Genomic DNA, 461,373 nt, shown 5'->3' on the forward strand with positions numbered 1-461,373 from the left:
CGTCCAGCAACCCAGTGCCTGAAGCGCCTTGCGATCGAGCAATTCTTCCTCCTGACCTCCTTAAAGTCAGGCGTCAGGTTACGCAATCGCTCTCAAACCCTCCACGATTTTCCGCGATGAACCAAAAAAAAGGCGCCCGAAGGCGCCTTTTTTGATGCTGCGAAGCGGGTTACCCCGCCGTCACGCTTAGAAGCGGTGACGCAGACCAACCGTTGCTGCGGTTTGGTTGATCGACGAGCTCGGCAGCGTGTTGATGTCGCCGTTGTAGATCGATGCGCCAACGCCGTTCTTCGCTGCACGCTGGTACACAGCTTGTGCGTAGACATCCGTGCGCTTCGACAGTGCATAGTCAGCTTGCAGGCCAAACTGGTTCCAGTGCGTGCTGCCGTTGTTGATCTTCGCGTTCGTGTACGTGTAAGCAGCACCCAGGCCGAGAGCCGGCGTCAGGTTGTACTTTGCGTTGACTTCGTAGTTATCGGTGCGAACCGAACCCGTACCAACTGCATTGTTGTCGAGACGTGCTTGCGTCCATGCAGCGCCGACTTGTGCCGGACCGAATGCATAACCAGCAGCAGCACCGTACGTGCGGACGCGGCCTTGGCTAGCGATGCCACCGATTGCCGACGACGTTGCGCCGTTACCGTTGGAACCGTCACCCAGGTTCGCTTGCGAATATGCAGCAGCCAGCTTCAGACCCTGGAACTGGTATGCAGCACCCGCGCTGTATGCACGGTTGTTGCCGAAGTTCGTGTTGTTCGAGAACGAGTACGTACCGCCGAATTGCAGGCCAGCGTAGTTCGCGCTCGTGAACTTGATCGTGTTGTTCGATGCGACGTCGCCGGTCGTGCTCAGACGGTCGAGGTTCAGCGGGTGCGCGAAGTACGTGCCGCCCCACGAGCCCGTTGCCGTCAGCGGCGCGAGGTAGTCTTGCGTTGCGTCATACTGCTTACCCAGCGTGACCGTGCCGTACTGGCTCGACAGGCCGACGAATGCTTGACGGTTGAACATGCCGCCGTTGTTGCCCAGCTTGCCGTTACCGATGCCGAAGCCGCTTTCCAACGTGAAGATTGCCTTCAGGCCGCCACCGAGGTCTTCCGAACCACGCAGGCCGAAGCGGCTTTGGTCAATGCCCGAGCCCATCGACCACAGCGACTTGCCGTTCACCGGCTTGCCAGCTGCGTTAACGCCCGTTGCGACGTTGCTTTGGTAGGTGATGCCTGCATCCAGCACGCCGTACAGCGTGACGCTGCTTTGTGCGTGAGCGACGGTAGCAAACGATGCTGCAGCTGCTGCAACGATCAGAGTCTTGTTCATTCGTGGAGCTCCCTTCTAAAAAGAGGCAGGTCTCGCGACCTTGTTCATAAACGGTCTGCAACCGCCCGGGAGCGCCATCGATCCTGCTGGCCGCGCCCGGATAGTTGCCCGTTTGGGAACCGTGAGTTTAGGGGTGTACCCTAGGGGAGCGATCCGCAAATAAAGAAATAAGCTTTTCCAGAACTAGAAATAATAGAAATGGGGCCGCGTTATAAGTATTTGTTTTGACGCTGGTTTTTGGCTTCTTGACAGGGGCTTTTTGGAGGCTTTCATCGCACCATTCTTTCATGTCATCGTCTTGACGGTTGCATAGAAACAACAAACGGATTCGACGCGCCCCCGGAATCGGCAAATTTTACCCGCCTCGGCCTCAGGTTTCAGACGCCGGGCACCTAAAACGCATGCTTCAGCCAGTAAACAGGTGCGTCATTCGTTCAGCGGGTCACATCCGCCCGTCAGCCACCCATATTAGAAAGGCCGTTCTCCACCTGCCGACAGCTCGCCCGCCTGCCGTGACACGCGGTAACAGCCTTAACCGCTCGCGTAACCCGGCCGGCCGACTGGCAGGCTAATGTAAGGCAGCCTCGAATACAGAACAGGACACGCCATGAATCGACGCTCGTTGTTACGCGCCATCGGATTGACCGCCGCCTTCGTCGGCACCGGCGGCTGGCTCCGCGCCGCCTCGGCCCAGCCCGCGCCGCCCGTGTACCGCCCGTCCGGCCCGAATCGCGTGCCAGGCGGCCCGCCCTATCCGGACCGCCCGGGCTTCGCACCGCCGGCCGCCCGGCACGACCGCCGCCCGCCGCCGCCACGGCCGCACGGCTATATATGGACGGACGGCTATTGGCGCTGGCAGCGTGGCCGCTATATATGGGTGCCCGGCCGCTGGGTCGCAAGGCGCCCCGGACGCCGGTGGGTGCCCGGCTACTGGCGCCCCCAGGGACAGGCGTGGATCTACGTCGACGGTACGTGGCGATAGGCAGGCCCCCCGCGGCCCGGCCGAGGGCAGGCCCGGAGCCGGGCGGCGCGGGTGAATCCGCGCCGTTCGGCCCCGACCTCACGGTGCCTGGCAAGCATCTCCGCGAATCCCGCCCCACCCCGCCCCGATGCCGGCGCCCAAACCGCTGGCGAGGTATCCGGTCACGCACGTCGACCATCGACATGCCCGCCGATCTGCGGCGCACCACCTCATCTCGTCTGGATCCTGCCGCACCCGTCGCAAGTCGTGCGCCATGCGGCGGAAGACTGCCGTTTCGGTCGTCCCCGCGCATGCCCTTGCAAACGGAGCACCGCCAGCGCGTCGCCGCATGCGGGACGAATAGAGCGCACCGCAACATCGGCGCCCCTCTCAACCCGACACGATCATTCGGACAACGAAATCATTCAACGGTGACGCGAATGCAGCCGTGCCATTCCATTCCACGCCTCGTCGCGTCGCGCCCGATCCGCACCACGACGCCCATCGACGAGATGGCGCAAGCGCCCCGTTCAGCGTCCGCCGCCCTCCAGGTCCCGTGCACGACGTCGCGCGGCGCAGATCGCGCGATGATGTTCATCGGCCCACCGGATCATCGCCTGCATCGGCGTCAGGAACGAACGCCCGAGGTCGGTCAGCGCATATTCGACACGCGGCGGCACTTCTGCGAACAGCGTACGACTGACGAAGCCGTCCTGCTCGAGGCGCTTGAGCGTGCGCGACAGCATCTGGTTCGACACATCGCCGATCGTCCGGCCGAGTTCGTTGAAACGCATCGTCCCGCCGGACAACGCCTCGAGCACGAGCAGGCTCCACTGGTCGCCGATGCGGTCAAGCACATCGCGAATCGGGCATGGCTGATCGAGTTCGACGGGTTCGTCTGCGGGCGGGAACGACATGACTGGATTCTCTTTCAAGGGCAACGCATGGTCAGCGCGGTGTGACCTGTTCACACCGCGCTGACTTCTTGTGACGGGTTCGCGGCAACTGTACCATTCGATCGGCCCGACAGCCGCATGGATTCGCCAGTTCAACGAAGCATGACGACGGCCCGCGGCCTCGCTTCGACCAGGCTCGTGTATCCGCAACCACGCGCCGTCGATCGCCGCGGCACGCTCGACCCGCCGTCGCGCATCGCGCACCAACCCACGCTTCGTCAGACAAGGACCCGCTACATGTCATCGCTCCGCTCCCCCGTTCGCGCCGTTGCCGCGCTCGTCCTGCTGGCCGCGTCGACGGCCGCGCTGGCCACCGGCCCGGCCACGCGCGACCTGGCCGCCGAGGAAGCCAACCGCCAGCTCGTGCTGACGTTCTACGACCGCTTCTTCAACAAGCACGAAGCCGTCGAGGCCGCCGTTGTCGTCGCGGACGACTACAAGCAGCACAACCCGCACGTACCGGACGGCAAGAAGCCGTTCGTGTCGTACTTCGTCGGCGCGTTCCAGAAGAACCCGGCATCGCGCGCACGCATCGTGCGCAGCGCAACCGACGGCGACCTCGTCTACCTGCACGTGCATGCGACCGAGCGGCCGGGCGATCGCGGCGAAGCGGTGGTCGACATCTTCCGCGTCAAGGACGGCAAGATCGTCGAACACTGGGACGTGATCCAGTCGGTACCGGAAAAGGCCGCGAACGCGAACACGATGTTCTGACGCGCAGGGCCGGCACGTGGTGCGCAACGATGCGCGCCATCCGTCAACGGACGATCGGCCGCCCGCCGGGCCAGCGCGAATGCCCCGCGCCGGCGAAGTCCCCTACAATCGAGCTTCGCCGCCGCGCCGGCCACCGTCCCGCATGACCGCACCGTCAGCCGGCGCACCGTCGTACGCGCAGCACGGCCGGCACGGGCGGCCGTTCGCGAAGACGGTGTCAACGATGAGCCCCGCCCATATTTCCCTGAACAACGCCGGCGACCGTCAGGCGACGGCGAGCGCCAGCACCTGTTCGGTCGTCAGCACATCGCCGAACGTGTCCGACAACGCGGCCAGCGTCGCGCGATGGAGGTCGCGGTGCGACACCGTGCCGCCGTCCGCGGTGTCGAGGTCACGCGTCGCACATGCGTCGTCGACGACGATCACCGCGTAGCCGAGCGGCACCGCATCGCGTGCCGCGCCGGCGACGCATGCATGCGTCATCAGGCCCGTGACGATCAGCGTGTCGATCCCGGCCGCCTTCAGGCGCGCATCGATGTCCGTCGTCGGGAACACGCTCACAGACGTCTTTTTCACCACCGTGTGATGCGCCGCCGGCTGCAGGTCCGCGTGAAAACGGAAGCCGTCGCTGCCGTCGGCGAAGATCGGGCTGTCGGCCGTACCGACGTGCTGGACGTGAAACACCGGCATGCCTGCGCGGTCGGCGAACGCGATCACGCGCTGCGCATTGCCCAGCGCACGCGGCCCCTCCGGAATCGGCAGGCGGCCGCCGAAGTATTCATTCTGGAAATCGATCACCAGCAGCGCGGTGCGGGCGGCGGCGATCGATGTCGGCGCGGTCGCGCCCGCCAGGGTACGGATGGTCGGATGTTGCATGAGTCGCTCTCTCGGTTGGCATATCGAAGGAACGGCGCGCCGGGCCTGCCGGCGCCGCCGGACACGGCCGGAATGGGCTCCGGCCGGGAGACGCCAGTGTCAGGCCGCGCGGCCCGGCACGACAGCGGCCCGCGGGACAACGTCCGACAGGATCGGGCCAACGTGCAAACCGCCTACGACAGCACGACCGTTCGAGCACCCGGCTCCGTGCGGCCGTACGCGACCATCATCGCGAAGCTGAGCAGGAAGCCCCCGCCGCCGATCAGCAGCAGGCCGATCTCGCCGAACACGGGCAGCAGGTTCGTGAGCGCGCCCGTGACGACCCACGCGACGGCCATCACCGAGCCCGCGACGCCGAGCGCCCAGCCTTGCCGGTCCTCACTGACCGCGTCGGAGAACGCCGTATACATCGTCGTATATGCAACCATGTCGAAGCAGCCGACGACCATCGCGAGCGCCCACAGTACGGGCTCGTGCGGGAACAGCGCGGACAGCACCTGGCCGACGCCCGCGACGAGCAGGCCCGTCTTCGCGATGTCGACCACGCGCCACACGCGCAGCATCCGCCGCACGACAACCAGCAGGCCGAACACGAAGCAGAGGCCGATCACGCCGCTGAACAGCCCGAGCCGCGCGCTCGTGTAGCCGAACTTCGCCTGCAGCAGCAGCATGATGGTCTGCAGGTAGAGCCCGTAGCCGACCTGCATCAGGAAGAACACGACCGACAGGAACGCGACGTTGCGCTGGCGCGCGGCCTCCCCGATGATCCGCAGCGGCAGCAGCGGATCGATGCGCGTGTCGCCGCGCGGTGCCGTCGAGTCGCGATACGACGCCCAGGTCCAGAACGCGCAGGCCAGCGACAGCGCGGCGACGAGCACGAACGGCGTGCCGTAGTCGAACAGCGGCGAAATCGTGCGGTCGGACGTGACGCCGCCGAGCACCGGGCCGACGATCACGCCCGCGCTGAACGCGAGCGACATGATGCTCATGTTGTATGCCTTGTTCTCCGGCGTGCTCACGTCCGTGATCGCCGCCTGCGCGATGCCCTGGCAGCCGGCCATCAGCCCGGTGAGCCCGCGCCCGGCCAGCAGCAGCGCGACGCTCGCGTGCCATGCGCCGGCCGCCATCATCGCGTAGCCGGCCGCGAGGCCGAGCACGCACAGCAGCAGGATCCTGCGGCGGCCGTAGCGATCGGACAGGTCGCCCATCAGCGACGAGCCGAAGAACATGCACAACGGGTAGATCCCGTAGCCGAGACCAAGGTAGAAATTGCGCGCATGCGCGCCGGCGTCGACCGGCAGGATGCCCGCGTGCGGATCGCTGAAAATCGCGGACATCATTGGATAGACGAGCCCGAACCCCATCGCGTCGATCGCGATGGCGAGCAGGCAGGGGCCGAGCAGCTTGTAGTCGAGCCGGGACATGGCGACCTTCCGGACAGAGTGGATGATCGCCCAAGCGTAACGACCGGCCGGCGGCCGCGGTAGGCCGCCGGCCGCGATGCTAAGCATCGGCAGGACCGATACCCTGCATGCCGCGCGCGCCGATGGCTCGCCGGTGCGGGCGGCAGGACACGGCCGCTACTTGGCGCTCGCCGGCTCACCCTGGAGAAACTGCCGGCGTGCGAGCACGCACGGTGCGCCGTCGTGCATGAACACGCTCGCGAGCAGCCCGAACGATGCCGCGAACAGCACGTACCACGCAGGTGCGACCGGCGACCCGCTCGCGTGCGTCAGCCACGTGACGATGAACGGCGCGAAGCCGCCGAACACCATCACCGCGACGTTGTAGGCAAGCGCGATGCCGGTCGAGCGCGAACGCGTCGCGAACTGCTCGGCGAGCGTAGTCGGCGCAGGCCCGTAGCAGATGCCGATGATTGTGCAGATCACGAGCTGCATCGCGAGCAAGCGCCCGATGCCCGGCGCGGCAGCCAGCCACGTGAACAGCGGATACGTGACCGTCAGCAGTGCCAGCGAACCGGCGATCAGCACGGGCCGCCGGCCGATGCGGTCGGACACGAGCGCCGCGACCGGGATCGTCACCGTCAGCAGCGCAACCGCCGCCATCTGCACCTTGAATACCTGGTCGAGCGGCAGCCCGAAGGTCTTGTGCACGAACGTCGGCATGTTCACCAGCATCACGTAGAACACAGCCGTGCCGGTGATCGTCTGCCCCATCGACACCAGCACGCCGCGCAGGTTGTCGCGCAGTACGCCCGACACGCTCGCCTGAGGCTCGACGGTCGACTTGCTCGCGTCGAGGAACGCCTCGGTCTCCTCCATGTGTCGGCGGATCCACAGACCGACCGGCCCGATCAGCAGCCCGAGCGCGAACGGCACGCGCCATCCCCAGCTATGCAGTGTCGCCTCCGACAGCGACTGCGTGGCCCACGCGCCCATCGCGGCGCCCGAGAACACCGCGAGACACTGGCCGATCAGTTGCCACGATCCGTACAGCCCGCGCCGGTTCTCCGGCGCGCTTTCCACGAGGAACGCGGTCGCGCTCGCGTATTCGCCGCCGGTCGCGAAGCCCTGCAGCAGCCGCGCAACGACGATCAGGACCGGCGCCGCGGGGCCGATCGCCGCGTACGACGGCGCGAACGTGATCAACGCGATCGACAGCGTCATCAGGAAGATGATGAGCTGCATCGCGGCCTTGCGGCCCTTGCGGTCCGCATAGAGCCCGAGCAGGATGCCACCCACCGGGCGCATGAAGAAGCCGACGCCGAAGGTCGCGAGCGACATCAGCAGCGACGCGTACTGGCTCTCGGCGGGAAAGAACAGCCGCGCGATGATGCCGGAGAAGAAACCGTAAACGATGAAGTCGTACCACTCGAGGGTGTTGCCGACGACAGCGGCAACCACCTGCCGATGCCGCGAGTTCCGACGTGAGTCGCGCATGCTTTTCTCCTGCAGTCTCATGGCGCCGCACCGCATGCGTCCCGCATTCCGTGGCGGGCATGGGCGAACCGGCGGTTCGGATCGCCGGCCGGTGCGCGACAGGCACGCACCGTCGAAACCTCTCGGCCGCACGCACGACCGGCGTGAAACGATCATAGGGATGCCAAAAAACCGCATCAATTAATGCCCGCGGCAGACGATTAGCCGGAGATTAAATGTCTCTCCACCGCGCTTCTGCATGCGAAAAACCCGGAAATTCGCGCATTGTTGCGGTCCCGGTTCTGCGGCAGAATCGTCGGCCGCCCTTTCCGTCGGCCGTACCATGCGCAACCGCATCAACGAAGAAATCACGTTCCGCAAGCTCGAGGTGCTGCTCGCCTTCATGGAGGCCGGCAGCCTCGCGAAGGCCGCCGAGGCGCTGGGCGTCAGCACGGTCAGCGTGCACCGCGCGCTGCACACGCTCGAGGAAGGGATGCACTGCGCGCTGTTTCGCCACGAGGGGCGGAACCTGATTCCGACCGACGCCGCGCAGGTGCTCGCCGAAGTCGCGGGCGAAGTGCTCAAGACGATGACGGACGGGATCCGCTCGACGCGCGAGGCGGCCGGCTACGGCGCCGGCCAGTTGAAGATCGGTTCGCTCTACTCGTTGACGATCCGCACCGTGCCCGAAGTCGTGATCGCGCTGAAGGCGCGCCGCCCCGAGCTGCAAGCCGAGCTCGTGCTCGGCTCGAACGCCGACCTGCTCGACAAGCTCCGGCAAGGCGCGATCGATGCGACGCTGATGGCGCTGCCCGAACCGGACGCCGAAATCGAATCGATCGCGCTGTTCGAGGACGAGATGTTCTTCGCCGCGCCGATCGACTCGCCATACGCGCGGCACGACGCCATCGATCTGTGCTCGTGCGGCGACGCACCGTTCGTGTCGCTCGGCGAAGGCTTCGCGACGCATCACGGCTTCACGGAAGCGTTTCGCGCGGCCGGCGTCACGCCGAACGTCGTGATGCGGGTGGGCGACATCTTCTCGCTGATCAACCTCGTGTCGGGCGGGGTCGGCTGTTCGCTGCTGCCCGGCCGCGTGCGCGACCTGTTCGCGCACAAGATCGCGCTCGTGCCGCTCGCCGGGCCCACGATCCGCCAGACGATCGGATTGAGCTTCCTCCACCGGCGCGAACGCGACCCGAACCTGCTCGCACTCGCGACCGTGTGCCGGCTGACCGTCAAGGGGCCGAACGTGCGGTAACGCCCGCATCGCGCGGCCGGCAGCGCGCGCCCTCCGCCGCTACCTCGCGTCGGCCGACGCGTCGCGCGCCGCGGCGGCCGCACGGTCGAGCGCGGCGGCCATCGCCGCCTGCTCCTTGCCGGTGAACTGGTCGAGAAAGAGTTCCTCAACCGTCGACTGGTACACCTTCCACATCTTCTTGCGCAGCGTTCGCCCCTTGTCGGTGATGCTCGCGTACGCGGCGCGGCCGTCGTCCGCCGAACGGGCGCGCGTGACGAGCCCCTCCTGTTCGAGCCGGTCGACGAGCCGCGTGAGGTTGTAGCGCTCGATCGCGAGCACGTCGGCCAGTTCGTGCATGCGGCGCGTGCCGTCGGGCTCGCTTTCGAGCCCCCACAACGCGTCGTACCACGCATAGGCCGGCAGGCCGGCCGCCGCAAGGCGGCGCTCGATCTCGCGAATCATCGTCCGGTGCGCGCGGACGAACGAAAACCACAGATCGGGTTCGGGTGCGCTCATGTCAGGTCGTTCCTCTCGTTGAATTGCATTTGCAATTAAATCTTACCTCGATAACAATTGCCCCCATACGATTGCAATTGCAACTGTCAGCCCGCCGATCGGCAGGCGTTCCGTCGCGCGACGCGGCGCCACGACCATCGCCCCGCGCAGCCTTATGCTTCTGGAGACATTGCATGACCGCACCTCTCGCGCTACCCGACATCGACCCGCAGGAAACCCGCAAATGACTCGATGCGCTCGAATCCGTGATCGCGCTCGAAGGCCGCCCGCGCGCGCACTACCTGCTCGACCGGCTTTCCGACCTCGACGCCGCACGTCACGTGCGACCTGCACGGCCGCGTGACGACCGCGTACGTAAACACGGTGCCGCGTGAACGGCAACCGGCCTATCCGGGCGGTCTCGCGCTCGAACGGCGCCTGAACGCGATGATCCGCTGGAACGCGATGGTGATGGTGCTGCGCGCCGGCCGGCATTCGAGCGGCGGCGGGCACATCGCGACCTACCAGTCGGCCGCGGTGCTGTACGACGTCGACTTCGACCACTTCTTTCGCGGCCGCACCGACACCTTCGACGGCGACATGGTCTACATCCAGGGCCATTCGGCGCCCGGCATCTACGGCCGCACGGGCCCGGTGGTGGTGGCGACCGACTACATGAAGATCGTCGGCGACCAGATCCGCGCGTTCGTCGACGGCCGACGCTTCGTGTCGCTCGGCACCGACGGCTTCGGCCGCTCGGATACGCGCGATGCGCTGCGCGCGTTCTTCGAGGTCGATCGGCACTTCATCTTGATCGCGGCGCTGACGGCCCTCGCCGACGACGGCGCGATACCACGTGCCAAGGCAGGCGAAGCAATCCGGCGCTACGGTATCGACATCGACAAGGTCGATCCGGCCAGCGTGTAGTCGGGCGGCGCGCGGCAGGCAGGATCGCTCTGGCCGGCCGCGCCGCCGCGCCCGCGCTACTGCCCCGACTGCGCGAGCGGGCCTTGCGGGCCCTGGCCCGTTCCCGACGGCCATCCGCCCGCAAGCGCCTTGTACAGCGCCACCGTCGACGCCGCGCTGCGCATCTGCCCGTCGGCCGCCGCATCCTGCGCCTGCAGCAGCGTGCGTTGCGCGTCGAGCACTTCGTAATAGTCGATCGCACCCGCCGAAAACCGCGCCTGCGCCAGTTGCGCGGCGCGCGCGCTGTCGGTCGCGGCCCGCACGAGATGATCCGTCTCGTCACGTGTGCGGGCGGCGCGCAGCAACGCGTTCTCGGTTTCCTCCAGCGCCCCGAGCACGGTCTGCCGGTACTGCGCGAGCTGGCCGGCCGCTTCGGCATCGCTCGCGGCGATCCGTGCACGCACGCGGCCGACATCGAGGAACGACCAGTCGATGCCGAGCGCGATCAGGTTCGTGTCGCTACCCGCGCGGAAGAACCCGTAGCTGCTCGTCGCGCTGCCGAGCAGCCCCGACAGCGTGAAGCGCGGGAACAGGTCGGCCGTGGCGACGCCGATGCGCGCGGTCGCCGCGTGCAGCCGCGCCTCGGCGGCCGCGACGTCGGGCCGCCGCCGCAGCAAGTCGCCCGGCGTGCCGGGATCGATGTCGGCGGCCAGCGCGGGCAGCGGCACCGGCGTGCCCGCCGACGCGGCTGCTTTCGGAAGATCGAAGCGGCCGATCAGCGCGTCCGGCGTCTGCCCGGTCAGCACCGCGAGCCGGTGCTCGTCGACGCCGATCGCCGCCTCGTACACGGCGATCCGCGACGTCGTCGATTCGTACTGCGCGCGCGCCCGCGCCGCATCGAGTTCGGACCCTCTCCCCGCACCGACGCGTGCATTGATCAGCGCGAGCGTCTGCTTCTGGTTGTCGGCGTTCTCGCGCGCAATCCGCAGTCGCTCCTGCGAGCCGCGCAAATCGACGTACGTGCTCGCCACCTCGCCGGCGATCGCGACGCGCACCGCGCGCACGTCCGCCGCGCTGGCGGCCGTTTCCGCACGCTGCGACTCGATCGAACGGCGCACGCGGCCGAACAGGTCGAGCTCCCACGCGGCATTGATCCCGACGCTGGACGTCGGCGTATCGCGCTGGCTGCGCGGCGCGCCGAACGCCTGGTCCTTGCTCATCAGCTGATGGCCGATCTGCCCGCTCGCGGTAATCGTCGGGTAGCGGTCGAACGTAGCCTGCGACAGCAGCGCATTCGACGCGTCGTAGCGCGACACGGCGACCTGCAGATCCTGGTTCGCCGCGAGCGCCGTGTCGATCAGCTGCGTCAGCACCGGATCGCCGAAACCGCGCCAGAACGCGGCATCGGCATCGGCCGACGCGTCGCGCGGCATCTCCGGCGTCGTACCGGACGGCGCCGCATCGCGCAACGCCGCCGGATGCGCGTCGCGGGCGAACCGCGCGCCCGTGGCCGTGTCGGGCCGCCTGAAATCGGGGCCGACCGCGCACGCGGCGAGCGTCACCGACAGCGCGAGCGCGGAAAGACGGAAAGCGGCGCTCATCGGTTTTCTCCTTCGAGGGTGCCGTGGTGTTCGCTCCACACGGCCGGCGTGCCGCCCGCGAGCTTGCGGATCGCCACGTAAAACACGGGCGTCAGGAACAGCCCGAACAGCGTGACGCCCAGCATCCCCGCGAACACGGTGATGCCGGTGGCCGCCCGCACTTCGCTGCCCGCGCCGCCGCCGATCAGGAGCGGCACCGAGCCCGCGATGAACGCGACCGACGTCATCACGATCGGGCGCAGCCGCAGCTTGCATGCTTCGAGCGCGGCTTCGATCACGCCCTTGCCCTGGATTTCGAGCTCGCGGGCGAACTCGACGATCAGGATCGCGTTCTTGCACGCCAACCCCATCAGCACGACGAGACCGACCTGCACGAACACGTTGTTGTCGCCGCCCGACAGCCACACGCCGAACAGTGCGGCGCAGATGCACACGGGCACGATCAGGATCACCGCGAGCGGCAGCGTCCAGCTCTCGTACAGCGACGCGAGCACGAGGAACACGAGCATCACCGCGAGCGGGAACACGACGATCGCCGCGTTGCTCTGCGTGACCTGCTGGTAGCTGAGGTCGGTCCATTCGAGCGTGATGCCCGGCGGCAGCACGTCCTTCGCGATCTGCTGCAGCTTCTCGATCGCCTGCGACGACGACATCACCTTCGGATCGGCATCGCCGATCAGGTTCGCGGCCGGATAGCCGTTGTAGCGAACGACCGGGTCGGGCCCGTACGCGGGCGCCACCGTCACCATCGAGCCGATCGGCACCATCTCGCCCTTCGCGTTGCGCGTGCGCAGGTTCGCGATGTCGGCGGCCGTCTGCCGGTGGCCGGCATCGGCCTGCGCCATCACGCGGTACACGCGGCCGAACAGGTTGAAGTCGTTCACGTACATCGAGCCGAGATAGACCTGCAGCGTGCTGAACAGGTCGGTCAGCGCGACGCCCTGCGCCTTCGCCTTCAACCGGTCGACCTTCACCTCGAGCTGCGGGATGTTCGCCTGGTACGAGCTGACGGGGTAGCTCATCCCCGGCGTCTTCGCGACGGCGGCCTGGAACGCGGCGAGCGCGTTCTGCAAGGCGCCGTAGCCGAGCCCGCCGCGATCCTCCAGGTACAGCGAATAGCCCGAGCCGTTGCCGAGGCCCTGGATCGGCGGCGGCATCAGCGCATAGGTCATGCCGCCGCCGATCGCCGCGAAGCGCGCGTTCAGGTCCGCGTTGATCTCCGCCGCGCTGCGGTGACGCTGGTCGAACGGCTTCAGGATCACGTACGAATTCGTGATGTTCGGCGTGTTCACGCCCTGCAGCGCGTTCAGCCCGGCAAACGCCGGCACCATCTCGACACCGTCGGTGCCGAGCGCGATCTTCGTCATCTGTTCGGTCACCTCGCTGGTGCGCGCGAGCGATGCGCCTTCCGGCAGCTTCGCGCCCGCGAACAGGTACAGCTTGTCCTGCACGGGGATGAAGCCGCCCGGCACCGCGTTGAGCAGCAGCGTGGTCGCCGCGAGCAGCGCCGCATAGACCGCGAACACCACCCCGCGCCGCTTCAGCGTGCGCGACACGAAGCCGTGATAGCGAACGGAACTGCGGTCGAAGAAGCGGTTGAACGGATGGAACAGCCAGCCGAACGCGCGATCGAGCCCGCGCGTGAGCGCATCTTTCGGCGCGCCGTGCGGACGCAGCAGCTTCGCGGCAAGCGCCGGCGACAGCGTCAGCGAGTTGATCGCGGAGATCACCGTCGAGATCGCGATCGTCACCGCGAACTGCCGGTAGAACTGGCCGGTGACGCCCGACATGAAGGCCATCGGCACGAACACCGCGCACAGCACGAGCGCGATCGCGACGATCGGCCCCGACACCTCGTGCATCGCCTGGTGCGCGGCGTCGCGCGGGCTCAGCCCCTGCGCGATGTTGCGCTCGACGTTCTCGACGACCACGATCGCATCGTCGACGACGATCCCGATCGCGAGCACGAGCCCGAACAGCGTCAGCGTGTTGATCGAATAGCCGAGCAGATAGAGCCACGCGAACGTACCGACCACCGAGACGGGCACCGCGACGAGCGGGATGATCGATGCGCGCCACGTCTGCAGGAACAGGATCACGACGAGCACGACCAGCACGACCGCCTCGATCAGCGTGTGCTGCACCGCGCGGATCGATTCGCGCACGAACACGGTCGGATCCCACACCGGACGATACGCAACGCCGGGCGGGAAACGCTTCGACAGTTCGTCGAACTTCGCATACACGGCCTTCGCGACCTCGAGCGCGTTCGCCCCCGGCGACAGGAAGATGCCGACCACCGCCGATTGCCTGTCGTTGAAATAGGAGCGCAGCGTGTAGTCGCCCGCGCCGAGCTCGATGCGCGCGACGTCGGACAGCTTCACGACCTGGCCGTCGTCGCCGTTGCGCAGCACGATGTCGCCGAACTCCTGCACCGTGCGCAGCCGGCCGCGCACGTTGATCGACAGCAGGAAGTCGTTTTTCTTCGGCGATGGCTCCGCGCCGAGCTGGCCGGCCGACACCTGCACGTTCTGCTCGCGCACGGCGGCGATCACGTCGCTCGCCGTCAGCCCGCGCGACGCGAGCCGGTTCGGGTCGAGCCACAGCCGCATCGCATAGTCGCCCGAGCCGTACACGCCGACGTCGCCGATGCCGGCGAGCCGCGACAGCTCGTCCTTCACGTGCAGCGTCAGGTAGTTGCGCAGGTACAGCGAATCGTGGCTGTTGTCCGGCGAATAGAGGCTCACGTACATCAGCGGCGTCGGCGACTGCTTCTGCGTGGTCACGCCGTACTGGCGCACCTCGTCGGGCAGGCGCGACAGCGCCTGGCTCACGCGGTTCTGCACGCGCACGGCGGCGGTGTCGGGATCGACGCCCTGCACGAACGTGACGACGACCTGCAGGCTGCCGTCGGAGCCTGCGACCGACTTCATGTACATGATGCCTTCGACGCCGTTGATCGCCTCTTCCAGCGGTTCGGCGACCGATTCGGCGATTTCCTTCGGGTTCGCGCCCGGGTACGTCGCACGCACGACGACGCTCGGCGGCACGACTTCCGGGTATTCGCCGGCGGGCAGCATCGGGATCGAGATCAGGCCGATCGCGAAGATGACGATCGACAGCACGACCGCGAAGATCGGCCGGTCGATGAAGAATCGGGAGAAATCCATTGCCTGTCTCCCGTTATTGCACGGCCGGCGCGCCGGCGTCGGCCACGGCCTGCGCGCCGCTGCCCGGCCCGTTGCCCTCGCCGGTGCCGGCACCGGCGGCAGCGCGTGCAGGGAGCGCCTTCGGCTTCACCTGCGCGCCCGGATAGTAGATCCGCTGCATGCCGTCGACGACCACGCGATCGCCCGCCTGGATCCCCTTCTCGATGATCCGCTCGCCGTCCAGCCCGCGGCCGATCGTCACGTCACGGCGCAGCGCCTTGTCGCCGGGGCCGATCACATACACGTACTTGCGGTCCTGGTCGGTGAGCACGGCCTTGTCGTCGACGAGCAGCGCATCCTGGTCGTGGCCGCTGACGAGCTGCACGCGCGCATACAGGCCCGGCGTAAATGCATGGTCCGCATTCGGCAGCCGCACACGCGCGCGGATCGTGCCCGTTTGCGGGTCGAGCCGGTTGTCGAGAAAGTCGACGGTGCCCGCATGCGGGAAGCCCGTCTCGTTCGCGAGGCCCACGCGCACCGGATCGGCGCCGATCGCGCGGTGCTTCGGATCGGCACGCCGTGCGTTGTAGCGCAGGTAGCTCTGTTCGTCGCAGTCGAAGTACACGTAGACGGGGTTCTGCGACACGACGGTTGTCAGCAGCGTGTCGTCCGCGCGCGCCAGGTTGCCGACGGTGGTGACCGCGCGGCCGACGCGGCCCGCGATCGGCGCGCGCACTTCGGTGAAACCGAGATTGAGCTTCGCGTCGGCGACGGCCGCATCGGCCGCCTGCAGGTCGGCGCGCGCCTGCTCGGCCGTGGCGCGTGCGTTGTCGAGTTCTTCCTGCGACGTCGCATGCGCGTCGATCAGCGTCTGCACGCGCTTGAGCTGCACGTTCGCGAGGCTCGCTGCCGCGCGGGCCCGCTGCAGCTGCGCGTTCGCGCGATCGAGTGCGATCCGGTACGGGCGCGGGTCGATCTCGAACAGCAGCGCGCCCTGCGCGACCAGGTCGCCCTCCTTGTAGGCGACGCGCTGCAGATAGCCGCTCACGCGCGGCCGCAGTTCGACGGCATCGACTGCTTCGACGCGGCCGTTGAATTCGTCCGCGAGGCGGATCGTGCGAGGCGCGATAGTGGCGACGCCGACTTCGGGAAGGGCTTGGGCCGACGATGCGCCTTTGCCGTCGTGACAGCCCGACAACGCCAGCAGCAGTGCGCAGGCCGCGCCCAAAGGCGACGTCCTGCGTAGGGATAAGGAGAGCATGATGCCTCGCGAGGGTTAAACTGCCGCGTAGCATAAAAGTTGAAGTTAACTTCAAGTCAAGTTTTCCCGGAGGTGCATCATGGGTATCCAGGAAATGCCGCAATGGCCTCTGCTGTCGATCCGCGAAGTGGCCGCGCGCAGCGGCGTGCCGGCGTCGACGCTGCGGTTCTACGAGACACGCGGGCTCATCAAGTCGCACCGCAACGGCTCGAGCCATCGCCACTATTCGCGCGCGGTGCTGCGGTTGATCGCGTTCATCGTGTTCGCGCAGAAGATCGGCTATTCGCTCGACGAGATCGCCGAGCAGCTCGTCAGCCTCCCCGAGGACACCGCGCCGAGCAACAAGGACTGGCAGCGGCTGTCGCGCGGCTGGAAGCAGCGCGTCGCGAGCCGGATCGAGGAGTTGCAGCGGCTCTACATCAACCTCGACGAATGCATCGGCTGCGGCTGCCTGTCGCTGAAGCGCTGCAAGCTGACGAACCCGGAAGACCGCGCGGGTCGCAACGGGCCCGGTGCGCGGCGCTGGCTCGGCGATGCGCCGCCTACGGACATCAAATGACAGGCAGGCCGGACGTGGCGCGCGATGCCCCACCCGGCCGCCTGGATGGATGGCGTCACCCGACGCGCCAGCCGTCGTTCACCGCGATCGTCGCGCCGGTGACGAACGACCCACGCGGCCCGGCAAGCCGCACCCGATGCAGACGACGGCCCGGTGCGTCGCGAGCGGCACCGGCGTCGCGCTGACGCAGCGCCTGTTCGTGCCGATGCAGCCGCAAGGCATGACGTTACGTTCTGCGAACTGAAAGAGGCGGGCAACCCGCTCGCATACGAGCTGGCGATCGCGCACCCGGCGCCAGGGCCGCTCGCCGATGCGCTGCGCGAGACCGCGCGAAGCGCGGTGCGCGAACGGGTGCGGGTGCTGGCGGCGTGACCGCGCGCCGCGCTCAGACGCCGACGACGTTGAACGCGGCGTCGGCCACGGCCTTGCGGAACGCGTCCTGCCGCGTGGGCAGCGACGTGTACTCCAGCATCATGTGGCTGTACGACACCGTCGTGCCGATCGCGTTCGCAAGCATGAAGAACAGCACGGTCGGATCGACCGGGCGAATCACGCCGGCCTCGACGCCGTCCGACAGCAGCGGAAACAGCACGTCATAGTACGGGCGCACGAGCCGCTCCTGCAGCCGGTAGAGACGCCCCCCCACTTCCGTCGCTGCCGTCGAGAAGAACATGCCCACGTCGGGCTCGTCGAACTCGTGCTCGACGCACAGCTCGATCGCGCGCAGCACGCGGTCGCGATGCGACAGCGGCGACGTGCGCAACGCGCGCAGGGCATCGAACATCGGCTGGGCGAGCTCGGCGATCTGCTCGAGAACCGCCAGCCACAACGTTTCCTTCGTACCGAAATGGTGCGCGATCAGCGCCGCATCGACCCCCAGCTCGCGCGCGACTTCGCGCACGCTCGTCGCGTCGTAGCCACGTTTGGCAAACATTTGGCGCGCGGCCCGCAATATCACGTCCGGCCCCACGGCCGCCCCGGCCAGCGGCCGCCCTCGCATACGCCGCTTGGCCGGCGCGCGCTCAGTGACTTCAGTCACGTCTTCCTGCTCTCCTTGAATGATTCGAATACCCCTGCTCAGGCCCCGCTTTAGCGGCGCCAAAAACCGGGTGACCTGCCCCGCTCCGTTGACACGCGAAGCCGGGAAGCGCTACGATCATACCTTATTCATCACGTGATGATTTATCCATGACAACCCCTACACGCATCGTTATCGTCGGCGGCGGGATCGCCGGCCTGCAACTCGCGACCCGCCTGGGCGAGCGCCTCGGCCGGTCCGGGCGCGCCCAGGTCACCGTCGTCGACCGCAGCCCGACCCACATCTGGAAGCCGATGCTGCACACGATCGCGGCCGGCACGCGCGACGTACAGCAGCAACAGGTGATCTTCCTCGCCCATGCTCGTGACCACGGCTATGCGTACCAGCCCGGCGAACTGAAGGGGCTCGATCGCGCACGCCGCCGCGTGCAGCTCGGCGAGATCCGCTCGCAGGACGGCGAACTCGTGCTCGACGCACGCGAGCTCGAATACGACGTGCTGATCCTCGCGCTCGGCAGCCAGGCCAACGATTTCGGCGTTCCGGGCGTGCGCGAGCACTGCTATTTCATCGACAGCCAGCGGCAGGCCGAGACCTTCAACGAAGCGTTGCGGATGCGCGTCTTTCGCAGCATCGCGCGCGACGAGCCGTTCCGCGTCGCGATCGTCGGCGCGGGCGCAACCGGCGTCGAACTCGCGGCGGAGCTGAGCCGCCTGCTGGAAGTGGCGCAGGCGTATGGCGACGCGACGGTACGCGAGCGACTGCAGCTCACGCTGCTCGAAAGCGGCCCGCGCATCCTCGCCGCGTTTCCGCCGCGGATTTCCGCGTCCGCGCAGCGCCGGCTCGAACAGATCGGCTTTCACGTGCTGACGTCGACCCGTGTCACGTCCGCCGACGCGAACGGCTTCCACTACGGCGACGGTTCATTCGCGGAAGCGGACCTGATGGTCTGGGCGGCCGGCGTGAAGGCGCCCGATTTCATGCAGGCGCTCGACGGCCTCGACACGAATCGCGCGAACCAGATCGTCGTCGGGCCGACGCTGCAGGCCACGGGCGACGAGCACGTGTTCGCGATCGGCGATTGCGCCAGCCTCCTGCCCGACGGCCAGGAACGGCCGCTGCCGCCCACCGCGCAAGTCGCGACCCAACAGGCCGAGCACCTCGCGAAGCACTTGCCTGCATGGCTCGACGGCACGCCGATTCCGCCGTTCGCGTTCCACGATTTCGGCGCGCTCGTCTCGATCAGCGACTACGACGCGTTCGGCACGCTCGGGCAGTTCGGGTTCTTTCGCGGCGGCTTCATCCAGGGGCGTTTCGCGCAGTTCAGCCACCTGATGCTCTACCGGCGGCACCAGCAGGCGCTGCACGGCCTCTCCAAGGCGACCCTGCTGTGGATCGCCGAACGGATCAACGGCTGCGTGCAGCCGCGCATCCGCCTGTCGTGATGCCGCGTGGCGGTGTCGCGTAACGTTTTTCGAGGAAAACCGACATGAACAACCGTTTAGCGCCCTGGCTCGTGACCGTCGCCGCGATCAGCAGCTTCGACATGCCGTCCGTCTCGTGGGGCGTGCCGCGGCGGCGCAGCGTCACGCGCGACCGGCTGCCGTCGTGGGATGCGACGAGCAAGCCGTCCATCAACGTGCTCGAGCGGCCCACGGCCGACACCGTGATGATTTCATGGCGCGACGCATGCACCGGGCACTACGGTTATCAGAAGTGGCGGCTGTTCACCACGCGCAAGCGCGGCGTGTGTGCGCTGTCGGGGCAGCCGATCGAGATCGGCGACAGCGTCTATGCGCCGCAATTGCTCGGTTCGACGCCGGGCAACGCCGCCGCGATGGTGCTGGCCGAGTACATCGACGCGGCCCGCCCCGCCGAGGCGGCCTGAAGGCCCGAAGTTCGGCCCGGGATCCCGCTTCAGGCCGTGGTGACGCGATCCGTATCGCGGACCGTCTCGTTCATCCGTGCTTCGGCTTGCGCAGGCCGTCGAGGTTGAATGAATAGCCCGTCGGCAACCCTGTCGGCCATGCAACAGGCTCCGACGGAGGTGCGGCATCGATGACGGATGGATGCGGCACCCCATGCAACCACTTCGCGACTGTCAGCTCTCGACATCCTCGAGACTGAACACCTCGGTCTTGTCGTTATACGAGAACACTTCCCCGTAACGCCCCCAGTCGATCACCGCGTCGAGCGTTTCCTCGGCCGCTTCGTCGGACAGGAAATCCTCCAGCTCCTGCTCGAAGCGCACGCGCGGCGCACGATGGCCCGGACGCTCGTTCAGCACCTTCTTGATCCGCGCGGCGAGCGGCACATGCTTCAGCAGGTGATCCGCGAACATCAGCTTGCGCTCCTGCGTGCCGAATTCCGCGAACACGCGCGCGGGCGGCGTCAGGAACACGTCCCCTTCCCGTACGTCCGCGAAGCCGAGGTGCTGCAGCACTTCGGCGATCGGGAACAATTCGTCGACCTCGAGGTGCAGCGTGCGCGCGATTTCCGGCATGTCTGCGCGGCCATGGTACGGCGCCATCGCGAGCGTCTCGATCAGGCCGGCCATCAGGTTGGTCGACACGCGCGGCATCCAGCTGCCGAGCTCGAGCCCCTTCTTCGTCGCCTCGCCGGTCTGACGCGCGGTCATCTTCGCGTAGATGTCGTCGACGAGCTTGCGGAAATCGGTGTCGAGCCGGTTGCGCGGATGCTTGAACGGCACCTTGATCTCGGCGATCACGCGGCCCGGGTTCGACGACAGCACGAGGATCCGGTCGCACATGAACACCGCTTCCTCGATGTTGTGCGTGACGATCAGCACCGACTTGATCGGCATGCGGCCCTGCGTCCACAGGTCGAGCAGGTCGGTACGCAGCGTCTCGGCCGTCAGCACGTCGAGCGCGGAGAACGGCTCGTCCATCAGCAGGATCGTCGGGTCGACGACGAGCGCGCGCGCAAAGCCCACACGCTGGCGCATGCCGCCCGACAGCTCGCGCGGATATGCATTCTCGAAACCGTCGAGACCGATCAGGTCGATCGCGGCAAGCGCACGCTCGCGCCGCTCGCGTGCGCCGACGCCGAGCGCTTCGAGGCCGGCCTCGACGTTCTGCAGCACGGTGAGCCACGGGAACAGCGCGAAGGTCTGGAACACCATCGCGACGCCTTCGGCCGGGCCGCGCAGCGGCTGGCCGAGATAGGTCACTTCGCCGCCGGTCGGCTCGATCAGCCCGGCGATGATGCGCAGCAGCGTCGACTTGCCCGAGCCGGAACGGCCGAGCAGCCCGACGATCTCGCCTTCGCGCAGCGACAGGTTCGCATCGTCGAGCACGAGCAGTTCGCCCTGCGACTTGTTGAAGCCGCGACAGACATGATCGACGCGCAGGATTTCGTCGCCGAGGCGCGGTGGCTGCAGCGGCTGGGATGTCTTGACGGGGGCGTTGATAACGGTCGAATTTTGCATCGCGCTTACTCTCAATCGAGACGGAGCCGGGATTCCGCATAGGCGTACATCGGACGCCACAGCAGACGGTTGAACAGGGTAACGAACAAGGACATCACGGCGATGCCCAGGATGATCTTCGGGAAATCGCCGGCCGCGGTCGTTTGCGCGATATACGCGCCGAGGCCGTGCGCGACGACCTTCGTGTCGCCCCACTGCACGAACTCGGACACGATGCTCGCGTTCCACGCGCCGCCCGACGCGGTAATGGCACCCGTCACGTAGTACGGGAAGATGCCGGGCAGGATCGCCTGCCGCCACCACTGCCAGCCGCGGATGCGGAAATTCTTCGTCGCTTCCTTGTAATCGTTCGGATAGGACATCGCGCCGGCGATCACGTTGAACAGGATGTACCACTGCGTGCCGAGCACGATCAGCGGCGACAGCCAGATGTCCGCGTTCAGGTGGAAGTGGACGATCACGATCACGAACACCGGGAACAGCAGGTTCGCCGGGAACGCGGCGAGAAACTGCGCGAGCGGCTGGATCTTCTCGGCCAGCGCCGGGCGAAGCCCGATCAGCACGCCGAGCGGCACCCAGATCACCGACGCGATCGCGATCAGCACCAGCACGCGCAGCAGCGTGATGAGCCCGAGCACGAGCACATGCCCGACCTCGCCCATCGTCACGCCGGTCGCGACGAACGTGACGACGCGCCATACGACGTACACCGTCAGCAGGATCACGAACGCGGCCCACACGATGTCGCCGATACGCGACGAGCGGCGCGACGACGCACCGTTCGCACGCGTGCCCTTCCGCGACGGAAAGCGCAGCGGGATGCGCGCGGCCTGCGACAGCAGCCAGCCGGCCGGCACGAGCAACTGATGGATCAGGTGCGTGCGGCGCATCATGTCGAGCAGCCAGGATTGCGGCGCATCGCCCGACGCGGTGTTCTCCATCCGGAACTTGTCGGCCCAAGCGACGAGCGGGCGGAACAGGAACTGGTCGTAGGCGAGGATCACGACCGACATCGCGACGATCACCCAGCCGACCGCGCCGAGGTTCTTGTCGGAGATCGCCTGCGCGAGGTACGCGCCGATGCCCGGCAGCGTGATGGTCTGGTTGCCGACGGTGATCGCTTCCGACGCGACGACGAAGAACCAGCCGCCCGACATCGACATCATCATGTTCCAGATCAGGCCCGGCATCGAGAACGGCACCTCGAGCTTCCAGAAGCGTTGCCACGGCGTCAGGTGAAAGCCGCGCGACACTTCGCTCAGGTCGCGCGGCACGGTGCGCAGCGACTGGTAGAAGCTGAACGTCATGTTCCACGCCTGGCTCGTGAAGATCGCGAAGATCGCGGCCAGCTCCGCACCGAGCACGCGGCCCGGAAACAGCGCGAGGAAGAACGTGACGGTAAACGAGATGTAGCCGAGCACCGGCACCGACTGCAGGATGTCGAGGATCGGAATCAGCACCATGCCCGCGCGGCGGCTTTTCGCGGCGAGCGTGCCGTAGACGAGCGTGAACACGAGCGACGCGACCATCGCGGCGAGCATCCGCAGCGTGGTGCGCAACGCGTATTCAGGCAGGTTCGACGGATCGAGCGAGATCTTCTGCGTCTGCAGCACGCCGATCGGCGCCATCGTCTGGTGGAACCCGACGATCGCCATCGCGAGCAGGCAGATGATCAGCGGAAACGCGACGGCATCCCAGCGGTTGGGCAGCACGCGCCACGCCGAAGCGTTCGCGGTGCGGTTCGGATCGAAACTGATATCCATCGGTAGCGTCTTGTGTTGAATTGAAAATCGATGGGACCGGCCGCGCATCGCGCGGCCGGACGTCGCGCCCCCCGGCGCGGGTCAGAACAGTCCGTGCAGCACCCAGTACAAGGCAGCCGACAGCGCGATCGATGCGGGCAGCGTCAGCACCCACGCGAGCACGAGGTTGCGCACCGTATCCCAGCGCAGGCCCGCGCCGCTGGCCGTCATCGTGCCGGCCACGCCCGACGCGAGCACGTGCGTCGTCGATACCGGCAGCCCGTACGCGTCGGCCATCCCGATCGTCAGCATCGCGACGGCCTCGGCCGACGCGCCCTGCCCGTACGTGAGATGCGACTTGCCGATCTTCTCGCCGACCGTCACGACGATCCGCTTCCAGCCGACCATCGTGCCGAGGCCGAGCGCGATCGCGACCGCGACCTTCACCCAGGTCGGAATGAATTTCGTCGCGCGGTCCATCTGTTTCTTGAACGCATCGAGCGCGCTCGCGTCCTCGACCGAGAACGCCGGCGCCTTCGCCTTCTCCATCAGCCGGATCGCCTCGGACGCGACGTACATGTTGTTGCGTACGTTGTCGACGAGGTTCTGCGGCACGCTCGAGATGCCGCCGGCCTGCGCGACCTGGTCGGCGATCGTGTCGGTGAGCTTGCCCAGCGCCGGAATCGTCGCGGGCGTCAGCGTGTGCGTGCGCACGTAAGCCTCGACGTCGGCGCGCGGCGCGGCCGACTGCGCGGCCGGGTCCGCATACTTGACGAGCGTCGTCGACGCGTGGCGCGCCACCGCGACGAACGTGCTCGTCTGGTCGGGCGTCACGGCCTTGTTCAGCGCATACGCGGTCGGCATCACGCCGATCAGGATCAGCATGATCAGCCCCATGCCCTTCTGCCCGTCGTTCGAGCCGTGCGCGAACGACACGCCCGTGCAGGTCAGGATCAGCAGCAGGCGGATCCAGAACGGCGGCGGCTTGTTGCCCTTCGGCTCCTGGTACAACGCCGGCACGCGCACGAGCGCCTTCAGCAGCAGCAGCACGAGCGCGGACAGCACGAAGCCGATCAGCGGCGAGAACAGCAGCGCCTTGCCGACGCCGAGCGCCTGGTTCCAGTCGACGCCGCTCGTGGCCGACGGGCCGCTGACGATCTGGTTCATCAGGCCAACGCCGATGATCGAGCCGACGAGCGTGTGCGAACTCGACGACGGCAACCCGAAATACCAGGTCGCGAGGTTCCACGTGACGGCCGCGATCAGCAGCGAGAACACCATCGCGAAGCCCGAGCCGCTGCCCACCTGGAGGATCAGCTCGACCGGCAGCAACTGCAGGATGCCGAACGCGACGGCGCCGCTCGACACGAGCACGCCGAACAGGTTCCAGAGGCCCGACCACACGACGGCGAGGTGCGGGTCGAGCGAATGCGTATAGATGACGGTTGCAACCGCGTTCGCGGTGTCGTGGAAGCCGTTCACGAACTCGAAGCCGAGCGCGATCAGCAGCGCGACGATCAGCAGCAGGAACGGGAGGACCGAACTTTCCTTGACGGGACTGAGATCGGCGCTGAGATGAATGCCGACGTAGACGATCCCGCAGGCAATGATCAGAAAAAACAGCGCGAGGCTGATGGTACGCGTGCGGTGGCTGACCGCACCGCTGGTTTCCGTTGCCGCGAGATTCGGCATGAAGGGGCTCCGGAGAGGTGACTCGGAGTGGCAGGCTATCGATCGGTCGTGACGCAAATGTGACGTGTCACTTACAAGTCATTGACAGGTCATCCTTCAAAAATCTTGCACCGCCCGCCAAGCCGCGAACACGGGTGCTCGGCCTCGTCATGCGCGGGAATAAATCCGCCGCTGCGCCGGTATGGCAAGCAAAGGCGCCGGTTTATTCCAGGACGATCCGGCCGTCCGGTTTCGTCATACGAATGCGAGGCTCACATGTCTTCATCGCCCCCCATCAACCCGTCGCGCCGCAAGGCCCTGCATTGCATGGCCTTCGGTGGCCTCGGCACGCTGTTTACGCTGTCGGGCGGCATCCTGACGCCGTTCGACCTCGCGCTCGCGCAGACTGGCGACACGCTTCCCGCCAATGCGGGCCGCCCGCTGTTCGTGCAGATCAGCGACACGCACATCGGCTTCAACAAGGATGCGAACCCCGACGTATCGGCCACGCTGAAGCAGACGATCGACCTCGTCAACGGCATGCCGGCGATGCCCGCGCTGGCCATCCATACCGGCGACATCACGCACCTGTCCAAGCCCGAGGAGTTCGATCACGCGTCGCAACTGCTCTCCGCGCTGCGTGTGCCGGAACTGCATACGGTGCCCGGCGAGCACGACGTCACCGACGGTTCGGGAGCCGAATACTTCGGCCGGTTCGGCAAAGCATCCGACAACCGCGGGTACTACAGCTTCGATCACGCGGGCGTGCACTTCATCGGCCTCGTCAACGTGATGCACTTCAAGCCGAACGGGCTCGGCAGCTTCGGCGACGACCAGCTCGCGTGGCTCGCGCAGGATCTGAAGGGCCGCTCGTCGAGCACGCCGATCGTCGTGTTCTCGCACATGCCGATGTGGACCATCTACGAGCCGTGGGGCTGGGGCACCGGCGACGCGCCGCAGACGATGGCGCTGCTGCGCCGCTTCGGCTCGGTCACCGTGCTGAACGGGCACATCCACCAGATCGTGTCGAAGGTCGAAGGCAACGTGACGTTCCACACCGCGCGCTCCACCGCGTTCCCGCAGCCGACGGCCGGCAACGGCCCGGGCCCCGTGCCGCTCACCGTGCCGCGCGACCGGCTGCCGTCGATGCTCGGCGTGACGACCGTCGAATTCGCCGGCCATCCGGTCGCGTCGTCGCTGCATGACACGACGCTGGCGTGACGCACCGAATCATAAGGAGACCGACATGACCCGCTTCAGGCAATCCAGCTTCATCGCGGCGCTGATCCTGTGCGCCACCGCCCCGCTCGCCGCGTTCGCGCAAGGTCCGGACGGCTCGCTCGTGACGATCCACAACTTCATGTTTTCGCCGATGTCGACCACGATCAAGGCCGGCACGACGATCACGTGGAAGAACCTCGACGCGGAACCGCACACCGTCGTCAACGACGCCGGCATCTTTCATTCGAAGGCGCTCGACCAGGACGAGACGTACTCGTTCCGCTTCGACAAACCGGGCGTCTACAAGGTGTTCTGCGGGATTCACCCGTACATGAAGGAGACCATCACGGTCGAATGACGCGGCGCATCGCCCACGCGGACGAATGGCGAAGGACGGTGGGCCGCCTTCAACGGCTCCCCCATTCGCCCGCGTGGCTGACGGCGCCACCCAGGCCCAGGATCGACCTCGGCGCCGTGCCCGAACGCCGCGGCAGCGGCTTGTCCGCAGCCGTTCGACGCGCCGTGCGCGGCCCGGCACCGCGCGAGCGGCCGCAGGCACGCCCCCCCGCTGACGCACTTGAGGGTCGGAAGCGACCGGCGAAGCAGGCGCCACCGCATATTGCACTGCGGGCGGCCCCCCGCCGCCGATCGCCTAAACTGAATCGATCCGTCCGGATCCGACCCACCGTCACACGCAGCGAGGCAAGCCATGACCGCGAGCCAGCCGGCACGCATGGATCTCCCCGGGCAAGTCGTGCTCGTGCTCCAGGGCGGCGGCGCACTGGGCGCGTTCCAGCTCGGCGTCTTTCAGGCGATGGACGAAGCCGGTATCCGGCCCGACTGGGTGGTCGGGACGTCGATCGGCGCGATCAACGCGGCGCTGATCGCCGGGAACCCGCCCGGGCTGCGCTACGAGAAACTGTCGGCGTTCTGGCGCCGCGTGACCGAACGGACCCGTTTCGACACCGCGCCGCTGTTGCCCGGCTGGGACCGGACGCTGGCCGAGCTGATGATCATCGGCGGCGGCATCGCGGGATTCTTCCAGCCCAATCCGGCATCGTGGCTCGGCCCGATGGTCCGCCTCGGCGTCGATCGCGCGTCGTATTACCGGATCGCGCCGCTGCGCGACACGCTCATGTCGCTGATCGATCCCGACCTGCTGAACGCGGGCCACCCGCGCCTGACCGTCAGCGCGGTCAATGCGTGCACCGGCACGATGCGCTATTTCGATTCGCGCGACACGCGGCTCGGAATCGAGCACATCATGAGTTCGGGCGCACTGCCGCCCGCGTTCCCGGCAATCCGGATCGACGGCGAACCGTACTGGGATGGCGGCGTGTATTCGAACACGCCGGTCGAAGTCGTGCTCGACGACAACCCGCGCCGCAGCTCGATCATCTTCTCCGTCCAGATGTGGAACCCGGCCGGCCCCGAGCCCGAGAGCATCTGGCAGGTGTCGGAGCGGCAGAAGGACATCCAGTATGCGAGCCGCACCGACAGCCACATCGCGCGCCAGCAGCAGATCCACCGGCTGCGCCACGTGATCCGCGAACTGGCCCGCCACGTGCCGGAAGCCGAACGCGCATCGCCGGCCGTGCGCCGGCTCGCCGCGTGGGGATGCGAAACCACGATGCACCTGATCAAGCTCGCGGCGCCGCGGCTCGCCAGCGACAATCAGCTGAAGGACATCGATTTCACGCCGGACAGCATCGCCGCCCGCCGGCAGGCCGGCTACGAAGCAGCACAACGCGCCATCGCGGCACGTCCGTGGGATACGCCGACGGACCCGATGGAAGGCCTGGCGGTATTCGACGCGAGCGCGCCGCCCATCCCGGAAAGCCCGGCATGACACGCAGCCCTGCAACAGCAGGCCGAAAGCACGGCAGCGTGCGCAGCGTGTCGAAATAATCGTCGAGGATCGTGACGTTCAGGGGGCGCTCCTGGCAACGTTGTCATCCTGATCCGGGAATGCTTCGCCGGGAAATGAATTTATCTTGCCGACTCCCGCGTTTTTCCGACCGATCGGTTTTCACCGTACGCGGACTTCGCGCGGGCGCTCACTGCCGTGCCGCTCGCATGTCCGGCGCCGTACCGGCAACGACCGGACACGATTGCGGCAACGCCTGCCCGAACAGCACGGCCAGCCCGCAAGCGGACGTGAACATGCCGAGACCGTCATGCCCGACGCCCGGCACTTCGACGACCTGCTGCGCGAGATCGTCAGGATGCCGCTTCTTCAGATAGTCGAAATACGCGAGCCCGCGCGCGAGCCGGTACGGGCCTTGCGCCATCGCCGCGCACGAGCGATCGATGAAGTGGGTGTACGGGTTCGTGTCGGCCTGGCCGAGCAGGTACACGACATGACGCGCGACATAGCGTGTTTCGAGATCGCGCACGTCCTGCGACGCGACATAAGGCGGCGCCGACTTCAGCCCGTATTTCCACTCCGTCGCGCGCGGGCAGGTTCCGCCTGCGATCGCCTGGCCATCCGGCCGTTCGTCGTCGAAATACAGGTAGCTCGACGGGTTCGCGACCACATAGCGCACCGCGATGCCGGCCCGCTCCAGCGCATCGCCTTCGTGCCCGGCCACCGCATAGCGCTGCAGCAACTGCGCGCCGGCGGAATGGCCGATCACGACCACGCTCGACAACGCGGGATACAGGTTGCGGTCGGCGAAATGCGCGAGCAATGCGTCGAGCGCGGCGAACGAACTGACCGGGCCCGGCTGGCGGGCCGGTTCGCCGCCCTTCCATCCTTCCTGGGTCCAGGCCAGCGTTTGCGCGGGCAGCGAGAACGCGCGCGTATCGGCGCGCGTCAGGAACTGCGGCGCGACGACCATCGTGCCCTTCCCGGCCGCTCCGGCCTTCTCGACGACCTTGAGCCCCGCTGCATAGTACGCGTCGGCGTTGCGAAGCGTGCCGTGAATCACGACGAAGACGCGGGTGACATCAGGCGCGGCGTGGTCGAGCGGAGGGTCGGCATAGACAGGCAACACCGCGCTGCCCTGCGGCGTATCGACGGCCAACCGCTGGCTGGCGACGGCCTTGACCGGCGCCTCGAGGCGTTCGCGTTGCGTGGGCGTAGCGGCTTCGGCCGGACGCGCGCCGCCCGGCACGCCGAGCACGGCGCAAGCGGCCGCGAGCGAAACGGCAGATGACAGGGTTCGTGCTGCCGGCAGCACGCGCGAGCACCGAAGGCTGGCGAAGGCGACGGAAATGAGTGACATGGCGACGGATCGAGTGGCGGGTATGACTTTAACGGCGATGGTCGCAGAATCCGTCGTGCGCTGCCGGACCGTTGCGGGAAGCGGGTCAGTCGGCCGGGTCCGCGCCGCGTTCGGCGTCGACGCAGGCGTTGCCCGAAGCACGCTGCATCCGTTGCACGATCGCGTCCAGTTCGCCGATATGCGCGGCCACCGCCTGCTTGCCCGCTTGTGCCCATCCGTCGAACGATGTCATCCCGCTCACTGCGCCGACGAACGCCATACCGGCCCGCTCGGCCGCCTGCGCGTCCACCGCATGATCGCCGACGTAGATCGCCGAGCGAGCCGGCAGGCCAAGTCGCGCCAGTGCCTGCAAGAGCCCTTCCGGATCGGGCTTGTGACGCTGCACGTCTTCCCCGCCGATCAGCACGTCGACGAGCGACTGCAAACCGTTGCGCTCGAGAATCGCCTCGATCCGGTAACGAAACTTGGACGACACGATCGCGACGGCGAGCCCTTGCTCTCGCAACCGGGCAAGCAGCGGCGGCACTTCGGGATAGATCCGGGTGCCGGGCACCATGATCTCGTCGGCGCGCGCCACGAAGCGACGCGCGAATGCATCGGCCCGCGCCGGTTCGGTTTCGCCCGTCAGCGTGCGAAACATCTCCTGCAGCGGCAGCCCGATCACGGCGCCGATCTGCGCCGGCGTCGCGCCGGCTGCGCCAAGCTGATCCAACGCGTACTCGGTGCACTCGACGATCGCGGCGGACGAATCCGCCAGCGTCAGATCGAAATCGAAGATGACGGCCCGAACAGGCATGAAAGGACTCCTCAAACAAGAAGGGCCGGCGCGCGACGCGCAGACAGTTGCACCGCATAGGCAAAGAAGTCCGCGAACGGTTGCATATCGAAGTGCGGACGTCCGTACTGCAGCACGTGCTGCTTCAAGTATGCGGCCGCCACCGCGAACGCACACCGGCGATCGCCGCATCGATGTCAGCACAACCGTTTGAGCGCGGCAGCCGGCGGAGCGGGCGGCATGTCGAGCGACGCCCCGAAAGTGCTCGCCAAGCTGCACGCGCAGCTCGGTGAATGAAACAAGGGACTGCGTGATTCGCAATCCTGGATTGCAGCGCGCACGGAACATCAAGTGAACGGTTCCGGCCTGACCGAGGATACGTCACGATCGGGACCGTCCCGACAGTCTCCGCGGAGGCTGCGCCGAAGCAACGCCTCGGTCGCCAGCTATCAACCCCATAGCCAGCAGTGCTTTCAAACATATCGTCAAGTTCCGATATATGATTCGCCCATCGACGATACCCGTCTGCCCGACCTGAACCTCTGCTCCATCCATGCCGACCGAAATCGACATCGACGCGATCCTGAAAGCGCTCTCGAACCCCGTGCGCCGGGAAATCCTCGTCTGGCTGAAAACGCCGGGCGAGCATTTTCCGGCGCAGACGCTGCCGTACGAACACGGCGTCTGCGCGGGCCAGATCGACGCGCGCTGCGGGCTGTCGCAGTCGACCGTTTCCGCGCACCTCGCGACGCTGCAGCGCGCGGGGCTCGTGACGTCGACGCGGATCGGCCAGTGGGCGTTCTTCCGGCGCAACGAGGCCGTCATCGACGCATTTCACGACGCTTTGCGCCGCGATCTCTAGCCAACCGGCCGTATCGGCCACGCGGGCCTGCGTTGCGCATGACGCGACGGCGCGCCCGCCTTTCGTGAAGAGGTTATTTGCCATGCCCACCCTGTTCGATCCCGTCACCCTCGGCGACCTGACCCTGCCGAACCGCATCGTGATGGCGCCGCTCACCCGCTCCCGTGCCGGTGCGACGCGCGTGCCGAACGCGCTGATGGCCCGCTACTACGCCGAGCGCGCAACGGCCGGCCTGATCATTACCGAGGCAACGTCGGTCACGCCGCAGGGCGTCGGCTACGCGGACACCCCCGGCATCTGGTCCGATGAGCAGGTCGAGGGCTGGAAACAGGTGACGCAGGCCGTGCATGCGGCCGGTGGGCGCATCGTGCTGCAGCTCTGGCACGTCGGCCGGATCTCCGACCCGGTGTTCCTGAACGGCGACCTGCCGGTCGCGCCGAGCGCGATCGCCGCGGGCGGCCACGTGAGCCTCGTGCGTCCGCAACGCCCGTACGTGACGCCGCGCGCACTCGAACTCGACGAAATCCCGGGCATCGTCGCCGCGTACCGCAAGGGTGCGGAGAACGCAAAGGCCGCCGGCTTCGACGGCGTCGAGATCCATGGCGCGAACGGCTACCTGCTCGACCAGTTCCTGCAGGACAGCACCAATCGCCGCACCGATGCGTACGGCGGCCCGGTCGAGAACCGCGCACGCCTGCTGCTCGAGGTGGTCGACGCCGCGATCGACGTGTGGGGCGCCGGCCGCGTCGGCGTGCACCTTGCACCGCGCGGCGACGCGCACACGATGGGCGATTCCGATCCGGCGGCCACGTTCGGCTATGTCGCACGCGAACTCGGCCGCCGCAAGATCGCGTTCATCTTCACGCGTGAGTCGTATTCGGGCGACCACCTGAGCCCGCGCCTGAAGGAGGCGTTCGGCGGCCCGCTGATCGCGAACGAGCAATTCACGCTCGACACCGCACAGGCCGCGCTTGCAAGCGGCAGCGCCGACGCGATCGCATGGGGCAAGCTGTTCATCGCGAACCCCGACCTGCCGCGCCGCCTCGAACTCGGTGCGCCGCTCAACGCACCGGTGCCGGAGACGTTCTACGCGGAAGGCGAAAAGGGTTATACCGATTACCCGGCGCTGAGCGACGCGGCCTGACGGTCCGACAGCGCGTGTTCAGCGGCGCACGTCCGCCCGCATGAACACGCGCTGCGTCTCGTCGAGCCCGAGCGCGACGTGGTGCGCGCGGATCGCACGCAGCGTGTCGTCGAGCGTGGCGTCGTCGACGATGCTGAAACCCAGGCGCGCGTAGTACGGCGCATTCCACGGCGCATCGCGAAACGTCGACAGCACGACCTGAGCGATGCCCTCCCGCGCCGCGCGCGCCGTCACCTGTTCGATCAGGCGCGCGCCGATCCGCTGTCCGGCATGCGACGGCGCGACATCCAGTTCCTCCAGATAGAGCCGCTGCGCATCGAGCAGCCGGTAGAACGCAAATCCGACGCACGTGCCCTGCGGATCGACCGCGACATACGCGCGACCGTCGTCGATACGAGCGAGCACGGCAGCCGCATCGGTCGGCTCGCCGTCGGCGATATGGGTCATGCCGATGTCGCGGAACCGCTGCGCGGCGGCGACTTCCACGGCGGCCATCGCGGCCGCGTCTTCCCGCGTGGCGGGACGGATCAGGATCGATGCAGTCATGACGGCAATTCAGGCAGACAGTCTGGAACGGCCGTCACTATAATCGAAACCTCATACGTTTCGAACGCCCCACCCACGAGGTTCGTCATGACGTTGTCCGCGCTCGCCGTCTTCGCCATCACCCTGCTCGTCACCGCCGGCACGCCCGGCCCGAGCGTCGCCGCGCTGGTCGCACGCGTGCTCACGAACGGCGTGCGGGACGTGCTGCCGTTCCTCGCCGCGATGTGGCTCGGCGAGGCGCTGTGGCTCACACTCGCGGTCGCGGGGCTGTCCGCGTTCGTACGCACGTTCGAGACGGGGCTGATCGTGCTGAAGCTGCTCGGCGTCGCGTATCTGCTGTTCCTCGCGTGGAAGATGTGGGCCGCGCCGACGGAAACGGACGCCGACGCGTTGCCGCGCGGCCAGTCGCCGTGGCGCATGTTCGTCGCGGGCATGGCCGTCACGCTCGGCAATCCGAAGATCGCAGTGTTCTATCTCGCGCTGCTGCCGACCCTCGTCGACCTCACGCACGTGGGGGTGACCGCGTGGGCCGAACTGGTCGGCACGATGCTCACGGTCCTGATCCTGGCCGACTGCTTCTGGTCGCTGCTTGCGTCACGCGCACGGGCGTTCCTGACGTCGGCGCGCGCGAAACGCATTGCCAACCGCACGAGCGCGACCGCGATGGCTGGTGCGGCGGTAGCGATCGCGACACGCTGAACGGCGCCCCGCCGCACGCCACGGCATCGCCTGAGGGCCCGCCATGTCACAACTCGGCGCACTGCCTCCCGAACTCGCCGCCCAGTCGATTTCCCGTCGCGAAATCGTGCTCCCGCTCGCCGCCGCGCTCGCATGCATCGACTTCTGTGTACTGCATCGCCTCCCGATCTACGGCTGGGAAGGCTGGGTTCTGACCGCCGACGGACGGGTCGGACACGGTAGCGCGCCGCAAGGCACCGTCTGCCTCGCAGACTGGCCGCTCGAGGACGCGGCCGAATTCTGCCGCCGCACGATGGTGTCCGACGCCGAGATGTGGCAGATCGAAAATCCCGGAACGACGGTCACACTGCATTTCTGCATAACGATCGGCGGCACGCCCGAATCGCCGCGCCCGCGCGGCCGTACCTGACCAGCAAACCCGAACGGAAGTCCGCTCACTGCACCGGAGGGGAATCGACATGAAAACCTGGCTCCCGGCTGTCCTGCTCTGCCTGGCCACCACGGTCGCGCACGCGGCCGGTATCAAGTTCGTCAGCATCCTGGCCGATGCAGCCGGCCCCGAGCTGCGCGCGGCCATCTGGACGCCATGCGCGGCACCCGCGCAACCGCTCACGATCGGCCCGTTCCTGCTGAAAGGGCAACGCAACTGTCCGACCGCCGGCGACAAGCTGCCGCTCGTCGTGATTTCGCACGGCCATGCCGGCACGTACCTCGGGCATCACGACCTCGCCGAAACGCTGGCCGACGCGGGCTACGTCGTCGCGGCGATCAACCATCCCGGCGACACGCATACCGACATGAGCCGCGCGGCCGACATTCGGGAACTCGCCGAGCGACCGGAGGACATCAAGCGTCTCGTCGACTACATGCTGGCAAACGGGCCCGACGCCGCGCATATCGACCCCGCGCGGATCGGCTTCTTCGGCTTTTCGCGCGGCGGCTATACGGGCCTCGTGCTGGCCGGCGCCAATCCGGATTTCGTCCATGCGCGGATCGCCTGCCCCGACCCGACCTGGTTGATCTGCAAGCAGATACGCGACCATGACCTGCCGCCCCAACCGCTGACGCACGATCCGCGGATCAAGGCCTACGTGATCGCCGACCCGATGAACGAATTCCCGACCGCCGATTCGCTGAAGGACGTGCACGCGCCGATCCAGCTCTGGGGGTCCGAAGCCGGCGGCGACGGCGTCGAGCCGGAAACGGTTCCCGCGCTGGCCAGCATGCTGCCGCAACGGCCGGAATTCCACGTCGTGCCGAATTCCGCGCATTTCGCGTTTCTCGCGCCGTGCCCCGAACAACTGGCGCACACCTCGCCTGACATCTGTACCGATGCGAAGGGATTCGATCGCGCGGCATTCCACGAAACGCTCGACGCGAAGGCGCTCGCGTTCTTCAGCGCCAATCTCCGCTAACAGCGAAACGTCTTGCGCCAGACGCCCGGCACCGGCGCATGGTCGTTGCACGCGATCAGCGCGCGCACCAGCGCCCAGTCGTCGTCATCGCAGAAGTCGAGCAGCATCGCGCCAACCAGGCCGCGCTGCTCGCGCAGCCGTTCGGCCAGCCGCGCATGAATGCCCCGCACCCTGCCGTCGCCGTGCGCGACCACCGACGGATTCGCACCCATCCCGGTTCCGCTGCAGAAGTTGATCGCCCAGCGGCCGCTGTCCGGCGACGGCAGGTCCGTCAGCAGCGCGTCGATCGCACGCCACTTCCAGCCGATCGAAGCGGCCACCGGCACGCGATATTCGTCCTGGATCACGAATCCGCCATCGGGATGGTCGATCGTGAACGTCGCGTTGTCGGGCCACGCGGTCAGGTCGATGCCGAGCGGCCGGCTGCTGCGAAAGCGGCGCAGCAGCACGATTGCGCCGCGCACGTCGCCGAGCGCAGGCAACGTGCCGCCGGCATGCCAGCGCAGCCGCGGATGCCGCGCGCGATGCGCGTCGAACGTCGCATCGAAACTGCGCGTACACGCGTGCGCCGGCCACTCATCCTTCACCGACATCACGATGCATTCGCGCGGATGCGCTTCGAGAAAACGCGCACAGGTTGCCAGCACGTCGTCGAACGTCATGCCGAGCGCGATGCCGCCATGATGGATGTCGAATGCATCGCGCACGTGCCGGCAGCGGATGTCGAGCAGCCGCACGCCATGCGCGAGCTGCGCATCGAGCGGCGCACGCTGGGTGCGCACGAGCAAATCGTCGACGGTATACGCACAGGTGTCATGGCTGCCCGGTAGGGTCAGCGTATGCAGCAGCCGCGCATCGTCGAGCGCCGACATCCAGTCGGCGAGCGGCGTGCACGTATCGTGGCTCGAAGGGATCATGAATCGATGAATGACAAGGAAAGAAAGCCGTGGGTCACGGCGTCGGATGTCGCGGCGCGCGCCGGCGTGTCGCGCTCCGCGGTATCGCGTGCATTCTCGCCGACGGCGAGCATCGCCCCGCAGACGCGTGAACGCGTGATGGTCGCCGCGCGCGCGCTCGGCTACCAGGTCAACCTGATCGCACGCGACATGATCACGCAGCGCAGCAGCATGATCGGCGTCGTGACGGCCGGGTTCGAGAATCCGTTTCGCGCGCGGTTGCTGTCGGACCTGATGGCCGCGCTCGGGCAGCGCGCGCTCACGCCGCTCGTGACCAATGCGGAAGATCCGCGCCAGGTCCGGCAATCGCTCGAACAGTTGCTCAGCTACCGGATCGCGGGCCTCGTGATGACGTCCGCGTCGCCGCCGCTGTCGGTCGCGCAGCAGTATCTCGAACACCGGATCCCGGTCGTGATGATCAACCGCGACGCGAACCTGCCGGGCGCGGACATCGTCGTCAGCGACAACGCGGCGGGCGCCGTCCATGCGGCGCAGCGGCTCGTGCGGGCCGGCGCGCGCCGGCTCGCGTTCGTCGGGCCGCGCGGCGCGAGCTACAGCGCGCGGTCGCGTGCCGCCGCGTTCGAACAGGCGATCGGGCGCGGCGACGCATTCGACGCGACGCTCGCGCACGTGCTCGACACGCCGTCCGACACCCATGCAAGCGGCATCGAAGCCGCACGGCAACTGTTCGCGAACGCCAAGCGGCCCGACGGCGTGTTCTGCTCGTCGGACCTGCTCGCGCTCGGCGTGATCGACGTCGCACGCGGCGAATTCGGGTTGCGCGTACCGGACGACGTGCGCGTGATCGGCTTCGACGACATCCCGGCCGCCGAATACGACGCGTATCAGCTCACGACGCTCCGGCAGGACACGCGCGGCCTTGCGCACGCGGCGGTCGACCTGCTCGCCGACCGGATGCAGGCGTTCGACGGCCCGTCGCGCACGCGCATCGTGCCGGTCACGCAGGTGGTGCGGGCCAGCTGCGCATAGCGAGAGGAGATCGGGCGCGGCGGCGCCGCGCGTCACTTCAGCCCGCCCGCGAACCCGCGCAACAGGTAGCGCTGCACATAGCCGGCCACGGCCAGCGTGGGCAGCGACGCCATCAGCCCCGCGCTCATCAGGTCGCCCCAGTCGATGCCGTTCTCCGTCACGTAGCCGGCAATCGCGAGCGGCAGCGTGAAGCGGCTCGGCGTCGACACGAACAGCAGCGCGATCAGGAATTCGTTCCACGCGGCGATGAACACGAAGATCGCGGTCGCGATCAGCCCCGGCGTGCACAGCGGCAGCACGATCTGCACGAGCCGTCGCGCGAGCCCCGCGCCGTCGATGCAGGCCGCTTCCTCGTATTCGATCGGCACGTCGCGCACGAACGCGAGCAGCATCCAGATCGCCATCGGCAACGCGTAGATCTGGTACGCGAGCATCAGCCCGAGCGTCGAATCGAGCAGGTGCAGCCGCTTCGCGAGCGCGAACAGCGGCACCGCGATCGTGATCGGCGGCATCAGCTTCAACGCGAGCACGAGCACCAGGAACAGCAGGTCGAGCCGCGCCGGAAAGCGCAGCCGCACGAGCGCATACGCGGCCGGAAACGCGAGCGCCAGCGCGAGCAGCGTCGTGCCGAAGCCGACCAGCAGCGAATTGAACAGCGGCGCGCCAATACCGTTGGACCATACCGATGCGAAATGCTCGAAGGTCGGCGCGGCCGGCCAGAGCCGCAACGGATGATCGAGGCGTTCGAGCGTCGGCATGAACGCCGCGCCGGCCATCCACAGGCACGGCAGCAGCAACAGCGCGAGCGCGACGATACGCAGCACCCACGGCATCGCGCGACCGAGAGCGGCGCCCGTTCGTGCGCCCGTGATGCCTGCGGCTTGCGCCGTCATGCGCGCCGCTTGCGAACCGTCTGCCATACATACCCCGAGACCAGCAGCGCGGACGCCGCGAGCATCAGCACCGACGCGGCGCTCGCCGGCCCGACGTTGAAGAAGCGGAAGCCCGTGTCGTAGATATAGGTCGACAGCGTCTGCGTCGCGTTGCCGGGGCCGCCGCCCGTCAGCGCATAGACCTTGTCGAACAGCTTGAACGTGTCGATCGAGCGCAGCAGCAGCGCGAGGCCGATCTGCGGCGCCGCGAGCGGCAGCGTGATGTCGCGCAGGCACTGCCACTCGCTCGCGCCGTCGGTGCGCGCGGCTTCGTACAGCTCCTGCGGAATCGATTGCAGCCCGGCGAGCACGATCAGGAACGCCATCGGCGTCCACTGCCACACGTCGACGAGCGCGAGCGACCACAGCGCGAGATGCGGATCGGACAGCCAGCGCACGCCTTCGATGCCGAACGCCGCGAGCAGCGCGTTCAGGAAGCCGTCGAAGTTGAGCCAGTTGCGCCAGATTGCCGAGCACACGAGCGTGGACAGCATCATCGGCAGGATCGCGAGCGGCAGCGCGATGCGCCGCCCCGGAAACGCGCGCACGAACAGCAGCGCGAGGCCGAAGCCCAGCGCGACTTCGGCGAGCGATGCCACGATCGTGAAGCGCAGCGTATTGCCGAAGCCGGCCGTGAACCCGTCGTCGCCGAGCACCGCGCGATAGTTCGCGAGCCCGGCGAATGCGCGGCGGCCGGCCGAGTAGTCGACCTGGCAAAACGAGTCGATCAGCACCTGCGCGACCGGATACAGCGCGAGCGCGGCGAGCACCAGCAGCGCGGGCCCGAGCAGCGCGACGAACGGCAGGCTGCGGCCGAAGGCTTTCATGCGCGGTGTCCCGGCGAGGGTTCGAGGCGCACCGTCACTTGCCGGCCGCGGCCGTCGCCTGCGCGATCTTCTGCTGGGCCTGGCGCAGCGCGGCGTCGGGCGCGGCCTGCCCCGTCAGCGCGAGCTGCAACTGGTCGCCGAGAATGCTCTCGACCTGCTGCCAGTCCTTCACGCGCGGCCGCGCCCGGCCCGCTTCGAGCGCCTTCAGCTGATCCGGATACCAGCGGTACTGGCGTACCAGCGCCGGATCGTTGAACACGCTGCGGCGGGTCGGCGGAATGCCGATGCCGGCGAGGCGCGTCTGCGTGTCGCGGTTGGTCAGGTACGCGAGGAAATCCTGCGCGAGCTTCGCGTGCGGCGCGTCCTTCGGAATGCCCATCTGCCAGATGCCGAGCATCGGCGCCGGGCCGGCGGTCTGCCCGGGCGGCGGCTGCAGCGCGATCTGCCCGACCACGCGCGACTGCTTCGGATCGTCGAGCGCCGGCACCCACGCCGGCCACACCTCGATCGACTGCGCGGCCGTGCCGCGCTGCAACGCATCGCGCACTTCCGCCGCGCCGTACACGTCGACGTCCTTCGGCGCGGACGCCTTCAGCGCGAGGAACGTCTTCAGCGCGGCCTGCGCTTCGCGCGAATCGATCGTCACGTTGCCGGCATGGTCGAACACGTCGCCGCCATAGGCCCACAGGATCGGCAGGAAGCCCGTCACGACCGGGTTGCCCTTCGTGCCGCGGAACACGACGCCCGACACGCTCTTGTCCGCGCCGCCGACGGTCTGCGCGATCTTCAGCACGTCGTCCCAGTTGCGCGGCGGCTGCAGCTTGTACTTCGCGAGCAGGTCCTTGCGGTACGCGAACATCTCGACGTTGCCGACGATCGGCAGCGCGTACAGCGCACCGGCCGCGTTGCGGCCGAGCGCGACCGTGGACGGCACGAGATCGGCGTCCGCGAGCGACGCGGGCAGCGGCTTCAGCCAGCCGTTGCCGATGAATTCGGGCGCCCACGTGTCGTCCATCATCACGAGGTCGTACGCGCCGGTGCCTTCGCGCATCGACAGCTTGAGCTTTTGGTACAGGTTCGCGTTCGGCAGCTTGAGCAGCTCGATATCGGTGCCCGGGTGCAGCTTGTTGAAGCCGGCGACGGCGTCGGCCAGCCCCTTGCCGTAGATGTCGTCGCGGCCCGCGATGACGAGATCCGCCGCGCAGGCGTGCGAGGCGGCGAAGGACAGCGCGATGGCGGCGGACAGTACGCGCAGGCGGCTCAGCAGGGTCATGTGGTCTCTCTCGATCGGCGTGTGTAGCGGGACAACCATGCGTTGCACACGTGTGCAACGCCGGCGACACGTCGGGTCGCCTGAAACGTCGCCATTGTTCACGTCGACCGTGAAGGTATTGTGGCAAGCGGCAAGCCGGGCAACCCGAGATGCGTGTACGGTGCCGGACGGAGCGATCCGGTTCCTGATGACAATGGCGGGAAAGCCGCTTCCGACCTTCCGCGCCATCGCTTGCGATACGGGATTTCCGTCGATCTCGACCGTTCAGTTAAGCACACGGGCGATTTTTTTCAAGCATCGCTTTCCACCAGTTGACCGGCGCGCCGCTTCACGCCGCCGGCAATCAGAAGTTCACGCGAATGCCGGCCATCACCGCCAGTTGCCGGCTCGAGTTGCTGTTTGAGAGCACCGGAATCTGCGCGTAGTTCACCGCGTTGCCGTCCGCATCGGTGCCGAGCCCCTTCCCGCTCGCGATCTGGCCGATCGCGACCGCATACAGCGCCGTGCGCTTCGACAGGCTGTAGTTCGCACCGACGTTCACCTGGTGAAACCGCGTCGTGCCGCGCCCGTCGGTGTGCGCGGCGTTGAAGATATAGGCGACGCCGCCCTGCAGCGCGGGCGTGAACATGTACGTGGCGTTCAGTTCGCCGATATCGAACGTGAACGCCTGCGTGCGCGGCTGCGCGGTGGTCGAGAAATAACGGCTGTCGCCGAGGCGCGTATGCGTATAGGTGAGTGCGATCGTCGCATCGCCGAACGTGACCGAACCGCCCGCGCCGAACGCGCGCATCGCGCCCGCATCCTGCAGCAGGCAGTACATCGCCCCCGGATTGCTGCACGCGAAATCGCCGATATAGCCGCTCGCGCCGCCGAGCGCCGCATCGAGCGGCTGGTGCAGGTCGAGGTAGCCGACCGAGAACGCGACCGGCGCACGCGTGTACGTCGCGGCCACCGCATAGCCGCGCTTCGCGGAGAAATCGCCGGCCTGCCCGCCGAAGCTGAACGTGCCGCCGAACGTGAAGCCGTTGAAGTCGGCGCTGGTGAACTTCACCGCGTTGTTGAAGTTGAATGCGGCGTTCAGGTTGTCGACGTCGCCGAGGTGCGCGCCGTACGGTGTCGCCCAGTTGTTGCTCGACACGTACGCACCGAGCATGTCGGTGTATGAGTCGTACTGACGGCCGAGACCGAGCGTGCCGATCCCGTCCTGCCGCAGCCCGACCCATGCCTGCCGGCTGAAGGCCGTGCCGCCCTGCAGCGCCTGCCCGCTCGCGGACAGGAACTGCTGCTCGAGCGTGAACACCGCATCGAGCCCGCCGCCGAGCGGCTCGGCGCCCTGGAAGCCAAAGCGCGACGGCACGAGGTTGCCGCCGCCCATCTGCCACGCATGGCCGCCGCCCGTGCTGCCGTCGGCGCGCGTGAACTGCTGGTTCGTCGAGTAGATGATGCCGGTATCCACCGTGCCGTACAGCGTCACGCTGCCCGAGGTCTGCGCATGTGCGTGCACGCAGCCCAGCGTAGCCGCGGCCGCGGCCAGTCGTCGTCCGATCTTCATGTCCCGCCCCTCAGTGGTCATCGATTCGCAGTGCAGATCGATGGGGTTATCGATATGGGTGACAGGACTCTATCCAGCGAAAATTCAGGACCGCTATCGCAAATCGGCAAACGGTGGCGCGCATTGCCCGCGACGGCGCCTGGCGGCGGCGTCGCGAGGCGCATGCATCATGCGGGGCGCGTCGTCTGGGACGGCAACTCGCCGAACAGGTCGCGATACTCGCGCGCGAAATAGCCGAGATGCGTGAACCCCCAGCTCGCGGCGGCCTCGCCGACGCCGAGCTGCTGCACGGACGTCGTGCGCAGCATGCGCCGCACCGCGTTCAGCCGGATCGTGCGCAGGTAGCCGACCGGCGTGACGTCGGCCACGCGTTGGAAACTGGTTTGCAGCGTGCGGCGGCTGCAGCGCAGCGCGCGGCACAGTTCGAGCACGGTGACGGGTTCCTCGGGACGGTCGCGCAGGTGCTTCTCGCAACGGCTCACGATGTCGCTGTAGGTGGCGTGCGTGATGTCGCGGCGCTCGACGCCGATGCCCTGCTCGAGCGCATCGAGGAACATGCCGAGCATCGCGTCGCGGAACATCTTGCGGGTGGCCGCATATTCGAGCTGGCCCGGATTGCGCTGCGCATCGTCGATCAGCGCCGACAGCCGCGCGCCGAGCGCGACCCCCTGCTCGTCGGACAGCCGTGTCACGTGGCGCAGCTTGCGCGCGCCGGATGCGCCGAATTCGGCTTCGCACAGCTCGTCGACCATGTCGGACGACGCGCTGATCCCGACCAGCCCCATCCCTTCCGGTGTGTGGAATTCAAAATCCTCGCCGGCGTGCAGCGCCAGCAGCGCATAGCCGTCGACGGGCTGGCCCTGGAACGTGCCCGCGAGCGGCACGGACAGCGGCACCGCGAGCGACGTGCGCCCGGCCGGCGCGAGCCCGGTTTGCGCGACTCGCCGGTTGGTCGTTTCGCGAAAGAAATGGAAATCGTCGTACAGCACCTGCGTGACGGTGCCCTTGAAGCGGCCCGGCGTCATCTGACGGTAGACCTGATGCCAGCCCGCGATCGCGAGCCCGTGATCGTGCACGTCTTCGTGTGAGCGTGACTGGAACAGCATCGGCATCTCCGGTAAAACCCCTAAACGCGGCAACCGGGTTCCCCCCGGCGCGCGACGCCATAGCTTACCCGTGCAAAATCCTGCGTAGTGCGGTTTCGAACGCAAGACAGGCCGCCGACAGCGCGGCGGCCTGCTCGCCCGTCAGGCGGACATAGCGGCGCAACGACGGCATCCGGTTCACGACCTCGCTGCCGCCGAACGGCACGATCGCGAGCGTCCAGCGTCCGTCGCGTGCATCGATCGTACAGTCGGTCAGGTGCAGCGGCCGCAGCGCATCGGCCAGCGACGGCTCGGCGACCAGCGCGGCCACGGTGTCGACGAATCCGGGGCCGCATCCCGGCACGGCCACCGCATCGATGCCCGTGCGGCGCAGCCAGCCGGTCTGGCGCACGCGTGCACTGCCCTGCGCGGCCGGGCCGCACGCGGTTGCCGTCACCTTCACGCTGACCGTATGCATCAGGAACTGGCGGTCGACGCGCTCATCCACGCTCACGCGCACGCCGTTCGGCAGCCGCGCCGTCAGACTGCCGCCCTCATCGGCGTCGCGTTCGGCGCGCAGGTCGGCCAGCACGCGCGCGGCGATCGCGCCGGGCCGATGGCCGGGCGGCGGCGCATCGGGCGCTGCGCGCCAGCGGGCGAGCGCGAGCCTCACGATGCGACGTGCTCGTTGCGCAGCACTTCCTCGACCGGCACCGGCTTGAACGGATGCCGGCGCTGCACGACGAGCGTCCAGAACAGTGCGTACAGCGCGGTGAGCCCGAGCATCGCGCCGAACGGCACGTAGATGTCGCGCGCGTTCATGCCGGGCGGCGTGATGTACCAGATCGCCAGGACGATGCCGACGCTCGATACGATCTGCGGCAGCGGGAACAGCGGCGAACGGTACGGGCGCGGCAGGTCCGGGCGGCGAATCCGCAGCATCACGACCGACGCGGTGACGAGCAGGTAGGCGGTACCCCACGCGCAGGTCGCGGCGAGCACGAGGTGCAGGATGCTGTCGAGATTGCCGTTGATCAGCCACGCGTGGAAGATCGGCACGATCGCCGCCGCGACGATACCGACCACGGGCGTCTTGAAACGCGGATGCAGGTACGCGAAGCAGCGCGGCAGCGCCCCGTCGATCGCCATCCCGTACAGGATGCGCGGCAACCCGGCCATCAGCGTGTTGATCGTCGCGGCGCCCGCGCACAGGAACGCGATGCCGAACCACACGCGGCCGAAGGGCCCAAGCACCTGCAGCGCGAACGCGGGAATCGCGCCCGGCGTGTCGAGCAGGTGCGTGAGGCCGTCGGGGCTTACCGGCACGTTCGCGACCTGGCGGCGGATCGCCGCGCCGTACAGGAACATGCAGATCGCGACGCCGACGAGGCCGAGCGCCATCGCGCGCGGAATCGTCTTGCCCGGCGCCTTCATTTCCGGCGCGAGCGGCGTGACGAATTCGCAGCCGACGAACATGAACATCGCCATCCCGACCAGCGACAGCACGGCCGGAATCGACGTGCCGACCTCCGAGCCGCCGAACCAGCCGTCGAGATGGACGGCCGGCGCGGCCGCAAGGCCCAGAATCCCGAAGATCATCAGCGACAGCCACATGCCGGCCGTCAGGACGATCTCGAGCTTGCTGAACACCTTGATGCCGATGATGTTGGTGATCGCGAACGTGACGACGAGGCCGACGCCGACGAGCCAGGAACTGTTGTGCTTCTCAAGCGCGGCGTTCAGCGATTCGAAATTGACGAGCGCCATGATGCCGCTCAGGATCGTTTCCGCCGTACCGGCGAACACGTGCACGAGGAAATACGCGGAGATCGTGCCGGTGATCGCCCAGAAGCGGCCGAGCCCGCACGACAGGTAATCGTAAACCGAGCCGGCCGTCGGCAGCATCGCGGCGGCTTCGGAGAAGGTGGTCGCCTGCGCCTGCATCATCACGAACGCGATGATCATCGCGACCGCGAACGCCCAGCCGCCCATCCCGAAGCCCGACGTCGCGGTGAGAATCACCGGGCTTGCCATGATGAGGCCGACGGCGCTCGCCAGCGCGGTCGGAAAACCGACCGCCCCCGCCTTCAGCGCCGTGCCGCCACCCGCTTCAGCCGGCGTGCCGGCGGGCGTGCCGCCCGCTGCGCCGGTAACTCCAGACCATCCCGACATCTTCGTCTCCTTCCTTTGTTGACCCGAACCCGCGCTTGCGCACCCGGGCCCCTTGTCGATCACACGTTGATCCGATGTCGAAAAAATACGCAGGCAAAATAATCCGGTCATAGCGCAAATCGGCAAACCGGCGGCGGCCGCGCTGCCCGCCGCCGGCGTGCCGTCACGCGATCACGCGAACGGCACGGCCTCGAAGCCCGCCGCGAGCGCGTCGACGATCCGGTCGAGCTGCTCGCGCTGGATCACGAGCGGCGGCGACAGGATGATCTTCGTGCCGACCGGACGCACCAGCACACCGTTCTCCCGCACGACTTCCGCGACCGCGTTCGCATAGCCGGACAGCGGGTCGATCGGCTCGCGCGTGTCCTTGTTCGCGACGAGGTCGAGCGCGAGCATCAGCCCCTTGCCGCGCACCTCGCCGACCGCCGCGAAGCGTTCCGCGAACGGCTGCAGCGCTTCGAGCAGATACGCGCCCTGCTTCGCCGCGTTCGCCGGCAGGTCTTCCTTCACGACGATGTCGAGGCTTGCGATCGCGGCCGCGCATGCGACCGGGTGGCCCGCATAGGTGTAGCCGTGCATGATCGCGCCGCCGAAGTCTGCGTTCGCGGCGAACGCATCCTCGATCCGCGCGTTCACGACCGTCGCGCCGAGCGGCACGTAGCCCGACGAGATGCCCTTCGCGAGACACATGATGTCCGGGCGCACGCCCCAGCCGCGGCTGCCGAACAGGCTGCCGCTACGGCCGAAACCCGTCACGACCTCGTCGGCGATCAGCAGGACGCCGTAACGGTCGCACACCTCGCGCACGAGCGGCCAGTAGTTGGCCGGCGGCACGATCACGCCGCCCGCGCCCTGGATCGGCTCCGCGATGAACGCGGCGACCGTGTCGGGGCTCTGGAACTGGATCTCGCGCTCCAGCATTTCCGCGCAGATCCGGCCGAGTTCCTCCGGATCCTGCGTGAACGGGTTGCGGTACAGCCACGGCGTCTCGACATGGAAGCAGCCCGGCAGGTTCGGCTCGTAGTTGCGGCGGAACACCGTGTTGCCGTTCACCGACGCGCCGCCGAAGTGCGTGCCGTGATAGCCCTGCTTCAGCGAGATGAACTTCGTGCGGTCGGCCTGGCCGCGCACCTTCCAGTACTGGCGCGCGATCTTCAGCGCGGTCTCGACCGAGTCGGAGCCGCCCGAGCTGTACAGCACGCGGCGCATGCCTTCCGGTTCGAGCATGTCGATCACCTTCTTCGACAGCTCTTCCGCGCGCGGATGCGAAATGCCGTCGAACAGCTGGAAGTACTCGAGCTCGTCGAGCTGGCGCACGATCGCGTCCTTCACTTCCTGGCGGTTGTGGCCGACGTTCACGTTCCACAGGCCCGCGACGCCGTCGACGAGTTTCCGGCCCTGTTCGTCGAATACGTAGCAGCCATCGCCGCGCACGATGCGGATCGGCTTGCGCTGCTTCATGTCGTTCGGGTGCACCATCGGATGCCAGAATTTCGCTTCGTTGTAGCTCATTGCAGTCTCCACTGTCGGATCGGTTGAACCTCGATCGCCGAGGTTCGAGGTGGTCGTGGTTGGCGCAGCGCGTCAGTGCGCGATGCAGACGGATTTGGTTTCGGTGAAGCCTTCGATCGCGTACTGGCCGAATTCGCGGCCGATGCCCGATTGCTTGTAGCCGCCGAACGGCATCGACGGGTCGAGCGGGATATGGCAGTTCACCCACACGGTGCCGGCCTCGATCTGCGGCACGAGGTTCATCACGCGCTTCAGGTCGTTGCTCCAGATGCTCGCGGCAAGGCCGTACGGCGACGCGTTCGCGAGGCGCACCGCGTCGGCCGCATCGTCGAACGGCACGACGACGATCACCGGGCCGAACACTTCGTCGCGCACGATCGCGCTGTCCGGATGCGGATCGGCGATCACGGCCGGCTTCACGTAGTAGCCGGGCAGGTCGTCGGCCGGCGTGCCGCCCGCGAGGAACGTGAGGCCCGCGCGGCGCGCGCCTTCGATGTGCTGGACGACCTTGTCGCGGTGGTGCGCGGAGACGAGCGGGTTGATCTGCGCGGTCGTGTCGAGGCCCGCGCCGAGCTTCATCGACTGCGCGACGCCCGCCAGGCCGTCGGCGAGCTGCGCGAACTTGCTGCGATGCACATAAATGCGCGACGCGGCCGCGCACACCTGCCCCTGGTTGAAGAACGCGCCGGCGGCGACGCCGTCGAGCGCCTGCGCGACGTCGATGTCGTCGAGCATCACGATCGGGTTCTTGCCGCCGAGCTCGAGCGAGAAACGCGTCATGTTCTGCACGGCCGCCGCGCCGACCTGCTTGCCGGTCGCGGTCGAGCCCGTGAACGAGATTTTCGCGATCGACGGGTGGCTCGCGAGCGCGGCGCCGCACACGCGGCCGCCGGTGACGACGTTGAACACGCCGGGCGGCACCCCGGCCTCGCGCGCGAGTTCGGCCAGGCGCAACGCGGTGAGCGGCGTTTCCGGCGACGGCTTCAGCACGATCGTGCAGCCGGCGGCGAGCGCGGGAATCAGCTTCCACACCGCGATCATCAGCGGGAAATTCCACGGCACGATCGCGGCGACCACGCCGACCGGCTCCTTGCGCGTATAGGCCGTATAGCGCGCGCCGGGCGGGAACGGGATCGACACGTCGAGCGTCTGGCCGGTGATCTTGGTCGCCCAGCCGGCCATGTAGCGCGCGTATTCGACGCTCGCGCCGACCTCGATCGCGCGCGACACGTGGATCGACTTGCCCTGGTTCAGCGTTTCGAGCTGCGCGAGCGTTTCGGCGTCGCGCTCGATCAGGTCGGCGAGTTTCAGCAGGATGCGTTCGCGGTCGGCCGGGCGCAGGCCGCTCCACACACGGGTGTCGAATGCGCGCTTCGCGCTGGCGACCGCGCGATCGACGTCGCGTTCGTCGGCGTCCGCGACCGTCGCGAGCCGCCCGCCCGTCGCGGGGTCGTACACGTCGAGCCGCGCGGCCGCGTGTGCGGGCTGCGTTTCACCGTCGATGAAGAGGCCGAAGTCGCGCGCAACGAAGGTGCGCACGGTGTCGCTGACAGCGACGAAATTCGTGGTGCTCATGGGCGTCTCGAGGATTGTCGTGGCTGGACCGCATGCGCACGGGCACGCGGGCGTCGTTCCACTGTATCGACGAGGGATCGCGCCCGGTGAGCGCAAATTGGCAGCGCGTGGGCGCCGAGGGGGCGGGTGCGAACCCTGCGGGGGCGGGGCGCGCGCCGGGACCGGAAACTGGCCCGGTATCGCACGGGCAGACAGGCCGGCGCGCTCGACCGGGGCGGGCATGTCCGCGCCGGTACCGGGTTAATGCCCGGTCATTGCAAGGCTAGTTTCTGAAGCCATGCGCCACCGGTTCGAAGTTCGGACCGCAATTATCCGATGAATTACAGGAACAGCGCCCCGACCAGTTCGGTGCGGTTCGACACGCCGAGCTTGCGGAACATGCGCATCAGGTGCGTCTTGACGGTCGGCTGGCCGAGCGCGAGATCGCGGGCGATCTCCTTGTTCGAGCGGCCGTCGCGCACGAGGCGCGCGATCTGCTCCTCGCGATAGGTCAGCCGCTCCTCGCAGCCGATCCGGTGGATCCCGCTCCGCACGCGCAGCAGCGGGCTCAGCGCGGCTTCGGCCACGGGCTGCAGCCGCGCGAGCGCATCGATCTCGCCGGGCGCGAACCGCCCGGCCGTGCTGTCGGCGGCCACGCCGCCGCACGTTTCGCCCGCCCCGAAGCGCAGCAGCGAGAACGCGCCGACCGTCCGCCCCGCGTCGCGCAGCCAGATCTCGACGACGTCGGCCACGTCGTGCCGCCGCAGGAAACGGGTCCAGTACGCGGACGCATCGCGTCTTTCGTCAGGCAATTGGGAAGCGAGCGTGACGACCGCGCGATCGCCTGCCGCGCAGCGCGACGGATGCAGCGGATCGAGCATCCGGTAGCGCGCGACATAGGTGCGATGCATCGATTCCGGCATCCCGAACAGCTCGAAATCGGCCGGCTCGCCGCTCTGGTCGAGCCGGTAGAACACGATCGCTGAAGGGCTCGCGAACGCGTCGAACGCATCCACGCACGCGCGCAGCGCGCGTGGCCAGTCGGCGGCGGCCGGGTCGGCGGGAATGGTTGGGGTCGGCATGGTGGAATCGGCGGGCGGGCGAACGGATCGAAGATCGAAGTCCGGGCCAGCCTACCGGCGCCGAAAAGCGCCGGTGAGCACAAATCGGCAAACCGCCCCGATTCGGCGGATTCGGCTCGTTCGGCCGGGACGACGCGGGCGCGCGACGGTGCGCGCGCCGTTTTCAGCGCGCGTTCGCGGCGAACGTGTCGCAGGCGCTCAGCTCGCCCGATTCCATCCCGCGCCGCAGCCAGTACACGCGCTGGTCGCTGGTGCCGTGCGTGAAGCTTTCCGGCACGACATAGCCCTGCCCTTGCTGCTGCAGCCGGTCGTCGCCGATCGCGGCCGCCGCCTTCAGCCCCTGTTCGAAATCGCCGGGTTCGATCAGCCGCTGGTTCGCACGCTGCGCGTTGTTCGCCCACACGCCGGCAAAACAGTCGGCCTGCAGTTCCATCCGCACCGACAGCGCGTTCGAGTGCGCCTGGCTCGCCCGCCGGCGGGCGGCGTCGACCTTGTCGGAAATGCCGAGCAGGTTCTGCACGTGATGGCCGACTTCGTGCGCGATCACGTAAGCCTGCGCGAAATCGCCGCCCGCGCCGAAACGCTTGCGCAGTTCGTCGTAGAAACCGAGATCGATATACACCTTGCGGTCGCCCGGGCAGTAGAACGGCCCCATCGCGGTCTGGCCCGTGCCGCATGCGGTCGGCGTCGAGTTCGTGAACATCACGAGCGTCGGCGGCTGGTACTGCGCATGCAGCTGGGTATTGAACACGCCCGTCCACGTGCGCTCGATATTGCCGAGCACCTTGCGCGTGAACACCGCACCCGGATCGTTCGCCGGCGCGCCCTGCCGCTGCGCAGGCGCAGGCTGCTGCTGGCCCTGCAGCGCCGAGGCGCCTTCGAGTATCACGCGCGGGTCGATCCCGAAGAAATACGACGCGGCGAACGCAACCACGATCGTGCCGATGCCGATCGTCGCGCCACGCCCGCCGCCGAACCCGCCGGCGCCGCGGCGATCCTCGACGTTCGTGCTTTCCCTTTCGTCGTCCAGCCTCATTGGCGGCCCTCCCTGTTCTTGTCGATGGTCCGGCGCGCGAGCGCGCAACCGGGCAATAAGTGTCGTGGCACGATCCTTCGGCCGATGCAGCGCGCGCCGGGGGCACGCTGATGCCGGGATCGCCGGCCTGCCGCTCCGCTCGCACGACGGAATCGGCCGGCCGATGCGCCGCGCGTCGCTGCGCGGCCCGCCCGCGCTATTCTGCCGGGCTTTCGTGACTTATCGCAAAAATGTGGAGGATAGAGCGATTCGGCGCCGGACATCGTCAGCCTTTGCAAAATGGCTCGCTGCCGTGCCCGCCGTCCGGAAGGCGCCCCGTTCATCCTTTCGGCTGATACCGGCGCTCGCCGGCGCCGCCTAAAGTGACCGGAAACGACACCTTTCCGGAGCACGACATGACACACCCGCAACCCCGCACGATCGCGATCACCGGCGCGGGCACCGGTATCGGCGCCGCGTGCGCGCGCCGCTTCGCCCGCCGCGGCGACCGCGTCGTGCTGATCGGCCGGCGCCGGGCGCCGCTCGATGCGCTGGCCGCAGAAACAGGCGGCCTCGCGCTGGCCGGCGACGCCGCGAGCACCGCCGACTGGGCCCGCTTCCTGCCGCGGATCGCCGAACGCTTCGGCCGCGTCGACTCACTCGTTGCCTGCGCGGGCGGCCACGGGCTCGGCCGCGCGGACGAAACCGACGACGCACGGTGGCGCGACGCGATGCACGCGAACCTCGACACCGCGTTCGTCAGCGCGCGCGCGTGTCTGCCCGACCTGATCGCGCAGCGCGGCAGCATCGTGCTGGTCGCGTCGATCGCGGCGCTCGCGGCCGGGCCCGGCGTATGCGGCTACACGGTCGGCAAGCACGCGCTGCTCGGGCTCGCACGGTCGCTCGCGCGCGACTACGGGCCGCACGGCGTACGGGCGAATGCAGTGTGCCCCGGCTGGGTCCGCACGCCGATGGCCGATGCGGAAATGGAACCGCTGATGTCGGCGCACGGCGACACGCTCGACGGCGCGTATGCACGCGTCAGCGCCGACGTGCCGCTGCGGCGCGCGGCCGAGCCGGACGAGATCGCGGCCGTGTGCGCGTTCCTCGCATCGCCGGACGCATCGTTCGTGACCGGTGCGACGCTCGTGGCAGACGGCGGCGCGATGGTCGTCGACGTGCCGACGCTCGCGTTCGACAAGCTTTGATGCGCACGGGTGCGCCGCTCGCGTGACGCACGCGTCGCGGGCGGCGTTGCGTGCACGTGCCGCCCTCCACTGCCGGCCCCGCCCCCGCCGCCGCACGTGCACCGCGCCGCCCGCTCGCTTCCGGCCGCCGAAAATCCGCTACCATCGACCGATCCCGCCGCCCCGTCCGGCACCGCCTCACTGTTCGAACGTCGATGAACATCCGGTTTCTTGAAACCTTCGTCTGGCTCGCGAAGCTGGAAAACTTCCGGCTCACGGCCGAAAAACTGCACACGACGCAGGCCGCCGTATCGAGCCGCATCGCGTCGCTGGAGGAAGCGTTCGACGTCCGCCTGTTCGATCGCAACACGCGCTCGGCCACGCTCACGCCCGCCGGGCGCCGCATGCTCGCGTACGCGGAGCGGATCGTGCGACTCGACAGCGAAATGCGCCGCGATATCGATGCGGCGAGCGACGCGGGCCTGATCCGGATCGGCGTGATCGAATCGATCGTGCACAGCTGGTTCCCGGCGCTGATGGCGCAACTGCGCGAGCGCTATCCGCGCCTCGACGTCGAGATCACGAGCGACACGACGCTGCACCTGATCCGCCTGCTCAGCACCGACGGCGTCGACCTGATCCTGCAGACCGACCCAGTGCCCGGCCCCGATTTCACGAACCTGCCGCTGTGCGAATTCCCGGTGCGCTGGGCGGCCAGCCCGCGCCTCGGGCTCGGCGGCCAGCCGCTCGACGTCGCACGTCTGGCCGAATTCCCGATCATCAGCTTCTCGCGCCACTCGGGGCCGCACGCGACGATCGAGCGACTGTTCGCGGCCGTCGAACGGCCGGCCAGCATCAACTGCATCACGTCGGTCGCCGCGATGATCCGCCTCGTCGCCGACGGCTTCGGCGTGGCCGCGCTGCCGCCCGCGATCATCGGCCGCGAGCTGCAGGAAGGCGCGCTCGAACTGCTCGACGTCGAACCCGAATTCCCCGCGCTGCCGCTCGTCGCGACGTATCGCAGCCAGGGCCTGCCGGTCGCCGCACGCATCGCGGAACTGGCCAGCGAAGTCGCGCGCGCGATGGCCGCCGCCGCGAGCCACGCAAAACCGGTGGCAGCGGCTACGCCCGATAGCGCCGGCAAAACACCCGCCCGTCCCGCGACAAAGACGCAGACGAAGACGAAGGCCAATACGCAAGCAAAAACGAAAACCAGGCGCGCGACGCCATCCGCACCGCCCGCCACGCCCCCCGCGAAACGCCGCCCGCGCCGCTCATAAGAAAACCTGTTCACCGCGAATTTGTTTTCTTGTTGGACGGGCGCGGCCCGTCTTCGGGAAACTGAGGTTCCTGACATCCCCCGTCACGAGGAACCCCGCGATGACCCGCCTTTCCCTTCCGCACGGCCAGCTTTGCGTCTGGACGGATATCGACCCCGCGTACGAAGCCGATTTCAACGCGTGGTACGACCGCGAGCACATGCAGGAACGTGTCGCGATCCCCGGTTTCACGCATGCGCGGCGCTTTCGCGCGACCGATCGCGGCCCGCGCCAATATCTCGCGCTGTACGTGACGGACGCGCTCGACGTGTTCCATGGCGACGCATACCGGCGCGCGTTCACGCAGCAGACCGCATGGTCGCTCGCGAACTTCGAGCGCATGACGGGCACGCAACGACGCGTCGGAGAACTGACGATCGAGGCCGGCGACGGCGAAGGCGCGCATCTTGCGCTGTTCGTGTTGCCGCCGGATCGCATCGATGTGCCGACGCTGCGCGAGCGCTTCGACGACATGCTGCGCGAACCGGGCATCCATGCCGCACGGCTCTTTTGCACCGCGCCCGAGCTGTCCGCGCCGATCGGCGCCGATGCGGCCGCGCGCCCGGCCGCCGATGCGCTCGTGCTGATCGAAGGCAGCGACGCGGCCGCGACGCGCCGCGCGGCCGCCTCGCTCGCCGGGCACGACGACGTGCGTACCTTCGACCTGCTGTGGCGCGCCGCCGCACCGCGGCATGCGGCACGCGGCAACGCCGAAACCGAGTCCGCTGCCGCTGCCGCCCAGCCCGCCTGATCGCCCGCGCCGGCCGCACCGCAGGCGCGATGCACGCCAGCGCATCGTCCCGGCGCTTCACCCCGTTCCCGTCACGACATGCCCGACACCATGAGCACTCTCGCCCAGCCCGCCGCCCACGCGCCCCGCCGCGTCCGCAACAGCCGACTCGCGACCGCGAGCATGATCGGCACGTCGCTCGAGTGGTACGACTTCACGATCTACAACACGCTCGCGGCACTCGTCTTCAATCACCTGTTCTTCCCGTCGGTCGATCCGCTGGCCGGCACGATCCTCGCGTTCTCGACCTATGCGGTCGGCTACGTATCGCGCCCGCTCGGCGGTTTCGTGTTCGGCAATCTCGGCGACCGCATCGGCCGCCGCGCGGTGCTGATGCTCACGCTCGTGCTGATGGGCGTGACGACCGCGCTGATGGGCGCGCTGCCGACCTATGCGCAAGCCGGCATCCTGAGCCCGATCCTGCTCGTCGCGCTGCGCTTCGTGCAGGGCGTCGCGCTCGGCGGCGAATGGGCGGGCGCGGTGCTGCTGTCGGTCGAGCACGGCGACCAGAAGCGGCGCGGGCTGTCCGCGTCGTGGACGCAGATCGGCCCGTCGTTCGGCACGCTGCTCGGCACCGGCTGCATCGCGCTCGTGACGCTGTCGACCACATCGGGCGATTTCCTGTCGTGGGGCTGGCGCGTGCCGTTCGCGGCCAGCGCGCTGCTCGTCGTGTTCGGGTTCTGGCTGCGGCGCGGCGTCGATGAAACGCCGCAGTTCGAGCAACTCGCCGAATCGCACGCGACCGCCGAGGTGCCCGTCGCCGACGTGCTGAAGTTCCACTGGAAGCGCCTGCTGATCGCGGGCGGGTCGCGGATCGGCTCGGACGTGCTGTATGCGCTGATCGTCGTGTTCACGCTCACCTACGTGACGACCGTGCTGCACCTGTCGCGCCCCGTCGCACTGACGGCCGTGATGATCGGCACGGCCTGCAACGCGCTCGCGGTGCCGTTCTTCGGCGCGCTGTCGGACCGCTTCGGCCGCCGGCCCGTGTATCTCGCCGGCGCGCTCGCCGGCATCGTGTGGGCGTTCGTGTTCTTCGCACTGCTCGATTCGGCGCGCCCCGTCGCGATCGTCGCGGCCGTCGCGATCGGCCTCGTGATCCACGCGGTGATGTACGGCCCGCAGGGCGCGTTCGTGACCGAACAGTTCCCGACCCGCGTGCGCTATGCGGGCGCGTCGCTCGCGTACACGCTCGCCGGCATCGTCGGCGGCGGCTTCGCGCCGCTCGTGATCGCCACGCTGTTCCGGCAGACGGGCACGACGACGGCCGTATCGCTGTACGTGGCCGCCGCGCTCGTCGTCACGTCGGCCGCGCTCCTCGCCGCACGCGAAACCGCACACGAGCCGCTCGCGGATTGAGCGTCGCCGCCAGCCGCTTCATTCCTTCGCACTTCAAACGGATACCCGCATGCCAACCCTGTCGTTCAACGTGATTTCCCGGCAACGCGCGCCGGCCACCGTCGACGTCGAGATCGAGCGCGTCGTGATCGCCGGCTGGGCCGGACGCGATCCGGCCGCGATCCAGGCACATATCGACGAACTCGCGGCGCTCGGCGTTGCACCGCCGTCGACCACGCCCTGCTTCTATCGCGTGTCGGCCGCACTGCTCACGCAGGCGCCGTCGATCGGCGTACTGGGTGCGCGCTCGGGCGGCGAGATCGAATGCGTGCTGCTCGACAGCTCGGCCGGCACGCTCGTGACCGTCGGCTCCGATCATACGGATCGCGAAGTCGAGGCTTACGGTGTTGCCGTGTCGAAGCAGGTGTGCGCGAAGCCGCTCGGCCACGACGCGTGGCTTTACGCGGACGTCGCGAATCATTGGGATGCGATCGAGATGCGTTCGTGGTTGATCTCGCGCGATGGCGAGCGGTCGGCTTACCAGCACGGCACGGTGAGTGGCCTGCTGGCGCCCGAGGTGCTGTGGCAGCGCTTCGACGGCCGCCGCACGGTGCCCGCGCGCGGCGCGATGTATGGCGGCACGGTGGCGGTGCATGGCGCGATCGCGGCGATGGGCGACGGTGATGCGTTCGAGATGGAACTGCACGATCCGGTGCTCGGGCGCAGCCTTCGGCACCGCTATGCAGTGGAGGTGTTGCCGGTCGTGGCGTGACGAACCACGAGGCGCGGAACACGGGCGCGACAGCGTTCTGTCGCCGCCCATGCCGCCGCTAGTAGGGCTGAAAGCAGTGATAGTCCGGAAAGTTGAACTGCGAGTTGCCGCAATACAGGACGCCAACCAGGTTGGTACACCCGCTCAATGCGAACATCATGGCGCCCGCAACCGACACTTTCCATCCGAAATGCAACATTGCGCCCCCGTTTTCGCTATTTCGACGTCGACCGCCATGATGCTCATCGGACGCCCCCGGGTATGTGGAGAATTGTTGTGCCGCGTGTGCGTCGGTTCGCCATGACGCCTTCCCGTGCCCGGGTTCAGCCCGAGGCACGGGTAGGCGAACGGTGTATCACCGGCCCTGGCGCAAGCGACGACGGCGGCCACGGAGCACGCCGCCGCCCGTCACGCCTTGAACGTGATCCACGGCTTCAGCCGGACCGCGCTGCGAATGAGGCCGGCCTGCTCCTGCGCATCGATCACGGGCCCGATCGGTTTGTAGGCTTCCGGCGCTTCCTCGATGCGGCGCTCGTCGCGCAGCGTGACGCAGCGCCACGTGCCCGGCGCCTGCTCCGTGCGCATCCGCCGCACCGCCTGGCGGCGCACGCTGCGACCGGCCCCGTGGCTGCATGACCACAACCAGTCGGGATGGCCGAGCCCGGTCGCGAGAAACGACGCATCGCCCATCGATCCGGGAATCAGCGCGAAGTCGCCGTCGCGAGCGGGGGTCGCCCCCTTGCGATGGATGTTCATCCCGTGTTCGCGCAGCACGACGTTGTGCGGCACGTCGACCACGAGGGCCGAGCGGGTCTCGCCTGTGAGTTCCGCGAGTTCCTTGCGCACCATCTCGGCAAGCACGACACGGTTGAGCCACGCATAGCGCGCAGCCGTGCCCATTGCGACGAGGTATTCGCGCGCCAGCTCGCCGGACAGGCCGTACAGGCCGCTTTCCGGATGCCTGACGCCTGCCGGCCACGCCGCGCGCGCCCGGTCCATCCAGCGCCGCCCGACGTAGAAACCGACATCGCGCGAACCGCTGTGGATCATCACGACGACATCGTCCTTCGCGAGTCCCGCACGGTAGGCCGCATGCCGATCGAACACCGCGTCGACCACCTGCAGTTCGACGAAATGATTGCCCGACCCGGGGGTGCCGAGGCAAGGATCGCGGAATACCTCGCGCGACCCGACATGGGCGTCCGGCGCATATTTCGCGCTGCCGTCGAACCGGTCGAGACCGATGCACGACGACAGTTCGTCGATCAGCCGGTCGCGGTCGACGTGCTGCCAGAGCCCCTGCGGCGCGACGCGATCGACGAATGCCGCCGGGCCCGCATCGAACAGCGCGCGAAATGCGTCGCTGGCGACGGGCACGTCGCGCCGATCCGCGAGAATCGCGCGCGTCAGCCGCTCGACGAGCGCCGTCTCGTACGGCGCGAGCGCCGACCGCTTGAGGCCCGTGGTGACGAGACGCATCCCGCAATTGATATCGGTGCCGATCGCGGCGGGAATCACGAATGCGTCGTCGGTCGCGACGATCGAGCCGACGGGCGCGACGCCGCCCGGATGAAAATCGGGCGTCGCGCACGCCTTGCACACACCCTGATGGCCATCCGGCGAACGGACGGCCGCGAACGCGAGCAACTGCCGAACGGCCTTCTCCTCGAGCGGGAGCGAATCGGGCAACAGGACGGACGCCTGCGTCAGTTCATTGCGCAGGTGATAGATGCCGGCGTGATAGTCGACATGGATGCCTTGCCGTTGCAAGGCCTTTTTCAAGCGAGGGAAAGTAGACATCGCTGCTGAAAATGAAAAAGGTACGACGCGACCTCCGGCCTTGCGGCGGTCGTGGGTACCTTCCTGCAGCAGCGTCGAGGAAGGGAGCGCGGATCATAGCAGAACGCGATTGCGTTCGCGACCGCCGTTGCTCACTCGAGACACCCGAGCCCCGCCAGCGTCGCCTCCACCGCCGTGTCGAGCGGCGTCACCGGCTCACGGCCGAGCACCGCGGTCACCCGCGTGTTGTCGAGCCGGATCGGCTCGCGCCACAGGTAGCGCATTTCGAGCAATTCGCGCAGCGTCGTGACGAACGGCGCCGCGGCCCACACGAACCACCACGGGAACTTGCGCACCGTCGGGCGCAGCCCGTGCCGCTGCGCGACGCGCCGTACGGCCTCCGCCATCTGCGTGCCGTCCGCATCCCAATGTCCGCCGAGGTGAAAGCGCGCGAACGGTTCCAGCGTGTCGCGCCGCTCGATCAGCTCGACCATCGCGCGCGCGGCATCCGGCACGTACGACCATTGATGCCCGATGCCGTCCCGCCCCGGCACGCTGATGGCCGCAACCGGCTGCCCGGCCTTGACGAACCCCGCCGCAAACCAGCTGTTGCCGGTGAGCTTCGGCCCGAAGAAATCGCCGGCGCGCACGATGATCGTGCGAACGCCTTGCCCGGCCGCATCCTGCAGCCGGCGCTCCAGTTCGACGCGGATCGCGCCCTTGCGCGTCGACGGATGCTGCGGCGCATCTTCGTACAGCACCGGAAACGCATCGGCGCCGTAGTTGTAGACCGTGCCGGGCAGCACGACGGTCGCCCGCTCCGCCTTCGCCGCCGCGATCGTGTTGTCGATCATCGGCAGCACCTGCCCGGCCCAGTCCCGGTAGCCCGGCGGATTCACCGCATGCACGATCACGCTGCAGCCGCGTGCCGCCCGGACAACCGCGTCGCGGTCCATCGCGTCGCCGCGCATCCATGCGATGCCATCGCGCTCCACAACCTCGGCGTCGAGCCCGCGCTTCAGCGCACGCACCTGCCAGCCCGCATCGCGCAACTGCCGCGCGACTTCCCCGCCAATCCCGCCGCTCGCGCCGAGCACGAGTGCCTGTCGTTGCGTCCCGCCTGCGTGGGTCGTCATTGCGCTCTCCTTGAATGAACCGTGATGACCCACATTCTGGCGCGCCTTCTGCTATCAAGGAATTGCTTAACCTGATAGATCAGCTATACATTTATGTATGACCACCGATCTGAACTGGGAGCGCTACCGCACCTTCCTCGCCGTGCTGACGGAAGGCTCGCTGTCCGGCGCGGCGCGCGCGCTCGGCATCACGCAGCCGACGGCCGGCCGCCATGTCGCGGCGCTCGAGTCCGCGTTCGGCCAAACGCTGTTCACACGCTCACCGTCCGGCCTGCTGCCGACCGAAGCGGCGCTCGCGCTGCGCGGTCACGCGGAGGCGCTGCGCAGCGCGGCGGCCGCGTTCGAACGCGCGGCCGCGAGCCACGGCGCCGGCGTGCGCGGCATCGTGCGGATCTCGGCCAGCGACGTCATCGCCGTCGAAGTGCTGCCGCCGATTCTCGCGCAATTGCGACGCGACCATCCGGGGCTCGTCATCGAACTGGCGCCGACCGACCGCATCCAGGACGTGCTCAAGCGCGAGGCCGACATCGCCGTGCGGATGGCGCCGCCCGCGCAGGAGGCGCTCGTCGCGCAGCGCGTCGGCGCAATCGAAGTCGGGATGTATGCGCGCGACGACTACCTGGCGCGCAACGGGACACCCGAGACGGTCGACGAACTCGCACATCACGCACTGATCGGCTTCGACACGATCACGCCGTTCATCCGTTCGGCGAGCCGCAGCATGCCGCAGTGGAAGCGGGATGCGTTCTCGCTACGCACCGACAGCAACCTCGCGCAGCTCGCGATGATCCGCGCCGGCTACGGGATCGGCTTCTGCCAGAGCGGGCTCGCGAAACGCGACGCGCGGCTCGTGCGCGTGCTGGCGGACAGGCTCGCGATGCAGTTGGAAACCTGGGTCGTGATGCACGAGGACCAGCGATCGAGCCCGCGCTGCCGCGCGGTGTTCGACGCGCTGGCCGACGGGCTGCGTGCGTACGTGAATGGCGAAATCGTCGAATAGCCGGTTCGGGGCGACGGACACGAACGACGTGAACGCATCGCCCGAGCGGCGCTATTCGTAGATTTTCCCGGCGAACAGGATGTCCGCCATGCGCCGCCACGGATTGTCCGGCATGGCGTAAAAACGCAGCCCTTCCTCCGACGCTTCGGCCCAGTCGACCATCGCTTCCAGGTACTCGCCGATCGAGCGGTTTTCCCAGCCGAGCGCGGCACGCACATACGGCGACGGCGGCAGGTCGGCCTCGAGCTGCCGCTCCTTGTTCCAGTCGTGGCCCAGCACGCGCAGGAAGTGGATCAGCGAGCGTTCGTCGACCACGCGCTCCAGCGCATCCTGCAGCTTCGCGGCCATCTGGCGTTGCAGTTCGTCGTTCATTTTTGTCTCCTGGCGCGCCTCTCAGTTACGCGCTGCCGCCTGTCGTGCGGCCCGGTTTTACATCAGCAATTGCCGCGACAGCACCTCGCGCGCCTGCGTGACGGTTTCGCGTTCGCCCGGCATCGGCGGCGTCAGCGAAAACACCGCGTCGGGCAGCGGCGGCAGACGATATTTCGCGCCGAGCCGCATCATGCCCTCGCCGATCGCCGACGCGCACAGGCAGCCCACCCCGAGCCCCGCCGCCAGCATCGACTGCAGCCCGGCCACCCCCGACGCGCTGTGCACGAGCCGGTACGGCATGTGCTGCTCGTCGAGCGAGCGCACCGCGACCTGATGCATCATGCAGTCGTCCGGCAACAGCACGAGCGGCAGCGGTTCGGGCAACTGCTCGGCGAGCGCCGGCGACGCGACCCACGACAGCGGCTCGCGCCGCAGCACCCAGCGCGTATCGGCCGACGCCGGCCGGAACGGCCCGCTCGACAGGTTCATCACCACGCCGAGATCGACCTGCCCGCGCGCATGCGCCGCCTCGATATCCGCGCTCTTCATCGCGCTGACGTGCAGGCTCAGCTGCGGGTAGCACTCCCGCAGCCGCGCGAGCAGGCCCGCGACTTCGTTGGTCCGGTAGTAATCGGTGATCGCGACGCGCAGCTCGCCCTTGATCGCCTGCCCGCGCACTTCGTCGAATGCGGCCTCGTTCAGCGCAACGATGCGCCGCGCATGCTGCAGCAACCGCGAGCCGGCCGGGGTCGGCTCGACCCCGCGCTTGCTGCGCACGAACAGCGGCACGCCGGCACGCGATTCGAGCTTGCGCACCTGCTCGCTGACCGTCGACTGCGACAGGTGCAGCAGCGGCGCGGCGGCCGTCAGGCTGCCGGCGTCCGCGACCGCCGCGAAAGTACGCAACTGATCCAGATCGAAACCGCGCATCGTCACTCCCCATCCATCGAATTACCCGATGGATGCTACCACCAATTCCCGCTTTTCCGATTTGTCGACACGAACCAGAATGGGGGTCAATCGCCCGTCCACGGCCGAACCGGCACTCCCGGCGTCGCGCCCGGCGTGAATGTGGCACTCATTCTTTCGGATCTGCTTCCATGACGAACGACACCCTTGCTCCCCGCGTGCCGGCCGGCACGGCCGCCGCGGCGACGCCGCGCAGCCACCACGGCTGGGCGCTGGTGGTCCTGCTGGTTGGCGCGATTTTGCCGCCGCTCGACTACTTCATTGTGAATCTCGCGCTGCCGGCCATCCGCGACGGCATCGGCGCGCGCCCGGCCGAGCTGCAGCTGGTCGTGTCGGCGTACGCGTGCGCGAACGCCGTCGTGCAGATCACCGGCGGCCGGCTCGGCGACCTGTACGGCCGCAAGCGGATGTTCATGATCGGGATGGCCGGCTTCGTCGTCGCATCGACGTTGTGCGGGCTCGCCGGCAGCGGCGTGGTGCTGGTTGGCGGCCGCGTGCTGCAGGGCCTGTTCGCCGCGATCCTCGCGCCGCAGGTGCTCGCGACGATCCGCAGCGTATTCAGCCCGCAGGAGCAGGTGCGCGTGATGGGTTTCTATGGTTTCGTGTTCGGCCTCGCGGCCGTGATCGGCCAGCTCGGCGGCGGCGCGTTGATCAGCCTGCATCCGTTCGGGCTCGGCTGGCGCGCGATCTTCCTCGTCAACCTGCCGATCGGCATCCTGGCGCTGATCGGCAGCTGGCGCTTCATCCCGGAAAGCCGGCCGCCGAAAGGCCAGCGCATCGACGTGCCGGGCATGGCGCTGCTGTCGCTGCTCCTGCTGATGCTCGTCTACCCGCTCACGCACGGGCGCGAGGCCGGCTGGCCGCTGTGGATGGTCGCATGCCTCGCCGGCACGCCACCCATGCTCGGCGCGCTGCTGGCGGTCGAGGCGCGCCGTCTCGCGGGCGGACACGATCCGCTGCTCGACGTGCGCCTGTTGCGCAACCCGGTCGTCGCGCTCGGGCTCGTGCTGGCGTTCCTGTTCTATACGCTGAGCGCGTTCTTCCTGAGCTACGGGATCTACCTGCAGGGCTGCCTGAACTGGTCGCCGCTCGCGTCGGGGCTCGCGATCCTGCCGCTCGGGATCGGCTTCCTGTCGAGCCCGCTGCTGATGCCGCGCCTCGTCGGCCGGTTCGGCGGCTATCGCGTGCTCACGCTCGGTTTCGCGATGCTCGCGGCCGGCGTCGCGACGGCCGCCACGCTTGCGGGTGCAGCCGCTCCAAGTCCCGGTTTCTACGCGGGAATCGCGGCGATCGGGATCGGCCAGGGCCTCGTGCTGCCGTCGGTCGTGCGGATCGTGCTCGCGGAAGTCGACACGGCGCGCGCGGGCGTCGCATCCGGCATGGTCACCGCGATGCTGCAGATCGGCGCGGCCGTCGGCGCGGCCACGCTCGGCGGCGTGTTCTTCGCCCGGCTCGGCGCGCATCCGGCCGCGCTCGATTATGTGCAGGGCTTCAGGACGTCGATGTTCGCGCTGACGGCCGTGCTGCTCGGGTGCGTCGCGTTGTCGGCCATGCTCGGGCCGCTGCATCGGCGGCTGCATGCAGCAACGTAAGCGGAACGGGAATCGCAGCGCACGCAGGGTCTGAAGCGGGAACCATCGGGTGCAGGTGCAAATGCGGCCGCTCACCGGCATCCGGCTCACGCGTGATGCTTGCGTTGCGCCTGACGCGCTTCCCATTCGGCCAGCTCGACGCGATAGCGCGCGAGTGCTTCGTCGTAGAGATCGAAGACGCAAGGCGAGCAGCCGCTGTTGCAGCAGTCTTCCAGTTCGGGTTGGATGGGCGGGGTCGGACGGGGATCGTCGACGGACGGATCCCCGGAAGGTTGGTTCGGCACGGCGTGGTCCGGTGAAGTAAGACGATCAGTATAGGTCGATCCGGGCCACCGCCGCTTTCAGCAGGCCGAATGGCGAGACGGACATCCGTTCGACGTGCGGCGGCGGCGCGCTCGGCGTCTTGCCGGCCTCGACGACGACCGGGATCGAACCCGGATCCTGCGCGAACACCAGGGTTCTGCCGTGGACGACGTGCTCATCCACCGTGCGGATCACAAAACCGTACACAGGTTGTTTTCCTGGATTTGACGAGAAGCGACAGCGGGCGCTTGATCGGGCCGCCCCTCGGAACGTGTGCGTCCGCGACCGCGGAAAGCGTGCGTGAATCGGCGGCGCGATATCCCGCCGTATGCGCCGCATGACGCGCCGGTCGTGACATTCCCGGCCGGCGCGCCTGCTCGCCACCCGCGCGCTTACTTCGCCTGCGCGCCCGGCTTCACGACACCCGCCTTATCGCCCAGCGGCTGCCACGCGGCACCGAGCGAATACCAGTCGACGCGGCGCGTGAGCGTCATGATGCCGGCAAGAATCGCGAACAGCAGCAACGAACCGAGCATCAGCGCATTGTCTTCCGACAGCAGCAGCCCGTAGAGCGCCGCATACAGCACCGCGAGCAGCACCGCGAACACCGCGCCGCGCTTCACGCTGTGCAGCACGAACGACAGGTAGAACGCGAGCAACCCGATGCATGCGCCGCTCGCCGCGAGATACGCATAAGCGAACTTGATGTGTTCGGACAGGCTCAGCAGCAGCAGGAAGAACAGCGCGAGCGACAGGCCGACCAGCGCGTACTGGATCGGGTGAATGCGCAGCCGCTTCACGAGTTCGTACATGAAGAAGCTCGCGAACGTGAGCATCACGAACAGCGCACCGTACTTCGTCGCGCGCTCGGCCTGCAGATACACGTTCACGGGTTCGATCACCGACACCGACGCCATTTCGATCGCCCCTGTCCCGTCGCCCGAGGCGATCTGCTCGCGCGCCTTCGTGTTGAACGACGTCACGCGCCAGTTGCCGGTGAAGCCGCGCGCATCGACCGTGCGGTTGTTCGGCAGGAACGCGCCGTCGAAACTCGGATGCGGCCACGTCGATGTCAGCGAGAAATCGTTCTGGTCGCCCACCGGCGCGAACGCGACGGAATCCGCGCCGCGCAGCGGCAAGTCGATGCTGAACGGCACGGCCGCCCCCGCGCTTGCGTCCGCCAGTGCCGCCAGATCGACGTTCGCGTGCACACCCTGGCGCAGGCCGTCCAGCCGCGTGCCCTGCTCGACGTCGAAGCGCGCGCCGCCGATGCGCAGGTCGGGTTGCGCGGTCAGCCCGCGAATGTCGCCGATGCCGATCGAAACATAAGCGTCGTCGACCTTGAAGCTCACATGGCCGTCGGCTTGCGGCAGCTTCTTCAGGTCCGGCAACGGCAGCGTGCCGCTCAACCGGCTCGCCAACTCGTACACCAGCGCCTTGTGGATGCCGCGATAGCGGACACTGGTCGTCAGCGTGCCGTCGACGTTCAGCGTCTTCGGAAACACGAGCAGGCGCTTCGTCTCGCTTCGCAGGCTCGTCTTCATCGCGCCGCCGGCCGGCGAATCGTCGCGCACGCGCGTGACTTCCGTGTAGTGCACGACGAGCACGGGGCCCGCCACCGTCTGCGGCCCCGCATAGCTCGACCAGATGCTCTGCAGCGCATCCCTGCGATACGTGGCGCGTTCCTGCACGATGCTTTGCACCATCTGCAGGGGAATCAGGATCAGCAGCGCGAGAAACGCGGTGATCGCGAATTTGAACAACAGGACTCGATTCATGGCCGACGGGCACCGGAGTAAAAGGGTACGGTCAGCATGAGCGGCCCCGGTGAAGGGCGATTGAAGCCGGTGTGAAGCGAATGTGTGGCGAACGTGAAGCGCGCTCAGCCCGGCGACGGCAGCGTGAGCGTCGCGCACGCGCCGCCTTCGTCGCGGTTCGCGAGCGCGACCTGGCCACGGTGCAGCATCGCGACTTCGCGGACGAAACACAGCCCGAGGCCCGTGCTGCGATCCTGTCCGTCGGGGCGCGGCAGCGAATAGAAGCGCTCGAACACGCGCGCCAGTGCGTAGTCGGGCACGCCGGGGCCGTCGTCGGCCACGCGCACGACGGCGACCTGCGCCCTGCCCGCCGGCCGCCGTTCGAGCGCGATGCGGATCGTGCTGCCCCGCGGCGCAAAATCCAGCGCGTTGTCGAGCAGGTTGACGAGCGCCTGGCGCAGCAGGAACGGATCGCCCTCGACAACCGCCGGGGCGGCCGCGTCGTGCGCGTCGAGCGCCAGGTTCACGCCGCGCTGCCGCGCACGCGGCTCGAGATCGTCGACGAGCTGTTCGAGCACCGGCCGCAGCGCGACCGGTTCACGCACCGACAGGCGCTGCTTCTGCTCGACTTCGGCCAGCGCGAGCAGCTTGCGGATCATCTGCTCGAGGCGGCCGGCCTGGCGGCGGATGTTCTCGGTGAAGCGCCGGCGGTTCGCGACCGGCATCTCTTCCTGCAGCAGTTCGGCCGCGCCGCTGATCGCCGCCAGCGGGCTCTTCATCTCGTGCGTGAGCGTATGGATGTAGGTCTCGACGTACTGCCGGTCCTCCAGCCGCTGATGCATGCTTTCCACCGCGCGCCCGAGCTCGGCCAGTTCGCTCGCGCCCTGCAGCGGCATGTCGGCCCGCTCGCCCGCCGCGATCGCGCGCGCATAGCGCTGCAGGCGCCGCAGCCCGACCACCAGCCACCACGTGCAAGCCACGCCGATCAGGATCGCGCCGCCCATCAGCAGCGCGCCGTACAGCATGATCTTGCGCTGGCTGCGCGCGATGAACGGCGCGACCGTCTGGTTCGGCTTCGCGATCGTCAGCACGCCGATGATCTCGTTGCCGCGCCGGATCGGCGCCGCCACGTGCATCACGGTGCTGCTGTCGTCGTTCGGATCGCTGCGCGTGCTGCGCGCGCCGTACTCGCCGCGCAGCGTCCGGTACACGTCGTTCCAGCGCGAATAGTCCTGCCCGACCGCCTTTCCGGACGAGTCGTAGCGCACGATGCCGTGCGCATCGGTGATGTAGAGGCGGTAGCCGATCGCGTTCTTCTGCACGCCCCACACGTTCGCGCTGACCGGGCGTTCGTGCAGCGTCGAGAGCTGCCGCGCGAACGCGCCGTCGGCGATGTGGCCGTTCGCCATGTCGTCGGCGGCCAGCGTCGCGAGCACCTGCGCGGTATCGACGAGCGTGTCCTCCATCGCCTCGCGCACGCCCGGCTTCACTTCCTGCACGAACACACGCAGCGTGATCAGCGCGGCCAGGCCGACGATCAGGAAAAAGCCGAAGAAGATGCGCAGGCCGATATGCATGGGCGGTGCCGGTCGTTACGGTTGCAGCGAATAACCCATCCCGCGATGCGTGCGGATCGGGTCGCGCTCGGGGTCGATCGCGCGCAGCTTCGCGCGCAACGTCTTGATGTGCGTGTCGACCGTGCGGTCGGCCGAATCGAAGGCCTCGTGCCACACGAGGTCCATCAACTGTTCGCGCGAATAGATGCGCCCCGGATGGCGGATCAGCAGCGCCAGCAGCCCGAATTCGTAGCGCGTGAGGTCGAGTGCGTGGCCGAGCCACGACACGCGCGCGCCGTCGGCGTCGAGTGTGAAACCCGGTGCGATGGCCGCAGCCTGCGCGGGTGCGGGTGTCGCTTCGGGTGCGGCCGTCCGGTAGAAACGCCGCAGGATCACGCGCACCCGTGCCGCCAGCTCGCGCGGCGAAAACGGCTTGACCACGTAATCGTCGGCGCCGATTTCGAGCCCGACGATCCGGTCGATTTCATCGTGCCGTGCAGTGAGGAAAATCACCGGCACGTCGGAGAACGTGCGCAGCCGCCGGCACACCTCGAAGCCGCTGAGATCCGGCAGGCCGACGTCGAGCACCACGAGATCGAAGCGCGTGTCGCGCAGGTGGTCGAGCGCCGCCTGCCCGAGCGTGCAGTGGACGGTCTGCATGCCGTCGGTGCCGAGGACGTAGATGATCGTGTCCGCGATCGCCACTTCATCTTCGACGATCAGGATATTGGGCTGATGCATGGTCTCAGGCTGGGCTCGCGCGTTTCCGGTGCGACATTGTACGCACGACCGGCCGCGGCGCGAGCCCCTGCGCGTCGCGCTACGCCACGCGGCCCGTCACCGGAATCGACGCGCCGGTGATCGCCTGCGCGTCGACCGACAGCAGGAAGCCGATCGTCGCGGCGATCTGTTCCGGCCGCACCCAGCGCGTGAAATCCGCGTCCGGCATGTCCGCGCGGTTCGGCGGCGTATCGATGATGCTCGGCAGGATCGCGTTCACCGTCACGCCGCGGTCGAGCAGTTCGGCCGCCAGCGCCTCGGTGAGCCGCGCGACGCCGGCCTTCGCGGCCGCGTATGCGCCCATCCCCGCGCCGGCCTTGAACGCCGCGCCCGCGCCGATGTTGACGATGCGCCCGGACGGGTTCGCCAGCAGGTGCGGCAGCGCGGCCTTCGATGCGTTCAGCGCGGTCTTCACGTTCAGTTCGTACATGCGGTCCCACGTGGCGGCGTCGCCGTCGGCGATCGTCTGCCACACGAACGCGCCCGCGATGTTCAGCAGCGCATCGACCCGGCCGAATTCGCGCTGCACGGTATCGAGCGCCTGCGCGGCGGCCTGCGGATCGACGAGATCGATGCCGCCGATGCGCAGCGCGTCGGCCGGTACGCCGGGCAGCGCCTGCGCCGCCGGGGCCGCGCCGCGGCCGATCAGCGCGACGCGTGCGCCGCGCTCGCCGAGCCACGCAGCCGTCGCGACGCCCAGATGGCCGAATCCGCCGGTGATCGCGACTGCCTTGCCTTTGAAATCGTGTTCCATCGATGTTTTCTCCTGGATCGAGGGTTGCTTGATGATGCGGGTTGCATGGGTCATGCCGGCCATGGCTTGCGTGCGAGACCGGCAATGCGCCACAGCGTAGCGCCGTTCACGCATCCGTGCGCACGACGACGAGGCTGCGGCGGCGCAGCTCCTCCGTCGTTTCGCCCTGGTTGTCCGGGCGCCAGCCCGGCGGCAGCAGCACGAAGCGGATCGCGGTCCACACGTCGCGGGCCGTGGCGATGTCGCGGGCCAGGCTCGCCCAGTGCTCGAGCTCGACGACGCACGGATTGCGCGAGCGGGTCGGTGTGACGAGACCGAAACGGCACGGTTCGTCGGCGCGCTCGGCGACATAAGTGCCGAACAGCCGGTCGAACACGACCAGCACGCCGCCGTAGTTCGCATCGAGATAGTCGAGGTTCGACGCGTGGTGCACGCGGTGTGCGGACGGCGTGTTGAACACGTATTCGAGCCAGCCGAGCTTCGGCATCCACGTGTTGTGCAGCCAGAACTGGTACATCAGGTTGAACGACAGGATCGCGAGCACGGCCTCCGGACGCACGCCGAGCCACACGAGCGGCGTGAAGAACATCGCGGCGCCGGCGATCTTGCCGGTCCAGCCGAGGCGAAATGCGGACGACAGCGTCAACTGGTTCGGCGAATGATGCACCGCATGGGTCGACCAGAAGAACCGCACGCGGTGCGACGCGCGGTGATACCAGTAGTAGCAGAACTCCTGGCCGACAAACACGAGCAGCGCGAGCGCGACGCTGTGGAGCGGGATCGTGAAGAGCCGATGTGCCCACGCGAGGTCGAACAGGGGCGTGGCGAGCGACAGCGGCACCAGCGCGAGCAGCTTGCGGCCCGCGAGATCGGCGAGCGACAGCCACACCTCGTTCCAGTCGAACGGTTCGGGCCCGCGGGCGCGGCGCCAGGTGAGCACGGCCGCCTCGACGAGCGAGACGGAGACGATGAAGAGCGTGACGTAGTACGCGAGCTTTCCTGTAGTGGTGAGCATGATGGGCCTTTCCTTCGGTTGAGTCGGACGCGTCATCGGCTGCACGGGCTGCCGTCGCGTCGAATGGAACGCACTGTAGTGGGCGCGGTACGGAAAGGCCACGCGGGAAGTATGTCGCCGTATGTCGCGGGGAAAGGCGTTCGGGTGGTGCGAGGGCCTGTTCACGCTAATAGCGCACGTTCCCCTGTTTGGAAAAAATCATTCGTGGGGCTGGCCCCCAGCAGGGCCGATCGCCGCGTCATGCGCCTCGCGAATACGTCGAGTATTCGCTTCGTCGCGATCCTTGCGCTCGGCCCTGCTGGGGGCCAGCGCAAGCCAGTTATTAGCGTGAACAGGACCTTGGCGGACGCTTACAGGCTGGCGCCGGCCCCGTTGGTGGCTGCGCGTATGTATGCCCGGCGGGAAATATGTCGCCGCATGTCGCCGCGACATGCTTTCGCGCCGCGCACGAAACGTTCCGCCCCCGTGCCACGGCACCTGCCCTCACACAACCGGGTCGCCGCCAGCCTTGCCCGGCGCGGCATGCCCGCGATCCACATGGCCGAGTTGCGCATTCGTCGTACCTCGAACAGCACGACACGTGTAACACCGCGACATCTTTTATGACGCGACGAGCGCGGGTCATCGCCTCTAAAGTTCGTCCCGTCGCCACGCCGCTGCGTGCCCCGAAACGAACCGCAAGGACACCCGATGAAAACCCGCTTCCTCGTCACCACCGCCCTCGCCCTCGCCTGCGCACCGGCCTTCGCCGGCTGGACCGGCCACGGCACCGCGTACACGCCGCGCGGCACCTACAATGGCGCGCATGCCGGCTCGTGCGGCGGCGGCAGCTGCTCGCATGCGGGTGGCGTGATCGGCCCCGGTGGCGGTATCGCGACCAACACGGGCACCGTCACGCGCACCGCGCCCGGCCAGTTCTCGAACAGCGGCACGGCCGTCGGCCCGAACGGGCGCTCGGTCGAACACAGCGGCGATACGAGCTGCGCGGACGGCACCTGCTCGCACACCGGTTCGCTGACGGGCTCGGACGGCCGCAACGCAACGACGTCGGGCAACGTGACGCGCAACGGCCCGGGCCAGTACTCGTCGAGCGGCACGATCACGGGTTCGAACGGCAACACGGCCAGCCACACGGCATCGACGAATTGCTCAGGCTCGACCTGCTCGCGCTCGGGCACCGTGACGGGCACCGACGGCGGAACCGTCACGCATTCCGGCAGCGCGACGCGCGTGGCGCCGGGTGTCGTGACGACGTCGGGCGGCTCGACGGTCGTACACGGCGGCACGGTCTCGACCGGCGGCACGACCGTGATCCACGGCAGCACGACGGCAGGCGGCGCGGTCGTCGTGGCCGGCGGCACGGTGCCGGTGCCCGTCCCGATGCCGGTGCCCGTCGTGGCGCCTCCGCCGGCCGCGGTGGTCGTGACGACCCCGCCACCCGTCGCAACGGTCGCTGTCGCGGCACCGGCGCCTGCGCCGGCCGCAGTCGTGGTTACGCCCCCGCCGCCCCCGCCCGCCGCCGTCGTCGTCGCGCCGCCTCCGAAGGTCGTACGTGTTGCGCCGCCGAAGGCTGTCGTCGTGACTCCCGCGCCGCGCGTCGTCTACGTCGCCCCGCCGCCGCCGAAGGCCCTGTACCTCGCGCCGCCGCTGCCACGCGCCGTCTACGTCGCCCCGCGCGCCGTGTATGTCGCTCACCCGCCGCGAGCCGTCGTCTGGGTGCCCGCCCACTGGGTTGGCCGCGTGTGGGTGCCTGCGCACTGGGCGTAAGCCGGCGCTCCTTTGCTTTGCTTCGTTTCGTTTTCCATCCGTTTCATCAACCACCCGGCCGGCGCAGACCGTCGGCCACACAAGGAGAAACCCCATGAAGTCCATCAAGAAGCTGATTGCCGTCGTCGTTTTGTGTATCGTCTCAGCAGCAGCGTCGGCCCAGCAGGTGCCGCCCGGCGCGGCGAGCGGCGGTGCACGCGTCGAACGCGCGCTGATGCAGTTGCAGACCCGCTTCGCCAGCGCGAACACGACGCACGACGGCAAGCTCACCCGCGAGCAGGCCGCCGCGGGCATGCCGATGGTCGCGCAGCATTTCGACGAAATCGATACGCAGCACAACGGCTACGTCACGCTCGAGCAGCTCGCGGGTTTCATGCGCCAGCGCATGGCGGCCCGTTGAACCCGCACGACAGTCCGGCCGCGCACGCACCGGGAGGCAAGCGATGGAACAGTCCTGCAGGATCGTCGTGCTCGACGACGAAGCCGAGCTGCGCAACATGCTGCAGCGCTTCCTGACCGGCCACGGTTTCCAGGTTCGCGCGGTCGCCGACGGCAAGCGGCTCGACCGCCTGCTGCAGCGCGAACCTTACGACCTGCTGGTGCTCGATCTGATGATGGAGCCCGAAGACGGCCTGAGCGTGTGCCGCCGCCTGCGCGCCGAAGGCCAGACGTTGCCGATCCTGATGCTCACCGCGAAAGGCGACGCCGCGGACAAGGTCGTCGGCCTCGAGACGGGCGCCGACGACTACCTGGCGAAGCCGTTTCTCCCCGACGAACTCGTGGCCCGCGTCCGCGCGCTGCTGCGGCGGCAGAAGATGGCGGCCGGCGAGCCGACGGTCACGTCGCAACGGCTGCGTTTCGGCGCATTCACGTTCGACGTCGGCCAGCAGACACTGATGCGCGACGGCACGCCCGTCGAGATCCATTCGGCGCAGATGCTGCTGTTGCACGCGCTCGGCTCGTCGCCGAACCGCGCGGTGAGCCGCGAGAACCTGCTCGCCCGCGCACGCGGCCGTGACCATGCCGCACTCGACCGCAGCGTCGACGTGCAGATCCTGCGGCTGCGCCAGATCGTCGAGGACGATCCCGGCAAGCCGCGCTTCATCAAGACCGTCTGGGGCATCGGCTACATGCTGGTGGCCGGCATCGAGCCGTGATGCGCATCCCGCTGCCGCGCTCGCTGCTCGCGCGCAACATCGCGCTGCTGGTGGCGCTCGTCGCGCTGTCGCTCGCCTGTTCGCTCACCGTGCTGCTGCACTACGTGCAGCGCCCGCGCATCGAGCGGGCCTCGATCGTCTTTTCCGACTACGTGCAGTTGCTCGACCGCACGCTCGCCAGCCTGCCGCCCGACGCCGGCCGAGCGGTCATCGCGCAGTTCGGCGGCCAGGCCGCGCTGCCGCCCGCCGCGCCGCCGCAAGCACCGAACCTGGCGGCCTTCTTTCGCACCTGGCAGCGCGACGTGTTCATGCAGGCGCTCGAACGCCACCTGCCGCCCGACCTCCCGGCGCGCTGGCAATCGGGCGACGACGAGCGCCTGTGGATCCGCCTGCATGTGACCGGCTCGCCTGTCTGGGTGCCGCTGCCGATGGCCGCCGACGCGCAGGCGAGCGGCATCACGACGGCGCTCGTGCTGTCGGTCGGGCTGGCGCTGCTCGCGGCGCTGACCGGCTACCTGATCCAGCTCCACCTGAACCGGCCGCTCGACGCCCTGGCGCGCGCGGCGCAGCGCGTCAGCGCGGGCGAGCGCCCGCCGCCGCTGCCCACCGACGGCCCGACCGAAATCGCCGACGTGAGCCGCGCGTTCAACCAGATGGCCGACGCGCTGCAACAGGCGGAAGCGACCCGCTCGCTGATGCTGGCCGGCGTGTCGCACGACATCCGCACGCCGCTCACCAAGCTGCGCCTGGCGATCGCGATGGCGCTGCCGCGCGGCACGCACGACGCGCTCACCGCATCGTCCGAGCATTACCTGGACCAGATCGATACGATCCTGCAGCAATTCATGGACTACGCGGGCAGCGGCGAGCGCGAAACGCCGCAAACCGGCGACCTGAACGCGCTGATCGGCCAGCTCGTCGCGGATTTCGCGGGGCTCGGCCACGCATTCGACTTCGACGAAGGCGAGGTGCCGGCGTTCGCATTCCGTCCGATCAGCGTGATGCGGCTACTGATGAACCTGATGCAGAACGCGGTCGTCTACGGCCGGACGGGCCTCGGCGTGCGTACGTGGGCCGAACGCGGCATCGCGTATGCGGTGGTCAGCGATCGCGGCAACGGCATCGGCGCGGCCGAACTCGAACGGCTCAAGGCGCCGTTCAGCCGGGGCTCGAACGCGCGCAGCCATGCGGGCGGCACGGGCCTCGGCCTCGCGATCGTCGAGCGGATCGCCCGCCAGCACGGCGGCTCGCTCACGTTCCGCGACCGCGACGGCGGCGGGCTGGAGGCCGTCGTCGCGTTGCCGCTCGATGCGTCGGCGGCGGTGCGGCGGTCGTTGTCGGCCTGACGGGCTGTTTGCCTGTCCGCCTGTTTGCCTGTTCGCCTGTTCGCCTGACTGCCTGACTCCCTGACTGCCTGACTGACTACTGGCTGACTGCCTGCCTGACTACTGGCTGACTGCCTGCCTGACGGCTCGCCCATTCGTTCGCCCGTCGGCATGGCGGCCTGCCTGCCGTGCATGTCCGCGCACGGCGGCACGTGACATGCGCCGACATAATTCCTGCGTGGCGCATCGCGCCCGGCCTCCGCATACTTGCGCCTGCGTGTTGCGCAACGGCATGAAACCTCTCCCCAGCCAGCGATCACGCCCCGCTTCCGATCGTTCGCGTTCCTGAATGCCGCGACAGTATCGGCAACTTCATCCAGGCCACGGAGATCGACATGTTTTCTTCCCTTCACGCACTTGCTGCCCATGCCAAACGTCTGACCAGTGTCGCGCTGATCGCCGGCACACTCGCGATGACCGGCTGCGCATCGACCGCGACCACGCCCATGAGCGCCGCGCCGGCAGCCCGCACGCTGCCGCAGATTCGCGCGGACGTCATCTATGTGTCCCCGTTCGACGTGGACACGACCGACGTCAAGGTCGACGGCGGGATGATCGGCAAGCTTGCGACCCTTGCGAGCGGTTCGTCCGCCGACGTGCAGCGCCAGCAGAGCGCGCTGAAGACCCGCGAGCAGCTCGCCGACGCCCTCGTGCGCGAACTCCGGTCGCAAGGCATTCCCGCGCTGCGCGGCCCGGTGCCCGACGGACGCGACGCGCTGGTCGTCGAAGGCCGGTTCGAGTCGATCGACGCCGGCAATCGCCGCCGCCGCACGCTGATCGGGCTCGGCGCGGGCAAGAGCGAAGTGAAGGCATCGGTCACGGTGCTGTTCCAGCCGGCGCATGGCGCACCGCAGCCGCTCGGCACGTTCTCGTCCAGCGCGAACAGCGGCCACCTGCCCGGCATGGTGGAAACCGCCGGGGTCGGCGCGGCGGCCGGCCGCCTCGCGACGTCGGCAGCGGTTGGCGCCGGCCTGCATGGCGTGTCGGAAGTGAAGCACGACACGGTGGCGTCCGATACGGACCGCCTCGCGCGCTCGATCGCAAAGCAACTCGCGACGCAGAACGCGGCGAATGCGTGGCTGCCGACCGGGTCGGCAAGCTGACGCACCGGGCTGCCTGCGAGGCCCGGCGGGCGGGCACGCAGGCGGGCGGCCGGGCATAATGCGCGAGGCCGCTCCGGCGCCCCGCGCCGCGAACGTGCCGCGACCGTGCCGTGCCACCCGACGGCCGGCGCCGCTCCCGTCCCGAATCCTGAACCTCAACCCGTCAATTCCATGCAAGTACTCGTCGTAGGAACCGGCAAGCTGGCCAGCGAGTTGCTCGACGCACACCGGCTCGACCCGGCAACCTGTCGCGTGATCCCCTGGTCCGACAGCGCGCGCAACGATGCGCAGCGCAGCGACGCCCGAACGATCGTCGTGCATGCCGGCTCCGGCCGCGAACTCCCCGCTGTGATCGCGTTCTGCGAGGACACCGGATCGCCGCTCGTCGAGCTATCGACCGGCTCCGAACTCGAAACCGGCTCGCACGCTTTCCCGGTCGTGCTGTGTCCGAACACGAACATCCTGATGCTCAAGTTCATGAGCATGCTGGAAACCAGCGGCCACCTGTTTCACGACTGCCGGATCAGCCTGACGGAGTCGCACCAGGCCGGCAAGACGTCCGTCCCCGGCACGGCCGTCGGGATCGGCCAGTCGCTCGGCGTGCGGCCGGAAGATATCCGCTCCGTGCGCGACCCGAACGTGCAGCGCAGCGAATTCGCGGTCGCCGACGATCAACTCGGCCGCCACGCGATTCACCGGATCCGCATCGACGACGGTGCGTGCAGCCTGCAGTTCGAATCGCGCGTGGTGGGTGCGACACCTTACGCGGACGGTGTGTCGCGCATCGTCGACGCCGTTCGGCAGAACGATCTCGAGCACCGCCGCTATTCGATCGTCGAGTTCATCCGCAACGGCTGGCTGTAGTCGCGGCGCTACGCGGCGGACGATACCCGCGCGCCGCGTCGCAGACGTTTTTTGCGCAACGCAAGAAGCAGTTCGGTGCCGATTTCCGTGGATGTCGTCGATCCGCCCGATCGGCGACATCCGAGCCCCCCTGGATCCCGCCGACCGGCACCTGACGTGCCGCATGACCGGCGTCAGGATCACCCCAGCCGGCTTCGCCGCCACGGCCGGTCGTGAAATTCGACGCGCAATCGCCCTTCCGCATTCGCTGGTAAGTTATCGGCCGAGGTTCATTCGCCGAGATGGGGCGCGAGTCACCGCCAACGTCGGCGCCTGAACCGCTACCCTCGACATCCTCCCGACAGGAGTGCAACCGATGACCCGCCCTGATTTCATCAAGCACTGGACCGAACTCGAAGAACCGGAAGCGCATTGCTATCGCGGCGATACCGAGCCGATGGCGCTGGATGCGCCGCTGTCCGCCAAGCTCGGCATCACGCGTATCGGCATTCATCACGTGAGGCTTCTGCCGGGCCGGCGAACCTCCTACCCGCATGCCGAAAGCACCGAGCAGGAGTTTGTGTACGTGCTCGAAGGCAAGCCCGACGTCTGGATCGACGGCGTGCTTTACCCCGTTGCCGAAGGCGAATCCGTCGCGTTTCCGGCAGGCACCGGCATCTGCCACACCTTCATCAACAACACGAAGGACGAAGTCAGGCTGATGGTGATCGGTGAGCGTCCGCGCGACGACAACCGCATCCGCTACCCGATGAACGAGGCGTATGAGCTGACGCGCGCGGACCGCTGGGTGGACTGGCCCGACAGGCCGCTCGGGGACCATGACGGGATGCCGGACTGACGCACGCGAAGAGGCTCCCGACGGGACACGCCGAGCCTGCTGCGCGAACTCGCAGCGGACCGCCGGCGCCGCCCGGTTCCGCTGGCCAATGCCCGCTCCACCATCACTCACCGCCAAGCACCGCCCCGCTCTCGGGCAACGTCGCTCCGCCATCGACGACGATCGTCTGCCCCGTGATGTATGCGGCATCCGCCGAGGCGAGAAACAGCATCGCGTTCGCGATATCTTCCGGCTCGCCCATCCGGGCGAGCGGAATGTCCCGCGCGATCTGTGCTGCGACCGACGCATCGCCGAGATTGCCGGCCGCCGGTGTGCGGATCATGCCCGGCTCGACGCCGTTGACCGTCACGTTGCGGCGCGCGAGTTCCAGCGCCGCCGCACGAATGAAGCCATTCACGCCGGCCTTCGACGCCGCGTAATGCGCGAGCCCCGGATACACGACGCGCGGCCCCGTCACCGACGACGTGACGAGCAGCCGCCCCGCCCCCGCGCGCTCGAACGCCGGCAACGCGGCCTGCGCGAGCCAGAACAGCGCCGACAGGTTGACCGACAGCGTCCGGTCGAGTGTCGGCTCGTCGATCTGCGTGAACGGCGTCAGCGGAAAATACGCGGCATTGTGGACGACGACATCGAGCCGGCCCCCGTCGCGCTCGACCGCCGCGACCAGCGCGCCCAGTTCATCGCGGCGGGCGGCATCCACCCGATAGGCGCGCGCCTGGCCGCCCGTGCTCGCGAGCGCATCGGCCTGCGCGACGGCGGCCTCGCCGTTCAGGTCGGCAAGCGCGACGAACGCGCCGGATTCCGCGAATCGGCGTGCGATCGCCGCGCCGATCCCCTGCGCGGCGCCCGTGACGAGCACGACGCGCCCGCTGAAATCTGCGCGCAAGCGGCCGCTGCCCGGCACGGCATTCATCGCTGCGCCTCGCCGCCGAGCGGATGCACGGTGTCGTTCAGCACCTGCGCGTGGGCGCCGATCGGGAAGTTCGACAGCGTGCCGAAATCGCCACCCTGGTAGCCGAAGATCTTGCCGTCGGTCTTGCGCTGTGCGAGGTCGATCAGCACGACGCCGAGCGTGGGCACCACCTTTTCGCGCCACACGAACAGATACAGTTCCTCTGCAATCCTGAAGTAATGGCAGCGGTCGACGTCGGCCAGCCCGCCTTCGACACCCTGCAGGCACTGCCACGCGTAGAAATTCTCGTTCAGGTAGATGTGCTCGTAACATTCGGTCGGGCTGTAGCGATACATCGTCCGCTTGCCGATCAGCTCGCGCGTGGGCCCGTGCAGCGGCCCCGGCTGCGTGTGGCCGCCGAGCGTGCCGTGCCGGAACCCGGCCTCGACGCCCGTCAGCGGCAGCCCGCGCGCCACCCGTGTGAACGCGTCGATGCGCGTGTCGGCTTCGGTCGGCAGCACGCCGACGACCGAGGTCCATACCCCGTTGTCGAGATCGATCACGAGACTGACCGACGTCGCGCGGGCGGCCGAATCGACGTAGTCGACGAAGTACAGCCCGTCGCGCAGCCGCGTCACCCGGCACGGCTCACGGCCGCCCGTGTCGGTTGCCGCGTCGTGCCACTGCAGCGCGCCGGGCTCGAACGTATAGACGCGCCACGCGCCGGATGCGTCGCCAAGCACGAGCGTACGCCCGGCGAGCGCGTCGACGGATGCGAGGATGTTCGCGCCTGGCGCGAAGCCGTCCGCGAGCGCGCCAACCTGAATAAATACCGGATCCTGTCGTTCCACCTGCCGTCTCCCGTGCAGCCTCAGGCCCGGCGGGCCGTGTACGCTGCTCATGTGCACATGGTGCGGGCTGCGCGCGCCGCGCGGTATCGGCCAAAAGGATGAAGGGCGCACGGCGCCGGAACGCGCTAAAGTGCACGAAATCCGCGCCGCGACCGGCGCGAGGAGCGCACATGCACCGCGTCACCCATTACCGACGGACCGGCGAAGGCATCGAGGCAATCAGCCTCGAATCCGATCGCGCGTTTCCGCGCCACGCGCACGACGAATTCGGGGTCGGCGTGATCGTCAGCGGCGCGCACCGGTCGTGGAGCGGCCGCGGGCAGGTCGACGCACTGGCCGGCGACGCGATCATGGTCAACCCGGGCGAGATGCACGACGGCTCGCCGATCGAGGCCGGCACGGGCCGGCGCTGGCGGATGCTGTACCTCGCGCCTGCGCTGGTCGCGGGCGTCGCGGCGGAAGAAGGGCTCGGCGGCGTCGAACTGGCGCACCCGGCCGTGCGCGATGCGCGGCTCGCGGCTGCCGTCGGCCGGCTGCATGCACGTATCGTCGCGGGGGAATCCCCGCCGCTCGCCCGCGACGAAGCGCTCGTGATGCTCGTCGCCGGGCTGCTCGCCCGGCACGCGAGCCGCGCGCTGCCGCCGGCGGGCGTCGCACCGGCGATCCGCATCGCCCGGGAACGGCTAGACGCGGCGCCGGCCGCCCCCGTTTCGCTCGCCGAGCTGGCCGGCCTGAGCGGCGTCAGCCGCTTCCAGCTGCTGCGCGGGTTTGCCCGCGAACTCGGCATCACGCCGCACGCCTACCTGATCCAGTCGCGTGCGCGGCTGGCCCGCGCGCTGCTCGCCAGCGGCCTGCCGATCGCCGATGCCGCGGCCGAAGCCGGCTTTGCCGACCAGAGCCACCTGACACGTGCGTTCGCGCGCCAGTTCGGGATCACGCCGGGGCGATTCACGCAGGCCGTCTGACGCCGCCGCCATCCCGCGGCACGCGCCGCCAGGCACACCGGCCTCAAAGGCAGCGGCCACATCGACGGCAGCGGCGACTGCCGCACGCCCCCTCGGCACAAGCATGCCGAGTTGCGCGCGCCGTATTCGACACCCCGCCCGCACACTGCAATTTCGTTCAAGACGCGCAAGGCCGCCGTACGCGACGATGCGGCGCATGAAGACACGACTGATTGGCTATCTCTATCTCGCCGCCGCGATGGCGGGCGTCGGCAGCACCGTCATCGCGAGCCGTCTCGCGGCGGGCGGCCTGCCGCCGTTCGCGGCCACGGCGCTGCGCTTCCTGATCGCGACACCGTTGCTGTTCGCGCTGATGCGTGCGCAGCGAATGCGCTGGCCGCGCCTCTCCACGCGCGACGCCGTACTGCTCGTCGTCCAGGCGGCGGCGGGCGGTGTCGGCTATACGGTGCTGCTGATCTGCGGTACGAAGCTGTCGTCGCCGCTCGATGCGGGTGTGATGCTCGGCACGCTGCCCGCGATGTCGACGCTGATCGCGGCCGTCGTGCTGCGCGAGCAACAGACGCCGCGCGACTGGGTGGCCGCCGCGCTCGCAACGGCCGGCGTGCTGTTCGTCACGTTCGCGCCCGGTCAGGCGCTCCCGTCGCTCCGCACGCTAGCCGGCGATGCGCTGGTGCTGGCCGCCGTCGCGTGCGAAGCCGTATTCATCCTGCTCAACCGGCGGCTTGCCGCACCGTTGCCGCCGCTGGCGCTGTCCACCGCGATGTCCGGCCTCGGCTTCGTGCTCGCCCTCGTACCAGCCGCGTTCGAATGGCACGCGGTGGCGACCGGCTGGACCGTGGGCGCCGTGTCGGCGATCGCCTACTACGCGCTGGTGCCGACCGTGCTCGGCTACCTGTGCTGGTATGCGGGTTCGGCGCGCACGAGCGGCACCGAGGCCGCGCTGTTCACGGCTGTCGCGCCGGTTTCGGCGGTGCTGTTCGCGGTCGCGCTGTTCGGCGAAACGCTCAACGGCACGCGGATCGCGGGCATCGCGCTCGTCGTCGCCGGCATGCTCGTCGGCGCGACGAGGCGGCGTGAACCGCCAGCCGAAGCGCGCGATACGCACCCGGCGAATCCGGGTCGGCCGGGCAGCCCCACGCCCGCCGCGCAGGCCGCCACCGACTGACTCGCGCGCATCGCGTCACGGCGGAAGCCGCGCGGCTCCGCGCCGCCCAGGGCCTGTTCACGCAAAGAATGCACGTTTCCCTGTTTGGAAAAAATCATTCGTGGGGCTGGCCCAAGCCCGTTATTAGCGTGAACAGGCCCTGGCTTGTCGATCCTCGCGATCGCGCCATGCAGCCGGCGACTGTAGGAATGTGTCCGTGCACCGCAAAACCGTTGCGCACCACCTCGCAAGATGCAATATTCGCGTGGCCGGGATCTTTGACAACCATCGAACGACAATCCGCCACGCAATGAACAGGAAGGAAGCCAAAACAAGAATCGCGGTGCTGCTGTCCGCGGGAACGAGGAAGGCCGACGCACTGGCCGAACTGTCCGGCCAGGGACTCAAGGATCGCGTGCTCGCGCACCTGATCGCGTCGCGCCCCGATCCCGAACGCTGCCGCAGGAACAAGCTGCACATCCGGATCCTGGTCGCGCTCGGCATCGCCCAGCTCGCGATCAGCCTCGTGCTCGCGTACTACTTCTTCGCAACGGGCGCCCCCAACGGCCTCGTGCTGGTGTTCCTTGCGTTGACCGTCCCGCTGTCGCTGCTGTTCATCTGGGGCTTTACTACCAATCGCGTCGGCGCGTACCACGCGTTCATCCTGCTGTCGCTGCTGCAGTTGCCGAAGACCATCGCCGAGCTCGGACGCGATCCGTCGACCGCGCTGCCGAGCCTCGCGATCACGGTCCTGCTGGTGGGCTATGTCTGGTTCGTCCGCAACCGCCTGTTCCCCGACTACGGCTGGCTTACGCCGCGCAAGGTCGAAGGCCGTTACGCGTTCGTCGAGCGCGCCTGACGCCGCTGGCATCGAGCGTCGGCCGAAAAAAAGCGCCGGGCCGCCCCGCAATCGCGGGACGGCCCGGCGCTTTCTGCATTCCGGAACCGGTCGGCTTACTTGGCTTTTTCAGCCGTATCGCTGATCGCCTGGCCGCCCTTCGAAATGTCCTGTCCCACGCCGGCGACCGTGTTGCAACCAGCGAGCGCGGCGGTCACCACCAGCAGCATTGCAGCAATCGTACGCGTCATTCTCATTCTCCTTGAAATCAACAAGCCCGACGGGCGAATCGTTTGCGGCGTGGCGCCCTGCAAGATGCAGGGCACGGGGCCTGACCTGATTATACGGAGACGGCCGCCGCGCGCCAGTCCGAACCCGCCGCATGTCACGCGGCGCACAGCCGGTTCGCGCAGATTTTCCTTGACTTCAACGCGCCAGGAACTAATATACGCACCGCGTATATTTTCCGTCAGGAGCCGCCGATGACCGTTCCCCAGCAAGCCTTCCTCCGCGACGCCATGCGCCGCCTCAACATGACGCGTGAAGCGTTCGCCAATCGCATCGGCGTCAGCCGCCGCGCGCTGGACACCTGGCTGCTGCCTGACGACTCGCAGGAATCGCGCGGGATGCCCGAGATCGTCGAGCGCTTCGTGTCGGAAATCGTCGAGCGCTCGGTACCGGAAGGCGGAAACTATACGCAAAGCGTAGATAATCAGGGGCTCGCCAAGCAATTCTTTTTCGAAGGCAAGCCGCAACTGCTGTCGGTCGACCAGTTCTCGCGGGAATCGGTCGAAGCGCTGTTTCGCGTGGCCGACGTGATGCAGCCGATCGCGCGCCGCCACAAGATTTCGCGCGTGCTGGAAGGCGCGGTGCTCGGCAACCTGTTCTTCGAGGCCAGCACGCGTACGCGCGTGTCGTTCGGCGCCGCCTTCTGCCGGCTCGGCGGTTCCGTGTGCGACACGACGGGCTTCACGTTCTCGTCGATGGCCAAGGGCGAATCGATCTACGACACGAGCCGCGTGATGGCCGGCTACGTCGACGCACTCGTGATCCGCCATCCGGAGAAAGGCTCGGTGGCCGAGTTCGCGCGCGCGACCAACCTGCCCGTGATCAACGGCGGCGACGGCCCCGGCGAGCACCCGAGCCAGGCGCTGCTCGATCTCTATACGATCCAGCGCGAGTTCTCGCGGCTCGGCAAGATCGTCGACGGCGCGCATATCGCGCTGGTCGGCGACCTCAAATACGGTCGCACCGTGCACTCGCTCGTCAAGCTGCTCGCGCTGTACCGCGGGCTCAAGTTCACGCTCGTGTCGCCGCCGACGCTCGAGATGCCGGCCTACATCGTCGATCAGATCGCGACGAACGGCCATGTGATCGAGCAGACGACCGACCTCGCGGCCGGCCTGCGCGGCGCGGACGTCGTGTATGCGACGCGGATCCAGAAGGAGCGCTTCACCGACGAGTCGTTCGAAGGCTACACACCGGATTTCCAGATCAACCAGGCGCTCGTCGATACGGTGTGCAAACCGGACACGCTGATCATGCACCCGCTGCCGCGCGACAGCCGGCCCGGCGCGAACGACCTGTCGGTCGACCTGAACCGCGACCCGCGCCTCGCGATCTTCCGCCAGACCGACAACGGCATTCCGGTGCGGATGGCGATCTTCGCGGTACTGCTCGGCGTCGAGAACCTCGTCCAGCATTCGATGCGCGACGCGACGTGGCGCCCGCCGGCGTACCTCGGGCCGGAGGACGCGGTGTTTCACGGGGTCGATTGAGACCGAGTGATCGAGGCGCTGCCGGTCGGGCGCCTCCAGCTGGGCGTCTTGCCCAACAAAAAGCGCGCCGCTTGCCCGACGCGCTTTCTTTTTATGTGCGCCGAACGATTTGGCGACCGACGATTACGCCGCCCACGGATCGATCACCCGAAGCCCCATCGCCTCGAACGGCGCGACGTCGCGCGTCGCGACGATCAAGCCGTTCGCCTCCGCTGTCGCGGCAATGTAGCCGTCGGCCGGCGCAATCGCGTTGCCCGCGGCGCGGGCCCGCGCGCGAATGCTCGCGTACGCCTTGCTTGCCGCATCGTCGAACGGCAGGATCCGGCTTCGAAACACCGGCATGACACGATGCTCGATGCTTTGATGCAGCCAGTCCCGCCTGCGCCCTGCCGGCAACATCGCGACACCGAACCGCATTTCGGCGAGGCTGATCGCGGCCAGAAACAGTGTTTCAACGTTCTGGGCGTCGAGCCACGCGATGACGGCCGCGCTCGGCTCACGCCGCAGCGGCTCGGAAATGACGTTGGTATCAACAAGGATCATTCGAAGCTCATCGGATCGGTTGGCGTCTTGTCGCGCGGGACGTCGAGATCGACGCCGCCTGCCTCCCGCCCGATTTCCGCCAGCAGCGTGCCAAGCTTGAGACGCCCACCCGGCAGAACGGCCTGCTCGAGGATGTCACGCACCTCGGCTTCGGTGCTGCGCCCATGCTGGGCCGCGCGGATCCGAAGGGCACGATGGACCTCGTCGGGCAAATTTCGAACGGTGATCACCGGCATGATGCACTCCATTAATATGCTTCCAATGCAGTCATATTAGCATTTTGCTGTCACATGGATTGCACCACGACGCGATCACTCTAACCCGCCCGCCGGGCCCGCCACACTCGGCCATTCGGCCGTCTCCCACGCCTCAACCGCGCCACAACCGCCCCGCAACATTCGTCAACAATCTCCTTACAAATACAAACAAGAACGCTTCTCATTCACTAAAAAATTACATAGAATGCCGCCTGAAAACAAATCGTAATAATTCCCGGCGGCATGCACATTTCCGCAACGCACCGCCCCCGGGGCCACACCGCGAGGTCGAAGCGCACCATGAAGTCACGTCCCGACGAGCTGAAGCTCGGCAAATTCACCACCCTGTGCGGCGTGCTCGCCGCGAGCCCGGCGTTCGCGGCGGACGGCACGCCGCCGCCTGCCCCGGCCGGCACCGAAGGCCATCTCGCACCGATCGAGGTCCAAGGCAAGGCCGAGCACAGCTACAAGGCCGACTTCTCCGCTTCCGCGAAATTCACCGCGCCGCTCGTCGACACGCCGAAATCCGTCACCGTGATCCCGCAGGAACTGATCCAGAACAGCGGCGCGTCGACGCTGACCGAAGCGCTGCGCACCGTGCCGGGCATCACGTTCGGCGCCGGCGAAGGCGGCAACCCGCTCGGCGATCGGCCGTTCATCCGCGGCTACGACACGCAGGGCAGCATGTTCGTCGACGGCATGCGCGACACGGGCGCCACGACCCGCGAGATCTTCAACACCGAACGCATCGAAATCACCAAGGGTTCCGACGGCGCGTACGGCGGCCGCGGCGGCGCGGGCGGCAGCATCAACCTGATCACGAAGGCCCCGCACCTCGGCACCACCGCCGCCGCGAGCGCGGGCCTCGGTACCGACCGCTATCGCCGCTTCACCGCCGACGGCAACTGGCAGTTCGCCGATCACGCCGCGTTCCGCCTGAACCTGATGAGTCACAACAACGACGTCGCCGGCCGCGACGCGGTCAACAACGAGCGCTGGGGCGTCGCGCCGTCGATCGCGTTCGGCCTCGGCACGCCGACGCGCGTCGTCGCGAGCTACTACCACCTGTCCACCGACGACCTGCCCGACGGCGGCATCCCGTACTACTACGGCTTCAATCTCCCGAAAGGCGTCGCCACCGACGGCCCGGCGCCCGTCGACCGCCACAACTTCTACGGCCTGACCAACCGCGACTTCCGCAAGACGACGTCGGACATCAGCACGCTCAGGATCGAGCACGACATCACGTCGTCGCTGACGATCCGCAACACCACGCGCTACACGGAATCGACGCAGGACTACATCTGGACGCAGCCCGACGACAGCCAGGGCAACGTGGTCAACGGCAAGGTCTGGCGGCGCGCGAACACCCGCAACAGCGCGATCAACAGCATCGCGAACCAGACCGAGCTGTTCGGCGAATTCCGCACCGGCCCGCTCAAGCACAGCTTCACGACCGGCATCGAGCTGTCGCGCGAATGGGGCAAGCGCGACACGTACAACGTCGCCGCCGCGAACGGCAAGATCTGCCAGAACGGCATCGGCGCGGCGTCGGGCTACAACTGCACGAGCCTGTGGTCGCCGAACCCGAACGACCCGTGGGCCGGCTCGATCACGCCCAACAACAACTATTCGCATGCCCGCACCGTGACGAAGTCGATCTACGGCTTCGACACGATCGAGATCACGCCGCGCTGGCAAGTCAACGGCGGCGTACGCATCGACGACTACTCGACCCGCTTCACCGACACCAGGACCAACGGCGGCAAGACCACCACGCGTGACGACACGCTCGTGAACTGGCAGGCCGGCCTCGTGTTCAAGCCCGCGCGGAACGGCAGCATCTATGCGTCGTACGCGACGTCGTCGACGCCGGCCGGGATGATGCTCGGCGAAGGCAGCGAAACGCAGTCGCTCACGCCGGGCCGCGGCGGCGTCGGTTCGAACGCCGATCAGATGGCGCCCGAAAAGAACCGCAGCATCGAGCTCGGCACGAAGTGGAACGTGCTGAACGACAAGCTCGCACTGACCGCCGCGCTGTTCCAGATCGACACGACGAACGCGCGCGTGACGCTGCCGAACAACCAGTACGCGATGGTCGGCAACAAGCGCGTGCAGGGGCTCGAACTCGGCGTCGCAGGCCAGATCACGAAGCAATGGCAGCTGTTCGGCGGCTATACGTACATGAAAAGCGAGCTGCGCGACAACGGCAAGGACACGGCGAACAACGGCAACCAGTTCCCGAACACGCCGAAGCACAGCTTCACGATGTGGTCGAACTACGACGTGACGCCGAAGTTCACCGTCGGCGGCGGCGCGTTCTACATGTCGCAGGTGTTCGGCGATACCGCGAACCAGCACGCGGTGCCGTCGTACTGGCGCTTCGATGCGATGGCGCAGTACCGGATCAACAAGAAGCTCGACCTGCAGCTGAACGTGAACAACCTGTTCAACCGCACCTACTTCGACCAGGCGTATCCGGCGCACTACGCGTCGATCGCACCGGGCCGCTCGGCGTTCGTCACGCTGAACGCGCGCTACTGATCGATGGAGGCCGTGTCGCTGAAGGCGCTCGCGTCGGTTTCACCGCGCGAGTTCGCCGACATCCTGGCCGGGCCGCCCGAGCGCGCCGCCGCGTGGGTCGCGGCGGCGGCCGACCACGGCATCGTCGACGCACAGGCCGTCTACGGGCAATACCTGCTCGACGGGCATGGCGTCGCGCGCGATCCGGCGGCCGCGTTCAACTGGTTCCGGCACGCCGCGCGCGCCGGCCACGCGATGGCGATGAACATGCTCGGCCGCTGCTACGAATTCGGCTGGGGCACGGCCACGTGCGCGCCGGTCGCCGTGTACTGGTACCGGCTCGCCGCGCAGGCGGGGCTCGACTGGGGCATGTACAACTACGCGACGGCGCTCGCGCTCGGCAACGGCATCGACGAGAATCGCGCCGATGCGCTCGCCTGGTTCCAGCGCGCGGCCGCGCTGGGCCATGCGAAATCGATCAACCTGATCGGCGGCTTCTACGAGGACGGCTGGGTCGTACCGGCCGATCGCGACGCCGCGTTCGACCACTATCGCCGCGCCGCCGTGGCCGGCGATTTCCGCGGCCAGTTCAACCTTGCGCGGCTGCTCGCCGAGCGCGGGCGCATCGACGAAGCGCTCGCGTGGCTCGCGCGCGTGCCGGCCACCGCGCCCCCCGCATTCGTCGCGAAGATGCACGCGTATCTCGCGTCGTCGCCGATCGACGCGTTTCGCGCGGCGGCGCCGCAGATGCAACCGGAACTGCAACCGCACTGCATGGAATCCGCATCATGATGCTTCATATCCCCGGCGTACTGACGAAAGCGCAGGTCGCGCAATGTCGCGAACGGCTCGATGCGGCCGAATGGGTCGACGGCAATGCGACGTCCGGCACGCAGTCGGCGCTCGCGAAACGCAACCGACAATTGCCGGAAGGCTCGCCGGCCGCACGCGCGGTGGGCGACGCGATCCAGGACGCGCTCGCACGCAATCCGCTGTTCTTTTCGGCGGCGCTGCCGCTCAAGGTATTTCCACCGCTGTTCAATCGCTACGAAGGCGGCGAGACGTTCGGCACGCACGTCGACAACGCGATCCGGCTGCTGCGCGGCACGGATTTCCGCGTGCGCAGCGATCTGTCGGCAACGCTGTTTCTCGAAGAACCCGATGCGTACGACGGCGGCGAGCTGTGTGTCGACGATACGTACGGCACGCATCGCGCGAAGCTGCCGGCGGGCGACCTCGTGCTGTATCCGGCATCGAGCCTGCATCACGTGACGCCCGTGACGCGCGGCGAGCGCGTCGCGTCGTTCTTCTGGATCCAGAGCATGGTGCGCGACGATGGAGATCGCACGCTGCTGTTCCAGCTCGATACGCAGATTCAGCAGCTCTCCGCGGACAAAGGTGCGCACGACCCGGGCGTGATCGCGCTCACCGGGATCTATCACAACCTGCTGAGACGGTGGGCCGATACCTGAGCCATGTGGCGGGCTCCGCACCGTCCTGAAACGCGGCCCACTTCCGGCCAAGCCAGTCCACCGCCCAACGCGGCCGCCTCATGCCCGCTGCAGGATATCGATCGCCTTGTCTGCATCGTCCACCGAATCGACCGCGAAATACGCAATGAACTGGGAACCCAGCACGGCGGCCGAGACACCGCGGAGATTGATCGCGCCGTCCGCGAGCATCTGGGTCAATTGCCCGATGATGCCCATTTGATCCAGACCCATTACGCGGACGGAGTGAACGCTCGGGGTGACGCTGAACCCCACCTGCGTGGCCGCGCGAATCACCGCGTCTCCCTGCAGCGGCGCGACAAACACGACGCCCTTGCCCGGCGTCTCCGATGTGCGGCGTGCGACGATGAACTGCAAATCTGCACCGGCAGTCCGCAGGGCGCCTAATACCGTCGCGAGGCCGCCCGGCTTGTCGTCGATGTTCGCCGCCCAGACATCGACACGTTCTACGCTCAGTTCCATGGCAGTCCCTCCCGCCCGAGAACCCCGATAGAAAAAATCTAGATCACGGCAAGCGCGCGAGCAAGGCTGGCAGCGTCTTCCGGCCCCCTGCATCGACGCACCCGGTCGCGCTTTGCATGCATCCGGTGACGCCTGACCGTCGCGACTTGCCTCCCGCCGCCGCGCCGCCATAAAATGACTATCGTCACATGACCAGGTCCTTATCATGATGCCGCACGATCCCGTTTCGAAATCCGAGTTCAAGGCTCGCGCACTCGAATACTTCCGGCTCGTCGAGTCGTCGGGAGAAAGCCTGATCGTCACCGATCACGGCAAGCCGACGCTCGAGATCCGGCCGTATCACGCACGCGAGGCTCAGCCGTTGGACATATTGCGCGGCTCGGTCATGCGCTACGACAATCCTCTCGATCCGATTGCGGAAGATGATTGGGAGGCGTCGCGGTGATCGTGCTGGATACGCATGCATTGGTGTGGTGGGTGGCGGGCGATCCGTCGCTCAGCAAGAAAGCGCGAAGCGCGATCGATCGCGCGCGCAGCGAAGGCGCGCTCGCCGCATCGGCGATCTCCGCGTGGGAGATTGCGATGCTGGTGCGCAACGACCGCCTCGCGCTGACGATGGATGTCGACGCGTGGCTCGCCACGGTCGCGCAGATCGACGGCATGCGCTTCTTGCCCGTCGATGCCGACATCGCCGCGAAGTCCACCGCGCTGCCCGGCACGTTCCACAAGGATCCGGCCGACCGCATGATCGTCGCTACCGCGCGGCGGCTCGGTGCACCGCTCGTCACCCGCGACGAAAAAATCCGCGCTTACGCGCACGTGAAGACGCTCTGGTAAGCGTCGCGTAGCCGCCGGCCAATCCAGACCGCACGCCCACGCCAACTCCGACATGTTGGCAATTCGTCTGACCAGATCGACCATCACTTGCAGGTACAACCGGGCACGCCCGCACTGCCGCGCGCAACCGCCACGTGCTGATCGCCGCGCTGACCGGCGCCGGCTTCACCCATTACCCGTCGGAATGGTGACATTGGTCGTTCGGAGACCGCTATTGGGCCGTCATGCGCGACCAATCGCACGCCATCTACGGCCCCGTCGAGGAAAACATGCTCGACGCAGCCGCGCGCTGACATGCTTTCCGACGAAACGCGCCCGCCTCGGTAACATCCTCACTTGTCGATCCCTGCCCGCTCACGCACAATCGCAGCACCTGCGTCACTCTCCCCCGCGCCGATGTCCTATGCGTCACTCGCCACCGGCGTCCTCCTCGCCGCCGGCCTCGGTCAACGCTTCGACCCGACCGGCCTGCACAGCAAGCTGCTCGCGTTGCTTCCCGACGGCACGCCGGTTGCGGTGGCGGCCGCCCGCCATCTCGCGGCGGCCACGGCCGACGTGATTGCCGTCGTGCGTCCCGGTGCCGAAAAACTCGCGATGCTGCTGAACGAAGCCGGGTGCCACGTCGTCTACGCGCCCGACGCCATGCGCGGCATGGGCGCGAGCCTCGCGACCGGCGTACGCGCGACGCCCGACGCGAACGGCTGGCTGGTCGCGCTAGGCGACATGCCGTGGATCGCGGCATCCACCTACGAAACCGTCACGCGCGCCCTCGACGCCGACGACGCGTCCATCGTCGCGCCCGCGCATCGCGGCGTGCGCGGCCATCCGGTCGGGTTCGCGGCGCACCATTTTGACGCGCTCGCCACCCTCGACGGCGACATGGGTGCCCGCGCGCTGTTCGCCAGCGCACCGGTCAGGCTGCTCGACGTCGACGATCCCGGCATCGTGCGCGACGTCGATACGCCGGCGGACTTGCGCTGACCGGGATCGCACGGAGCACGCGATGCGGCGCACGGCCCGCTCCGCGCGCTGCAGTTACCCGCACGAAAACCGCCCGTGCACGGATTGCACCGACGACAGCCCCTCCGCCCCAACAATCCCGCTGCAAACGCACGCCCGATTGGCTATAACGGAGACGAGGCGCCCCCCGCCGCGCCACCGCCGTCACGCACTGCGCGAGTTCTCCATGACCGACCACACGACCCCGACGCCCGAGCCCCCGGCCGACCCGAACCGCGACCCGGAAGACGATCCGTTGTCGCCACCGTCGCCGGGCCATCATCACGACAACCCGCAGCAACCCGACGGCCCGCCGAGCAAGGATCCGGTCTAGCCGCAGGGCGGCTGCGCCGCGCACCCGCCGCGGGTTCCCGCCATGCGCCGTCGTCGCATGACGCCGTATAACGCCGCCTAGCGCGACGTGTACCCGCCGTCGATCGGCAGCGACACGCCGCTGACCATCGCGGCCGCATCGCTCAGCAGGAACAGGATCGGTTCGACGACCTCGTGCGGCTCCGCGAATCGCCCGAGCGGAATCGCGGCCAGCATCGGCGCACGCTTTTCCGGTTCGCTCCACGCGAACTGCGCCATCGGCGTGAGCGTGACTGTGGGGTTCACGCTGTTCACGCGAATGCCGTGCGGTCCGAGTTCGATGCACAGCACACGCGTGATCGCGTCCATCGCCGCCTTCGACGCGCAGTAACTCAGATGCGCGGGCAAGCCGACGAGCGCGGCCTGGCTCGATACGTTGACGATGCTGCCCCGCGCATGCGCGGCGCCGCGTCCGGCACGCGCGATCATGTTCCGTGCGACGGCCCGTGCAACGAGCGCCGCGCCGCGCGCATTGACGGCCATCACGCGATCGAAATGCGCGGCGCTCACGTCGAGCACCGATTCGAGCGATGCGATCCCCGCGCAATTCACGAGGCCGTCGAACGCATCGTGCGCGGCGAGCGCCGCGTCGATCGCCTGCTCGTCCCCGCCGACATCGAGGCGCAACGTCTCGCACGCGGTCTCGCCGGCCAGCGCATCGAGCGCGGCCCTGTCGCGCCCGGCCGCGACGACCTGCGCGCCCGCCTGCGCCAGCGCGACCGCGCACGCGCGCCCGATTCCGCTCGACGCCCCCGTGACAAGCACCCGCGAACCGCCGAAATCGAATCGTGTCTTCATGATGGCGTGTGCAACCCGTGCATGATCGGCTTGAGCGCCGGATACAGCGCCGTATAAAGCGCAAAGCGCGCCGCGTACGCTTTCGCGCGTTCGGCATCGGGCCGTGCGCGCTCGACGAGCGTGACCCATCCGCCTTGCGCATCGTCGTGCGACACGAGCCCTGCGCCGACGCCCGCGAGCAAGGCCGCCCCCATCGCGGCTTCGACGTCCTGCTCGATCGTCCACACCGGGAAACCCGTCACGTCCGCGATGATCTGCATCCATAGTGCCGAATGCGCGGCCCCGCCCACGACGATCAGCCGGTCGTCGAGCGCGGCCGCGCCGCGCCGGCCGGCTTCGATGTTGTGCCGCAATGCGAACGCGACGCCTTCGAGCACCGCGCGATACAGGTGCGCACGCGTATGCGCGAGACTCAGCCCGACGAACGCGCCGCTCGCCTTCGCGTCCCACACGGGACTGCGCTCGCCCATCAGGTACGGCAGGAACAGCACGCCGTCGGCGCCCGGCGGCACGCTTTCGGCCGCTTCCTCGAACAACACGTGCGGATCGCCGTGCGGCAGCAGCCGCGCCGCTTCGATTTCCGCGTGACAGAACTGGTCGCGAAACCAGGCGACCGATGCGCCGGCCGTGATCGCGCCGCCGAATACGTACAGGTCGCGCTGCCCGTCGAACACATGCGGCATGCTGACGAGCCCGTGACGCGCATCGACGTGCCGGCTCACGTAGCCCCAGCACATGCTGGTGCCGATCATCGCGACATGCTGCCCCGCGCGCGTCGCGCCGGCCGCGAAGGTCGCGACGGCCGCATCGACGCCGCCCGCGACGACGGGCGTGCCGGCCGGCAGCCCGAGCGGCTGCGTCCATTGCGACAGCAGCCCGCCGACGACATCCGTCGACTCGACGAGCCGCTCGGGCATCATCGTCGCCGGAATGCCGAGCATGTCGAGCGCATCGTCGGACCACTCGCGGCGCGCGACGTCGTACACGCCACCGATATTGCCGGCCGAACTGTGATCGACCGCGACCTCTCCGGTCAGCAGATAGATCACGTACGCGTTCGGCGGCAGGAAGTAACGCACGTTCGCCCACACGTCCGGCCGCTGGTCGCGCAGCCACAGCATCTTCGTGAAGCCGTAATAGCTGTCGACGCCGTTGCCCGTGATCACGCGCAGCCGCTCGACGTTCAGGTTCGCGTTGACCCAGTCGACTTCCGCGGTCGCGCGCCGGTCCATCCAGATCAGGCACGGATGGAGCGGCCGCATGTCGATGTCCACCGGAATGCCCGAGCCGCCGTAGAGGCTGCTCACGCACACCGCGCGGATCGAATCGACCGGCACGCCCTGCGCACGCGCATCGCTCACGCAGCCGGCGATGCACGCGAGCACCGCGTCGAACCACACCTGCGGCCATTGCTCGGCCCATAGCGGGCGCGGCGTATCGGGCTGGTAGCCGGCCGAGCGCCGCGCGACGATCGCGCCGTGCCGGTCGACGAGCAGCGCCTTGGTGCTCTGCGTGCCGATATCGACGCCTATGACGTATTCCATGATGTCTCCGGTGAGGCGCACGTCGGCCGTCAGCGGGCCGGCTTCAGCAGCACCTTGATCGATTCGGGCGATTTCGCGACGCGGATTGCATCGTCCCAGTCCTCGAGCGCGAAATCGTGCGTGACGATGCCTTTCGACGTGACGAGCCCGCGCGCGAGCAGGTCGATCGCGATCGGATAGCAGTATGGCCCCAGGTGCGCACCGCGCACGTCGAGTTCCTTGCGATCGCCGATGATCGACCAGTCGACCGTTGCATCCTCGCCGAACACGCTGAATTCGACGAAGCGGCCGAGCTTGCGGATCAGGTCGAGCCCCTGGCTCACGCCGACCGGCGCGCCGGTCGTCTCGATGTAGACGTCGCAGCCGTAGCCGTCGGTGAGCGACCGGACGATCTCGCGCGCGTCGTCGCGCTTCGGGTTGATCGTCACGTCGGCGCCGTACTCGCGCGCGAGTTCGAGCCGTTCGTCGATCAGGTCGATCACGACGAGCTTCTTCGGCGTCTTAAGGTGCGCGACCTGGGCCATCATTAGCCCGAGCGGGCCCGCGCCCGCGATCACGACCACATCGTCGAGCTGGACGTCGCCCCGGTTCACCGTATGGATCGCGCACGACAGCGGCTCGATGATCGCGGCATCCTCGAGCGACACGCCGAGCGGAATCTTGTGGACGATCGCGGTCGGCGGAATGCGCATGTACTCGGCCATCCCGCCGTCGGCGACCTCGCGCTGGAAGCCGAAGATGTTGTGCACTTCGCACATCCAGTACTGCCCCGACTTGCAATAGCGGCATTTGCCGCACGGCACGATCTGCTCGGCGATCACGCGGTCGCCCAACGCCACGCCGAAGTGCTCGGCCGCGCCGTCGCCGAGCGCTTCGACATGGCCGAAGAATTCGTGGCCGGGAATCACGGGCGCCTTTACCCACGGGCTCGGGCCGCCCCAGAACATCTTCGCGCCCGTATGGCACTTGCAGTCGCTCGCGCAGATCCCGCATGCGGCGATGCGGATCACGAGTTCGTTCGCGCCGGGGCGCGGCTTCGCCACCTGTTCGACGCGATAGTCCTCGGGGCCGTGGCAAACGACCGCGGTCATCCGCGGCGGGGCTTCGGGTGTCGTCATGAGTTGTCTCTTTCGTTGATGATCCGGATACCTGATGAATCAGTCGTTACCGCGACCGTTCGCGGCTGATATAGATCGCAAGCAGGATGATTCCGCCCTTGATCACGTTCTGCACATACGGGTTCACGCCGATCATGTTCAGCCCGTTGTTGAGCACGCCGAGCAGCAGCGCGCCGACCAGCGTGCCGAGGATCGCGCCGCGCCCGCCGGAGATCGACGTGCCGCCCATCACGACGGCGGCGATCGCATCGAGCTCGAAGCCCACGCCCGCGTTCGGCTGCCCGCTCATCAGCCGACCGGTCAGCACGATCGCGGCAAGCGCCGACGTGAGCCCGGCCAGCGTGTAGACGATCAGCTTCACGCGTGCGACACGCACGCCGGTGAGCCGCGTCGCCTGTTCGTTGCCGCCGATCGCATACACGTAGCGGCCGAACGGCATCCGGTCGAGCAGCAGCCATGCAATGGCGTACACCACCAGCATGATCAGCACCGGCGCCTGGATGCCGAGCACCTTGCCGCTGCCGAAGAACGCGACCCAGTCGGGCAAGCCGTCGATCGGATAGCCGCCCGTGTAGATCAATGCCAGGCCGCGCGCGATGCCCATCGTCGCGAGCGTGACGATGATCGGCGGCATGCCCGCGAACGCGACGAACACGCCGTTCAGGACACCGAAACCGAGGCCGACCGCGATGCCGATCGCGAGCGCGGCAACCGCGTTCACGCCCGCCACCATCAACCCGGCCGCCAGCGTGCCCGACAGCGCCATCACCGAGCCGACCGACAGGTCGATGCCGCCGGTCAGGATCACGCAGGTCATGCCGACCGCGATGATCGCGTTGATCGACACCTGGCGCAGCACGTTTTCCAGGTTCGCGGCGGACAGGAAGCTCGGGCTCGCGATCATCATCGCGATGCACACGACGATCAGGCCGACGAGCGGATAGAACAGCGTCGAGCGCCGCAGCTGCGCCCACATCGCGCGCGGCGGCGGTGCGTCGCCGTTTGCGGCGGTCGCCGCGAGCGTCGTGGAAGGCGTGGAAGAAGAATCAGGCAGGTTCATGGGTCGCTCCTCGCGTGCCGGCCGTGGCATAGGTCATGACCGTGTCGGGATCGATCTCGTCGCCTTCGAGCGTCGCCTCGATGCGGCCCTGCCGGAACACGGCGACGCGATCGCACATGCCGACGATTTCCGGCAACTCGGACGAGATCATGATGATGGCGTAGCCGCGCGCGGTGAGTTCGCGCATCAGCCCGTAGATTTCAGCTTTCGCGCCGACGTCGATGCCGCGCGTCGGCTCGTCGAAGATCAGCACCGACGTGTGATGGTTCAGCCAGCGCGCGATCACGACCTTCTGCTGGTTGCCGCCGGACAGCGTCGCGACCTCGGTATGGATCGACGGCGCCTTCACGCCGACGCGCCGCATCACGTCATGCGTCGCGCGCGCCTCGCCGCGACGGTCGATCAGCCAGCGCATCGACCGGTACTTGCCGAGGTTGTTCAGCGAGATGTTGTCGCGAATCGAAAACGACGTGACGAGCCCTTCCGTCTTGCGGCTTTCCGGCAGGATGCCGATACCCGCGCGCAGCGCGTCGGCCGGATCGGCGAGCTTCGCCGCCGCGCCGCGCACGCGCACGTCCTTGCGATGCGCACGCGTCGCGCCGATCACCGCGAGCGCGGTTTCCGTGCGGCCCGAGCCGACCAGCCCCGCGAAGCCGAGGATCTCGCCGGCATGCAGCGTGAAACGGTTCACCGGGCCGCCGCGCTCGATCTGCAGTGCATCGACCTCCAGCACCCTCGGCGCATCGGCCGCGCGCGCCGGCTTCGGCGGAAAGCTGCTTTCGATCCGGCGGCCGACCATCATCCGCACGAGCTGTTCGACGTCCGTGCGCGCGACGTCGGTCGTCGCCACGTACTGGCCGTCGCGCAGCACCGTGATGCGGTCGCACACCGCGAAAATCTCGTCGAGGTGATGAGAGATGAAGATCATCGCGACGCCCTGCCGCTTCAGCTCGCGCATGATCGCGAACAGGTGCTCGGCCTCGGCCGGCGTGAGCGTGGCGGTCGGTTCGTCGAGGATCAGGATGCGCGCGTCGAGCGACAGCGCCTTGCCGATCTCGACGAACTGTTGCTGCGCGACCGACAGCGCGCGGATCGGCGCATCGAGATCGATCGCCACGCCGAGCCGCGCGAAGATGCCGGCTGCCGCGCGGCGCATCCGCTTGCGGTCGCGCGCGCCCCAGCAGGTGCGCCACTCGCGGCCGAGGAACAGGTTGTCGACGACGTCGAGGTGCGGGATCAGGCTGAATTCCTGGAACACGATGCCGACGCCCGCCGCAACCGCGTCGCGATAGTCCGCGAAATGGCGCGCGGTGCCGTCGATCTCGATCGTGCCGGTATCCGGCTGATGAATGCCGCACAGGATCTTCATCAGCGTCGACTTGCCCGCGCCGTTCTCGCCGAGCAGCGCGTGGATCTCGCCGCGCGCGATCTCGAGATCAATGCCGGACAGCGCCTTCACGCCCGGAAAGCTTTTCGTGATGTGGCTGAGCCTGAGTATCGTGTCCATCGGCTTCTCCGTTCGAAGGGCGCCGGCCATGCCGCCGCCCTTCGCGTCGCATCGCACGTCGTTCACCAGCTGAAGCCCTTCGCGTTGCCGCGATCGACCACCTTCACGTCGACGGGAATCGCCTTCGGTACCGTCGCGCCCCACTTGCGCGCGATCGCGATGCCGAGCGCGATGCGCACCTGATCGGCCGGGAACTGCGCGGTCGTCTCGATGAACTTCGAATTCGGCTTCTGGATCGCGGCGATTGCCTCGGGAGCGCCGTCGACACTCGTCAGCTTGATGTCCTTGCCGGACCCCTCGATGGCCGCGAGCGCCCCCATCGAACCGCCGTCGTTCACGCTGAAGATGCCCTTCAGGTTCGGATGCGCGGAGATCAGGTTCTCGGTGACCGACAGCGCGGTCGCACGCTCCTGCTTGCCGTTCTGCGTATCGACCAGCTTCACGTTCGGGTATTTCGCGAGCCCGGCCTTGCAGCCGCGCACGCGTTCGAGAATCGGCACGACCGGGATGCCGTCGAGGATCGCGACTTCGCCGCTGCCGCCGATCGCCTTCGCGAGGTAGTCGCACGACATCAGGCCCGCGTCGTAGTTCTTCGAGCCGACGAACGAATCGACCGGGCCGTTCGCGTTCGCATCGACGGCCACCACCACCGCGCCGGCCTTCTTCGCCTGCGTGATCGCCGACTGGATGCCGGTCGAATCGGTCGGGTTCACGAGCAGGATGTCGATCTTCTTCTGCAGCATGTCCTCGACGTCGCTCACCTGCTTGCTGACGTCGTGATGCGCATCGGTGACGACGACCTGCGCGCCGATCGACGCAGCCGCGTCGTTCAACGCTTTCTGCATCGTCACGAAATACGGGTTGTTCAGCTCCTGGAACGTCATGCCGATTCGTAGCGGTGCAGCGTGCGCGGCGGCGGCGGGTAGCAAGGCCACGAACGCGGCGAGGGCCGCGATCCGGGCGGCGCGGCTGAATGATGAAGCGTGCGATGCGTGCGTCATGACGGTGTCTCCATTTATGTGCAGCTTTTTCGTGGTTGAACGAGCCCCTCGCGACGTGAGCGGCGCGATCGGCTGGGTAAAACGGCGGGGGAAACTCAGGCGGGCAACGGCCCGGCGATCATCCGGGCTGCGGCGCGCGCTCGGGGACGCCGGGCGTGACGACGCGCGGCGGCAGCGGATTGCCGGTGGGCGCCGCGTGCAGCGCAAGCTCGCGGCTGCGCGCGTTCAGGCGCTGCAGCGCGCGGAATTCGGACGGCGCCATCCCCTTCACCGCGCGGAACTGGCGGTTGAAGTTCGACACGTTGTTGAAGCCGGCCTGGAAGCAGATATCGGTGATGCTCGCGTCGTCGGCGAGCAGCATCTGGCACGCGGACTCAATCCGCAGACGATTCACGTACTGCACGAACGGCATGCCCGTCTGGCGGTGGAACGCACGCGAGAACGCGCTGACGCTCTGCCCGGTCAGTTGCGCGAGATCGGATTCACGCAGCTCGGACGCGAGATGCTTGCCGATGTAGGACAGCGCATGGCTGAGCCGCGTCGGCGTGACGTCGGCCTGGTCGTACGCGGGGCTCGCGAGCAGCGTGCGTTCGGCCGCCCCGCAAAGCCGCTCGAGGATCGTCATGAACAGCGCGATGCGGCGCATGCCGCGCGCGGTCAGCAGTTCGTCGAACAGCGGCGCGATCGCGGCGCTGGTCGCCGCGTCGAAGCCGACCCCGCGCCGCGCATCGTCGAGCAGCGCCTGCGCGTCGCGGCATTCGGGAAACGCGTCCATGCAGCGGCGCACGAACGCCGGGTCGAACTGGATCACGAGATTGCGGCGCTCGACGGTTTCGCCTTCGGCCATGTCGCTGACCCAGTTGTGCGGCAGGTTCGGGCCGAGCAGCACGAGATGGCCGGGGCCGAACGAGCCGATGTGGTCGCCGACGAAATACTTGCCGCGCGTCGCGACGATCAGGTGCAGTTCGAATTCGGGATGGAAGTGCCAGCGGATCGTGCGATACGGATAGCCGTGCGACCAGACCTTGAACGACTCGTCGCGTCGCACGTCGACCACTTCCAGATCGGGGTGCATCATTGCTGGCGTCTCCATTCCCATGTCTCGCCGGCCGGTTCGTTGCGCGCGTGCGCCGCGTATTCCAGGCGGCGTCGCGACCGGTCGCATGGGAAGCAATGTAGGTCGATCGGGCGCGCGGCTCCACCAACTTTACGCCTGATTTCCGATACTTTTTTGCGCGTTCCGGCCAGTTACGGCGCCGGACGGCAAATTTGTGCAGCGCGGAACGGCCGGGCGACCGCCCGCTCCGGGGCTTACGCGGCCGCGTGCTCGCGCGCCGTACGCACTTCGTACGCCTTCAGGTGGTTGTACGCGATCCGCAGCAGCGACAGCGCATCGGCCGCCTGCGGGTCGCGGCGCGCGAGCAGGTCGCCGATCACGTGATCGGCTTCGACGCGCGCATGGTTCTCGACGTCGCGCAGCATCGACGCGGTCAGCGGCGACGGCGTCAGCACCATCCGCTGCATCCGCTCGATGGCGGACGGGTCGGGCCGGTGGCCGTTGTGCTCGGCAATCGCGCTGCATTCGCCGAGCATCGTCTCGAGCAGGCGGCGGCCGTCCGGCGCGGCGAGAATGTCGCCCACCGAGCCGCGGAACAGCGACGTGCTCGCGGCGAGCGTCGCGAGGAACACCCACTTTTCCCACATCCGCGCGACCACGTTGTCGCTGAGCGTCGCGTCGAAACCCGCGCCGCCGAGCACCTCGGCCAGCGCCCGCACGCGCGGCGACTCGCCGCCCGCGAGTTCGCCGAAGGTGACCCCGTGCGTGTCGTTGAGGTGCACGATGCGCTGCTCGCGATCGAGCGTCGCCGCGATCACGCACAGCCCGCCGAGCACCTGCGCGGCGCCGAACCGGTCGCGCAGCACGTCGAGATGACGCATCCCGTTGAGCATCGGCAGGATCAGCGTCTGCGGGCCGACGAACGGCGCGAACGACGTAATCGCGTCGTCGAGGCTGTACGCCTTGCAGCTCAGCAGCACGAGGTCGAACGGTGCGACGCCGGCGCCCGCGTCGCCCGCCCGCACGGTCTGCACGTTCGCGAGGGTCAGGTCGCCGCGCGGGCTGCGGATCAGCAGCCCGTCGCGCGCCAGCGCGGCCGCACGGCCGTCCCGCACCAGGAACGTCACGTCGCGCCCCGCCGCGGCCAGCCGGCCGCCGAAATATCCGCCGACCGCGCCGGCCCCTACCACCAGAATTCGCATCGTTGCCTCCTTTCGGTTTCATTCGGCGCCGAGCCGCACGTGCGGCGCACGCGCCATTGCCCCGTGAGTATAGCGACACCCGTTATGCATATGCATAGATACCCTTGTCGGCATCAAAGGCATGCGTCCACGGTACCGGTTCCTAGGGATAACCCGCCTACGGCAACGCAGGTCGGGCGCCGACAAGACACTTATCCCGTCACGCCGTCAAGGCGAGCTTCCACGACCGACCGACCACACACCATGCGCAACCTTTCCCTGAATCAGAAACTCGCCTCGATGATCGTCATCCTCTGGCTCGGCTTGCTCGTGATCGCCGGGCTCGGCGCATGGCAGACGCGCACATCGATGATCACGGACCGCCGCGACCAGCTCGCGTCGCTGGTCGCTCAGGCCGCGAGCGTGGCCGACCATTACTACAAGCTGTCGCAGCAGAACGCGCTGCCGGAAGCCGACGCGAAGCAGAAGGCGCTCGAAGCGATCGCCGCGATGCGCTCCAGCGCCGACGGCTACATCTCGGTCAACGACTCGAAGCCGGTGATCGTGATGCATCCGATCAAGTCCGAGCTCAACGGCAAGGACGTGTCGAATTTCACCGATCCGAACGGCAAGCACCTGTTCGTCGAGATCGTGAAGGCCGGCAACATGGAAGGCGGCAAGGGCTTCGTCGAGTATCTGTGGCCGAAGCCGGGCGCCGACAAGCCGCAGGAGAAAACCAGCGCGGTGCAGCGCTTCGCGCCGTGGGACTGGTATCTCGTGACCGGCATGTACATGAACGACGTGCGCTCGGCCGTGCTCGAAAGCGTCGGCCGCTGGCTCGCGATGACGACCGTGCTCGGCGGGATCGCGACCGCCGTGATGGTGCTGGTGCTGAAAAGCGTGCGCGCGAACCTCGGCGGCGAACTGGAAGTGGCGCTCGACGCCGCGCAACGCATCGCGCAAGGCGACCTGACCGCGCGCGTCATCGTGAAGCAGGACGATCGCGGCAGCCTGCTTCACGCGCTGCACACGATGCAGGTCGGGCTGATCGACATGGTGTCGCGCGTGCGGATGGGCACCGAGAACATCAACGTCGGCGCGAGCGAGATTGCGTCCGGCAACACGGACCTGTCGCAGCGCACCGAGGAACAGGCCGCCGCGCTCGTGCAGACCGCGTCGAGCATGGACCAGATGACCGCGAACGTGAAGCAGAACGCGGACAGCGCCGCGCAGGCCGCGTCGCTCGCCGGCCAGGCCGCGCAGGTCGCGACGCGCGGCAGCGCGGTGGTCGACGACGTCGTGCGCACGATGAACGAGATCACCGGCCGCTCGCACAAGATCGGCGACATCATCGGCGTGATCGACGGGATCGCGTTCCAGACCAACATCCTCGCGCTGAATGCGGCGGTCGAAGCCGCGCGGGCGGGCGAACAGGGCCGCGGCTTCGCGGTGGTCGCGGCCGAGGTGCGCTCGCTCGCGCAACGCTCGGCGACGGCCGCGAAGGAGATCAAGTCGCTGATCGTGTCGTCGAACGAGACCGTCGAGCAAGGCGCGGCGCTCGTCACGCACGCGGGCGAGACGATGGCCGAGATCGTGCAGTCGGTGCGGCGCGTGAACGAGATCCTCGACGAGATCAGCCATGCGTCGCGCGAACAGAGCGCCGGGATCGAGCAGGTCAATCGCGCGGTGGGCGAGATGGACCAGGTGACGCAACAGAACGCGGCGCTCGTCGAGGAAGCCGCGGCCGCCGCGCATTCGCTGCGCGATCAGGCCGAGGCGTTGCGGGATGCGGTGACGCGGTTCGCGTTGCCGGCGTGACGGCGGCTGCCCGCCGCACGCAGGCTCACGCGGCGGCGCCGGTGCCCAGCCCCAGCCCCGCCGCTCGCTGGATCAGCTCGACGTCGTTGCTCACGCCGAGCTTCTTCATCGCACTGATCTTCTGCGCGCTGACCGTCTGCTTGCCCTTGCTCAGGCGCTGCGCGATCGTCTTGATCGGCACCCCCGCCAGGTACAGGCGAATGACCTCGATCTCGCGCGCCGACAGCCTCACGGGCGCGTCGCCGCGCTCGCCGAATGCGTCGACCGCGCGCCTGACGAGCGGCGACCGGTAGCACCCGCCGCTATAGCTCGAATGAATGGCCGTGACGATATGGCCGACCTCGTCGAACTTGCTGACGATGCTCACCCCGCCGATCGCGAGGATCGATCCGAAGATCAGCGGGTTCTCGTTCGCGACCAGCGCGACGATCCCGACGTTCGGACGCGTGCGCCGCAGCCAGCCGAACAGCGCGAGGCTGTCCATCTGCGCGTCTCCACGGATCGCATAGTCGACCAGCACGACATCGCAGTCGACGCTGCCGAGCGTCGCGACCAGTTCGGCCACGCTCCGGTAGACCGCGACGATCTCGATCGAGCAGCCGCTCCCCGCGACCTGCTCGATGCCGGCCAGCGTCAACGGCCAGTCGTATGCGACAACGACGCGAACATTGAATTTCCTCATGCGCAGTTCCAGGTGGTTCATCGGCCGCGCGACGCGGAACGCGCACGGCCGGTTTGGCGTTGAAAGAACGTTCAGGCTATTTTTAGCCCGAACGTCGATTCTATGAAGCCGCGCACGAACGGGATATCGGACGGCATCGGGATCGGCCGTCCGGGACGTAATACGAGTTTGATATTTGCGCCGGTTCGAGTGCCCGACACCGGACGGCCCGCCTCTGCGGACATCGGCCGGATGGCCAGCGTGGCGGGCCATGTGGGCCAAGCGGCCGGCCAGCAGGTAAAATCGACGCCTTTGCATACTGCGCCGGGCCACCGTCGGCGAGCGACGCGCCGATGCCGGCCGCGCGCCACCGCCCGTTTGCCGGCTGCCCGACCTCCCCCGCTTTCCTCATGACCGACTCCGACCTGCAATCCGACGACACCTCCATCCACGAAGACGGCCTCTGGCGCGACAGCGGCTGGACGGCCCGCATCATCAAGAACGAAGACGACGACGGCTGGGCCGTCGAGATGATCAAGGACGGCGAGTCCGAGCCCGCGCTCGTCGGGCCGTGGACCATGGGCCGCGACAAGAAGAACCCGAAACCGATGGACGCGAACGCGTTCCGCACGCTCGTGAAGACCGCGACCGAAGTGCTGATGCGGCACGAGCAGCAGCGGCGCGCGATGCTGCACAAGGAGGTGACGGTTCAGGGCGACGACGGCCAGGATGTGTCGGTGACGCTCGACATCGTGCCGGACGAGTTCGAGCCGTACGCGCAGCTCAAGGCATTCGATCCGTATGGCGAGCTGCTGGCCGAAGCGAAGGTGTCGGCCGGATTCAAGCTCAGCAAGGCCGGCGCCGAGCGCTGGGTCGCATCGGGCTTCGAGCGGCCGGCCTCCTGATCGCGCCCGGCGCGCCGGGCCGCGCGCTCAGGCGCCGGCGCCCTGCCGTGCGCGCCGCAGCCGGCGCGCCGCCAGCTTGCGCCGCACGAGCTGCTCGAACTGCTGCGTCGCGACCGCCGGATCGCGCGCGGCCAGCCCGAGCGCGTTGCGCACAAGCTGGATCGGCGTCAGCACGAGGCCCCACGGCACGCCCCACCAGCCGAACGCGGCCGAGGCAAGCAGCGCGACCGCCTGCTTCCTGCGGCCGCAACGCCGGCAGCACACATGGCGCCGCGTCGCCCAGCGCGTGACGAACAGCAGCGACACGACGCGATGCGACGCATGGACATCGACCGGCTGGTCGTCGCGACGGCAGATCGGGCACGGCCCGTAACGCCAGTCGTGCACGTACTCCCAGACCTTCGCGTCGGGCACCCGTTGCGCCTCGACGACGATCGGATGCGCTTGCGCGCACGCCGGACGGCAATAGCGGTGGCCGTCGATCGACCGCCCGCCGACCAGGAACGTCCTGCCGCAGTGACTGCACTCTGCCACGGTAACCTCGGATAAGCGTGATGCGCCGCGTGCCGGCCGCGCGCGCATTGCTGCACCGGCGATCCGGACGGGCCGTTTCCTGTCTTAACGGCCGACGTCGCGCAGTCTTGAGCGGCTGTGCGCCGCGGCGCGTCAGCCGTGCAGCCCGTGCGCGGTCATCAGCCGATACAGCGTCGCGCGCGAGATGCCCAGCTCGGCCGCCACGTCCGCATGCTGGTGGCGGTGGCGCATCAGCGTTTCCTCGATCGCGTGCCGCTCGGCCTGCCGGCGCGCTTCCGCGAGCGTCGGCGGCCGCCGCGACGTGTACGGGTGCAGTTCGAGATCGGCGGCCGAGATCATCGGACCGTTCGTCATCACGACCGCGAACCGGATCCGGTTGATCAGCTCGCGCACGTTGCCGGGCCACGAATAGTTGTAGATCGCTTCGATCGCGCACGGCATGAAACCGCGAATCCGGTGCGAACTGTCGCCGCGATAGCGCCGCAGCACGTGGTCGGCGAGCAGCATGATGTCGCGGCCGCGCACGCGCAGCGGCGGCTCGTCGATGCGCAGCACGCACAAGCGGTAGTACAGGTCGGCACGGAACCGCCCCGCCTGCATCGCGGCCTCGAGATCGACGTGGGTCGCCGACACGATCCGCACGTCCACCGGAATCGACGCGTGCCCGCCGAGCCGCTCGATCGCGCCTTCCTGCAGGAAGCGCAGCAGGCTCGCCTGGCTTTCGAACGGCATGTCGCCGATCTCGTCGAGAAACAGCGTGCCGCCGTGCGCGGCCTCGATCCGGCCGATCTTGCGCTGGTGCGCGCCCGTGAACGCGCCGCGCTCGTGGCCGAACAGTTCGGCCTGCAGCAGCGTCGACGGAATGGCCGCGCAGTTCACGGCGACGAACGGCGCCTCGGCGCGCGACGACTGCTGGTGGATCGCCGCCGCCGTCAGCTCCTTGCCGGTGCCGGATTCGCCGGCGATGAATACGGTGGCGTCCGTGTTCGCGACCTTGCGGATCGTCGCGAACAGCCGGCGCATGGCGTCGCACGAGCCGATCATCGTGCCGCCGAGGGGCGCCGCATCGCCGTCCGGGCAGCCGTCCGCGAGTTTCAACATCCCGTATGCATGGCCGACCAGATAGCCGATCGTCGTATAGGCGGTCGCATTACGCACGTAGTCGAAGCAGCAATGGCGAATCAGGCGCGCGATGGTGAGATCCCGCAGCCGCTCATGGTCGGCGAGCGCGACCCAGCTGACGCGCGGATCGCGCAGCAGCGTCTCGAACGACATGGCGTCGGGCGACGCGAAGCTGCCGAAATCGATGATGCCCGCATGCGGACGGTTCGCCCTGACGAGATTCAGTGCGTCCGCAACGGTTTTCGCGCGCCACACGTCCCAGCCGCGCGACGCGAGACAGTCGACGAGCGCCGCATCGTGCTGCTGCGACAGATAGACGAGTGGCCGCGACGGTACGACAGGGTTGCGCCGGACGGTAACGAACGGCGCCATACCCGCCTCGCGTTCGAGATCCTGCGGGCCCGACACCCTGATCTGGCAGCAATAGTTCACGATGGCCTCGTCGCTTGGATGGGTGGTCGAAACGGCCGTTGCCTGATCGCGCAGGGCGGAGCATCGTGGTCCCGCGGCGCCGGGCCGTCCTCGGATTGACGTTTCCTTATCGGCAGAAAACGACGCGCTGCGTGTAGATTTGCGGCTCGACGACCGGCTTCGTGGAACCGTTGAGATCGTCACGATAGGCCCGGTAGGTCTTGCCGTTCACCGTCACTTCCGCCGCACGGGCCGTCTCGATCGAGTTGAGCCCGTTGCGCTGCCACCCGCTCACCTGATCCGCCGCGGTCACGCTCGACTCGCCGGCGATCTTCTGCGTGATCGCGCTGCCGTCGCTCCATGGCTGCGTCTGCATATCCTCGGCATGCTGCATCGCGCCGATCGTCTTGCCGGTCGGCGTCGGCCCGTTCTGCGCTTCGAACGGCGCGCCGCGGCCGTACACCGGCGATCGCCACGACGGTGCGTGACCTTCCTCCGGCATCATGTAGATCATCTGCGGATCGCCGATCATCACCATCGGCGCGCACGCCGTGTTGTCGGCACGACCGAGCGTCGTCAGCGCCTGCTCGACGCTCACCGCGTTCGCGGCGGTCTGCTCGCCCAGGATCACGAAGACCGCCGGGTTCTGGAATACCGCCTGCGCGGCGGCTTGCGCGCTGTACAACAACAGAGCGACGAAAAAGATCCTCATGATTGAGGCCTCCTTGCATCCTCGTCAGGCAAAAAGAGGTGTTGACCTCGGGGATGGGATCAACACCCGTCAAACAGGAAACGACCGCCGGGCTTCAGGTTCGAACGACGCCCGTGCGACCTGCGTTCCGGTCGCACGGGCGTCCGACCCGCGTGCTTACGACGACGTGCTCGTCGAAATGACCGCCGGAGCCGGCACGACCGGGGCAGCCGGGGCAGCCTGCTGGTCGACCGGTGCCGGCGGCAATCCTTGCGCCGGATCGGACAATGCCGGCATGGCGGCGGGCTGCGCAGCGGCTTCGTCCGGCACCTTCGCGTCGGCAGCAGGCATGTCGGCAGGTGCCGCGGCTGCGGCGGGCTGCGCGGCTTCCGGCGCGGGCGCTTCAGCGGCGACCGGAGCCGGTTCGACGGCCTTCGCATCGGCTGCCGGTGCGGGCATCGCGGTCTCGGCCGCGGGCGCCGCGACGACGGCGGCGGCCGGCGTCGTGTCCGCAGCCGGCGCGGCAGCGGCCTGCGCTGCGTTGTCGGTCGCGGCCGGCATCGGCTCCGGCGCCTTGTCGGCGACGGGCTGCACGGGCTCGGGGGCCTTGTCGGCCACTGCCGGCGCAGGCTCCGGTGCCTTGTCGGCGACTGCCGGTGCAGGCTCCGGCGCCTTGTCGGCCACGGGCGGCACGGGCTCCGGTGCCTTCGTGTCGGCGACCGGCTCGGCAGGTGCGGGCGATGCCTTGTCCGCAACTGCCGGTGCGGCGATCACGGCGGCAGCCGGTACGGCCGCGATCGCAGCCGCCGGTACGACCGATGCCGCGGGCGCGGCGGCGACAGCAGGCACGGCAGCCACCGCGGGCGCGGCTGCTGCGGCCGGTGCCGCGGCTGCAACGGCGGGGGCTGCGGCTGCAACGGCGGGGGCTGCGACGGCCGGTGCGGCTGCGACAGCCGGCGCCACTGCCGGTGCGGCAGCTGCGACAGCCGGTGCTGCGACGGCCGGCGCTGCGGCAACCGGCGCCATCGACGGCACGGGCACCGGTACCGGCACCGACACGGGTGCCGCCTGCACCGAGGTCGTCGCCACCGGGCGGGATTGCGCCGGTGCCGGCGCGGCAGCGTCCAGCGGCGGCAAGCCCATGCGGTTGCGCACGATCGGATCGCGATACTTCACGTCGTCGGCAACCGTCGCTTCTGCGCTCGGCGCCACGTTCGAACGGGCGAGCGGCGCGGTCGTGCCCGGGCACAGGTGACCGGTCGCTTCCACCGCACGCCGGTTCGCGTCGCTCTGGCAGAGCAGCGCGAGCGCCACGTCGGTCAGGCCCATCGCACGGAATTCACGTGCATCGAGACGCCGGACGCAGGCCTGGTCGACCAGCGTCGTGCCGCCCGTCGCGCCGAACCCCGGGAACGACACGCCGACGCTCACCGACCCCATGCAGGTATCGGACAGCGTGGTCGTGAGGCCCGGCGCCTGGATCGCGGGGTTGGTCTTGATCGTCTGCGTACCCGAGTAATTGACGTTTTCCGCCGACTGGGTGTTGTACGGGTTGGTGCCGGGCGCGCCGGATGACTGCAGCGACTGCGGCGTCACGTTCGTGCCGCCACTCGTGCTGGACGGCGTCGTCACGTTCACGTTCACGCTCGAATTGCCGCTGCTGTGAACCCCGCTGGAGCTGGTAGCGTTGCCGCCGCGCGAGCTCGTGGTGTTCGTGTTCGAGCTCATGCTCGAGCCGCCCCCCTGGCTGACTGCCGTCGACGACGTCGAGGACTGTGCGCTCGAAGTCGAATCGGCGGTTTGCGCTTGGGCGCCGATCGTGGTCATCGCGAACATCGCTGCGCATGCCACCTTGATCTTGTTGCTGTTCATTTCACTCTCCGGACGAGGTTTGACCTCCCACCCAGGCAACCGTACTAATTCCCCTGATTCCCTTCAGCTTTGCCTGCTTCCCCGAACTGTTTCCAGCCGTTACCCAGCTGGGACCATGAGCCGGCCGACATGCCCTGCCACTGCTGGGCGTCTGGTCCGCCGATGGCACTGCCCGAAGAAAGCGTTTGTTGTTCTGACGGTTTGGTTGTCTGGTCAGGGTTGTTTGACGTCTGCAAATTCGATTGCACGTCGTTGGCAATACGGTCAGCGCCATACGCCGTCAGAGACGCGAGCATCAGAGCGGCGGCAATCAGTTTCTGCTTCATGCCAACTCCTTACGTGACAACGATGTGGGGAAAAGAGACCAGCGTCGCTGTGAAACTGGTCCCCCCACACCTGACTAATGACTGCTTCCGGTCGCACTTGCACTGCCCTGGCTTCCGCCCGATGCGGACGGTGAGCCGGCCGAACCGGTACTCCAAACGGTCGACGAGTTGTAGTGATTCGAACCCGTGATCGCGCCTGACCCACCACTGCCGGTCAGCCCAGCGGCACCCGCGTTGGCAACGCCCTGGTCGTTCGCACTCGAAGCCGTGTAATGATTGGCACCAAGGACAATCGTGGCGCTCACCCCGCCCGACAGCGCATTCGCGTTCTCGTTCGTGCTGCTGTTTCCACCGTACGAGCCTGCGGCACCGATACCGCCGCCTGCCGCGAACGCGCCCCCGTTCGTGCCCGAACCGCTGGCCGTCGAGGTCGTGTTGTGGAAGGCGGATGCCGTGCCGGCGGAACCAGCGGGTGTCACCGTACTGCCCGCGTTCGCGCCCGCCGTCGAAGTCGAATTGCTGGTATAGCTGCCGGAGCCGACCAGGACCGAACCGGAAACACCCGCCGCAACGGATTGCGTCTGGTTGGTCGTGGAGGAACCCGCTGCCAATGCAGCCGACGATAAGACGGTGAGCGCTGTCGCGAAAATGACTTTGGCTTTCATAGCAATTCCTTGCTGTGAGTATGTTCGGCGGTGGCGGAGCCGGGCCAACCCCCATCGAGCGGAACCCGGCATCCGTACCGCCAGCCATTGACGAACGCTACGCGTCGCGGCTTAGTGGTGCGTCGTCCAGCCGATCGAACCGGCATTCGCGCCGCTGGTGCCACCTGCTTGCGCGCCACCGAAGCCGAAGCCGCTAACCGACGACGATTGGGTGTGGTTCGTGTACGAGATCGAACCGCTGCCCGAGCCACCGGCCACTGCGCCGGCTGCACCGAGTGCCGAGCCCGAATCGGTTGCGGTGAAATGGCCGAAGCCGGCAACGCCTGCCATCGTTTGGCCGCCGCTCGACGAGCTGCTGCTCGAAACAGTGCCGCTGCCAGCGAACGCTGCACCCGAAACCGCCAGAACTGCTGCTGCAATCAGAAGCTTCTTCATGGTCGACTCCAAAACGGCGTGGACGGAATGAGTCAGGAAGATCGCACGCCATCAACCTTCCTGACTTGAGCAATCCCAATAATTAAGGATCACTATCCAATCAATAAATCACGATGCCTTTTAAATTCGGTTTCCTGCCATTTTTTCAATACGAAGCTTAGCCTCGAGATTTTTAGTTATCGCAATTTTTTGGTAGGTATTTTCTATTATTTTTATGAACATTTGACTTGCACAAAAAACACCATTACCCGACATACCAAAGCGATGCTTACATCTTTCCGGCTTGCGATATTCGATAGCTCGCCGGACGGCATGCCGGCAATCGACATCCCATTCCGGAATCGAAATTCGCGAATATATTAACCACCGCAAAATGCAGCGCCGTTGAAAATACCCCCGTTACCCGAGCGACAACGGGCCTGCATTGCAGCCAGGTGGCATGTCTTCTCCCTGAGCTATCGACGAAAGGTCTTCCGGATAATCCGGCCGACTGGCGTTCGATCTAATCCGGCCGGCGCCGGCATGGGCCAGGCGCGATCGAAGCGACCTTGCACGGCCGAGGACGAATCGGCATCACGCTGTCCGGCACGAACAGCCTGATCCATCCGGGAGAACTGAATGAAAGCGAGTACCGCTGTCGCCCGACTGTCGTGCGGCGCGACAACCGCGCCAGCACGCGAAGCGCGCGGAGGGCAAGAAACCGGGACAGCGCAACCCGCGAAGCTGGCACAGCGTCGCGAGCGTCACCCCGGCCTTTCCGACTACCCCACTGATGCGCAAAGTATGCGCTGATCGAGCTACTGCTTATGGTCTTCATCGCCGTTTCCCCGACTGCTTTTTGACGAGTTGGCCGCCCCACCTCTTCGTTACTTCGTGTCGACCGCCCGCCGGTGCGTCCAATACCGCAAGCAGCGTGCCACGTGATATTCCACCGCATATTGGGCTCGGCAAACGGCCGCCACGGCGGCATGCAGCGCCTGGAACGACATTTTTTGTTTCAGGAATGTATCGCAATAACAGTTTGACGCCCTCGGCGATCGTTGAGCGCCGCGATGCAATGGCCGGATTTGACGGACGAATCCGGCCCGCAGGCCTGCGCGGGACGGCCGGATGAACGCGTGTTTCAAACTTGAGAAGCGCACATCCGCGCAGGGCGGGCAGCGCAGGCATTTCCGCTTGCAAACCGTGGATCGCGGCGTATGCGCCCCCCTCCCGGGCCATCACAAGCGAGAATCGATTCGCCCGACACCTGGCCTCGGGAGCCCGACACCGCAACGTCCGGCAAGCCGTCTGCGCGCATTTCCTCCAACGACCCGGACGAATTTGATTCATCCGTGAAAATACCGACAGGATCAGACGCCGCTCAAGCGTCGAAATGGGCCATGAAAAATAAAACTCGCACGCCGGCGTAATAATTAAAACAAATGAAAACTCGCGCCCCTCCGGATCCGGCACATCACTTTTTCATTTTCATTCGCTACACCTTTCACGCACTGAATCACCCGATAAGCAGCGCATTCGGGAAACGTTTTCAATCTTTTATCGATGCGTTTCTCATTGATGAAACATTTCCGATCAACACCATTCTGATGAAGCCACTGCCGCAAAAGCCTGATTTATCGCGCGTTTCGTCGTATCGAATCGCACCGGTCCGGCAACGGGTCCGCCCGCTTTCCTGTCCCCACGATACACACATGAAACAGAAGCGCGCGAATCGCGCGGCCATCGCGCCATCGCGCCCGTGCGCATCGTGACGGCATCGTTCATGGCATGCCGATTGCCTGATGTCGGACTCTCACCGAGCGGCACGCCGTGGCGCAAGATCACGGCGGCGGCCTGCTCGTCAATCAGCATGTCGGGGAAAAGGCGATGAAGATCACCACCGGTCGATCGACGCGTGCGTCGTTCAAGCATCAACGGGGTAGTCAGCAAAACCGGAGCGCCTGTCGCGGCGCTTCGTCGACCTCAGCACGTGCGAACCGGCGCTTGCCGAAACGCTCCCCGTGCAGCGGGATGGAACGCGTGCGCGCCGCCGTCGAACTGATCGACGTGTGGTTCCCCGAGCTGAACGACGAGGGAGAAAGCCATGAATGACAGGGTCGCGCTCGAGACGCGCGCCGGTCAGCGCGTCCTGGTGACGGGCGGCGCCGGCTTTCTCGGCAGCTACGTATGCGAACGCCTGGTCATGGAAGGCGCGTCCGTCACGTGCATCGACAGCCTGCTGACGGGGCGCAAGCTCAACGTCGCCGACCTGAAAGCGTCCGGCCGCTTCGCGTTCGTGAAGGGCGACGTCTCGCTCGGCCTGCCGCAACTGCAGGTGGACGAGATCTGGAATCTCGCGTGCGCGGCATCGCCGCCCACTTACCAGATCGATCCCGTCCATACGATGCTGACCAACGTGCTCGGCATGAACCACTGCCTCGCGCTCGCGCGCAAGACGGGCGCACGCGTGTTCCAGGCGTCGACCAGCGAGATCTACGGCGACCCGGACGTGCATCCGCAGACGGAAACCTATCGCGGCAACGTGAACACGATCGGCCCGCGCGCGTGCTACGACGAAGGCAAGCGCGCGGCCGAGGCGCTGTGCTACGACTACTACCGCACGCACGGCATCGACGTGCGCGTCGCGCGCATCTTCAATACCTACGGCCCGCGGATGTCGCCGCGCGATGGCCGCGTCGTGTCGAACTTCATCGTCAGCGCACTCAACGGCACGCCGCTCGAGATCTACGGCGACGGCAGGCAGACGCGCTCGTTCTGCTTCGCCAGCGACCTGATCGACGGCTTCTTCTGCCTGATGAGCGCCGAGCGCAATATCGGCACGCCGGTCAACCTCGGCAACCCCGGCGAATTCACGATGCTCGAGCTCGCGGAAAAAGTGCTCGCGATGACGGGCTCGAAATCGGACATCGTGTTCCGGCCGCTGCCGATCGACGATCCGCACCAGCGCAAGCCCGACATCTCGGTCGCGTCCGCCGAACTCGGCTGGCGGCCGGCCGTGGATCTCGACGAAGGCCTGCGTCGGACCGTCGACTATTTCAGCCGCGAACTGTGGCTCGAGCCGGTGTTGCGCCTGACCGGGGTCACGACATGAAAGTGCTCGTGACCGGCGGAGCAGGCTATATCGGCAGCCATACCTGCAAGGCGCTCGCGGCAGCGGGACACGAACCGGTCGCCTATGACAACCTGTCAACCGGCCATCGCGACGCGGTTCGATGGGGACCGCTCGTCACGGCCGACATTCTCGACCGCGACGCGCTGTCGAAGGCGTTCGCCGCGCATCGGCCCGACGTCGTGATCCATTTCGCCGCACTCGCCTACGTCGGCGATTCGGTGCTCGCGCCCGAGCGCTATTACACGGTCAACGTCACGGGCACCTGCATGCTGCTGAGCGCGATGCACGCGGCCGGCATCGGCCGGATCGTGATGTCGTCGTCGTGCGCGACGTACGGCATTCCGGACGTGCTGCCGATCTCGGAGCGCACGCCGCAACGGCCGATCAATCCGTACGGCTTCACGAAGTACGCGATGGAACGGATGGCCGCCGATTTCGAGCGCGCATACGGGCTGAAGTGGGTCGCGCTGCGCTACTTCAACGCGGCAGGGGCGGATCCCGACGGCGAGATCGGCGAATGCCACGAACCGGAAACGCACGCGCTGCCGCTCGCGATCCGCGCGGCGCTCGGCACCGGCCACGCGTTCCAGGTGATGGGCACCGACTACCCGACGCCCGACGGTTCGGCGATTCGCGACTACGTGCACGTCAGCGACCTCGCCGACGCGCATCTGAAAGCGACCGCCTATCTGTGCGGCGGCGGCCTCAGCGTCGCACTGAATCTCGGTACCGGCAAAGGAACGTCGGTGCTCGACGCGCTACGCGCCGTCGAAGCCGTGACGGGCCGGCGCGTGCCGACGGTCACGGCCGCGCGCCGCCCGGGCGACCCGCCCGAGCTGTACGCCGACGCCACGCAAGCCGCGCGCGTACTCGGCTGGCGGCCGCGTTTCACCGCGATCGAACCGATGGTCGAACACGCCGCGGCATGGTTTCAGAAAGAACTGCAATTCGCATCCGGCAAGTGAGCCAGTTTCCTTGTACGTCACTCAGGGGAATCATCATGAAGGTACGGATCGCCATCGTTGGCACGGGCTACGTCGGGCTGGTCAGCGGCGCGTGCTTTGCGGATCTCGGGCACGAGGTCGTCTGCATCGACAACAATCGCGGCAAGATCGACGCGCTGAACGACGGCCGCATGCCGATCTACGAACCGGGCCTCGACGCCGTCGTCGCACGCAACGTCGAACGCGGTACGCTGCGCTTCAGCAGCGACCTCGCGGCGAGCGTGCGCGATCGCGACGCGGTATTCATCGCGGTCGGCACGCCGACGCTGCCGGGCACCGACCAGGCGGACCTGCAGTACGTCGAAGCGGCCGCGCGCGCGATCGCGTCGAACCTCACCGGTTTCGCGGTCGTCGTGACGAAGTCGACGGTGCCGGTCGGCACCAACCGGATCGTCAAGCAGATCATCGAACGCTGCGCGCCGCACGGCATCGACGCGGCCATCGCATCGAATCCGGAGTTCCTGCGCGAAGGCTCGGCGATCGACGATTTCATGCACCCGGACCGCGTCGTGTTCGGCGCCGAACACCCGCGTGCGATCGAGATCATGAAGGCCATCTATGCGCCGCTTGAAGCGGCCGGCCATCTCGTGCTCGCAACCGAGATCGAAACGGCCGAACTCGTGAAGTACGCGGCGAATGCATTCCTCGCGGTGAAGATCAGTTACATCAACGAGATCTCGGACCTGTGCGAAGCCGTCGGCGCCGATGTCGAACTGGTCGCGAACGGCATGGGCCTCGACCACCGCATCGGCGCATCGTTCCTGAAGGCCGGCCCCGGCTGGGGCGGCTCGTGCTTTCCGAAGGACACGCGCGCACTGAAGGCGACGGCGTCCGAGCACGCGGTGCCGCTGCGCATCGTCAGTGCGGCGATCGAATCGAACACGCTGCGCAAGGAACAGATCCTGCGCCGCATCGAGAAAGCCTGCGGCGGCTCGATCAAGGACAAACGCATCGCGGTGCTCGGCCTCACGTTCAAAGGCCAGACCGACGACGTGCGCGAAAGCCCGAGCATCGACGTGATCCAGTTGCTCGTGGGCGCGGGCGCCCATATCCGCGCGTACGACCCGGCGCGTCCGCACGAAGCATCGCGGCTGCTGCCGCAGGTGTTCATGGAGGGCTCCGCGATCGACGCGGTGCGCAGCGCGGACGCCGTCGTCGTGATGACCGAATGGAAAGCGTTCGAGGCGCTCGATCTCGCCGACCTCGCGGATCACATGGCCGATCCCGTGATGCTCGACATGCGCAACCTGTTCAGCGAACGGCTGGCCGTCGACAGCGGCTTTCGCCGCTACGAACGCGTGGGCCGCTCGTGCGGCGAACGCACGCCGGCCGACCCGGCCCCGGAACACCAGCACGCCAGCGAGGACCCCCGGCCGCAGCGCGGCCTGCTTCAAGACTGATGGTCTGACCTCGACGGGAGAACACCATGAAGAAGCTGGTTGCGTCGCTTGCGGGCGGCCCTGAGCCGGATACCGCCGACACCGACACTACCGACGCCGACGCCGACGCGGATCGCACCGCATCGCTGCATGCGGACGTCCCGCTCCTCGTCCCGCTGATGGACGGCGGGACCCGGATCGTCTTCCACCTCCTCGCGCTGGGCTGGTTCGTCGCGCTGGGCATTTTCTGGCGCTGGTGGTTGCGCGACGAGCACTACGTCGACGCATTCCGCTTCGGCGTCAACTGCTTCGTGCTGTTCTGGACCACCTTCATCCCGGGCTACTTCATCTTCATCATCCGCTCGGCGGTCATGCCGAATCCCGCGCTGCCGGTACCGCGCGACTGGCGCGTCGCGATGGTCGTCACCAAGGCGCCGTCCGAGCCGTTCGGCATCGTCCGCACGACGCTGCTCGCGATGCTCGACCAGACCTACCCGCACGATACGTGGCTCGCCGATGAAGACCCGTCGCCCGAGACGCTCGACTGGTGCCGCGAGCACGGCGTATTCGTGTCGACGCGGCGCGGCATTGCCGCGTACCACCGGACGAGCTGGCCGCGCCGGACCCGGTGCAAGGAAGGCAATCTCGCGTACTTCTACGACAGGGTCGGCTACGACCACTACGATTTCGTGTCGCAGCTCGACGCCGACCACGTGCCGACCCGCACCTATCTCGAGGAGATGCTGCGGCCGTTCGTCGATCCGGAAGTCGGCTACGTGTCGGCGCCGAGCATCTGCGACAGCAACGCGGCCGAGAGCTGGAGCGCGCGCGGGCGCGTGAACGTCGAGGGGCCGCTGCACGGCACGATGCAGGCCGGCTATGCGGGCGGCCTCGCGCCGCTGTGCATCGGCTCGCACTACGCGGTGCGCTGCCGCGCGCTGCGCGAGATCGGCGGGCTCGGGCCCGAGCTCGCCGAGGATCACTCGACCACGATGATCTTCAATTCGAAGGGCTGGCGCGGCATGCATGCGCTGAACGCAATCGCGCACGGCGAAGGGCCGCGCACGTTCGGCGACCTGGCTACGCAGGAATTCCAGTGGTCCAAGAGCGTGATGATCATCATGCTGCGCTACACGCGCCGCTATTTCATGGGGCTGCCGCTGAAGCTGAAGGCGCAGTTCCTGTTCTGCCAGCTGTGGTATCCGCTGTGCGCGCTCGCGATGGCCGCCAGCGTCGTGATCCCGGTCGTCGCGCTGCTCACCGGCCGCGTGTGGGCGCACGTCGACTTCCTCACGTATTTCACCTACGCGCTGCCGCTGTCCGTGCTGCTCCTGTGCGTGGTGACCTGGGCCACGCGTTCGACCCGGTCGTGCCGCCCGCTGAACACGAAGCTGCTGTCGTGGGAAGGGCTGTCGTTCGTGTTCGCGCGCTGGCCGTGGGTCGTGCTCGGCTGCGCGTCGGCGGTGTTCGACTGCGTGCGCGGCAAGGAATTTCCGTTCAAGGTCACGCCGAAGGGCGGCACGATCGAACAGGACGCGCCGCTGCGCGTGGTCGCCCCGTATCTGCTGATCTCGCTGTTCTGCAGCCTGCCCGTCGTCACGGTCGAGAATCCGCGCAACGCCGCCGGCTTCTATCTGTTCTCGACGCTGACGAGCATCCTGTATCTCGTGATCGCCGCCGTCGTCACGGTGAATCACGGCAGGGAGCAAGGGCTCGCGTGGTCGGCGTTCAGGCAGATGTTCTTCAGCCGCCTGCCCGTGCGCAACGCGCTGTTCGTGATCGCGCTCGCGATGGTGCTGGCCGGCATCGGGCTGCGCGCGCCGAAAGGCTGGCAGGCGATGATGTGGCGCTCGGGTTTGCCGGCCGTGGTCGCGCCCGTGCCGGGCGAACCGGTGAAGCAGCCCGAACTCGGCGCATACGATCCCGAAAACACGCTCGCGGGCGACCGGGATCTCGCGTTCGACCATGTGTTCGTGTCGTGGAACGCGCCCGACATCCGCGCGGAAATCGACGCTGCGTACCGGAGCGCGCAGGCGCGCAACCGCTCGCTGATGCTGACCGTCGAGCCCTGGGCAGCCGACGACACGCGGCCAGGCGCGCTGCTCGACGATATCGCGCACGGGCGCTACGATGCGCGGATCGCGGCCACCTGCTCGGCACTCGCCGCGTTGAAGGGCCCGGTGTTCGTGCGCTGGGGTCACGAGATGGAGGCCGACACCGGACGCTATCCGTGGGCCATCGGCAATCCGTCGGCCTACGTGGATGCGTACCGGCGGGTCGTGACCACCTGCCGCACGATGACCGACCAGCTCCGCTTCGTATGGTCGCCGGCCGGCAACCGGAACCTGGACGACTATTTCCCGGGCCGCGGCTATGTGGACGACGTCGGCCTGTCCGTGTTCGACTGCCCGCGCTGCGCGACCTGGCCGGCCGGCGGCCACGCGTCCGCCGCGAGCATCCTGCGGACCAAGTACGAGCGGGTGACCGACTACGGGCTGCCGGTGATGGTGACGGAGCTCGGCATCGACGGGTCGAATGCGCGCAAGCGCGAGGCACTCGACGAATTCCAGCGATCGCTGTGGCGCTATCCGCTGCTGAAGGCCGTGGTGTATTTCAACGCGGTCGATACGCCCGGCGCGTGGCCGGCGCACTACGTGCCGGACTGGCGGATCGCCCCCGCATTCCTGCAGACGACGGTGGTCGCCCGGTGAAACGCGCGGGGAGCGACAGCGCGTCAGCCGTGCGCCGTCAGCCGAGCAGTTCCTTCTTCCGCAACTGCACGACGTCGCGCATCGGCGGCGCGCCGAACAGCCGGCTGTATTCGCGGCTGAACTGCGACGCGCTTTCGTAGCCGACGACCGCGGCCACCGACCCGACATCGCCGCCCTGCCGCAGCAGCAACCGGCGCGCCTCGTGCAGCCGCAACTGCTTCTGGTACTGCAGCGGGCTGAGCGTCGTCACGTGCTTGAAATGGTGGTGCAGCGACGACACGCTCATGTTGACCGCCTGCGCGAGCGACTCGACGCGCATCGGCTCCGCGTAGTGATCGCGGATCCATTCGATGGCGCGCGCGATCCGGTGCGTCTGGCTGCCCGCGATCGCCATGTGCCGCAGCCGCGTGCCCTGCCCGCTCGTCATCAGCCGGTACAGCAATTCCTTTTCGATCAGCGGTGCGACGACCGGAATGTCGGCCGGCGTATCGAGCAGCCGCAGCAGCCGCAGCGCGGCGTCGAGCAGCGGCGGCGTCAGCTCGGCAAGCGCGATCCCCTCGCCTTCGGGGCCCGCGTCGGGCTCGGGCAGCCGCATCTCGGCCGCGAGCTCCACGATGCGCTGCGGATCGAGCCTCAGCGACAGGCACAGATACGGTTCCTCCGGCGACGCGCGCGTCACGCGCGAGAGGATCGGCAAGTCGATCGACGTAATCAGGCAATTCTGCGTGTCGTATTCGTAAGCGTGGCCGGCCACGATCACGCGCTTCGCGCCCTGGCCCGCGATCACGAGCGCGGCACACGACACGGCGCAGCCGAGATCGACCGGACGCGTATGCCGATGCAGCATCAGGCCCGGCACGGCCGTCGAATGGGAGCCGTCCGCCGGCGCGAAACGGCTGATCAGCATCGCCAGCTCGCGCCGCCCGGATTCGCGCGACGCCACGATATCGGTCATGTCCATGACGCTTCCTCGGTAGATTTCCGCATGTCGCGGGAGCATAGCGAAACCGCCCGGAACCTGCCGGGGATTTGCAGGATTGTTCAATAAATTTGCAGGATTGGGTAGACGCAAAAACTGGCTGCTCGCGCACACTGCCCGCTAACCGGGCGCATGCCGGGTTTTCCCCACGGAGACAATCAAAATGCCTACCTCGTTTGTCCTGAACGGCAAGAGCGTCACGCTCGACGCCGATCCGTCGATGCCCGTCCTCTGGGCCATTCGCGAACACGCGGGACTGACCGGCACGAAGTTCGGCTGCGGCATGGCGCAGTGCGGCGCGTGCACCGTGCATCTCGAAGGACAGGCCGTCCGCTCGTGCGTGCTGCCGCTCGCCGGCATCGCGGGCAAGCACGTCACGACGATCGAAGGCCTGCAGAGCAAGCCCGCGCAGGCCGTGCAGGCCGCCTGGGTCAAGCTGCAGGTGCCGCAGTGCGGCTACTGCCAGTCCGGCCAGATCATGTCGGCCACCGCGCTGCTCGAACAGAACCCGAAGCCGACCGACGCGGACATCGACGCCGCGATGAACGGCAACCTGTGCCGCTGTGCGACCTACGCCCGCATCCGGGCGGCGATCCACGACGCGGCCGCGACGCTGGGAGCCTGACCATGACGATCGAACTCGACAACAGCGGTTCGGTGCGTCCGTCGCGCCGCACGTTCCTGAAAGCCGCCGGCACCGCGGCCGCCGTCAGCCTGACCATCGGCTTCGAATGGGCCGGCCTCGGCCGCCGCGCGCTTGCGGCGACCGCACCTGCCGCCGACTTCGCGCCGAACGCGTTCCTGCGCATCACGCCCGACGGCGCCGTCACGGTCATTGCAAAGCACGTCGAACTGGGCCAGGGCGCCTATACGGGCATCGCGACGATCGTCGCCGAGGAGCTCGACGCCGACTGGTCGCACGTGCGCGTCGAAAGCGCGCCGGCCGACGCGAAACGCTACGCGAACCTCGCGTTCGGCACGATGCAGGGCACGGGCGGCAGTTCGGCGATGGCGAACTCGTGGCAGCAACTGCGCGAAGCGGGCGGCAAGGCGCGCGCGATGCTGGTATCGGCCGCGGCGGCCCGCTGGAAGGTGCCGGCCGGCGAGCTGACGACGGCCAATGGCGTCGTCACGCATGCGAAGAGCGGCAAGACGGCCGCGTACGGCACGCTCGTCGCCGATGCGTCGAAGCTGCCGGTGCCCGACCAGGTCGTGCTGAAGCAGCCGGCCGATTTCAAGCTCATCGGCCACCGGATTCCGCGCGTCGACGCGTCGGCCAAATCGAACGGCACCGCGCATTTCACGCTCGACACCACCTTCCCCGGCATGCGCGTCGCGCTGCTGCAGCGCCCGCCGCGCTTCGGCGCGACGGTGAAGTCGTTCGACGCGACGGCGGCCAAGGCCGTGCCGGGCGTCGTCTCGGTCGTGCAGGTGCCCGGTGGCATCGCGGTCGTCGGGACCGGTTTCTGGGCCGCGAAACAGGGCCGCGACTCGCTGAAGATCGAATGGGACGAAACGAACGCCGAAAAGCGCAGCTCGGACGAGATCATGCGCGAATACCGGCAGCTCGCCGACAAGCCGGGCACGTCGGCGCGCAAGGACGGCGATGCCGATGCGGCGATCACGGGCGCGGCGCGCAAGATCAGCGCGACATACGAATTCCCGTATCTCGCGCACGCGCCGATGGAGCCGCTCGACGCGGTCGTCAAGCTGACGGCGAACAGCTGCGAAATCTGGGCCGGCGACCAGTTCCAGACGGTCGACCAGGCCAACGCGGCCCGGACGGCAGGCCTGAAGCCCGAGCAGGTGCAGATCCATACGCTGTACGCGGGCGGCAGCTTCGGCCGGCGCGCGAACGCGTGGTCGGACTACGTGGTCGAGGCCGTGTCGATCGCGAAGGCGCTCGGCGCGGACGGCAAGCCCGTCAAGCTGCAATGGACGCGCGAGGACGATATCCAGGGCGGCTTCTACCGGCCGATGTACTTCCACAAGCTCGACGCGGGGCTGACCGCGGACGGCAAGCTGGTCGGCTGGCGCCACCGGATCGTCGGCCAGTCGATCCTCGCCGGCACGCCGTTCGAGGCATTCATGGTGAAGAACGGCGTGGATGCCACCTCGGTCGAGGGCGCGGCGAACCTGCCGTACGCGGTGCCGAACGTGTCGGTCGAGCTCACCACCGCCAAGGTCGGCGTGCCCGTGCTGTGGTGGCGCGTGGTCGGCAGTTCGCATACGGCCTACGCGGTCGAGGCGTTCATCGACGAAGCCGCGCACACGGCAGGCAAGGATCCGTACGCGTTCCGCCGCGACCTGCTCGCGAAGGAGCCGCGCATGCGCGCGGTGCTGGACCTGGCCGCGCAGAAGGCCGGCTGGGATCCGGCCAAGCCGCTGCCGAAGGGGCGCGGGCGCGGGATCGCGGTTGCCGAGGCGTTCAAGAGCTATGTCGCGCAGGTCGCCGAGGTGTCGGTCGACGCGGACGGCAAGGTGAAAGTCGAGCGCGTGGTGTGTGCGGTCGATTGCGGCATCGCGATCAATCCGGACATCGTCGCCGCGCAGATGGAGGGCGGTATCGGCTTCGGGCTCGGCGCGGTGATGCACAGCGCGATCACGCTGAAGGACGGCCAGGTCGAGCAGCGCAACTTCGACGGCTACCACGTGCTGCGGATGGCCGAGATGCCGAAAGTCGAGGTGCATATCGTGCCGTCGGCCGAAGCACCGACCGGGGTCGGCGAGCCGGGCGTCGCGCCGGTCGGGCCGGCGGTCGCGAACGCGATCTTCGCGGCGACGGGCAAGCGGCATTACGTGCTGCCGTTCGATTCGGCGGATAGCGCGAAGGCTTGAAGGTAGGCCGGAACGTCGGCCGCGGGGCGCAGACGCCTTGCGGCCGGCGTTTGTGATCACCTCGCGAAAGACGTAACGCCGACTGGAGTCGAGGCACAATGGCGCCCCCACGGGAACGCTCATTCCAGCTCGACTTCAGGCCAGAGTCTCGGAAATAGAAAACGAAGGCCGTTCAGCGGCAATCCAAAAGACAGCTCACCGCGATGCGACGGCGAAGTCAGCAGTCCGAAATCCAGCAGCGAACGGACGATTCGGCGAGCCAGTACATCGCTCACACCCAGCATCTGGGCAAACTCCGCTCGCGTGACCGTTCGGCGCAGTGCCACGAACTCCATGGCCAGCGCCGCGGCTTCCGGTTTGATGACAGATTTTTCCGAACGGATGGTCCACGGATTGGCCTCCAGGTATCGCAGCAGATCCAGCAATCGCCCGGTCACCCCTTCGAACTCCGTCATATGCACCATGAAACCAACCTGGTCCTGACAGCAATCGAGAAAGAACCGGGCAAATTTGACCAGCCCTTCCTGGGATAGATTGCCCCGGCCGTCCAGATCGTTGCGCCTCGTCTGGTCGGCCTCGCTCAGCCTGGCGTAATACTGCTCATGCTCTCGCGCCAGCCCCCGAAGCGGCGACCAAAGACCATGAGTCAGGTCTGCGGCGCGCAGTCCGAGATGTGAATGCAGACGTGCCACCCGACCGTTGCCGTCCATGAACGGGTGCACCCAGGTCAACCGATGATGCGAACAGGCAATACCGATCAGTTGATATTCCTTCGCACGAATGCGGCTATAACGTGTCGCCCAGGCCTGAAGCAACGTCTCGATCATCTCAGGCTCCGGTGCCAGATGACGCCCCACCGTCACATTCGAGCGGCGAAATTCGCCCGGAACGATCGCTTTTCCTTCATCGGTAAGTCGTTCGTCGGCAGGCAAACCAGAGAAGAAGCGATCGTGAATGGCCGAAATTCGCGTCGGCTCAAAGAGCGCGGCAACCGGAAGCGTTCGCCACTCCTCCTCGAGCGCCGCTTCCGTCGCGATATGCGCGACCGCGAAGCGTTGTTTCTTGCGCTCGACAATATCGGTCGAATAATCCCGATGCAGCGCAGCCTCGATCTTGGCAGGCGTCGTGTGCTGTCCTTCGATCTTGTTCGTGTAGTACGAATTCATGGCGCGCAACTGCGGCACGAGCGCGACGGCCAGCGGGGTATTGCGTACGGCAAGCAACCGATGTGATGCGTCGACGAGCTCGGCGGCCTGCTCAAGCAGCGGATCGAGTACGCGATCCTCGGGAAACAGCGGTTCGAAGGTAGCGACTGAGGTCATGCTTCCCTGTCGGGTTCAATGTAGGGTTCCATGTCGGCAATTATAACCACTTATGTTACTGATTTATATAAGCTTTTCACATTTGCGTGTCGGGTTGAATGTAGAGTTCAATGTCGGGTTCCACACCCAGCCGTGGTGACGTTCCATCGGCTCCGGTTCCCGCGTCGCCCGCCACGTTACGTCGGACGTAACGCCCGTAACGTCACCCGCCGATGCTACGTAACAATCCTTCACGGTTGTCCCGCCCCCTTTTCTGTTTGGCTCGCACCCCCCGTTAAAAATTCTTTTAAATTCAAGGCTGCGCGCCGCCTGCAGCGACGCCGCCCCCTGCCGATCCCCGACGATCCTGTCCCTGGCCCGGAAGTTGCAGCACAGGACCCGCAAACACTCCTTTATGGACATGCGAGGGCCACCATGGATTGCAAATACCTGTACATCGACAACATAAAAATCAACTTCGTGCGCCGCACGATCGAAATCGATAACAAGATCATTGATGTCACGCCGCGTGAATTCGACGTCGTCGAATTCCTGCTCGACAACATGAACAAGATCGTGCCGCGTCAGGCAATCCAGGAAGCCGTGTGGGGCCGTGAACTCGGCGTGTCGTCGCGCACGCTCGACACCCATATCTCGCGTATCCGCTCGAAGCTGCAACTCGATCACGACAAGAACCTGCGGATCATCCCGATCTACGCGGTCGGCTATCGTCTGGTGCTGTTCGGTGCGGCGATGACGCACGTCGAGCGTCACGACGCAGCGCCGATCCTGCGCACGGCGCCGCAGGCCGTGATGGCCGCCGACTACGCCTGACGATTCGCCGGCCCGCCGGCCACGCTCCCCCCACCGCGCTGCGCCGATCCGCAGCGCCTCGCGGCCCGCCCGTCGGGCGCGGCCTGCATGCCGCCCGGCCCGCCAGCCAGTCGCGACCCGATCGCCGCCTACGGGCGGCGGTCGCTTTTGGATGCCGGCGTCCGCGCATCCTCGCGCATCCTCGTCCGTCACGCTTCGTCGCTTCCGCCACGGCCACCGCCGTCGATGCCCGCGACGACGGATTCCGGCGTGACACACGACCATTGCCATCCCTACAATCGACCCAGCAGCCGCGCGCCCTCCGCGCCGACGGCCCTGGAGCGAACGGAATGACCCTGAAGATGCGCGATCCGCGAACCGTCGTCGCGTGCCTGTCCGCACTGGCGGCGCTCGCGTGCGCCGTGCCGGCCGTCACCCACGCGGCGAACGACGACGCGCTGCACGTCGCGTCGATAGCGCCGGGCAATCCGGATGAAGGCGGCACCGGGCGCGACACGCCGCCCGCACGCCAGCGACGCATGGATGCCGTCGCAACCACGCCGCCCGATCGCGCGCGCCGGCAAGCGTCGCCGGCAGCGTCCGCCGATCCGCCTTCCTGTCATGCCCGGCCCGTGATGACGATGTGCCGGGGCCTGCAATCGAGCGACGCGAAGCGGCGCTGCATGCGCTGCCTCGACCCGTGATGCCGCGCAGCGTGCCCGCCTACGCGGCGCGCTGCGCCTCCAGCCACGCCTGGAACATCAGCACCGTCCATAACTGATGCTGCCAGTTCATTCGGCCGGTCACGTGCTGGCGCCACAGCCGCTCGACCGCGGCCGCATCGAAGAAGCCTTCGTCGCGCAACCGCGACGGCCGCAGCAGCGCTTCGGCCCAGTCGCGCAGCGAGCCACGCAGCCAGTGATCGACGGGCGCGCAAAAGCCCTGTTTCGGCCGGTCGATCAGCGCGGACGGCACGTACCGGTCGAGCAGTCGACGCAGCAGCGCCTTCGACTGCCCTTCCGGCAAACGCACCGCCGCAGGCACGCGCCACGCGAATTCGACGACGTGATGGTCGAGGAACGGCATGCGCGTTTCGAGGCTCACGGCCATCGCCGCGCGATCGACTTTCGCGAGGATGTCGGTCGGCAGGTACGTGAGCGTATCGATCGCCATCGCCTGCTCGGCGAAGCTCAGGTGCGCGGGCCACGCGGATACGGTATCGAGCGGCGTCGCCGGCTCCTGCCCCGACAACGCGAGGCGCTCGGGATGATGCACCGACGACATCAGCAACCGGTACAGCCCGATGCGGCTCTCGGCCGTCATCACGTGGCCGAGCTTGTGCAGGCGATCGCCGATGCGCGTCGCCGATTCGCGTGCCTCCACGCCGCCCCACGCCCCCTGTGCGACCGCCGCGAGCTGGTCCGCGTGATCGGGCCGCAACGCATGCAGCGCGGCAGCGATCCGCGCGCGCACGGCGCCGGGTACGCGATGCAGCTTGCGCCATAGCCGCGGCGTCAGGAAGTAGCGCGTATAGCCGCCGAACAGCTCGTCGCCGCCGTCGCCGGACAGGCTCACCTTCACGTGCCGGCGCGTCAGTTCCGACACGAGAAAGGTCGGGATCTGCGAAGCATCGGAGAACGGCTCGTCGTAGATCGACGGCAGCTTCGGCACGACGCCGAGCGCGTGGTCGGCCGTGACATAGAGCTCGGTATGGCGCGTACCGAGATGGCGCGCGACGGCCTTCGCGTAACCGGCCTCGTCGTAGCCGGCTTCATGGAAGCCAATCGTGAACGTGTCGACCGGCGTCGACGATTGCGCCTGCATCAGCGCGACGATCGTCGACGAATCGACGCCGCCCGACAGGAACGCGCCGAGCGGCACGTCGGCCTCCATCTGCCGCGCGACGGCCTGGCGCAGCACCACGTCGAGCTGGCTGACGGCCTCGTCTGCGTTGCCCTCGAACGGCTGCGCGCGACCGTCCTCGATCGCCTGTTCGAGCGTCCAGTACGCACGCAGGCGCGGCGTGTCGCGCGCATGCTCGAACTGGATATACGTGCCGGGCGGCAGCTTGCGGATGCCGCGATAGATCGTATGCGGCGCGGGCACGCTCGACTGGCGCAGGTACAGGCACAGCGCGTCGCGATCGATCGCGCCGTCGAAGCCCGGATAGCCGCGCAGCGCCTTCAGCTCCGACGCGAACACGAGCGCGTCGCCGATCCGGCCGTAATAGAGCGGCTTCTCGCCGATCCGGTCGCGTGCGAGCGTCAGCACCCGCGATTCGCGATTCCACAGCGCGATCGAAAACATGCCGGTTGCGCGCCGCAATGTCCCTTCGACGCCCCACGCGACGATCGCCGCGACCAGCACCTCGCTGTCGGAGTGGCCACGCCAAGCCGGTGCGCGACCCGCGCGCTCGAGTTCGGCGCGCAGTTCGCGATGGTTGTAGATTTCGCCGTTGAAGACCATGACGTAGCGGCCGCACGCCGATGCCATCGGCTGTCGGCCGTGCACCGACAGGTCGACGATCGCGAGCCGCCGGTGGCCGAGCGCAATGCCGGCTTCCGGATCGACCCAGATCCCCTGCCCGTCCGGCCCGCGATGCGCGAGGCTTGCCGTCATGCGCGCGAGCGTGCCGCGCGCTGTCTCCTCATCGAAGGCGACGCTATTCAGAAAGCCGTCGATTCCGCACATTGATTTGTCCGCCCCTGTTGACCATTTTCGTCACGCATGGCGTAACCTCGCGGCCCGCCGTCCGGCGTGACGGTCGAGCCATATTACGAAGAAATAATTCAGCAATAATTCATAGGTGAATGTCGCAATCACTCGAAAAAAACGCTGTCAAGCATCGTGTGCGCATCGCGACGGCGCCGCGGGCGCAACGGCCCGTCGGGCCGACCACGGACGGGCCGGCGACGATCATCGGGTCACGCGGAGAAAACGGGGGGCTGACGGCGTCAGGACGGCATCCGGCGCGCCGCCAGATACGCAAGCTGCGCGCGGTTCTGCACGTTGAAGAGTTTTTCGAGCGAGCGGATGTGGTGGCCGACCTTGTGCAGCGACGTGCGCAGCGCGCTCGCGATCTCCTGGTCGGACAGCCCGTGCACGAGACGGTCGAGCACCTGCTGTTGCTCGTCGCCGAGCGCGAAGCCGCGCATGCGTGCGATGCGCGCCTCGAGGAACGGCAACGCGACACGATGCACCGCGAGACTGACCGACAGCGCACCGCCGATCACGCGATCGTCGATCCATTCGGTGCCGTGCGTCTCCGACGTCACGTTCACCGTGACACGCAAATCGAGACGCGGCGCCGACAGGCCGAACAGCACGCCGCTGTTCATCGCATGCGCGCGCAGATGGCCGGCGAGCGCCAGCAACTTGCGGTCGCCGCTGGCCTGCGCCGTCGCCTCGATCTCGTCGAGCCGCCACGCGACCGGAAAGCCGCTCTGCCGAACCTGCGCGAACCGCGGGTCGCTGTCGTAGAGCATCCCTTCGACAAACGGCTGCATGAACGTTGCGGGCGCGAGGTCGCGCAGCAGATGCGCGCACAGGATGCGCCGCCCGATCATTTCGAAAGCGCCATAACCGAGTGTACTGAAACCGATTTGACGCAATCGCGCGTGGCATTGCGCGAAATCGACTGGAGCCAGGTCGGTTTTACCGGATTCAATTTGAGCGCCGGTAAAAACGTCGTACCCGATTGCCTGATATTCATTCGAATAAGCCGCAGCCGTTGCGATATCGGCCTGCGAAAACCACTCGACGCGTGGTGCGCCGTCAGCATAGGTCATGAGGAGCCCGCCCTTTCCCAATATGTGAAACTGCGCCCCGTCACGATCTGGTCTTTGCCTGATGGATTGTCTGGTCTTCGTTCTATGCGTGCGAATAGGAATCTTCCGCCGCCATTAGTATTACGGCATATTACGCGGACACAAGCATTTTTGTACAATGCCCTTGCGTTTCGTCAGGGATGACGATCGGCGCATATCACACCGATGCTCGACGCGCATCGCCGCGAATGCCGTACACGATACGGCCGCCGCCAGGCGATGCGCGTCGATTCCGAGGATGGCACATGTCCGACATTGCATTGCATGAAGAAGCGGTCGCCTCAACCTTGCCCCGCCCGTCGCACGGGCTGAACGCGCACCCGGACGTGCCGCGGGAACGCCCCCCCGTGCAGGTCGTCTGGTGCGACGACGTGAAGCGCGGCGACATCATGCAGCCGCACGCGCCGAAGCTCGGCGTCGCCGATACGCTCGCGCACGCGCAGAGCACGGCCGAGCGCAGCCGCATCGTTGCCAGCCTGCTGCATCTGACGGGCTTCGCGACGTTCGCGTACTTCGCGCTCGAATTCGCGCACGAGCGCGTCGAGAGTCTCTACCTGCACGAAGCCTTCACGCCGGCCACCTATCGCGGCGACTACGTGCGGCACAACCATCACGACATCGATCCGCGCACGCTCGGCGCGCGCGTATGCAACATGCCGATCGTGTGGGACCTGCAGCAGTTGCGCCGCGAACATCGCGAGCGCGGCGACGGCCCGCGCGCGGTGCCGGCCGCGCTCGACGGCTTCCTGCAGACGATGCAGGACGACGGGATGTGCAGCGGCATCATGTATTCGATGGCCGTGCCCGGCACGCGGCTGCATGCGTTCATGAGCTTCACCGCACCGCGCCGCACGCGCGAATGGATCACGCCGGCGACGATCGAGCAGGCGCTGTCGATCGGGCTGTCGGTGCACAAGTTCGCGTCCCCGCAGTTGATCTCGGCGTCGCGCGAGCGCGCGGTCAACGGGCTCACGCCGTTCGAGCAGGAACTGCTGCTCGGCATCGCCGAAGGCGCGTCCGACAAGGAAATCGGCCGTCGCCTCGACACCAGCGCGCACAACGTCGACTATCACCTGCGCAAGCTGCGCAAGCGCTTCGGCGTCGCGAACCGGATCCAGCTCACGTACCTGACGTCGAAGCTCGAGCTGATCTGACGACCGCACCGCCCGTGCGGCGTGCCGCGAGCGGACGCGTAAACGCACATGCCGGCCACGGAGGCCGGCATGTGCGGATTGCGGCGCGGCGCCGGGTTCGGCGCCGCTTCGTGAAGGCGGCCTGCGTTACTTCAGCAGCGTCATCTGCACCACCTTGACGATCACGAGACCGACCGCGATCACGAGATAGCCGCGCAGCACGGCCATCCAGACCCGCGTCGCGAGCGTCATGTTCTGCGGCTCGAGCGTGTCGAGCGGCGGCATGCGCCACGTGTCGCGCAACGAGCGATCGACGGCCGGCTCGACCACGCGCTTGTTGCGGCGAACCAATACCGTGGCGAGATAGCCCGTGATCGCGAGCACGGTGCCGCCGACCAGCACGTCGACGATCGCTTCGCCGCTGATATCCGGATACATCACCGACGCCGTGAGGATGATCGACAGCAGCACGAGCACCCAGATCACCGCGCCGGTGAACACGTTGAGCTTCGTCGAGTTGACCCAGGGCCCAAGCACCTCGCGGTCATTGCACAGCACCAGCAGGAACACCGTCGCGCTCGGCAGCAGCACGCCCGCGAGCGTCTGCACGGCTTCGGTCAGCAGGCCGAGCGGGCTGCCCGGAATCAGCACGAGCGTGGCCGCGGCCGCGACGATGCCGAAATACACGAGATAGAAACCCTTCGCATCGGACACGCCGCGGTGCAGCGAGTGGCGGATCTTGAACACGTCGCCGATGGCATAGGCCGTCGACAACGAGACGGCCGCCGCGCCGATGATGCACGCGTCGAGCAGCGCCACCGCGAACAGCGTCGCGCTCGTGCGGCCCGCATACTTCTCGAGGCCCGCGATGATGCCGCCCGCATCGGTAAAGTTGCCGGCTTCCGGATGCCCGTTGAACAGCGCGGCGCTGAAACCGATCATGGCGACCGCACCGACCAGCACGAACACGATACCGATCCACAGGTCGGCCTTTTCATATTTCATGAAGCGCGGCGTGATGCGCTTGTCGATCACGTAGCTCTGCTGGAAGAACAACTGCCACGGCGCGACGGTCGTGCCGACGATGCCGATCACGAGCAGCATCACGTCAGACAGCTTCGCGTGCGCGGGCCAGTTCGGCACGAAGAAATCGCGCGTCATCTGCGCGACGGGCGGGTGGATCGACACGAGCACCGGCACCAGCAGCAGGCTCAGCACGCACAGCCCGATCGCGAACCGTTCGAAGCGCCGGAAATCGCCGGTACTCACCGCGGCCATGGTCAGCGCCGCGGCCACGCACACGCCGGCCACCTTTGGCAGCCCGAAGAAATCCAGCACGAACGTGATGCCGATGAACTCGGTGACGATGGTGAGCGCATTGAGCAGGAACAGGTCGATCACGCTGAACGCGCCCCAGAACTTGCCGAAGCGCTCGAAGATCAGGCGTGCGTGGCCGACGCCCGTGACCGCGCCGAGGCGCAGCACCATTTCCTGGTTCACGTACAGCACGGGTACGAGCAGCAGCAGCGTCCAAAGCAGCGTCGTGCCGTAGTTCTGGCCGGCCTGCGTGTAGGTGCCGAATGCGCCGGCGTCGTTGTCGCCGACCATCACGATGAGGCCCGGGCCGATGATCGCGAGCAGCGTGCGCAGGCGAGCCCACCACGTGCCGCGCGAGCCGGTGTCGTGATGCGCGATCGTACCGAGCGCACCGCGGATGTCACCCAGGTGGGCTTCGTCGAGCACGGCGCTGCGTTCGGCGGCGATCGGTGGAGAAACGTTGGATGGCGTGGACATGATGTGTTCCGTACGGCGAATGGTTATCTGGTGAGCAAGCGATCTTGGAATGCGCGCGGGGCGGCCGCTCGATGGCGGCCGCGTGTGCGCATGCCGAGACGCTCGGTGCGTCGTTCAGCGGATCAACGATTTCAGCTGGTTCAACAGGCGGGAGAACACCCGTGGACGGGCGTCGAGCGTCAGCATCGCGTCGTAGTGGTTGCGCGATTCCGTGACGTGCGGGAGGTTCGACAGCAGAAGGCCGAAGTTCATGATCTGGCTCCGTGCGGCGACGACAGGCTGCCGGCCGCGTGGTGGGCGCGGGGCCAGTCCGGGGCCTGAACGGCGTGTCAGGCTAGTCGGCCGGATTGCCCCTGCGACCCGGGTTCAAAAGGGTCTGTGCATGCAACGGGCATAAGGGACAACTGTCACTGTCGTTCATGGCGACTCCTGTGCGGTGTTCCGGAGAACACGGTTGACCGCCGTCGGGCGTGCGGGCCGGCACGCGCGAGCCCCGCAAAGGCGTGCGCGAACGCGGCCGCCTGCCAGGCGGCGGTGAAACCGGACGGCGCATGCGAAGACGCATCACGCTAACCGGCGCGAATCAGGGTGCACGTAGGAATTTGCTGCGGAATACTGCTGCGCGCACCGTTTGCCTGGGAGACAAACGGCGGCTTCGATGAGGCGCGGACGTCGGTCGCTCAGGCGGAAATTTCGTTCGAAGATCGACTACTGCAGGCGTCCAAGGCGGCGGCCCCAAGAGTGAAGATGGCGGATTCTATGGACGGCCCGAAAGCGAAGTCAACCCCTCCCAACCCCATTTCCCGAAATAAATTTCCCACCTTGCAGCGCTGAAAGATTTGCCCTCGAAACGACGTGCCGAAACCTTTCAGCGCGTCACGATACGGTCCAGGATCCGATGTGTCCGAACAACGGCGTGGCGCCCCGCCACCGTCTCGTCGTCCCGCCCTCGCGCCGCTGCCGCGCCGCCGCGCTCATGGCGATACACACGCCACACACGGCGCCTTTTGCGCGTTTTTTACTTGCGCTGCAGCAAACGACCCGAATACAATCCGCCGCAATTCATCACAGGAGTCCCTCCGTGGACACATGCTCTAGTTGCAGTTCGATGCCGGTCCAGGCCGGCCAAGCCATCGCGAGATAGCAGCCAGACGCATGTCTTACGCCGCTCGCTCGCATTCGTCGGGTTAGCGCGCTTCCTCCCGGGCCGGCCATCGCCGGTTCGTCCGTTGCACGCTCCATTACGTTCCACCCTCCGATCGCAGGCCGCATCACGCGCCCGCGCTCGATCACGTCGTCCGGCGCGAGCCGGACCGGACGGAGGCAGCGTCATGTTTCTTCAATCGTTCGCGGTCAGACTCAAGCGCATCGTGCATCTCGCATGCGACCGCTCATTCGTTTCCGGCCTCTCGCCGCTCGCCCACGCGTTCAGCAACTGGCGCGGTGCGGCGCTCGCCCACGTGCCGGCAGCGCCTCGCCCGCTCGACTGCCTGCTGTTCGCCGCGATGGCCGCCGCGGTCGCCCTCGTCGCGCTGCTGTGCTCGGCCGCGTCACGCCTCGGCTTCGCACAGGTGTGGCGCATCGGCGGCTGGCTGCCTTAACGCCCCGTCGCGCAGCCGTGCCGCGCGCCAGATGCCGCCGCGCGATCGTCTCGCCACGCATTCCGCATCACCCTTTCGTTTCGTCAACCTAACTAATCCAACCGACAACGGAACCCACATGAAGCACTACCTCGAACCCGTCCCGCGCCAGTTCCGCGTCCATGCACTCGCCACGCTGCTGCTGTCGCTCGCCGCCGCACCCGCGTTCGCGCAATCGGCGCCGCCGGCAGCAGCCGCACCGACGGCCTGCGCCGGAGACGCCGCCGCGCCCGCACAACAGGCCGCCGATGCCGCCGCGCCCGCCCCCACCGGCTTCCAGGAGCGCTCGAACCTGCTCGGCAACATGGGCGGCCTGCGCGACAGGCTCGGCGATCGCGGTATCACGCTGAGCCTGCAGGAAACCAGCGAGTACCTATACAACACGTCGGGCGGCACGCATCGCGGCGGCGCGTACCAGGGGCTCACGCAATTCGGTTTCAACGTCGACACGGGCAAGGCGGTCGGCCTGCCGGGCGGCACGTTCAACGTGTCGGCGCTGCAGATTCACGGCACCAACCTCACACAGCGCTACCTGCAGACGCTGCAGACCGCGACCGGCATCGAGGCGAATTCGACCACGCGCCTGTGGGAACTCTGGTACCAGCAGTCGCTGCTCGACGGCAAGGTCGACGTGAAGGTCGGCCAGCAGAGCGCCGACCAGGAATTCATGGTGAGCCAGAACGCGGCGACGTTCATGAACGCGACGTTCGGCTGGCCCGTGCTGCCGTCGACCGACCTGCCGGCCGGCGGCCCCGCGTATCCGCTGTCGTCGCTCGGCGTGCGGCTGCGCGTGAAGCCGTCCGACGCGTGGACCGCGATGGTCGGCGTGTTCGACGGCAACCCGGCCGGACGCAGCGACGGCGATGCGCAGGTGCTGAACGCGCACGGCACCAACTTCAACCTGCGCAGCGGCGCGTTCGTGATCGGCGAAGTGCAGTACGCGCTGAACGCGCCGCCCGACGATCCGAAGGCGCCGCAGCCGGCCGGCCTGCCGGGAACGTACAAGCTCGGCTTCTGGTATCAGTCGCAGCATGCGAACGACCCGCGCGACGGCACCGACGGCCTGTCGCTCGCGAATCCGGAAAGCAACGGCATCGCCGCCACCCATCGCGGCAACTACGGCTTTTATGCGGTCGCGGACCAGATGGTGTGGCGGCCGTCGGCCGACAGCGCGCGCTCGGTCGGCGTGTTCGCGCGCGTGATGGGCGCGCCGGGCGATCGCAATATCGTCGATTTCGCCGCCAACGCCGGCGTGACGCTGAAGGCGCCGTTCAAGAGACGCGACAACGACGTCGCAGGCATCGCCGTCGGCTACGCGAAGATCGGCTCGCATGCGCGCGGCCTCGACGGCGACACCGGCGTCTACACGACGCCCGGCTATCCGGTACGCCGTGCGGAGACGGTCGTCGAGGCGACCTACCAGTACCAGGTCACGCCGTGGTGGCAACTGCAGGCCGACCTGCAGCACTTCTTCCGTCCGGGCGGCGGCATCCCGAACCCGAACGCGGCCGGTGCGCGCATCGGCGACGAAACGGTGGTCGGCGTGCGCACGACGATCACGTTCTAACGCAAGCCTGATGCAAACCCGGGCGGGACGGCCGCTTGCGCGGCAGTCCGGCCCGTGCGTTCTCGCGCGACGCAGGCGCGCGGCCCGCGCCGCGCTTCACTCGCCGTACAGGCCGAGCAGTTTCAGCGTGACGCCGTTGGTCCAGCCGAAACCGTCCTGCAGCGGATATTCGCCGCCCCCGCCGCCGCCCGTGCCGGCGCCTTCGACCACGTACTTCTCGACGAGCTTGCCTTCGGTCGCATACACATGCTTCACGTCGGACAGGAAGCGCGTGCCGATGTCCTTCGCGAGCGCCGGTTCGCCATAGCGCCGCAGCCCGTCGATCGCGATCCACTGCAGCGGCGCCCAGCCGTTCGGCGCATCCCACTGCTGCCCCGTGTTCTCGGTGGTCGTCGCGAGGCCGCCTGGCTGCAGCAGCGTCTTGCGCACCTCGCGTGCGGTCGCCTTCGCGCGCTCGGGCCAGGCAACACCCGCGAACAACGGATACAGCGCGGCGGCCGTCACGGCGTCGCGCGGCTTGCGCTGCTGCCAGTCGTAGTCGCCGTAGTAGCCGCGGCGGTTCCACAGATAGCGGTTGATCGCGGCCGCACGCCGAGCCGCGCGCGCTGAAAAATCGGTCACGCACGGCACGTCGCGCGTGACCGTGCAGCCCTTCACGATCGTCGTCTCGAGATGGAACATCAGGCTGTTCAGGTCGACCGGCACGATCGACGTCGTGCGGATCGTCGCGAGCGTCTTGCCGTCGCCGAACCAGCGCGAGCTGTAGTCCCAGCCACTTTCGGCGCCCGCGCGCAGGTCGCGGTAGACCTCGTTCGCAGGTCGCGCCGGCACCGACTTCGCGGTCGTCACGTCCTCGAGATACGACTCGTCGCGCGGTGTATCGCTAGCGTCCCAGTAGCGGTTCAGCACCGCGCCGTCGGGCATCGTGACCACGTGGCGCGCAGCCTGCCCGCGCGGCGTCGTGGTTTCGCCCTGCATCCAGTACGCATGTTCCTTGCGCAGTTCCGGCAGGTATTTCCGATAGACGTTGTCGCCTTCGGCCTGCGCGGCGAGCGTCACCATGTACGCGAAGAACGGCGGCTGTGAGCGGCTCGCGTAGTACGTGCGGTTGCCGTTCGGGATGTGCCCCATCGTGTCGATCAGGTGGGCGAAGTTGTCGAGCATGTTGTCGACGAGATCCTCGCGACCCGACACCTGCAGCCCGAGCATCGTGAAATAGGTATCCCAGTAGTAGCCTTCGCGGAAACGGCCACCCGGCACGACATACGGCTTCGGCAGCGGAATCAGCGAACTGTAGGGCGGCACCGTCGTGCTCGTGCGCGTGAGCTGCGGCCACAGCCAGTCGATGTGCTGGCGCAGCGTCTGGTTCGGCGGCGGCGTCACGCCGCCTTCCGGTGGCGGCGTGAAATGCTGGTCGACGAACGCCTTCAGCGAGAAGCCCGGCTGCGATTTCTGTTGCTGATACAACTGCACGATCGTCGCCGGATCGCTATCGGGCGTCGCGTCGACGAAGGTCTTCTGGTCGGGATAGATCTGCGCGGTCTGCACCGCGACGAACAGGTCGCCATAGAGCTGGCTCGGCGGCGGCAGCAGCGTGCCCGATGCGGGGACGGCAACCGCGGTTGCAGCAGGCGGAGCCGACTGGGCAGTTGCCTGGTTCGCGTTATCGGCCTGTGCGGCGCAGCCGGCCACGGCAAGATACGCGACGGCCAATGCGGCGGCCCAGCGAAGACGCCGCACGGGTGGCGGTGAGAGACGGGGCGAGAAATGCGTTGAGAAGCGGCTTGAAAAGCGCGATGCGATCGATGCGGCACGACGTGACGTCATGACGTGTCCCCTCCTTTGGATGGTGAGTGGGTCGGCACGAGGTCTCGTTCGCGCGCGCGCTCGTCTCGATGGCCCTCGATCGATGCGCGTCGTTTGGTGGTGCGAGTAGGTCGGAATGTCGCACGAAACGTGCACATCAAGCAAGTTTCGATTCGCGCGACTCGCGCAGATAACCGCGCATGGCCCGCCACACGCGCGCGTCGAGCGCATCCGCATCGGTCTCGCCGCGCGCGCCCGCCGCATCGACGATCCCTTTCACGATTGCGAGCAGATCGTGTGCGACGACGTCGGGCGCCGCGACGCGCGGCGCATCGCGCAGCCCGAGCGCATGCAGCAGCGTCGCGTGGATACGATCCGCGACGCGTGCGGTGCGCGCGCCGAGCGGCAGCCGCGCCTCCTCGAAATCGATCAGCCGCGCGAGCACGGGACGGCGCATCTGGTGCGCGACGGCCGCGCGTACCAGTGCGCGCAGTACGTCGTCGCACGACGACAGCGCGCCAGCCCGGTCGACGTCGTCGAGCAGATGCGCACTCTCGCGCTCGACGAGCGCGGCCGTCAGCGCATCGCGATTCGGGAAGTACTGATAGAGCGACCCGATGCTCACACCGGCCAGCGCCGCTACCGCGTTCGTCGTGTAGCCGTCGAAGCCGTCGCGCTCCAGAATGCGAGCGGCGGCCTCGACGATCGCGTCGACGGTGGCCAGCGAGCGACGCTGGCGCGGCGCCTTGCGAGGCGACAGCGGGATTCGTGAAGACGATTCGGCCATGGTCGGAATGCGAGCTTCGAATATGAGCAAACGCTCATATTCTAGAAACACCCTTCCGCCCCGTCAAAAAGGAATCCACGCGACCCTGCCCACCCTGCTCATCGTCGTGAAGACGCGCCCCGAACGGCTCGGCGTCCCCATGCCGGAGCGCTTGCGGCCGCCGCGCGAATGCATCGCGCCGATCCGCGAAACGCGACGCGAACGCGCGTCGCCGCGCCTCTACGCCGCCGCGCTCTGCTCGGCGCGCGTGACCGACGGGCGTATCGGCGCCGGGCAGGATCACCGCGCATGCGAACGCGCGATCGCGGCGCTTCGAGCGAGGCCGCTCCGGGATCGGTGCTTCGACATCGCCGAGATCCTGCCGGGTGTGGAGAACGCACATGCGGCCAACGACGACGCGGTCGCACCGTCTGCCGTCCAGGTGCATGCGGGATACCGGCGCGATGCAGGCGCCGCATTTGCGCAGTCGTTCTTTTCGTCGCGCCCGCTAACAAAGACGACTGTTGCAACATGCGGAACAACTGTTGTCGTACGTGACTCAACGGTCACAATGTGGGCATAATGGCGTCTTTACCGCGCGCCCAGCCCATGTCGCCCGTCTTTCTAGCACCGCTCATCGTTGCCTGTGCGTTGTTCATGGAAAGCGTCGACGCGAACATCATCGTCACCGCCCTCCCCGCGATGGCGAGGGATTTCGGGCACAGCCCCGTCACATTGAACATTGCGATCACGGCCTACGTGGTCGGGCTCGGCGTGTTCATTCCGATCTGCGGCTGGCTGGCCGACCGCTTCAGCGCACGCTCCGTGTTCCGCACCGCGATCGGCATCTTCGTGGTCGGCTCGCTGATGTGCGCGGCATCCAGTTCCCTCGGCGTGCTCACGTTCGCGCGCTTCATCCAGGGCGTCGGCGGCGCGATGATGGTGCCCGTCGGCCGCATCATCATCTTCCGCGCCGTGCCGCGCTCGGATCTCGTGCGCGCGATGAACTACCTCGCGATTCCCGCACTGTTCGGGCCCACGGTCGGGCCGCTCGTCGGCGGCTTCATCACGACCTACCTGCACTGGCGGATGATCTTCTTCATCAACGTGCCGATCGGCATCTACGGGATCTACCTCGCGAGCAAGCACATCGCGAACACGCGCGAGCCCGATCCGGGCCCGCTCGACTGGTTCGGCTTCGTGCTGTCGGCCAGCGGCGCCGCGCTGCTGCTGATGGGTCTCACGCTGATCGACGGCTCGCTCACGTCGCGCTCGAACGCGCTCTTCATGTGCGTGACCGGCACCGCCCTGCTCGCGCTCTACGTGCCGTATGCGCGCCGCAAGGAGCGCCCGGTGCTCGACCTCAGCTTCCTCAAGATCCCCACCTATCACGCGAGTGTCGTCGGCGGGTCGCTGTTCCGTATCGGCCTCGGCGCGGTGCCGTTCCTGCTGCCGCTCGCGCTGCAGGAAGGGCTCGGCATGAGCGCGTTCCATTCGGGGCTCATCACGTGCGCGTCCGCGTTCGGCGGCGCCATGAGCCGCTCAACGGCCACCCATACGCTGCGCCGCTTCGGCTTCCGCACGGTGCTGATCTACAACGCGGCATTCGCGGGCCTCGCGATTGCCGCCTACGGTGTGTTCCATCCCGGCATGGCGACCTGGGCGATCTGGCTGATCGTGCTCGTCGGCGGCATCTTCCCCGCGCTGCAGTTCACGAGCCTGAACTCGATGATCTACGCGGACATCTCGCCGCGCGACGCCGGCCGCGCGACGAGCCTCGGCAGCGTCGTACAGCAGATGTCGCTCGGCCTGGGCGTGACGGTCGCCGGCCTCGTGCTGCACATTTCGCACTGGCTGCAAGGTCATCAGAAGATGGTGTGGTCGGATTTCTGGCCCGCGTTCGTCGTGGTCGGGCTGTGCTCGTTCGCGTCGATTCCGATCACGCGGCGGCTGCCGCCCGGCGCCGGCGACGAAGTCGCGCGCGGCAAGCGGCAATAACACGCCGACAGACGAACGGGAAAAGACGGAAGGGAACGCGGCTCGCGAAGCAAACCGGAAAAACCAAAAAAATCAGCGGACATCCACACGGGGCCGGTGCACAGCCGCATGGATGTCCGCTCAGGGCTCCGGGTCTCCCGATGGGGGTTGAGAATCCCGGATTCGCTTCCTGCGTGCCATGGACATATGTGCGTCGGAAGCAAAATCGTTGCGCGCCTTTATCGTCGCGCCATGAACTGCACTATAGGGAAACTTGCGAAACGCATCTGTCAACCATTGTCAGACACGTTGCATCGGCACGTCGCACGCGCGCGCCGCTTTCGCGCTAAAGTGGTTCCCGACCATCACTCCCGTCCGCCCTTCCGATGCTTACGCTCTCGCCCGCCGCCGCCCGCGCGCTGCATCTCGCCGCACAAGGCCTGCTGACGCCGCCCCGCCGCAAGGCCACCAAATCCGACGTGCTCGACACGATCCGCCGGATGGCGCAGTTGCAGATCGACACCATCCACGTCGTCGCGCGCAGCCCGTATCTCGTGCTGTTCAGCCGTCTCGGCGATTTCTCGCCGCAGTGGCTCGACGAGCATCTCGCCGAGGCACGCCTGTTCGAATACTGGTCGCACGAAGCGTGCTTCCTGCCGATCGAGCAGTTCGGCTTGATGCGCTACAAGATGCTCGATCCGTCGGGGATGGGCTGGAAGTACGCGGCCGCGTGGCATGAGCAGAATCGTCCCGACATCGAGCGGCTGCTCGCGCGGATTCGCGCCGAAGGCCCGGTACGGTCGGCCGATTTCGCCCGCGAGGATGGCGTGAAAGGCAACGGCTGGTGGGATCGCAAGCCCGAGAAGCGTCACCTGGAAGTGCTGTTCACGACGGGCGACCTGATGGTGTCGGAACGCCGCAATTTCCAGCGCGTGTACGACGTGCGCGAGCGCGTGCTGCCCGACTGGGACGACGCGCGCGACCTGCCGCCGCGCCACGCCGTGCTGCCTACGCTGCTCGACTACACGTGCCGCGCGCTCGGCGTCGTGCGCGCGGACTGGGTGGCCGACTACTATCGGCTGCCGCGCCGTTCGTACCGCGCGGAACTCGAGCAGCTCGCGAGCGCGGGCGACCTGATCCCGGTGGCGATCGACGACTGGAAGGAGCCGGCCTACGTGCATCGCTCGCTCGAAGCGTTGCTGCCCGCCGCGGAGGCCGACACGCTGCGCTCGACGGTCACGACGCTGCTGTCGCCGTTCGACCCGGTCGTCTGGGACCGGCGGCGTGCATCGACGCTGTTCGGTTTCGATTACACGATCGAATGCTATACGCCCGGGCACAAGCGGCGTTACGGCTATTTCTGCCTGCCGGTGCTGCATCGCGGGCGGCTGGTCGGGCGCATCGATGCGAAGGCGCATCGCACGCTCGGCACGTTCGAACTGAAGGCCGTGCATGTCGAGCCGGGCGTGCGGTTCGGCACGGGGCTCGCGGCCGATGTCGCGAAGGCGGTGAAGAAGCTCGCGGCGTGGCACGGCACGCCGGAAGTCACGGTCGGGCGGCAGGCCCCGCCGGAGCTGGTAAAGGCGCTGGCCGGCGCGTAGACGTCCGCACCGCCGGCTGGCACGGCGGCGGCGCGCGCCGCCGGCCGTCAATCAGTCGCGCAGCTTGCGGAAACGCGGCGTGCCGTCTTCGAGGTTCCCGTTGAACATCGCTTCCGGCCGTACCCACAGCCCGCGTGCATGCGGCCACAGGTGTTCGTACACGACCACCGATTCCTCGGTTTCGGAATGGCGGGCAACGCCGATGTAGCGATACAGCCCGCCCTTGTAATGGCGATGCGTCGCGAGCTGTTCGGCTTCCTGTTCGGTCATGATGGGCTTCTCTTCGGCAAAAACGGAAAGCGCGTATTGTATGCGCTGCGCCGTGCGTCAGCGCTTCGCGTAGATGTCCGGACGGCGGATCTCCATCACCCGCTCGGGGTTCGCCGACGGCCCGAAGCCGACCGGCCGGTACAGCTCGTGCGCATCGGACGTCACGAGCATGATGCGACGCAGCCCCTGCACCATCTCCTGCGCGAACACGTGGTCGATCAGCGCGCGACCGTAGCCGTTGCCGCGTTCGACCGGCAGCACGAACACGTCGCACAGGTACGCGAACGTCGCGTGATCGGTCACGAGCCGCGCGAACCCGACGAGCCGGTCGCCCACGTAGGCGCCGAAGCACAGCGAGCCCTCGATCGCACGCTCGACCACGTCGCGCGGAATGCCCTGCGACCAGTACGCGTCGCGATGCAGGAAGTCGAAGATCGCGTCGACGTCGAGTTCGCGCTTGTCGGTGGAAAATCTCAGCGTGGCGGGGGCGGCAGCGGGCACGTCGGTCTCCGGTTGGTGTGGTGGAAGGCGAAATGCCGACGATACCGCGCGGCGCGAGGGGCTACAAGCGGCGACGCGTATCGACTGCATGCCGACGGACGGGCGTCTACTCGCCTGCGGCTCACGGCGCCCGCAACGCGCGATCTGCGTTGCAACGCTTCAACGGCAGCGGCCGGGCCGCCACGATCCGCGTGACCTCGCGCGGGCGCGGGTCGATTTCCAGGTCGAGGCATGCGCAATCGACCGTGCGGGCAACGGGCCTCGATTCGGCGACAATGTCGCCTGTCCAATGAACCCGCCACGCCGCTTCATGCCCTATCGCCTCATCGCATTCGACTTCGACGGCACGCTCGCCGATTCGCTAGACAGCTTTCTCGCGGCGCTGTCCGAAGCGTCGCGCATGCACGGCTTTCGCGACGCCACGCCCGAGTTGCGCCCGGCGCTGCGCGGCATGTCGGCGCGCGACATCGTTCGCGCGCTCGACGTGCCGATGTGGAAAGTGCCGCGCGTGACGATCGACATGCGCCGCCTGATGCGGCCGCGCGTCGCCCAAGTGGCGTTGTTCCCCGGCGTCGGCGAAACGTTCGACGCGCTCGCCGCGCGCGGCATCCGCATCGCGATCGCCACGTCGAATACCGAGGAGATCGTGCGCGACCGGCTCGGCCCGCGCGCCAGCAGCCGCGTCGAGCATTTCGCATGCGGCATTCCGCTGTTCGGCAAGGCGCGTCGCCTGCGCGCGCTCGTTCGTGAGGCCGGCGTACGCGCCGATGAAGTACTGTATGTCGGCGATGAAATCCGCGACGCCGATGCGGCACGACGCGCACGCATCGCCTTCCAGGGTGTCGCGTGGGGCTACACCGCGCCGGACGCGTTGCAGGCGCATTGCGCGACACCGTTGCTGCCCCGTCTCGACGCATTGCTCGATCGCGTGTGACGCACCCGTGCGCTTCGTGCGCACGGCTCGACCCGCCGCTCGACGCGCACGACACCTCGGCACGACGATGACTTGCAGATGACACCCACGTGCATTCAGCACACCCCACGCACGCAAGAATTGCCGCTGTCGCACACGCAACAGGTACGCAATACCGGTCGTCACGCTTGCTCGGCGATTCGTCTTACCAACCGTTACACAAACCACAGCGCGGTTGCACCTGCGACCGGATCGCTCTCCTAGAATCGGTCGGGCCGGGCAACACTTCGACCGGCGCCGCGGCAGAGCGGCGGTCGAATCCGGCCCGGGCGCGCCCGGTCTCTCGCACAGCGACGGATCACGAGATCCGTTTTTCAACCCGAGCCCCGATCGAAAGGAGGTCCCATGAACCGCTTTCCCCACATCTCGCGCCTTGCCTTGTCTGCCGCTGGCCTGCTTCTCGTCGCCGTGACGGCGACCGCGCAAACCGCACAACCGGCACCGAACGCACCGGCCGCCGCCGCGACGCGCATCCACGAAGCCGACCAGGCCTTCATCACGGACGGCACGAAAACCGTGTCGACGCAGCACGACGCGGCGCGCATCGCCGATTCGCGCACGTCGGACAGCCAGGTCAAGGCGTTCGCGCAACGCGTGTCGACCGACGATGAAAAGATCATCCAGGCCATGCGCGCGGCGAGCCCGCGCGGCGTCGACGTGCCGGCCAACGACCCCGACACGGCCGCGCTGGACAGCATCAAGAACCTGCGCGGCGCCGAGTTCGACAAGGCGTATATCGAGCAGGTCGCGCTCGCCGGCCAGCAGAAGGCCATCTCGGCATTCCAGGCCGAAATCGCGTCGGGCCGCGACACGAAGCTGAAGGAAGTCGCCCGCCAGTCGCTGCCGATCCTGCAGAAGCATTACGCCGACGCGCAGAAGCTCGCGGAACGCCACCACCTCGCATCGGCGCAGTAACGCGCCCGCTACGCCGCGCCGTCGTGCGCGGCGCACTGCTTCCCCTGTCGTCGCGTCGCCGCGCCCCTTCCGGCGGCGCGACGCACGTCAAACGCCACACTTCACGCGTTACGTCGCGAGTTTCGCCAACAGCCGCGCACGCACTTCCGGCCATTCGTCGTCGATGATGCTGAAGCGCACCGAATTGCGCTTGCGGCCATCCGGCATGATCCGTTCGTGCCGCACGATACCTTCCTGCTTCGCACCGAGCCGCAGGATCGCCGCGCGCGATTTCTCGTTCAGCTCGTCGGTCGTGAACTGCACGCGCACGCATTGCAGCACGTCGAACGCATAGCCCAGCAACAACCATTTCGCTTCGGTGTTCGCGCGCGTGCGCTGCGCCGATGCGCTCAGCCACGTATGGCCGATCTCGAGCTTGCGGTTCTGGCGATCGATCTTCCAGAAACGCGTGCTGCCGATCACGCGGCCCGATGCGCGATCGACGATCGTGAACGGCATCACGGTGCCGGCGGCGCGGCCCTGCAGTGCGGTGTCGAGATAGGCGTCGATCGTCTCGGGGCCTGGCACGACCGTGACCTTCAGGTTCCACAACTGGCCGTCCGCGGCAGCGTCCAGCAGCGCCTGCCGGTCGGACGAGGCGAGCGGCCTCAGTTCGACGCGTTCGCCAGTCAGGATCGGTTGTTCGAGGGAAGCGGAAGCATCGGTCATGAGGGGTTCCGGAAAGAGACGACGATGGCGGCAAAACGCCCATCATACGGCCGCGTCAGCCGAGGAGCGCGGCCAGCCGGCGGCGGATCGCCTTCGCCTCGCTGCGCAGTGCGTCGGCGAACGCATCGACGAGCAGGCTCTTCGGCCGGTGCGCGGGCACGATCACGCTGACCCGGTACGGAAACGACCGCGTGAGCGGCCGCACGTGCAGGTCGCGCCCGACGAAATCGAGCGCGGTCAGCGGATTGACGATCGCGGCGCCGAGCCCCTGCCGCACGAACGCGCACACCGACACGGCCGACGGTGTTTCGACGACCGAGCGCGGCGCCACGCCGAGCTGCGCGAACGCCTCGTCGATCAGAATGCGGTACGGATCGTTCAGCGACAGGCTCACGAACGGGCGATCGGCGAGATCCGGCAGATCGATCGCATCCTGCGCGAGCAGCGGATGGCCGTCGGGCAGCACGCACACTTCGTCGACCTCGAGCAGCGGCGTGAGCACGGTGCCGGCCGGCGCGACGTCGTGCTCGGTCAGCCCGAGGTCGTAACGCTGCGCGGTCAGCCACTCTTCGAGCACCGGCGATTCCTGCGTCGCAACCGACACGCTGACGCCCGCGTGGGCCTCGTGAAAACGCCGGCACGCGCCGGGCAGGATCGCGTGCGAGAACGCCGGCAGCGCAATCACCGACAGCTGACCGTCACGAAACTCGCGCAGGCGCGCGGCGGTTGCCGCGACGCGCTCAAGCCCCACATACGCAAGCCGCACATCGTCGAACAGCGTGAGCGCGGCCATCGTCGGCCGCAGCCGGCCATGCGCGCGCTCGAACAGCGCGAAGCCGACGACCTGCTCCATGCGCGCAAGCTCGCGGCTGATCGTCGGTTGCGACGTATAGAGCATCTCGGCCGCGCGCGTCGTGCTGCCGGTGACCATCAGCGCGCGAAAGACCTCGATATGGCGGTGCGTGAGCATGATCTTCTATATCAGATATGAATCAAATGTTGATAAACAGGCATTTTACTGTATAGGCAATCAGGCGCATCATTCACCCTATCCGTTCATTCGACCCGATTCATCCGCCATGTCCCTCGATTCCCGCCAGCTCGCGACGCTCGCGCAGCAATACGGCACCCCGCTGTGGGTGTACGACGCCGACGTCATCCGCGACCGCATCGCCCAACTGCGTCAGTTCGACGTGATCCGCTATGCGCAGAAGGCGAACTCGAACGTCCATATCCTGAAGCTGATGCGCGAAGAAGGCGCATGTGTCGATGCCGTGTCGCTCGGCGAGATCGAGCGCAGCCTCGCGGCCGGGTTCAGCCCTGCCGGCGAGCCGGAAGGCGTCGTGTTCACGGCCGACCTGATCGACCGCCCGACGCTCGCGGCCGTGCTGAAGCACGGCGTGACCGTGAACGCCGGTTCGCTCGACATGCTCGCGCGCATCGGCGAGCACGCGCCCGGCCACCGCGTGTGGCTGCGCGTCAACCCCGGATTCGGCCACGGTCACAGCAACAAGACCAACACCGGCGGCCCGCAGAGCAAGCACGGCATCTGGATCGACGACGTGCCGCGCGCGATCGAGATCGTGCGCCGGTACGGGCTGAAGCTCGTCGGCATCCACATGCATATCGGTTCCGGAGTCGACTACGGCCACCTGTCGCAGGTGTGCGATGCGATGGTCGATCTCGTCACGTCGCTCGGCCATGACATCGACGCGATCTCGGCCGGCGGCGGCCTGTCGATTCCGTATCGCGACGGCGAGCCGCGCGTCGACGTCGGCCACTACTTCAGCCAGTGGGACGCCGCGCGCAAGCGGATCGAACGGCATCTCGGCCACCCGGTGCGCATCGAGATCGAACCGGGCCGCTTCCTCGTCGCCGAAGCCGGCACGCTCGTCACCGAAGTGCAGGCCGTCAACCGCCGGCCGAAGCACGATTTCGTGCTGATCGACGCGGGCTTCAACGACCTGATGCGCCCGTCGATGTACGGCAGCTACCACGCGGTGTCGGTGCACACGCACGAAGGCGCGCTGCCGGCCGGCCGGCCGCTCGTCGATCTCGCGATCGCGGGGCCGCTGTGCGAATCGGGCGACGTGTTTACGCAGGACGCGGGTGGCGTGGTCACGCACCGCAAGCTGGCGCAGCCGCAGATTGGCGACCTGCTGTTCCTGCATGATGCTGGCGCGTACGGCGCGTCGATGTCGTCGAACTACAACAGCCGGCCGCTCGCGCCGGAAGTGCTCGTCGATCGCGGTGTGCCGCGGCTGATCCGCCGCCGGCAGACGATCGACGAATTGCTCGCGCTCGAAACGTTCGAGTAACGCGCTTTCGTCGAGACGAAAGCCAACGGCCAGGCTTGCCGCTACCGGCAGCCTGGCCGTTTTGCTTTTCGGCGCACGGCCAGCCATATGGCGGCATGTGCACCGTCGCGTCAGCTCGCCCGCTGCACGGGCGCCATCTTCGAAAAGTACTTCGCGCCCGCCACGCAGCCGACCACGACGACCGTCACGACGACCATCGACGGCGGCACCGTCTCGTGCAGCAGCCCGGCCGCCAGCAGGAAACCGAAGAACGGCTGCAGCAGTTGCAACTGACCGACGCCCGCGATCCCGCCGAGCGCGAGCCCGCGATACCAGAACACGAAGCCGATCAGCATGCTGAACAGCGACACGTACGCGAGCCCCCATAGCGCGGCGGCATCGACGCCGTCGAACGACGCGGGCCGGGTGAACCACGTGAGCGGCAGCATCAGCGGCAGCGACAGCACGAGCGCCCACGAGATTACCTGCCATCCGCCGAGTTCGCGCGACAGGCGCGCGCCTTCCGCATAGCCGAGGCCGCACGCGACGATCGCGGCCAGCATCAGCGCATCGCCGACCACCGACGCGTGGCCGCCATTGCGCAACGCAAACGCGGCCACCGCACCGCTGCCGACGATCGAGAAGATCCAGAACGGCAGCCGCGGCCGTTCGCCGCCGCGCCATACGCCGAACAGCGCGGTCGCAAGCGGCAGCAACCCGACGAACACGATCGCGTGCGCCGATGTCACGTGCTTCAGCGCGAGTGCCGTCAGCAACGGAAAGCCGATCACGACCCCGAGCGCGACGATGGCGAGCGACACAGCCTCGGCACGCGTCGGCCGCCGCTGCTTGAGCACGACGAGCAGCAGCAGGCCGAGCGCACCGGCGATCGTCGCGCGCGCAAAGGTGAGGAACAGCGGGTCGAGCCCCTGCACCGCGATACGCGTCGCGGGCAGCGAGCCACTGAAGATGATCACGCCCAGCAGGCCGCTGAGCCATCCGTCGGTCGTCTTTTGCACGGGAAATCCTGAACGGGAAAAGAGGATCACCGATGATCCGCCGCCCGCGAAAACCGCGTAAGCTACGGCCCAATACAATTCGGACAAACTGTACTGGACGACTGGCCGTACAGTTCATTCTTCGTCATGAACCAGACCGCCCCGCTTCCCGTTCCGCCCACGCAGTCGCGCACGCGCGTGGAAACCGTGATGGATACGTTGCGCGCCCGAATCGCGAGCCGCGCGCTGGTGCCCGGCGCGCGCGTACCGTCGATCCGGATGATAGCGGACGCGCTCGGCGTGTCGAAATCGACCGTCGTCGATGCGTACGAGCGGCTTGCGAGCGAAGGCGTGCTGGTCTCGCGGCGCGGCTCGGGTTTCTATGTGTCGGGACACGCGCCACCGCTCGCGCTCGCCGATCTCGGCCCCCGGCTCGATCGCGGGCTCGATCCGCTGTGGCTGTCGCGCCAGTCGCTCGAGGCAGCGCCCACCTCGGTGAAGCCCGGTTGCGGATGGCTGCCGCCGTCGTGGCTGCCGGACGAGAGCCTGCGCCGCGCGCTGCGCGCCGCGTCGCGCGACGAATCCGACGCGCTGACCGACTACGCGACGCCGCTCGGCCTGCCCGCGATGCGCCAGCAGCTCGCGTGGCGGCTCGCGCAGCACGGCATCCAGGCCGAACCCGCGCAGATCATGCTGACCGACGGCGGCTCGCACGCGCTCGATCTCGTCTGCCGCCTGCTGCTGGAGCCGGGCGACACGGTCGTGCTCGACGATCCGTGTTACTTCAACTTCCAGGCGCTGCTGCGCGCGCACCGTGCGCGGATCGTCAGCGTCCCGTACACGCCGAACGGCCCCGATCTCGCGCGCTTCGAGCAGGTGCTCGCCGAGCACCGGCCGCGCCTGTACATCACCAACGCGGCGCTGCACAACCCGACCGGCGCGACGCTCGCGGCGCCCGTCGCGCACCGGCTGCTGACGCTTGCGGCCGAGCACGGTCTGCTGATCGTCGAGGACGACATCTTCGCGGATTTCGAGAGCACGCCCGCGCCTCGCCTCGCGGCCTTCGACGGGCTATCGCGGGTCGTGTCGATCGGCAGCTTCTCGAAGACGCTGTCGGCCGCGATCCGCTGCGGCTATGTCGCCGCGCGCCCGGAATGGATCGAGGCGCTCGTCGACCTGAAGCTCGCAACATCGTTCGGCCATGGGCAGATCGGCGCGAACGTCGTACACCGGCTGCTCGTCGACGGCACGTACCGGCGCCATGTCGACAGCCTGCGCACGCGCCTCGCGGACGCGATGGGCGAAACGCTCCGGCGTCTCACACGCGCCGGGCTGCGGATCTGGACGGAGCCGCGCGGCGGGCTGTTCGTGTGGGCGGAGTTGCCTGACGGACTCGACGCCGCGCGTGTCGCGCGCCATGCGCTGGACCACGAGGTGGTGCTCGCGCCCGGCAACGTGTTCAGCGCGTCGCACGGCGCGACGTCGTACCTGCGTTTCAACGTGTCGCGCTGCAAGGGGCCGGCGGTGTTCGATGCGCTGGCGCGGGCGATGGAGGTCGTGCGTGTCGAGGAACGCAGTGGCATGCAGGCGGATGCGGGCGGACATGCCTCCGCTCGGGAATACTGAAACCCAGCAATTAGGCAAACAATTACAAAATGGATCGGTACATTTTTCGACGACAGGATTCTGTGGTGACATTTCTTGCACGCGCGATATGCATCGCGATCTGGTCCTGCCTCGCGTTTTCGATGCCATCCACGGCTTGTACGGTTTCCGAAGACATGCTTGACAGCGTCCCGCTCAATTCCGACGCGATCCCTAACGAGGATCGCGTCAAGATTACAGAGATGGTCATTCGCGCGCGCCAATGGCCCGGCGCCGAAATTCGAGGCATCGTCACCGCCGGAGCCTACATCGGGGAAGTCAATCCACAGGGGCTGGCGCTGCGGCGAGCGGCACACCTGAAGGAATTCCTGATACAACTCGGTGTGAAGAGTGAGAACATCTGGTCGGATACCCACATCATCTCGAAACCGTATCCGAAAGACAGCGCCGGTTATGAAGGCTATCTTCAGATCGGTCTGACACTGGTGCCGCTTTGCAACGATGGATGTCGGCACTTGTGCGGCGATCCGCGCATCACGCCGACATCCAGAACATTTCGCTGAGGCAGCCCGCCGCTAAACGACCCCGCAATCGCGTCGTATCAGCGACGGCGTGACCCGAGCCTCTCGCGCCGCCTCCGCCTCCCGCATCACACCTCCCCCGCGTGCGCCCTCGCCCGCACTTCCGCGAACGACGTATCGACGAGCAGCCGCCCCGTATCGAACACCGTTTCGAGCGCGTCCTCCCATTCGCCTTCCAGCATCCGGTCGTCCCATGCGGCGGGCAGCGTCGTCGTCCGATACTCGCCGGTGCGGAAACTGCGCAGCAGCGTGAGCCGCCCCTTCTTCGAGCGCTTGCCCTGATCGGTAACCGGATCCTTGCGGACGTCGTGCCACACGCCGCCGCGCCGGATCGCCGAGCACTTCATCGCGAAACGCTGCGTATCGCGGTTCACCTGCTGCAGCAGCGCGCCGCCCATGCCGAACACGACGTTGCCGGCCGCATAACCCGCGTCGTCGAGCGCGGAGAGAATAGCATCGATCGACAACTCGTCGACACCATCGCCCTGGATCACCCGCACGCGATTCAGCACGCGCCGCCCCTTGCCGTTCACGGTCGAGCCGAACGATGCGTCGAGCGCGCGCACGGTCTGCAGCACGATCGGCACCGGGTCGCCCGAATCGGGACGCACGACCAGTGTCGCGCCCGAATCGAGCACGGCCTGCCGAAGCTCGCCGCCCCACAGATCGAGCGCGGCGAACAGATCGTAGGAGTCCGACACGACCGACACGATCGCACCAGGCAGGCCAAAGCGGCGAATCATGTTCCGGTACGCATCGGCTTCGTGCTCGCGGCCCCACGACGTGATCGTGCTGTGCTCGGCCGCCGGCACCGAGTACGCGGCCATCGGCTCGCGATAGAAGCGGTTCGCGGCCAGCACGCCGAGCACCGTGTCCGAACCCATGAAGTTCACGAGGTGCGCCGCGCCGCCGATCGCGGCCGACTCCGCGCTCGATACGCCGCGCGCGCCGAAGTCGTGCAGCTTGAACGGCAGTTGCGCGAGATCGTCGTCGGTCTTCTCGAGGAAGCGGCGGATCGTCTGCCGCAGGTGCCAGCTGCGCGTCGCGACCGTCACCGGATACCACACGCGCAGCAGCATCGTCTCGAGATACGACGCGAGCCAGAACACCTGCGGGTCGTCGCATTCGACCGTCATCAGCACGTTGTGCACCGGCACGACCGAGCCCTCGGGCACCGCGCGGATCTTCACCGGCAGGTAGCCGTCGTAGCGTTCGACGATGTAGCGCCACCCCGCTTCGTTGAACGGCTCGCCGTGCACCGTGAAGAAGTCGCGCGCCTCGTCGATCATCGCGTGCGTGATCGGCTTGCACAGATATTCCTTCAGCAGCATCTGCAGGCCGAAGAACACCGTACGGTCGTAACGGCCGCCGCGCGATTCGACGTACGAGAACATCGCCGACGCGTCGGGCGGATATTGCAGGAAGTGGGACGCCTTGTACGAATCCGTGTTGAGGATCGGATTGGCGAGAACCGCGGCAAAGCCGCCGAGATCGTTTTGCATGGCTAGAGCTCCTCTAGGCCGTTGAAGTGCCGCCGCGTCTGTCGCGGCGGACGGAATGCGGGGAATCAGCGGATCACAGCTTCCCCAGGAAGTGATACGCGATGTCGAAGTGATCCTCGAACATCACGTTGCGCATCTGCGCGAATTCGTTGAGCGGCACCCAGCGCGCCTTGTCGGCGTCGTCGCTGCCCTTCACGCGCGGCAGCTCGCCGGTCGGGAAGTTGAACAGGCACGCGTGCGTGATCGTGCGGCCGCGCAGCGAACGCGTCGGGTGGTCGAATACCTGGCGATCCTTGATCGAGCCGCGCAGCACGGGCTCCGGCAGCTTCAGGCCGGTTTCTTCACGCAGCTCGCGGATACAGGCCGCGTCGAGCCGCTCGTCCTGGTTCACGAACCCGCCCGGCAGCGCCCACAGGCCGCGGCCCGGTTCGCTGCGGCGGCGCACGAGCAGGATATGGCCCGAATGCACGACCACCGCGTCGACCGTCACGAACGTGACGGGATAAGGCGCGGCCGCCCACGCCTTGCGATACCCGGCGATGAATTCGGCTTCCGACTTCAGCTGCGCGAATTCCGGCTGCGTGCGGAAACGCTCGAGCCAGCCGAACACGGGTTCCGGCACGGCCCACTGCACGAAGCTGTTCGGGCGTTCGGCGAAATACTGGTCGCGGATCTCGGTGGCGGAAATGTCTTCCGTCGCGTCGACATCGACGAGCTCCCATTGCGGGAACATCCGCAGGTAATACGACGTGGCGTCCTTCTCGTGGCCGATCAGCCCGACCTTGCGCTGCGCGATATCGCCGAGCGCGGACGCGACCGCGTCCTGCACCCAGCGCACCCAGTCGCCGTCGTTGTAGGTCGAATCCTGCAACGGCGCGATCGTGACGCGGTCGCGCTCGGACGCATCGAGCAGCGAAGCCAGCATCTGGCGGCGCTCGTCGAACGAGAACGGATCCTTGATGGTGCGGGGCTTGTCGGTCGATCCGATCAGCACGCACACGCGCTCGGCCCGGCTCAGTGCCGACTTCAGCACGTTCAGGTGACCACGATGCGGAGGCTGGAAACGACCAATGAAAACGAGCGCGTCGAAGCGCCGGTTCTGTTGCGTACTCATGAGGCTCCCTCAAGAGAGTGAAACGCTTCGGGTCTTTCCCGAAGGGTTGAAACGAATCCTAGGGGAAATCCCGGGGTGCGTCAATCGAACCCATCCTCGACTTGACGAAGTCTGAAGCAATGCGCGTTATTGGCGGGTTACACTCGATTTCATCCCAATCCGCGCCATTGCGCCCACCATCATGAGGATCTCAGTCAGCCGGACCGTCGGTGTCGATCGCAGACGCCTCTTCACGTGGTCGCAGGATTACGCGCGGCGGCTCGTGTGGGACAGCTTCCTCACCGACGCCTATCTGCTCGACGGCACGACGGCCGGCGTCGGCGTCGACGCGTTCTGCCGCAGCCAGTCGGGCGCGACGATGGTGTCACGCTACATCTCGTACCGTCCGCCGCAGGTCGCCGCCGTCGAGATGGTCGACGGGCCGAAAGTGCTCGAGCGCTTCAGCGGCAGCTGGAACTTCACCGAGCACACGCCCGGCACGACCGAGGTGAAATTCACGTACCACTTCCGCGCCCAGCCGGCCTGGCTGCGCTGGCTGCTCGAACCGCTGATCGGCGCGTTCTATCTCGTGCAGACGCGCCGGCGTCTCGATTCGTTCAAGCGCTGGGCCGAAGCCGAAGCGCTGCCGCACTGACCGTCGCTGCCGCGGGCCACGCGCCCGCACGGCCCGGCGTGTCCGCACCACCTCCTCCCAACTGGGTTCGAACGCGCCACCTCCGCGCCGTCGGGCATTCGCCGCGCATTTGCCAGATTCGCCGAACCCGGGGAAACTACGGGCGGCCGTCGCCCTGACGGCGCGCCCCGACCGAGAGAACGGGGCATTCCTCCCTGAAACGGCTGCGACACGAACCTGATCCGATGAGCCTGATATCCCGATTCTTTGGCCGCAACGAAGTACCCGAAAACCCCGTTGCGCTGGTCGCGGCACCGGACGTCGAGAATCCGCTGAGCGTGACGGTCGTCTTCGACGGCCCGCTGAAGGTCGACGTCGCCGCGCTGACGGCCGGGCTGCGCGCGTACCATCCGAGCATGAAGCAGGCGCGCGTCGAGACCGAGCCGACGCTGGAGCAGGTATTCGGGCTCGCCGGCTGGGGCAACCATGTCGTCCGGCTCGTCGGCTTCGACGCGCCCTATCCGTCCGAGGCGCTGGAAACATGTGTTGCACCGGCCCACTACGGGCAGGACCTGAAGCAGCAGGTGCGAGCAAGTCGCAGCCACGTGATCCTCTACTACGCCGGGCACGAAGCGAATCCGCTCGACCAGTATGTCGCGCTGGCGGCCGTCGCCGGCGCGCTCGCCGAACAGAACGGCCTCGCGGTGCTGAACGAGCACGCGCACACGTCGCTGCCGGCCGGCGTCTTCAATGCGAAGGAACTCGGCGAGGAAAGCCTCGAAGTGCTGCGGGATATCCCGCTGAACCTGTTCTTCTGCGGTTTCGTGAAATACGAAGTCGAAGGCGTCGACGGCGTGTGGATGCGCACCTATGGCGCCGACGTGTTCGGCCTGCCCGATTTCGCCGCGCTCGCGGAAGGCCATCACGAGGGCGAACGTTACTCGGGCATCTTCAACAACGTGATGCATTACCTGCTGGAAAGCGGCGCGCGCATGCAGGCAGGCGAAACGATGCAGATCGGCACGGAGACGTTCATGAAGCTGCGCGAACCGCTCGAGCACGAGTACTACCTGCAGGGGCCGGCACCCGTCCTGGTGGCCGAGCTGATTTCGGCGGACCAAATCAATCGCTGATTTCAACCCGTCGCCTCTTGCCGCACGGCGCACGGGTTCAAGACTTCGCGAACCGCTTGCTGCGCTGCGTCAGCTGACGGCGGCGCGGCGTTGCACGGCGTGTCGTCGTTCCGGTTCGACCGGTAGCGGGAACATCGCGGCGTTCGCGGCGGCCCAGCCCTAACGGGCGCCGACCCCGCGCAACGGGAACGTTTCCGCCCCCGCATCGCGGCGCAACGTGACCTCCGTACCGGTCAGCCATCCTGACGATTTCAGGATCGGGCGCGCGATCGCGTACAGGCGGTCGGCGCTCGTACCGTAGAAGTACAGGTAACCGTCGTTGCCGTCGCGATGCACTTCGGTCTCGCCCAGTTCGCCGGCGCCTGCCTGCTTCACCGCGCGATCCAGCCGTTGCTCCAGCGCGTGAAGGCGCGCGTTGTCCTTGTCGTAGTAATCGAAGTGAACCATCACGACCGGGCCGGGCGGCTTCGGCGGCACATCGGCGGCGGCATTGCCCGCCAGCAGCGCCCAGCCGAGCAACGCGGCAAATCGGATTCCGTTACGCATATCGGTCAAGAGAGTGAAATGCCCGCTCACGTCGGCGCGCCGCCGCGCGCAACCTGCTGCCGGACTTGTGCCTGCGTACCGAGCGCGGCAGCGATCGCATCGACGGCATCGGCCGCACGCGCCGCGCCGCACATGAACGCGTCGACGGCCGCGAAGCGATGCTCGGGCCACGTATGGATCGTGATGTGCGATTCGGCGAGCAGCACGACGCCCGTCACGCCATGCTCACCGCCGAAATGATGGAAATGCGCGCCGATCACGCGTGCGCCCGCCTGCTGCGCCGCTTCGACGAGAAGCGCCTCGAGGCGCGCGGCGTCGCGCAGCAGCGCCGCGTCGATGCCGGCCAGGTCGGCCAGCACGTGCGCACCGAACGTCGCGCGCGGTGGTGCGATCGCGTCGCGCACGGTCATTTGTGCGACCCGTACGACGAGTAGCCGCTGCGGGCCGACGAACTGCCCCAGCCGCTGCCGCCCGAACCGCTGCCGCCGATCGATGCGCAGCTGAACAGCGTGACGACGATCAGGCCGTAGATGCCATAGAGGATGTACCGGATCACGCGCTGCCCCCGTCCGACGCAAAGCTCCTCCACAGCCATTCAGGCAGCCACAGCACCAGCAGGCCGACCAGCACGTAGACGGAGCGGCCGCTGAACGAGAACAGCGAGCCCATGTTCAGGATCAAGAGCAGCGCGCTGAACACGAGCGGCAGCGGCGCGAAACTGTGCGGGCCTTTCCGGCCGAACAGGCCCGTCGACGCAGCGGCGCCCGTTGCCGCCGCGGCCGTCGCGAGCGCCGGCGTGCCGAAGCGTTCGGCAAGCGTGCTGCCCGACAGCGGCCGCGCGCGCGACCAGACGATCTCCGCGTCGCTGCGCTCACGCGTCAGCTTGTCCTTCTGCCAGCCGTAGTCGATGATCGACGTGCGATCGCCCACCTGCACGCGCCAGTTGAACGCACCGACCACGTAGACGACCTCCGAATCGTATTCCTCGCGCAGGCGGTAGGTCTTGCCGCCGTCGGTCACGTCGGACTCGCTGCCGATCGTCGGCCATTGGTCGAGCACCTGCACGCGTTCCCAGCGCCCTTCGCTCTGCACAAGCCACAGGAACCCGCGCTTCGGGTTCAGCAACAGGTATTCGTCCCACGTCTCTTCGTCGTCCGGCACGCGGCAACGCATCATCCCGATCACCGTGTACTTCACGCCGTCGAACGTGCCGATCGCGCCGAGCTCCAGCGCCCCCTTCACCGCGTCGAGCTTGCGCTGCGCCGCGAACACGGTCTGCTGCTCGGCCGTGTACTGCACGCCCGCATGGCAACTGCCGCACACCACGTAGTCGGCGACGTTCGGCGCATACGACAGCGGCGCGCCGCAGCTCGGGCACGCGAACGGCACCATCTCCGCGCCGCGCTTCTCGCGCGTATCGTTTTCGGTATCGCGCAGCCCGGTGAATGCGAGCGCATCGAATTCGAGCGCTTCGCCCGTGTAGACGGCCGGACTCCCGCCGTTCGAATCGGCGTCGGAATAGTCGTAGGTCGCGAACGCGTTGCCGGTGCGCAGGTCGACGACGCGTGCCTCCCAACCGGCATCGACGCGAAACGGCAGCTCGCCGTCGCCGCCCGTGCAGCGCGCGGTGCGCACGTCCGACACGAGAAACGCGCGGCCACCGTGGTCGATCCGCATGCCCGGTTCCAGCGTGCCGAACGCAGGCCACGCGCCGCCGGACGCATCGTCGGGCTCGCGCACCGTGATCGCATACTGGCCGGACGCATCCGACAGCCAGCCGAACGTGCCGTCGTCGAACACGACATACCACTCGCTCCACGCGCCGGCGTCGTAGGTCATCTGGATGCGCCCGAGCACCGTGAACGTACGCTTGCCGTAGCGACCGGCCGTGCCGATCTGGATCGGCGACGCATCGTCGAGCACCGTGGCGAGTTCGCCGATACGTTCGACGTCGGTGCCGCGCTTGAGCAGCGTGCTGCGACAGGACGCGCAGACGGCCATCACCGCCGCCGCCGAGCGAAACTCCACTGGCGCGCCGCACTGGGGGCACGAGGTGCTGAACATGCGCGACGCTTACCGGGTCAGCTTCGCGAGGATCTCGGCCTTCGCGCGCGAATATTCGTCTTCGGTCACGAGGCCCTTGTCGAACAGCGCCTTCAACTGTTCGAGCCGCTGCACGTAATCAGTGCCTTCCGCCGGCGCGGCAGCCACCGGCGCGGCGGCGGGGGGCGCGGGCGGTGCTGCCGGCGCCGATTGCGCGGCGCCCGCCATCTGGCCAGCCATCGCCTGCCCGATCGCCGCACCGGCGGCGAGCCCAGCGCCGATCCCGGCGATGCCGCCCGGGTTCTGCGCGGCGAGCGGAATCGCCTGCGCGGTCTGGTATTGCGTGGCGCGGGCAAGATCCCCGGCCATCCCCGCGCCGATCCGCAGGTCGAGCGCCTTCTGCAGCTCCGCCGGCAGCGACACGTTCTCGACCGCGAACGCGTCGAGCGCCAGGCCGTAGCGCGTAAACACCGGCGCCAGCGCCTCGGCGACGCGCTGCGACAGCAGCGACTGGTTCGCGGCCATGTCGACGAACGGGACGTCGGCCGAGCCGAACGTGGTGCTCATCGCGGTGACGACCAGGTTGCGCAGTTGCTGTTCGAGATCGTCGACCGTGTACTGCGCCCGCGTGCCGCTGACCTCGCGATAGAACGCGCCCGCGTCGACGATCCGGTACGAGTAGATGCCGAACGCACGCACCTGCACGAAGCCGAATTCGCGGTCGCGGATCGTCACCGGCTGCGCGGTGCCCCAGCGCCGGCCGAGCTGCAGCCGCGTGCTGAAGAAATAGACGTCCGACTTGAAAGGAGACTGAAAGAGTTTGTCCCAGTTCTTCAGGTACGTGAGCACCGGCAGCGTGTTCGTTTCCAGCGTGTACAGCCCCGCCTGGAAGATGTCGGCGACCTTGCCTTCGTTGACGAAGATCGCGACCTGCGTTTCGCGCACGGTCAGCTTGCCGCCGTAGCGGATTTCCATGTCTTCCATCGGATAGCGCCAGGCCAGCACGCCGTCGGTGTCTTCGGTCCATTGCAGGACGTCGACGAACTGCTTGCGGATAAACGATCCCAGACTCATGTCGGTCTCCTCGAAACGCGTGGCGCGTCAGGTCAGGCAGGCGGCATTGATGATGCCGACGACGAGCGACGCGGTGCCCATCAGGCCGCCCATCGCGACGTTGCGATCCTCGATTGCATGATTCATGCCGGGCATCAGGCGCGTCAGCGCCGCATAGGTGATCAGTTGCACGGCCATCGCGCCGACGGCCCAGATCACGACTTCTCCGAGCGTGGAATTGTGCGCGATGCTGGATGCCAGCGTCAGGCAGAAGCCGATCAGCGCACCGCCGAACGACAGCGTCGCGGCCGCGTTGCCGTCGCGGATCAGCGCCAGTTCGTCGAACGGGGTGACCTTCAGGTACACTGCCGCGAACACGAGCAGCAGCACGAACGCCGACAATAAATGAACCGCATAGAGATAGGCACTATTCATTCTTTCCCTCGGATCTTGTGCTCGGTTCGCCGCCCCGTCGCCAGCCGGCTTGTGCGGGGCGAGCGGACGGATGGCCGCCCCGCAAAAGTCCGCGCCAGTATATCCACATTGCCGACCGCTGCACAACGGACGCACCATGCTGCATAGGCGCGCGCTCGTCCTGTCGATTCTCGTGCTCGCGTCGTGCGGGCTCGGCTACGAACTGATCAGCAGCGCGCTGTCCAGCTACCTGCTCGGCGATTCGATCCTGCAGTTCTCGTCGGTGATCGGCTGCTACCTGTTTGCGATGGGGATCGGCTCGTGGCTCGCGAAGTTCGTCGAGGACGACGACGTGCTCGACCGCTTCGTCGACATCGAGCTGCTCGTCGGCCTGCTCGGCGGCGTATCGGCCGCGCTGCTGTTTGCCGTGTTCGCGTGGCTCGCCGCGCCGTTTCGCGCGGCGCTCTATGCCCTGGTGCTGGCGCTCGGCCTGCTGATCGGGATGGAGATCCCGCTCGTGATGCGCGCGTTCCAGCAGCGGCGCCAGGCGTTCCGCCATACCGTCAGCGAAGTGCTGACCTTCGACTATCTCGGCTCGCTCGCCGTGTCGCTGATCTTCCCGCTGGTACTCGCGCCGCGTCTCGGCCTGCTGCGCACGAGCTTCCTGTTCGGGCTCCTGAACGCGTTCGTCGCGCTGTGGACGACGCACCTGTTCCGCGACGAAATCCGCAACGTGCGCGGCAAGCTGATGCGCGCGTCGCTCGTGATCGGGCTGCTCGTCGCGGGCTTCGCGCTGTCGGACCGCATCACGCACTGGGCCGAGCACGGCGTGTACGGCGACGAGACGATCTATTCGGAAACGACGCCGTACCAGCGCATCGTGCTCACGCAGTGGCACGACGACATGCGGCTGTACCTGAACGGCAACCTGCAGTTCTCGTCGCGCGACGAGCATCGCTATCACGAGGCGCTGATCCACCCGACGATCGAGGCGCTGCCGTGGGCGAAGCGCGTGCTCGTGCTCGGCGGCGGCGACGGCCTCGCGGTGCGTGAACTGCTGAAGCACCGCAACCTCGAACAGATCACGCTCGTCGATCTCGATCCCGCGATGACGAAGCTGTTCTCGACGTCCGCACCGCTCGTCAAGCTGAACCAGGGCTCGCTGAAGGACCCGCGCGTACACGTGATCAACGACGATGCGGTGCGCTGGCTCGAATCGAATGCCGACGTGTACGACGCGATCGTCGTCGACTTCCCCGACCCGACCAACTTCGGGCTCGGCCGGCTGTATTCGGTGCCCGTGTTCCGGTTGCTCGCCCGCCACCTGTCGGAGAACGGCTACGCGGTGATCCAGTCGACGTCGCCGTATTTCGCGCCGCACGCGTACTGGACCATCATCGCGACGCTGCATGAAGCCGGGTTCAACACGTGGCCGTACCACTGCTACGTGCCGTCGTTCGGCGACTGGGGCTTCGTGATCGCCGGCAAGCGCCGCGACTTCACGGTGCCGACGCACTACTCGGTGCCGACGCGCTGGCTCGACGCGCAGACGGCCGCCGAGATGTTCCACTTCCCGGCCGACATGCCGGCGCTGCCGATGACGCCGAACGAACTCAACGACCAGCCGCTCGTGCGCCGTTTCGACGACGACTGGAAACACGTGCTGCGCTGATGGACCGCCGCACGTTCCTCGTCGCGTCGGCGGCCGCGTCGCTCGCCGCCTGCGGGCGCACCGGCTGGATCGAGACGACGCCGCGTGTCGACTACCCGGGCATGCGCGAAGGCCATGCGCTGCGCGACCATGCGACGCTGCCGCCGCCGTCCGGCTCGATCGAGACCGACATCGCGATCCTCGGCGCGGGCGCTGCCGGGCTGTCATGCGCATGGCAGCTCGCGCGCGCGGGACACAAGCGCTTCACGGTGCTCGCGGGCCCCGAATTCGGCGGCAACGCGGCCGGCGGCCGCTTCGGCGATCTCGGCTATCCGAAAGGCGCGCACTACCTGCCGCTGCCATCACTCGAATCCGCGCATCTGCGCGACATGCTCGCCGATCTCGGCGTGATCGAATCGGCGCCGTTCTCCGCGCGCCCCGTGTACGACGAGCGCGTGCTCGTCCACGCGCCCGACGAACGGCTCTTCATCGCCGGGCAGTGGCAGGACGGCCTCGTGCCGACGGCCGGCCTCGGCGCCGACGAGCTCGCGCAACAGGCCCGCTTCTTCGCGTACACGGACGGGCTGCGCAGCGCGCGCGGCGCCGATGGCCGCAAGGTGTTCTGCATCCCGATCGCGGAATCGTCGCGCGACCCGCGCTGGCGCGCGCTGGACCGGCGCTCGTTCCGCCAGTGGCTGCTCGACGAGGGCTACACCGCGAAGGCGCTGCACTGGTACCTGAACTATTGCTGCCGCGACGACTACGGCGCGGGATACGAGCACGTGTCTGCGTGGGCAGGCCTGCATTATTTCTCGTCGCGCGGCGGTCACGCCGGCGATGCGAGCGACGGCGCGGTGCTGACCTGGCCCGACGGGCTGCACACGATGGTGACGAAGCTGAGCGATTCGATCACCGCGCGCACCGGCTCGAACGCATGGTCGCGCGACGGCTTCGCCGTGCACGCGACCGAACGCGCGGGCGGCGTCGACGTGCTATGTGCGCGCATCGGCAACGACGGCGCGCTGTCGACGTTCGTGCTGAAGGCGCGGCGCGTCGTCAGCGCGATGCCGCTGTTCGTCGCGGCGCGCGTATTTCCGCAGCTTGCCGCGTACGGCTTCGATCCCGCGCGCGACCTGCCGCCGCGCGCGCCGTGGCTCGTGTCCAACTTCCTGCTCGACGGTATGCCGGCCGAAGCAGCCGGCGTGCCGCTCGCGTGGGACAACGTCGTCTACGACGGCGCAGGGCTCGGCTATGTCGTGTCGACGCACCAGCTGATCCGCATGTCGCCGCCGACGCGCTCAGTGTTCTCCGCGTACCAGGCGTTGAGCACGCAAGCACCGGACGACACGCGCCGCTGGCTCGCGCAGGCCCCACCCGACGCGTTGCGCGAACAGGCGGCGATCGACTTGCAGGCCGTCTACGGGCGCGATCTGTGGAAACACGCGACGGCGCTCGAGATCACCGTGCGCGGTCACGCGATGGCGACGCCCGATGTCGGCTTCCTGAGCCGGCCGGGGCTGCTCGCGCTGCGCGATGCCGACGGCCCGGTCGTGTTCGCGCATGCCGACCTGTCGGGGCTGTCGCTGTTCGAGGAAGCGTCGTACTGGGGCATGCTCGCCGCCCGGCGCGCGCTGGCCTGACGGTCGTCATCCGTCATTGCGGCGCCACCGCCACCCGCTATAATCGCCCGACATTCCGACTGCCTTGAGCAGGCCGACGGTGCCGTCCCTCCCGACGCGCCGTATGCCCTCCTCGACAACAACAATGACGAACCGAACCATCCGACGCCTTCGCCCGGTCGTGCGCGCCGCCGCGCGCATGCTCGCCTGCGCCCCGCTGCTCGGCGCGCCGCTCGCACTGCATGCGGCTGACACCGCACCCGCCTCCGGGCGATACATCGTCGTCGACACCGGCCATACGCCGGCTCACCCAGGCTCCACCAGCGCGAGCGGCCGCGTCGAATACCTGTACAACCTCGACCTGTCCGCGGCGGTCGCCGAGAAACTCGTCGCGCATGGCGACCGCGTGCTGCGCACGTCGGCCGACGGCCGCGAGATTGCGCTCGACCAGCGATCGACGCAAGCGCCCGACGCGAACCTGTTCGTGTCGATCCATCACGACTCGATGCAGCAGCAGTTCATCGACGCGGGCCGCCAGCGCGAATTCCGCGGCTTCTCGGTGTTCGTGTCGGAACGCAATCCGCACTATGCGGAAAGCCTGCGTTGCGCGAAGGCGATCGCCGAGCGGCTGATCGCGTCCGGCGAGCGGCCGTCGCTGTATCACGCGCAGCCGATCCGCGGCGAGAATCGCCCGCTGATCGACCCGCTACTCGGCATCCACCGCTTCGACGATCTCGTCGTGTTGCGCACCGCGCCGATTCCGGCCGTGCTCGTCGAAGCCGGCGTGATCGTCAATCCGGACGAGGAAGCGCGGCTTGCTCGACGCGAGACGATCCAGACGCTGTCCACCGCGATCGCGGGCGGCATCGACGCGTGCACCGCGCCGAAATAAATGACGGCATCCCCCGTCGGACTCAACGGTTTTCACCCAGTCAGGAGCATCACCATGAAAATGAAGAATCTGCTCGCATCCTGCGCGCTGCTCGCGCTTGCCGTTCCGTTCGCCGCACACGCAGCCGGCTGCGCGAAGCCGCACAGCGCGTTCGACCAGGTGTACTGCAGCAGCACCCAGTTCTCGCAGACCGACCGCGACCTCAACGACGAGTACGGCCGCCTGCGCAAGCAACTGAGCAGCGACCAGCAGGCGACGCTGAAGGCCGGCCAGCTCGCATGGCTGAAGCAACGCGACGCACAGTGCAGCGAGACGCGCAACAACGGCTATCTCGTGGATCTCCAGTGCGCGACCGACATGACGCAGTTGCGGCTGTCGTTCCTGCGCGAGCGTGAACGCGAGTGCTCGAGCACAGGTTGCGTGACGTCGAAGCTCGGCGAGTAAGGGCTTCGCGCGAGCCGCGCCGCGAAGCGTTTCGCGGCGCTTCATGCCCTTGCGAACCCTCCGCTTCGGCACCGCGAAAGGAGCGGCGATGCGACAAGCATTCCCTGAAGTCCTCAACGATCTGGTCGACTACTTTCTCGTCGGCGATCTCCTGCTGCTGAAGCGCTTCAAGGAACGGCAGGGGCTGCCGGACGACGTCGCGACGGCGTTCACGACGAGCGACAGCGGCGACCGCGCCGTGCTCGAAGGCGTCGTCATTCCGCTGGCCGGCATCGAGAATCATCCGTATACGATCATCTTCACGCTGGACGACGCGACACCCGAACTGCTGAAGACGGGAAGCCGCCTACAGCATCGGCGCGACGGGTACGTGCTGCGCGTCGAACATCGTTCGATCATGCTCTACACGTGGCGGATTCTCGAACGCTTCAACGACGCAACGGTCGACGCGCTGCTCGCGCGTTACCGCGAACCGGGCAGGCCCGTGATTGAAATCGACAACGGCTGGTATGGCGTCGAGATCCTCGGTGGCGAAGTGCCGTGCAACGGCTGGTTCGAGCCTGCGTTCGAATTCGTGCTGAAGAAAACCGACGTGCCGGGCGACGCATCGCAGGTGGATATCCACTACCGTTTTGCGATCGACGGCAGCCTGGATCCTGCAAATTGAATCCCGCACGCGACGGCGCGCACACGGCAACCGATCAGACGGAGCACACAGGACATCGAACACGATGAACATCGACATCCGCCCTGCCACGCCCGCCGATGCCCCGGCCATCGCCGCCATCCACGTCGCATCGTGGCAGGCCACCTACCCGGGCATCATGCCGGCCCCGTTCCTCGCCGGCCTGTCGGTCGAAAAGCGCACCGCTTCGTGGCGCCATGCGCTCGACGCCGGCCGGCCGCGCGTCGCGCTCGCGTTTGCGGCAAGCGGCCCGACAGGCTGGATCGCCTTCGGTCCGACGCGCGACACCGACAAGGATCGCGCCTGGGGCGAAATCGAAGCGATCTACCTGCATCCGACGCATTGCGGGCGAGGCGTCGGCGCGGCGCTGGTCGACCATGCATGCGATGCACTGCATGACATGGGCCATGCGTGGGTGTCGCTCTGGGTGCTGGTCAAGAACCATCGTGCACGGGCGTTCTACGAACGCGAGGGTTTCGTTGCCGAAGACGACATCAAGACGTTCGAGATCGACGGTGTGCCGATCGAAGAAGTGCGTTACTGGCGCGCGTTGCCGAAACGAACGTCATGACGGCATCGCTTCTTTCACTGCAAGGCGCGCCTGCATCAGCTGCAGCAACTCGCGGATCTTCGCGTTGACCGAATTGCGGCTCGAATAGGCGGCCAGCAGTTCGAGCGGCGCCGGCGTCATCTCCAGCGGCACGCGCACGAGCCGCCCGGCGGCCAGCTCGGCCGCGCATCCTCGTTCGACGAGAATCGCGAAGCCGATCCCGTTCACCGCCGCCAGCCCCGCCATCTCGCCGCTATTGACGCGATACCGGCTGGCGACCGGTATCTTGTGAATCCGCCCGTCGCCGTCGGCGAACTGCCACGGCTGCCCTTTCAGCGTGCTCAACGTCGTGATGCACGGCAATTGCCTGAGCTGCTCCGTCCGGGTCGGCATGCCCGTGCGTTCGATCAGCGACGGCGCCGCCACGACGACGCTCGGCAGGCTCACGAGCGGCCTGACGACGAACGCACTGTCGTCCAGCTTGCCGCGATTGACGATGATCGACAGGTCGATATCGTCGCGCAGTGTCGAGACCCCTGCGAGGCTCGTATCGCAGTCGATTTCGACACGCGGATAGCGGCGGGCGAATTCCGCGACGATCGGCCCGAGCATGCGCGGCCCGATTTCGCCGGGCACGCAGAGCTTCAGCACGCCGCGCAGTTCCGTCTGCTGCGAGGTCAGTTCGAACTCGGCGAGCGTCAGCGCATCGAGCATCGGTTTCGCGCGCTCGTGCAGCAGGCGCCCGGCCTCCGTCATGCGCAGGTGCCGCGTGCTGCGTTCCAGCAAGCGCACACCAAGCCTCGACTCCAGTTGCGCCACATGGCGGCTCACGTTGGAACCGGGTATCGACAGCACACGCGCAGCACCGGCAAAGCTGCCTTCGTCGACGACCGACACGAACACGCGCACCGCGTTCAGATCCAGCTTGCTGCGCATCATTATCCCGTTTCAGGTATCAAAGATCGCCGCTTTTCACGGCTTATCCCGTCCGCGACCGTAATTTACGATGCGGATCCAGTCAAGGCGTGGCCGTCGACGCACGAACTCGCGACGACGCGAGCACACGCACGAACCTACGGGGGCATCAACATGGATATCGCCATTCTCGGCGCCGGCGTGGCCGGCATGAGCACCGCGCTTGCGCTTGCCGGGCAGGGACACCGGATACGGCTCTACGAACGCAGGCCGTCCGGGACGACGATGGGCGCCGGTGTCGTGTTATGGCCGAATGCCGGCTTCGTGCTCGAGCAACTCGGCCTCCTGCCGGACATCGCCGCAGTCAGCGGCCATCTGCACGCGATGCGGTGCATGGACCGGCACGGCACCCCGTTCAAGCGTTTCGATATCGGCGAACTCGACCGCCGCATGGGTTTCCCGACGCGCTCGATCCTGCGGCGCGACCTGCAGGCCGTGCTGGCCCGGCATATCGCCGCGCACGACATCGAAGTCTGCTTCGGCTACTGCGCGACGGCCATCAACACGGGCACCGACGGCCGCACCGTCGTTCATTTCGACAACGGCGCGACGGTGGCCCCCGATCTCGTGATCGGTGCGGATGGACGCATGAACTCCGTCGCGCGACGCCATGTGGTCGGCGACGCCACCCCCGTCTATCAGGGATTCGTCAACTGGATCGGCGTGGCGCAGAGCGATGTGTCGCTGGTCGACGAAGTGTCGATATTCGACTACTGGGGCCAGCGCGAGCGATTCGGCATCGTCGCGGTGGACCGGCATCGCCTGTACTGGGCGGCGGCCAGGGCCGAGGCCGATATCGACGACGACGACGACGACAACGACAGCAACAGCGACGCTGCGGCGCCGGATGATCCAGGCCCACTGCTGGAACGGCTCTTTGACGGCTGGCCGGCGCCCATCGCAGACGTGATGCGTGCGACGCCGCCGCGCACGATCGCGAAGATCCGCGTGCACGATCTCGATCCGGTCGATGTATGGCACCGCGACAATGTGCTGTTGATCGGCGATGCCGCGCACGCGCCGCTCCCCACCTCCGGGCAGGGCGCTTGCCAGGCGCTCGAGGACGCGTGGCATCTCGCGCGTTGCCTCGACGAGCATGGGCAAAGCAACGACCTCGACGCTGCGCTCGCAGCGTTCACGCTGCGGCGCACTCGGAAAACCTCGGCGATCACGCTACGCGCACGCGCGTTCGCTCACCGGCTGTTCCGCAACGACACGCATGAAGCTGCCCGACAAGCCGATCCGGTCGCCGAAATCGAAGCGCTCGCGAACGCGTGGGGAGCGGGTCTGCCGATGACGCAGGCACGGGGCTGACAAGCCCCGCAAGCGACGGCATTCGTTCACAAGAACCACCGATACTCCCGCGCCCCAATCTCGTTGCGAAAATCGAGTTCCTCCTGCCGCTTGTTCTCGCAATACACCATCACGAACTCGCCGCCGAGCCCTTCGCGCACGGCCGCATGATCCCGCATCGACGCGACGGCCGACAGCATCTCCTTCGGAAAGTCGATCCCGCTGCCGCGATCCTCGTTGAGCGGCGCGATCGGCTCGAGCTTCGCCTCGAGCCCGTGCTCCATCCCGGCGAGAATCGCCGCGAGCACGAGGTACGGGTTCGCGTCCGCGCTGGCGAGCCGGTGTTCGATCCGCAGGTTGCGCGCATCCGACTCGGGAATCCGGATGCACGCATCGCGATCCTCGAAGCCCCAGCTCGCGCGGCTCGCCGCGTTCACCATCGAACCATAACGCCGAAACGCGTTGTGATTCGGCGCGAACACGGGCATGCAATGCGGCAGCAGTGCGAGGCATCCTGCCACCGCATGCCGCAGCGGCCGCTGCCCATCCGCCGCGAGCAAGTTGCGCCCCGCATCGTCGTAAAGGCTCACGTGCACGTGCATCCCGCTGCCCGGCGCATGCAGGTACGGCTTGCCCATGAAGCTCGCGCGATAGCCGTGCTGCAACGCGACGCCGCGCGTGCTGCGGCAGAACATCGCCGACCAGTCGGCCGCGCGCAGCCCGTCGTCGCAATGGCCGAAGTTGATCTCGAACTGGCCCGGCCCGAGTTCGGCGGTGATCACGGTCGCGTCGATTCCCTGCATGCACGCGACGTCGACCATCTCGTGCAACACGTCGGAGAAGCGCGACAGGCGCTCGATATGCATGTTCGGCTGATCGTCGCGATCATCGGACAGGCGGTCGCGCGGATACTTGGGCATCCCCTCTTCGAGCTGCGCGTCGAACAGGTAGAACTCGAGCTCGAACGCGACGACCGGCCGGATGCCGCGCCGCGCGAACCGCTTCAGCACGCGCGCGAGCACCTCGCGCGGCTCGAACTCGACCGGCGCGTCGGTGCCGTCCGTCGTGATCAGCATCTGGCCGAGCGGCTGCTTCTCCCAGGTCACCGGCTTCAGTGTGCCGGGGACCAGCCGGCGCACGGCGTCCGGGTCGCCGTCGTTGAAACAGTAGTCGCCGATCTTGTAGAGGCCGCCCTGCGTGCCAAGCAGGATGCAGTTCTGCGGCAGCTTCAGCAGCGCGCCGGCCGCCACCTTTTCGAGCGCATCGACCGGGTAGCGCTTGCCGTAGAAATGTCCGGGCAGGTCGAGGCAGATCAGGTCGACATAACGGATCTCCGGGTGCGCCTGCCGGAATGCGCGGACTTCAGCGACCAGCGCGGGAACGACGTCAGCCATGTCTCATCCTTTCCATGTCTTGTATGGCGGTGCCGCAGCGCGGCGAACCGGATTCACGCGGCGCATTCGGCAACGAACGCCGCATTTAAATCAGTACTGCAAACAGGCTGCGTGGCGCGGCGGCCTGCAGCACCGCCCGCCCCGCCGACAACTCAGGTGAATACCCAGATCACGCGCGTCGGTGCGTCGGTCAGGTTGGCATAGCGAAAGCGCTTGTGCGCGGGAAGCTGGAATGCGTCGTTCGGGCCGAGCGTGACGGGCGTATCGTCGCCGTCGATCCAGATCGTCAGTTCTCCTTCGAGCACGAAACCGCCCTGCTCGTCGCTGTCGTCGACGGGCCGCTCGCCGCTGCTCGCGCCCGGCGCGAGATGGCTTTCGAGGATCGAGAAGCGCGAGCGCATGTTCGGCGACACGAGGATGTCGGTAATGCCGGCCGCGTAATACACGGTGCGCCGCTCGTCGGGCCGCGTCACCCACGGCACGCTGCGCGGCTTGCTCAGGCTGTAGAAATAGGTGGTCGGCACGCCGAGCGCCTCGCCGATCGCGGTGAGATCCGCAACCGTGGGGCGCGACAGCCCGCGCTCGACCTGCGACAGAAAGCCGACCGAGCGGCCGATCCGTTCCGCGAGATCGTTGAGCGTGACCTTGCGATGCTTGCGCAGGTCGCGGATCAGGATCGCCAGGCTTTCTATCTCTTCCTGTTCATTCATGGTGAGTTCCGATGCAGTCAGACGGTATCGCGCAGACGGTACCAGGCCTTGCCGATCGCTTCCAGCGGCGCGGCGAGCCGGCCGCCGCCGGGGAAGCGCGGGTTGCGGATGCGCTGGTACTGCGCGAGCAGGCGTTCGTCGCCGAGCACCGCGTCGGCCACCGCGCGCGCACCGGCGAGCGTCGGCAGCACGCCGTGCCCCGAGAACCCCTGCAGCCAGAAACGCTGCCCGTGGCGGCCGATGTCCGGCGTGCGGCGCATGCTGATGTCGATATGGCCGCCCCACGCGTAATCGAGCGGCACGCCGGCCAGTTGCGGAAACACGCGTTCGAGGTGCGGGCGCGTCGCCGCCGCGATATCGGCCGGAATGCCGCCGAGATACGTGCAGCCGCCGCCGAACAGCAGCCGGTTGTCGGGGCTCAGGCGGAAATAGTCGGGCACGAACTGGTTGTCGATCACGCAACTGTTCCGCGGCAGCAGCGAACGGGCGACATCGGGCGCGAGCGGCGCGGTCGCGACCTGGTACGTGCCGACCGGCAGCAACCGGCGCGCGAGATCGCGATCGAGCCGGTCGACATACGCGTTGCAGGCCAGCACCAGTACGTCAGCGCGCACTTCGCCGCGCGCCGTGCGGGCAATGTGACCGCCGGCCGTCTCGCGGCACTCGAGCACGCGACTCTGCTCGAAGATGCGGCCACCCGCGCGCTCGATCGTCTGCGCGAGGCCGAGCGCGAGCTTCAGCGGATTCAGGTGGCCGGCCTCGGGATCGTAGAGCGCCGCAAGATAACGCGTGCCGCCGATCCATTCGGGCATTTCAGCGTGGCCGATCACACGCAGCCGATCGTAGCCCCAGCGCTCGGCCGCTTCGTCGCGGGCCTGCGCGAGGATCGCGACACGCCGTGGCCGCACCGCTGCCCACAGGCTGCCGGGCCGGTAGTCGATATCGAAACCGTGCCTGGCCGGCAGTTCGCGCACCTCGGCCGCGGCCCAGCGCATGCTGTCCCACAGCAGGCGCGCGCCGTCGCGGCCGAGCGAATCCTCGAGCGGCTGCATGTCGCACGACCAGCCGAGCAGCGCCTGCCCGCCATTGCGGCCCGATGCGGCCCACGCGACGCGGCTCGCTTCGAGCACGACGACGCGCTTGCCGGCCAGCGCCAGGCGCAACGCCGTATGCAGCCCGCTGAACCCCGCGCCGACGACGAGCACGTCGGTGTCGATGCGTTCGTCCAGTTCCGGACGATGCGGGATCGGCGCCGGGTAGGTGCCGGCGTAGTAGCTTGCGACGTGACGGTCGGACTGCACGAACATGCGGACTTCCGTGAAAATTACGCCGTGAAATTTCATGAAAAATTAGCACGGCAATTTCACGGCGGCAAGCGGGTAAACCGCACCCCTGACGTTGAATGTTCGACGAACTAAGGTTGCGCCAATTCTGCGTGCGGCGGCAGGGGGTGAACCTAAAATCACACTCACTTCCCTGCGAGCCCGCCTCCCGCATTTTTCATTCATTTCGTTGTATTCGACGTGACTTCGACTCGGCACTTGAACGCCACAAGCGGAACAATTTGACCGCGTCCCGTACATCCACCTTCGACTAATTTGAGTAGCCCCGGGCGAACCCGGCAGTAAGACCGAAAGCGTCGAGGATCGTCGCTGATGTATTTGCCATTCGCTTCGCCATCGCCTCTGGATTCTGCCGCGCGGGACCCTGGCGAAGCCAGTGCACCGCCGTCCAGACCAAGCCACCACCCAGCACTGTCAGGCAATCCCCTTCCGCTTCCGTTCGGATTCCTTCATAGGGCGGGAGGATGCGACCTGCGACGAACGTGATGAGGTCATCAAAAAACGTCGATGTCGCTGCGTCGTTGAATACGGTCAGATAGAAAGACTCATGGGCCAGCAAATGCTGAAGGATCAGCGCCGTTTCCACTTCCATCGACTTGACAAACGCGACGTTCGACGGGTTCAGCAGCTTGCCCTGCTCCTCGACGAACGTGAATGCACTCTCGAGCCTCGCCAACGCCGCCCGCTGAGCAGCAACCTGAAGGTCGGGAAAGTGCTGATAGAAAGTGGGGCGAGCGATACCTGCACGCTGCACCAGTTGAGCAATGCTGAGCTTGCTCAGGGGCGCCTCGTCGAGCAGCTCCGTCACGGCACGGACGAGGGAATCGTAACTTCTCTGAAAGCGTGGATCGGCGGGATTAGGGCTTACATCAGGTGGCATAAAAAGCTCTGGACACGTCTTTTTGTCTATTTTACATTCGTTCAATAGATTGAGATGCGACGCTTCGACATGTCCTCGTGAAAGGTTATTGAAATGAAATCCTCCGCCCTCGTTCCGCAGCCGCCTCTGAAGCCCATCATCGGTCATCTGATGGAAGTTCTCGGGCCATCGCCACTCGCAAAGATGATGGACCTCGCACGAACCTACGGGCCGGTCTACTGGTTCGAGGTGTTCGGACAAGGTTACTACGTTGTAAGCGGACAAGCACTCGTCGATGAGGTGTGCGACGAGAGCAGGTTTCGGAAATCTGTACACCAATCTCTGCTTGAACTGAGACCGGCCATCGGGGATGGCCTTTTCACGGCATTCAGCGACGAACCGAACTGGGCAAAAGCGCATCGTGTATTGATGCAGTCGTTTGGCCCACTCAGCATTTGGTCCATGTTCGACAAGATGGTCGACATCGCCGACCAGATGTTTCTCTATTGGGAACGATTCGGCCCGGAGACCGCTGTTGATGTGTCCGACCACATGACTCGCCTGACGCTCGACACAATCGCCTTATGTGCATTCGATTGTCGCTTCAATAGCTTCTACCGCGAAGACCAGCATCCGTTCGTAGATGCCATGGTCAATACTCTTAGCGAGGCCGGAAAGCGCGAGTTGCGACCGAAACTGGTGTCGAAGTTGATGCTCAACCGGAGTCGCAAGTTCGACGCGGATATCGAGCTCATGCGATCGCTCGCGACCAAAATGATCGAAGACAGGCGGAAGAACCCGCACGACAACGAAGAAGCGATGGACCTGCTGGACCGGATGCTGAACGGTGTCGATCCGGTGACGGGCGAGAAGCTCGATGACGAGAATATCGTTTTCCAGATGATCACGTTTCTCATCGCCGGGCATGAAACGACGAGCGGGCTCTTGTCCTTTGCCACCTATTTCCTGCTCAAGAACCCGGACGTTCTGCAACGAGCACGGGACATGGTCGACGAGGTCGTCGGCAACGACACACCACGAATCGAGCACCTGGCGCGGCTGCGCTACATCGAACAAATCCTGATGGAAACGTTGCGGATCTGGCCGACGGCCCCGGCTTTCGCCGTCACTCCACTCGCCGACACAACGTTCGGCGGGAAATATCCGGTGTCTCCCAACGACATCATCATGATCCTGACGCCCATGTTGCATCGCGACGTAAGCGTCTGGGGCGAGGACGTCGAGGCATTTCGTCCCGAGCGATTTGAACCGGAGAATGCGGAAAAACTTCCGCCGAATTCGTGGAAACCCTTCGGCAACGGCGCACGCGCATGTATCGGCCGGCCGTTTGCAATGCAGGAAGCGCACCTCGTTCTGATCATGCTGCTCCAGCGATTCGATTTTTCCTTCGCCGATCCGAACTACGAGCTGCAAGTCGCCGAAACCCTTACGCTCAAGCCTACCGGCCTGCGTATCAACGTGCGGCCTCGGGCGCGAGGCGCGCGCAAGATCTCGAACGACAGCCTTCGCGTGCGCGCGAGCATCGAAACGCCGAACGTCGATCAGGCTCCGTCGGTCTCCGACAAGGACGCGTCGAAGATGCTGGTCCTGTTTGGCGGGAACACGGGTTCGTCGGAATCTTTCGCTCGCCGCATTGCAGGCGACGCCGGTCGCCACGGATTTCATGCCACCTGTGCTCCTCTGGACGCGTTCGCAGGAAAGATCGACGGATTTCCTGCGATCGTAGTCGTTACTGCTTCCTACGAAGGCCAGCCGCCCGACAATGCGATCTCGTTTCTCCCCTATATCGAGGCGATGAGCGACGGGGCGCTGGACGGAGTCAAATTTTCCGTTCTTGGATGCGGCAACAAGCAGTGGGCAAGAACGTATCAGGCGATCCCCAAGCGCGTTGACGCAGCCTTCGAAAAAGCCGGCGCCACGCGCGTTCACGCCAGAGGCGAGCTGGATTCGGGCGGGGACTTCTTTGGCGAGTTTGATCGATGGTACGCCGAGCTCTGGAATCGCTTTGCGATCAGCTTCGGGAAGGATACGTCGGTTGCGCAAAACAACAATGCCGCACTCAACGTCAGCTTCCTGAATAACGTTCGCGAGAAATTGCTCAGCGTTGACGATATGACGCACGCGACAGTGATCGACAATAGAGAGCTCGTCGATATTCGTGTGCCTGGAAGCCGGTCGAAGAAGCACATGGAACTGAAGCTGCCGGAGACGATGACCTATCGATCCGGCGACTATCTGGCCGTTCTGCCTCGCAACTCCAAACGGAACGTCGATCGCGTCTTGCGCCGGTTTCGCCTGAGCTGGGACACGCAAGTGGTCATCGACGGGACATCGAGCAATCCGCGCCTTCCGCTCGGCCAGGCAATCAGTTGCGGCGAGCTTCTTTCGAGCTACGTTGAACTTGCCGTTCCGGCCACTCGATCGCAAGTCTCCATTCTGGCCGCCGCCACTCGCTGTCCGCCCGAGAAGGTCGAGCTCGAACGCCTGAGCACGGGCGATTTCGAATCCGAGATTCTGGAAAAACGAACGACCGTCATGGATCTGCTCGAACGCTTCGGCTCCGTCGATTTGTCGTTCGACAAGTTCCTCGACATGCTGCCCGCGTTGAAAGCACGCCAGTATTCGATCTCGTCGTCTCCCCTCTGGAAAGCAGATCACGTGACACTGACGGTCGCCGTAGTCGATGCACCGGCACTCTCGGGCAACGGCCGTCACGAAGGGGTGGCGTCGTCGTATCTCGCGCGACTCGACACGGGTGACAGTGTGTCCGTTTCGGTCAGGCCGTCGAATGCGCGCTTTCGGCCACCAGTCGAATCAAACCTTCCGATGATCTTGATTTGCGCGGGTTCCGGTATTGCCCCGTTCCGCGGCTTTCTGCAAGAGCGTGCAATACAGAAACAGCGGGGAGAAAACGTCGGCCCGTCGTTGCTTTTCTTCGGAATCGACGACCCCGACGTCGACTTTCTCTATCGCGACGAGCTCGAGGAGTGGACTAACTTGGGGGTGGTCGAAGTGATGCCGGCCTATTCCAACCGCCCGGAGGCAGGTGCTCGCTTCGTCCAAGACAAAGTATGGCTCGAGCGGGAAAAAATCACCGCGCTGTTTGCGCAAGGCGCCACTGTTTATGTATGCGGGGATGGCAAGAACATGGCTCCCGCCGTACGTGCCACGCTAGGTCGGATTTACCAGGACGCAACTGGCGCGAATGACGAAAGCGCTCACGCATGGATCGACACGATGGAGCGCGAGCATGGCAGGTATGTTGCCGACGTGTTCGCATGACGGTGACGACGGTCATGCAGATTGCAATTTGTTGAGAAGAGCAATCGCGCACTTGAACAACCTCACCACCGCTCTCCCTCACTCGAGCGACTAGCTTCTCGATTCCGGCCGGCACTGTTTGCCGTCGCCTCCTCCCATCCGGCTCCGGTCGATCTTTGACCGGGGCCGGATGAGAAATTTTGTCTTTCCATTCGAAACGACACCGCCACACGCCCGAACATCCGTCGACCGGATCCAAACGCCGCCTCACGCTCAGCGAGTAACTCATTTCCCACATACACGCTGGCGCTGACCGATGTCCATCAATGGAAAATCATTCGGAAAGCGAACGGGTTAACCATGATCGACCCTAGCTATGCACGGTGATAATTTTCTTGTCGTGTGACTTGATCACTTGACCAAATTCCAGGAACACACGGAATCACCGGATACTCCCGCGACCAGATTCCATGTGTGTCATATCCGGCATCGAGCCGTAGCCTCCGGGCTATCGAGACAGGGGTGTGGCGAGCGCGCATTCCGTTGCCTATCGCGCACAAGCCAGGACATACAGGATCACACGACCACTTCCGCTATTTCGCTTTATGCCGTGATTCAGGATTCGGAAAGCGACACCGTCTTGATTGACCAACTCGTACCACGTCGAGGAACTAATGAGCAAAAATATTCGGAACCATATGGACTCTCTCCCTATCGTTCCAAAGACGACTAGCGCCCAAGAGATCGTATCGCTGATGAATCAGTACGGCGGAGTTCGAATCAAGGCTTATCTGTCGCAAGAACAGGTCGCGAACGTCAATCGCGAGGTCGACGGTCCGCTCGAGAGGCTTCGCGAAGGATCGTCACACGAAAATGAGTTGATCAAGGAATTCCACGGCGTGCATACAAAGCGCCTGACGAACATGATCACGCACAGCAAGACCTTCGGCAGCGTGCTCGACGACGATCTCTTTCATGCGCTCGGTGAAGTGCTATACCGAGAAGAGTCCGGCGATTGGTGGTTGTCGACCGCTCAGGTGATCGACATCGGCCCCGGGAACACCGCGCAAATGCTGCATCGCGATGTCGGTAACTTCCCGCCTCTGTGCGCGCTCGGAGTCAACGGTCCCACGGTGTTTACCAACCTGATGATCGCCCTTACGCGCTTCACCGAGGAAAACGGCGCCACCCGAATTATTCCGGGGAGCCAAAACTGGGACGAGGACTACTTCAACAGCAAGGCCACGCCCGAAATGACCATCGCCGCCGAGATGGATGCCGGCGACGCTTTGTTGTTTAGCGGGAAGGTGATCCATGGCGGCGGTGCGAACGTGACGAAAAACGAGCGCCGACGCGGGCTCACGCTGCCGATGCAGCCGTCCTACCTGACCCCGGAGGAAGCGTATCCGTTCATCGTGGATATGGACATCGTGAGAGGCCTGTCGAAACGCGTCCAGCGAATCATCGGCTTCCGTTCTCAATATCCGGCTGGAACGCCAGGCCTGTGGCAAGTCGACTACGACGATATTGCAACGCACCTCGGTCTTTAAGCCACGAACAGAGGCCTGAACCGATCCGGAGCGGGCAACTCCCCTCCGGATTTCACTATTCACACTCCCAGGCCGCTACATAAACACTACCAACGAGACAACCCATGAAGATTGATCTGACGAACCGTGTTGCGATTGTGACCGGCGCCGGCGCAGGCCTCGGCCGCGAGCATGCACTGCTGCTTGCCCGATTGGGGGCAAAGGTCGTGGTCAACGACCTGGGCAGCGACGTAAACGGCAACGGCGGCTCTGCCACGGCCGCACAGCGGGTCGTCGACGAAATCGTCGCAGCCGGCGGCGAGGCCGTCGCGAACAGCGCATCGGTAACCGATTTCGAACAGGTCCAGTGCATGGTCGACCAAGCACTTTCGCAATGGGGCCGGGTCGACATCCTGGTGAACAATGCCGGCATCCTGCGCGACAAGAGCTTCAGCAAGATGACGCTCGACGACTTTCGTGCGGTGATCGACGTGCACCTGATGGGAGCGGTCAATTGTTCAAAGGCCGTGTGGGAAACCATGCGGGAGCAACGGTATGGCCGCATCGTGATGACGACGTCGTCGTCCGGCTTGTACGGCAATTTCGGGCAATCGAACTACGGCGCCGCAAAGATGGCGCTCGTAGGTCTGATGCAGACACTGGCCATCGAAGGCGAGCGATACGACATTCGTGTGAACTGCCTTGCGCCAACGGCCGGGACACGCATGCTCGAAGGCCTGATGTCGGCGGACACTCTCGACACGCTGTCACCTGCGTCGGTCAGCCCCGCGGTAGCGGTACTTGCCGGCGAAGACGCACCGAGTCGAATGATCTTGTGCGCGGGTGCAGGCAGCTTCGAGGCCGCACATATCACGCTGACACCCGGCATCCATCTCGGAACTGGCGACCAGATCGTTCACCAGCTCGCCCAGCGCCTTGACGAGGTCACGAGCCGGAACGGCGAGACCGTTCCTTCATCCGGGGCGGCCCAGGGCGATCTCGAACTCACCAAGGCCCGCGTCACCTCGGCGAATGCGCAGGAGCATTCGGCTGCATGACAAATCCTGGACAGCGCTCCACAGCGGATCCCTCAGTTCATTGAAGAGATCCGGACGATTACGAAAGCAGCAGAAGCCAACTTCCTCTATTCCATGACTAGCGAACTCACCCTCTCCCGTCGCGACGTGGAGTTCATTCTTTTCGACTGGCTGCAGGTCGAGTCTCTCGCTCGCCGGCAACGATATGCCGGGCAAGACCGAATCGACTACACCTCCGTGCTCGATGTCTACGAATCGCTCGCCACGGATCTCTTCAAGCCGCATAACAAGAAAAACGACAGCAACGAACCCGCATTCGACGGAGAACGCGTCACCATCAATCCGGAAGTCGGTACCGCCTTGCGCGCATTTTCGGACGCCGGCCTGATCAGCGCGTCGTTCCCCGCCGAATGGAACGGCATGTGTCTGCCGAGCACCGTGGAGCGAGCCGGCATGGCTTATTTGCTTGCCGCCAATCCCGGCACCGCGGGCTATGCGTTTCTCACCATCGCCAATGCCAATCTGCTCATGGCCCACGGCGAACGGGAGCGCGTTGAGCATTACGTCAAGGCGATGTCGGAAGGTCGATGCTTCGGCACGATGTGTCTGTCCGAGCCCCAAGCCGGGTCGAGCCTGGCCGATATCCGCACGCGTGCGGTCCCGAGCAAGGACGGCCGCTACCGCCTGTTCGGCAACAAGATGTGGATTTCGGGCGGCGATCACGAGATTGCCGAGAATATCGTCCATCTGGTGCTGGCGAAGATTCCCGACGAGAACGGCCAGCTTCCGCCGGGAATCCAGGGCATCTCGCTCTTCACGGTCCCGCGCAAGTTGATCGGCCCCGACGGCCTGCCGGGCCCGCGAAACGATGTCGCGCTGGCGGGCATCAATCACAAGATGGGGTATCGCGGCACCGTGAACTGCCTGCTCAATTTCGGCGAGGGACGCTACCGCCCGGAGGGTGAGGCCGGCGCAATCGGCGAGATAGTCGGTGAGCCCGGCAAAGGGCTGGCCTACATGTTCCATATGATGAACGAGGCACGTATCTCTGTCGGACTCAGCGCGGCCTCGATCGGATACACGGGCTACCTGCACGCGCTCGATTACGCAAAGACCCGCGCGCAGGGCCGGCCACGCGGCGACCGGTCGCCCACATCCGGGCAGATTCCCATCATCCGTCATGCCGACGTCCGGCGCATGTTGCTGGCGCAAAAGGCCTATGTGTCCGGCGCGCTGGCGTTGTGTCTGTACGCGGCCCGTCTGAGCGACGATATCCATTCTCTGGAAGACGCCGACGGACGGGATGAGGCACATCATCTGCTTGATCTGCTCACTCCCGTTGTCAAGAGCTGGCCATCGCAATGGGGCCTCGTCGCCAACGATCTCGCCATTCAGGTTCACGGCGGATACGGGTACACGCGCGAATACAACGTCGAGCAGTTCTATCGCGACAACCGACTCAATCCAATACACGAAGGCACGTTCGGCATTCAGGCGCTCGACCTGCTCGGTCGAAAAGCACGCGCAAACGGCGGTGTCGCCATGACGACTCTCGACAGGAGGATCGCCGCGACGGTATCCAGGGCGCGGTCGACTCCGTCGCTCCAGCGTCACGCCGGCGCGCTCGAAAGCGCATGGGAGCGCATCCGCGTCGTCACCGACACGTTGCACAAGCTCGATGACCCCGATGTCCAGTTGGCGAATGCGGCTGCCTATCTCGAAGCATTCGGGCATGTGGTCGTCGGCTGGCTTTGGCTTGATCAAGCAATTGTGGCCGCCACACTCCAGGACGGCCCGACGGGAACCGACTTTCATCGCGGCAAACTCGCCACGTGCGACTACTTCTTCGGATGGGAAATGCCCAAGGTGGGTGCGTGGCTCGCCGTTCTCGATCCGGTGGAGACGACCCCGCTCACCATGCCCGAACACTGGTTCTAACCTGGACGTAACGTCTCCATTTCGTCTTCATCGTTTCATCTATAAGGATACCGTATGATTGATGCTGTCATCGTTTCCACCGCACGTACGCCCATCGGAAAGGCATATCGCGGGGCATTCAACCTCACGCACTCGCCCACTCTGCTCGGGCACGCAATCCGGCACGCGGTACTGCGTGCAGGCATCGAGCCGGATCGCATCGAGGACGCCGTGATCGGTTCTGTACTCAACGCCGGGACCGCCGGCGGCAATATCGCCCGACACGGCGTGCTGGCAGCCGGATTGCCTGCCAGCGTCGCTGCGCAAACACTCGACCGGCAATGTGCGTCCGGCCTGATGGCAATCGCGACGGCTGCCAAGCAGATCATGTGCGACGGGATGCAGGTCGTCGTGGCGGGCGGCCAGGAAAACATCTCGGCGGTACAAACGCGCTACTTCGAGTGGACCCGCGCCGACGAGGACCCCAATGTGCTGGCCGCGCAACCCGCGGCCTACATGCCGATGCTCGAGACCGCCGAGTTCGTTTCCCGCAAGTACGGGATCTCGCGGGACGTCCAGGATCAGTACGCACTCGATTCCCAGCTCCGCACTGCCGCCGCACAAGCCGCCGGCCGCTTCTCGCGCGAAATCGTCCCGATCACGACACAGAAGCTGGTCGTCGACAAAGCGACCGGCACGACGTCGAGGCATGAGGTCACGCTCACGCAGGACGAGGGAAATCGTCCCGGCACGACGCTCGAATCGCTGGCCACGCTCGCACCGGTAATCGACGGCGGCGTTGTGACGGCGGGTAACGCGAGCCAGCTTTCGGACGGTGCAAGCGCCTGCGTCCTGATGAACGGAAAAACCGCCGAGCAGATCGGGGCCACCCCTCTCGGTATCTATCGGGGCATGACCGTCGTCGGCAATGCGCCGGAGGAGATGGGCATCGGTCCCATCTATGCGATCCCCAAGCTTCTGGAGCTTCATGGCCTCAAAACCGACGACATCGGCTTGTGGGAGCTCAATGAGGCTTTTGCCTGCCAGGCGCTGTACTGCCGTGAGAAGCTGGGAATCGATCCCGCGCGATACAACGTCAACGGCGGCAGCATTTCTATCGGCCATCCGTACGGGATGACCGGCGCGCGCATGGTCGGTCATGCCCTGATCGAAGGCAAACGGCGCGGTGCACGCTACGTCGTTGTATCGATGTGTGTAGGCGGCGGAATGGGTGCGGCCGGCTTGTTCGAAGTTGTCTGAATCAATGCGTCTCATCCCGGGAACACGAACATGGCGTTGCGTTCCCGGGATGTTCGCAAAAAATGACTTTCAAATTCAGCTCATCAACCACGGAGGCTGATCATGGTGAAGCGCTTATTCATCGCAATCTCGCTTATCGCCGGGATATTTTTCGTATTGAGCCCGGGATTCATGGTTCTGTACCATATCGAGCATTACGACTCGACCCAATAAGGTTGGCCCACAGGACATGTGCGTTCCGTCTTGTTAGGTTCGAACCCGAAGCCCTTCGACACTGGGCCGCCCCGGCCGGCAAACAGCCGGAGTCCTGCTCACCATCCCACCATCGCCGTGATGCCGGGCAACGTCGCCCGGCATCCCGTAGCTCGAACTCGGCCCGCGACCGACCTGCGCCTCTCCTTCTCCATTGCATGAGGAATCAAGGCGCTTCGTCGGGCACGACAACTAGTTTGGATGTCGACGCATGGCACCAACGGCATAGCGTCGATTGAGCTTTATTTCATCCTCCTGGGCGCGCTCCAAAGCACAATAGGCGAAATACAGTGAGACGGACATGTACGACCAGGAGAACATGGCGAGTGTGTAGAAAATCATGTGGTCGCTATCTCCGGGTATGTGATAGAAGTCGTAGATACTCGCGATGATCTGCGTGGATACCAGTGCCAGCGTCACGCTCGCAGCGTTCCGGTTCTCTCCCGCGTCTATCAACTTCTTGATGACGTAGACCAGGTAGAGCGAGAACAAGGACCACATCACCAGATAGAAATACGGCTTGGGTCCGATCATGAAATCCGCTGCCCACAAAACAACAGTTCCCACCAGTGCGCCTACCACATACATCACGTCACCTAAAATCGACGGCTTGTATCGGTGCGTGACAGCCATCATCGCGGCAATGGTGATAACCGGCACACCGAATCCTCTGGAAAACGCGTCACAAAAAATAGAAATTTCAAAAAAATCGGGATTTCCCGTCAAGGCATTGATCATCAAATTCGTTGCGGAGAACGTCACGACCAGCGACTCGAACCCGAGCAGACCGTTTCTCTTAACGAGATACTTCACTCCACATATCAGCGAAGTCACTATCAAGGTGAGATCGGCAAGACAATAAAGATAAAATTTGATTTCCATGAAGAGATCCAGTGATAGTCGAGAACTTCATTAGCGCTTGAGCTCAACCGCGTTCACGCCATTTCCTGCATCGCCTCCCGGCGCGAAATGGTCCGACCGATACCGGACGGTTCCGCACTGCCGTGTCAGGCAGCAGCCCCGCTGCGTGGTGCGGTCGCAGCGTCTGTTGATGGCTCCGCCTCACGCGTCACGCGACAGCAGCTTCGGAATGTCTCGACTTGAACTGTCGGATCGCAACGCTGGTCAGCAGAATCGGCACCACCAGCAACCCGACGGAAAGCCAGCCAACCGCGCGCAAACCGGCCACACTGAACACCGTTCCGGCAATCGCGGGGCCGACTGCCAAGCCCAAATTGATTGCCGACGCACAGGTCGCGGTGCTTCTGCCGCTGGAATCCATTTTTGACAGCGCCGCCACCATATACGGCGCAACCAGCGTCGCACCGGCGCTGATCAGGGCCGTCGACACGAGAAACGCCCATTTACCGCCCACGCAATACATGCCCAGGCTGCATGCGATCAACACGATGAGCCCGAAGGCGATCGGCTTGAACAGTCCGCAACGATCACCCAACCAGGAAACCGCTACGCCCACCGGCAATTGAGCGGCAGCATTGATCATGAACAGAATGCCCAGTTGCTGCGCCTCGACGCCACGGGTTGCCGCGACCTCCGCGGCGAACCCCATGAGGGCCGTCTGCGAAACGTAGATGAAGAATGCGCTGACCAGAATCCCGCGGACATCGCTGGATCTGATCGCATCCTTCGCGACGCCTTCCTCGCTTGCGTTGATGGCGGGATGCATGAACGCGCCGAAAAACAGCGCTACCACGACAATGGCGAGCTGGACGGCATCCACGCCGATGCTCCCCACCTTCGCATTCACGACCGGCACGACATACATCGCGAGGGAAAATATGACGGCCATCGCCACAGCGACTTGAGCCGCGACCTTCTCCGGGTGCTTGACGTGCGCAATCACACCGTACGCACACACGCAACTCACACCCAAGGTGACGCCGAGAACCAGCCTGGCGGCGACAAAAACATAAAAATTGTTCGAAAACATCGCGCAGGTCGACAGAACGGCAAGCGCCGCCGCAATCAGTGCGCCCGCTCTCTTGTTCAACGTCGCCATGCGCCGTCCAAAAATGACGATGGAAAGCGAAAGACAGAGAAGCACCGCGGACGCGAGCCATCCAGCGCTGCTTTCGGACAGTCCGAACCGGGCCATCGATTCCTCGATGTTGAACGGAAGCAGGTAGGTTGGGGTCCATACCACGGCCCCCGTGTAAAGCAGGGCGATTTTACGGATCCCCTTGATTTCGTAACTCACGATGCGCTCCTTGTCGTTTGCACGAATGCGAGAGCGCGTCGAAGGATCTCGATCGCCCTGCTGCTCACACCCACACGTGGACTGTTTCGAAGATGTCTTCAACCAACCGATAAATCGCGATATCGAGCTCGTTCGCGCTTCGCCGGCCCTCATATCGACGGCCGAGGTGATTCTCGAAACGGGTCGAACTCGATATCTACGGGGCAACAGGTAGCAGGACGTGCCCACGATGCCGCATCCTGAATGCGCATGACCGGCAGCTCCAGCACGTTTTAAGCCACGATCCGCTTGCACTGAAGCCCGATTTCGCTCCACATACGCGCATCGCGTCGGCCCACTCGCACATGATGCCGACCAACGACGATGCCTTCTGCGATGGGGACCGCCCAATTTCTACGGGAAAAAGTGCGGTAATTCCAACGCCCATCACGTCCGTCAATCGAAATGCCCGACCTCGAGGAAATCCTTCATTTTCAGCAGATCGTTCGGGTCCGACATTTGCCCGTTACGCTCGACGAAGCCGGCAAACGTGGTGCCATAGGTCCAGCCGAGCAATCGCTGCAGTTCCTCCGGAAAGCGCTTCACCCGTTCAATCGGCAACGTGAGGTATTGGTTTTCTTCCTGACGAAGGATCGCCAGGTCATATGACATCGTCAGGCCGGTTCTCGGCGCATCGCTGACGTTCTTCCCGCCGCCGTGATAGGTCGAGCCGATGAAGAAAAGGGCATCGCCGGCGGACATCACCGCGGAAACCGCTTCCTCCTGCTTGGGCATGCGCTCGTCGTCCCACTTGTGACTGCCGGGAATGACGAGTGTGGCGCCGTTTTCCTCGGTGAAGTCCGATACCGCCACCATGACCTGGAACCGGGCTTCGCGACCGTAGTTCGGGTGTCGCCAGAGCCAGACAGAATCGTCGCGATGCAAGGGCTGCAGGCCTTGACCCGGTCGAATCTGAATGGCCTGCGTCACGCCCACCTGAATATCCGGTGCAATATCGACCTGGTTTTCGCCGCTCCAGATCTTGATCGGCGTCTGCAGAATGCTACGCGCGGCGCCCAGGTAGAGCGGATGCAAAGCGACCTCGGCCATCCAGTCGGTACGTGCGAAGAGCCGCGAAACTCGCCGCGTCTGTGTACCCGCGAAGTATTCGTCTACTCCGTTCGGAGCAGATTCGAGCGTGTCGAAAAGCGTACGCTGGATACGTGCGAGCAGGTCGGAACCGACAAAGTTCTTGACGATCGCACCGCCATCCTGGCGAACCGCATTCGCCAGGTCTTCAGGACTGCTATCACTTGAAAGGCGTTGCAACGACATGGTGTTTCCTCCAACAAGTTGTCAATGATTGAAAAGAGCAGCGTATCCGCGGTCACCATCGCCTTCCGCAATGGATGACAGGATTCGCTCGCGTAACGCCTTCAGGATTCGCGGCGGCAGCCCCGCGTCCTCCTGCGCCTGCTGGAACAGCGCGACTGCTCGCGCGTACACGTCCAGGTTCGCGCCCCGAGGTTGATAGTCGGAAGCCGCCACGGATTCGAACAGACCTTCGATAAAGTGCGCCTGACCGGCGATGTAGGTAGGAATCAAGTCACGAATCTCGTCGATCGACATGCCCGAATTCACGACGAACCGGAGACCTTCCAGGAACGCTGCGCCAGCACCAAACACGAAGGTTCCCGTCAACCCTGCATCGAGCACGTTCGGTACATCGGGGCGTGCGCCAATGTAGACGGATTGCGGCGCGATCTTTCTCACCAAGAGTTCGACTTCGTTCCAGACATTCATCTCGGCGCCAAAGAGGATGGTCGCGCTTTCGCTGCCGATATCAGGCGGAAAGCACTGGATGGTCCCGCTGATGAATTTCGCACCGACGCGACTCACCAGCTGATCCAGCGTCTGGACTTCGGATGGGCGCCCCGTTGCCAGATTGACGATCGTTTTTCCTTGCAACCCTTCGCCCAGTTTCTCGAAATCACTCGCAACGTCGATCGGCGTTGCGGTCACGACGACGATGACATCCGCCTGCGCACAGGCATCCGTCACACTGTCGGCCACTCGGGCGCCGAGCTCGGACACACGGTGAGCCTTTCCTGACGTCCTGTTCCAGACGACGACTTTCTCGCCATGCTCAATCAGGGAGATGGCGATCGCGGATCCCATCTCGCCCAAACCCAAGACAGCAATCAAGTTGCTCATTCGTACACCCTATCGTGTCGTCTACCGCGTTGCAGCAAGACAATCATCATTCACGTCGACCGATACAGTCATACGACTTGGTCGTATGCCCATAAAGCAAAACACATACCGAGTATTGATGTGCTCGCGGTCCCAGCGTTGCAGTTTGCGCACCCTGCAGCGGCACACATGCACCGGAGCAGGGAACTCGTCGCACCACGTAACGACTCAAGCCACGCTAGCGGTGCCGAGTGACTGACTTGATCAAATGACCATGTATCTACAGGCACGAGTCTTATGCGCCGAATTGACATTTGGAATACGGGGTTTCCACTAGCCGCGACATGAAAGCGCCGCCCCGGACTCACACGATCACGCCTGCCCCCAACGCGTGACCTGCATCTGTATCGACGCCGGCTCGCAGCTGTGCATCCCCGGGACGGAATCGCGTGCCGATCGATTGCCGTGTGGTGTACTGCCCCGCTCCCCGGCATGCCGCACCAAGATCACATCGAGCATGCGCCTGGGCGTCACGTTTCCCACGCAGCGCCAGACACATCGCATCCGTGCGCAGCAATGCCTTACGAGGCTTCCGGAATAGCGCTCATCGTCATGCTAATATCCAGCGATTCGACTACCCGGCGCGGGTAGCACCTTTGGACGAAGACATCAAACGGAGCACTGGCCTATGCAGAGAGTACGGGCTGAAGTCCGCCGCCAGGACCTCGTAGCGGCGACTGTCGCGGTTATTGCAGAGCACGGTGTAAAGGGCGCCACGACCCGTCGCATCGCCGAAGCTGCGGGTTGCCCGCTTGCTTCGCTGCACTACGTCTTTCACTCGAAGGACGAACTGTTGTTCGCGGTCTATGAGTCCTTGATCGACTTGATCCGCACAGATAGCCCGGAAGCACCCGAGCATGGCACCCTGTCTGACCTCGCGGAATTCAATCTGCGCTCGGTGATGGCCTGGTTCGAAGCAAACCCGGCATACGCAAAGACCCAGTCGGAACTCTATACATGGGCACTGCGACATCAGCCCGAAGTGGCCGTGGGGGCCCTTCGTATCTCGCTGGAAGGCGCGCGTGGCTACCTTTCCTCCGCCGAGCCACGTCCCAGTGCCAAGGCGTTGGATGCCGTCGCGCGGCTGACTGTTGTCCTGGTGGACGGGTTACTTTTTTCCTGGTTTGCTCAGGAAGACTCGAAACGCCTGGCGGCTGACGTCGACCATGCGAGCAAGATGCTGGCCGCCTATGCGGCAACGCTCTCGGACGCTCGTCCGCCAGCGAAGACCGCTCGCAAATCAGAACGGAAGCCGTAAGCAGTTTCTGCCCTCTAGACACCAATTGCATAGACCTCGCCGCGGCGAGGTTCGCATCACCTCTTTGCGAATGCCTGCTCGGCTCGCAACGCATCACGCTGATGGCTTCGTCGCGTGCGGCGCTACTCGGTGCGCACACCCTGCTCGAACGCCCGTTACGGAAACATGACGCTCGCCCCTTCCGCAACAAGCGCGACGCGATAATCAGCACCTCAGAGAATCCACCGGCGCCACTTCCGGCATTCCAGTTCAATTCCCATGCAAGCGCGACTCACCAGACTGCTTCTGGGCCGACGTCACGCCCCTCGTCCTCACGGGTTTACCTCCATCGACAGCAAATCTTCGGCTGCTTAATTTTCATAAAGGTCAAATGACCAAGTCAATCGAACATCTTTGTCGTCCATGACTCGATCGAGCAAGCGGGACATCCGGGGAATCATTGGCCAGCCCTTCCATGGACAAACTTTCAAGAAGCCGACATAATTCACGACCATTGTGGTCACTTGACCATGTATCACGAATGAAAGCTACACGCCCGCGAGACGTGAACGAACGAGGATTTTCGGGTACCGGAGTTTACCAATGACACGAGTTCGCGCTGCGATGCGGCGACAGGATTTTGTTGACGCCGCCGTGGAAGTCATCGCCGCGCATGGCGTCGCTGGCGCCACGACGAGACGCATCGCGCAAGCCGCATGCTGTCCTCTCGCGTCGCTCCACTATGTATTTCGGACCAAGGACGATCTGTTCGACGCAGTTTACGAATCCCTGTTCGATCTTCTCGCAACGGACATTCCAGCTCATGGTGAATTTCACTCGCTGGGCGAACTCGCCGGATGGCAGTTGCGCGAGACTGTCGAATGGCTTGTACGGAATCCGTCGTACGCCCGCGCGCAGTCCGAGCTGATCCAGTGGGCAGAGCGTCATCGTCCGGATTTCGCGTTGAAAACCTACATTCAGACTGTCGAGCGAACGATCGCTTACTTCGGCAAGCATGTGCCAAAAGTCAGCAATGACATGCTCGAGCCTGTCGCACGAATGAGCATTATCCTGATTGATGGTTTGCTGAATAGCTGGCAAAACGAAACCGACCTCGTCGAGCTCGAGGCCAACCTGGATAGTGCGAGTTCGGCGTTGGAGGCGTTTGCCGATTCGATCTCGAACTCAACCACACACGCTTGAGAATCGACGCAATGCCACGTTGTGCCGAAAGCCAACGACCTGACAGGGCCGATGCGATGCCGACCCGCGCCACATAGCGCTTGAACGCACGCCGTGATATCGTCGCCGCTCCGTCGACGGACGACGGCTGACAGCGGGGCGCCCACCCGAGATGAGCGCCCGTCGTCGATTCCACTCAGCTGACCGCACCCGGGGTCGCACCGAACATGGACTTCGTCTCGAGGAATTCCTCGATGCCGGCGTAGCCCCATTCGCGCCCATTTCCTGACTGCTTGTAACCGCCGAACGGCGCTGCGATATCGGCTGCGGCACCGTTCAAATGCACCATCCCGGTCCGCAATTTTCTTGCAACCCGTTCTGCCTGCTCGATCGATTCTCCATAGACGTATCCCGACAAACCGTACGGCGAGTCGTTGGCAATGGCAACAGCGTCGGACTCATCCCGATAGGGAATGATCACCAGTACCGGACCGAAAATCTCCTCCGTCGCAATCCTCATCTGATTGTTCACGCGGCTGAAGACTGTCGGCTTGACGTAGTAACCTCTTTCGAGCCCAGGAGGACTGCCGAGTCCGCCCGACAGGAGCAGCGCGCCCTCGTCGATTCCCGCCTGGATCATCTCCTGCACCTTCCGATGCTGGCGCTGGTTCGCCATCGGGCCCATCGTCGTGCGCGGATCGCGCGGATCGCCGACGACGACCTGCGCGCATGCGGCCGCGGCAATTTTTTCCGCCTCCTCGAGGCGATGCGCCGGAACCAGCATTCGCGACGGCGCGGTACATGTCTGACCGGAATTGACCATCATCTGCAGCACGCCGTGCGTCACGGCCTGTTGAAAGTTTTCGCTGTCCAGAATGATGTTCGCCGATTTCCCCCCGAGCTCCAGCGTCACCCGCTTGATCGTCGTTGCCGCGGCCTGGGCAACCTCCACGCCAGCGCTCGTCGACCCCGTCAGCGACACCATGTCGAAGAGAGGACTGGAAGCGATCGCCCGCCCCAGGCGTTGCCCCGAGCCCTGTACGAGATTGAATACACCCGGCGGCACGCCTGCCTGTTCGAGGATCTCGGCGAGAACGATGGCCGAATAGGGTGCATTCTGACTGGGCTTCAACACAATCGTGCAACCCGTCACCAACGCCGGTGCGACCTTGCACATGACCTGGTTCATCGGCCAGTTCCACGGGGTAATCAACCCGCAAACCCCCACTGGCTCCTTCACGATCCGCGATGTGCCCTGGATTCGCTCGAACGGGTATTGCTTGGCGACTTCCAGCGTCGTGTGAAGGTGCCAGAGTCCCAGCGCCGCCTGGAGCGGACGGGAAATTGCTTCCATCGGGGCACCCATCTCGAGCGTGATGGCGTCCGCCATATCCTGCAACCGCTCGGTGTATACGGCGATCACGGCCTCGAGTATTTTGAGCCGCTCGACCAGCGGCGTGTTCGAGAACGTTGCGAAGGCATTGCTCGCCGCCTTCGCCGCAAGGTCCACATCCGCCTCGTCGGAGAACAGCAAGACTCCGGAGCCCTCCCCCGTCGCCGGATCGACAATTCCCTGTTCAATGCCACCGTTCACCGGCTCCACCCATCGCCCGCCGATGAACGCCCGGCGGAGATGATCTGTTTCAAAAATCGGCATCAGCTCGCTCCATGTCAGTTGGTCTCGGGGCACGTCATCAGTCATCGAAATCGCCCTGGACGATCCATACTAGCGTCTTTTTTGATCATTTGTCCAAGTCACACGACTACGTAATAATCAGCATTGCCATGAGCGAGACAAAGTAAGACGCTCGAAGGAACGGACCACAATGCGGCCGCGTCAAGGTCTACGGAAACTGCGGCCTGACGGCAGTGATGACGAGACGCCACGGGGCTTCCCGGCGAAACGGGCAACGCACCGAAGTCACCTTTTCCGGGCGGACCGGCGTGGCTTGCTGGCCGAACGGTGAGCTCAGATCTGCTCGGCGAGCGAGTCTTTGGCGAACATCACAGAGGGTTAACCTTCATCGACATGGAATTTTTCGAGCAATACTTTCTACTACACGGTCAATTGATCAAGTCATATGGCAGACTTTCTGCCGGATGGCCAAGAAGTAAGCAATCCGCAAAGTAGCGCACCGCGATCCGGTCGCTTTCTGACATCAACACCGAACGGCAACTCTCCCCCGGGAGCGAAAGGTAATTACCATGGCAATCATCCAAGTACAGCAGATCATGCATGAGAACCCGTTGCATGCTCGCGCTCCGCATGAACCCCGCTACGAAGATGGCAGTGCTTTCTGCGACGGAAACTATGTCCCCATCACCGAAGCGACCGTCCCGCTCGTCGACGCCGGATTCCTGCACGCCGACGCCGCCTACGATGTCGTCACCGTCTCGCGAGGCAATTTCTTCCGTCTCGATGATCACCTCACCCGCATGGAGGAATCGTCGGCGAAGTTCTTCCTCGAGAATCCGTTCAATCGCGACCAGGTTAAGGAGATTCTCCACAACCTCGTGCGAAACGCCGGACTGAAGGACGCGTACGTCTGGTGGTGCGTCACCCGCGGCCCTCTGAGTGTCGACCGCCGCGACCGCAGCGCGATGAAGAACGCCATGTTCGCATTTGCCGTGCCGTTCTTCTTCCAGTCGGATGACGAAGTCCGCACGCGAGGATCGAACCTGTTGATCAGCAAACGGTACAACCGCATCTCCGCAAAAGCTGTCGATCCCACGGCCAAGAACTTCCACTGGATGGACATGAAGCTCGCACTCTTCGAAGCCGCCGAACGGAAAAATGACTGGGCGATTCTCGTCGACGAGGACGACAACCTCACCGAAGCAGCCGGCGCGAATGTCTTTTTCGTCAAGAACGGGGAGCTCTACACGCCCGCTGAAGGCTGCCTGTTGGGTATTACGCGTCAAAGTGTGTTCGACATCGCCGCCGAGCTCGGCCTCAAGGTGAACATCGGCAAATACACCGCGACCCAGTTGCGCGAAGCCGATGAAGCATTCACGTCGTCGTCGGCAGGCGGGATCATGCCCATCAGCTCCGTCGACGATCAGCCGCTCGGCAATCGCAACGGCCCCGGCCCGATCTCCGAGAAGATTCACAACCTGTATTGGGAAAAGCGTTGGGCAGGATGGCACGCGCAGCCGGCCGAATACTTCTCGTCGATCCCGGCTTAAGCCAAGCCATTCGTAGGCGGCACGCGTAAAGAGCCGCTCCTGCCGAACAAACCGCAAGACCGCATCCGGCTTCTGTGAGTGACGGTCGGCTGCATGTAGTACGCACAGTCCGGCACGCCATCAGGTGTGCCGGACGACCCGATCATCAACGCAACAATGATGAACGGGGCAGTTGATTCACGCAAATTACAGTAAAACGCAGTTTATAAACTTCGCATTACGAATTAATTGAGGCGACGATCATTCGTTCGCATGCGTTCGCTTATACCCAACCCTTTGGGCGGATTCACGTTACCTGGTCAAGGTCAAGGAGATTGATGTGGTCAAGATGCCTTCTTTCAAGAAATACCCTTCGCTCGTACGATCGGCAGCGAAATCGTCACTTCTCGCTTCCGCGGTCGCGATGACTTTGACCAGCACGTTTGCCGAAGGTTTGGACTCGTCTCATACACCGTCCGGGGCGGAGGTCGCCGGCACCGTAAACGGGATTCCCGCATGGGCACCTGTTGGAAACGTAGGTTCGGGCTGGACTTACGGCAAGCGCCGCGCCGACTTCTTCAAGTACAAGTCCGACAAGCCGCTGTACACGATCGATGCCAGCAATGTCGACAAGTACGCGGACAAGCTCAATCCTGGCCAGATTGCGCTGTTGAAGAACCTGAAGGGCTTCACGATGCCGGTCTATCCGTCCCGGCGCACGTGCGGCGTCCCCGATTTCGTCGCAGAGAACACGAAGAACAACGTGGGTTTCGCCAAGATGACCGCGGACGGATCGGAGCTCGCCGATGCTCACCTGCCCGGCTACCCGTTCCCTGCGCCCAAGACCGGCGCGGAAGTGATGTGGAACGCGAAGGTGCACTACCGCGGCGCCGGCGTCGAGATGCGCGACATCATCACCGTCGTCTCCCCGCGCAAGGGCGCGTCCGACTGGATCAAGAACGTGTCCGACGCGTGGATCTACCAGCCCTGGGGTGACAAGGCCGGCACGACGTTCGCGAAGGTCAACCAGGTCGAAGGCAACGCCTACTACGCGTACAAGTCGCCGGCGGCCATTGCCGGCCAGGCCGCGATCTTTACCACTTATGCCGGCAAGCCGACCGAAGTCTTCTACTACTTCCCGGGGCAGCGCCGCACCCGTCGCATGCCGTCGTACGCCTACGATGCACCCCAGATCGGCTTCGACAACCAGTACAACATGGATGAAGCGCTGGTCTTCTCCGGACAGACGGACCGATTCTCGTGGAAGCTGCTCGGCAAGAAGGAAATGATCGTTACCTATAACGACCTGGGCATGTACGACTTCTCGGACAAATTTGAAGATGCCTACGGCCCCGACTTCGTCAACCCGTCGAAGCGTCGCTACGAACTCCACCGCGTGTGGGTCGTGGAAGCCACGGTCAAGCAGGGGATGCGCCATACCGCTCCGAAGCGCCTCTTCTATGTCGACGAAGACAGCTGGAGCTACCTCGGCGCGGTGGACTACGACGCGCAGGGCAACATCTCGAAGGTTCGCGAGGGTTACATCATTCCGGTGTACGAGACGGGGAGCTGCGACACGCTCGCATTCGCTCAATACAACCTCGTCGACGGCCGGTACCTCGTGGACGGTTCGATGCTTGCGGCCGGACGGGACGCGAAGTGGTCGGTCGACTCGTCGGCGGACCAACACTACAAGCCGAGCTTCTACAACGCCGATAATCTCCGCGCGTTGAGCGAGCGTTGACACGGGCCGAAACAAAATGGCTACCACCTCCTCATTACAGCCCCGCTCCAGCGTGGTGTTCGTGCGCGCGGCGATCGCGGCGCTTGTCGCCGTCGGGTGCGGCAGCGCGCACGCCTTCACGTTCACGATCGGGAACGTCGAAGGCAGTTTCGATTCGACGATATCGGCGGGCGTCGGCATTCGAACCGCGTCGCCGAGCAGCAATCTCGTATCGCCGACCTACAACGTGGCCACCGGTGCGCAGACAGGTGGCGGCCGACTCGGTCAGTTGAGCGGCCTCTCCGATCAGGGCGACATCAACTACGGCAAGGGAGATCCTTTCACGAGCTATCTCAAGGGCAACCACGAGTTGCTCCTGAAGATGCCGTCACAGGGGCTCACGTTCATGGCACGTGGCACCTGGCAATACGACTACTCCGGCACCCACACCACTGGTGCAACCAGCGGACAGGACCTTTTCTATAACCCTTCGCCGAACCTGAGCGGCGGGCTCCCGTCCGACGCCGAGAAAAACATCCGCTTCAAGCCACGCTTGCTCGACCTGTGGGTCAGCAAGCAGTTCAACATAGGCGACCAGATTGCACGCATCCGTGTGGGTAATCAGGTCGTCAGCTGGGGCGAAAGTATCTGGGAAATCGGTGGGATCAATGCGACGAATGCGATCGACGTGAATCGCGCGTCCCAGCCCGGGGCGCAGGTCAAGGAGATCATCCTGCCCGCGCCGATCGTGAGTGTCGCATCTGGCGTGGGTCACGGCGTGAACGTCGAAGGGTACTTCCAGAGCAACTGGAACCAGAATTACCTTCCGCCGGTTGGCAGCTATTGGTCCAATCAGATCGTCGGGCCCGGCAACAACGCGTATGGCGTCGCGACCGTCCATCCGAAAAACGGCGGGCAGTACGGTTTTTCCATTCGCTACCAGCCCGCGGGAACGGATCTGAATCTCGGTTTCTACACGATCGCGTACCACGACAAGTTCCCGGAAGTCTCGCTGAGTTCAACGGGCGGGACGGTCCTCAAATTCCCGGAAGACCGTCACATGATCGGTGTCAGCGCCAACTTCCCCGTTGGCGACTGGGCGATCGGCACCGAGCTCTCGTACCGCCCGCGAGACGCCGTTCCCCTGAATCCGGCTAGCGGATGCGTCGCGCAAGGTGGAAACTGCTGGGTCGACGAGAAGCGATTCCAGTGGCATCTGACTTCCCTCTACTCGCTCCAGCCGGGCAATTCCGGCGCATTCCTCAAGCTGCTCGGCGCCCAGACCGCCACGCTGACGACAGAGACGGTGATCATTGCGTATCCGGGGCTTCACAAGAGCTACGGCGGGTCGCCGATTTCGCCTGGCGCGCTTCTGTGGGGGAACGAATTCAACGACTTGTTCGCGACCGGCGCACTCAACACGCCGGGTAGTGCCCAGGGAACGAAATACTCCGGCGGGATCGACGTCGATTTCAACTGGGTTTACGACGGCACCGTCATCCCCGGGTGGCAGGTCAATCCGGGGATATTCGTCCGATACGGCCTCTTCGGCAATACGCCGAACGTGAATGCCCAGTTCATGCGCGGCGTGACGGCCATGAACCTGTATGTGAACTTCATACAGAACCCGGCGAACTGGCAGGTCGGATTGAACTACACCCGCTTCATGGGCCCGACCAACCCGCTGGCCAACCCGCTACGTGACAGGGACTTCGTGGCAATCGTCGCTTCTCGAAATTTCTGAGGTCAATATGAATCAAACGCCTGTTTCCGACGCAGCCCGACCCAGCAAGCTGCTAAGAATTCTTCATTCGCTGGAAAATGCGCTGTTCGGTCACAGGCGTCTCGTGCTGGGGCTCCTGGTTCTCTTCACCGTCGTCATGGCCTGCTTCGCGGTCAAGCTGCGCATGGATGCCGGGTTCGAGAAGCAGCTTCCGCTGGGCCACGAGTATACCCAGACGTTCAACGAGTATCGCGGTGACCTGCTCGGCGCCAACCGCCTGATCGTCGTCGTCAAAGCCCGCAAGGGCAGCATCTGGACGCCGGCAGCGTTGAAGCGCCTGTACGAAGTCACCCAGGCGGTCACCTTCCTGCCGAACGTGTCTCGCAGCAGCGTTCAATCCCTCTGGACTCCAAATTCATTCGTCAACGAGATCACCGAAGACGGATTCCGCGCAGACCCGCTCATTCCCGGCACCGTGACGCCCGATCAGCTCGACAGCAACACGGTCGGCGCCATTTCGCGCTCGACTGCCCAGGGCGGCTTCGTCGGCAGCCTCGTGTCGCGCGACCAGAGCAGCGCGATGGTCACCGCCGATCTCAACGAGCTGGATGCCAAAGGCGAGCGGGTCGACTATGTGGCATTCGATCAGGCGCTCGAATCGCAATTGCGCGCCAAGTTCGAGGATTCGAACTATGAAATCCAGATCATCGGTTTCGCGAAGCAGATTGGTGATATTGCAAACGGCGCGTCGTCCGTCCTGAAGTTCTGCGCGATCGCGCTGCTCCTGACCGCGTTGGCCGTCTACTGGTACTGCCGATCCGTTCGCCTGACGATCCTGCCGCTGACCTGCTCGCTGGTTTCGCTCGTCTGGCAGTTCGGCACGCTGCATCTCCTCGGCTACGGGCTCGACCCGTTGGGCGTGCTGGTGCCGTTCCTGGTGTTCGCGATCGGCGTTTCGCACGGCGTCCAGCAGATCAATTTCATCGTACGCGAAATCTCCCACGGGAAGTCGGTGGAGCAAGCCGCTCGATCGAGCTTCAGCGGGCTGCTGATTCCAGGCACGCTCGCCCTGGTGACCGCTTTCGTGTCCTTCGTCACGCTGATCCTGATTCCGATCCCGATGGTGCGCGAGCTTGCGATCACTGCTTCGCTCGGCGTGGCGTACAAGATCGTCACGAATCTGGTGATGCTTCCGCTGGCAGCGTCGTTGCTCAAGGTCGACGGCAATTACGCAAAGAATGCGGAACGGCATGCCGTTCGTCGTGGCCGCGTGCTCCGCGTGCTCGCAAAAGTCGCCATTCCGCGCAATGCAGCGATCGTCCTGCTGGCTGCCGTCGTGGTGTTCTGCGTGGCGGCCTGGGAAAGCCGGGACCGCGTGGTCGGCACCCTGCAGGCCGGTGCGCCCGAGCTTCGTGCCGATGCCCGGTTCAACAAGGATTCGGTTTCGATTGCGTCGAGCTACGACGTCGGCCTGGACTGGATTTCCATCGTCTTCGAAGCGCCGCCGCAGTCGTGCAACAACGTGGAGATCGGTGCGTATCAGGATCGCTTCGTGTGGTCGATGCGTGCCGTCCCCGGCGTGTTGTCGGTCGTTTCGTTCTCGTCGTTGCTGCGGCAGTACAACGAGGGATACAACGAAGGCAATCCGAAGATGTCCGCGATCCCCATCGATCCCGACAACTATTCATCGCTGGCCGGCGAGGTGGCCCGCACGCCCGGCGTCATGCGCAAGGACTGCAGCATGACCGCGGTGAACATCTATCTGGCCGACCACAAGGCGACCACGATCACCCAGGTGATCAACGCCGCGAAGCATTTCCGCGATACGAACAAGCTGCCGGGCGTGAAGATCCGGCTCGCCTCCGGCAACGCCGGCGTGCTGGCTGCGGTCAACGACGAAATCGAGCGCAGCGAATTGCCGATGATGCTTTACGTCTATACGACCATCGTCCTGCTCGTCCTCGTCACGTACCGCGACCTGCGCGCGGTCCTCGCCTGCTGCTTGCCGCTGACGATCGGCACGTTCATCGGATATTGGTTCATGAAGGAACTGCAGATCGGCCTGACCGTCGCCACGTTGCCCGTGATGGTGCTGGCGGTGGGCATCGGCGTGGACTATGCGTTCTATATCTACAACCGGCTGCAACTGCATCTCGCCAACGGCGTCGGCATCGTCAAGGCGCTCGAACAATCGATCCTCGAGATCGGGACGGCCACCATCTTTACGGCGATCACGCTCGCGATCGGCGTCGCCACCTGGTCGTTCTCCGAGCTCAAGTTCCAGGCCGACATGGGCAAGCTGCTGGCGTTCATGTTCATCGTCAACATGGTCATGGCCATGACGGTTCTGCCTGCCTTCGCCGTCTGGCTCGAGCGCGTCTTCCCGCGGCGCAAGCCCGCCCGTGCCCCCGGCCTGCTCGCCCATTGAAGAAAAAGAGGATTCCATGACCCTGTATCGCAAGGTTTTCTCCCTGTCGGCCGGTGCCGTCGTCTTTGGCGCGCTGCTGGGCAGCACGCCAAGCGCCGTATCCGCATCGGAACTCCGGCCCGTTCCGGCCGTCCAGTCGAGCATCGCGACCCAGTCCGCCGTGCTGGATGCCACCTGGGCCGGCCAGCGGGTCGTGAGTGTCGGCGCGAACGGCATCGTCCTGCTGTCCGACAACCGCGGTGCGACGTACCGCCAGGCCAAGTCCGTGCCCGTGAGCTCGACGTTGACGTCCGTCAGTTTCATCGACGCCAGGACAGGGTGGGCAGTCGGCCACTGGGGCGCGATCCTGAAGACGACCGACGGCGGCGAGACGTGGGAGGTTCAACGACTCGCGACCAGCGAGGATCGCCCGCTGTTCGGCGTGCACTTCATCGATGCCAACCACGGCGTGGCCGTCGGACTCTGGTCGCTCATCCTCGTCACCGATGACGGCGGCAAGACCTGGACCAAAAGGGAAGCTGCTCTCCCGAACGGCAAGAAGTCGGACCTGAATCTGTTCGGCCTCTTCTCGAACGGCAATGGCGAGATCTTTGCCCCGGCCGAGAAGGGGCAACTCCTGATTTCCAGGGACAAGGGCAACACGTGGGAAAGCGTGGAGACCGGATACAAGGGCTCGTTCTGGTGCGGCGTGGCGCTGCCCAACGGTGTGCTGCTGGTCGGCGGGCTGCGTGGCACGTTGATGCGAAGCGAGGACAACGGCCATACCTGGACACGCGCGACGCTCGACACCAGGAATTCCATTACCGCGCTAGCGTCCCGAGGCTCCACGGTATTGGCGGTAGGTATCGACGGGTTGCAGGCTCAAAGCACCGATGACGGAAAGACATTCAAGCGCCTGCATACCGAGACCGGGACGAGTTATACGGCCGCGCTACCCTCGCCTGGCGACAAATGGCTGATTTTCTCCCGCGACGGAGTCGTCTCGCGGTAACGATTCGATGTACGTGTGGCGCGGCAGGCCGTGATCGAGAAACACGGCCCGCTGCGTCGCAGTCGATACGATTGGCCGTCATCTCCCCTGGTAGCAGGGTTTTCGAAGTCGATAGCCGACGCCGCGCACACTCTCCAATACGTCCGATACCCCGCGTCCATCAGCTTTCTGCGCAGGCGGCTCATGTGATCGTCGATAGTGCGTGTAGACGCACTCGCGTCTGTCACGCACGCGTTGAGCAATTCGATGCGCGTAAACGCATGGTTCGGTACCTTGGCCATGTAAGCGAGCAGGCGGAATTCGGCGAGTGTCACCGATATGGGCTCAACACCGAAGGATGTCCGAACGCACGCGATACGGTGTTCAGTGTCGATCCCGAGCATTCCAACCCGCAGGCGGCGCGCCGGGGCGAACGCGCATGAGCGCCGAAGAATTGCGAGCAATCGCACGACGACCACTTCCGGGTTGAAGGGTCTGACAATGTAGTCATCAGCCCCGGCATGCAGTGCTCGCACCCACTCCCGATCCAGATCACACTCCGAAACGACCACGACCGGGGTATCGCACTGTCTTCGAAGGTTGGCGAGTATTTCGAGGGTATCCGCACGTAGTTGACGCACGTCGAGAATGACCAGGTCGGGTTTCAAGTTCAGTCGTGCGGCGAGCACCGGTTGAGCCGTCGCGGTCTGAAATGTTCGGAACCCGTTGCGGATCAGGCAAGTGTCGAGCATAGACGACATGTCCGGCGTGTCATCCACGATGAGTATCAGGGAGTGCATGATCGAAGTTCAGAGTCGCGGTCTTGCCGACGTGTGAACATGTTCGGATCGCATTCCAGGTTCACAGACATGACGTGACCCATTGGCGACGATGCTCATCACGGCGCATACCGACGCCCTTCAGGGAGAGAAGCTGATGACTGACCCATTCCGGTATGCACGCGGGACCGGATACGGAACCGGGGGCGATCAGCTAGCGGCGCGTTGATTGGCCTTCCTGCAGCGGACGTTGCAGCGCATACGATGCTCCCTCAACGTCCGTGTACGATCGCGGCGTTCGCGCCGACGAATGCCGGCGCGAGAAAACACACGTCAAACCGCGAACCCGGCTTTCACATCGGCACCAGCCGGGAATCTCGAGATCCCGCGAATCAGATCCGAGGCTTTCTCTCCAATCATGATCGTCGGCGCGTTGGTATTTGCTCCCACCAACGTCGGCATGATCGACGCGTCGACGACACGCAGGCCTTCCGTCCCCCGTACGCGCAATTGAGCGTCGACGACGGCAAGCTCGTCGTTCCCCATCCGACACGTTCCCACCGGATGGTAGACAGTGTCGGTCCGCTCGCGCAGCAGCGCGCGTATGTCTTCGTCCGTACGCGATCGGGATGCGTACAGATCCTTCGTCACGAACGCCGACATCGCCGGAGTCGCCATCAACCGTCGCGTAAGCTTGTATCCTTCGACGAGGACATCCAGATCGTCCGCGTGCTCGAGGAAGGCCGGGTCGATCAGCGGCGCATCCAGCGGATCCGCGCTTCGCAGCTTCACCGATCCCCGGCTTTTCGGCCTCAACACGCATACGTGACACGAAATACCATGTCCGAGCTGCACCTTCCGGCCATGATCGCTGACCGGTCCCACGACAAAGTGCATCTGGACGTCCGGCCGATCCAGATCGGGACGTGTCTTCAGGAAGGCGCCGCCTTCGGCAAAATTGGTTGTCAGCGTACCGCTGCGCGACTTGCGGTATTGCCTGATGTCGGCCAGTGTCTTGATCCCTCCGCGTATCGATACGCCGAGCGCATCGAGGCTATTCGTCTTGTAGCTGACGACGAAGTCCGGGTGGTCCTGCAAGTTCTGACCGACACCCGGGAGATCGACTACGACCTCGATTCCGTGACGCTGAAGCTCGTCCTTCGGACCGACACCCGACAGCATGAGCAACTGCGGCGACTGAAACGCGCCAGCGCAAAGGATCACCTCTTTCTTCGCCCAAACTGTCTCGACATTCCCCGCACGCGTGACTTCGACACCGACGGCCTTGTTGCCGTCGAACACAATGCGTCTGACCTGCGCACTGGTTTCCACCGTCAGATTCCCGCGCGTCTTCATATGCGGAAAAAGATATGCACGTGCGGCACTCCAACGCTCGCCATCCTTCTGGGTCACCTGGTAGATGCCGACGCCTTCCTGCTCCGCACCGTTGAAATCGTCAGTGACGGGCAGGCCGCACTGCCGTCCGGCCTCCAGCCAACGCGCCTGAAACGGATTGTCCGTCCTCAGATCGCTGACCCAAAGCGGGCCATCGCGCCCGTGCCAGTCATTGCTCAGACGCTCGTTATGCTCGCTTCGCTTGAAATAGGGAAAGACATCGTTCCAGGCCCAGCCTTCGTTGCCGAGCGCGGCCCAGTCATCGTAGTCGGCATGATGGCCGCGCGTATACACCATCGCATTGATCGCGGACGATCCACCCAATGCCTTGCCGCGCGGCTGATAGCCGCGCCGGCCCAGCAGCCCTTTCTGCGGCACGGTCTCGAACGCCCAATTGTTCAGCCGGGACGGAATCATCAGCACCAAGGCAGCCGGAACGTTGATTGGCCATCCGTCGCCGGTACCGCCGGCCTCGAACAGGCACAGCGTCGCGTCGGGGTCTTCGGTCAAACGCGAAGCCAGCACACTGCCGGCCGAGCCACCGCCTACAACAAGATAATCGAATGAATTGTTCACGGGTCTGTGTCCTGGATAGTGCTTGAGCGCTTCGCAAGCAACTTCCTGATGTATCGATTCCACCGCTCACGTAGCGCCACCGAGCCGCTGCGCAATCGGCTTCGTTCCGTCATGCATCAGCACCGCGTGGCCGCATCGGCAACGTTGGAGATCGTCCATCGGGCCGCATGCAGCCACTAAATGGCGCAATGCACGATCAAGTCGCAACCGCCAACGTGTCAATGGTGCTGCGCGCTCTCGAGGATCATTCGAAAGCTTGCGACGCCCTTCTCGATCCATGCCTGAGCGCCTGGCGAGATCGCGCCCATGTCGTAGAAGCCGTGCAGCATGCCATCACACCGAATCGTCTCGACCTTGACTCCGCTTGCGTGAAGCAGGCGACCGTATGCCTCGCCCTCGTCGCGCAGGGGATCGTATTCCGCGGTCACGATGACGGCCGGCGGCAACCCCGCGAAGTCCTTCGCATGGATCGGCGCCAGTCGCAAATCCTCCGGGTTCGTGCCGTCGGGAACGTAATGCCCTTCAAACCACGCAATCGACTCGAGGTCGAGCAGATAGCCTTCACCGTTTTCCTTGAAGGACGGAAAGCCTGAACGGTCCTGTGCCACCGCGGGATAGATCAGGAGCTGCGCCGCAAGCGAAATTCCCTCGGCATGCAATTGCTGGGTCACGACGGCCGCAAGATTGCCGCCTGCGCTATCCCCGGCCACCGCCACGACGTCGTTTCCGCCCAATTCGCCTGCGTTTGCGATGACCCATTTGGTCGCAGCCACCGCGTCGTCCGCCGCGGCCGGAAACCGGTGTTCGGGAGCCAATCGGTAGTCCACCGAGACCACCACCGCGTTCGCGCCGCGCGCCAGCTCCCGGCAAATGTTGTCGTGGGTGTCCAGATCGCCAATGACGAACCCGCCGCCGTGGAGAAAAACGACTGTCGCCAGACGGGTCTCTGCGCTCGGACGATAGCTCCGCGCCCGCAGCGATCCAGATGCGCCGGGGATGGTCAGGTCTTCCACGCTGTGGAGATCGACAATGGTCTCCGGCGCACGAACGGCCTGGGCCAGATGCAGCATCAGTCCGCGCGCTTCTTCCGGCGTTGACTGCGGCAATGGTTTCGCGCCGGACCCGGCCAAGGATTCGAGAAAACCAGCGAGGTGCAAATCGAGTGCCATAACATCACCTTGTAATCGAACGTTGCATGGGATCAGCGGTACACCAGGACCTCGGCATCGGGGCTCAACTCCGGAATGGTCTTGCGCTCCTCCTCGTACTCGAAGTGGTGCTGCCACGGCATGCGATCGCCCCGCATGTGCATCTGGTGTTGCGACCGCATGACGTATCCCGCATTGAAATTGTTCGGGTCCGTCCAGGGCAGCCGCTGCATGTCGGCGTCCTCGTCTCTCAGGCGCGGTTCCACCGTCTTCGCACCGACCTTTTCCATATGCGCAAGGACCCGACAGGTGAATTCGCAGACGAGATCGGCGCGGAGCGTCCAGCTCGAACGGTAGTAGCCGTAGATGAACGCCATGTTCGGGATACCCTCGATCATCAGCCCTCGATACGAGACCCGCTTGGTCATGTCGACCGAGTCTCCATCGATCTGAAACGCGATCTGGCCGAACGCGCTCATGTCGAAGCCGGTCGCCGTCACGACGATGTCCGCCTGCAGGTGCTCACCCGACGCCAGCGTGATACCGCTTTCGTCGAACGATTCGATGGTGTCCGTCACGACGGACGCTTTCCCGTCCCGGATCGCCGCGAAGAGATCCCCCTCCGGGACCGCAGCCACGCGCTGCTGCCACGGGCGATAGCTGGGATTGAAGTGCTTGTCGACGTCGAAGCCTTCGGGCAGTTGTTGCCGGATCTCGTTGATCAGCCAGTCGCGAACCGCGTCCGGGTTCGCCGAGGACAGATTGATCAGGTCGAACGTCTGCTTCAGGTGGGCTCGCCGCAGAATCTCTGCGCGCCATTCTTCGGGAAGGTTCAGTTCGCGAAGGGTGGTGTCCAGCTGATGCGTCCACGGTACCGACGTGAAGAACGTCGGCGATCGTTGAAGCATCGTCACATGCGCCGCGGTTCCGGCGAGCGCCGGGATCAGCGTCGCGGCCGTCGCCCCCGAGCCGATCACGATCACCCGCTTTCCGGCATAGTCCAGATCTTTCGGCCAGTGCTGCGGATGAACGACCGTTCCCTTGTAGCGATCGAACCCGTTCCACTTCGGGGTGAAACCCTGACGATGGTCGTAGTATCCCGCCCCCAACCACAGGAAGTCGGTGGTCATCGAAAAGCGCTCGCCTGTATCGCTGCGCAATACCTCGACCGTCCAGCGCTTTTGTTCGCTCGACCAGTTCACCGTTTGAACACGATGCCCGTAGCGGATCTTCGAATCGAGGCCGTATTCCTTGATGACGTCTCCCAGATAGCTGTGGATCTCCTCCGCCGTAGCGATCGAGCGCCCCTGCCACGGGCGGAATCCGAACGCATACGTGTACAGATCGCTGTCGGAACGTGCGCCGGGGTAGCGGTGGGTCCACCAGGTACCGCCGAATCCGTCCATGGCTTCCAGAATGGCCAACGAGCGCCCTGGCAGATTCATGCGGAGATGGCACGCGGCGTCAATCCCCGAGATTCCGGCCCCTACAATTAGTACTTCTACGTGCTCTGGCGAGCGCGAATCTGTTTGTTTCTCAGTCATGAGATCCCTCCGATGACCAGTTATTGAAGATTTTCGTCAGGCCACGCGACCATATCGCCCGACTCAGTCATTTGACTATCTAGATTTGAGACGCTCAACCGTGCTGGTAGTGATAACCCGTGAGACTTGAGTAAGATCGTCTACATCCTGCCCGACATGCAAGCAGGTCATTGCAATACGACCCCGACGTGAGCGGTCATCCCGAACATGATCAAATGACCAAGTCCAATGGCTCCCAGTCTTATGCAGCGGAAGGACAATTTGAATCAGGGCTTTCCATTACACGGTCGGTTGAGAAGGAGTCTTCGCGAATCGACCTCCCCCGGTGATGTCAATCCCTTGCCGCCCGCAGCTCTCGCCGAAGGATCTTCCCTACGTTGCTCTTTGGCAGGCTGTCGCGAAACTCAATGCTTTTCGGACGCTTGTAGCCCGTCAGTTGATCTTTGCAGAAGGCCATCAGATCTTCGACCGTCAGCTCCGGCGCTTTCCTGACCACGAACAGCTTGACTGCCTCTCCAGAGTGCTCGTCGGGTACGCCGATCGCCGCGACCTCGTAAACGCCGGGGTGTTTGGCCATGACCTCTTCGATCTCGTTCGGGTAGACGTTGAAGCCGGACACCAGGACCATGTCCTTCTTGCGGTCGACGATTCGGACGAAGCCGTCCGCGGAGATCGATGCAATGTCGCCCGATCGGAAGAAGCCGTCGGCGGTCATCACTTTCGAGGTCTCGTCCGGTCTCTGCCAGTAACCCGCCATCACCTGGGGGCCGCGGATGCACAGCTCGCCGGCTTGTCCAGGCGGCAGTTCCTTGCCGTCGTCGTCCCGGATCGACACTTCGGTGGAAGGCAATGGCAGGCCAATCGTGCCATTGAACTCGTGACGATCAACGGGGTTGACCGTCACGCATGGCGATGTCTCGGACAGTCCATATCCCTCGATGATCGGTGCGCCGGTCATCTCTTTCCAGCGCTTTGCGACAGCTTCCTGAGTAGCCATCCCGCCGCCGTTGGCCAGCAGCAGATTGGAGAAGTCGAGGCGCAGGAAATCGGGATGGTGAAGCATCGCGTTATACAGCGTGTTCACGCCCGGAAAGCTCGTGATCTTGTATCCGGCGAGCGACACGATCATCCCGCCAATGTCACGCGGGTTCGGAACCAGTACACACATCCCGCCCGTATGCATCGTCAGCAGGCAGCAGACGTTGAGCGCAAAGATGTGATAGATCGGAAGGGCTGCCACCGTGATGAACTGCTTCACGTCGGGACGCCAACTTCGAGCGGGCTTGAGCCAGACGTCCGTCTGCAATACATTCGCGACGATGTTCCGATGCAACAGCGTCGCCCCTTTGGACACGCCGGTCGTCCCCCCCGTATATTGGAGAAAGGCAATGTCGTCCGGTGACGGGCAGGCCGGCACGAATGTGCTCCGACGGCCCTCTGCAATCGCGTTGTCAAACGTCTTATGCGCACTCGGGATCTGCGCCGTGGCGGACGCGCCGTCCTGCGAGGCAATCAGAACATGCTTCACCTGCGTGCGCGCAATGATGGCGTCTAGCGTTGCGGCACAACTGTCGAGTACGACGATCGCCTCGGCACCGCTGTCGCTCAACTGATGTTCCAGCTCGCGCGGGGTATAAAGCGGGTTGACATTGACGACAACGTAGCCGGCGCGCAGGACTGCACAGATCGAGATCGGGTATGGCAACACATTCGGCATCATGATCGCAACGCGCGCACCGCGTTCGAGCCCCCGCGATTGCAGCCACGCAGCCAGTGAGCGCGACATCACGTCGAGTTCGCCATACGTCATCAGCGTGCCGTTACACGCAAACGCGGGCCTGTCCTGGAACTGGGCGAAGCTTGCCTCGATTAACTCACTGACGGATCGATACGCGCTCCAATCGATCTCTGCCGGAACCTCTGGCGGATAGGAAGCCAGCCAGATCTTTTCCATACCCAATCTCCTCTGTCCTGTTTGAATGATCGCGCAACGCCCGTCGCCTCATCACGATCGCAGCAAGCTCGATGACCTCGACCGACGCGAAAACACTGTCCCGCATACCCGCCGCAAACGGTGTCGCACGGACGGTGGGGCGCCAGCTCGCGCGAAGGTCGAAGCGTCAGATATTGACGCCATCTTTTTCGGCAAGCCGCCGAACGAAGGAAGCGGCGCGCTCCAGCAGATATCTCGCGGTCGCGATATTGCGGGCCGCGGTAACGATGCCGTGATGATGCCCGGGCAGATGGTGATGCTCGACTTCGCTTCCAGCGCGCGCCGCGCATGACGCGTAGGCAACGCCCTCGTCACACAGCGGGTCGAGCCCGACCGTTGCGATGAACATCGGCGGCTGCCGCCGGCCCTCTGCATGCAGCAGCGGAGACAGGCGTAGAAGGTCGAGCGGCGTGCCGGCCGGCACGTAGTGATCGCGGAACCAGTGCATCGATTCGGCTACGAGCGGGAATCCGCCTTCAATACGTCGATACGACGGCAGCGACGCTGTCAGGTCCGTCACCGGATAAAACAGGATTTGTCCGACGATCGAGGATGCTGACGCCGACGGCGCATTCGCGATGATGGTCGCCATGTTGCCGCCAGCGCTGTCCCCTGCCAGCACCACGCGCGATGCGTCGATGGAGAGCGCAGTGGCATGAGCAACCAGATAGTTCAATGCCTGCTCACAATCCTCGAGCGGGACTGGCCACCGGTGCTCCGGCGATCGCCGGTACTCCACCGACGCGACCGGGCACCCGCTATGACGTGCGAGATGACGGCAAATGCCGTCATGCGTGTCCACGCTCCCGATCACCCAGCCGCCTCCGTGAATGAAGACGACCAGCGGATTACCGACGACAGCTTCCGCATTGCCTGTGCGATAGAGCCGTACCCGAATGCTGCCGCCCGTTACAGGAACCGCTACGTCGTCGTGGACAACAGCGTCGTCAGCAGCGATGCCGTTCAGTTCGCACGCACGCACGAAGTTCACGCGCGACTGATCCACGGAAAGACTGCCGTAGTGCCGTCCGCCCAGTTCGCGGAACGCCCGTACGGCGTCCCGGGCATCGTCAGCAACTTCCGTCAGCGGTAACCAGAGCACCGATGTCATGCGCATCCCCGCTCAGAGCGTACCGAATACGCTTTGATCCCATTGCGTGACGGCACGATATTCATCGACCGTTCCCGGCCAGTTGTTGATCACTTTGCCCTGCGCGTTCTTGTACCAGCTCGAGCAACCCGCGGAAAATGCCGAGCCGGCCATCGCTGCCTGCAGCTTGCTGTTGTATTCGTCAAACACCGCCCTGTCGACGTCCACTGCGTCGACACCCGCCGCCGCCATGCCACCGATCGCATCGATGATGTAGTTCTGCTGGATCTCGAGCATCGACACGATGGAATTGTGGTTCAGGTTCGTGTTCGGCCCGTACAGCATGAACATGTTGGGAAAGCCCGGCACCGTGATACCCAGATAGGCTTCCGGGCCGTGTTCCCACGCCTGCGCCAGCGTGCCGCTCGTCCCGCGGACCTGCAGACTGCCCTGGAAAGCCTGGCTCTCGAATCCCGTTCCGAACACGACCACGTCGAACGGCAGAACGCGACCGTCACGGGTCTCGATACCGTCTTCGACAAACGCCTCGACGCCTGCCGTCTCCAGCGAGACGTTGTCACGCATGAGCGCCGGATAGTAGTCGTCCGAACGCAGTATCCGCTTGCAAGCGTATTCGTAGTCCGGCGTCAGCTTCTCGCGCAGTACCGGATCGGACACCTGCCGGTGAAGGTGGGCCAACGCCAGACTCTTGCCTTCCATTTGCGCACTGGAGCCGATCCGCGTGCGCTCGAACCCCGACTCGCGGAAGGCGTGCAGCGATTTCCGGCTTTCCTCGAAGAGATGAGGTTCTTCCTCGTACAGATCGAGTTGCTCTTTCTGGAAGATGACCTGGTTGCGCGGCATGATCCAGTTTGCGCTTCGCTGGAACACCGTGAGCTGCGCGACCTTGGGCGCGATGGCCGGCACGTACTGCACGGCGCTTGCAGCATTGCCGATGCTCGCCACACGCTTGGCGCTCAGATCGACATCGTGCCGCCACTCCGCGGAGTGGAAGTAATCTCCCTTGAAACTCTCCAGGCCGCGAACCGCGGGAATCATCGGCCGGTTCAATTGCCCCCACGCCGGCACAAAGAAGCGAGCGGTCAACCGCGAGCCGTCGTTCAGCTCGAACCGCCAGAGACGTGCAGCCGCATCCCATTCTGCGCTGCGAATCTCGCGATTGAACCGCAGGTGTTCTGCCAGACCGAACCGCGAGGCAAGCGATTTCAGGTAATTGAGCAGTTCGTTTCTTCCGGCATACATCGCGCTGACGCGCAAATGCGGATGGAAGCTGTAGCAATACAGGTGCGACTCGGTATCGCATGCCGCGCCGGGATACGAATTGTCGAGCCAGACGCCGCCAAGCTCCGGACGCTTCTCAAGCACAACGAAGTCGTCGATACCCGTGATTTTCATGCGGGCCGCCATTCCGAGGCCGCCGAAGCCGGCACCCAAAATGACGACCTCGTGATGCTCAATCCTTTCTACAGTATTCACGGTGCACTCTCTCTATTAACGTTACGGCGACAACGGATTGGCCAGCGTCGGTTCAATAGGCCTGTTCATACAGGCGCAAAGCATCGGCATCCGTAACAACAACCGGATTGTTCTGCAGCAGACGCTGCTGCTTCATGGCATCTGCCGCCAGTGTCGCCAGACTCGAACGCGTGACGCCAACGTCGCGCAGGCGTCGCGGCGCGCCGGATCGTTCGATCAGGTCATCCAGGAATCCGATGAATGCGGCGGTGCGCGCGTGGGCGTCGCCCCCGCCGCCCGCTCCTACGAGGTCTGCCAGTTCCGAATATTGCGGAGCAGCTGCTTCGGCGTTGAAACGCAGTACGGGGGCGAGCATCAATGCGTTGGACAAACCATGCGGGATGTGAAAATGGCCGCCCAACGGATAAGCCAGTGCATGGACCGCGGCCACCGGGGCATTGGCGAACGCTTGGCCCGCCAGGGTAGCGCCGAGGAGCATGGCCTCCCTCGCGCGCTGATCTTCCCCATTCTCGCAAGCGGGGATCAGGTTGCTTGCCAGCAAACGCAGTGCTTCACGTGCCAGAGCATCGGAAATGGCATTCTTCTTGTGCTTGCTGGTATACGCCTCGATGGCGTGAACCATCGCGTCGATGCCGGTTGCAGCCGTATGACTACGTGGCAGACCAACGGTCAGTTCGGCGTCCAGGATCACTCTGTCGGCATACAGTTGACGGGCGACGATTCCCATTTTGTTCGTTTCGCCTACCGAAACGATGGAAATATTCGTCACTTCCGAGCCGGTGCCGGCGGTCGTCGGGATCTGCACTAACGGCAGGCGCTCGCCCTGAACGTTGCCGATACCGTACATTTCGGCGAGCGATTGCTGCGACACGGTCAGAATGGCGGCCAGTTTCGCAATGTCCATCGATGAGCCGCCGCCCAGGCCGATGACGACGTCCGCCTCGGCACTGCGGGCGAACGCCACGCAACGCGATACCACGCTCTCCGGCGGATCGGCCACGACCTCGTCGAAAACCGCCGCACGAAATCCCGAGGCTGCCAACGATGCTTTCGCCAGCTCCAGTACGCCGGCCTTGTGCAGCCCTGCGTCAGTAACGATCAGCACATTCCGACGATCCGTCCATCGCGCCATCACTTCGCCCAGGCGGCGCACGCAGCCCCATTCCTGGAGGATCGACGGAACGGTTTCGAAGAGCAGCGACTTCGGGGGCATTTCCATTGACGTTTCCTTCATGCCGACATTTGCAGTTAGATCTGGGTACACATGTACTTGATTTCCAGATATTCCTCGATCCCGTAACGGGAGCCCTCGCGGCCGAGGCCGGATTGCTTCACCCCACCGAACGGCGCGACCTCGTTGGAAATCACCCCGGTATTCAGGCCAACCATGCCGTATTCGAGCGCCTCGCCTACCCGCCAGATGCGGCCGTGGTCGCGTGTATAGAGATAGGCTGCCAGGCCATACTCGGTGTCGTTGGCCATCGCAATCGCCTCCGCCTCATCCTCGAAGCGGAACACCGGACCGACGGGCCCGAAGAGTTCCTCGCGCGCCAAACGCATGGCCGGCGTCGCATCCGTGATGACCGTCGGCTCGAAAAACGTACCGCCGAGCGGATGGCGTTTCCCGCCAGTGACGATTCGTGCGCCCTTGCTTACCGCATCGTCGATGAGTTCGTCCAGGTGATCGCAGGCGGACTTCTGGATTAGCGGCCCCTGCTGCACGCCCGGCTCCGTTCCGTTTCCTACCCTGAGCGCCTGGACTCGCCGGGCGAGCGCATCGACGAAGCGGTCGTGAATGCCAGCCTGCACGAGAAAGCGATTGGCGCACACACAGGTCTGGCCGCTATTTCGGTACTTCGATGCCATCGCGCCTTCAATCGCTGCGTCGAGGTCCGCATCGTCGAACACGATGAAAGGTGCATTGCCGCCGAGTTCGAGAGAAAGCCGCTTGATCGTCGCCGAGGATTGGCTCATGAGCACGCGACCCACTTCGGTCGAACCGGTAAACGAAAGCTTGCGCACAATGGGGCTGGCCGTGAGGACCGCGCCGATCTCGCGCGACGGGCCACACACCACTTGAAGGACACCGGCGGGAATACCCGCTCGCTCGGCAAGCACGGCAAGCGCAAGCGCCGTCAATGGAGTCAGGTCCGCCGGGCGCACGATGATCGAACAGCCGGCAGCCAGCGCCGGGGCCACCTTGCGTGTAATCATCGCGGCGGGAAAATTCCACGGCGTGATCGCGGCGCAGACGCCGATTGGCTGACGAATGACGCAGATGCGCTTGTCGGATTGCGGGTGGGGAATGACGTCGCCATATACCCGCTTCGCTTCTTCGGCAAACCACTCCACGAAAGAAGCGGCATACATGATTTCGCCGCGCGCCTCGGCGAGCGGCTTGCCCTGCTCCGACGTCATGATGAAGGCGAGGTCGTCCGCATGCTCGACGATCAGGTCATACCATGCGCGCAGTATCCTTGCACGCTCGTGGCTAGTCCGTGTGCGCCATGCTTCTTGTGCCGCAGCCGACGCTGCAATGGCCTTCTCCACCTCTGCAGCACCGAGACTCGTCACGCGCGCCAGAACTTCACCCGTAGCCGGATCCGTGACCGGAAACGAACGACCCTCGTCGCCTTTTTCCCATCCCGATGCAAGCCAGACCCGCGTCTCCAGTAAGGAGGCATCTCGCAGTCGGGCGCTCAGCGCCGAAGATACAGTCGATTGGTTCATCCTTTCGTGCTCTGTCTAGTGAAAATTGAATGGATTAGCAGTCCGAAGTCCTGATGGCGCTAGACGCCCGCTTCCTGGTCCGCATGGGCAATCTGTCGTGCATGCAGCGACATCCACCCCCAATACTCAGTCTTGCTCGACCCCGCCCAGCCGCCTCGTCAACGAAGCGTCGTTCTGGCGTCGCAAGCAAAAACGACTTCCTTCTTTCCAGCCTTTCCCGGCCTCCGTCTGACACCGCGCCGCAGGCGAAAGCCCATCCCTGAAAACGCGACATCCTATTTTGGGATAGACTACGCGCCATTGGTCAATTGACATGGTCATTTGACCATATTGAGAAATTTGCAGCAACTTAGTAGTTGCACGGAGCTGCGGCACCGGAACCGTTTATGCCATCCTCGAACACAGAATGAGGCCGACGAACTAAAGTTGCGCTCCTTTTAGCCGATTTCGGCGCTTCCTTCCAACATGCAGAATCGGGGCAGTTTCCCGGCTCGCTTTCTTCGCATTTGCATGGGAACTCGCTACCGAACTGCCCTCCGCCATTTTGATCCCGGCGTCACTGCGTCGGACCGTGCAGCCTTGCTTCGGCACCACACCCATTCAAGACAACAGCTCGCCAGCCCGGAGCAAAGCCGTCCAGCGACAATTCCCGTGACTCCAATCCTGAAGCGATATTTCGTTGAATGTCACCGCGTGGAACCCGCGCACCTGCCCCCCCGGCGCGGTGATCCGGCCTGACCGCACGATCGTCCATGCGGACGCCGGGGACGACGCCAAGGCGCCGGGGGCAACCGCGCCCCCGAACGCATGGCGCGGCGCCCCGTTCGATTGCTCGGCCGGCAGCGCGTCGCGAACATCGTCAGTTCCGCGCCGATGCGGGCACGCCATTCGCCTGCATCAGGCTCGTGCGCACCGCCGGCATCCCCGACGTCACCGCGCCGCCGGCCGGAATCGTTCCGGACGGGGAAGCGCCGACCGGCGGCGCCAGCGCAACACCGCCCAGCGAGTTACCGTACGCGACGATATCGGCGGCCGGGCAGTTGTTCGTCAGCAACGACACCGGCGTGCCGGCGATCGACGCGAGCGTCGTGTCGTCCACCGCGAAATGGCAGACGTTCCCCAACGCCCGGAAGCCGGCATAGCCCGAGCCCGATACACGGTTGCCCTTCACCACGACGTACGACACCGTCCCCGACCAGGTATCGAGTTCGATCGCGCCCTGCTGAGTTGGCTGCAAGCCGTTGTTCGCATTCGTGCCGTCCTGGATCGCGCCGACGGCGTTGCTCTCGATCAGCACGTCCGACACGCCGTAGGTCTTCCAGCTATCCTCCTGCGCGACCAGGATGCCTGCCGCCTTCTGAACGCCATTGACAGAGTTGTTCGAAATCGTCACGGTCCGCCCGCCGACCACGGCGATGCCACGCCCCCAATAGTTTCCCGACACCGTATTCCCGTCGATCAGCACATTGGCGCTGAGGCGGCCGTCGCCCTGGTAGCTGACGACGGCGATCAGGTCATCGCCGGTGTCCTTCACCGTGTTGCCGCGCACCAGCACGTTGGTCGAGCCATGGGTGGTGTGGATGCCGTCGGCCAGCGTCGCCTGCACGGTGTTGCCCACGATCGCCACGTTGCTGCCGCCGTATACAAAGATCCCGGCGCTGGCGCCGCCCTGGATCGTCACGCCGAGCACCTGGACGTCCGTGCCCGTCACCTCGACCTTCGTCGATTCGCGCGTCGCCAGCCGCGTCGTGCCCGTGCCGACCAGCGTGACGCCGACGAGCGTCGAACCGCTGCCGCTCATCACAATGGTCTGATCGGCCGGGTTGGTCGCAACCAGCGTCGCGCCATACCCCGAGATCACGGCGTCCGCCTTGGACACCGTCAGCGACCGGCCGACGGCATAGCGTCCCGGCGCGAGCACGAGGCGCTGGCCCGGCTGCAATGCATCGAACGCGGCCTGCAGCGCGTCGGCCTGGTCGCCGCCGTTCGCCGTCGGCTGGATAGTCACGGTCGGAAGTGCCGGCGCGCTGCGCGACGGATGCGCGTGACGCGTACCGCCCGGCGTGTAGGCGGCCGCCGGCGATGCGGCGAAACATGCGGTGCAGATCAGGCAGACGGCCGTACCCGAGCCGATCCCGTGCAACGACTTTCTCATGGTTGTTCTCTCACGCCCGTTCGCCCGCGACGAGCGGCCAGCGGCTGACGATCGCGAGGCGTTCGAGCAACTGCGATCGTACGGCGCGCGACACACGCGCCGTACCACCCCGACTGCGACATTCATTTGCTCCGCCGATACGGCGGAGCAACGGCAACGAAGCGCGGTCGCGTGGCTGCGATCGACACCCGGTCGCCTGTTCGCCCGCCGGCGCACATGTGTGTCCCCCAGGAAAAGGCGCTCCGATTCCGACGCGCCGGCACCGCGTGGCCGGAATCGACCCCGTCAACAGGAACCGCGTCCCCGAGCCCCCGGGCGCCGGCTGCCCTCAACCCTGCCGGTACTTTCCCGCTGCTCATCAACCAGTCTATTGCGCGCGCATCGTTCGACAACCCGACATTGGCCGCGCGACGTCGTAAGGCCGCCCGTCCACCCGCCCGGGCCGTCATCGACCTTGGTCATGGGCGGTCCGGCACCGTCGCCCGCGCCGGCCAGGAAGGCCCGCAACGACACCGCAATCGCAAAGGTTCACGCCGCCTCCGGTCCTGCATTACCATCGTGCGTTCGCCCGAACCTGCCCGCTTCCGGCAGGCGAGGCCCGTCACCTTCCGCTTCCGCTCCGATGCTCGCTCTCGTCATCCTCGCCGGCCTGTGGGCCGGACTGCAGAACACCCTCGCCGGCGGCGGCTCGTTCGTCACGCTGCCCGCGCTGATCGTGTCGGGCATGTCGCCGCTCTCGGCAAACATCACGTCGACGGTCGCGCTGTTTCCCGCGCAGGTCACGACCGGCTGGGCGAGCCGCAACATGGTGCGCGGCGTGGGCAAGCTGTCGTTTCGCGCGATGTTCTTCATCAGCGTGGTCGGCGGTGCGCTCGGCGGGTTGCTGTTGCTGAAGACTCCGTCGTCGATCTTCTCGCGCCTCGTGCCGTGGCTCGTGCTGTTCGCGACGATCGTGTTCGCGTGGGGCAGCTTCTTCCGCAAGCCGAGCGAAGGCACGGCCCACCTCGGCACCGTCCCCGCCGCGCTCTCGCAGTTCATGATCGCGATCTACGGCGGCTACTTCGGCGGCGGGCTCGGCTTCCTGATGATGGCCGTGCTGACGATGGCCGGGCTCTCGCCGCGCCACGCGATGTCGACGAAGAACGCGCTCGCGGGCGTGATGAACGCATCGGCCGTCGTGCTGTTCCTGACGTCGCCGCACCTGCACTGGGGCAAGGCGCTCGCGCTCGGCGGCGGCGCGATCGTCGGCGGGCTGCTCGGCACATGGGCGCTGCATCGCGTGAACGAACGCGTGCTGCGGATCGGGATCGTCTGCATCGGCGCGGCGCTGACCGTCGGGTTGTTCGTCAAGCCGATCTGACGCGAATGCGCGTGCCGCCGCTGCGGAAATTGATGAGCAAACGGCAAGGCGTCTTTCGCATATCTCGTTTGCCGTGACGACGGTGTCCGCCCACAATCCGGGGTTGTCGTCGTCATCGCTCTCTCGCCGGCGCCGACCGGCACTTCGCAGCCGCCATTCCGATTCGCCGCCGGCGGCCCGGCACATCGCGTCACACACGCTCCCTCGACATCGGCGCCCTTTGCGGCGGCAGCACGCTTGCCGCCGCGCCGCCCGATGCGCTAACGGCCGACGGGCCAACAATTACTAGCGGCAGGAGATGCAGGACAACTCATTGAGGCAAAGCCTCAAGCAACGGCACATCACGATGATCGCGCTCGGCGGCGTGATCGGCGCGGGCCTGTTCGTCGGCTCCGGCGCCATCATCGCGACCGTCGGCCCCGCCGCCATCCTGTCGTACCTGATCGGCGGCGTGATCGTCACGCTGGTCATGTTCATGCTCGGCGAAATGGCGTCGCGCAATCCCGACAGCGGGTCGTTCTCCACCTACGCAAGCAGCTATCTCGGCGAATGGGCCGGCTTCGCGGTCGGCTGGCTGTACTGGTTCAAGTCGATGATGACGATCACCGTCGAGGCGATCCTGCTCGGCTCGACCGCTCAGCCGAACGGCCGCACGCCGATCAGCCAGCCGTGCAGGAACCGCGCGAAGATGGCCCACACGACGAGCCCGGCCACGATCGCCACGACGTCGCCCGACAGCTTGCCCGCCGGATAGCGAACGCCGTCACGGCGGTCACGCGCGCGCCACACGACGAAATCGACGAGCGACCACACGAAGAACGCGCCGAACAACACGACGGCATGCAGCGTGCCGTTCGCGAGCAGGTGCGCGATCGCCCATACCGCGACGCCGGCCACCATCGGATGGCCGACGAGCGTCTTGATGCGGTTGCCGGGCACGTAGGACGCGGCGATCAGCACGAATGCGATCGCGGTCAGCATGCCGGTGAGGTGGCGCACGCCGACCGGCGACACCCACAGCAGCGTCGCGCCCTGGCGCGCGATGCCGTAACCCCAGACGATCAGCACGAAGCCGATGATCGACGCGATCGAATAGAGGCCCTTCCAGCCTTTCTCGCCGATCCGCTCGATCGCCGCTGACCGCCAGCCGTCCGCGACGATCCGGATCGAGTGCACACCGAGGAAGATCGCTAAACCGAGAATCAGGACGAGCATCGGCTGTCTCCGTCTGGAATGATGAGTGGGGAAGCGTCCCGCGCGGCGTACGATGCGCCGTTCGCGGGGCCGGCGGCGAGGCCGGCGCGGGTCGCACCAGGCACGAGTGCAACCCGCGCCGATCATAAACGCCGAGGCCGCCGTTGTGAAGCATGGGGGATGTGCGGTGCGGCAAGGTGGATGATTTTGCGCACCCGTGCGGGTGCGCCGCCGGGTACCCACCACACGCCGCGCGCGACGCGAATCGCCCGACACGGCCGAGATCGAAAGAAAGGAAAGCGAAATTCGCGAAGTTTTCGCTTCCCTCGATCGGCATCAAGTTTGCTTGCGCTTTGCCGCTGGTTTCGCTGTTGGTTTCGCTGTTGGTTTCGCTGTTGGTTTCGCTGTTGGTTTCGCTGTTGGTTTCACCGCCGGTTTCGCTGCCGGTTTCGCTGCCGGTTTCGCTGCCGAATTCGCCACCGGTTTCGCTGCTCGCTTCGCCGCCGCCGTCCCTTCCGCCCCCGGCCTCGCCACCGCCCGTGCCTTGCGCTTCGGCGGCCCCGCCAGCAACGCCGCGCGATACGCACTGCGGCACCAGTCGAACAGCGCGCCTGCGTCCTCGAGCACGTCGGCCGGCGTTTCGTAATAGCCTTCGAGCGACACCGTGCGCGTGGGCCGCTCGTACAAGAACGCCCCCATCCCCGCCGCGACGAACGCCGGACGGTTCACGTCATCCACACGCAGGAACAGCGACCCGCGCGACATGAAGCCGAACATCACGCCGTCGAGCCGCATCGCCGCACCGCTGAAGAACCGCACGACCGTCACGTTGCCGAGCGGCGCGAGCTGATACGCGATCTCCTCACCGCGCGCCTTTTCCGATTGCCAGCTCATGCGGATGCCGTGCAGCGCTGCGTCCACGCATCAAGCTCGGCTACGTCGAAGCCGACCGCCGCCGCGCTCTCGCGAATCTGCCGCCACGTCGCGCGATCGACCGGAATGCCGCCGGCACCGCGTGCCGCGCGGCTGGCCTCTTCCGGCTCGCCCGGCACCTGCACCGGCGCGTCGCCGGCCTGCGGCGACGCCTTCGCCCATGCGACGAACGCATCGGCTTCGCGTTCCGCGTCGGCCGCATCGAACGCGTTCGGATCGATCAGCACCGACAGCATTCCGTTCACGATCGCGCTCGTCTTCTGCAACGTGTCGCCGTAGGTCGTGTGCCCGCCGACGAGCGCGCCGCCGAAAATCTCGCACATCGCCGCCAGCGCGTACCCTTTATGCATCCCGAACGGCAGCAGCGCACCGAACGGCTGCTCGTGCATCACGACCGGATCGTCGGTCGGCTGGCCGCGATGGTCGATCAGCGAGCCGGCCGGCACGCGCTTGCCCTGGTTGTACGCGACGCGCGTCTTGCCGTACGCGATCGCGCTGGTCGCAAAATCGAGCAGCAGCGGTGGCCTGCCCGCACGCGGATACGCGGCGCAGAACGGGTTCGTGCCGAAGCGCGGATCGGTACCGTGCAGCGGCGCGACCAGCAGGTCGCCCGGCACGTTGACGAAATGGAACGATACGAGCCCCGAGCGCGCGCACTGCTCGGCCCAGTGCCCGATACGGCCGAGATGATGCACGTCGCGCAGCCCGATCGCGCAGATGCCCATGCGTCGCGCGCGGTCGATCCCTTCGACCATCGCCTCGAACGCGATCACCTGGCCGAAGCCGCGCCCGCCGTCGATCGTCAGCACCGCACCGCCGTCGCGGACGATCGACGCGTGCCCGTTCAATTGCAACTGCCCTTCCCGCCACGACGCGACGTAGTTCGGAATCATCCCGATCCCGTGCGAATCGTGGCCCGCGAGATTCGCGCCGACCAGATGATCGGCGACGAGCCTTGCCTCCCGCTCGCTGCTGCCGGCCCGTTTCCAGAGCGCCGCGACGAATGCATGCAGCGGCTCGGCGCGCATGCGCAGCGGTTCGGTATCGGGCGTCGGCAGTGCGGTCATCGGCAAGGTTCCGTCAGGTCGGGTCGGGCAGTTGTCACGCTAAGCGCTAAACACTCGGCACCAGACGATCAGCGCGCGGTCGCGATCACGTCCGCGACCGCCGCCGTCAGCTTCTTCGCATACGGCACGTGCAGGAATTCGTTCGGGCCGTGCGCGTTCGACTTCGGCCCGAGCACGCCGCACACCATGAACTGGGCGGACGGGAATCCTTCCTGCAGCACGTTCATCAGCGGGATCGTGCCGCCGAGGCCCATGTACGCACAGTCGGCGCCGAAGTGGCGGCGTGACGCGGCATCGAGCGACGACGCGAGCCACGGCGCGAGATCCGGCGCGCTCCAGCCCGTCGCGGCACCCGCGTCCGGCTTGAACGTGACCTTCGCGTTGTACGGCGGATCGAGTTCAAGCAGTGCCTTCAATTGCTGCACGGCCTGCGCGGCGTCGACGAGCGGCGGCAGGCGCAGCGACAGCTTGAACGCGGTACGCGGACGCAGCACGTTGCCCGCATCGGCGAGCGCCGGCATGCCGGCCGCGCCGGTGACCGACAGCGACGGACGCCACGTCGAATTCAGCAGCGCCTCGCGCGGATCGGTCGTGGTCGGCAGCACCGGCTTGCCATCCGCGCCGCAGGCCCACGGCAGCCCCTTCCACACGGCGTCGCCGAGAATCGAGGCGGCCGCTTCGGCTTCGCGCACGCGGCTGTCGGGAATCTCGCAATGGAATACGCCCGGCAGCAGGTTGCCGTTCTTCGCATCCTCGAGGCGCTCGAACAGCTGGCGCATCACGCGGAAGCTCGACGGCGCGATGCCGCCGAACACGCCCGAGTGCACACCTTCCTCGAGCACCTCGACCTGCAGGTCGCCGGACACGAGCCCGCGCAGCGACGTGGTGAGCCACATCTGGTCGTAGTTGCCGGCGCCCGAATCGAGGCAGACGACGAGCGACACCTGGCCGAGCCGGTCGCGCAGCGCATCGACGTACGGCAGCAGGTCGTAGCTGCCCGATTCCTCGCAGGTCTCGATCAGGCCGACGCAGCGCGGCCGCTCGATGCCCTGCTCGTCGAGCGCGCCGAGCGCCGCGAGGCTCGCGTAGATCGCATAGCCGTCGTCCGCGCCGCCGCGGCCGTACAGCTTGCCGTTCTCGTACTTCGGCGTCCACGGGCCGAGGTCCGCGCGCCAGCCGTCGAATTCGGGCTGCTTGTCGAGGTGGCCGTACAGCAGGATCGTGTCGGTGCTGCCCGAACGCGTGGCGGGCGATTCGAAGAAGATCACCGGCGTGCGGCCGGGCAAACGCACGATCTCGAGCTTCAGGCCCTTCACGGGCTGCCGCTCGGCCCACTGCGCGGCATCGGTGACGACGCGCTCGAGATAGCCGCGTTTCGCCCAGTCGGGGTCGAATGCGGGGCTCTTCGCGGGGATCGCGATGTAGTCGGTCAGGGCGTGGAGGATTTCATCGTTCCACTTGCGCTCGATGAAGGTAACGAGCTTGTCATGGTCGAGGACGGGGGTAGTGTCGACGGAGGTCATGGTGGGGGTGCCTGGATCGGGCTGACGAAAACCCAGATGATACGCCGATGCTCCCGCGCCAGCGCCCCCTTCCCGGTGGTTCAGGCCGCCTGCGGGAACGCGTCGCGCAGCCCCGCCGCGCACGCCAGTGCGTCGCGCCACAGGCGCTGCGTCAGTTCGCCCGCATCCTCTTCACGTGCAAGCGCCGCGGCCTCGCCCGCCCACAGCAGCGAGAAGTCGTCGCGGCCTTGCCGCTCGAACGCGCCGCGCAGCGGATCGACCGCGGCCGTCGCGAGCGGAAACGCCGGCGCGAGCGCGCTCATCGGCCCCTGCTCGCGCATGAAGCGCGTCAGCAGCCCGCGCGCGGGGCGGCCCGTGTACAGGTTGGTCATGCGCGTGCCGTCGTCGCGCGCGGCGCGCACCGCCGCGCGATGTTGCGCCGAACGGCCCGCTTGCGGCGTCAGCAGGTAGCCCGTGCCGATCTGCACGGCGCGCGCGCCGAGCGCGAACGCTGCCGCGATGCCGCGCCCGTCGGCGATCGCGCCGGCCGCGATCACCGGGGCGCGCACCGCGTCGACGATCTGCGGCAGCAACGCGAACAGGCCCGGCTGCGCGTGGATGTCGTCGGTCAGGAACATCCCGCGATGGCCGCCGGCCTCCGCGCCCTGCGCAACGATCGCGTCGACGCCGCGCGCATCCAGCCAGCGCGCTTCCTCGACGGTCGTCGCGGACGACACCACCTGCGCGCCCGTGCGCCGCACGCGCTCGAGCAGCGTGTCGTCCGGCAACCCGAAATGGAAGCTGACGACGGCCGGCCGCAATTCCTCGACGACCGCGCACATCGCGTCGTCGAACGGCGCGCGGCCGGGGCCGCCCTTCACGTCGGCCGGATCGAGCCCGGCTTGCGCGTAGTAGCCGGCGAGCGCCGCGCGCCAGCGTGCGTCGACCTCGGCATCGGGCGCCGGCGGCGCATGGCAGAAGAAGTTCACGTTGAACGGCGCGGGCGTGCGCGCGCGAATCGCCGCGATCTCGTCGCGCAGTTGCTGCGGGCCGAGCGCCGCGCATGCGAGCGAGCCGAGCCCGCCGGCTTCGCACACCGCGATCGCGAGCGGGCTCAGCGAACCGACCATCGGGGCCTGGATCAGCGGCAAGCGGGAAGGCAGCGTCGTCATCGGAATCGTCCTCGGGGAAGAAGCGAAGCGTGCGCGCGCAGGCAGCGCGCATCCATTGCGCTCGATATTAACCGACAAACCCGCACCCCATTGCTGCGCCATTTACACCACCAATCGATTCAATCGATTCGGAGAAACGATTATTCACGGCAGCGTCGGCGCCGTGATCCCGGCATCCGGATTCGAGACCGACAGAAACGCCTTCCAGCGTTGCCGCACGGACCACCTCCCCCCGCCTTCAAACGCCGATTTACCGGTTTCAATGACATTCATCAATCTTCAATTTATTAAATACCGGCGTTTACCCTTATTCGAAACCATCCAGGCGATAACATGAACACGTTAATTAAATCGACGATCCGCACCGGAATCGCCGACCGGCGCCCCGCCGCGCCACCTCAACCGCAACACGTCTCGTCAAGGAGCGTCGCATGTCCGATGCCAGCTCGTCCTCCTCCCGCTCCGCCGCCACGCCGGCAGCGACTTCCGCGCCGAAAATCGGCGTCATTCCCGCCACGCTGATGGTCGCTGGCAACATGATGGGCTCCGGCGTCTTCATGCTGCCCGCGAACCTCGCCGCCACCGGCGGCATCGCGATCTTCGGCTGGCTGATCACCGTCGTCGGGGCCGTGTCGCTTGCGCTGGTGTTCGCGAAGCTCGCGGCGATCGACCCGGCCGCCGGCGGCCCGTACGCGTATGCGCGCAAGTCGTTCGGCCCGTACATGGGCTACCAGACCAACCTGATCTACTGGCTCGCGAACGTGCTCGGCAACGTCGGCCTCGCGGTCGCCGGCCTCGGCTACCTCACGCATTTCTTCCCGGTCCTGAAGGATCCGCTCGTGTTCGCGCTCGCGCAGATCTTCGTGATCTGGCTGTTCACGTACGCGAACATCCTCGGGCCGAACGTCGTCGGCCGCGTGCAGTCGGTCACGACGGTCTTCGCGCTGGTGCCGATCCTCGGGATGGCCGTGTTCGGCTGGTTCTGGTTCAGCAAGGATGTGTATTTCGCCGGCTGGAACGTGTCCGGCACCAACAGCTTCAGCGCGATCGGCGCGACGCTGAACTTCACGCTGTGGGCGTTCATCGGCGTCGAGAGCGCATCGGTATCGGCCGGCGTCGTCGAGAACCCGTCGCGCAACGTGCCGATCGCGACCGTCGGCGGCGTCGTGCTTGCGGCCGTCTGCTACGTGCTCAGCTCGACCGTGATCATGGGGATGATCCCGAACAAGGCGCTGCTCGCATCGAGCGCGCCGTTCGCGGATGCCGCGCGGCTCGCGCTCGGCGACACCGCCGCGAACGCGGTCGCGCTGTGCGCCGCACTGGGCTGCCTCGGCTCGCTCGCGGGCTGGACGCTGCTGGTCGGCCAGACCGCGAAGGCGGCCGCCGACGACGGCCTGTTCGCCAGCGTGTTCGCCCGCGTGAACTCGAAGAACGTGCCGTCGGCCGGCCTTGCCATCGTCGCGCTGATCATGTCGGTGCAGGTGCTCGCGACGATGTCGCCGAGCGCCAGCGAGCAGTTCGGCAAGATCGCGTCGATCGCCGTGATCATGACGCTGCTGCCGTACATCTACTCGTGCATCGCGATCAAGGTGCTCGGCTACGGCAAGATGCCGTCGCACCAGTTCACGTTCTACACGATCGTCGGCTTGATCGGCGCCATCTACGCGCTGTGGGCGATGGTCGGCTCCGACGGCCAGCAAACGCGCTGGTCGCTGATCTTCGTCGTCGCGACGATCGTCTTCTACGAGCTGTCGATCAACCGCCAGCGCGAGATCGAGGAAACCCATATCCATCCGGGCGGCCGCTCGCCGCGCTGGGTCCGCTATCTCGCGCTCGGCGTGACCATCGCCGCGCTCGCCGCCACCTTCTGGATCTCCGTGGGCCGTCACCAGGCCGACACCCTTCACGCGCGCTCGCCGGCCGTTGCCGCGAGCGTCCAGGCAACCCAGCAAACGGGGGAATGACACATGACCGCTTCCTTGACCCAACCGGCCTTCCGCCGCCTCGGCATGAAGGCGCTGCTCGTGCAGCACGACATCGATGAACGCACGGCCACCGGGCGCGCCGCAACGGCGCTTGCCGAGGAGCTGCGCACGCGGCTCGTCGACGTCGTGATCGCGACGTCCGCCGACGATGCGTGCGCGGTGGTCGCCGCCGATCCGGCGATCCAGTGCCTGCTGCTCAACTGGGAACTCGGCAACGATGCCGGGCACGCACCCGCGCGGGCCGTGCTCGACGCGATGCGCGCGCGCAACGCGACCGTGCCCGTGTTCCTGCTGGCGAGCCGCGCGAGCGCGTCCGCGATTCCCGTCGACGCGATGCGCAAGGCCGACGACTTCATCTGGATGCTGGAGGACACCACCGCGTTCATCGGCGGCCGGATCGTCGCCGCGATCGAGCGCTACCGCGAGACGGTGCTGCCGCCGATGTTCCGCGCGCTCGCGCAGTTCTCGCGCGTGTACGAATATTCGTGGCACACGCCCGGCCACACCGGCGGCACCGCGTTCCTGAAATCGCCGGTCGGCCGCGCGTACTTCGAATTCTTCGGCGAATCGCTGTTCCGCTCCGACCTGTCGATCTCGGTCGGCGAACTCGGCTCGCTGCTCGATCACTCGGGCCCGATCGGCGACAGCGAACGCTATGCGGCGCGCGTGTTCGGCGCGCATCGCACGTATCACGTGACGAACGGCTCGTCGATGTCGAACCGCGTGATCCTGATGGCGAGCGTCACGCGCAACCAGGTCGCGCTGTGCGACCGCAACTGCCACAAGTCGGCCGAGCACGCGATGACGATGTCGGGCGCGATTCCGACCTACCTGATTCCGTCGCGCAACCACTACGGGATCATCGGCCCGATCATGCCCGAGCGGCTGACGGCCGCCGCCGTGCGGCTCGCGATCGACGCGAACCCGCTCGTGCGCGGCCGCGACGGCATCGACCCGACGCCCGTGCATGCGCTGATCACGAACTCGACGTACGACGGCCTCTGCTACAACGTCGCGCGCGTCGAGGAGCTGCTCGGCCAGAGCGTCGATCGATTGCATTTCGACGAGGCATGGTACGGCTACGCGCGCTTCAACCCGATCTACCGCGACCGTCACGCGATGCACGGCGATCCCGCGCAACACGACGCGAGCAAGCCGACCGTGTTCGCGACGCAATCGACGCACAAGCTGCTCGCCGCGCTGTCGCAGGCATCGTTCATTCATGTCCGCGACGGCCGCAACCCGATCGAGCACGCACGCTTCAACGAGGCGTACATGATGCATGCGTCGACGTCGCCGAACTACGCGATCATCGCGTCGAACGACGTGAGCGCCGCGATGATGGACGGCCCCGGCGGCGAGGCGCTGACGACCGACGCGATCCGCGAGGCCGTCGCGTTCCGCCAGATGCTGGCGCGCCTGCATGCGGAATGTGCGGAGAACAACGACTGGTTCTTCAATGGCTGGCAGCCCGATAGCGTCGTCGATCGCAAGACGGGCCGGCGCGTGCGCTTTCACGAAGCGGACGAGACGCTGCTCGCCACCGACCCGTCGTGCTGGGTGCTGCATCCGGGCGACACGTGGCACGGCTTCGGCGATATCGAGGACGACTACTGCATGCTCGACCCGATCAAGGTGTCGATCGTCACGCCGGGCGTCGCATCGCACGGCGGGCTGATGCCGGTCGGCATTCCGGCATCGGTCGTCACCGCGTATCTCGACCGGCACGGGATCGTCGTCGAGAAGACGACCGACTTCACGATCCTGTTCCTGTTCTCGCTCGGCGTGACGAAGGGCAAGTGGGGCACGCTCGTCAACACGCTGCTCGACTTCAAGCGCGACTACGATGCGAACGCGCCGCTCGAACAGGCATTGCCCGAACTCGTCGCGCGCTATCCGCAACGCTACGGCAAGCTCGGCCTGCGCGACCTGTGCGACCTGATGTTCAGCGCGATGAGCGACCTGAAGACGACCGAGATGATGTCGCGCGGCTTCTCCACGCTGCCGAAGCCCGATTACAGCCCGGCCGAGGCGTTCGAGCACCTGGTGCACAACGACATCGAGATGCTGGAGCTCTCGGAGATGGAAGGCCGCACCGTCGCGACGGGCGTCGTGCCTTATCCGCCCGGCATTCCGCTACTGATGCCCGGCGAGAACGCGGGGCCGGCCGACGGCCCGCTGCTCGGCTACCTGAAGGCGCTCGAGCAGTACGACCTGCGCTTCCCGGGCTTCACGCACGACACGCACGGTGTCGAAGTCGAGGATGGCGTGTACCGGATCGCGTGCATCAAGCAGAAGCCGCGCGATACCCGCACGCGCTGAGTGCACCGAGCGTGCACGGCGACGCCGCGCCGCCGCCCGGCGGCGGGCGTCGTCGCTCGCAGCCGGCGCCGGACGTTCAGGCCGCCGGCTGCCCCTTCAGTTGGCCGACCCACTCGGCGAGCTGCGCCGCCCCCTCTTCGTCGAGCTTGCCATCGAGTTCGCCGTACCACGACGCGATCGCGTCGGCCGGCTGCGTGGCCTTCAGGATCTCGAGGCTCTTCTCCAGGAACGACGAGAAGAACGGAATGCCGCGCATGGAGAGGAAGGTCGAATCGGTGATGCGCACCTGCGCATAGACGTCGCGCATCCATGCGAGATGCGGCAGCGCCTCGCGCAGGTGGCCGCTCTGCATCAATGCGGAAATGAAATTCACGCACGCGGCGACGTCGGACTGCTCGCGCGTGTCGTGATTGACCTGGGCGGCCTTCAGCAGCCACGCTTCGCCGCGCTCCACTTCGCCGCACATCACCGACGTCGTCGCGAGCTGCAGCGCGTTGTGCGCGCTCGGCTCCTGCTCGAACAGCTTGAGCCAGTACGGGAAGGCTTCCGGGTAGCGCTTCATCTCCGAGTACGCGAGCGCGCACAAGCGCGCCGCATCGGCCAGCCGCTCCACGTGCGGCATGGCGCCCGCGATCGCGTCCTTGGGCCGACCCGCCTGGAACGCGGCCAGCGCGGGGGCGAGTTCGGGGGCGATGTCGGGCTCGCGCGACGCGCCCGGTTCGCCCGGTTCGCCAGCGTCTTGCGTCGACGGCGCGGGCGGCGACGCCTCAGCGCACGGTTTCTTTCCGAACAGCTTTCCCAGCAGGCCCATGATGGTGTCCTTGTCGTTTTCGTCGTGCCGCGTGAACGGCGCAAGCCGGCGACCACGCGACCGGCTTCTCTCAGTGATGCGCGATCTTACGCCACCGCGGTGTCACCCGAGGAAAGCGTCGACAGGAACCGGTACCGCGCTCAAGCGTCCCGCGTGCCTTCGCCGCGACTCATCCCGCGCCGGTACGCGGCCGGGCTCGTCGCCGCGACGCGCCGGAAATGCCGGCGCAGCGATTCCTCGGAACCGAACCCCGCTCGCGCCGCAACCTGCGCGAGCGACAACCCGGGATGGGCTTCGAGCATGTCCTTCGCGACGTTCACGCGTTCGCGGATCAGCCATGCGAGCGGCGACATTCCCGTCGCGTCCGCGAACTGACGCTGCAGCGTGCGCGTGCTCATCGCGGCCTGCGCGGCAAGCGACGCGAGCGTGTGCGGCTCGGCCGCGTGCGCGCGCATCCAGTCGATCAGCTTCGCGAGCCGGTCGGTGCCGCCCGGCGCGACCGGGCGCGGCACGAACTGCGCCTGGCCGCCGTCCCGATGCGGCGGCAGCACGAGGCGCTGCGCGACCCGGTTCGCGATCGCGCCGCCGTGATCGCGGCGCACGAGATGCAGCAGCATGTCGAGCCCCGCCGCCGATCCGGCCGATGTGATCACCTGCCCTTCGTCGACGTACAGCGCATCGGGATTCACGCGCAGCGCCGGATAGCGCGCCTGCAGTTTCTCCGCATAACGCCAGTGGGTCGTCACCGTGAGGCCGTCGAGCACGCCGGCCGCGGCCAGCACGAACACGCCCGAGCAGATCGAGCAGAGCCGCGCGCCGCGGCGATGCGCGGCCCGCAGTTTCTTCAGCAGCGGTTCCGGCGGCGGTTCGTCCGGATCGCGCCAGCCGGGAATCACGATGGTATCGGCGCGATCGAGCGTCGCGAGCCGATACGGCGCGGCGACCGTGATACCGCCCGCCGCGCGCACGGGCCCCGGCTCGCTCGCGCAGACCGCGAAGCGATACCAGTCGACCCCGAGCTCGGGGCGTTCGAGGGCGAACAGTTCGACCACGCAGCCGAATTCGAACGTGCAGAGGCGATCGTAGGCGAGCGCGACGACGAGATGATTGTGCATGGCGTGATGTTACCGGAACTTGTCGATCGCGCCACTGCCGCGAAACGTGCGGAACCGCGATACTGCCCCTCATTCCACCGCGTTTTGTGCAACCTTCAGGAGAACTTTCCCATGTCCTACGTTACCGACGTACCCGCCGCCGACAGCCCCGCCGCCCTCGCGCATTTCGAGGCATCGCTGCGCTTCGAGACCGATTGCTGGGACGTGCACGACGCGCTCGCGTCGGGTACGCCCGATTTCGTGCTGCTCGACGTACGCGGCCCCGACCAGTTCGCCGCCGGCCACGTACCCGGCGCGCGCAACCTGCCGCGCCGCAAGATCATCGAGAGCAAGCTCGCCGGCTATCCGGCCGGCACGCTGTTCGTCGTCTATTGCGCGGGCCCGCACTGCAACGGCGCCGCGCGCGCGGCGATCCGGCTCGCGCGCCTCGGCCGGCCGGTCAAGCTGATGATCGGCGGCGTGACGGGCTGGCTCGACGAAGGTTTCGCGCTGAGCAACGAAGTGCAGCCGGCCGACGCCGAAGCCGGCTGATCGTCATTAAAAGCGCAACAATCAATTGCCTGGGCACGGCCTGCACGCAGACGGAAAAAGCGCGACAATCAGTCCCATTGCAGTTCGGATGGAGCAGCAACATGCAGAACGCAGTCCTGATTCAAGTGGCCGGTTCGGTCGCCGCGATCGCGATCTATTTCCTGCCGGCGGTCATTGCCGACCGGCGTGGCCGGCACGACAAGCTGACGGTCGCGATGTTCAACGCGCTGTTCGGTTGGACCGGCATCGGCTGGCTGATGACGCTGTACTGGGCCTGCCAGCCGAACCCGCGCACCGATGTCGCGCAGACGATCCTCGCGAAGCGCCGCGGTATCAGCATGCGAACCTTCTCGACCGGTCTCGTCGAACGCGTGCAACGCCGCGTCGCCGCCCAGGAACGATGGGCGGAGAAGCAAGGCTGCCGTTAAGTCCCTCTTTCCCCTTCACCGCGCCGCGTCGAACTTCGGCATCCTGACGTTGGTCGACGCACGGTAATGCCACGCCAGCCCGTCGTGCGGCGCTCCGCCGCCCGTACGCAGCCACGCCCCGAACGCCCCCGCCGTCACCGCCCGCGCGATCCGCTCGCCCGGGCAACCATGCGGCCCCGTGCCGAAGCCGAAATTCGGCCCGGCCGCGCGGTCAGGCACGAACCGGTGCGGATCGCGATGCACGGCCGGGTCGCGATTCGCCGCGGCAAGCACGACGAGAATCGCGTCACCGGCTTCGACGGTCACGCCTTCGATCGTCGTGCGCGATGCGACGAAGCGGCGCGTGTTCTGCACCGGCGAATCGAAGCGCCCGACTTCGGCAACGAATGCGTCGAGCGCGGCATCGTCCGGAACGCCGCGCGCCGCGCTCGCTCCCGCTTCCCCGTTCCACGCCACCAGCGTATTGCCGAGCCACGCGGCGGTCGCCTCGCAGGTCTGCGACAGCAGGCCGACCAGATTCGCGACCAGCGCGCCACTTGCCTGCCAGCCTGACGCACGGGCCGCCTGCTGCACCGCGGCCACGAGCGTGCCGTCATGGGCATGCGTGTGCGCGACGCGCTCCGTCATCCGGTCGAGCAGCTGCCGCGCGGCGGCGCTCGCACGAGCCAGTGCCCGGGCATCCGACAACGGCGAAAGCGCGGCGACGAAGTCGACGACCTGCGCCGCGATATCGTCGAGCTGCGTCTCGTCGAAGCCGAGCAGATCGGCGACCGCGCAGACGGGCACCGTCATGCACCACGCGTTCAGTGCGCCGGCATCGCCCGGCGCCGGCAAGCGCCGCGCGGCAATCCGCGTGGCACGGCCGCCCAATGCAACCGTGTCGATCGGCGCGAACGCCGTGCGCAGCGCCTGCTTCGGCACGTCGTGCCGCAACGCGCCGTCGTTCATGCGCACCAGCTCGCCGAACAGCGCGCCGGCCGTCGTGCCGCGCAACGCGGGCGGCACGGGTGCGTCCAGCGGGCGAACACGGCAGGCCGGATGGCCCAGCACGGCCGTCACGGCGGCCGCGCGGCTCGCGACCCACAGGCCGAGCGTGGCGTCGAACGCGAGCGGCGGCCCGTCGACGAGCGCCGCATAGTAGGGATAGGGATCGCGGTGCGTGACCGCTGCGATAGGATCGGTCGGGTTCATGCGAACAGTATCGGCGCCGCGCACCGCCGCATGTTTCGGGCCGACGTGAAATGTCGCGGCGCGGGTACCGGGCGCGGCTGCATCGCGACAACAGGTGATTGTCAGGCAGCCGAGCGGCAGCGATGCGACTGCATGCGCATGCGTACGCGCCCGGCCGAAATCGCGCGCGGCTCGGGCACCACCGTGTCGTGAGGGAACATTTCCTGCCGGAATTCGCCGTTTTCGTCGAACCACTGGCAGATCAGCCAGTCGCCGTCGTCGAATACGACCGGCCCGGCATAGGTGATGGTCATGCGCGGCCCGCCCGTCTTCAGCGTCACGACATCGCCGACACGAAACCTGACGCGTTGATTTTCTCGGTTCGTCATCGCTCTCTCAACATTCTTATATATCGATATTACCGGCGGCTTACCAATCGTTCATTCGAACGTGCCGCAGATTATCAATCAAAAAACCGGCCTGCAACTCCCGCGTTCAAAAAACATCCTGAACGGGGAAATGCAACAATGCGCGGCATCGACCCGCACGGCGGGCGCCCGATCGCCCGATCCGGCGCGGCTTGCGCGCCGGCGAAGGTCGAACGGGATGAATGCGGAGAATAGACGATGTATTTTACGCCGTCACCGATGTTTAATCTTGACGCGAAATCGGTTGATTATAGTCAATTGAAAGTTTCGGCTGGAAACGATCCCACGGTTTATTTACACTTATTCTCCGAACAAAACCGGTGAATTATCGGGTGATGCAAACCAGCGGTTGATATCGCGCCCCGGTACGGCAGCTTGCGCAAACGTAAACGTGCCGTACTGCGCCATCTCCTTCGCCGCGCGCAGGAATGCGCCGAGCGCGGCCCGCGCCAGCGCGCCGCCGACGCTCACGCGCTTCACGCCGAGCGCCGCCAGCGCGTCGAGGCTCAGCAAGCCGCCCTGCAGCCCCATCACGACGTTCACGGGCGCGCCGACCGCCTGCGTTACCGCCGCGATTTCGTCCGCATCGGTGATACCCGGCGCGTACAGCACGTCGGCGCCCGCGTCGCGATAGGCAACGAGCCGCGCGATCGTGTCGGCGAGGTCGTGGCGGCCATGCAGGTAGTTTTCGCAGCGCGCGGTCAGCGTGAATGGGAACGGCAGCGCGCGCGCCGCGTCGACGGCGGCCGCGATACGCTCGATCGCCGCTTCGCGCGCGTAGATCGGCGCGTCGGCGCGGCCCGTCGCGTCCTCGATCGAGCCGCCGACCGCGCCGGCCTCGGCCGCGAGCCGGATCGTTTCGGCCACCGTGCCGGGCGCGTCGCCGAAGCCGTTCTCCAGATCGGCGCTCACGGGCAGGCCGCCCGCGGCGACGATCTCGACGATGTGATCGAGCATCGCGTCGCGGTCGATCGCATTGTCGGGCTGCCCCTTCGAAAACGCGTAGCCGGCACTCGTGGTCGCGAGCGCCTCGAAGCCGGCCATCGCGAGCAGGCGCGCGGTGCCGGCGTCCCACGGGTTCGGGATGATGAAGGCGCCGGGGCGCGCATGCAGTGCGCGGAAGGCTTCGGCTTGGCGGGCTTGCAGGTCGGAAAGGGTCATCGCGGACTCCGGAGGGAAGTTGACGACCGAGCTTACGCCGCTCGTGCACGCGACGTTTCAGCGTTCGCCGAAATGTCGTCGTGCGACTGAAACACCCGGCACGCCGGCAGCCGCCGACGAGCGGGCCGCCGCGTACCCGTCGCCGGCCCACGGTCATTCAGATCGATGCGGTCGGCCCGTCGTCGATGCCGAGCAACACGTCGGTCACGGCCTCCGAGAAGCGCATCGCGCGACCGTCGATCAGCACGCCGTCCGGATTCGACGGATCCCGCGTGGCATGCGGCACGCCGTGCGCGAGCAGCACTCGCGCGCAAGCCTCCCAGTCGGACACACCGACATGCTCCGGTTCGTTGACGGATGCCCACGACAACGTGCCGAGCGCGTCGCTCCCGAACCCGTGCACGTCGCGCCAGCTCGCGCCGTGCGCGAGCAGGAACGCGAGCAAGTCCGCATCGCCGCGGAACACCGCGTGATTCAGCGCGCTCGCATCCCAGTCGCCGCCCCGCGCGGCGATCGGCCAGCCCAGTTCGACCATGACCTTCACGGCGTCGCGCGAACCCCACGCGGCGGCGTCCGGCAGCAACCGCAGCCGCTCGCCCGACAGCGCACCGGGCAGGTCGGGATGGCGCGCCTGGATGCGCCGCGCATCGTCGGCGTCGGCGCGCGCGCAGGCCGCCACGAATGCGTCCTGCGCATCGAGCGCCTCTTCCGCGCCGGCCGCGCGCAACAACGCCGCGACGTCGGGCAGCCCGGTCTGCATCGCCAGCCGGTACGCACTGACGCCTGCCGGCGTCCGCGCGCCCGGATCGGCGCCGGCCGCCAGCAGTGCGGCGATGTGGCGCGCCGAGCAGCGCACGCCGATCGCCCGCAACAACGGCGCGCCCCAGGTTTGCGCCAGCCCCGCTCCGGGCGGCTCGTTCGGGTCGCCGCCATGCGCGAGCAGCAGTTCGAGCGCCTCTGCGTCACGCATGTCGAACGCACGCCGCAACGCATTCGTCCCGCCCACCCGCGCGCCGTGTTCGAGCAGCAGGCGCGTACAGGTCGGGTTCTCCACCGAGTGATACAGCGATTCGCCGTCGTTCGGATCGGCGCCGGCTTCCAGCAGCATGGCGGTGAGAACCGGATCGCGATTGACGCCCGCTGCGCCGTACAGGGCCGACAACGGGCCCGCTTCGTCGGGCTCGGCGAGCGAAGCCGGCGGAAAGCGGTTGCCGATCCGCTGGTTCGGATCGGCGCCGGCATCGAGCAGAAGACGCGCGCAGGCGCGCAGCCTGGCGGCAAACCCGGGAAGCTGCCCGAGCCGCGAATGCGTGACGGCGACCAGCGGCGGCAGCTTCAGCACGCCGCCGGCGCGCGCGATCCAGCCGGGATCGGCGGCCAGTGCCGCCTTCACCGCGTCGAGGTCGCCGGCCGCGCATGCGACGGTCGGATCGCCCGCAACGAGATCGGGATGGTCGAGCAGCAATTGTGCGGCGACGCGCGGCCGGGGTGCGTCGAAGCCGCCGGTCACGTCGCCGCCGTACGCCAGGTCGAGCCAGCGCCGGATCAGCTGCGACCGCGGTTGCCCCGCCAGCGCATGCGTTTCGACGAATGCGCCGAGATCGGCCCATGAGGCAAAGCCGTACTCGCGCGCAATGCAGGATTGCGCGTCATGCAGGCGAAGCCCGAGCGCGCGCGCTTCATCGTGCGTGCGGTTCGCGGCGGCAGGGAGAAACCGGACAAAGCGCGCGACGGCATCGGCGTCGCCTTGCCGGTACAGGCGCAACAATGCCTTGGCCTGCTTTTTCAGATGATCGGGATTGGCCTTGGGCGGCAGCTTTTTCATGCGAATCCTCGTGCAGTCGTGGCCGAAGGTCCGCAATACCGCCAGCACAAAGGACAGGGAGAAAGTGAATTTGCTGCGACAGGTGGGTTCAACCCTTTCCGCGGACCCGGAAGCGACCTGCATCGCTGCCCGGTATCGTAGGCGAGCGCCGGCGACCTCGTCAACCGTGCCGCGCCATGCGGCGGCGAGGCTCAGCCCGCGAGCTTCTTCGTCAGGAAAATGCGCGCGTGTCCGACCGGATAATCCGGCAATTCGCCGAAGCGGACATAGCCGCGCTTCTCGTAGAACGGCCGCGCCTGGAAGTCGAAGGTGTCGAGCCACGCGCTGTGGCAGCCGCGCGCGGCGGCTTCCGCCTCGGCCAGATCCATGATGCGCGTGCCCGCACCCTGGCCGCGCGCGGCCTCGGGCACCACGAGCAGGTCGACATGCAGCCAGCCGTACGCCGTGCTGCCCCACAGGCCACCGACCACCGCGCCGTCGCCATCGGTCACGACCACGGCCAGCGGACGGGCATCATTCGGGCCAGCCTGGCTTTCGTTGAACCGGACGAGCGGCGCGACGATCTGCTTGCGCACGTTCGCGTCGCCCGCGTCCGTCACCTCGTATGTGAACGTCATCGGTTGAGTCCGCCTGAATCGAAAACAAGAAACGGTTGAAGCCGTGCGTACCGCGTCAAACGACGTAGGCACCCTTCGCGTGCAGTTCCGCTTCCGTGCGCTCGAGCGCGGCGACCGCATCGCTGCCTTCGAGCGCCAGCAACTGCGCGACCAGCGTTTCGGCGATCGCGTGCGCGGCCACCAGTGACGGAAAGAACGACGGGCTGTCGTGCGTGAAGATCAGTTGCGCATCCGCGTGCAGCGCGATCGGCGACACCGCACTGTCGGTAATCGCGACGATCCGGCTGCCCTGCGCCTTCGCGGCCTGTGCGACGCGCGTCGCTTCCGCCGAATACGGTGCAAAGCTGACGACGACGGTCACGCTCTGCTTCGCGATCGTCCGCAGCTCCATTTCGAGCGACCCGGCGACGCCGTTGAGCAGCGACACGGTCGGACGGAACAGCCGATAGCCGTACACGAAGCCGAACGCGACCGGATAGCACGAGCGAAACCCCGCGACATGCACATGCGACGCCTTGCGGATCAGTTTCGCGGCATCGGCGAGCGTGTGCTCGTTCTGCGCGGCGGTGGCCGACAGGTTGTGTTGTTGCGCGGCGAGCAGGTCGTGCGCGAGCGACGCCTTCGCGTCGGGCCGCACGAGCGAGCGCGCCCGCTGCGTGAGCGGCTCGGGGCGCGTGCGCACGCGTGCGACGCACAGGTCGCGCAACTCGTTCCAGCCGGGGAAGCCGAATTGCTGCGCGAGCCGCACGAGCGATGCGGGCTGCACCTGCGCGCGCTGAGCGACCTTGCGCATCGACGAGGTGGCGACTTCGTCGGGATGATCGAGCAGGAAGGCAGCGCCCGCCTGGAATTGCGGGCTCAGCTCGGAAAATTGCGCCCGGATCCGGGACGCGAGTTCGTCGAAATTGGCGGCCATCTTGGTGGGAACGGGAACCGGTCGTCCATGGTATCACCGGCCCCGCGCGCACCGGTCAGCGCAGCACTTCGACGTGATCGGCGTCGACCTTCACGCTACCCGACCATTTGCGCTCGAATTCGCCGGTCACCTTCACTTCGTTCTTGTCACTGACGGGCTGGCCGGCCGCCCACAGCTTGTGGTCGATCTCGACGCGGATCGTGCCGGTCGCATCGGCGAATTCGTAATCCTCGCCGCCGACATGCTTGACGATGCGGCCCTGCAACTGCACGTGCTGGTCGTCCTTGCCGTTCGCGAGCAGTTCCTTCACGGTCGTCGGGGTCAGCGCGGACGGCCCCGTGTATTGCGCGTAGACGGCGGCGGGCAGCGTGGCGAGCGCAACCGTCAGGATTCTGGCCAGGTGTTTCATGATCGTGGTCCTCTTCTTCGATGTGGCGCCGCGCCCCGTTGAACGCGACGGCCCCAGATTACGGACCGTAAGATTAAGCAAACCTGAAGGCCGCACCGAAGCGACACGGTGCCGCATCGGACGCCCGCCAACGCCCGCCGCGCGCCGCCCGCATTTAACGTGCGCCTAAGACACCGGCGCTTATCATGGGAACCCCGGGTGCCACGGCGCCCCATTGAAGAGACACCAATTCATGCGCGTATTGCTCGTCGAGGACGATCCGCTGATCGGCAGCGGGCTCGAACAGGGCCTCAAACAGGAAGGCTTCGCGGTCGACTGGGTGAAAGACGGCGACGCGGCGTCGCTCGCGCTGCGCGCGACCGGCTACGGCCTGCTGCTGCTCGATCTCGGGCTGCCGAACCGCGACGGCCTGTCGGTGCTCGCCGCGCTGCGCCGCCGCGACGAAAACCTCCCCGCGATCATCATCACCGCGCGCGACGGCGTGCCCGAGCGCATCGCAGGCCTCGACAGCGGTGCGGACGACTATCTCGTCAAGCCGTTCGAACTCGACGAACTGCTCGCCCGTATCCGCGCCGTGAACCGCCGCCATGCGGGCCGCGCGCAGACGACGCTCGCGATCGGCCCGCTGCGGCTCGATCCCGTCAAGCACCTCGTCTGGCTCAACGACGACGAAGTGCCGCTGTCGCCGAAGGAGTTCGTGCTGCTGCACGAGCTGATGCGCGACCCGGGCGCGGTGATTTCGCGCGAGCAGTTCGAGGAGCGGCTGTACAGCTGGGGCGAGGAAATCGAGAGCAACGCCGTACAAGTGCACATCCACAACCTGCGCAAGAAACTCGGCCACGACACGATCCGCACGGTGCGCGGCGTCGGCTACCGGATCGGTGACGGCCCGTGACGCGCATGCAACGCGCGATCGCGCGCTGGCGCAACGCATCGCTGCGGCGGCGCCTGCTGACGTGGTTGCTGCCGGCCGCGTGCGTGATCGGCCTCGTCGCGAGCGCGGGCACCTACTGGGGCGCGCTGCGCGAGCTCGACGACCTGCTCGACGACCAGATGCGCAGCATGTCGAAGCAGATCGTCGTCGGTCCGAACGGCGAGCTGTCGTTCAGCAACCACGCCAACGGCAAGCACGGTTTCGAAGCGAGCGACCCCGACGCCGTGCTGCTGCAGGTCTGGCGCAACGGCACGCTCGTGTATTCGACCGACCGCGATTCGAAACTGCCGCCGCCCGAGCAGAAGGGCATCGCAAGTGTCGACGTTGCCGGCCAGCCATGGCGCACCTATGTGACCCAGCGCGGCGGCACGACGATCCGGCTCGCGCAGGCACGCCATGCACGATGGGAAGCGATCGCGGGCATCGCCGTGCACCTGCTGTGGCCGGTGTTCTCGATGCTGCCGCTGCTCGCGATCGGCCTGTGGTTCGGCATCGGCGCCGGGTTGCGGCCGCTGCGTACGATTGCATCCGGCCTCAAGCGCAGGAATGCGAACAATCTGGAACCGGTCGACGTCGGCTCGATGCCGAACGAAGTCCGGCCGCTCGCCGAAGCGATCAACGACCTGCTCGCGCGCCTCGACCGCTCGTTCACGCTGCAGCGTCACTTCATCGCCGATGCCGCACACGAGTTGCGCACGCCGATCATGGGCCTGTCGATCCAGTCGCAATTGCTGCGGCGCGCGGCGACCGCCGAAGAACGCGAGCACATCCTCGCGCAGATCCATGCAGGCACGACGCGCCTCGGCCACCTCGCCGAGCAGTTGCTGACGCTCGCGCGCCTCGAACCCGATGCGCAGGCGGCCGCCGCCGTGTCGGCCCCCGTCGATCTCGCCGCGCTGTGCCGGTCGGTGGTTTCGGATCGCACGCGCGTCGCCGACGCACACCGGATCGATCTCGGCGCGATCGTGTCGACGCCCGTGATGACGTCGGGCAATGCGGACACGCTGCGCGTACTGCTGAACAACCTCGTCGACAACGCGATCCGCTATGCGGGCGACGGCGCGCGTGTCGATGTGTCTGCACGCATCGACGGCGCGACGCCCGTGCTCGAAGTCGCCGACGACGGCCCGGGGATTCCGGAGGCCGAACGCACCGACGTGTGGGAGCGCTTCTATCGCGGCGCGGGCGCGCAGGCCGTCACGTCGTCGGGCAGCGGGCTCGGGCTGTCGATCGTCAAGCGGATCGCCGAACAGCATCGCGCAACGGTTGCGCTCGGCACCACGCGCGGCGGGCACGGGCTGACCGTCACGGTGCGCTTTCCGCTGCCGGCCTGACCCGCGCACATCGCGCGGCTTGTCCACAGATTGTGTTGGCAAGCTTGTGGACAACCGTCCATTAACAGCACCAAGCCATTGATCGGAAAGGGTTTGCCAGGCGTGCGCGGCAAATGCGCCAGCCCGGGTCAACCACGCATCCCGCTCAGCTGTCGTTGACGATTCGCTCGATCCGCAGGCCGGTCGAGGTTTCGAGGATGCTGGCGTGACGCGTCACGACGCAAAACAGCCGGCCCTTGGGATAGTCATCCGGCCTTTGCCGGGTCCGATCCTCGGTGTGCACGACCACGGTTCCGTTGAGCGGATACGCACCGACATGTTCACCCAGGAAATAGATCTGGCCGTTCAACTGGTAATAGCCATTCCCGAGGTACCAGAACGAATCGTTCCCCGTCGCGATCCGGTCAGTGCCCAGATAGATCCCGTCGCCCTTCCTGACGATCGCATAGAACAGCAAGCCGATTTGCGGTTCGATGACGGTGTAGTGATTGGCACGGATGTCGTCGAGCACCTTGTCGCGAACTTCGTCACTCAGGTAGGTGCTTTCGCCGAAATACTCGGTGTGATGGTAGGGCGGCGTACAGGCATGCGCACTCGTGCCGCATGCCAGCGCCACCAACGGTACGGCGATCGCTTTCCGGATCGTTCTCACTGATTTCTCTCCAGGTTCTTTATTGTCGGCCCGCCATCCGGCGCGGCAAATGTTACCGGTGCCGGATCGCGTCGCCAGTTTACCGAACCGCTCTCGTTCAGGAAGATGCATTCGCCTAATTGACAACCAGTTGTCCAATACGTAAAGTAGTTGTCAATTCATCCCGCGTATCGAACATGACGAAATCCGCGAAGTTGACCGCCGTCGCGCTGTCCGTATTCCGCTTGAACGGCCTGCTGATCGAATGGGGCAACACCTTTGCCGGGCCGCACGGCCTGACCAGCGCGCGCTGGCAGGTGCTGGGCGCCATCTCGCTGGCGCCGGAAGCCCCGAACATCCCGCAGATCGCCGACGCGATGGGCATCACGCGGCAGGCGGTGCTGAAACAGATCAACGTGCTGACCGACGAAGGGCTGGTTCAGTCGCTGCCCAACCCGGCGCACAAGCGCTCGCCCCTGTACGCGCTGACGCCTCGCGGCGAGGCGGCCTATCAGGCCGTGGTCGAGCAATGGCAACAGCATGTCCACGACATCGCCGGCGACTTCAGTTCGGCCGATCTGGATGCGGCGATCCGCGTGCTGTCAGCGATGTCCAGCGCGCATGGCGCCGCTACACCGACGTGAGCGCTCAATCGCCCCGTCCCCCTCATCCGAAGGAATTCCCATGCCTCATTTCAAGCCGCTGGATCCGGCGTTTCCGATCCAGCAACAGATCGCCATCGACGCGAAGCCGATCGTCCTCGTCAACGTGTTCACGTTGGCCGCCGCCGACGAAGCCGACTTTCTCGCCGTGTGGAAGGACGACGCCGAATTCATGAAGCGGCAGCCGGGATTCATCTCGACCCAGTTGCATCGCGCGCTCGGCGACAGTCCGACCTACCTGAACTACGCGATCTGGGAATCGACCGAAGCGTTTCGCGCGGCCTTCACGCATCCGGCGTTCGTCGCCAAGCTGTCGGCCTATCCGTCGTCCGCCGTCGCGAGCCCTCACCTGTTCCAGAAAGTCGGTGTGGCCGGTATCTGCACTGCGTGAGGGCATGACCTGCCCGGCAAAGCTTAAGAAAACGTCCTGACGGCTGGTTGTCCGGTCCAGTAATCAATCGTTCCTGGCGGGCGGCCCGACCCGTTTGCAGAAGCACGTTGTACCCATCCCGGTTGGATGGCTGGATCGTCCCCGGCGGCAAATGCCCTATCCCCAAACACCGATGCGGCTGTTCGGCGTAGCCAAGTGCGTTGCTCTGATCATCGCGTCAAAGTAAGACGCGAAAGCGTGAAGAACTTTGCCTGCCGCCACACAAACGGTAGCCCCCCGCTCTGTCTACTATTGAGAGGCATGCGAACAGCGACAAGCTGCGGTGATTCGGCGGACGCCGATGCGTCGCCCGGTGCATGTCTGCCTGGAAGTTGAATCATGGCGTGCTTTCCCTGTTCCGCTCAATCAAGCAACCAGCCGTTATCGCCCTCGACCAGCGTGCCGCCGTGGCTGGTGGTGTCACCCTCGCGGGCGACCGCCCGGCCACCAAACGTGGTTACGCCCCCGGTGACGATGACAGCACCGCAACTCGTAGAGTCACCGACACAGGCCGCTTTTCTCCCCCCGACTGTCACGCCGTCCGTGCCGCTGATAACAGTCCCAGGTCCGTGCAATGGACAGACATGGCGATGGCCGACAAGCACAACGGGTCGCATGAAAATCTCCGATGGTGATATTGATCAGCCGTTACTTTCCGACGGCGGCACTCTGTTCGCCCACGTACTTCCACTGGAAGCTGAAGGGGTCCACGCCCCGGTCCCCCGGCAGGTTCGGCAGTGAATCCCCTTCCTTGGCGAACACTTCGTGATAGCCGCCGAGCCTTTCGATGCTCTTGCCCGTCGCGGCCCAATAGCCGGTCTTTGTCGCGTAGTCGCCCGGACGGGCGTACGGCAGCGCGGGAACCTGCGTACGGGCATCCACTTCGCCAAGGAATTCAATGTGCCGCCCTTCACGCGCTTCTTCATCGGTCGGCTTATAGACCCTGAAATAGAGGCGGTTCGACGGTGCGTTATCCGTGATCGAGTACCTCATCCTGCCCCTGCCCTGCGAATCCGGACGTTCCTGAGCCTTGCGGATCTCAGCCCAGTCGTGCTTCGGATGCCAGTAGACGATTTCATAAACGTGATTGCCTGGAAGGAACTGGGTGTTCACGATCACAAACTCACTAGGTATATCTGAAATCCATTGGCTTTTTGCTTTTAGGACACGAGGATTCGCCTCTCTCTCTTCATCCCTAGGGGCCGGCCTGATAGCCATAATGCCGTCATCCTTGGGTGGTGGCGCGGGATCGATGCGCTTGCCTTCTGAATACAATTGTATTCGGGGAACATTCGGTGCTGGCCCATCAGTCCATTTAAAGTCCCTGTCGCTCGAATTGATGTAAGACAGGTAATAATGGATTTCGACGTAGTTGCTGCCAAGCTTTCCGTCATGAAACCTGATCTGCGTAATCAGCGGATTCTTGACCCAGCCAACGCGCTCATCCGGGACGACGTCGGTCTGGTTGGCACTTTGCTTGTCAGTCAAGGGACTGGTCGGTAACGGAAAGGCTTGCGATACTGGCGAGGCAAAGCAGGCCGACGCCGCTACAAGCCCCGCTGTCAGAACAACCACTCCGGTACCGCGCATCGTCCGATGGTGATGTCTCATCTTTCGCGCTCTTAATAGAAATGCGATTTCTTTGGTATACACCGGTTCACGATTGGGCATGAATACATCCTGGAAGTAATCTGCTGTCATTGCCCGCTAGCCTGACTGTGGTCGCCCACGTACTTCCACTGGAAGCTGAAGGGGTCCACGCCCCGGTCCCCTGGCAGGTTCGGCAGTGAATCTCCTTCCTTGACGAACACTTCGTGATAGCCGCCGAGCCTTCCGATGCTCTTGCCCGTCGCGGCCCAATAGCCGGTCTTTGGCGCGTAGTCGCCCGGACGGGCGTACGGCAGCGCGGGGACCTGCGTACTGGCATCCACTTCGCCAAGGAATTCAATGTGCCGCCCCTCACGCGCTTCTTCATCGGTCGGCTTGTAGACCCTGAAATAGAGGCGGTTCGACGGCGCGTTATCCGTGATCGGGTACATCATCCTGCCCTTGCTCGTATCGGTACGGTCCAGAACCTCGCGCACGTCAATCCAGTCGAGTTGCGTATGCCAGTAGACCATCTCGTAGACGTGCGTGCCAGGAAGGAACTGGCTGTTCATAATCACAAATTGACCGGGTCCATCTGAAGTCCATTTGCTTTCAGCCTTAACCTTGTTGGCGTACAGTTTTATTTCCTCATCCCGGGGAGCCGCGACATAAGGCTCAATGCCACGATGCTTAGGTGGGGCAGGCTTGATCTCATTGCCCCCCGAATACAGCCGCATTGCAGGACCATCAGGTGTCGGTTTACCGGTCCACTTAACGTCCTGTTTACTTGGATTGATATAGGAAAGGTAGTACCGCATTTTAATGCTGTCGTCACGTACGATTGCGTCATGGAACCTGATCTGTGTGATCAGCGGATTCTTGACCCAGGTTACCCGCTCATTCGGCACGACGCCCGTCTGGTTTCCACTTTGCTTGTCGGTCATAGAAATTTTCGTAGTTTGGTTCGAAGGCGGCGCCGCTTGCTGTTCCGCAAGGGACGAGCAGCCGACCAGTGCGATCATCCCTCCAATCGAAATAATGGCGCGAACGCCGTTCATTGTCAGACGGTCAGGCTTCATCCTTCGCGCTCTCGATAAAAATGCAATACTTTCGGCATTAGCTAACGCCCTGTTGGGCGTGAACTCGGCGAGTACCCGTTACTTTCCAGCGGCGGCACTCTGTTCGCCCACGTACTTCCACTGGAAGCTGAAGGGGTCCACGCCCCGGTCCCCCGGCAGGTTCGGCAGTGAATCTCCTTCCTTGACGAACACTTCGTAATAGCCTCCGAGCCGTTCGATGCTCTTGCCCGTCGCAGCCCAATAGCCGGTCTTTGGCGCGTAGTCGCCCGGACGGGCGTACGGCAGCGCGGGGACCTGCGTACTGGCATCCACTTCGCCAAGGAATTCAATGTGCCGCCCCTCACGCGCTTCTTCATCGGTCGGCTTGTAGACCCTGAAATAGAGGCGGTTCGACGGCGCGTTATCCGTGATCGGATACATCATCCTGCCTTTGCCCGTATCGGTACGGTCCAGAACCTCGCGCACGTCTATCCAGTCGAGTTGCGTATGCCAGTAGACCATCTCGTAGACGTGCGTGCCGGTGAGGAACTGGCTATTCGCGATTACAAATTCACCCGGCCCATCTGAAGTCCATTTGCTTTTTGCTTTTACTACGCTAGCGTTCGCCTTTATCTCGTCATCTCTGGGGGGAGCCTTGAGAGCTATAATGCCGTCATCCTTACGCAGGGGCTCGGGATTAATGCGCTTGCCTTCTGAATACAACCGAATGACAGGATCATCCGGTGTCGGCATGTCAGTCCATTTAGCATCTTTCTCACTTGGATTGATGCATGAAAATCCGTACCGTATCTTGATGCTGCTGGCACGTACGATGGCGTCATGAAAACTAATCTGCGTAATCAGCGGACTCTTGACCCAGGTTACCCGCTCATTCGGCACGACACCCGTCTGGTTTCCACTTTGCTTGTCGGTCATAGAACTTTTCGTAGTTTGGTTCGAAGGCGGCGCCGCTTGCTGTTCCGCAAGGGACGAGCAGCCGAGCAGCGCCACCATCCCTCCAATCGAAATAATGGCGCGAACGCCGTTCATTGTCAGACGGTCAGGCTTCATCCTTCGCACTCTCGATAAAAAATGCAATACTTTCGGCATTAGCTAACGCCCTGTTGGGCGTGAACTCGGCGAGCACCCGTGCCGCGCGTGCCCCATAGGCAGTCTTTCCGTTGTATCCGTCAGGGTCATGTGCCCCGTTAACATCGACCTTCTGGTCCTTTGCATGAGCGGTATTCTGCAAATGCGCCACCTCGTGCAACTGGATTTCCATACGGTTCTGATCGACCGGATCCCTGTTATTAAAGCTTCGAAAGAATGGACCATACTGGCAAGCGATATTGACGTATTCCATCCGGAAGCCTGATTGGGCAGGCTTGAGCGCCTTGGCCGGATACACCCCCGGCTGCACATAGGCACCTGCCTCAAAACCCAGTGCGCCCTTGACCACCCGTTGCATGGATATATGGCGGAAGAACTCCCGCATGCCTTTCAGGTAGTTATGGACGTGATGCCCGGCAGGCGCGGCCGCAAGCTGGCCGTGCAACGTCTCCGGGGCAGCGATGTCATTGGGCGTTACGCCAAACCAGTATTCGAAGTTTGACCAGAGATCGTGATGGGCAACATTGTGAATCGTTTGCAGAGTCGCATATTCCCTGACGACTGGCGCCCGCGCCGAGGGCGCATCAGGCATGGCGGCATTGGCGTCCGCCCAGGGTTCGAGTTGTTCGAGGCGCTTCTCGATCAGCTTCAGGCAGGTTATCCAGCTCTGCCGGATTTCCAGTTCGAACGCCTCCTCGGACAGCGTTGCGTCCGTTGCGAGGCATTCCCGCATCTGGGCCAGAAAGCCCACAGGGTGGAAATGCCAGTTCTTCGTATCCATCGGCGTGGATAGCGGCTTCATGGCATTGTTCACACCGTCCTGCTGTACCTTCGCGTCGCTCCAGAACTGCTGACGCTGAATATCCTGCAAGAACGCCTTGAACTGGCTGTCGGATAATTGCGGAAGCGGCGGATGGCCACCTTGCTGAAGTTTGTCGTATCGCTTGCTGTTGTTACTGCTGTCCCATTCAGTGTGGAACCGGACAGCGGCGGTGCGCAAGATCGCGTCAACGCCATCGGCATGAAGATCATCGAGACTCAGGCTCGCAGAAGACTTGTGTGCGGCGGACAGGATTTTCTGCATGACCGCATCGTCGTCCTCAACGAATCCATCGTCTGTCGTATTCAGTTCGCTATCCTCATAGGTCTGCCATCCCCGCGCTACCCAGTCACTGTCAGTAGTCAACGTCACCCACGCGTCGCGGACAAATTCCCGCCCATCGGCTGCTGCGCTCACTTGATCGGCGTACGCGTAGTAGGTGCTTCCATCCATGCCAAAGAGTTTGAAACATATCAATTCCTCAACTTGAGTTGGCACCGTTCCATCCACCCCGCAGGGTATCGCTCCCAAAAAACACGAACCTGAAGGAAACTGTTGCATATTTGAAGCAGCCAACCTACCCGGTTTAACCAGGCTTTGAAATCGTGCGAGATTGGCATTTCTCGTTAGCCACACCTTCCCCATACCATCGCTTTTCTGTCCATCCGCATATTCCTGGTACGACGAACTTGGGTTGATAATGTTCAGCGGAACAAGCGGCTTCATCTGCCTCACCAACTTATTCTCACCCGTAAAAATCTCGAAGTGGAAGCTGTCCGCCACCGGGCCAAGATCGCCGTCCGTTATCCCGGCGTAACCAATCACCTGTCCGGCCCTGACCGGATACTCCAATGAGAAGGTGCAGTCCAACGGCATCCACCGCTTTTCCGTCGGATGGCAGCAATACATGAACGAAATGGGGTAGCCCAGCCGGATTTTCTGCTCGGGCCTCAGTGGAGCGCCTGGCTCCACGTCCAGATACATGCGCTCGACCCATCCCTCGCCACTGTTGCGGGTATTGATGTCAGTAATCCTGATCTTGACCATGTGGTGCGCATCATCAATCACCGCGCTTACCGTTACTTCGTCGCCGCGCAACGCGGCAACCGGAACAATTGTATTGGTGGTCGTGAGAAACGGCGGCAGGACTGCCTTGTTCTGCAACTGCTTCTGCGGCAGCAGATTCGCGTAGAGCGAGTAGAAGTGCGCCCCGATGTATCTGGGGATGCTCGCGCTGACACCCTGCGAAACGCCCTCCACGGGCTGCATTTCACCGCCCCCTCTATTGACCTCGCACTCGTGCCGTATCAGTACAAAGCTGCTACTGAACTGCCGGGGCGGTGACGGCTGCGGCTTGGCTTTCGACGCTGACGCCTTCACGGGTGCGGCCGCTTTGATCTGCCGGTCAAGTTCGCTGTCGATATAGTCCCGATCCAGTCGGAATGCGACGATGGTGCCGTCTGCGACCGCGCGCACCGGCTTTTTTCCGCTCAAGTGTACGCCGCCGTGCCAGAAGCGGTTGCGCCCTACCGGGAATACCCCTCCCGCGACGTGCTTCGCGAGATCAATATATTTGCGGGCAAGTGCTGGCGTACTCAGCGCGGCACTGGCTGATCGCGGGTAAGACGCTGGCTGCGGGGCGCTGTAATAGGGATCGTCTTCAAATGGGAAAGTCACAATCACGAGGCACGGTTCCTTGGTGGAATAAACGGCAGGCGTCAGCCTGAAAACGGGAAGTAGTCCGGTGTGAACGGGTCGCCCTTGTTCACGTCTGAGCGCATGTCCAGGGCATTCTTGACCCAGCCGGTCTCGGTCTGGACCGGCCCCTTCAGCTTGATCCGGACTCCTTCAATCGTGACGCCCTCACCGTCGAGCGTGATCTTTCCGGCCGGGCCGATGATTTCAGCCTTGTCGCCCGCCTGTAGCTGGTAGATACGGGTCTTGCGCTCACTAGCCTGCCCCGCCTCGACCTGGTGGCGCCCCTGCACCTTGTGTTCGGCGTTGCCGCCAGTCGTGACCTGGAAGTTGGCCGCAATGGTGTCCTTGCGATTGTTGCCGGTTTCCTCGATTCGATCCTTGCCGATCTGGATGCGGTGATCGCGTCCAACCGAAAGAAACGCATCCTGGCCTATGGTGTGACGACGATCGACACCAATCTCGACCTGTTCGCCTCGGCCGACTTTTTCCGTACGATCATTGTCAATCGTCACCGATTCGTCATGTCCGACCGTCTTCGCGCGATCATGTGCAACCGTAAGCGATTCATCGTTTTCAACTTCGGTTCGCATATCCCTTTCGGCATGGAACCATATTTCCTCCCTGCCTTTCCTGTCCTCGAACCGCAGCGCGTTGGCGGTTTCGTAGCCGCCTTTATCGGTGGAGCGCGTCAGCGTGCCGCTCTGGGTCGCATTGGCGGGCAACTCCCACGGCGGCATGTTGTGTGCGTTGTAGTGCCGCCCCGTCACAAATGGCCGGTCAGGGTCGCCATTCTCGAAGTCCACTATCACTTCCGAGCCCACCCGCGGAATGCTGATGGTCCCGTAGTTGTTGCCTGCCCACGGATAGGAGACCCGCAGCCAGCAGGATGATGTCTGATCATGTACTGGCGAGCGGTCCCAGTGGAACTTCACCTTCACCCGGCCGTACTGGTCCGTGTAGATTTCGCTCCCGTCGGCCCCCGTAACAATGGCCGTCTGCGGGCCGGTTGTACGCGGCTTGCTGACCGTGCGCGGTGGACGGAAAACGGTCGTGGCCGGCTGCACTTCAAACTGTGTCCGAATCCGGTATTCGCCGGTATCGGTTGCCTCGTCGAGTTCAGCCGCATCCAGCCGAGCCCGGATAACAAGGAATTCGCGGTTTGCATCGGCTTGCGGAAAACCCGCCAGCGTAAAAGTCGTCCCACACACGACGTTCCGCACATTCCCACCGCCAGTGCCCCGCTCGCCCAAGGCACGCATTTCCTGCATGCGTATCCGTGCAAACTGCTCACCGGCCTTCTGTTCGGTGTAGTCGCCGGGCCACTCGTAACGTTCAAGCGTATTGTGCGAGGTGTTCTGCGGCAACTGAATCTGTGCCTCGAGATTTGCCCTTGGCCGGGTAAAGTCGAAATCGTTCGTGGTCCACTGACCTGACTGGATACGCGCAGTCGTATCAAAGTTGTCGATGTGCTCCATGTCAACCCTGCGGCCTGGCGGATAGTACGACAGCGTCTGATAGGCTTCACTGTCAACCGGCTTGTGCGCCCCCAACTGGTCCACCAGGACCATGCGATGCACGGTATCTGAATGCTCGAAGAACCAATAAATCCCGTTTTCTTCCATTAGACGCTGGATAAAATGAAAGTCGGTTTCGCCATACTGGACCTGATAGACCAGCTTCGGATAGGACTCGCTTAGCCGCATGTCCCACGAGTAGAGGTAGTGGTCGCTCAGCACTTCGTGAATGATTTCAATAACAGACTTATTCTGGAAAATCCTGTAATCCGAGCGTTTCTCAGCCAGCGCGATCCACGGTTGCAATTTGAGTCGATACCTACTCTGGCGGTTTGACTGCCCGGCAAAACTCACTGCCGTGATAATCCCGCTGATTTCGCGTAACCCGCGTCCGATGTTTGCTGCACCGGTCGCCCCTGGCATTCCACGGACAAAAGTGCCCATCCCGTCAAGCTGGATGGTGACGGTCAGTTCCTTCCCAATCATGTCGAGTGTATTGAGATTCGCTGCCTCTTCATCACTCAATCCCGCGTCGAGCGAGGTTTTAACCTCCAAATCGTAGGTGTAGATTTTGGAAAGTTCTTCCTCGCCTTCGATCGCAACCAGTTGCAATACAGGTTCGCCATTGGGCGATAACGGAACGGCAGCCCCACTGATAGAGAGCGTTCGGGGCCGGCTGAATTTCTGGATAACCGGATATAGCTTCTGAACATCAAACGCGTTGGACATGGCGATTCCGACAATAAGATGGATCGTATTGGGCTACTCGGCGAACGTATGCAGACTGCCCCGTCAGGATGTTTCGCTATCAGGCAACAACCCGACCGGCAGGGACACGGGGCTATCCATTGCGACCATATGATGTTCACGTCGCGTCAGTTCGGGTGGCCGCTGGGCAGCACGGAGTGATGCGGCAGCAAGGAATTCGGCAGGCGCGAACAGACCCAGCACGTCGTTCCATTGCTCCGGTTCACAGAGGTCCGGTGCCCCACTGAGGTCGCCGAACAGCTGTTCAAGTTTGACCGGAGGCCTGAGTAGCTCCATGATCCCCTCGGGCTTGGCAACCGGCTTAACCGGTTGCGGTGGCAACTCCACCATAGTGAGCAAACCCAATCCCGGTTCAGCCTGCACGGGCAACGCAGATGGAGTGGCTTCCTGTGTATAAGAGATTGCCCGCTCGGCCAATGAAAGCGGATCATCGAGAAATCCAAGGTATTGACTGTACAGCGACGCAATAATATTTGCGTCCTCTACAGCAACGTTATTGTCATCGCGCTCGCGAAGGGCCTCGCCGCCACGAAGGGGCGCTGATGATCCAAGCAGGCCAAATACTGCCCCACCGCCGCATTCGTCACCAATGGACAGCGCCCGAAATCCCCCGCGCATAACATTGCCTGCGACGTGAACAACCGTGCCGCCGTGATCCGTTGAATCGCCAAAGCGAGCGACATCCTTGTCTGAGGTATTGTCTTTCACGATTCATCTCCGTTGAACGGAATTTCTCCTGCGTCGAATTTACCGAACGCATCGGTAAAATCACATAAGACGCGTCCGAAATTGACAAAACCTGGCAAAAATCACAGGGTGTGATTTTTTGTTGAGACAATGGACATGCCCCGCGTATAAGTTGCACACACAACGTCTTCACAACCGAGGCTGGCTCAAGCGGACAACGGCAAGTGACTTGCTGCCTCACACGAACCCAATCGGGCGGCTCGGACATATTGCAACCTTCTGGACGCTCCTCCATCATGGCTTGCGCCGTCTGCCGAAGCAAATTCACACCAGCAGAACAACAACCAGCAGACCGAATCAACTACACGACAATTCGATATAGATACTATCCATATCCATAGGTATCCTCACTTCTCGAGATAACAAGACACATTGCCGGCACATCGGATTCAGTGCTGGACGCCTGGAGCAGCCCCCTGAAACGCCGGACACAGTCACCCACTTACAATAACGGGCAGGCATAAGACTGTGTCTTTGACTAACACCTGGCAGGAAGTGATGAAAGTGTTGACGGGCCCGGAGCGCCGGCGGCGCCGGACGGCGGAGCAGAAGCTGGCGATGGTTCGCGAGAGTTTCGAGCCGGGGAAATCGGTTTCGATGGTCGCGCGCCAGCACGGCGTGAATCCGAACCAGCTGTTCCACTGGCGCAAGCTGTATCAGGATGGGAGCCTGTCAGCGGTCAAGGCTGGCGAGGAAGTGGTTCCGGCCTCGGAACTGGCCGACGCGCTCAAGCAGATTCGTGAGCTGCAACGGATGCTCGCCAAGAAGACCCTGGAGAACGAGATTCTCCGAGAAGCAGTCGAGTACGGCCGGGCAAAAAATGGATAGCGCACTCGCCCTCGCTGCCGGAGGACGACCAGTGAAACTGGTTTGTGAAGTTCTCGGCGTGTCGCGCTCGAACGTATCGGCACGGCTGTCGCGTCCGGCGACGTGGCTCGATGGCCGTCAATCGAGGCAGACTGACGACGCGGTCGCTGTCGAGGAAATCCGCCGGGTCGTCGGCGATTTGCCCAGCTATGGCTATCGCCGGGTTTGGGGCATATTGCGCAACGAGCGCGTCGCGATTGGGCTAGTGCCGTTCAACGCCAAGCGCATCTATCGTGTCATGCGCACGCATGGGTTGCTGATGCAGCGTCGACCGATTCCGCCCCGCCCCCAACGTCGACACGACGGCAAGGTGGCCGTCGCGCGCAGCAATCAGCGGTGGTGCTCGGACGGCTTTGAGTTCCGCTGCGACAATGGCGAGCCACTGCACGTAACGTTCGCGCTGGATTGCTGTGGCCGTGAGGCGATGAGCTGGGCGGCCACGACGGCAGGCCACAGCGGTGACATTGTGCGCGACGTGATGCTGGCTGCAGTGGAAAATCGGTTTGGCAACGACTTGCATACCCCGTCCGAAATCGAGTGGCTGAGCGACAACGGTTCGGGCTACACGGCTGACGACACGCGCCGGTTCGCAGTGCCCATCGGCCTGAAGCCATTGACCACGCCGGTGTGCGGCCCGCAAAGTAACGGGATGGCCAAGAGCTTCGTGAAGACGATGAAACGCGACTACGTCGCCTTCATGCCGACGCCGGACGCAGCGACTGCTGCACGCAATTTGGCCATCGCGTTCGAGCACTACAACGAGAAGCATTCCCGTAGCGCGCTGAAACATCGCCCGCCTCGCGAGTTCCGGCGCTCGATGGATTCAGCAATCCTTAGTGTGATGCCGCGTCCGGTATTACAGAGGCAACTCCAGCGGGGTGTCATGTCAATTCGTCATGCGGGATGGGGGATCGTGTGGGAATGGCCTGAAGCAGCCACACCCCGTTTCGCCACATCGTCTATCTTGCCCGCCTGACAAGGGTTCGCTGCCACCGCCAAAGTTCTCCACAGAAAATGTTGGCAAGCTTGTGGATATCCTGCGCACCGCGACGCTAAGCCCTTGATCCGATGGACTTTGGCACGCGTGATGCAGACAAGCCCCCGGGGATGGCCATCGCATCCCCCGCGTCGCCGCACGACGCATCACAACGCCACGACGATGCACGCCGCAGTCGGTTCTCGCACGTGCCCGCCATGCGCGGCGCACTTACCCACAGATTGTGTTGGCAAGCTTGTGGATATCCTGCGCAAGCCTGCGCTAACCCGTTGATCGGGCTACGGTTCATGCGCGGCGTCACGGTTGCGGCACCATGCCGCCCGGGCATGCACGCAGGCGGCCGATCCCGCGCAACGACAGTGCATCGCCGTCGCCTTGACGCTCGCACCTGCCTCGCGTCAAGATCACGCGAGCCGCAGGCACACGCGCATCGCCGGCTTCGCGCGCCGGCTCGACGGCCCGGCCGTTCCGCCGGCGCCGCACCACGACACTTCACTCCGAGGAAGACCATGGAACACTTCACCGCGTGGCAGTTGGTCGTCTCACTCGTGCTCGTCGCCGTCGTCATCTATCCGTACGTCCGCATCGTTCGGCGTACCGGGCATTCGGGCTGGTGGATCCTGACGATGTTCGTCCCGATCCTGAACTTCATCATGTTGTGGGTGTTCGCGTTCGCACGCTGGCCCACCGTCGACGATCGGCAGCCCTGACCGTCGCCACCACGGCCGCGCGGCTTGTCCACAGATTTTGTTGGCAAGCATGTGGATAGCCTGCGCATACCGCGACCAAGCACTTGATCCGAAAGACTTTGTCCGTGCCGCTTCAAATGCGGCACGCGGCCGGGAAAGTGCCGCTCACACGCCCATTCGCCACGTGACGGGGTGCCTTCCGCGCGTGCGAACCGGCTTGTCCACAGATTGTGTTGGCAAGCGTGTGGATAGCCTGCGCATACCGAGGCCAAGCGCTTGATCCGAAAGACTTTGTCCGCGCCGCTTCAAACGCGGCACGGCGGCCCGCGCCACGCCGGATGCGGCCACGCGCGGGCTTGTCCACACTTTTTGTTGGCAAGCATGTGGATATCCTGAGCATGCGTGACCTAAGTCGTTGATCGCACAACGTTTGATCACGCAGGTCACGGCCGAGGCACGGCATGCATGCGGATCACACACGCACGCCGTGCCGCCCGCCTCAACCGAATGCCCGGACCACGATGCGTGCGACCGACGCGATCACGTCTTCCTTTGCGCGTGCATCGGCACTGGCTTGCGTGTAGTACACGACCAGCACGATCGGCGCACCCGACGGCGACCACACGGCACCCGCGTCGTTGGTCGTGCCGTAGTCGCCGGTGCCCGTCTTGTCGGCGACCGTCCACCCGGCCGGCACGCCCGCACGGAACCGCTTGTCGCCGACCTTGTTGCCGCGCATCCACGCGACGAGCTGCGCACGCTGCGCGGCCGGCAGCGCATCGCCGAGCATCAGCGCGTTCAGGCTCGCGGTCATCGCGGCCGGCGTCGTCGTGTCGCGCAGGTCGCCCGGCACCGCGTCATTCAATTCGGTCTCCCATCGATCGAGCCGGAACGTGTCGTCGCCGATCGAGCGCGCGTAGGCCGTCACCGCCTGCGGGCCGCCGAGCAGCTTGATCAGCAGGTTCGCGGCCGAGTTGTCGCTGTACTGGATCGCGGCCTCGCACAGCGCGGCAACCGTCATGCCCTCACCGACATGCTGTTTCGACACCGGCGAATAGTTGACGAGGTCGGCCTGGGTATACGTCACGCGCTGTTGCAGCAACGCGGGCCGCTCGACGCTCTGCGCCAACACCGCCGCGCTCAGCATCGCCTTGAACGTGCTGCAGAACGGGAAGCGCTCGTCCTGGCGATGTGCTACGCGCCGGCCGCTTGCGATGTCGATCGCGCACACGCCGAGGCGACCGCCCGCACTGCGTTCGAGCGCCGCCAGCGCATCGAACGTCGCCGCGTCGAGCGAGGCCGCCGTGGCCGCCCCGCCCGCGACGGCGGCCTCGCTCGACGACGGATCCGGTGCAGCAGTCTGCCGCGACGCGCAGGCGGCGACGGTCAGGGCGAGCGGCGCTGTCGCAGCGGCCAGCAACAAGGTTCGACGTTTCGATGAGTGGGTCATGTCGGTTGTCTCGTGGAGGAATGTGAGCGAAAGGGGGTTGAACGCGCCCGGCCGGCGAGACAGCACTATCGGGACTTTACGGTTGCCTGACAAGCAACGATAATTGAGCGCTGACAAAAGAAATCCTTATGACTAAGCTCCGCCCTCATCTTCCGCTCAATGCGCTGCGCGCGTTCGAATCGTCGGCGCGCCACCTGAACTTCACACGCGCCGGCCTCGAGCTGAGCGTGACCCAGGCCGCGGTCAGCCAGCAGGTGCGTTCGCTGGAGGAGCGGCTCGGCTGCACGCTGTTCACGCGGCTGCCGCGCGGCCTCGGGCTCACCGACGAGGGGCGCGCGCTGCTGCCCGTGCTGAGCGACGCATTCAGCCGCATCGAGACGGTGCTCAAGCAGTTCGACGGCGGGCGCTTCCGCGAGGTGCTGACGCTCGGCGTGGTCGGCACCTTTGCCATAGGCTGGCTAATGCCGCGCCTGAAACAGTTCGGCGATACGCACCCGTTCGTCGAGTTGCGGATGCGGACCAACAACAACGTCGTCGACCTCGCCGCCGAGGGCCTCGACTTCGCGATCCGCTTCGGAGAAGGCAACTGGCCGACCACGCGCAACGAGCGCCTGCTCGATGCGCCGCTGACCGCGCTGTGCGCGCCGGACATCGCGCGGCGCCTCGCACAACCGGCCGATCTCGCGAACGAAACGCTGCTGCGCTCGTACCGCACCGACGAATGGCACGGCTGGTTCGATGCCGCGCAGCTCGCGCCGTGGGCGGTCAACGGGCCCGTGTTCGATTCGTCGCGGCTGATGGTCGAGGCTGCGATGCAGGGCGCGGGCATCGCACTTGCGCCGGCGTGCATGTTCGCGCGCGAACTGCAGCTCGGCCTGCTCGTGCGACCGCTCGACATCGACGTGCGCGCCGGCGGCTACTGGCTCACCTCGCTGAAGTCGAAGCCGCTCACGCCGGCGATGACGCTCTTTCGCGACTGGATCGTGGCCGAAGCGGCCGCCACGGCGCCGGCCGAATGACGCGGCCCTGCTTGTCCACAGAAAGTGTTGGCAAGGATGTGGATATCCTGGGTACCCGGGACCTAAGCCCTTGATCGCGCACGAATTAGCGTGACGACTTAGACATCGGGCAGCCTGTATTCACGGGCTTCACGCGCCGGCCCCGGACGGCCCGATCCTCAACTGTCGCGACGCAATCGATTGCAAGTTGTCCACAGAATATGTTGGCAAGCCTGTGGATATCCCTCCGATGCGGCGCGTAACGCCCTGATGCAAAAGGGGATTCAATTCACGGACCTTGCGAGGTCAAGCCTGTGGCAGCGCCGGTGCTTTCGCACGGGCCTCGCCGCACCGGGCCCGGGGCCGGACGGTTCTCCACAGATTGTGTTGGCAAGCTTGTGGATATCCTGCGTATCGGCCACCTAACTCATTGAGCGCACGGGGTTTTGTGCTTCGTCTGCAGAATCGGGCAGCACCGGCGCGGCCCGTGCGGCGAGCGCCGGCGCCACCGGGGATCAATGCCGGTCGAGCCCGCCGCGCAATTCGCTCGCCTTGTCGCGCAGCGCCTCGTAGCCCGAACGCGCATGCTCGGGCAGGTCGGGATCGCCGATCAGCGCGCCGAGCGTTTCGATCAGGCTGAACAGGATGCCCTTCGCCGCGCCGACCGCGATGCTCTGCGATTCGATCGACTTGTGCAGGTGGTCGACCGCCGCTTCCAGATTCTCGAGCTTGTGCTCGCTGTCGTCGGGCCGGTTGTCGGTCGTCATCGTCTACCTCCGCCATTGTTCAAGGGTCATGTCACGATTCTATGCCGCTGCGCGCGAACGTGGCGCGACATCGCGCAACATTCGCGCCGCGCCGCGCTACAGCACCGCGACCACCTTCACGGCGCCCGGCTGCTCCGCCGACGCGACGACCTGGCCGTCGACGCGGCGGAACGTGAGCGACACGGTTTCGTCGCCGACGCGCAACGCGTCGATCCGCAGCCAGTCGACGCCTTCCGGCAGCGCCGGGCGCTCGACGCGCACCTCGTGGCGCGACGCGTCGATGCTCACGCCGAGGCAGGCCTGCAGCATCATGAACGGCGCACCGGCCGCCCACGCCTGCGGCAGGCAAGCCACCGGATACGCGGTCGGGGGTTCGCCGCGCCGGCGCGGGAACCCGCAGAACAGTTCGGGCAGGCGCATCTCGAAGCTCACCGCCGCCTCGAACAGCGCGCGCAGCAGGTTCACCGCGGCGGTCTTGTCCCCGTAGCGCGCCAGCCCGCGCGCGATCAGCGCATTGTCGTGCGGCCACACCGAACCGTTGTGATACGCCATCGGGTTGAAGCGCGGCTGGCCGGCCGCCAGCGTGCGGATGCCCCAGCCCGTCTGGAACAGCGTCGAGCCGAGCACGCCGGCGACCGCCGCGCCGCGCTCGGCGTCGGGCAGCCCGAACGCGAGCAGGTGGCCCGCGTTCGACGCGAACACGCGGCAGAGGTCGCCGTGACCATCGAGCGCGATGCCGTAGAAATCGCCTTCCGGCATCCAGAACAGCGCGTCGACCTGCTCGCGCAGCGTCTTCGCGCGCAACGCATAGCGGGTCGCATCGGCCGCGTGGCCACGCCGGTGCGAGCATACCGACATCGCATCGAGCGCCGCGCACGCATACGCCTGCACTTCGACGAGCGCGATCGGCCCATCCGGGAAGCGGCCGTCCGCGTGGAACACCGAATCGTGGCTGTCCTTCCAGCCCTGGTTCGCGAGGCCGCGCTCCGACGTACGCTGATAATCAAGCAGTCCGTAAGGATTGCGGTCGCACTTGTCGATCACCCATTGCGCGGCGCGCTCGAGCGCGGGCCACAGCTCGTCGATCAGCGCATCGTCGCCGGTGCGCTCGACATACGCGCCCGCGAGCACGATGAACAGCGGCGTCGTGTCGACCCCGCCGTAGTACAGCGCGAACGGCACTTCACCCGTCGCGGCCATCTCGCTGCGACGGAACTCGTGCATGATCTTGCCGGGCTCCGCATCGCGGAACGCGGACGTCTCGCGCGCCTGATGCTCGGCCAGGAAGCGCAGCACGCCGCGCGCGAGCGACGGCTGCAGCCACAGCATCTGCAGCGACGTGATCACCGCGTCGCGGCCGAACGGCGTCGAGAACCACGGAATGCCCGCATACGGGTACGGCCCCGTGTCGAGCTGCGTCGTGAGCAGCCCGAGATCCGCGAGCGAGCGGTCGAGCCACGCGTCGAACAGCGGATTGCCGGTGTTCACGCGCGCCATCGATTCGCGCCGCGCGCGCATCTCGCGGTGCACGCCGACGAGCGCGGTGCGCAGCACGACGCGGCCACATCCAGGCCCTTCCGCATGCGCCGGGCCGAGCGTCGCATCGACGGTCAGGTAGATCGACACGCAGGCCTGCGCGGCGATCGTCAGCGTGTAGTCGGCACGATCGACCGACAGCGCATCGGGCGCCGGCGAGAAATGCACGGTCACGTTGCGCTCGACGCCGTCGAGGCCGTCATAGCGCAACCGCACCGCGCCCGCGTCGACGCGCGGCGCCGCCACGGTGCCCCGCTTCGGGCGCTGCGTACCGCGCACTTCGAACATGTCCTTGAAATCGGCCGCGAACGACAGCGACAGCGGCACCTCGGCTTCGCTCGCGCCGTAGTTCGTCAGCGTCAGCGCTTCGTAAAGCACGTCGCCCGCGAGCACACGCATCCGCTCGATATGGATCACGCCCTCCGGCGTTTCGCGGCCTCCGAGCGGCGGCAGCGGGCGATTCGTCAGGTGCGCGGTGAACGACGCGTTGTCGGCGCTCGTCGCACCCGACAGCAGCGACGGCGCACGGCCGCCGAAGGTCAGGCGCCACTTCGACAGCACGCGCATGTCGTCGACGAACAGGCCGTCGTCATGACCGCCGATGTCGCCGAGCGCGTCGCTGACCACGAACGCATCACCGGATTTCAGGACGTACTGGTTGTTGCGCGCCAGTCCCTGCGGATCGGCTTCGGGCGCGATGAATGCGGGGCCTGACGTCGGGTTCGGGGCAACAGGCGCGACTTGCGGCGCCTGGGTCGTCGTGGCTTCAGCGTGATTCGGCATCGATGCTCCTGTGTCGGGTCGCAACGCGCGGCGCGTCGCGTGTTTCGCACAGGATAGGACAGAACGGGGGACGCGCGCAGCGACGAAACCGACGCGATGGCCTGCGACGTTGCCGTCGCCGCATGCCATCGCGCGCGTCAGGCGCCGGTCAGAACTTCCACAGGATGTTGCCGAGAACGGCGTTGTCGCGCACGCCGCTGCCGTACTGGCCGCTGTACGTGAGGCCGAGCGTCAGGCGCTTCGTGATGTTCGCGTCGATGCCGGCCTCGAGCACGGCGCTGTCGCGGGCAATCGGCACGCCCGATACCTGGAACGACGTGCCGCCATTCGCGAACGTGAACGCCGACGACGGACTCGCGTTGCCGAACGCATGCCGCCAGCCGACCGTCCCGCGCGCGGTGAACGTGCCGCTCGCGATCGAGCCGAGTTGCGACGCCGCGCGCAAGCCGAGGGTCGAGAAGCCGACGTGCGTCGTCTCGCCGCCGGCGCGCAGCGCGGCCGCGCCCCCGGTCTCCGTATAGCCGTCGGTATGCAGGTTCACATACGCGAGGCCCGCGAACGGCTCGATCGCCACGGGCCCGACCGGCAGCGCGTAGCCGATTTCGCCGAACACCTGCGCCGAATTCGCGTCGTAGCCGGCCGAATCGTGGTCGGAGAAGCCCGCGAAGCTCGGCGAACGGTCGCTGTTGATCCGGTACCACGTGTACGACGCACCGCCGCGCACGCCGAGTGCACCGTACTGCGCACCGCCGTACAGCGACAGGTAGTAGCTGTTCACCGACGCCGACGAACTCTGGTCGTTGTCGAGCGAGCTGTGCGTGACACCCGCGGCCAGGCCCGCACGCCACTTGTCGTTGAGCGCCATGTCGGCACCGGCGATGAAGCCCGTCATGCTGCGGTTGATCGTCGACGCGTTGCCGTCGCCGGTGAGCCGGCTGCGGCCGCCGAACGCCTGCCCCCAGACGACCGGCTGGTAAGGCGTGCCGCCGTAGCAGCCGTCGCGCGAGCCGATCCGGCGTTCCGGCGGCAGCGTCGGGTCGACCGCCCCAGCCGTGTTGTCGCCGCACAAGGCCGCGCCACCCGACGACAGCGCGGCGAGCGGGCCCGCTCCGGGCGCGAGGCCCTGGCGGACACGATCGGTCACCGCGTCGCGCACATAGCGGCTGTCGAGCAGCAGCATGCTCTTCAGGCTTGCCTGCAGTTCGCCGTCGAGCAGCCCGTATGCGCGGCGCGCGGTCGCCGCGTCGGTCGTCATCACGGCGTCGTACAGCGGGTTGCCGGCGCCGAGCCCGCCGAGCGCGGCCGCGACGGAGCGCTGGTTCGGCGTCGTCGCGACATCGGGCAGCGACGTGCCATTCGCGACCAGTTGCAGGTAAACGTGGTTCGGATCGTAGCTGAGCTTCGGCATCAGGAACGCGTAGTTCGCGCTCACCTGGCTGAACGCACCCTGCACGCCCGACGCGGCGGTCAGGATCGTGTAGGTCGTGCTCGGCTGGTAGCTGCCCTGGTTCGCGAGCACCTGCACGTTGCCGCCGTTCAGCGTCGCCGTGCCGCCCGCCGCGAGGCTGCCGCTTTGCTGCGGCGTGGCCGCGACCTGGAACGTCGACCCCGGCTGGAACGTGACGTTGCCGCCCACGTTCAGCGCCGCGCCCGGCTGCGACGCGGCCGCCGTCGCGCCGCCCTGCACCACGAGGCCGCCGATCGTGCCGGTGCCCGTGACCGTCGCGCCGCTCTGCACGGTCACGGTCGACTGGCCGAGCGAACCGTTGACGGCGAGCGTGCCCGCGCTGACCGTGGTCGGGCCGCTCAGCGTGCTGGTGCCCGTCAGCGTCAGTTGCCCGCTGCCGGCCTGCGTCAGCGAACCGGCGCCCGAGATCGCACCGCCGAACGACGTGTTGTCCGAACGGTTGAAGATCAGCGATCCCGCATCCGCGATGTTGCCCGCGAGGCTGCCCGTGGTGCCGCCGCTGCCGATCTGCAGCGCGCCGCCGCTGATGGTCGTGCCGCCGGCATACGTGTTCGCGCCGGACAGGATCAGCGTGCCGCTGCCGCTCTTGGTCAGCGAGCCGCCGCCCGCCAGCGTGCCGCCGTAGGCGCCGCTGCCCGTGACCGTGAGGCCGCCCGTGCCGGTGTCGAGCGTGCCGCCCGCTCCCCCGCTCAGCGTGGGCAACGTCAACTGGGTATTGCCGAGTGCGATGCTGCCGCCGTTCAGCGTGAGCCCGCCCGTGCCGAGCGCGCTGCCGTTGCCGAGCACCAGCGAGCCGCTGTTGAGCACCGTGCCGCCCTGGAAGGTGTTGCTGTTGTTCAGCGTCAGCGTGCTCTGGCCGTTCTTGACAAGACCGCCCGCGCCCGATACCACGCCCGACAGCGTCAGGTCCGCGGTGCCGCCGATCGTCGCGCCGGCATTCAGCGTCACCGGGTTCGCGACGGTCACCGCGGTCGTCGTGTCGATCGTGCTCGACGCGCCGACCGTCAACCCGCCGGTGCCGAGCGCACCGTTGCTGCCGAGCACGAGCGTGCCGCCCGTGACCGAGGTGCCGCCCGCATACGTGTTGTTGCCCGACAGCGTCTGCGTGCCGGTGCCGCTCTTCACGAGGCCGCCGGCGCCGCCGAGCGTGCCGCCGAACGACGTGTTGCCCGAACCCGCGAGCGTCAGCGTATTCGTCCCGAGCGAAACGTTGCTGCCCGCGACGCCGGCCAGCCCGCCGATCGTCTGCGCGCCGGCGCCGTTGCCGAGCGTGAATCCCGTGCCCGCCGCGCCGAGATTGACGGTGGTCGCGTTCGACAGGCTGCCGCCCGAGCCGATCACCAGATTGCCCGCGTTGATCGTCGTCGCGCCGGTATAGGTGTTCGCGCCCGTCAGCGTCTCAGTGCCGCTGCCCTGCTTCACGATCCCGCCCGTGCCGCCGAGCGCGCCGCCGAAAGTCGCGTTCGTGCTGTCGCCGAACGTGAGCGTGTTGCTCCCAAGCGTGACGTTCGTGCCGCCGATGCCGGACAGCGAGCCGATCGTCTGGTTCGCCCCCGACGCGCCGATGTCGAGCGACGCGCCCGAGCCGGCCAGGTTCACCGCGCCCGTCGCCGCGAGACTGCCGCCCGCGCCGATCACCAGCTTGCCGGCGTCGATCGTCGTGCCGCCGGTATAGCTGTTGGTCCCCGTCAGCGTCTGCGTGCCGGCGCCGACCTTCGTCAGCGAACCGTTGCCCGTCAGCGTGCCGCCGAAGGTCGCGCTGCCGCCGCCGTTGCCGAGCGCCAGCGCGTTCGCGCCGAGATCGACCGTCGTACCGCCCGTGCCTGACAGCGCGCCGATCATCTGCGCCCCGCCGGCGCCGCTCAGGTCGAGCGTCGAACCGTTGCCCGTGAGGTTCACCGCACCCGTCGCCGCGAGACTGCCGCTCCCGCCGATCGCCAGCGTGCCGCCTGCGATCGTCGTCCCGCCCGTGTAGGTATTCGCGCCCGTCAGCGTCTCCGTGCCCGCGCCCGCCTTCGTGATGCCGCCCGAGCCGCCGATTGCGCCGCCGAACGTGCCGTTCGTGGTCCCGCCCAAAGTCAGCGAGTTGCCGCCCAGGTTCAGGTTCGACCCGCCCGCGCCGTTCAGCGCGCCGATCGTCTGCGCGCCACTGGCCCCGCTGATGTCGAAGGTCGTGCCCAGGTTCGCGAGCGTCACCGTGCCGGTCGACGCAAGGCTGCCGTTGCCGCCGATCGCCAGCGTGCCCGCGTTGATGGTTGTCCCGCCCGTGTAGGTGTTCGCCCCCGTCAGCGTTTCCGTGCCCGTGCCCGCCTTCGTGATCCCGCCCGAGCCCGTGATCGCGCCGCCAAAGGTCTGGTTCGTGCCGTCGCCGAACGTCAGGCCGTTGCCGCCCAGGGTCACGTTCGACTCGCCCACGCCGCTCAATGCGCCGATCGCCTGGTTCCCATTCGCGCCGCTGATGTCGAACGTCGTACCCGAGTTCGCGAGCGTCACCGTACCCGTCGCCGCGAGGCTGCCGCTGCCGACGATCGCCAGCGTGCCCGCGTTGATGGTCGTCCCGCCCGTGTAGGTGTTCGCCCCCGTCAGCGTTTCCGTGCCGCCGCCTTGCTTCGTGATCCCGCCCGAGCCCGCAATTACGCCGCCGAACGTGCCGTTCGTCGTCCCGCCGAGGGTCAGCGATTTGCCGCCGAGACTCACGTTCGATCCGCCCACGCCGTTCAGCACGCCGATCGTCTGGTTCCCGTTCGCGCCGCTGACGTCGAACGTCGTACCCGAGTTCGCGAGCGTCACCGTCCCCGTCGCCGCGAGACTGCCGCTGCCGACGATCGACAGCGTGCCCGCGTTGATGGTCGTGCCACCCGTGTACGTGTTCGCGCCCGTCAGCGTTTCCGTGCCCGTGCCCGCCTTCGTGATCCCGCCCGTGCCCGCGATCGCGCCGCCGAAGGTCTGGTTCGTGCCGTCGCCGAACGTCAGCCCGTTGCCGCCCAGGGTCACGTTCGACCCGCCCGCGCCGCTCAACGCGCCGATCGTCTGGTTCCCGTTCGCGCCGCTCAGGTCGAGCGTCGCGCCGATGCCCGTCAGGCTCACCGCGCCCGTCGACGCAAGGCTGCCGCTCCCGCTGAGCGCCAGCGTGCCGTTCGCGATCGTCGTGCCGCCCGTGTAGGTGTTCGCGCCCGTCAGCGTCTCCGTGCCGCTGCCCTGCTTCGTGATTCCGCCCGTGCCCGCAATCGCGCCGCCGAAGGTCTGGTTCGTACCGTCGCCGAATGTCAGCCCGTTGCCGCCCAAGGTCACGTTCGACCCGCCCGCGCCGCTCAATGCGCCGATCGTCTGGTTCCCGTTCGCGCCGCTCAGGTCGAGTGTCGCGCCGTTGCCCGTCAGGCTCACCGCCCCCGTCGACGCAAGACTGCCGCTGCCGCTGAGCGCCAGCGTGCCGTTCGCGATCGTCGTCCCGCCCGTGTAGGTGTTCGCCCCCGTCAGCGTTTCAGTGCCGCTGCCCGCCTTCGTGATCCCGCCCGTACCCGTGATCGCGCCGCCGAAGGTCTGGTTCGTCCCGTCGCCGAACGTCAGCCCGTTGCCGCCCAGGGTCACGTTCGACCCGCCCGCGCCGCTCAATGCGCCGATCGTCTGGTTCCCGTTCGCGCCGCTCAGGTCGAGCGTCGCGCCGATGCCCGTCAGGCTCACCGCCCCCGTCGACGCAAGGCTGCCGCTGCCGCTGAGCGCCAGCGTGCCGTTCGCGATCGTCGTGCCGCCCGTATAGGTGTTCGCCCCCGTCAGCGTTTCCGTGCCCGTGCCCTGCTTCGTGATCCCGCCCGTACCCGTGATCGCGCCGCCGAAGGTCTGGTTCGTGCCGTCGCCGAACGTCAGCCCGTTGCCGCCCAGGCTCACGTTCGACTCGCTCACGCCGCTCAATGCGCCGATCGTCTGGTTCCCGTTCGCGCCGCTCAGGTCAAGCGTCGCGCCGTTGCCCGTCAGGCTCACCGCACCTGTCGACGCAAGACTGCCGCCGCCGCTGAGCGCCAGCGTGCCGTTCGCGATCGTCGTGCCGCCCGTATAGGTGTTCGCGCCCGTCAGCGTCTCCGTGCCGCTGCCCTGCTTCGTGATGCCGCCCGAGCCCGCGATCACGCCGCCAAACGTGCCGTTCGTCGTCCCGCCGAGGGTCAGCGATTTGCCGCCGAGACTCACGTTCGATCCGCCCACGCCGTTCAGCACGCCGATCGTCTGGTTCCCGTTCGCGCCGCTGACGTCGAACGTCGTACCCGAGTTCGCGAGCGTCACCGTCCCCGTCGCTGCGAGACTGCCGCTGCCGACGATCGACAGCGTGCCCGCGTTGATGGTCGTGCCACCCGTGTACGTGTTCGCGCCCGTCAGCGTTTCCGTGCCCGTGCCCGCCTTCGTGATCCCGCCCGTACCGGTGATCGCACCGCCGAAGGTCTGGTTCGTACCGTCGCCGAATGTCAGCCCGTTGCCGCCCAGGCTCACGTTCGACCCACCCGCGCCGCTCAGCGCGCCGATCGTCTGGTTCCCGTTCGCGCCGCTGATGTCGAGCGTCGTACCCGAGTTCGCGAGCGTCACCGTACCCGTCGCCGCGAGACTGCCGCCCCCGACGATCGACAGCGTGCCCGCGTTGATCGTCGTGCCACCCGTGTACGTGTTCGCGCCCGTCAGCGTTTCCGTGCCGCTGCCCTGCTTCGTGACCCCGCCCGTACCGGTGATCGCGCCGCCGAAGGTCTGGTTCGTGCCGTCGCCGAACGTCAGGCCGTTACCGCCCAGCGACACCGTCGAGCCGGCCCCGCCGCTCAACGCGCCGATGATCTGGTTGGTCCCCGCGCCGCTGATATCGAAGGTCGCGCCCGCGCCCGCCACGTTGACCGCGCCCGTTGCCGCGAGACTGCCGCCCACGCCGATCGCCAGCTTGCCGCTCGCGATCGTCGTGCCGCCCGTATAGGTGTTCGCGCCTGTCAGCGTTTCCGTGCCCGTACCCGCTTTCGTGATCCCGCCCGTACCCGTGATCGCGCCGCCGAAGGTCTGGTTCGTGCTGTCGCCGAACGTCAGGCCGTTGCCGCCGAGGGTCACCGTCGAGCCGGCCACCCCGCTCAACGCGCCGATGGTCTGGTTCGTCCCCGCGCCGCTGATATCGAAGGCCGCGCCCGCGCCCGCCACGTTGACCGCGCCCGTCGCCGCGAGGCTGCCGCCGGCGCCGATCGACACGATCCCGCTGTTGATCGTCGTGCCGCCCGTATAGGTGTTCGCGCCGGTCAGGGTGGTCGTGCCCGGGCCGTTCTGCACCATTCCGCCCCCGCCCGAGATCGCCCCCGACAACCCGAGATTGTTGCTGCCGCCGAGCGTCAGGGTCGTGCCGCCGTTGATCACGACGTTGTTGGCGACCGTCATGTTGGCGGTCGTGTCGAGGGTGCCCGCCCCGCCGACGGTCAGGGTGCCCGTGCCCAGCGCGCCGCCGTTGCCCAGCACGATCTCGCCGCTGTTCAGCCCGGTGCCGCCCGAATAGGTGTTCGCGCCCGACAGCGTGAGCGTGCCCGTACCGTTCTGCGTGAGGCCGCCGCTGCCGCTGATCGCCCCCGACAGCGCGAGATTGTTGCCGCCCTGCACCGTCAGCCCGCCCGCGCCAAGCGTCACGTCGTTGCTCAGGTTGACGCCGGAATTCGCGCTCTCGATCCCGCCGCCGTTGCTCGTGATGGTGCCGGTGCCGAGCCCCGCATTGTTGTCGATACTCACCACGCCGCCGTTCAGCGTGGCGTTCTGCGCGCTCGACGCGCCGGTCGTGGTCCAGTTGCCGCTGTTGACCTGCAGGTTCTGGAAGTTGATGTAGTTGTTGTTGTTGATCGAGCCGGCCGCCGGGCCGCCGCCGTTCTGACGTAGCACCAGCGTGTTGTTGCCGCCCGCGCCGCCGTCCACCGTGCCGGTTGCCGCGATGCCGATCGTGACCGCGCCGACCCCGAGGTTCAGCGCAACCCCGGTGCCGCCGTTCGCATTGACCGACGAGCCGGTGGTCGCGGTGAAGGTATTGACGCTGTTCCCGCCCATCGAGACGCTGCCGTTGATGGTGCCCGAGTTGGTGAAGGTATTGCCGGCCCCCGGCGTGCCGGATGCCTCGAACGCGACGCGACCGTTGATCGTTCCACTGTTGTTGAAGTTGACCTGCGCGCCGCCGTAGGCGACCACGACCGGCGCGTCCGAGCCGATCAGGGTCGCGCCGATCAGGCCATTCGAGCTGATGGTGCCGGTGTTGGTGATGTTGGTGGTGCCGCCCGTGCCGTTCTGCGCGGCGAGCGCCATCCCGGTCACGCCGGACAGCGCGACGCCCGTCGAGCCTTTCATCGTGCCGTTGTTGGTGATGGTGGTCGTGCTCGCCAGGTTGTTGCCGACCAGCGCGCCGCTCGACAGCACGCCGAGCCCGGTGCCGAGCGCGGACGGATCGATGGTGCCGTTGTTGGTCAGCGTGGTGCCGCTGCCCTGCAGCGACAGCGCGGTGCCGCCAACGCCGAGCAGCACGCCGAGGCTCGCGCCGGCGTTGACCGTCACGTTCAGGTTGTTGCCGCTGTTCGAATAGCTGGGCGCAAGCGGATTCGCGACGCCCGAGCAGGACACGTTGGACCCCGCCGCACTACAGGCCGCATACGCCGGGACGATGCCCGCGCCGGACAGCGCCAGGAACACCCCGGTCGGCAACAGCAATCTCGGAAACGGCTCGCCGGCTTTTTTCGAACGCGCAAGATTCATGCTTTTCCTCGTTATTGGAATTGGCATTGCAATGAAATCGAACGGCCGGCAGCAGAAAATCACGGACGAAAGGATTCGCCCCGGCCGTCGCGACGCGACGTCGGTTGATTCTCGGATCAGTCTTTAATTGGCCCTTGAAGGCAGGTGTGAAACTAGGTTGACGACATGACGATGGCCCCTGTTTTTTTACGCAGCGACTTTCTGGTTGATTTGATTCCCGCCCCGCTTTTGTCAGACAAGGCTATATCAAAAAAACAGGGTTTTCCAGTCGATCTTTTTCTTTTTGGATCAGGGGAAAATTGGCGCGTATTTTTTACTTATTGGAGCACTTAATGCGTGAAATTTTGCATACCTTCTGCCGGGCAATTTTAATTTCCCGAATAAACACAATATCCACATCAGCGAGAAAATGATATTCCGCGACGATTATCACGATAATTTCTCGCGGCGCAATACTTACACCCCGTCAAGCACCGCGGCAATATAATTCGCACCTGATCACTCGCCAGACCGGAATCGGTATGCCCCGGATTCGGCGGATCGCGGCAATTTCCGCCGCGCCTCGATCGGACAACCCGTGCCGCCATCGATTGCTTCGCATCGAAAGCGTCGACACGCTCACGGGAAAAGCGCGCCCTGCTACGAAAACAGGCGCATCAGATAAAGCATCGGCCGGAACGAAACCGGCCGCGCATCGGGATTCACCCACAGCCGCGCCGCATACACCGCATACGCCGGCACTTCGCGCCAGCTCGAGTAGACGTCGCGCAACTGGAAACGGCGCGGATACGCGGCGGAGATGTCCGCCCGCGCGATGCCGACGCGCTCGAACGCGAGGCGCGCCCGCGCGAGGTGGTAGTACTGGCTGACGATCAGCACGCGCGACACGCGGTGCGCCTGCAGGTACGCGAGCGTGTGCTGCGCGGTCGCGAGCGTGTTGTCGCCCTGGTCGTCGACCGTGATCCGGTCGGCCGGCACGCCGCGCGCCACGAGATAGTCGCGCATCGCGGTCGCCTCGTTCAGGCCGGGGCCGTCAATCGCGCCGCTGACGAGCAACGCCGGGCACTGCCCGGTGCGGTAGCAGCGCACGCCGACGTCGAGCCTGGCGGCAAGCACGGGCTTCGGCGCGCCGGTCTCGTCGAGCGCGTTGCCGAAGATCACGGCGACATCGGCCGCCTCGCTCGGCATCCGCATCCCGTACGCGACGAGCGCAACGGCCGCGACGATCCAGACGCAAGCGACGACGGCCAGCAAGCGGCCCAGGCGGGCAAACAAGCCCCGTTTGGTGTGGTTTCTCAAGGTTTTCGATCTCTCAGGTCGTCGGGCGTATCGGCTGGCCCGGCCCCGGACGGGCGCGTAACGCTAGCACGCCGTGCGTGCGGGTGTCCACGCGACGGACCGACGCCGGACAACAGCCGGCCTCCCGGGAGTTGACCGGAGAAGCGTGCCCGGCGACGCGGGTACGCAACAAGGAGATCGAAGGAATGTCGATGCGCGCGCCGCTCGGCGACGCCCGCCTGGCACGGCCCGGATCAGTCGACCTGGCACATCGTGAGCCGCCCCATCGCCTCGCCCGCGCCGCGCACGGCGCAGGTGGCCGGCTCGTCGGCGATCCGGGCGACGAGCCCCGTCTCGTCGTACAGCAGGCGCTCGAAATCCGCGAGCAGCGCACCGCCGCCCGTCAGCACCACGCCACGATTCGCGATGTCGGTCACGAGCTCGGCCGGCGCGTTCTCCAGCACCGACTTCACCGCGCCGATCACCTGCTTGAGCGGCGCGGCCAGCGCGTCCGCCACGTCGTGGTTGGACAGCTCGATCGAGCGCGGCAGGCCGTCGCCGACACCCCGCCCGACCGCGCGCGTCGACCTGCGCGGCACCGCGCTGGTGGCCGAGCCGATCGTCTGCTTGACGTGCTCGGCCGTCTGTTCGCCGAGCAGCACGCCATACAGGTTGCGCACATGGTTGACGATCGCCGCGTCGAACTGGTTGCCGCCCACGCGAATCGCTTCACGGTAGACGATGCCGCCGAGCGCGATCACCGCGACTTCGGTCGTCCCGCCGCCGATATCGACGACCATCGAGCCCACCGGCTCGGTCACCGGCAGGCCCGCGCCGAGCCCGGCCGCCAGCGATTCCTCGATCAGTTCGACCTCCGATACCCCCGCGGCGAACGCGGCCTCGCGGAGCGCGCGGCGCTCGACGGCCGTCGCATCGGACGGCACGCACAACGTGACCTCGACGCGGCGGCCGAAGCGCGAACGCGTGCGCGACATGTCGATGAAGCTGCGGATCATCTGCTCGGCTGCGTGCGCGTCGGCAATCACGCCGTGCCGCATCGGCCGCACGGCTTCGAGATGCCCCGGTTCGCGGCCGAGCAGCGCCTTCGCAAGCTCGCCGACGGCCTCGAGCGTCGGCCGCGCGTCGGTCGCACCGGCGCCGGCCTTGCGGAAGCAGACGACCGACGGCTGGTTCAGCACCACCCCGCGTTCATGCGTATAAATCCGCGTACTCGCCGTTCCAGGATCGATCGCAACGGGTTGCGCAAACAACTTTCCGAACAGCGGTGTCGACATATCAAACCTTTGTAATCGAACAGGCCAGGGCAGCCGGGCCGCATTTCCGCGGCCCGTCCATGCCGCCCCATCACGAACTTAGCGGCAAATCGTTCCGATACTTTAGGCAATTCCGATGATTTTTTCGCGACTGAATTGTCAAAAATGCCGTTCCGGACGCATCCGGCTACGCAACAGCCTCTCGCATTGCGCCTGTAAAACACGGTAATCTCTCGGTCTTGCCTGCTCCCGGCAGGCCTCAGACGCCCGATCACGCCAGGTATTTCCACCATGACAGCGACCGTTTCCTTCCGCTGGGCGCGGTTGCGCCCGCTTTGCACGACGCTCGTCGCCTTCTGGTGCTGCACGGTCGCCGCGCAACCGCTGCCGGCCGCCGGCTCCGCCGCCGCGGCCCCGGCCGCTGCCGCCAGCGCGCCGGCTGCGGCGCCCGTCGCAGCCGGGCACACCTGCGAAGCCGACGGCGGCCCGGCCGGCCGCCCGTCGATCGGCCTCGTGCTGTCCGGCGGCGGCGCGCGCGGCTATGCGCACCTCGGGGTCCTCAAGGTGCTGGAGGACAACCGCATCCCGATCGACTGCATCGCCGGCACCAGCATGGGCGCCGTGGTCGGCGGCCTGTACGCGAGCGGGATGGCCGCCGGCGAAATGCAGCAGCGGCTGTCGGAGGTCAATCTCGCGGACATCGCGTTCGACGTGACGGAGCGCGCGGACCTGCCGCAAACCAGCCGGGAGGACGAGCGCCTGTACATCAACGGGCTGACGCTCGGTTTCGGCAAGAAAGGCGTGAAGGCGCCGGTCGGCCTCGTGCAGGGCAACCGGCTGCAGGCGCTGCTCGCGAGATGGACGGCCGCCGTGCCGACCAACCAGCCGTTCGACCGCCTGCCGATCCCGTTCCACGCGGTCGCGACCGACCTGCAGACGGGCCAGATGGTGGTGCTCGACCACGGCTCGCTGCCGCTCGCGATCCGCGCGAGCATGGCGATGCCGGGCCTGTTCGCGCCGGCCGAGATCAACGGGCGCGCGCTCGTGGACGGCGGGCTCGTCAGCAACCTGCCCGTCGACACCGCGCGGCAGATGGGCGCGAACGTCGTGATCGCGGTCGACATCGGCTCGCAACTGCGCCCGCTCGACGCGCTCGCGTCGCCGGCCGACGTGATGCAGCAGATGGTCGGCATCCTGATCCGCCAGAACGTGACCGCGCAGCGCAAGCAGCTCGACGCGCAGGACGTGCTGCTCACGCCGGACCTCGGCTCGCTCGCGTTCACCGATTTCCAGAACGCGAAGCAGGCGATCGCCGCCGGCGCGGCCGCCGCGACCGCGGCGCTGCCGAAGTTGCGGCGCTTCGCGCTCACGCCGGAACAGTACGCGGCCTACCGGTCGGCGCACGCGCAGCCGCTGCCGCCGCCGATCCGGATCACGCGCATCGACATCAAGACCAGCGGCGGCGTGCCGAAGCGGGTCGTCAGCAACGCGCTGCACGTGAAACCCGGCGACACCTACGATCCGGACACAGTCAGCCAGGATCTGCTCGGGCTCACGACGGGCGGCAACTTCGAGAGTGTCACGCAGCAGATCGTGAGCCACGGCGACGAAAACGTGCTCGAGATCAACGCGCGCGAGAAATACTGGGGGCCGAATTTCCTGCTGTTCGGGCTCGGCATGTCGAGCAGTTCGACCGACGAGGGCGGCTTCCGCCTGCACGTCGGCTACCGGCGGCCGTGGCTCACCGAATCGGGGCTCGAATTCCGCGCGGACACCACGATCGGCAGCGACCTGCAATCGGCGCGCATCGAGTTCCGCCAGCCGTTGTCGATGGCGTACGGCGTCTATCTGTCGCCGTACGCGGAATACCAGCGCCGCTACGCGAACCTGTACGACGACAGCGGCGACGTGAAGATCACGCAGTACCTGATGCAGACCGCGCGCGCCGGGCTCGATCTCGGCCTGCCGATTGCGCGGCTCGGCGATTTCCGCATCGGTATCGGTTATGTGACCGGGCACGGCTCGCCGACCTACAACCTGCCGTTCGATGACGGCAGCGGCCAGACGCTGCTGTGGCCAAGCTTCACGTCGCAGGCGCTGACCGCGCGCGCGCGGCTCGTCATCGATCAGCTCGACGATCCGCTGTTCCCGCGCAAGGGCTATTTCACCGAGCTGCGCGTCGAGCGCTCGCTGGTGTCGCACAACGGGGGGTCGGCGTCGGAGTTCGACGACGGCATCAACAACGCGCCCTACACCGAGATCTACGGCAAGGCGATGGTTGCGCAGCAGTTCGGCCGGCACAGCGTCAGCGCGACGATCGAAGGCGGCAAGAGCATCGGCGGCACCAACCTGATCAACGCGTTCAACTTCACGCTCGGCGGCTTTCAGCATCTGTCCGCGTATGCGGCCGACCAGCTGAACGGCAACGAGCTCGCGTATGCGCAGGTAACCTACATGAACCAGCTGATGACGTTCAACGCATCGCCGATCAAGGCGCTGTCGGTGGGCGCCAGCGCGGAAGTCGGCAACGTCTGGTCGAGCGGCCAGCAGATCGGCGGCGGCGCGCTCAAGCAGAGCTACACGTTCTTCACGAGCCTGTCGACCGCATTCGGGCCCGTCTACATCGGCGTCGCGCTCGCGCCCAGCGGCCGCCGCAACTTCTACCTGCAGCTCGGCCGCACGTACTGAGCGTGCACGGATGCCGTTTCGGCGGCATCCGCGTCTGCGTCGCGCCGCCCGCCCGGATCAGAACTCCGCCGCCATCGCGACCGCGCGGGCTTGCGCCCGCTCGATGCTGTCGCTTGCCCGCGCACTCCACGTGTGTTCGACGGTCAGGCTTCTGACCTCGCGCACGCCGATGAACCTCAACCAGAATTCGATGTAGTCGGCCTGATGCCGGAACCCGGGGTTGTCGGCGCCCGCGCCGGTTTCGCGGCTTTGCCCGCGAACATGGATCACCAGCGCGCGCGGAATCTCCAGCAGCGGCGCGTATGCGTTGCCGTCGAACGAAAACAGCATGTTCCGCTGGCTGACGAGATCGATCAGTTGCTTGAGCTTGTACGGATAGCCGAAATTCCACATCGGCACGCCGACGACGATCCGGTCCGCCTCCTGAAAACGCTTCACGAGCGACTGGATTCGCCGCCAGATCGACTGCTCGGCCTCGTTCATCGGCGCGTTTGCGACGCCCTTGTACTTGGCGCCGATCGCGTCGCTGCCGAAATCCGGCAAGTCTTCTTCCCAGACATTCAGCGTATCGACGTCGATCGCGGCGCCCGTCTCCCGGTACGCATCGACAAAGGCATTGGCAACCGCGATCGAAGCCGACCTGGCGCCGCGAGGAGAAGACACGATATTCAAAAGCCGCATGATGGGTGACCCGGACAGGAATGCATGATCAACGGGGCGGCCAGCGTGGCGGCCCCGGCTTCACTGCTGCGTCGCGGGCCGCACGCCTTCGTTGTCATGGATCGGCCCGCCCATATAGTTGCAATTGCAATCGTAATGCAAAGCGCGCACGCGCGGCAAACGAATCGTCACGCGATTGCCGTGCGGGAAGGAGTCGATACGGGAAGGTACGGCGTGAATGGCCGGCGACGCGCTCGAATCCGGCGCGCGCGGCCGGGTGCTGTCGTGCTGTCGTGACTGTCGAGGCTCGGCGCCCGTGCGGCGTCTCGCTAGACCGGCCAGCTGATCTCGAAGCGCGCGCCGCCGAGTTCGACGGGATCGACGACCGCGATCCGGCCGTTGTGCGCATGGAGCACCTGCCGCGTGATCGACAGGCCGAGGCCATAGCCGCCGGTGCGGCGGTCGAGGCGTACGAATGCGTCGAAGATCCGCTCGCGTTCGCTCTCCGGCACGCCGGGGCCGTCGTCCTCGACGAAGATCCCGATATTGCCGTGCACCAGCGAGATCCCGACGACGATCCGCGATTTCGCGTACTTGCTCGCGTTGCGCAACAGGTTGCGCATCGCATACGACATCAGCCGCCGGTCCATCTTCACGCGCAGATCCGACGCGATCGCGATGCGCGACTCGATCGCGCGCTCCGGATACAGCAGCTGCGCATCGTTGACCTGATGCTCGAACCACGCGACGGGGGCCGTCATCTCGAGGTTCGACTGCAGCGAGCTGTATTCGAGCCGCGCATACGTGAGGCTCATGTCGATCAGCTCTTCAAGCTCGGTCACGTCCTGCGCGATGCTCTCGAGCGCGCCCTGGTATTCGGCCGCGGAACCCGGTTCGCGCAACATTTCGAGCGCGAAGCGCACGCGCGCGAGCGGCGTGCGCAGCTCGTGCGAGATGCCGTTCGTCAGATCGCGCTGCGCGGCGATCAGCCGTTCCATGCGCATCGCGAGCGCATTCAGCGTCCGCGCGAGCGGGCCGATGATCACGCTGTGCGATTCGCGCGCGCGCGTGTTGAAGCGCCCGCCCGTGAAATCGATCGCGCGCTCGCGCACCATCACGAGATCCGACCACACCGGCCGCATCCATCGGTACGCCGCGAGCGCGGGTGCGGCGAACACGAATACGAGCACGATCCAGATGTCGCCGGGCAGCGAATCGAACGCATGCCACACGACCTGCGGCGACAATTCGACGCACAGCGCGAGCGCCGGCACGAGCGCGGTCAGCAGCACGAGGCCGAGCAGATGCAGGTAGGTGCGCACGTAAAGGCGCGACCAGCTCGGGATGCGATCGGCGCGCGTATCGGTCCACGCGCGGCGGAAATGCAGCCAGCGCCATTTGACGTACCGCAGCGTCGGAAGCGGCGGCGCATCGGGGTGCGAACGGGTTCGTCGGATCATCTCGGCTCCCGGCCGGCGGGTGGAATGCCCGCGCGGAACATGACGGCGTCGTACGAACGCCGCGTCATTCCCACGCGTGCTTGCTGAATTGATAGCCCTTGCTGCGGATCGTCTTGATCCGCTGCGGGTTGCTCGCGTCGTCGCGCAGCTTGCGGCGCAGCTTCGAGATGCGCCCGTCGATCGTGCGGTCGAGGCCGTCGAACTCGACGCCGCGCAACTGCAGCATCAGGTCGTCGCGGCTGACGACTTCGCCCGCATGGCACACGAGCGCCCACAACAGGTCGAATTCGGCCGACGTCAGGTCGGGCGTGCTGCCGTCGGGCAGCACGACGGAGCGGTCGGTGCGGTCGATCGAGAACTTGCCGAACGCGTAGCGCTCGGGCTGCGGCGCGGTGCTCTCGGCCGCGCGCGCGGGCGCACGGCGCAGTTGGGCCTTGATCCGCGCGAGCAGGATGCGCGGCTCGACCGGCTTGTGGACGTAGTCGTCCGCGCCGAACTCGAGGCCGAGCAGTTCGTCGAACGGCTCGTCGCGCGCCGTCACCATGATGATCACGCCGTCGTACTGCTTGCGCGCCTCGCGGCAGATTTCGAAGCCGTCCTTGCCCGGCAGGTTCACGTCGAGAATGACGAGATCGGGACGAATGGACAGGATCGCCGGCACCGCGGCGTCCCCATGCAGCACGGTGTCGACTTCATAGTCGTTCTTGCGCAGGTAGCCGGCGATCAGCGTGGACAGGCGGGTGTCGTCTTCGACGAGCAGGATGCGAAAAGACATGGGCAGCGGTCGGGTCATCGGGGAAGCCGCGGCGGCGCCGGCCGGTGCCGGACGCCGGCCATTGGCCGAAACGTACCGCATGATACTGCGCCCGCAGACTGCCTGTTCAGAGGTCTTGAGAATAAGGGCGCGATATCGTCCGCGCTTGACGAATCGGCGCCGGGACGGTTCCATACGGGCTCGCTTGAATCCTGGCCGCTTACCTACCCGCCTGACTCGATGAATTACCAGACTATCCTCGAACGCATCCACACCGAACTCACCCCCTGGATTGGCCGGGGACGGGTTGCCGACTACATTCCCGAGCTCGCGAAAGTGCCCGCCGACAAGTTCGGGATGGCCGTCGTGACGCTGGACGGAAACGTTTGCACGGTGGGCGACGCGTACGAGCGCTTCTCGATCCAGAGCATCTCGAAGTTGTTCGCGTGCACGCTCGCGTTCCAGCTGCTGGGCGACGCGCTGTGGGAGCGGGTCGGGCGCGAGCCGTCCGGCACCGCGTTCAATTCGCTGGTGCAGCTCGAAAGCGAGCGCGGCAAGCCGCGCAATCCGTTCATCAACGCCGGCGCGCTGGTTGTCACCGACGTGCTGTGCCGCCGCTTCGTGCGGGCCGAGACGGCGCTCGTCGAATTCGTGCGGCGGCTGATCGGCACGAACGACATCGACTACGATTCGCGCGTCGCGCAGTCGGAGCTGCAGCACGCAGAGCGCAACCGCGCGATGGCGCACTTCATGGCGAGCTTCGGCAACATGCAGATGCCGCCCGACACGGTGATCGACGCGTACTGCCGCCAGTGCGCGATCACGATGAACTGCGTCGAGCTGGCGCGCGCCGCGCTGTTCCTTGCGAACGGCGGCGTCGCGCCGGTCACCGGCGAGCGGATCGTCGATTCGAGTTCCGCGAAAAGGCTGTCGGCGCTGATGCTGACCTGCGGCACCTACGATGCGGCCGGCGATTTCGTGTATCGCGTCGGGCTGCCCGCGAAAAGCGGCGTCGGCGGCGGGATCGTCGCGGTGCTGCCCGGCGAGATGGCCGTGTGCGTGTGGGCGCCGGGGCTCGATGCGAACGGGAACTCGCTGGCGGGGACGCTGGCGCTGGAGTGGTTGACGACTTATTCGGGAAGGTCGATTTTTTGAGGCGGTGGAGTTGGGCGTGCCTCATCTGGCGCAATGCCGGCAGGTGAATATCTGCACGCTTAACGGAAAACTCGCCATTCGGCAGAAATCGACCCCACCGAGACATGCACCGGCTCAAACAACAAGAACACGAAAAATGAAAATAGTCCTCGTCGCTTCATTATTAGGAATGTCATTGCTTGCTCAAACATCCCTCGCCTTCGCGGACAGCGACAACGGGAAAAAGATCTTCCTGGCGAGATGTGCCATGTGCCACGGAGCAGATGCCAGAGGAACAGGACCATTGGCCAACAAGAGCAACCCGCCCACACCCGACCTTACGACGCCCGCCTTCAAAAAACGACTCAACGATTATCCGGGCGTTATTGTCTCATCAGTAATACTTCGTCCAAACGGGGACCTGATTCCAAAAACGTTGCGAGAAAATGGCGTAAAACTGCCACCGCACCCCTGGACGGTCAAGGATTTTCGCGATTTGAGTCAATACATGAGCGGATTGATTTTAAACAAATGAATACCTTGATGCGAGTTGGTATTGCCGGAATGCCGCCGCGATCACCCTGATCCCGACACGAGGCCACGAGCCGCGAGCATCCGGGCCCGGTATTGCCCGCCGCCGGTTTCGCGCACCGGGAATCGGCACGTTCCGCCGGCTCTGGCCCCTGCCGCTCAGCGACCCGCGCCGGCCCTCAAGCGCCGGCCCGATCGCACGATCATGCAGCCGCGCCATGAGAATGGAACACGGTTGCGGACGCGAGCTCGATATCCGTCGGCACTTCGAATTCCTTTTCCATGAAGTCGAACATGGCAGGCGATACCTCGAACGAAAACGTTTCGCCCTGTTCCGTATTCCTGGTCAGGACACGACCGCGACGAATGTCATGCGGTGCGGTGACAAAGTGCAGTTCACTCGAAATGCCGGCGTCCCGGGCTCGTTCGGCAAACGCCGAACGATTTCGCGCCTTCATGAAACCGAGATCCAGAACGACGTTCCCGCCATTTTTAGCGACCTGTTCGGCCGTGCCCCAGATTTGACGCTCGCAACGCTGCACGCGCTCCATGAGCCAGTTCAATTCGATCGGGCTCGGAAGGTCCGGGCCGTACAGCTGCGCCATCCACTCGTCGATCGAGAAACGCGTCGCTCCGGACGAGGCCGCGAGCGTCCGCGCGTAAGTCGACTTGCCGGCACCTTGCGGCCCGAAAACGATATGTACCACTGCCATGAAATCCCCTTCCTCGAGGTCGAGCGCCGTCGTGGCGCCTTGTAACTGTTCTCGGCTCGGTCACTCGGCCGGCGCGAAATTCAGCTCGACACCATTGCCCGCCGGATCGCGGAGGAAAATCTGGATCTGGCCGGTGAGCGGAACGTGGGCACGCGTGAACGCCACGTTGGCGTCGGTCAGATGACGCGCCATTTCGTCGGCGTCCGCACAGGAGAACGCAGCATGATCGAACGTATTGGCAACGTTTGACGGGCGCGACTCGCCCGGCGGCGCTTCCGACAGATGCAGCACGGCCTGCGTGCCCGCATACAACCAATACCCGAAGCGCTTGGACGGCGGACGAAACCCTTCCCGCAAGCCGACGATGCTGACGTAGAAATCGCGAAGCGAATCGAGTGTCTGCCGATCCGCCCGCAAATTGTAGTGACTGAATCCGGTAACTGGCATGACGTGTAGCTCGTGTTGGCGCAACGTGACAGGAAATGGCATCGCGCCGGGCATTGCCGCTTCGGGCACGCTCCGCGCGAAAACGGCAAGCCGGCATTGGCAAGCAATCGCGGCCGACGATCGACATGGGCATCGCACGACCGCGAACGACCGTGGGTCGATAAAACGCACGCCAGTATATTGCGGCGGCGCAGGGACGTGGCGCCGGTTTGGCGGGGATGGCCCCGCGACGCGGCAAAACGCCCCTACGAGAATCGCATCGGCAAGCACCCCGAATTTCCGGTACAAATCGGGAACGCTGAAATTCCCCGCGGGCAATCGGAGACTCTCGTTCATGACTCGGCAAAACGCACCGGATATCGCAACGGCAACCCGCACGACTCCCGGCGACAACCCATTCGCGCCGATTCCCGCCATCGTGCCGTCAAGCACCGCGCTGCTCGTCATGCATTACCAGACCGACATCCTCGGCCTCTTCCCGTCCGTCGCGCCCGGGTTGCTCGCCAATACGCGCCGGCTCTGCGATGCGGCCCGGGCAAGCGGCATCGGCGTCTGGTTCGCGAACCTCCGGTTCAGCCCCGGCTATCCGGAAATCAGCCCGCGCAACAAGAACGGCCAGGGCATCAAGCAGCTCGGCCTCTTCGTCGACGACGGCCCGTCGCCGGAACTCGGCCGGCAGCCCGGCGAGCCGCTGATCGTTGCGCACCGCGCCAGCGTGTTCTTCGGCACCGATCTGCAGGCGCGGCTGGTTGAACAAGGTGTCGACTCGCTGATCATGGTCGGCATCGCGTCGACGGGCGTCATGCTGTCGTCGATCGCCCACGCGAGCGACGCGGACTTCCGCCTGTACACGGTCAAGGACTGCTGTTACGACCCGGACCCGGTGGTGCATGAGCACCTGTTCTCCACCGCTTTCGAATCGCGCACGACGGTGCTGTCGCTCGCGGACGCGTTGCGGCTGATCGAGTAAACCAGCGCACGCGCGAGCGTTAGAGGCCTGCGGCTTGACGCGAATCGGCCCGTGGGATGACCACTACCGGGCCGTTCCGATCCCTTTCAGGATGAGGTCGACGCCGGCCACGAACTGCTCGCGCTCGTCGTGCGCGGCCAGTTGCGCCGCCACCTTGCGCACGAACGGATATGCCGCGGGATCGAGCTGCGTCCACCGGTCGGCGACGGCCGCAACGATCTCCGGCTGCGCCGGATCGCGCGGATGCAGGCGGGCGCCGGCCGCGTACTGGCCGGCCAGCCCGAAGATGTAGTGCATCAGCGCGGATGCCGCGTTGAATTGCGCGGGCTCCGGCACGCCCAGCGCCTGCAGGTGTCCGCCGACGCTTTCCAGAATCCGCAGCACCGCGTCCTGCCACGGCGCGCGGAACAACTGCGCGCCCACCCACGGATGTGCGCTGAACGCATCGAACAGACGCAACGCGACGTGACGGATCGCCTCCGCCGCATCGCCGTCAGGCGCCGCCGACTCGTTCGTCATCGCGCCGGCGATCACCCGATCCGCGGCCGCCGCGAGCAGGTCGTGCTTGTCGGCGACATGCCAGTAGATCGCGCCGCTTCCGGTCGCCAGATGCGCGGCAAGCGTGCGAAACGTCAGTGCGCCTTCGCCGTCGTTGTCCAGGATGTCGATCGCGGCGTCGACGATCCGCTCTTTCGACAGCGCGTCGGCGCGTCGTTCGGTTCGGTTCCGGGTTGTCATGCGCGGTAGCTTGACACACCTGGAACAACGTTCCAATATCTCGAAATGGAACAGCGTTCCACACTATTCCCATTCCTGGCGCACGCCCGCTGTCAGGTGCCGCCGTTCTTACCGACATCGGCCCGCCCTGGCCGGAAACCGAGCCCTCGATGACCCAGCCCGTCACCCATGATGTCCTGATTGCCGGCGCCGGCCCTGTCGGCCTCTTTCTCGCGTGCGAGTTGCGCGTTGCCGGCCTGTCGGTACTGGTGGTCGAGCAGGCCGGCGATCCGGCCTCTCCGCTGAAGCGGCTGCCGTTCGGCATGCGCGGCTTGTCGGCGCCCACCCTCGAAGCGTTCTATCGTCGTGGCCTGCTCGACGACATCACGATGCCGCCCGGTACATTCGACACCGCGCACTGGATGAAGCAATCGCGCCGTCCGGGCGGCCATTTCGCCGGCATCCCGTTCTTCCATGACCGCATCGATACATCCCGATGGCCGTACCGCCTGCCCGGCCCGGCCGGCACCCCCATGCCGACCGAACTCGAACGCGTCGAAGCCGCGTTGGCCGCCCGCGCGAGCGCGACGGGCGTCGAGATCCGGCGCGGCATCCGCGTCGAGGGCTTCGACCAGTCGGACGATGACGATGCGGTCACGCTGCACGCAAGCGGCAACGCGTGGCGCGGACGCTGGCTCGTCGGCTGCGACGGCGGCCGCAGCACGGTCCGCAAGGCCGGCAGCTTCACGTTCGCCGGCACCGATCCCGAATTCACCGGCTACACGATCGAGGTCGAACTCGCCGATCCCGGCACGCTGGCGCCCGGCCGTCACCACACCGCCACCGGCATGTATACGTATACGCCGCCCGGGACCATCGCGATGGTCGAATTCGACGGCGGCGCGTTCCACCGGCGCGGGCCGGTCCCGCTCGACCATGCGCAGGCGGTGTTGCGTCGCGTATCCGGCACCGGCGTCACCTTGACGGCGCTGCGGCTCGCCACCACGTGGACGGACCGCGCGCACCAGGCGAGCACCTATCGCAACGGCCGCGTGCTGCTCGCGGGCGACGCCGCGCACATCCACTCGCCGCTCGGCGGCCAGGGGCTCAACCTTGGGATCGGCGACGCGATGAATCTCGGCTGGAAGCTGGCCGCCACGATTCGTGGCGACGCGCCGGCCGGCCTGCTCGACAGCTATACGGACGAGCGGCATCCGGTGGGCGCCAGCGTACTCGACTGGTCGCGCGCGCAGGTCGCGCTGATGCGGCCAGCCCGGAGTTCGCGCGCGCTCGAGGCGATCGTCCGCGACCTGGTCGACACCCGCGACGGCGCGACTTACTTCGCCGAGCGTGTATGGGGGATGTCCGTTGCGTACGATCTCGGCGGCGGCCATCCGCTCGTGGGGCGCAGCGTTCCCGACTTCGAACTGGCCGACGGAACCCGGCTCGGCGAATACGTCAGGCACGGCAAAGGTGTACTGCTGGACTTCGATGGCGGAAGGCAGTTTCAGGCGCTCGCCAATCGCTGGTGCGACCGGATCGCCTATCTCGCCAGCGATGCGAAAGACCGATTGGGATTGCGCGCCGTGCTCGTGCGGCCCGACGGTGTCGTCGCGTGGGCCGGTGACGATGCTGCGAGCGCCGACGAAGCCGCGCACGCTGCAGCGCGATGGTTCGGCAAGCCCTGCGCCGCGCGTTGAATGCGGCCGCTCGTCGTCTGAGGAATCCGGTGTATATTGCCGACCGATACGCCTGCATGCGCGCCGTCGCCGGTGTGCCCGACCTCATCGAATGCCAACGCCATCCGCCCTGCCGACCCCTGCCGAACTGAACCGCACGCTGCCGTTCGCAGCCGGCGCGCGGCCGTGGCGGCTCGTCCGCTATGCGTGCATCGACTGGCTCGGCATCCTGCTGTGCTGGGCCGCGATCCGCTTCGTGCCGAATCCGTTCGTCCATGTCGCGGCCGTGTTGCTGATCGCGGGCCGGCTGCAGGCATTCGGCGTGATCCTGCACGATGCCTGCCATCTCCCGATGCGGCGCATGACGCTGCCGCTCGCGCTCGTCGAAGCGCTCGCCGGCTGGACGATCGGTTCGTCGATCGCCGCGATGCGCTATCACCACCTGCGCCATCACCGTGCGGTCGGCACCGCCGAGGATCCGTACCTGCACCGGCTGGCCGCGCGCGGCGGCTGGGTGCAGCGGGTGATGATGCTGCGCGGCGCGCTGTTGCCGGTCTGGTGGCCGCTGCGCGCGCTGATGGCGCCGCTTGCGCTCGCGTGGCCCGCGTTCCGGCCGTGGTATGCGCGCGGCTTCATGCAGGACCGCTCGCGCCACGATCTGCGCCGTCACCCTGAAGTCATCGCATGCGCGCGCGCCGACCTGCCGCATGGTGCGGGCTATCTGCTCGCGATTGCGGCCGTCGTGCACTGGGATCTGCCGTTCTTCACTTACTACGGACTGCCGTGGATCGTCGGCGGCATCATGAACGCGAACCGCGTGCTGCTCGAACACCAGCACGTCGAGATCGACGAACGCACGCCGGAATCGATCTGGCAGATGACACGCACGATGACGTTCGGCTGGATCGGCAAGCTCGTGCTGTATCCGCGCAATATCGGCTATCACCAGGTGCATCACGCGTATCCGGCGCTCGCGCTCGAACATCTGCCGGCCGTGCACCGCTACCTGACGGACGGCGCCGCATTCACGCCGCCCGCACCCGGCCAGACCCGCTCCACACGCTAGCTGCCCTGCGTCGCGCGGCGCCTACAGCTCGAAGCGCATCACCTTTTCGCCGCACTGCGCGGCCGGCAGCGGCTCGTCGCGCTTCACCGCATCGAGCAGCCGGTCGATCGCGACGTGCACGATGTCGGCGCGCACGTTATGCGGACGGAAGCCCGGCGCGTTGTCGAGGCCCTGCCGGTGCGCGCGCATGATCCGCACATCCTGCTGGATCACGAGATGCGTGTACAGGTTCAGCAGCGGACGCAGCGCGCGCAACATCCAGCGCGGCAGCCGGAAGCGATACGCGATGTACGTATAGACGCGCGAGCGGCGCGCATCGATCGGCGTGATCTGGCTGACGATCAGGAAACCGGAACGTTCGCCCCACAGATAGTCGCAGCGCGTCACGTTCGGCGCGATGAAGCGGTCGACGTGCGCGAGCGGCACGCGATCGGGGTTCGTGAGCCAGTCGAGACAGAAGCCGATCTTGTCGTCGCCGTCGTGATACGTGACGGCGACGCTGTCCGCTGTCGTCGCGACCGTCGCTTCCATCGCCTGGCCACGGCTGCTGCGGAAGATCCCGTCGTGCACGAATACCGTATGCGGCACGTCCATGAAGTTCTGCGCGAGCATCGCGATGTCGCCGTCGAACGTGTTCACCATGAAGTACGACTGCCACGGCGCGACGTCGTAAAACGGCATCCGGAAAATCGCGCGCGCTGACGGATCGCCCGCGCCGAGATACACCCACACGAGCCCGTCGAGCAACCGCACGGGCAGCGTGCGCTGCCGGAACGGATAGCGGCCGGGCGTGCCGGCCGGCTGCGTGCCGTCGATGCTCGGCACGTGGACGACCCGACCTTCGCCGTCGTAGCGCCAGCCGTGATACGGGCACACGAGCGTGTCGCGGTCGACCTTCCCGGCCGATAGCCGCGTGCCGCGATGCACGCACTGGTCGATCAGCGCGGCGACGCGGCCGTCGCGTTGCCGGAACAGCACGATGCCGGTATCGAGGATCCGCACGCCGAGCGGCTTGTCGCGCGGGAGTTCGCGTTCGGTGCACGCGACGAACCATTGCTCGTGCAGGCCGTCGGCCGGCGGTACAGGCTCGCGCGAGCCGGCCGCATCGCGCGACGGGCAATCCTGCCCGCATCCGCGTCGTTCGATCATGTCGTTCATCGCGTCATTCATTCGTCATCGCAAGCAGCGCATCGGCCACCGGCAACCGCGTCACGAGTGCGCACGGCTTCACGTCGCCCGCACGGATGCCGGCCCGTTCGGCCGCCTGTTGCAGCAGGTCGCCGAGCCGTTCCGGCGATCGGCCCAGCCGTCGCACGCGCAGCGTGCCGAGCTGGCCGAGGCGGCGTGCGTGCGCATAGTGGAACGCCTGCACCAGTCCGGTTTCGACGGCTGCACACATGGCGCCGGCCGCGTCGGCACCGATCTCGCCGGCGACGCACAACACGTAATGCGGCAGCCCTTCTTTCGCGACACACGGCACGATGCACGCGCCGACTTCGCCGTACTGCCCGCGCGCGCGATTCAGCGCATCGGCCGCTATCCGTTCGTCGAGCTTCTCGCCGACGAGATCGGCGCTCGCCGCCGCGCGCCCGACGAACGCAATGCGCGGCGTGCGCACGGCCATGCCGACCACGCGCACGCGATCGCCGAGCGCATAGCGATACAGCCCGCCGCCGGTGGTCAGCAGCACCTGTGCCTCGTCGCCGGGTCGCAGCCCTTCGACGTCGCACACACTGCCGTCGTCGCGCACGAACTCGAGGTAGTGGCTGCCGATCGCGAGCGGGCAACCGTCACCGGCGCCGAACGGAATGCTCGCGACGCCTTCCGTCGCGAACAGCCCCTTCGGCAGCCATTGCACCTGCGGAAACCGCACGCGCAACGCGTCGGCGTAATGCTTGCTCGGGCCGTCCAGCCAGCAACTCACGGCGGCCAGGCGCGGCCACAGCGCACGGCAGTCGCCATCCCCGATCGCACCGCGCAGCGCCGCGCGGCGGTCGGCCGGCAACGACGCCTCGACCCATGCGAGATCGCATGCGCCGTCGGCATCGTCGCGGTCGAACAGCGGGCGCAGCACGCTCGTCAGGAAGGTCGGGCTCCATACGCTGATGAACGCAAGCGCTTCGTCCGCGACGAGCGCGCGCAGCGTCTCGCGCCGCCACGTCGCCGCGTTGCCGGTCAGCGGCGGCACGAGCAGCGTCGACGCGAGCGCGGCCGCGCTGCTGTCGCCGAGGTAGTCGAGATCGCTCGCCGAGCCGACCGGAATCCCGTTGGGCGCGACACCCGGCGCCTGCAGCGGCGGCGACATCGACCAGTACGCGCGCCCCTCGCCGAGCGCCGGACAAGCGCGATACATGTCGGCCAGCCATACGATCATCGCGGCCTGCAGTTCGCGCAGGAACGCAGGCGTATAAGGAATGCGCTTCTGGTGCGCGGTGCTGCCGCTCGTCCGTTCGAGGAACACCGGGCGCTCGGCGGTCAGCACCGGTTCCGTTTCGTGCGACACGCGATCGAGCCACGGCAGGAAATCGGCGGCCGCCTGCACGGGCACGCGCTCACGGAACTGCGCGGGGCCATCGATCCGGTCGAAGCCGAACCGGCGGCCGAACGCCGTATCGCGGTTCGCGGCGAGCAGCGCCATGAGCCGCCGCGCCTGCGCGTCGCCCGGCGCTTCGAGGCCGGCCTGCCAGCGATCGACGTCCGGCTGCGCGGCGCGCGCGAACGTGCGCCATGCGTCGAGCGGGCTGCGTACCGAAGCGTCCATCAGAAATAGGTCTTGTCGAGTTGCGCGAGATCGTCGGGCAGCCGGCGCGGCGGCGCGAAGATCGTGAGCCAGCCGTACCACAGCGGCCGCGTCTCGCGCAGGTCCGACACCGCGTGCATGTCCTGCCAGCGCAGCGCGGGGCGGCGATGATGCGTGAGGTTGTAGTTGAAGTTCAGCAGCAGCCAGCGCACCGGCGTCGGCGCGCGCATGTTGTACGTGCCTTCGACGACGTCGAGCGGCGTGCGCATGTGGTACACCCATTGCAGCGACGACCACGAGAACGCGAACGCGAGATACGCGACCAGCACCGTCGACACCGACCAGTCGAGCAGCCAGCCGGCCAGCAGCCATGCGCCGACTGCCGCGAGCGTTTCGTAGCGGATCCGTCGGAAGTCGGCCGTCGTGAATTCCTTGAACGCGGCCGCGTAGGTGTTGTCGTCGCCACGCGCGGCGAGCCGCTGCATCGTTCGGCCGGGCACCAGCGCGAGCACGAAACTGCCGACGAAACCGCCGAGCCAGATGCCGCCGAGGATCGCGGCGTAGTATTCGATGCACTTGCGCAGCAGCGATTCGTCCGCGGTCGCGAAATCCGCTCGTTCGGCGCGCGTGCGGTTGCGCACGTGATGGCCGAGATGGTTCACGTGAATGAGCGTCGCGGCCGCGCCGAACATCGTGGACGCCCACCACATCATCATATAATTCGCGATCGGCCGGCGATGCCCGAACCCGTGGAAGGTTTCGTGCATCATCGAGAACACGCCCTGCATCACGAGGCAGAACGGCACGAGCGCGAGCCACTTGATCGCGCCGACGCCGGTATGCGAGAGCCAGGTGAGCGTGCCGGCCCACACCACGCTCTGCAGCGCGAGCACGAGCAGGTTCGCACGATCGTAACGTCGGGTCTGCACGGCAGCGGCTGGCGCGCTCGGTCGGTTCATGGCTCGGAATGGTGGTTGTTTGCACGGGAGGATACAACAGATGCGTCAGCCGCCGGTAACGGCCCGCGCCCCGTCCCTGACGGGGCGGAACTAGCATGCGGCCGTTGCGCCGCACGCCCGCCGACCGCACCGCGTCGCGCATGCCGACCCGCGACGTGCGCTTCGCGATCGACGCACGCATTCCGCGCTTCTGGTATCGCGGCGCGTGCCATGTCACGCGCTTCTTCGACGCGTTTTCCGTGATGTTTCCGCTCGGCGAGCGCTTCTTCATCGAAAGCGTGCGGCCGTTTCGCGACCAGGTTGGCGGCGACGCGACGCTCGCGGCCGACGTCGATGCGTTCGTGCGGCAGGAAGCATCGCATATCCGCGTGCACCGGCTCTACAACGCGCGCCTCGCGTCGCAGCGGGTGCCGGTCGACGCGCTCGAAGCGCTGCTCGAAAAACGCCAGCGCAATGCCGCGCGGCAGGTATCGCCCGTCACGCGGCTCGCGCTGACCGCGTGCCTCGAGCACTACACGACGATCCTCGCGCACCGGCTGCTGAGCGACCCGGCGATCCTCGACGGCGCCGATCCGACGATGGCGGCCGTGTGGCGCTGGCATGCCATCGAGGAAACCGAGCACAAGACGGTCGCGTTCGACGTGTTCGCGGCGGCCATGCCGAACGCGGCGCGGCGCTATGTCGTGCGCTGCGCGGCCATGCTCGGGATCTCCGTCTACTTCGTGATCGACCTGATCCATTTCGTGCACCGCCTCGTCGCCGTCGACGGGCAGACCTGGAACCTGCGCGGCTGGCTGCAACTGCTGCGCTGGCTGTTCGTCGCGCCGGGCATCTTCACGCGCGTGATGCCGATGTGGCTGTGCTGGTTCTCGCCGCGCTTCCATCCCGATCGCCTCGACAGCGACGCGGCGCTGCGCGCGGCACGCGCCGCGCTCGCACCGTACCTGGCCGGCGCCGAACGCGAACCGGAGTCGCACGCATGACGCGGGCGCCGTGGACGCCCGACGGGTTCGACGACTGGCGGCGCCACTATCCGGCAACGCCGTTCGCGCGTGCCGCGGCGAACCTCGACCGGACCGATGCGTTCATCGACGGCTGGACGCGGCGCACCGCCCGCCTGCCGCTGACGACGACGGTCGCGCTCGTCGCCGGGCTGTATTCGGAATGGCTGCCCGGCTGCAATCGCGGTGCGCGGCAGACGCTCGGCGCGGCCGGCTATCGCGTGCTGACGGTGCCGGTGCGTTCCGCGCGCGGCGTGTTCGATCAGGGCGCGCATATCGGGACGTACCTGCGCACGCACCTGCCCGCCGGCGGCGAATTCGTCGCGCTCGCGCACAGCAAGGGCGGCATCGACACGCTCGCCGCGCTCGTCGGCGACCCGGCGCTGGCCGCGCGTTGCGCGGGCCTCGCGCTCATGCAGCCGCCGTGCGGCCCGTCCGCGATCGTCGATACGATCTTCCGACACGGCATCGCGCCGCATGCGGCCGCGCCGTGGCCTGACCGCATCGCACGCCGCATGCTGCGCACGCGCTGGGCCGACGCGGGCACGCGCGACATCAGCAGCCGGCGCGATCCGCGCGTCGGCGCCATGCTTGCCGCGCTGCCGCGCGACCTGCATCTCGTGCATGGCGTGAGCTGGTCCGTCGAGGCATCCACGCGCTTCGATTCGCATCACGGGCGGCTGAACGGGCATCGTCCCGGCTGCGCGCACGACGGACAGTTCTATCTCGAACACCAGGTAATGGCCGGCGTCCCGCAGGTCTGCCTGCCGCGGCTTGACCACGGCCAGCCCGTGCTCGGCGGGCTCGGCTTCGACGCCGGGCGCTTCTGGCTCGCGCTCGCCGACCTGCTGCACGTCACGCGCGCTCAGACCAGGTAGATCTCGAAGCCCGGCACGCGGCCGGCCAGCAGGCCGTCGATCGGTGCGGCCGGCTCGCCGGTCGACAGCGTATAGAGATCCATCGGCGTACGCGCCGCGTAGTAGCGCGCAAGCGCCGGCCGGAGCGGATCGCCGTCGTACAGGCACAACTGCATCAGCGCGTGACTGTTGCGCACGCGCAGCCACGCGGCATCGAGCAGCGCCGCGAACACGGACGGATCGCGGTCGCGCACCTGCAGGTGGGTCAGGTAGACGTCGCGCAACGGCTCGCCGGGCGCCGCGATACGCGGGCGGCGCAATGCGGGCGCGAGTGCATTGAATGCGGCACGGACCGCCTGCAGCGGCAACGGCAGCCGTTCGAGCACGATCCGTTTGATATCGCCGGCGTCCCATGGCGCGACGCAGCCGAGCAGGTTGTCGTGCGCATCGAGCGCCAGCAGGAACGCGCCGATGCCGAACGACGGCCACGTGTCGAGCCGCCGCGCGAACTCGTCCGCGGAGAATACGCCGCCAAACGGCTGGCGGCACGATTCGGCATCGAGAAACGCGCGCAGTGCGTCCGCATGATGCGGCTGCGCATCGACGATCCGCACGCCCGGCACGCTGCGCGGCGCCGACGACAGCCCGCGCTGCGCATAGATCGACACGTTCTCGTAGCCGTGCCAGTGCGCGAAACGCAGCCGGTTCTCGCGCCGCGATCGTGCCAACGACTGCACCGCGAGCCGGTTGTCGCGGATCATGCAGCAATACGCATGCTGCACGCCGGCGTCGGCGCGCAGCGTCGCGAGGCGTTCGCGCACCGAGTCGGTCCACTCGCGCGACAGCCGCCGGTCGGGCATCAGCCGCAGGTCGCCGAGATAGGCGACCGGCTGCGCGCGTTCGCCGAGATAGCCGTCGCGCACGACGAGGCTCGCGAGCCCCTTCAGCGACGCGCGCTCATCCTCCGCGAGCCAGACCTCGTGATGCGGGGCGTGGCAGCGATGCAGCGCGAAGTAGTCGGGCGCACGATCGAAGCGCAGCGGCAGGCTGCCCTGCATCGCATGGCGGGACTGGAAATCGAGGATGCGCGCGTTGTCGGCCGGTTGCGCGAGACGGATCCGCATGCGCGCGGCTCACCTGCCGTCGAACAGCCGGCGCGCGAGCGGCCGCAGGTTCGACGCCGACAGTTCGCACAGGCACACGAGTTCGTCGCCCTGCGCATAGCCGGGGTTGCGTGCGAGGAAGTAGTCGACGTCGGCCAGCCGCCGGTGCGCGGCCGGCACCTCCGCGAGCGCGGGCGTGAGCCGGCCCTGCGGCATGTCGAACGACAGCAGGCCGGTAGCGGAATCGTACGCGTGCCCGTAGCGGCTCGCGGCCAGGTGATCCATCAGGTCCTGCGTGGCCGGTGCGGTCAGGTTGTCGGCACGCGGCGCGTAGTCGCGCGCGAACGCGCGCAGGTAGCGATAGGTGCGATGCCCCTTGCAGATCAGGAACCAGTACAGCGGCACGGCGGGCGCCTGCCGCCACACGGCGCCCGCGTGGCGGATCCACGCGAACGCGAGATGCTGCGTGCCCCAATGCGCGGGATCGATGATCGTATCGCCGGAAAAGATCACGCGGATCGATGCGTCGCGCCAGCGTGTCTCGTACTGCCTGAGCGTCGAGAAGCCCTGGATCGCGCCGCCGCCGTCGCGCAGCACGATGCAGTGCGTCTTGTCGCCGAGGTCGCGGTCGAACTGCGCACGGACCGTGTCGCAATAGGACGCCGCATACAACGAGAACATCCGGTCGATGTCGTCCGGGCCCAGGGCCGTTCGTTCGACGGCGGTGGCACGCAACTCCATCGGCTACTCCTGCAAGACTGAACAGCTTGCTATGATAGCCCGTTACCCGCCCGCTCCCGCCATGTCCCACGCCGTTTTCCGCCAGGAAGCGAACGACGCGCCGATCGCCCGGCCATGGCGGCTGCTCGCCGCCTATCTCGTCGTGACGGGCGCGTTCTACGCATTCGTCACGCACCTGCCGCTCGGGCCGGTCACGCTCGTTCCGGCAAGCGCGCTCGATCGCGCGGTTCCGCTGCTGCCCGGCACCGTGCCGCTCTACCTCAGCTACCTGTTCGCGATGCCCGCGCTCGTCTGGCTCGGGCGCGGCCGCGCATGGCTGCTGCCGGCGTTCTTCGCCGGCGCGCTCGCGGCCGGCGTTTGCCTCGTGTGCCATCTGCTGCATCCGACCACCGTCGCGTGGCCGCCCGCTCATGACAGCTGGATCGCGTGGCTGCAGCGAATCGATACGCCGCTTGCCGCATCGCCGAGCGGGCACGTCGCGCTGCCGGTCGCGATCGCGATCGTGCTGCTGGCGCTGCGGCAACGGTCAGCCGTGCTGTTCGTCGCGTGGAGCGCGCTGCTGATGGTAACGGTACTGACCACCGGCCAGCATCGCGCCGCCGATGTCGCATGGGGCTGCACGACCGGCATCGCGGCCGGCACGTTCACGCTCGCGTTGCTGCGCATCGAGGTCGACCTGCGCACGGTTGCGGCCGCGCTGCTCGAATGGGCGTGCATCGTCGTCGCGATCCGCGTGGCCGTCACGCTCGGCGCGTGGTACCTGTATGCGCTTGCGGTGCTCGTCGTCGCGACGCGGCAGCATGCGCTGTTCATCCTGTATCACGACGCGACTCACTATCACCTCACGCGCCGTCGCGGTTTCAACGATTTCCTGATCAACGTCGCAATCGGCGTGCCGGGGCTCGTGCCCGTCGAGTTCTACCGGCCGCTGCATCTCGCGCATCACCGGCATCTCGGCACCGCGCAAGATCCGGAGCGCCAATTTCTCTATCACGGCCAGCCGTGGCGGTTCCGGCCGCTCAACGCATGGCCGCTCGCGCGGCAGTTGCTCGGCGATCTGTTCGTGCTGAACATGGTGCGCAACATCGCGGCATTCCGGCGCGCGGGCGGGCAGAACATGCGGCTCGGCCTGCCGTTCCAGGCGGCCGCGGCCGTATGGGCGGTGATCGTCGCGCTGCTCGCGTGGGCCTGTTCCGCGCGAACGATCCTGCTGGTCGCGGCGCTGTGGTTCGCGCCGCTGCTCACGCTGTCGGTGCTGCTGCAGAAGATCCGCAGCATGGCCGAGCACAGCGGCGGCCCGCACGCGACGCCCGGCTGGGCCGACTGGACGTATTCGTGGCGCACGGGCTGGATCGGCCGCGTGTTCGTGTGGCCGTATCACATCAATCTTCATCTGCAGCATCACCGGAATCCGGCGGTGCCGTGGCATGCGCTGCCCGACGTTATCGACGAACACGAGCCGCAGCTCGACGCACCGGAACTGGCCCGGCTGCTGTGGTCGGGCATCCCGCCGAAGCCGTGACCGGCGACGGCGTGCGCGATGTCGCGCGCCGTCGCCCCCTGCCCCGTTACTTCGCGATATACACGCCCGACGTCGGGCACGTGCCCTGCGTATTGCCGTCCGTCACGAGCGACGCGGCGCTCGGGAATTGCGCGGTCGCATTGGTCTTCACCGCGATCCACGCTTCGGTGAAGTAGCTGACGCCATTCGTCTTCGTGCACTTCAGCGACACCGCGCTGCGCGTATTGCTGCCGAATGCGCCTTCGAACGCCGACAGCAGCTGGTTGCGCGTAACCGTCTTGCCCGCGTTCGCCTGCAGGAACGTGTTGAACGACGTGTTGCCGAGCCGGCTGATCATGCCGGACGCCTGGTTCCAGTACGCATCGGGCGTCGCCGAGTTCGAGCAGGTGCCGTGCTTGAACCACTCGTGCTTGTCGAGGCACGACGCGACGCCCGGCATGTACGTCGACAGCGTGTTGCGGGTGGCGCTGCTGATCGGATACGCATCCATGCTGCACCACTGATGCGCGTTGTCGAGGTCGATGTCGTTCTGCGGCACGCCGCAGTAGAACGGCTGGTTGCCGTCGTAGTTGTTCGGCCACAGGCCGTGCAGCGACAGGCTCGTCGCCGCATACGTGCCGGCGAGGTTCGTGCATTCGGGCGTGTCGTGCGACGCGCAGAAGCCGGGCTCCCACGACGCGGCGAGCAACAGGTAGTCGTAGCTGGTCTGCGCGGCGGCGTGCAGTGAAACGGAAGCGACGGCGAGTGCGGCAGCGGCGCGGGCGAGCGTCTTGAGCATGGCGTTTCCTCGGAAAAGGCCTGCGGTCGCGGGATGCGCCGCAAGGTTGTCGAATGTCTGTCCGCGATTGTTGCCGACGCAACGTGGCACGAATGTGAAGGTGGACGAAAGAACGCGCGACGCGACACAGGCTTCGCCGGTCGCCCGCACGCTGGGCAAGCCGGTGCGGATCAGGCCGGCTACGATCGTGAGCGACTGACCGGCCGGCACCGCCGCGGACGCCGCACTATCGACACCGGCTCGCGCACGCATGCGGCACGCCGCCCCTCACGATCCGGCGCCCAGCTGCGTGCACGCGCGTGTGATCGATTCGGGGCCTTCGAGCGCGAGGATCTGCCACACGCCGATGCTGACGCGCTGGCGCGCCGCCGTCGACGCATCGGCCAGCAACGCCTCGACGCGCGGCGCGGCGTCCGGCACCTGCTGCTTCAGCGCCGCGTGATGCCGCGCGCGCGACGCCGGTTCCGATTCGTACACGTCGCACAGGCGCACCATGCCGGCGAGGCCGGCAAGGTCGTCGTCCTTGTCGATCGCGCCCGGCTCGACCGGTGCGAGCCCCTTGCGCTCCGCCGCCGGCAGCTTGTTGCGCGCGCCTTCGTCGATCGACGTGGCGGATGCCGGCGGCAGGCCGCCGATCGCCGCGACGATCCGGCTGCCTGCGGCGATCATGTCGCCCTGGCACTCGATCTTCTCGTCGGCCGCGACGTTCGAGCAGAACGACACCGACGTCCGGTACACGTCGTCGCTCATGCGCGGCACTTCGTCCACGCTCGCCTGCGCGAAGCCGGCGCTCGTCAGCGCCAGCGCGGTGGGAATCAGGATGCGGAATGCGCTCGTCTTGTTCATTGTTGTTTGCGTATGGGGGTTCTCGTGGCGGGCAACATCGCGCGACCGCGCGGTGGCAGCCGCAGTGACGCCGGGCCCGCGCCCGGCGGCACGCGATCACTTCATCGACGCAGCCTCCGATCCGCCGGGCGACAGCGCCGCGTTGTCCTGCTCGCGCCACGTGCGGCGCGACACCATGATCGCCTTCACGGCCGAGCGCGCGACCTTCCACCACGCGAACGGCCGCGGATCGGCGAGCATGCTGAGCGCGCGTGCATAGTCGAGCGTGAGCCCGGGGGTCCATGCCATCGTCACCGCGCGCTTGCGGATCTGCGCGGCAACCCACAGCTCCGGCGTGAGCAGCAACCGCACGAACGCGCCCCACCCGGCACGCGCGCCCTTCAACCGCCACACCGCGCCGTCGAGCGCGGCTTCGAGCGCGTTCGATACCGTGCTCGAGCAGTTGCGGTGCGTCAGGTTGTACGTCGCGTCCTGCCGGTACGACGACCAGAAGGCATCCAGCTTCGCCGGATCGTAGTTGCGGATCCGCACGCGCACGGTCGACGGACACCACGCCTTCGACTCGGTCGCGTAGTCGGGCTGGAACAGGCCCGGCACGTCGTTTTCGCGTGTCGCGCGCAGGATGCGTGTGAATTCGTCCGGAGAACGATCGATTTCGACACCCGGATACAGGCTGATATAGATGCCCTCGGGCGCCTCCAGCGCCGCGTGCCCGGTCGAGATCACGCCGTTCACGTCCACGGCCGCGATATAGCGGTCGATCACCGGATAGCGCTGCGCTTCGGCCTTCGACGTGCCGGTCGGCGTCCACACGTGCACGGTGAGCGCATGCTCGCCGTCGGCCGGCGGGCCGTCCCATTCGGACTGCGCGAAATGCGGCCGGTCGCGCGTATCGTCGAGATCCGGCGCGAGCGCCGGCGCCGGCGAGGTTGCGAACGCGGGATTGCGCGTCAGCCGCCGCACGCGCGCGGCGAGGCTCAGCATGTGCATCCCGCCGAACATCAGCAGCAGGCCGAGGCAGTACGGCACGGTGCCCACGTAGTGCGTCGGGTACGGCTGATAGAAGAAGATCGCCAGCAGGATCTCGACGACGCCCCATGCGAATGCGACGTTCCAGCGGCGATAGCGCACCATCCACGCGGCGGTGCACTGCAGCAGCCCGTCGACGAGAAACAGCGTGCCGAAGATCATCGACAGCAGGAAATGGCCGTGGTGATGCCCCGCGAACACGAGCCCGGCGGCAACCACGACCACGATCCCCTTCACGTAGCGCAGGATGCGCTGCCCGCCGACGCCGCTGCCGGCCACCGCGAGCGTTGCGAGCCCCTCGATCAGGAACAGCCACGCAAAGATCTGGATCGGGAAATGCAGCGCGCCGTCGAGCGCATCGACGAAGATCACGACGCCCGCGACGACCCATACCCAGCCGAGCACGGTCAGCCCGCGCCAGCGGGTGCGCAAGTATTCGATGCCCAGCAGCAGCAAGACCAGTCGTACCATCGCGCCCTCTCGTCATTTTTTCGGGACACGCGCTGGTCACGCGTTTCCTGTCGTTTCGACCGCGCATCGTGCGGCGCGCAAGCCAAAAGGCGGTAATTCGTACCGGCGCGCCATGCCTCGACATGACCGTTGGCGGCCGGGATCCCCCGCACTGGCCGAATAATAAGATATGACGGAGACGCTTGAAAGCGCGACGGTACCGTTATCGGCGCCGTGCCGGCAGGGGCCACCGACCGCTGCCGTGGCAGAAATCCCGTTCGACAACGCTCGGCGGATACGCGAGAATCCGGCTTCCGAGGGCGAAAGCCACTGAACTGAACCGAGCCGCACCAGACGGGACAACAACAATGACCGTATCGATCACGCGCCGGCGCCTGCTGGCCGCCGGCGTGGCCGCCAGCAGCCTTGCGCTGTCGGGCTGCTTCACGCCGAAGCTGTACAAGGACGACGCATACAGCGAATACGTATCCGGATTCATGATTTCCGAGGACGGCAAGAAACTGGTCGTGCTCGGCATGCGCTACCACTACATCTTCGATCTGCCGGCCCAATTGCGGCCGGTACTGCTGTCCGGCTACCGGAAATCGCTGCACACGACGTTTGCCGGCTTTCATGCGACCGGCGGCAGCGTCACCGGCCACTACCGGATCGTGTTGCCGAAGGACGCGTCGGACGACGATCGACAGGCGGCCGCCGCCGACGGATTCGTCGCCGAACCGGCCGGTCTCGTGCTCGAAGGCGACATCGACGGCAAACGCTACTCGACGGAAGGCTTCGCCGCGAAGGACAAAGGCGTCACGCAGCCGTTCAACAAGCAGTACTCGGTGTACATCCAGGAATCGCCGTCCGTCGTCGGCATGGGCCTGCGAATTCTCGCCACGCCGATTACCGTGGCCGCCGACGGCGTGCTCGTGCTGGGCGGCATCGTGCTCGTGCCGTTCGCGGCCATCGCGATCCACGCAAACGGCGGCCTCCGGATCATGTAACGGCGCGCGCGGTGCGCCTGCCGTGCCGACGTCGACAGCCCGCGGCACGCGAGCGCACACCACGACCGCAACCGGAGCATCGCCATGACCGCATCACCGCTTCACACGCCCCCGCTCGGCCCGCAACTGAAGCGCTGGCGCGCGCTGCATCGCGTCAAGCAAAGCCATGCGGCCGAACTGTTCGGCGTGGCGCAATCGACGATCTCGCGCTGGGAAGCCGGCATTCAGCAGATGTCGCCCGACGAACGCGCGACGGCAGAGCGGCTGCTCGCCGCGCGCCTCGATTCCGCGGGCGACTACGCGCTCGCGCGGCTCATCGCGGGCAGCACGGGCCGCATGCATCTCGTGTGCGACCTCACGCACCGCCTGCTCGCTTCTTCGCCCGCGCGCGCCGCCGAATTCTCGCGGCCGCTGTCGATGCTGCTCGGCACGTCGCTGTGGCGCTACGCGACGCCGGAAATTGCCCGCATGGAAGCCGCGCTCGACACGCTCGGCTGGCATGACGATGCAGGGCCGCCGAGCGTCGAATTCGATACCGGCGCGAATGCGTCGCGTGTCGTGCCGATCCGCGGCAGCGTGTGCCGGTGGACACGGATGATGCTGTCGGACGGGTCGGCCGCGCGGCTCGTCGAGACGCTCCAGGATGCGTGATTGCAGGGTCGCAATGAAGAACCGCACGCCGGCAACGGCACGGCGTACTTCAACGTGTCCGGCACGCAACGCAAAAGATGCGAACGTAAATGGCAACACGCCCAGGGGACATGCCACATGCCGACGAATGTCATGCGAGAACTCGTGATCGTCGCGTTCATTATCTATATGGGCGCCGCCGTGCTGGTCGCGCTTCGCTCGGGGGTGGCGAACGCCGGCGGCAGACGCGTGGCGCGCCGCAGCAGCCCCTACCTGTTTACCGTGATCGTCATTGTTCAGATGGGCTTCTTCGCCCTGTTCTGCTGGGCCGGGCTGTTCGTGAGGTAGGCGCGCGACGAAGCGCCCCGATCCCGCGCGCACCACGCATATTTCATGCGTGGACGAACCGCGCCCACCCGCATTACGCTTGGCGGCTCATCGCAAGGAAGCCGACCATGACCTCCGATACGATCCACGCGCGGCTCGCTTTTCTGCGTGAAGCCGAACGCCTGAAGGATGTGCTGCGCAGCGGCTACACGTCGTCCGGGCGAGCGGAAAGCACGGCCGAGCACAGCTGGCGGCTGTGCCTGATGGCACTCGTGTTCGCGGACGCGCTGCCCGGCATCGACACGCTGAAGTTGCTGAAGCTATGCGTCGTCCATGATCTCGGCGAGGCGCTGCACGGCGACATCCCTGCGATCGAACAGGCCGCGCACCCCGACAAAAGCGCGCACGAACGCGACGATCTGCTGACGCTGACCGCGCCGCTCGACGCCGCACCGCGCGACGAGATCGTCGCACTGTGGGATGAATATGAGGCGGCAGCCACGCCGGAAGCGTGCGCGGCAAAGGCGCTCGACAAGCTCGAAACGATCCTGCAGCACAACCAGGGCTGCAATCCGGCCGATTTCGACTACGCGTTCAATCTCGGCTACGGCCGGCGCTATACCAACGCCGCGCCGCTGTTCAGCGCAATCCGCGAAATCGTCGACGCGGATACGCAATGCAGGATCGATGCACTTCGCAGGTAACCCTCGCGCAATCAAGCGAATACCGTCTTCTGCCTGACTCCCGCGTTGCCTCCCAGAATCGCGGTGCCGCTGAACTCACCATACCAGACGCGAAATAGCCCCCTTTTTGCCAATGATCGACATTGCGACAGCGACTCTTGCACATATCTATTGGCTGACGTGCATATTGGTCGCTCGGAACACCAACCGATCGCGAGCCGACGCACGGCACTTGAAGCCTGCCCCTTCATTCGCTGTTCAGACACTTGAAAGATTTCTTCCCACTCGATCAAGCTCTGCGACGCCCCTGAGCCAACGCCCCCCTCTCAAACCATTGAAAGAAAAACAAAGAACACAAATCCAATCTCAATTTAATTTCACAAAATTAACACTTTAACACTCAGAAACAATTTATTAATCTCGAAAAAGTAATTGGTTGAAAAATCATCAACCTCAACCTAATCTAGCAAACACACAAACCAGAAAATGAAGGGACATAATAAATCTTTAGTTCAAGTTTCCTTTTCATCAGAAAGCCTTGAAATTTTCCACAACCCTCCATGAATTCCGAGACAAATCACACAAAAGTGCTCCATGTAACATTCTCCGAGGCTGCCTTTGATGCCGTTTCATCTTCAGCTGCAAGCAAAAACATTACAGGTTCATGCATTTTTATTAATGGGGACTGGCACTTCGGGCCACTCAAGAACCGTAGCATTCAAACGCTCTCCGCATGGTTTATCGAGCACTTTGGTTATACACCAAAAAATATAAAAATCGATGAAGCCTTTACCGCAACCGACGAGTTCAAGGAAATTTACACGTGGGTAGACGTGCTTTCATCCGACGAGTATGCGAATTTCCTGCACTGGATAAGCGCAAGCAGGCCACGACAATTTTCAATGATTTCGCGCAACATCCACGACATTCATTCTGCACCCTCGAATTCCGAGAATTTTATCGAATCACTCGGTAACGCAGTTATAAAAACGTCAAGCGAAATAGACCTTTACATTAAAGAATGGAATATATTGATCAATGAAAATTCAGATTTCAGATTAATCAACCCAATCGGAAAAATTCAGTCCTTCACGTCATCAAGCTTTGACAAATACATCATCGATTCCGTGACGGCCGACTGGGAGCCCTCTCCGTTACCGGTACTTCGAATAATGGAAAATCTCCGTGCCGAGCATCAGCAATTTCCGGGTGACATTTTTCTTTACCATCGACTTGAGAAACTCGTCGCGAACGGCGTCATAGCAAAACAGACTGACTCGGACATTACACAAACCCAGATACGATCAGCAACCCCATAGACTACTCTCTTGCACAATCACTCAGACTACGACATTCAACCACTATGTCCGGAAAATCGAAATTGCAGGCGGCGTTGTTCCTGGCCGCCATCCTGGCCGCCATACATAGCAATTCATTCGCCGCTCAAGAAGAAGAAAAATTGAAGAAAATCCTGCAAGTGAAAATTCCAGAATTGAAAATAGAGGCCGTCAGCGAATCTCCAATCGTCGGTCTATACGAGGTAGTCGCTAGCTCTCGGGTTTTCTACAGCAATCCGACGGGCGCGTATGTCGTCATTGGAAATATAATCAACACTTCCAACCAAGAAAACCTTACAGAAAATCGATTCAATGAAATCAACAGCACAGTCGTCGCCGATCTTCCATTTAATTATGCAATAAAAATAAAAAATGGAAATGGCAAGCGAATAATCGCCACCTTCTTCGATCCGAATTGTTCATTTTGTAAAAAAATGAGCCCCACGCTAGACAGCATCCCAAACACAACCATTTATATTTTCCTGCACCCCACCCTTTCCGCCGACTCCGTTACAAAATCCGAGATGATTCTTTGTTCTGAAAACCCGTCACTGGCATGGAAACAGTGGGCACAAAGAGGAAAAATCGCTGTACCTCGCACACCATGTCGATCGAACGTCATCAAAGAGCTTGTCTCATTGGGAAAGAAACTAAACATCAAGGGAACACCAACCACGTTCCTGCCATCCGGCGAAAGAGTCGAAGGATTTATTTCCGGAAAAGAATTAACTGCCAGAATTGATCGAATGTAACGACATCCATTATCCGAGCTATTCTTCGTCGCAAAAAAGCTTGAAAACCGTTTTTCCTATCGCTCGCAGTCGACGAGCTAAAGGGCGCAACCACCGTCTCCACGCACTTGAGCTTGCTCACCAATTTCACTGATTGCACCGATGACAGCGCTCAGTATTCGATCCGGCAATGTCGTCGGCACAATTCGGCACAATTTCCACACGATTTGGCGTGATTTCCTCGCTTACCATGAGCGCCTGATTCGACTCGGCACGCCCGCGCGATGCGTACGCGGCTTCCGTCGCGGGCAATGCGCCCGGCATGCGACGCCGACCGGATCGTCCCGCCCGGCCGCACGCATCGCCGGCACCGCTTGATCCTCGCCGCACGCTCATGACCCAGAAGACCCATCGCCGCCGGCGCATCGCGCTGGCTACCGTTGCCATCGTCGCAATCGCCGCCGGCGTCACGCTGAAGGCGTGCGCACCCGACAAGCATCCGCAATACCTGTCCGCGCCCGTCACGCGCGGCGATCTCGAGAACGCGGTGCTCGCGACCGGCGCGTTGCAGGCGTTCAAGCAGGTCGACGTCGGCGCGCAGGTATCGGGGCAGTTGAAGTCGCTGAAGGTCAAGCTCGGCGACAAGGTCACGAAGGGCCAGTGGCTCGCCGAGATCGACCCCGTGATCTCGGAAAACGCGCTGCGCCAGGCGCGCGCCAGTGAAGAAAGCCTGCGCGCGCAACAGCAATCGACCGCCGCGCAACTCACGCAAGCGGAACTCGCGTTCCGGCGCCAGCAGGCGATGCTGCCCGACGATGCGACCTCGCGCGAATCGTTCGAGGCCGCACGCGCGACGCTCGACGTGCAGCGCGCAACGCTCGCGTCGCTCGCCGCGCAGATCCGCTCGGCCCGCATCCAGATCGAGACCGCGCAGGCGAATCTCGGCTACACGCGCATCGCCGCACCGATCGACGGCGAGGTCGTCGCGGTCGTCACGCAGGAAGGCCAGACCGTGATCGCGCAGCAACAGGCGCCGGTGATCCTCAAGCTCGCCGATCTCGACACGATGACCGTGAAGGCGCAGGTGTCGGAAGCCGACGTGATCCGCGTGAGCGCCGGCCAGACCGCGTATTTCACGATCCTCGGCGAACCGGACAAGCGCCACTATGGCAAGCTGCGCGCGATCGAGCCGGCGCCGCAGAACTACGCCGAAGCACAGAGCGCGCTCGGCGGCGGCGCGGGCGGCGGCACGAAGCCGAACTCGGCCGTGTTCTACAACGCGCTGTTCGAAGTGCCGAATCCCGAGCATCGGCTGCGCATCTCGATGACCGCGCAAGTCAACATCGTGCTCGGCAACGCGCGCAATGCGCTCAGCATTCCGGCGGCCGCGCTCGGCGAAAAACGCAAGGACGGCACCTACGCGGTGCGCGTGCTGCGCGCCGACGGCAGCACGGAAACGCGCAACGTCCGCATCGGCATCAACAACAACGTGCGCGTCGAAGTGCTGGCCGGCCTGAAGGACGGCGAGCGCGTCGTGATCGGCGAAGCGGCCGGTGACGACCATGCGCCGCTGTCGGACGTGGTGTGACGATGAGCCAGCCCCTGCTGAAACTCGCCGCCGTCACCCGACGCTTTCCGGCCGGCGACAAGGATGTCGTTGTCCTGAACAATGTCAACCTGTCGATCCACGCGGGCGAGATCGTCGCGATCGTCGGCGCGTCGGGCTCCGGGAAGTCGACGCTGATGAACATCCTCGGCTGCCTCGATCACCCGAGCGAAGGCACCTACACGGTCGGCGGTCGCGACACGCACATGCTCGACAGCGACGAGCTCGCGCAACTGCGCCGCGAACACTTCGGCTTCGTGTTCCAGCGCTACCACCTGCTGCCGCACGTCGACGCGGTCGCGAACCTCGAAATGCCCGCGATCTATGCCGGCACGCCGCGCGCCGAGCGGCACGCACGCGCACGCGAACTGCTCGCGCGCCTCGGTCTCGCGGATCGAGCGCACCATCGCCCCGGCCAACTGTCCGGCGGCCAGCAGCAGCGCGTGAGCATCGCGCGTGCGCTGATGAACGGCGGCCAGGTGATCCTTGCCGACGAACCGACCGGTGCGCTCGACACGAAAAGCGGCCTGGACGTGATCCGCATCCTGCACGAGCTGAACGCGCTCGGCCATACGATCGTCATCGTCACGCACGACAAGGCCGTCGCGCGCCATGCGAAGCGCATCATCGAGATCAGCGACGGCGAGATCGTCGCCGACCGGCCGAACCGGCACTATGCGGAAGCCCTCGCGGAAGCGGGCGCGGACACAGCAGACGCTGAGGAAGCGACCGAAGCAGCGGCCAACGAGTCACCCGCACGCGATCGCCACGACATGCCGCCGCCGCCCGCAGCCGTCGACACCGACGCACGCGCCGACACTGGCACCGACAACGACGCCGATACCGGCACCCGAACGCGACGCTTCGCGGCCGGCTCCGGCCGCTTCGCCGAGGCCTGCCGGATGGCGTGGATCGCACTCGTGTCGCATCGGTTGCGCACGCTGCTGACGATGCTCGGCATCATCATCGGCATCACGTCGGTCGTGTCGATCGTCGCGATCGGCGAAGGCGCGAAGCGCTACATGCTCGACGAGATCGGCAGCATCGGCACGAACACGATCAACCTCTATCCGGGCACCGACTGGGGCGACAGCCGCGCCGACGCGATCCAGACGCTCGTGCCCGCCGACGTCGCCGCGCTCGCCGAGCAGCCGTACGTCGACAGCGCGACGCCTGAAACGTCGCGCACGCTGCTGCTGCGCTACCGCAACATCGACGTGAACGCGCTCGTGAGCGGCGTCGGCGACCGCTTCTTCCAGGCGCGCGGGATGCGCTTCGCACTGGGTGTCGCGTTCGACGAGGACGCGGTACGCCGCCAGGCGCAGGTCGCCGTGATCGACCAGAACACGCGCCGCAAGCTGTTCGGCGCGACGCGCAACCCGATCGGCGAAGTGATCCTGGTCGACAACGTGCCGTGCGTCGTGATCGGCGTGACGGCCGACAAGAAGAGCGCGTTCGGCAGCGTGAAGAGCCTGAACGTGTGGGTGCCGTACACGACCGCGAGCGGGCGTCTCTTCGGGCAGCGTCATCTCGACAGCATCACCGTGCGCGTGCGTGACGGGCAGCCGAGCGCCGCCGCCGAGAAAAGCCTCGAAAAGCTGATGACGCAGCGCCACGGCCGCAAGGACTTCTTCACGTACAACATGGACAGCGTGGTGAAGACCGTCGAGAAAACCGGCCAGTCGCTCACCTTGCTGTTGTCGCTGATCGCCGTGATCTCGCTCGTCGTCGGCGGGATCGGCGTGATGAACATCATGCTGGTGTCGGTCACCGAGCGCACGCGCGAAATCGGCATCCGGATGGCGGTCGGCGCGCGCCAGTCCGACATCCTGCAGCAGTTCCTCGTCGAAGCCGTGCTCGTCTGCCTGCTCGGCGGCACGATCGGCATCGCGCTGTCGTTCGGGCTCGGCGCGCTGTTCTCGATGTTCGTCGCGCAATGGAAGATGGTGTTCTCGGCCGGTGCGATCGTGACCGCGTTCGTCTGCTCGACGCTCACCGGTGTGATCTTCGGCTTCATGCCCGCGCGCAACGCGTCGCGGCTCGATCCGATCGATGCGCTCGCGCGCGACTGACGCAAGGCCTGCCATGACGCATTCCTCCCCGCTTCACCGCCTGGGCGCATTCGCGTGCGCGGCCGCGCTGCTCGCCGGCTGCGCGGGTGCGCGCCACGAACCGCTGCCCGCCGTCGCGATGCCCGCGAACTGGGCAGCACCGGTCGCGGCCGGCGCGCCGGCCACGACGCGCGACTGGTGGCGCGGCTTCGGCGATCCGCAACTCGACCCGCTGATCGACGACGCGCTGCGCGCCAACAACGACCTCGCGATCGCGGCGATCCGCGTGTACCGCGCGCAACTGCAGGCCGGGCTCGCCGACACGAACCTGACGCCCGCCGTATCGCTCGGCGCGAACGGCGCCGTGTCGCGCACGCTCGATACGCACCGGATGAGCCGGACGAGCGGCGTGACCGGCTCGCTCAGCTATGAAATCGACCTGTGGGGCCGGCTGGCCGCGCTGCGCGACGCCGCACGCTGGGAGGCCGACGCGACGGCCGCCGATCTCGAGGCCGCGCGGCTGTCGCTGATCGGCACGACCGCATCGCTGTACTGGCAGATCGGCTATCTGAACCGGCAGATCGCGCTCGGCGACGCGAACATCGCGGATGCGGTCCGCACGCTCGCGATCGTCCGGTCGCGGCACGCGGCCGGTGCGGTGTCGGGGCTCGACCTTGCACAGGCCGAACAGAGCCTCGCCGCTCAACGCGCCGCGCAGACGCAACTGATCCAGCAGCGCACCGAGAACCGCCACGCACTCGCGATCCTGTTCGACCGGCCGCCTCAGCAACGCGCGGCGGAGCCGTCGGCACTGCCCGATGCGGCACCGCCGGACGTGGCGGCCGGCCTGCCGGCGAGCCTGCTCGGCCGGCGCCCCGACCTGCGCGCGGCGGAATTCCGGCTGCGCGAGTCGCTCGCGCAGGTCGACGCGACACGCACGAGCTTCTACCCGACCTTCACGCTGACCGGCCAGGCCGGCACGTCGAGCACGAGCCTCGAGCGCGTGCTCGCGAATCCGGTCGGCACGCTCGGGCTCGGCCTGGCACTGCCGTTCATCCAGTGGAACACGATGCAGTTGCAGATCAAGGTATCGAAGACCCAGTACGAGGAAGCCGTGGCCGGATTCCGCCAGAAGCTCTACACGGCGCTCGCGGAAGTCGAGAACGCGCTGTCGGCACGCGTGCAGCTCGAACGCGAAGCCGAACAGCGCGCGCTGTCGCTGGCCCAGGCGCAGCGCGCCGAGCGGCTTGCCGCCGCGCGCTTCGCGGCCGGCGCGACCGCCGTGCAGCCGTGGCTCGACCAGCAGCGGCTGCTACGGGACGCACAAAGCGCCGACGCGCAAACGCGCCTGAACCGGCTCAACAACCAGATGACGCTATACCGCGCGCTCGGCGGCGGGACGTCCTGACCGCTGCGCGCACCGGGCCGGCCGCGCCAGCCGTACCAGCCGCGCGCGGCATCATTCGCACACGGTCGCCCCGCGCCGCGCCGGTGCGAACGCCACCGCGCTCGCCGTCGCGAGCACGGCCACGCCCGCCGCGCCGTACATCATCACCCAGCCGAACCCGTGCACGAGCGCCGCGTGCAGCGCCGCGCCGGTCGGGTCGGCCTGCGCGAGCGCCGGTGCGATCTCGTGCAGCGCGTCGGTACGGCCGGATGCGATTTCCTGCGCGAGCCGGCGCAGCGCCGCGTCGCCGATCGTGCCCGCGATACCGGCCTTCAGGCTCGCGACGATTCCCGCGACCAGCACGAAGCCCATCGCCGCGATGTTCAGCGCGAGCGAGATCATCCGCGCGCTCATGTCGATACCCGACGCCATTCCGGCACGCGAGCTCGGCACTGCACCCGTGGTGGTATTGGTCACGGGCGTGTTCGTGAGCCCGAGCCCGATGCCGGCGATCACGCAGCCGGGCAGCATCGTGATCCAGCTTGCAGGGTCGGCCGCGCTGCCGATCCGCATCAGCGCGAAACCCGCCGCGATCGTGAACAGGCCACCCGGGATCACGACGCCCGGCCCGTAGCGCAACGCGAGCCGTTCGCCGAGCGGCGGCGCGACCAGCGTCGGCAACGTGTACGCGAGCAACGCGAGGCCGGCCGTCACGCTGTCGTAGCCGAGCGCGACCTGGAACCAGATCGGCAGGTAGATCATGAACGGCCAGAAGCTGAAGTTCATCCCCATCGAACCGAAGATCGCGCCGGTGAACGCGCGAATCCGGAATACCGAGAAGTCGAACATCGGCCGCGCGCTGGCGCGTTCCGCGATGAAGAAGCCGACCAGCGCCAGCACGGTCGCACCGAGCACGCCGAGGCCGGCGGCGCTGGTCAGCCCTAGTTCCGCGCTTTGCGTGATGCTGAACGCCAGGCCGAGCACCGCGAGCGACAGCGTGACGATGCCTGCCATGTCGAGCCTGCCCGCATGCGGATCGCGCGACTCCCGCACCGCGCCGCCGATCAGCACGAGCGCGATGGCCGCGAGCGGCGCATGGACGAGGAACACCCACGGCCAGCTTGCCAGCGCGACGATCGCGCCGCCGACGATCGGCCCGAAACCGAGCCCGATGCCGAACACGATCCCCCAGATCCCGAATGCGCGGCCACGCTCGCGGCCCTCGCGAAACTGGTGCGACAGCACCGCAATCTGGCAGATCAGCATCGCGCCGCCGCTGGCGCCCTGCAGCAGCCGGCCCGCGACGAGCACCGGCACGTTCGGCGCGAGCCCGCACAGCAGCGATGTCGCGCCGAACAGCACGGTGCCGATCACGTACACGCGCTTGCGGCCGAACCGGTCGGCGAGCGTGCCGGCCGCCATCAGCACGGTCGTGCACGCGATCGTGTACGCATTCATGATCCACTGCATGCCGCTGAAATCGCCATGCAACACGTGTTCGAGCGTCGGCAGGATCACCGGCACGCTCGAGATTTCAAGGCCGAACATCAGCGACGTGAGACAGACGGCCGCGAGTGCGACCGCATTCCTGCGGGAGTCGGATAGCGTCATGCGTATTGCGCCACGGCCCGGGAACGGGCCGCGCGCCTCCAGGTGAGAAGGGTTCGCCGCGTGCGGCCGGCGACGCACGCTGGGCGGGAATCGGTACTATAGTGAGAATTTCCATCCCCATTGACGCACGCATTTCTCCAGACTGGGGAACTACAGGACTCAATTACCGCCCCCTCCCATGACCGACAGACTCGACGGCGTGACGACCTTCGTCCAGGTAGTGGAATCGGGCAGCTTCGCGCTCGCCGCGGAGCGGCTCGACATGACGCGCTCGGCCGTCGGCAAGGCGGTCGCGCGGCTCGAGAAGCGGCTCGGCGCACGGCTGCTGCAGCGCACGACGCGCAGCCAGAGCCTGACCGACGACGGCCAGGCGTACTACGACCGCTGCGTGCGTGCACTCGCGGAACTGGAAGCGGCCGAAGCCGACCTCGACTGCGGCCGCAACGAGCCGCGCGGCAAGCTGCGCCTGAGCGTGCCGCTTGCGTTCGGGCACCACTGCGTGACGCCCATCGTGCTCGATCTCGCGCGCACCTATCCGCATTTGCGGATCGACGTGTCGATCACCGACCGTTTCGTCGATCTCGTCGAGGAAGGCATCGACCTCGCGGTGCGCATCGGCACGCTCGCGGACAGCACGAGCCTCGCGGTGCGGCGGCTCGGCACGCAGTACGGCAGCCTGGGCGCGGCGCCGTCGTATCTCGCCCGCTACGGGATGCCGAAGACACTCGACGATCTGAAAGACCACCGGACGATCGCGTATTCACGTTCGGGCGTGATTCAACCGTGGGATTTGCGCGCGCCGGACGGCTCGACGGTGCGTGTCGACATGCCGCACCAGCTCAGTTTCGACGACGTGCAGGCGATTGCGGCGGCCGGCGCATCGGGGTTCGGGATCGCCTGGCTGCCGAGCTGGTTGCTCGATCACTATGTGAAGCGCGGCGAGATGACGGTCGTGCTCGACCGTTGCTTCGTCTGCGAAGGCGACATCCACGCGATCTGGCCGAAGACGCGCTACCTGCCGCGCAAGACGCGCTGCGTGATCGACGCGCTCGCGCAGGCGATTCCGCCGATGATCGAGCGATAAGCGGGACCGGCAGGGCGCGGGGGATCGCGCCACGCCCGCCCTGCCCGCGCTATTTCGCGTCGCCGCCGTCGATCGACAGCATGCGCCGGCGACGCACGCGGGCGAGCGCCGCCGGCGCGAAGTGCAGCACGACCAGCCGCGTCAGATGATGAGACAGGACGAACACGACGTTCAACCCGCCGCCATAGGCGACGATCGTGATCGTCTCGATGGCTCCGGGCGCATACGACAGCCATAGCGGCAGCACCCCGTAGCCGGACAGCCGCGCCATCCCCCACGCGAATGCGCCGGCCACCATCAGCATCAGTGCGATGCATGCCAGGCCGGTTCGACCGTATCGCAGCCCGTCCGCCAGCGTGATCTGCCGGAACTGCGCGCCGATCAGCGCGCCCAGGATGACCGACGCCGCGTCGACGCACCACGCCGGCACCTCGAAGTCATGCAGCCATCCCGCTCGCACGAAGACGCCGGCCAGCACGATGGCCGTGATCATGAACGGCGCAGGAATACCGAACCCGAGCAGCGCCCGCCCGACCAGCACGCACAGCGCCACGAGCCCGGCCAGCGCCAGCCACGTCCCGGCCGGCAATGCCGCGACAGCGGCTTGCTGCGGCGCGCCCGCCTGCGCCGGAATGAAACAACTGACCAGGACCGTGATCGACAGGAGCCGCACGAGATGCACGACGATCACCTTGGCCGACGCGCGCTCGGATTCCAGCAGGTCGAATACCGCGGCGAGTGCGCCGGGATAGACGGCCAGCAGCGAATCGGCCCGGTTCCAGCGCGAGACGCGGGACAACCAAAGGCTGCCGACCCCGATCTGCGCGGCCAGGCACAGGAGCAGGACGCCCAGGCTCGGCACGATCGAGACGACGCTCTGCGTGTCCCACGACCTGAACAGCAAACCGGTGGCCGTGCCGAGCACGATCTGCACGAACTCGAGGCCGAAGCGCAGCCGGGGGGCGAAGCCGAACCGGCCGGTCGCGATCGACGCGGCGAGAATCGCGCCGAGCAGCAGGCCATGCGGGATGCCCGCCACCCGCAGCACCAGCCCGACCGCGGTCAGCCCGGCAAGATACGCGAGCGTCTTCATCGTGCAGCGCTCCGGCCGTCGGCCAGGCTCCGGCAAATCGTTTCCGCCTGCATCTGCAGGACGTCGATGTTGCTGACGGCCTTTCAGACTGCCGGCCCCGCGTCGGCAGTTCAATCCGCGCCCAGCGCCGCCAGCGGATGCGCGAACAGCTTCCACGGCGACGTCAGGAAATGCCGCACGCGTTCGGCGCGCAGTTCGACGAGCGACGCGGGCGCCCAGCGCGGCTTGCGATCCTTGTCGACGAGATGCGCGCGCACGCCTTCGCAGAAGTCGCCTTCCTCGATCGCGCGCGCGACGATGCCGAGCTCCATCCGGAACGATTCGGCCAGCGTCATCTGGCGTCCGCGCAGCAGCGCCTCGCGTGTCACGCACAGCATCGTCGGCGAGTGGCCGGTAAGCGCTTCGAGCGTCGCCTGCAGCCATTGGCGGTGCTCGCGCGACAGTTCCTCGCGCGCAAGATCCTGCGTCAGCGTCGCAACGATCCGCTCGACGGTCGAGCGCTTGTCGAAGTGACGCACGATCCACGGCATCTGGCTGTCGAGCGCCGCGTGCGGCACGACGTTGCACGGCGGCTCGAACACCTTGCGCAGCAACGCCAGCACATCGCCTTCCCACTTGACGCTTTCGATGCGCGTCTCGAACGTGTCGAGCCATGCGGACGGCACGCACAGATCGGCGAGCTTCGCGGTCAGCGCGTCGGCGCCCGACAGCATCGCGCCGGTCAGCCCGACGTACAGCTCGAGTTCGACCGGCATGCGCGACAGGAAATGCGTCGCGCCGACGTCGGGCACGAGGCCGATGCGCGTCTCCGGCATCGCGATCTTGCTGCGCTCGGTCGCGACGCGCAGCGTCGCGCCCTGCGCGAGGCCCATGCCGCCGCCCATCGTCACGCCGTCCATCAGCGCGACCACCGGCTTCGGGAACGTATGAATCGCGTAGTCGAGACGATATTCGTCGACGAAGAACGGCAGCCAGGTTTCGCGCTGCGCGACCATCCTGTACAGCGCGCGCACGTCGCCACCCGCGCAGAAGCCTTTCTCGCCGGCACCGCGCAGCACGACCGCGACGATCTGGTCGTCGTCGCGGCAGCGCTCGAGGAGTGCGGCCAGCTCGCCGATCATCGCGTACGACAGCGCGTTGAGCGCGGCCGGCCGGTTCAGCGTGATCAGCGCCACGCGATTCACCACGCGGAACTGCACCTCGGACGCGCGCTCCGCGAACGCGTCGTGATTCGTCACCGGCGTGCTCATCGTTGCGACTCTCCGTCGGTACGCCACTGCGGCGCGCGCTTGCCGAGAAACGCCGCCACGCCCTCGCGCGGATCGTTCGTATCGAACAGGTCGACGAAGCGTTCCCGTTCGACCGCGAGCGCCGCGCCGCGCGGCACGCCGCGGCGCGCGAGGCCGATCAGCTCCTTGCTGTACGCGACCGCGTGCGGGCTCTGCCGCACGACGTTGCGCGCGAGCGCCAGCGCCGCATCGCGCGACGCGCCTGACTCGACGACGTCCTCGACGAGGCCGATCCGCAGTGCCGTGGCCGCATCGACGCGCGCGCCGGTCAGGATGATCTTCTTCGCCCAGCCTTCGCCGACCAGCCAGGGCAGCGTCTGCGTGCCAAGGCCGCACGGCAGCAGGCCGACCGACGGCTCGGGCAGCGCCATCTGCGCATGCGTCTCCGCGATCCGCAGGTCGCACGCGAGCGCGCATTCGAGCCCGCCGCCCATCGCATAGCCGTTGATCGCCGCGATCGTCACGACGCGCGCGTCGTGCAGCGCCTCGAACGCCGCGCCGAAGCGCGACGCCATCGCGCGTGCAACCGCGCGGTCGCCTTCGGCGAACGTGTTCAGGTCGGCGCCCGCGCTGAAGAACTTCGGGCCGTCACCGGTGATCACCAGCGCGCGCACGCGCGGGCTCGCATTCAGTTCGGCGACGGTGTCCTGCAGTTGCCGAAGCCCGTCGGCGGTAAAGGCGTTCGCGGGCGGACGCTTGAGCGTCGCGCACGCGATCGCGCCATCGTCGACGTAGTCCAGTTCGATCATCACGCGTCCTTCTTCGTTGCCGGTTGGTACAGGCGGATCACCGCCGAGAAATCGAGCTGGCCGTCGCCGCGGCTGCTCATCGTCTGGTACAGCTGCTGCGCGAGCGCGCCGAGATAGACCGGCTGGCGGGCCTGCTTCGCCGCGTCGTTCGCAAGGCCGAGATCCTTCAGCATCAGGTCGGTGCCGAAGCCGCCCGAGTAGCCGCGCGACGACGGCGCGGTATCGATCACGCCCGGATACGGGTTGTACGTATCGGAACTCCAGCAGCGGCCCGTCGACGTGTTGACGATGCCGGCCAGCACCTTCGGGTCGATGCCGAGCGCGACGCCGAGCGACATCGCCTCCGACACGGCCGCCATCGAGATGCCGAGCACGAGGTTGTTGCAGACCTTCGCGACCTGCCCCATCCCCGTCGCGCCGCAGTGGACGATGTTCTTGCCCATGCCCGCGAGCACCGGCTTCACGCGCTCGAAATCCGCATCGCTGCCGCCGACCATGAAGGTCAGCGTGCCAGCCGCCGCGCCGCCCGTGCCGCCCGACACGGGCGCATCGACGAACGCGCCGCCGTGCTCGCGCACGAGCGCGCCGAACGCCTGCGCGCTCGCCGGGTCGATCGTGCTCGAATCGATCACGGTCGCGCCCGCGCCGAGGCCGGCGAGCACGCCGTTCTCGCCGGACAGCACCGAGCGCACGTGCGGCGCGGCCGGCAGCATCGTGATGACGAACGTCGCACCCGATGCCGCATCGCGCGGCGACGCGGCCACCTGTGCGCCGGCATCCTGCAGCGCGCGCAATGCGTCGGCGCTCAGGTCGAACGCATGCACTTCGTGGCCAGCTTTCAGCAGGTTCAGCGCCATCGGCGCGCCCATGTGGCCGAGGCCAATAAAACCGATTTTCATGTTCGTGTCCTCCGCCGCTCAGTGCAGCCGGATCGTCGTATTCACCGGGGCGGCCGTCGTGTCGTCGTCGAACCAGCGCGCGGTGACCGTCTTGGTCTGCGTGTAGAACTGCACGACCTGCTTGCCGTACGGGCCGAGATCGCCGAGCTTCGAGCCGCGCGAACCCGTGAAGCTGAAGAACGGCACGGGCACCGGAATCGGGATGTTGATGCCGACCTGGCCGATGTCGATTTCGCTCTGGAACTTGCGTGCAGCCGCGCCGCTCTGCGTGAACAGCCCCACGCCGTTGCCGAACGGGTTCGCGTTGACGAGCGCGATCGCGTCGTCGAGCGTGTCGGCTTCCATCACGACGAGCACCGGCCCGAAGATTTCATGCGTGTAGACCGACATGTTCGTCTTCACGCCCGAGAAGATCGTCGGGCCGACGAAGTTGCCCTGCTCGTAGCCGGGCACCTTCACATCGCGGCCGTCGAGTTCGAGCTTCGCGCCTTCCTTCACGCCTGCGTCGATCAGCGACAGGATGCGCTCCTTCGCCGCCTTCGACACGACCGGCCCGACGTCCGTGCCGGCTTCCGCGCCCGCATTCACCTTCAGCGCCTTCGCCTTCGCGACGATGTCCGGCAGCCAGTCGCGCGCGTTGCCGACGAGCACCGCGACCGACGTCGCCATGCAGCGCTGCCCAGCCGCGCCGAAGCCCGCGCCGACAAGCGCGTTGATCGCCTGCTCGCGGTTCGCATCGGGCAGCACGACTGCGTGGTTCTTCGCGCCCATCATCGACTGCACGCGCTTGCCGTGCGCGCTGCCGAGGTTGTACACGTGCGTGCCGACGGCAGTCGACCCGACGAACGAGATCGCCTTCACGAGCGGATGCGTGCAGATCGCGTCGACGACTTCCTTGCCGCCGTGCACGACGTTCAGCACCCCTTTCGGCACGCCGGCCTCGATCGCGAGCTCGACGAGCTCCATCGTCGACAGCGGATCCTGTTCCGACGGCTTCAGCACGAACGTGTTGCCGCACACGATCGCCATCGGGAACATCCAGAGCGGAATCATCGCGGGGAAATTGAACGGCGTGATGCCCGCGCACACGCCGAGCGGCTGGCGCAGCGTGTAGGTATCCACACCGCCCGCGACGTTCTCCGCGAATTCGCCAAGCTGCAGCGAACCGATCGAGCAGGCGTGCTCGACCACTTCGAGGCCGCGGAAGATGTCGCCTTCGGCATCGGGAATCGTCTTGCCCTGCTCGGCCGTCAGCGTCTTCGCGATGCGCTGCTGGTTCGTGCGCACGAGATCCTGGAACTTCAGCATGATGCGCATGCGCGCGGCGATCGGCGTGTTTTTCCAGGTCGCATACGCGGCGTGCGCGGCCTGCACGGCCGCGTCGACTTCCGCGACGGTCGCGAACGGCACGCGCGCGAGCACCTGCTGCGTCGCCGGGTTGACGATGTCACGCCACTCGTTCGTGGCGGACTCGACGAAGGCGCCGTCGATCAGCAGCTTGACCGTCGGCACGTCTTTCGAATTCGCGTTCATCGATCCCATCTCCTTGCAGAGGGCCGCGAAGCGCGATATCGCCGCGCGGCCGGTTCAATTCGGCTGCGGGCGGCCGCCGCGAATTGCGGCGTGCGCGGCCCGCGCTCACGTCACTTCAGTTCTGCGGCGAAATCCTCTTCCCAGTATTCGCCGGGCATCCGTTCGCTTGCGTCGTCGCCGCGCTCGATCTCGCGGCGGCGCAGCTCGACGCGGCGGATCTTCCCCGAGATCGTCTTCGGCAGCTCCGCGAACTGCAGGCGGCGAATCCGCTTGTACGGCGCGAGCTTCTCGCGCGAGAAGCGGAAGATTTCCAGCGCGAGTTCCGGGCTCTCCTCGTAGCCTTGCCGCAGCGTGATGAAGGTCTTCGGCACCGACAGCCGGACGGGGTCGGGGCTCGGCACGACGGCCGCCTCGGCGATCGCCGGATGCTCGATCAGCACGCTCTCGAGTTCGAACGGGCTCAGCCGGTAGTCGGACGACTTGAACACGTCGTCCGCGCGGCCGATATAGACGTAGTAACCGTCGTCGCGGCGCATCGCGATGTCCGACGTGCGGTAGTGGCCGTCGCGCATCGCGTAGGCCGTCGCGTCGGGATTGTTCGCATAGCCTGTCATCAGCCCCACCGGGCGCGTCACGTCGGCGCCGATCGGCAGCGCGACCTCGCCTTCGGTCACGGGCGCGCCGTCCGGGTCGAGCAATTCGATCCGGTAGCCGGGCAGCGGCCGGCCCATCGAGCCCGCGACGACCGGCTGGCCCGGCGAGTTGCCGATCAGGCAGGTCGTCTCGGTCTGGCCGTAGCCGTCGCGAATCGTGATACCCCACGCCTTCTTCACACGCTCGATGATCTCGGGATTCAGCGGCTCGCCCGCACCGACGATCTCGCGCAGCTTCACGTCGAACGACGCGAGCGGCTGCTGCACGAGCATGCGCCACACCGTCGGCGGCGCGCACAGTGTGGTCACCTGGTACTTGACGAGCGCATCGAGCACCACCTTCGGCTCGAAGCGCGCGTAGTTGAACGCGAACACGCACGCCTGCGCGTTCCACGGCGCGAAGAAGCAGCTCCACGCGTGCTTCGCCCAGCCCGGCGAGCTGATGTTCCAGTGGATGTCGCCCGGCTGCAGGCCGACCCAGTACATCGTCGACAGATGGCCGACCGGATAGGTGCGGTGCGTATGCTCGACGAGCTTCGGCTTCGACGTCGTGCCCGACGTGAAGTACAGCAGCATCGCTTCGTTCGATTGCGTGACGGCGTCGGGGCTGAATTCGGCGCTGGCCGCGTAGCCGTCGTTCATCGCGAGCCAGCCTGCGCGCGGCGCGCCGGCGACGATCCTCTGCGCGAGGCCGAGATCAGTCTGTTCGAATTTCGCGGTTTCGTTCTCGTCGACGATCGCGTATTTCGCGCCGCCGATCCGCACGCGGTCGCGCACGTCGTCGGGCGACAGTTGCGTGGTGGCAGGCAGCACGATCGCGCCGAGCTTCATCGCGGCGAGCATCGCGTCCCACAGCTCGACGCGGTTCGGCAGCATCAGCAGGATCCGGTCGCCGCGCACGACGCCGATCGAGCGCAGCCAGTTCGCGATCCGCGACGAACGCTCGGACATCTGCGCGAACGAATACGGATCGCCCGTGCCGGTCGCCGCGTCGACGATCCACAGCGCGGGCTGGTCGTTGCCGCGCGCCATCGGGTCGAAGTAGTCGAGCGCCCAGTTGAACGCGTCGAGCACCGGCCACTCGAACTCGCGATACGCGGTGTCGTAGTCGGTGCGATGGCGCAGCAGAAAGTCGCGTGCGTCCAGGAATGCCTGTACCGTCATCGTGTCGTCTCCTGTCGGTCCACGTTAGCGCTTTAGCGCTTACCCGGGCCCCATGCCTTGTGCGGTCGGTTTGCATAAGCGCTTCGGCACTTACGCCGCCGCCATGCCGCGGCAAGTCTCCATGCCTCGCGGTCAACCGGCGCATGCGCTGCATTACATGCCCGACTCCCTTTTACGCGGCGCACGGTCACGTCGTTGCGTGCCGCGTTCACCGCACTGCCCTCGTGCGCTGCGTGATGCTTCTGTCGACGCAATCGTCGCGGCTCAAAGCTGCCGCGCGATCACCATCCGCTGCACTTCGCTGGTGCCTTCGTAAATCTGCGTGATGCGCGCGTCGCGATAGTGACGCTCGACTTCGTAATCGACCAGGTAGCCGTAGCCGCCGTGGATCTGGATCGCGTCCGAGCACACGCGCTCGGCCATCTCGGACGCGAACAGCTTCGCCTGCGATGCTTCCGACAGGCACGGCAGCCCGGCCGTGCGCAGCTTCGCCGCGTGATGCACCAGCAGGCGCGCGGCGTTGATCTGCACGGCCATGTCGGCGAGCTTCTGCTGGATCGCCTGATGCTCGGCGATCGGCTTGCCGAACTGCACACGCTCGCCCGCATAGCGGCGCGCCTTGTCGAACGCGGCGCGCGCGATGCCGAGCGCCTGCGCGGCGATGCCGATGCGGCCGCCTTCGAGATTCGACAGCGCGATCTTCAGCCCTTCGCCGCGATTGCCCAGCAGGTTTTCTTCCGGAATCGCGCAGTTCTCGAACGTGATCGGGCACGTATCCGACGCGCGGATGCCCATCTTCTTCTCGGGTTTGCCGACGATGAAGCCCGGCGTGTCGGTCGGCACCAGGAACGCGGAAATGCCGCGCTTGCCGGCTTCCGGGTCGGTCATGGCAAAAACGATCGCGACGCCGGCGCGCTGGCCGTTGGTCACGAACTGCTTCGCGCCGTTCAGCACCCATTTGCCGTCGCGCAGTTCCGCACGCGTGCGCAGGTTGTTCGCCTCGGAGCCGGCCTGCGGCTCGGTCAGGCAGAACGCGCCGATCACGCGGCCGGACGCCATGTCGGCCAGCCAGCGATCCTTCTGCGCCGGCGTGCCGAAGCCCAGGATCGGCCCGCAGCCGACCGAGTTGTGCACGCTCATCATCGTCGCGCACGCGGCGTCGCCGGCGGCGACCTCTTCCATCGCCAGCGCATAGGCCACGTAATCCGTATACGAGCCGCCCAGCTCCTGCGGCACGATCATCCCGAGCAGGCCGAGTTCGCCGAGCTGCGCGACGATCGCGTCGGGCAGGTGCGCATCGTGGTCCCATTGCGCCGCGTTCGGCGCCAGCATCTCGGTGGCAAACGCGCGCGCGGCGTCGCGGATCATCCGCTGGTCTTCGGTGTAAAGCTCGTCCATGGTGCTGCTGTCTCCCGCGGCCGCCGGGCGCGACCGTCCTTGCGTTTCGATGCAACAAGTGTAGGCAAGCAGGCGCGACTGTTCGATGCTCGCGTCGCTCATTTACACTGAGCGTTTTTGCCATACCGGCGGCACGGATGAAGCAGGAAGACAAGGGAACCGTCGCGATCAGCCTCGTCGCTTACAGCGTCGCGCTCGCGACCCGGCGCGGCGTCGCGGCCGAGCCGCTGCTCGCGCAAGCCGGCATCGCACCCGCGCTGCTCGGGCAGCCGCGCGCCCGCGTGTCCGCGCAGCAATACGGCGCGCTGTGGAACGCGATCGCGCGCACGCTCGACGACGAGTTTTTCGGGCAGGATCGCCACCCGATGCGCAGCGGCAGCTTCATCGCGATGAGCCAGGCGGCGCTGTCCGCGCGCGACGGGCTGCATGCGATGGCGCGCGCGGTGAATTTCATGCACTGCGTGCTCGACGACCTGCACGCGGAGCTCGACGCGAACCCACAGCGCGTGCGGCTGCGCTTCGTGCACCGCAACAACGGCGCGACGCCCGCGATGTTCACGTACGCGACCTATTTCATCATCGTCTACGGGCTCACCTGCTGGCTGATCGGGCGGCGCATCCCGCTGCTGCACGCGAGCTTTCGCTGCGACACGCCGCCCGCCGACCACGAATACCCGTCGATGTTCTGTGACGACATGCGTTTCAACGAGCCCGATTCGTATGTCGATTTCGATCCCGAATTCGCGACGCTGCCGGTCGTGCAGAACGCGAAGACGCTGAAGACGTTCCTGCGCAACGCGCCGGCGAGCTTCATCGTCAAGTACCGCAACCCGAACGCGCTCGCGCAGCGCGTGCGCGCGGTGCTGCGCGGGATGCCGCCGGCTGCCTGGCCGGGCGCCGGCGGGATGGCCGCGCGGCTGCACGTGGCCGAGGCCACGCTGCGCCGCAAGCTGCACCAGGAAGGCCACGCATACCAGTCGATCAAGGACACGCTGCGGCGCGATCTCGCGTTCGAGGCGCTGGCCGATCCCGCGCGCACGATCGCCGACGTCGCGGCCGCGACCGGTTTCGCGGAGCCGAGCGCGTTCTACCGCGCGTTCCGCAAATGGAGCGGGCGCAGCCCGGCCGACTATCGCGACGAAGTGCTCGCGCGGGGCGGCGGCGCGAGCTGAAGCCGGCCGGCCGTCGTTTCGCGCTTTGTGCCGAAACCGCCTACTCTTTAAGTGTCGGGCTCACGCCCTTTCCGCCAGCCGGACGGCACGCGGCCGCGCGCCGCCCGGACGTCTCGATGCACTTTCACCGTCACGGGCCGTCGCCGGCGCCTGCCACGTCCGGCGGCCACCCACGTCACCCGCTGCCCGCGCGGGTCGCGCGCGCCGCGCTGTTCGCGGCGCTGCTCGTCGTGTGTGCCGCGGTCGCCGCGCCATCGCCCGCCGAAGCGCCCGCCGCCCGCCCGGTGATCGTGATCCCCATCAACGGCGCGATCGGGCCTGCCAGCGCCGATTTCATCGTGCGCTCGCTCGACCGCGCGGCCCGCCAGCATGCACCGCTCGCGATCCTGCAGCTCGACACGCCCGGCGGCCTCGACACGTCGATGCGGCAGATCATCAAGGCCATCCTGGGCTCGCCCGTGCCGGTCGCCGCGTTCGTCGCGCCGGGCGGCGCGCGGGCCGCAAGCGCGGGCACCTATATCGTCTATGCCAGCCACTTCGCGGCGATGGCGCCCGGCACCAATCTCGGCGCGGCGTCGCCCGTGCAGTTCGGCATCGGCGGCGCCGCGCCGCCCGGCGGGAACCCTGCTGCACCGCGGGCGCCGGCCGGCACTCCGGGGGCGTCGGGGGCGTCGGGGGCGTCCGACGCGGCCGCCGCGCTGCCGACCGATACCCAATCGACCGAGATCCGCAAGGCGACGCAGGACGCCTCCGCCTATATCCGCGGCCTCGCGCAGTTGCGCGGGCGCAATGTCGAATGGGCCGAGCGCGCGGTGCGCGAGGCAGTGAGCCTGTCGGCGAACGAGGCGCGTGCCCAGCATGTGATCGACCTGATCGCACAGGACCCGGCCGACCTCGCTCGCCAGCTCGACGGCCATAGCGCGACGACCACCGCCGGCACGGTGCGGCTCGCAACCGCGCATGCGCCGCTCGTCGTGGTCGAGCCCGACTGGCGCAGCCGCTTCCTGGCGATCATCGCCGACCCGAACGTCGCGCTGATCCTGCTGACGATCGGCATCTACGGCCTCTTCTTCGAGTTCGCGAACCCCGGCTTCGTGCTGCCGGGCGTCGTCGGCACGATCTGCCTGCTGGTCGGGCTGTTCGCAATGCAGTTGCTGCCGATCAGCTATGCGGGCCTCGGCCTCGTGCTGCTCGGTCTCGGCTGCCTGGTCGCCGAGGCGTTCCTGCCGACCTTCGGCGTGCTCGGGTTCGGCGGCATCGTGTCGTTCACGATCGGCGCGCTGATGCTGATCGATACCGACGTGCCCGGCTACGGGATTCCGTGGCCCGTGATCGCGAGCCTCGCGCTCGGCGGCGGGCTGCTCGTCGCGGGCGTATCGAGCGTCGCGCTGCGCGCGCGCCGCCGCCCGGTCGTGACGGGCGCCGAGGCGATGGTCGGCAGCATCGGCGAAGTGCTCGACGACGGCCTGCTGGCCGACCAGCCGCACGGCGCGGCCGGGCCCGCACCGTCGGCCGCGGGCTGGGCGCGCGTGCACGGCGAGCGCTGGCGCGTCGCGAGCAGCGTGCCGCTCGCCGCCGGTTGCCGCGTGCGGGTTACCGGACGCCAGGGGCTGCTGCTCACCGTCGCCCCGCTGTACGACGTGCCGACGCAAGAACAACACCAGGGAGTCCCGTCATGATCGGTTATACGTTCGGCTTCAGCAGTGTCCTGATCGTCTTCTTCGTCGTGCTGGTCGCGTCGTCGATCCGCATCTTCCGCGAGTACGAGCGCGGCGTCGTGTTCATGCTCGGCCGCTTCTGGAAGGTGAAGGGGCCGGGGCTCGTGCTGATCATCCCGATCGTCCAGCAGGCCGTGCGGATGGACCTGCGCACCGTCGTGTTCGACGTGCCGCCGCAGGACGTGATCACGCGCGACAACGTGTCGGTGAAGGTGAATGCGGTCGTGTATTTCCGCGTGGTCGATCCGGAGAAGGCCGTGATCCAAGTCGCGCGCTTCTTCGATGCGACCAGCCAGCTCTCGCAGACGACGCTGCGTTCGGTGCTCGGCAAGCACGAGCTCGACGCGCTGCTCGCCGAGCGCGAGCAACTGAACGCCGACATCCAGAAGACGCTCGACGCGCAGACCGATGCATGGGGGATCAAGGTGTCGACGGTCGAGATCAAGCATGTCGACCTGAACGAGACGATGGTGCGCGCGATCGCGCGGCAGGCCGAGGCCGAGCGCGAACGGCGCGCAAAGGTGATTCATGCGGAAGGCGAACTGCAGGCGTCGGAGAAACTGCTGCAGGCTGCGCAGCGGCTCGCGCAGGAACCCCAGGCGATGCAGCTGCGCTACCTGCAGACGCTGACGACGATCGCGGCGGACAAGAACTCGACGATCGTGTTTCCGCTGCCGATCGATCTGCTGGGGGCGTTGCTGGATCGGTTGGGCCCGCCGCGCGCGCGCTGAGACGCGCGTTTCCCGGCCCGCGCGACGCCGGGCCGCGACGGCCCGGCATCCGGCGCACGTCAAGCGAGCAGCTTGCGCTCGGTCTTGCCGTACTTGATCGACTTCTCGTCCGGAATCATCAGGCCGGTGTGCTCGTCGCGGCCCTGCAGCAGGAAGCGCGCATCCGGCTTGCCGATCTGCTCGGCCGCGAGCTTGCTGTCCGCGCCGATCTCGCCCTTCTTCATCCGGTTGACGATCACGCCGGCCGCGGTGTCCTTGAAGTCGCGCAGCATCCACGCGTCGCCGTCGCTGTCGCCGAACACAAGCAGCGGGCCGTAGCCCTTCTTCGACTCGAGGACGTTGCGGATGCCCACCGTCTTGCCGGGCCCCCAGTTGAAATGCCAGCCGGCCGGATACGTGCTCGTGTACTTGCCGTCCTGCATGTCGAGGCGCAGGCCGATCACGTTCCCGGGCGGCACGCCGTAGCCATAGTTCGGATTGCCGGCGAACACGCGCACGACATCGTCGAGCGACGCGGTGCTCACGTACACGTCGATGCCGTTCGCGCGCAGCGTGTGCATCACCGCGCGGATTTCCTCATGAATGCGGATGCCGTGGAAATGCGTGTCGGCCACCACGCCGGCCTTCCCCGGCAGCGTCTTCGGGCTTTCGTAGCGGACCTTGCGCAGCGCGTCGCCGATACCGTAGTTGTTCGACGCTTCCGCCATCGCCTGCAGCTCGGCGGTCGTCATGTTCTTGTAGAAATAGATGATCCACTTGTAGCCGATCTCGAGCGGGTGCGTATCGCAGATCGCGTCGTACATGAAGTACAGCTTCGCGCGGAAATCCTTGAACTGATCGGTCTCGCGAATCTCGTCGAGGCTCTTGTCGCCGCCGAATCCCTTGTAGTTCGCGTAGAGCCAGCGATAGTCGGATTCGACGTCGGCGGCGAGGTCTTCCATCGTCACCGGCTTGCCGTCGATCGTCGTGTAGTCCTTCATGAACGCGCCCTTCGGCACGTCCTTCCACATCACGTCGACGAATTCGTCCGGCGTCAGCTTGTACTGCAGATGGTTGATCTGGTACATCAGCAACGCCTCTTCGCAGTCGTTCATGATGCACGTGTTGTCCCAGTCGAACACCGCGTACGGGCGGCGCTTTTCGTCGTAGTGCGCGCTCGCGACGCCATGCTGGTCGAGTACCGCCTGCAGGCGTGCGGCGTTGAACGGCGACCAGCGGCCCGGGTCCAGCGCATCCGGCGGGGTTGCGCGCTTCGCGTCGGCCGTGCCGGCCTTGAGCATCAGCGACGTCGCGGCGGTCGCCGCGACAAGGGTGTTCATGAACTTGCGGCGTTGCATGGTCTCTCTCCGTGGAAATGTCGAATGTCGAATCTCGAATCGACTGCGGTCGCTACCCCGCGCGGCGCACCGCGTGCCGGCGGCTCATCGGCGCGGCGAAGCCGGGGCGGCTTCGAACCGGGGGCGAATGATGTGACGAAATTATTTCGGCAATTTGACAACGTCACATCGCGACACGACGGGGACTTGATCCGGCGCGACATGCCGGGCCGTCGCAAGGCGGCCGCACGCGCGGCCATCCGGGTCAACGCTGGGCCCGCCTGTCCGACCACCTCCGACCGGCACCCCGATCCGTGCGCGTGCGCGCCTGCGGCCGTCCGGCCAGGACCTCAGGAAATCTAGAGTCTCCCCTCCATTTCGGCCCTTCATTAGGACAAATCCTCACCCCCGGAGGCTGGCGCGCCACGCCGAACCAGCTATTATCGTTACATCATTCAATGGCACATTAAATGCTGGCTGAATAATTCGCACCGGGAACACCGGCGGATGCATTCCGGATCAGCACCCCGCTTTGCACCGGACCGGAGCGCGCTTTGCGCGGGACCGGCGTCAGTGCCGAAGCACCAACACCGGTCGACAAGCGCTGCCGCGCCCACTCCGGCCGACATAGGGAGACGCATCATGACCGACCATCCGCTGCCGGAAGTCCACCTCGACGAGCTGCCCCAATTCCGCGCGGTCCAGCAGCTGGCGTACCGCTGCGTCGAAACGGTCGGCGCAATGCTCTACCCCGGCATCACCGAAAAGGAAGCCGCGCGCCTGCTGACCGAATGGCTGCAGGACAACGGCGTGCATGACTGGCTGCACAAGCCGTTCGCGTGGTTCGGCGATCGCACCGCATTCGAGGGCTTCTCGGGCCTCAAGCACATGGGCGGCTTCAATCTCGCTTTCTTCCCGAGCAACCGGCAGCTCGAGACCGACATGCCGGTGATCCTCGACGTCGCGCCGGTGCTCGACGGCATCGTCGCCGACGTCGGCTACGCGCACTGCCTCGGCCACAACCCGATCCTCGAACAGTTGCAGGACGACCTGATGGACCACCGCGACATGATCGTGCGGCTCGTGAAGGAGCGCCGGTCGATGGCCGAGGTCGCGCAGGAGGTCGACGGGCTGTGCCGCCGCCAGGGTGTCGAGCCGCGCCACAAGGCCTATCCGTTCAAGGTGCTCGCGCATCGCGTCGCGAAGATCCACAAGCTGTCGAAGCCGCGCTTCGTCGCGCGCTTCGGGCTGAACGCGACGCGCAACCTGCTGCTGGACCAGGGCCGCGCGGCGAAACGGCAAGGCTGGTCGCCGCTGTGGTCGATCGACCGCCGCTCCGAGCATGCGCCCGTGCCGGGCCTGTGGGCGGTCGAGCCGCACCTCGGCTTCGCCGGCGTCGGCGCGAAATTCGAAGAGCTGCTCGTGATCACCGACGACGACGCGTACTGGCTCGACGAAGACCTGCCGCACGTGCGCCGCTGGCAGCGCCGCCAGGCCGAGCGTATGCAGGCCGTCGCGACCGTGCCGGCCGCCGCCTGACGCCCGACGCGAACGCGCCCTTCCTCCCGAATCCCTGAACGACGGACTCACGATGCAGCCTCTTTCCGACGAAGCGCCGCTGGCCCTGTTCGAATCGGTTCATAGCGAAACGGCGGTCGCCTCGGGCGACCTGACGCTCGCGGTCAGGACCTGGGGCGACCCGGCCCGCTCGCCGGTCGTGCTCGTGCACGGCTATCCCGACGACAGCAGCGTCTGGCAGCACGTCGCGCCGCTGCTCGCGCGCAAGCACTACGTGATTGCGTACGACGTGCGCGGTGCGGGCCTGTCCGGCGTGCCGACGCGCACGGCCGACTACCACCTCGCGAAGCTGACCGACGACTTCGTCGCGGTGATCGACGCGCTCTGCCCCGGCCGCGCCGTGCACCTGATCGCGCACGACTGGGGCTCGATCCAGGGCTGGGAGTTCGTCACCGATTCGCGCCTGGCCGGCCGCATCGCGTCGTACACGTCGTGCTCGGGGCCGTGCCTCGACCACGTCGGCTTCTGGCTGCGCGAGCGCGTGCTGCACCCGACACCGGCGTCGCTCGCCAAGCTCGGCGGCCAGCTCGTGCGCTCGTGGTACGTGTACCTGTTCCACCTGCCGTTCATCCCCGAGCTCGGCTGGCGGCTGTGGCTCGGCCGCGCGTGGCCGCGCCTGCTGCGCCGGCTCGAGAAAACGCCTGCCGCGCCGCGCCCGACGCAGGCCGACGACGGCGCGCGCGGCGTACGCCTCTATCGCGCGAACTTCATCCGCTGCCTGTTCACGCCGCGCGAACGCTACGCGCATGCGCCGGTGCAGACGATCGTGCCGCTCGGCGACAAATACGTGAGCCCCGCGCTGTCCGAGAACCTGTCGCGCTGGGTGCCGCAGTACTACCGCCGCGAGGTCGCGGCCGGCCACTGGCTGCCGCTCGCCGATCCGGCACGCTTCGCGGATCTCGCCGGGCAACTGATCGACGCGGTCGAATCGGGCAACGAACCGCCCGCGCTCGCGAAGGCACGCCGCCGCGCAACAAGCGGCCGCTTCAGCGGCAAGGTCGCGGTGGTGACCGGCGCGGGCAGCGGCATCGGCCGCTGCGCGGCGCTCGCGTTCGCCCGCGAAGGCGCGACGATCGTTGCGTGCGACATCGATCTCGCGAGCGCCGAACGCACCGCGCTGCTGATCGGGTTGACCGGCGCGCAAGCGCACGCGAAGCGCGTCGATGTCGGGTCCGCCGACGAAATGGAAGCGCTGGCGACGTGGGTCGGCAGCGAACTCGGCGGCACGGACGTCGTGATCAACAACGCGGGCATCGGCATGGCCGGCGGCATCCTCGACACGAGCACGCGCCACTGGGAACGCATCCTGCACGTGAACCTGTGGGGCGTGATCCACGGCTCGCGTCTGTTCGCGCGGCAGATGGCCGCGCGCGGCACCGGCGGCCACATCGTCAACACCGCATCGGCCGCCGCGTTCGGTCCGTCGCGCGACCTGCCCGCGTATGCGACGACGAAGGCCGCCGTGCTGATGCTCAGCGAATGCATGCGCGCGGAACTTGCGGCGCAAGGCATCGGCGTGACGGCCGTGTGCCCCGGCTTCGCGGAGACCGGCATCATGGCGTCGACGCAATACGCGGGCGCCAATGCACAGGACGAAGCGCGGCTGCGCAAGCGCGCGACGAAGCTGTACCAGATGCGCGGCCTGAAACCCGAAACCGTTGCGCAGGCAATGGTCGACGGCGTGCTGCGCAACCGCCCCGTCGTCGCGGTCGGCGGCGAGGCGCACGCGATGCGCTTCGTCGGCCGCTTCATGCCGTGGCTCGGCCGGATGATCGCCCGCGTCAGCATGGCATCGCATTGACGGCGCACGACGCCGCACAGGGAGACACAGATGACCGATACCGCCGACTATCACAAGATCAAGGCCCGGCACGTGAAGTTCGACTTCAGCGACACGCCGATCACCTGGGTGCCGAACGACCCGGGCAGCACGCACATCATCAACACGCTGAACCTGCTGTTCCCGGAAGGCGAGCTGTGGTTCTGCCGCGTGTACAACAAGGCATTGCCGCTGATCACCGATGCGCGCCTGCGTGACGAGGCCGAAGGCTTCCTGCGGCAGGAAGCCGTGCATTCGCGTTCGCACGGCGGCGTGCTCAAGCACTACTACGACCGGCACGGGATCGACACGAAGCCGTTCACGCAGAAGCTCAACCGCCTCTTCACGCGCGTGCTCGGCGAACAGCCGCTCGGGCTGAAGATCGGTCACACGCGTTTCTGGCTGCGCCAGCAGCTCGCGGTGATCGCGTCGCTCGAGCATTTCTTCGGCTATCTCGGCAACTGGGTGCTCAACGCGCACGGGCTCGACGAAGGAAAGGCCGACCCGACGATGGTCGACTTGCTGCGCTGGCACGGTGCGGAGGAAGTCGAGCACCGCACGGTCGCGTTCGACATCTACCGGCACATGGGCGGCACCTATCCGGAGCGCTGCGTGCACATGGCGTTCGTGATCCTGCTGCTGCTCTACTACATCACGACGGGCGCGAAGTTCATGTACCGGCGCGACCCGGCCGCCGGCCGCTACCCGGGGTTCGTGCTCGCGTGGCGGCACGGCTCGCGGCGCGGGCACCTGCCGTCGTTCTGGAAGGTGATCGGCGCGGCGCTGCGCTATTTCAAGCCGAGCTATACGCCGCACCACGAAGGCTCGACCGAACAGGCGCTCGCCTACCTCGCCCGCTCGCCGGCCGCGCAGGCGGCCGCGCACGGCGGCAACTGGGGCACGACGAAGGGCGCCTGAACGGGTTTCCTGCCGGTTCGGCGGGCGGCGCCCGCCGAAATGCGTACAATCGCGGCTTCATTTCCCGGAGGTGCCGCGATGGCCATGAAGAAAACCGATCTCGAAAAGAACAAGGCGCTCAAGCTGACGCACGCGATGAAGCAGTCCGGCTCCGCGCGTTTCGGCAAGGGTGCCGAAGAAGCGGTCAAGCTCGACCGCCGCGCGCAGCGCAAGCTCGACCAGGAACAGGGCCTCGTGCCGTTCGCCTGCAAGCTCAACGCCGAACTCGTCGAACAGCTCAAGGCCCGCGCGGCCACGCACCCGGAAGGGATGACGGGCCTGCTGTCCGAGCTGCTCGTGAACGGGCTCGCGCAACGCGACGCGTGACCGCCACGTATCTCTAAATTTCCGTTGACATTGCTGCGCTGCCACGACACACTCGTTCGCATGCCTACGCTCAAGCCCGCCGCCATCGCGCATAAAAACCGAGTGAACGCCCACCCGCGGCGATCACCGGAGGCGCTTGTGCGTTAGCATCGAGATTCAGTTGTGCATGTCACAAGGCCTCGCCGGAAACGGATGAGGCCTTTTTGTTTGGGTGCGCGTCATCCCGCCCGGCTCAACGGATGGAGATGACGATGGACCAAGCAAGCCGGCTGGTTGTCTGCCCCGATCGGTGCCGCACCGATGCGATCGCACTGCCGCGGGTCGTGATGCAATTCACGGTCGCGCCGCGCAAGACGCTGACATGGTGCGCGCAAAACGATGCCGAGATCCGCGTGCACGACGCGACGCTGTGGGTCACGCGGCTCGGCAGCGTCGACGATTACTGGATCCGAACCGGCGACGTGCTGCGCGTGCGGCGCGGCGATCGCATCTGGATGAGCACCGACGACGACCGTCCGGCCGAAGCATCGATCACGACCGCCTACGCGATGCGACGCGGCGCGTGGCTGGCGCATGCGCTCGCGCGAATGCGCAGCTTGCTGCGCGAGCGATGTCGAAGTCGTACATGACGAAAGCGCTGCTGCGCACTCGCTACGGAGATGCAGCGGCGTCACGCGATGCGCGGCGCGCACGTCGATGCATCGCGCTCGACTATCTCGAAAATTATCGTTGACAACGTCGTTTCACGCAGACAAACTCGTTCGCATGCCTACGTATACGCTCATCGCCGTCGCGATTCACTTCTCGATGAACATTCGAAAGAATGGTTCACGGGAGGCGCGTGTGCGTTAGCAATCGAGCAGTACCGCATGTCACACCAGGCCTCACCGGAAACGGATGAGGCCTTTTTGTTCTGGTGCGCGTCATCCATCCGGCTCACTGAATGGAGCAGACGATGGACCAGGCAAGCCCGCTGTTTGACTGTCCCGATCGGTGCCGCGCCGGCACGATCGCGTTACCGACTGTCGTGATCCGTTTCGCGGTCGCGCCGCGTACGACGCTGACGTGGCGCGCGCCGCAGGACGCGGAGCTCCGCGCGCATGGCGCGGCGCTGTGGGTCACGCGCCCGCCGAGCGTCGACGACTATTGGGTGCAGCCCGGCGACGTGCTGCGCATCGCACGCGGCGAGCGCATCTGGCTCGGCACCGATGCCGGCCGGTCGGCGGAAGCGACGCTCACGACCGCATACGTGCGTCGCGGCGAGCACTTCAGGCGCACGCTCGCGCAAGTGCTACGTTTGCTCTTCGGGGCAGGGAGAACGAGCGGATGAGTGACGCGCCGTCAGGCACGCGAAGCGCGGAACGGCCGCGACCGGAAATGGACGCACCCGCGGCGTAACGCGCCGCAGGTGCGCATCGAATGACGCGGCACGCCGGTGCGTGCCGCGCGCGATCGCGCGCCGTGCGCAGCGACGGGATGCAGCAGGTGCATCAGGTGCTGGCGGCGAGACGCGGGCCCGTGCTCCGGGGAGTGGAATCGAGGTCGGGACGTTGCGCTGCCTGCGAGGTCACCCACGGATCGATGCCCTGCTTCTGCACCTCCTCGAGGAATGACACACGTGTACGCCAGTAATCCGCTTGTAATTTCGCATCGATGACGCGCTGTTCGGCAGCGAACAATTCCATGCGCGCCGTCACGAGCATCGACGCAGCGGTTTTTTCCGGCGTCGGGGCGTGTCGCATCGCCCAACGGCTGATCCAGTTCAACATGCTGACCTCCGTGATTACGGACGAACCCGCATCGGGCAATCGCAAGCGGCCGTGCCTGCCCGAACACGCAACGGCCTTGACCGCACCTCACCGCCCGGCCTGCACGGACTGCGACTCCCCCGCGTCGGCAATTACCGACCGGCGTGTGCATGTGCGGTGTATCTATCCTAGAAAGACTTGCCGGTTTATGCGATGGGGTCTTGCAATCTTTTACACAGAAACCACAGTCGCTCCCGCATCACGATATGACAGTTGCGGGCGGGACGGCTTCGGCGCACGATAGCCCGATATCTGCAACCGCCTGGACTGACGAATGGCCGCCGCACGCCGCGGCCGGGCATTCGTACCGGCCGAGCACGTGCGTTCCCGCGCACGCGCCGCCCGCCCCGCCTGCGTGCGTGCGTGCGTGCATTAGGCAGGCGCTCCGTTTCAACCGGATGTCATCCCGCACCCGTCCCCTCCCGCGCGATACGCCGCGCGTGTCGCCGTGCATGCCGTTGCGCGCGCATCGGCCGGCGTCGTTCGCGCATCCCCTCCCGCTTCAGCCATTTCTTCCGGCTCGTTCCGCCCGAACCGGTAAAATGCGCGCCTTCGTCGCGCGGCCGGGCTGCCTGACCGTTCGCGCGCAGGCAGCCGATCGATCTTTCGATCGTGCCCTCCAACTATATCGTCCGAGCTATCCGCGCTATTACAATCCGCCGATAGCCGGGCAATAGTGGCTGGTTACAGTAAGCCCGCCGCGCACTGCCTGTACAACAATTCGGCACAACAAGCAACACGACAACCCGACCGGAGAAACGCCTTCATGGAATCCATCAAGCGGTATTTCGGCTTCGCTGAAGCCGGCACCGACTTCCGCACCGAAATACTCGCGGGCGTCACCACGTTCCTGACGATGGCTTACATCATCTTCGTCAACCCCGCGATCCTCGGCGATGCCGGCATGCCGAAGGAATCCGTGTTCGTCGCGACCTGCCTCGTCGCGGCGCTGGCGTCGCTCATCATGGGGCTGTACGCGAACTACCCGATCGCGTGTGCGCCCGGCATGGGCCTGAACGCGTATTTCGCGTATACGGTCGTCAAGGGGATGGGCTTCACGTGGCAGGCCGCGCTCGGCGCGGTGTTCATCTCCGGCTGCCTGTTCCTGCTCGTCACGCTGTTCCGCGTGCGCGAGGCGATCGTCAACGGCATTCCGAAATCGCTGCGGATCTCAATCACCGCGGGTATCGGCCTGTTCCTCGGCATCATCTCGCTGAAGACCTCGGGCGTGATCGTCGGCAACCCGGCCACGCTCGTCACGCTGGGCGACCTGCACAAGCACGACACGATCCTCGCGATCGTCGGCTTCTTCACGATCGTCACGCTCGACCACCTGCGCGTGCGCGGCGCAATCCTGATCGGCATCATCGGCGTCACGATCCTGTCGTTCTTCTTCGGCGACAACCAGTTCCACGGCGTGTTCTCGGCACCGCCGTCGATCGACGCGACGCTGTTCAAGCTCGACATCCGCGCCGCCCTGTCGACCGGCATCATCAACGTGATCCTCGTGTTCTTCCTCGTCGAGCTGTTCGACGCGACGGGCACGCTGATGGGTGTCGCGAACCGCGCGGGCCTGCTCGTCGAAGGCAAGATGAACCGCCTGAACAAGGCGCTGCTCGCCGACAGCACGGCGATCGTCGCGGGCTCGGTGCTCGGCACGTCGTCGACCACCGCGTACATCGAAAGCGCGTCGGGCGTGCAGGCCGGCGGCCGCACGGGCGTGACGGCGATCACCGTCGCGGTGCTGTTCCTCGCGTGCCTGTTCATCGCGCCGCTCGCCGGCGTCGTACCGGCCTATGCAACGGCACCGGCGCTGCTGTACGTGTCGTGCCTGATGCTGCGCGAGATGGTCGAGGTGCCGTGGGACGATGCGACGGAAGCCGTGCCGGCCGCGCTGACCGCGCTGCTGATGCCGTTCACGTACTCGATCGCGAACGGTGTCGCGTTCGGCTTCATCGCGTACGGCGGCCTCAAGCTGCTGACGGGCCAGGCCCGCTCGGTCAAGCCGATCGTGTGGATCATCGCGGCCGTGTTCCTGTTCCGCTTCTTCTATCTCGGCAGCGAGTGACGGCGGCGCTTCGGCGCGATGCATGATGAAAAAACGCCACCTTCGGGTGGCGTTTTTGTTGTACGTGCCGTGCCGCCTCGTCCGCGCGGACTACGGTGTCGCGACGCGACCCCGCGCCGCGACGATGTCGACTTCACCTGGCGCGCCCCGACCGATCGCGTCGTCATCCGATCGAGTCGCCCCGTCGGCCATCGACATGCCGGCTGCGAGCAACCATGCGCCTGCCGGCAGACGGCGCGCCTTTCCCCATCCCGAACGATTCTCCACGTGCGGCGCCCTCTTTTCATTGCGTCGGAATTCGAATGATTTTCTCTGCGATCCTGACGAATCGAGATGCCGGTTCGTGGCGGCACACCAGCAGCCGGCCCGGTGCAGCAGCAATCCGGTGCGGCCCGCATACGAAAATGCCGCCCGGCCCCGCCGAACGGCATCGCGTGAGGGGCAACGCCTTCGCGTGCGCAACGCTCGGCGATGCGCGCCGCAAGACGAGCGTCGTGTCATCAGCGCCAGTTGGCCTCGTAGAAACGGACGTAGCCGCTGCGCAGCGTCACGCACTGCGCGCGCGTCTCCGACAGCAGGCGCCGAGCGGCCGCCTCGATACGGTCGCGATGCTGGTCGAATGCGCCGACCATGTCCTCGAAGCGCGGCGATGCCGCGCCGAAATGATCTTCCAGCGCCTCGGCGGTGATCTGGCATTGGACGCGCTCGCCATTGACCAACGCCGTGAACGCAAGCATCAGGTCACGCCCCGAATACTCAGGTTTCTCGTTCGTGAAATGGATCTGCATGGGAGCCGCCTCGACCGGTAGAAAACGAATGACCGCGTCCGTCGTCCGCTACCGGCCGGACGAAGTGTACGCGGGCTCGCCGGCGGAGGCACGGCCCGCGGGGATAGGCGCGGACAATGCATGCCGGTTGCTTTCCACTTTAGACGGTTTCGCGCAGGAGACAAATTTTACGGCGTGCGTCGTTCCGACGCGCATTTCATCTGATCAGCGCGGCATCCGGCACCGTTTCGGAAACCGGCGTCAGTGAGGATCGGTCGGCCAGACGTTGAGCGCGATTGCAGCCGTCGCGGCGCCCACCGCAATCGCGGCCGCCCCGTATCGCACCGCATCGGTCAGATCGAACAGCAGCCCGTGGATCGCCACGGCGATGCCGCCCAGCATGATGAAAGTGGCGATGGCCGCCAGCACGACCCTCAGTTCCGTCCGAACCATGATGCGTCTCCCGAACGGATGCATGTCGCGTCGCATGCATGTTGCAATGCGGAACACGGCGCGTGCGTGCTCCATTTCCATCATTGCAGGCGGGCATTTAAAAGCAAGGGGATTTTGTTCGCGGTCGCGCGGCGTACGCGACGCTTGTATGATGATGCGTACCCGGATGGTTGCCGTTCGCGCACCGATGGTGCGCCGCACGTGGCGACGGGAATCCGTGGGGGTGTTTCGGCGCGTGTGCGTGCGCCGGGAGACCGTCAATTTCGAGAAGCAGGGTGCCCAAGTAGACGCTCAAGCGCTCGCTGGGGCCGACCGCGAAGCATGGGGCATCAGTAAGCGCTGAAGCGCTAACTGCTGCCGACCGCGAAGCATGGGGCATCAGTAAGCGCTGAAGCGCTAACTGCTGCCGACAGGAGACAAGTCATGCCGCAACACTTCGTGCTGCCCGCCACCGCGGGTCGCAACGACCTGCTCGCGCAGGCGCATGCGCGTTCGACCGCAGTCGGCCTGCGCGCGCACGAACGCCCGGATTTCTCGCCACTGTCGCACATCGCGCTGCGCGAATTGCTCGACACGAACCACACGCTGTTCTCGCACGCCCGCCCGGTGATGGAGAACCTCCACGCGCAAATCGCCGACACGCAAAGCCTCGTGCTGCTGACAGACGCCGACGGCGTGATCCTGCACAGCATCGGCGACGCGGACTTCATCGAGAAAGCCAACCGCGTCGCGCTGTGTACCGGCGTCTCGTGGGCGGAAGGCGCGCGCGGCACCAACGCGATCGGCACCGCGCTCGCATCGGGCCAGGCCGTCGCGGTGCACGGCTCCGAACACTTCCTGCGCGCCAACCACATCCTCACCTGCTCGTGCGCACCGATCTTCGACCCGTTCGGCCGCACGCTCGGCACGCTCGACGTCAGCGGCGATCCGCGCGGCTCGAGCCCGCATACGCTCGCGCTCGTGCGGATGTCCGCGCAACTGATCGAGAACCACCTGTTCGCGAACCAGTGCTCGGAAGCCTTGCGGCTGCGCTTTCATGCGCACGAGGAATGCGTCGATTCGCTGTTCGCCGGGCTCGTCGCATTCGGCCCCGACGGCGGGCTGATCGCCGCGAACCGCAGCGCGCAATTCCAGCTCGGCGCATCGTTCGACGCACTGCAACACCAGGCCAGCGACGCGCTGTTCGGCCTGCGCTTCGGCCAGCTCGCACAGCAGGCGGCACGCGCGCCCGGTGCGATGTTCCGCCTCACGCTGTCGACCGGCGTACGCGTGCTGGCGCGCTGCGAATTCGCGGAAGCACACAAGACCACCGTCGCCGTCACGCCGCCCGCGCCCGCCGCGCGCGTGCGCACGCCGGACCCCGACTCGATCACGTTCGCGACGCTCGACACCGGCGACGCGCGCATGGCCGCCGTGCTCGAGCGTGTCGCGAAGATCCGCGGGCGCGACCTGCCGCTGCTGATCCTCGGCCAGACCGGCACCGGCAAGGAATGGCTCGCCCGCGCGCTGCACCAGGCATCGCCGCGCGCGGACGGCCCGTTCGTCGCGGTCAACTGCGCAGCGCTGCCCGATTCGCTGATCGAGGCCGAGCTGTTCGGCTACGAAGACGGCGCGTTCACCGGCGCGCGCAAGCGCGGCAGCCCCGGCAAGATCGTGCAGGCCGACGGCGGCACGCTGTTTCTCGACGAAATCGGCGACATGCCGCTCGCGCAGCAGGTCCGGCTGATGCGCGTGCTGCAGGAACGCGCGGTGATGCCGCTCGGCGGTGCGCGCGCGGTGCCGGTCGACGTGCGCGTGGTCTGCGCGACCCATCGCGACCTGCGCGCGATGATCGCGGAAGGCACGTTCCGCGAAGACCTGTTCTACCGGATCAACGGGCTCGCGGTCACGCTGCCGGCGCTTGCCGCACGCACCGACCTGCCCGCGCTCGTCGAGCGGATTCTCGCGCGGCTCGCGCGCAGCGAACCGATGCCGCGCCGCATCGCGGCCGACGTGCTCGACGCGTTCGCGCGCCATCGCTGGCCCGGCAACCTGCGCCAGATGACCAACGTGCTGCGCACGGCCGGCATGCTCGCCGAAGACGAAGCGGAAATCACGCTCGCCCATTTGCCCGACGATTTCTGGCTCGACTGCGACGACGCACCGGCTGCGCCGGCCGCCACGTTGCCGGCCGCATCGGCCGGCACGCGCGAAGGAACGACGCTGCAAAGCCATCAGGCCGCGGTGATCGATGCCGTGCTCGCGCGACATGGCGGCAACGTGTCGGCCGCCGCGCGCGAACTCGGGCTCGCCCGCAATACCGTGTACCGGCACCTGCGCCGGCATTGACGCCAGCGGCCGGCCGGCGCCGGCCGCCCGCACGTTCGGGTATGCTTGGCGCGTTGTCGCCGAACCGCCGCCCGCCTCCGCCTCCGCCATGACCGATCCGGAACACCTCCCCCTCGTGCGCATCGAGCCGCTCGGCGCGACCTTCGACGCGCCCGATTCGCTCACGCTGCTCGAAGCCGCCGCGTTCGCGCACGTGTCGCTGCCGCGTTCGTGCCGCAACGGCACGTGCCGAAGCTGCCTTTGCCGGATCGTCAGCGGCAGCGTACGCTACACGATCGAATGGCCGGGGCTGAGCCGCGAGGAAAAGGCCGACGGCTATACGCTGCCGTGCGTGGCCGTCGCGACGTCGGACCTCGTGCTCGACGTGCCCGACGCGGTCATGCTCGACTAGGGACGGTTCACGCGTGCCGCCCAGCGAAAGTTGATCCTGTGTGGAGAACGTCATGACCCAGCAATCCGATCGCATCGAAAAACAGGCGGTGCTCAACGCATCGCCCGACCGCGTGTGGGAAGCCGTCAGCAATTCCGGCGAATTCGGCCAGTGGTTCGGCGTCACGTTCGACGGGCCGTTCGCGGCCGGCCAGCCGCTGTTCGGCCGCATTACGCCGACACGCGTCGACGACGACGTCGCCAAGGCGCAAGAGCCCTATGCGGGCACGGTGTTCGAGATCGTCGTCGACCGCCTCGAGCCGAAGCAAGTGTTTTCGTTTCGCTGGCACCCGTTCGCGATCGACCCGAATTATGACTACACGTCCGAGCCGATGACGCTCGTCACGTTCGCACTCGCCGCACAGGCCGGCGGCACGCTGCTCACGGTCACCGAAACGGGCTTCGACCAGTTGATCGATACGCGCCGCGCGAAGGCGCGCGAGATGAACGATCAGGGCTGGGCCGCGCAGATGGCGCTGATCACGAAATACCTGACGAAGCACGCGTAGCGCGCCGCCACGCCGCAGGTCCGCACCGACATGCGAATCGACGTGCGTGGCATAATCCGCTCCATCGTCGTCCACCCGCCGCCGCGCATCGCATGCTGAGTCGTCGCCTCCGGAAGATCGGCAGTCTGATCGGGATGCTCGCCATCCTGATGTCGGTGCTCGCGCCGACGATCTCGCAGGCACTGACGACGCAGCAGCGCGTCGATACGCTGCTGGCCGGCTACTGCACGGCCGCGCCGGCCACCGGCGAGCGCGCCGCCGACTCGTCGCAGAAAAGCCTGCAGGCCCACCTCCAGGCATGCGGCTATTGCAGCCTCCTGGCTCACACACCGGCACTGCCCGCGCCCGAACTGACGTTTGCGGCCAACGCGCACGTCATTCAGCACCGCGAAGCGACCCGCTTCGAAAGCCTGCGCCGCGCGTTGCCGCTCACGGCCGCACAGCCGCGCGCCCCTCCGATCGCGTCCTGATCCGTCGTCAACGCTCGTGATGCCGTCGCGCATCGCGTGGTTCGCGCACGCCCCCGGCGTGCGCGACGTGTCACGTTTCGAAGGACGATCATGTCTCACCGTATTGCGCGCGGCGTCGTGCCGTGCGCGCGGCTGGCTGCCTCCGGTTCGCACTGTCGCGCCGGCATTTGCTCGCAGGCGAATGTCCGGTCGCGCACGTTCGCGCCGGCCGCGTCGCCCCTCTTACCCTCTGCTTCCTTCCATAAGGATAACCAACCATGAAACGCTCGATTCCGACCGGCCTGCTGTTCGCGCTGCTGGCACTGCAAGCTCCCGCCACGTTCGCCGCGCCGGCCGTACAGGCAGAAAACTGCTGGATCCGCGCGATGCCGGCAACCGTGCCGTCGTCCGGCTATTTCACGCTGAAGAACGACGGCGACGCGCCCGTCACGCTGACGGGCCTCGACACGCCCGCATACGGGATGGCCATGCTGCACGAAACGCAGACGAACGGCAGCACCGCGAAGATGGTTCACGTCGACACGGTCGAAGTGCCCGCGCACGGCACGGTGACCTTCAAGCCGAAGAGCTATCACGTGATGCTGGAACAACCGCGCGAAGCCGTCGCGCCCGGCGCGAAGGTGCCGTTCCGGCTGCATCTCGCGGACGGCTCGACGGTGTCCGTGACCTGCGACGCCAAGGCGCCGAACTACTCCGGCCAGTAACGCCACCCACCCTCGATCGAAGGAGATGCACATGAAACATCGCCTGCCGCTGGCCGACCTGATCGTCCGCTACCGGACGCCGCTGAACGTCGCCGTGATGATCGTCTGCGGGATCTGGGCCGGGTGGATCGCGTGGATGACGCGGCCCGCCGCGATCGATACGCCGCCGTCGCCCCCCGCGTACTGCATGCGCGACGCAAGCTGACGCGCACGACGGCACGGTTCCGGCGCGAGCCTGCGTCACTTATTGGCGTGGCATCATCGCTTCATCCCGACCGCCGGAACCGCCTCCTGGAGCGCCGCATGTCCATTCAGACCTGGATGCTGTTTGCCGCAGCCTATCTCGCCACGACGCTGTCGCCGGGGCCCAACGTGCTGCTCGTCATTCGCAACACGGTGCGCTACGGCTCGCGCGGCACGGCCGCGACGATCGCGGGCAACCTCGCGGCGCAAGGCGTGGTCGTGGTACTCGTCGCGCTCGGCGTCGGCGCGGTGCTGGCCGCGATGCCGCCGCTGTTCGTCGCGATGAAAGTGGTCGGCGCCGCGTACCTGATGTTCGTCGGTGTCCGGCAACTGCGCGGCGACCGCAAGGCCGCCGCTTCGGCCGGAGCGGCGGAGATCGCCGTGCCCGACCGCAGGAAATTGTTCCGCGAAGCGCTGTTCGTATCGGGCAGCAATCCGAAGACGATGATCTTCCTGTCGGCGTTCATGCCGCAGTTCATCGTGCACGACCGCCCGCTCGCGCTGCAGTTCGTCGTGATGTACGCGACGATCGCGGGCACCGTCGTGGTCGTTCACTGCGTCTATTCGGCCGGCGTGCGCCGCTTCCATCGCGGCTTCGGCATGAGCCGCGCGGTGCGTGCGCTCAAGCGCGCCAGCGGGCTGCTGTTCGTCGGGCTCGGGATCAAGCTGCTGACCGCGCGGCAGGTTTAACAAGCGTACGCACGTCAGTCGACGGACCGCCCGGCAGGCAGCTCATTCCCTTCAGACCTTCCACGCGGCCAGCGCGTCCACGATCTCGTCGAACGACGGCCGGGTGTCGATCTCCTCGCTCACGCAAGCCGCCGCGAGCGCTTCCAGCTCACGCACCCCGGCCCGCGTGTGCGGTGCGCAATGTGCGAGCAATTCGCCGAGCAGATGGCCGAACGCGCGAACTTCCAGCCGTTCGAGCCGGGCGCCATGCCGTACGTCGCTCGTGTCGTAGAACGATGCCGCACCGAAGTCGCCCAGCAGCGCAGCGCCCTCGCCGTCGTGCAGGATGTTGTGCGCATACAGGTCGCCATGCATGATGCCGCGCGCATGCAGATGGCGTGCGGCCGATGCGATGCCGTGCGCGATCCGCACGGCCTCTTCCGGCTCGAATCGCGCGTCGGCCGCATACACGTCGCGCGTGCAGGTTGCAAAGCTCGGCGGCCCGGCAAGGTTCGCGAGCGCCGGATCGACCAGTTCCATCACGAGCCCGTGCGTACCGTCCGGATGACCGCGCACCTTGCCGATCACCGGGATCACGTTCGGGTGGCGGCCGGCATGCAGGCATGCGGCCATTTCACAGTCGGGCAGCCCGTCGCTCGTCACCGCGCCCTTGAACAGCTTGACCGCGACCGCTCGCGACGCATGATGGTCCGCGCGCCATTGCGCGCGGTAAATGACGCCCGACGCCCCTTCGCCCAGCTTCTGTTCACATGAGAGCGACGCCCAGTCGACGTCCGCGACCTCCGGCCCGGCCGACGCCGCGGCTTCCGGCGCGGCGCTGAACGGATTGCCGGAGTATGCGAGCCACGCGAGGCGCGGCAGGCGCGGCAACCAGTCGGGCAGCTGGTCCAGCCGGTTCGCCGACAGGCGCACCAGTTCGAGCGCACGGCACGCGGCCATTTCGGCAGGCAGCGTGCGCAGCCGGTTGCCCGCGAGCATCAGCTTCTGCAATCGCGAGCAGTCGCCGATCCCGGCGGGTAGCGCGTCGATTTCGTTGTCGGTCAGGATCAGCCAGCGCAGCGCACGCGGCAGCGATCCGCGCGGCACCGTGCGGATCCGGTTCGCCTTGAAGCCGATCATGTCGAGTTGAGCGCACGCGCCGAGCACGTCGGGGAAGGCGGTGAAGCGGTTGCCGGACGCGAACAGGATGCGCAGGCGATGCAGCCGCGGCAAGTCGTCCGGCAGCGCGGCGAGTGCGTTACCGGACAGGTCGAGCACTTCGAGCGTATCGGCCAGATCGAAAATCTCGCGCGGAAACTCGGTCAGCCCGCACGCGAGCTTGAGTTGCCGGGCGCCCGACAGTTGTCCGGCCTGCAGTTGTTCGAGGGTGGTAGTCACGGGGAGAAAGCGGGTGGCAGTAGCGATGGTCGTCGGACCGATCGTCCGAATTCTACCGGGATCGCTTTCGCGCACACCGCAACCCTGTCATACCCCCTTCACAAACGCGCAATGTGGCGCTAGAATTGCGCCCCTTGCAGTGCAGTGCCGACGTGGTGAAATTGGTAGACACGCTATCTTGAGGGGGTAGTGGCGAAAGCTGTGCGAGTTCGAGTCTCGCCGTCGGCACCAGATGCGGTTTCTCCGCGTTTCCAGCATTTTCAAAAACCCGCGACAGCGCATGGCCTCGCGGGTTTTTTGTTTTTATCGCGTTCGACGAAACGATACCGATGCAAGCCCGGCGCGCACCGGGAGATTCAAGCGCGGGACGGATCCTCCGCCAGCATCTCGGCGCACCCCGCTAGGCCAGCAACAGAAAATTGCGAACGACCGCCGACGGCTCGTCGCATCGCGACGCAATGGCCAGCCTTGCACGAAGCGCATTACCGGCGAACGGCCGATAGACGACACCGGCAACCTGCACCTGCGTAATCGCCTTCGGCACGACAGACACGCCGAGCCCGGCAGCGACCAGCGTCACCGCGGACGCGATTTGCGGTGCGGGTTGCGCCATCCGCGGCTCGAATCCGGCGGCGTTGCATGCGGCGACGATGTCGTCGAACAGCGCGCTGCCGGCTTCCCGCGGCACCTGCACGAACGACTCGTCGGCCAGCTCGGCCAGATCGATGCGGCGACGCCGCGCCAGCCGGTGCGCCACGGGCAGCGCGACGAACATCGGTTCCTCGTCCCAGTCCGACACCCGCAACGTCGCGGCGGCACGGCGTTCCGGCCGCACGATCGCGACGTCGAGATGCCCGGCGTCCAGCGCCTCCAGCAGGACGCGCGACGTCGCCTCCTGCAACGTCAGCTCGGCCTCCGGAAACGCCTCCCTGAAGCGGCGGATCAGATCCGACACTTTCGAATTGAACGCCGCCGTCCCGGTGAAGCCCACCCGCAGATGCCCGGTTTCCCCGCGTGCGGCCCGCCTTGCCGCCCGCGCCGCCCGCTCGGCATCGTCGAGCACGCGGCGCGCCTCTTCCGCGAAGACCTCGCCCGCCAGCGTCAGCTCGGCACCGCGCGCGGTCCGCTTGAACAGTTCCACGCCGAGTTCGCTCTCGAGCGCCTTGATCTGCTGGCTCAACGGCGGCTGCCCGATGCCGAGCGTTTCGGCAGCCTTGGTGAAATTCGACGTGGCCGCCACGGCCAGAAAGTATCGGAGATGTCGGAGTTCCATTCGCCAGGTGACCTCACGGTGAGCCGGACCGGCTCTTCAGCCAGTGGTAAAACATATCGCTACGGTTTCTTTCATATATTGGACATATACATGACGGTGCGCAAGAATTCAGGCATTCCGTCGCACATCGAGTGCACTCATGTCCTCCGCTTCGATTTCCCGATCCACGCCCGGCCCGCAGAACGCCGCGTCCGATGCGCTGCCTGCAGGCGTGTCCCCGCGCTCGGCCGCGTACAAGCGCATCGCGCTGGCGCTGTTCCTTGCCGGTTTTTCCACCTTCTCGCTGCTGTACTGCGTCCAGCCGCTGCTTCCCGCGTTCGCACGGGAGTTCCGGCTGGGCGCGGCATCGAGTTCGCTCTCGCTGTCGCTGTCGACCGGGATGCTGGCGGTCTCCATCCTGTGCGCCGGCGCACTGTCCGAACGCGTCGGACGCCGCGGGCTGATGTTCGCGTCGATGACGCTGGCCGCGCTGTTCAATGTGCTCGCCGCGCTGTCGCCCAACTGGAACCTGCTGCTGGCCTGGCGTGCGCTCGAAGGTTTCGCGCTGGGCGGTGTCCCGGCGGTCGCGATGGCCTATCTCGCGGAAGAAATCGCGTCCGAGGGGCTCGGTTTCTCGATGGGTCTCTATGTCGGCGGGACCGCGTTCGGCGGCATGATCGGTCGGATCGGCATGAGCGCACTGGAAGAACATTTCTCGTGGCGGACGGCGATGCTGACGATCGGCGTCATCGATCTCGTCGCGGCCATTGCCTTCGTGATGCTGCTGCCGCAATCGCGGCGCTTCGTGAAGCGCACCGATCTGACGTTGCGTCATCATCTTCGGCTGTGGAACGCGCAACTGCATCATGCCCGGCTCCCGTTCGTGTTCGCGATCGGCTTCCTGGTGATGGGCGCGTTCGTGACGATCTACAACTACGCGGGGTTCCGGCTCACGGCGGCCCCTTTCAACCTGAGCTCGACCGAGTGCGGCCTGATCTTCGGCGCCTACCTGTTCGGGATGGTGTCGTCATCGAGCGCCGGCGCGCTCGCCGACCGTCTCGGGCGCGCACCGGTGCTTGTCGGCGGCATTCTCGTATTCGCGGCGGGCCTCGCGCTGACGCTGTCGCACTCGCTCGCTGCGATCGTCGTCGGCATCGTGCTCGTCACGATCGGCTTCTTCGTCGCCCATGCGGTGGCGAGCGGCTGGGTCGGCTACCTCGCGGGATCCGCGAAGGGGCACGCTGCCTCGCTGTACCTGCTCGCGTACTATCTCGGATCGAGCGTGCTCGGCTCGGTCGGCGGGTCGTTCTGGCAGCACGGCGCGTGGGCAAGCGTCGCCGCGTATGTCGCGGTGTTGCTCGTCCTCGGACTGATGGCTGCGCGGCGATTGGCCCGCGCGTAACGGACGCGGCGGGCACCCCGCGTTTTCCAGTCAATCGCCGCCGGATTCGAGCACGTTCTGCGTCGGCACAACCGACGGAGTCGTCGGCTTGAGCATCGTGCGGCGCGTCTGCGCATCCGCCCTTCTCCGGCCGAGCGCGAGCTCGCGTCAACCTCCGTTCGCATGGAATTCGGCGATGGCTTTCCACATCAATACCGGATTCGAATACATCGGGAAATGCCCGCAATCCGGGATTTCAGACAGCACGACACCCTGCGCCTCGATGGTTTTCAAGTACGACAGCGCTGCGTTCTGTTCGCCGTACATGAACATCCGCGGAAACGGCAGCGCGAGGAATTTGCGCATCAGGTCGCCGTTGTCGGACAGTTCGACCATCGAGCGGAAGATCCCACCGGCGGCTTCCGCGCGCACCTTGTGACGCAAGCTGGCCGCGTACAGCGCGCTCGCATACGCAGGTGCACGACAGGTTCGCTCGATGAAATCGTCGAAGAAGCGTTCGGCGCTGTCGCGCGGATGGTCGATGATCTGACGGCTCAGGAAGCAGTCCTCGGGCGCGATGTTCCCTTCGATATCGACAAAGCTGAGCACGCGCGCCGGATATCGGTGCGCGAGCATCAGCGCCGTCAGCCCGCCCATCGAATGTCCGACCAGATGGAATCGCTCGAAGCCCATGCGGCCGATCACGTTCAACGCCGTTTCGACCAGGAACGGAATCGTGATCCTCGACAGATCCACGCACTGCGTTTCCCCGCAGCCCGGCGCGTCATAAGCAACGAAAGGCCGCTCGTCGAATGCGCGGTGGCGGACGATATCCGCGTAGTCTTCCTTCGTCGAGCCGAAGCCGTGAAGGAACACGATCGGCGTCTTGTCGCCGCCGCGATAGATGGCCGAAACATCCAGTGCGGTGTCGTCAATCGAGAACGAGAACCGCGACCGGGAAAATTCATCACTCATCGTCTTGATTCCCGAGTAAAGACGAGGTTGCGTCGGCGTCGATGCAATGCGGTCGATCGATGCCGAACAGCCAGCCCCGGACAACGACGCTCAGACCGACAGCGTCCGGCAGAAATCCTTGATGGCCGCGCACGCGCGCAGCAACGACGGGTCGTCCAGTGCGTACGCGATACGGATGTACGGGCCCAGCCCGAACGCACTGCCGTGCACGGTCGCGACGCCGGCTTCATCGAGCAATGCATTCACCACGTCCTCGTCGCTCGCCAGGCGCGTGCCGGCGTGTGTCGTCCTGCCGATCAGCGCTGCGCACGACGCGAACGCATAGAACGCACCCTGCGGGACGTCGCACCGCAATCCCGGCGCCTGGTCGAGCTGTTCGACGACGAGATTGCGACGGCGCTGGCATGCAGCGCGGGAGTGCGCGATGAAATCCTGCGGCCCGGTCAGCGCGGCCAATGCGGCGTGCTGCGAAATCGTCGACGCGCCGGACGTCTGCTGCCCCTGAAGCTTCTCCATCGCATCGATCAGCCAGCGCGGCCCGGCACCGAAACCGATGCGCCAGCCCGTCATCGCGTAAGCCTTGGACACGCCGTTCATCGTCAGCACACGTTCGCGCAGGCGCGGCTCGACCTGCGCGATCGTGAAGAACTCGATGCCGTCGAAAATCAGGTGCTCGTAGATATCGTCGGACAGCACCAGCACATGCGGATGCGCGAGCAGAACACCGGCAAGCGCCTGCAGTTCCGCGCGGCTGTACACGGCCCCCGTCGGATTGGACGGAGAGTTCAGGATCAGCCACCGCGTACGCGGCGTGATTGCCGCCTGCAGTGCATCCGGCGTGAGCTTGAAGCCGCTTTCCGCGCCGCAGGCGACGGCAACGGATCGGCCGCCGCAAAGCTGCACGATCTCCGGATAGCTGACCCAGTAAGGCGCCGGAACGATGACTTCGTCGCCTTCGTTCAGGGTCGCGGCCAGCGCATTGAAAATCACCTGCTTGCCGCCGCTGCAGACGAGCGTGTCGCGCCATTCCACGTCGAGCCCGTTCTCGCGCCGAAACTTGCCGGCGATCGCTTCGCGCAACGCGCGCAGCCCTGCCACCTGCGTATAGCGCGTGTGGCCCGCACGAATCGCCGCGATGCCGGCCTCGCGCACGTGCTCGGGCGTGTCGAAGTCCGGCTCGCCGGCGCTCAGCGAAATCACCGCGGCACCGCTGGCGCGCCGTGCGGCCACGCGGTCCATCACCTTGTAGGTAGCCGACGGGCGGGCCGCGGCCAGGAAGCGGTTCAGCGTGTCGATCGGCGCGTTCATTGCGCAGCCCTCCAGTTCGTCAGGCCCATCAGGTCCAGCGTGCTGCGGCCTGCGCGCAACGCGTCCATCATCCGCGCTTCCTTGTCGGCGCGCGCCTGCCCCTGGGTCAGCGTCCGTTCGACATGGGCCATCGGGATCACGAGGACGCCGTCATCGTCCGCGACGACCAGATCGCCGGCTGCGACCGGCGTGCCGGCAAAGCTGAGCGGCTGCCCGACCGAAGGCGCGCTCGCCTTGATCGTGCCGCGCATCGATATGCCGCGCGTGAATACCGGAAAGCGCCGCGCAACCAGCGCCGCGATGTCGCGCACGCCACCGTCGATAACCAGCCCCGCGACGCCGGCCGCCTCGGCCGCCACGGTCAATACTTCGCCCCAGTAGCCCGACACGAAGCCGCCGGTCGATACGACGAGCACACTGCCCCGCGGGACCTGCTCCATCGCGATGTGGATCGACAGGTTGTCGCCCGGCGAACATTCGAGCGGATAGGCCGGACCTGCGACCGACGCGCCCGGCCATACCGTGCGAATGGCGGGATCGACCGAACTGGTCGCGAGCCCCGACGCCTCGTAAAGCGTCGAGGTCCCGAGCGCACGGGCCTGGTCGAGCAGGTCAGCGTCGTAGGTGTTGATCGTGGACATCAGGCTTTCCTTTGCAACGTGTGGTAGCCCAGCGCGGCGCGCGCTTCACGGAGCGTCTTGCCGAGTGCGAGCTGTTCGCGAATGCGCGATTCGGTTGCTTCGATTTGCCGAGCGACTTCGGCCACTTCGCGCGCACGGCCGCGCGGCACGATGACGACGCCGTTGGCATCCGCGACGACGATGTCGCGCGCCGCCACGCGCACGGTGCCGATCCCGACGGTGGCGTTCACCGTTTCGACCTGCACGCGATCCTTGCCGGTACGCATGAAACGCCCCGCCGTGAACAGCGGATATTTGTCGTGCAACGCTTTGTTCACGTCGCGACAGACACCGTCGATCACGGTGCCCGCGATGCCGCGCAGCCCCGCGTACTGGGTCATGATGTCGCCCCATACGGTGCAGTCGGTGCGGCCGTCGTTATCGATCACGACGACATCGCCTTCCGCAACGTCGTCGATAAAGTCGCCGACGGTGCCGGGCGGCACGCCGGCCGGCACGTACTTGACCGTGAACGCGGGGCCGACGACGACTTGCGGATAGTCGGTCAGCGGCATGACGCCCAGTGCCTGCCCGTGCAGACCCAGCTTGTCCATCGCGTCCGACACACCGGGCGTATCGAGGCCCGCGAACAACGCGGCCAGTTCCCGGTCTTCCGCTCGAGCCTTGCTCGGATTCGTCATATCCAATACTCCAGGTAAAAGATCGGCGCTCAGCGCACTGCAATTGCTTCGAATTCCTTGTCGTGCATCACTTCCGCGACCGGGCGGCCGGCGCGCACGGCGGCCACCATGCCGTCCTGCCGCTTCGCGATACGCTCGCCCAGATCGAGTACGTCCTCGATGTGCATCGCCGGCACGAAGACCGTGCCACAGCGGTCGGCGATCACGTAATCGTCCTGGTGCACGTTCACACCGGCCATCTGCACCCGCGTGCCGGAATCGACCTGAACCACACGGTTGCGCGCGCTGATCATCGTGACGCCGCGCCCGTAAACCGGGTAGCCGATCGATTCGCTGCCTTCGATGTCGCGGCTCGATCCGTCGATCACCGACCCGCGGATCCGCCTCGCGGTCGCCGCGTTGGCCAGGATGTCGCCCCAGCAGGAAATGCCGTCCGCGCCGCCGGCGATCACGAGCACGCGGTCGTCCGTGACAACGGCGTCGACGACCGGAGAAATGAGATGCACGGTCGGCCTGGCATCCGTCTTCGGACCGAGTTGAATGGTGCTGGCCCGCCCGACGACTTTCGGGCATGCCCACAGCGGGCGCAAACCGACCGTCGCACCGGGCAGGCCCAGAAAGTCCAGCGCATCCGACACGGTGTTCGTGTCGAGCGCGGCAAGGCGATCGAGAAAGGAAGGCTGATCCATCACGCTGGTCCCCGTTATCAAGTGGGGCAATCGTCGCCTCGGCAGCGTGGTATGTAAATTTCGTATTTCGTATCTGCCTGATACGATTTCAGGAATACGGAAGGCACGCCGTCGCCGGCTGGCGGCGGCGATAATGCCGTCGTCACGGAGGCTGCTCCGGTGACGGCATCGGCATCATTTCACCCTGGACGCACCCGCCATGAGCAATACGATCGACTACCGGCTGATCCGGCAGCTCTGGATGTTCCTCGCCGTCGCCGAGGAGCAGCATTTCGGACGGGCGGCGAAGCGGCTGAACATGTCGCAACCGCCACTGACCGAGCAGATCAAGGTGCTGGAACAGTCGCTGAAGATGCAGTTGTTCCATCGCTCGCGGCAGGGAACGCAGCTCAGCCCCGCGGGTGCGGCGATCCTGCCGGCCGTCAGGCAATTCGCAGAGCAGGCCGAGCGGCTGCAACGCGTGGTGCGTGAGGTCGCGGCCGGTCAGTCGGGCGTGCTGCACGTGGGTGCGATTACGTCCGCGATGCTCGATACGGTCCCGCCGTTGCTGGATGCGCTCAAGCGCGCGCATCCGGATTTGACCGTGTTCGTCAACGAGATCGACAGTGTCGACGCGATTCCCGCACTGGAAGCCGGCGAGCTCGATCTCGCCTTCGCGCGCGTCGACGGCGAAGTGGCGAACGGCATCGCGACGCTGCCGCTCGCGGAGGATCGCCTCGCCGTGGCGCTACCGAAGAAACATCCTCTTGCCGCGATGCCCAGCATACGGCTCCGATCGCTGATGGGCGAGCAACTGATCATGTCGGCGCGGCAAGTCAGCCCCGTCTACTTCGACATGCTGATATCGGTCTGCCGCACGCATGGCCTGACGCCGCGCGTCGTGCATGAAGTTCGATCGGTGACGTCGCAAATTGCGTACGTCGGTTGCGATCAGGGCGTGGCGCTCGTGCCTGCTTCAATGCGCAAGCTGGCGCCGGAGAACGTGATCGTTCGCCCGCTGAAGGAAAAGGTCATGGTCGTGACGGCAGCAGCCGTATGGAACACCCAACGTCATCATCCGATGGTCGATGAAGCGCTCGACATGCTGAAAAAAAACCGTGCGCGCGTGAATCGCGCGGCACGGAATGCATGACGACGATCACGACGCCAGCACATCCTCCCCCTTCACCGCATACGCCGCCTCCCGCCGCCGCAACCGCAGCGCGATCAACGCGGCCAGCACCGCCAGCGCCACACCGGCCAGAAACCCGCCCGTATAACCGACCTTCGCGGTGAGCGACAGGATCGTCGACGATGCGATCAGTTCGCCGAGATCGCGCGTGCTCTGCACGGCCGTCACGTCGGTGCCGGCCTGGTCGCTGCCGCCCGCGAAGCGCATGCCGGCCGTCATGATCGACACCGACGTGATGCCGGTCGCCAGCGAACCGAGTACCGTGCACAGCCATGCCCACGACGGCGCCACCGGCAGCCACCCGCTCGCCTGTGCGAACCACAGCAGCGCGGCCGCGCCCGCACAGCTCACGCCGGCCGTAAACGCACGCCACAATCCGAGCCACCGGACGAGCCACGCGCCGCCGCCGCAACCGAGCACGACCGTCACGATGCCGCCGGCCATCCCGAGCTTCCCGATCGCGTCGAGCGACCAGCCCGCATCGTTGAGAAACAGCTTCGACAGGCCGAAGCCCGATACGGCCGTCATCGCCGACAGCAGCGCGAGCGACAGCAGCGACCACGAACGCGGCCGCTTCGCGAAGCGCACGAGGCTTGCATTGTGTTCGGCGTGCACGCGTGCGCGATCCGTATCGCGCGGCAGCACCCACAGTACGCACGCAAGGCTCGCGAGCGGCACGGCGGCCAGCGCGAGAAACGCGGCGCGCTGCCCGAACAGGCCGATCAGCGTCAACGTGCCGGCGCCGCCGCCGAAGAAGCCGATCATCACGCCCGCGATCTGGATCGCGTTGATCTTCGCGAGCGTGTCGCCGCGGAAGTGCTCGGCGGCCATCCCGTCGTTCGCGATGTCCTGCGTCGCGCTCGCGAGCGACGCGACGGCCAGCAGGCCGACCGCCCATCCGGCCGTCGCGACCGTCATGCCGATCTGCGCGAGGCTGCCGAGGCACAGCACGACGAGCGTCTGCATCGGCAGCATCCAGCTGCGCCGCCGGCCGATGCGCGGCGACCAGCGGTTGTCGACGACGGGCGCCCACAGGAATTTCACGACCCACGGCAAGCCGACGAGCGGCAGGAACGCCAGTGCGTGAAGCGGCGCGCCGTCGTGGCGCAGCAGGGTCGGCATCGCATCCATCGCAATGCCGATCGGGATTCCCTGTGACAGGTAAAGCAGCGTGATCGTGATGACCAGGCGGCGATGTTCGAGCAGATCGCGCATCGGTGTCTCCAGTTGCATGACATTAAAAAGGTTCGACGCTGGCCGGCACGCGCGCGGCACGCAACAGCAATGCGCCGAATGCGACGAGCGCCGCGTCGATCGGCCAGTACACGGGTTCGCCCGCGCCGAGCAGCGCGATCGCGCAGTGCGTCACGCCGGCCAGCCCGTATGCGGCGCCGGCCGCACGCATCAGCCTGCGCAGCCATGCCGCGCGATCGGCCACACCGGCCGCAAGCGCGACCGCGCCGCCCCACACGGCCCAGAACAGCATCGCGAGCGCATGGTCGACGTGCACGCCGTCGGGTAGCGCACGCCCCGCGAACAGCAGCACGCCGCCCGCGAGCACGAGCCCGCCGCATGTGCCGACGGCGATCGCGGCCAGCACGTTCGCGGCGCGATCCTGCTGCGCCCGCCGCCGCTCGATCCACAGATGCAGCCCCGTCGCGCACAGCGCGCACGCGGCGAGCCCCATCAGGAAATGCACGACACGCAGCACGCCGCCCATCGCACCCACCCAGCCGTATTGCGCGAAATGCAGCGGCTGCACCGCGATGAACGTACGCAACCAGAAGCCGCGGCCGCGCGACGTGGCATCCGCGAGCCATTGCCCGTCCGCCGCGCGATACAGGTGACGCTCGAACACCGCCGTACTCGGCAGGCCGGCGGTCGTACCGGCAATCTCGACGCGCGCGTTCGCATCGCCCCAGCCATGCAGCACGAGCGCTTCGGGTCGGAAATCCGCGATGCGCGCCGCGTCGCGCCGCAGCAGCGCATCGAGATCGGGCGGGCGTTGCCACGCGTCGCCAGTTACGGCGGGCGGCGGCGCGCCTAGCAGTTCGGCGAACGCGCGCTGCGGCTGCCCCGGATAGGCGACGCCCGCGAGCGACACCGTGCCGAGCGCGCCGAGCCCCGACAACGCACCCGTGAACGCGAACAACACGAGCCACGGGGAGCCCCACAGGCCGATCCACGCGTGCAGGTCGAACAGCGCGGCGCGCAACCCTTTATCGCGCCGGATACGCGCCGCGTCGGGCCAGCGCCGGTGATGCACGACCAGGCCCGCAACGATGAGCACGAGCAGCACGATGCCCCACAGGCTCACGAAGATGCGCCCGGGAAAGCCCGCGAACAGCGTCTTGTGCAGCGTGACGAGCAACGCCGCGCGTCCGCCGTCGGCCAGCCGCTCGCCCGTCGCCGGGTCGAGCGCCAGCGTGCACGCCTGGCGCGCGTCGCAGAAACGGATCGCCGGATCGTCCGGTTGTGGCAGCACGATGCGCGCATCGCGCAACGAAACGCCGAGCGCCGCGGCACGCGCGACGAGCGCATCGAGCGGCAGCAAGGGCCGCGCAACGGCGATCGACGCTGGCCGCCACCAGCCCTGCATCGAATCGGTCGCGAGACTCCAGGTACCGCTGAACAGCACGACGAACAGCACCACGCCGAACAACGCACCGGCGCCGCGGTGCAGCGCGCGCCAGCGCGAACGCGACGAAGCGTCCATGTCAGCGCCCTCCCCAGAGCATCGCGCAGGGCACGAGCACCGCGAGCCATGCCCCCGCACGCCACGCAGCCTGCCGCCGCCCAGGCGCGACGAGCACCCACAGCAGCGCGGCGACGCCCGCGGCGAGCGACAGCAGCACGGCCGCGTAGAGCCGGTTCAATCCGTCGGCCGGGTAATGACGGGCCAGCGTGACCGCCAGCGCGACCGAGCCCGGCAGCACGCCGCCGATCGCGAGCGCCGCGCGCGTACCCCAGCCGCCCGCCATCAGAACTGCCCGCGCACGGTCAGCATCACGTTGCGCGGTTCCCCGTAACGGTTGTTCCAGCCCGGGTTGCTCAGGCTCAGGTAATACTTGCGGTCGAACAGGTTGTTGACGTTGACCGCCGCGCTCCAGCGCTTGTCGTAGCGGTAGCCGAGCCGCACGCTCGCGAGCGCGTAGCCGCCCTGGCTCATCGTGACGCCGTTCGCCTGCGCCGAGTAATTGCTCTGCACCTGCAGGCCGCCGCCGATGCTCCAGCGCCGCTCCTGCCACGGCAGGTCGTAGTTGGTCCACAGCCGGAACAGGTGGCGCGGGTTCAGCAGCGGCGCGAACGACGAGCCCGCGTTCGCGAGGTTGTCCGCATAGCGCATCGTGTCGTACGTGTAGCTCGCCCACACGCTCCACCACGGCGTGATGCGGCCGTTCGCCTCGAACTCGAAGCCCTGGCTGCGCACGCTGCCGCCGTTCACGTAGTAGCAGTTCGGCCCGGCGCACGGATGCGCGAGATCGACCTGCGGGTTGTTGTCGAGATCGATGCGGAACGCCGCGAGCGACACGTTGAGCTTGCCGCCCGCCAGTTCGCCCTTCACGCCCGTCTCGTAGGTGCGCCCCTTCACCGGCGTCAGGATGCCGCCGCCCCACATCGACTTGGTTTGCGGCTGAAACACTTCCGCATAGCTTGCGTACCACGACCAGTCGCGCGCGAAATCCCAGATCAGCCCGCCGTACGGCGTGAACTGGTGGCCGGTGTTGTAGTGCGCGCCGAGGCTGTCCTGGTTCCACCAGCTCATGCGGCCGCCGAGCACGAGCGTGACGGGTTCCGCGAGCTTGATGCGGCCGAGCCCGTACACGCCCTTCTGCGAAATGTCGTTCTGCTGCGACTGCTGGTACGGGCCGACGTCCGGCTCGGGCACGCTGCTCGGGTTCCAGCGGTACACGTTCACCGGCGTGCCGGCCACGTTGCCCAGGAGCTGCGCCGACATCTGCCCGCTGCTGCTGTTCGCGTAGGTCACGCCGAACAACAGGTCGTGCGTGAGCCCGAACGCGTGCACCGGGCCCTGCACGTTCGCATCGAGGCTGCGGCTGTAGCTGCTGAACTGGTACGCGCCGCCCGTCAGCGCGCCGCCCGCGCCGGTCGCCGGGTCGATCGCGCCGTACGAGCCCGCGTATTTCAGGTCCGAGCGCACGCTCTGGTATTCGCCGCTGACCTTCGCCTTCCAGCCGGCGCCGAGCTTCTGCTCGACCGATGCGAACGCGCGCGTCGTGTCCCAGTCGAAGTGGCCCCACGCGGTGTCGAGGAACGTCGAGCGCGACAGGCCGAGGCTCGACCCGTCGCGCGCCATCGGCACGCCGGACATGTCGGGCACCGACCGGGTCGTCTGGTATTGCGCGCCGAACGTGAGCAGCGTGTCGCGCGTCACGTCGACTTCCGTGATGCCGTAGATCGACCGCGTGTCCTGCTTGGCGTGGTCGTAGAAGAAATGGCGATCCTCGTAGGCGGCGACGAGCCGGCTGCGCACGGTGCCGGCCGCATTGAGCGGCCCGCCGATGTCGGCTTCCGCGCGATAGCGGTCCCAGCTGCCGACGCTCACGCTCGCGTTCGCGGAGAACTGGTACTGCGGCCGCTTACGCACAAGGTTGACCGTCGCGGCCGGGTTGCCCGAGCCGTGCAGCAGGCCGTTCGCGCCGCGCAGGATTTCCACGCGCTCGTACACGGAGATGTCCTGCGGCGCGCTCGCCATGTCGCCGATCACGACCGGCACGCCGTCGAATTCGAACGAATCGACCTTGAAGCCGCGCACGAAATACGCGGTGGTGAGCAGCACGTAAGGCTGCACCGTCACGCCCGCCGACTGCTGCATCACTTCGTCGAGCGAGTACAGGTTCTGCTGGTCGATCCGCTCACGCGTCGTCACGCTGACCGACTGCGGAATCTCCCTCAGCGCAAGCGGCATCTTGCCGACCGTCGCGACCGACGGATCGTCGGCCACGCCGCGCGACGCGGTCACCGAAATCGCCTTCAGCTCGCCCGCGGCGGGCTTCACGGCGGTCGTTTCCTCCTTCCGGACTTCCGCGTCGGCCGCCGGCGCCGGCGCCGCATCCGCGAACGCCGCCGCCGGATTTGCGGCGATCAGCAGGCCCAGATACAGCGACTGGCGCCAGCACCCTCGCCGCAAACGGGCGACACGCGCGCCCTTCGTCCTTGATCTCCCAGGTTCCAGCACCTCGTACCGCATTCACGCCCCCGTATTTGATAATCATTCTCATTATCAAATAGAACCGGCGGGCGCTTTTTCGATCGAGGGGCTTTTCCTATCGATCCCGGGCATGCCGGATCGCATTGTTCACGTCAGTGTTCGGATTCGGCCGGTCGCGCTTGCGCGTCCACGTCCACGTCCGCTTCGGCGGCCGGTGGCGCGTCGGGCGGCCGTCCGGCGCGGGCGAACGTCGCGTACCAGGCATCGGTCTCGACCAGTTGCGCGTGCGTGCCGGTCGCCCGCACCCGGCCCGCGTCGAGCACGACGATCGTGTCGGCGGCCGCCGCGAGCGCCGGCTGGTGCGTGACGACGATGCGCGTGCGCTGCCCGCGCAGCGCGACGAGACTGTCGCGCACGCGCCGCGCGCTCAGCTCGTCGAGGCTCGCGGTCGGCTCGTCGAACATCAGCACCGGCGCACGCGCCAGCAGCGCACGCGCGAGGCACGCACGCTGGCGCTGCCCGCCCGACAGCAACTGGCCGCCCGGCCCCACGTCGGACTCGAGCCCGCCCGGCAAGCGCTCGGCGTCGCGCAGCAGGCCGACCGCGTCGAGCGCGGCGCGCAGTTCGGCGTCGGTCGCGTCCGGGCGGCCCATCCGCACATTCCACGCGAGGCTGCCGCGAAACAGCCCGTTGTCCTGGAACACGAGGTTGCGCGTCGCGGCGAGTGTCGCCTCGCTCAGGTGCCGCACATCGGAGCGGCCGAGCAGCACGCGCCCGGCGACGGGATCGTCGAGCCGTGCAAGCAGGCCCAGCAGCGTGCTCTTGCCGGCGCCCGTCGGGCCGACGATCGCGACGAAGCCGCCCGCCGGGCAATGCAGGTCGACGCCGTCGAGCAGCGTTGCGCCGGTGGCCGACCGGTAGCCGACGCGCACCGCGTCGACGCTCGCATCGTGTACCGGCGTGCCGCGCTCCGGGCTGTCGAAACGCGGCGCATGCAGTACCGCGAGCACGGTGTCGAGCGCGCGCCAGCCGCCGCGCAGCGCCTGGTCGAGCTGGGTGAGCTGCGCGAGCGGCTCGATGAAGCGAACGAGCAGCACGAGCACCGCCACGGCTGTAGCGGCATCGAGCCGGCCGGCCGAGACGGCCCACGCGCCGCCGACCAGCATCGCGACGAACACGCCCTGCACCGCGCCCGCGAAACCGAGCTCGATCGGCAGCGAGCGTCGCATCAGCGCACGGGTGCGGCGATGCTGCTCGTCGAACGCGTGCTGCAGCGCCGCGCGCGCGTCACCTTCCTGGCCCGCGAAGCGCAACAGCCCCTGATGCGCGGCGAAGGCCTGAAGCTGTACGGCCATGTCGCGATCGCCGGACGCGCGGGCCTGTTCGAAGGCGAGCGTCCGTGTCCCGCCGCGTTCGAGCAGCGCGAACAACAACACGGCGGCGCCCGCGAGGCACAGCGCGATGCGCCAGTCGATCCACACGAGCCCCGCGACGACCGCGAACGGCGTCACGACCGCGCCGATCAGCGGCCCGAGCAGGTGCGCCGGTATCCCCATCGCCTGCATGACCGGCCCGCGCAGCAGCCCGGCCGGATGACTGTCGCGCACCGTCTGCCACGACGCGATGCGCGGCAGGTGCCGCACGAGGCGTTCGACGAGACCGGCCGCGAGCGCGCCGCCCGCGCGATAGCCGCCGCGCTGCGCGACATACAGCACGAAGGCGTGGCAAAGGGTCAGCGCGCCGAGCGCGATCGTCCAGTGCAGCACGGCCGCAGGCACGCCGGCGAACCATGCGCGGATCAACGGCACGAGCAGCAACCCGCAGGCGCCGTCGAGCAACGCGGCGGCCACCGCCCAGCCGACCCCGTGCCACAGCGCGCGGCGGGTTTCGGAGGGCAGGCACTGCAAACGTTTGAGCGTCTTCGTCATCATGCGGCCTCCCCGCCCGCGGCACCGCGTTCGCGCCATAGCCGCGCATACAACCCGCGCGCGGCCAGCAGCGCCGCATGCGTGCCACGCTCGACGATGCAGCCGCGATCCATCACGAGAATCTGGTCCGCATGCCGGATCGCGTCGAGATCATGGCTGACGATCACGCGTGTGCGCGCGTCGCCGCGCAGCGCATTGCGCAACGCACGCCCGGTTTGCGGATCGAGCGCCGAGGCCGGTTCGTCGAGCAGCAGCAACGGCGCCGGCGACAACCACGCACGCGCGATCGCCAGCCGCTGCAGTTCGCCGCCGGACAGCCGCACGTCGCGCCCGCACACGCAGTCGTAGCCGCCCGGCAACGCGTCGATGCGTTCGTCGAGGCAGGCCGCGCGTGCGGCCGCGCGAATCGCGTCGCGGTCGGCATCGGGCCGGTAAAGCGCAATGTTCGCGGCAATCGACACGTCGAGCGCGGCGGCCTGCTGGAACACCATCGCCACCTGTTCGCGCCGCGTATCCGACGCGAGCAGCCGCAGATCGGCGCCGCCCAGCCGCACCGTGCCGTGATCCGGATCCATGAAGCGCGCGAGCAGCATCAGCAGCGTGCTCTTGCCCGCGCCCGACGGCCCGACGATCGCGGTGGTCGTGCCCGCCGCGATCGTCGCATCGATGTCGCGCAGGATCGACGTACCGTCGATGTCGACACGCACACCGCGCAGCTCGATCGACGCGTCGCGCGGCACCTGTGCGGCGCCATCGGCCGGCTCGGGCAGGCCCGGCTGGGCGAGCAACGCATCAAGGCGTGCAGCGGCCGCTCGCGCTTCGCGCAATGCGTCGGCGCCGTGGCCGAGCGCGCGCACCGGCGCGGCGACCGCCCAGATCAGCAGCGCGAACGCGCACAGTTCACCGACCGGCAAGCGGCCTGCCGTCAGCCCCATCGCGCCGAGCATCACCCACGCGAGCAGGAACGGCGTGCCGAGCAGCACCTGCGTGCATGCACCGGGCCCGCCGACACGGCCGACCCACGCCGAAAACGCCTGTTCGAAGCGCCCGGTCGACTCCAGTGCGGCCGCCTCGATGCCGGCGCCCGGGTACTGCCGCACGAGCGCCGGGTTCTGCGCGAGCTGCGCGTAATCGCCCATCAGCCCTTCGAGCGCCGCGTTGCGCGCCGCGACGGCCGGTGCGAACCGCGCCGAGCGCATCCAGCGAAACAGTGCTGCGCCCGCGACGAGCGGCACGAGCGCGAACGCGAGCAGCGCGGGATTCAGGTAAAGCAGGCACGCGAGCGCCGCACACGGCACGACGATCAGCTGCGTGACGTCGGCCGGCGCATGCGCGACGAGCTGGTGCAGCGCACGCACGTCCTGGTCGACGTGACGCGCGACGCGATCGCTGCCCGCACGCGCGAACCAGCCGAGCGGCAAGCGTTGCAGATGATCGGCGAGGCGCCTGCGCAAGCGATCGGCGAGATCTGCGTCGACCCGGTGCGTCAGGTGCAGCGCGACCGTCTGGCCGCCCAGCCAGCACCCGCCGGCCACCACGGCCGCGACGAGCCAGCCGCGCGCCGATGCGTCGAGCTGCGCCGCCGCGCGCCACGCGTCGGCGATCCGGCCGAGCGCGAGCCACGGCACGAGCGATGCGACACCCGCCAGCGCCTGCAGCACGACCGCCGCCACGAGCGGCACCGCGAACGGCCGCAACATCGACAGCAACGGCCCCTTCATGCGGCACGCTCCAGCAGCATGCCGAGCGTGGACGCGCACGCGTCGCCCGGCGGCGGCTCCGGAAAACCGAGTTGCATCGTCAGTTGCTGCCAGACGCGCGTCACGTCGATGCTGCGCTGGTTGCACGCCTGCAGCCCTTCGCCCGACACGAGCCGATCGACCGCGCGCACGGCCGCCTGCGGCCAGCCGCGCGCATGAATCGCGCCCCACGTGTCGCGCGCATCGTCGCAGATCTGGATGCTCGGCATGTCACTGCCCGCCGCGTCGCCGAAGATCGGGAACAGCCCGTGTTCGTCGATCTCCGGTTCGCGCAGCGCCGGCGCCCACCACAGCGGGCCATGCGGCGACGCGAGTGTCCACGTGCCGGCATCCGTCGTCAGCGTGATGCCGAACAGCATGCTCATACGGCCGTCGTCGGCTGCCGCCATCTCGTTGTGCACGCGCAGCGAGACCGGTGTTTCGGCCAGCACCATCGCGCATTCGCGCATCGACGACAGGGCCGGCCCGATCGGTTCGACCGACCACGGGCCCACGCCCTGCAGCGCGGCAGCGAGCACGTCGAGCGCCGCGAAACTGGCCTGCACCGAACACACGACATCCGCATGCACCGGCGCACTCGTCTCGCGCAGCCGCCGCGCGACGGCGATGAAGCGGGAGACGACCGGCAGGTTCGGATAGAAGCTGTTGAGCAGGCAGCGGCGGCCATGACGCGACGCGGTGCGCAGCACGCGATCCCATTCGCCGGGCAGCAGCGGATGCTCGATCACGACATCGATCCCGCGTTCGAGCAGCCGGCACGCGAGCGCGGCCCCGTCGGCGCCGCGCGCCGCGCCACCGACCGCGACGCATGCCACGCGTACGTCGTCGGGCAGCGCTTCCGGACGGTCGAACACGGGCGCGCCGACGCGCGCGGCCAGCGCGGCGGTGCGCGCACTGCCTTGCCCCAGGATGCCCGCGACGCAATACGCATCGGACGCGGCGATGCCCGCCGCATAGAACTGGCCGAAGCGGGAGCCGGCCACGACGACCGGAAGCGGATGGACCTTCATTGCGCCTCCTTCAGGCGGGTGTCGACGAACGCGGCATTCAGGCAGTCGAAATGACCGCCGGGGATATCGACGGGCGTGATGCCGCCGAGCGCCTGCGCCGTCCAGTATTCGGTGAGCGCCGCGCGCTGCTGCGGAATCAGCGGGTTGCAGCGCTCCGGCACGAACAGCCGCAGCGCACCCGCGTAAGGCGCATCGCCCGCCCAGTGGCTCGCCTGCACCGAATGCATGAAGAGCCGGTACAGCCGTTCGCGTTCGTCGAGCAGCGGATGCGCGACCTCGTCCTGCATCGACAATCCGGCGGCCGCGCGCAGCACGCGGCGGCGCAATGCGTCGAGCGGCTCGCAGCGATCGCCGAAAATCTCCAGCTGCGCCTGCAGGCTGCCGGGCGCGAGACGCGCGGGGTCGGCCTTCAATGCGTCGGCGAGCGCGTCGGCCAGCACATACGTTTCCGGAAACCCGAGCGCGTCGAGCGGCAGCCCGAGCGTCGCCGCGAAGTTGAACAGCACGAGCCGTTCGTCTTCGATCAGGTACGGAATCCGGTAGCTCGACACGATGTCGAGCGTGCGCACTTCGACGCCAAGCTGCACCAGCGACTTCGCCATTTCGAGCGCGACCAGCCCGCCCGAGCAGTAGCCGAGCACGTCGACCTCGCGCACGCCGGTGCGCCACAATGCATCGGCATAACGCCGGCCGAGCGTCGCGTTCAGGTGGCGCGCCGGCACATCGAGATAGTCCTGCGCGTCGCGCACCGCGAAGCCGAGCACCGGGCCGAGCCGCGCGAGCGCCGGCATGACCGGACGATACGCATGCACGGTGCCGAGCCCTTCATGCACGATGACGCGCGGCACGCCGTCGCCCGGCGCCAGCGGAATCGGGCGCACGCCGGCGCGCACGCGGGGCGCAGGCGCGTGGATGACCGCCGATGCGTGAGTCGTGCGCGGGACGGCCGGTGACGGTGCGCCCGCCTGCGGCTCGCCCGCATCGCGCAGGCATTGCGCGAACGCAGCCGGCGTCGGTTGCGCGAGCACCCAGCGCAGCAGCCGGTCGAACGGATGCCTTTGTGCAAGGGGTTCCTCGCCACGCAGTCTCGACACGAGCTGCGCGATCAGCAGCGAATCGCCGCCCGCGGCGAAGAAGTCCTGGTCCGGCGTGACGTTGCGCGTATCGAGCACGGCTTCCCACAAGCCGATCAGCCGCGCCAGCAGCGGATCGGCGGCAGTCTGCGCGCGTGCCGGTCGAGCGGCCGCCGGCTCCGGCTCGCGGATGTCGGCGATGCCGGCCAGCGTACGGCGGTCGATCTTGCCGTTCGCGGTCACGGGCAGACGGTCGAGCACACGCAATTGCGACGGCACCATGTAGCCGGGCACGCGCTCGGCGACGAACGCCAGCAGCGCTTCCGGCGCGATGCGCGCCGCGCCGCGCTTCACGTGCGCGAGCAGGATGTCGTAACCGAGCACGTCGAGCGGCGTGCCGGGCGCCACGCAACCCAGCGCACGATCGCCCCCATCCGACTGCAACCATTCGAGCCACTGCGCGCGCGGCACGAACAACCGCGCCGACTCGGCGCGCGCGTCGCTCGGTGTTTCCATCATCAGCCCCTGGCTGATGCTGATCTCCGGATGCTCGGTCGTCAGCTCCTGGATCACCCACCATGCATCGGCCGCCGACAGCGCACGCAGCCCGGCGACCAGCGCGACCGTGTCGCGCGCATTGTTCAGCGCACCGGAGCTGATCACGACGTCGATCGAATGCGGCGCGATGCCCTGCGCGTCGAGCGGCGCATTCATGTCGAACCGCACGAACCGCATCCACGGATACGCGGCGAAGCGCTCGCGCGCCGCCGCGAGGAAATAGCTCGACACGTCGCTGAACAGGTAGTCGATCCGCACGCCCGCTTCGACCAGCGGCGCGAGCGCGTCGACGATCGTCCGCGTCGCCGCAGCCGTTCCCGCACCGATCTCGAGGATTCGCCATGGCCGCTGCGGCTCGCGTGCGACGATCGCGCGGACGGCCTGTGCCATCCCGTCGTGCAGTGCGTGCGCATGTTCGCCGTCGCTGTACATCGCGTCGGCGATATGCGATGCGCCTTCCGGGAACATCAAGCCGGCAGGCGACACGCTGCCGTCCACCTGCACGTCGATGCATCCCGCGCTGTCGCGGAAGTAGTCGACGAGGACGGCGGGCCACAGATCGGGCGGCGCCTCCTTCGCAAACGCGTCCCAGCATGCGTGCGCATCGGCGAGGCGGGCGTCGGGCCGCAGACGCCAGCCGCCTGCTTCGGCGTCCGCATGCAGCACGCCGTGCCTGTCGAGCATCGCGAGCCAGTGGCGCAGCAGATGCTGCCGCGCCGCCGGCACGCGCAACCGTTCGCACAACGTCGCAAAATCCGTCGCGGCATCCTCGGTCAGCGCACCCGCCGTCACGATCCACGCGGCCAGCGACGCCACGCAGGCCGCTTCGAGCTGGGCGACCGACCGCGCCACGTCCGCATGCGCGGGCCAGCGCGCGGCGTCGAACGCCGTGCGCACGTGCTGCGCGATCTCGTGCAGCGCGTCGTCGTGCGCCAACGTCGACGGCTCCGCACCGTGCAGCGACGCGAAGCTCGCGAGCCTGCGCTCCGCGCCTTCGCCGAGCACGATCGTCGCGGCCGCGCCGACGAGCGGATGCGCGGTCAGCGCCGCATCGATCTCGGCCAGTTCGATCCGGTAGCCGCGGATCTTCACCTGATCGTCCTGCCGCCCGAGGAATTCGAGCGAGCCGTCAGCGCGCACGCGGCCAAGATCGCCGGTGCGATAAAGCCTGCGCCCGTCGCGATGACGAATGAAGCGTTCGGCCGTTCGCACGGGATCGTTCGCGTAACCCGTCGCAAGCCCCACGCCGCCGATATGAATCTCGCCACGCACGCCGGGCGGGCATGGCCGGCCGAGCGCGTCGAGCACTTCCATCGTCTGCCCGGTCAGCGCGCGGCCGTACGGAATGCTGGCAAGCTGCGTGTCCGCCGGACAAATCGGATGCTCGATCGACCAGATCGATGCCTCGGTCGCGCCACCCAGGCTGAACAGCGCGCTGTCGGGCCAGCGCCGCCACCAGCGCGCGGGCAGCGTCACCGGAATCCAGTCGCCCGACCACAGCACGCGGCGCGGGCCCGGCACGTCGAGCGCCGGTTCGCCTTCGAGGTAGTCGATCAGCATCTGCCCTTGCGCGGGCACCGAGTTCCACAGCGTCACGCGGTGGCGCACCATCAGCTCGGCCCAGTGCGACGGATCGTTGCCGCGCGCCGGATCGGGCAGCACGACGCATGCGCCGCGCGCGGTCGCGCCGAAGAAGTCGTAGACGGACAGGTCGAAGCTCAGTTCGGCAAGCCCGAGCACCACGTCGCCGTCGCCGACTCGATGGCGCGCGCTGATGTCGGCAAGCGTGTTGCACACGGCCGCGTGGCTCAGCATCACGCCCTTCGGCTCGCCGGTGGAACCCGACGTATAGATCACATACGCGAGCGCATCGCCGTCGATATCGCGCGCAGCGCGCGGCGGCCATTGCGGATCGGCCGGCAACGCGTCGATATCGATGCGTACGCAACCATCATGGTCGAAGTCGAGCGCCTGCACGCTGACGACCGCACGCACCCGGGCATTGCGCAGGATCGCCTGTTGCCGCAGCGCCGGCTGGCGGCAGTCGACCGGTACGTACGCGGCACCCGCCTGGACGATCGCGAGCACGGCCGCGAGCTGGTTCGCGCACTTCGGCATCAGCACGGCAACGGTGTCGCCCGGGCCGACGCCCGCCTGTTCGAGTGCGGACCGCACCGCCGCGGCGTGTTGCGCGACGTCGCGATACGTGCGCGCGCCCTGCGCATCGATCACCACCGGCGCATCGGGCGTACGCAACGCCTGCGCGGCGAAGCCGGCCGCGATATGCGTATCCGCATCCGGGTGGACATCGGCAACGGGTGCGTCGGACGGCAGCACGATGTCGCCCGCGCGCAACCACCATTCGGCATCGGCGGCGAGCCGGCCCAGCAGCGCGACGTACGCATCGAACATCGCCGCGGGCATCCCGTCCGGAAACAGGTCGTCGCGCACGTCCCAGCCGATTTCCAGCCCGCCGAACTGGTCGGTCACCTGGCAGTCGAGCCAGACCTGCGGCGTCTGACTGATCATGTAGCGCGGCGGCTCGGCGCGAGACGGGTGCTCGCCGAGCAGGCGGCCCACACTGCCGATGCCGCTCGTGAACACCACCGGCATCAGCGCCGCATCCTTGCCGCGCCGCCGCGCGAGTTCGCGCATCACGTCGACGCCGGTAAACGCGCGATGATCGAGATCGTCGAACATCCGCGCGCCGATCGTGCGGGCGCGCTCGACGAAATCGCGCCCTTGCGTCGCGTCGACCGCGAGCAGGCTCAGGGCGGTGAAATCGCCGAGCACCGCGTCGATGCGCGGATGCACGGGCGGACGGTTCAGCACCGTCAGGTTCAGGCAGAACGCGGGCGACTGGCTCCAGCGGCCGACGACCTCGGCGAACGCGGCCAGCGCGACACTTGCCGCGCTCAGCCCGAAGCGGCTCGCGTGGCCGCTCAGCGCGGCCCATTGCGCACGATCGAGCCGCGCATGCCGGTGCGTGAAGCGCGGCCGCGCGTCGGCACGCCTCGCGGGCACCACCGGCAGATCGGGGCGCGCCGGCAGATCGTCGATGCGCGCCAGCCACCACGCCTTGTCGCGCGCCTGATCGGCGCGCGTGCCGGCATGGGCTTCATTGACGACATAGTCACGGAACGTCGCGTCGAGCGGCGCGGGCTGCCATTGCGGATCGTCGTAACGGCGCCGCCATTCGGCGAGCAGCAATTGCAGGCTCGCGTAGTCGATCAGCGTGAAATCGACGGACAGGTGCAGCACCGCGCCTTCCGGCCCGAGGCTCACTTCCGGCTGCAGCACCGGCCAGCGATCGAGCGCGTGCACCGCATGGTCGAGGCGCTCGCGCACGCTGCCTACATGCGCGTCGAATGCGTTCGCATCGGCATCGCGCAGGTCGTGCACCGTGAGCGGCTGCCACGGCACGTCGGGCAGCACGCGCTGCCATGCGTTGTCCTCGACGATCGCGCGCAGCATCGGATGCCGCGCGACGCACGCATTCCACGCCGCCTCGAAGCGCACGCAGTCGAGATTCGCGGGCTCGCCGTATTCGACGTACAAATGGCACGCATTGCCGCCGAACTCGAACGATTCGTGCCGGCCGAGCACATACGCGGCCTGCACTGGCGTCAGCGCGAACCGCTCGTGCCGGCGCGCCGGATCGCTGCGCCACGCGCCGTCCTGCAGGAAGCGGACGAACGCGTCGCGTTCGGCCTTGATGCGCGCGGCCAGCTCCGCATCGAGCGCGCCGGCCGGCGCGCGATAGCGCAACTGGCCGCCGTCGTCGCACCACAGTTCGATCTGGCGTTTGCGGCAAAGATCGAGCACGTCATCGAAGCTCACAGCACGCCCTCCTCGATCGCGGCGACCGGCGCGCCGCCGTCGGCCTTCGACGCAGGCGCCGCCGATGCCGCCTCGTCGAGCTGCGCGGCGAGACCCGCGAGCGTCGGCTGCCGGTAGAACGCCGCCATCCCGATCCGCACGCCGAGCCGCTCGCGCAGTTGCGCAAGCAGGCGCGTCGCGAGCAGGCTGTCGCCGCCGAGCGCGAAGAACGTCGCGTCGCGCGCGTTCGCCGGGCGGCCAAGCGCGTGCTCCCAACATGCAAGCAGCGTCGCCTGCCGTTCGTCGGCCGGCACGAACGCATCATGGGCGGCCGGCGCATCGCCGAGCGCTCGCGCAAGCGCGTCGCCTACCGCCCGTCGATCGATCTTGCCGTTCGCGTTGAGCGGCCAGCGCGCGATGCACCACAGCGCATCGGGACGCATCGCGTCGGGCAGCCGGTCGCGCAGCCAGTCGGCCAGCGCCGCTTGCGGCGCCGCTTCGCCAACGCGGCGCGCGTCGATGCATGCAAAGGCTGTCGAGCGCCAGCTCCGGGGATCGTCCAGCGCAAAGCCGCACGCGTGTGCCGCCGACGCCAGCGCATCGTGCGCAAACGGCCGCGGCAGCGACGCATCGCCCGTCACCCCCGCGACGAGCTCACGCAGCGGCGAATCGCGCAGCACGTCGGCGAGCAGCAAGTGGCCATGCTGCGCCAGCAACGCTGCTGCGATCCGGAACGTGTCGCGCGGATCGTCACGCAGGTGGGCCGCCGCGAAGCTGATCACGCAATCGAACCGGCCGAGATGGCGCGCGGGCAGCAGGCCGTCCTGCATCGCCTGCAGCGTCGGCGTCGTGTGTACGAAGTACGCCTGCGCGTTGTGCAGCAGGCCTGGCGACGCGTCGAACAGCGTCACGTCGAAGCGCGGATCGTCAAGCACGCCGAGCCCCGCATCGAACCATTGCCCGGCACGCGCGTCGAGCACCGCGACCCGCACCGGCTCGGCGTGCGCGGCGGCCAGGGTCTGCAGCGCATCGCCAAACTGGCGCAGCGCGCGTGCACCATCCGGCAAACGCGCCGCGAACGCGAGCGGCGCGATCCGCGGATCGAGCGGCACACGCCGCGCGGCGCCTTCAGGGTCTGCGGCGAGCACGCGCAGCGATCCGGCCAGGTCGTCGAGATCGGCGGCATGCCAGTCGAGCAGATCGAGCGCGCCGTCGATCGAAATCGCTACGTCATCCTTTGCATGCCCATGTGCGCGCAGCGACGGCGGCCAGCCCGTATCGCCGTCGAGCAGCCGATCGGCGACCACGCGCGCGACGGCTGCTTCCGCGTGCACGGTATCGGCACGGTCCGCTTCGGCGAGCGCGGACGATGACGGCGTGGCATCCGCTGCGCGATCGGCAGGCACGAACGCAGCCGCGATACGCGCGGCTTCGCCGCCGACGACGCTCGCGCACGCACCGTCGATCAGCGGATGCGCGGCCAGCGCCGCCTCGATCTCGCCCAGTTCGATCCGGTGCCCGCGCACCTTCACCTGGCGATCCTCGCGCCCCAGGAATTCGAGCGTGCCGTCGGGCCAGTAGCGGCCACGGTCGCCCGTACGATACCAACGGCCCGACGCCTGCTGCACGAAACGCTGCGCGGTCAGTTCGGGATCGTTCCGGTAGCCGCGCGCGAGACTGTCGCCGCCAATCAACAGTTCGCCCGGCACGTAATCCGGCACATCGCGGCCATCGGCGTCGACGACACGATAGGCCTGCCCCGGCAACGGCCGGCCATACGGAATCGAACGCCAGTGCGGCGGCACGTCGCGCACCGTCTGCACGTTCGACCAGATGCCGGCCTCGGTCGCGCCGCCGAGCGCATGGAAGGCGCAGGCGTCGCCGCATCGTTCGCGCAGGCGCGCCGGCAGGTCGAGCGCGATCCAGTCGCCCGACAGCAGCGCCGCGCGCACGCTGCGGCACGCGTCGGCCGCAGCCGGCACCGCCAGCGCCATTTCCAGCAGTGCGGGCGCCGAATTCCACAGCGTCACGCGATGCTGCGCGATCAGCTCGATCCAGCGCGCCGCGTCGCGCGCGTCGTCCTGGGTCGGCAGCACGAGTTCGGCGCCGGCGCCGAGCACGCCGAACAGGTCGTACACCGACAGGTCGAAATCGAGCGCCGATACCGCGAGCAAACGGTCTTGCGCATGCACGCCGAGCAGCGCATCGATCGCATCGATCGTGTTGAGCGCCGCCGCGTGCGTCATCTCGACACCCTTCGGCACGCCCGTCGAACCGGACGTGTAGATCACGTAAGCGGTGGCCTGCGGCGCCACCGCGAGCGGCACGGCCAGCGGTTCGTGCCGCATCAGCGCCGCGATGCCGAAATGCGGCAGCGGCGCATCGGCGAGCGTCGCGTCGCCGATCACGGCTTTTACACCGGCCGCGCGTTCGATCAGGGCCTTGCGCGCGACTGGCTGAGCGATATCGAGCGGCACGTAGCACGCACCAGCGGCCAGCACGCCGAACACCGCGGCCACCTGTGCGGGCCCGCGCGGCAGGCTGATCTCGACGGCGTCGCCGTGACCGATGCCGGCCGCCCGCAGGCCGCCCGCGATCGACAGCGCCTGTGCAGCCAGTTCGCCGCGCGTCGCTACCTGCTCGCCGCACCGCAATGCGACGGCCTCCGGCTCGCGCGCGGCCGACGCGAAGAAATCGGCATGCAGCGCGCGCGGCCGCGCGGGCGCGGGCACCGCGTTGAGCGCATCGCGCACGCGCCGCTGCGCGGACGGCAGCTCGACGGCGATCGGCAGCCGCCAGTCGCGATCGCACAGCGCCTGCACGAGCGCGACATACGCGCCGAACATCGCATCGATCATCCCGTCGGGAAACAGGCCGTCGACGCTGTCCCACGCGAGCAGCGCGCCATCCGGCACGCGATAGAGCTGATGATCGAGCCACACCTGCGGCGTCTGCGAAATCATGTCGTGCAGATCGCCGAACACGCGCGCGAACGCGTCGGGCACGAACGGCGCGTCGCCGAGATTGCACGAGAACACGACGGGCGCGGCACGCGGCGCGCCCTGCCGGCGCGCATCGCGCAACACTTCGAGCGCCGGATAGGCTGCCTGTGCGATTGCGCCGTGCAGCCGCTGCTGGAACGCGCGCACCGTGTCGGCCGCGCTCGCGTCGGCGCGCATGTCGCATTCGACGAGCAGCAGCGTCGTGAAATCGGCGATCACGCGGCCGAGGTCGGGCGCATCGCCGTGCCGGTCGAACAGCGGCACGTTGAGCAGGAACGCCTGCCGGCCGCTCCAGCGCGCGAGCACCGCGGCGAACGCCGCGCCGAACACCGACGACAGCGTAACGCCATGCTGCGCGGCCCGCGCCTGCAGGCGCGCGAGTTCGGCCGTGCTCAGCGTATGCGCGACGCGGCTGAAACGCGGCGCACGGATCGTTTCCGGCGCACGGGCAAGCGGCAATGCCGGCCCTTCCGGCAACGCGGCAAGCCGCGCATGCCAGGCGTCGCGCGCCGCGGCCCGCGCGTCGCGCGTTTCCGCCGCGCGACGCGCGAGCCAGGCCGGGAACCACGTCGACGGCGCATCGGGCAACGCCGAAGGCTCGGCATACGCGGCGCCGATCTCCTGCATCAGCAGCCGCACGCTGTCCACGTCGGCCGCGAGCAGGTCGACGCTCAGCCACACGCGATCCTCGCCGCCGGGCATCTGCACGAGCCCCATCATGAAGACCTGCGCGTGCTCGACGTCGAGACATTCGTGCGACCGGCGCGCGCGCAGCGACTCCCATTCGGCTTGCGCATCGGCAGCCGTCCTGTCGCGCCAGTCCGCATGCGCGAACACCGGCGCGTCCGGCGCCGCGACGATCTGCTGGCGACCGCCGCTGAAGCGCGCGCGCAGCATCGGATGGCGCGCACGCACACGCTGGCACGCCGCATCGAGACGAACGGGATCGATCGCGCGGCTGCGAAACTCGAGGAACGCGTGACAGCTCACGCCGCCGAGCACTTCTTCGTCGCTGCGGCCAAGCCAGTACGCCTGCTGGACCGCGGACAAGTCGAACGGCGCATGCACGTCGACCTCGGCAGCCTCGGCCGCCCCGACGTCGGGCGCCGCGGGTGCGACGCGCGGCGCATTCGCGAGCAACTCGGCCCACGCGCCGAGCGTCGGCGTGCACGCGAGCGCATCGAACGTCAGCGCGTAGCCGAGGCGGTTCACGCGCGTCTGCAGATACATCAGCCGGATCGAATCGAGGCCGCAGCTCAGCAGGTCCTCGTCATCGTCGAGCGACGCGATTTCGCCGACGGGTTCGTCGAGCAGCTCGGCGATCATCGCGACGAGCTGCGAGCGAAAGGCTATGGGAGAAAAACGGGAAGGATCGGAATGATCGATGCTGGAATCGACAGCGGTCTGGCTCATGGGCACGCCTTGTATGGGTCGTTCGATGGCGGATCCGCGCGGCGGCGGCCACCCGTGAATGAGAATCTATCTCATTCACCCCCATGAGCCCGGTCGATTGCTTTAGGCTGCCGGTCAGTTGTTTTAGATTGCCGCGCGCGCCGTCTCGACGTCGTCGATCGCGTTCGAGGACGCACGAATATCGCTCGGCGAAATGCCGTAGCGCTTGCGGAACGCGATCGAGAAATGCGCGGGGCTGTAGCCCACGCGATACGCCACGGTCGACACGTTCGCGTCCTCCGCGCACAGCATCGCGTGCGCGGTCCGCAGCCGGTATTCCTGCAGGTAGGCATACACGCTCGTGCCGAACACCTTGCGGAAACCGGCCGTCAGCTTGCGCGAATTCATCCCCACCCGGCCCGCGAGCGCGTCGAGCGTCGGCGGCTGCTGGAGCTCGCGCGTCAGGATGTCGCTCGCCGCATACACGCGCTCGACATCCGACGACGTGACGCGCACGTCGGCCGGCGCGAACTGCCGCTGCGTTGCCAGCAACTGCGCGCTCAGCGCGGTCAGCTCGAACGCCTTGGCCTTCAGGAAGTACTCGCGCACCGCCCCCTCGAACGGGCACGTCGCGATCTGCACCGCGAGCGCCTGCAGCGCCTTCGACGCCGGACAGCTGACGATGCGCGGATCGCCGCCCGCCGGCGCGAGCATCTTCTCCGGCAACAGGCTCAGGTTGCGGTCGAGCGCATCGAGGCCGAGCTGCACGATCGTGTAGCGCAGCGGCGTGTCGCGGTCGTAGATCTGGTGCGTCGTGAATTCGCCATCGTTGGCGATCACGCACAGGCCCGGCCCCTTGATGCATTGCTCGGGTTGGCCCGGCACGCGGCAGCGCAACTGGCCGCTCTGCACGAGAACGAGCTTCAGCCCTTTTTCGAGCGGCTCCTCGTACCAGTCGCGGCTGTCCGAGCACAGCGTGCCGCTCATGAGTTTCATGCCCGCGTCGATGTGCACCACGCCCGGATGATTGCCGGGCACGAGCACCGGCGGGTGACGTCGTGACGATGCGAAGGAGGTCGAGCTCATCGGAGGTCCGTTGGTTAGGCGGCACGCGCGGCCCGGCGCGCGCCGGCGGCAACCGGCCGATTGTCCGGCCGGGCCGGGCGGGCGCCGCGCGACAGGCGCCCGATCGAATGAAATTGCCGCGATATCGAAAGAAACGACGCTATCGCGGCACTTGTTACAAATGATAATACCTCTCATTTACATTTGTTGACAACTTGCCGGAACCCAAGGTCCGCCCATGCAACCCTCCCTTCCCCCCGTGGCGCCGGCCCTCCCGGCCGACGCGCCCGACTGGCCCGACGACTTCGCGCGCCGCTATCGCGACGCCGGCTATTGGCAAGACACGACTTTCTTCGATGCGCTCGACGCGCAAGCGCAGCGCGATCCCGATGCGCTCGCCATCGTTGACGGCGCCTGCCGGCTCAGCTATCGCGACCTGCTCTCGCGCATCCGCCAGCTTGCGGGCGGCCTCGCGCGTCTCGGCCTGGCGCGCGGCGACGCGGTCGTCGTCCACCTGCCGAACGGCGCGCGCTTCATCGAGACGTGCTTCGCGCTGTTCCAGCTCGGCGTGCGGCCGGTGCTCGCCCTGCCCGCTCACCGGCACTACGAGATCGGCGCGTTCTGCCGTTTCGCCGGCGCGCGTGCGTATCTGGGCGCGGCACGACTCGGCGAGTTCGACTGCCGGCCGCTCGCGGCCGCGTTGCAGGCCGACTGCCCGACGCTCGAGCACATCGTGATGGCCGGCGACGATCACGCGTTCACCCCCTTCGACGCGCTGTACGACGCGCCGCCGCTGCGCGAATGCGCGGCCCGTGCCGACGACATCGCATGCTTCCAGCTGTCCGGCGGCACGACCGGTACGCCGAAGCTGATCCCGCGCCGCCATCGCGAATACCTGTACAACGTGCGCGCGTGCAGCGCCGCGAGCGGCTTCGACGCCGGCACCGTGTATCTCGCCGCGCTGCCGATGGCGCACAACTTCACGCTGTGCTGCCCCGGCACGATCGGCGCGCTGCTCGCGGGCGGCCGCGTGGTCGCGACCGGGCGGCCCGAGCCCGAACAGAGCTTCGCGCTGATCGCGCAGGAGCGCGTCACGCATACCGCGCTCGTGCCGCCGCTCGCGCTGCTGTGGCTCGACGAACAGCCGCAACGGCAGGCGGACCTGTCGAGCCTGTGCGTGCTGCAGGTCGGCGGCGCCCGATTGATGGACCACGCGGCCGCGCGCGTGACGCCGGTGCTCGGCTGCCGGCTGCAGCAGGTGTTCGGCATGGCCGAAGGGCTCATCTGCTGCACCCGGCTCGACGATTCGCCCGAACGGATCGCGCAGACCCAGGGCCGCCCGGTGTCGGACGGCGACGAAGTGCGCATCGTCGACGAAGCCGGCGAACCGGTCGCGCCCGGTGAAATCGGTGAACTGCAGGTGCGCGGCCCATACACGATACGGGGCTACTACCGGCTCGCCGAGCACAACGCGACCGCGTTCACCGCCGACGGCTTCTATCGCAGCGGCGACCGCGTGCGGCGCACCGCGGACGGCGATCTCGTCGTCGAAGGCCGTGACAAGGACCAGATCAATCGCGGCGGCGAGAAGGTCTCCGCCGAGGAAGTGGAGAACCTGTTGCTCGCGCATCCGCAGGTGCACGACGCGGCGGTGGTCGCGATGCCCGACCCGCTGCTCGGCGAGCGCACCTGCGCGTTCGTCGTCGCCCGCGCGCCCGCGCCGTCCAGGCTGGTGCTGAAACGCCACCTGCGCGACTGCGGGCTCGCGGCGTTCAAGATTCCCGATCGCATCGAGTTCATGCCGCGCTTCCCGGAAACGGGCATCGGCAAGACCAGCAAGAAATCGCTGCGCGACCTGCTGCGCCGCCAGTTGGAGGCGGCGGCCGCATGAGCGCACGACCGACCGATTCGAACTGGATCCGCGAACTGCGCCTGTCGCCGTGCCCGCGCGCGCAGCTCGTCTGCTTCCCGCACGCGGGCGGCACCGCGAATTTCTTTCGCGGCTGGAGTCGCGCGCTGCCGTGGGATGTCGACCTGCTCGCGCTGCAGTATCCGGGCCGCGAGGAACGCTTCGGCGAGCCGTGCCTGGCGACGATCGACGCACTCGCCGGCCCCGCCGCCGACGCGCTGCAACGCTATGCCCACGCGCCGCTCGTGCTGTTCGGGCACAGCCTCGGCGCGGCGCTCGCGTACGAGGTGGCGGTGCGGCTCGAGGCGCGCGGCGCGGCGCCGCTTTACCTGGCCGTGTCCGCGCTGCCGCCGCCGCATCGTCAGCGCCTGTCGGATCTGCACCTGCAATCCGACGAAGCGCTCGTGGCCGATGTCGCGCGGCTGTCCGGCGAGCACGCCGCGCTGCTCGCCGATCCGGAGATGCGCGCGATCTACCTGCCGATGATCCGCAGCGACTACCGCGCGATCGAGACGTATCGCCGCGACCGGCCGCCGCGGATCGACACGCCGCTCGGCGTGATGCTGCCGCTCGCCGATTCCGAGCTCGACAACGACGAAGCGCACGCGTGGCAGGACGTCGCGTCGCGCCCGATCCGCATCGAGACGTTCAGCGGCGACCACTTCTACCTGCGCCACCAATACCCGGCGGTGATCGCGCATCTGGTCGAACGGATCGGCCAATCCCTTCGTTACGGAAAGGAGTACACATGAAGAAACCGGACGCCTGCACGGGGCTGCCCGACATTCGCGAAGCCATCGATCGCCTGGACGCCGACATCATCGAAGCGCTCGGCCGGCGCATGCAATACGTGAAGGCTGCCTCGCGCTTCAAGCCCGACGAAGCGAGCATCGCCGCGCCGGAACGGGTGGCCGCGATGCTGCCCGACCGGCGCCGCTGGGCCGAGCAGGCCGGGCTCGACGCCGACTACGTCGAGACGCTGTTCTCGGGCCTGATCGCGTGGTACATCGCGCAGCAAACGCAATACTGGCGGCAACAACGGGGGCTCGCATGAACGCCGGCCTCCCGCTGCTGCACGACACGTTCACCCGTGCGGCCCGCCGCGCCGCCGACACCGGCACGCCGACGCTCGCGTCGGTGTCGGTGCCGCTGCGCCCGCTCGACTTCTTCGACCTGATCGCCGCGTGGGACGACGGCGCCACGCCGTGGTTCTTCCACGAAGCCGGCGATACGTCCGTCACGCTGTTCGGCTGGGATTGCGCGCTCGAACTGAGCGCCAACGGCGACACGCGCTTCGCGCAGATCGATGCGCGCTGGCGCACGCTCGTTCGCGATGCGGTGACGGCCGGCCCGCAACCGCCACGCCTGGTCGGCGGCTTCCGGTTCGATCCGCACGGCGCGCGCAGCGCGCACTGGGCGCCGTTTCCTGACGCCAGCATGACGGTGGCGAAGCTGCTGATCGTGCGCGAAGGCGATGCCCACTGGGCCGTCTGCCAGCACGTCGTCGCCGCGCACGACGATCCGGCCGCGCTCGCGCATGCGTGCCTCGCGCGCATCGAGTCGCTCGGCACGCTCGCCGCCACCCATGACGACGATGCCCCGCACCTGCTGCACACGCAGGCGTTGCAGGCCAGCGAATGGCAGCACGAAGTCCGGCGCGCGGTGGACGCGATCCACGGCGGCGCGTTCGGCAAGGTCGTGCTCGCGCGCGACGTGCTCGAACAGTACGCGCGGCCCGTTGCCGTCGCGCCGCTGCTGCGCCGGTTGCGCAAGCGCGACGCGCATGCGCACCTGTTCGCGGTCCGCCGCGAAGGGGCCTGCTTCGTCGGCGCCACGCCGGAACGGCTCGCCCGTGTCGCGGCCGGCGACGTGCGCACGCATGCGCTGGCCGGGACGATCCGGCGCGGCGCCACGCCCGACGACGATCGCGCACTCGGCGCGGCCCTGATGGATTCCGCCAAGGAACGGCTCGAACACGCGCTCGTCGTCGATGCGATCCGCGCCGCGCTCACGCCGCTGTCACGCGCGCTCGACGTGCCCGAGCAGCCGTCGCTGCACCGGCTGCCGAGGCTGCAGCACCTGAGCACGCCGATCCGCGCGACGCTGAAGGCGGATGCGACGCTGCTGCAGGTCGTCGCGGCGCTGCATCCGACGCCGGCGGTGGCCGGCCATCCGCGCGCCGCGGCGCTCGACCACATCCGTGCGCATGAAGGCTTCGATCGCGGCTGGTATGCGGCGCCCGTCGGCTGGATCGACGCGCACGGCAACGGCGACTTCATCGTCGCGCTCCGTTCAGCGCTGGTCGACGGGGGCGCCTGCCGGTTGTTCGCGGGCTGCGGCATCGTCGCCGATTCCGAGCCGGCCAACGAATATCAGGAAACCGAACTCAAGTTGTCGGGCATGCAGGCGGCGATCCGCGTGCGCGATGCGACGGCGGATGCCAATGCCGGTGACTCGGCCAAGGTGTCGGCCTCGTCGACGCTCGCGTGATGCTTCGGCGCGACGGCCGCGCGCATCACAACAGCGGCAGCGTGAGCCGGATATGCCCGGCGAACGCCGCCGTCAGATGCGACGGCCGCTTGCGATCGAACTTCAGCGCAATGCCCACCGCCGGCAACGGCGGCAGGCGCGAATCGCCGGTGACGATCGCCAGGTCGGCCGGCACCGCCGTCTGCGTCATCACCGCGAACGCCTGCCCCGAACGCACCAGCGCGACCAGCCCCGCGAGACTGCTGCTCGCATACGCGACGCGGTAGTCGCGGCCGGCCCGATCCAGCGCCTCGCAGGCCGCGATGTGATCGAGCGTGTCGCGATCGGACAGCGCCAGCGGCAACGGATCGAAATGCGCGGGCTCGAGCCCCGGATAGCCGATCCAGACCAGTTGCTCGCGACGAATGATGTCGTCGTTCGCGCCGTCGTCCGGCAATGAAATCATCGCCAGGTCGACTGCGCGTTTCTCCAGCTGTTCCATCAGACGCGGCGTCGGCCCGCATACGACTTCGACGATCGCCTGTGGATGCTGGCTCGAAAACTGCCGCAGCAGCGCAGGCAGCCAGGCCTGCGCGTAATCGTCCGGGCACCCGAAGCGGATCGTGCCCGACAGCCCCGTGCCGCACAGGTCGGCCATCGCCTCGTCGTGCAGCCGCAGGATGCGGTGCGCATGCACGAGCAGCCGCTCGCCCGGATGGGTCAGCACCACGCCGCGCCCGGTGCGCTGAAACAGCGGCTGGTCGACAATCTCCTCGAGCCGCTTCATCTGCTGGCTGAGCGCGGACTGGGTCCGGCCGACACGCACGGCCGCGCGGCTGAGCGCGCGCACCTCGGCGATCACGACGAACGAGCGCAGCAGGTCGATTTCGAGCGAAAGCGCCAAGGTATTAGCTCCTTTTCTACCTTGCATAAGCACTATTCGTTTCCATCAAACCAGACGCGCGCCTAGACTGCAAGCGACCCCTGCCCTCTGCACCCTGCCCCTTGCCTCTTTGGAGACGCCCGATGTCCCTGAACGACGACCCGACCTTCTGGCGCAACGCCAGGCAGCACCTGGTCCGCTACGGCGGCACGTTCGAGCCGATGATCGTCGAGCGCGCGAAAGGCAGCTTCGTGTACGACGCGGACGGCCGCGCAATCCTCGATTTCACGTCGGGCCAGATGAGCGCGGTGCTCGGCCACAGCCATCCGGAGATCGTGTCCGTGATCGGCGAATACGCGGGCAAGCTCGACCATCTGTTCAGCGGGATGCTGTCGCGGCCGGTCGTCGACCTCGCGACACGCCTCGCCGACATCACGCCGGCCGGGCTCGATCGTGCGCTCTTGCTCAGCACCGGCGCGGAATCGAACGAAGCGGCGATCCGGATGGCGAAGCTCGTCACCGGCAAGTACGAGATTGTCGGCTTCGCGCAGTCGTGGCACGGGATGACGGGCGCGGCCGCGTCGGCCACGTACAGCGCCGGCCGCAAGGGTGTCGGCCCGGCCGCCGTCGGCTCGTTCGCGATTCCGGCGCCGTTCACGTACCGGCCGCGCTTCGAGCGCAACGGCACTCATGACTTCCTCGCCGAACTCGACTACGCGTTCGACCTGATCGATCGCCAGTCGAGCGGCAACCTCGCGGCCTTCATCGCGGAGCCGATCCTCAGCTCGGGCGGGATCATCGAGTTGCCGGAAGGCTATATGGCGGCGCTCAAGCGCAAGTGCGAAGAACGCGGGATGCTGCTGATCGTCGACGAGGCGCAGACCGGCGTCGGCCGCACCGGCACGATGTTCGCGTGCCAGCGCGATGGCGTGACCCCCGACATCCTGACGCTATCGAAAACGCTCGGCGCCGGGCTGCCGCTCGCGGCGCTCGTGACGTCCGCGGCAATCGAGGAACGCGCGCACGCACTCGGCTACCTGTTCTACACGACGCACGTGTCGGATCCGCTGCCCGCGGCCGTCGGCTTGCGCGTGCTGGACGTCGTGCAGCGCGACGGGCTCGTCGCCCGGGCGAACGTGATGGGCGACCGGCTGCGGCGCGGCCTGCTCGACCTGATGGAACGCTTCGACTGCATCGGCGACGTGCGCGGACGCGGGCTGCTGCTCGGCGTCGAAATCGTCAAGGATCGCCGTACGAAGGAGCCGGCAGACGGGCTCGGCGCGAAGATCACGCGCGAATGCATGCATCTCGGGCTCAGCATGAACATCGTGCAGTTGCCCGGCATGGGCGGCGTGTTCCGGATCGCGCCGCCGCTGACCGTCAGCGACGAAGAGATCGATCTCGGCGTGTCGCTGCTCGGTCAGGCGATCGAACGTGCGCTGTAACGGCGTGCGGTAACGCCGTTCCCCGCATCACACGATCCGCCGCGCCGGTGCGACCGACCGGCGCGACGGATTCCCGATCGATCAGTGCGTTTCGGCCGCCCACGCTTCGGCATCGGCGCCGGCCGGAATGCGCATCGGGCTCGACGGATCCGTCGCCGCGCGCCACACGGCGTCGGCCACGTCCCGCGCATGGGTGATCGGCCCCGACGCATCGAGCATCCTCGCGACGGCGTTTCCGACGAACGCTGCATAAGCCTCGTGTTCGAAGCCGTGCATGTGCGCACGCGCGTTGTCGCCGAAACGCGTGTCGGGCGCCCGGCCCGGCAGCACGAGATGCGCGCGCACGCCGAACGGTTCGAGTTCGACCGCCATCGATTCGGTGTACGCATTGACCGCTGCCTTGCTGGCCCGATATGCACCGACCAGCGGCAGCGCCTTCAGCGTGACGCTCGACGTGACGTTCACGATCACGCCGGCCCCGCGCCGGCGAAACTGCGGCAGCACGGCCTGCGTAACCGCAATCGTGCCGATCGTGTTGGTCTCGAGCAGCGCGCGCACCGTGTCGAGCGGCATCAGCTCGGCCGGCGCGGCCGCGCCGAAGCCCGCGTTGTTGACGAGCACGTCGATCGGGCCGGCCGCGTCGATCGCGGCGCGAATGCTGTCCGCGTTCGTCACGTCGAGCGCCAGCACGCGCAGGCGTTCCGACGGCGGCAGCACGTCCTCGCGCGGCGTGCGCATCGTCGCGACGACCTGCCAGTCGCGGGCCAGGAAATGGCGGGCAATCTCGAGGCCGAAGCCGGAGGAACAGCCGGTGATCAGTACGGTCTTCATGCGAACTCCTGAGGTGGGTGGGGCACGTGTCCGTACGATAGATGGCCGATGCCGTATTCGCTACAATCGAAAATCCGCTTTTCTTTTGCGAGAGTCCGGCGATGATCGACCCGTTGACCGAAGTCGTGACGCTGCTGCAACCGGGCGCGCAGCACTCCAAGTCCGTTCATGGCGCGAGCCCCTGGTATATCAACCGCGCGGTCGCCGGCGAGCCGTTCTATTGCGCGATTCTCGACGGCGGGTGCCGGATCGCGATCGACGGACACGCGCCGATCGAGCTGCTGCCGGGCGATTTCGTGCTGATTCCGGCGGCCTACGGCGTCGCGATGTCGAGCCTCGAACCGCCGCCGCCGGGCGTGGAAACCGCGCCGCCGGTCGCGATCGACAACGGCGAATACCGGATCGGCGATCCGGGCAACCCGGTCGACACGCGGATGATGGCCGGCAACTGCAGCTTCGGTTCGCCAGATGCAGCGCTGCTGGTGTCGCTGCTGCCGCAATTCGTGCACGTGCGCGGCGAACCGCGGCTGACCACGCTCGTGCAACTGGTGCGCGACGAGTCGCGCGCGCATCGCCCCGCGCGCGAGATCGTGCTGGCGCGCCTGCTGGAAGTGCTGCTGATCGAGGCATTGCGGTTCACGGCCGGCACGAACGCATCGCCCGGCCTCGTGCGCGGGCTCGCCGATAACCGACTCGCCGCCGCGATCCGTGGCATGCACGCGCGTCCCGCCTATTCGTGGACGGTCGTCGAACTCGCGAAGGAAGCGGCGCTGTCGCGCTCGACGTTCTTCGAACGCTTCAGCCGCGCGGTCGGCGTCGCGCCGATGGAATATCTGCTCACGTGGCGCATGGCGCTCGCGAAGGATCTGCTCCGCCGCAACGAAGGCCGCATCGCCGAGATCGCGGGGCGCGTCGGCTACAGTTCCGCGAGCACGTTCAGCGTCGCGTTCACGCGGTATGTCGGGCGGCCGCCGGCGCAATATGCGCGCGACGAGCAGGCGGTGGCGAACGGGGAATGAACCGCGCACGCACGCCATTGCGCGTCACGCGCTGCATGCAAGGGACTCGCGCCGCGGCCCGCCGGATCGCCGGATCAACGGGCGGCCCCTGCCGCCTGCATCACGCGACTTGCGTAAACTATCGGGCATGCCACATCGACGCACGAGGTATCCGATGACGAAAACGGCAAAGGACATCGACACGCCCGACCACTGGCTCGTCGCTCGGCGCGATGCGGAAACCGGCATCGAAAGCCTGCATGCGCACTTCAATGGCCATGCGTACGATGCGCACGATCACGACGACATGCTGGTCGGCTTCACCGAACAGGGCGTGCAGCAATTCCAGTGCCACCGGTCGCTGCATACGAGCGTGCCGGGCCGCGCGATCCTGATCGAGCCGGGCGCGATGCACGACGGCCATGCGCCCGAAGCGGGCGGCTTCACCTACGGAATGCTGTACCTGCCGCAAGCGTGGGTCGAGCGCGCGGCGCGCCGGCTGGACCTGCCGGGCCTCGGCGGTGTCGAGGCCTCGTTCGGCCATACGCTCGTCGACGATCGCGGCCTCGTCGACGCGATCCGCCACGCGTTTCTCGCGATCCACGGCAACGAAGGCAAGCTCGCGCGCGACCAGACGCTCGACCGCCTGCTGATGCGGCTCGGCGGCGAACTGCGCGGCCCGCTCGTGCTGGAAAGCGCAGTCGTGCCGCCCGCGATCGCGCGCGTGCGCGACCTGCTGCATGCGCAGATGGACGGCAACATCGGGCTCGACGAACTGGCCAGCGTCGCCGGGATCGACCGGTTCCGGCTGACCCGGCTGTTCCAGCGTGCATTCGGCACGTCGCCGCACGCGTACCTGGTGCGCTTGCGGCTGCGTGCCGCACGCCGGCTGCTGGCGGCCGGGCGCACGCCCGCGCAGGCGGCCGCGGACGTCGGCTTCGCCGACCAGAGCCACCTGGGCCGCTGGTTCCGCCGTGCGTACCGGATCACGCCGGCCGCGTACCGGCAACTGTGCACAAACGTTCCAGACTGATCGCACGCGGCATCCGATCATGAGCGTCTCTACGAGGAGCAATCATGTTCGATACCAAGGTGGCACTGATCGTGCGCGACGATCTCGCGGCATGGCAGAAACTCAATGTCGTCGCGTTTCTCGCGACGGGCGTCGCGGCCGAAGCGCCCGAAGCGCTCGGCGAGCCATACGAGGATGCGGCGGGACGCCGCTACGGCCGCATGCTGGGCCAGCCGATGCTGGTGTTCGCGGCCGACCTGAACGGCCTGCAGGCCGCGCACCGGCAGGCGCTGTCGCGCGAGCTCACGATCGTGCCCTACGTGCACGCGATGTTTTCGACCGGGCACGACGCAGCCAACCGCGACGTATTTCGGGCCGGCGATGCGGAGAATCTCGACCTCGTCGGGCTGGCGCTGCACGGGCCGAAGAAGGCCGTGGACAAGGCGGTGAAGGGGCTGGCGTTGCATGCGTGAACGCCGGTTCGAACCCGGCGCTTCAAGTCAGCGATGCACCAGCACGTTGACGAGCTTGCCGAACGGATCGCGCACGTAGAAACGCCGGACACCCCACGGCTCGTCGGCCGGGCCGTATTCGACCGGAATCCCGGCCGCATTGACGCGTGCGAGCGCTTCATCGACGTCGTCGACTTCGATCGACAGATCGGGCGTCGGCGTGCCCGATCCGCCCTGCGATGCGAAGCTGATCTGCACGTCCATTTGCTCGGCATTGCCGTAGGTCGCGATCCAGCCATGATCCATCAGCAGGTCGAGGCCGAAGATCCGCTGGTAGAAGCGTTTTGCGTCGTCGACTGACCGGGTGTCGATATTGGCGACGATCCGTTTGACTTTCATCGGGTTCCTTCGCGGGGACATGACCGTACCGCGACGCTACACCGGAATCGCGCGCGCAACCAGTGTGCGTCAGCGGCCGGCCGCCTCCATGTTCGCCCGCCGCGCCCGCGCGGGGGGCCGCTCGACCTGCTTGCCGGCCAGCCACACGCCAATCGCGACGACAATGATGCCGAGATAGGTCGTCAAGACGATGCGGTCGCCGAACATCCACGCGGCCCACACCAGCGTCACGGGCGGTTCAAGATAGACGAGGGTCGCCACGCGCGTCGCAGGCATGCGCTTGAGCAGCGCCCACAACGACAGGTAGGCGACGAAGGTCGAGAACACCGTCAGCCACACGACTGAGACCCATACGTTCGGCTGGGTCGGCACGTGCAGGTCGCCCGTGACGACCCCGCACGCCGCGAACAGCACGAGGCTCACGCAGCCCTGCACGAACAGCGGCAGGAACAGCCCGTCCTCGTTGCTGCGCGCGGCCGTCAGCGCACGGCGCCGCTGATAGATCGTCGCGATCGACAGCCCCAGCGCGGACACCAGCGGCAGCAGGTACATGACGAGCCCGACCGACCCGGCCGGCAGCGCATATTGCCCGCCGATCACGATCCCCACGCCGACGAAACCGACGACGAGCCCGGCCCACTGTCGCGCCCCGCTGCGCTCGCTGCCTCCGAGCGACGTCATCGCGGCCGTCATGAGCGGCTGCAACGCGGCGACGATCGCGGCGATGCCGGGCGGCAGGCCATGCTGAATCGCCACGTACACGCAGGCCAGATAGAGAAACTGCGACAGGAAGCCGATCACCGCGTGATAGCGAAGCTTCTCCCACGTCAGGTGCCCGAGCTGCCGGTTGAGGACGATCGCGAGACAAAGCGTGACGAGCAGGAACCGCCAGAACAGCAGGTTGAACGCGCCAGCCGTCTCCGCGCCGAGCTTGGCGCCGATGAAACCGGAACTCCACGACAACACGAAGACGAGCTGGAGCAGGAATAGCGGCATGGGGCGACGGCTCTCAGAAAGTTGCCGGGGACTGGCGCTGGTCTTCCAGATCCTCGGGGCGAATCGGTTCGAGCCCGAGGCGGCGGTACTGCAGTTCGGCGTCGTCCCTGAGCGCGCGCTGCAGCGCCAGCCAGCTGACGACCGTGCGCGGGATGCCGTCGTCCGACGCGAGATGCCAGAACCCGTTGTCGTCCTCCCGCGTGTACGGGCAATGAAACGACAGCACCAGCGACATGCGGCGCCCCGACTCGACCGGTTCGACGCCATGGAACAGCTTGCTGCCATAGATGAGCAATGCGTCGCCCGCGTTGTCCAGATTCGCGGCCTTCACATGCCGGCGCTCGCGATCGTGGCGGTCGAACGTCTCCGCGGTCGATTCGTAGAACAGAAAGTTTCCGCCCTCGTAGTCGGATCGATCCGACAGCACGATGTTCAGCACGAAGCTGGTGCCGTCGGTGTGCCACATCCCCAGTTGTTCCTTGCCGTCGCGCCGGTCCGTCGGATAGTAGTAGTTGAACTGCGACCGCGCGTTGACCATCGGATACGGAATCAGCGGCACGCCGGCCAGGCGCGACACCCTCAGCAGGAACGCGCGGTCGTGCATCATGTCGTCGACGAACCGCGAGCGCTCCGTCACCGCACGCACGCGCTTCGAGATGATCCAGTTGCTGCTCGACGCGCTGCGCTCCAGCGCGCGACCGATCTCGCGCAACGCATGAACCGCTTCGCCGGAAAACAATCCGCGAAGATGGCACACCGCGTTGAGCGCATCCGAGCGCGTGCCGCGCATCGGCACATCACGATAGCCGAGATCGTCGAGGTTGCGCCGGTATCGCACCTCGTAACCGTCGCGCAGGCATGCGCGGGTCCAGCGCATCGGTTCCGTCGCGGCGTCCAGCGTGCCGTCGACATTCGCGCCGCCGGACAGCGACGTCTGCAGCGCAAGCCTCACCCGATCGAACCCTCGCGCAAACACCGGCAATGCATTTCCCTTGTTCATCGCGTGCCTCGCTGTCGTCGTTGCGGCATTCAGCCCTTGAACTGGGCGATCTGGTACACGACGCTGCCGTCGCCGCTGTGCAGTTCGTCGATCACGCGGCAATTGGCGTGGCTGTGGCGGACATGGCGGAATTGCTCCGGCGTGTATTTCAGGCAGACGTTGGTGATCAGATGCCCGTCGGCCCCGGCTTTCGATACGGGTTGCAGCGTTACCGCCACATGGAACTGGTCGCCGAGCAGATTGAGCCGGACGATCGACACATGGTGCTCGCCGAGCGGCTCGAAGCCCTGCTGCCGGCTGACGACTTCCGAAAACCGCACCATGTTCTCGTTCCGGTAGAAGTTATAGATGGGCTCTTCCCGCCCCTCGACCAGCAACTGCATCTCCGACACGACGTAGGTCGACTTGCCGCCGAGATTGCGGATGAGCCGGCCGATCGTCACGGGCAGCTCGTTGCCTTCCTGGAAGCCGAGCATCGTGATGAACGTCACGTCCTGGCCCGCGTCGATGCGGTTCCATTGCACGTTCCGGTAATCGTCGGCGATGTAGTTGAAGCAGCCGGGCGTTTTCAGGAACGGCATGATCGCGTGCCGCATCGCGTCTTCCGACGACTCGTTGATGTCGACGGCCGTGTAGCGCAGATGGTCCGGGCCGCCACCGCTGACGGCCTTCATGAGTTCGGTCGTCTTGACCGGCTCCGGCCCGAGCTCGATGTAATGCACATCGCGGCCGCGCGACAGCGTCGCGAGCCGCTCGCTCAACTTGCCGATCGCTTCGCGTAACGAACCGTTGCCGTCGCGGTCCGCGCACAGCGCGGGACTGCGCACGCCCAGTTCGTTCAGGTTCCGCATCAGCGAAAACACCTCGCGCCCGGCTGCCTTTCTCCTCGCATCATCGTCGCTGCGCTTCAGCGTCGAATACTTTTCGTGATTCTCGACCGTCCATACCGACTCGGCCTTCAACTTCCTGTCCCGCACCAATGCATCTACAACGAAATCATTGATCGACATGAATCGTTCCCCGGATACGTGCAACGCGCGACCGGCTGCCTGCCGTTGTCTGCCTGTTGACCGAGAATATGGGATGCCCAATAATTCCGTCAATCGACATTACCTGAATCAATGATTCGGAAAAACCAAATCATGCCGCGCACCCTGGACGTCGACCTGCTGCGTACCTTCCACGCCGTCGCGAAGCTCGGCCGCTTCAAGGATGCGGCCGCTCATGTGAATCGCAGCCCGTCGTCGGTCACGGCGCAGATTCAGAAGCTCGAGGAAATGGTCGCGCAGCGCCTGTTTACGCGGAACAACCAGGCCGTCGAACTCACGCAGTACGGCCACAAGCTGCTGAGCGATACCACCGAGTTCCTGCTGAGCCACGACCGGCTCGTCGAATCGCTGTCGCCGCAGATGCTGACCGGCAAGCTGCGGCTCGGCATCCCCGATTCGTACGCCGCGCACTTCATGGCGGAATTCCTGCCGCGCTTCGCCGCCGACCGGCCGCTGCTCGAGCTGACCGTCGAGGCGCGCTCCAGCGAAGAGCTGCAGTCGCTGTTCGCGCGCGGCCAGCTGGACATCACGATCGCCGTGGTACAGAAAGTGCCGCCGCACGGCGAACTGCTCAGCAAGACGCATCCGGTATGGGTGGCCGCGCGGACCTTCAAGTTCAATCCCGATGCGCCGCTGCCGATCGCCGTGCAATTGCAGGGCTGCCCGTACCGCGACACCGCGCTGAACGCGCTGAAGAAGGCGAAGATCGCGCACCGGATGCTGCTCGAAAGCGCCAGTTCGCCGGCAGTCGAAGCGTGTATCGCCAACGGCCTCGCGGTCGGCCTCATCGAACACGATCGCGTCTCCGGCAACCTGACAAGCCACGTCGCCGGGATCGTGCTGCCCGATCTTCCGCCGCACCTGATCACCATCCTGACGGACGACAGCAATCGCGCCGCGCTGCATCTGCGCGACGTACTCAAAAGCACGTTCAGGATCGGATGAAGGCCAGGCCGCGAACCGGCCCGGCACGAGCCAGCGAAAGAAGAAGCGCCGCCGGCCCGTTGCAGGCCGGCGGCATCCGGCGTCAGCCGCCGAGGTAAGCCTGCTTGATCCGGTCGTTCGCGAGCAGGTTCGCGCCCGTATCGGCGAGCACCACGCGCCCCGTTTCCAGCACGTAGCCGCGATCGGCCACCCCCAGCGCCTTGTTCGCGTTCTGCTCGACGAGGAACACCGTGACGCCTTCGTCGCGGATCGTGCGGATGATGTCGAAGATCTGCGCGATCACGAGAGGCGCGAGGCCGAGCGTCGGTTCGTCGAGCAGCAGCAGGCGCGGCTTGCTCATCAGCGCGCGGCCGATCGCGAGCATCTGCTGCTCGCCGCCCGACATCGTGCCGGCCCGCTGCGCCGCCCGCTCCTTCAGGCGCGGAAACAGCTTGAACACGTGCTCGATGCCGTCGTCGATCTCGTGGCGGCTCGCGAAGAAGCCGCCCATCTTCAGGTTCTCGAGCACCGTCAGGCTCGGGAACACGCGCCGCCCTTCAGGCGAGATCGCCATCCCCTGCCGCATGATCTGGTGCGTCGACATCGCGGTGATGTCCTTGCCCTCGAACAGCACGCGGCCCGACGACGCGCGCGGCGTGCCGCACACGGTCATCATCAGCGTCGTCTTGCCGGCGCCGTTGCTGCCGATCAGCGTGACGATCTCGCCTTTGTTCACCTCGATCGACACGCCCGCGAGCGCCTCGACCGCGCCGTAGTGCGTATGGACCTGTTCCAGCTTCAGCATCACTCTTCCCCCAGATACGCCTTGATCACGCGCGGGTCGTTGCGGACCGCTTCCGGCGTGCCGATCACGATCGGCCGGCCGTGCTCCATCACGAGGATGCGGTCGGACACGCCCATCACGAGGCTCATGTCGTGTTCGATCAGCAGCACCGATACGCCGAACTCGCGGCGCAACTTGTCGATCAGGTGCTGGAGTTCGATTTTCTCCTGCGGGTTGAGGCCGGCCGCCGGCTCGTCGAGCATCAGCAAACGCGGCTCGGTGATCATGCAGCGCGCGATCTCCAGACGCCGCTGATGCCCGTACGACAGCGTGCCGGCCGGCCGGTTGGCGACCGACTTCAGCCCCATGCGTTCGAGCCACACGGCCGCGCGTTCGAGCGCTTCCTTCTCGGCGCGGCGATACGCAGGCGTCGCGAACAGGCCGGGCAGCAGCCCCGACTTCACCTTGCGGTGCTGCGCGACGAGCAGGTTCTCGACGACGGTCAGCGACTTGAACAGGCGAATGTTCTGGAACGTGCGCACCAAACCCTTCACCGCGATCTTGTGGCTCGGCAGCCCCGCGATCGGATGGCCGTCGAGTTCGACCGCGCCGCCCGTCGGCTTGTAGAAGCCGCCGACGCAGTTGAACACCGTGGTCTTGCCCGCGCCGTTCGGCCCGATGATCGCGAACACCTCGTCGCGGCGCACGTCGAAATCGATGCCGTCCACCGCGAGCAACCCGCCGAAGCGCATCTGCAGCCCGGCGACCTTCAACAGTTCTGCATTCGCGCTCATTGCGGCAGCTCCACGTGGGGACGGCTCGCGGGCAGCAGGCCCTGCGGACGCCACATCATCATCAACACCATCACGAGACCGAAGATCAGCATCCGGTACTCGGCGAAGCCGCGTGCGACTTCCGGCAGCACGGTCAGCAGGATCGCCGCGAGAATCACGCCGAGCTGCGACCCCATCCCGCCGAGCACGACGATCGCGAGGATCAGCGCCGATTCGATGAAGGTGAACGATTCGGGATTCACGAGGCCCTGGCGCGCCGCGAAGAACGCGCCGCCGATACCCGCGAACGCCGCGCCGAGCGTGAACGCCGACAGCTTGATGCGCGTCGGGTTCAGGCCCAGCGACCGGCACGCGATCTCGTCGTCGCGCAGCGCTTCCCATGCGCGGCCCATCGGCATGCGGATCAGGCGGCTCGTCACGAACAGCGTGAAGCCGACCAGCAGCAACGCGATCAGGTACAGGAAGATCACCATGTGCTCGCCGCTGTATTCCAGCCCGATCAGCTCATGGAAGGTCTTCGCGCCTTCGACGCTCGCCGAGCGTGCCATCTCGAAGCCGAACACCGTCGGCTTCGCGATGCCCGAGATGCCGTCCGGGCCGCCCGTGAGATCGGTCAGGTTGTTCGCGAGCAGGCGGATGATTTCGCCGAAGCCGAGCGTGACGATCGCGAGATAGTCGCCGCGCAGGCGCAGCACCGGGAAGCCGAGCAGGAAGCCGAACGTCGCCGCCGCGATCGCGGCGAGCGGCAGGCATTCCCAGAACGACAGCCCGAAGTACTGGTTCAGCATCGCGTACGTATAGCCACCGACCGCGTAGAACCCGACATAGCCGAGATCGAGCAGCCCCGCGAAACCCACCACGATGTTCAGCCCGAGGCCGAGGATCACGTAGATCAGCGCGAGCGTCGCGACGTCCACCGCGCCGCGCGAGCCGAAGAACGGCCACACGAGCCCGACCGCGAGCAGCACCCACACGACCGCGCGCTGCTGCTGCGCGCCCATCGCGGGCAGCGCCGGCAGCTTCACCGCCGATTTCGCGCGCACGAGCCACGGCTTGAACAACTGGAACAGGAACACGGCCGCGACCGCGATCCACACCGGCCGCCAGTGCGGCGTGAGCACGACCTGGTAGCCGTCGAGCTTCAACTGCAGCCCGAGCACGGGGATCGTGAGGATCGCCGTCAGGAACGCGGCGGCCACGGCATTTTTCAGCGCCTGGCCGAACGATGCGTCGGCGGCCGGGCGGCGAACGGAAATGACTGTACTCATCTGCGTCTCCCTTAAACCTTTTCGATGTCCGACTTGCCGAGCAGGCCGGTCGGGCGGAAGAGCAGGATCAGCACGAGCAGGCCGAACGCGACGACGTCCTTGTACTCGGCCGGCATGTAGCCTGCGGCGAAGGTTTCCGCGAGGCCGAGCAGCACGCCGCCGAGCATCGCGCCCGGGATGCTGCCGATCCCGCCGAGCACCGCGGCGGTAAACGCCTTGATGCCCGCGACGAAGCCGATATACGGATTCAGCTTGCCGATCGTCAGCCCGATCAGCACGCCGCCGACGGCGGCCAGCATCGCGCCGAGCACGAACGTGAACGAGATCACGCGGTTCGTGTCGATGCCGAGCAGGTTCGCCATCTTCATGTCCTCGGCGCACGCGCGGCACGCCCGGCCCATCCGCGAATGCGAGATGAACAGCGTGAGCGCGATCATCAGCACGACCGTCACGCAGACGATCATCAGCCGCGAATACGGAATCGTCACGTCGAAGTCGCCGCCGAGGTGGATGTCGAACGCGCCGGAGATCAGCACCGGCACGGACACGTCGCGTGCGCCCTGGCCGATCTGCACGTAGTTCTGCAGGAAGATCGACATGCCGATCGCGGAGATCAGCGGCACCAGGCGCGGGCCGCCGCGCAGCGGCCGGTACGCGACGCGCTCGACCGTGAAGCCGTACAGGCCCGTGACGATCACCGACACGATCAGGGCGGCGCCGAGCACGAGCGGCAGCGGATAACCGGCGGAGACGCCGATCGCGGTCAGGGTCACGAGGCCCACGTATGCGCCGATCATGTAGATCTCGCCGTGGGCGAAGTTGATCATGCCGATGATGCCGTAGACCATCGAATAGCCGATGGCGATCAACGCATAGATCGCACCCAGCGTCAGGCCGTTGACCAGTTGCTGGGCGAATTGCGGAAAGAAGTCAGTCATGTGCGGGAAGCTCCCGTTGGCGCTGGGTCGCATGCCGCCGCCGGATCACGGCGTTCGGCCGCGCGCAACGCACGGTGTCGTCTCGGGCCGCCCGCTGGCCGCGCACCGAGCGGATGCGCGGCCAATACGCACCCGCCCCGTCCGGGTCTCGGACGGGGCGGGTGCGCGGGCGGGTACTCCGTGTTACTTGGCGGCGGTCTTCGTCGCGTCCTTGTGCCACGTGTAGACGACGAACTTGAACGCCTTCAGGTCGCCCTGTGCGTCATACGCGACCTTGCCGATCGGCGTGTCGAACGTCGTCTTGTGCATGTACGCGGCGACCTTGGTCGGATCGGTCGTCTTCGCGCCCGCGATCGCGTCGGCGATGATCTTCACCGCTGCGTACGACGGCATCTGGAACGGGCCGTTCGGGTCGCGCTTCTTGTCCGCGAACGCCTTCACGAGCGCCGCGTTGGCCGGGTCGGCCGAGAAGTCGGCCGGCAGCGTGACGAGCATGCCTTCCGAAGCCGGGCCGGCGATCGCCGTCACGTCCTTGTTGCCCACGCCTTCAGGGCCCATGAACGTGGCCTTCACGCCCTGCTCGCGCGCCTGGCGCATCAGCAGGCCCATTTCCGGGTGGTAGCCGCCGAAGTAGACGAAATCGACGCCTTGCGACTTCAGCTTCGTGATGATCGCCGAGTAGTCGGAATCGCCGGCGTTGATGCCTTCGAACAGCACGACCGGGATCTTCGCGGCTTCGAGGTCCTTCTTCACCGACGACGCGATGCCCTGGCCGTACGACTGCTTGTCGTGCAGGACGGCGACCTTCTTCGGCTTCACGTTGTTGATGATGTAATGCGCGGCGGCCGGGCCTTGCTGGTCGTCGCGGCCGATCGTGCGGAAGATGAAGTGGCGCTTCTTGCCTTCGGTCAGCTGCGGCGCGGTGGCCGACGGCGTGACCATCACGATGCCTTCGTTCTCGTAGATGTCGGACGCGGGAATCGTCGAACCCGAGCACACGTGGCCGATCACGTACTTGATCTTCTGGCTGACGATCTTGTTGGCGACGGCGACGGCCTGCTTCGGCTCGCATGCGTCGTCCATCATCACCACTTCGAACTTGTTGCCGCCCGCGCCGCCTGCCGCGTTGATCTGCTCGATCGCGGTCAGCGCGCCGGCCTTCACCATGTCGCCATACTGGGCGACCGAGCCGCTCATCGGGCCAGCGATGGCGATCTTCACGGTTTCCGCTTGCGCGGCGGCGGCGCCCGCGGCGAACAGCACGGCGGCGACGGAAATGGACGTAAGACGGGACAGCGTCATCTGGGAGCTCCTCGATGTTGTTTAGTCATACGGGCAAAGGCGGCATGACTTGCGCAATCGAACAGCACCCGGGGCGAGGACATGGGACACGCCCGAGACACATAGAAGACGGAACTCCGGCGGAATGTTGCGTAGCGGGGCCCGGCTCTTGCAGTCCCCGAAGGGGACGTCTGGTTCGGAAAGACATCGTGATGCGTCTTGCATTGCGCAAGCGTTTCGCCTGCCCCGCTTGCCAAATCGCTTGATCGGAGGGATGGTCCGACAGCCATTGGCAAGGCAGTCGAAATTATATGGGCGTTTTTAAATCGTCTGTCAAAAATGCCGGTCGAGTGAGGGAAAACACGTAGGGATCGGGTGGCGGTCGGTAGCGATGACGGCGCAACCTTGGAAGCGCGATAACGTAGGCTGGTGGTGCAATTTAGTTGCTATTGGTGGGGGTTTTCTGCTGCCGTGCCTTGTCGGGATTGCGATCGGGTGACAGGCGATCTTGCACGGCTCGTGTCGGGGTGGGTAAAGGGTCGCATCCTCACGCTTCAAACAACTGATGATTGGGTTGGTGGGCACCATTGCAGTGCGTCAGGTTGAGCGGCTCATGCCTTCTATTTGCCGACGGCTTTCGTCGATTAGAAAGGTCTTCGTTATAAATATGAAATAATACGAATTCGCCTCTGCAATCCAGCCAGCCTTCCTCCGAGCCGCGTCCGCCGCGCTTCGTAGTCGCTTCAGGGCCGCTTCGACGGCCGTCCGTTGCCCAGCCGCCAGCCAGTGATCTGCCGTTTTTTTCAATGCACATCACCTGATTCGGATCGCTGATGAATCATCCCTTCCGTCTTTCTTCCGCCGCCGCGTTTGCGTGTGCGCTTTCTGTTTCTGCCGCCGATGCGTCGGGCCGAGATACGCTCGTCGATCGGTCGGCGGGTGCCAATGTGTTTCGCTCGGAGCGGCGTGCTGCTGCTCGTGATGATGAGCATGCGGCACGAATGAGCCGACGCCGCGTGCAGTACGCCGCGCCCGTGGAGCGAAGCCCGTTCGATACGCCGGATACGCGGCCGCTGCGTGTGTCGGGCGATACGCTTGTGGCACCGCAGCCTTTGTCGGAACACGAACCCGATTGGGTCTTGCCCGCGAATCGCGTCGCGCTCGGCGCGGGTGGCAGCGATAGTCTCGGTCGCGCGTTGCCCGGATACGAGCAGCGCGAGCAGAACTGGAATGAATATCTGCGGGCTAACGGATCGCGACCCGTTGGTAGTGGCGGCTCGTATGCACCGGCTCGTCCGTACGATGCTGCGCGTGGCCCGCATCGTGCGCCTAATCCGTTTGATCCGTCTGTGCCGCAGCCGGAGACGCGCACGTTCTACGACAACGGCGCGGGCACGCATTGCACGGCAACGGGCGGTGCGGGGACGTCGCGGTCGTCTTGCAATATCGCGTGGTGATGCGCTGGGGCGGGTGATACAGCTGATAGCCGTTGCCCTACCCGGCGCGCTGCGCGACGTCGCGCAGCGCGGCCGCATCCTGCGGCGTCGCTCTTACAACTGCGTGATGATCAGCCTGCCAGGCTCAATATCGATTCGCGCCTTTCGGCCCGGAACAAAACACGCATCGCTGATCAGCCACATTCCACCAATCTTCATGTACAGGTAGAACTTATCCGGCTTGAGGTACGTTTTCGGCGTACCCAACATTTCCTGGATCGTTACGAAACGTTCAGCATGTCGCCCCCTGGTCTTTGACTCAAGATTATCGTAAACGTCTTGACCTGCCTGGTTTCTTCGACCCACTTCAAGGTCGCGGTATACGGGCAGGTGCCCGTCGCGGACGATCTCAAAAAATTCTTGAATACGGGGCCCAGCTAGTGAAACGTACTACCCTTACTCCCAAAAATCATCACTCTTCAGATAGTGAATTGCTGCGTTCGCAAAATCCACTATGGTCGGGTCTTTAAGGCTCTTCCCACATACGTCTAGAACGGCGAGAAATGTCGGCACTTCCAGCCACGACGCAAGATGATCTTCACCGTAAAACTCGTCATCCTCATCTTCAGGAATTTGAAACGTTGCAGTCATCAACGCATCGGCAGAATTTTTGTTGAATCCCTTATCTACAAATATCCAACCGATCTTCGGCAAGCCTGATCTTGCAAGAATAAGTGCACTCAAACCATTCACAATCTTCAAATTTTTCTCTTTTCAAATAATCTCACCGACATTATTTAACAAGTCGAATACGATGAGCAATGCGATGACTACGGACGAATACAATCCCCACTCAAATCAAAACAACAACACCCAAATGACAACATCAAAGATAATTCCTTTTCGAAGTTTGAGCAACCTTTCTCGCAGGATCGAAATCATCACCATATGCCACAACACCACCGAGAAACAAATGGTTGACAAAAAAATCAACCAACTTCACATCCACAAATTCATCGAGCATAATTGAAATAGCAGAGTACTCGCCGAGAAAATAATCGCCCTCCCGAAACCCTACCTCCACCTCACGAGGGAGAAAAACAATATTAGCCAGCCCACCACATTGCGAGCTTCCCTGATCGTTTAATTCAACTGCAGGCTCATTCAATCGTTCGTCGTCTTCGAGGTAGACACATGTCTGAATCAAAAGATACCCATCCTTCATCTTGAAGGTGACCGCATTTGTATCCAATTCATCATATACAAAATCAACTTTAATCGGATGTATCGTTAGTTTCACCACAAACTCCTTATCGTGAACAACCGCTTGAGCCCAGCCCCTTTCTTGCATTTCTTCGAGCGACAGCTTTCGCACCCTTGTCCGCGTCGGTGAACCACGAGCCTGACTGTATTTTGCCGTCGGCCCAATGGTATTCGACCGTCAGATTCTTCGACGCTGAGCTACGTTCATGTTCTCGACATCCCGAACACGGCGGCAAGGTTGCATCTGTAACGACCACTCGGTCACCTGATTGAATTCAAGGGTCAATAATGCCTTTCGATTCCGTGTGCGATGCGATTTGCTCTGACCAGGAAGTCCCCGTGGTACCACCACTTTTTAGTGCTTCCATAAATCTCATTGTCCCATCCGACGCGTATACAGTCATCGTGGCTTGGTGAGGCGCCCAACCCAATGGATCGGCCCACATAAAAGCGGATTCGCGGCATAGCGATACAAATTCTCCCCGCCGTACAACCCGATTGGATCGCGTGTAATGAAACGCCCAATGTCCGGATCGTAGAACCGGAAGGTGTTGTAGGCCGGTCTCTCGATCCAGACGTTGCCCCAGGAAGCGCAGGTTTTGCGGTCGTGGCGCGTGAGCCAGCGTTGATGCCGCTGCCTGCGCTTCACTCCACGATGGTGGCGCCCGCGCGATCCACTCCTCCTGCACCGCGTTACCCCAAACCTTATAGCGGGCCTGCCAGATCAACTCTCCGTCCGCGTCCGTCAGTTCCTCCGGCAACCCTGACACGTCGTTGTGAAAATCGTAAACCGCATCCCTCGCATCGGCACTGTTAGCCGCCGGCTTGCCCTGATCGATCCGCGCAAGCGGCACATAACTATTGGCCTCGTACAAGTACGTCAGCGCTGCCTCACCCTGACGATCGTGATACGTCTCCTGCATGAGCCGCATGCCGTCCCATAGGAAATTGGTACTCGCGTAACCACCATTGAGCTTACGAATCCGGCGCCCTGCTCACGTTCGCATATAAGCAGTAGATCTTCGCGTTCGGATTTGCATTCACAGGACTCAACAATAACGTCAGGATACTCGTAAATTTCTTATGAAATTTTATCGTCACCCTATTTCAACCACCCCTCATCAAAACCCACTAGTCAACCACACCCAAAACACTCCTTCAAAACATTTTCGTCAAACGACTTATTCCTGGATACATTCTTCCCCATCAAATAATCAACATCGAGCCCATCCAACCCAACACCATTTCTCTTCGCCGCAAAAATAATGGTCAGAAACGGGTAAGAATAGTAACTTGGATTATCCATCACATCCCGAATCAATCCAGACTTGATTTCCACCACATTTATCACTCTCGGCAGATAAACATTTACCACCTTTTCGCATATCCATCGACACGTCGACTCAATCTCCATATCATTCCGTGGCAAATCAACTGCCCCACCAATATTCGGAGAAAACGACTTTACTACCTCCATAGATGTATTCATCGCAAGAACCAGACCCGTCGGTATCTTCGGCTTGTACGGAGGATTGCTGTTTTTATAAAATTCCTGAAGGTCAGGAGAATCAGCGGCAGCAGAAAGAATGTAGCCGTTTGCATTTTTCAGGAACCTGAATCCGATGCGCCCATTACCCGCACCTTCCCGACCGACAAGAATCTCACCCTTTGATACCTTGATGCCACTCTCGCTTACATTTTCCCCGAGAGTTTCCTGCAGTCTTTTTTCAAATATCCCCTTCACTTCTGCACTCATCTTGCACCTCAACATTTCAGCACATGGAATATCGCATCGTACGAAGCACCACGCACCCCAGCACCTCACCTATATCTCTATTGCCAGTTGCGATCTCGAACTTCCCAGCTTTTCCCGCTAATGGCGTAATTACCCCACCACCAACGCCGTTGACGGTATTCGATGGACTCGTCATGTCAAATACACTAGACGCGCTTTGATTCTTCGTAAGACGTCCTGATCTAGGTTTGGCTTCGAAAACGTGATAGTTACCGTGGCTGTCCGTCGAGACGAAGTCGCTCCAACAGCAGATCAAATTTACCGCCCATCAATTATATCGAATTCAATTTATTCAAATAAAAATCCGAACTATCCTTATACCTTTCACCCTTACCCTTCATGCCTTCAAAAAACTCAACCGCAAGCCGCTTCATTTCAGAGACAAACTCTGATCGATCCACAACCACCTTCACAGTTTCATAAACGGTCACAGCAACAATCACCTTGCCTCCTTGAATACCAAAACTTATTTCAATGGGCTGATCCGGAAAGTAAGTTTTAAACCCATCCCCTTTGGCAATGCACACCACGCCCTCTGCCAAATACGCCCACAATTGATCAACACAATCCCACATAGTCTTATCAATAATGACAACCCCATTCACACAAAGCTCAATCGCCCCCTCAATGTAATCAGAATCATTGATCTCCCCTATAAAACCATGGAAATCAACAAATCCCTTCTTGAGCTTAATATATGTTTGAGCGGTTATCATTACGCTGCCGTCATACGCTCGACCGGATCACACTTGAACCGAGTCTCGACCTGTCCTTGCTGCACGATTATGCTATGGCCACACGTGTCATATTCGCATTCGTGCTTGTATTCATCGAATGCCTCCCTCGATTAGTAGTTCCACAAGCGTTACGCGGGAGATGGATCGAGCGTGCGGAACTCAGACCGTGGCAGCGTGTTAGAACTGCCGCTAAGCGCAGACAGTTGACTGCTATTGCCAATAGAGACGTAAAGGCCCACATACCAGCCCCTTGTTTGAGCTTAACTTTTAGTTTGAAAAACCAGAAGTGTCTTCGTTCCAGATGCCGTCACATTCCGATCTCCCAATGAAACACATAAATCGGCAAGTATATTCGTCGCAATAGCAAAAGCATCGGGTTCTGCTGTTTTCATAAGCTCTGAATTTGGCCAGAAGATAGCGATTTTCTCATCCTCTAGCTCATCCAAACCTGACCACATTGAATCAGCCAGAGCATCCCAGCTTCGATTGCTGTTCAACGGTGGATCTAGTGGGCATTCTCTGCAAATCGCATCATAAAACTGATCCTTGGATGCAATCCCCGAAGGCAAAAAAATAACTAGCCAACCGCTGCGACTACACTCTTCAGCAATATGTTTCGCTTCGACCGAGTCGACCACATAAAGCCCTGGCTTATCCAGCATCACGAATCACCTAATCTGATCAAAAGCAGGATTTTCCGTATCGGCATAATATGCCCGAGTGGAATCGACACGTCTCGCGATTTTCGTTCGTCCAGCGTCTCGAACCGCAACGCGTTTGTATCCGAACTTCACGACGCGACCGGCATCGCGTCCGAGCCAGCAGCAACCCGCATGGATTCAATTCATAGGGAGCTCATATCTCTCATTCGTATGAATCACCATTGTATCGGCTTATACGATAGAATTTCATCGACAATTTACTCCAGCAACATGTTACACATTTTCTTAAAAATACAATTCATTGTATATAAATCAATCACATTCTCATTAAAACCCCAATTCTAGTAACTATGACAATCCAATGCTACTCAGATTGCAGATTGGTTTCGACGATATTTCTATCGTACTTGACATCTCCAGACGCTTTAGCCTTGACGAATTTTTCCACGTCAAACTCTGACACACTCAAACCGTTGGCCTTCGCAACATACAGCGCCGTTACCAACGGATAGGAAAAATCACCAGGCTCAGAACAAGCAATCTCGATTATCTTTAAATCAAGACTCAACATACTCTCCAGGCGCGGGAAATAAGTTCCCGTGATTTTATTTGCAATTTCATCACATGCACCACCAACCCACTCATCCCGAGATGGAATTCCGAAATGCCCATTGGATGAATTAGCAAAGAATTTATTCTTCTCAGACAAAGTCGAGAAACAGTATTGATGATTCGAGAGACTGCGCGGCTTGTAGGGGATCATGCATTCTGCGATGAATTCTCCCAACCCAACGTGATCGGCAAATCCCACCAAATAATACCCATGCGCCCATTTCACGTATACCAAATTGAGTTCTGCCTTACCCGACGGCGTCTTGATTGAAATAGACAAATTCTTCCGTACTGTTACACCCGATTTCTCCGAGAACCGGTCACGCAACACACCCAGAAGAACATTTTCAAATTCGTTTTTCTCAACTCTTGCCATTTTTCAATACCGAAGAATATGGAATATCGCATCATGGGTGGCACCATCTCCACCCAACATAACCCCGGGAGCCCCCTTTGTCGAAACTGTGAAAACTCCCGTGGTTCCCATTGACGGCTTAATGACTCCGCCACCTATTTCGCCAACAGTATTTGACGGAGAATTTATATCGAAAACCCCCGATGCTGATTGATTGTTCGTTAGACGTCCGGTTCCATTCTTAACTTCGAATACGTGAATATTGCCATTGCCATCCTGAGCTACGAAATCCGCACGAATTCGCTTTCCATTTACTTTCATCGTAACTTCCTCGGCAACAACCTTGTAGCCGTTCCGCTCTAAGTCGTGCGCCGCCTTAGCTCGGCCACGATTACCGCTCCAGTTGCTAATGCATGTCAGTCCCCACGGATCAATCCACGAAATTGGGTTGGGTCCGTATTGATATAAGTTTGCTCCGCCCATCAATCCGATGGGATCCGGATTGATGAACCGTCCGATGTCCGGATCGTAGAACCGAAAGGTGTTGTAGTGCAGTCCCGTTTCCCGATCCAAATATTGCCCTTGAAAACGCAGATTCTGCGGTCGCGGTACGCGGGCAGGCGCCGACACGTTGTGCTGCACCGCGCCCCATGCCGGCGTCGACCGCTGCGGCGCCCGCGCGATCCACTCCTCCTGCACCGCGTTACCCCAAACCTTGTAGCGGGCCTGCCAGATCAACTCTCCGTCCGCGTCGGTTAACTCCTCCGGCAACCCCGACACATCGTTGTGAAAATAGTAGACCGCATCCCCTGCATCGGCATCGTTAGCCGCCGGCTTGCCCTGATCGATCCGTGCGAGCGGCACATAGCTATTGGCCTCGTACAAGTACGTCAGCGCTTCCTCACCCTGGCGATCGTGATACGTCTCTTGCACGAGCCGCATGCCGTCCCACAGGAAATCCGTACTCGCGTACCCGCCATTGAGCTTACGAATCCGGCGGCCGAAAGCGTCATATTCGAAATGCGTCGTCGCGATGCCAAGACGGTCCTTCGTCACGACGGTCTTCAACTGGCTCCAATCGTCGTATTCAAGAACCAGCTCTTTCGCAGGCCCGTGACCGCTCAGCTTGCGAACCAGCCGTCCATACGAGTCGTACTCGAAGCGCTTGTCCTCGAACATCTTGAGCCGGTTGTGCTCGACGTAGCCGCCCGGATGATCGCTCGACACCAGGTTGGCCGCCGCGTCCCAGCGAAACACTTCCGACGGCAATCCCGGCCCCGCCGCCTGTTCAATGCGACCAGTCGGGTCATATTGATAGCTCGTCGTGCCATGACGCTGATCGCGCTTCTGGATCACGTCGCCCGCCGCATCGTATTGCCACTGCTTCGCGAGCAGATCGTCCGCCGCCCGGCCCCGCTGCGCAGCGTGCCGCGCACGACGCCCAACCGCGTCATATCCGAAATGACTGGTCAGCTTGCCCTGCGTTCGCAGCACTTCCCGATGCAGATCATCGCGCTCGATGTCGGCAACGGCAGCACCGTCAAAACGGATCTGGTGCACGTGTCCCGAGCCGTAATGCAGCCAATCGATCGTGCGCTCGCCCGAGATCGTCGTGCTCACACGGTTGCCAAGCTCGTCGTACGTATGCGCGAGCCAGCCGGTCGGCGTGTATTCCTCGAGAACCGCTCCGCGCGCGTCGTATTTCAAGCTGACCCGATTCTTCAGCGACGGGCCACGAGCGGCCAGCGTGTACAACTCGGCAGAGGCGATTCGGCTCGCCTTGTCGTACAGGTACTCACAACGTTCACGCGTCGCTTGCTTCGCCGTCAGTCGCCCGATCGCGTCGCGCTCGTATCGCGTCTCGATCTGTCCATCTCGTACGATCGTGCCCTGGCCGCACACATCGTATTCGTACGTGCGCTTGTGGCCATCGAGGCCGATCTGCGCGGAAACCAGATCGCGACGGTCATACTGAAAGCGATATGCCTCGCGATTTTCGTTGGTCAAACTCGCGAGCCTGAACGCATCGTCGTAACCGAACCGCACGACACGATTAGCCGCGTCCGTCCGTGACAGCAGCAAACCACGCGGATTGAGTTCGTAGCGCGTGCTGCGCTGATTCGCGTCAATGACCTCGACCAGACGCCCGGCCGCATCGTATCGGAACATCTGACGCGCGCCATCGGCCGTTCCAATCCCCGTGACACGCCCCATCGCATCCGCTTCATACACGGTGGACTGGCCCGCCGCGTCGGTCACACGCGCAAGCGCGCCACGTGCGTCATACCCGAACCGCGTGACCTTGCCGGAACAATCGGTATACGAAGTCAACTGCGCACGGCCATTCCATTCGAGGAACTTGTAACCACCACGTGCATCGCGGATCGTGTGCACCAGCCCGCGCTCGTCCCGGTGATACTCGGTCGCGAAGCCTGCCGGATCGCGCGTCATCGTCAGGTTGCCGCGATCGTCGTAGCGGTAGATCCAGCGCGAATTAGCCGGATCGGTTTCCGCAACAGGCAGGTCGTAGTAAGCGTTCCACTCGGTCCGCTCAACCTGCCCGAGCGCGTCGATACGCTGCGTCTGGCGCCCCCGCTCGTCATATTCGAAGCGCGTCGTATGCCCGGCCGGATCGGTCGTACTGACCAACTGCCGCATCGCATTCCACTCGAGTTGCCAAACGTGGCCTTCCGCATCCGTATGGCTCGTCGGCTGCTGATCCTCGTTCCACGTCCAGCGTGTAACGCGACCGATCTGGTCGGTGATCGTCACCGTACGCTGCGCAAGATCCGCATTGAACGTGTACGCCTCGCCGTCATCGGTCCAATGGCGCACGACACGCGCGTCGCGGCCAACGCCCTGCCACGCATAAAAGCACTGCAGGCCGCCGCGCAATGTGTGCTGGACCATCAGTCCGTTTTCGTATGCGAAGCGTCGCCCGGTGTGGCCACTGCGATCGGTAACGGCCACCAGCTCGCCGGCATCGTTGTACGCATAACGCACCAGCGTGTCAGGTTGCTCACCGTCCACACCACGCGTCAGTTCGATCGTGGCAATGCGTCGAGGGTGCGATTTATCGTACGCCAGCGTCAGCATGCGCCCGGCGCTGTCGTGGAGCCGCGCAGGCCGCGCAACCTCACCAGCCGCTTCTTGCTCCACCTCGATCCAGTTACCGTTGCGATCCTCGAGACGCCACAGCTTGAGCGTCTCGCTGTCCGCATCGGTGCGGGCACGGCCGAAATCGCGATACAACCCATCGACCGTCTCGACCACGTAGTGCCCGCCGGCAGTACAGATCAGGTAAATGCCTTCGGGAACGCTGAAATGGCTCTCGCCCGGCGATACGGCCGGGAACACGATGTCGCGGCCCTGCTCGTCCCAATACGTGATCGACGTGATCTCACCATGTTCACGCGCAAGCCGCAGCTCGACACTGATCGGCACGCTCCAGCCCGGCCCGAACAGGCTGTCAGCACGATCATCGTGACTGCTGTAAAAACGCCGCCACACGATCGGCAGCGGGCCGGGCAATGTGAAGTCGGTATCGTCCGTGCCGTCGAGAAACTTGCCGCCGGTAATGACGTTGACCGGGTGACCGGCCGACGGCCTCGCCAAACTACCGAGCCAAGTACCGAAGGCGCCGGCCGCAAAATTGATCGCGAGACAAGGCAGCTTGCCTTTCAGAAACTGCCCCCAGCTCATCTTCCCGCGGCCACAGACCGCCAGCGCAATCCCGAGCGCCGCACCCAACCACCCGAGCCGGCTCGCCGACTTGACGTCCCTGACCCGCTGCGTGCCGCCGCCGATGAAAACGTTGTCAGAACCCTCAGCGATCGTCCCGTCGCAAGTCGTCTTGTCGCCGACGCGCGCGGCCGGATGATCGTTGATGTAAACGCTCCCCGACCCGTCGGCAATCATCTGCGGCCCGGGATGATCCGTACACGCGACGGTATCGAGATCCCCCGGCCGCGCCGCGCGCGCCGCCGCCTTGTTATTGACATAAACGTTGCCCGAACCGCTGGCGATCTTGCCTTTGATCTCGGGCGGCGCGATCGCGTCGGCCAGCGCCTTGGCGCCGTCGTCGATGGCTTCGTTCATGCCGCTCGCTTCCATCAGCGCGCCCGAGCCGACCGCCACGCCCACGCCGATCGCGATCACCAGCGGCGTCGCCAGCCCTGCCGTGCCGATTTCGAGCGCGGCCAGGCCGACGAACACGAGCCCCTCCATCGCCTCCGCCACCAATGCGCCGACAACGGCACCGCCGATCACCGACCCGACCGTGCCTGCAAGCTCACCCCAGAACGACGTGTGCTGGATCGGGTCTTCGAAGCGCGCGGCCGCGAAGTGTTCCGCGCTCACGACGCATCACCCGGGCCGAGCAGAGTCGGTCGAGCCGCGCGCGGCTGGAAACTGGCGAGCATGCGATCGGCGATCGCCTGCTGCTCGTCGGTCAGCGGTGCCGCGCTGGTCAACGTCATCACCAGCACGCGGCCGGCGTCGTCCGACGGAAACATGGTCTGCAGTTGATGCCAGAGCCGGCCATCCCGCTCGAGCGTGGAATCGATCTGGACGCCCGAACGGCCCGCCACCGTCACAGCCCGGCGCGCCTTCTCGGTCAGCATCTTCGCGTCGCGCGACGCCACTTCCCATTCACGCGCGACGAACGCGTCGATATCTTCCCCGTCGCGCAGCCGCCCACGGGCGATCACGAGGTTGAGGCCGCCGGGGCCGGCGTTCATCACGAGGATGTTGACGGTGCGGTCGAGCGCCGTGTCCGGCAGTTCGAACGTGCCTTCGTGGATAGCGTAGTGCATGGTTTTTTTCGTGTTATTTGTTGAGATCGATGCGCTGGCCGTTGACCATCACGCCGTCGTCGGTCATCAGGATCACGGAGCCCTTGTGCTCGAGGCGAATGCCTTCGGGCGCGAGCGAAATCGAGCTGTCCTGCACCTTCAGCAGGATGCCGCGCTCGGCCACGTAGACCTGCGTGCCGCCGCCCCCGTCCTTGGCAGGCGTCGTCACCTCGACGGTGGTCGCGGTCGTACTGCGCTTCTCGGCGATCGTCTCGGTCAGGTTGCCCTGCGGAATCTGCTTTTCTTCGCTACCGGTCGCCACCAGAACGGTACGCATCGGCCCGAGCACCTTGTGCGTCTCGTTGTTCTCGACGACGGTGTTCATGTCCTTCTGCGCGTGCATGAAGAATTCCTGCGCGCCGTTCGTGTCGGTCATGCGGATCTCGTTCGACCCCTGCCCCTTGTGCGTCTGGCTCTTGATCCCCATCGTCTGGCCGGCGGCCCCGTGGTACGGGTTGCCCTGCTCGCCGTTGAACACGCGGCCCACGATCACGGGGTTGTCCGGATCGCCCTGATTGAACGCGACGAGCACTTCCTGCTTGATCCGCGGAATCGCGGCCGCCCCCCAACCGTCGCCCGCCCACGGTTGCGACACGCGCACCCACATCGAGTCGGAGCCGTCCTTCTTGCCGCGCCGGTCCCACGGAAAGTGCACCTTCACGGCACTCCCGTTGGTGTAGATTTCCTCCCCCTTGGGGCCGACGACGATCGCCGACTGCGTGCCGTGAATCACCGGTTTCGGCGTGGCGCGCGGCGCACGATAGGGAATCTTCTTCGGCAGCAACGCGAAGCTGTTGCGGTACGGCAGTTTCGCGCTGTGCTGCGTGTAGTCGTTCACCGCCTCGTGACGCACGTGCAGGATCACGTATTCCTGGTTGTTCTCGAGGACCGGGTGATTCGCCACGTTGACGGCGCCGGCAGTAGTCATGCGCCACGCGTAGCCGCCGCCGGTATAGCGATGGGCCTGCGCCTCCTCGGCCTCCATCGCAAAACGCGCGTAGCGGTTGCCGTCGTCGCCGTGGTCGTACAGCGACTGGTGCTCGAACCGTTCGGTCGAGTCGAGCCGCGCATGCTTGAGGTTCTGCGGGCCGGCTTCCACCAGCATCAGCGGCGACGACGGATTCTGATGATTGAAATCGCGGAACGTGACCTTCCCCACGCCGAAGCGCCGCCCTTCGTGCAACTGGTCGATGCCGCTGTCTTCGCTCGCCTCGGTGGCGGCGAACGGCACAGTTGCCAGCCCGTCGATCGGGCGGAACAGCAAATTCGTGTCGCCGATCACAAGAACGTGCTTGTCCTTCTCGTAGCGATGCGTCCAGACCAGCCCTTCCTGCTCCATCAACCGCGCGCAGAAGTTGTAGTAGGACTCCTGGTACATCACCACGTATTCGAGCGGCTTCTGGCTCGTCCGGATGTCGAACACGAAATCGGAAAATCCGTGCTCCTGGAAAATCTCGGTGAGGATGTCCTGCGCGGTCTTGTTCTGGAAAATCCGGCAGTCGGTCGAGCGCGTCAGGAACCAGAACCACGGCACGGCCGTCAGGTGGTACTGCGTGACATTGCCGGGATTTCCGGCCCGGTCGAACGACGCGACGTAGCCGTCGAAATAGCGGTCGTTGTCGCCGGCACCCGATGCAACGACGCGTTCGAGCGTCGACAAGCGCGCCTGCTGATCGAACCGGATCTTGACCTGCTGGCCGATCAGGTCGTCGGGGCGCAGGTCGTGGCGGTGCGACAGCAGGTCGAGGTGGATTTCCGGCAACCGGTTCACGTATTCGTCGACCACGGCGGCGCTGACCAGCAGCACGTCCGGGCCGAGCGGCGTGTCGAGCGTGACGTAGCGATTGAGCTGGGTCAGGCGCGCGGGGTTGGCGGCGCCGTTGATTGCTTCGGCTACCGCGCCGGGCGTCTTGTCCATCAGCGAGAAGCCGGTTTGCGCGAGTTGCAGCGCACGCTGGACGGTGTCGACGTGCCCGGCCAGGCCCGCGAGCGGCCCGACGCTTCCGGCAACACTCGAGGCGACCGGGCCTGCCAGGCCGCCGAGCGCGCTCAAGGAGCCGAGCGCGCCGCCGCCCAAACCATTGGGAATACCCCCGTTCGGAGCGAAACTCATTCTTGTTCCTTGCGTGTGATCTCAGGTTCCGTGGGCCGGCTGGCCGGCCCGAAGCCCCGTTAATGTAGGACAATTCCCGACCGCGCGAAAGGCACCAGCAAACGTTTCCGTTCGCGCCCCGAAAATCGAAAAAACCGGGGCAGCGGCTGGACGCCGGGGATGGGAGTTGCGCCGAACGGCACTCCCGCCGTTGAGGCAAACGACCGGACCTTCAGAAGGCTGACTCCGTCAAAACGATCATTGCCAGGCGTCGCCTACCGAATGACGGCCGACTCTGGAGAGCATGTTTTCCAGACCAATCATCCTGCTCGTTCAGCGAACTTGAATACCCCACACGAAGAGAACATGAAATTTGGCATTCGATGGGACGAACGCTTCACGGATTCGGATAAGCAAAGGTCTAGAAAATAGCCGGTATCGCGGAAAACACGATCAACCCGAAAAGCAATTCTGGTTACGCAATGGGAAGCGACAACCAACAGCGAATTTAAGAATAACTTCGCCCCCAATCATCCACGGGTAATGGCACAGCATGAAGAAGGCGAGGTGTTGCAAGGATTGAGATACAATGACAAAGCCTTCATCATCAAGCTTAAATTTCAGCGATCCATGGATCAAGCGATCAACCCGGATCAATGGTGGACTGCACCCGCACGCGCATGTCACGCATCAATCCCATCTCTGCAACTGAGTTTTACCGTACAGAATGAGACGACCGACATGCAATACTGCCCCAATGCCTCCAAAGAATTAACAATCACAGCGGATTTCTCATGCCAAGATCGAAAAAAATATTGTGGTCCGTTTTAGCGGCACTTTTTCTATACGCCGCCATTCTGGCATGGTCAACCATTCAAGACAAAAATGACGAATCGACGACATCACGAACTGTCACGATAAAATTCGGAGCCGATGGGAAAGTAGATGCCCAAAATCAGGGATTTTCCGTGATGAATCATCCATCTGGTGTATATCGCTACCAAATTCACTGGAACGACTCAGCGAGACTTGGAACGGTAAAGTATATTCAGGGGCGGCATTCTTTTGAAGTCGATAATGTGATGATTGTAACTGGACTGGGTGACAAAGACAGTCCCGAGGACGGAGTGGACAATTGGGATATTAGCTTCAATGTCTCCCCGGTAAAAACAATCTCGTATGAAGAGGGGCGCGAAAAAATCATGTCCCTGCTCAGCAGGCTGCGGGCCGCCGGATGGAAAAGATATGTATACGCGGCATCCCCCCGGCTTATTGGAAGAGAGGCCATGACGTACGCATCCTCAGAAGCCGGCATGCTTGATTCGCTAGATTCGACATACACACCGACGCTAGATGAGTGGAAAAACTTGATTACCGTTGAACCGAGATGGATTTTTTACGCCGACGGTGTATTTCTGACTTTATCGCTATCCTATCAACCATCGGGCTCTCCCGACATGGGTTACTATTTGACTGACATTCAGGTCAGCACTGCATCTGATAACTACACACCATATTTTACAGATAGTGTCGAGCGCAGGAAAAAATGGAAAAAATTCATATCTGACGAATTGAAACCGGCAAGGGAAGAGCGATCGAAGAAAGAAACCGAACTGAAGGCGCTGGGCTACACGATCGACGCGACGTATCAGCCCCCGCCGTTCGAAGCCCCGGACTTCTCGGCCAAAGCAGATAACGTCCATTGAAGAGCCCCCCTCACCGCGGCGAAACCACGATCGCCGCCCGCCGATTCTGCGCCCGTCCGGCCGGCGTCCGGTTATCCCCTACCGGATCGCTCTTCCCTTTCCCGGCGATCGCAATGCGCTTCGGATCCAGCCCGACATCGACAAGCTCGATCGCCACGACCTCGGCCCGCCGTCTCGACAGTTCGAGGTCGTAATCAACCGCCCCTTCCTGATCCGAGTACCCATAGACCCGTACCCCGTTAATTCCCGCCGACCTGAGCGTCCGCCCGATCCTTTCCACGATCCGCCGCACGTCGGGCTTGAGGTTGTACCGATCGAAGTCGAACAAAATCGGCCCGGTCGAACCGAACTCGAACCCTGCTCCGGTTTCCTGGAAACCGGCCGACTTGAGCACCGTGACCTGCGTCTGCGTCAGGCCGCGGTGAAGCGGCGGCGCCTTGCAGCCCGCGAGCAGCATGCACAGCAACAGCGTGCTGCCGATGCCTATCCGCCCCATGCTCACAGGAAACGCGTTTTTCATCATCGACCCCTTCGAGGGCGCCCGCATTGCGAGCGCATTTTTTCATTGAACCGCCGCGGCCTCGCCCGCAGCGGGATTCGACAACCATCAGGCCGACCCGACCACCCCTTCAGCCAACTGCCACGACCCCGGCCGCGCTCGCTTGGCGCGGTACATCGCGGCATCCGCCGCACGCAGCAGGCCGCCCGCGTCCGACGCATGATCGGGATACAGCGCAACGCCGGCACTCATCATGGTGGCCACCATGCGGCCGTCGGACAGCTCGATCGACGGCGCCATGCCGGACAGAATCTCGTCGGCGACACGACACACGCTGCCGGCTTCGCGCACCGCCGGCAGCATCACCGCGAATTCGTCGCCGCCCAGGCGCGCGACCAGATCGGTCTCGCGCACCTGCTTGCGCAGCCGCGCCGCGACGCCGATCAGCACCGCATCGCCGGCGTCGTGGCCGAGACAGTCGTTGATCTCCTTGAAGCGGTCACAGTCGAGATACAGGATGGCGACGCGCTGGCCCGTCACCCCGGCTTCGCGAAGCGCCAGCGCGAGCCGCGACTCGAACTGCGTTCGGTTGGGCAGGCCCGTGAGCGCATCGTGCGTCGCCTTGTGTTCGAGCGACGCGTTCTCGTCACGCAGCGTGTTCTGCCAGCCTTCGAATTCGTCGAGCAACGCATTGAAATCGTCGCCAAGCTGGTTCAGTTCGGCGATCGCAACGGGCTCGACCCGCTGCGCGAACGCACGCTCGCGCCGCACGGCGTGTGCCACGCTGGCCAGCGCGCGCAGCGGTGAAACGATGTTGCGCAACAAGCGCTTCGAGCTGACGTACGCGCCGAGCACGCTGACCGCCAGGCAACCGAGAATGCCGCCGACGCCACCGAGCAGGAAGCCGAAGAACTGATGACCGCGGCCGCGCACGACGACGTGGCCGACGACGATGCCGTCATGCATCACCGGAACCGTCACGGGCCCGGGCAGCGCAAGGTCGGCGACGCCGCGCTCGAGCCGGGCGATCCCGTTTCCGGCGGGCAGTTGCCACGTCGCGAACGGCTGGCCCTTGCTGTCCGTGACCACCACCTGCGCGACGTCCTCGTCGCCGGCGATCAACCCGATCGCTTCGCTCGCCGCATCGTGGTCGCCGAACACGAGTGCCGCCTCGACCGTATAACCGAGTGAGCGCGCCAGCAGGTTCAGGTTGTTGCCGGCATACGCACGCAATGCGATCACGGCGACGACGATCAACGACACGGCGGCCATCGTGACGGCAACGAACGCAAGGCGCAGGTGCGCGCGACGCAACACGCTTTGCAGCGTCGGGCGCGCCACGCGCGAAGGGGAAAAGTGAGGCGCAAACCGTGTCATGGCGCCCCCTGCCGTCGCGCGAGATTGAGTACGTTCGGATGCACGCGCACACCGCTGCGCGCCACGGCGTCGAGATTGATGTCGAACGACACGCGTTCGCCGTCGACATTGAGGCAGAACATGCTGCCTGCGGTGCAGGACGGATCGTGTTCCGCGATCGTCAGGACCGGATGGCCGGCCACCGCGGCCCTCACACGCGTTCTCTCGTCGTTGCCCAGGGCGCCGAGATAGACGACGTCGCAGGCGATGCCGAGCGACGGATCGTCGAAGCGAACGCGTTGCACGTCGAGGAGCGTCGAGCCTGCCTGTAGCGTATCGGTCAGGCCGCGCGCGTAGTCGGGCCGGCCCGTCACGCACAAATGCAGGCGCACGGGCGTCGTCGGCCAGCGCGTGAAGCTGATGATGCCCAGCACGACCTGACGCACGGCGGAGTCATGTGACGAAACGGCGGTATCGGGAGGATCGGCGGGGCTCGCGGCGGCGACGATACGCACGGTGTCGGCCGCATCTTCCGCGTCTGCCTGCGCCCCGGCGAGTACCGCCGGGGCCGCACCCAATGCGCAAACGATTGCCAACAGCGCGTGGCGCAACCAAGCGGTACGGCCGGATCGTACCGTCTTCCGTGCGGCGATGAGCGCCGCACCCATCGGCATCGTTGCAGTCGCAAGACTACCCGCCGCCGCGCACACTTTCGCATCCATGATGGCAACATCCGCTGGCGTTGCTCCGGCGCTGCCTCCTGCCTCCCTCCGTGCGCGAGCAGGCACCGTATCACGCGCACGATTGCTTCATCTTAGGTAAAAATTCGCATGACCAACCAGTGGGAAACACCCGCGAGAACGGTCTGAAAGTATGCGGAATCGGTACTCGCGTTAGCGGGTGTCGATGCAGCCTCGACGCCGGTGGATTGATCAGCGGATTGGACGCGCGTGCACATCAAACTTCATACGTTCTTCAGCGGCGTGCGGGATCGTTTTTCAGTGCGCGCCGTTTGCGCACGAGCATGAGCACGACGGCCGCGCTCACGAAACACACGCACGCGACGACGGTCACGACCATCACGAACACGACGAAAGCGTGTCGTCGGTCGGTATCGAAGTCGATGCGGACGTCGATCTCGACGCGCTCGAAACTTGGCTCGGCGAACTGCACCGCACCGATACCGCGAACCTGTTCCGGATGAAGCGCATCCTCGCCGTGCAGGACCGCGCGCAGCGCTACGTGCCGCAGGGTGTGCACGGCGTGATCGAACTGCGCGCCGCGCAAGCGTGGGGGTGCGAGCCGCGCTCGTCACGCCGGTGTTCGCGATCGTGCCGGTGCTGACGATGGTCGTCTTGATGATCGTGCAGATGGTCGATTAGCAAGCGACCGGGATCGCCGCTGACGACACGGTGTCGATCGTCGTGTGGAAAACGCCGAGAATGGCGGCCGTCGATACACGCGTGCCGGCACAGTGGGGCGCGCCGTTCTCGATGAATTGATGCGCGCCGTGCCCGCCGCGAGTATGCTTGTGCTTCGAACGCTCTCCAACTCCAACACGCGGCGGCACGGCGAACACGACACCGATGCTCCGCCAACCGTCATTCACCACCCTCGATGGATTTCGACGTCATCGTTCTCGGCGCAGGCATCGTCGGCGTCTGCGCAGCACTCCACCTGCAGGATCGCGGGCGCAAGGTCGCCCTCGTCGATCGCGGCGCGCCCGGCGAAGGCACCAGCTTCGGCAACGCGGGGCTGATCGAGCGCTCGTCGGTCGAACCGTATCCGTTCCCGCGCAGCCCGTTCACGCTGATGCGCTATGCGCTGAACCGCTCGACCGATCTCTACTGGCACAGCGCGTCGCTGCCGGCGTTCGCGCCATGGCTTGCACGTTTCTGGTGGGAATCGGCGCCGCTGCGTCACGCGGCGGCGTCGCGCGACATGCTGCCGCTGATCGAGCGCTGCATCGTCGAACACGACGCGCTGATCGCGCGGGCCGGCGCCGGCGAACTCATCCGCGCGAACGGCTGGCTGGAAGCGTTCCGCACGCCGGCCGCATTCGAACGCGGCGTGGCAGAGGCCGGACTCACCGCCCGCCGCCACGGGCTCGGCATCACGCCGCTCGATGCGGCCGCGCTGCTCGCGCACGAACCGAGCCTCGCGCCGGGCTTCTGTGGCGCGCTGCACTGGCTCGATCCGAAAAGCGTCGTCGATCCGTCCGCGCTCGTCAAAGCGTACGCACACCTGTTCGTGCAAGGCGGCGGCACGCTGCTGACCGGCGACGCGGCAAGCCTCGATGCGTTGTCGCCCGGCTGGCAGGTCAGGACGCAGGACGGCACGGCCGCCGCGCCGGCCGTGGTCGTCGCGCTCGGCCCGTGGTCCGACACGGTGTTCGGCAAGTTCGGCTACAAGATCCCGCTGCGCGAGAAGCGCGGCTATCACATGCACTACGCGCCTTCAGCGCGCGGCGTGCCGTCGGCGCCGATCGTCGATCGCGAATACGGTTACGTGATCGCACCGATGAAGCGCGGGCTGCGGCTGACGACCGGCGTCGAGATCGCGCGGCGCGGCGTGCCGCCGACCGGCGTGCAGCTCGAACGCGCGGAACGCATCGCGCGCCCCGTGTTCGGTTTCGGCGAACGGCTCGACCCGCAACCGTGGCTCGGCTTCCGGCCGTGCACGCCCGACATGCGTCCGGTGATCGGCCCCGCGCCCGCGCATCGCGGGCTATGGTTCGCGTTCGGGCACAACCATCACGGGCTGACGCTCGGCCCCGTCACGGGCCGCCTGCTGGCCGAGATGATGACGGGCGAAGCGCCGTTCACAGATCCGGCGCCGTATCGCGTGGATCGTTTCTGACCATGTAGGGCATCACGGCGCGCTCAATCGAGCGCGCGCCCGAAGATGCGGATCACTTCGTCGAGATGCTCGGCCATCGCGCGACGTGCGGCGTCCGGATCGCGTGCGCGGATCGCATCGAGGATCGCGCGGTGCTCCAGTTCCGAGCGGTGCGGCATGTCGTCCGGCATGTACAGCGACTGCAGCCGCTGGAACATCAGGTCGTACTTGTGCGCAAGCAACTGCTTGATCATCAGCGCATACGCGGCGTTGTCGCTCGCCTCCGCGATGCGGATATGAAACAGCCGGTCGCCCGGATGCGTGAGCGAACCGCTGCGGTTGTCTTCCTGGTTGCGCAGGAACGCCTCGTGAATCCCTTCGATCTGCTCGTCCGAGCCGTGCCTCGCCGCCAGCGACGCCGCTTCCGGCTCGATCAGCCGGCGCGCCTGCAGCAGCGCGAACGGCGGGATTTCGGTATCGAGATCGAGTGCGATGCCGAGTTCGGGATCGATCTCGACGATCGTGAACGGCGCGGCTTTCGTATCGGGTTCGGGTGCCGCTGTGGCTTCGGGGTGGCGCACCTTCACGCCATCGCCGACGCGCACGCTTACGAGCCCGCTCACTTCTAGCGCGATCAGCGCCTCGCGCACCGACGTGCGCGACACGCCGAACTGTTCGGCGAGTTCGCGCTCGGGCGGCAGATAGCTGCCCGGCGGAAAATCGCCGGACGCGATCATCGCACTGAGCTTGTCGGCGATCTGCTGGTAGAGGCGGCGGTTCTGAATCGGCTGGATGGACATACGTTGAGGCAGGTGATCGGTTTCGTTCCGGACGGTCTGACGAATCGAACAGACCGTTCGCGCCTATTCTATATGCCGCGCTTCGCCGCGCCCGGCACCGCATAGCAACGCGCGGCGGTGCCGCCCCACAGCGCGTTGCGCTCGGCCGCCGACAGCCGCGATTCGGCCCAGCGCTCGACGATCGACGCGACTTCGTCATACGACGCGGCCAGCAGGCACACGGGCCAGTCCGACCCGAACATGAGCCGCTGCGGGCCGAACGCGTCGAGCGCCGCGTCGAGACACTGCTCGATATGCCGGACGTCCTTCCCGCGCAGGCCACGCTTCCAGTCGGCTTCGGTCACGAGCCCCGACAGCTTGCACGCGACATGCGGCAGCGCGCCCAGCTCGCGCAACGCGGCGCGCCAGCGCGCGAGCGCGGTGTCGTCGTGCTCGAAATCGGCGAGCGCGGGCTTGCCGACGTGATCGAGCACGAGCCAGTGCGCGTCGTGCCGCGCGCAGAACGCATGCACGTCCGGCAACTGGCGCTCGAACACGAGCACGTCGTATACGTATCCATTCGCCTGCAGCCACGCGACGCCGCGATTGAAGCCCGGCTCCGCGACGAACGCGCCGGCATCGGCTTCGTCCTGTACCTGGTGACGGAAGCCGCGCAGCTTCGGGCTGCGCCATTCGGCGACACGCTCGGCAAGCTCCGGCGCGGCGAGATCCTCCCAGCCGACCACCGCCGCGATGCGCACATCGTCGCGCGCGAGATCGAGCAGGAATGCCGTCTCGTCGCGCCCGGCGCGCGCCTGCACCGCGATCGACGCACCGATTGCCTGCGCGTGCATCAGCGGCCACAGCGCATCGGGCAGGTAGTCGCGCGCGAGCACCTCCATCCCGGCGCCGATCCACGGGTAGTCGGCGGCGCGATAGCGCCAGAAGTGCTGATGGGAATCGATACGCACTGCGCCCATGATGCCCTCGTGTCCGGTCGGCGCGGCGGCGGCGCGCGCCACCGCCGCCCGACGCAACGCTCAGTCGTACAACACCGCCGCGATCTTCGGATCGTCGATATTGGTCTTGTCGTACCAGTAGAAACCGGTATCGATGACCTTCGGCAGCTTCTCGCCCTTGATCGCCTTCACGGCCGCCTCGACGGTCTTGTAGCCGATCCCGACCGGGTTCTGCGTGATCGCGCCGGCCATCAGCCCGCTGCGGATCGCGTCCTTCTGCTGCTTGCCGGAATCGTAGCCGACGATCACGACCTTGCGCTTCATCTCGCGCACGCCGTTGACCACGCCGATCGCCGAGCCTTCGTTGGTGCCGAACAGCCCCTTGAGCTTCGGATACGCCTGCAGGATCGACTTCGTCACCTCGGTCGACTTCAACTGGTCGCCTTCGCCGTACTGAACGGTCACGACCTGCACCTTCGGATACGCCGATTTCATGCGTTCGAGAAAGCCGTCGCGACGGTCGATGCCGGTGCGGCTCGTCTGATCGTGCGCGACCACGGCCACCTCGCCTTCGTCGCCGATCAGCGCGGCAAGCTTGTCGGCGGCCAGCGCGGCGGCGGCCTTGTTGTTGGTCGCCGCCGTCGTGACCGGGATGTCGCTGTCCACGCCCGAGTCGAATGCGATCACCGGGATCTTCTCGGCCTGCGCCTTCTTCAGCAGCGGCAGCGCGGCCTTGCTGTCGAGCGCCGCGAAACCGAGCGCGGCCGGCTTCTTCGCGATCGCGGCCGACAGCATGTCGATCTGCTTGTCGACCATCGCTTCGGTTTCGGGGCCTTCGAACGTCACCTTCACCTTGTAGTCCTTCGCGGCCTGCATCGCGCCCGCTTTCACGGCCTGCCAGAACTGATGCTGGAAGCCCTTCGAGATCAGCGGGATATAGGTTTCCTGCGCCTGCGCGCCGGCGGTGACGCCGACGGCGAACGTCAGCCCGACGATCGCGTTCAACACCTTGCTCCTGATCACTTCGCGTCTCCTTTTTTCGTATCGACTGGAACGACTGGGACGCCGGCCGGAACCGGCGATGAAGCACATGCCTGCTCGAATGCGTCCGTTCAGCGGCGCCGCCGGCGCAGGATATCGACGTAGACGGCGAGGATGATGATCACGCCCGTCACGACCGTCTGCCATTCCTGCGCGACCGACATGATGCGCAGGCCGTTCGTCAGCACGCTCATGATGAACGCGCCGATGATCGTGCCGACGATGCTGCCCGCGCCGCCCGACAGCGACGTGCCGCCGATCACGACGGCCGCGATCGCATCGAGCTCGTAGCCCTGCCCGAGCGCGGGCTGCGCGGAATTGAGCCGCGATGCGATCAGCAGCCCGGCGATCCCGCACACCGCGCCGCTGAACGTGTAGACCGCGATCTTCCACGCATCGACGTTCACACCCGACAGCCGCAGCGCCTCTTCGTTGCTGCCGAGCGCGAACGTATAGCGGCCGAAGATCGTGCGGTTCAGCACGATCGACGCGCCGATCGCGACGAGGAACAGGATCAGCACCGCGTTCGGAATCGGCAGCACCGGGATCAGGTTGCCGATCAGCGAATCCTGCGCGATCGACGTGAAGCCCGGCGTGTCGTTGAAGTAGATCGGCCGCGTGCCCGAGATCACGAGCGACAACCCCTTGAGCAGCATCATCATGCCGAGCGTCGCGATGAACGGCGGCACCTTCATCTTCGCGATCACGAAGCCCGATACGCAGCCCGACAGCGCGCCGAAGCACAGCGCGGCCAGGATCCCGAGCGGCAGCGGCATGCCCCAGTTCGTCAACACGACGCCGGCCATCACCGCGCAAAACGTCATCAGCGTGCCGACCGACAGGTCGATGCCCGACGTAATGATCACGTAGGTACAGGCGACAGCCAGCACGCCGTTCACCGCGGTGGCCTGCAGGATCGCGACGAGGTTGTCGACCTCGAGGAAGTTCGGCGACGCGATGCTGAAGAATACGATCAGCAGCACGAGACTCGCGAACGCGAGCAGCTTCTGGCGCGCGGCCGGGTTGAAGAAGCGGGCTCGGAAGCCGGATGCGCCGGCCGGCGTGTCGCCGGAAGCGAGAGGCGGAACGGGATGCGTATCGTTGGACATGATCGTAGGGGCTGAATCAGGACAATACGGTCGACTCGCGCTGCGTCGCGAGCTGCATGATCTTTTCCTGCGTGGCGTCGGCCGCGCGCAATTCGCCGGTCACGCGCCCTTCGCACATCACGAGAATCCGGTGGCTCATGCGCAGTACTTCCGGCAACTCCGACGAGATCATCACGATCGCCTTGCCGTCGGCGGCGAGCGCGTCGAGCAGCTTGTAGATCTCGCTTTTCGCGCCGACGTCGATGCCGCGCGTCGGCTCGTCGAAGAACAGGATGTCGCAGTCGCGCAGCAGCCACTTCGCGATCACGATCTTCTGCTGGTTGCCGCCCGACAGCAGCCGCGCCGGCTGCGTCACCGACGGCGTGCGGATCGCGAGCTGCCGCACGTACGCCTGTGCGGTGTCGCGCAGCGCACGCGCATCGAGAAACACGCCGCGGCGCACGAAGCGGCGCATGCTCGCCAGCGCGATGTTGTTCTGCACGTCCATCCCGACCGCAAGCCCGAAGTGCTTGCGATCCTCGGACAGGTAGCCGATGCCGTGCTTCACCGCATCGGCCGGCGCGCGAATCGTCACGGTCTTGCCGTGCACCCGGATCTCGCCCGCGTCGACCGGGTCCGCGCCGAACACCGCGCGCGCGACCTCGGTGCGGCCCGCCCCCATCAACCCGGCGAAGCCGAGAATCTCGCCGCGCCGCAGCGTGAAGCAGACATCGCGAATCGCGCGGCCGCGCGACAGCCCGCGCACTTCGAGCGCGACGTCGTTCGCGGACGTATCGGGCGGCGTGCGCCATTCGGTTGCGAGCTGGCGTCCGACCATCATCGCGATGATCGCGTCCATCGACGTGTCCGCCATCGGCACGGTCGCGACATACTTGCCGTCGCGCATCACGGTCACGCGATCGGCGATCTGGCGCAGCTCGTCCATCTTGTGCGAGATGTAGACGATGCCGACGCCGTGCGCGCGCAGGTCGCGGATGATGCGGAACAGCTCGGCGATTTCCGCGTTGTTGAGCGCGGCGGTCGGCTCGTCCATGATCAGCACGCGCGAGTCGAACGACAGCGCCTTCGCGATCTCGACCATCTGCTGCTTCGCCACCGTCAGCCGTCCGACCGGCGTACGCGGGTCGAGATCGAGCCGCATCCGCGCGAAGATCGCTGCCGCGTCGCGGTTGAGTGCCGCTTCGTCGACGAACACGCCGAAGCGGCCGCGCGGCTCGCGGCCGATGAAGATGTTCTGCGCGACGCTCAGGTGATTCATCAGGTTCAGCTCCTGATGAATGATGCCGATCCCGAGCGCCTGTGCGGCGCGTGGATCGGCGATCTCCACCGCGCGGCCATCCATCCTGATCTCGCCGCCGTCGCGCGGGTAGACGCCCGCGAGAATCTTCATCAGCGTCGACTTGCCGGCGCCGTTCTCGCCCATCAGCGCATGCACTTCGCCGGCACGCAGGTCGAAACGGCAATCGTCGAGCGCCTGCACGCCCGGGAAGCGCTTGCCGATACCAGTCATTGCGATCAACGGCGGCGCGGTGTTCGGGTTCAGGTCCGGTTGCATGGCGCACCGCCCTCAGCTGATCGCACGATCGAGGTGCGTATAGCCGCCGTCGACGAACAGCCACTGGCCCGTCGTGTGCGATGCGCGCGCCGACAGCAGGAACACGGCCGTATCGGCGATTTCGTCGGCCGTCGTGAAGCGTTTGCCGAGCGGCACCTTGCCCGCGATGCCGGCCAGCTTCGCGTCGGGGTCGTCGAAGCCGGCAAGCCAGCTCCGGTAAAGCGGCGTCATCACCTCGGCCGGGATCACCGCGTTCACGCGCACGCCGTCGTCGCGCAATGCGACGGCCCATTCGCGTGTCAATGCGAGCTGCGCGCCCTTCGACGCGCAATAGCCGCTCGTGTTGCCCTGCCCGGTGACGGCCGTCTTCGACGAAATGTTGACGATCGCGCCGCGCGTCGCCTTCAGGTGCGGCACGCAGTAGTGCGCCATCACGTAGTAGTGGATCAGGTTGCGTTCGAGCGACGCGACGAACGCGTCGCGACCGGCATCGAGGCCGATGCTGTCGTTGACGCCCGCGTTGTTGACCAGGCCGTCGAGTCGGCCGAAGCGCGCGATCGTTTCCGCAACCGCGTCGCGGCATTGCGCATCGTCCTGCAATTCGACCGAGATGCACGCGGCACGCGACTGCTTGCTCACGAGTGCGCGCCAGAACGCATCGTCGGGCGCGTGGCGCGCGAACACCACCGGAATTGCGCCTTCTTCGGCAAGCCGCATCGAAATCGCGGCGCCGATGCCCGACGCGCCGCCGGTCACGATCACGATCTTGTCCTGCAGATTCAAATCCACTTCGCGTCTCCGTCGTTCATATTGTCGGCACGCTCGACGCGTGTCAGCCGCGGAACCGGTATTGCTCCAGCGATTCGGGCTTCATCTCGATCGAGAAACCGGGCGCCGTCGGCGGCATGTACGCCGCGCCGCGCACGACGCACGGTTCGACGAAATGCTCGTGCAGGTGATCGACGTACTCGGTCACGCGCCCTTCCTTCGTGCCGGCAATGCAGATGTAGTCGATCATCGACAGATGCTGCACGTACTCGCACAACCCGACGCCGCCCGCATGCGGGCACACGGGCAACCCGTACTTCGCGGCCATCAGCATCACCGCGAGAATCTCGTTCACGCCGCCGAGCCGGCACGCATCGATCTGCACGACGTCGATCGCACCGCGCGCGATGAACTGCTTGAACAGCACGCGGTTCTGGCACATCTCGCCGGTCGCGACCTGCACGGGCGCGATCGCCTCGCGGATCTTGCGATGCCCTTCGACGTCGTCGGGGCTCGTCGGCTCCTCGATGAACCACGGCCGCGCGAACGCCAGCTCGCGCACCCAGTCGATCGCCTCGTCGACTTCCCACACCTGGTTCGCGTCGATCATCAACTGGCGGTCCGGGCCGATCACCTCGCGCGCGATCGTCACACGGCGGATGTCGTCCTCCAGGTTCGCGCCGACCTTCAGCTTCACGTACTCGAACCCGGCCTCGACGGCTTCGCGGCACAGCCGCCGCAGCTTGTCGTCGCTGTAGCCGAGCCAGCCGGCCGACGTCGTGTAGCACGGGTAGCCGTCGCGCTCGAGCAGCGCGATCCGTTCCGCCTTGCCCGGCACCTGCCGGCGCAGCAGGTCGAGCGCTTCATCCGGCGTCAGGCAGTCGGTCAGGTAGCGGAAGTCGATCGCACGCACCAGTTCCTCCGGGCGCATGTCGGCGACAAGCCGCCACAGCGGCTTGCGTTCGGCTTTCGCCCACAGATCCCATACCGCATTGACGACGGCCCCCGTCGCCAGGTGGATCGCGCCCTTGTCGGGGCCGATCCAGCGCAACTGGCTGTCCGACGTGACGTGCCGCCAGAAGCGGCCCATGTCGGCGCGGATCCAGTCGAGGTCGAGGCCGACGACGAGGTGACGCATCGCGTCGATCGCCGCGCAGCAGATCTCGTTGCCGCGCCCGATGGTGAACGTGAGCCCGTGACCTTCGAGCCCGTCGCGGTCGGTTTCGAGCACGACGTAGGCTGCCGAATAATCGGGGTCCGGATTCATCGCATCGGAGCCGTCGAGCTGGCGCGAGGTCGGGAAGCGCACGTCGAGGACGCGCATCGATCGAATGATAGGCATGACGAATCGTCCGCGAAAGGAAATCAGGCCTGCACGGTGCGCTGGCGCTGCTCGCCGAGCCCGTCGATGCCGAGCGTGATCAACTGCCCGGCGCGCAGATAAACGGGCGGTTTCTGCCCGAGACCGACACCCGGCGGCGTGCCGGTCGAGATCACGTCGCCCGGCTGCAGGCTCATGAAGCGGCTCAGGTAGCTGACCAGGTGCGGCACGCGGAACACCATCGTCGCGGTCGTGCCGTTCTGGTAGCGATGGCCGTCGACGTCGAGCCACAGCCGCAGCGCATGCGGATCGGGCACTTCGTCGGCCGTCACGAGCCACGGGCCGAGCGGCCCGAACGTGTCGTTGCCCTTGCCCTTGTCCCACGTGCCGCCGCGTTCGAGCTGGAATTCGCGCTCCGACACGTCGTTCACGACGCAGTAGCCGGCGACGTGCGACAGCGCATCGGCTTCCGCGATATAGCGGCCGCCCTGGCCGATCACCACGCCGAGCTCGACTTCCCAGTCGGTTTTCTCCGAGCCGCGCGGAATCTCGACGTCGTCGTTCGGCCCCGAGATCGCACTCGTCCACTTGCCGAACACGACGGGCTCCTTCGGCACGTCCATCCCCGATTCGGCCGCGTGGTCGGAATAGTTGAGCCCGATGCAGATGAACTTGCCGACGCGACCGACGCACGCGCCAAGCCGCGGCGTGCCTTCGACGAGCGGCAGCGACGACGGCGGAATGTCGCGCAGCCGCGCGAGCGACGCCGGCGCCAGCACATCGCCGGCGATATCGTCGATCACGCCGGACAGGTCGCGAATGTGGCCCTGCGCATCGAGCAGGCCCGGCTTTTCATGGTGCTTGTCGCCAAATCTCAGCAGTTTCATGTCGTCTTGAGCGGAAACGGAAAGTGAAGGGGAACGCGCGGTCAGTTCGACCAGCCGCCGTCGATCAGGTGAATCGCGCCGGTCGTAAACGACGCTTCGTCGGACGCGAGGTACAGCGCGAGCGCGGCCACTTCTTCCGCGCGGCCGATGCGGCCGATCGGCTGGCGCGCGACGAATGCCTGGCGCACCTCGTCGGTCGACACGTGGCGCGTGCGCGCCTGGTCCGCGATCCGCTGCTCCAGTGAAGGCGATTCGATCGTGCCCGGGCAGATCGCGTTGCAGCGGATGCCCCGCTCGACGAAATCGGCGGCCACCGCCTTGGTCAGCCCGATCACGGCCGCCTTGGTCGTGCCGTAGACGAAGCGGTTGGGCACACCCTTCACGCTCGACGCGGCCGAGGCCATGTTGATGATCGACGCGCCGCCGGCCTCGAGCATCGCGGGCAAGAGCGCGCGGATCAGCCGGTACATCGACGTGACGTTCAGGTTCAGCGAGAACGCCCAGGCTTCGTCGTCGCAGTCGAGGATCGAGCCGTGGTGCACGAAGCCCGCGCAGTTGAACAGCACGTCGAACGCACGCTCGCGCGCGGCGAGCGCCGCGACGTCCTGCGCATCGGTGACGTCGAGCCGCCGCGTGGCGAGCCGGCCGCCCGCGTGTTCGGCGTCGGCCTCCAACCGCACGAGCGCGGCTTCGTTGATGTCGGTCGCCAGCACGTCGGCGCCCTCGCTCGCGAACCGCAGCGCGGTCGCGCGGCCGATGCCCTGCCCGGCCGCCGTCACCAGCGCGCGTTTGCCCTGCAATCTCATGAGCACCTCCCGAAAATGCCGGCCACCCGTCGGCCGATTGGCACAAAGGACTAAAGGTCCAACCAATCATAGGAAGGGATGGCACGTTTGTCACGGAATCGGGATTCAGTATTTACCCGGGCGGCGAAATCGGGCGGTTGAGCACGGATCCGGTGCTCGATGGCGCCAATGGGCATGTCCAGCGACCCGCACAGCCTCGATACGGCGGGCCTTCCGGCCGGTTTACCGCACATGTCCCGGCGCGGCACCTCGTCAAACTGACAAAAAAGTCATGTTCACGTCAGGGTCTCAACGGGATGCGCGCGTCATCATGGCGTACCGGACTGCGCTTCCGGTCCATCGCCACCCCGCCCGCGTCCGATCCCTGCGGGCACCTCCGTCCCCCGGCGATGGGCTCCGTGACTGGGCGAGCAGACACGGCGCGCAGGCCGATTTTCCGCCCCGGACTTCGCGTCCGGGGCGTTTTTGTCTGTGGTTTCCAAGAAAATAAGCGTGGATTGTTTCTAAATCGGCAAAAGGTAATTTGAGCCAGACAGGATGTTTTTTCCGGTCACAGACGCTTACATTTAGCGCACCACTCATGGAAACCGCTACGGATTCGCCATCGGGTAGTGACATCCACTGCCAAGGCCGAAACCGCACGAGCTTTAGGAAACGGCAAATGAAGGCCTCCAAATCCCTGCCTGCGCTCGATCCCGCCGACGTCCACGTCGAAATCCTCGAACAGTCCGATACGCTGCTCGTCGTCCGCTGGGTCGAACCTGGCCGCTGTCACTATGGTGAACAGCGCTGGCGCCGCCGCTTCGCGCAACGCACCGGCACCTGCGCGCTGTCGCGCCAGGTCATCCACCGCGGCGACGAAGTCTTCCGTCCGGCCGAACGCCCGGCGCCCGCGAACGCGGCCGCGATGATTTCCGCCGCCGAAGTGCTCGCGCTGGCCGGCGGCAGGTAAATCCTGCCGGCCGCGCGTCGCGGCACACGCCGCCACACGATGCGCCGGCCCTAGAAGCACCGGCCTAATTCCCCCGCTTGTCTGCCACGCCTGCGCGCACTATCGTTACACTATTCAATGTAATGATTACGCGCCGCGGCCGCCTGGTCGCGCCGATGGAGGCAGACATGCATGCATGGAGCGCGCGCCACGTCCCGGCGCAAGGCGGCAAGGTCGCGGTCGTGACCGGCGCCAACAGCGGGCTCGGCTGGCAGCTGGCGGAAACGCTGGCCGCGAAAGGCGCGACGGTCGTGATGGGCTGCCGCGATGCGGCCCGCGCCGCACAGGCGGCCGATGCGATCCGCCAGCTCCATCCCGATGCCCGCGTCGAAGTCGACGCGCTCGACCTCGCCGATCTCGCGTCGATCGCACGCTTCGCGGCCGAGGTGGCCGAACGCCACGGCCGCGTCGATATCCTCTGCAACAACGCCGGCGTGATGTTCCTGCCGCTGCGCCATACGCACGACGGCTTCGAGATGCAGTTCGGCACCAACCACCTCGGCCATTTCGCACTGACCGGCCACCTGCTGCCCGCGCTGCGCGCCGCGCGCCGCGCGCGGGTCGTGACGATGTCGAGCGGCCTCAACCGCGGCGGCCGGATCCGCGTCGACGACCTGCGCGCCGAGCACCGCTACAACCGTTATCTCGCCTATTGCGACAGCAAGCTCGCGAATCTCGTATTCGCGATCGAACTGCAGCGCCGTTTCGAGCGCGCGGCGTTCGCCGGGATCAGCGTGGCCGCGCACCCGGGCTACGCGGCGACCAACCTGCAGTTCGCCGGCCCGGCGATGGACAGCTCGCCCGCCCGTGCCGCGCTGATGCGTGCCGCGAACCGTTATCTCGCGCAACCGGCCGACCAGGGCGCGCTGCCCGCGATCCATGCCGCGACCTCGCCCGATCTCGCTGGCGGCGCGTATATCGGACCGTCCGGCTGGTTCGAGTCGCGCGGGCTGCCGGCGCCCGCGAGCGTGCCGCGTGCGGCGCGCGACGTGGCCTCGGCGGCACTGCTGTGGGAAGCATCGGAAACCGCGACGGGCGTGCGCTTCCTCAGTTCGGGCGCGCCGGCCGGACGCTCGCCGGGCCGGCCGTTCGACACGGCGGCCGAGGCGCGCTGAACCGCGCATCGCCATCCGCAATAGTCTTCCCACTTGTTGCACCAACCGAAGAGAAAGCTGGTTGAAAGACTGATTCGGCGCGCTACTGTTACCGCCCAGGAAACAATCTATCGTCAAAATCAGCGTTTACCCTGAACCTTCCGATGACTAAGATTTGATCAATCGCTTAAGACATGGTGTCGAGAGCGAACTCAATAAAACACCGGAGGTCATCATGAAATCGCTCGTTTCCGCAGTCGTTGCCGCTGCCGCCCTGTCCGCTTCGTTTGGCGCATTCGCCCAAAGCACCGTGACCCGCGCGCAAGTGAAGAACGAACTGGTCCAGCTCGAACAAGCCGGCTACAAGCCGGGCCTGTCGAGCCCGTACTACCCGAACGACATCCAGAGCGCAGAAGCGCGTGTTCATGGTGCCGACACCAGCGGCTACGGCGCGCAACCGGCCCCGGCCGTCCACTCGGGCGCCCCGGCAGCGTCGTCGAACGCTCGCGACTCGATCTTCTTCGGCCAGTAAGCCGATGCGCCCCCGGCGGGCGCCGCGCGTCGCGCGATGAAGCAGGAAAGTCCGGACGAGCCCCCTTGCGGGGCTCGTCCTTTTTTATGAAACGCATACCTCCGCCGCCCGGCAACGGGTGGCTTCGCCCGGGCGCCTTGCGGCCGGGCGCTTTTTCGTCCAGGAAGTCACTCGACGAGCGCCATGGCGGCAGCAAGGCCGCAGCGAATCCAAGGCCCGACTACAAGAACAACGGCGGGTTGATTCCCAAACGGCGATTGCCCGGAAACCCCGAACTCGCGTACCGCACAGGCGCTCCTCGTGATGCAGCGGACCTCTCGCAGACTCGGCGGATCGGCATCAAGGATTGATAACCGGCGTTTCAACCGGGGCGAATCACCAAGAACAAGCAGATATAACCGATAAAGAAAACAAGGATCTGCTGCCCGTCGAGCCGTCATGCAAGCAGACGCACAACTTGCGCCAATTTTCCGCTCAAGTTTTCGACGTAGTTGCCGATAGGTAGTGGGTTATTGCTACGGCCGATGTCGACAAGGGAGATCGCTTCCAATCAAGTGATCGTTGACTTCGTGCGGCGAAACCTCAGGGTTTGGCTATGACGGGGTGCATCGCCAGAGAGCGAGCGAATTTCGACAATTAAATACGAGTCCGACTTTCCCGTGCCAGGGCAGATCGGATCAGAACAAGAACAACCAATATGGATTTGTTACGGGGTGGCGTCGGCATCGAATCGACGCCAGGGACGCATTACGCGTCCAAAAGCAATTCGCTTCCGCAAAACGGAGCAGCCGACTATCGCAGCGACATCGACGGGCTCCGTGCAGTCTCCGTTCTCGCCGTGCTCCTGTTCCACGCATTTCCCACGCTGATACCTGGCGGGTTCGTCGGCGTTGACGTGTTCTTCGTGATATCGGGCTACGTCATCACGAAACACGCGTTGCGCGAAATCGATGCCGGTACATTCAGTTTTTCCGGATTCTATGCGCGCAGGATTCGACGGATCTTCCCCGCACTGCTGCTTGTTTTCGTTGGGCTGTACGCATTCGGCTGGCAGACAATGCTGCCGGAAGAGTTCAAACAGCTCGGCAAGCACATCGCCGGCGGGGCCGCCTCCGTTGCGAATCTGGTCCTTTGGCGCGAGGCTGGCTATTTCGACGTTTCCGCCGAGCAGAAGCCGCTCCTTCACCTTTGGTCGCTCGGTGTCGAAGAGCAGTTCTATCTCGTATGGCCCGTATTACTGGTCGGAGCGTGGCGTCTGAAATGGTCACCCTTTTGGCCGATTGCGATCGTTGGCCTCGGCTCGTTTCTGATGGGCGTGCTCACGCTGCCGCATGATCCGGTCGGCGCATTCTATTCGCCGCTGACGCGCGCCTGGGAGCCGATGCTCGGGGCATTCCTCGCGGTCAGGCACCACACTGCCTGTGAGCGGATGCCGTCGGCCGGCTCGGCCAATGCGCAGGCAAGTGCCGGCATCGCTTTGCTGACCGCCTCCGTATTCCTCGTAGACAAATCCCTGCCATTTCCGGGTTGGTTGGCGCTATGCCCGACCATTGCAGCCTGCCTGTTGATCCACGCCGGTTCCAACTCGCCATTCGCGCAGAGAGTGCTAGGCTGCCGACCGCTGGTGACGATCGGCCTGATCAGCTATCCGCTCTACCTGTTTCACTGGCCATTGCTGTCGGCGCTCCGGATCCTGAGCAGCGACGCTGCGCCGGCGACGTGGCGTGCCCTGGCGTTGTTGGCCGGCTTCCCGCTGGCGTTTCTGACGTATCGGTACATCGAGACACCGATCAGAAAATCACGCTACCCGAGACTGATTGTCACGACGCTGATCGTCCTGATGGCTGGATGCGCCTTTGCCGGCTACAACGATTATTCACGAGGCGGCCTGGAGTTCCGCATGTCGCGGATGGTTGGAGCCTTTGCCGATGGCGTGGATTTTGACCGAGACCGGATCTGGCGTCGGGGGCAATGCTATCTCGAGGGAGACGACCGAGGATTCAGCCCGACTTGCGTGGATGGCGGCTCAGGGCCGATCGTCATGCTGTGGGGGGACTCGCGAGCTGCGGCACTGTCCCCGGGGCTACGCAGTGCAAGCGCCGAACGGGGCATTCGATTTGCGCAACTGAGTACGTCGGGCTGCCCGCCGCTCGTCGGTAGTGGTGATGGAAGATGCAAGGAATCGAACGAAAGCGCGCTTGCGTTTGTGCAAACGGTGAAGCCTGCGACAGTTCTGCTGACGGCGAACTGGAGTTCCGATCGGCTGCAGGCGCTTCCGGGTACGATCGACGCCTTGCGGGCCGCCGGCGTCAAGCGGATCGTGCTGATTGGCCAGGTCGCCACGTGGCAGAGCGCTCTACCCAAGCTGTACTGGCTTTACTGGCGGGAGCATCACGAGACGTTGCCGTCGCGAACGAGCTTCGGGCTCGATCCAGCGTCGAAGCGCTACGATCAAGAGGGTGCAGCAACGGCGATGCGACTCGGAATCGAGTATGTCTCGGCTTTCGATGCGATGTGTGACGCCCGAGGATGCATCACTCGAACCGGCAGCGGCCGGGGTAGCATCGTCATGTTCGACGATTCCCACTTGACGCCGGCGGGCGCCATTGCCGTGTCCAGTCGCATCGCGTCGAACCTGTTTGGAAAATAGGCATCGTCGCGCAAATTTCGCCGGGACTCAAACCAGCTAGCGGTCCGCACGCCATCCCGGACCGCGCCGATACAACACGACACCTACCATGTATCAACAACGCGTCCGGGCAGGCACCGACCGCGACAACACCCGCCATCGCGACAGCAGTTCGTCGCGATCGACGTAACAGCCCTGCAGGTGCCGGCGGCCCGTCGACGGATCGAACTCGGTACGCGCATGCAGCACGCGCCGGTTGTCGAACGCCCACATGTCGCCCGCCCGCAGCCGGCGCTGCGCGCGAAAGCGCGGCTCGCGCGCCAGCGCGAGGAACCGCCGGTACGCGCGATAGACGGCCGCGACCGAGCCGGCCGGCGCATCGAGCGGCCCGCGCAGGAAGTTCGCGACGCGCACCTCGGTGACATTGCCGCGCGCATCCAGCCCGATCACCGGCGCCGAGCAGCGGTAGTCGCTGTTCGCGCTCTTGTTCCAGAACTCGAACGGCGTCGACGCGAGTTGTTCAAAATCGTCCGGATGCTCGCGCCGCAACGCATCGGCAAGCGCGAAGCCGTCGAGGAACACGCTGTCGCCGCCCGTTGCATCGTTCGCGAGGCAATGCAGGAACTGCACGCCCGGCTGCAATTCGCGGGTCGGCAGATCGGTATGCGGCGGCAGGTTCAGCGACGTATACGCATTGCTGTCCGGACGCGGCTTCGATTCGACGTCGAACAGCACGCCGAAATTGCTCTCCCGGATCAGGCCGACACGGCGCGCGATCTGGTCGACACGGCCACGCTCGGCCGGCACGCCTTCGACGAGCGTCAGCCCCGTGCGTTGCAACGCGGCAAGCCACGCGAGCAATGCGCCGTCGTCCTCCATCACGTCGCGCCACGCGAACACGCCGATGGCCGTCGCATCGTCGCCGGCCCACACGTGCCGACCGTGCGCGGCCTGGCGCTCCGCGCGCGACGCGTCGTCGTATGCATGCGCGCGCAACCAGCCCGGCGACCACGCGCTGCGATGTCCGTCGTTCCACTCGACATGCAGCGCACCGTCGGTTTCGACGTGCACCGCGAGCGCGGCGAGATCGTCGCGCGCATCGGCGATCTCGAACACCTGTTCACGCGTGACGGCATGCACGCACGCGGAACACGCGCAGTTGTCGCGCAGCCAGTCGAAATGAAACGGCGATCGTCGCGCGTCGCTCCATTCGATGTCCACCGCGCCGTCGCCAATCGTCGCCGCCGCAATGGCCGCGTCCGCCGAAACCGTCCGCCAGTCCTCGATACGCTGTTGCGCTGCCTGCATCGTTACCTCCCGGAAACGCCCGCTACGCGTGTGGTGCGAGCAGAAACCCGCCGACCGTCCGGTGCAGCCGCGCCACCTGCGGACTCGTCCCGAGCGCGCGCCAGCAGCCGTGCACCAACCCCTCTCCCATCCAGTAGTGCGCGACGCCGCCGGCCGCGCGAATCCGTTCGACGTACACGCGCGCATCGTCACGCAGCGGATCGTGTTCCGCGCCGATCGCGAGCACGGGCGGCAGGCCATCGAAACGCGAAGCCGCGAGCGGCACCGATGCGCGCAGCAGCGGGTTGCCGTCTCGCAGCGCATCGGACAGGCCGCCTTCCCAGTACAGCGCGCGATAGCGATGGACGTCGTCGAGCGTCAGCATCGGCGCGTGCGCTTCCGTTTCGCGCGCGGGCGATTGCGGTTCGAACCCGAGCATCGGATAGACGAGCGCGATGCCGTCGACACCGCCTTCGCCCGCATCGCGCAACGCGGTGGCCGCGGCCGCCGCAAGCATGCCGCCCGCGCTGTCGCCCGCGAGCGTCAGCGGATGCACGCACGGCCCGAACGGCCAGCGTGCGTCGCGCGCGGCGCGCGTGACCTCCAGGCAATCTTCTAGCGCGGCCGGTGCGCGATGCTCGGGCGCGAGCCGGTAGTCGACCGCGATCACGTCGAGCCCCGTATCGGCCGCCAGTTGCGCGGTGATCAGCGCATGACTGTCGAGCGAGCCGACGACGAAGCCGCCGCCATGAAAGAACAGCACCGTGCCGCGCGGCGCGCCGTGCGCGGACGTGTAGCGCCGCAACCCGATCGCGCGGCCGTCGGGCGCCTGCCAGACGGCGTCCTGCTGCACGATGCCGGCCGGCAGCGCAGCCGGGGTCCATTCGGCCGCGAAGCGGTCGTACAGGCGGCGCTGCTCGCCGGGCGAGCGCGCGGCCGCATCGGCCGGATACCACGCGTCGACGGCTGCAACGAACGTCGCGATTTCCGGTTCGAGCATCGTGTGCGCTCCGTGATTGAAGATTCGCGCCGGCTAACGGCGCGGCGGCAGCGCGATCACGCGGCCCGCGTACGCGGGCGCCGCGCAATCGCGCTGCAACGCATGCAGCCCGGCCACGCGCGCAGCCACGTCGTCGTCGAACGGCGCCGATTTCGCGCCATCGCGCGTATCGACGTGCAGCAGCATCTGCTCGCTCGCCGCGACCGCATCGTCGTGCCCGGCCGCGAACAGTTCGAGATACAGGTGCAGCCGCTTCGCGTCGTGCGCGAGCACGCGCGCGTCGACGCGCACCTGCGTGCCCTCCTTGATCTCGCGCAGGTAGTTCACGTGCGCTTCGAGCGTATAGACCGAGCGGCTCCGCTCGCGGCGCGCGGCGTCATCGAGGCCGATGCGATCCAGCAGCGCATCGGTCGCGAAGCTGAAGATCAGCAGATAGAACGCATCGCGCAGGTGGCCGTTGTAGTCGACCCATTCGGGCCGCACCGCGTCCCGGTAAATCGTCAGCGGGGTATCGCCGGTCATCGTCTCTCGTCCTCAGTCTTCGAATCGCATCCCGTGCCGCGCCTTCACCGCGGCGATCGACTTCAGCACCTCGGTGATGCACTCGTCGCGATAGCGTTCGAGTTCCTTGATGCTGCGCGTGCCCTGCTGTTCGGTCGTGCCTTCGACGACGCTGTCGATCAGCGCATCGGTCAGCGTAGGCGCAACCAGCTTCGTCCACGGCAATTCGAGCGCGGGGCCGAACTGCTGCATGAAGTGTCGCATGCCCGCGTCGCCGCCCGCGAGCGTGTAGGTCAGGAACGTGCCCATGAACGACCAGCGGATGCCCGCGCCGAAGCGGATCGCGTCGTCGATCTCGCCGGTCGTCGCGACGCCTTCGTTGACGAGGTGCAGCGCTTCGCGCCACAACGCTTCGAGCAGCCGGTCGGCGATGAAGCCCGGCACTTCCTTGCGCACGTGCAGCGGCCGCATGCCGAGCGTGCGATAGATCTCCATCGCGCCTTCGACCGCTTCCGGCGACGTGCGCGCGCCGCCGAGCACCTCGACGAGCGGCAGCAGGTAGACGGGATTGAAAGGATGGCCGACCACGCAGCGCTCCGGATGCGTCGCCCGCGCGTAGAAATCCGTCGGCAGCAGCCCCGACGTCGACGACGCGATGATCGCGTCGGGCTTCGCCGCGCGGCTGATCTGCTCGTGCAGTTCGAGCTTCAGCGCCTCGCGCTCGGGCGCACTTTCCTGGATGAAATCCGCATCGGCGACGCATTCCTCGATCGTCGCCACGAAACGCAGCCGCGCGGGATCGGCGCCCGGCGCGAGGCCGACGCGTTCGAGCGCGGGCCACGCGTTCGCGACGTTCGCGCGCAACCGTTCTTCCGCACCCGGCGCAGGGTCCCACACGACCACGTCGAGACCGTGCGCGAGCGCGCGGGAAATCCATCCGCTGCCGATCACGCCGGTGCCGATGGCGGCGAACGTCTTGATGTCGGTCTTCACAGCCATGTCAATGCATCCTTCCAATCAGGGGAAATCGGCGGGCGGCCGCGCCTGTGCGTGCCGCCGCGTCGTATCAATCAGTCGGGGAAAAACTCACGCAAACTCGGCGAGCGCACGGCGTTCGAGCGGACGCTCGCCGCGTGCGGGCAAGCCGAGTTTGCGGCGGCCTTCGGCCGGCGTCAGCACGCGGGCGCCGAGCCGCTCGACGATCTCGCGCGCGCGTTCGACGAGCGTGCCGTTGGTCGCATGCACGCCGCGATCGAGCCAGATGTTGTCTTCGAGGCCGACGCGCACGTGGCCGCCGAGCAGCATCGCCTGCGCGACCATCGGCATCTGCATGCGGCCGATCCCGAAGCCGGCCCAGTGCGCGCCCGGCGGCAGGTTGTCGACCATTGCCTTCATCGTGCCCGTGTCGGCCGGCGCGCCCCACGGAATGCCGAGGCACAGCTGGAACAGCGGCGGATCGTCGAGCAGCCCTTCCTTCAGCAACTGCTTCGCGAACCACAGATGGCCCGTGTCGAAGATCTCCAGTTCCGGCTTCACGCCGAGTTCCTGGATGCGCTTCGCGCCGGCGCGCAACTGCGCGGGCGTCGACACGTAGATGTAGTCGCCATCGCCGAAATTCAGCGTGCCGCAGTCGAGCGTGCAGATTTCGGGCAGCAGTTCCTCGACGTGCGCGAGGCGCGTGAGGCCGCCGACCAGGTCGGTGCCCTTGCCGAAACGCATCGGGTCCTCGCCGGGGCCGATCTCGAGATCGCCGCCCATGCCGGCCGTCAGGTTGATGATCACGTCGACGTCGGCCGAGCGGATGCGGTCGACCACTTCGCGGTACAGGTTCGGGTCGCGGCTGCCGCGCCCCGTCTGCGGATCGCGCACGTGGCAGTGCGCCACCGTCGCACCGGCCTTCGCGGCCTCGATCGCGGCGGCCGCGATCTCCTTCGGCGTGACCGGAATCGCCGGATGCTTGCCGACCGTATCGCCCGCGCCGGTGACGGCGCAGGTGATGATGACTTCGTGGTTCATGCTGGTTGCCTCGCTTGAATCGGGTTGTGTCGCATTGCGGGTGTTTCGTCGGGGCGCACCGGTGGATGCGCGCGGGTCGTCACAGGCCGAGATACGCCTTCACGGCCGGCAGCCCGTCCTTGCCGTCGAACGTCTTGACGCCCGCGAGCCACGGATCGAGCACCTGCGGGTTCTTCTTCAGGTACGCCTTCGCGGCTTCGGCCGGCTTCGTCTTGTTCATCACCGACTGCATCAGCTGGTTCTCGAGCTGCGTCGAGAAGCGCAGGTTCGTGACGAGCTTGCCGGCATTCGGGCAGCGTGAAATGAAGTCGGGCGCGGTGAGCGTGTACACGCGCGCCTCGCCGTAGTTGGGCCCGAACGACGCGTCGCCGCCGGAGAGATAGTTCATGCTGAGCTGGATGTTCATCGGATGCGGTTCCCAGCCGAGGAAGACCACCCACTTCTTCTCGCGAATCGCGCGCTCGACCGTCACCAGCATCCCGGCCTCGCTCGATTCGACGAGCTTGAAGCCGCCGAGCCCGTACTGGTTCGTGTCGATCATCTTCTGGATCGTCGCGTTCGCGCTGCTGCCCGGCTCGATCCCGTAGATCTTGCCGTCGAGTTCCGCGCGGTGCTTCGCGATGTCCTCGAAGGTCTTCAGGCCGGCCTGGTATTCGTAGCTCGGCACTGCGAGCGTCGCCTTCGCGCCCGACAGGTTCGGCGGTTCGACGACGTTGATCGACTTGCTGTCGAGGAACGGCTGCAGTTGCTTCTGCTGCACGGGCCACCAGTAGCCGAGCGACACGTCGAGCTGCTTGCTCTTCAGGCCGGCGAACGAGATCGGCACCGACGCGATCGTCGTGGTCGGCTTGTAGCCGAGCGCCTCGAACACGGTCGACGCGAGCGCCGTGGTCGACGTGATGTCGGTCCAGCCGATATCCGCGAAACGCACGGTGCGGCAGGTCGCGGCATCCGTTTCGGCAAGCGCGGCGTGTGTGAACGCGCCGGTCGCCAGCACGGCCGCGGCAAGCGCGGCGATCTTCGTCGACTTCATGGTTCGTTTCCTCCCGGTGGGACTCGCGGCAGCCGGTGCGCGGGGTGTGCCCGGCCTGCATCGTGGGAGTAAAAGTAACGAGCCATATTGGTCGCGAGAAGACCGGCGGCGACCTGTTCTTGACTGTTTGCGACTATGAGTGGAAACCACTAGGTTTCCCGAGATGCTTGGTGGACGGGGTTTTCACGGGAGTGAAAGATGGATTCAGCTTGTCCACATGCGGCGCGATGCTTTCGACTTAGCCCGGGCGAAACGGCGGGCCGGTGCGGCTTCGGCCCCGCGGCGCTCGCGCCGCCCCGACGAACGGGTGTCACGGGCACGTGTGAAGCTGGTCCGGTCTCCAGCAGCCGAAAGGGCATTTCGCATTGCGGAATCTACGCCGGATTCTCGCGCCGCGGCCTTTTCGTCGCTTGAAAACATGTTTTACATCGCAAAAACTGCAACGTATCTCATTGAAAAACAAGAAAAAATAATGTCTTATGTCTTATATAAGACATCGCCAAAAGCTCAACGGGCGGCGTTACTATTTGTCCATGCAGTTCGCTTCGACAGACGCAGCGGGCACGCTCAACCAGTTACTCAAACGCGCTTTGCTCCCAGGAGATTGACATGGCCCAGTATCAAGACGACATCAAGGCAGTTGCCGGTTTGAAAGAAAACCACGGCAGCGCGTGGAATGCGATCAACCCCGAGTACGCCGCCCGCATGCGTGCCCAGAACAAGTTCAAGACGGGCCTGGACATCGCCAAGTACACCGCGAAGATCATGCGCGCCGACATGGCCGCCTACGACGCCGACCCGACCAAGTACACGCAGTCGCTGGGTTGCTGGCACGGCTTCATCGGCCAGCAGAAGATGATCTCGATCAAGAAGCACTTCAACAGCACCGAACGCCGCTACCTGTACCTGTCCGGCTGGATGGTTGCCGCGCTGCGCTCGGAGTTCGGCCCGCTGCCGGACCAGTCGATGCACGAAAAGACCTCGGTCAGCGCGCTGATCCGCGAGTTGTACACGTTCCTGCGCCAGGCCGACGCCCGTGAACTGGGCGGCCTGTTCCGCGAGCTGGACGCCGCCAAGGATGCGGCGGCGAAGGCCGCGATCCAGGACAAGATCGACAACCACGTCACGCACGTGGTGCCGATCATCGCCGACATCGACGCCGGTTTCGGCAACGCGGAAGCCACGTACCTGCTGGCCAAGCAGTTCATCGAAGCGGGCGCATGCTGCATCCAGATCGAAAACCAGGTGTCCGACGAGAAGCAGTGCGGCCACCAGGACGGCAAGGTCACCGTGCCGCACGAGGATTTCCTCGCGAAGATCCGCGCGATCCGCTACGCGTTCCTGGAACTGGGCGTGGACGACGGCATCATCGTGGCCCGTACCGACTCGCTGGGCGCCGGCCTGACCAAGCAGATCGCCGTGACCAACACGCCGGGCGACCTGGGCGACCAATACAATTCCTTCCTCGACTGCGAAGAACTGTCGGCCGACCAACTGGGCAACGGTGACGTCGTCATCAAGCGCGACGGCAAGCTGCTGCGTCCGAAGCGCCTGCCGAGCAACCTGTTCCAGTTCCGCGCCGGCACGGGCGAAGCGCGCTGCGTGCTGGATTGCGTCACCGCGCTGCAAAACGGCGCCGACCTGCTGTGGATCGAAACCGAAAAACCGCATATCGCACAGATCGGCGGCATGGTCAGCGAGATCCGCAAGGTCATCCCGAACGCGAAGCTGGTGTACAACAACAGCCCGTCGTTCAACTGGACGCTGAACTTCCGTCAGCAGGCGTACGACGCGATGAAGGCCGAGGGCAAGGACGTGTCCGCCTACGACCGTGCGCAGCTGATGAGCGTGGAATACGACGAGACGGAACTGGCCAAGCTGGCCGACGAGAAGATCCGCACGTTCCAGGCCGACGCATCGCGTGAAGCTGGCATCTTCCATCACCTGATCACGCTGCCGACGTACCACACCGCCGCGCTGTCGACCGACAACCTGGCCAAGGAATACTTCGGCGACCAAGGCATGCTGGGCTACGTGGCCGGCGTGCAGCGCAAGGAAATCCGTCAGGGTATCGCCTGCGTGAAGCACCAGAACATGTCCGGCTCGGACATCGGTGACGATCACAAGGAATACTTCAGCGGCGAAGCAGCGCTGAAGGCGGCAGGCAAGGACAACACGATGAACCAGTTCTGATACCGGTCATCGCCGAAGCGAAACGCCAACCCGGCCGGGTTGGCGTTTTTTTTGTCCGGCGAGTCGTGCCGACGAACCGCCGTCGGCCACCGCGCGCCGGGCCGGGCGCGCCGCGAAAACACGCCGTCGACGCGCAAAACCCGCGATAATCTTCCGCTGACGCCGACCGTTCGGCGCCTGCGAGCCGGCCGCGGCGCGTGCCCGTCGGTTCGCCATCGCGTGCCAGACGCGACGACCACCGGATCCCATCCCCTGCCCCGATGCCCGAGGATTTCCACTTCCTGCTGCTGCCCGGCTTCTCCGCGCTCGGCTTCATGTCCGCGGTCGAACCGCTGCGCGTCGCGAACCGCTTTCGCGCCGAGCTCTATCGCTGGCACGTGATCAGCGCCGACGGCGCGCCCGTCGCCGCGAGCAACGGCATTCCGGTCGCCGCCGAAGCCGCGTGCGCGGAGGTCGGCAACGTCGATACGGTGTTCGTCGTCGCGGGCTTCGATCCGCTCGTGTGCTACACGCGCGCGATCGGCGACTGGCTGCGCCGCCAGCACCGTCATGGTGCAACGCTCGGCGGCATCGACACGGGCAGCTTCGTGCTCGCGGAAGCCGGGCTGTTCGACGCGTCGCAACCGCTCACGCTGCACTGGGAAGCGCTGGCCGCGTTCCGCGAACGCTACCCCGGCCTGAACGCGACGCAGGAGCTGTTCGAGATCGACGACCGGCGCATCACGTGCGCGGGCGGCACCGCGTCGATCGACATGATGCTCGACCTGATCGGGCGGCGGCACGGCGCCGATCTCGCGGCAGCGATCTCCGAGCAGTTCGTCGTCAGCCGGATCCGGCAGCGCTCCGACAGCCAGCGGCTCGAGATCGCCGCGCGCTACGGCGTGCACAACCGCAAGCTGATCCAGGTGATCGGCACGATGCAGCGGCACATGGAAAACCCGCTCGGCTCCGATGCGCTCGCGCAAGAGGTATCGATTACGCGCCGCCAGCTCGAACGGCTGTTCAGCGCGACGCTGAACGACACGCCGACGCATTTCTACCTGAACCTGCGCCTCGATCGCGCACGCGAACTGCTGCAGCAGACCGACATGAGCATCACATCGGTGTGCGTCGCGTGCGGGTTCGAATCGCCGTCGCATTTCTCGCGCACGTATCGCACGCGATTCGGGTTGAGCCCGCGCAACGACCGGCGCGCGACACGCTGATCGTCGCCGGTTTCAAGCACAATCCAGCGCGGTATTGCACGTTCCGGCAGCGTTTCCCGCCGCTCGCTGAACAATTCAGGCGATTGATCGACGAACCGAAGCGGTCATCGAAAATAAATTGGAATGTCGCTGAAAATATTCTGTAACATACCAAAAAAAGTTAGATAGGTAGCCTAACGACATGCATGCTGCGTCCAGACGCGCATCGCACTGCGCGGGCTATCGACCGATATCGATCCGATCCGAGGGGTATGACATGACGATGCTCGATTCGCCGTCGCCGCACCTGCCTGCCGTTCGCTTCTTCGTCCGCTCCCCCCGCTCTTCGCCCGTCTGTTTCTTTTCGACCTGACATTTAGGGTTCCTTAGTCAGTCGGCACTCCCAACACCGCTGCGCCGCGCCGGTTCCCTCGAATCGGCGCGCGGGCCGTGTCGTGCCTGCGCGCCACGAACGCGCGGGCGTGTCCAACCGTTGAGATGAGGATCACGTATGCAGACATCACGCAAAGCACTGCCGCTCGCCCTGGGTCTCGCGCTCGGTTTCGGCATCGTCGGCGGCACCGCGGCCGATACGAAAGTCTCGAATCCGCAAGCAACGAGCCTGCGCGAAAGCCTGACGCGCGGCGTCGCGCCGCCGGCCGCCAAGGCCGACACGGCCGCCGGGCAGTTCCGCCCGGACGGCGTCGCCGTCACGCTGTACAACCCCGCGTATCGCGCGAAGAAAGCCGCCACGACGCCTGCCGCCACCGCGCGCGACTTCGTCGCGTCGCAGGCCACGCAGCTCGGGCTCGACGCGACCGCGCTCGCGAGCCTCGTCGTCACGTCGGAGCGCAACGATGCCGACTTCACCGTCGTGCGCCTGCAGCAGCAGGCGGCCGGATTGCCCGTGTACGGCAGCGATATCGCGGTGACGGTCGCGAAGGATGGCCGCATCCTGTACGTCGCGAGCAACACGATCAACGGCGTGGTGGCGACGTCGCGCAAGTCGCAGGCCGTCGACCAGCAGCAGGCGCTCGACCGCGCACGCGCGTATCTCGGCGTGAGCGGCTTCACGAACCTCGATGCGCAGCTCGTCGCGTTCGTCGACAAGACGGGCACGCATACCGCATGGAAGGTGCGCGGCCGCCCGAACGACGGTCCGAAAGGCGACTGGGAACTGCTGATCGACTCGGGCAGCGGCGAAGTGCTGCGCGCCGAGGACAAGGCGTTCTACGCGACCGACGGCACGGGCTTCGTGTTCCGGCCCGATCCGCTGTCGCCGACCAGGAGCAGCTACGGCAGCACGGGCTACAAGGACAGCAACGACGCCGATTCGTCGCAGCTCACCGCTGCACGCGTACGCGTGACGCTGAAGGATCTCGCGCAGTCGGGCGCGCGCTACTCGCTGTCGGGCCCGTACGCGGTATGCGTCGATTTCGATGCGCCGCTCGACAAGGCGTGCCCCGTGCAGTCGACGCCCGCGTTCGAGTTCACGCGCGGCAACCTGTATTTCGAGGCCGTGAACGCGTATTACCACATCGACACGTTCCTGCGCTACGTGAACCAGACGCTCGGTATCAAGGCGCTGCCGTACCAGTACACGGGCGGTGTGCAGTACGACCCGCACGGCGAATCGGGCGACGACAACTCGTCGTACTCGTCGAGCAGCGGCCGGCTGACCTTCGGGCAAGGCGGCGTCGACGATGCGGAGGATGCGGACGTCGTGATCCACGAGCTCGGCCACGGCATCCACGACTGGGTGACGAACGGCGGCCTGTCGCAGCAGGAAGGTTTGTCCGAAGGCACCGGCGACTATCTCGCCGCCGCATACAGCCGCGACTTCAACCAGTGGAGCCCGACGGATGCGCAGTACCACTGGGTCTACAACTGGGACGGCCACAACGAGTTCTGGGGCGGCCGCGTGACCAACTGGAACGTCGGGCGCACCTATGCGCAGGCGCGCGGCGCGGAGATCCATACGGCCGGCCAGTACTGGGCGTCGTGCAACCTCGTCGCGCGCGACGCGATCGGTGCGCAGGCGATGGACAAGGCGTTCCTGAAAGGGTTGTCGATGACCAACAGCTCGACCAACCAGAAGGCCGCCGCGCAGGCCGTGCTGACCGCCGCATCCGCGCTCGGCTACAGCAACGCGCAACTCACCGCGATCGGCAATGCGTACAACCAGAGTTGCACGTACGGCGTGACCGTACCGAAGAAGTCGTAAATCCGCAGCAGGCGGGGGCGCATCGCACGGCCTGCGGCACGCCCTCTTCCCCGACATCGCCATCCTCACGAGATCGAACATGCCTACTCTGAAACTGAGCCGCCTGAGCGTCGCACTGGGCGGCATGCTGCTGACCGCCGCCGCGCATGCGACGCCGGTGTGGATCACACTCGGTGACGCCGCGTTCCGCCAGCTGCAACGGATCGACGCCGGCGCCGCCGCGCAAACCAGCACGACCGTCGACGCCGGCAAGACGGCTGACGGCGCGGCGCGCCGTGAAACCGTTCACGTCGTCGAAATCGACGATTCACGGCTCGGCGAACTCGCCCACGCCGTTCACCATACACGCGGCCACGGGCCCGGCTATGTCGTGCACGACTCGTTCGACGAAGCGCGCCAGGCACTGCAGCCGTTGCCGCCGACGCTCGCGAAACAGGCCACCGCCGCCGTGTACAAGGTATCGAACGCGCCGCAGATCGGCACGTGGATCCAGCAGCTGCAAGCCAGCAACATCGTCGGCACGATCACGTCGCTGTCCGGCTTCACGAACCGCTACTACACGACGTCGCATGGTGTCGCCGCATCGGACTGGCTCGCATTGCAGTGGAAGCAACTGGCGGGTTCGCGCGCCGACATCACCGTCGAGCAGTTCGCGCACACGGGCTTTCCGCAGAAATCCGTGATCCTGACGATCCGTGGCAGCGATCCGGCCGCGGGCACCATCGTGCTGGGCGGCCACCTCGATTCGACGGTTGGCCGCACGACGGAGAACACGCGTTCGCCCGGTGCGGATGACGATGCGTCGGGTATCGCGAGCCTGACCGAAGCGCTGCGCGTGCTACTGGCGAACAACTACAAGCCGAAGCGGACGATCAAGTTCGTCGGGTACGCGGCCGAGGAAGCCGGGCTGCTCGGCTCGAAGGCGATCGCGAAGCAGTTCCGCGCGCAGAATGCGAACGTGGTCGGCGTGCTGCAGCTCGACATGACGAACTACAAGGGCGATCCGAAGGACATCTACCTGATCACCGACTACACGAACGCGGCGCAGAACACCTACCTGACGAATCTGGCGAAGACCTACCTGCCGGAACTCGCGATCGGCACGTCGCAGTGCGGGTATGCGTGCTCGGATCACGCGTCGTGGAATGCGCAAGGGTATCCGGCGTCGTTCCCGTTCGAGGCCGACCAGAACGACAGTCCGTATATCCATACCGTGAACGACACGCTGGAGAATTCGGATCGCCAGGCGAACCATGCGCTGAAGTTCGGCAAGCTGGCGCTCGCCTATGCGGTCGATCTCGGCGGGAACGGCGGTACGGTCGCGAAACCCTGACGGCGCGTCGCCGCTCGTTCGTCCGCCGATCCGTGCGGAAATGAAGGAAGCGCGTGCGCGTCGTTCGCACACGCTTCCTTCCTGATGATGCCGGTCGGCGCCTCGTGGAGACGCATGCAAAAACGACCGCTACGGAAGCTTCATGGCGCGTCACGTGCCGCGCGATCAGCTCGATCGAACCGGGCACGCACGCGCATCCGGATAGAATCGTCACTCGACCACTCCGCTACACGCCTCCCGCCATGACCGACACCTCCCGCTCCATCGACGACCTGTCGCCCGCTCGCGTCACGACCGCCTTCGACCTGCCCGGCCATACGACCGTTCGCTCGCTCGGCGTCGCACAGGGCATCATCGTGCGCTCGCGCTCGATCGTCGGCTCGTTCGGGGCATCGCTGCAGACGATCTTCGGCGGCAATATCACGCTGTATACATCGCTGTGCGAGAAGGCTCGCCAGCAGGCATTCGACAAGATGATCGACGATGCGCGCAAGCTCGGCGCGAACGCGATCGTCGCGATGCGCTACGACTCGACCGAGATCGGCGCGGGCGTGACGGAAGTCATCTGCTACGGCACGGCCGTGCGCGTGATGCAGGACGCGTGACGCCTGATGCGCGTCAGACGTCGCGCTCGAGCGACTTCATGTTCGTGAGCTGCGGAAACAGCCGCATCCAGGCGAGCGCAACCGCGATCGTCGCGGCTCCGCCGACGACGATCGCCGTCGGCGCGCCCCACCACGCGGCCGTCACGCCCGATTCGAATTCGCCGAGCTGATTCGACGTGCCGATGAACAGCGAATTGACCGCGCTCACGCGTCCGAGCATGTCGTCGGGCGTGCGAAGCTGCACGAGCGACAGGCGCACGACAACGCTGACCACGTCCGATGCGCCGAGTGCCGCCAGCGCGACGAGCGACAGCGCGAAGTGCCGCGACACGCCGAACACGATCGTCGCGATGCCGAACGCGATCACGCCGCCGAACATCGCGCGGCCCGGCCGCCCTTTCAGCGGGAAACGCGTGAGCCACAGCGTGCCCGCGAGCGCACCGACCGCGGGCGCCGCGCGCAGTGCACCGAGCCCCCATGGCCCGACCTGCAGGATGTCGCGCGCGTAGATCGGCAGCAACGCCGTTGCGCCGCCGAACAGCACCGCGAACAGGTCGAGCGACAGTGCGCCGAGAATCGCCGGCTCGCGCCGGATGAACGCGATCCCGGAGAACACCGAGCGCAGCGTGACCGGCTCGCGGGCGGGCGGCGCGCTGCGCAGCGGAATCGTGCCGCTCAGCATCGCCGCGATCGCGAACGCCGCGACGCTCGTGCCGAACGCGGCGGGCGCACCGACACCATAGAGCAGCCCGCCGAACGCAGGCCCGAGGATCTGCGCGGCCTGGTTGGCGGACGTCGACAGCGCGGTCGCACGCGGCAGGTCGGTGCGCGGCACGACAGCCGGCAGAAGCGACGACACCGACGGCGACTCGAACGCGCGGGCCGTGCCGACGATCGCGGCGAGCGCATACACGGCCGGCGCGGCCAGCCATCCTTGGGCAGCACCGAGCAGGAACACGCCGGCGGCCAGCGCCTCGACGCCCTGGCAGATCGTCGCGATGCGCCGGCGATCGTAGCGGTCGGCCACCTGCCCGACGACGAGCGTCAGCGCGAACATCGGCACGAACTGCGCGAGGCCGACGAGCCCGAGTGCGAACGCGCTATGCGTGAGCGCGTAGACATACCAGCCGATGGCGACCGACAGGATCTGGAAAGCCAGGGAAGACATCACGCGCGTGCCCCAGAAGCGCTGGAACGGGACGTGACGGAACAGGTTGGCGGGTAACGGGGACAAGGGGCTGGAGTCGGGCACGGAGTCGGTCATCGAGGTCTCGGCGGGCGGCGCTGCGCGCCGGTACCGTTCGGGAAACGACCGCGCACGCCGATGCGTGCGCGCGACAACGGTGCAGACGCGGCCAAAGCGCGATGATATGCCAACCGCGGAGAACGGGCCGCGGGCACGGTTGCCGACGATTCCGGCGGCCGTGTTGACCACGGCCGCCGGGCCACCACCCGGCGGCCCGGTTACCGGATCTTCCGATGCAGGCGGCCCGCGAACTTCATCGCGTCGGAACGCCGGTATCGCTCGAGCCCGTTGCGATGCCGAACAGACGCTGACCTTCCGGCGTGTCCTCGACCCTCCAGCCCTCGGCGCTCAACGCTTCCCGGATCCGGTCGGCTTGCGCCCAATCCTTGTCCGCCCTCGCGCGCTCACGCTCACCGAGCCACGCGCGGACGTGTTCCGGAACGTCGAGCGCAACCGGCCTCCATTCGCGCAAATCGAGGCCAAGCACGGTGTCGAAGCTGTCCACGGTCGCTTTCAGGGTCGCGGGCGGCAAATTGCTCCTGACCAGATCCCACAGCACCGCAAGCGCCCTGGGCAGATTCAGGTCATCGTTCACTTCGGCATCGAATCGCGCGACGAAATCCGCATCGACGCGCCCGCCGTCCGGCCAGCCGGCATAGAGGTGCCGCAGTCGATTCAGCGCGGTGTGCGCCGCGTCGAGCGACGCCCACGTGAAATGCAGCTTGCTTCGGTAGTGGGCTGTCAGGCACAGGTAGCGGTACGCGAGCGGATCGACATTGCGGCTCTGCAAGGTCTGCAGACGGACGAAATCGCCGCTCGACTTCGACATCTTCGTATCGGCGTCGAGCGTCAGGAAGTGCCCGTGCATCCAGTAGTTCGCGAGGTGCGTGCCGTGGGCCGCCCGCGTCTGCGCAATCTCGTTGCTGTGATGCACGGCGATATGATCCTCGCCGCCGCAATGGATATCGAACAAGGTCCCGAGATACTTCGCCGACATCGCCGAGCATTCGATATGCCAGCCCGGAAAGCCGCGCCCCCACGGGCTGTCCCATTCCATTTGCCGCTTGACGCCGGCCGGGCTGAACTTCCACAACGCAAAATCCGTGATGCTCCGCTTCTCGCCCAGCGCCACGCGCTTGCCCGCCTGCAACCCCGCGCGATCCAGCCGCGCAAGATAACCGTAGTCGTCCTGCCGGCTGGTGTCGAAGTAGAGGCCGTCGCTCGTCCGATAGACGTAGCCGGCCCGGTCGAGCGTATCGATGAACGCGACCTGTTCGGCGATGTGATCGGTGGCGCGGCACCAGACCGTCGGCTCGAGCAGGTGGAGCGCGCGCCAGTCCCGGACGAAAGCCTCGGTGTAGCGCCGGGCGATGGCCCACGCCGACTCGCCGGTCCGACGGCTCCCCTTCTCCATCTTGTCTTCGCCTTCGTCCGCATCCGAAGTCAGGTGGCCGACGTCGGTGATGTTGACGACGTGCCGGACCGCGTATCCGTTGCGCTCCAGGACGCGGCGCAGGAGGTCCTCGAACACGTAGGTTCTCAGGTTGCCGATGTGGGCGTCGTCGTAGACCGTGGGGCCGCAGCAGTACATGCCGACCTGCCCGGCCCGAATTGGCGTGAAGGGGCGCACGGTACGCGACCAGGTGTCATACAGCGCAAGCGGCATCGAGTTTCTCCGTCCCGAAAGTGTCGGCCCAAAAACAAAAAGGCCGCCTGTTTTGCATCACAGGCGGCCGGAAGGCGATTGCTTGAACGTTCAGCGAGTTCGCTGGACGCAATGTCCCCCTGGCATGTTCTGACAACATGCACGGACAAGCGAGGAGGGGGAAAGGGCGCGATCAAGCATGCGGACGATGCTAACGTCTATGGACGGCAACGGTCAATACCATCGGACAGCCGTTCCCGGTGACGATCCCGGGGCGGTAGCCACGCAGCCGGCGCTGACCCACGCGGATCTGATACCCGATTACACCCGTCAAAAAAAAGCGCGAACCTCGGTTCGCGCCAAAGAGAGACCTCTCGCTGAAGACATCGCCGTCCCACACCACCCCGCTCAGAACGAATGCCGCATCCCGATCCGCACGTCGGCCTGCGTCTGCGTCGTCGATGGCGTGAAGCTGTAGCCGATCACCGCATCGACGCCTTGCGACGCGCGCAGGTAGTCGCCGGAGATGTACACGTCGGTGCGCTTCGACAGCAGGTAATGCAGGCCCGCCGTACCCTGGTTCCAGTGATGGCCTTCGAAGCGCGTGTGCTGGTAGCCGGCAATCAGGCTCAATGCCGGCGTGAACTGGTACGAGCCGCCGCCTTCATAGACCTGCATGTGCGACGACTGGCCGAAACCCTTGATCGTCGTGTACGAGAAGTTGGCGTCGAGCGTCAGCTTGCCGATCGTGTAGCTCGAGCCGACGCCGAACGTGCCCTGGCTGTCGATGTCCATCGGCGTGTTCGCGAACAGGTCGGTGCGTGCGCCGGTCGCCGGATCGACGGTGACGGTCTGCTGGCCGAGGAACGTGTGCGTGCCGATCATCGCGTACGGGTCGAACGCATAGATGCCGTTCGGGTTGTTCAGGCGCGTGTAAGCGGCGCCGATCGAGAAGTCGCCCTTCGTGAAGCTCGCGCCCGCGCTCCACGCACTGTTGCGATGGAAGTTGCCCGCGACGTTGCCGAACGAGTACATCGCGCCGAACTTGAAGCCGCTGAGGTCGTTCGACAGGAACTTCACCGAGTTCGGCAGGCGGTCGCCGTTGAAGCGGTCGAAGTCGCCCTGGTGGATCGCATAGCCGCTGCCCCACGCGGAGATGTTGTAGATCGACACGAGTTCGTTCGTGATGTCGAGCTGGTTGCCGAACGACAGCGTGCCCCAGTCGTTCTGCAGGCCGACATACGCCTGCCGGCCGAACTCCGCGCCGCCGAAGCCGAGCTGCCCGTTGCCGAGATGGAAGCCGCTCTCGAGGGTGAACACGGCCTTCAGGCCGCCGCCGAGATCTTCCGTGCCCTTGAGGCCGAAGCGGTTCCCGTACGCGACGCCGTCGTCGAACTTGACCACGTGCGAGCCGCCCGTGTTGTTCACGTACGTGATGCCCGCGTCGAGAATCCCGTACAGCGTCACACTGCTCTGCGCATGCCCGATGGCGGGTACACAGGCCGCGCATGCAAGCGCGGCGGCTACGGCAACTTTCGTATGCTTCATTATCGACCACCCTCCCTGAACCGTTCGATGGAAAGAACCTCGTTCCGGCGCGCGCCGCGATGCGCCGGTGGATTCGAATTCGGTACGCCTGATGGCTTCGGAATTTCGTTTTCCGCAATAACGCAGCCATTGGCGAAAAATACAAACCCATATTTCGCGTCACCCGTCTGAAGGCGACACCAAATGGTCACGATGCGACCGGTCGGGAAAACACGTAGACGGCGGCGCGGTAAAAACCGGCCGCCCGGAGGGAGCGAATCAGTGACCGTCGAGGGCCGCGCGCACGGCCGGCAAGCCCGGCGCGCCGGCCGCCGTCGTCACGCCGTCCAGCCAGCCGGCAACCAGCGCCGGGTCGGCCTTCAGCGCATGCTGCGCCGCGAGCGCGGGCGACGTCTTGTGGTCGAGCATGTCGGCGATCATCCGGTTCTCGACGTCGACGGAGAACGTCATCTGCCGGAACAGCCGCGCGAGGTTCGCGCACTGGCCGGCGAATCCGGCGCGCGTGACGGTGTTGACCGTCGCGCCGCCGTAGTTCGGGCCGAAATACGCATCACCGCCCGACAGGTAGGTCAGGTGGAACTTCGTGTTCATCAGGTGCGGCTCCCACGCGAGGAACACGATCCAGCGCTTGTCGCGCACCGCGCGCTCGACCTGCGTGAGCATGCCCGTCTCGCTCGACTCGACCAGCGACCAGTTCGCCGGGCCGAGCGCATGGTCGGACAGCAGCCGCTTGATGTTCTGGTTCGCGGGTGCGCCGGGCTCGATCCCGTAGATCTTGCCGCCGAAGCGGTCCGCGTAGCGCCCGAGATCGGCGAACGTATGCACGCCGGCGGCCGCCACGTAATCGGGCACCGCGAGCGTGAACTTCGCGCCGCTCAGGTTCGCGTGCAGCACATCGATCGATTTCTCGTCGACGAACGGCTTCACGAGCGGCGCCTGAGCGGGCATCCAGTTGCCGAGGAACACGTCGACCTGCCCTTTCTTGAGCCCCTGGTACGTGATCGGCACCGACAGGTTCGCCACGTCCTGCCGGTAGCCGAGCGCCTTCAGCACGACGCCCGCCATCGCGTTCGTCGCATCGATGTCGGTCCAGCCGGGCGCCGCCATCTTCACGTCGCTGCACGTCTGCGGGTCGGCCGCGCGCGCGGCCTGCGTCGTCATCAGGCACGCGGCCGCGGTAAGCGCCGCGCCGATCCGGATTGCTGCATTGCATTGCCGTTCCATCGTCCGCTTCCTCCGTCTTTCGTCAGTGATCGCGATGCGGGACGCTCAGCGCCCGACGCGCGGAAAACGCGCCATCGCCTCGAGCGTGTCGAGTTCGATGTGATTGCGCATGTAGCGCTGGCTCGCGTCGGTGAACGGCTGCCAGTCCCACGCCTGAATGCGGCCCTGTGTCGTCGCCGCGTAATGGAAGCGCCGGCGCCGCTGGCTCGCGCGCACCTGCCGGTCCAGCTCGGGCAGGTTCCAGCGCTGCGCGGCTTGCGCGCGAAACGCGGCGAGCACGTCGGCCGCTTCCGGCGTGCCGGCGAGGTTCGTCAGCTCGCGCGGGTCGTCGGAGAGGTGGTAGAGCTGGTCGGGATCCGCCGGGCAATGCACGTACTTCCAGTCGCCGCTGCGGATCATCACGACCGGCGCAACCGCGCCTTCCGCGAGGTATTCGCCGAGCGCGACGTCGTGCGCCGGCGTGCCGTGCAGGTGCGGCACGAGGCTCGCGCCATCGACCGGGTCGGGCCAGCCGCCGGCCGGCGCGACGCCGGCCAGGTCGACGAGCGTCGGCAGCAGGTCGACGTGCGACACGGGCCCGCGCACGCGCGCGGCGCCGAAGCGGCCCGGCGCGTGGACGATCAGCGGCACGCGGCAACCGCCTTCGAAGAACGTCATCTTGTACCAGAGCCCGCGTTCGCCAAGCATGTCGCCGTGGTCGGACGTGACGATCACGATCGTATCGTCGGCGAATCCGCACTGTTCGAGCGCGGCCAGCACGCTGCCGAACTGCGCATCGACGTAGGACGTCGCACCGTAGTAGGCGCGGCGCGCGGCGCGGATCTGCGCGTCGGACGGCGGCGTGCGGTCGTTCTCGCAGACGAAGCGCAGTCGCTGCGAATGCGGATCGCTGTCGGCTGCATCGAGCCGCACGGCCGGCATGTCGATCTCGTCGTCGCTGTATTGATCCCAGTATTCCCGGGTGATCGCATACGGGTCGTGCGGATGGGTCAGCGACACGACCATGCAGAACGGCCGCGCATCGTGCCCGGCCGCCCGCTCGCGCGCGACGTCGTACAGCTTCTGCTTCGCCGCGAACGTGACTTCGTCATCGAAATCGAGCTGGTTCGTACGCACGCACGGGCCGGCCTCCAGCACCGAACTCATGTTGTGATACCAGCTCGGCCGCTCGGCTGGCCTGTCCCAGTCGGGCACCCAACCGAAATCGGCCGGATAGATGTCGGTCGTGAGCCGCTCCTCGAAGCCGTGCAACTGATCGGGCCCGCAGAAATGCATCTTGCCGGACAGCATCGTCCGGTAGCCGCCCGCGCGCAGGTAGTGCGCGAACGTCAGCGTTTGCGCCGGCAATTCGGCGGCGTTATCGTAGGCGCCGATCCCCGACGGCAGCTTGCCCGTCAGCAGCGAGAAACGCGACGGCGCGCACAGCGGGCTCGCGCAGTATGCGGCGTCGAATACGACGCCTTGCGCGGCGAGACGGTCCAGCGTCGGCGTGCGCGCGACGCGATTGCCGTAGGCCGGCAGCGCGAACGGCGTGAGCTGGTCGGCCATCAGGATCAGGATGTTGGGTGTCGGGTTCGTCATCGGCAGTCGTGGGGAAAACGGTGTTCGAATGGAACGGTGCGCCGCTTGCGCAGCGAGACGTCCGGCATGACGGAAGCGGCTCGACGAAAGTGCCGCACGGGCGGGCCGCGCTGGCTAGAATCGCGGAATGCGATGCGTGCCGCCCGTGCAGCGGGCTGTGAAGCGCGCCATGAAGCACGCATGCCGCACCGTCCGAAGCACTATCGCCCGCCCGAATTCGCGCGGGTAGGCGTCCGGCCCTTATGGGGCCATTAGAGAGACTTATGTCGAAATCCGAACCGTTACCGTCGATGCAGGCGCTGCGCGCGTTCGAATCGGCCGCCCGGCTCGCGAGCTTCACGGCCGCCGCGCGCGAGCTCGGCTCCACCCAGCCGGCCGTGAGCCAGCAGGTGTTCCAGCTCGAGGCCGAACTGGGCGTGCCGCTGTTCGAACGCAGCCCGCGCGGCGTCACGCTGACGGCCGACGGCCAGTGCCTGTACGAAGCCGTGCGGCTGAGCCTCGACACGCTGCGCGGCGCCACCGCGACCCTGCGTGCGCGCCGCGAGCACGGCGCACTCACGATCGTCACCGACTTCGGCTTCGCGACTTACTGGCTGATGCCGCGCCTGGCCGGGCTGAAGCGCGTGATGCCGGATGTCGACGTGCGTGTCGTCACGTCACAGGATTACGACGCGCAGCGCGACCATGGCGACATCGCAATCCTGTTCGGCGACGGCCACTGGCCGTCGTGCACCGCCGCGCGCCTCTTTCCGGAATCGGTCACGCCCGTGTGCTCACCCGCGTTCCGCGACGCGCACCCGCAGGTCGCGCGGGCCGAGCAGCTGCTCGCCCTGCCGCTGCTGCATGTGCAGCCGACGCGCCCCGAGCGCTGGCTGTCGTGGTCCGGCTGGTTCGACGCGCACGGCCTCGATACGGCGGCCGCCGCGCGCGGCGTGACCTTCAACAGCTACGCGCTCGTGATCCATGCGGCGCTGCTCGGCGAAGGCGTCGCGCTCGGCTGGTCGCCGCTCGTCGACGAACTCGTCGCGTCCGGTCAACTCGTGAAGCTCGTCGACGCGCCGGTCGTCACATCGCGCGGCTACTTCCTGGTGCGGCCGCCGCAGCGGCCCGAGCCGGACGCAACCCACGTGTTCCGGCGCTGGCTGCTCGACGCGTGCGCGAGCGCGTGACGGGCCGCCCCCGCGCGCTGGCGCGCCGATACCAGCCACACGGCGCGTTGGTTCTATCCGCCCCGAAATCGTCCTGATTTACTTGAGCCTCCCGCTACCCGCGCGGCGCGGCGCTTTCGTGCGCCGCCGCACGGTCGTACGCCCATGCCACCCGAGGAGTCTCATGACCGCCGAGCACCGCCCCGATCAATTCGTCCTGACACTGTCGTGCCCGAGCGCGGCCGGCCAGGTCGCCGCCGTCGTCGGCTTTCTCGATCGCCATCGCTGCTACGTCGATGCGCTGAACGTGTTCGACGACGATCTCAGCAACCGCTTCTTCGTGCGCTGCGTCTTTCATCCGACGGATGAGACGCTGCAGATCGATGCGCTGCGCCACGAATTCGCGCCGATCGCGGCCAGTCTCGGCGGCGGGCAGGGCGACATGCAGTGGGCCATCCACGACGTGAACGCACGGCCCAAGGTACTGATCATGGTATCGAAGCTCGAGCACTGCCTCGCGGACCTGCTGTTCCGCTGGCGCATGGGCGAGCTGAAGATGGACATCGTCGGCATCGTGTCGAACCATCCCGACTTCGAGCCGCTCGCCGCGCAGCACGGGCTGCCGTTCCGCCACTTCCCGATCACGGCCGATACGAAGGCGCAGCAGGAAGCGCAGTGGCTCGACTTCTTCGAGTCGAGCGGCGCCGAGCTCGTGATCCTCGCGCGCTACATGCAGGTGCTGTCGCAGGAGACGAGCGCGAAGCTCGCGAACCGCGCGATCAACATCCATCATTCGTTCCTGCCGGGCTTCAAGGGCGCGAAGCCGTATCACCAGGCGCATGCGCGCGGCGTGAAGCTGATCGGCGCGACCGCGCACTTCGTCACCGACGATCTCGACGAAGGCCCGATCATCGAGCAGGTGGTCGAACGCGTCGATCATGCGCTGCGCCCCGAGCAACTGCTCGCGGTGGGGCGTGACGTCGAATCGCTCACGCTCGCGCGCGCGGTGAAGGCGTTCATCGAGCGGCGGGTGTTTCTGAACGGGGATCGGACGGTGGTGTTTTCGTAACGCGCGAAGGACGCGACGCTCATGGGGCGACCGACGGCGCGCGCACGGGCGTCGGGCCGATGCGACGCGCCCTGCGCCGCAGGTACAGGTTGTTCAGGATCAGCGCCGTGCCCGTCAGGGCGGCGCCTGCGATCTGTGCATGATTGGGCACGACGCCCGTGAACGCGGAAACGGCGAATGCCGTGATGGGTACGATGTCCATGAACAGCACGCCGTTCATCGGCCCGAGAATCCGGTTGCCCGTCATCCAGAGCAGGATCGCACCGAAACCGGCCACCGGCCCCATGTACACGAGATGCGGCAGCACCGCGTGCACGGCGGCGAGTGACGGCGCCGCAATCCGGTGCGTGACGATCAGCACCAGGTTGACCGCGACGATCGTGGTCAGTCCGAGCCAGGTCGTGAAGGTCGTGTATTTCAGCGCCGACCAGCGGGTAAAGCGCGCCGCGCCGAACGTATAGACGACCCAGCACAACGCGCCGACGACGATCAGCGCATTGGCCGCATAGTGCTGCGGTTCGTGCAGCGCGGCGATCACGTCGCCGCGCGTGATGACGAGGGCCACGCCGGTAAAGGACAGCACGACGAACAGGATCGACACCGGCGCGGGCGCGACACGCCGCAACAGGGCGTTGAGCAGGAGCCCCATCATCGGCTGCGTGGCCATCATGATCGACGCGGTCAGCGCGCCTTCGTCGCCGGCCAGTTGCTGCCCCAGGAATACGAACGATCCGAATCCGCAAAAACCGATCGACCCGAGCAGCCACGCGAGCGCCACGGGCTCGCCGGCCGACCGGAACGCACCGGGCCCTTCGACGATCCGCAGCAACGCGATGAAGCCCGTGCCCGCAATCAGATAGCGCAGCGACGTGAACGTAAAGGGATCGATGTACCGCAACGCATCGGTCATCACCGGAAACATCACGCCCATCAGGATCGTCGCGGCCATACAGGCCACGACGCCTTTCCCGTACGCGTTCGCACCGGGCACTGCGAGAGTTGCGTTATTCATGACTGATCATTCCCAAATTAATTGAAAAATGATGCCGGTGCGGCTGCGCGCAGCGGCAGTGCCGTGTCAACTACGTCGCTGTCCTTGCCTGCCCTTCACGGTTGCGATGAGCACATTCGGAATCCCCTGCATTTGAAACCGATCATTCTCAAAATTGTCAAAAAAATCAGGTCAGCGCCCGCATCGCGATATCGACGATCGATGCCAGCTCCGCCTCCGACGCACTCGACTTGCCCAGCACGCGCATACCCTGGATCAGGCACAGCAGGAATCGGCCGACCTCTTCCGGATCGAGATGCCGATCGAAATCGCCGGCCTGCTGGCCGCGCGCGACGGCCAGACTGAATTGCGTGCCGATGCGCAGCAGGGTCGACTCGATGTACGGGCGCAGTGCGTCGTCGCCGGGCAGGAGTTCGACGGCCGAATTCGTGATGAAGCAGCCGCGTCGCTCCGACAGCCGCGCACCGATTTCCGTGTAGTACAGGAGCGCCTCGCGGAGTGCCTGCCGCGGCGGCAGATCGGCCGAGAGCCGCTCCTTGAGCCGTGCGATCGCGCCTTCCGCATAGCGGTCGAACGCGGCGACCAGCAGCCCATGCTTGTCGCCGAACGTGCGGTACAGGCTGCCGCGAAAGACGCCGGTCGCCTCGCACAACGCATCGATCGACGTCGCGTGATACCCCTGCTCCCAGAACACGCGTGCAGCGGCGTCGATCACCTCGTCGGTGTCGAATTCACGTGGGCGCCCCCTGTCACGGGCGCCGGAAGATGTCGAAGTCGGGCTCATGGATGCCGATATTAGAACCGATCATTCTCAAAATCAAGCGGTCACGCTCCGTGAATGCGTCGCACACGCCGGCATGAATGACGAAAGCCCGACCGCTTGCCAGCCGGTCGGGCTTTCTTCATCGCGTGCCGTGACATCGATCGCAGCGTCCGTGTGCGGTTTCCGGACGCTGCGCGCCGCTACACGGCCTGGCGCGTCACTTCACCCAGGCAAAGTAATACGACAGCCAGATCGTCAGCCCCGCGCCGACCAGCGCCGCGTAAGGCATCAGGTTCAGCCACATCGCGCGCTTCGGCACCTCGAGTTCCATGTCGCGCTGCATCTGCGCCGGGAACCGGCCGCGATCCTGCCAGTAATGACGATAGAGGAACACCGGCACGATCAGCAGCATCGCGATCAGCCCGTTGCGCAGCGTGCCTTCGCCCTGCAGGTTCGCACCCGCGCCGACATAGACGAGGTTCGCGTAGCCGCAGATCGCGCCGCCGACGAGCAGCCACGTCGGGCAGCGGAACGGACGATCCCAGTTGCCGCGATCCATCCGGTGGATCCAGCCCGACTGAAGATTCAGGAATACGAACAGCATGTAGCAGACGTTCGAGATCGACAGCACCGTCATGTAGTCCGACATCATCAGCAACACGAGGTTGAAGCCGAGATCGGTCCACATCGCGCGCGTGGGCGAGCCGTGCTCGTTCACGTGCGACAGGTATTTCGGCAGCCAGCCGTCCACCGATGCCTGGTACAGCGTGCGCGACGAGCCCATCATCGACGTCATCACGATCAGCAGGATCGACAGCATCAGCATCACGACGACCGCATTCGCGACCCACGCACCGCCGCCGACGATCTTCGCCATCGCGGCCGCGACGCCGGTGCCGTCGCCGATCGCCGGATCGAGCATCGCCTGCGTGCCGAGCGCACCCTGGAACGCCAGCGGCACGAGCGTCATCACGACGAGACAGAGCGCGCCCGACCAGAAGATCGCCTTAGCGGTGTCGCGGCGCGGATCGCGGAATTCGCGCGTGTAGCAGACGGCCGTCTCGAAGCCGTACGACGCCCAGCCGGCCATGAACATCGCGCCGAGCGCCATCGTGACGCCCTGGCCGTTCCACGAACCGAACGTCGCGGCCGTGAGATTGCCATGCGCGTCGTGACCGAGCGGCAGCAGCGGGAGCAGGTTCGACATCGGCACGTCGCCCGTGACGAACGGCACGATGCCGACGATCAACAACGGCGTGAGCGACGCGATGCCGAGAATGCGCTGCGTGCGCGCAGCCTTCGATGCACCGCTGTGCTGAAGCTTGAAGGTAATGAGAAGCAGGATCGTCGCGATGATGAACGTCGCATTGATCCGCAGGGATAGACCCGGCTTGATGAACCCGAGATCCGCAACCTTGAGCTGCCAGTGCAGCACCGCCGCGTCGGCGGGAAAGAGACTCGTGAGCGCATAGCTCGCCGCGAGGCCGCAGCCGAGCGCGAGCATCGGCGACCACGCGAGCCAGTTGCACCACACGGAAACCGGGGCAATCAGCTTGCTGTAACGGACCCAGCCAATCGCGCCGTACACCGACGCGCCGCCCGATTTATGGGGAAATAGCCCGGATATTTCCGCATAAGTCGCGCTTTGAATCAGCCCCATCGTGATCGCGGCGATCCAGATCGCCCACGCGGGCTGGCCGATCGTCGCGCATACGCCACCGATCGTGAACAGCACGCCTGCCGGCACGCCGCTCGTCACCCAAAAAGCGTCTTTCCAAGTCAGGCCACGATGCAGCGTGTGGCCTGTCGAATCATGTGAGATGGTTGCTTCCACATCACTGGTGCTATTCGCACGCAGTCCTGCCTGACTCATCCAATTCCTCCTCTCGTTCAGCGTGAGCGCTTCAGCGCTGACTCTGGTCCGATGCAAAGCAGATGATTCCGCACAAGGGCCGTAGTGTAACAATTTACGGGGTTTTCTGCAGAATCAAAAAAATAATTCCGGGATATGACCGCATCGCAGTGCGATTATTTCGGCATCCTTCCGATCAATCCCGGACTGTCTCGTCGTTGTTTTATTGCGTCGTATCGTCGCGGCTTATTGCACGCCTTCCGTCCACGCATTCACGCGGTCGGCATGCGCCGCAATCCACGCGTCGGCGGCTGCTTCCGGCTTCGAACCGTTCTGGATCGCCAGCATCACGCTGTCGATTTCACCCGGCTTCCACTGGAATTTCTTCAGGAATGCGACAACCGGCTTCGCCTTCGTTTCGAGCCCCGGATTCACGACGCTGTCCACGTGCTCCGCGCCGCCGAACACTTTCTTCGGATCGTCGAGGAAGCGCAGCTTCCACTTCGCGAACATCCAGTGCGGCGCCCAGCCCGTCACGATGACCGGCTTGTTCGCATTGACCGAACGCGACAGTTCGGCCGTCATCGCGCTGCCCGAGCTCGGCATCAGCGTGTAGTTCAGCCCGTAGCTCTTGATCGCGTCGTCGGTCTTGCGCATCACGCCGGCGCCGGCATCGATGCCGACGATCCGGCCGCCGAAGCTGCCCTTCTCCGCGTTCAGGTCGTCGATGCTCTTCGCCTTCACGTACGCGGGCACGATCAGGCCGATCTTCGCATCGGGAAAATTGGCACCGAGGTCGACGACCTTGGCCTTGTACTCGTCCCAGTACGAGCCGTGCGTGACCGGCAGCCACGCGGACAGCGTTGCATCGAGATCGCCGCGCGCAACGCCCTGCCACATGATCCCGGCGGCCACCGGCACGAGCTGAACCTGGTAACCGAGCTTCTTCTCGATCACCCGCGCCGCGACGTTCGACGTCGCCACGCTGTCGTCCCAGCCTTCGACGTAGCCGATCTTCAGCGTGGGCTTCGTATCGGCAAGCGCCGACGCGCTCAGCGCCAGCATTGCCGACAGTGCGCCGGTCCACAACATTTTTCCGAACAGCTTCATGGTCGATCTCCTTGATATGCGCCTGCGCGCGTTGCCTCTCTAGGTTCTTCAACCACAAATCCGCGGTATCGTTGTTTTCCGACGGATGCTTGTCCGGACGCGACGCGCCCGGACAGCCGATGGCGCGATTCGACTACTTGTCGATCACGAGATCGGACAGCGGCTTGCTGCAGCACAGCAGCACCATCCCCTGGTCGATCTCGCGCTGGCGGATGCCGCCGTTGTGCTTCATTTCAACCTGCCCCGACACGAGCTTCACCTTGCAGGTGCCGCACATGCCCTGCGTGCACGAGGCCGGCAGCCGCACGCCCGACTGGCGCGCCGCATCCAGCACGTGCTGCTCCGAGCCGCACGAAATCTCGCGATTGCTCTTTGCGAAGCTGACCGTGTACTGCTTCGTGTCGGTGTCGGTCCCGTCGGCCGGCGGCGCGAGATCGGCGAGCAGCTCGTCGCTCGCGGTCTGCGCGAGCGTTTCGAACGAGAAGCTCTCCTCGTGATACTGCTTGCGATCGAAGCCGGCTTCGTCGAGCAGGTCGCGCACGGCCTTCATGTACGGCGCGGGGCCGCACGTGAAGATTTCGCGCTCCATGAAATCCGGTGCGATCAACTTCAGCAGCGGCAGCGTCAGGAAGCCCGTGACGCCCGGCCAGTTGGTGCGCGCGCCGACGCGCTCGACGACGAACGACGTGCGGAAGTTCGTGTGGTTCGACGCGATCAGGTCGAGTTCGCGCGCGAAGATGATGTCGTCCGGCGTGCGCGCGCTGTGCACGAACAGGATGTCGCGATCCTCGGCGAGATCATGGTGCGCGCGGCTCATCGACATCAGCGGCGTGACGCCCGAGCCGGCCGACAGGAACAGGTACTTGCGCGCCGGGTGCCGGGCGCACGTGAATTCGCCGGCCGGGCCGAGCACGCGCACCGATGCGCCCGGCTGCAGGTTGTCGTGCAGCCAGTTCGACACCTTGCCGCCCGGCACGCGCTTGACCGTGATCGACACCGTGTGCGGCCGCGCGGGCGACGACGAGATCGTGTAGCAGCGGTTGATCGTTTCGCCGTCGATGTCGAGCTCGAGCGTCAGGAACTGCCCGGGTTCGAACGAGAACGAGCGGCCCTGCGGCGAACGGAAGAAGAAACTCTTCACGTCGTGCGTTTCCTGCCGCACGTGGCAGCACACCAGCGTTTCCTCGACGTCGCTCGTCCAGCGCTCGGGAAGGGCGTTCCAGAACGCCGGGCGCGTGACCCGGCTGTCCACCGGCTCGAATTGGGCCGCATCTCGCATCATGTGTAACTCCGCTTGCTGTTCCGCTGACGACTACGCGCCGGTTTTTTCGGCGAGCCGGCCGATGTACCAGGCCGAGAATTTTTCGACGAGACCTTCCGTGTACGGCGAATACGGGCCCGGCTCGTACGCGCTGCTGGTCGCGCCGCGCTGCGAGAATTCGACGAGCGCGCGATCCTGGTCGTTGGTCGCGTTCCACACGGCCGTGAGGTTCTTCACGTCGTAGTCGATGCCTTCCTTCGCATCCTTGTTCACGAGCCACTTCGTGCGCACGAGCGTCTTGCCGGCCGACAGCGGGATCACCGAGAACGTCACGATGTGATCGCTCATGAAGTGATGCCACGAGTTCGGCTGCGTCCAGAACGACAGCCCGCCGAGATCGGCCTTGTCGAAACCGCCGAGCAGCTTCTTCGACGCGACCTTCGCATCGAGCGTCTGCGATTCGCCATGGCGATCGAGCGGCAGGCGCTGCGTGCGGAAACCCGTCACGTCGAGCAGCTTCTCGATCTCGGCGGACGGCAGGCCCATTTCGGCCCACTCCTTGCCGCGCCGCACGCATGTTTCCGCGAACGCGTCCATGCCTTCGGCGTTGGCGTCGGAACGCTGGTAGCCGAAGCCGTATTCGTACAGCGAGATGGTGAGCTCCGGATGGTTCGCGACGCAGTGATAGCACTCGCGGTTGTTCTCCATCGTGAGCTTCCAGTTGCCTTCCTCGATGATGTCGATCTGCGCGGCGATCTTCGTGTTCGGCAGATCGTGCGGCAGCAGGTACGGCTCCATCTCGGCGCGCAGTTGCGCGAAGTCGGCGGGCGGCTCGTCGGCGAGGCAGATGAAGATCAGGCCCGCCAGGTTCTCGACGTGCACCGACTTCAGGCTGTGCTTGCAGCGGTCGAACTTCTCGCCCATGTGCTCGGCGAACATCAGCTGGCCCGTCAGGTTGTAGGTCCAGCTGTGGTACGGGCACACGATGTTGCCGACCGAGCCCTTGTCCTCGTTGCACAGGCGCGCGCCGCGGTGACGGCACACGTTGTGGAACGCGCGGATCGCCATGTCGTCGTCGCGCACGATCAGGATCGAATCGCTCCCCAGTTCCACGGTCACGTAGTCGCCCGGCTCCGGAATATCCGGCTCGATCGCCACCTGGATCCAGTGCTGGCGGAAAATCGCCTCCATGTCGAGCGCGAAGATGTCCTCGCTCGTGTAGAACGGCGCTTCGAGGCTGTACCCTTCCTTGCGCCGCTCGATCAATGCACGAATGTCTGCCGATACTTTCATCGTTTGCTCCGGATTCCTTGCATCCCTGGGTTCTTGCCGACAGGCATCAAAATCAGTAGTCGATGAGCTGATGCTCGCGCAAATACGCGAGGATCACTTGTGCTTTTTCGACCGAACTCCCTTCATTTACGACGTTGCCGCCACGGCTTTCGGTCGTCGTCGCGGACAGCATCCGGGCATGCCCGGAGCGCTTCTCGGCGGCGACCAGTTTTACGGGTTTACGCTCGACCGGGCCGACCGTCCACGCGGCCGCGTCGGCGTCCGTGCCGGGTGCCGCGAGCGCGGGCCGGATCGCGCCGGCACGCAGTCGCGCATACGCATAGCGCGGCTCGGCATTGGCGAGCGGATGAACGGCGACGACGGTCGGCAGCGCCGCGTCGACGCGACGTCGCAGCCCTTTCGGCAAAAATTGCCGGACGACCACGCGGCCGCCTTCGACCGTCACGTCGACGGCCGAGCCGACCAGCGGATAGCCGAGCGTCGCGGCGACGCGGTACGGCAGCATCCCGGTGTCGTACGCGCCTTCGGCGCGCGTGCCGGTCAGCACGAGGTCGTAGTCTTCGACGCGTGCGGCGAGCGCATGCACGGCATCGTCGCCGTCGCGGCAGGCCAGCACCTCGACCTCCCGGGCGCCGAGCGCCAGATATTCGGCAAGCGCCGCATTCGCGGGGTCGCCCGCATGGATCACGTCGAGCTGCGCGCGATGCCGCTCCGCGAGCTGGCGGCCGGTTTCGAGCGCGGCGGCGTCGTTGCGGCTATAGCGCGCGACGCCGCTGACCGGATGGCGGCCGACGGACACGAGCACCGCAATGCGTTGCAACGGGCGGGGGGCGTTCATGCGGCAACTCCTTCCGGTTCACGGGTGCCGACCGCGGCCGGCGATTCGCCACGCGCGGCGCGCGCGGCCTGCACCTGTTCGATCAGCGCGGCGATCGTGCCCTGCGCGTCGCCGACGACCGTCAGGTTCGCGCGCTTCGCGATCGGCGCACTGCCGTCGAGGTTCACGGCGATCACGTGACGGCAATCCTTGATCCCCTGCAGGTGCTGCACCGCGCCCGAGATGCCGAACGCGATGTACACGCTCGCCTCGACCGTCTTGCCGGTCGCACCGACCTGCTTGTCGCGCGTGAAGTGGCCGTTGTCGACCGCGACGCGGCTCGCGCCGATCGCCGCGCCGAACGCGCCGGCCAGCCGCTCGAACGCGCCGATGTCGGACACGCCGTTGCCGGCCGACACGATGAAATCGGCTTCCTCGAGTGCGACCTGGGCCGCGTCGATTTCGTCGAGACCGAGATCGCGGTACGGCTGCGCGGCGTCGTGCGCCGGGCGGATGAAGTCGGCGGCCAGGCGTTCGCCCGCGCCGACGAACGGCAGTTTCGCGTCGACCGCGTTCTGCGCGAGCAGGATCACGTCGGGCAGCGCACGGGTGGCAAACGCGCGCCCGGCCTGCGCATACGCACCGACATGCTTCGCGTCGATCTCGACGACATGCGTCGCGACGCTCGCGCCGGCGGCCGCCGCGTAACGCCGGCCGAGATCGCCGTCGCCCGTCGCGTTGTCGGGCACGAACACGTGTTTCGGCGCGAGTGCGGCAACACAGGCCTGCAGCGCTTGCAATTCGCTTTCAGGATCGAACACGCGCCGGTCGAAACCGGCGAGTTCAAGCAGCTTGTCGACGCCCAATTCAGCCACGTCGTCCTTCAGCTCGCCGAACGCGAGCAGCGCGACTTCGGTCTGCGCATCGGCGAGCAATGCGGCGGCAGCGATCGCCTGCCGCGAATGATCGTCGAGCGCGCCACGTTCACCGTGCGCGACCACCAGCATCACGTGCTTCGGATCCTGCACCGCGCGGCGTGGCTTCGCAGCCGCTGCGCCATGACCATGCGCGGACCCGTGCACGGCGTTCGCATCGGCGCTGCCTTCCTCGCCGAGCGTGATGCGCTTCAGGCCGGCGGCCGTGATGATGAACGGCCGGCGCGGATCGATTCGTTTGATCGTATTCATCGATTCACTCCAGCGAGGCGGCGACGAGTTCGGCCACGTCGAGCACGTCGGGGCGCGGGCCCACGACGCCTTCGAGCATCGCCGTGCAGTTCGGGCAGGCAACCGCGACCACGTCCGCACCGATCGTGCGTGCGTCCGCGATGCGGATGTCGGGAATGCGCTGCTTGCCGGGGATGTCGGTCAGCGGCGCACCGCCGCCACCGCCGCAGCAGCGGCCGCGCATGCCGTTGCGCTCCATCTCGACGACCTGGATGCCGATCGTCTTCAGCAGCTTGCGCGGCGCTTCCGTCTCGCCGTTGTAGCGGCCGAGGTAGCACGGGTCGTGATACGTGGTGCGCTTCTCGCGCAGCGCTTCGACGGCCTTCGGCGCGATCTTGCCGCTGTCGGCCAGTTCGGCGAGGTAGGTCGTGTGGTGCTTGACCGTCACGCGCAGCCCGAGCGCGCGGTATTCGTTGCGCAGGCTGTGCATCACGTGCGGATCGGCCGTCACGATCTGCCGGTACGACAGCGTGCCGAGCGTGCCGATCAGGCGCTTCGCCATCTGCTGGAACGTCGCTTCGTCGCCGAGCCGGCGTGCAACGTCGCCCGTATCGGTTTCGCTCGAGCCGAGCACCGCGTAGTCGACGCCCGCCTTGTTCAGCACCTTGACGAATGCGCGCAGCGTGCGCTGGTAGCGCATGTCGAACGCGCCTTCGCCCGCGACGAACAGCACGTCGACCGGCTTGCCGGGCTGCGCGACGGGCGCGCTCAGGTCGACCGACCAGTCGTAGCGCGCAGCCGTGTCGTAGCCGCCCATCGTGCCCGTCTCGCGCAGGTTCGCGAGCACTTCCTGGCCCTTGCCCGGCACCGAGCCATGCACGAGCGTGCGGTTGCGGCGCATGTCGACGATCGCGTCGACGTGCTCGATCAGCATCGGGCATTCCTGCACGCACGCGCGGCAGGTCGTGCACGACCACAGCGTCTGCTCTTCGATCAGGCCCGACACGATCGGGCCGTTCGGCTCGCCGCGATGCTGGCCGACCGCGAGGCCCGGCGACGGGCTGCCCGCGTACGCCGCGTCGGTGCCGCCCGCCATCCCGACGACGAGATCCTGGATCAGCTTCTTCGGGTTCAACGGCTGGCCCGACGCGAACGCGGGGCACGCGGCTTCGCACTTGCCGCACTGCACGCATGCGTCGAAGCTCAGCAGCTGGTTCCAGCGGAATTCGACCGGCTTCTCGACGCCGTACTCCTGATGCTCGATGTCCGGCAGCTTCAGCGCGGTCGGCGGCGTGGCCGTGCCGTTGCCCGTGAACGATTCGCGGGTGGCCGCGAAGCGCTCCTGGCGCGGGTGGAAGGCGAGGTGCAGCAGGCCCGCGATCGCATGCTTCATCGGGCCGCCCTTCGCGGCGCCGACCGTCATCGTGAATGCACCGACACCGATCAGCACTGCGCAGAGCACCGCGAATGCACCCGACATCGCGCCGGTCGGCACCAGCATGAACAGCACGAGGCCGAGCGCGAACGAGCCGAGCAGCCAGGGCAGCGTATTCCACGGGCCGCGCGACAGGCGGGCCGGCACATCCCTGGCCGCACGCCGGCGCCACACGAACACCGCGCCGACCAGCATCGCGAGCGCCGCGAGGAAGATCAGCTTGTCGAGCCACGGCGAATAGATCGCGAGGCCGTAGTTGACGAACACCAGCGCGAGTGCGCCGATCGCGCCGCCCGCCGTCGCGACGTGCGTCTTCGCGATATATGGATCACGGGCGACCACATGGTGCAGGTCGACGAAGTAGCGCTTCGGGATCGCGAACAGGTTCGCGACGCCAAACGTGCCGGGCGCGGTGGCCCGGCCGAGACGCCAGTAGGACGAACGCTTCGCGACCGCGAACGCGAGCCCCGCCACCGACAGCCACAGCAGCGCGGTAATGAGGAAAGCCGGATTCATCTTTAGAAATCCTTCACGAGACGCAGCGAGTCGTAGATCGCGCCGTGGACGTTGTGCATCGAGATGCAGTCGCCGACACGGAACAGCAGGAAACGGCCGTTGCCGAGTTCTTCCGACAGGCACGGCTGCGGCTCGGCCGCGAACAGCGTGTGCGGATCGATCTGGCCGCGGTTCACCGATTCCGGCTTGAGCTTCCAGTACAGCTCGTCGTTCGGCGACGAGCCGTTCTCGATCACGACCTGGTCGACCGCGCGTTCTTCCAGTTCTTCCGTGTACTCGTTGCGCAGCACGGCGATCAGCTTGCCGTCCTCTTCATAGACGCGATCGAGCATCGTGTTCGGCGTCGGGATCACGCCGAATGCGTACAGGCGGCGATAGAAGATCGGGAACGTCGTGCCGCCGCAATCGTCGGCGACCTTCACGTCCGGCGTGACGACCTCGACCTTCGAGCCGCGGCTCGCCATGAAGTCGGCCACGCCGGCGCCCGCGTGCGTGCTCACGCCGTCGAACAGCAGCACGTTCTGCTTCGGCTCGACCTTGCCGGTCAGGATGTCCCACGAGCTGACGGCCAGCCCCTCGGCCACGCCCCAGCCCGGCACCTGCCACGTGAAGCTCGAACCGCCCGTCGCGAGCACGACGATGTCCGGCTTCTCGGCCATGATCATCTTCTCGTCGGCGGCCACGCCGAGACGGCGGTCGACGCCCAGGCGCTTCGTTTCCATGTCGAACCAGCGGATGATCCCCGACATCTGTTCGCGCTGCGGCGCCTTCGCGGCGATCATCACCTGCCCGCCCACTTCGGCGTTCTTTTCGAACAGCACGACGTCGTGGCCGCGCAGCTTCGCAACGCGCGCCGCCTCGAGGCCCGCCGGGCCCGCGCCGACCACCACCACCTTGCGCTTCGGGCCGCGCGACTTCTCGATGATGTGCGGCATCGTCGCTTCGCGCGAGGTCGCCGCATTCTGGATGCACAGCACGTCGAGGCCGTTGTACTGGCGGTCGATGCAGTAGTTCGCGCCGACGCACTGCTTGATTTCATCTTCGCGGCCGTCGCGGATCTTGATCACCATGTGCGGATCGGCGATCTGCGCGCGCGTCATGCCGACCAGGTCGATCATGCCGGTCGCGAGCAGGCGCTCGGCCTGGCCCGCATCGCGGATGCTCTGCGCGTGCATCACCGGAATCTTCACGACCGACTTGATGCCTGCCGCGAGGTGCACGAACGGCTCCGGCGGCAGCGCCATCGGCGGCATGCAGTTGGCGATCGTGTTGTGCGTGTCGCCCCCCGAGCCGACCACGCTCAGGTAGTCGATCAGGCCCGTCTCCGACATCGCCTGCGCGATTTCCTTCAGCGCTTCGTGATCGAGGCCATCCTCGTGGAACTCGTCGCCGCACATGCGCAGGCCGACGCAGAAATCCTTGCCGACCGCCTCGCGCACGGCCGTCAGCACTTCGATGCCGAAGCGCAGCCGGTTCTCCAGGCTGCCGCCCCATTCGTCGGTGCGGTGGTTCGAACGCTTGCTCCAGAACTGGTCGATCAGGTGCTGGTGCGCGGCCGAGATTTCGATGCCGTCCATGCCGGCCGCTTTCACGCGCTTCGCGGCCGCCGCGAAATCGCCGATGATGCGGCGGATTTCCTCGATCTCGATGATCTTCGCGTTGCCGCGGTGCACCGGTTCACGCACGCCCGACGGCGACATCAGGTGCGGCCAGTGCTCGCCGTGAAACGACGAGCGACGGCCCATGTGGGTCGCCTGGATCATGATCTTCGCGCCGTGCTTGTGCATCGTGTCGGCGAGGCGCGTGAGCGGATCGATGATCTTGTCGGTCGACAGGTTCACCGATTTCCACCAGCCCTGCGGGCTGTCGATCGACACCGGGCTCGACCCGCCGCAGATCGCGAGGCCCACGCCGCCCTTCGCCTTTTCTTCGTAGTAGCGGATATAGCGGTCGCCCGGCAGGCCGCCCGGCTCGGCATACACCTCCGCATGCGCGGTGCTGACGACCCGGTTGCGCAGCGTCAGCTGGTTCAGCTGCATGGGTTTGAACAGGTGGGGATAACGCATCGCTGGCGACCTCTGGCGTTCGAATGTCTCGTGTTGCGGGTGTTGTGGTGTAGCGGTGAATCAGTGCATTAATGCATCAATGCGCGATCGGCGACACTTCGAAGACGCAGTGGTCGTGATGCTCGGCCGCGCACTGCACTTCCTTCGATTGCGCGCGCGGCGCGCCCTTGCCTTCCGGCGTCGTGTCGTTGACCCAGTCCATCGCGCCGGCGAACCAGCCCGCGAACATGTAGCAGAGCTTGCCTTCCTTGCCCGGCTGCTGAAGCACGAACGACGAGTGGCGCAACTCGATCCTGGCGCGCGCGCCGGCGGGATCGGCCTCGATGATCGAGAACAGGCCCCAACCGCGCTGCGACAGGCGCTTCAGGTAGTGCTCGAATACGGCCATGCCGGTCAGGCCGTGCAGCTTGGCTTCCTTGTCGCACCAGTGGTACGCGGACTTGTAGCCGGCCTTGTAGAGAATCTCGGCATACGCTTCGACGCCGAGCGCTTCCTCGACGGCGACGTGGTTGTTCGTGAAGAAATGACGCGGCACGTACAGCATCGGCAGCGCGTCGGTGGTCCAGACGCCGGTATCGGGATCGACGTTGATCGGCAGTTGCGGTTGCATCGTGGTGACTCCGTGAGGAAATTGGCCGCGCGTCTCGGCGCGCAGGCACGACATCGTCCGCGTGCCCGCGCGGGCACGTCCCGATTTCTTTTAATGTTGAATCGCTGGCGGCGGTTCGGCGTTCGCGGCGCTTATGCGCCCCACACGTCCTTGAACACGCGCACCCAGTTCTCGCCCATGATCTTGCGGATGCGCGACTCCTTCCAGCCGTGGCGTTCCATCGCGGCCGTCAGGTTCGGGAATTCGCCGATCGTGCGGATGCCGTCCGGGTTGATCACCTTGCCGAAGTTCGTCAGCTGGCGATAGCGGCCCTTGTCATGCGTCAGCATGTCGAAGAATTCCTTCGCGAAATCCTGCGTGAAATCCGTGCCGATGCCGACCGCATCCTCGCCGATCAGGTTCACGACGTAGTCGATCGCCTCGATGTAGTCGTCGATGTTCGCCTCGATCCCGCGCTTGAGGAACGGCGCGAACATCGTCACGCCGACGAAGCCGCCCGCATCGGCGATCTCCTTCAGCTGTTCGTCGCTCTTGTTGCGCGGATGCTCTTTCAGGCCCGACGGCAGGCAGTGCGAATAGCAGACCGGCTTCTTCGAGAACGCGATCGCCTCCGACGACGTGTTGCCGCCCACGTGCGACAGGTCGACCATGATGCCCACACGGTTCATCTCGGTGATCACTTCGCGGCCGAAGTCCGACAGCCCGCCGTCGCGCTCGTAGCAACCGGTGCCGACCAGGTTCTGCGTGTTGTAGCAGAGCTGCACGACGCGCACGCCCATGTCGTGGAACGCCTCGATGTAGCCGAGGTTGTCCTCGAACGCATGCGCGTTCTGGAAACCGAGGATCACGCCCGTCTTGTCTTCCTTCTTCGCGCGGAAGATGTCTTCCGTCGTGCGCACCAGCGTCAGCAGTTCGCTGTTGTCGCGGATCTTCTTCTTCATCACGCCGATGTTGTCGACGGTCTTCGTGAAGTTCTCCCAGACCGACACCGTGCAGTTCGCGGCCGTGATGCCGCCCTTGCGCATGTCTTCGAACACCGGCTTCTCGAACTTCGAGATGTTCAGCCCGTCGATGATGATGCTGTCTTGATGCAGCGTGCTCATGTGTTGCTCCAGTCTTGTCGGGTCGGTGGGATCAATAGATCGGGAAGCGTTCGCACAATGCGAAGATCTCGCGGCGCACACGCTGTTCGGTCGCCGGGTCGCCTTCCGGGTTCGCGCGCAGCGCATCGAACACTTCCAGGATCAGGCGGCCCACCTCGCGGAATTCCGCGACGCCAAAGCCGCGCGTCGTGCCGGCCGGCGTGCCGAGGCGGATGCCCGACGTGACGGTCGGCTTCTCGGTGTCGAACGGAATGCCGTTCTTGTTGCAGGTGATGCCCGCACGCTCCAGCGCCTGTTCGACCGGCGCGCCCTTCAGGCCCTTCGGGCGCAGGTCGACCAGCAGCAGGTGGTTGTCGGTGCCGCCCGTGACGAGATCGACGCCGCCCGCCTTCAGCACTTCGCCGAGCGCCTGCGCGTTCGCGAGCACGTTGTCGATGTAGGTCTTGAAGTCCGCGTGCAGCACTTCACCGAACGCGACGGCCTTGCCGGCGATCACGTGCATCAGCGGGCCGCCCTGCAGGCCGGGGAACACGGCCGAGTTGATCTTCTTCGCGATCTCCTCGTCGTTGGTCAGCACGAAGCCGCCGCGCGGGCCGCGCAGCGTCTTGTGAGTGGTCGACGTAACGACGTGCGCGTGCTCGACCGGATTCGCGTGGCGGCCCGCGGCGATCACGCCGGCGATATGCGCCATGTCGACCATCAGCTTCGCGCCGACGCTGTCGGCGATCGCACGGAAGCGCGCGAAGTCGAGCGCACGCGGGTACGCCGAGAAGCCGGCGATGATCAGGTTCGGCTTGTGCTCGTGCGCCAGTGCTTCGACCTGGTCGTAGTCGATCAGCATCGTGTCGCGGTTCACGCCGTACTGAACGGCGTTGAACCACTTGCCCGACAGCGCCGGCTTCGCGCCGTGCGTCAGGTGGCCGCCCGCGTCGAGCGACATGCCCAGCACCGTGTCGCCCGGTTTGGCCAGCGCGAGCATCACCGAGCCGTTCGCCTGCGCGCCCGAGTGCGGCTGCACGTTCGCATAGCCGGCGTTGAAGATCTGCTTCACGCGCTCGATCGCCAGCGCCTCGACTTCGTCCGCGAACTCGCAGCCGCCGTAGTAGCGCTTGCCGGGATAGCCTTCCGCGTACTTGTTGGTCAGCACCGAGCCCTGCGCCTCGAGCACGGCGCGCGACACGATGTTTTCCGACGCGATCAGTTCGACCTGCGACTGCTGGCGCTCGAGTTCCTTCAGGATGGCGCTGCGCACCGGCGCGTCGCGCTCGGCAAGGGGCTGCGAGAAGAAAGGCTGGGTGTTCGACATAGTGCGTCCGTGACGAAGAATAAGGGGCTGAAACCGAAGCTCAAGGCCCGCCCTGCCTGGGTTTCCCGCTCGTCCCGTACAAGGCTGCCGACGGCTCTATTCTTGTCGTTCGGATTTTCGGCGGATTGATGAATTTAGACGCGTTCTTTGCCTTTTCCGCCATGCGCGTCCGTTTTATACAAGTAACCGGTCGTGCTTTTTTGGATGGCCGAGCAAACGGCCCCCAGCAGTTCACCTATGAACAGGCACGCCGGCGGTGCGATTGCCGCCCGGTCGGAGTGCAGCACGTCACGAATTCGGTGCAGTGCAACATGCGGCTTTGAGCCAGACAACGTATGGAGCTAGGGTTTAGCCGTATGGCACGCTTGTTGCGCTGGCTCACACAATACCGCTGCCCGACCCGTGCCCCCCGGGCGAAAAGCTATTAGAGATTCAAGGAACGCTCCCCATGTCGCCCGACCGCACAGCGTCGCTGTCCCACTTCGCGTTCATGCCATTACCGAACTTCACGATGATCGCGTTCACCAATGCGATCGAGGTGCTTCGGATGGCGAACTACCTGAGCGGCCAGCCGCTCTACCGCTGGTCGATAATCAGCCCGGATGGCGGCCCGGTCACCGCGAGCAACGGCCTGACGGTCGACACCGGCCCGGCCGAATGCGTCGGGCAGCCCGACATCGTGTTCGTGTGCGGCGGCGTCGACGTGCAGCGCGCGACCACGCCCGCCCATCTGTCGACGCTGCGCCGCTTCGCGCGCGCTGGCATCCCGCTCGGCAGCCTGTGCACGGGCACCTATGCGCTCGCGAAATCGGGGCTGCTCGCGGGCTACGCGTGCGCGATCCACTGGGAGAACATGTCGGCGCTGAAGGAAGAGTTTCCGGACACGCGCTTCCTGAAGGAACTGTTCGTGATCGACCGCGACCGCATCACGTGCACGGGCGGCGTCGCGCCGCTCGACATGATGCTGAACCTGATCGCCGCGCGCGTGGGCACCGCGCGCGTCACGCAGATCGCCGAGCAGTTCATCGTCGAACACGTGCGCGATACGAGCGCGCAGCAACGCATGCCGCTCGTCGCGCGCCTCGGCTCCGCGAACAAGTCGCTGTTCGAAGTGATCTCGCTGATGGAGAACAACATCGAGGAACCGCTGTCGCGCGAGGAGCTCGCGCGGCTCGCGAACATGTCGCAGCGGCAACTGCAGCGCCTGTTCCGCGAACATCTCGGCATGACGCCGACGCACTACTACCTGACGCTGCGGCTGCGCCGCGCGCGCGAGCTGCTGCTGCAGACCGACATGTCGATCATGCACATCACGATGGCGTGCGGCTTCCAGTCGGCTTGCCACTTCAGCAAGAGTTATCGCGACGCATTCGGCGTCGCGCCGACGCGGGAGCGGCGCAAGCAGGTTGCGCCGCTCGCGCAGGGTGCGGCCAGTGCCGGGACGGTGTTTCCGGTGCATGCGGTCCATGCGTGACACGCGCGCAGCGCGGTGAAGAATCATGCGGTCGTGAAGACCGATGTCGACGGATTGTAGAAGCGTGGTCGCAACCGCCATGCAGCGGTTGTAACTTTCTGCGCGACGCTTCTGAGGCACTTCACCTGACCGCATTACCGCTGTAGGACGATTCCCCGCCCTCCCGGTTTGCTCGCGTCACGATAAGGCGCTCGCCGGGGATCGGGGCGATGTCGCGCCAGACAGTACCGTTCGTCCGAGCCCGGAATTTTCCCGCAGAAGAAACTCCGCTTCCGATACGTGATTTCGTCCGCTGTCACCCAGCGCAATCGCGTCTGCCATGCGTTCGCGGTCCACTTGGAGTTACCGCTTTTCGGCCGCCGAGCGCAGCGCGAGCCGCGATTGAGCGAACAGGTTCACGACGTCATCACGACCGCGTTGTAAGCACCGTCTGCCACGAATGATTCGTCGACGCGGCGCGGCACGGCCATTTCTCTGCCGTTGCAGTCGCTGTCGCTCCATTCGGCCGTACACGCTTTATGTTGAATCCCCAGTGCGTTTCGTCGGCGACCTATCAATCAAGTTGCATCCGCTTGTAGACAAGCAGCGTCGACAGCAAACGACCAAGTCCTGGATCGCAGCGCATCTTCCCGCTCGGTTTGCGAAGTTCAGCGCTCGATTGCGCTTTCATCCCTCTCATCTGTATTGCGCGACTTCGAATCATTTACGTTTCCATTGGATTACTAATAAAAATCATACTTGTCCAATATACAAACCAATCATTACCGGCGATCTTCGATAGCTCGCCCATACATGACATTCCAGATCTCGCCATCACGAACGCGGATAGTATCACCGGCTACATTGCAACCTTTGACAAGATAATCAAATAATGAACGGAAATTCACTGAAATCCGGCTTTTCAGCCTACCTTCTCGCGCTGTCGTCAATGCTGTCCGGCGCTGCGACTGCATGTACAATAAGCGAAGAAGCGCTGGTGCAATTTCCATTCAACAAAACCACATTATCCAATGCAGATAGAGTGATGATAGCGAATAGCGCCATTGAGGCTAAAAAGTGGCCTGATGTGAAAATCAAAGCAATCGTAATTGCCGGCGCCTATATCCACGAAAAAGACATTGAGAAGCTAAAGGATGCACGCGCCGAGAATACGATATCTTATCTGCGAAAACTTGGCATCGGCGCCGAAAATATTTTCGTCGACAAAAAGACATTTACAGATGAAATGGTGGATAAACTACCCGACGGAACGGTCGATATTCATCAGGTAATCGTGGAATTCACACCGATATGTAAAGGTAGCTGTGCATGGATGTGTAACGATCCCCGCGTTACGCCACGAAGTAAAGCCATCAATTGACGACCATGGAACGAAGCGTCAGCGTACGCAAACACTCTTATTCTGACGCCGAGAGCATTGCGGGGTATGTCGTCGATGGTGACTAAGTTCCTGGCTGCCGCCGCGCTCACTTTGATCTGCGCGCATGCAGCATTCGCGTGTGACGGTCCGTCGAACATGCCTGCCCATTACATCGACATTGTTTTCGATACTGATTCGAGCGCAATTTCTTCGATCGAACTATCGAGGTTATCGACATGGTCTAGCGATCTGAAAACGCGCTTTCCGATCATCGATACGGTATGGCTTGTAGGACTGGCCGAAAGAACCGAGCGAGACGCGAAGCAGCTTGCAACGCGACGTGCGGAAAACGTGATGACTGCCCTAGGTCAGTTTTCGATCCGTGGCGAGAAAAGCGATTTCATGGGTCAAATTTTCAAACCGGACGAGTTCGGCCAATCGGGGCCGCGCGTCGAGGTGAACGTTAGTCCGGGATGCCCTGATCACTGCTGCCCGAACCTAAACCCGATACCCAGGACGCGTTGACGTAACGCGGAGCGTTCGGACTTGCCCGCGCGAAGCGGTCCGTCTTCTTCTAACCTTTCCAGCACCTTCGCCTTCCCTCGTCCGGTCAGCCCATCGCCCGCGATTGACACACCGCACGCCCAGCGTTTTCCGAAAACATCAAGATTCCGGAATCTGCAACGTATCGGCGACCGCTCCAGCAGTGCCGACAGTATGCAGCGACCCTGGCCGCCGCTTCCAGCGCGCACTTACGACCCCCACACCTGCATTTCGTAGAGCGAGTAACCCCACTGCGTCGCGCGCTTCGTGCCGAGCATCCGCACGTAGCGGCCGCTGCCGTTGAGATTCGGCAGCGTGACGTGGCTATATGAAACGCCGTTGCTCGTCGAGTAGATCGTCGTCCAGTTGACGTTGTCGTTCGACGTCTGGATCTGGTAGACGAGCGCGCCCGCGTCCCAGTAGAGATCGACGTGATCGATATGCTTCGTCGCGCCGAGATCCACGGAGATCCATTGCGGATCGACGCCCGCCCCTTCCGGCGAATCCCAGCGCGTGCTCGTGGTGTTGCCGTCGAACGCCTTGTCGGGGGTGAGCGACGCGTTGTAGCTCGCCGACGCGGCCGCCGGATGTCCCTGCGACAGCAGCGTCGGCTGCACTGCGGCCGGGCCGCCGTAGTAGCTCGACCCGAGCTTGGCCTTCGTCGTGTCGGCGTTCACGCCGAACTGCGACAGGCTCCAGCGCTGGCCGGTCGTCACGTCGCCGACGTAGAGCTGATAGCCGCCCGCCGTCGTCGACGAGAAGAACACATAGTTGGTGCCGGTCACCGGCGCCGGATCCGAGTTGTTGCTCACGCAATCGTTGATCGGCAACGCGTTCGGCGTCGATGCCGGGTCCGCGGTCTTCGTGTAGATCTGGTCGGCCTGGCCGCTGTCTTTCCAGCGTGCGTAGAACACCATGCCGTCCCCACGCACGATCGGGTAGTACGTCTGCAGTCCGGCCGGGTGATCGAACGTGACGGTGACGCCGGTCGCGAGCGTGCGCTTCATCAGCCCCATGTTCGCGCCCGTGCCGGTCGCGTAGTACACGGCGCTCGCATCAGGCGAAAGGTACGGCATCGAGTATTCGGCGCCGGCCGGCGCATTCGTCAGGCTCACGACTGACGTGAACACCGGGCCCGCGCTCGTGTACGACAGCGTGGCCTGCTTGACGTCGCCGTTCTGCTTGAACACGAGCGTCTTGCCGTCCGCGCTGAATTTCGGGTCCTCGTTGCGCGTGGCACCCGTGCTGTTGGTCAGGTTGACCGGCGGCGTGCCGGCGCCAAGCTGCAGCATGAACACGTTCCACGCGCCGTTGCTGATGCCCATGAATGCGAGCCACTTGCCGTCGGGGCTGAACACGCCGTTCATCGGATCGGTGATGCCCCACGTGCTCTTGCTCAGTTGCGTCAGCGTATGAGCCGAGAAGTCGTACAGGAACAACTGGCTCGTGCCGTCGCCGTATTTGACGTAGCTGTGATAGACGAGCTTGCCGGTCAGTGCGGCGGGAAACGTCGTGTTCGGCTGGGCGGCGGGATTGCTGATGCAGGCGGCTTGTGCCGCGCCGCCGGACATGCCGAGGGCGAGGCCGGCCATCAGGCCCGCGATGAGGGTCGTCGATTTCACGCTGGTTGATTCCGGGAAAGGTAAGGAGGACGCCGCGGAAAAGTCCCGCACCGGATGCGCGGGTGCTACGGATCCGCCGCGCGGCAGCGGGGTCTCCGTATCGATCGGACATCGGGAATGAAGCTTGCTCTAGGATGCCCGCTCGTCAGACGAAAGAAAAGGATCAGAGGCCACGCAAAACATGCGGATCAGCGCGTCGACGGGATTGCGCGCGACGGGTGCCGTGCTACTCTTTTTTCAGCGACGCCCCACGCGCCCGGAGGGCCGTCATGAAGCGATATGCGGCGCTGGCACAGACGATCGCCGAAGCCATCCGGCGCGGCGATCTGGCGGCCGGTGCGCGCATCCCCACCGTGCGCGCGGCCTGTCGCGCGTACGGCGTGAGCCCGTCCACCGTGTTTCGCGCGTACTACGCGCTCGAAAGCGAGGGTCTGATCGTCGCGCGTGCACGGTCCGGTTATTTCGTTGCGAACCTCGAGGACAAGCACGTGCGGTTCGGCCATGAACCGCCGCGCAAGCCGGCCGCCCCGCCAGCCGGCAACGACGATACGCTGTTCCGCCTGCTCGACTCCCTCAAATACGACGACATCGTTCCGCTCGGCTCGGCCTTCGCCAGCTATTCGCTGTTCCCGATGAGCAGCCTGTGGCGCGCGATGGCGTCGGCGGCCCGCAACATGGATCGCACGGCCCTGCTGTCCGGCGCGCCGCCCGGCAACGACGGGCTGCGCCGCCAGATCGCGCTGCGCTACCTGAATGCGGGCGGGGCGTTGCCGATGGACGAGATCGTCATCACGACCGGCGCGCTCGAAGCGCTGACGCTCTGCCTGCAAGCGCTGACGCGCCCGGGCGATATCGTCGCGATCGAGCGACCGGCATTCCACGCAGTCCTGGAGGCCGTGCAGCGCCTGCACCTGAAGGCCGTCGAGATTCCGGTCGACCCACGCACCGGCCTCGATCTCGACGCGCTCGAGAAAGCGCTCGACACGCATCCGGTGCGCGCTTGCTGGTTCATGACGTCGTTCCACAACCCGACCGGCGCGACGCTGACCGAAGAGCGCAAGCGCGCGCTGATCGACCTGCTCGCGGCACGCAACGTGCCGCTGATCGAGGACGACGTGTATGGCGAGCTGCATTTCGGGACGGTCCCCACGCGCCCCGCCAAACTGTACGACGACAGCGGGCTCGTCCTGCATTGCGGTTCGTTCTCGAAATGCCTCGCGCCCGGGTTCCGGATCGGCTGGGTCGCGGCCGGACGCTACGTGCGGCAAATCCGTCAGGCAAAAGGCGCGAGCGCGCCGGCGGCCGACGTGCCTGCGCAGATGGCGATTTCGAGCTACCTGCGCGACGGCGCCTACGACCGCTTCCTGCGCAAGCTGCGCCGCAATCTCGCTGCGCACCAGGCGCAGATGCTGGCGGCCGTGCGCGCCTATTTTCCCGCGGGTACCGAGGTGTTCGCGCCGCCCGGCGGGTATTTCCTGTGGATCGAACTGCCGCCGCGCGTGGATGCGATGCACCTGTTCGGCGATGCGATGGCAAGCGGCGTCAGCATTGCGCCGGGGCCGCTCTTTTCGGCGACCGGCGGATTCCGCCGTTATCTTCGGCTCAATTACGGCCGGCCGTGGACGCCGGCCGTCGAGCACGCGATGCAGACCATCGGGACGCTCGCAGCGCGGCAGCGGCAGGACGGATAGGGCAGATCCGACGAATCGCGACGGCCCGCCCGCGCCTTGCGTTTCACGCGCCGACGACCAAGAATGAAGCGGTAGGCCGCCACGGACGAACGTGTTCCGCGCACCCGACGTCACGGAGAACCTCATGAGCACCGCATGCGAACGACCGTCGACGACGCACGCTCCGACGGATGCCTGCACCAGCCGATCGGTTGCGTTGCCGGAAACGATCATGACGACCGGCGAACGTTCGCGTCATTGACGGCACCCGCCCGCTTGCCGCGATGCGAGTCCTGCCCAACCGCACAATTCGCGCACGCGATGGGTGGCGCGCGATCCTGAACGCGCGGGCCGAAGCGCGGCACACTGCCGGCTTCCGGTGCCGGGAATGCGGCTTCGTGGCCTTCCGCGCGCTCGAGCACTGCCCCGTCTGCGGCCGCTGGAACTGGCCGTTCGATTCGATCCGCGTCGCGTCGAACGGCACGCGTGCGGCGCACTCCTTTCATACGTGGTCATCACGCATCGCGCGGGCGCTTCGCAACGCGGCATTCCGACGGCCGCGCGCATCGAGCGCGCCGATCCTGAGCCTCCTGACACTCGTTCTGCTGGTCGGCGGCTACGTGACGGTCGACCGGACATGCAAGGCCGATCCCGTTTGTCGCGGGTCGAATGAGTATGGCGCGAGGGCGAGCCATGCCGGCCCGTACGCATCGAACGATCCCGTGCTGCCGATCCTGCCGGCGCCCGTCTATCCGTTTCATTCGACCGACGGCACGCAGGCGCCAACCACCCGTCAGGGCAGCCTGGATGTCAGCCAAGCCGGCGAACGGACGACAGTCGCGCAAGCCGCGCCGGCCATGCGTGCATCCGACCGGTCGCACGCCACCGGCACGGTTCGCCTGGCGGACTTGAATGCCAGGCGTGGCGCCGCGCATCGCGCCCGCGCCTTCCACGGTGTGAGCGTGCACACCGCCCATGCGCGACGCACCAGCACCGGCAATACGCAAATCGCGCAGCTCTATCGCGGCCACTGAGCGCGGCCCGCCCTGCTCCGCGCCTCCCCAGTAGAAACGGGCGGCCCGTTTCCGGCACCGCCCGTCTCGCATGACGCGTCGCGCGCGTCGAACGCTAGCGCATCACGCTGCCAGCAACCCGTGCGGGTCGATGACGAATTTGCGCGGCGCACCGCCGTCGAACTTCTTGTAGCCTTCCGGCGCCTGGTCGAGCGAAATCACTTCGACGTTGACGATCTTCGCGATCGGCAGCCGGTCGAACAGGATCGCCTGCATCAGGTTGCGGTTGTACTTCAGCACCGGCGTCTGGCCCGTGAAGAACGAGTGCGACTTCGCCCAGCCGAGGCCGAAGCGGATGCTCAGGCTGCCGTGCTGCGCAGCCTTGTCCTTCGCGCCGGGATCGTCCGTCACGTACAGGCCCGGGATGCCGATCGCGCCGGCCGGCCGCGTGATTTCCATCAGCGAGTTCAGCACCGTCGCGGGCGCTTCCTCCGCATGGCCCGACGAACCGTGGCCGTGCGCCTCGAAGCCGACGCAGTCGACCGCACAGTCGATCTCGGGCACGCCGAGGATCTGCTCGATCTGCTCGCCGAGCGATGCGTCCTTCGACAGGTCGACCGTCTCGAAGCCCATCGCCCGCGCGTGCGCGAGGCGTTCCGCGTTCATGTCGCCGACGATCGTGACGGCCGCGCCGAGCAGGCGCGCCGAGGCGGCCGCCGCCATCCCGACCGGGCCCGCGCCCGCGATATAGACCGTCGAGCCCGGCTTCACGCCTGCGCTCACCGCACCGTGATAACCGGTCGGCAAAATATCGGACAGGCAGGTCAGATCGCGGATCTTCGCCATCGCCTGATCACGATCGGGGAATTTCAGCAGGTTGAAATCCGCGTACGGCACGAGCACGTATTCGGCCTGGCCACCGATCCAGCCGCCCATGTCGACGTAGCCGTACGCGCCGCCCGCACGCGACGGGTTCACGTTCAGGCACACGCCCGTATGCGTGTCCTTGCACATTGCGCAGCGGCCGCAGGCCACGTTGAACGGCACCGACACGAGATCGCCGAGCTTCAGCGTCTCGACGTCGCGGCCGATCTCGACCACCTCGCCCGTGATCTCGTGACCGAGCACGAGGCCGACCGGCGCAGTCGTGCGGCCGCGCACCATGTGCTGGTCGGAACCGCAGATGTTCGTGCTGACCACTTTCAGGATCACGCCGTGGCCGATCGCGCGGCCGCTCGGATCGACCATCTTCGGATAATCGATTTTCTGGACTTCGACCTGACCCGGTCCAAGATAGACGACACCTCGATTGCTGCTCATCGTATTGTCTCCATGTCTCGTTGGCTGGCGCCGCGGCGCGCCGGCTCATGCGGCACACGCGCAACGTGCTGTTCGAGAGTAGTCCCGGAGACGGGGGCGTCGATGTCTCAAACGCGACACGCGTTTGAACACCGCCGACATCGATGGCGGAAATGCGAAAGTCGGGCGGGAAGCCTTCGGGCGGCCGTCATCCCTGAACCGAATAGCCGCCGTCCACGGGAATCACGGCGCCCGTCACGAAGTCGCACTCGGGGGAACACAACGCGACGGCGATGCCGGCCAGGTCCCGCGGCGTGCCCCAGCGCCGCAAAGGGGTGCGCGCCAGGACGCTGCGTTCGAGATCCGGAAACAGCCGTTTGGCCTCGGCAATCAGTTCGGTTTCGATCCATCCCGGCAGCAGCGTGTTGACCTGGATGTTGTCCGGCGCCCATTCGACGGCCCACGCCCGGCCCAACTGAACGATCCCGCCCTTGCTGGCCGCGTAGGCCGCACCGTAAGTGGTGCCGAACAGCGACAGCATCGAGCCGATATTGACGATCTTGCCGCCGCCGGCGCGCCGGAATGCGGGATGAATGGCCTGCGCGCAGAAATGGGCGCCGCTCAGGTTCGTATCGATGATGCGGTGCCACTCGTCGGCGCTCAGTTCATGCCCTGGCTTGCGGATATTCATTCCCGCGTTGTTCACGAGAATGTCCAGCCTGCCGAAATGCTGTTCCGCCTGCGAGACGGCCGCCACGCAGGCGTCGCGCCGCGTGACGTCCGC

At 66.2% G+C, this 461,373-nt stretch carries 395 protein-coding genes, 1 tRNA gene and 6 pseudogenes (1 of these 402 only partly in view); 167 read left to right on the top strand and 235 right to left on the bottom strand.

The features are described from left to right. Positions 1–186: 186 nt before the first annotated feature. Positions 187–1,314, bottom strand: a complete 1,128-nt coding sequence (locus tag LGN17_RS07490; RefSeq protein WP_226195728.1) for a porin — start codon at positions 1,312–1,314, stop codon at positions 187–189. Between the two features lie 607 nt (positions 1,315–1,921). Between LGN17_RS07490 and LGN17_RS07495 the strand changes: the two genes are divergently transcribed. After that, the gene (locus LGN17_RS07495; protein WP_226195729.1) at positions 1,922–2,296 is read left to right on the top strand and encodes a YXWGXW repeat-containing protein; all 375 of its coding nucleotides are present in this window, start codon (positions 1,922–1,924) and stop codon (positions 2,294–2,296) included. Positions 2,297–2,805: 509 nt separating this feature from the next. Here the strand turns inward: LGN17_RS07495 and LGN17_RS07500 are convergent. Beyond that, positions 2,806–3,192 (bottom strand): winged helix-turn-helix transcriptional regulator, encoded by a 387-nt coding sequence (locus LGN17_RS07500; RefSeq protein ID WP_226196432.1) that lies wholly within the window; start codon positions 3,190–3,192, stop codon positions 2,806–2,808. A 276-nt stretch (positions 3,193–3,468) separates the two neighbouring features. On the opposite strand from LGN17_RS07500, the gene LGN17_RS07505 reads away from it, so the two are divergent. Beyond that, a complete protein-coding gene (locus LGN17_RS07505) occupies positions 3,469–3,945 on the top strand; it encodes a nuclear transport factor 2 family protein (RefSeq protein ID WP_226195730.1) in 477 nt (158 codons plus the stop codon). Positions 3,946–4,209: 264 nt separating this feature from the next. On the opposite strand, the gene LGN17_RS07510 is transcribed toward LGN17_RS07505, so the two are convergent. The 3 genes from LGN17_RS07510 to LGN17_RS07520 all read right to left on the bottom strand — a co-directional run bounded on the left by LGN17_RS07510 (position 4,210) and on the right by LGN17_RS07520 (position 7,721). After that, positions 4,210–4,821, bottom strand: a complete 612-nt coding sequence (locus tag LGN17_RS07510; protein ID WP_226195731.1) for a cysteine hydrolase family protein — start codon at positions 4,819–4,821, stop codon at positions 4,210–4,212. 173 nt (positions 4,822–4,994) lie between these two features. Next, a complete protein-coding gene (locus LGN17_RS07515; protein WP_226195732.1) occupies positions 4,995–6,245 on the bottom strand; it encodes an MFS transporter in 1,251 nt (416 codons plus the stop codon). Between the two features lie 156 nt (positions 6,246–6,401). Continuing rightward, the gene (locus tag LGN17_RS07520; protein ID WP_226195733.1) at positions 6,402–7,721 is read right to left on the bottom strand and encodes an MFS transporter; all 1,320 of its coding nucleotides are present in this window, start codon (positions 7,719–7,721) and stop codon (positions 6,402–6,404) included. Positions 7,722–8,043: 322 nt separating this feature from the next. On the opposite strand from LGN17_RS07520, the gene LGN17_RS07525 reads away from it, so the two are divergent. Further along, positions 8,044–8,961 carry a LysR family transcriptional regulator gene (locus LGN17_RS07525; protein ID WP_226195734.1) on the top strand — a complete coding sequence of 306 codons (918 nt, stop codon included), beginning with the start codon at positions 8,044–8,046 and terminating at the stop codon, positions 8,959–8,961. Positions 8,962–9,000: 39 nt separating this feature from the next. Here LGN17_RS07525 and LGN17_RS07530 read toward each other — a convergent pair whose 3' ends face one another. Then, positions 9,001–9,456: a MarR family winged helix-turn-helix transcriptional regulator gene (locus tag LGN17_RS07530; protein WP_226195735.1), complete on the bottom strand. Its 456-nt coding sequence runs from the start codon at positions 9,454–9,456 to the stop codon at positions 9,001–9,003. A gap of 173 nt (positions 9,457–9,629) precedes the next feature. Here LGN17_RS07530 and aceE point away from each other — a divergent pair. Beyond that, positions 9,630–10,080, top strand: a pseudogene (gene aceE, locus LGN17_RS07535) (pyruvate dehydrogenase (acetyl-transferring), homodimeric type); the annotation flags it as partial. 338 nt (positions 10,081–10,418) lie between these two features. Here aceE and LGN17_RS07540 read toward each other — a convergent pair. Genes LGN17_RS07540 through LGN17_RS07550 form a run of 3 tightly spaced genes read right to left on the bottom strand, consistent with a single transcriptional unit; the run spans position 10,419 to position 16,352 of the window. Further along, the gene (locus tag LGN17_RS07540) at positions 10,419–11,942 is read right to left on the bottom strand and encodes an efflux transporter outer membrane subunit (RefSeq protein WP_226195736.1); all 1,524 of its coding nucleotides are present in this window, start codon (positions 11,940–11,942) and stop codon (positions 10,419–10,421) included. Beyond that, the gene (locus tag LGN17_RS07545; RefSeq protein ID WP_226195737.1) at positions 11,939–15,112 is read right to left on the bottom strand and encodes an efflux RND transporter permease subunit; all 3,174 of its coding nucleotides are present in this window, start codon (positions 15,110–15,112) and stop codon (positions 11,939–11,941) included. Before LGN17_RS07545 ends, LGN17_RS07540 begins: the two co-directional genes overlap by 4 nt. Positions 15,113–15,125: 13 nt before the next feature. Continuing rightward, a complete protein-coding gene (locus LGN17_RS07550; protein ID WP_226195738.1) occupies positions 15,126–16,352 on the bottom strand; it encodes an efflux RND transporter periplasmic adaptor subunit in 1,227 nt (408 codons plus the stop codon). Between the two features lie 79 nt (positions 16,353–16,431). Between LGN17_RS07550 and soxR the strand changes: the two genes are divergently transcribed. Together soxR and LGN17_RS07560 are read left to right on the top strand one after the other, a co-directional pair. Further along, entirely contained in the window at positions 16,432–16,911 is a 480-nt protein-coding gene (gene soxR / locus LGN17_RS07555; protein ID WP_226195739.1) for a redox-sensitive transcriptional activator SoxR, read from the top strand. 124 nt (positions 16,912–17,035) lie between these two features. After that, positions 17,036–17,283, top strand: a pseudogene (locus LGN17_RS07560) (LysR family transcriptional regulator); the annotation flags it as partial. Positions 17,284–17,296: 13 nt separating this feature from the next. Here LGN17_RS07560 and LGN17_RS07565 read toward each other — a convergent pair. After that, complete coding sequence (locus LGN17_RS07565) at positions 17,297–17,950, bottom strand: TetR/AcrR family transcriptional regulator (RefSeq protein ID WP_226195740.1); 654 nt, start codon at positions 17,948–17,950, stop codon at positions 17,297–17,299. A gap of 149 nt (positions 17,951–18,099) precedes the next feature. Between LGN17_RS07565 and LGN17_RS07570 the strand changes: the two genes are divergently transcribed. Further along, positions 18,100–19,392, top strand: a complete 1,293-nt coding sequence (locus tag LGN17_RS07570; RefSeq protein ID WP_226195741.1) for an NAD(P)/FAD-dependent oxidoreductase — start codon at positions 18,100–18,102, stop codon at positions 19,390–19,392. A 44-nt stretch (positions 19,393–19,436) separates the two neighbouring features. Further along, on the top strand, positions 19,437–19,835 hold the full coding sequence (locus tag LGN17_RS07575; RefSeq protein ID WP_226195742.1) for a DUF3331 domain-containing protein: 399 nt from the start codon (positions 19,437–19,439) through the stop codon (positions 19,833–19,835). Between the two features lie 213 nt (positions 19,836–20,048). On the opposite strand, the gene LGN17_RS07580 is transcribed toward LGN17_RS07575, so the two are convergent. From LGN17_RS07580 to LGN17_RS07590, 3 genes are all read right to left on the bottom strand, one after another. Beyond that, positions 20,049–21,395 (bottom strand): AAA-associated domain-containing protein, encoded by a 1,347-nt coding sequence (locus tag LGN17_RS07580; RefSeq protein ID WP_226195743.1) that lies wholly within the window; start codon positions 21,393–21,395, stop codon positions 20,049–20,051. Positions 21,396–21,406: 11 nt separating this feature from the next. Continuing rightward, positions 21,407–23,158, bottom strand: coding sequence for an ABC transporter permease (locus LGN17_RS07585; RefSeq protein ID WP_226195744.1), 1,752 nt, complete (start codon positions 23,156–23,158; stop codon positions 21,407–21,409). Positions 23,159–23,239: 81 nt separating this feature from the next. Next, positions 23,240–24,829 carry an inorganic phosphate transporter gene (locus tag LGN17_RS07590; protein ID WP_226195745.1) on the bottom strand — a complete coding sequence of 530 codons (1,590 nt, stop codon included), beginning with the start codon at positions 24,827–24,829 and terminating at the stop codon, positions 23,240–23,242. Between the two features lie 255 nt (positions 24,830–25,084). Here LGN17_RS07590 and LGN17_RS07595 point away from each other — a divergent pair, with 255 nt between their 5' ends. The 3 genes from LGN17_RS07595 (at position 25,085) to LGN17_RS07605 (ending at position 27,878) form a co-directional block, all read left to right on the top strand. Next, positions 25,085–26,029 (top strand): metallophosphoesterase family protein, encoded by a 945-nt coding sequence (locus LGN17_RS07595; RefSeq protein WP_226195746.1) that lies wholly within the window; start codon positions 25,085–25,087, stop codon positions 26,027–26,029. 25 nt (positions 26,030–26,054) lie between these two features. Beyond that, positions 26,055–26,387 (top strand): cupredoxin family copper-binding protein, encoded by a 333-nt coding sequence (locus LGN17_RS07600; protein ID WP_226195747.1) that lies wholly within the window; start codon positions 26,055–26,057, stop codon positions 26,385–26,387. A gap of 351 nt (positions 26,388–26,738) precedes the next feature. Beyond that, positions 26,739–27,878, top strand: a complete 1,140-nt coding sequence (locus LGN17_RS07605) for a patatin-like phospholipase family protein (protein ID WP_226195748.1) — start codon at positions 26,739–26,741, stop codon at positions 27,876–27,878. Positions 27,879–28,086: 208 nt separating this feature from the next. On the opposite strand, the gene LGN17_RS07610 is transcribed toward LGN17_RS07605, so the two are convergent. Continuing rightward, on the bottom strand, positions 28,087–29,256 hold the full coding sequence (locus tag LGN17_RS07610; protein ID WP_226195749.1) for an alpha/beta fold hydrolase: 1,170 nt from the start codon (positions 29,254–29,256) through the stop codon (positions 28,087–28,089). A gap of 85 nt (positions 29,257–29,341) precedes the next feature. After that, positions 29,342–30,379: an HAD family hydrolase gene (locus LGN17_RS07615; RefSeq protein WP_226196434.1), complete on the bottom strand. Its 1,038-nt coding sequence runs from the start codon at positions 30,377–30,379 to the stop codon at positions 29,342–29,344. Positions 30,380–30,584: 205 nt separating this feature from the next. On the opposite strand from LGN17_RS07615, the gene LGN17_RS07620 reads away from it, so the two are divergent. Together LGN17_RS07620 and LGN17_RS07625 are read left to right on the top strand one after the other, a co-directional pair. After that, on the top strand, positions 30,585–30,893 hold the full coding sequence (locus LGN17_RS07620) for an ArsR/SmtB family transcription factor (protein WP_096473910.1): 309 nt from the start codon (positions 30,585–30,587) through the stop codon (positions 30,891–30,893). 82 nt (positions 30,894–30,975) lie between these two features. Continuing rightward, positions 30,976–32,037, top strand: a complete 1,062-nt coding sequence (locus tag LGN17_RS07625) for an alkene reductase (protein ID WP_226195750.1) — start codon at positions 30,976–30,978, stop codon at positions 32,035–32,037. An 18-nt stretch (positions 32,038–32,055) separates the two neighbouring features. Here the strand turns inward: LGN17_RS07625 and LGN17_RS07630 are convergent, their stop codons facing one another. Further along, entirely contained in the window at positions 32,056–32,583 is a 528-nt protein-coding gene (locus LGN17_RS07630) for a GNAT family N-acetyltransferase (protein WP_226195751.1), read from the bottom strand. A gap of 87 nt (positions 32,584–32,670) precedes the next feature. Between LGN17_RS07630 and LGN17_RS07635 the strand changes: the two genes are divergently transcribed. From LGN17_RS07635 to LGN17_RS07645, 3 genes are read left to right on the top strand one after another with little or no spacing between them, the layout of a single operon-like run. Continuing rightward, complete coding sequence (locus LGN17_RS07635) at positions 32,671–33,282, top strand: LysE family translocator (RefSeq protein WP_175968735.1); 612 nt, start codon at positions 32,671–32,673, stop codon at positions 33,280–33,282. Between the two features lie 43 nt (positions 33,283–33,325). After that, entirely contained in the window at positions 33,326–33,691 is a 366-nt protein-coding gene (locus LGN17_RS07640; RefSeq protein WP_226195752.1) for a hypothetical protein, read from the top strand. 49 nt (positions 33,692–33,740) lie between these two features. After that, positions 33,741–34,697 (top strand): alpha/beta hydrolase family protein, encoded by a 957-nt coding sequence (locus LGN17_RS07645; RefSeq protein WP_226195753.1) that lies wholly within the window; start codon positions 33,741–33,743, stop codon positions 34,695–34,697. On the opposite strand, the gene LGN17_RS07650 is transcribed toward LGN17_RS07645, so the two are convergent. Then, positions 34,694–35,614, bottom strand: coding sequence for a phosphatidylinositol-specific phospholipase C (locus LGN17_RS07650; RefSeq protein ID WP_226195754.1), 921 nt, complete (start codon positions 35,612–35,614; stop codon positions 34,694–34,696). The genes LGN17_RS07645 and LGN17_RS07650 overlap by 4 nt on opposite strands. Positions 35,615–35,620: 6 nt before the next feature. Here LGN17_RS07650 and LGN17_RS07655 point away from each other — a divergent pair, with 6 nt between their 5' ends. Next, positions 35,621–36,643 (top strand): LacI family DNA-binding transcriptional regulator, encoded by a 1,023-nt coding sequence (locus tag LGN17_RS07655; protein WP_226195755.1) that lies wholly within the window; start codon positions 35,621–35,623, stop codon positions 36,641–36,643. Between the two features lie 32 nt (positions 36,644–36,675). On the opposite strand, the gene LGN17_RS07660 is transcribed toward LGN17_RS07655, so the two are convergent. The 11 genes from LGN17_RS07660 to LGN17_RS07710 all read right to left on the bottom strand — a co-directional run bounded on the left by LGN17_RS07660 (position 36,676) and on the right by LGN17_RS07710 (position 49,668). Then, positions 36,676–37,536 (bottom strand): carbohydrate ABC transporter permease, encoded by an 861-nt coding sequence (locus tag LGN17_RS07660; RefSeq protein ID WP_226195756.1) that lies wholly within the window; start codon positions 37,534–37,536, stop codon positions 36,676–36,678. After that, the gene (locus LGN17_RS07665) at positions 37,533–38,402 is read right to left on the bottom strand and encodes a carbohydrate ABC transporter permease (RefSeq protein WP_226195757.1); all 870 of its coding nucleotides are present in this window, start codon (positions 38,400–38,402) and stop codon (positions 37,533–37,535) included. Before LGN17_RS07665 ends, LGN17_RS07660 begins: the two co-directional genes overlap by 4 nt. A 34-nt stretch (positions 38,403–38,436) precedes the next feature. Beyond that, positions 38,437–39,675: an ABC transporter substrate-binding protein gene (locus tag LGN17_RS07670; protein WP_226195758.1), complete on the bottom strand. Its 1,239-nt coding sequence runs from the start codon at positions 39,673–39,675 to the stop codon at positions 38,437–38,439. Positions 39,676–40,018: 343 nt separating this feature from the next. Further along, positions 40,019–41,227: a porin gene (locus tag LGN17_RS07675; protein WP_226195759.1), complete on the bottom strand. Its 1,209-nt coding sequence runs from the start codon at positions 41,225–41,227 to the stop codon at positions 40,019–40,021. Between the two features lie 167 nt (positions 41,228–41,394). Then, the gene (locus LGN17_RS07680) at positions 41,395–42,333 is read right to left on the bottom strand and encodes a helix-turn-helix domain-containing protein (protein WP_226195760.1); all 939 of its coding nucleotides are present in this window, start codon (positions 42,331–42,333) and stop codon (positions 41,395–41,397) included. Between the two features lie 64 nt (positions 42,334–42,397). After that, positions 42,398–42,985 (bottom strand): DUF3156 family protein, encoded by a 588-nt coding sequence (locus LGN17_RS07685; RefSeq protein ID WP_226195761.1) that lies wholly within the window; start codon positions 42,983–42,985, stop codon positions 42,398–42,400. Continuing rightward, positions 42,982–44,484 carry an APC family permease gene (locus tag LGN17_RS07690; protein ID WP_226195762.1) on the bottom strand — a complete coding sequence of 501 codons (1,503 nt, stop codon included), beginning with the start codon at positions 44,482–44,484 and terminating at the stop codon, positions 42,982–42,984. Before LGN17_RS07690 ends, LGN17_RS07685 begins: the two co-directional genes overlap by 4 nt. Before the next feature lie 171 nt (positions 44,485–44,655). After that, positions 44,656–45,996 (bottom strand): aspartate aminotransferase family protein, encoded by a 1,341-nt coding sequence (locus tag LGN17_RS07695; RefSeq protein ID WP_226195763.1) that lies wholly within the window; start codon positions 45,994–45,996, stop codon positions 44,656–44,658. 72 nt (positions 45,997–46,068) lie between these two features. Further along, on the bottom strand, positions 46,069–47,571 hold the full coding sequence (locus LGN17_RS07700; RefSeq protein ID WP_226195764.1) for an aldehyde dehydrogenase family protein: 1,503 nt from the start codon (positions 47,569–47,571) through the stop codon (positions 46,069–46,071). 320 nt (positions 47,572–47,891) lie between these two features. Further along, positions 47,892–48,632 (bottom strand): helix-turn-helix transcriptional regulator, encoded by a 741-nt coding sequence (locus LGN17_RS07705; protein ID WP_226195765.1) that lies wholly within the window; start codon positions 48,630–48,632, stop codon positions 47,892–47,894. Between the two features lie 163 nt (positions 48,633–48,795). Further along, positions 48,796–49,668, bottom strand: coding sequence for a neutral zinc metallopeptidase (locus LGN17_RS07710; RefSeq protein ID WP_226195766.1), 873 nt, complete (start codon positions 49,666–49,668; stop codon positions 48,796–48,798). Between the two features lie 395 nt (positions 49,669–50,063). On the opposite strand from LGN17_RS07710, the gene LGN17_RS07715 reads away from it, so the two are divergent. The 5 genes from LGN17_RS07715 to LGN17_RS07735 all read left to right on the top strand — a co-directional run bounded on the left by LGN17_RS07715 (position 50,064) and on the right by LGN17_RS07735 (position 55,053). Then, a complete protein-coding gene (locus LGN17_RS07715; protein ID WP_226195767.1) occupies positions 50,064–50,855 on the top strand; it encodes an SDR family NAD(P)-dependent oxidoreductase in 792 nt (263 codons plus the stop codon). Between the two features lie 194 nt (positions 50,856–51,049). Continuing rightward, entirely contained in the window at positions 51,050–52,114 is a 1,065-nt protein-coding gene (locus LGN17_RS07720) for a LysR family transcriptional regulator (RefSeq protein ID WP_226195768.1), read from the top strand. 100 nt (positions 52,115–52,214) lie between these two features. Then, positions 52,215–52,904: a DUF4286 family protein gene (locus LGN17_RS07725; protein WP_226195769.1), complete on the top strand. Its 690-nt coding sequence runs from the start codon at positions 52,215–52,217 to the stop codon at positions 52,902–52,904. 78 nt (positions 52,905–52,982) lie between these two features. Beyond that, positions 52,983–54,302, top strand: a complete 1,320-nt coding sequence (locus LGN17_RS07730; RefSeq protein WP_226195770.1) for an MFS transporter — start codon at positions 52,983–52,985, stop codon at positions 54,300–54,302. A 49-nt stretch (positions 54,303–54,351) separates the two neighbouring features. After that, a complete protein-coding gene (locus LGN17_RS07735) occupies positions 54,352–55,053 on the top strand; it encodes a DUF2848 domain-containing protein (RefSeq protein ID WP_226195771.1) in 702 nt (233 codons plus the stop codon). Positions 55,054–55,461: 408 nt separating this feature from the next. Here the strand turns inward: LGN17_RS07735 and LGN17_RS07740 are convergent, their stop codons facing one another. Next, positions 55,462–56,853, bottom strand: a complete 1,392-nt coding sequence (locus LGN17_RS07740; protein WP_413227011.1) for an RtcB family protein — start codon at positions 56,851–56,853, stop codon at positions 55,462–55,464. Positions 56,854–56,984: 131 nt separating this feature from the next. Next, entirely contained in the window at positions 56,985–57,968 is a 984-nt protein-coding gene (locus tag LGN17_RS07745; RefSeq protein ID WP_226195773.1) for an NAD-dependent epimerase/dehydratase family protein, read from the bottom strand. Positions 57,969–58,065: 97 nt separating this feature from the next. Here LGN17_RS07745 and LGN17_RS07750 point away from each other — a divergent pair, with 97 nt between their 5' ends. Further along, on the top strand, positions 58,066–58,968 hold the full coding sequence (locus LGN17_RS07750; protein ID WP_226195774.1) for a LysR family transcriptional regulator: 903 nt from the start codon (positions 58,066–58,068) through the stop codon (positions 58,966–58,968). A gap of 51 nt (positions 58,969–59,019) precedes the next feature. Here LGN17_RS07750 and LGN17_RS07755 read toward each other — a convergent pair whose 3' ends face one another. Continuing rightward, the gene (locus LGN17_RS07755; RefSeq protein WP_226195775.1) at positions 59,020–59,340 is read right to left on the bottom strand and encodes a hypothetical protein; all 321 of its coding nucleotides are present in this window, start codon (positions 59,338–59,340) and stop codon (positions 59,020–59,022) included. A 57-nt stretch (positions 59,341–59,397) separates the two neighbouring features. Next, a complete protein-coding gene (locus tag LGN17_RS07760) occupies positions 59,398–60,270 on the bottom strand; it encodes a LysR family transcriptional regulator (protein WP_175958202.1) in 873 nt (290 codons plus the stop codon). Between the two features lie 170 nt (positions 60,271–60,440). Between LGN17_RS07760 and LGN17_RS07765 the strand changes: the two genes are divergently transcribed. Continuing rightward, positions 60,441–61,901: an MFS transporter gene (locus tag LGN17_RS07765; RefSeq protein ID WP_226195776.1), complete on the top strand. Its 1,461-nt coding sequence runs from the start codon at positions 60,441–60,443 to the stop codon at positions 61,899–61,901. A gap of 86 nt (positions 61,902–61,987) precedes the next feature. On the opposite strand, the gene LGN17_RS07770 is transcribed toward LGN17_RS07765, so the two are convergent. From LGN17_RS07770 to LGN17_RS07800, 7 genes are all read right to left on the bottom strand, one after another. After that, positions 61,988–62,185, bottom strand: coding sequence for an oxidoreductase-like domain-containing protein (locus LGN17_RS07770; protein ID WP_011354524.1), 198 nt, complete (start codon positions 62,183–62,185; stop codon positions 61,988–61,990). Positions 62,186–62,210: 25 nt separating this feature from the next. Continuing rightward, positions 62,211–62,411 carry a hypothetical protein gene (locus LGN17_RS07775; protein WP_226195777.1) on the bottom strand — a complete coding sequence of 67 codons (201 nt, stop codon included), beginning with the start codon at positions 62,409–62,411 and terminating at the stop codon, positions 62,211–62,213. Positions 62,412–62,596: 185 nt separating this feature from the next. Beyond that, positions 62,597–63,982: a cell envelope integrity protein CreD gene (gene creD, locus LGN17_RS07780; protein ID WP_226195778.1), complete on the bottom strand. Its 1,386-nt coding sequence runs from the start codon at positions 63,980–63,982 to the stop codon at positions 62,597–62,599. Between the two features lie 104 nt (positions 63,983–64,086). Beyond that, a complete protein-coding gene (gene creC, locus LGN17_RS07785) occupies positions 64,087–65,538 on the bottom strand; it encodes a two-component system sensor histidine kinase CreC (protein WP_226195779.1) in 1,452 nt (483 codons plus the stop codon). A 15-nt stretch (positions 65,539–65,553) separates the two neighbouring features. Continuing rightward, complete coding sequence (gene creB, locus LGN17_RS07790) at positions 65,554–66,258, bottom strand: two-component system response regulator CreB (protein WP_226195780.1); 705 nt, start codon at positions 66,256–66,258, stop codon at positions 65,554–65,556. Positions 66,259–66,337: 79 nt separating this feature from the next. Further along, positions 66,338–67,051: an SDR family NAD(P)-dependent oxidoreductase gene (locus LGN17_RS07795; protein WP_226195781.1), complete on the bottom strand. Its 714-nt coding sequence runs from the start codon at positions 67,049–67,051 to the stop codon at positions 66,338–66,340. Between the two features lie 106 nt (positions 67,052–67,157). Beyond that, positions 67,158–68,066 carry a sterol desaturase family protein gene (locus LGN17_RS07800; RefSeq protein WP_226195782.1) on the bottom strand — a complete coding sequence of 303 codons (909 nt, stop codon included), beginning with the start codon at positions 68,064–68,066 and terminating at the stop codon, positions 67,158–67,160. A gap of 690 nt (positions 68,067–68,756) precedes the next feature. Between LGN17_RS07800 and LGN17_RS07805 the strand changes: the two genes are divergently transcribed. From LGN17_RS07805 to LGN17_RS07835, 7 genes are all read left to right on the top strand, one after another. Then, entirely contained in the window at positions 68,757–69,833 is a 1,077-nt protein-coding gene (locus tag LGN17_RS07805) for a hypothetical protein (RefSeq protein ID WP_226195783.1), read from the top strand. 94 nt (positions 69,834–69,927) lie between these two features. Next, positions 69,928–70,233, top strand: coding sequence for an EF-hand domain-containing protein (locus LGN17_RS07810; RefSeq protein WP_264165873.1), 306 nt, complete (start codon positions 69,928–69,930; stop codon positions 70,231–70,233). A gap of 43 nt (positions 70,234–70,276) precedes the next feature. Continuing rightward, the gene (locus LGN17_RS07815; RefSeq protein ID WP_034198023.1) at positions 70,277–70,990 is read left to right on the top strand and encodes a response regulator; all 714 of its coding nucleotides are present in this window, start codon (positions 70,277–70,279) and stop codon (positions 70,988–70,990) included. Further along, a complete protein-coding gene (locus LGN17_RS07820; RefSeq protein WP_226195784.1) occupies positions 70,990–72,336 on the top strand; it encodes an ATP-binding protein in 1,347 nt (448 codons plus the stop codon). Before LGN17_RS07815 ends, LGN17_RS07820 begins: the two co-directional genes overlap by 1 nt. Positions 72,337–72,710: 374 nt before the next feature. After that, positions 72,711–73,478, top strand: coding sequence for a DUF4410 domain-containing protein (locus LGN17_RS07825; protein WP_226195785.1), 768 nt, complete (start codon positions 72,711–72,713; stop codon positions 73,476–73,478). A 171-nt stretch (positions 73,479–73,649) separates the two neighbouring features. Continuing rightward, a complete protein-coding gene (locus tag LGN17_RS07830) occupies positions 73,650–74,342 on the top strand; it encodes a dihydrodipicolinate reductase (RefSeq protein ID WP_226195786.1) in 693 nt (230 codons plus the stop codon). 355 nt (positions 74,343–74,697) lie between these two features. Then, positions 74,698–75,180: a cupin domain-containing protein gene (locus LGN17_RS07835; protein ID WP_226195787.1), complete on the top strand. Its 483-nt coding sequence runs from the start codon at positions 74,698–74,700 to the stop codon at positions 75,178–75,180. A 103-nt stretch (positions 75,181–75,283) separates the two neighbouring features. Here the strand turns inward: LGN17_RS07835 and LGN17_RS07840 are convergent, their stop codons facing one another. Both LGN17_RS07840 and LGN17_RS07845 read right to left on the bottom strand, forming a co-directional pair. After that, positions 75,284–76,093, bottom strand: coding sequence for an SDR family oxidoreductase (locus tag LGN17_RS07840; protein ID WP_226195788.1), 810 nt, complete (start codon positions 76,091–76,093; stop codon positions 75,284–75,286). Beyond that, positions 76,090–76,923 (bottom strand): MoaF C-terminal domain-containing protein, encoded by an 834-nt coding sequence (locus LGN17_RS07845; protein WP_226195789.1) that lies wholly within the window; start codon positions 76,921–76,923, stop codon positions 76,090–76,092. The genes LGN17_RS07840 and LGN17_RS07845 overlap by 4 nt, the downstream gene beginning before the upstream one ends. A gap of 170 nt (positions 76,924–77,093) precedes the next feature. On the opposite strand from LGN17_RS07845, the gene LGN17_RS07850 reads away from it, so the two are divergent. The 3 genes from LGN17_RS07850 to LGN17_RS07860 all read left to right on the top strand — a co-directional run bounded on the left by LGN17_RS07850 (position 77,094) and on the right by LGN17_RS07860 (position 79,891). Then, positions 77,094–77,888, top strand: a complete 795-nt coding sequence (locus LGN17_RS07850) for an AraC family transcriptional regulator (protein ID WP_226195790.1) — start codon at positions 77,094–77,096, stop codon at positions 77,886–77,888. Between the two features lie 196 nt (positions 77,889–78,084). Next, on the top strand, positions 78,085–79,053 hold the full coding sequence (locus LGN17_RS07855) for a DMT family transporter (RefSeq protein WP_226195791.1): 969 nt from the start codon (positions 78,085–78,087) through the stop codon (positions 79,051–79,053). Positions 79,054–79,342: 289 nt separating this feature from the next. After that, on the top strand, positions 79,343–79,891 hold the full coding sequence (locus LGN17_RS07860) for a permease (protein ID WP_226195792.1): 549 nt from the start codon (positions 79,343–79,345) through the stop codon (positions 79,889–79,891). A 95-nt stretch (positions 79,892–79,986) separates the two neighbouring features. Here LGN17_RS07860 and LGN17_RS07865 read toward each other — a convergent pair whose 3' ends face one another. Then, positions 79,987–80,121 (bottom strand): entericidin A/B family lipoprotein, encoded by a 135-nt coding sequence (locus LGN17_RS07865; RefSeq protein WP_021158165.1) that lies wholly within the window; start codon positions 80,119–80,121, stop codon positions 79,987–79,989. A 231-nt stretch (positions 80,122–80,352) separates the two neighbouring features. Between LGN17_RS07865 and LGN17_RS07870 the strand changes: the two genes are divergently transcribed. Beyond that, positions 80,353–81,648 (top strand): aspartate carbamoyltransferase, encoded by a 1,296-nt coding sequence (locus LGN17_RS07870; protein WP_226195793.1) that lies wholly within the window; start codon positions 80,353–80,355, stop codon positions 81,646–81,648. A gap of 123 nt (positions 81,649–81,771) precedes the next feature. On the opposite strand, the gene LGN17_RS07875 is transcribed toward LGN17_RS07870, so the two are convergent. Both LGN17_RS07875 and LGN17_RS07880 read right to left on the bottom strand, forming a co-directional pair. After that, positions 81,772–82,191, bottom strand: coding sequence for a type II toxin-antitoxin system VapC family toxin (locus tag LGN17_RS07875; protein WP_175958197.1), 420 nt, complete (start codon positions 82,189–82,191; stop codon positions 81,772–81,774). Further along, the gene (locus tag LGN17_RS07880; RefSeq protein WP_175958198.1) at positions 82,188–82,427 is read right to left on the bottom strand and encodes a FitA-like ribbon-helix-helix domain-containing protein; all 240 of its coding nucleotides are present in this window, start codon (positions 82,425–82,427) and stop codon (positions 82,188–82,190) included. The genes LGN17_RS07875 and LGN17_RS07880 overlap by 4 nt, the downstream gene beginning before the upstream one ends. 321 nt (positions 82,428–82,748) lie before the next feature. Between LGN17_RS07880 and LGN17_RS07885 the strand changes: the two genes are divergently transcribed. The 3 genes from LGN17_RS07885 to LGN17_RS07895 are packed head-to-tail and all read left to right on the top strand — an operon-like array spanning position 82,749 to position 86,443. After that, complete coding sequence (locus tag LGN17_RS07885) at positions 82,749–84,992, top strand: TonB-dependent receptor (RefSeq protein WP_226195794.1); 2,244 nt, start codon at positions 82,749–82,751, stop codon at positions 84,990–84,992. Positions 84,993–84,995: 3 nt separating this feature from the next. After that, positions 84,996–85,763 carry a tetratricopeptide repeat protein gene (locus LGN17_RS07890; protein WP_226195795.1) on the top strand — a complete coding sequence of 256 codons (768 nt, stop codon included), beginning with the start codon at positions 84,996–84,998 and terminating at the stop codon, positions 85,761–85,763. Further along, the gene (locus LGN17_RS07895) at positions 85,760–86,443 is read left to right on the top strand and encodes a Fe2+-dependent dioxygenase (RefSeq protein ID WP_175968785.1); all 684 of its coding nucleotides are present in this window, start codon (positions 85,760–85,762) and stop codon (positions 86,441–86,443) included. Before LGN17_RS07890 ends, LGN17_RS07895 begins: the two co-directional genes overlap by 4 nt. Before the next feature lie 78 nt (positions 86,444–86,521). On the opposite strand, the gene LGN17_RS07900 is transcribed toward LGN17_RS07895, so the two are convergent. Next, positions 86,522–86,944, bottom strand: a complete 423-nt coding sequence (locus tag LGN17_RS07900) for an amino acid-binding protein (RefSeq protein WP_226195796.1) — start codon at positions 86,942–86,944, stop codon at positions 86,522–86,524. A gap of 205 nt (positions 86,945–87,149) precedes the next feature. Between LGN17_RS07900 and LGN17_RS07905 the strand changes: the two genes are divergently transcribed. From LGN17_RS07905 to LGN17_RS07925, 4 genes are all read left to right on the top strand, one after another. Next, on the top strand, positions 87,150–87,389 hold the full coding sequence (locus LGN17_RS07905) for a type II toxin-antitoxin system Phd/YefM family antitoxin (RefSeq protein WP_175968786.1): 240 nt from the start codon (positions 87,150–87,152) through the stop codon (positions 87,387–87,389). Next, the gene (locus tag LGN17_RS07910) at positions 87,386–87,781 is read left to right on the top strand and encodes a type II toxin-antitoxin system VapC family toxin (protein WP_175953343.1); all 396 of its coding nucleotides are present in this window, start codon (positions 87,386–87,388) and stop codon (positions 87,779–87,781) included. Before LGN17_RS07905 ends, LGN17_RS07910 begins: the two co-directional genes overlap by 4 nt. 396 nt (positions 87,782–88,177) lie before the next feature. After that, positions 88,178–88,762, top strand: coding sequence for an NTP transferase domain-containing protein (locus LGN17_RS07920; protein WP_226195797.1), 585 nt, complete (start codon positions 88,178–88,180; stop codon positions 88,760–88,762). 205 nt (positions 88,763–88,967) lie between these two features. Beyond that, entirely contained in the window at positions 88,968–89,114 is a 147-nt protein-coding gene (locus LGN17_RS07925; RefSeq protein ID WP_166896045.1) for a hypothetical protein, read from the top strand. A 77-nt stretch (positions 89,115–89,191) separates the two neighbouring features. Here the strand turns inward: LGN17_RS07925 and LGN17_RS07930 are convergent, their stop codons facing one another. The 8 genes from LGN17_RS07930 to panE all read right to left on the bottom strand — a co-directional run bounded on the left by LGN17_RS07930 (position 89,192) and on the right by panE (position 98,439). Further along, positions 89,192–89,950, bottom strand: coding sequence for an SDR family oxidoreductase (locus LGN17_RS07930; protein WP_226195798.1), 759 nt, complete (start codon positions 89,948–89,950; stop codon positions 89,192–89,194). Beyond that, positions 89,947–91,494: an FGGY-family carbohydrate kinase gene (locus LGN17_RS07935; RefSeq protein WP_226195799.1), complete on the bottom strand. Its 1,548-nt coding sequence runs from the start codon at positions 91,492–91,494 to the stop codon at positions 89,947–89,949. The genes LGN17_RS07930 and LGN17_RS07935 overlap by 4 nt, the downstream gene beginning before the upstream one ends. Positions 91,495–91,523: 29 nt before the next feature. After that, on the bottom strand, positions 91,524–92,612 hold the full coding sequence (locus tag LGN17_RS07940; RefSeq protein ID WP_226195800.1) for an alcohol dehydrogenase catalytic domain-containing protein: 1,089 nt from the start codon (positions 92,610–92,612) through the stop codon (positions 91,524–91,526). Between the two features lie 46 nt (positions 92,613–92,658). Beyond that, entirely contained in the window at positions 92,659–93,672 is a 1,014-nt protein-coding gene (locus LGN17_RS07945; RefSeq protein WP_226195801.1) for an ABC transporter permease, read from the bottom strand. Further along, positions 93,659–95,179 (bottom strand): sugar ABC transporter ATP-binding protein, encoded by a 1,521-nt coding sequence (locus LGN17_RS07950; RefSeq protein ID WP_226195802.1) that lies wholly within the window; start codon positions 95,177–95,179, stop codon positions 93,659–93,661. The genes LGN17_RS07945 and LGN17_RS07950 overlap by 14 nt, the downstream gene beginning before the upstream one ends. Positions 95,180–95,241: 62 nt before the next feature. Further along, positions 95,242–96,180, bottom strand: a complete 939-nt coding sequence (locus tag LGN17_RS07955) for a substrate-binding domain-containing protein (RefSeq protein ID WP_226195803.1) — start codon at positions 96,178–96,180, stop codon at positions 95,242–95,244. A 118-nt stretch (positions 96,181–96,298) separates the two neighbouring features. Then, on the bottom strand, positions 96,299–97,258 hold the full coding sequence (locus LGN17_RS07960; protein WP_226195804.1) for an AraC family transcriptional regulator: 960 nt from the start codon (positions 97,256–97,258) through the stop codon (positions 96,299–96,301). A 233-nt stretch (positions 97,259–97,491) separates the two neighbouring features. Beyond that, positions 97,492–98,439 carry a 2-dehydropantoate 2-reductase gene (gene panE / locus LGN17_RS07965; RefSeq protein ID WP_226195805.1) on the bottom strand — a complete coding sequence of 316 codons (948 nt, stop codon included), beginning with the start codon at positions 98,437–98,439 and terminating at the stop codon, positions 97,492–97,494. A 243-nt stretch (positions 98,440–98,682) separates the two neighbouring features. On the opposite strand from panE, the gene LGN17_RS07970 reads away from it, so the two are divergent. Further along, a complete protein-coding gene (locus LGN17_RS07970; protein ID WP_226195806.1) occupies positions 98,683–100,236 on the top strand; it encodes a methyl-accepting chemotaxis protein in 1,554 nt (517 codons plus the stop codon). 25 nt (positions 100,237–100,261) lie between these two features. Here the strand turns inward: LGN17_RS07970 and LGN17_RS07975 are convergent, their stop codons facing one another. Next, on the bottom strand, positions 100,262–100,918 hold the full coding sequence (locus LGN17_RS07975) for a response regulator transcription factor (protein ID WP_226195807.1): 657 nt from the start codon (positions 100,916–100,918) through the stop codon (positions 100,262–100,264). 389 nt (positions 100,919–101,307) lie between these two features. Here LGN17_RS07975 and LGN17_RS07980 point away from each other — a divergent pair, with 389 nt between their 5' ends. Continuing rightward, entirely contained in the window at positions 101,308–101,802 is a 495-nt protein-coding gene (locus LGN17_RS07980; protein ID WP_226195808.1) for a hypothetical protein, read from the top strand. 27 nt (positions 101,803–101,829) lie between these two features. Here LGN17_RS07980 and LGN17_RS07985 read toward each other — a convergent pair whose 3' ends face one another. The 7 genes from LGN17_RS07985 to LGN17_RS08015 all read right to left on the bottom strand — a co-directional run bounded on the left by LGN17_RS07985 (position 101,830) and on the right by LGN17_RS08015 (position 107,858). Continuing rightward, positions 101,830–102,336, bottom strand: coding sequence for a hypothetical protein (locus LGN17_RS07985; RefSeq protein ID WP_175968804.1), 507 nt, complete (start codon positions 102,334–102,336; stop codon positions 101,830–101,832). Positions 102,337–102,468: 132 nt separating this feature from the next. Further along, positions 102,469–103,830, bottom strand: coding sequence for a sigma-54 dependent transcriptional regulator (locus LGN17_RS07990; RefSeq protein WP_226196440.1), 1,362 nt, complete (start codon positions 103,828–103,830; stop codon positions 102,469–102,471). Between the two features lie 166 nt (positions 103,831–103,996). After that, positions 103,997–104,581, bottom strand: a complete 585-nt coding sequence (locus LGN17_RS07995) for a hypothetical protein (protein ID WP_226195809.1) — start codon at positions 104,579–104,581, stop codon at positions 103,997–103,999. Between the two features lie 156 nt (positions 104,582–104,737). Then, positions 104,738–106,432, bottom strand: a complete 1,695-nt coding sequence (locus tag LGN17_RS08000) for a chemotaxis protein CheA (protein ID WP_226195810.1) — start codon at positions 106,430–106,432, stop codon at positions 104,738–104,740. A gap of 44 nt (positions 106,433–106,476) precedes the next feature. After that, the gene (locus tag LGN17_RS08005; RefSeq protein WP_011354481.1) at positions 106,477–106,758 is read right to left on the bottom strand and encodes a hypothetical protein; all 282 of its coding nucleotides are present in this window, start codon (positions 106,756–106,758) and stop codon (positions 106,477–106,479) included. A gap of 74 nt (positions 106,759–106,832) precedes the next feature. After that, positions 106,833–107,423 carry a hypothetical protein gene (locus tag LGN17_RS08010; protein WP_226195811.1) on the bottom strand — a complete coding sequence of 197 codons (591 nt, stop codon included), beginning with the start codon at positions 107,421–107,423 and terminating at the stop codon, positions 106,833–106,835. A gap of 111 nt (positions 107,424–107,534) precedes the next feature. Beyond that, complete coding sequence (locus LGN17_RS08015) at positions 107,535–107,858, bottom strand: hypothetical protein (RefSeq protein ID WP_226195812.1); 324 nt, start codon at positions 107,856–107,858, stop codon at positions 107,535–107,537. A 1,424-nt stretch (positions 107,859–109,282) separates the two neighbouring features. Here LGN17_RS08015 and LGN17_RS08020 point away from each other — a divergent pair. Genes LGN17_RS08020 through LGN17_RS08045 form a run of 6 tightly spaced genes read left to right on the top strand, consistent with a single transcriptional unit; the run spans position 109,283 to position 116,067 of the window. Beyond that, positions 109,283–109,612 carry a hypothetical protein gene (locus LGN17_RS08020; protein WP_226195813.1) on the top strand — a complete coding sequence of 110 codons (330 nt, stop codon included), beginning with the start codon at positions 109,283–109,285 and terminating at the stop codon, positions 109,610–109,612. Positions 109,613–109,670: 58 nt separating this feature from the next. Next, entirely contained in the window at positions 109,671–109,952 is a 282-nt protein-coding gene (locus LGN17_RS08025; RefSeq protein WP_226195814.1) for a hypothetical protein, read from the top strand. Further along, a complete protein-coding gene (locus LGN17_RS08030) occupies positions 109,945–110,952 on the top strand; it encodes a UDP-glucuronic acid decarboxylase family protein (RefSeq protein WP_226195815.1) in 1,008 nt (335 codons plus the stop codon). Before LGN17_RS08025 ends, LGN17_RS08030 begins: the two co-directional genes overlap by 8 nt. Further along, positions 110,949–111,938, top strand: a complete 990-nt coding sequence (gene galE / locus LGN17_RS08035; protein ID WP_226195816.1) for a UDP-glucose 4-epimerase GalE — start codon at positions 110,949–110,951, stop codon at positions 111,936–111,938. The genes LGN17_RS08030 and galE overlap by 4 nt, the downstream gene beginning before the upstream one ends. Positions 111,939–111,973: 35 nt before the next feature. After that, positions 111,974–113,377 (top strand): UDP-glucose dehydrogenase family protein, encoded by a 1,404-nt coding sequence (locus tag LGN17_RS08040; RefSeq protein WP_226195817.1) that lies wholly within the window; start codon positions 111,974–111,976, stop codon positions 113,375–113,377. A gap of 26 nt (positions 113,378–113,403) precedes the next feature. After that, the gene (locus tag LGN17_RS08045; protein ID WP_226195818.1) at positions 113,404–116,067 is read left to right on the top strand and encodes a glycosyltransferase family 2 protein; all 2,664 of its coding nucleotides are present in this window, start codon (positions 113,404–113,406) and stop codon (positions 116,065–116,067) included. A 37-nt stretch (positions 116,068–116,104) separates the two neighbouring features. On the opposite strand, the gene LGN17_RS08050 is transcribed toward LGN17_RS08045, so the two are convergent. Then, positions 116,105–117,028: an AraC family transcriptional regulator gene (locus tag LGN17_RS08050; protein WP_226195819.1), complete on the bottom strand. Its 924-nt coding sequence runs from the start codon at positions 117,026–117,028 to the stop codon at positions 116,105–116,107. Positions 117,029–117,209: 181 nt separating this feature from the next. On the opposite strand from LGN17_RS08050, the gene LGN17_RS08055 reads away from it, so the two are divergent. Both LGN17_RS08055 and LGN17_RS08060 read left to right on the top strand, forming a co-directional pair. Continuing rightward, entirely contained in the window at positions 117,210–117,671 is a 462-nt protein-coding gene (locus LGN17_RS08055) for a (2Fe-2S)-binding protein (RefSeq protein WP_175953316.1), read from the top strand. Positions 117,672–117,673: 2 nt separating this feature from the next. After that, the gene (locus tag LGN17_RS08060; protein WP_226195820.1) at positions 117,674–119,884 is read left to right on the top strand and encodes a xanthine dehydrogenase family protein molybdopterin-binding subunit; all 2,211 of its coding nucleotides are present in this window, start codon (positions 117,674–117,676) and stop codon (positions 119,882–119,884) included. Positions 119,885–120,003: 119 nt separating this feature from the next. On the opposite strand, the gene LGN17_RS08065 is transcribed toward LGN17_RS08060, so the two are convergent. Further along, the gene (locus LGN17_RS08065) at positions 120,004–121,206 is read right to left on the bottom strand and encodes a Fic family protein (RefSeq protein WP_226195821.1); all 1,203 of its coding nucleotides are present in this window, start codon (positions 121,204–121,206) and stop codon (positions 120,004–120,006) included. 414 nt (positions 121,207–121,620) lie between these two features. Between LGN17_RS08065 and LGN17_RS08070 the strand changes: the two genes are divergently transcribed. Further along, entirely contained in the window at positions 121,621–122,019 is a 399-nt protein-coding gene (locus LGN17_RS08070) for a winged helix-turn-helix domain-containing protein (RefSeq protein WP_175968815.1), read from the top strand. Positions 122,020–122,348: 329 nt separating this feature from the next. Continuing rightward, the gene (locus LGN17_RS36845; protein ID WP_413227012.1) at positions 122,349–122,702 is read left to right on the top strand and encodes a hypothetical protein; all 354 of its coding nucleotides are present in this window, start codon (positions 122,349–122,351) and stop codon (positions 122,700–122,702) included. A 19-nt stretch (positions 122,703–122,721) separates the two neighbouring features. Here the strand turns inward: LGN17_RS36845 and asnB are convergent, their stop codons facing one another. Both asnB and LGN17_RS08085 read right to left on the bottom strand, forming a co-directional pair. Next, positions 122,722–124,689 carry an asparagine synthase (glutamine-hydrolyzing) gene (gene asnB, locus LGN17_RS08080; protein ID WP_226195822.1) on the bottom strand — a complete coding sequence of 656 codons (1,968 nt, stop codon included), beginning with the start codon at positions 124,687–124,689 and terminating at the stop codon, positions 122,722–122,724. 263 nt (positions 124,690–124,952) lie between these two features. Further along, a complete protein-coding gene (locus LGN17_RS08085) occupies positions 124,953–125,786 on the bottom strand; it encodes a helix-turn-helix transcriptional regulator (protein WP_226195823.1) in 834 nt (277 codons plus the stop codon). Between the two features lie 284 nt (positions 125,787–126,070). On the opposite strand from LGN17_RS08085, the gene LGN17_RS08090 reads away from it, so the two are divergent. Further along, positions 126,071–126,979: a helix-turn-helix transcriptional regulator gene (locus LGN17_RS08090; protein WP_226195824.1), complete on the top strand. Its 909-nt coding sequence runs from the start codon at positions 126,071–126,073 to the stop codon at positions 126,977–126,979. A gap of 126 nt (positions 126,980–127,105) precedes the next feature. On the opposite strand, the gene LGN17_RS08095 is transcribed toward LGN17_RS08090, so the two are convergent. After that, complete coding sequence (locus LGN17_RS08095) at positions 127,106–128,752, bottom strand: Nramp family divalent metal transporter (protein WP_226195825.1); 1,647 nt, start codon at positions 128,750–128,752, stop codon at positions 127,106–127,108. Positions 128,753–128,866: 114 nt separating this feature from the next. After that, entirely contained in the window at positions 128,867–129,004 is a 138-nt protein-coding gene (locus LGN17_RS08100; RefSeq protein WP_165765561.1) for a hypothetical protein, read from the bottom strand. Between the two features lie 1,079 nt (positions 129,005–130,083). Between LGN17_RS08100 and LGN17_RS08105 the strand changes: the two genes are divergently transcribed. Both LGN17_RS08105 and LGN17_RS08110 read left to right on the top strand, forming a co-directional pair. Beyond that, entirely contained in the window at positions 130,084–130,353 is a 270-nt protein-coding gene (locus tag LGN17_RS08105; RefSeq protein WP_226195826.1) for a hypothetical protein, read from the top strand. A 118-nt stretch (positions 130,354–130,471) separates the two neighbouring features. After that, on the top strand, positions 130,472–131,959 hold the full coding sequence (locus LGN17_RS08110) for a carbohydrate porin (protein WP_226195827.1): 1,488 nt from the start codon (positions 130,472–130,474) through the stop codon (positions 131,957–131,959). 96 nt (positions 131,960–132,055) lie between these two features. Here the strand turns inward: LGN17_RS08110 and treA are convergent, their stop codons facing one another. Together treA and LGN17_RS08120 are read right to left on the bottom strand one after the other, a co-directional pair. Next, positions 132,056–133,786 carry an alpha,alpha-trehalase TreA gene (treA, locus tag LGN17_RS08115; RefSeq protein WP_226195828.1) on the bottom strand — a complete coding sequence of 577 codons (1,731 nt, stop codon included), beginning with the start codon at positions 133,784–133,786 and terminating at the stop codon, positions 132,056–132,058. Between the two features lie 136 nt (positions 133,787–133,922). Continuing rightward, on the bottom strand, positions 133,923–134,552 hold the full coding sequence (locus LGN17_RS08120) for a TetR/AcrR family transcriptional regulator (protein ID WP_226195829.1): 630 nt from the start codon (positions 134,550–134,552) through the stop codon (positions 133,923–133,925). A 22-nt stretch (positions 134,553–134,574) separates the two neighbouring features. Here LGN17_RS08120 and LGN17_RS08125 point away from each other — a divergent pair, with 22 nt between their 5' ends. From LGN17_RS08125 to LGN17_RS08135, 3 genes are all read left to right on the top strand, one after another. Then, positions 134,575–135,114 carry a darcynin family protein gene (locus LGN17_RS08125; RefSeq protein ID WP_226195830.1) on the top strand — a complete coding sequence of 180 codons (540 nt, stop codon included), beginning with the start codon at positions 134,575–134,577 and terminating at the stop codon, positions 135,112–135,114. 26 nt (positions 135,115–135,140) lie between these two features. Then, positions 135,141–136,529: an MFS transporter gene (locus LGN17_RS08130; RefSeq protein ID WP_226195831.1), complete on the top strand. Its 1,389-nt coding sequence runs from the start codon at positions 135,141–135,143 to the stop codon at positions 136,527–136,529. Between the two features lie 365 nt (positions 136,530–136,894). After that, positions 136,895–138,109, top strand: coding sequence for a winged helix-turn-helix domain-containing protein (locus LGN17_RS08135; protein WP_226195832.1), 1,215 nt, complete (start codon positions 136,895–136,897; stop codon positions 138,107–138,109). Positions 138,110–138,160: 51 nt separating this feature from the next. Here LGN17_RS08135 and LGN17_RS08140 read toward each other — a convergent pair whose 3' ends face one another. After that, entirely contained in the window at positions 138,161–138,379 is a 219-nt protein-coding gene (locus LGN17_RS08140) for a DUF1653 domain-containing protein (protein ID WP_006480837.1), read from the bottom strand. 57 nt (positions 138,380–138,436) lie between these two features. Continuing rightward, positions 138,437–138,880, bottom strand: a complete 444-nt coding sequence (locus tag LGN17_RS08145; protein WP_226195833.1) for a GNAT family N-acetyltransferase — start codon at positions 138,878–138,880, stop codon at positions 138,437–138,439. 310 nt (positions 138,881–139,190) lie between these two features. On the opposite strand from LGN17_RS08145, the gene LGN17_RS08155 reads away from it, so the two are divergent. Both LGN17_RS08155 and LGN17_RS08160 read left to right on the top strand, forming a co-directional pair. After that, entirely contained in the window at positions 139,191–139,814 is a 624-nt protein-coding gene (locus LGN17_RS08155; protein WP_175953300.1) for an HAD hydrolase-like protein, read from the top strand. Positions 139,815–140,198: 384 nt separating this feature from the next. Further along, entirely contained in the window at positions 140,199–140,768 is a 570-nt protein-coding gene (locus LGN17_RS08160; RefSeq protein WP_226195834.1) for a DUF4142 domain-containing protein, read from the top strand. 108 nt (positions 140,769–140,876) lie between these two features. Here the strand turns inward: LGN17_RS08160 and LGN17_RS08165 are convergent, their stop codons facing one another. Then, a complete protein-coding gene (locus tag LGN17_RS08165) occupies positions 140,877–141,476 on the bottom strand; it encodes a GNAT family N-acetyltransferase (RefSeq protein WP_226195835.1) in 600 nt (199 codons plus the stop codon). A gap of 55 nt (positions 141,477–141,531) precedes the next feature. Next, on the bottom strand, positions 141,532–142,446 hold the full coding sequence (locus tag LGN17_RS08170) for a LysR family transcriptional regulator (protein WP_175953297.1): 915 nt from the start codon (positions 142,444–142,446) through the stop codon (positions 141,532–141,534). Between the two features lie 109 nt (positions 142,447–142,555). Between LGN17_RS08170 and lysA the strand changes: the two genes are divergently transcribed. Further along, positions 142,556–143,794 (top strand): diaminopimelate decarboxylase, encoded by a 1,239-nt coding sequence (lysA, locus tag LGN17_RS08175; RefSeq protein WP_226195836.1) that lies wholly within the window; start codon positions 142,556–142,558, stop codon positions 143,792–143,794. Positions 143,795–143,904: 110 nt separating this feature from the next. On the opposite strand, the gene LGN17_RS08180 is transcribed toward lysA, so the two are convergent. Further along, complete coding sequence (locus tag LGN17_RS08180) at positions 143,905–144,792, bottom strand: DMT family transporter (RefSeq protein WP_226195837.1); 888 nt, start codon at positions 144,790–144,792, stop codon at positions 143,905–143,907. Positions 144,793–144,918: 126 nt separating this feature from the next. On the opposite strand from LGN17_RS08180, the gene LGN17_RS08185 reads away from it, so the two are divergent. After that, positions 144,919–146,397 carry a PLP-dependent aminotransferase family protein gene (locus LGN17_RS08185; RefSeq protein WP_226195838.1) on the top strand — a complete coding sequence of 493 codons (1,479 nt, stop codon included), beginning with the start codon at positions 144,919–144,921 and terminating at the stop codon, positions 146,395–146,397. A gap of 65 nt (positions 146,398–146,462) precedes the next feature. Beyond that, positions 146,463–146,939, top strand: a complete 477-nt coding sequence (locus tag LGN17_RS08190; protein WP_226195839.1) for a hypothetical protein — start codon at positions 146,463–146,465, stop codon at positions 146,937–146,939. 86 nt (positions 146,940–147,025) lie between these two features. On the opposite strand, the gene LGN17_RS08195 is transcribed toward LGN17_RS08190, so the two are convergent. After that, the gene (locus LGN17_RS08195; protein ID WP_226195840.1) at positions 147,026–148,459 is read right to left on the bottom strand and encodes a nicotinate phosphoribosyltransferase; all 1,434 of its coding nucleotides are present in this window, start codon (positions 148,457–148,459) and stop codon (positions 147,026–147,028) included. 73 nt (positions 148,460–148,532) lie between these two features. Beyond that, positions 148,533–149,573, bottom strand: coding sequence for a bifunctional nicotinamide-nucleotide adenylyltransferase/Nudix hydroxylase (locus LGN17_RS08200; RefSeq protein ID WP_175953291.1), 1,041 nt, complete (start codon positions 149,571–149,573; stop codon positions 148,533–148,535). Positions 149,574–149,754: 181 nt separating this feature from the next. On the opposite strand from LGN17_RS08200, the gene LGN17_RS08205 reads away from it, so the two are divergent. Further along, positions 149,755–150,207 (top strand): type II toxin-antitoxin system RatA family toxin, encoded by a 453-nt coding sequence (locus LGN17_RS08205; protein ID WP_175968844.1) that lies wholly within the window; start codon positions 149,755–149,757, stop codon positions 150,205–150,207. A gap of 224 nt (positions 150,208–150,431) precedes the next feature. Further along, a complete protein-coding gene (locus LGN17_RS08210) occupies positions 150,432–151,319 on the top strand; it encodes a DUF4261 domain-containing protein (protein WP_226195841.1) in 888 nt (295 codons plus the stop codon). Positions 151,320–151,478: 159 nt separating this feature from the next. Here LGN17_RS08210 and LGN17_RS08215 read toward each other — a convergent pair whose 3' ends face one another. Genes LGN17_RS08215 through LGN17_RS08240 form a run of 6 tightly spaced genes read right to left on the bottom strand, consistent with a single transcriptional unit; the run spans position 151,479 to position 155,396 of the window. Then, on the bottom strand, positions 151,479–151,865 hold the full coding sequence (locus LGN17_RS08215; RefSeq protein WP_226195842.1) for a hypothetical protein: 387 nt from the start codon (positions 151,863–151,865) through the stop codon (positions 151,479–151,481). 26 nt (positions 151,866–151,891) lie between these two features. Beyond that, on the bottom strand, positions 151,892–152,275 hold the full coding sequence (gene speD / locus LGN17_RS08220; protein WP_175968847.1) for an adenosylmethionine decarboxylase: 384 nt from the start codon (positions 152,273–152,275) through the stop codon (positions 151,892–151,894). Next, a complete protein-coding gene (locus tag LGN17_RS08225; protein WP_155291822.1) occupies positions 152,272–152,421 on the bottom strand; it encodes a hypothetical protein in 150 nt (49 codons plus the stop codon). The genes speD and LGN17_RS08225 overlap by 4 nt, the downstream gene beginning before the upstream one ends. Continuing rightward, positions 152,418–153,929: a DUF4178 domain-containing protein gene (locus LGN17_RS08230; RefSeq protein ID WP_226195843.1), complete on the bottom strand. Its 1,512-nt coding sequence runs from the start codon at positions 153,927–153,929 to the stop codon at positions 152,418–152,420. Before LGN17_RS08230 ends, LGN17_RS08225 begins: the two co-directional genes overlap by 4 nt. Positions 153,930–153,938: 9 nt before the next feature. Further along, on the bottom strand, positions 153,939–154,982 hold the full coding sequence (locus tag LGN17_RS08235) for an SPFH domain-containing protein (RefSeq protein WP_226195844.1): 1,044 nt from the start codon (positions 154,980–154,982) through the stop codon (positions 153,939–153,941). Between the two features lie 27 nt (positions 154,983–155,009). Then, positions 155,010–155,396 carry a DUF350 domain-containing protein gene (locus LGN17_RS08240; RefSeq protein WP_011354425.1) on the bottom strand — a complete coding sequence of 129 codons (387 nt, stop codon included), beginning with the start codon at positions 155,394–155,396 and terminating at the stop codon, positions 155,010–155,012. Positions 155,397–155,532: 136 nt separating this feature from the next. Here LGN17_RS08240 and LGN17_RS08245 point away from each other — a divergent pair, with 136 nt between their 5' ends. The 6 genes from LGN17_RS08245 (at position 155,533) to LGN17_RS08270 (ending at position 161,237) form a co-directional block, all read left to right on the top strand. Then, positions 155,533–157,047 carry a polyamine aminopropyltransferase gene (locus LGN17_RS08245; protein WP_226195845.1) on the top strand — a complete coding sequence of 505 codons (1,515 nt, stop codon included), beginning with the start codon at positions 155,533–155,535 and terminating at the stop codon, positions 157,045–157,047. Continuing rightward, positions 157,047–158,666: an NAD(P)-binding protein gene (locus LGN17_RS08250; RefSeq protein ID WP_226195846.1), complete on the top strand. Its 1,620-nt coding sequence runs from the start codon at positions 157,047–157,049 to the stop codon at positions 158,664–158,666. Before LGN17_RS08245 ends, LGN17_RS08250 begins: the two co-directional genes overlap by 1 nt. A gap of 124 nt (positions 158,667–158,790) precedes the next feature. After that, the gene (locus tag LGN17_RS08255; RefSeq protein WP_226195847.1) at positions 158,791–159,537 is read left to right on the top strand and encodes an N-acetylmuramoyl-L-alanine amidase family protein; all 747 of its coding nucleotides are present in this window, start codon (positions 158,791–158,793) and stop codon (positions 159,535–159,537) included. A 54-nt stretch (positions 159,538–159,591) separates the two neighbouring features. Beyond that, complete coding sequence (locus tag LGN17_RS08260; protein WP_226195848.1) at positions 159,592–159,981, top strand: lysozyme inhibitor LprI family protein; 390 nt, start codon at positions 159,592–159,594, stop codon at positions 159,979–159,981. Positions 159,982–160,069: 88 nt separating this feature from the next. Then, positions 160,070–160,648 (top strand): hypothetical protein, encoded by a 579-nt coding sequence (locus tag LGN17_RS08265; RefSeq protein WP_226195849.1) that lies wholly within the window; start codon positions 160,070–160,072, stop codon positions 160,646–160,648. Positions 160,649–160,712: 64 nt separating this feature from the next. After that, the gene (locus LGN17_RS08270) at positions 160,713–161,237 is read left to right on the top strand and encodes a GNAT family N-acetyltransferase (RefSeq protein ID WP_226195850.1); all 525 of its coding nucleotides are present in this window, start codon (positions 160,713–160,715) and stop codon (positions 161,235–161,237) included. On the opposite strand, the gene LGN17_RS08275 is transcribed toward LGN17_RS08270, so the two are convergent. After that, the gene (locus tag LGN17_RS08275) at positions 161,232–162,152 is read right to left on the bottom strand and encodes a LysR family transcriptional regulator (protein WP_226196445.1); all 921 of its coding nucleotides are present in this window, start codon (positions 162,150–162,152) and stop codon (positions 161,232–161,234) included. The genes LGN17_RS08270 and LGN17_RS08275 overlap by 6 nt on opposite strands. A gap of 153 nt (positions 162,153–162,305) precedes the next feature. On the opposite strand from LGN17_RS08275, the gene LGN17_RS08280 reads away from it, so the two are divergent. After that, positions 162,306–163,505, top strand: a complete 1,200-nt coding sequence (locus tag LGN17_RS08280; protein ID WP_226195851.1) for an FAD-dependent oxidoreductase — start codon at positions 162,306–162,308, stop codon at positions 163,503–163,505. A gap of 26 nt (positions 163,506–163,531) precedes the next feature. Here LGN17_RS08280 and LGN17_RS08285 read toward each other — a convergent pair whose 3' ends face one another. The 4 genes from LGN17_RS08285 to LGN17_RS08300 form a co-directional block, all read right to left on the bottom strand. Continuing rightward, positions 163,532–164,878 (bottom strand): glutamine synthetase family protein, encoded by a 1,347-nt coding sequence (locus LGN17_RS08285; protein ID WP_226195852.1) that lies wholly within the window; start codon positions 164,876–164,878, stop codon positions 163,532–163,534. Between the two features lie 152 nt (positions 164,879–165,030). Then, complete coding sequence (locus tag LGN17_RS08290) at positions 165,031–165,588, bottom strand: helix-turn-helix domain-containing protein (protein ID WP_021163465.1); 558 nt, start codon at positions 165,586–165,588, stop codon at positions 165,031–165,033. Between the two features lie 17 nt (positions 165,589–165,605). Further along, complete coding sequence (locus tag LGN17_RS08295) at positions 165,606–166,895, bottom strand: NAD(P)/FAD-dependent oxidoreductase (protein WP_226195853.1); 1,290 nt, start codon at positions 166,893–166,895, stop codon at positions 165,606–165,608. 286 nt (positions 166,896–167,181) lie between these two features. Then, on the bottom strand, positions 167,182–167,739 hold the full coding sequence (locus LGN17_RS08300; RefSeq protein WP_319000814.1) for a TetR/AcrR family transcriptional regulator: 558 nt from the start codon (positions 167,737–167,739) through the stop codon (positions 167,182–167,184). A gap of 165 nt (positions 167,740–167,904) precedes the next feature. On the opposite strand from LGN17_RS08300, the gene LGN17_RS08305 reads away from it, so the two are divergent. The 5 genes from LGN17_RS08305 (at position 167,905) to LGN17_RS08325 (ending at position 176,815) form a co-directional block, all read left to right on the top strand. Then, positions 167,905–171,093, top strand: coding sequence for a cytochrome P450 (locus tag LGN17_RS08305; protein ID WP_226195855.1), 3,189 nt, complete (start codon positions 167,905–167,907; stop codon positions 171,091–171,093). Positions 171,094–171,746: 653 nt separating this feature from the next. Next, positions 171,747–172,622, top strand: coding sequence for a phytanoyl-CoA dioxygenase family protein (locus LGN17_RS08310; protein ID WP_226195856.1), 876 nt, complete (start codon positions 171,747–171,749; stop codon positions 172,620–172,622). Positions 172,623–172,726: 104 nt separating this feature from the next. Next, positions 172,727–173,659: an SDR family NAD(P)-dependent oxidoreductase gene (locus LGN17_RS08315; RefSeq protein ID WP_226195857.1), complete on the top strand. Its 933-nt coding sequence runs from the start codon at positions 172,727–172,729 to the stop codon at positions 173,657–173,659. Positions 173,660–173,752: 93 nt separating this feature from the next. After that, a complete protein-coding gene (locus LGN17_RS08320; RefSeq protein WP_226195858.1) occupies positions 173,753–175,576 on the top strand; it encodes an acyl-CoA dehydrogenase in 1,824 nt (607 codons plus the stop codon). Positions 175,577–175,630: 54 nt separating this feature from the next. Continuing rightward, positions 175,631–176,815 carry an acetyl-CoA C-acyltransferase gene (locus tag LGN17_RS08325; protein ID WP_226195859.1) on the top strand — a complete coding sequence of 395 codons (1,185 nt, stop codon included), beginning with the start codon at positions 175,631–175,633 and terminating at the stop codon, positions 176,813–176,815. 444 nt (positions 176,816–177,259) lie between these two features. Here the strand turns inward: LGN17_RS08325 and LGN17_RS08330 are convergent, their stop codons facing one another. The 4 genes from LGN17_RS08330 to LGN17_RS08345 all read right to left on the bottom strand — a co-directional run bounded on the left by LGN17_RS08330 (position 177,260) and on the right by LGN17_RS08345 (position 181,478). Continuing rightward, on the bottom strand, positions 177,260–177,949 hold the full coding sequence (locus LGN17_RS08330) for a hypothetical protein (protein WP_226195860.1): 690 nt from the start codon (positions 177,947–177,949) through the stop codon (positions 177,260–177,262). Between the two features lie 187 nt (positions 177,950–178,136). Next, positions 178,137–179,285, bottom strand: coding sequence for an MFS transporter (locus LGN17_RS08335; RefSeq protein ID WP_226195861.1), 1,149 nt, complete (start codon positions 179,283–179,285; stop codon positions 178,137–178,139). Positions 179,286–179,720: 435 nt separating this feature from the next. Next, positions 179,721–180,599 (bottom strand): phytanoyl-CoA dioxygenase family protein, encoded by an 879-nt coding sequence (locus tag LGN17_RS08340; protein ID WP_006498951.1) that lies wholly within the window; start codon positions 180,597–180,599, stop codon positions 179,721–179,723. 21 nt (positions 180,600–180,620) lie between these two features. Next, complete coding sequence (locus LGN17_RS08345; RefSeq protein WP_226195862.1) at positions 180,621–181,478, bottom strand: NAD(P)-dependent oxidoreductase; 858 nt, start codon at positions 181,476–181,478, stop codon at positions 180,621–180,623. Positions 181,479–182,145: 667 nt separating this feature from the next. On the opposite strand from LGN17_RS08345, the gene LGN17_RS08350 reads away from it, so the two are divergent. After that, positions 182,146–182,775, top strand: coding sequence for a TetR/AcrR family transcriptional regulator (locus LGN17_RS08350; RefSeq protein WP_226195863.1), 630 nt, complete (start codon positions 182,146–182,148; stop codon positions 182,773–182,775). Positions 182,776–183,357: 582 nt separating this feature from the next. Continuing rightward, positions 183,358–183,957 carry a TetR/AcrR family transcriptional regulator gene (locus LGN17_RS08355; RefSeq protein WP_226195864.1) on the top strand — a complete coding sequence of 200 codons (600 nt, stop codon included), beginning with the start codon at positions 183,358–183,360 and terminating at the stop codon, positions 183,955–183,957. Positions 183,958–184,132: 175 nt separating this feature from the next. On the opposite strand, the gene LGN17_RS08360 is transcribed toward LGN17_RS08355, so the two are convergent. Further along, the gene (locus LGN17_RS08360; protein WP_226196447.1) at positions 184,133–185,593 is read right to left on the bottom strand and encodes an aldehyde dehydrogenase family protein; all 1,461 of its coding nucleotides are present in this window, start codon (positions 185,591–185,593) and stop codon (positions 184,133–184,135) included. 548 nt (positions 185,594–186,141) lie between these two features. Here LGN17_RS08360 and LGN17_RS08365 point away from each other — a divergent pair. The 5 genes from LGN17_RS08365 to LGN17_RS08385 all read left to right on the top strand — a co-directional run bounded on the left by LGN17_RS08365 (position 186,142) and on the right by LGN17_RS08385 (position 193,966). Beyond that, positions 186,142–187,122, top strand: a complete 981-nt coding sequence (locus LGN17_RS08365) for an aminotransferase class IV (protein ID WP_226195865.1) — start codon at positions 186,142–186,144, stop codon at positions 187,120–187,122. A gap of 328 nt (positions 187,123–187,450) precedes the next feature. Next, entirely contained in the window at positions 187,451–188,845 is a 1,395-nt protein-coding gene (locus LGN17_RS08370; RefSeq protein WP_226196448.1) for a DUF1329 domain-containing protein, read from the top strand. A 16-nt stretch (positions 188,846–188,861) separates the two neighbouring features. After that, the gene (locus tag LGN17_RS08375; protein WP_226195866.1) at positions 188,862–190,568 is read left to right on the top strand and encodes a DUF1302 domain-containing protein; all 1,707 of its coding nucleotides are present in this window, start codon (positions 188,862–188,864) and stop codon (positions 190,566–190,568) included. Between the two features lie 7 nt (positions 190,569–190,575). Beyond that, the gene (locus LGN17_RS08380; RefSeq protein ID WP_226195867.1) at positions 190,576–192,975 is read left to right on the top strand and encodes an efflux RND transporter permease subunit; all 2,400 of its coding nucleotides are present in this window, start codon (positions 190,576–190,578) and stop codon (positions 192,973–192,975) included. Between the two features lie 16 nt (positions 192,976–192,991). Then, the gene (locus tag LGN17_RS08385; RefSeq protein WP_226195868.1) at positions 192,992–193,966 is read left to right on the top strand and encodes a WD40/YVTN/BNR-like repeat-containing protein; all 975 of its coding nucleotides are present in this window, start codon (positions 192,992–192,994) and stop codon (positions 193,964–193,966) included. Here the strand turns inward: LGN17_RS08385 and LGN17_RS08390 are convergent. The 10 genes from LGN17_RS08390 to LGN17_RS08435 form a co-directional block, all read right to left on the bottom strand. After that, positions 193,894–194,745, bottom strand: coding sequence for a response regulator transcription factor (locus LGN17_RS08390; RefSeq protein WP_226195869.1), 852 nt, complete (start codon positions 194,743–194,745; stop codon positions 193,894–193,896). The two genes, LGN17_RS08385 and LGN17_RS08390, sit on opposite strands and share 73 nt — an antisense overlap. A 312-nt stretch (positions 194,746–195,057) precedes the next feature. Beyond that, positions 195,058–196,695, bottom strand: coding sequence for a GMC family oxidoreductase (locus tag LGN17_RS08395; RefSeq protein ID WP_226195870.1), 1,638 nt, complete (start codon positions 196,693–196,695; stop codon positions 195,058–195,060). Between the two features lie 218 nt (positions 196,696–196,913). Further along, the gene (locus LGN17_RS08400) at positions 196,914–197,864 is read right to left on the bottom strand and encodes an alpha/beta hydrolase (RefSeq protein ID WP_226195871.1); all 951 of its coding nucleotides are present in this window, start codon (positions 197,862–197,864) and stop codon (positions 196,914–196,916) included. A gap of 32 nt (positions 197,865–197,896) precedes the next feature. Further along, positions 197,897–199,387: a flavin-containing monooxygenase gene (locus LGN17_RS08405; protein ID WP_226195872.1), complete on the bottom strand. Its 1,491-nt coding sequence runs from the start codon at positions 199,385–199,387 to the stop codon at positions 197,897–197,899. 331 nt (positions 199,388–199,718) lie between these two features. After that, the gene (locus LGN17_RS08410) at positions 199,719–201,341 is read right to left on the bottom strand and encodes a long-chain-fatty-acid--CoA ligase (RefSeq protein WP_226195873.1); all 1,623 of its coding nucleotides are present in this window, start codon (positions 201,339–201,341) and stop codon (positions 199,719–199,721) included. 166 nt (positions 201,342–201,507) lie between these two features. After that, positions 201,508–202,491, bottom strand: coding sequence for an alpha/beta hydrolase (locus LGN17_RS08415; protein ID WP_226195874.1), 984 nt, complete (start codon positions 202,489–202,491; stop codon positions 201,508–201,510). Between the two features lie 12 nt (positions 202,492–202,503). Then, entirely contained in the window at positions 202,504–203,967 is a 1,464-nt protein-coding gene (locus LGN17_RS08420) for a flavin-containing monooxygenase (protein WP_226195875.1), read from the bottom strand. A 52-nt stretch (positions 203,968–204,019) separates the two neighbouring features. Next, positions 204,020–205,186 carry an iron-containing alcohol dehydrogenase gene (locus LGN17_RS08425; protein ID WP_226195876.1) on the bottom strand — a complete coding sequence of 389 codons (1,167 nt, stop codon included), beginning with the start codon at positions 205,184–205,186 and terminating at the stop codon, positions 204,020–204,022. A gap of 29 nt (positions 205,187–205,215) precedes the next feature. Further along, a complete protein-coding gene (locus LGN17_RS08430) occupies positions 205,216–206,697 on the bottom strand; it encodes an NAD-dependent succinate-semialdehyde dehydrogenase (RefSeq protein WP_226195877.1) in 1,482 nt (493 codons plus the stop codon). Positions 206,698–207,556: 859 nt separating this feature from the next. Further along, entirely contained in the window at positions 207,557–208,852 is a 1,296-nt protein-coding gene (locus LGN17_RS08435) for a right-handed parallel beta-helix repeat-containing protein (RefSeq protein ID WP_226195878.1), read from the bottom strand. A gap of 622 nt (positions 208,853–209,474) precedes the next feature. Here LGN17_RS08435 and LGN17_RS08440 point away from each other — a divergent pair. Further along, entirely contained in the window at positions 209,475–210,212 is a 738-nt protein-coding gene (locus tag LGN17_RS08440; protein ID WP_175953275.1) for a sulfite exporter TauE/SafE family protein, read from the top strand. 298 nt (positions 210,213–210,510) lie between these two features. Then, positions 210,511–210,843 (top strand): annotated as a pseudogene (locus LGN17_RS08445) (amino acid permease); the annotation flags it as partial. A 5-nt stretch (positions 210,844–210,848) separates the two neighbouring features. Here LGN17_RS08445 and LGN17_RS08450 read toward each other — a convergent pair. From LGN17_RS08450 to LGN17_RS08470, 5 genes are all read right to left on the bottom strand, one after another. After that, positions 210,849–211,427 carry an NnrU family protein gene (locus LGN17_RS08450; protein ID WP_226195879.1) on the bottom strand — a complete coding sequence of 193 codons (579 nt, stop codon included), beginning with the start codon at positions 211,425–211,427 and terminating at the stop codon, positions 210,849–210,851. 315 nt (positions 211,428–211,742) lie between these two features. Beyond that, positions 211,743–212,300, bottom strand: coding sequence for a TfoX/Sxy family protein (locus LGN17_RS08455; RefSeq protein ID WP_226196449.1), 558 nt, complete (start codon positions 212,298–212,300; stop codon positions 211,743–211,745). After that, the gene (locus tag LGN17_RS08460; protein WP_226195880.1) at positions 212,297–213,406 is read right to left on the bottom strand and encodes a malate/lactate/ureidoglycolate dehydrogenase; all 1,110 of its coding nucleotides are present in this window, start codon (positions 213,404–213,406) and stop codon (positions 212,297–212,299) included. Before LGN17_RS08460 ends, LGN17_RS08455 begins: the two co-directional genes overlap by 4 nt. 68 nt (positions 213,407–213,474) lie before the next feature. Further along, entirely contained in the window at positions 213,475–214,929 is a 1,455-nt protein-coding gene (locus LGN17_RS08465) for a M20 family metallopeptidase (RefSeq protein ID WP_226195881.1), read from the bottom strand. Positions 214,930–215,009: 80 nt separating this feature from the next. Then, positions 215,010–216,080 carry an NAD(P)H-dependent flavin oxidoreductase gene (locus tag LGN17_RS08470; protein ID WP_226195882.1) on the bottom strand — a complete coding sequence of 357 codons (1,071 nt, stop codon included), beginning with the start codon at positions 216,078–216,080 and terminating at the stop codon, positions 215,010–215,012. 431 nt (positions 216,081–216,511) lie between these two features. Between LGN17_RS08470 and adiC the strand changes: the two genes are divergently transcribed. Both adiC and LGN17_RS08480 read left to right on the top strand, forming a co-directional pair. Further along, a complete protein-coding gene (gene adiC, locus LGN17_RS08475) occupies positions 216,512–218,044 on the top strand; it encodes an arginine/agmatine antiporter (RefSeq protein WP_226195883.1) in 1,533 nt (510 codons plus the stop codon). A 3-nt stretch (positions 218,045–218,047) separates the two neighbouring features. Further along, positions 218,048–220,387 carry an Orn/Lys/Arg decarboxylase N-terminal domain-containing protein gene (locus tag LGN17_RS08480; protein WP_226195884.1) on the top strand — a complete coding sequence of 780 codons (2,340 nt, stop codon included), beginning with the start codon at positions 218,048–218,050 and terminating at the stop codon, positions 220,385–220,387. 76 nt (positions 220,388–220,463) lie between these two features. Here LGN17_RS08480 and LGN17_RS08485 read toward each other — a convergent pair whose 3' ends face one another. Both LGN17_RS08485 and ftrA read right to left on the bottom strand, forming a co-directional pair. Beyond that, a complete protein-coding gene (locus tag LGN17_RS08485; protein ID WP_226195885.1) occupies positions 220,464–221,198 on the bottom strand; it encodes a hypothetical protein in 735 nt (244 codons plus the stop codon). Positions 221,199–221,338: 140 nt separating this feature from the next. Beyond that, positions 221,339–222,313 (bottom strand): transcriptional regulator FtrA, encoded by a 975-nt coding sequence (ftrA, locus tag LGN17_RS08490; RefSeq protein ID WP_226195886.1) that lies wholly within the window; start codon positions 222,311–222,313, stop codon positions 221,339–221,341. Positions 222,314–222,424: 111 nt separating this feature from the next. Between ftrA and LGN17_RS08495 the strand changes: the two genes are divergently transcribed. After that, a complete protein-coding gene (locus LGN17_RS08495) occupies positions 222,425–222,844 on the top strand; it encodes a rhodanese-like domain-containing protein (RefSeq protein ID WP_226195887.1) in 420 nt (139 codons plus the stop codon). Positions 222,845–222,945: 101 nt separating this feature from the next. Next, positions 222,946–223,272 (top strand): superinfection immunity protein, encoded by a 327-nt coding sequence (locus tag LGN17_RS08500; RefSeq protein WP_226195888.1) that lies wholly within the window; start codon positions 222,946–222,948, stop codon positions 223,270–223,272. A gap of 15 nt (positions 223,273–223,287) precedes the next feature. Here the strand turns inward: LGN17_RS08500 and LGN17_RS08505 are convergent, their stop codons facing one another. The 7 genes from LGN17_RS08505 to LGN17_RS08535 form a co-directional block, all read right to left on the bottom strand. Continuing rightward, positions 223,288–224,463 carry a cytochrome P450 gene (locus LGN17_RS08505; protein WP_226195889.1) on the bottom strand — a complete coding sequence of 392 codons (1,176 nt, stop codon included), beginning with the start codon at positions 224,461–224,463 and terminating at the stop codon, positions 223,288–223,290. Between the two features lie 101 nt (positions 224,464–224,564). After that, positions 224,565–224,831 (bottom strand): YodC family protein, encoded by a 267-nt coding sequence (locus tag LGN17_RS08510; RefSeq protein WP_226195890.1) that lies wholly within the window; start codon positions 224,829–224,831, stop codon positions 224,565–224,567. A gap of 339 nt (positions 224,832–225,170) precedes the next feature. Continuing rightward, positions 225,171–226,031 (bottom strand): isocitrate lyase/PEP mutase family protein, encoded by an 861-nt coding sequence (locus tag LGN17_RS08515; RefSeq protein WP_226195891.1) that lies wholly within the window; start codon positions 226,029–226,031, stop codon positions 225,171–225,173. A gap of 157 nt (positions 226,032–226,188) precedes the next feature. Next, complete coding sequence (locus LGN17_RS08520; RefSeq protein WP_226195892.1) at positions 226,189–227,856, bottom strand: ankyrin repeat domain-containing protein; 1,668 nt, start codon at positions 227,854–227,856, stop codon at positions 226,189–226,191. Positions 227,857–228,047: 191 nt separating this feature from the next. Beyond that, on the bottom strand, positions 228,048–228,473 hold the full coding sequence (locus tag LGN17_RS08525) for a GNAT family N-acetyltransferase (RefSeq protein WP_226195893.1): 426 nt from the start codon (positions 228,471–228,473) through the stop codon (positions 228,048–228,050). Between the two features lie 55 nt (positions 228,474–228,528). After that, positions 228,529–229,389, bottom strand: a complete 861-nt coding sequence (locus LGN17_RS08530; RefSeq protein WP_226195894.1) for a MurR/RpiR family transcriptional regulator — start codon at positions 229,387–229,389, stop codon at positions 228,529–228,531. Between the two features lie 55 nt (positions 229,390–229,444). After that, positions 229,445–229,798: a YgiW/YdeI family stress tolerance OB fold protein gene (locus tag LGN17_RS08535; protein WP_226195895.1), complete on the bottom strand. Its 354-nt coding sequence runs from the start codon at positions 229,796–229,798 to the stop codon at positions 229,445–229,447. A gap of 232 nt (positions 229,799–230,030) precedes the next feature. Here LGN17_RS08535 and LGN17_RS08540 point away from each other — a divergent pair, with 232 nt between their 5' ends. Both LGN17_RS08540 and LGN17_RS08545 read left to right on the top strand, forming a co-directional pair. Continuing rightward, positions 230,031–230,693 carry a response regulator gene (locus LGN17_RS08540; RefSeq protein ID WP_175953255.1) on the top strand — a complete coding sequence of 221 codons (663 nt, stop codon included), beginning with the start codon at positions 230,031–230,033 and terminating at the stop codon, positions 230,691–230,693. Between the two features lie 5 nt (positions 230,694–230,698). Beyond that, entirely contained in the window at positions 230,699–232,066 is a 1,368-nt protein-coding gene (locus tag LGN17_RS08545) for an ATP-binding protein (protein WP_264165878.1), read from the top strand. A 145-nt stretch (positions 232,067–232,211) separates the two neighbouring features. Here the strand turns inward: LGN17_RS08545 and LGN17_RS08550 are convergent, their stop codons facing one another. Further along, entirely contained in the window at positions 232,212–232,829 is a 618-nt protein-coding gene (locus LGN17_RS08550; protein ID WP_226195897.1) for a hypothetical protein, read from the bottom strand. Positions 232,830–232,894: 65 nt separating this feature from the next. Here LGN17_RS08550 and LGN17_RS08555 point away from each other — a divergent pair, with 65 nt between their 5' ends. Both LGN17_RS08555 and LGN17_RS08560 read left to right on the top strand, forming a co-directional pair. Beyond that, positions 232,895–233,341: a MarR family winged helix-turn-helix transcriptional regulator gene (locus LGN17_RS08555; protein WP_226195898.1), complete on the top strand. Its 447-nt coding sequence runs from the start codon at positions 232,895–232,897 to the stop codon at positions 233,339–233,341. A gap of 40 nt (positions 233,342–233,381) precedes the next feature. Continuing rightward, positions 233,382–233,750 (top strand): antibiotic biosynthesis monooxygenase family protein, encoded by a 369-nt coding sequence (locus LGN17_RS08560; protein WP_226195899.1) that lies wholly within the window; start codon positions 233,382–233,384, stop codon positions 233,748–233,750. Between the two features lie 401 nt (positions 233,751–234,151). Here LGN17_RS08560 and LGN17_RS08565 read toward each other — a convergent pair whose 3' ends face one another. The 7 genes from LGN17_RS08565 to LGN17_RS08595 all read right to left on the bottom strand — a co-directional run bounded on the left by LGN17_RS08565 (position 234,152) and on the right by LGN17_RS08595 (position 243,052). Then, a complete protein-coding gene (locus tag LGN17_RS08565; RefSeq protein ID WP_080334425.1) occupies positions 234,152–234,406 on the bottom strand; it encodes a PAAR domain-containing protein in 255 nt (84 codons plus the stop codon). 31 nt (positions 234,407–234,437) lie between these two features. Next, positions 234,438–235,490 carry a hypothetical protein gene (locus LGN17_RS08570; protein WP_226195900.1) on the bottom strand — a complete coding sequence of 351 codons (1,053 nt, stop codon included), beginning with the start codon at positions 235,488–235,490 and terminating at the stop codon, positions 234,438–234,440. Continuing rightward, a complete protein-coding gene (locus tag LGN17_RS08575) occupies positions 235,487–236,455 on the bottom strand; it encodes a hypothetical protein (RefSeq protein ID WP_226195901.1) in 969 nt (322 codons plus the stop codon). Before LGN17_RS08575 ends, LGN17_RS08570 begins: the two co-directional genes overlap by 4 nt. 78 nt (positions 236,456–236,533) lie before the next feature. Then, entirely contained in the window at positions 236,534–237,505 is a 972-nt protein-coding gene (locus LGN17_RS08580) for a hypothetical protein (protein WP_226195902.1), read from the bottom strand. Continuing rightward, the gene (locus LGN17_RS08585) at positions 237,495–240,047 is read right to left on the bottom strand and encodes a M35 family metallopeptidase (RefSeq protein ID WP_226195903.1); all 2,553 of its coding nucleotides are present in this window, start codon (positions 240,045–240,047) and stop codon (positions 237,495–237,497) included. The genes LGN17_RS08580 and LGN17_RS08585 overlap by 11 nt, the downstream gene beginning before the upstream one ends. Positions 240,048–240,082: 35 nt before the next feature. After that, positions 240,083–242,305 carry a type VI secretion system Vgr family protein gene (locus LGN17_RS08590; protein WP_226195904.1) on the bottom strand — a complete coding sequence of 741 codons (2,223 nt, stop codon included), beginning with the start codon at positions 242,303–242,305 and terminating at the stop codon, positions 240,083–240,085. 63 nt (positions 242,306–242,368) lie between these two features. Beyond that, positions 242,369–243,052 (bottom strand): TagK domain-containing protein, encoded by a 684-nt coding sequence (locus tag LGN17_RS08595; RefSeq protein ID WP_226195905.1) that lies wholly within the window; start codon positions 243,050–243,052, stop codon positions 242,369–242,371. A gap of 537 nt (positions 243,053–243,589) precedes the next feature. Here LGN17_RS08595 and LGN17_RS08600 point away from each other — a divergent pair. After that, positions 243,590–244,793: pseudogene (locus LGN17_RS08600) on the top strand (IS3 family transposase); the annotation flags it as partial. Between the two features lie 671 nt (positions 244,794–245,464). After that, positions 245,465–245,665 carry a DUF805 domain-containing protein gene (locus tag LGN17_RS08605; protein WP_226195906.1) on the top strand — a complete coding sequence of 67 codons (201 nt, stop codon included), beginning with the start codon at positions 245,465–245,467 and terminating at the stop codon, positions 245,663–245,665. Between the two features lie 478 nt (positions 245,666–246,143). Here the strand turns inward: LGN17_RS08605 and blaPEN-bcc are convergent, their stop codons facing one another. Then, a complete protein-coding gene (gene blaPEN-bcc / locus LGN17_RS08610; protein ID WP_226195907.1) occupies positions 246,144–247,094 on the bottom strand; it encodes a PEN family class A beta-lactamase, Bcc-type in 951 nt (316 codons plus the stop codon). A gap of 128 nt (positions 247,095–247,222) precedes the next feature. Between blaPEN-bcc and penR the strand changes: the two genes are divergently transcribed. Then, complete coding sequence (penR, locus tag LGN17_RS08615; RefSeq protein ID WP_226195908.1) at positions 247,223–248,113, top strand: beta-lactamase transcriptional regulator PenR; 891 nt, start codon at positions 247,223–247,225, stop codon at positions 248,111–248,113. A gap of 494 nt (positions 248,114–248,607) precedes the next feature. Here penR and LGN17_RS08620 read toward each other — a convergent pair whose 3' ends face one another. From LGN17_RS08620 to LGN17_RS08640, 5 genes are all read right to left on the bottom strand, one after another. Continuing rightward, positions 248,608–248,859 carry a hypothetical protein gene (locus tag LGN17_RS08620; RefSeq protein ID WP_011354368.1) on the bottom strand — a complete coding sequence of 84 codons (252 nt, stop codon included), beginning with the start codon at positions 248,857–248,859 and terminating at the stop codon, positions 248,608–248,610. 96 nt (positions 248,860–248,955) lie between these two features. Continuing rightward, positions 248,956–251,178 carry an amylo-alpha-1,6-glucosidase gene (locus LGN17_RS08625; RefSeq protein WP_226195909.1) on the bottom strand — a complete coding sequence of 741 codons (2,223 nt, stop codon included), beginning with the start codon at positions 251,176–251,178 and terminating at the stop codon, positions 248,956–248,958. Positions 251,179–251,326: 148 nt separating this feature from the next. Then, positions 251,327–259,384: an autotransporter-associated beta strand repeat-containing protein gene (locus LGN17_RS08630; protein WP_226195910.1), complete on the bottom strand. Its 8,058-nt coding sequence runs from the start codon at positions 259,382–259,384 to the stop codon at positions 251,327–251,329. Between the two features lie 639 nt (positions 259,385–260,023). After that, a complete protein-coding gene (locus LGN17_RS08635; protein WP_226195911.1) occupies positions 260,024–260,683 on the bottom strand; it encodes a YdcF family protein in 660 nt (219 codons plus the stop codon). A gap of 233 nt (positions 260,684–260,916) precedes the next feature. Continuing rightward, complete coding sequence (locus tag LGN17_RS08640; protein ID WP_089426971.1) at positions 260,917–261,957, bottom strand: rod shape-determining protein; 1,041 nt, start codon at positions 261,955–261,957, stop codon at positions 260,917–260,919. A gap of 270 nt (positions 261,958–262,227) precedes the next feature. Here LGN17_RS08640 and LGN17_RS08645 point away from each other — a divergent pair, with 270 nt between their 5' ends. Further along, on the top strand, positions 262,228–264,624 hold the full coding sequence (locus LGN17_RS08645) for a patatin-like phospholipase family protein (RefSeq protein WP_226195912.1): 2,397 nt from the start codon (positions 262,228–262,230) through the stop codon (positions 264,622–264,624). Positions 264,625–264,681: 57 nt separating this feature from the next. Here LGN17_RS08645 and LGN17_RS08650 read toward each other — a convergent pair whose 3' ends face one another. The 3 genes from LGN17_RS08650 to LGN17_RS08660 all read right to left on the bottom strand — a co-directional run bounded on the left by LGN17_RS08650 (position 264,682) and on the right by LGN17_RS08660 (position 267,519). After that, positions 264,682–265,305, bottom strand: coding sequence for an FMN-dependent NADH-azoreductase (locus tag LGN17_RS08650; protein WP_226195913.1), 624 nt, complete (start codon positions 265,303–265,305; stop codon positions 264,682–264,684). A 308-nt stretch (positions 265,306–265,613) separates the two neighbouring features. After that, positions 265,614–266,744, bottom strand: a complete 1,131-nt coding sequence (locus LGN17_RS08655) for an ATP-binding protein (RefSeq protein ID WP_175015217.1) — start codon at positions 266,742–266,744, stop codon at positions 265,614–265,616. Positions 266,745–266,808: 64 nt separating this feature from the next. Further along, complete coding sequence (locus LGN17_RS08660) at positions 266,809–267,519, bottom strand: response regulator (protein ID WP_166961862.1); 711 nt, start codon at positions 267,517–267,519, stop codon at positions 266,809–266,811. A 219-nt stretch (positions 267,520–267,738) separates the two neighbouring features. On the opposite strand from LGN17_RS08660, the gene LGN17_RS08665 reads away from it, so the two are divergent. Next, the gene (locus LGN17_RS08665; protein WP_226195914.1) at positions 267,739–268,653 is read left to right on the top strand and encodes a glutaminase; all 915 of its coding nucleotides are present in this window, start codon (positions 267,739–267,741) and stop codon (positions 268,651–268,653) included. Between the two features lie 136 nt (positions 268,654–268,789). After that, the gene (locus LGN17_RS08670) at positions 268,790–269,167 is read left to right on the top strand and encodes a cytochrome c (RefSeq protein ID WP_226196450.1); all 378 of its coding nucleotides are present in this window, start codon (positions 268,790–268,792) and stop codon (positions 269,165–269,167) included. 199 nt (positions 269,168–269,366) lie between these two features. On the opposite strand, the gene LGN17_RS08675 is transcribed toward LGN17_RS08670, so the two are convergent. After that, complete coding sequence (locus tag LGN17_RS08675; RefSeq protein WP_226195915.1) at positions 269,367–269,876, bottom strand: AAA family ATPase; 510 nt, start codon at positions 269,874–269,876, stop codon at positions 269,367–269,369. Between the two features lie 60 nt (positions 269,877–269,936). Then, positions 269,937–270,323: a VOC family protein gene (locus LGN17_RS08680; RefSeq protein WP_226196453.1), complete on the bottom strand. Its 387-nt coding sequence runs from the start codon at positions 270,321–270,323 to the stop codon at positions 269,937–269,939. A 334-nt stretch (positions 270,324–270,657) separates the two neighbouring features. Between LGN17_RS08680 and LGN17_RS08685 the strand changes: the two genes are divergently transcribed. Continuing rightward, positions 270,658–271,293: a cysteine hydrolase family protein gene (locus LGN17_RS08685; RefSeq protein WP_226195916.1), complete on the top strand. Its 636-nt coding sequence runs from the start codon at positions 270,658–270,660 to the stop codon at positions 271,291–271,293. Between the two features lie 63 nt (positions 271,294–271,356). Here LGN17_RS08685 and LGN17_RS08690 read toward each other — a convergent pair whose 3' ends face one another. Next, positions 271,357–272,031 (bottom strand): TetR/AcrR family transcriptional regulator, encoded by a 675-nt coding sequence (locus LGN17_RS08690; RefSeq protein ID WP_226195917.1) that lies wholly within the window; start codon positions 272,029–272,031, stop codon positions 271,357–271,359. 149 nt (positions 272,032–272,180) lie between these two features. Between LGN17_RS08690 and LGN17_RS08695 the strand changes: the two genes are divergently transcribed. Next, a complete protein-coding gene (locus LGN17_RS08695; RefSeq protein WP_226195918.1) occupies positions 272,181–273,710 on the top strand; it encodes an FAD-dependent monooxygenase in 1,530 nt (509 codons plus the stop codon). A gap of 91 nt (positions 273,711–273,801) precedes the next feature. Next, positions 273,802–274,755, top strand: coding sequence for a fatty acid desaturase family protein (locus tag LGN17_RS08700; protein WP_226195919.1), 954 nt, complete (start codon positions 273,802–273,804; stop codon positions 274,753–274,755). A gap of 21 nt (positions 274,756–274,776) precedes the next feature. On the opposite strand, the gene LGN17_RS08705 is transcribed toward LGN17_RS08700, so the two are convergent. Genes LGN17_RS08705 through LGN17_RS08715 form a run of 3 tightly spaced genes read right to left on the bottom strand, consistent with a single transcriptional unit; the run spans position 274,777 to position 278,454 of the window. Next, positions 274,777–275,913, bottom strand: a complete 1,137-nt coding sequence (locus LGN17_RS08705; protein WP_226195920.1) for an aromatic ring-hydroxylating oxygenase subunit alpha — start codon at positions 275,911–275,913, stop codon at positions 274,777–274,779. A 4-nt stretch (positions 275,914–275,917) separates the two neighbouring features. Further along, positions 275,918–277,516: a GH3 auxin-responsive promoter family protein gene (locus tag LGN17_RS08710; protein WP_226195921.1), complete on the bottom strand. Its 1,599-nt coding sequence runs from the start codon at positions 277,514–277,516 to the stop codon at positions 275,918–275,920. Continuing rightward, positions 277,516–278,454: a fatty acid desaturase gene (locus tag LGN17_RS08715; RefSeq protein ID WP_226195922.1), complete on the bottom strand. Its 939-nt coding sequence runs from the start codon at positions 278,452–278,454 to the stop codon at positions 277,516–277,518. The genes LGN17_RS08710 and LGN17_RS08715 overlap by 1 nt, the downstream gene beginning before the upstream one ends. A 95-nt stretch (positions 278,455–278,549) precedes the next feature. Here LGN17_RS08715 and LGN17_RS08720 point away from each other — a divergent pair, with 95 nt between their 5' ends. After that, on the top strand, positions 278,550–279,437 hold the full coding sequence (locus LGN17_RS08720) for a metal-dependent hydrolase (RefSeq protein ID WP_226195923.1): 888 nt from the start codon (positions 278,550–278,552) through the stop codon (positions 279,435–279,437). Then, complete coding sequence (locus LGN17_RS08725; protein ID WP_226195924.1) at positions 279,434–280,333, top strand: hypothetical protein; 900 nt, start codon at positions 279,434–279,436, stop codon at positions 280,331–280,333. The genes LGN17_RS08720 and LGN17_RS08725 overlap by 4 nt, the downstream gene beginning before the upstream one ends. On the opposite strand, the gene LGN17_RS08730 is transcribed toward LGN17_RS08725, so the two are convergent. Both LGN17_RS08730 and LGN17_RS08735 read right to left on the bottom strand, forming a co-directional pair. Further along, on the bottom strand, positions 280,321–281,436 hold the full coding sequence (locus LGN17_RS08730) for a hypothetical protein (protein ID WP_226195925.1): 1,116 nt from the start codon (positions 281,434–281,436) through the stop codon (positions 280,321–280,323). The two genes, LGN17_RS08725 and LGN17_RS08730, sit on opposite strands and share 13 nt — an antisense overlap. Positions 281,437–281,445: 9 nt before the next feature. Next, complete coding sequence (locus tag LGN17_RS08735) at positions 281,446–282,156, bottom strand: hypothetical protein (protein WP_226195927.1); 711 nt, start codon at positions 282,154–282,156, stop codon at positions 281,446–281,448. A gap of 61 nt (positions 282,157–282,217) precedes the next feature. On the opposite strand from LGN17_RS08735, the gene LGN17_RS08740 reads away from it, so the two are divergent. Continuing rightward, on the top strand, positions 282,218–283,678 hold the full coding sequence (locus LGN17_RS08740) for a fatty acid desaturase family protein (protein ID WP_226195929.1): 1,461 nt from the start codon (positions 282,218–282,220) through the stop codon (positions 283,676–283,678). A 46-nt stretch (positions 283,679–283,724) separates the two neighbouring features. On the opposite strand, the gene LGN17_RS08745 is transcribed toward LGN17_RS08740, so the two are convergent. The 3 genes from LGN17_RS08745 to LGN17_RS08755 form a co-directional block, all read right to left on the bottom strand. Then, positions 283,725–284,456, bottom strand: coding sequence for a ribonuclease T2 (locus tag LGN17_RS08745; RefSeq protein WP_226195931.1), 732 nt, complete (start codon positions 284,454–284,456; stop codon positions 283,725–283,727). Between the two features lie 267 nt (positions 284,457–284,723). Then, positions 284,724–285,302 (bottom strand): hypothetical protein, encoded by a 579-nt coding sequence (locus LGN17_RS08750; RefSeq protein ID WP_226195932.1) that lies wholly within the window; start codon positions 285,300–285,302, stop codon positions 284,724–284,726. A 96-nt stretch (positions 285,303–285,398) separates the two neighbouring features. Beyond that, positions 285,399–286,802, bottom strand: coding sequence for an HdeD family acid-resistance protein (locus LGN17_RS08755; RefSeq protein WP_226195934.1), 1,404 nt, complete (start codon positions 286,800–286,802; stop codon positions 285,399–285,401). 347 nt (positions 286,803–287,149) lie between these two features. On the opposite strand from LGN17_RS08755, the gene LGN17_RS08760 reads away from it, so the two are divergent. The 9 genes from LGN17_RS08760 to LGN17_RS08800 all read left to right on the top strand — a co-directional run bounded on the left by LGN17_RS08760 (position 287,150) and on the right by LGN17_RS08800 (position 296,561). Next, positions 287,150–287,788, top strand: a complete 639-nt coding sequence (locus LGN17_RS08760) for a hypothetical protein (RefSeq protein ID WP_175953225.1) — start codon at positions 287,150–287,152, stop codon at positions 287,786–287,788. Positions 287,789–287,872: 84 nt separating this feature from the next. Beyond that, positions 287,873–288,439: a helix-turn-helix domain-containing protein gene (locus tag LGN17_RS08765; protein WP_226195936.1), complete on the top strand. Its 567-nt coding sequence runs from the start codon at positions 287,873–287,875 to the stop codon at positions 288,437–288,439. Beyond that, on the top strand, positions 288,440–288,766 hold the full coding sequence (locus tag LGN17_RS08770; RefSeq protein ID WP_226195938.1) for a hypothetical protein: 327 nt from the start codon (positions 288,440–288,442) through the stop codon (positions 288,764–288,766). It abuts the gene before it with no gap. 107 nt (positions 288,767–288,873) lie between these two features. Continuing rightward, positions 288,874–289,449, top strand: coding sequence for an HD domain-containing protein (locus tag LGN17_RS08775; RefSeq protein WP_226195940.1), 576 nt, complete (start codon positions 288,874–288,876; stop codon positions 289,447–289,449). A 539-nt stretch (positions 289,450–289,988) separates the two neighbouring features. Beyond that, positions 289,989–290,747 carry a DUF3658 domain-containing protein gene (locus LGN17_RS08780; protein ID WP_226195942.1) on the top strand — a complete coding sequence of 253 codons (759 nt, stop codon included), beginning with the start codon at positions 289,989–289,991 and terminating at the stop codon, positions 290,745–290,747. A 44-nt stretch (positions 290,748–290,791) separates the two neighbouring features. After that, a complete protein-coding gene (locus LGN17_RS08785) occupies positions 290,792–291,517 on the top strand; it encodes a DsbC family protein (RefSeq protein WP_226195944.1) in 726 nt (241 codons plus the stop codon). A 373-nt stretch (positions 291,518–291,890) separates the two neighbouring features. Beyond that, positions 291,891–293,084 (top strand): efflux RND transporter periplasmic adaptor subunit, encoded by a 1,194-nt coding sequence (locus LGN17_RS08790; RefSeq protein ID WP_226195946.1) that lies wholly within the window; start codon positions 291,891–291,893, stop codon positions 293,082–293,084. A gap of 2 nt (positions 293,085–293,086) precedes the next feature. Further along, positions 293,087–295,174, top strand: a complete 2,088-nt coding sequence (locus tag LGN17_RS08795) for a MacB family efflux pump subunit (protein WP_226195948.1) — start codon at positions 293,087–293,089, stop codon at positions 295,172–295,174. A gap of 13 nt (positions 295,175–295,187) precedes the next feature. Next, complete coding sequence (locus LGN17_RS08800; RefSeq protein WP_226195950.1) at positions 295,188–296,561, top strand: efflux transporter outer membrane subunit; 1,374 nt, start codon at positions 295,188–295,190, stop codon at positions 296,559–296,561. A gap of 51 nt (positions 296,562–296,612) precedes the next feature. On the opposite strand, the gene LGN17_RS08805 is transcribed toward LGN17_RS08800, so the two are convergent. Beyond that, positions 296,613–298,151 carry an MFS transporter gene (locus LGN17_RS08805; protein WP_226195951.1) on the bottom strand — a complete coding sequence of 513 codons (1,539 nt, stop codon included), beginning with the start codon at positions 298,149–298,151 and terminating at the stop codon, positions 296,613–296,615. Between the two features lie 178 nt (positions 298,152–298,329). Between LGN17_RS08805 and LGN17_RS08810 the strand changes: the two genes are divergently transcribed. Continuing rightward, positions 298,330–299,235, top strand: a complete 906-nt coding sequence (locus tag LGN17_RS08810; RefSeq protein ID WP_226195953.1) for a LysR family transcriptional regulator — start codon at positions 298,330–298,332, stop codon at positions 299,233–299,235. Between the two features lie 49 nt (positions 299,236–299,284). Here the strand turns inward: LGN17_RS08810 and LGN17_RS08815 are convergent, their stop codons facing one another. The 7 genes from LGN17_RS08815 to LGN17_RS08845 all read right to left on the bottom strand — a co-directional run bounded on the left by LGN17_RS08815 (position 299,285) and on the right by LGN17_RS08845 (position 308,013). Next, positions 299,285–300,328 (bottom strand): AbrB family transcriptional regulator, encoded by a 1,044-nt coding sequence (locus LGN17_RS08815; RefSeq protein WP_226195956.1) that lies wholly within the window; start codon positions 300,326–300,328, stop codon positions 299,285–299,287. A 110-nt stretch (positions 300,329–300,438) separates the two neighbouring features. Then, a complete protein-coding gene (locus LGN17_RS08820; RefSeq protein WP_226195958.1) occupies positions 300,439–301,578 on the bottom strand; it encodes an enoyl-CoA hydratase/isomerase family protein in 1,140 nt (379 codons plus the stop codon). After that, entirely contained in the window at positions 301,575–302,366 is a 792-nt protein-coding gene (locus tag LGN17_RS08825) for an enoyl-CoA hydratase (protein ID WP_175953215.1), read from the bottom strand. The genes LGN17_RS08820 and LGN17_RS08825 overlap by 4 nt, the downstream gene beginning before the upstream one ends. Next, positions 302,366–303,265 carry a 3-hydroxyisobutyrate dehydrogenase gene (mmsB, locus tag LGN17_RS08830; RefSeq protein WP_011354325.1) on the bottom strand — a complete coding sequence of 300 codons (900 nt, stop codon included), beginning with the start codon at positions 303,263–303,265 and terminating at the stop codon, positions 302,366–302,368. The genes LGN17_RS08825 and mmsB overlap by 1 nt, the downstream gene beginning before the upstream one ends. A gap of 18 nt (positions 303,266–303,283) precedes the next feature. Continuing rightward, positions 303,284–304,798, bottom strand: a complete 1,515-nt coding sequence (locus tag LGN17_RS08835; protein ID WP_413227014.1) for a CoA-acylating methylmalonate-semialdehyde dehydrogenase — start codon at positions 304,796–304,798, stop codon at positions 303,284–303,286. Positions 304,799–304,908: 110 nt separating this feature from the next. After that, on the bottom strand, positions 304,909–306,615 hold the full coding sequence (locus tag LGN17_RS08840) for an AMP-binding protein (RefSeq protein WP_226195960.1): 1,707 nt from the start codon (positions 306,613–306,615) through the stop codon (positions 304,909–304,911). Between the two features lie 264 nt (positions 306,616–306,879). Continuing rightward, the gene (locus LGN17_RS08845) at positions 306,880–308,013 is read right to left on the bottom strand and encodes an acyl-CoA dehydrogenase family protein (protein ID WP_175968935.1); all 1,134 of its coding nucleotides are present in this window, start codon (positions 308,011–308,013) and stop codon (positions 306,880–306,882) included. A gap of 137 nt (positions 308,014–308,150) precedes the next feature. Between LGN17_RS08845 and LGN17_RS08850 the strand changes: the two genes are divergently transcribed. The 3 genes from LGN17_RS08850 to LGN17_RS08860 all read left to right on the top strand — a co-directional run bounded on the left by LGN17_RS08850 (position 308,151) and on the right by LGN17_RS08860 (position 311,634). After that, positions 308,151–309,185: an AraC family transcriptional regulator gene (locus LGN17_RS08850; protein WP_011354321.1), complete on the top strand. Its 1,035-nt coding sequence runs from the start codon at positions 308,151–308,153 to the stop codon at positions 309,183–309,185. Positions 309,186–309,301: 116 nt separating this feature from the next. Further along, on the top strand, positions 309,302–310,864 hold the full coding sequence (locus LGN17_RS08855) for an NfeD family protein (protein ID WP_226195962.1): 1,563 nt from the start codon (positions 309,302–309,304) through the stop codon (positions 310,862–310,864). Next, entirely contained in the window at positions 310,861–311,634 is a 774-nt protein-coding gene (locus LGN17_RS08860; RefSeq protein WP_226195965.1) for a slipin family protein, read from the top strand. The genes LGN17_RS08855 and LGN17_RS08860 overlap by 4 nt, the downstream gene beginning before the upstream one ends. Positions 311,635–311,693: 59 nt before the next feature. Here LGN17_RS08860 and LGN17_RS08865 read toward each other — a convergent pair whose 3' ends face one another. Continuing rightward, positions 311,694–312,971: a haloacid dehalogenase-like hydrolase gene (locus LGN17_RS08865; RefSeq protein WP_226195966.1), complete on the bottom strand. Its 1,278-nt coding sequence runs from the start codon at positions 312,969–312,971 to the stop codon at positions 311,694–311,696. A 621-nt stretch (positions 312,972–313,592) separates the two neighbouring features. Between LGN17_RS08865 and LGN17_RS08870 the strand changes: the two genes are divergently transcribed. The 6 genes from LGN17_RS08870 to LGN17_RS08895 all read left to right on the top strand — a co-directional run bounded on the left by LGN17_RS08870 (position 313,593) and on the right by LGN17_RS08895 (position 318,961). Further along, on the top strand, positions 313,593–314,489 hold the full coding sequence (locus tag LGN17_RS08870) for a M24 family metallopeptidase (RefSeq protein WP_226195968.1): 897 nt from the start codon (positions 313,593–313,595) through the stop codon (positions 314,487–314,489). Positions 314,490–314,541: 52 nt separating this feature from the next. Beyond that, entirely contained in the window at positions 314,542–316,329 is a 1,788-nt protein-coding gene (locus LGN17_RS08875) for an SDR family oxidoreductase (RefSeq protein WP_226195971.1), read from the top strand. Positions 316,330–316,359: 30 nt separating this feature from the next. Further along, the gene (locus LGN17_RS08880) at positions 316,360–317,265 is read left to right on the top strand and encodes a metal-dependent hydrolase (RefSeq protein ID WP_226195973.1); all 906 of its coding nucleotides are present in this window, start codon (positions 316,360–316,362) and stop codon (positions 317,263–317,265) included. A gap of 78 nt (positions 317,266–317,343) precedes the next feature. Beyond that, positions 317,344–317,631 carry a hypothetical protein gene (locus LGN17_RS08885; RefSeq protein WP_124456604.1) on the top strand — a complete coding sequence of 96 codons (288 nt, stop codon included), beginning with the start codon at positions 317,344–317,346 and terminating at the stop codon, positions 317,629–317,631. 251 nt (positions 317,632–317,882) lie between these two features. After that, entirely contained in the window at positions 317,883–318,260 is a 378-nt protein-coding gene (locus LGN17_RS08890; RefSeq protein ID WP_226195981.1) for a DUF2917 domain-containing protein, read from the top strand. Positions 318,261–318,586: 326 nt separating this feature from the next. Then, the gene (locus LGN17_RS08895) at positions 318,587–318,961 is read left to right on the top strand and encodes a DUF2917 domain-containing protein (protein WP_226195983.1); all 375 of its coding nucleotides are present in this window, start codon (positions 318,587–318,589) and stop codon (positions 318,959–318,961) included. Positions 318,962–319,121: 160 nt separating this feature from the next. On the opposite strand, the gene LGN17_RS08900 is transcribed toward LGN17_RS08895, so the two are convergent. Then, complete coding sequence (locus LGN17_RS08900; RefSeq protein ID WP_006480752.1) at positions 319,122–319,400, bottom strand: hypothetical protein; 279 nt, start codon at positions 319,398–319,400, stop codon at positions 319,122–319,124. An 805-nt stretch (positions 319,401–320,205) separates the two neighbouring features. On the opposite strand from LGN17_RS08900, the gene LGN17_RS08905 reads away from it, so the two are divergent. Beyond that, complete coding sequence (locus LGN17_RS08905; protein WP_226195991.1) at positions 320,206–321,507, top strand: NCS2 family permease; 1,302 nt, start codon at positions 320,206–320,208, stop codon at positions 321,505–321,507. Between the two features lie 500 nt (positions 321,508–322,007). Here LGN17_RS08905 and LGN17_RS08910 read toward each other — a convergent pair whose 3' ends face one another. Both LGN17_RS08910 and LGN17_RS08915 read right to left on the bottom strand, forming a co-directional pair. Further along, positions 322,008–322,295: a DUF1488 domain-containing protein gene (locus tag LGN17_RS08910; protein WP_011354308.1), complete on the bottom strand. Its 288-nt coding sequence runs from the start codon at positions 322,293–322,295 to the stop codon at positions 322,008–322,010. A 240-nt stretch (positions 322,296–322,535) separates the two neighbouring features. Then, positions 322,536–322,811 (bottom strand): DUF2964 domain-containing protein, encoded by a 276-nt coding sequence (locus LGN17_RS08915; protein ID WP_264165889.1) that lies wholly within the window; start codon positions 322,809–322,811, stop codon positions 322,536–322,538. 339 nt (positions 322,812–323,150) lie between these two features. Between LGN17_RS08915 and LGN17_RS08920 the strand changes: the two genes are divergently transcribed. The 7 genes from LGN17_RS08920 to LGN17_RS08950 all read left to right on the top strand — a co-directional run bounded on the left by LGN17_RS08920 (position 323,151) and on the right by LGN17_RS08950 (position 328,100). Further along, positions 323,151–325,055, top strand: a complete 1,905-nt coding sequence (locus LGN17_RS08920; RefSeq protein WP_226195994.1) for a sigma-54-dependent Fis family transcriptional regulator — start codon at positions 323,151–323,153, stop codon at positions 325,053–325,055. Positions 325,056–325,143: 88 nt separating this feature from the next. Continuing rightward, positions 325,144–325,446, top strand: a complete 303-nt coding sequence (locus LGN17_RS08925) for a 2Fe-2S iron-sulfur cluster-binding protein (RefSeq protein WP_089426933.1) — start codon at positions 325,144–325,146, stop codon at positions 325,444–325,446. Between the two features lie 52 nt (positions 325,447–325,498). After that, positions 325,499–325,993 carry an SRPBCC family protein gene (locus LGN17_RS08930; protein WP_226195996.1) on the top strand — a complete coding sequence of 165 codons (495 nt, stop codon included), beginning with the start codon at positions 325,499–325,501 and terminating at the stop codon, positions 325,991–325,993. Between the two features lie 92 nt (positions 325,994–326,085). Then, positions 326,086–326,463 carry a DUF2946 domain-containing protein gene (locus tag LGN17_RS08935; protein WP_226195998.1) on the top strand — a complete coding sequence of 126 codons (378 nt, stop codon included), beginning with the start codon at positions 326,086–326,088 and terminating at the stop codon, positions 326,461–326,463. Between the two features lie 257 nt (positions 326,464–326,720). Continuing rightward, entirely contained in the window at positions 326,721–327,167 is a 447-nt protein-coding gene (locus LGN17_RS08940) for a copper chaperone PCu(A)C (protein ID WP_226196000.1), read from the top strand. Between the two features lie 31 nt (positions 327,168–327,198). Continuing rightward, positions 327,199–327,372, top strand: coding sequence for a hypothetical protein (locus LGN17_RS08945; protein ID WP_226196002.1), 174 nt, complete (start codon positions 327,199–327,201; stop codon positions 327,370–327,372). A 98-nt stretch (positions 327,373–327,470) separates the two neighbouring features. Further along, positions 327,471–328,100, top strand: coding sequence for a LysE family translocator (locus tag LGN17_RS08950; RefSeq protein ID WP_226196003.1), 630 nt, complete (start codon positions 327,471–327,473; stop codon positions 328,098–328,100). 51 nt (positions 328,101–328,151) lie between these two features. Here the strand turns inward: LGN17_RS08950 and LGN17_RS08955 are convergent, their stop codons facing one another. After that, a complete protein-coding gene (locus LGN17_RS08955) occupies positions 328,152–329,477 on the bottom strand; it encodes a protein kinase (protein ID WP_226196005.1) in 1,326 nt (441 codons plus the stop codon). Positions 329,478–329,623: 146 nt separating this feature from the next. Here LGN17_RS08955 and LGN17_RS08960 point away from each other — a divergent pair. Then, positions 329,624–329,708 (top strand) — tRNA-Leu (locus LGN17_RS08960). 169 nt (positions 329,709–329,877) lie between these two features. Here the strand turns inward: LGN17_RS08960 and LGN17_RS08965 are convergent. Further along, positions 329,878–330,750 carry a LysR family transcriptional regulator gene (locus tag LGN17_RS08965; protein ID WP_175968954.1) on the bottom strand — a complete coding sequence of 291 codons (873 nt, stop codon included), beginning with the start codon at positions 330,748–330,750 and terminating at the stop codon, positions 329,878–329,880. 139 nt (positions 330,751–330,889) lie between these two features. On the opposite strand from LGN17_RS08965, the gene LGN17_RS08970 reads away from it, so the two are divergent. Beyond that, the gene (locus LGN17_RS08970) at positions 330,890–332,131 is read left to right on the top strand and encodes an MFS transporter (protein WP_226196007.1); all 1,242 of its coding nucleotides are present in this window, start codon (positions 330,890–330,892) and stop codon (positions 332,129–332,131) included. A gap of 147 nt (positions 332,132–332,278) precedes the next feature. On the opposite strand, the gene LGN17_RS08975 is transcribed toward LGN17_RS08970, so the two are convergent. The 5 genes from LGN17_RS08975 to LGN17_RS08995 all read right to left on the bottom strand — a co-directional run bounded on the left by LGN17_RS08975 (position 332,279) and on the right by LGN17_RS08995 (position 336,403). Next, positions 332,279–333,085, bottom strand: coding sequence for an alpha/beta fold hydrolase (locus tag LGN17_RS08975; RefSeq protein ID WP_226196009.1), 807 nt, complete (start codon positions 333,083–333,085; stop codon positions 332,279–332,281). A 90-nt stretch (positions 333,086–333,175) separates the two neighbouring features. Then, complete coding sequence (locus LGN17_RS08980) at positions 333,176–334,393, bottom strand: pyridoxal phosphate-dependent aminotransferase (protein ID WP_226196010.1); 1,218 nt, start codon at positions 334,391–334,393, stop codon at positions 333,176–333,178. Beyond that, complete coding sequence (locus tag LGN17_RS08985; RefSeq protein ID WP_226196012.1) at positions 334,390–335,034, bottom strand: RraA family protein; 645 nt, start codon at positions 335,032–335,034, stop codon at positions 334,390–334,392. Before LGN17_RS08985 ends, LGN17_RS08980 begins: the two co-directional genes overlap by 4 nt. Then, complete coding sequence (locus LGN17_RS08990) at positions 335,034–335,714, bottom strand: RraA family protein (protein ID WP_226196014.1); 681 nt, start codon at positions 335,712–335,714, stop codon at positions 335,034–335,036. Before LGN17_RS08990 ends, LGN17_RS08985 begins: the two co-directional genes overlap by 1 nt. 29 nt (positions 335,715–335,743) lie before the next feature. Further along, on the bottom strand, positions 335,744–336,403 hold the full coding sequence (locus LGN17_RS08995) for an RraA family protein (protein ID WP_226196016.1): 660 nt from the start codon (positions 336,401–336,403) through the stop codon (positions 335,744–335,746). A gap of 199 nt (positions 336,404–336,602) precedes the next feature. Between LGN17_RS08995 and LGN17_RS09000 the strand changes: the two genes are divergently transcribed. Further along, positions 336,603–337,535, top strand: a complete 933-nt coding sequence (locus LGN17_RS09000; protein ID WP_226196018.1) for a LysR substrate-binding domain-containing protein — start codon at positions 336,603–336,605, stop codon at positions 337,533–337,535. A gap of 6 nt (positions 337,536–337,541) precedes the next feature. Here the strand turns inward: LGN17_RS09000 and LGN17_RS09005 are convergent, their stop codons facing one another. The 10 genes from LGN17_RS09005 to LGN17_RS09050 form a co-directional block, all read right to left on the bottom strand. Beyond that, positions 337,542–338,789: a RhtX/FptX family siderophore transporter gene (locus LGN17_RS09005; RefSeq protein ID WP_226196020.1), complete on the bottom strand. Its 1,248-nt coding sequence runs from the start codon at positions 338,787–338,789 to the stop codon at positions 337,542–337,544. Between the two features lie 22 nt (positions 338,790–338,811). Beyond that, a complete protein-coding gene (locus tag LGN17_RS09010) occupies positions 338,812–340,290 on the bottom strand; it encodes a PepSY-associated TM helix domain-containing protein (protein ID WP_226196022.1) in 1,479 nt (492 codons plus the stop codon). 1 nt (position 340,291) lies between these two features. Continuing rightward, complete coding sequence (locus LGN17_RS09015; RefSeq protein ID WP_175953185.1) at positions 340,292–340,555, bottom strand: hypothetical protein; 264 nt, start codon at positions 340,553–340,555, stop codon at positions 340,292–340,294. Beyond that, positions 340,555–342,786, bottom strand: coding sequence for a TonB-dependent siderophore receptor (locus LGN17_RS09020; RefSeq protein ID WP_226196024.1), 2,232 nt, complete (start codon positions 342,784–342,786; stop codon positions 340,555–340,557). The genes LGN17_RS09015 and LGN17_RS09020 overlap by 1 nt, the downstream gene beginning before the upstream one ends. Positions 342,787–342,899: 113 nt before the next feature. Further along, the gene (locus tag LGN17_RS09025) at positions 342,900–344,675 is read right to left on the bottom strand and encodes an ABC transporter ATP-binding protein (protein WP_226196455.1); all 1,776 of its coding nucleotides are present in this window, start codon (positions 344,673–344,675) and stop codon (positions 342,900–342,902) included. Continuing rightward, entirely contained in the window at positions 344,675–346,396 is a 1,722-nt protein-coding gene (locus tag LGN17_RS09030) for an ABC transporter ATP-binding protein (protein ID WP_226196026.1), read from the bottom strand. The genes LGN17_RS09025 and LGN17_RS09030 overlap by 1 nt, the downstream gene beginning before the upstream one ends. Further along, a complete protein-coding gene (locus LGN17_RS09035; protein WP_226196028.1) occupies positions 346,393–347,445 on the bottom strand; it encodes a Gfo/Idh/MocA family oxidoreductase in 1,053 nt (350 codons plus the stop codon). The genes LGN17_RS09030 and LGN17_RS09035 overlap by 4 nt, the downstream gene beginning before the upstream one ends. Further along, the gene (locus tag LGN17_RS09040; protein ID WP_226196030.1) at positions 347,442–352,916 is read right to left on the bottom strand and encodes a non-ribosomal peptide synthetase; all 5,475 of its coding nucleotides are present in this window, start codon (positions 352,914–352,916) and stop codon (positions 347,442–347,444) included. Before LGN17_RS09040 ends, LGN17_RS09035 begins: the two co-directional genes overlap by 4 nt. Beyond that, positions 352,913–357,310 carry a non-ribosomal peptide synthetase gene (locus tag LGN17_RS09045; protein ID WP_226196032.1) on the bottom strand — a complete coding sequence of 1,466 codons (4,398 nt, stop codon included), beginning with the start codon at positions 357,308–357,310 and terminating at the stop codon, positions 352,913–352,915. The genes LGN17_RS09040 and LGN17_RS09045 overlap by 4 nt, the downstream gene beginning before the upstream one ends. A gap of 123 nt (positions 357,311–357,433) precedes the next feature. Next, on the bottom strand, positions 357,434–358,375 hold the full coding sequence (locus tag LGN17_RS09050; RefSeq protein ID WP_226196034.1) for a helix-turn-helix transcriptional regulator: 942 nt from the start codon (positions 358,373–358,375) through the stop codon (positions 357,434–357,436). Between the two features lie 217 nt (positions 358,376–358,592). Here LGN17_RS09050 and LGN17_RS09055 point away from each other — a divergent pair, with 217 nt between their 5' ends. Genes LGN17_RS09055 through LGN17_RS09070 form a run of 4 tightly spaced genes read left to right on the top strand, consistent with a single transcriptional unit; the run spans position 358,593 to position 362,753 of the window. Next, a complete protein-coding gene (locus tag LGN17_RS09055; protein ID WP_226196036.1) occupies positions 358,593–360,245 on the top strand; it encodes a (2,3-dihydroxybenzoyl)adenylate synthase in 1,653 nt (550 codons plus the stop codon). Beyond that, positions 360,242–361,015, top strand: a complete 774-nt coding sequence (locus tag LGN17_RS09060; protein ID WP_226196038.1) for a thioesterase II family protein — start codon at positions 360,242–360,244, stop codon at positions 361,013–361,015. The genes LGN17_RS09055 and LGN17_RS09060 overlap by 4 nt, the downstream gene beginning before the upstream one ends. Further along, positions 361,012–361,317, top strand: a complete 306-nt coding sequence (locus LGN17_RS09065) for an isochorismate lyase (protein WP_226196040.1) — start codon at positions 361,012–361,014, stop codon at positions 361,315–361,317. The genes LGN17_RS09060 and LGN17_RS09065 overlap by 4 nt, the downstream gene beginning before the upstream one ends. Beyond that, a complete protein-coding gene (locus tag LGN17_RS09070) occupies positions 361,314–362,753 on the top strand; it encodes an isochorismate synthase (protein WP_226196042.1) in 1,440 nt (479 codons plus the stop codon). The genes LGN17_RS09065 and LGN17_RS09070 overlap by 4 nt, the downstream gene beginning before the upstream one ends. Positions 362,754–362,778: 25 nt before the next feature. Here the strand turns inward: LGN17_RS09070 and LGN17_RS09075 are convergent, their stop codons facing one another. Then, positions 362,779–363,663 carry a LysR family transcriptional regulator gene (locus tag LGN17_RS09075; protein WP_226196044.1) on the bottom strand — a complete coding sequence of 295 codons (885 nt, stop codon included), beginning with the start codon at positions 363,661–363,663 and terminating at the stop codon, positions 362,779–362,781. Positions 363,664–363,758: 95 nt separating this feature from the next. Between LGN17_RS09075 and LGN17_RS09080 the strand changes: the two genes are divergently transcribed. Next, entirely contained in the window at positions 363,759–365,060 is a 1,302-nt protein-coding gene (locus LGN17_RS09080) for an aspartate aminotransferase family protein (RefSeq protein WP_226196046.1), read from the top strand. An 81-nt stretch (positions 365,061–365,141) separates the two neighbouring features. Here LGN17_RS09080 and LGN17_RS09085 read toward each other — a convergent pair whose 3' ends face one another. Next, on the bottom strand, positions 365,142–365,891 hold the full coding sequence (locus tag LGN17_RS09085; RefSeq protein WP_226196048.1) for an SDR family oxidoreductase: 750 nt from the start codon (positions 365,889–365,891) through the stop codon (positions 365,142–365,144). A 41-nt stretch (positions 365,892–365,932) separates the two neighbouring features. Here LGN17_RS09085 and LGN17_RS09090 point away from each other — a divergent pair, with 41 nt between their 5' ends. The 3 genes from LGN17_RS09090 to LGN17_RS09100 all read left to right on the top strand — a co-directional run bounded on the left by LGN17_RS09090 (position 365,933) and on the right by LGN17_RS09100 (position 368,374). Further along, on the top strand, positions 365,933–366,910 hold the full coding sequence (locus LGN17_RS09090) for an AraC family transcriptional regulator (RefSeq protein ID WP_226196056.1): 978 nt from the start codon (positions 365,933–365,935) through the stop codon (positions 366,908–366,910). A gap of 154 nt (positions 366,911–367,064) precedes the next feature. After that, the gene (locus LGN17_RS09095; RefSeq protein ID WP_226196058.1) at positions 367,065–367,922 is read left to right on the top strand and encodes an AraC family transcriptional regulator; all 858 of its coding nucleotides are present in this window, start codon (positions 367,065–367,067) and stop codon (positions 367,920–367,922) included. 44 nt (positions 367,923–367,966) lie between these two features. Next, complete coding sequence (locus LGN17_RS09100) at positions 367,967–368,374, top strand: DUF2000 domain-containing protein (RefSeq protein ID WP_226196060.1); 408 nt, start codon at positions 367,967–367,969, stop codon at positions 368,372–368,374. A gap of 27 nt (positions 368,375–368,401) precedes the next feature. On the opposite strand, the gene LGN17_RS09105 is transcribed toward LGN17_RS09100, so the two are convergent. From LGN17_RS09105 to LGN17_RS09120, 4 genes are all read right to left on the bottom strand, one after another. Continuing rightward, on the bottom strand, positions 368,402–368,752 hold the full coding sequence (locus LGN17_RS09105) for a VOC family protein (RefSeq protein ID WP_226196062.1): 351 nt from the start codon (positions 368,750–368,752) through the stop codon (positions 368,402–368,404). Positions 368,753–368,821: 69 nt separating this feature from the next. Beyond that, positions 368,822–369,748: a DMT family transporter gene (locus LGN17_RS09110; protein ID WP_226196064.1), complete on the bottom strand. Its 927-nt coding sequence runs from the start codon at positions 369,746–369,748 to the stop codon at positions 368,822–368,824. Between the two features lie 13 nt (positions 369,749–369,761). Next, the gene (locus tag LGN17_RS09115) at positions 369,762–370,748 is read right to left on the bottom strand and encodes a 2OG-Fe(II) oxygenase (protein ID WP_226196066.1); all 987 of its coding nucleotides are present in this window, start codon (positions 370,746–370,748) and stop codon (positions 369,762–369,764) included. A 29-nt stretch (positions 370,749–370,777) separates the two neighbouring features. After that, positions 370,778–371,758 (bottom strand): hypothetical protein, encoded by a 981-nt coding sequence (locus LGN17_RS09120; protein WP_226196068.1) that lies wholly within the window; start codon positions 371,756–371,758, stop codon positions 370,778–370,780. Between the two features lie 132 nt (positions 371,759–371,890). On the opposite strand from LGN17_RS09120, the gene LGN17_RS09125 reads away from it, so the two are divergent. Continuing rightward, positions 371,891–372,742, top strand: a complete 852-nt coding sequence (locus tag LGN17_RS09125; RefSeq protein WP_226196070.1) for a LysR substrate-binding domain-containing protein — start codon at positions 371,891–371,893, stop codon at positions 372,740–372,742. Between the two features lie 82 nt (positions 372,743–372,824). Here LGN17_RS09125 and LGN17_RS09130 read toward each other — a convergent pair whose 3' ends face one another. The 5 genes from LGN17_RS09130 to LGN17_RS09150 form a co-directional block, all read right to left on the bottom strand. Then, positions 372,825–373,526 (bottom strand): ABC transporter ATP-binding protein, encoded by a 702-nt coding sequence (locus LGN17_RS09130; protein WP_011354263.1) that lies wholly within the window; start codon positions 373,524–373,526, stop codon positions 372,825–372,827. Further along, entirely contained in the window at positions 373,526–374,299 is a 774-nt protein-coding gene (gene livG / locus LGN17_RS09135) for a high-affinity branched-chain amino acid ABC transporter ATP-binding protein LivG (RefSeq protein WP_175953164.1), read from the bottom strand. The genes LGN17_RS09130 and livG overlap by 1 nt, the downstream gene beginning before the upstream one ends. Continuing rightward, the gene (locus tag LGN17_RS09140) at positions 374,296–375,567 is read right to left on the bottom strand and encodes a high-affinity branched-chain amino acid ABC transporter permease LivM (protein ID WP_226196072.1); all 1,272 of its coding nucleotides are present in this window, start codon (positions 375,565–375,567) and stop codon (positions 374,296–374,298) included. The genes livG and LGN17_RS09140 overlap by 4 nt, the downstream gene beginning before the upstream one ends. Positions 375,568–375,578: 11 nt before the next feature. Then, positions 375,579–376,505 carry a high-affinity branched-chain amino acid ABC transporter permease LivH gene (gene livH, locus LGN17_RS09145; protein ID WP_226196074.1) on the bottom strand — a complete coding sequence of 309 codons (927 nt, stop codon included), beginning with the start codon at positions 376,503–376,505 and terminating at the stop codon, positions 375,579–375,581. Positions 376,506–376,688: 183 nt separating this feature from the next. Next, complete coding sequence (locus tag LGN17_RS09150; protein WP_059584440.1) at positions 376,689–377,807, bottom strand: branched-chain amino acid ABC transporter substrate-binding protein; 1,119 nt, start codon at positions 377,805–377,807, stop codon at positions 376,689–376,691. Between the two features lie 812 nt (positions 377,808–378,619). Here LGN17_RS09150 and LGN17_RS09155 point away from each other — a divergent pair. Next, on the top strand, positions 378,620–379,243 hold the full coding sequence (locus tag LGN17_RS09155) for a hypothetical protein (RefSeq protein WP_226196076.1): 624 nt from the start codon (positions 378,620–378,622) through the stop codon (positions 379,241–379,243). A gap of 93 nt (positions 379,244–379,336) precedes the next feature. On the opposite strand, the gene LGN17_RS09160 is transcribed toward LGN17_RS09155, so the two are convergent. From LGN17_RS09160 to LGN17_RS09215, 12 genes and pseudogenes are all read right to left on the bottom strand, one after another. Next, positions 379,337–379,492, bottom strand: a complete 156-nt coding sequence (locus LGN17_RS09160) for a type I toxin-antitoxin system SymE family toxin (protein WP_226196078.1) — start codon at positions 379,490–379,492, stop codon at positions 379,337–379,339. 186 nt (positions 379,493–379,678) lie between these two features. Further along, positions 379,679–379,984, bottom strand: a complete 306-nt coding sequence (locus LGN17_RS09165) for a hypothetical protein (RefSeq protein ID WP_226196080.1) — start codon at positions 379,982–379,984, stop codon at positions 379,679–379,681. A gap of 124 nt (positions 379,985–380,108) precedes the next feature. Next, positions 380,109–380,597: a hypothetical protein gene (locus LGN17_RS09170; RefSeq protein WP_226196082.1), complete on the bottom strand. Its 489-nt coding sequence runs from the start codon at positions 380,595–380,597 to the stop codon at positions 380,109–380,111. Positions 380,598–380,885: 288 nt separating this feature from the next. Continuing rightward, a complete protein-coding gene (locus LGN17_RS36670; RefSeq protein ID WP_226196458.1) occupies positions 380,886–381,134 on the bottom strand; it encodes an RHS repeat-associated core domain-containing protein in 249 nt (82 codons plus the stop codon). Positions 381,135–381,177: 43 nt separating this feature from the next. Further along, a pseudogene (locus LGN17_RS09180) lies at positions 381,178–381,417 on the bottom strand (RHS domain-containing protein); the annotation flags it as partial. Between the two features lie 203 nt (positions 381,418–381,620). After that, a complete protein-coding gene (locus tag LGN17_RS09185; RefSeq protein WP_226196084.1) occupies positions 381,621–382,241 on the bottom strand; it encodes a hypothetical protein in 621 nt (206 codons plus the stop codon). Positions 382,242–382,552: 311 nt separating this feature from the next. Continuing rightward, positions 382,553–382,996, bottom strand: a complete 444-nt coding sequence (locus LGN17_RS09190; protein WP_226196086.1) for a hypothetical protein — start codon at positions 382,994–382,996, stop codon at positions 382,553–382,555. Between the two features lie 281 nt (positions 382,997–383,277). After that, the gene (locus LGN17_RS09195) at positions 383,278–383,679 is read right to left on the bottom strand and encodes a barstar family protein (RefSeq protein WP_226196088.1); all 402 of its coding nucleotides are present in this window, start codon (positions 383,677–383,679) and stop codon (positions 383,278–383,280) included. A gap of 364 nt (positions 383,680–384,043) precedes the next feature. Next, on the bottom strand, positions 384,044–384,667 hold the full coding sequence (locus LGN17_RS09200; protein ID WP_226196090.1) for a hypothetical protein: 624 nt from the start codon (positions 384,665–384,667) through the stop codon (positions 384,044–384,046). A 3-nt stretch (positions 384,668–384,670) separates the two neighbouring features. Beyond that, the gene (locus tag LGN17_RS09205; protein WP_226196092.1) at positions 384,671–389,005 is read right to left on the bottom strand and encodes an RHS repeat-associated core domain-containing protein; all 4,335 of its coding nucleotides are present in this window, start codon (positions 389,003–389,005) and stop codon (positions 384,671–384,673) included. Next, on the bottom strand, positions 389,002–389,460 hold the full coding sequence (locus LGN17_RS09210; protein WP_226196094.1) for a DcrB-related protein: 459 nt from the start codon (positions 389,458–389,460) through the stop codon (positions 389,002–389,004). Before LGN17_RS09210 ends, LGN17_RS09205 begins: the two co-directional genes overlap by 4 nt. 13 nt (positions 389,461–389,473) lie before the next feature. Then, positions 389,474–391,612, bottom strand: coding sequence for a type VI secretion system Vgr family protein (locus LGN17_RS09215; protein ID WP_226196096.1), 2,139 nt, complete (start codon positions 391,610–391,612; stop codon positions 389,474–389,476). Positions 391,613–392,385: 773 nt separating this feature from the next. Here LGN17_RS09215 and LGN17_RS09220 point away from each other — a divergent pair. Continuing rightward, on the top strand, positions 392,386–393,297 hold the full coding sequence (locus LGN17_RS09220; protein WP_226196098.1) for a hypothetical protein: 912 nt from the start codon (positions 392,386–392,388) through the stop codon (positions 393,295–393,297). Between the two features lie 10 nt (positions 393,298–393,307). Here LGN17_RS09220 and LGN17_RS09225 read toward each other — a convergent pair whose 3' ends face one another. The 3 genes from LGN17_RS09225 to LGN17_RS09235 form a co-directional block, all read right to left on the bottom strand. Next, the gene (locus LGN17_RS09225) at positions 393,308–393,817 is read right to left on the bottom strand and encodes an OmpA family protein (protein WP_226196460.1); all 510 of its coding nucleotides are present in this window, start codon (positions 393,815–393,817) and stop codon (positions 393,308–393,310) included. Positions 393,818–393,904: 87 nt separating this feature from the next. Next, a complete protein-coding gene (locus tag LGN17_RS09230; RefSeq protein ID WP_226196105.1) occupies positions 393,905–395,173 on the bottom strand; it encodes a diguanylate cyclase domain-containing protein in 1,269 nt (422 codons plus the stop codon). Beyond that, positions 395,170–395,874 carry a YfiR family protein gene (locus LGN17_RS09235; RefSeq protein WP_226196106.1) on the bottom strand — a complete coding sequence of 235 codons (705 nt, stop codon included), beginning with the start codon at positions 395,872–395,874 and terminating at the stop codon, positions 395,170–395,172. The genes LGN17_RS09230 and LGN17_RS09235 overlap by 4 nt, the downstream gene beginning before the upstream one ends. Positions 395,875–396,181: 307 nt before the next feature. On the opposite strand from LGN17_RS09235, the pseudogene LGN17_RS09240 reads away from it, so the two are divergent. Then, positions 396,182–396,469, top strand: a pseudogene (locus LGN17_RS09240) (GTP-binding protein); the annotation flags it as partial. Between the two features lie 300 nt (positions 396,470–396,769). After that, a complete protein-coding gene (locus tag LGN17_RS09245) occupies positions 396,770–398,011 on the top strand; it encodes an NAD(P)/FAD-dependent oxidoreductase (protein WP_226196107.1) in 1,242 nt (413 codons plus the stop codon). 23 nt (positions 398,012–398,034) lie between these two features. On the opposite strand, the gene LGN17_RS09250 is transcribed toward LGN17_RS09245, so the two are convergent. From LGN17_RS09250 to LGN17_RS09290, 9 genes are all read right to left on the bottom strand, one after another. Then, positions 398,035–398,790, bottom strand: coding sequence for a FadR/GntR family transcriptional regulator (locus LGN17_RS09250; protein ID WP_175971599.1), 756 nt, complete (start codon positions 398,788–398,790; stop codon positions 398,035–398,037). 68 nt (positions 398,791–398,858) lie between these two features. Beyond that, a complete protein-coding gene (locus LGN17_RS09255) occupies positions 398,859–399,749 on the bottom strand; it encodes an amidohydrolase family protein (RefSeq protein WP_226196108.1) in 891 nt (296 codons plus the stop codon). A gap of 60 nt (positions 399,750–399,809) precedes the next feature. After that, positions 399,810–400,751 carry an ABC transporter substrate-binding protein gene (locus LGN17_RS09260; RefSeq protein WP_226196109.1) on the bottom strand — a complete coding sequence of 314 codons (942 nt, stop codon included), beginning with the start codon at positions 400,749–400,751 and terminating at the stop codon, positions 399,810–399,812. Positions 400,752–400,840: 89 nt separating this feature from the next. Beyond that, a complete protein-coding gene (locus LGN17_RS09265; protein WP_226196110.1) occupies positions 400,841–401,878 on the bottom strand; it encodes an ABC transporter permease in 1,038 nt (345 codons plus the stop codon). A gap of 16 nt (positions 401,879–401,894) precedes the next feature. Further along, positions 401,895–403,433 carry a sugar ABC transporter ATP-binding protein gene (locus tag LGN17_RS09270; protein ID WP_226196111.1) on the bottom strand — a complete coding sequence of 513 codons (1,539 nt, stop codon included), beginning with the start codon at positions 403,431–403,433 and terminating at the stop codon, positions 401,895–401,897. Between the two features lie 12 nt (positions 403,434–403,445). Further along, positions 403,446–404,222: an SDR family oxidoreductase gene (locus tag LGN17_RS09275; RefSeq protein ID WP_226196113.1), complete on the bottom strand. Its 777-nt coding sequence runs from the start codon at positions 404,220–404,222 to the stop codon at positions 403,446–403,448. Between the two features lie 43 nt (positions 404,223–404,265). Continuing rightward, a complete protein-coding gene (locus LGN17_RS09280; protein ID WP_226196115.1) occupies positions 404,266–405,543 on the bottom strand; it encodes an L-fuconate dehydratase in 1,278 nt (425 codons plus the stop codon). Positions 405,544–405,566: 23 nt separating this feature from the next. Further along, positions 405,567–406,409, bottom strand: coding sequence for an ureidoglycolate lyase (locus LGN17_RS09285; RefSeq protein WP_226196117.1), 843 nt, complete (start codon positions 406,407–406,409; stop codon positions 405,567–405,569). 41 nt (positions 406,410–406,450) lie between these two features. Further along, on the bottom strand, positions 406,451–407,215 hold the full coding sequence (locus LGN17_RS09290; RefSeq protein WP_226196119.1) for an SDR family oxidoreductase: 765 nt from the start codon (positions 407,213–407,215) through the stop codon (positions 406,451–406,453). Positions 407,216–407,876: 661 nt separating this feature from the next. On the opposite strand from LGN17_RS09290, the gene LGN17_RS09295 reads away from it, so the two are divergent. From LGN17_RS09295 to LGN17_RS09310, 4 genes are all read left to right on the top strand, one after another. Continuing rightward, complete coding sequence (locus LGN17_RS09295) at positions 407,877–408,167, top strand: DUF3331 domain-containing protein (protein WP_175953142.1); 291 nt, start codon at positions 407,877–407,879, stop codon at positions 408,165–408,167. 167 nt (positions 408,168–408,334) lie between these two features. Continuing rightward, positions 408,335–409,321 (top strand): oxidoreductase, encoded by a 987-nt coding sequence (locus tag LGN17_RS09300; protein WP_226196121.1) that lies wholly within the window; start codon positions 408,335–408,337, stop codon positions 409,319–409,321. Positions 409,322–409,535: 214 nt separating this feature from the next. After that, positions 409,536–409,832, top strand: coding sequence for a DUF4148 domain-containing protein (locus LGN17_RS09305; RefSeq protein ID WP_175953140.1), 297 nt, complete (start codon positions 409,536–409,538; stop codon positions 409,830–409,832). Between the two features lie 697 nt (positions 409,833–410,529). Next, positions 410,530–412,482: an acyltransferase family protein gene (locus LGN17_RS09310; RefSeq protein WP_226196123.1), complete on the top strand. Its 1,953-nt coding sequence runs from the start codon at positions 410,530–410,532 to the stop codon at positions 412,480–412,482. A gap of 93 nt (positions 412,483–412,575) precedes the next feature. Here the strand turns inward: LGN17_RS09310 and LGN17_RS09315 are convergent, their stop codons facing one another. From LGN17_RS09315 to LGN17_RS09340, 6 genes are all read right to left on the bottom strand, one after another. Continuing rightward, a complete protein-coding gene (locus LGN17_RS09315) occupies positions 412,576–413,769 on the bottom strand; it encodes a TauD/TfdA family dioxygenase (RefSeq protein WP_226196125.1) in 1,194 nt (397 codons plus the stop codon). 22 nt (positions 413,770–413,791) lie between these two features. Beyond that, a complete protein-coding gene (locus LGN17_RS09320; protein WP_226196126.1) occupies positions 413,792–414,748 on the bottom strand; it encodes an alpha/beta hydrolase in 957 nt (318 codons plus the stop codon). Positions 414,749–414,781: 33 nt separating this feature from the next. After that, entirely contained in the window at positions 414,782–415,270 is a 489-nt protein-coding gene (locus tag LGN17_RS09325) for a thioesterase family protein (RefSeq protein WP_226196128.1), read from the bottom strand. 12 nt (positions 415,271–415,282) lie between these two features. Then, positions 415,283–416,248: an L-carnitine dehydrogenase gene (locus LGN17_RS09330; protein WP_226196130.1), complete on the bottom strand. Its 966-nt coding sequence runs from the start codon at positions 416,246–416,248 to the stop codon at positions 415,283–415,285. A gap of 87 nt (positions 416,249–416,335) precedes the next feature. Further along, a complete protein-coding gene (locus tag LGN17_RS09335) occupies positions 416,336–417,265 on the bottom strand; it encodes a 3-keto-5-aminohexanoate cleavage protein (protein WP_175953135.1) in 930 nt (309 codons plus the stop codon). Positions 417,266–417,344: 79 nt separating this feature from the next. After that, the gene (locus tag LGN17_RS09340) at positions 417,345–418,298 is read right to left on the bottom strand and encodes a choline ABC transporter substrate-binding protein (RefSeq protein WP_175953134.1); all 954 of its coding nucleotides are present in this window, start codon (positions 418,296–418,298) and stop codon (positions 417,345–417,347) included. A gap of 609 nt (positions 418,299–418,907) precedes the next feature. Here LGN17_RS09340 and LGN17_RS09345 point away from each other — a divergent pair. From LGN17_RS09345 to LGN17_RS09365, 5 genes are all read left to right on the top strand, one after another. After that, positions 418,908–420,491 (top strand): isocitrate lyase, encoded by a 1,584-nt coding sequence (locus LGN17_RS09345; protein ID WP_175971580.1) that lies wholly within the window; start codon positions 418,908–418,910, stop codon positions 420,489–420,491. A 260-nt stretch (positions 420,492–420,751) separates the two neighbouring features. After that, complete coding sequence (locus LGN17_RS09350) at positions 420,752–421,696, top strand: GlxA family transcriptional regulator (RefSeq protein ID WP_175953131.1); 945 nt, start codon at positions 420,752–420,754, stop codon at positions 421,694–421,696. A gap of 490 nt (positions 421,697–422,186) precedes the next feature. Further along, complete coding sequence (locus LGN17_RS09355) at positions 422,187–423,899, top strand: M36 family metallopeptidase (RefSeq protein WP_226196132.1); 1,713 nt, start codon at positions 422,187–422,189, stop codon at positions 423,897–423,899. Between the two features lie 79 nt (positions 423,900–423,978). After that, positions 423,979–425,232, top strand: a complete 1,254-nt coding sequence (locus tag LGN17_RS09360) for a M20/M25/M40 family metallo-hydrolase (protein ID WP_226196134.1) — start codon at positions 423,979–423,981, stop codon at positions 425,230–425,232. 242 nt (positions 425,233–425,474) lie between these two features. Continuing rightward, positions 425,475–425,837, top strand: a complete 363-nt coding sequence (locus tag LGN17_RS09365) for a YbjQ family protein (protein WP_226196135.1) — start codon at positions 425,475–425,477, stop codon at positions 425,835–425,837. Positions 425,838–425,850: 13 nt separating this feature from the next. On the opposite strand, the gene LGN17_RS09370 is transcribed toward LGN17_RS09365, so the two are convergent. The 5 genes from LGN17_RS09370 to betC all read right to left on the bottom strand — a co-directional run bounded on the left by LGN17_RS09370 (position 425,851) and on the right by betC (position 433,081). Next, positions 425,851–427,101: an MFS transporter gene (locus LGN17_RS09370; protein WP_226196137.1), complete on the bottom strand. Its 1,251-nt coding sequence runs from the start codon at positions 427,099–427,101 to the stop codon at positions 425,851–425,853. 235 nt (positions 427,102–427,336) lie between these two features. Then, the gene (gene cysS / locus LGN17_RS09375) at positions 427,337–428,749 is read right to left on the bottom strand and encodes a cysteine--tRNA ligase (protein WP_226196139.1); all 1,413 of its coding nucleotides are present in this window, start codon (positions 428,747–428,749) and stop codon (positions 427,337–427,339) included. Positions 428,750–429,136: 387 nt separating this feature from the next. Next, on the bottom strand, positions 429,137–430,276 hold the full coding sequence (locus tag LGN17_RS09380; protein WP_226196141.1) for a porin: 1,140 nt from the start codon (positions 430,274–430,276) through the stop codon (positions 429,137–429,139). 258 nt (positions 430,277–430,534) lie between these two features. Continuing rightward, positions 430,535–431,500 (bottom strand): choline ABC transporter substrate-binding protein, encoded by a 966-nt coding sequence (gene choX, locus LGN17_RS09385; RefSeq protein ID WP_226196143.1) that lies wholly within the window; start codon positions 431,498–431,500, stop codon positions 430,535–430,537. Between the two features lie 45 nt (positions 431,501–431,545). Beyond that, positions 431,546–433,081 (bottom strand): choline-sulfatase, encoded by a 1,536-nt coding sequence (gene betC, locus LGN17_RS09390; protein WP_226196144.1) that lies wholly within the window; start codon positions 433,079–433,081, stop codon positions 431,546–431,548. Between the two features lie 263 nt (positions 433,082–433,344). Here betC and LGN17_RS09395 point away from each other — a divergent pair, with 263 nt between their 5' ends. Together LGN17_RS09395 and purU are read left to right on the top strand one after the other, a co-directional pair. Continuing rightward, on the top strand, positions 433,345–434,250 hold the full coding sequence (locus LGN17_RS09395; RefSeq protein WP_175953122.1) for a choline sulfate utilization transcriptional regulator: 906 nt from the start codon (positions 433,345–433,347) through the stop codon (positions 434,248–434,250). Between the two features lie 163 nt (positions 434,251–434,413). Then, the gene (gene purU / locus LGN17_RS09400) at positions 434,414–435,298 is read left to right on the top strand and encodes a formyltetrahydrofolate deformylase (RefSeq protein ID WP_226196146.1); all 885 of its coding nucleotides are present in this window, start codon (positions 434,414–434,416) and stop codon (positions 435,296–435,298) included. A 19-nt stretch (positions 435,299–435,317) separates the two neighbouring features. Here purU and LGN17_RS09405 read toward each other — a convergent pair whose 3' ends face one another. The 13 genes from LGN17_RS09405 to LGN17_RS09465 all read right to left on the bottom strand — a co-directional run bounded on the left by LGN17_RS09405 (position 435,318) and on the right by LGN17_RS09465 (position 451,608). Continuing rightward, a complete protein-coding gene (locus LGN17_RS09405) occupies positions 435,318–436,310 on the bottom strand; it encodes a DMT family transporter (protein WP_226196148.1) in 993 nt (330 codons plus the stop codon). Positions 436,311–436,476: 166 nt separating this feature from the next. After that, on the bottom strand, positions 436,477–437,094 hold the full coding sequence (locus tag LGN17_RS09410; protein ID WP_226196150.1) for a TetR/AcrR family transcriptional regulator: 618 nt from the start codon (positions 437,092–437,094) through the stop codon (positions 436,477–436,479). 196 nt (positions 437,095–437,290) lie between these two features. After that, positions 437,291–438,946 (bottom strand): APC family permease, encoded by a 1,656-nt coding sequence (locus LGN17_RS09415; RefSeq protein ID WP_226196152.1) that lies wholly within the window; start codon positions 438,944–438,946, stop codon positions 437,291–437,293. 225 nt (positions 438,947–439,171) lie between these two features. After that, on the bottom strand, positions 439,172–440,035 hold the full coding sequence (locus LGN17_RS09420) for a glycine betaine ABC transporter substrate-binding protein (protein WP_226196154.1): 864 nt from the start codon (positions 440,033–440,035) through the stop codon (positions 439,172–439,174). 133 nt (positions 440,036–440,168) lie between these two features. After that, positions 440,169–441,317: a hybrid-cluster NAD(P)-dependent oxidoreductase gene (locus tag LGN17_RS09425; protein ID WP_226196156.1), complete on the bottom strand. Its 1,149-nt coding sequence runs from the start codon at positions 441,315–441,317 to the stop codon at positions 440,169–440,171. A gap of 30 nt (positions 441,318–441,347) precedes the next feature. Beyond that, positions 441,348–442,589 carry an aromatic ring-hydroxylating oxygenase subunit alpha gene (locus tag LGN17_RS09430; protein ID WP_175953115.1) on the bottom strand — a complete coding sequence of 414 codons (1,242 nt, stop codon included), beginning with the start codon at positions 442,587–442,589 and terminating at the stop codon, positions 441,348–441,350. Between the two features lie 52 nt (positions 442,590–442,641). Continuing rightward, positions 442,642–443,427: an electron transfer flavoprotein subunit beta/FixA family protein gene (locus tag LGN17_RS09435; RefSeq protein ID WP_226196158.1), complete on the bottom strand. Its 786-nt coding sequence runs from the start codon at positions 443,425–443,427 to the stop codon at positions 442,642–442,644. Continuing rightward, entirely contained in the window at positions 443,424–444,593 is a 1,170-nt protein-coding gene (locus tag LGN17_RS09440; protein WP_226196160.1) for an electron transfer flavoprotein subunit alpha/FixB family protein, read from the bottom strand. Before LGN17_RS09440 ends, LGN17_RS09435 begins: the two co-directional genes overlap by 4 nt. Positions 444,594–444,597: 4 nt before the next feature. After that, on the bottom strand, positions 444,598–446,523 hold the full coding sequence (locus tag LGN17_RS09445) for a (Fe-S)-binding protein (RefSeq protein WP_226196162.1): 1,926 nt from the start codon (positions 446,521–446,523) through the stop codon (positions 444,598–444,600). Positions 446,524–446,525: 2 nt separating this feature from the next. Next, positions 446,526–448,589 (bottom strand): NADH:flavin oxidoreductase, encoded by a 2,064-nt coding sequence (locus tag LGN17_RS09450; RefSeq protein ID WP_226196163.1) that lies wholly within the window; start codon positions 448,587–448,589, stop codon positions 446,526–446,528. Between the two features lie 76 nt (positions 448,590–448,665). Continuing rightward, complete coding sequence (locus LGN17_RS09455; protein WP_226196165.1) at positions 448,666–449,199, bottom strand: DUF5943 domain-containing protein; 534 nt, start codon at positions 449,197–449,199, stop codon at positions 448,666–448,668. Positions 449,200–449,330: 131 nt separating this feature from the next. Then, the gene (locus LGN17_RS09460) at positions 449,331–450,302 is read right to left on the bottom strand and encodes a dipeptidase (protein ID WP_175953109.1); all 972 of its coding nucleotides are present in this window, start codon (positions 450,300–450,302) and stop codon (positions 449,331–449,333) included. Between the two features lie 31 nt (positions 450,303–450,333). Then, positions 450,334–451,608 carry a serine hydroxymethyltransferase gene (locus LGN17_RS09465; protein ID WP_175953108.1) on the bottom strand — a complete coding sequence of 425 codons (1,275 nt, stop codon included), beginning with the start codon at positions 451,606–451,608 and terminating at the stop codon, positions 450,334–450,336. Between the two features lie 448 nt (positions 451,609–452,056). Here LGN17_RS09465 and LGN17_RS09470 point away from each other — a divergent pair, with 448 nt between their 5' ends. From LGN17_RS09470 to LGN17_RS09480, 3 genes are all read left to right on the top strand, one after another. Beyond that, positions 452,057–453,082, top strand: a complete 1,026-nt coding sequence (locus LGN17_RS09470; RefSeq protein WP_226196167.1) for a GlxA family transcriptional regulator — start codon at positions 452,057–452,059, stop codon at positions 453,080–453,082. 871 nt (positions 453,083–453,953) lie between these two features. Further along, positions 453,954–454,442, top strand: a complete 489-nt coding sequence (locus LGN17_RS09475; protein ID WP_226196169.1) for a hypothetical protein — start codon at positions 453,954–453,956, stop codon at positions 454,440–454,442. Positions 454,443–454,508: 66 nt separating this feature from the next. Next, a complete protein-coding gene (locus LGN17_RS09480; RefSeq protein ID WP_226196171.1) occupies positions 454,509–454,967 on the top strand; it encodes a hypothetical protein in 459 nt (152 codons plus the stop codon). 227 nt (positions 454,968–455,194) lie between these two features. Here the strand turns inward: LGN17_RS09480 and LGN17_RS09485 are convergent, their stop codons facing one another. After that, positions 455,195–456,607 (bottom strand): discoidin domain-containing protein, encoded by a 1,413-nt coding sequence (locus LGN17_RS09485; RefSeq protein ID WP_226196173.1) that lies wholly within the window; start codon positions 456,605–456,607, stop codon positions 455,195–455,197. A gap of 269 nt (positions 456,608–456,876) precedes the next feature. Here LGN17_RS09485 and LGN17_RS09490 point away from each other — a divergent pair, with 269 nt between their 5' ends. Next, positions 456,877–458,298, top strand: coding sequence for a PLP-dependent aminotransferase family protein (locus tag LGN17_RS09490; protein WP_226196175.1), 1,422 nt, complete (start codon positions 456,877–456,879; stop codon positions 458,296–458,298). A gap of 263 nt (positions 458,299–458,561) precedes the next feature. After that, positions 458,562–459,311: a hypothetical protein gene (locus LGN17_RS36850; protein ID WP_226196177.1), complete on the top strand. Its 750-nt coding sequence runs from the start codon at positions 458,562–458,564 to the stop codon at positions 459,309–459,311. 102 nt (positions 459,312–459,413) lie between these two features. Here LGN17_RS36850 and fdhA read toward each other — a convergent pair whose 3' ends face one another. Beyond that, positions 459,414–460,610 (bottom strand): formaldehyde dehydrogenase, glutathione-independent, encoded by a 1,197-nt coding sequence (gene fdhA / locus LGN17_RS09500; protein WP_059525191.1) that lies wholly within the window; start codon positions 460,608–460,610, stop codon positions 459,414–459,416. A 187-nt stretch (positions 460,611–460,797) separates the two neighbouring features. Beyond that, positions 460,798–461,373, bottom strand: partial view of an SDR family NAD(P)-dependent oxidoreductase gene (locus LGN17_RS09505; RefSeq protein WP_226196179.1) — the 3' portion only. It continues 336 nt past the right edge of the window; only the last 576 of its 912 coding nucleotides appear in the window; the start codon falls outside the window, past its right edge; its stop codon occupies positions 460,798–460,800.

It is taken from the genome of Burkholderia sp. AU30280 (assembly GCF_020420125.1).
Lineage (GTDB): Bacteria > Pseudomonadota > Gammaproteobacteria > Burkholderiales > Burkholderiaceae > Burkholderia.

Coding starts and splice junctions, on each gene's coding strand:
- LGN17_RS07490 (WP_226195728.1), bottom strand. CDS start 1,314: ATGAACAAGACTCTGATCGTTGCAGCAGCTGCAGCATCGTTTGCTACC.
- LGN17_RS07495 (WP_226195729.1), top strand. CDS start 1,922: ATGAATCGACGCTCGTTGTTACGCGCCATCGGATTGACCGCCGCCTTC.
- LGN17_RS07500 (WP_226196432.1), bottom strand. CDS start 3,192: ATGTCGTTCCCGCCCGCAGACGAACCCGTCGAACTCGATCAGCCATGC.
- LGN17_RS07505 (WP_226195730.1), top strand. CDS start 3,469: ATGTCATCGCTCCGCTCCCCCGTTCGCGCCGTTGCCGCGCTCGTCCTG.
- LGN17_RS07510 (WP_226195731.1), bottom strand. CDS start 4,821: ATGCAACATCCGACCATCCGTACCCTGGCGGGCGCGACCGCGCCGACA.
- LGN17_RS07515 (WP_226195732.1), bottom strand. CDS start 6,245: ATGTCCCGGCTCGACTACAAGCTGCTCGGCCCCTGCCTGCTCGCCATC.
- LGN17_RS07520 (WP_226195733.1), bottom strand. CDS start 7,721: ATGCGCGACTCACGTCGGAACTCGCGGCATCGGCAGGTGGTTGCCGCT.
- LGN17_RS07525 (WP_226195734.1), top strand. CDS start 8,044: ATGCGCAACCGCATCAACGAAGAAATCACGTTCCGCAAGCTCGAGGTG.
- LGN17_RS07530 (WP_226195735.1), bottom strand. CDS start 9,456: ATGAGCGCACCCGAACCCGATCTGTGGTTTTCGTTCGTCCGCGCGCAC.
- LGN17_RS07540 (WP_226195736.1), bottom strand. CDS start 11,942: ATGAGCGCCGCTTTCCGTCTTTCCGCGCTCGCGCTGTCGGTGACGCTC.
- LGN17_RS07545 (WP_226195737.1), bottom strand. CDS start 15,112: ATGGATTTCTCCCGATTCTTCATCGACCGGCCGATCTTCGCGGTCGTG.
- LGN17_RS07550 (WP_226195738.1), bottom strand. CDS start 16,352: ATGCTCTCCTTATCCCTACGCAGGACGTCGCCTTTGGGCGCGGCCTGC.
- soxR (WP_226195739.1), top strand. CDS start 16,432: ATGGGTATCCAGGAAATGCCGCAATGGCCTCTGCTGTCGATCCGCGAA.
- LGN17_RS07570 (WP_226195741.1), top strand. CDS start 18,100: ATGACAACCCCTACACGCATCGTTATCGTCGGCGGCGGGATCGCCGGC.
- LGN17_RS07575 (WP_226195742.1), top strand. CDS start 19,437: ATGAACAACCGTTTAGCGCCCTGGCTCGTGACCGTCGCCGCGATCAGC.
- LGN17_RS07580 (WP_226195743.1), bottom strand. CDS start 21,395: ATGCAAAATTCGACCGTTATCAACGCCCCCGTCAAGACATCCCAGCCG.
- LGN17_RS07585 (WP_226195744.1), bottom strand. CDS start 23,158: ATGGATATCAGTTTCGATCCGAACCGCACCGCGAACGCTTCGGCGTGG.
- LGN17_RS07590 (WP_226195745.1), bottom strand. CDS start 24,829: ATGCCGAATCTCGCGGCAACGGAAACCAGCGGTGCGGTCAGCCACCGC.
- LGN17_RS07595 (WP_226195746.1), top strand. CDS start 25,085: ATGTCTTCATCGCCCCCCATCAACCCGTCGCGCCGCAAGGCCCTGCAT.
- LGN17_RS07600 (WP_226195747.1), top strand. CDS start 26,055: ATGACCCGCTTCAGGCAATCCAGCTTCATCGCGGCGCTGATCCTGTGC.
- LGN17_RS07605 (WP_226195748.1), top strand. CDS start 26,739: ATGACCGCGAGCCAGCCGGCACGCATGGATCTCCCCGGGCAAGTCGTG.
- LGN17_RS07610 (WP_226195749.1), bottom strand. CDS start 29,256: ATGTCACTCATTTCCGTCGCCTTCGCCAGCCTTCGGTGCTCGCGCGTG.
- LGN17_RS07615 (WP_226196434.1), bottom strand. CDS start 30,379: ATGTTCCGTGCGCGCTGCAATCCAGGATTGCGAATCACGCAGTCCCTT.
- LGN17_RS07620 (WP_096473910.1), top strand. CDS start 30,585: ATGCCGACCGAAATCGACATCGACGCGATCCTGAAAGCGCTCTCGAAC.
- LGN17_RS07625 (WP_226195750.1), top strand. CDS start 30,976: ATGCCCACCCTGTTCGATCCCGTCACCCTCGGCGACCTGACCCTGCCG.
- LGN17_RS07630 (WP_226195751.1), bottom strand. CDS start 32,583: ATGACTGCATCGATCCTGATCCGTCCCGCCACGCGGGAAGACGCGGCC.
- LGN17_RS07635 (WP_175968735.1), top strand. CDS start 32,671: ATGACGTTGTCCGCGCTCGCCGTCTTCGCCATCACCCTGCTCGTCACC.
- LGN17_RS07640 (WP_226195752.1), top strand. CDS start 33,326: ATGTCACAACTCGGCGCACTGCCTCCCGAACTCGCCGCCCAGTCGATT.
- LGN17_RS07645 (WP_226195753.1), top strand. CDS start 33,741: ATGAAAACCTGGCTCCCGGCTGTCCTGCTCTGCCTGGCCACCACGGTC.
- LGN17_RS07650 (WP_226195754.1), bottom strand. CDS start 35,614: ATGATCCCTTCGAGCCACGATACGTGCACGCCGCTCGCCGACTGGATG.
- LGN17_RS07655 (WP_226195755.1), top strand. CDS start 35,621: ATGAATGACAAGGAAAGAAAGCCGTGGGTCACGGCGTCGGATGTCGCG.
- LGN17_RS07660 (WP_226195756.1), bottom strand. CDS start 37,536: ATGACGGCGCAAGCCGCAGGCATCACGGGCGCACGAACGGGCGCCGCT.
- LGN17_RS07665 (WP_226195757.1), bottom strand. CDS start 38,402: ATGAAAGCCTTCGGCCGCAGCCTGCCGTTCGTCGCGCTGCTCGGGCCC.
- LGN17_RS07670 (WP_226195758.1), bottom strand. CDS start 39,675: ATGACCCTGCTGAGCCGCCTGCGCGTACTGTCCGCCGCCATCGCGCTG.
- LGN17_RS07675 (WP_226195759.1), bottom strand. CDS start 41,227: ATGAAGATCGGACGACGACTGGCCGCGGCCGCGGCTACGCTGGGCTGC.
- LGN17_RS07680 (WP_226195760.1), bottom strand. CDS start 42,333: ATGCTGTTCCAGTCACGCTCACACGAAGACGTGCACGATCACGGGCTC.
- LGN17_RS07690 (WP_226195762.1), bottom strand. CDS start 44,484: ATGTCGGGATGGTCTGGAGTTACCGGCGCAGCGGGCGGCACGCCCGCC.
- LGN17_RS07695 (WP_226195763.1), bottom strand. CDS start 45,996: ATGAGCTACAACGAAGCGAAATTCTGGCATCCGATGGTGCACCCGAAC.
- LGN17_RS07700 (WP_226195764.1), bottom strand. CDS start 47,571: ATGAGCACCACGAATTTCGTCGCTGTCAGCGACACCGTGCGCACCTTC.
- LGN17_RS07705 (WP_226195765.1), bottom strand. CDS start 48,632: ATGCCGACCCCAACCATTCCCGCCGACCCGGCCGCCGCCGACTGGCCA.
- LGN17_RS07710 (WP_226195766.1), bottom strand. CDS start 49,668: ATGAGGCTGGACGACGAAAGGGAAAGCACGAACGTCGAGGATCGCCGC.
- LGN17_RS07715 (WP_226195767.1), top strand. CDS start 50,064: ATGACACACCCGCAACCCCGCACGATCGCGATCACCGGCGCGGGCACC.
- LGN17_RS07720 (WP_226195768.1), top strand. CDS start 51,050: ATGAACATCCGGTTTCTTGAAACCTTCGTCTGGCTCGCGAAGCTGGAA.
- LGN17_RS07725 (WP_226195769.1), top strand. CDS start 52,215: ATGACCCGCCTTTCCCTTCCGCACGGCCAGCTTTGCGTCTGGACGGAT.
- LGN17_RS07730 (WP_226195770.1), top strand. CDS start 52,983: ATGCCCGACACCATGAGCACTCTCGCCCAGCCCGCCGCCCACGCGCCC.
- LGN17_RS07735 (WP_226195771.1), top strand. CDS start 54,352: ATGCCAACCCTGTCGTTCAACGTGATTTCCCGGCAACGCGCGCCGGCC.
- LGN17_RS07740 (WP_413227011.1), bottom strand. CDS start 56,853: ATGTCTACTTTCCCTCGCTTGAAAAAGGCCTTGCAACGGCAAGGCATC.
- LGN17_RS07745 (WP_226195773.1), bottom strand. CDS start 57,968: ATGACGACCCACGCAGGCGGGACGCAACGACAGGCACTCGTGCTCGGC.
- LGN17_RS07750 (WP_226195774.1), top strand. CDS start 58,066: ATGACCACCGATCTGAACTGGGAGCGCTACCGCACCTTCCTCGCCGTG.
- LGN17_RS07755 (WP_226195775.1), bottom strand. CDS start 59,340: ATGAACGACGAACTGCAACGCCAGATGGCCGCGAAGCTGCAGGATGCG.
- LGN17_RS07760 (WP_175958202.1), bottom strand. CDS start 60,270: ATGCGCGGTTTCGATCTGGATCAGTTGCGTACTTTCGCGGCGGTCGCG.
- LGN17_RS07765 (WP_226195776.1), top strand. CDS start 60,441: ATGACGAACGACACCCTTGCTCCCCGCGTGCCGGCCGGCACGGCCGCC.
- creD (WP_226195778.1), bottom strand. CDS start 63,982: ATGAATCGAGTCCTGTTGTTCAAATTCGCGATCACCGCGTTTCTCGCG.
- creC (WP_226195779.1), bottom strand. CDS start 65,538: ATGCATATCGGCCTGCGCATCTTCTTCGGCTTTTTCCTGATCGTCGGC.
- creB (WP_226195780.1), bottom strand. CDS start 66,258: ATGCATCAGCCCAATATCCTGATCGTCGAAGATGAAGTGGCGATCGCG.
- LGN17_RS07795 (WP_226195781.1), bottom strand. CDS start 67,051: ATGGAACACGATTTCAAAGGCAAGGCAGTCGCGATCACCGGCGGATTC.
- LGN17_RS07800 (WP_226195782.1), bottom strand. CDS start 68,066: ATGCTCACCACTACAGGAAAGCTCGCGTACTACGTCACGCTCTTCATC.
- LGN17_RS07805 (WP_226195783.1), top strand. CDS start 68,757: ATGAAAACCCGCTTCCTCGTCACCACCGCCCTCGCCCTCGCCTGCGCA.
- LGN17_RS07810 (WP_264165873.1), top strand. CDS start 69,928: ATGAAGTCCATCAAGAAGCTGATTGCCGTCGTCGTTTTGTGTATCGTC.
- LGN17_RS07815 (WP_034198023.1), top strand. CDS start 70,277: ATGGAACAGTCCTGCAGGATCGTCGTGCTCGACGACGAAGCCGAGCTG.
- LGN17_RS07820 (WP_226195784.1), top strand. CDS start 70,990: ATGCGCATCCCGCTGCCGCGCTCGCTGCTCGCGCGCAACATCGCGCTG.
- LGN17_RS07825 (WP_226195785.1), top strand. CDS start 72,711: ATGTTTTCTTCCCTTCACGCACTTGCTGCCCATGCCAAACGTCTGACC.
- LGN17_RS07830 (WP_226195786.1), top strand. CDS start 73,650: ATGCAAGTACTCGTCGTAGGAACCGGCAAGCTGGCCAGCGAGTTGCTC.
- LGN17_RS07835 (WP_226195787.1), top strand. CDS start 74,698: ATGACCCGCCCTGATTTCATCAAGCACTGGACCGAACTCGAAGAACCG.
- LGN17_RS07840 (WP_226195788.1), bottom strand. CDS start 76,093: ATGAATGCCGTGCCGGGCAGCGGCCGCTTGCGCGCAGATTTCAGCGGG.
- LGN17_RS07850 (WP_226195790.1), top strand. CDS start 77,094: ATGCACCGCGTCACCCATTACCGACGGACCGGCGAAGGCATCGAGGCA.
- LGN17_RS07855 (WP_226195791.1), top strand. CDS start 78,085: ATGAAGACACGACTGATTGGCTATCTCTATCTCGCCGCCGCGATGGCG.
- LGN17_RS07860 (WP_226195792.1), top strand. CDS start 79,343: ATGAACAGGAAGGAAGCCAAAACAAGAATCGCGGTGCTGCTGTCCGCG.
- LGN17_RS07865 (WP_021158165.1), bottom strand. CDS start 80,121: ATGACGCGTACGATTGCTGCAATGCTGCTGGTGGTGACCGCCGCGCTC.
- LGN17_RS07870 (WP_226195793.1), top strand. CDS start 80,353: ATGACCGTTCCCCAGCAAGCCTTCCTCCGCGACGCCATGCGCCGCCTC.
- LGN17_RS07875 (WP_175958197.1), bottom strand. CDS start 82,191: ATGATCCTTGTTGATACCAACGTCATTTCCGAGCCGCTGCGGCGTGAG.
- LGN17_RS07880 (WP_175958198.1), bottom strand. CDS start 82,427: ATGCCGGTGATCACCGTTCGAAATTTGCCCGACGAGGTCCATCGTGCC.
- LGN17_RS07885 (WP_226195794.1), top strand. CDS start 82,749: ATGAAGTCACGTCCCGACGAGCTGAAGCTCGGCAAATTCACCACCCTG.
- LGN17_RS07890 (WP_226195795.1), top strand. CDS start 84,996: ATGGAGGCCGTGTCGCTGAAGGCGCTCGCGTCGGTTTCACCGCGCGAG.
- LGN17_RS07895 (WP_175968785.1), top strand. CDS start 85,760: ATGATGCTTCATATCCCCGGCGTACTGACGAAAGCGCAGGTCGCGCAA.
- LGN17_RS07900 (WP_226195796.1), bottom strand. CDS start 86,944: ATGGAACTGAGCGTAGAACGTGTCGATGTCTGGGCGGCGAACATCGAC.
- LGN17_RS07905 (WP_175968786.1), top strand. CDS start 87,150: ATGATGCCGCACGATCCCGTTTCGAAATCCGAGTTCAAGGCTCGCGCA.
- LGN17_RS07920 (WP_226195797.1), top strand. CDS start 88,178: ATGTCCTATGCGTCACTCGCCACCGGCGTCCTCCTCGCCGCCGGCCTC.
- LGN17_RS07925 (WP_166896045.1), top strand. CDS start 88,968: ATGACCGACCACACGACCCCGACGCCCGAGCCCCCGGCCGACCCGAAC.
- LGN17_RS07930 (WP_226195798.1), bottom strand. CDS start 89,950: ATGAAGACACGATTCGATTTCGGCGGTTCGCGGGTGCTTGTCACGGGG.
- LGN17_RS07935 (WP_226195799.1), bottom strand. CDS start 91,494: ATGGAATACGTCATAGGCGTCGATATCGGCACGCAGAGCACCAAGGCG.
- LGN17_RS07940 (WP_226195800.1), bottom strand. CDS start 92,612: ATGACGACACCCGAAGCCCCGCCGCGGATGACCGCGGTCGTTTGCCAC.
- LGN17_RS07945 (WP_226195801.1), bottom strand. CDS start 93,672: ATGAACCTGCCTGATTCTTCTTCCACGCCTTCCACGACGCTCGCGGCG.
- LGN17_RS07950 (WP_226195802.1), bottom strand. CDS start 95,179: ATGGACACGATACTCAGGCTCAGCCACATCACGAAAAGCTTTCCGGGC.
- LGN17_RS07955 (WP_226195803.1), bottom strand. CDS start 96,180: ATGACGCACGCATCGCACGCTTCATCATTCAGCCGCGCCGCCCGGATC.
- LGN17_RS07960 (WP_226195804.1), bottom strand. CDS start 97,258: ATGATGCACCCCGATCTGGAAGTGGTCGACGTGCGACGCGACGAGTCG.
- panE (WP_226195805.1), bottom strand. CDS start 98,439: ATGCGAATTCTGGTGGTAGGGGCCGGCGCGGTCGGCGGATATTTCGGC.
- LGN17_RS07970 (WP_226195806.1), top strand. CDS start 98,683: ATGCGCAACCTTTCCCTGAATCAGAAACTCGCCTCGATGATCGTCATC.
- LGN17_RS07975 (WP_226195807.1), bottom strand. CDS start 100,918: ATGAGGAAATTCAATGTTCGCGTCGTTGTCGCATACGACTGGCCGTTG.
- LGN17_RS07980 (WP_226195808.1), top strand. CDS start 101,308: ATGACCGACTCCGACCTGCAATCCGACGACACCTCCATCCACGAAGAC.
- LGN17_RS07990 (WP_226196440.1), bottom strand. CDS start 103,830: ATGGCGCCGTTCGTTACCGTCCGGCGCAACCCTGTCGTACCGTCGCGG.
- LGN17_RS07995 (WP_226195809.1), bottom strand. CDS start 104,581: ATGAGGATCTTTTTCGTCGCTCTGTTGTTGTACAGCGCGCAAGCCGCC.
- LGN17_RS08000 (WP_226195810.1), bottom strand. CDS start 106,432: ATGAACAGCAACAAGATCAAGGTGGCATGCGCAGCGATGTTCGCGATG.
- LGN17_RS08005 (WP_011354481.1), bottom strand. CDS start 106,758: ATGAAGCAGAAACTGATTGCCGCCGCTCTGATGCTCGCGTCTCTGACG.
- LGN17_RS08010 (WP_226195811.1), bottom strand. CDS start 107,423: ATGAAAGCCAAAGTCATTTTCGCGACAGCGCTCACCGTCTTATCGTCG.
- LGN17_RS08015 (WP_226195812.1), bottom strand. CDS start 107,858: ATGAAGAAGCTTCTGATTGCAGCAGCAGTTCTGGCGGTTTCGGGTGCA.
- LGN17_RS08020 (WP_226195813.1), top strand. CDS start 109,283: ATGAAAACTCGCGCCCCTCCGGATCCGGCACATCACTTTTTCATTTTC.
- LGN17_RS08030 (WP_226195815.1), top strand. CDS start 109,945: ATGAATGACAGGGTCGCGCTCGAGACGCGCGCCGGTCAGCGCGTCCTG.
- galE (WP_226195816.1), top strand. CDS start 110,949: ATGAAAGTGCTCGTGACCGGCGGAGCAGGCTATATCGGCAGCCATACC.
- LGN17_RS08040 (WP_226195817.1), top strand. CDS start 111,974: ATGAAGGTACGGATCGCCATCGTTGGCACGGGCTACGTCGGGCTGGTC.
- LGN17_RS08045 (WP_226195818.1), top strand. CDS start 113,404: ATGAAGAAGCTGGTTGCGTCGCTTGCGGGCGGCCCTGAGCCGGATACC.
- LGN17_RS08050 (WP_226195819.1), bottom strand. CDS start 117,028: ATGGACATGACCGATATCGTGGCGTCGCGCGAATCCGGGCGGCGCGAG.
- LGN17_RS08055 (WP_175953316.1), top strand. CDS start 117,210: ATGCCTACCTCGTTTGTCCTGAACGGCAAGAGCGTCACGCTCGACGCC.
- LGN17_RS08060 (WP_226195820.1), top strand. CDS start 117,674: ATGACGATCGAACTCGACAACAGCGGTTCGGTGCGTCCGTCGCGCCGC.
- LGN17_RS08065 (WP_226195821.1), bottom strand. CDS start 121,206: ATGACCTCAGTCGCTACCTTCGAACCGCTGTTTCCCGAGGATCGCGTA.
- LGN17_RS08070 (WP_175968815.1), top strand. CDS start 121,621: ATGGATTGCAAATACCTGTACATCGACAACATAAAAATCAACTTCGTG.
- LGN17_RS36845 (WP_413227012.1), top strand. CDS start 122,349: ATGACCCTGAAGATGCGCGATCCGCGAACCGTCGTCGCGTGCCTGTCC.
- asnB (WP_226195822.1), bottom strand. CDS start 124,689: ATGTGCGGAATCGACGGCTTTCTGAATAGCGTCGCCTTCGATGAGGAG.
- LGN17_RS08085 (WP_226195823.1), bottom strand. CDS start 125,786: ATGACCTATGCTGACGGCGCACCACGCGTCGAGTGGTTTTCGCAGGCC.
- LGN17_RS08090 (WP_226195824.1), top strand. CDS start 126,071: ATGTCCGACATTGCATTGCATGAAGAAGCGGTCGCCTCAACCTTGCCC.
- LGN17_RS08095 (WP_226195825.1), bottom strand. CDS start 128,752: ATGTCCACGCCATCCAACGTTTCTCCACCGATCGCCGCCGAACGCAGC.
- LGN17_RS08100 (WP_165765561.1), bottom strand. CDS start 129,004: ATGAACTTCGGCCTTCTGCTGTCGAACCTCCCGCACGTCACGGAATCG.
- LGN17_RS08105 (WP_226195826.1), top strand. CDS start 130,084: ATGTTTCTTCAATCGTTCGCGGTCAGACTCAAGCGCATCGTGCATCTC.
- LGN17_RS08110 (WP_226195827.1), top strand. CDS start 130,472: ATGAAGCACTACCTCGAACCCGTCCCGCGCCAGTTCCGCGTCCATGCA.
- treA (WP_226195828.1), bottom strand. CDS start 133,786: ATGACGTCACGTCGTGCCGCATCGATCGCATCGCGCTTTTCAAGCCGC.
- LGN17_RS08120 (WP_226195829.1), bottom strand. CDS start 134,552: ATGGCCGAATCGTCTTCACGAATCCCGCTGTCGCCTCGCAAGGCGCCG.
- LGN17_RS08125 (WP_226195830.1), top strand. CDS start 134,575: ATGAGCAAACGCTCATATTCTAGAAACACCCTTCCGCCCCGTCAAAAA.
- LGN17_RS08130 (WP_226195831.1), top strand. CDS start 135,141: ATGTCGCCCGTCTTTCTAGCACCGCTCATCGTTGCCTGTGCGTTGTTC.
- LGN17_RS08135 (WP_226195832.1), top strand. CDS start 136,895: ATGCTTACGCTCTCGCCCGCCGCCGCCCGCGCGCTGCATCTCGCCGCA.
- LGN17_RS08140 (WP_006480837.1), bottom strand. CDS start 138,379: ATGACCGAACAGGAAGCCGAACAGCTCGCGACGCATCGCCATTACAAG.
- LGN17_RS08155 (WP_175953300.1), top strand. CDS start 139,191: ATGCCCTATCGCCTCATCGCATTCGACTTCGACGGCACGCTCGCCGAT.
- LGN17_RS08160 (WP_226195834.1), top strand. CDS start 140,199: ATGAACCGCTTTCCCCACATCTCGCGCCTTGCCTTGTCTGCCGCTGGC.
- LGN17_RS08165 (WP_226195835.1), bottom strand. CDS start 141,476: ATGACCGATGCTTCCGCTTCCCTCGAACAACCGATCCTGACTGGCGAA.
- LGN17_RS08170 (WP_175953297.1), bottom strand. CDS start 142,446: ATGCTCACGCACCGCCATATCGAGGTCTTTCGCGCGCTGATGGTCACC.
- lysA (WP_226195836.1), top strand. CDS start 142,556: ATGTCCCTCGATTCCCGCCAGCTCGCGACGCTCGCGCAGCAATACGGC.
- LGN17_RS08185 (WP_226195838.1), top strand. CDS start 144,919: ATGAACCAGACCGCCCCGCTTCCCGTTCCGCCCACGCAGTCGCGCACG.
- LGN17_RS08195 (WP_226195840.1), bottom strand. CDS start 148,459: ATGCAAAACGATCTCGGCGGCTTTGCCGCGGTTCTCGCCAATCCGATC.
- LGN17_RS08200 (WP_175953291.1), bottom strand. CDS start 149,573: ATGAGTACGCAACAGAACCGGCGCTTCGACGCGCTCGTTTTCATTGGT.
- LGN17_RS08205 (WP_175968844.1), top strand. CDS start 149,755: ATGAGGATCTCAGTCAGCCGGACCGTCGGTGTCGATCGCAGACGCCTC.
- LGN17_RS08210 (WP_226195841.1), top strand. CDS start 150,432: ATGAGCCTGATATCCCGATTCTTTGGCCGCAACGAAGTACCCGAAAAC.
- LGN17_RS08215 (WP_226195842.1), bottom strand. CDS start 151,865: ATGCGTAACGGAATCCGATTTGCCGCGTTGCTCGGCTGGGCGCTGCTG.
- speD (WP_175968847.1), bottom strand. CDS start 152,275: ATGACCGTGCGCGACGCGATCGCACCACCGCGCGCGACGTTCGGTGCG.
- LGN17_RS08230 (WP_226195843.1), bottom strand. CDS start 153,929: ATGTTCAGCACCTCGTGCCCCCAGTGCGGCGCGCCAGTGGAGTTTCGC.
- LGN17_RS08235 (WP_226195844.1), bottom strand. CDS start 154,982: ATGAGTCTGGGATCGTTTATCCGCAAGCAGTTCGTCGACGTCCTGCAA.
- LGN17_RS08240 (WP_011354425.1), bottom strand. CDS start 155,396: ATGAATAGTGCCTATCTCTATGCGGTTCATTTATTGTCGGCGTTCGTG.
- LGN17_RS08245 (WP_226195845.1), top strand. CDS start 155,533: ATGCTGCATAGGCGCGCGCTCGTCCTGTCGATTCTCGTGCTCGCGTCG.
- LGN17_RS08250 (WP_226195846.1), top strand. CDS start 157,047: ATGGACCGCCGCACGTTCCTCGTCGCGTCGGCGGCCGCGTCGCTCGCC.
- LGN17_RS08255 (WP_226195847.1), top strand. CDS start 158,791: ATGACGAACCGAACCATCCGACGCCTTCGCCCGGTCGTGCGCGCCGCC.
- LGN17_RS08260 (WP_226195848.1), top strand. CDS start 159,592: ATGAAAATGAAGAATCTGCTCGCATCCTGCGCGCTGCTCGCGCTTGCC.
- LGN17_RS08265 (WP_226195849.1), top strand. CDS start 160,070: ATGCGACAAGCATTCCCTGAAGTCCTCAACGATCTGGTCGACTACTTT.
- LGN17_RS08270 (WP_226195850.1), top strand. CDS start 160,713: ATGAACATCGACATCCGCCCTGCCACGCCCGCCGATGCCCCGGCCATC.
- LGN17_RS08275 (WP_226196445.1), bottom strand. CDS start 162,152: ATGCGCAGCAAGCTGGATCTGAACGCGGTGCGCGTGTTCGTGTCGGTC.
- LGN17_RS08280 (WP_226195851.1), top strand. CDS start 162,306: ATGGATATCGCCATTCTCGGCGCCGGCGTGGCCGGCATGAGCACCGCG.
- LGN17_RS08285 (WP_226195852.1), bottom strand. CDS start 164,878: ATGGCTGACGTCGTTCCCGCGCTGGTCGCTGAAGTCCGCGCATTCCGG.
- LGN17_RS08290 (WP_021163465.1), bottom strand. CDS start 165,588: ATGAATGAACAGGAAGAGATAGAAAGCCTGGCGATCCTGATCCGCGAC.
- LGN17_RS08295 (WP_226195853.1), bottom strand. CDS start 166,895: ATGTTCGTGCAGTCCGACCGTCACGTCGCAAGCTACTACGCCGGCACC.
- LGN17_RS08305 (WP_226195855.1), top strand. CDS start 167,905: ATGAAATCCTCCGCCCTCGTTCCGCAGCCGCCTCTGAAGCCCATCATC.
- LGN17_RS08310 (WP_226195856.1), top strand. CDS start 171,747: ATGAGCAAAAATATTCGGAACCATATGGACTCTCTCCCTATCGTTCCA.
- LGN17_RS08315 (WP_226195857.1), top strand. CDS start 172,727: ATGAAGATTGATCTGACGAACCGTGTTGCGATTGTGACCGGCGCCGGC.
- LGN17_RS08320 (WP_226195858.1), top strand. CDS start 173,753: ATGACTAGCGAACTCACCCTCTCCCGTCGCGACGTGGAGTTCATTCTT.
- LGN17_RS08325 (WP_226195859.1), top strand. CDS start 175,631: ATGATTGATGCTGTCATCGTTTCCACCGCACGTACGCCCATCGGAAAG.
- LGN17_RS08330 (WP_226195860.1), bottom strand. CDS start 177,949: ATGGAAATCAAATTTTATCTTTATTGTCTTGCCGATCTCACCTTGATA.
- LGN17_RS08340 (WP_006498951.1), bottom strand. CDS start 180,599: ATGTCGTTGCAACGCCTTTCAAGTGATAGCAGTCCTGAAGACCTGGCG.
- LGN17_RS08345 (WP_226195862.1), bottom strand. CDS start 181,478: ATGAGCAACTTGATTGCTGTCTTGGGTTTGGGCGAGATGGGATCCGCG.
- LGN17_RS08350 (WP_226195863.1), top strand. CDS start 182,146: ATGCAGAGAGTACGGGCTGAAGTCCGCCGCCAGGACCTCGTAGCGGCG.
- LGN17_RS08355 (WP_226195864.1), top strand. CDS start 183,358: ATGACACGAGTTCGCGCTGCGATGCGGCGACAGGATTTTGTTGACGCC.
- LGN17_RS08360 (WP_226196447.1), bottom strand. CDS start 185,593: ATGCCGATTTTTGAAACAGATCATCTCCGCCGGGCGTTCATCGGCGGG.
- LGN17_RS08365 (WP_226195865.1), top strand. CDS start 186,142: ATGGCAATCATCCAAGTACAGCAGATCATGCATGAGAACCCGTTGCAT.
- LGN17_RS08370 (WP_226196448.1), top strand. CDS start 187,451: ATGCCTTCTTTCAAGAAATACCCTTCGCTCGTACGATCGGCAGCGAAA.
- LGN17_RS08375 (WP_226195866.1), top strand. CDS start 188,862: ATGGCTACCACCTCCTCATTACAGCCCCGCTCCAGCGTGGTGTTCGTG.
- LGN17_RS08380 (WP_226195867.1), top strand. CDS start 190,576: ATGAATCAAACGCCTGTTTCCGACGCAGCCCGACCCAGCAAGCTGCTA.
- LGN17_RS08385 (WP_226195868.1), top strand. CDS start 192,992: ATGACCCTGTATCGCAAGGTTTTCTCCCTGTCGGCCGGTGCCGTCGTC.
- LGN17_RS08390 (WP_226195869.1), bottom strand. CDS start 194,745: ATGCACTCCCTGATACTCATCGTGGATGACACGCCGGACATGTCGTCT.
- LGN17_RS08400 (WP_226195871.1), bottom strand. CDS start 197,864: ATGGCACTCGATTTGCACCTCGCTGGTTTTCTCGAATCCTTGGCCGGG.
- LGN17_RS08405 (WP_226195872.1), bottom strand. CDS start 199,387: ATGACTGAGAAACAAACAGATTCGCGCTCGCCAGAGCACGTAGAAGTA.
- LGN17_RS08410 (WP_226195873.1), bottom strand. CDS start 201,341: ATGGAAAAGATCTGGCTGGCTTCCTATCCGCCAGAGGTTCCGGCAGAG.
- LGN17_RS08415 (WP_226195874.1), bottom strand. CDS start 202,491: ATGACATCGGTGCTCTGGTTACCGCTGACGGAAGTTGCTGACGATGCC.
- LGN17_RS08425 (WP_226195876.1), bottom strand. CDS start 205,186: ATGGAAATGCCCCCGAAGTCGCTGCTCTTCGAAACCGTTCCGTCGATC.
- LGN17_RS08430 (WP_226195877.1), bottom strand. CDS start 206,697: ATGAACCAATCGACTGTATCTTCGGCGCTGAGCGCCCGACTGCGAGAT.
- LGN17_RS08435 (WP_226195878.1), bottom strand. CDS start 208,852: ATGAGAAAGTCGTTGCACGGGATCGGCTCGGGTACGGCCGTCTGCCTG.
- LGN17_RS08440 (WP_175953275.1), top strand. CDS start 209,475: ATGCTCGCTCTCGTCATCCTCGCCGGCCTGTGGGCCGGACTGCAGAAC.
- LGN17_RS08450 (WP_226195879.1), bottom strand. CDS start 211,427: ATGCTCGTCCTGATTCTCGGTTTAGCGATCTTCCTCGGTGTGCACTCG.
- LGN17_RS08455 (WP_226196449.1), bottom strand. CDS start 212,300: ATGAGCTGGCAATCGGAAAAGGCGCGCGGTGAGGAGATCGCGTATCAG.
- LGN17_RS08460 (WP_226195880.1), bottom strand. CDS start 213,406: ATGACCGCACTGCCGACGCCCGATACCGAACCGCTGCGCATGCGCGCC.
- LGN17_RS08465 (WP_226195881.1), bottom strand. CDS start 214,929: ATGACCTCCGTCGACACTACCCCCGTCCTCGACCATGACAAGCTCGTT.
- LGN17_RS08470 (WP_226195882.1), bottom strand. CDS start 216,080: ATGACGACGCTGCCTTCCCGCTTGCCGCTGATCCAGGCCCCGATGGTC.
- adiC (WP_226195883.1), top strand. CDS start 216,512: ATGTCCGATGCCAGCTCGTCCTCCTCCCGCTCCGCCGCCACGCCGGCA.
- LGN17_RS08480 (WP_226195884.1), top strand. CDS start 218,048: ATGACCGCTTCCTTGACCCAACCGGCCTTCCGCCGCCTCGGCATGAAG.
- LGN17_RS08485 (WP_226195885.1), bottom strand. CDS start 221,198: ATGGGCCTGCTGGGAAAGCTGTTCGGAAAGAAACCGTGCGCTGAGGCG.
- ftrA (WP_226195886.1), bottom strand. CDS start 222,313: ATGCACAATCATCTCGTCGTCGCGCTCGCCTACGATCGCCTCTGCACG.
- LGN17_RS08495 (WP_226195887.1), top strand. CDS start 222,425: ATGTCCTACGTTACCGACGTACCCGCCGCCGACAGCCCCGCCGCCCTC.
- LGN17_RS08500 (WP_226195888.1), top strand. CDS start 222,946: ATGCAGAACGCAGTCCTGATTCAAGTGGCCGGTTCGGTCGCCGCGATC.
- LGN17_RS08505 (WP_226195889.1), bottom strand. CDS start 224,463: ATGAACCCGACCGATCCTATCGCAGCGGTCACGCACCGCGATCCCTAT.
- LGN17_RS08510 (WP_226195890.1), bottom strand. CDS start 224,831: ATGACGAACCGAGAAAATCAACGCGTCAGGTTTCGTGTCGGCGATGTC.
- LGN17_RS08515 (WP_226195891.1), bottom strand. CDS start 226,031: ATGACCCTTTCCGACCTGCAAGCCCGCCAAGCCGAAGCCTTCCGCGCA.
- LGN17_RS08520 (WP_226195892.1), bottom strand. CDS start 227,856: ATGAAAAAGCTGCCGCCCAAGGCCAATCCCGATCATCTGAAAAAGCAG.
- LGN17_RS08525 (WP_226195893.1), bottom strand. CDS start 228,473: ATGACGTTCACATACGAGGTGACGGACGCGGGCGACGCGAACGTGCGC.
- LGN17_RS08530 (WP_226195894.1), bottom strand. CDS start 229,389: ATGGCCGCCAATTTCGACGAACTCGCGTCCCGGATCCGGGCGCAATTT.
- LGN17_RS08535 (WP_226195895.1), bottom strand. CDS start 229,798: ATGAAACACCTGGCCAGAATCCTGACGGTTGCGCTCGCCACGCTGCCC.
- LGN17_RS08540 (WP_175953255.1), top strand. CDS start 230,031: ATGCGCGTATTGCTCGTCGAGGACGATCCGCTGATCGGCAGCGGGCTC.
- LGN17_RS08545 (WP_264165878.1), top strand. CDS start 230,699: ATGCAACGCGCGATCGCGCGCTGGCGCAACGCATCGCTGCGGCGGCGC.
- LGN17_RS08550 (WP_226195897.1), bottom strand. CDS start 232,829: ATGCATCTTCCTGAACGAGAGCGGTTCGGTAAACTGGCGACGCGATCC.
- LGN17_RS08555 (WP_226195898.1), top strand. CDS start 232,895: ATGACGAAATCCGCGAAGTTGACCGCCGTCGCGCTGTCCGTATTCCGC.
- LGN17_RS08560 (WP_226195899.1), top strand. CDS start 233,382: ATGCCTCATTTCAAGCCGCTGGATCCGGCGTTTCCGATCCAGCAACAG.
- LGN17_RS08565 (WP_080334425.1), bottom strand. CDS start 234,406: ATGCGACCCGTTGTGCTTGTCGGCCATCGCCATGTCTGTCCATTGCAC.
- LGN17_RS08570 (WP_226195900.1), bottom strand. CDS start 235,490: ATGACAGCAGATTACTTCCAGGATGTATTCATGCCCAATCGTGAACCG.
- LGN17_RS08575 (WP_226195901.1), bottom strand. CDS start 236,455: ATGAAGCCTGACCGTCTGACAATGAACGGCGTTCGCGCCATTATTTCG.
- LGN17_RS08580 (WP_226195902.1), bottom strand. CDS start 237,505: ATGAAGCCTGACCGTCTGACAATGAACGGCGTTCGCGCCATTATTTCG.
- LGN17_RS08590 (WP_226195904.1), bottom strand. CDS start 242,305: ATGTCCAACGCGTTTGATGTTCAGAAGCTATATCCGGTTATCCAGAAA.
- LGN17_RS08605 (WP_226195906.1), top strand. CDS start 245,465: ATGGAACACTTCACCGCGTGGCAGTTGGTCGTCTCACTCGTGCTCGTC.
- blaPEN-bcc (WP_226195907.1), bottom strand. CDS start 247,094: ATGACCCACTCATCGAAACGTCGAACCTTGTTGCTGGCCGCTGCGACA.
- penR (WP_226195908.1), top strand. CDS start 247,223: ATGACTAAGCTCCGCCCTCATCTTCCGCTCAATGCGCTGCGCGCGTTC.
- LGN17_RS08620 (WP_011354368.1), bottom strand. CDS start 248,859: ATGACGACCGACAACCGGCCCGACGACAGCGAGCACAAGCTCGAGAAT.
- LGN17_RS08625 (WP_226195909.1), bottom strand. CDS start 251,178: ATGCCGAATCACGCTGAAGCCACGACGACCCAGGCGCCGCAAGTCGCG.
- LGN17_RS08630 (WP_226195910.1), bottom strand. CDS start 259,384: ATGAATCTTGCGCGTTCGAAAAAAGCCGGCGAGCCGTTTCCGAGATTG.
- LGN17_RS08640 (WP_089426971.1), bottom strand. CDS start 261,957: ATGTCGACACCGCTGTTCGGAAAGTTGTTTGCGCAACCCGTTGCGATC.
- LGN17_RS08645 (WP_226195912.1), top strand. CDS start 262,228: ATGACAGCGACCGTTTCCTTCCGCTGGGCGCGGTTGCGCCCGCTTTGC.
- LGN17_RS08650 (WP_226195913.1), bottom strand. CDS start 265,305: ATGCGGCTTTTGAATATCGTGTCTTCTCCTCGCGGCGCCAGGTCGGCT.
- LGN17_RS08655 (WP_175015217.1), bottom strand. CDS start 266,744: ATGATCCGACGAACCCGTTCGCACCCCGATGCGCCGCCGCTTCCGACG.
- LGN17_RS08660 (WP_166961862.1), bottom strand. CDS start 267,519: ATGTCTTTTCGCATCCTGCTCGTCGAAGACGACACCCGCCTGTCCACG.
- LGN17_RS08665 (WP_226195914.1), top strand. CDS start 267,739: ATGAATTACCAGACTATCCTCGAACGCATCCACACCGAACTCACCCCC.
- LGN17_RS08670 (WP_226196450.1), top strand. CDS start 268,790: ATGAAAATAGTCCTCGTCGCTTCATTATTAGGAATGTCATTGCTTGCT.
- LGN17_RS08675 (WP_226195915.1), bottom strand. CDS start 269,876: ATGGCAGTGGTACATATCGTTTTCGGGCCGCAAGGTGCCGGCAAGTCG.
- LGN17_RS08680 (WP_226196453.1), bottom strand. CDS start 270,323: ATGCCAGTTACCGGATTCAGTCACTACAATTTGCGGGCGGATCGGCAG.
- LGN17_RS08685 (WP_226195916.1), top strand. CDS start 270,658: ATGACTCGGCAAAACGCACCGGATATCGCAACGGCAACCCGCACGACT.
- LGN17_RS08690 (WP_226195917.1), bottom strand. CDS start 272,031: ATGACAACCCGGAACCGAACCGAACGACGCGCCGACGCGCTGTCGAAA.
- LGN17_RS08695 (WP_226195918.1), top strand. CDS start 272,181: ATGACCCAGCCCGTCACCCATGATGTCCTGATTGCCGGCGCCGGCCCT.
- LGN17_RS08700 (WP_226195919.1), top strand. CDS start 273,802: ATGCCAACGCCATCCGCCCTGCCGACCCCTGCCGAACTGAACCGCACG.
- LGN17_RS08705 (WP_226195920.1), bottom strand. CDS start 275,913: ATGAACGACATGATCGAACGACGCGGATGCGGGCAGGATTGCCCGTCG.
- LGN17_RS08710 (WP_226195921.1), bottom strand. CDS start 277,516: ATGGACGCTTCGGTACGCAGCCCGCTCGACGCATGGCGCACGTTCGCG.
- LGN17_RS08715 (WP_226195922.1), bottom strand. CDS start 278,454: ATGAACCGACCGAGCGCGCCAGCCGCTGCCGTGCAGACCCGACGTTAC.
- LGN17_RS08720 (WP_226195923.1), top strand. CDS start 278,550: ATGCGGCCGTTGCGCCGCACGCCCGCCGACCGCACCGCGTCGCGCATG.
- LGN17_RS08725 (WP_226195924.1), top strand. CDS start 279,434: ATGACGCGGGCGCCGTGGACGCCCGACGGGTTCGACGACTGGCGGCGC.
- LGN17_RS08730 (WP_226195925.1), bottom strand. CDS start 281,436: ATGCGGATCCGTCTCGCGCAACCGGCCGACAACGCGCGCATCCTCGAT.
- LGN17_RS08735 (WP_226195927.1), bottom strand. CDS start 282,156: ATGGAGTTGCGTGCCACCGCCGTCGAACGAACGGCCCTGGGCCCGGAC.
- LGN17_RS08740 (WP_226195929.1), top strand. CDS start 282,218: ATGTCCCACGCCGTTTTCCGCCAGGAAGCGAACGACGCGCCGATCGCC.
- LGN17_RS08745 (WP_226195931.1), bottom strand. CDS start 284,456: ATGCTCAAGACGCTCGCCCGCGCCGCTGCCGCACTCGCCGTCGCTTCC.
- LGN17_RS08750 (WP_226195932.1), bottom strand. CDS start 285,302: ATGAACAAGACGAGCGCATTCCGCATCCTGATTCCCACCGCGCTGGCG.
- LGN17_RS08755 (WP_226195934.1), bottom strand. CDS start 286,802: ATGGTACGACTGGTCTTGCTGCTGCTGGGCATCGAATACTTGCGCACC.
- LGN17_RS08760 (WP_175953225.1), top strand. CDS start 287,150: ATGACCGTATCGATCACGCGCCGGCGCCTGCTGGCCGCCGGCGTGGCC.
- LGN17_RS08765 (WP_226195936.1), top strand. CDS start 287,873: ATGACCGCATCACCGCTTCACACGCCCCCGCTCGGCCCGCAACTGAAG.
- LGN17_RS08775 (WP_226195940.1), top strand. CDS start 288,874: ATGACCTCCGATACGATCCACGCGCGGCTCGCTTTTCTGCGTGAAGCC.
- LGN17_RS08780 (WP_226195942.1), top strand. CDS start 289,989: ATGAATTCCGAGACAAATCACACAAAAGTGCTCCATGTAACATTCTCC.
- LGN17_RS08785 (WP_226195944.1), top strand. CDS start 290,792: ATGTCCGGAAAATCGAAATTGCAGGCGGCGTTGTTCCTGGCCGCCATC.
- LGN17_RS08790 (WP_226195946.1), top strand. CDS start 291,891: ATGACCCAGAAGACCCATCGCCGCCGGCGCATCGCGCTGGCTACCGTT.
- LGN17_RS08795 (WP_226195948.1), top strand. CDS start 293,087: ATGAGCCAGCCCCTGCTGAAACTCGCCGCCGTCACCCGACGCTTTCCG.
- LGN17_RS08800 (WP_226195950.1), top strand. CDS start 295,188: ATGACGCATTCCTCCCCGCTTCACCGCCTGGGCGCATTCGCGTGCGCG.
- LGN17_RS08805 (WP_226195951.1), bottom strand. CDS start 298,151: ATGACGCTATCCGACTCCCGCAGGAATGCGGTCGCACTCGCGGCCGTC.
- LGN17_RS08810 (WP_226195953.1), top strand. CDS start 298,330: ATGACCGACAGACTCGACGGCGTGACGACCTTCGTCCAGGTAGTGGAA.
- LGN17_RS08815 (WP_226195956.1), bottom strand. CDS start 300,328: ATGAAGACGCTCGCGTATCTTGCCGGGCTGACCGCGGTCGGGCTGGTG.
- LGN17_RS08820 (WP_226195958.1), bottom strand. CDS start 301,578: ATGAGCACGCCGGTGACGAATCACGACGCGTTCGCGGAGCGCGCGTCC.
- LGN17_RS08825 (WP_175953215.1), bottom strand. CDS start 302,366: ATGATCGAACTGGACTACGTCGACGATGGCGCGATCGCGTGCGCGACG.
- mmsB (WP_011354325.1), bottom strand. CDS start 303,265: ATGAAAATCGGTTTTATTGGCCTCGGCCACATGGGCGCGCCGATGGCG.
- LGN17_RS08835 (WP_413227014.1), bottom strand. CDS start 304,798: ATGAACGCGAATTCGAAAGACGTGCCGACGGTCAAGCTGCTGATCGAC.
- LGN17_RS08840 (WP_226195960.1), bottom strand. CDS start 306,615: ATGACGGTACAGGCATTCCTGGACGCACGCGACTTTCTGCTGCGCCAT.
- LGN17_RS08845 (WP_175968935.1), bottom strand. CDS start 308,013: ATGGACGAGCTTTACACCGAAGACCAGCGGATGATCCGCGACGCCGCG.
- LGN17_RS08850 (WP_011354321.1), top strand. CDS start 308,151: ATGAAGCAGGAAGACAAGGGAACCGTCGCGATCAGCCTCGTCGCTTAC.
- LGN17_RS08855 (WP_226195962.1), top strand. CDS start 309,302: ATGCACTTTCACCGTCACGGGCCGTCGCCGGCGCCTGCCACGTCCGGC.
- LGN17_RS08860 (WP_226195965.1), top strand. CDS start 310,861: ATGATCGGTTATACGTTCGGCTTCAGCAGTGTCCTGATCGTCTTCTTC.
- LGN17_RS08865 (WP_226195966.1), bottom strand. CDS start 312,971: ATGCAACGCCGCAAGTTCATGAACACCCTTGTCGCGGCGACCGCCGCG.
- LGN17_RS08870 (WP_226195968.1), top strand. CDS start 313,593: ATGACCGACCATCCGCTGCCGGAAGTCCACCTCGACGAGCTGCCCCAA.
- LGN17_RS08875 (WP_226195971.1), top strand. CDS start 314,542: ATGCAGCCTCTTTCCGACGAAGCGCCGCTGGCCCTGTTCGAATCGGTT.
- LGN17_RS08880 (WP_226195973.1), top strand. CDS start 316,360: ATGACCGATACCGCCGACTATCACAAGATCAAGGCCCGGCACGTGAAG.
- LGN17_RS08885 (WP_124456604.1), top strand. CDS start 317,344: ATGGCCATGAAGAAAACCGATCTCGAAAAGAACAAGGCGCTCAAGCTG.
- LGN17_RS08890 (WP_226195981.1), top strand. CDS start 317,883: ATGGACCAAGCAAGCCGGCTGGTTGTCTGCCCCGATCGGTGCCGCACC.
- LGN17_RS08895 (WP_226195983.1), top strand. CDS start 318,587: ATGGACCAGGCAAGCCCGCTGTTTGACTGTCCCGATCGGTGCCGCGCC.
- LGN17_RS08900 (WP_006480752.1), bottom strand. CDS start 319,400: ATGTTGAACTGGATCAGCCGTTGGGCGATGCGACACGCCCCGACGCCG.
- LGN17_RS08905 (WP_226195991.1), top strand. CDS start 320,206: ATGGAATCCATCAAGCGGTATTTCGGCTTCGCTGAAGCCGGCACCGAC.
- LGN17_RS08910 (WP_011354308.1), bottom strand. CDS start 322,295: ATGCAGATCCATTTCACGAACGAGAAACCTGAGTATTCGGGGCGTGAC.
- LGN17_RS08915 (WP_264165889.1), bottom strand. CDS start 322,811: ATGATGGAAATGGAGCACGCACGCGCCGTGTTCCGCATTGCAACATGC.
- LGN17_RS08920 (WP_226195994.1), top strand. CDS start 323,151: ATGCCGCAACACTTCGTGCTGCCCGCCACCGCGGGTCGCAACGACCTG.
- LGN17_RS08925 (WP_089426933.1), top strand. CDS start 325,144: ATGACCGATCCGGAACACCTCCCCCTCGTGCGCATCGAGCCGCTCGGC.
- LGN17_RS08930 (WP_226195996.1), top strand. CDS start 325,499: ATGACCCAGCAATCCGATCGCATCGAAAAACAGGCGGTGCTCAACGCA.
- LGN17_RS08935 (WP_226195998.1), top strand. CDS start 326,086: ATGCTGAGTCGTCGCCTCCGGAAGATCGGCAGTCTGATCGGGATGCTC.
- LGN17_RS08940 (WP_226196000.1), top strand. CDS start 326,721: ATGAAACGCTCGATTCCGACCGGCCTGCTGTTCGCGCTGCTGGCACTG.
- LGN17_RS08945 (WP_226196002.1), top strand. CDS start 327,199: ATGAAACATCGCCTGCCGCTGGCCGACCTGATCGTCCGCTACCGGACG.
- LGN17_RS08950 (WP_226196003.1), top strand. CDS start 327,471: ATGTCCATTCAGACCTGGATGCTGTTTGCCGCAGCCTATCTCGCCACG.
- LGN17_RS08965 (WP_175968954.1), bottom strand. CDS start 330,750: ATGGAACTCCGACATCTCCGATACTTTCTGGCCGTGGCGGCCACGTCG.
- LGN17_RS08970 (WP_226196007.1), top strand. CDS start 330,890: ATGTCCTCCGCTTCGATTTCCCGATCCACGCCCGGCCCGCAGAACGCC.
- LGN17_RS08975 (WP_226196009.1), bottom strand. CDS start 333,085: ATGAGTGATGAATTTTCCCGGTCGCGGTTCTCGTTCTCGATTGACGAC.
- LGN17_RS08980 (WP_226196010.1), bottom strand. CDS start 334,393: ATGAACGCGCCGATCGACACGCTGAACCGCTTCCTGGCCGCGGCCCGC.
- LGN17_RS08985 (WP_226196012.1), bottom strand. CDS start 335,034: ATGTCCACGATCAACACCTACGACGCTGACCTGCTCGACCAGGCCCGT.
- LGN17_RS08990 (WP_226196014.1), bottom strand. CDS start 335,714: ATGACGAATCCGAGCAAGGCTCGAGCGGAAGACCGGGAACTGGCCGCG.
- LGN17_RS08995 (WP_226196016.1), bottom strand. CDS start 336,403: ATGGATCAGCCTTCCTTTCTCGATCGCCTTGCCGCGCTCGACACGAAC.
- LGN17_RS09000 (WP_226196018.1), top strand. CDS start 336,603: ATGAGCAATACGATCGACTACCGGCTGATCCGGCAGCTCTGGATGTTC.
- LGN17_RS09005 (WP_226196020.1), bottom strand. CDS start 338,789: ATGCGCGATCTGCTCGAACATCGCCGCCTGGTCATCACGATCACGCTG.
- LGN17_RS09010 (WP_226196022.1), bottom strand. CDS start 340,290: ATGGACGCTTCGTCGCGTTCGCGCTGGCGCGCGCTGCACCGCGGCGCC.
- LGN17_RS09015 (WP_175953185.1), bottom strand. CDS start 340,555: ATGGCGGGCGGCTGGGGTACGCGCGCGGCGCTCGCGATCGGCGGCGTG.
- LGN17_RS09020 (WP_226196024.1), bottom strand. CDS start 342,786: ATGCGGTACGAGGTGCTGGAACCTGGGAGATCAAGGACGAAGGGCGCG.
- LGN17_RS09025 (WP_226196455.1), bottom strand. CDS start 344,675: ATGACGAAGACGCTCAAACGTTTGCAGTGCCTGCCCTCCGAAACCCGC.
- LGN17_RS09030 (WP_226196026.1), bottom strand. CDS start 346,396: ATGAAGGGGCCGTTGCTGTCGATGTTGCGGCCGTTCGCGGTGCCGCTC.
- LGN17_RS09035 (WP_226196028.1), bottom strand. CDS start 347,445: ATGAAGGTCCATCCGCTTCCGGTCGTCGTGGCCGGCTCCCGCTTCGGC.
- LGN17_RS09045 (WP_226196032.1), bottom strand. CDS start 357,310: ATGAGCCAGACCGCTGTCGATTCCAGCATCGATCATTCCGATCCTTCC.
- LGN17_RS09050 (WP_226196034.1), bottom strand. CDS start 358,375: ATGAGCTCGACCTCCTTCGCATCGTCACGACGTCACCCGCCGGTGCTC.
- LGN17_RS09055 (WP_226196036.1), top strand. CDS start 358,593: ATGCAACCCTCCCTTCCCCCCGTGGCGCCGGCCCTCCCGGCCGACGCG.
- LGN17_RS09060 (WP_226196038.1), top strand. CDS start 360,242: ATGAGCGCACGACCGACCGATTCGAACTGGATCCGCGAACTGCGCCTG.
- LGN17_RS09065 (WP_226196040.1), top strand. CDS start 361,012: ATGAAGAAACCGGACGCCTGCACGGGGCTGCCCGACATTCGCGAAGCC.
- LGN17_RS09070 (WP_226196042.1), top strand. CDS start 361,314: ATGAACGCCGGCCTCCCGCTGCTGCACGACACGTTCACCCGTGCGGCC.
- LGN17_RS09075 (WP_226196044.1), bottom strand. CDS start 363,663: ATGCAAGGTAGAAAAGGAGCTAATACCTTGGCGCTTTCGCTCGAAATC.
- LGN17_RS09080 (WP_226196046.1), top strand. CDS start 363,759: ATGTCCCTGAACGACGACCCGACCTTCTGGCGCAACGCCAGGCAGCAC.
- LGN17_RS09085 (WP_226196048.1), bottom strand. CDS start 365,891: ATGAAGACCGTACTGATCACCGGCTGTTCCTCCGGCTTCGGCCTCGAG.
- LGN17_RS09090 (WP_226196056.1), top strand. CDS start 365,933: ATGGCCGATGCCGTATTCGCTACAATCGAAAATCCGCTTTTCTTTTGC.
- LGN17_RS09095 (WP_226196058.1), top strand. CDS start 367,065: ATGACGAAAACGGCAAAGGACATCGACACGCCCGACCACTGGCTCGTC.
- LGN17_RS09100 (WP_226196060.1), top strand. CDS start 367,967: ATGTTCGATACCAAGGTGGCACTGATCGTGCGCGACGATCTCGCGGCA.
- LGN17_RS09105 (WP_226196062.1), bottom strand. CDS start 368,752: ATGAAAGTCAAACGGATCGTCGCCAATATCGACACCCGGTCAGTCGAC.
- LGN17_RS09110 (WP_226196064.1), bottom strand. CDS start 369,748: ATGCCGCTATTCCTGCTCCAGCTCGTCTTCGTGTTGTCGTGGAGTTCC.
- LGN17_RS09115 (WP_226196066.1), bottom strand. CDS start 370,748: ATGAACAAGGGAAATGCATTGCCGGTGTTTGCGCGAGGGTTCGATCGG.
- LGN17_RS09120 (WP_226196068.1), bottom strand. CDS start 371,758: ATGTCGATCAATGATTTCGTTGTAGATGCATTGGTGCGGGACAGGAAG.
- LGN17_RS09125 (WP_226196070.1), top strand. CDS start 371,891: ATGCCGCGCACCCTGGACGTCGACCTGCTGCGTACCTTCCACGCCGTC.
- LGN17_RS09130 (WP_011354263.1), bottom strand. CDS start 373,526: ATGCTGAAGCTGGAACAGGTCCATACGCACTACGGCGCGGTCGAGGCG.
- livG (WP_175953164.1), bottom strand. CDS start 374,299: ATGAGCGCGAATGCAGAACTGTTGAAGGTCGCCGGGCTGCAGATGCGC.
- LGN17_RS09140 (WP_226196072.1), bottom strand. CDS start 375,567: ATGAGTACAGTCATTTCCGTTCGCCGCCCGGCCGCCGACGCATCGTTC.
- livH (WP_226196074.1), bottom strand. CDS start 376,505: ATGACTGACTTCTTTCCGCAATTCGCCCAGCAACTGGTCAACGGCCTG.
- LGN17_RS09150 (WP_059584440.1), bottom strand. CDS start 377,807: ATGACGCTGTCCCGTCTTACGTCCATTTCCGTCGCCGCCGTGCTGTTC.
- LGN17_RS09155 (WP_226196076.1), top strand. CDS start 378,620: ATGAATCATCCCTTCCGTCTTTCTTCCGCCGCCGCGTTTGCGTGTGCG.
- LGN17_RS09160 (WP_226196078.1), bottom strand. CDS start 379,492: ATGTTGGGTACGCCGAAAACGTACCTCAAGCCGGATAAGTTCTACCTG.
- LGN17_RS09185 (WP_226196084.1), bottom strand. CDS start 382,241: ATGAGTGCAGAAGTGAAGGGGATATTTGAAAAAAGACTGCAGGAAACT.
- LGN17_RS09190 (WP_226196086.1), bottom strand. CDS start 382,996: ATGATAACCGCTCAAACATATATTAAGCTCAAGAAGGGATTTGTTGAT.
- LGN17_RS09195 (WP_226196088.1), bottom strand. CDS start 383,679: ATGCTGGATAAGCCAGGGCTTTATGTGGTCGACTCGGTCGAAGCGAAA.
- LGN17_RS09200 (WP_226196090.1), bottom strand. CDS start 384,667: ATGGCAAGAGTTGAGAAAAACGAATTTGAAAATGTTCTTCTGGGTGTG.
- LGN17_RS09210 (WP_226196094.1), bottom strand. CDS start 389,460: ATGCACTACGCTATCCACGAAGGCACGTTCGAACTGCCGGACACGGCG.
- LGN17_RS09215 (WP_226196096.1), bottom strand. CDS start 391,612: ATGAGTTTCGCTCCGAACGGGGGTATTCCCAATGGTTTGGGCGGCGGC.
- LGN17_RS09220 (WP_226196098.1), top strand. CDS start 392,386: ATGCCAAGATCGAAAAAAATATTGTGGTCCGTTTTAGCGGCACTTTTT.
- LGN17_RS09225 (WP_226196460.1), bottom strand. CDS start 393,817: ATGAAAAACGCGTTTCCTGTGAGCATGGGGCGGATAGGCATCGGCAGC.
- LGN17_RS09230 (WP_226196105.1), bottom strand. CDS start 395,173: ATGACACGGTTTGCGCCTCACTTTTCCCCTTCGCGCGTGGCGCGCCCG.
- LGN17_RS09235 (WP_226196106.1), bottom strand. CDS start 395,874: ATGGATGCGAAAGTGTGCGCGGCGGCGGGTAGTCTTGCGACTGCAACG.
- LGN17_RS09245 (WP_226196107.1), top strand. CDS start 396,770: ATGGATTTCGACGTCATCGTTCTCGGCGCAGGCATCGTCGGCGTCTGC.
- LGN17_RS09250 (WP_175971599.1), bottom strand. CDS start 398,790: ATGTCCATCCAGCCGATTCAGAACCGCCGCCTCTACCAGCAGATCGCC.
- LGN17_RS09255 (WP_226196108.1), bottom strand. CDS start 399,749: ATGGGCGCAGTGCGTATCGATTCCCATCAGCACTTCTGGCGCTATCGC.
- LGN17_RS09265 (WP_226196110.1), bottom strand. CDS start 401,878: ATGTCCAACGATACGCATCCCGTTCCGCCTCTCGCTTCCGGCGACACG.
- LGN17_RS09270 (WP_226196111.1), bottom strand. CDS start 403,433: ATGCAACCGGACCTGAACCCGAACACCGCGCCGCCGTTGATCGCAATG.
- LGN17_RS09280 (WP_226196115.1), bottom strand. CDS start 405,543: ATGCCTATCATTCGATCGATGCGCGTCCTCGACGTGCGCTTCCCGACC.
- LGN17_RS09285 (WP_226196117.1), bottom strand. CDS start 406,409: ATGAAACTGCTGAGATTTGGCGACAAGCACCATGAAAAGCCGGGCCTG.
- LGN17_RS09290 (WP_226196119.1), bottom strand. CDS start 407,215: ATGAGATTGCAGGGCAAACGCGCGCTGGTGACGGCGGCCGGGCAGGGC.
- LGN17_RS09295 (WP_175953142.1), top strand. CDS start 407,877: ATGAAGGCCTCCAAATCCCTGCCTGCGCTCGATCCCGCCGACGTCCAC.
- LGN17_RS09300 (WP_226196121.1), top strand. CDS start 408,335: ATGCATGCATGGAGCGCGCGCCACGTCCCGGCGCAAGGCGGCAAGGTC.
- LGN17_RS09305 (WP_175953140.1), top strand. CDS start 409,536: ATGAAATCGCTCGTTTCCGCAGTCGTTGCCGCTGCCGCCCTGTCCGCT.
- LGN17_RS09310 (WP_226196123.1), top strand. CDS start 410,530: ATGGATTTGTTACGGGGTGGCGTCGGCATCGAATCGACGCCAGGGACG.
- LGN17_RS09315 (WP_226196125.1), bottom strand. CDS start 413,769: ATGCAGGCAGCGCAACAGCGTATCGAGGACTGGCGGACGGTTTCGGCG.
- LGN17_RS09320 (WP_226196126.1), bottom strand. CDS start 414,748: ATGCTCGAACCGGAAATCGCGACGTTCGTTGCAGCCGTCGACGCGTGG.
- LGN17_RS09325 (WP_226196128.1), bottom strand. CDS start 415,270: ATGACCGGCGATACCCCGCTGACGATTTACCGGGACGCGGTGCGGCCC.
- LGN17_RS09330 (WP_226196130.1), bottom strand. CDS start 416,248: ATGGCTGTGAAGACCGACATCAAGACGTTCGCCGCCATCGGCACCGGC.
- LGN17_RS09335 (WP_175953135.1), bottom strand. CDS start 417,265: ATGAACCACGAAGTCATCATCACCTGCGCCGTCACCGGCGCGGGCGAT.
- LGN17_RS09340 (WP_175953134.1), bottom strand. CDS start 418,298: ATGAAGTCGACGAAGATCGCCGCGCTTGCCGCGGCCGTGCTGGCGACC.
- LGN17_RS09345 (WP_175971580.1), top strand. CDS start 418,908: ATGGCCCAGTATCAAGACGACATCAAGGCAGTTGCCGGTTTGAAAGAA.
- LGN17_RS09350 (WP_175953131.1), top strand. CDS start 420,752: ATGCCCGAGGATTTCCACTTCCTGCTGCTGCCCGGCTTCTCCGCGCTC.
- LGN17_RS09355 (WP_226196132.1), top strand. CDS start 422,187: ATGCAGACATCACGCAAAGCACTGCCGCTCGCCCTGGGTCTCGCGCTC.
- LGN17_RS09360 (WP_226196134.1), top strand. CDS start 423,979: ATGCCTACTCTGAAACTGAGCCGCCTGAGCGTCGCACTGGGCGGCATG.
- LGN17_RS09365 (WP_226196135.1), top strand. CDS start 425,475: ATGACCGACACCTCCCGCTCCATCGACGACCTGTCGCCCGCTCGCGTC.
- LGN17_RS09370 (WP_226196137.1), bottom strand. CDS start 427,101: ATGACCGACTCCGTGCCCGACTCCAGCCCCTTGTCCCCGTTACCCGCC.
- cysS (WP_226196139.1), bottom strand. CDS start 428,749: ATGCCGCTTGCGCTGTATGACACCTGGTCGCGTACCGTGCGCCCCTTC.
- LGN17_RS09380 (WP_226196141.1), bottom strand. CDS start 430,276: ATGAAGCATACGAAAGTTGCCGTAGCCGCCGCGCTTGCATGCGCGGCC.
- choX (WP_226196143.1), bottom strand. CDS start 431,500: ATGGAACGGCAATGCAATGCAGCAATCCGGATCGGCGCGGCGCTTACC.
- betC (WP_226196144.1), bottom strand. CDS start 433,081: ATGACGAACCCGACACCCAACATCCTGATCCTGATGGCCGACCAGCTC.
- LGN17_RS09395 (WP_175953122.1), top strand. CDS start 433,345: ATGTCGAAATCCGAACCGTTACCGTCGATGCAGGCGCTGCGCGCGTTC.
- purU (WP_226196146.1), top strand. CDS start 434,414: ATGACCGCCGAGCACCGCCCCGATCAATTCGTCCTGACACTGTCGTGC.
- LGN17_RS09405 (WP_226196148.1), bottom strand. CDS start 436,310: ATGAATAACGCAACTCTCGCAGTGCCCGGTGCGAACGCGTACGGGAAA.
- LGN17_RS09410 (WP_226196150.1), bottom strand. CDS start 437,094: ATGAGCCCGACTTCGACATCTTCCGGCGCCCGTGACAGGGGGCGCCCA.
- LGN17_RS09415 (WP_226196152.1), bottom strand. CDS start 438,946: ATGAGTCAGGCAGGACTGCGTGCGAATAGCACCAGTGATGTGGAAGCA.
- LGN17_RS09420 (WP_226196154.1), bottom strand. CDS start 440,035: ATGAAGCTGTTCGGAAAAATGTTGTGGACCGGCGCACTGTCGGCAATG.
- LGN17_RS09425 (WP_226196156.1), bottom strand. CDS start 441,317: ATGATGCGAGATGCGGCCCAATTCGAGCCGGTGGACAGCCGGGTCACG.
- LGN17_RS09430 (WP_175953115.1), bottom strand. CDS start 442,589: ATGAAAGTATCGGCAGACATTCGTGCATTGATCGAGCGGCGCAAGGAA.
- LGN17_RS09435 (WP_226196158.1), bottom strand. CDS start 443,427: ATGAACGCCCCCCGCCCGTTGCAACGCATTGCGGTGCTCGTGTCCGTC.
- LGN17_RS09440 (WP_226196160.1), bottom strand. CDS start 444,593: ATGAATACGATCAAACGAATCGATCCGCGCCGGCCGTTCATCATCACG.
- LGN17_RS09445 (WP_226196162.1), bottom strand. CDS start 446,523: ATGAATCCGGCTTTCCTCATTACCGCGCTGCTGTGGCTGTCGGTGGCG.
- LGN17_RS09450 (WP_226196163.1), bottom strand. CDS start 448,589: ATGCGTTATCCCCACCTGTTCAAACCCATGCAGCTGAACCAGCTGACG.
- LGN17_RS09455 (WP_226196165.1), bottom strand. CDS start 449,199: ATGCAACCGCAACTGCCGATCAACGTCGATCCCGATACCGGCGTCTGG.
- LGN17_RS09460 (WP_175953109.1), bottom strand. CDS start 450,302: ATGAGCACGCTGCATCAAGACAGCATCATCATCGACGGGCTGAACATC.
- LGN17_RS09465 (WP_175953108.1), bottom strand. CDS start 451,608: ATGTCGAACACCCAGCCTTTCTTCTCGCAGCCCCTTGCCGAGCGCGAC.
- LGN17_RS09470 (WP_226196167.1), top strand. CDS start 452,057: ATGTCGCCCGACCGCACAGCGTCGCTGTCCCACTTCGCGTTCATGCCA.
- LGN17_RS09475 (WP_226196169.1), top strand. CDS start 453,954: ATGAACGGAAATTCACTGAAATCCGGCTTTTCAGCCTACCTTCTCGCG.
- LGN17_RS09480 (WP_226196171.1), top strand. CDS start 454,509: ATGTCGTCGATGGTGACTAAGTTCCTGGCTGCCGCCGCGCTCACTTTG.
- LGN17_RS09490 (WP_226196175.1), top strand. CDS start 456,877: ATGAAGCGATATGCGGCGCTGGCACAGACGATCGCCGAAGCCATCCGG.
- LGN17_RS36850 (WP_226196177.1), top strand. CDS start 458,562: ATGCGAGTCCTGCCCAACCGCACAATTCGCGCACGCGATGGGTGGCGC.
- fdhA (WP_059525191.1), bottom strand. CDS start 460,610: ATGAGCAGCAATCGAGGTGTCGTCTATCTTGGACCGGGTCAGGTCGAA.